The 452,474-nt window shown below is 67.1% G+C and carries 435 protein-coding genes, 9 tRNA genes, 2 pseudogenes and 1 riboswitch (1 of these 447 running past the window's edge); of the genes and pseudogenes, 174 read left to right on the top strand and 272 right to left on the bottom strand.

From position 1 onward, the window contains the following. Both HGK58_RS04730 and HGK58_RS04725 read right to left on the bottom strand, forming a co-directional pair. Positions 1 to 336: the 5' end (the start) of a DUF2332 domain-containing protein gene (locus tag HGK58_RS04730; RefSeq protein ID WP_168626354.1), read on the bottom strand. The gene continues 627 nt to the left of window position 1, outside the view; the window shows 336 of its 963 coding nt (coding positions 1-336); its start codon is at positions 334 to 336; its stop codon lies beyond the left edge, outside the window. Beyond that, complete coding sequence (locus tag HGK58_RS04725) at positions 336 to 1,091, bottom strand: HtaA domain-containing protein (protein ID WP_168626353.1); 756 nt, start codon at positions 1,089 to 1,091, stop codon at positions 336 to 338. The genes HGK58_RS04730 and HGK58_RS04725 overlap by 1 nt, the downstream gene beginning before the upstream one ends. Positions 1,092 to 1,227: 136 nt before the next feature. On the opposite strand from HGK58_RS04725, the gene msrB reads away from it, so the two are divergent. From msrB to HGK58_RS13890, 3 genes are all read left to right on the top strand, one after another. Continuing rightward, positions 1,228 to 1,629 (top strand): peptide-methionine (R)-S-oxide reductase MsrB, encoded by a 402-nt coding sequence (gene msrB / locus HGK58_RS04720; RefSeq protein ID WP_168626352.1) that lies wholly within the window; start codon positions 1,228 to 1,230, stop codon positions 1,627 to 1,629. A 235-nt stretch (positions 1,630 to 1,864) separates the two neighbouring features. Further along, positions 1,865 to 1,937, top strand: a tRNA-Thr gene (locus HGK58_RS04715). Between the two features lie 758 nt (positions 1,938 to 2,695). Continuing rightward, complete coding sequence (locus tag HGK58_RS13890; protein ID WP_282597226.1) at positions 2,696 to 2,821, top strand: hypothetical protein; 126 nt, start codon at positions 2,696 to 2,698, stop codon at positions 2,819 to 2,821. Here HGK58_RS13890 and HGK58_RS04710 read toward each other — a convergent pair. After that, the gene (locus tag HGK58_RS04710) at positions 2,818 to 3,744 is read right to left on the bottom strand and encodes a thioredoxin domain-containing protein (RefSeq protein ID WP_168626351.1); all 927 of its coding nucleotides are present in this window, start codon (positions 3,742 to 3,744) and stop codon (positions 2,818 to 2,820) included. The two genes, HGK58_RS13890 and HGK58_RS04710, sit on opposite strands and share 4 nt — an antisense overlap. 167 nt (positions 3,745 to 3,911) lie before the next feature. On the opposite strand from HGK58_RS04710, the gene ugpC reads away from it, so the two are divergent. Together ugpC and HGK58_RS04700 are read left to right on the top strand one after the other, a co-directional pair. Beyond that, positions 3,912 to 5,006, top strand: a complete 1,095-nt coding sequence (gene ugpC, locus HGK58_RS04705) for a sn-glycerol-3-phosphate ABC transporter ATP-binding protein UgpC (RefSeq protein WP_168626350.1) — start codon at positions 3,912 to 3,914, stop codon at positions 5,004 to 5,006. A gap of 17 nt (positions 5,007 to 5,023) precedes the next feature. After that, complete coding sequence (locus HGK58_RS04700) at positions 5,024 to 6,289, top strand: DUF4032 domain-containing protein (protein WP_168626349.1); 1,266 nt, start codon at positions 5,024 to 5,026, stop codon at positions 6,287 to 6,289. An 18-nt stretch (positions 6,290 to 6,307) separates the two neighbouring features. Here the strand turns inward: HGK58_RS04700 and HGK58_RS04695 are convergent, their stop codons facing one another. Further along, positions 6,308 to 6,763, bottom strand: coding sequence for an Lrp/AsnC family transcriptional regulator (locus HGK58_RS04695; protein ID WP_168626348.1), 456 nt, complete (start codon positions 6,761 to 6,763; stop codon positions 6,308 to 6,310). A 132-nt stretch (positions 6,764 to 6,895) separates the two neighbouring features. On the opposite strand from HGK58_RS04695, the gene HGK58_RS04690 reads away from it, so the two are divergent. Both HGK58_RS04690 and HGK58_RS04685 read left to right on the top strand, forming a co-directional pair. After that, on the top strand, positions 6,896 to 8,107 hold the full coding sequence (locus tag HGK58_RS04690; protein WP_168626347.1) for a PLP-dependent aspartate aminotransferase family protein: 1,212 nt from the start codon (positions 6,896 to 6,898) through the stop codon (positions 8,105 to 8,107). Between the two features lie 9 nt (positions 8,108 to 8,116). Further along, a complete protein-coding gene (locus HGK58_RS04685) occupies positions 8,117 to 10,327 on the top strand; it encodes an MMPL family transporter (RefSeq protein ID WP_168626346.1) in 2,211 nt (736 codons plus the stop codon). A gap of 138 nt (positions 10,328 to 10,465) precedes the next feature. On the opposite strand, the gene HGK58_RS04680 is transcribed toward HGK58_RS04685, so the two are convergent. Together HGK58_RS04680 and HGK58_RS04675 are read right to left on the bottom strand one after the other, a co-directional pair. Beyond that, complete coding sequence (locus tag HGK58_RS04680; RefSeq protein ID WP_168626888.1) at positions 10,466 to 11,749, bottom strand: pyruvate dehydrogenase complex dihydrolipoamide acetyltransferase; 1,284 nt, start codon at positions 11,747 to 11,749, stop codon at positions 10,466 to 10,468. Further along, positions 11,749 to 13,938, bottom strand: coding sequence for an alpha-ketoacid dehydrogenase subunit alpha/beta (locus HGK58_RS04675; RefSeq protein ID WP_168626345.1), 2,190 nt, complete (start codon positions 13,936 to 13,938; stop codon positions 11,749 to 11,751). The genes HGK58_RS04680 and HGK58_RS04675 overlap by 1 nt, the downstream gene beginning before the upstream one ends. Before the next feature lie 138 nt (positions 13,939 to 14,076). Here HGK58_RS04675 and HGK58_RS04670 point away from each other — a divergent pair, with 138 nt between their 5' ends. From HGK58_RS04670 to HGK58_RS04660, 3 genes are read left to right on the top strand one after another with little or no spacing between them, the layout of a single operon-like run. Continuing rightward, positions 14,077 to 14,616 (top strand): VOC family protein, encoded by a 540-nt coding sequence (locus HGK58_RS04670; RefSeq protein WP_168626344.1) that lies wholly within the window; start codon positions 14,077 to 14,079, stop codon positions 14,614 to 14,616. Between the two features lie 14 nt (positions 14,617 to 14,630). Beyond that, positions 14,631 to 15,311, top strand: coding sequence for a GntR family transcriptional regulator (locus HGK58_RS04665; protein ID WP_168626343.1), 681 nt, complete (start codon positions 14,631 to 14,633; stop codon positions 15,309 to 15,311). Between the two features lie 28 nt (positions 15,312 to 15,339). Further along, a complete protein-coding gene (locus HGK58_RS04660) occupies positions 15,340 to 16,716 on the top strand; it encodes an NADP-dependent succinic semialdehyde dehydrogenase (protein ID WP_168626342.1) in 1,377 nt (458 codons plus the stop codon). Positions 16,717 to 16,718: 2 nt separating this feature from the next. Here HGK58_RS04660 and HGK58_RS04655 read toward each other — a convergent pair whose 3' ends face one another. Together HGK58_RS04655 and HGK58_RS04650 are read right to left on the bottom strand one after the other, a co-directional pair. Beyond that, entirely contained in the window at positions 16,719 to 17,339 is a 621-nt protein-coding gene (locus HGK58_RS04655; RefSeq protein ID WP_168626341.1) for an XRE family transcriptional regulator, read from the bottom strand. Further along, the gene (locus HGK58_RS04650) at positions 17,336 to 18,001 is read right to left on the bottom strand and encodes a cupin domain-containing protein (protein WP_168626340.1); all 666 of its coding nucleotides are present in this window, start codon (positions 17,999 to 18,001) and stop codon (positions 17,336 to 17,338) included. The genes HGK58_RS04655 and HGK58_RS04650 overlap by 4 nt, the downstream gene beginning before the upstream one ends. 98 nt (positions 18,002 to 18,099) lie before the next feature. Here HGK58_RS04650 and HGK58_RS04645 point away from each other — a divergent pair, with 98 nt between their 5' ends. After that, positions 18,100 to 18,402 (top strand): Dabb family protein, encoded by a 303-nt coding sequence (locus tag HGK58_RS04645; protein WP_168626339.1) that lies wholly within the window; start codon positions 18,100 to 18,102, stop codon positions 18,400 to 18,402. A 13-nt stretch (positions 18,403 to 18,415) separates the two neighbouring features. Here HGK58_RS04645 and HGK58_RS04640 read toward each other — a convergent pair whose 3' ends face one another. The 15 genes from HGK58_RS04640 to HGK58_RS04570 form a co-directional block, all read right to left on the bottom strand. After that, the gene (locus HGK58_RS04640; protein WP_168626338.1) at positions 18,416 to 19,222 is read right to left on the bottom strand and encodes an alpha/beta hydrolase; all 807 of its coding nucleotides are present in this window, start codon (positions 19,220 to 19,222) and stop codon (positions 18,416 to 18,418) included. Positions 19,223 to 19,227: 5 nt separating this feature from the next. Continuing rightward, positions 19,228 to 20,535 carry a Xaa-Pro peptidase family protein gene (locus HGK58_RS04635; RefSeq protein ID WP_168626337.1) on the bottom strand — a complete coding sequence of 436 codons (1,308 nt, stop codon included), beginning with the start codon at positions 20,533 to 20,535 and terminating at the stop codon, positions 19,228 to 19,230. Beyond that, positions 20,535 to 21,470, bottom strand: coding sequence for an NAD(P)-dependent oxidoreductase (locus HGK58_RS04630; RefSeq protein ID WP_168626336.1), 936 nt, complete (start codon positions 21,468 to 21,470; stop codon positions 20,535 to 20,537). The genes HGK58_RS04635 and HGK58_RS04630 overlap by 1 nt, the downstream gene beginning before the upstream one ends. Before the next feature lie 99 nt (positions 21,471 to 21,569). Then, positions 21,570 to 22,034, bottom strand: a complete 465-nt coding sequence (locus tag HGK58_RS04625; protein WP_168626335.1) for a Rid family hydrolase — start codon at positions 22,032 to 22,034, stop codon at positions 21,570 to 21,572. Between the two features lie 23 nt (positions 22,035 to 22,057). Next, on the bottom strand, positions 22,058 to 23,707 hold the full coding sequence (locus HGK58_RS04620) for an amidohydrolase (RefSeq protein WP_168626334.1): 1,650 nt from the start codon (positions 23,705 to 23,707) through the stop codon (positions 22,058 to 22,060). Between the two features lie 20 nt (positions 23,708 to 23,727). Further along, the gene (locus HGK58_RS04615; protein ID WP_349236162.1) at positions 23,728 to 24,432 is read right to left on the bottom strand and encodes an ABC transporter ATP-binding protein; all 705 of its coding nucleotides are present in this window, start codon (positions 24,430 to 24,432) and stop codon (positions 23,728 to 23,730) included. A gap of 8 nt (positions 24,433 to 24,440) precedes the next feature. Further along, the gene (locus HGK58_RS04610; RefSeq protein WP_168626332.1) at positions 24,441 to 25,232 is read right to left on the bottom strand and encodes an ABC transporter ATP-binding protein; all 792 of its coding nucleotides are present in this window, start codon (positions 25,230 to 25,232) and stop codon (positions 24,441 to 24,443) included. A 14-nt stretch (positions 25,233 to 25,246) separates the two neighbouring features. Continuing rightward, on the bottom strand, positions 25,247 to 26,527 hold the full coding sequence (locus HGK58_RS04605) for an ABC transporter substrate-binding protein (protein ID WP_168626331.1): 1,281 nt from the start codon (positions 26,525 to 26,527) through the stop codon (positions 25,247 to 25,249). A 16-nt stretch (positions 26,528 to 26,543) separates the two neighbouring features. Next, complete coding sequence (locus tag HGK58_RS04600; RefSeq protein ID WP_168626330.1) at positions 26,544 to 27,563, bottom strand: branched-chain amino acid ABC transporter permease; 1,020 nt, start codon at positions 27,561 to 27,563, stop codon at positions 26,544 to 26,546. After that, entirely contained in the window at positions 27,560 to 28,426 is an 867-nt protein-coding gene (locus HGK58_RS04595; protein WP_168626329.1) for a branched-chain amino acid ABC transporter permease, read from the bottom strand. Before HGK58_RS04595 ends, HGK58_RS04600 begins: the two co-directional genes overlap by 4 nt. Before the next feature lie 136 nt (positions 28,427 to 28,562). Further along, positions 28,563 to 29,729, bottom strand: a complete 1,167-nt coding sequence (locus HGK58_RS04590; protein WP_168626328.1) for an MFS transporter — start codon at positions 29,727 to 29,729, stop codon at positions 28,563 to 28,565. 12 nt (positions 29,730 to 29,741) lie between these two features. After that, the gene (locus HGK58_RS04585; RefSeq protein ID WP_168626327.1) at positions 29,742 to 31,130 is read right to left on the bottom strand and encodes a Xaa-Pro peptidase family protein; all 1,389 of its coding nucleotides are present in this window, start codon (positions 31,128 to 31,130) and stop codon (positions 29,742 to 29,744) included. 56 nt (positions 31,131 to 31,186) lie between these two features. Beyond that, complete coding sequence (locus HGK58_RS04580) at positions 31,187 to 31,891, bottom strand: SDR family NAD(P)-dependent oxidoreductase (protein ID WP_168626326.1); 705 nt, start codon at positions 31,889 to 31,891, stop codon at positions 31,187 to 31,189. Next, positions 31,888 to 32,781, bottom strand: a complete 894-nt coding sequence (locus HGK58_RS04575) for a cupin domain-containing protein (RefSeq protein WP_168626325.1) — start codon at positions 32,779 to 32,781, stop codon at positions 31,888 to 31,890. The genes HGK58_RS04580 and HGK58_RS04575 overlap by 4 nt, the downstream gene beginning before the upstream one ends. Positions 32,782 to 32,908: 127 nt before the next feature. After that, positions 32,909 to 33,928: a LacI family DNA-binding transcriptional regulator gene (locus tag HGK58_RS04570; protein WP_168626324.1), complete on the bottom strand. Its 1,020-nt coding sequence runs from the start codon at positions 33,926 to 33,928 to the stop codon at positions 32,909 to 32,911. Between the two features lie 198 nt (positions 33,929 to 34,126). On the opposite strand from HGK58_RS04570, the gene HGK58_RS04565 reads away from it, so the two are divergent. Both HGK58_RS04565 and HGK58_RS04560 read left to right on the top strand, forming a co-directional pair. Next, positions 34,127 to 35,506, top strand: a complete 1,380-nt coding sequence (locus HGK58_RS04565; protein WP_210422599.1) for an amidohydrolase family protein — start codon at positions 34,127 to 34,129, stop codon at positions 35,504 to 35,506. A gap of 70 nt (positions 35,507 to 35,576) precedes the next feature. Next, positions 35,577 to 36,635: an alcohol dehydrogenase catalytic domain-containing protein gene (locus tag HGK58_RS04560; protein WP_210422598.1), complete on the top strand. Its 1,059-nt coding sequence runs from the start codon at positions 35,577 to 35,579 to the stop codon at positions 36,633 to 36,635. A gap of 7 nt (positions 36,636 to 36,642) precedes the next feature. Here HGK58_RS04560 and HGK58_RS04555 read toward each other — a convergent pair whose 3' ends face one another. Genes HGK58_RS04555 through HGK58_RS04530 form a run of 6 tightly spaced genes read right to left on the bottom strand, consistent with a single transcriptional unit; the run spans position 36,643 to position 42,459 of the window. Next, positions 36,643 to 37,725 carry a LacI family DNA-binding transcriptional regulator gene (locus tag HGK58_RS04555; protein WP_168626322.1) on the bottom strand — a complete coding sequence of 361 codons (1,083 nt, stop codon included), beginning with the start codon at positions 37,723 to 37,725 and terminating at the stop codon, positions 36,643 to 36,645. 11 nt (positions 37,726 to 37,736) lie between these two features. Then, positions 37,737 to 38,801: a branched-chain amino acid ABC transporter permease gene (locus HGK58_RS04550; RefSeq protein WP_168626321.1), complete on the bottom strand. Its 1,065-nt coding sequence runs from the start codon at positions 38,799 to 38,801 to the stop codon at positions 37,737 to 37,739. Continuing rightward, positions 38,801 to 39,673, bottom strand: a complete 873-nt coding sequence (locus tag HGK58_RS04545; protein ID WP_168626320.1) for a branched-chain amino acid ABC transporter permease — start codon at positions 39,671 to 39,673, stop codon at positions 38,801 to 38,803. Before HGK58_RS04545 ends, HGK58_RS04550 begins: the two co-directional genes overlap by 1 nt. A gap of 13 nt (positions 39,674 to 39,686) precedes the next feature. Next, on the bottom strand, positions 39,687 to 40,439 hold the full coding sequence (locus HGK58_RS04540; RefSeq protein WP_168626319.1) for an ABC transporter ATP-binding protein: 753 nt from the start codon (positions 40,437 to 40,439) through the stop codon (positions 39,687 to 39,689). Continuing rightward, the gene (locus HGK58_RS04535) at positions 40,436 to 41,176 is read right to left on the bottom strand and encodes an ABC transporter ATP-binding protein (RefSeq protein ID WP_168626318.1); all 741 of its coding nucleotides are present in this window, start codon (positions 41,174 to 41,176) and stop codon (positions 40,436 to 40,438) included. Before HGK58_RS04535 ends, HGK58_RS04540 begins: the two co-directional genes overlap by 4 nt. Before the next feature lie 32 nt (positions 41,177 to 41,208). Further along, positions 41,209 to 42,459 (bottom strand): amino acid ABC transporter substrate-binding protein, encoded by a 1,251-nt coding sequence (locus HGK58_RS04530; protein ID WP_168626317.1) that lies wholly within the window; start codon positions 42,457 to 42,459, stop codon positions 41,209 to 41,211. A 368-nt stretch (positions 42,460 to 42,827) separates the two neighbouring features. On the opposite strand from HGK58_RS04530, the gene HGK58_RS04525 reads away from it, so the two are divergent. From HGK58_RS04525 to HGK58_RS04505, 5 genes are all read left to right on the top strand, one after another. Further along, a complete protein-coding gene (locus HGK58_RS04525) occupies positions 42,828 to 43,508 on the top strand; it encodes a GntR family transcriptional regulator (protein WP_168626316.1) in 681 nt (226 codons plus the stop codon). A gap of 98 nt (positions 43,509 to 43,606) precedes the next feature. Further along, the gene (locus tag HGK58_RS04520; protein WP_168626315.1) at positions 43,607 to 44,215 is read left to right on the top strand and encodes a VOC family protein; all 609 of its coding nucleotides are present in this window, start codon (positions 43,607 to 43,609) and stop codon (positions 44,213 to 44,215) included. Positions 44,216 to 44,238: 23 nt separating this feature from the next. Beyond that, a complete protein-coding gene (locus tag HGK58_RS04515; RefSeq protein ID WP_168626314.1) occupies positions 44,239 to 44,697 on the top strand; it encodes a cupin domain-containing protein in 459 nt (152 codons plus the stop codon). 20 nt (positions 44,698 to 44,717) lie between these two features. Continuing rightward, entirely contained in the window at positions 44,718 to 45,581 is an 864-nt protein-coding gene (locus HGK58_RS04510) for an NAD(P)-dependent oxidoreductase (RefSeq protein WP_168626313.1), read from the top strand. A gap of 34 nt (positions 45,582 to 45,615) precedes the next feature. Further along, positions 45,616 to 46,461, top strand: a complete 846-nt coding sequence (locus HGK58_RS04505) for a fumarylacetoacetate hydrolase family protein (protein WP_168626312.1) — start codon at positions 45,616 to 45,618, stop codon at positions 46,459 to 46,461. A gap of 48 nt (positions 46,462 to 46,509) precedes the next feature. Here the strand turns inward: HGK58_RS04505 and HGK58_RS04500 are convergent, their stop codons facing one another. After that, a complete protein-coding gene (locus tag HGK58_RS04500; RefSeq protein WP_168626311.1) occupies positions 46,510 to 47,529 on the bottom strand; it encodes a 2-dehydropantoate 2-reductase in 1,020 nt (339 codons plus the stop codon). Between the two features lie 156 nt (positions 47,530 to 47,685). On the opposite strand from HGK58_RS04500, the gene HGK58_RS04495 reads away from it, so the two are divergent. Next, positions 47,686 to 48,723, top strand: a complete 1,038-nt coding sequence (locus HGK58_RS04495) for a 2-dehydropantoate 2-reductase (protein WP_168626310.1) — start codon at positions 47,686 to 47,688, stop codon at positions 48,721 to 48,723. On the opposite strand, the gene HGK58_RS04490 is transcribed toward HGK58_RS04495, so the two are convergent. Continuing rightward, positions 48,724 to 49,023 carry a Dabb family protein gene (locus tag HGK58_RS04490; protein ID WP_168626309.1) on the bottom strand — a complete coding sequence of 100 codons (300 nt, stop codon included), beginning with the start codon at positions 49,021 to 49,023 and terminating at the stop codon, positions 48,724 to 48,726. A gap of 81 nt (positions 49,024 to 49,104) precedes the next feature. Between HGK58_RS04490 and HGK58_RS04485 the strand changes: the two genes are divergently transcribed. Beyond that, on the top strand, positions 49,105 to 50,130 hold the full coding sequence (locus tag HGK58_RS04485) for a 2-dehydropantoate 2-reductase (RefSeq protein ID WP_168626308.1): 1,026 nt from the start codon (positions 49,105 to 49,107) through the stop codon (positions 50,128 to 50,130). Here the strand turns inward: HGK58_RS04485 and rlmB are convergent. From rlmB to HGK58_RS04460, 5 genes are all read right to left on the bottom strand, one after another. Next, a complete protein-coding gene (rlmB, locus tag HGK58_RS04480; RefSeq protein ID WP_168626307.1) occupies positions 50,127 to 51,134 on the bottom strand; it encodes a 23S rRNA (guanosine(2251)-2'-O)-methyltransferase RlmB in 1,008 nt (335 codons plus the stop codon). The genes HGK58_RS04485 and rlmB overlap by 4 nt on opposite strands. Continuing rightward, positions 51,131 to 52,543, bottom strand: coding sequence for a cysteine--tRNA ligase (gene cysS / locus HGK58_RS04475; RefSeq protein WP_168626306.1), 1,413 nt, complete (start codon positions 52,541 to 52,543; stop codon positions 51,131 to 51,133). The genes rlmB and cysS overlap by 4 nt, the downstream gene beginning before the upstream one ends. A gap of 41 nt (positions 52,544 to 52,584) precedes the next feature. Then, on the bottom strand, positions 52,585 to 52,989 hold the full coding sequence (locus tag HGK58_RS04470; RefSeq protein WP_168626305.1) for a cupin domain-containing protein: 405 nt from the start codon (positions 52,987 to 52,989) through the stop codon (positions 52,585 to 52,587). A gap of 183 nt (positions 52,990 to 53,172) precedes the next feature. Further along, positions 53,173 to 54,303 (bottom strand): 2-C-methyl-D-erythritol 4-phosphate cytidylyltransferase, encoded by a 1,131-nt coding sequence (ispD, locus tag HGK58_RS04465; RefSeq protein ID WP_168626304.1) that lies wholly within the window; start codon positions 54,301 to 54,303, stop codon positions 53,173 to 53,175. Positions 54,304 to 54,307: 4 nt separating this feature from the next. Then, a complete protein-coding gene (locus HGK58_RS04460) occupies positions 54,308 to 54,790 on the bottom strand; it encodes a CarD family transcriptional regulator (protein ID WP_168626303.1) in 483 nt (160 codons plus the stop codon). A gap of 149 nt (positions 54,791 to 54,939) precedes the next feature. On the opposite strand from HGK58_RS04460, the gene HGK58_RS04455 reads away from it, so the two are divergent. Beyond that, entirely contained in the window at positions 54,940 to 55,422 is a 483-nt protein-coding gene (locus tag HGK58_RS04455) for a hypothetical protein (protein WP_168626302.1), read from the top strand. A gap of 3 nt (positions 55,423 to 55,425) precedes the next feature. Here HGK58_RS04455 and HGK58_RS04450 read toward each other — a convergent pair whose 3' ends face one another. Then, complete coding sequence (locus tag HGK58_RS04450; RefSeq protein ID WP_168626301.1) at positions 55,426 to 56,106, bottom strand: response regulator transcription factor; 681 nt, start codon at positions 56,104 to 56,106, stop codon at positions 55,426 to 55,428. Further along, positions 56,103 to 57,257 (bottom strand): ATP-binding protein, encoded by a 1,155-nt coding sequence (locus HGK58_RS04445; protein ID WP_168626300.1) that lies wholly within the window; start codon positions 57,255 to 57,257, stop codon positions 56,103 to 56,105. The genes HGK58_RS04450 and HGK58_RS04445 overlap by 4 nt, the downstream gene beginning before the upstream one ends. Before the next feature lie 153 nt (positions 57,258 to 57,410). Here HGK58_RS04445 and phoU point away from each other — a divergent pair, with 153 nt between their 5' ends. Further along, complete coding sequence (gene phoU, locus HGK58_RS04440; protein WP_168626299.1) at positions 57,411 to 58,064, top strand: phosphate signaling complex protein PhoU; 654 nt, start codon at positions 57,411 to 57,413, stop codon at positions 58,062 to 58,064. Positions 58,065 to 58,161: 97 nt separating this feature from the next. On the opposite strand, the gene HGK58_RS04435 is transcribed toward phoU, so the two are convergent. The 4 genes from HGK58_RS04435 to HGK58_RS04420 form a co-directional block, all read right to left on the bottom strand. Next, positions 58,162 to 58,905 (bottom strand): phosphoglyceromutase, encoded by a 744-nt coding sequence (locus HGK58_RS04435; protein ID WP_168626298.1) that lies wholly within the window; start codon positions 58,903 to 58,905, stop codon positions 58,162 to 58,164. A 47-nt stretch (positions 58,906 to 58,952) separates the two neighbouring features. Further along, positions 58,953 to 60,038: a glycine cleavage T C-terminal barrel domain-containing protein gene (locus HGK58_RS04430; RefSeq protein ID WP_227411733.1), complete on the bottom strand. Its 1,086-nt coding sequence runs from the start codon at positions 60,036 to 60,038 to the stop codon at positions 58,953 to 58,955. Then, positions 60,031 to 60,630 (bottom strand): FABP family protein, encoded by a 600-nt coding sequence (locus HGK58_RS04425; protein WP_168626297.1) that lies wholly within the window; start codon positions 60,628 to 60,630, stop codon positions 60,031 to 60,033. Before HGK58_RS04425 ends, HGK58_RS04430 begins: the two co-directional genes overlap by 8 nt. A gap of 150 nt (positions 60,631 to 60,780) precedes the next feature. Next, entirely contained in the window at positions 60,781 to 61,068 is a 288-nt protein-coding gene (locus HGK58_RS04420; protein WP_168626296.1) for a hypothetical protein, read from the bottom strand. Between the two features lie 81 nt (positions 61,069 to 61,149). Here HGK58_RS04420 and HGK58_RS04415 point away from each other — a divergent pair, with 81 nt between their 5' ends. The 9 genes from HGK58_RS04415 to pstB all read left to right on the top strand — a co-directional run bounded on the left by HGK58_RS04415 (position 61,150) and on the right by pstB (position 71,100). Continuing rightward, on the top strand, positions 61,150 to 61,824 hold the full coding sequence (locus tag HGK58_RS04415) for a response regulator transcription factor (RefSeq protein ID WP_349236126.1): 675 nt from the start codon (positions 61,150 to 61,152) through the stop codon (positions 61,822 to 61,824). Next, positions 61,824 to 62,624: a mycothiol synthase gene (mshD, locus tag HGK58_RS04410; RefSeq protein ID WP_168626295.1), complete on the top strand. Its 801-nt coding sequence runs from the start codon at positions 61,824 to 61,826 to the stop codon at positions 62,622 to 62,624. The genes HGK58_RS04415 and mshD overlap by 1 nt, the downstream gene beginning before the upstream one ends. A 42-nt stretch (positions 62,625 to 62,666) precedes the next feature. Continuing rightward, a complete protein-coding gene (locus tag HGK58_RS04405) occupies positions 62,667 to 64,838 on the top strand; it encodes an RNA degradosome polyphosphate kinase (RefSeq protein WP_168626294.1) in 2,172 nt (723 codons plus the stop codon). Then, positions 64,835 to 65,773: an NUDIX domain-containing protein gene (locus HGK58_RS04400; RefSeq protein ID WP_168626293.1), complete on the top strand. Its 939-nt coding sequence runs from the start codon at positions 64,835 to 64,837 to the stop codon at positions 65,771 to 65,773. The genes HGK58_RS04405 and HGK58_RS04400 overlap by 4 nt, the downstream gene beginning before the upstream one ends. A gap of 36 nt (positions 65,774 to 65,809) precedes the next feature. After that, the gene (locus HGK58_RS04395; protein WP_168626292.1) at positions 65,810 to 66,892 is read left to right on the top strand and encodes a phosphate ABC transporter substrate-binding protein PstS; all 1,083 of its coding nucleotides are present in this window, start codon (positions 65,810 to 65,812) and stop codon (positions 66,890 to 66,892) included. Between the two features lie 154 nt (positions 66,893 to 67,046). Further along, complete coding sequence (locus HGK58_RS04390; RefSeq protein ID WP_168626291.1) at positions 67,047 to 68,138, top strand: phosphate ABC transporter substrate-binding protein PstS; 1,092 nt, start codon at positions 67,047 to 67,049, stop codon at positions 68,136 to 68,138. A gap of 138 nt (positions 68,139 to 68,276) precedes the next feature. Beyond that, positions 68,277 to 69,227: a phosphate ABC transporter permease subunit PstC gene (gene pstC / locus HGK58_RS04385; RefSeq protein WP_168626290.1), complete on the top strand. Its 951-nt coding sequence runs from the start codon at positions 68,277 to 68,279 to the stop codon at positions 69,225 to 69,227. Further along, a complete protein-coding gene (gene pstA / locus HGK58_RS04380) occupies positions 69,227 to 70,306 on the top strand; it encodes a phosphate ABC transporter permease PstA (protein WP_168626289.1) in 1,080 nt (359 codons plus the stop codon). Before pstC ends, pstA begins: the two co-directional genes overlap by 1 nt. Positions 70,307 to 70,320: 14 nt before the next feature. Further along, complete coding sequence (pstB, locus tag HGK58_RS04375) at positions 70,321 to 71,100, top strand: phosphate ABC transporter ATP-binding protein PstB (RefSeq protein ID WP_168626288.1); 780 nt, start codon at positions 70,321 to 70,323, stop codon at positions 71,098 to 71,100. A 446-nt stretch (positions 71,101 to 71,546) separates the two neighbouring features. On the opposite strand, the gene HGK58_RS04370 is transcribed toward pstB, so the two are convergent. After that, positions 71,547 to 72,173 (bottom strand): DNA-directed RNA polymerase subunit beta, encoded by a 627-nt coding sequence (locus HGK58_RS04370; RefSeq protein ID WP_168626287.1) that lies wholly within the window; start codon positions 72,171 to 72,173, stop codon positions 71,547 to 71,549. A 78-nt stretch (positions 72,174 to 72,251) separates the two neighbouring features. Here HGK58_RS04370 and HGK58_RS04365 point away from each other — a divergent pair. Together HGK58_RS04365 and HGK58_RS04360 are read left to right on the top strand one after the other, a co-directional pair. Then, positions 72,252 to 72,324 (top strand) — tRNA-Lys (locus tag HGK58_RS04365). Positions 72,325 to 72,364: 40 nt separating this feature from the next. Beyond that, positions 72,365 to 73,339: a calcium/sodium antiporter gene (locus tag HGK58_RS04360; protein WP_168626286.1), complete on the top strand. Its 975-nt coding sequence runs from the start codon at positions 72,365 to 72,367 to the stop codon at positions 73,337 to 73,339. 492 nt (positions 73,340 to 73,831) lie between these two features. Here HGK58_RS04360 and HGK58_RS04355 read toward each other — a convergent pair whose 3' ends face one another. Both HGK58_RS04355 and HGK58_RS04350 read right to left on the bottom strand, forming a co-directional pair. Continuing rightward, positions 73,832 to 74,890: a VIT1/CCC1 transporter family protein gene (locus tag HGK58_RS04355; RefSeq protein ID WP_349236125.1), complete on the bottom strand. Its 1,059-nt coding sequence runs from the start codon at positions 74,888 to 74,890 to the stop codon at positions 73,832 to 73,834. After that, positions 74,887 to 75,816 carry an aldose 1-epimerase family protein gene (locus tag HGK58_RS04350; RefSeq protein ID WP_168626285.1) on the bottom strand — a complete coding sequence of 310 codons (930 nt, stop codon included), beginning with the start codon at positions 75,814 to 75,816 and terminating at the stop codon, positions 74,887 to 74,889. The genes HGK58_RS04355 and HGK58_RS04350 overlap by 4 nt, the downstream gene beginning before the upstream one ends. A gap of 27 nt (positions 75,817 to 75,843) precedes the next feature. Here HGK58_RS04350 and galT point away from each other — a divergent pair, with 27 nt between their 5' ends. The 3 genes from galT to HGK58_RS04335 are packed head-to-tail and all read left to right on the top strand — an operon-like array spanning position 75,844 to position 78,913. Continuing rightward, positions 75,844 to 76,947, top strand: a complete 1,104-nt coding sequence (galT, locus tag HGK58_RS04345; RefSeq protein WP_168626284.1) for a galactose-1-phosphate uridylyltransferase — start codon at positions 75,844 to 75,846, stop codon at positions 76,945 to 76,947. Then, entirely contained in the window at positions 76,944 to 78,104 is a 1,161-nt protein-coding gene (galK, locus tag HGK58_RS04340) for a galactokinase (RefSeq protein WP_168626283.1), read from the top strand. The genes galT and galK overlap by 4 nt, the downstream gene beginning before the upstream one ends. A 47-nt stretch (positions 78,105 to 78,151) precedes the next feature. Continuing rightward, on the top strand, positions 78,152 to 78,913 hold the full coding sequence (locus HGK58_RS04335; RefSeq protein ID WP_168626282.1) for a hypothetical protein: 762 nt from the start codon (positions 78,152 to 78,154) through the stop codon (positions 78,911 to 78,913). On the opposite strand, the gene HGK58_RS04330 is transcribed toward HGK58_RS04335, so the two are convergent. Further along, positions 78,898 to 79,788, bottom strand: a complete 891-nt coding sequence (locus HGK58_RS04330) for a bifunctional methylenetetrahydrofolate dehydrogenase/methenyltetrahydrofolate cyclohydrolase (RefSeq protein ID WP_168626281.1) — start codon at positions 79,786 to 79,788, stop codon at positions 78,898 to 78,900. The genes HGK58_RS04335 and HGK58_RS04330 overlap by 16 nt on opposite strands. Positions 79,789 to 79,813: 25 nt before the next feature. After that, positions 79,814 to 81,118, bottom strand: a complete 1,305-nt coding sequence (gene glyA / locus HGK58_RS04325) for a serine hydroxymethyltransferase (protein ID WP_168626280.1) — start codon at positions 81,116 to 81,118, stop codon at positions 79,814 to 79,816. 25 nt (positions 81,119 to 81,143) lie between these two features. Then, a riboswitch (ZMP/ZTP riboswitch) is annotated at positions 81,144 to 81,227 on the bottom strand. Between the two features lie 47 nt (positions 81,228 to 81,274). Here glyA and purU point away from each other — a divergent pair. The 3 genes from purU to nagA are packed head-to-tail and all read left to right on the top strand — an operon-like array spanning position 81,275 to position 83,683. Next, complete coding sequence (gene purU / locus HGK58_RS04320; RefSeq protein WP_349236124.1) at positions 81,275 to 82,144, top strand: formyltetrahydrofolate deformylase; 870 nt, start codon at positions 81,275 to 81,277, stop codon at positions 82,142 to 82,144. A gap of 25 nt (positions 82,145 to 82,169) precedes the next feature. Then, a complete protein-coding gene (locus tag HGK58_RS04315; protein ID WP_168626278.1) occupies positions 82,170 to 82,538 on the top strand; it encodes a YrdB family protein in 369 nt (122 codons plus the stop codon). Further along, entirely contained in the window at positions 82,535 to 83,683 is a 1,149-nt protein-coding gene (gene nagA / locus HGK58_RS04310) for an N-acetylglucosamine-6-phosphate deacetylase (protein ID WP_168626277.1), read from the top strand. The genes HGK58_RS04315 and nagA overlap by 4 nt, the downstream gene beginning before the upstream one ends. 50 nt (positions 83,684 to 83,733) lie before the next feature. On the opposite strand, the gene HGK58_RS04305 is transcribed toward nagA, so the two are convergent. Continuing rightward, complete coding sequence (locus tag HGK58_RS04305) at positions 83,734 to 86,997, bottom strand: S8 family serine peptidase (protein WP_349236123.1); 3,264 nt, start codon at positions 86,995 to 86,997, stop codon at positions 83,734 to 83,736. Positions 86,998 to 87,300: 303 nt separating this feature from the next. Here HGK58_RS04305 and HGK58_RS04300 point away from each other — a divergent pair, with 303 nt between their 5' ends. After that, positions 87,301 to 87,744 (top strand): Hsp20/alpha crystallin family protein, encoded by a 444-nt coding sequence (locus tag HGK58_RS04300; RefSeq protein WP_168626276.1) that lies wholly within the window; start codon positions 87,301 to 87,303, stop codon positions 87,742 to 87,744. Between the two features lie 66 nt (positions 87,745 to 87,810). On the opposite strand, the gene HGK58_RS04295 is transcribed toward HGK58_RS04300, so the two are convergent. Further along, positions 87,811 to 89,025, bottom strand: coding sequence for an NADP-dependent isocitrate dehydrogenase (locus HGK58_RS04295; RefSeq protein ID WP_349236122.1), 1,215 nt, complete (start codon positions 89,023 to 89,025; stop codon positions 87,811 to 87,813). A 144-nt stretch (positions 89,026 to 89,169) separates the two neighbouring features. Between HGK58_RS04295 and HGK58_RS04290 the strand changes: the two genes are divergently transcribed. The 3 genes from HGK58_RS04290 (at position 89,170) to HGK58_RS04280 (ending at position 91,489) form a co-directional block, all read left to right on the top strand. Beyond that, positions 89,170 to 89,622: a GNAT family N-acetyltransferase gene (locus HGK58_RS04290; RefSeq protein ID WP_168626275.1), complete on the top strand. Its 453-nt coding sequence runs from the start codon at positions 89,170 to 89,172 to the stop codon at positions 89,620 to 89,622. Continuing rightward, complete coding sequence (locus HGK58_RS04285; RefSeq protein WP_349236121.1) at positions 89,619 to 89,951, top strand: MGMT family protein; 333 nt, start codon at positions 89,619 to 89,621, stop codon at positions 89,949 to 89,951. Before HGK58_RS04290 ends, HGK58_RS04285 begins: the two co-directional genes overlap by 4 nt. 104 nt (positions 89,952 to 90,055) lie before the next feature. After that, positions 90,056 to 91,489 carry an alpha-amylase family protein gene (locus HGK58_RS04280; protein ID WP_168626274.1) on the top strand — a complete coding sequence of 478 codons (1,434 nt, stop codon included), beginning with the start codon at positions 90,056 to 90,058 and terminating at the stop codon, positions 91,487 to 91,489. A 136-nt stretch (positions 91,490 to 91,625) separates the two neighbouring features. Here the strand turns inward: HGK58_RS04280 and HGK58_RS04275 are convergent, their stop codons facing one another. Beyond that, on the bottom strand, positions 91,626 to 93,431 hold the full coding sequence (locus tag HGK58_RS04275; RefSeq protein WP_168626273.1) for an ABC transporter ATP-binding protein: 1,806 nt from the start codon (positions 93,429 to 93,431) through the stop codon (positions 91,626 to 91,628). Continuing rightward, positions 93,428 to 95,248: an ABC transporter ATP-binding protein gene (locus tag HGK58_RS04270; RefSeq protein ID WP_168626880.1), complete on the bottom strand. Its 1,821-nt coding sequence runs from the start codon at positions 95,246 to 95,248 to the stop codon at positions 93,428 to 93,430. Before HGK58_RS04270 ends, HGK58_RS04275 begins: the two co-directional genes overlap by 4 nt. A 387-nt stretch (positions 95,249 to 95,635) precedes the next feature. Here HGK58_RS04270 and HGK58_RS04265 point away from each other — a divergent pair, with 387 nt between their 5' ends. Genes HGK58_RS04265 through HGK58_RS04250 form a run of 4 tightly spaced genes read left to right on the top strand, consistent with a single transcriptional unit; the run spans position 95,636 to position 103,092 of the window. Next, positions 95,636 to 98,629 (top strand): hypothetical protein, encoded by a 2,994-nt coding sequence (locus tag HGK58_RS04265; protein WP_168626272.1) that lies wholly within the window; start codon positions 95,636 to 95,638, stop codon positions 98,627 to 98,629. Continuing rightward, complete coding sequence (locus HGK58_RS04260) at positions 98,626 to 101,406, top strand: FtsX-like permease family protein (RefSeq protein ID WP_168626271.1); 2,781 nt, start codon at positions 98,626 to 98,628, stop codon at positions 101,404 to 101,406. The genes HGK58_RS04265 and HGK58_RS04260 overlap by 4 nt, the downstream gene beginning before the upstream one ends. A gap of 4 nt (positions 101,407 to 101,410) precedes the next feature. After that, on the top strand, positions 101,411 to 102,370 hold the full coding sequence (locus HGK58_RS04255) for an ABC transporter ATP-binding protein (protein ID WP_168626270.1): 960 nt from the start codon (positions 101,411 to 101,413) through the stop codon (positions 102,368 to 102,370). Beyond that, positions 102,367 to 103,092 carry an ABC transporter ATP-binding protein gene (locus tag HGK58_RS04250; protein WP_168626269.1) on the top strand — a complete coding sequence of 242 codons (726 nt, stop codon included), beginning with the start codon at positions 102,367 to 102,369 and terminating at the stop codon, positions 103,090 to 103,092. The genes HGK58_RS04255 and HGK58_RS04250 overlap by 4 nt, the downstream gene beginning before the upstream one ends. Positions 103,093 to 103,195: 103 nt before the next feature. Here HGK58_RS04250 and ddaH read toward each other — a convergent pair. From ddaH to HGK58_RS04205, 9 genes and pseudogenes are all read right to left on the bottom strand, one after another. Further along, positions 103,196 to 103,964, bottom strand: a pseudogene (ddaH, locus tag HGK58_RS13705) (dimethylargininase). 480 nt (positions 103,965 to 104,444) lie between these two features. After that, on the bottom strand, positions 104,445 to 106,010 hold the full coding sequence (purH, locus tag HGK58_RS04240; protein ID WP_168626268.1) for a bifunctional phosphoribosylaminoimidazolecarboxamide formyltransferase/IMP cyclohydrolase: 1,566 nt from the start codon (positions 106,008 to 106,010) through the stop codon (positions 104,445 to 104,447). After that, positions 106,007 to 106,594: a phosphoribosylglycinamide formyltransferase gene (gene purN, locus HGK58_RS04235; RefSeq protein ID WP_168626267.1), complete on the bottom strand. Its 588-nt coding sequence runs from the start codon at positions 106,592 to 106,594 to the stop codon at positions 106,007 to 106,009. The genes purH and purN overlap by 4 nt, the downstream gene beginning before the upstream one ends. 9 nt (positions 106,595 to 106,603) lie before the next feature. Next, the gene (locus HGK58_RS04230) at positions 106,604 to 107,842 is read right to left on the bottom strand and encodes a DUF6350 family protein (RefSeq protein ID WP_168626266.1); all 1,239 of its coding nucleotides are present in this window, start codon (positions 107,840 to 107,842) and stop codon (positions 106,604 to 106,606) included. 194 nt (positions 107,843 to 108,036) lie between these two features. Next, positions 108,037 to 108,924: a succinate--CoA ligase subunit alpha gene (sucD, locus tag HGK58_RS04225; RefSeq protein WP_168626265.1), complete on the bottom strand. Its 888-nt coding sequence runs from the start codon at positions 108,922 to 108,924 to the stop codon at positions 108,037 to 108,039. 32 nt (positions 108,925 to 108,956) lie between these two features. Then, positions 108,957 to 110,120, bottom strand: a complete 1,164-nt coding sequence (gene sucC / locus HGK58_RS04220) for an ADP-forming succinate--CoA ligase subunit beta (protein WP_168626264.1) — start codon at positions 110,118 to 110,120, stop codon at positions 108,957 to 108,959. A 281-nt stretch (positions 110,121 to 110,401) separates the two neighbouring features. Next, positions 110,402 to 112,825 carry a UvrD-helicase domain-containing protein gene (locus HGK58_RS04215; protein WP_168626263.1) on the bottom strand — a complete coding sequence of 808 codons (2,424 nt, stop codon included), beginning with the start codon at positions 112,823 to 112,825 and terminating at the stop codon, positions 110,402 to 110,404. Positions 112,826 to 112,985: 160 nt separating this feature from the next. Further along, on the bottom strand, positions 112,986 to 114,623 hold the full coding sequence (locus HGK58_RS04210; RefSeq protein WP_168626262.1) for an LPXTG cell wall anchor domain-containing protein: 1,638 nt from the start codon (positions 114,621 to 114,623) through the stop codon (positions 112,986 to 112,988). A 138-nt stretch (positions 114,624 to 114,761) separates the two neighbouring features. After that, a complete protein-coding gene (locus HGK58_RS04205; RefSeq protein ID WP_168626261.1) occupies positions 114,762 to 115,730 on the bottom strand; it encodes a glycerophosphodiester phosphodiesterase family protein in 969 nt (322 codons plus the stop codon). A 43-nt stretch (positions 115,731 to 115,773) separates the two neighbouring features. On the opposite strand from HGK58_RS04205, the gene HGK58_RS04200 reads away from it, so the two are divergent. The 3 genes from HGK58_RS04200 to HGK58_RS04190 all read left to right on the top strand — a co-directional run bounded on the left by HGK58_RS04200 (position 115,774) and on the right by HGK58_RS04190 (position 117,660). Further along, positions 115,774 to 116,391: a zinc ribbon domain-containing protein gene (locus HGK58_RS04200; protein WP_168626260.1), complete on the top strand. Its 618-nt coding sequence runs from the start codon at positions 115,774 to 115,776 to the stop codon at positions 116,389 to 116,391. 40 nt (positions 116,392 to 116,431) lie between these two features. After that, positions 116,432 to 117,232, top strand: a complete 801-nt coding sequence (locus HGK58_RS04195; RefSeq protein WP_168626259.1) for a Bax inhibitor-1/YccA family protein — start codon at positions 116,432 to 116,434, stop codon at positions 117,230 to 117,232. A 179-nt stretch (positions 117,233 to 117,411) separates the two neighbouring features. After that, positions 117,412 to 117,660: an SCO4226 family nickel-binding protein gene (locus tag HGK58_RS04190; RefSeq protein WP_168626258.1), complete on the top strand. Its 249-nt coding sequence runs from the start codon at positions 117,412 to 117,414 to the stop codon at positions 117,658 to 117,660. Positions 117,661 to 117,763: 103 nt separating this feature from the next. Here the strand turns inward: HGK58_RS04190 and guaA are convergent, their stop codons facing one another. The 4 genes from guaA to HGK58_RS04170 all read right to left on the bottom strand — a co-directional run bounded on the left by guaA (position 117,764) and on the right by HGK58_RS04170 (position 121,970). After that, on the bottom strand, positions 117,764 to 119,347 hold the full coding sequence (gene guaA, locus HGK58_RS04185; protein WP_168626257.1) for a glutamine-hydrolyzing GMP synthase: 1,584 nt from the start codon (positions 119,345 to 119,347) through the stop codon (positions 117,764 to 117,766). Beyond that, entirely contained in the window at positions 119,344 to 119,763 is a 420-nt protein-coding gene (locus HGK58_RS04180; RefSeq protein ID WP_168626256.1) for a DUF3817 domain-containing protein, read from the bottom strand. The genes guaA and HGK58_RS04180 overlap by 4 nt, the downstream gene beginning before the upstream one ends. A gap of 9 nt (positions 119,764 to 119,772) precedes the next feature. Then, on the bottom strand, positions 119,773 to 120,531 hold the full coding sequence (locus HGK58_RS04175) for an SURF1 family cytochrome oxidase biogenesis protein (RefSeq protein ID WP_168626879.1): 759 nt from the start codon (positions 120,529 to 120,531) through the stop codon (positions 119,773 to 119,775). Between the two features lie 101 nt (positions 120,532 to 120,632). Further along, positions 120,633 to 121,970, bottom strand: a complete 1,338-nt coding sequence (locus HGK58_RS04170) for an LPXTG cell wall anchor domain-containing protein (protein ID WP_168626255.1) — start codon at positions 121,968 to 121,970, stop codon at positions 120,633 to 120,635. Between the two features lie 141 nt (positions 121,971 to 122,111). Here HGK58_RS04170 and HGK58_RS04165 point away from each other — a divergent pair, with 141 nt between their 5' ends. After that, positions 122,112 to 122,423 carry a rhodanese-like domain-containing protein gene (locus HGK58_RS04165; RefSeq protein WP_168626254.1) on the top strand — a complete coding sequence of 104 codons (312 nt, stop codon included), beginning with the start codon at positions 122,112 to 122,114 and terminating at the stop codon, positions 122,421 to 122,423. A 5-nt stretch (positions 122,424 to 122,428) separates the two neighbouring features. On the opposite strand, the gene HGK58_RS04160 is transcribed toward HGK58_RS04165, so the two are convergent. Genes HGK58_RS04160 through guaB form a run of 3 tightly spaced genes read right to left on the bottom strand, consistent with a single transcriptional unit; the run spans position 122,429 to position 126,788 of the window. Beyond that, positions 122,429 to 124,132, bottom strand: coding sequence for a glycerol-3-phosphate dehydrogenase/oxidase (locus HGK58_RS04160; protein ID WP_210422593.1), 1,704 nt, complete (start codon positions 124,130 to 124,132; stop codon positions 122,429 to 122,431). A 1-nt stretch (position 124,133) separates the two neighbouring features. After that, the gene (locus HGK58_RS04155) at positions 124,134 to 125,252 is read right to left on the bottom strand and encodes a GuaB3 family IMP dehydrogenase-related protein (protein ID WP_168626253.1); all 1,119 of its coding nucleotides are present in this window, start codon (positions 125,250 to 125,252) and stop codon (positions 124,134 to 124,136) included. A gap of 33 nt (positions 125,253 to 125,285) precedes the next feature. Next, the gene (gene guaB / locus HGK58_RS04150; protein WP_168626252.1) at positions 125,286 to 126,788 is read right to left on the bottom strand and encodes an IMP dehydrogenase; all 1,503 of its coding nucleotides are present in this window, start codon (positions 126,786 to 126,788) and stop codon (positions 125,286 to 125,288) included. A gap of 394 nt (positions 126,789 to 127,182) precedes the next feature. Between guaB and HGK58_RS04145 the strand changes: the two genes are divergently transcribed. The 4 genes from HGK58_RS04145 to HGK58_RS04130 are packed head-to-tail and all read left to right on the top strand — an operon-like array spanning position 127,183 to position 131,032. Continuing rightward, a complete protein-coding gene (locus HGK58_RS04145) occupies positions 127,183 to 128,337 on the top strand; it encodes a branched-chain amino acid ABC transporter permease (RefSeq protein WP_349236120.1) in 1,155 nt (384 codons plus the stop codon). A 4-nt stretch (positions 128,338 to 128,341) separates the two neighbouring features. After that, positions 128,342 to 129,328, top strand: coding sequence for a branched-chain amino acid ABC transporter permease (locus tag HGK58_RS04140; RefSeq protein ID WP_168626250.1), 987 nt, complete (start codon positions 128,342 to 128,344; stop codon positions 129,326 to 129,328). Beyond that, positions 129,318 to 130,298, top strand: a complete 981-nt coding sequence (locus tag HGK58_RS04135; RefSeq protein WP_168626249.1) for an ABC transporter ATP-binding protein — start codon at positions 129,318 to 129,320, stop codon at positions 130,296 to 130,298. The genes HGK58_RS04140 and HGK58_RS04135 overlap by 11 nt, the downstream gene beginning before the upstream one ends. Further along, positions 130,295 to 131,032 carry an ABC transporter ATP-binding protein gene (locus HGK58_RS04130; RefSeq protein WP_168626248.1) on the top strand — a complete coding sequence of 246 codons (738 nt, stop codon included), beginning with the start codon at positions 130,295 to 130,297 and terminating at the stop codon, positions 131,030 to 131,032. Before HGK58_RS04135 ends, HGK58_RS04130 begins: the two co-directional genes overlap by 4 nt. 170 nt (positions 131,033 to 131,202) lie before the next feature. Here the strand turns inward: HGK58_RS04130 and HGK58_RS04125 are convergent, their stop codons facing one another. The 4 genes from HGK58_RS04125 to groES all read right to left on the bottom strand — a co-directional run bounded on the left by HGK58_RS04125 (position 131,203) and on the right by groES (position 135,245). Then, a complete protein-coding gene (locus HGK58_RS04125; protein WP_168626247.1) occupies positions 131,203 to 132,483 on the bottom strand; it encodes an ABC transporter substrate-binding protein in 1,281 nt (426 codons plus the stop codon). Positions 132,484 to 132,665: 182 nt separating this feature from the next. Continuing rightward, positions 132,666 to 133,901, bottom strand: a complete 1,236-nt coding sequence (locus tag HGK58_RS04120) for an ABC transporter substrate-binding protein (RefSeq protein WP_168626246.1) — start codon at positions 133,899 to 133,901, stop codon at positions 132,666 to 132,668. 46 nt (positions 133,902 to 133,947) lie between these two features. Continuing rightward, positions 133,948 to 134,865: an EamA family transporter RarD gene (gene rarD / locus HGK58_RS04115; protein WP_168626245.1), complete on the bottom strand. Its 918-nt coding sequence runs from the start codon at positions 134,863 to 134,865 to the stop codon at positions 133,948 to 133,950. A gap of 83 nt (positions 134,866 to 134,948) precedes the next feature. Next, entirely contained in the window at positions 134,949 to 135,245 is a 297-nt protein-coding gene (gene groES / locus HGK58_RS04110) for a co-chaperone GroES (RefSeq protein ID WP_168626244.1), read from the bottom strand. A 150-nt stretch (positions 135,246 to 135,395) separates the two neighbouring features. Here groES and HGK58_RS04105 point away from each other — a divergent pair, with 150 nt between their 5' ends. Continuing rightward, on the top strand, positions 135,396 to 136,571 hold the full coding sequence (locus HGK58_RS04105) for a class I SAM-dependent methyltransferase (protein WP_168626243.1): 1,176 nt from the start codon (positions 135,396 to 135,398) through the stop codon (positions 136,569 to 136,571). On the opposite strand, the gene HGK58_RS04100 is transcribed toward HGK58_RS04105, so the two are convergent. From HGK58_RS04100 to glmS, 9 genes are all read right to left on the bottom strand, one after another. Beyond that, positions 136,568 to 137,029, bottom strand: a complete 462-nt coding sequence (locus HGK58_RS04100) for a DUF4190 domain-containing protein (protein WP_168626242.1) — start codon at positions 137,027 to 137,029, stop codon at positions 136,568 to 136,570. The two genes, HGK58_RS04105 and HGK58_RS04100, sit on opposite strands and share 4 nt — an antisense overlap. Before the next feature lie 69 nt (positions 137,030 to 137,098). Then, a complete protein-coding gene (locus HGK58_RS04095) occupies positions 137,099 to 137,404 on the bottom strand; it encodes a DUF4190 domain-containing protein (protein ID WP_168626241.1) in 306 nt (101 codons plus the stop codon). Between the two features lie 135 nt (positions 137,405 to 137,539). Continuing rightward, positions 137,540 to 138,583 (bottom strand): tRNA (adenosine(37)-N6)-threonylcarbamoyltransferase complex transferase subunit TsaD, encoded by a 1,044-nt coding sequence (tsaD, locus tag HGK58_RS04090; protein WP_168626240.1) that lies wholly within the window; start codon positions 138,581 to 138,583, stop codon positions 137,540 to 137,542. Continuing rightward, the gene (gene rimI / locus HGK58_RS04085; RefSeq protein WP_168626239.1) at positions 138,580 to 139,074 is read right to left on the bottom strand and encodes a ribosomal protein S18-alanine N-acetyltransferase; all 495 of its coding nucleotides are present in this window, start codon (positions 139,072 to 139,074) and stop codon (positions 138,580 to 138,582) included. Before rimI ends, tsaD begins: the two co-directional genes overlap by 4 nt. Continuing rightward, positions 139,071 to 139,688, bottom strand: coding sequence for a tRNA (adenosine(37)-N6)-threonylcarbamoyltransferase complex dimerization subunit type 1 TsaB (gene tsaB / locus HGK58_RS04080; RefSeq protein WP_168626238.1), 618 nt, complete (start codon positions 139,686 to 139,688; stop codon positions 139,071 to 139,073). Before tsaB ends, rimI begins: the two co-directional genes overlap by 4 nt. 29 nt (positions 139,689 to 139,717) lie before the next feature. Next, positions 139,718 to 140,191, bottom strand: coding sequence for a tRNA (adenosine(37)-N6)-threonylcarbamoyltransferase complex ATPase subunit type 1 TsaE (gene tsaE, locus HGK58_RS04075; RefSeq protein WP_349236119.1), 474 nt, complete (start codon positions 140,189 to 140,191; stop codon positions 139,718 to 139,720). Continuing rightward, positions 140,188 to 141,312, bottom strand: a complete 1,125-nt coding sequence (gene alr, locus HGK58_RS04070; RefSeq protein WP_168626237.1) for an alanine racemase — start codon at positions 141,310 to 141,312, stop codon at positions 140,188 to 140,190. Before alr ends, tsaE begins: the two co-directional genes overlap by 4 nt. Beyond that, positions 141,309 to 141,689 carry a holo-ACP synthase gene (locus HGK58_RS04065; protein ID WP_168626236.1) on the bottom strand — a complete coding sequence of 127 codons (381 nt, stop codon included), beginning with the start codon at positions 141,687 to 141,689 and terminating at the stop codon, positions 141,309 to 141,311. Before HGK58_RS04065 ends, alr begins: the two co-directional genes overlap by 4 nt. A 3-nt stretch (positions 141,690 to 141,692) precedes the next feature. Beyond that, positions 141,693 to 143,546 carry a glutamine--fructose-6-phosphate transaminase (isomerizing) gene (gene glmS / locus HGK58_RS04060; protein WP_168626235.1) on the bottom strand — a complete coding sequence of 618 codons (1,854 nt, stop codon included), beginning with the start codon at positions 143,544 to 143,546 and terminating at the stop codon, positions 141,693 to 141,695. Between the two features lie 68 nt (positions 143,547 to 143,614). On the opposite strand from glmS, the gene coaA reads away from it, so the two are divergent. Next, positions 143,615 to 144,562 (top strand): type I pantothenate kinase, encoded by a 948-nt coding sequence (coaA, locus tag HGK58_RS04055; RefSeq protein ID WP_168626234.1) that lies wholly within the window; start codon positions 143,615 to 143,617, stop codon positions 144,560 to 144,562. Between the two features lie 159 nt (positions 144,563 to 144,721). On the opposite strand, the gene HGK58_RS04050 is transcribed toward coaA, so the two are convergent. Then, on the bottom strand, positions 144,722 to 145,984 hold the full coding sequence (locus tag HGK58_RS04050; protein ID WP_210422592.1) for a cytochrome P450: 1,263 nt from the start codon (positions 145,982 to 145,984) through the stop codon (positions 144,722 to 144,724). Positions 145,985 to 146,147: 163 nt separating this feature from the next. On the opposite strand from HGK58_RS04050, the gene HGK58_RS04045 reads away from it, so the two are divergent. After that, positions 146,148 to 146,633: a DUF4383 domain-containing protein gene (locus HGK58_RS04045; RefSeq protein ID WP_168626233.1), complete on the top strand. Its 486-nt coding sequence runs from the start codon at positions 146,148 to 146,150 to the stop codon at positions 146,631 to 146,633. Here HGK58_RS04045 and glmM read toward each other — a convergent pair. The 4 genes from glmM to HGK58_RS04025 form a co-directional block, all read right to left on the bottom strand. Further along, complete coding sequence (glmM, locus tag HGK58_RS04040) at positions 146,622 to 147,983, bottom strand: phosphoglucosamine mutase (protein WP_168626232.1); 1,362 nt, start codon at positions 147,981 to 147,983, stop codon at positions 146,622 to 146,624. The two genes, HGK58_RS04045 and glmM, sit on opposite strands and share 12 nt — an antisense overlap. 17 nt (positions 147,984 to 148,000) lie before the next feature. After that, positions 148,001 to 148,498, bottom strand: a complete 498-nt coding sequence (gene rpsI, locus HGK58_RS04035) for a 30S ribosomal protein S9 (RefSeq protein WP_168626231.1) — start codon at positions 148,496 to 148,498, stop codon at positions 148,001 to 148,003. Between the two features lie 28 nt (positions 148,499 to 148,526). After that, entirely contained in the window at positions 148,527 to 148,973 is a 447-nt protein-coding gene (gene rplM / locus HGK58_RS04030) for a 50S ribosomal protein L13 (RefSeq protein WP_168626230.1), read from the bottom strand. A gap of 133 nt (positions 148,974 to 149,106) precedes the next feature. Then, on the bottom strand, positions 149,107 to 150,036 hold the full coding sequence (locus HGK58_RS04025; protein WP_168626875.1) for a tRNA pseudouridine synthase A: 930 nt from the start codon (positions 150,034 to 150,036) through the stop codon (positions 149,107 to 149,109). A gap of 91 nt (positions 150,037 to 150,127) precedes the next feature. Here HGK58_RS04025 and HGK58_RS04020 point away from each other — a divergent pair, with 91 nt between their 5' ends. After that, positions 150,128 to 151,993: an acyltransferase family protein gene (locus HGK58_RS04020; protein WP_168626229.1), complete on the top strand. Its 1,866-nt coding sequence runs from the start codon at positions 150,128 to 150,130 to the stop codon at positions 151,991 to 151,993. Between the two features lie 6 nt (positions 151,994 to 151,999). Here the strand turns inward: HGK58_RS04020 and HGK58_RS04015 are convergent, their stop codons facing one another. From HGK58_RS04015 to HGK58_RS03780, 48 genes are all read right to left on the bottom strand, one after another. Beyond that, positions 152,000 to 153,025: a GNAT family N-acetyltransferase gene (locus tag HGK58_RS04015; RefSeq protein ID WP_168626228.1), complete on the bottom strand. Its 1,026-nt coding sequence runs from the start codon at positions 153,023 to 153,025 to the stop codon at positions 152,000 to 152,002. A gap of 58 nt (positions 153,026 to 153,083) precedes the next feature. After that, entirely contained in the window at positions 153,084 to 153,641 is a 558-nt protein-coding gene (gene rplQ, locus HGK58_RS04010) for a 50S ribosomal protein L17 (protein ID WP_168626227.1), read from the bottom strand. A gap of 40 nt (positions 153,642 to 153,681) precedes the next feature. Continuing rightward, complete coding sequence (locus HGK58_RS04005; protein WP_168626226.1) at positions 153,682 to 154,671, bottom strand: DNA-directed RNA polymerase subunit alpha; 990 nt, start codon at positions 154,669 to 154,671, stop codon at positions 153,682 to 153,684. A 200-nt stretch (positions 154,672 to 154,871) separates the two neighbouring features. After that, the gene (gene rpsK, locus HGK58_RS04000; RefSeq protein WP_168626225.1) at positions 154,872 to 155,270 is read right to left on the bottom strand and encodes a 30S ribosomal protein S11; all 399 of its coding nucleotides are present in this window, start codon (positions 155,268 to 155,270) and stop codon (positions 154,872 to 154,874) included. 45 nt (positions 155,271 to 155,315) lie between these two features. After that, on the bottom strand, positions 155,316 to 155,690 hold the full coding sequence (rpsM, locus tag HGK58_RS03995; RefSeq protein ID WP_168626224.1) for a 30S ribosomal protein S13: 375 nt from the start codon (positions 155,688 to 155,690) through the stop codon (positions 155,316 to 155,318). 161 nt (positions 155,691 to 155,851) lie between these two features. Next, entirely contained in the window at positions 155,852 to 155,965 is a 114-nt protein-coding gene (gene rpmJ, locus HGK58_RS03990; RefSeq protein WP_168626223.1) for a 50S ribosomal protein L36, read from the bottom strand. A 61-nt stretch (positions 155,966 to 156,026) separates the two neighbouring features. Beyond that, positions 156,027 to 156,248, bottom strand: coding sequence for a translation initiation factor IF-1 (gene infA / locus HGK58_RS03985; protein ID WP_021759551.1), 222 nt, complete (start codon positions 156,246 to 156,248; stop codon positions 156,027 to 156,029). A gap of 153 nt (positions 156,249 to 156,401) precedes the next feature. Then, positions 156,402 to 157,226: a type I methionyl aminopeptidase gene (gene map, locus HGK58_RS03980; RefSeq protein ID WP_349236118.1), complete on the bottom strand. Its 825-nt coding sequence runs from the start codon at positions 157,224 to 157,226 to the stop codon at positions 156,402 to 156,404. A 3-nt stretch (positions 157,227 to 157,229) separates the two neighbouring features. Further along, on the bottom strand, positions 157,230 to 157,853 hold the full coding sequence (locus HGK58_RS03975; RefSeq protein ID WP_227411732.1) for an adenylate kinase: 624 nt from the start codon (positions 157,851 to 157,853) through the stop codon (positions 157,230 to 157,232). Continuing rightward, positions 157,850 to 159,175 (bottom strand): preprotein translocase subunit SecY, encoded by a 1,326-nt coding sequence (gene secY / locus HGK58_RS03970; protein WP_168626222.1) that lies wholly within the window; start codon positions 159,173 to 159,175, stop codon positions 157,850 to 157,852. The genes HGK58_RS03975 and secY overlap by 4 nt, the downstream gene beginning before the upstream one ends. 106 nt (positions 159,176 to 159,281) lie before the next feature. Continuing rightward, the gene (rplO, locus tag HGK58_RS03965; RefSeq protein ID WP_168626221.1) at positions 159,282 to 160,031 is read right to left on the bottom strand and encodes a 50S ribosomal protein L15; all 750 of its coding nucleotides are present in this window, start codon (positions 160,029 to 160,031) and stop codon (positions 159,282 to 159,284) included. Continuing rightward, a complete protein-coding gene (gene rpmD, locus HGK58_RS03960; RefSeq protein WP_193509453.1) occupies positions 160,031 to 160,213 on the bottom strand; it encodes a 50S ribosomal protein L30 in 183 nt (60 codons plus the stop codon). Before rpmD ends, rplO begins: the two co-directional genes overlap by 1 nt. Beyond that, positions 160,213 to 160,914, bottom strand: a complete 702-nt coding sequence (gene rpsE / locus HGK58_RS03955) for a 30S ribosomal protein S5 (RefSeq protein WP_168626220.1) — start codon at positions 160,912 to 160,914, stop codon at positions 160,213 to 160,215. Before rpsE ends, rpmD begins: the two co-directional genes overlap by 1 nt. A 32-nt stretch (positions 160,915 to 160,946) precedes the next feature. Then, positions 160,947 to 161,318, bottom strand: a complete 372-nt coding sequence (gene rplR, locus HGK58_RS03950; RefSeq protein ID WP_168626219.1) for a 50S ribosomal protein L18 — start codon at positions 161,316 to 161,318, stop codon at positions 160,947 to 160,949. 2 nt (positions 161,319 to 161,320) lie between these two features. After that, on the bottom strand, positions 161,321 to 161,857 hold the full coding sequence (gene rplF, locus HGK58_RS03945) for a 50S ribosomal protein L6 (RefSeq protein ID WP_168626218.1): 537 nt from the start codon (positions 161,855 to 161,857) through the stop codon (positions 161,321 to 161,323). 6 nt (positions 161,858 to 161,863) lie between these two features. Continuing rightward, on the bottom strand, positions 161,864 to 162,262 hold the full coding sequence (gene rpsH / locus HGK58_RS03940; RefSeq protein ID WP_168626217.1) for a 30S ribosomal protein S8: 399 nt from the start codon (positions 162,260 to 162,262) through the stop codon (positions 161,864 to 161,866). 75 nt (positions 162,263 to 162,337) lie between these two features. Next, the gene (gene rplE, locus HGK58_RS03935; protein WP_168626216.1) at positions 162,338 to 162,931 is read right to left on the bottom strand and encodes a 50S ribosomal protein L5; all 594 of its coding nucleotides are present in this window, start codon (positions 162,929 to 162,931) and stop codon (positions 162,338 to 162,340) included. Beyond that, positions 162,931 to 163,281 carry a 50S ribosomal protein L24 gene (gene rplX, locus HGK58_RS03930; protein WP_168626215.1) on the bottom strand — a complete coding sequence of 117 codons (351 nt, stop codon included), beginning with the start codon at positions 163,279 to 163,281 and terminating at the stop codon, positions 162,931 to 162,933. Before rplX ends, rplE begins: the two co-directional genes overlap by 1 nt. A gap of 2 nt (positions 163,282 to 163,283) precedes the next feature. Next, the gene (rplN, locus tag HGK58_RS03925) at positions 163,284 to 163,652 is read right to left on the bottom strand and encodes a 50S ribosomal protein L14 (RefSeq protein ID WP_168626214.1); all 369 of its coding nucleotides are present in this window, start codon (positions 163,650 to 163,652) and stop codon (positions 163,284 to 163,286) included. Positions 163,653 to 163,691: 39 nt separating this feature from the next. Further along, complete coding sequence (gene rpsQ / locus HGK58_RS03920; protein ID WP_168626213.1) at positions 163,692 to 163,988, bottom strand: 30S ribosomal protein S17; 297 nt, start codon at positions 163,986 to 163,988, stop codon at positions 163,692 to 163,694. After that, complete coding sequence (gene rpmC / locus HGK58_RS03915; RefSeq protein ID WP_168626212.1) at positions 163,988 to 164,314, bottom strand: 50S ribosomal protein L29; 327 nt, start codon at positions 164,312 to 164,314, stop codon at positions 163,988 to 163,990. Before rpmC ends, rpsQ begins: the two co-directional genes overlap by 1 nt. Then, entirely contained in the window at positions 164,314 to 164,733 is a 420-nt protein-coding gene (gene rplP, locus HGK58_RS03910; RefSeq protein WP_168626211.1) for a 50S ribosomal protein L16, read from the bottom strand. Before rplP ends, rpmC begins: the two co-directional genes overlap by 1 nt. A gap of 4 nt (positions 164,734 to 164,737) precedes the next feature. Next, positions 164,738 to 165,499 (bottom strand): 30S ribosomal protein S3, encoded by a 762-nt coding sequence (gene rpsC / locus HGK58_RS03905; RefSeq protein ID WP_168626210.1) that lies wholly within the window; start codon positions 165,497 to 165,499, stop codon positions 164,738 to 164,740. After that, positions 165,499 to 165,894 (bottom strand): 50S ribosomal protein L22, encoded by a 396-nt coding sequence (rplV, locus tag HGK58_RS03900; RefSeq protein ID WP_168626209.1) that lies wholly within the window; start codon positions 165,892 to 165,894, stop codon positions 165,499 to 165,501. Before rplV ends, rpsC begins: the two co-directional genes overlap by 1 nt. A 26-nt stretch (positions 165,895 to 165,920) precedes the next feature. Continuing rightward, positions 165,921 to 166,202, bottom strand: a complete 282-nt coding sequence (rpsS, locus tag HGK58_RS03895; protein ID WP_168626208.1) for a 30S ribosomal protein S19 — start codon at positions 166,200 to 166,202, stop codon at positions 165,921 to 165,923. 12 nt (positions 166,203 to 166,214) lie between these two features. After that, positions 166,215 to 167,054 carry a 50S ribosomal protein L2 gene (rplB, locus tag HGK58_RS03890; protein ID WP_168626207.1) on the bottom strand — a complete coding sequence of 280 codons (840 nt, stop codon included), beginning with the start codon at positions 167,052 to 167,054 and terminating at the stop codon, positions 166,215 to 166,217. Between the two features lie 18 nt (positions 167,055 to 167,072). Next, complete coding sequence (rplW, locus tag HGK58_RS03885; RefSeq protein ID WP_168626206.1) at positions 167,073 to 167,372, bottom strand: 50S ribosomal protein L23; 300 nt, start codon at positions 167,370 to 167,372, stop codon at positions 167,073 to 167,075. Then, entirely contained in the window at positions 167,369 to 168,031 is a 663-nt protein-coding gene (gene rplD, locus HGK58_RS03880) for a 50S ribosomal protein L4 (protein ID WP_168626205.1), read from the bottom strand. The genes rplW and rplD overlap by 4 nt, the downstream gene beginning before the upstream one ends. A gap of 2 nt (positions 168,032 to 168,033) precedes the next feature. Further along, positions 168,034 to 168,690: a 50S ribosomal protein L3 gene (rplC, locus tag HGK58_RS03875; RefSeq protein ID WP_168626204.1), complete on the bottom strand. Its 657-nt coding sequence runs from the start codon at positions 168,688 to 168,690 to the stop codon at positions 168,034 to 168,036. A 23-nt stretch (positions 168,691 to 168,713) separates the two neighbouring features. Then, the gene (rpsJ, locus tag HGK58_RS03870) at positions 168,714 to 169,022 is read right to left on the bottom strand and encodes a 30S ribosomal protein S10 (protein ID WP_168626203.1); all 309 of its coding nucleotides are present in this window, start codon (positions 169,020 to 169,022) and stop codon (positions 168,714 to 168,716) included. A gap of 581 nt (positions 169,023 to 169,603) precedes the next feature. Continuing rightward, positions 169,604 to 170,419 (bottom strand): aspartate dehydrogenase domain-containing protein, encoded by an 816-nt coding sequence (locus HGK58_RS03865; RefSeq protein ID WP_168626202.1) that lies wholly within the window; start codon positions 170,417 to 170,419, stop codon positions 169,604 to 169,606. Between the two features lie 39 nt (positions 170,420 to 170,458). Then, a complete protein-coding gene (locus HGK58_RS03860; protein WP_168626201.1) occupies positions 170,459 to 171,406 on the bottom strand; it encodes a type IV toxin-antitoxin system AbiEi family antitoxin domain-containing protein in 948 nt (315 codons plus the stop codon). A gap of 247 nt (positions 171,407 to 171,653) precedes the next feature. Next, a complete protein-coding gene (tuf, locus tag HGK58_RS03855; RefSeq protein ID WP_168626200.1) occupies positions 171,654 to 172,847 on the bottom strand; it encodes an elongation factor Tu in 1,194 nt (397 codons plus the stop codon). 137 nt (positions 172,848 to 172,984) lie between these two features. Then, positions 172,985 to 175,099, bottom strand: a complete 2,115-nt coding sequence (gene fusA / locus HGK58_RS03850) for an elongation factor G (protein WP_168626199.1) — start codon at positions 175,097 to 175,099, stop codon at positions 172,985 to 172,987. A gap of 131 nt (positions 175,100 to 175,230) precedes the next feature. Continuing rightward, a complete protein-coding gene (gene rpsG, locus HGK58_RS03845; protein ID WP_168626198.1) occupies positions 175,231 to 175,701 on the bottom strand; it encodes a 30S ribosomal protein S7 in 471 nt (156 codons plus the stop codon). Beyond that, positions 175,701 to 176,075 (bottom strand): 30S ribosomal protein S12, encoded by a 375-nt coding sequence (gene rpsL, locus HGK58_RS03840; protein WP_168626197.1) that lies wholly within the window; start codon positions 176,073 to 176,075, stop codon positions 175,701 to 175,703. Before rpsL ends, rpsG begins: the two co-directional genes overlap by 1 nt. 277 nt (positions 176,076 to 176,352) lie before the next feature. After that, a complete protein-coding gene (locus HGK58_RS03835) occupies positions 176,353 to 176,820 on the bottom strand; it encodes a DUF6121 family protein (RefSeq protein ID WP_168626196.1) in 468 nt (155 codons plus the stop codon). Continuing rightward, positions 176,798 to 177,802 (bottom strand): hypothetical protein, encoded by a 1,005-nt coding sequence (locus tag HGK58_RS03830; RefSeq protein WP_168626195.1) that lies wholly within the window; start codon positions 177,800 to 177,802, stop codon positions 176,798 to 176,800. The genes HGK58_RS03835 and HGK58_RS03830 overlap by 23 nt, the downstream gene beginning before the upstream one ends. A 66-nt stretch (positions 177,803 to 177,868) precedes the next feature. Then, a complete protein-coding gene (gene pilO / locus HGK58_RS03825; protein WP_168626194.1) occupies positions 177,869 to 178,501 on the bottom strand; it encodes a type 4a pilus biogenesis protein PilO in 633 nt (210 codons plus the stop codon). A 14-nt stretch (positions 178,502 to 178,515) separates the two neighbouring features. Then, a complete protein-coding gene (locus HGK58_RS03820) occupies positions 178,516 to 179,211 on the bottom strand; it encodes a hypothetical protein (RefSeq protein ID WP_168626193.1) in 696 nt (231 codons plus the stop codon). Beyond that, positions 179,208 to 180,248, bottom strand: a complete 1,041-nt coding sequence (pilM, locus tag HGK58_RS03815) for a type IV pilus assembly protein PilM (protein WP_168626192.1) — start codon at positions 180,246 to 180,248, stop codon at positions 179,208 to 179,210. Before pilM ends, HGK58_RS03820 begins: the two co-directional genes overlap by 4 nt. Before the next feature lie 9 nt (positions 180,249 to 180,257). Next, positions 180,258 to 181,073: an A24 family peptidase gene (locus HGK58_RS03810; RefSeq protein WP_168626191.1), complete on the bottom strand. Its 816-nt coding sequence runs from the start codon at positions 181,071 to 181,073 to the stop codon at positions 180,258 to 180,260. A 1-nt stretch (position 181,074) separates the two neighbouring features. After that, positions 181,075 to 182,493, bottom strand: a complete 1,419-nt coding sequence (locus tag HGK58_RS03805) for a hypothetical protein (RefSeq protein ID WP_168626190.1) — start codon at positions 182,491 to 182,493, stop codon at positions 181,075 to 181,077. Beyond that, positions 182,484 to 183,044, bottom strand: a complete 561-nt coding sequence (locus HGK58_RS03800) for a hypothetical protein (RefSeq protein WP_168626189.1) — start codon at positions 183,042 to 183,044, stop codon at positions 182,484 to 182,486. The genes HGK58_RS03805 and HGK58_RS03800 overlap by 10 nt, the downstream gene beginning before the upstream one ends. Then, positions 183,041 to 183,478: a prepilin-type N-terminal cleavage/methylation domain-containing protein gene (locus HGK58_RS03795; RefSeq protein ID WP_168626188.1), complete on the bottom strand. Its 438-nt coding sequence runs from the start codon at positions 183,476 to 183,478 to the stop codon at positions 183,041 to 183,043. The genes HGK58_RS03800 and HGK58_RS03795 overlap by 4 nt, the downstream gene beginning before the upstream one ends. An 83-nt stretch (positions 183,479 to 183,561) precedes the next feature. Continuing rightward, positions 183,562 to 184,002 carry a prepilin-type N-terminal cleavage/methylation domain-containing protein gene (locus HGK58_RS13885; protein ID WP_210422591.1) on the bottom strand — a complete coding sequence of 147 codons (441 nt, stop codon included), beginning with the start codon at positions 184,000 to 184,002 and terminating at the stop codon, positions 183,562 to 183,564. Between the two features lie 155 nt (positions 184,003 to 184,157). Then, positions 184,158 to 185,384 carry a type II secretion system F family protein gene (locus HGK58_RS03785; protein WP_168626187.1) on the bottom strand — a complete coding sequence of 409 codons (1,227 nt, stop codon included), beginning with the start codon at positions 185,382 to 185,384 and terminating at the stop codon, positions 184,158 to 184,160. Next, the gene (locus HGK58_RS03780; RefSeq protein WP_210422590.1) at positions 185,384 to 186,658 is read right to left on the bottom strand and encodes a type IV pilus twitching motility protein PilT; all 1,275 of its coding nucleotides are present in this window, start codon (positions 186,656 to 186,658) and stop codon (positions 185,384 to 185,386) included. Before HGK58_RS03780 ends, HGK58_RS03785 begins: the two co-directional genes overlap by 1 nt. Before the next feature lie 256 nt (positions 186,659 to 186,914). On the opposite strand from HGK58_RS03780, the gene HGK58_RS03775 reads away from it, so the two are divergent. Continuing rightward, the gene (locus tag HGK58_RS03775; RefSeq protein WP_168625522.1) at positions 186,915 to 187,076 is read left to right on the top strand and encodes a hypothetical protein; all 162 of its coding nucleotides are present in this window, start codon (positions 186,915 to 186,917) and stop codon (positions 187,074 to 187,076) included. 130 nt (positions 187,077 to 187,206) lie between these two features. On the opposite strand, the gene HGK58_RS03770 is transcribed toward HGK58_RS03775, so the two are convergent. From HGK58_RS03770 to rpoB, 3 genes are all read right to left on the bottom strand, one after another. Further along, positions 187,207 to 188,844 carry an ATPase, T2SS/T4P/T4SS family gene (locus tag HGK58_RS03770; protein ID WP_210422589.1) on the bottom strand — a complete coding sequence of 546 codons (1,638 nt, stop codon included), beginning with the start codon at positions 188,842 to 188,844 and terminating at the stop codon, positions 187,207 to 187,209. A 260-nt stretch (positions 188,845 to 189,104) separates the two neighbouring features. Further along, positions 189,105 to 192,989 (bottom strand): DNA-directed RNA polymerase subunit beta', encoded by a 3,885-nt coding sequence (locus tag HGK58_RS03765; protein ID WP_168626185.1) that lies wholly within the window; start codon positions 192,987 to 192,989, stop codon positions 189,105 to 189,107. Positions 192,990 to 193,036: 47 nt separating this feature from the next. Further along, entirely contained in the window at positions 193,037 to 196,531 is a 3,495-nt protein-coding gene (rpoB, locus tag HGK58_RS03760; RefSeq protein WP_168626184.1) for a DNA-directed RNA polymerase subunit beta, read from the bottom strand. A gap of 542 nt (positions 196,532 to 197,073) precedes the next feature. On the opposite strand from rpoB, the gene HGK58_RS03755 reads away from it, so the two are divergent. From HGK58_RS03755 to HGK58_RS03725, 7 genes are all read left to right on the top strand, one after another. Then, entirely contained in the window at positions 197,074 to 198,090 is a 1,017-nt protein-coding gene (locus tag HGK58_RS03755; protein ID WP_168626183.1) for an iron-containing redox enzyme family protein, read from the top strand. Beyond that, complete coding sequence (locus tag HGK58_RS03750; RefSeq protein WP_168626182.1) at positions 198,090 to 199,055, top strand: glycosyltransferase; 966 nt, start codon at positions 198,090 to 198,092, stop codon at positions 199,053 to 199,055. The genes HGK58_RS03755 and HGK58_RS03750 overlap by 1 nt, the downstream gene beginning before the upstream one ends. After that, the gene (locus HGK58_RS03745; protein WP_168626181.1) at positions 199,048 to 199,248 is read left to right on the top strand and encodes a CDGSH iron-sulfur domain-containing protein; all 201 of its coding nucleotides are present in this window, start codon (positions 199,048 to 199,050) and stop codon (positions 199,246 to 199,248) included. The genes HGK58_RS03750 and HGK58_RS03745 overlap by 8 nt, the downstream gene beginning before the upstream one ends. Positions 199,249 to 199,313: 65 nt before the next feature. Further along, positions 199,314 to 200,162, top strand: a complete 849-nt coding sequence (locus HGK58_RS03740; RefSeq protein ID WP_168626180.1) for a fused MFS/spermidine synthase — start codon at positions 199,314 to 199,316, stop codon at positions 200,160 to 200,162. A gap of 114 nt (positions 200,163 to 200,276) precedes the next feature. After that, entirely contained in the window at positions 200,277 to 201,398 is a 1,122-nt protein-coding gene (locus tag HGK58_RS03735; RefSeq protein ID WP_168626179.1) for a PQQ-dependent sugar dehydrogenase, read from the top strand. 27 nt (positions 201,399 to 201,425) lie between these two features. Continuing rightward, on the top strand, positions 201,426 to 201,932 hold the full coding sequence (locus tag HGK58_RS03730) for a hypothetical protein (RefSeq protein ID WP_168626178.1): 507 nt from the start codon (positions 201,426 to 201,428) through the stop codon (positions 201,930 to 201,932). A 101-nt stretch (positions 201,933 to 202,033) separates the two neighbouring features. After that, positions 202,034 to 202,525: a SprT-like domain-containing protein gene (locus tag HGK58_RS03725; RefSeq protein ID WP_168626177.1), complete on the top strand. Its 492-nt coding sequence runs from the start codon at positions 202,034 to 202,036 to the stop codon at positions 202,523 to 202,525. 118 nt (positions 202,526 to 202,643) lie between these two features. Here the strand turns inward: HGK58_RS03725 and HGK58_RS03720 are convergent, their stop codons facing one another. After that, entirely contained in the window at positions 202,644 to 203,387 is a 744-nt protein-coding gene (locus HGK58_RS03720; protein ID WP_168626176.1) for a 2-phosphosulfolactate phosphatase, read from the bottom strand. A gap of 59 nt (positions 203,388 to 203,446) precedes the next feature. Here HGK58_RS03720 and HGK58_RS03715 point away from each other — a divergent pair, with 59 nt between their 5' ends. From HGK58_RS03715 to HGK58_RS03705, 3 genes are all read left to right on the top strand, one after another. After that, on the top strand, positions 203,447 to 204,367 hold the full coding sequence (locus HGK58_RS03715) for an ornithine cyclodeaminase family protein (protein WP_168626175.1): 921 nt from the start codon (positions 203,447 to 203,449) through the stop codon (positions 204,365 to 204,367). 209 nt (positions 204,368 to 204,576) lie between these two features. Beyond that, positions 204,577 to 206,064 (top strand): DEAD/DEAH box helicase, encoded by a 1,488-nt coding sequence (locus HGK58_RS03710; protein WP_168626174.1) that lies wholly within the window; start codon positions 204,577 to 204,579, stop codon positions 206,062 to 206,064. A gap of 197 nt (positions 206,065 to 206,261) precedes the next feature. Next, entirely contained in the window at positions 206,262 to 206,762 is a 501-nt protein-coding gene (locus tag HGK58_RS03705) for a GNAT family N-acetyltransferase (protein ID WP_168626173.1), read from the top strand. A gap of 144 nt (positions 206,763 to 206,906) precedes the next feature. Here the strand turns inward: HGK58_RS03705 and HGK58_RS03700 are convergent, their stop codons facing one another. After that, a complete protein-coding gene (locus HGK58_RS03700) occupies positions 206,907 to 207,446 on the bottom strand; it encodes an NUDIX hydrolase family protein (RefSeq protein ID WP_168626172.1) in 540 nt (179 codons plus the stop codon). Between the two features lie 100 nt (positions 207,447 to 207,546). Here HGK58_RS03700 and HGK58_RS03695 point away from each other — a divergent pair, with 100 nt between their 5' ends. Beyond that, positions 207,547 to 208,176, top strand: coding sequence for an alpha/beta hydrolase-fold protein (locus tag HGK58_RS03695; protein WP_168626171.1), 630 nt, complete (start codon positions 207,547 to 207,549; stop codon positions 208,174 to 208,176). A gap of 3 nt (positions 208,177 to 208,179) precedes the next feature. Here HGK58_RS03695 and HGK58_RS03690 read toward each other — a convergent pair whose 3' ends face one another. Then, positions 208,180 to 208,683 carry a hypothetical protein gene (locus HGK58_RS03690; RefSeq protein WP_168626170.1) on the bottom strand — a complete coding sequence of 168 codons (504 nt, stop codon included), beginning with the start codon at positions 208,681 to 208,683 and terminating at the stop codon, positions 208,180 to 208,182. A gap of 224 nt (positions 208,684 to 208,907) precedes the next feature. Here HGK58_RS03690 and HGK58_RS03685 point away from each other — a divergent pair, with 224 nt between their 5' ends. From HGK58_RS03685 to HGK58_RS13695, 8 genes are all read left to right on the top strand, one after another. After that, positions 208,908 to 209,684 (top strand): hypothetical protein, encoded by a 777-nt coding sequence (locus HGK58_RS03685; RefSeq protein WP_168626169.1) that lies wholly within the window; start codon positions 208,908 to 208,910, stop codon positions 209,682 to 209,684. 4 nt (positions 209,685 to 209,688) lie between these two features. Beyond that, a complete protein-coding gene (locus HGK58_RS03680; protein WP_168626168.1) occupies positions 209,689 to 210,474 on the top strand; it encodes a glucosamine-6-phosphate deaminase in 786 nt (261 codons plus the stop codon). Between the two features lie 152 nt (positions 210,475 to 210,626). Continuing rightward, entirely contained in the window at positions 210,627 to 211,016 is a 390-nt protein-coding gene (locus tag HGK58_RS03675; RefSeq protein ID WP_168626167.1) for an MmcQ/YjbR family DNA-binding protein, read from the top strand. A gap of 159 nt (positions 211,017 to 211,175) precedes the next feature. Beyond that, complete coding sequence (locus HGK58_RS03670; RefSeq protein ID WP_168626166.1) at positions 211,176 to 215,690, top strand: ATP-dependent helicase; 4,515 nt, start codon at positions 211,176 to 211,178, stop codon at positions 215,688 to 215,690. A 2-nt stretch (positions 215,691 to 215,692) separates the two neighbouring features. After that, positions 215,693 to 216,466 (top strand): Fpg/Nei family DNA glycosylase, encoded by a 774-nt coding sequence (locus HGK58_RS03665; protein ID WP_168626165.1) that lies wholly within the window; start codon positions 215,693 to 215,695, stop codon positions 216,464 to 216,466. Positions 216,467 to 216,596: 130 nt separating this feature from the next. Next, a complete protein-coding gene (locus tag HGK58_RS03660; protein ID WP_168626164.1) occupies positions 216,597 to 216,788 on the top strand; it encodes a DUF1918 domain-containing protein in 192 nt (63 codons plus the stop codon). Between the two features lie 153 nt (positions 216,789 to 216,941). Then, a complete protein-coding gene (locus HGK58_RS03655; protein WP_168626163.1) occupies positions 216,942 to 217,244 on the top strand; it encodes a zf-TFIIB domain-containing protein in 303 nt (100 codons plus the stop codon). 20 nt (positions 217,245 to 217,264) lie between these two features. Continuing rightward, entirely contained in the window at positions 217,265 to 218,032 is a 768-nt protein-coding gene (locus tag HGK58_RS13695) for a glycoside hydrolase family 16 protein (protein WP_168626162.1), read from the top strand. A 41-nt stretch (positions 218,033 to 218,073) separates the two neighbouring features. Here the strand turns inward: HGK58_RS13695 and HGK58_RS03645 are convergent, their stop codons facing one another. The 3 genes from HGK58_RS03645 to HGK58_RS03635 form a co-directional block, all read right to left on the bottom strand. After that, on the bottom strand, positions 218,074 to 218,490 hold the full coding sequence (locus tag HGK58_RS03645) for a DUF6855 family protein (RefSeq protein WP_168626161.1): 417 nt from the start codon (positions 218,488 to 218,490) through the stop codon (positions 218,074 to 218,076). Between the two features lie 149 nt (positions 218,491 to 218,639). Continuing rightward, positions 218,640 to 218,729, bottom strand: a tRNA-Ser gene (locus HGK58_RS03640). A 71-nt stretch (positions 218,730 to 218,800) separates the two neighbouring features. Beyond that, complete coding sequence (locus tag HGK58_RS03635) at positions 218,801 to 220,006, bottom strand: NAD(P)/FAD-dependent oxidoreductase (protein WP_168626160.1); 1,206 nt, start codon at positions 220,004 to 220,006, stop codon at positions 218,801 to 218,803. 104 nt (positions 220,007 to 220,110) lie between these two features. Here HGK58_RS03635 and HGK58_RS03630 point away from each other — a divergent pair, with 104 nt between their 5' ends. After that, on the top strand, positions 220,111 to 220,911 hold the full coding sequence (locus tag HGK58_RS03630) for an SGNH/GDSL hydrolase family protein (protein ID WP_168626159.1): 801 nt from the start codon (positions 220,111 to 220,113) through the stop codon (positions 220,909 to 220,911). A 10-nt stretch (positions 220,912 to 220,921) separates the two neighbouring features. Beyond that, positions 220,922 to 222,259: a DNA repair protein RadA gene (radA, locus tag HGK58_RS03625; protein WP_168626158.1), complete on the top strand. Its 1,338-nt coding sequence runs from the start codon at positions 220,922 to 220,924 to the stop codon at positions 222,257 to 222,259. Positions 222,260 to 222,302: 43 nt separating this feature from the next. On the opposite strand, the gene HGK58_RS03620 is transcribed toward radA, so the two are convergent. From HGK58_RS03620 to HGK58_RS03610, 3 genes are all read right to left on the bottom strand, one after another. Continuing rightward, entirely contained in the window at positions 222,303 to 222,911 is a 609-nt protein-coding gene (locus tag HGK58_RS03620; protein ID WP_168626157.1) for a hypothetical protein, read from the bottom strand. Positions 222,912 to 222,981: 70 nt separating this feature from the next. After that, positions 222,982 to 223,482: an amino-acid N-acetyltransferase gene (locus tag HGK58_RS03615; RefSeq protein ID WP_168626156.1), complete on the bottom strand. Its 501-nt coding sequence runs from the start codon at positions 223,480 to 223,482 to the stop codon at positions 222,982 to 222,984. A 147-nt stretch (positions 223,483 to 223,629) separates the two neighbouring features. Further along, positions 223,630 to 226,146 (bottom strand): ATP-dependent Clp protease ATP-binding subunit, encoded by a 2,517-nt coding sequence (locus tag HGK58_RS03610; RefSeq protein WP_168626155.1) that lies wholly within the window; start codon positions 226,144 to 226,146, stop codon positions 223,630 to 223,632. Positions 226,147 to 226,356: 210 nt separating this feature from the next. On the opposite strand from HGK58_RS03610, the gene HGK58_RS13595 reads away from it, so the two are divergent. The 6 genes from HGK58_RS13595 to HGK58_RS03580 all read left to right on the top strand — a co-directional run bounded on the left by HGK58_RS13595 (position 226,357) and on the right by HGK58_RS03580 (position 230,431). After that, positions 226,357 to 227,133 (top strand): hypothetical protein, encoded by a 777-nt coding sequence (locus HGK58_RS13595; protein ID WP_210422587.1) that lies wholly within the window; start codon positions 226,357 to 226,359, stop codon positions 227,131 to 227,133. 37 nt (positions 227,134 to 227,170) lie between these two features. Beyond that, positions 227,171 to 227,770 carry a hypothetical protein gene (locus HGK58_RS03600; RefSeq protein WP_168626154.1) on the top strand — a complete coding sequence of 200 codons (600 nt, stop codon included), beginning with the start codon at positions 227,171 to 227,173 and terminating at the stop codon, positions 227,768 to 227,770. Further along, positions 227,770 to 228,417 (top strand): hypothetical protein, encoded by a 648-nt coding sequence (locus tag HGK58_RS03595; protein WP_168626153.1) that lies wholly within the window; start codon positions 227,770 to 227,772, stop codon positions 228,415 to 228,417. Before HGK58_RS03600 ends, HGK58_RS03595 begins: the two co-directional genes overlap by 1 nt. After that, entirely contained in the window at positions 228,417 to 228,638 is a 222-nt protein-coding gene (locus HGK58_RS03590; protein ID WP_168626152.1) for a helix-turn-helix domain-containing protein, read from the top strand. The genes HGK58_RS03595 and HGK58_RS03590 overlap by 1 nt, the downstream gene beginning before the upstream one ends. 69 nt (positions 228,639 to 228,707) lie before the next feature. Continuing rightward, positions 228,708 to 229,400 (top strand): hypothetical protein, encoded by a 693-nt coding sequence (locus tag HGK58_RS03585; protein ID WP_168626151.1) that lies wholly within the window; start codon positions 228,708 to 228,710, stop codon positions 229,398 to 229,400. A gap of 53 nt (positions 229,401 to 229,453) precedes the next feature. After that, positions 229,454 to 230,431 carry a pirin family protein gene (locus HGK58_RS03580; protein ID WP_168626150.1) on the top strand — a complete coding sequence of 326 codons (978 nt, stop codon included), beginning with the start codon at positions 229,454 to 229,456 and terminating at the stop codon, positions 230,429 to 230,431. Here the strand turns inward: HGK58_RS03580 and HGK58_RS03575 are convergent. From HGK58_RS03575 to ftsH, 13 genes are all read right to left on the bottom strand, one after another. Next, complete coding sequence (locus HGK58_RS03575; protein WP_210422792.1) at positions 230,428 to 230,610, bottom strand: hypothetical protein; 183 nt, start codon at positions 230,608 to 230,610, stop codon at positions 230,428 to 230,430. The two genes, HGK58_RS03580 and HGK58_RS03575, sit on opposite strands and share 4 nt — an antisense overlap. A gap of 122 nt (positions 230,611 to 230,732) precedes the next feature. Further along, positions 230,733 to 231,659 (bottom strand): CHAD domain-containing protein, encoded by a 927-nt coding sequence (locus tag HGK58_RS03570; RefSeq protein WP_168626149.1) that lies wholly within the window; start codon positions 231,657 to 231,659, stop codon positions 230,733 to 230,735. A gap of 70 nt (positions 231,660 to 231,729) precedes the next feature. Further along, entirely contained in the window at positions 231,730 to 233,232 is a 1,503-nt protein-coding gene (gene lysS, locus HGK58_RS03565) for a lysine--tRNA ligase (protein WP_168626148.1), read from the bottom strand. A gap of 61 nt (positions 233,233 to 233,293) precedes the next feature. Beyond that, positions 233,294 to 234,100 carry a pantoate--beta-alanine ligase gene (gene panC, locus HGK58_RS03560; protein WP_210422700.1) on the bottom strand — a complete coding sequence of 269 codons (807 nt, stop codon included), beginning with the start codon at positions 234,098 to 234,100 and terminating at the stop codon, positions 233,294 to 233,296. Between the two features lie 9 nt (positions 234,101 to 234,109). Then, a complete protein-coding gene (locus HGK58_RS03555) occupies positions 234,110 to 234,820 on the bottom strand; it encodes a Rossmann-like and DUF2520 domain-containing protein (protein ID WP_168626146.1) in 711 nt (236 codons plus the stop codon). Further along, positions 234,817 to 236,379 carry a PH domain-containing protein gene (locus HGK58_RS03550; protein WP_168626145.1) on the bottom strand — a complete coding sequence of 521 codons (1,563 nt, stop codon included), beginning with the start codon at positions 236,377 to 236,379 and terminating at the stop codon, positions 234,817 to 234,819. The genes HGK58_RS03555 and HGK58_RS03550 overlap by 4 nt, the downstream gene beginning before the upstream one ends. Then, positions 236,376 to 236,879, bottom strand: coding sequence for a PH domain-containing protein (locus HGK58_RS03545; protein WP_168626144.1), 504 nt, complete (start codon positions 236,877 to 236,879; stop codon positions 236,376 to 236,378). Before HGK58_RS03545 ends, HGK58_RS03550 begins: the two co-directional genes overlap by 4 nt. A 19-nt stretch (positions 236,880 to 236,898) precedes the next feature. Continuing rightward, a complete protein-coding gene (locus HGK58_RS03540; protein ID WP_168626143.1) occupies positions 236,899 to 237,387 on the bottom strand; it encodes a DUF3180 domain-containing protein in 489 nt (162 codons plus the stop codon). Next, a complete protein-coding gene (gene folK / locus HGK58_RS03535) occupies positions 237,384 to 237,917 on the bottom strand; it encodes a 2-amino-4-hydroxy-6-hydroxymethyldihydropteridine diphosphokinase (protein WP_168626142.1) in 534 nt (177 codons plus the stop codon). The genes HGK58_RS03540 and folK overlap by 4 nt, the downstream gene beginning before the upstream one ends. After that, on the bottom strand, positions 237,917 to 238,279 hold the full coding sequence (gene folB, locus HGK58_RS03530) for a dihydroneopterin aldolase (RefSeq protein WP_168626141.1): 363 nt from the start codon (positions 238,277 to 238,279) through the stop codon (positions 237,917 to 237,919). Before folB ends, folK begins: the two co-directional genes overlap by 1 nt. Then, positions 238,276 to 239,082, bottom strand: a complete 807-nt coding sequence (gene folP, locus HGK58_RS03525) for a dihydropteroate synthase (protein ID WP_168626140.1) — start codon at positions 239,080 to 239,082, stop codon at positions 238,276 to 238,278. Before folP ends, folB begins: the two co-directional genes overlap by 4 nt. An 86-nt stretch (positions 239,083 to 239,168) precedes the next feature. Continuing rightward, entirely contained in the window at positions 239,169 to 239,780 is a 612-nt protein-coding gene (folE, locus tag HGK58_RS03520) for a GTP cyclohydrolase I FolE (protein WP_349236117.1), read from the bottom strand. Positions 239,781 to 239,787: 7 nt separating this feature from the next. Further along, positions 239,788 to 241,782 (bottom strand): ATP-dependent zinc metalloprotease FtsH, encoded by a 1,995-nt coding sequence (gene ftsH / locus HGK58_RS03515; protein WP_168626138.1) that lies wholly within the window; start codon positions 241,780 to 241,782, stop codon positions 239,788 to 239,790. A 235-nt stretch (positions 241,783 to 242,017) separates the two neighbouring features. On the opposite strand from ftsH, the gene HGK58_RS03510 reads away from it, so the two are divergent. After that, on the top strand, positions 242,018 to 243,022 hold the full coding sequence (locus HGK58_RS03510; RefSeq protein ID WP_168626137.1) for a hypothetical protein: 1,005 nt from the start codon (positions 242,018 to 242,020) through the stop codon (positions 243,020 to 243,022). Between the two features lie 230 nt (positions 243,023 to 243,252). Here the strand turns inward: HGK58_RS03510 and hpt are convergent, their stop codons facing one another. Both hpt and tilS read right to left on the bottom strand, forming a co-directional pair. Further along, positions 243,253 to 243,804: a hypoxanthine phosphoribosyltransferase gene (gene hpt, locus HGK58_RS03505; protein WP_168626136.1), complete on the bottom strand. Its 552-nt coding sequence runs from the start codon at positions 243,802 to 243,804 to the stop codon at positions 243,253 to 243,255. Between the two features lie 39 nt (positions 243,805 to 243,843). Beyond that, the gene (gene tilS, locus HGK58_RS03500) at positions 243,844 to 244,857 is read right to left on the bottom strand and encodes a tRNA lysidine(34) synthetase TilS (protein ID WP_168626135.1); all 1,014 of its coding nucleotides are present in this window, start codon (positions 244,855 to 244,857) and stop codon (positions 243,844 to 243,846) included. Between the two features lie 48 nt (positions 244,858 to 244,905). Here tilS and ppa point away from each other — a divergent pair, with 48 nt between their 5' ends. Continuing rightward, a complete protein-coding gene (gene ppa, locus HGK58_RS03495) occupies positions 244,906 to 245,397 on the top strand; it encodes an inorganic diphosphatase (RefSeq protein WP_168626134.1) in 492 nt (163 codons plus the stop codon). 68 nt (positions 245,398 to 245,465) lie between these two features. On the opposite strand, the gene HGK58_RS03490 is transcribed toward ppa, so the two are convergent. Beyond that, entirely contained in the window at positions 245,466 to 246,731 is a 1,266-nt protein-coding gene (locus HGK58_RS03490; RefSeq protein ID WP_227411729.1) for a M23 family metallopeptidase, read from the bottom strand. 257 nt (positions 246,732 to 246,988) lie between these two features. Between HGK58_RS03490 and HGK58_RS03485 the strand changes: the two genes are divergently transcribed. The 3 genes from HGK58_RS03485 to HGK58_RS03475 all read left to right on the top strand — a co-directional run bounded on the left by HGK58_RS03485 (position 246,989) and on the right by HGK58_RS03475 (position 247,274). Continuing rightward, positions 246,989 to 247,064 (top strand) — tRNA-Glu (locus tag HGK58_RS03485). Positions 247,065 to 247,087: 23 nt separating this feature from the next. Further along, positions 247,088 to 247,161, top strand: a tRNA-Asp gene (locus HGK58_RS03480). A 37-nt stretch (positions 247,162 to 247,198) separates the two neighbouring features. Further along, positions 247,199 to 247,274 (top strand) — tRNA-Phe (locus HGK58_RS03475). Between the two features lie 216 nt (positions 247,275 to 247,490). Here HGK58_RS03475 and HGK58_RS03470 read toward each other — a convergent pair. Continuing rightward, on the bottom strand, positions 247,491 to 247,952 hold the full coding sequence (locus tag HGK58_RS03470) for a hypothetical protein (protein WP_168626133.1): 462 nt from the start codon (positions 247,950 to 247,952) through the stop codon (positions 247,491 to 247,493). Between the two features lie 525 nt (positions 247,953 to 248,477). Then, on the bottom strand, positions 248,478 to 249,380 hold the full coding sequence (locus HGK58_RS03465) for a dihydrodipicolinate synthase family protein (RefSeq protein ID WP_168626132.1): 903 nt from the start codon (positions 249,378 to 249,380) through the stop codon (positions 248,478 to 248,480). Positions 249,381 to 249,434: 54 nt separating this feature from the next. On the opposite strand from HGK58_RS03465, the gene HGK58_RS03460 reads away from it, so the two are divergent. Both HGK58_RS03460 and HGK58_RS03455 read left to right on the top strand, forming a co-directional pair. After that, positions 249,435 to 250,586 (top strand): PLP-dependent aspartate aminotransferase family protein, encoded by a 1,152-nt coding sequence (locus HGK58_RS03460; RefSeq protein WP_168626131.1) that lies wholly within the window; start codon positions 249,435 to 249,437, stop codon positions 250,584 to 250,586. 44 nt (positions 250,587 to 250,630) lie between these two features. After that, a complete protein-coding gene (locus HGK58_RS03455) occupies positions 250,631 to 251,173 on the top strand; it encodes an RNA polymerase sigma factor (RefSeq protein WP_168626130.1) in 543 nt (180 codons plus the stop codon). A 59-nt stretch (positions 251,174 to 251,232) separates the two neighbouring features. On the opposite strand, the gene HGK58_RS03450 is transcribed toward HGK58_RS03455, so the two are convergent. Beyond that, positions 251,233 to 251,613, bottom strand: a complete 381-nt coding sequence (locus tag HGK58_RS03450; protein WP_168626129.1) for a nuclear transport factor 2 family protein — start codon at positions 251,611 to 251,613, stop codon at positions 251,233 to 251,235. A 100-nt stretch (positions 251,614 to 251,713) separates the two neighbouring features. After that, on the bottom strand, positions 251,714 to 252,289 hold the full coding sequence (locus tag HGK58_RS03445) for a nitroreductase (RefSeq protein WP_168626128.1): 576 nt from the start codon (positions 252,287 to 252,289) through the stop codon (positions 251,714 to 251,716). Positions 252,290 to 252,385: 96 nt separating this feature from the next. On the opposite strand from HGK58_RS03445, the gene HGK58_RS03440 reads away from it, so the two are divergent. The 3 genes from HGK58_RS03440 (at position 252,386) to HGK58_RS03430 (ending at position 255,881) form a co-directional block, all read left to right on the top strand. Further along, positions 252,386 to 253,723, top strand: a complete 1,338-nt coding sequence (locus tag HGK58_RS03440; RefSeq protein WP_168626127.1) for an MFS transporter — start codon at positions 252,386 to 252,388, stop codon at positions 253,721 to 253,723. A gap of 101 nt (positions 253,724 to 253,824) precedes the next feature. Then, a complete protein-coding gene (locus HGK58_RS03435) occupies positions 253,825 to 255,093 on the top strand; it encodes an MFS transporter (protein ID WP_349236116.1) in 1,269 nt (422 codons plus the stop codon). 104 nt (positions 255,094 to 255,197) lie between these two features. Continuing rightward, positions 255,198 to 255,881 (top strand): VOC family protein, encoded by a 684-nt coding sequence (locus HGK58_RS03430; RefSeq protein ID WP_168626125.1) that lies wholly within the window; start codon positions 255,198 to 255,200, stop codon positions 255,879 to 255,881. A gap of 102 nt (positions 255,882 to 255,983) precedes the next feature. Here HGK58_RS03430 and HGK58_RS03425 read toward each other — a convergent pair whose 3' ends face one another. Together HGK58_RS03425 and HGK58_RS03420 are read right to left on the bottom strand one after the other, a co-directional pair. Beyond that, the gene (locus HGK58_RS03425) at positions 255,984 to 257,360 is read right to left on the bottom strand and encodes an NAD(P)/FAD-dependent oxidoreductase (RefSeq protein WP_168626124.1); all 1,377 of its coding nucleotides are present in this window, start codon (positions 257,358 to 257,360) and stop codon (positions 255,984 to 255,986) included. A 263-nt stretch (positions 257,361 to 257,623) separates the two neighbouring features. Next, positions 257,624 to 258,130: a GNAT family N-acetyltransferase gene (locus HGK58_RS03420; protein ID WP_168626123.1), complete on the bottom strand. Its 507-nt coding sequence runs from the start codon at positions 258,128 to 258,130 to the stop codon at positions 257,624 to 257,626. Positions 258,131 to 258,350: 220 nt separating this feature from the next. On the opposite strand from HGK58_RS03420, the gene HGK58_RS03415 reads away from it, so the two are divergent. Beyond that, complete coding sequence (locus HGK58_RS03415; protein WP_168626122.1) at positions 258,351 to 258,740, top strand: thioredoxin family protein; 390 nt, start codon at positions 258,351 to 258,353, stop codon at positions 258,738 to 258,740. Position 258,741: 1 nt separating this feature from the next. Here the strand turns inward: HGK58_RS03415 and HGK58_RS03410 are convergent, their stop codons facing one another. Genes HGK58_RS03410 through HGK58_RS03395 form a run of 4 tightly spaced genes read right to left on the bottom strand, consistent with a single transcriptional unit; the run spans position 258,742 to position 262,392 of the window. Beyond that, positions 258,742 to 259,377: a response regulator transcription factor gene (locus HGK58_RS03410; RefSeq protein ID WP_168626868.1), complete on the bottom strand. Its 636-nt coding sequence runs from the start codon at positions 259,375 to 259,377 to the stop codon at positions 258,742 to 258,744. Positions 259,378 to 259,388: 11 nt separating this feature from the next. Continuing rightward, positions 259,389 to 260,642 carry a histidine kinase gene (locus HGK58_RS03405; protein WP_168626121.1) on the bottom strand — a complete coding sequence of 418 codons (1,254 nt, stop codon included), beginning with the start codon at positions 260,640 to 260,642 and terminating at the stop codon, positions 259,389 to 259,391. Positions 260,643 to 260,644: 2 nt separating this feature from the next. Further along, the gene (locus HGK58_RS03400; protein ID WP_168626120.1) at positions 260,645 to 261,463 is read right to left on the bottom strand and encodes a hypothetical protein; all 819 of its coding nucleotides are present in this window, start codon (positions 261,461 to 261,463) and stop codon (positions 260,645 to 260,647) included. Next, positions 261,460 to 262,392: an ATP-binding cassette domain-containing protein gene (locus tag HGK58_RS03395; protein WP_168626119.1), complete on the bottom strand. Its 933-nt coding sequence runs from the start codon at positions 262,390 to 262,392 to the stop codon at positions 261,460 to 261,462. Before HGK58_RS03395 ends, HGK58_RS03400 begins: the two co-directional genes overlap by 4 nt. Before the next feature lie 118 nt (positions 262,393 to 262,510). Between HGK58_RS03395 and HGK58_RS03390 the strand changes: the two genes are divergently transcribed. Then, the gene (locus HGK58_RS03390) at positions 262,511 to 263,080 is read left to right on the top strand and encodes an HhH-GPD-type base excision DNA repair protein (protein ID WP_168626118.1); all 570 of its coding nucleotides are present in this window, start codon (positions 262,511 to 262,513) and stop codon (positions 263,078 to 263,080) included. On the opposite strand, the gene HGK58_RS03385 is transcribed toward HGK58_RS03390, so the two are convergent. After that, a complete protein-coding gene (locus HGK58_RS03385) occupies positions 263,077 to 263,946 on the bottom strand; it encodes a neutral zinc metallopeptidase (RefSeq protein ID WP_168626117.1) in 870 nt (289 codons plus the stop codon). The two genes, HGK58_RS03390 and HGK58_RS03385, sit on opposite strands and share 4 nt — an antisense overlap. Positions 263,947 to 264,280: 334 nt before the next feature. On the opposite strand from HGK58_RS03385, the gene HGK58_RS03380 reads away from it, so the two are divergent. From HGK58_RS03380 to HGK58_RS03340, 9 genes are read left to right on the top strand one after another with little or no spacing between them, the layout of a single operon-like run. Next, on the top strand, positions 264,281 to 265,804 hold the full coding sequence (locus HGK58_RS03380) for a sugar transferase (RefSeq protein ID WP_168626116.1): 1,524 nt from the start codon (positions 264,281 to 264,283) through the stop codon (positions 265,802 to 265,804). A gap of 13 nt (positions 265,805 to 265,817) precedes the next feature. After that, positions 265,818 to 271,682, top strand: a complete 5,865-nt coding sequence (locus HGK58_RS03375) for a DUF4082 domain-containing protein (RefSeq protein WP_168626115.1) — start codon at positions 265,818 to 265,820, stop codon at positions 271,680 to 271,682. A gap of 26 nt (positions 271,683 to 271,708) precedes the next feature. After that, on the top strand, positions 271,709 to 272,773 hold the full coding sequence (locus tag HGK58_RS03370; protein ID WP_168626114.1) for a Gfo/Idh/MocA family oxidoreductase: 1,065 nt from the start codon (positions 271,709 to 271,711) through the stop codon (positions 272,771 to 272,773). Next, the gene (locus tag HGK58_RS03365; RefSeq protein WP_168626113.1) at positions 272,770 to 273,792 is read left to right on the top strand and encodes a GDP-mannose 4,6-dehydratase; all 1,023 of its coding nucleotides are present in this window, start codon (positions 272,770 to 272,772) and stop codon (positions 273,790 to 273,792) included. The genes HGK58_RS03370 and HGK58_RS03365 overlap by 4 nt, the downstream gene beginning before the upstream one ends. Then, positions 273,789 to 274,940: a DegT/DnrJ/EryC1/StrS family aminotransferase gene (locus HGK58_RS03360; RefSeq protein ID WP_168626112.1), complete on the top strand. Its 1,152-nt coding sequence runs from the start codon at positions 273,789 to 273,791 to the stop codon at positions 274,938 to 274,940. The genes HGK58_RS03365 and HGK58_RS03360 overlap by 4 nt, the downstream gene beginning before the upstream one ends. Continuing rightward, positions 274,933 to 275,616: a NeuD/PglB/VioB family sugar acetyltransferase gene (locus tag HGK58_RS03355; protein ID WP_168626111.1), complete on the top strand. Its 684-nt coding sequence runs from the start codon at positions 274,933 to 274,935 to the stop codon at positions 275,614 to 275,616. The genes HGK58_RS03360 and HGK58_RS03355 overlap by 8 nt, the downstream gene beginning before the upstream one ends. Then, entirely contained in the window at positions 275,613 to 276,857 is a 1,245-nt protein-coding gene (locus HGK58_RS03350; RefSeq protein WP_168626110.1) for a glycosyltransferase family 4 protein, read from the top strand. Before HGK58_RS03355 ends, HGK58_RS03350 begins: the two co-directional genes overlap by 4 nt. Beyond that, on the top strand, positions 276,854 to 277,963 hold the full coding sequence (locus HGK58_RS03345; protein ID WP_168626109.1) for a DegT/DnrJ/EryC1/StrS family aminotransferase: 1,110 nt from the start codon (positions 276,854 to 276,856) through the stop codon (positions 277,961 to 277,963). Before HGK58_RS03350 ends, HGK58_RS03345 begins: the two co-directional genes overlap by 4 nt. 1 nt (position 277,964) lies before the next feature. Beyond that, complete coding sequence (locus HGK58_RS03340) at positions 277,965 to 279,464, top strand: lipopolysaccharide biosynthesis protein (protein ID WP_168626108.1); 1,500 nt, start codon at positions 277,965 to 277,967, stop codon at positions 279,462 to 279,464. On the opposite strand, the gene HGK58_RS14015 is transcribed toward HGK58_RS03340, so the two are convergent. Then, the gene (locus tag HGK58_RS14015; protein WP_168626107.1) at positions 279,430 to 280,716 is read right to left on the bottom strand and encodes an O-antigen ligase family protein; all 1,287 of its coding nucleotides are present in this window, start codon (positions 280,714 to 280,716) and stop codon (positions 279,430 to 279,432) included. The two genes, HGK58_RS03340 and HGK58_RS14015, sit on opposite strands and share 35 nt — an antisense overlap. Before the next feature lie 101 nt (positions 280,717 to 280,817). Continuing rightward, positions 280,818 to 281,639: a hypothetical protein gene (locus HGK58_RS03330; RefSeq protein WP_168626106.1), complete on the bottom strand. Its 822-nt coding sequence runs from the start codon at positions 281,637 to 281,639 to the stop codon at positions 280,818 to 280,820. A 69-nt stretch (positions 281,640 to 281,708) separates the two neighbouring features. On the opposite strand from HGK58_RS03330, the gene HGK58_RS03325 reads away from it, so the two are divergent. After that, a complete protein-coding gene (locus tag HGK58_RS03325) occupies positions 281,709 to 282,350 on the top strand; it encodes a hypothetical protein (protein ID WP_168626105.1) in 642 nt (213 codons plus the stop codon). 3 nt (positions 282,351 to 282,353) lie between these two features. Here HGK58_RS03325 and HGK58_RS03320 read toward each other — a convergent pair whose 3' ends face one another. Both HGK58_RS03320 and HGK58_RS03315 read right to left on the bottom strand, forming a co-directional pair. Further along, positions 282,354 to 283,523 (bottom strand): glycosyltransferase, encoded by a 1,170-nt coding sequence (locus HGK58_RS03320; protein ID WP_168626104.1) that lies wholly within the window; start codon positions 283,521 to 283,523, stop codon positions 282,354 to 282,356. Beyond that, positions 283,520 to 284,359 (bottom strand): glycosyltransferase family 2 protein, encoded by an 840-nt coding sequence (locus HGK58_RS03315; RefSeq protein ID WP_168626103.1) that lies wholly within the window; start codon positions 284,357 to 284,359, stop codon positions 283,520 to 283,522. Before HGK58_RS03315 ends, HGK58_RS03320 begins: the two co-directional genes overlap by 4 nt. A 68-nt stretch (positions 284,360 to 284,427) precedes the next feature. Here HGK58_RS03315 and HGK58_RS03310 point away from each other — a divergent pair, with 68 nt between their 5' ends. Continuing rightward, positions 284,428 to 285,333 (top strand): glycosyltransferase family 2 protein, encoded by a 906-nt coding sequence (locus tag HGK58_RS03310; RefSeq protein WP_168626102.1) that lies wholly within the window; start codon positions 284,428 to 284,430, stop codon positions 285,331 to 285,333. On the opposite strand, the gene HGK58_RS03305 is transcribed toward HGK58_RS03310, so the two are convergent. From HGK58_RS03305 to HGK58_RS03250, 12 genes are all read right to left on the bottom strand, one after another. Next, complete coding sequence (locus HGK58_RS03305; RefSeq protein WP_168626101.1) at positions 285,292 to 286,419, bottom strand: glycosyltransferase family 4 protein; 1,128 nt, start codon at positions 286,417 to 286,419, stop codon at positions 285,292 to 285,294. The genes HGK58_RS03310 and HGK58_RS03305 overlap by 42 nt on opposite strands. Then, positions 286,380 to 287,522, bottom strand: a complete 1,143-nt coding sequence (locus tag HGK58_RS14010; protein ID WP_168626100.1) for a GNAT family N-acetyltransferase — start codon at positions 287,520 to 287,522, stop codon at positions 286,380 to 286,382. The genes HGK58_RS03305 and HGK58_RS14010 overlap by 40 nt, the downstream gene beginning before the upstream one ends. 41 nt (positions 287,523 to 287,563) lie before the next feature. Further along, positions 287,564 to 288,568 carry a right-handed parallel beta-helix repeat-containing protein gene (locus tag HGK58_RS03295; protein WP_168626099.1) on the bottom strand — a complete coding sequence of 335 codons (1,005 nt, stop codon included), beginning with the start codon at positions 288,566 to 288,568 and terminating at the stop codon, positions 287,564 to 287,566. Next, positions 288,569 to 289,783 carry a UDP-N-acetylglucosamine 2-epimerase (non-hydrolyzing) gene (gene wecB / locus HGK58_RS03290; protein WP_168626098.1) on the bottom strand — a complete coding sequence of 405 codons (1,215 nt, stop codon included), beginning with the start codon at positions 289,781 to 289,783 and terminating at the stop codon, positions 288,569 to 288,571. Positions 289,784 to 289,791: 8 nt separating this feature from the next. After that, complete coding sequence (gene wecC, locus HGK58_RS03285) at positions 289,792 to 291,048, bottom strand: UDP-N-acetyl-D-mannosamine dehydrogenase (protein ID WP_168626097.1); 1,257 nt, start codon at positions 291,046 to 291,048, stop codon at positions 289,792 to 289,794. A 1-nt stretch (position 291,049) separates the two neighbouring features. After that, entirely contained in the window at positions 291,050 to 291,853 is an 804-nt protein-coding gene (locus tag HGK58_RS03280; protein ID WP_210422586.1) for a WecB/TagA/CpsF family glycosyltransferase, read from the bottom strand. After that, positions 291,850 to 292,986: a hypothetical protein gene (locus HGK58_RS03275; RefSeq protein ID WP_168626096.1), complete on the bottom strand. Its 1,137-nt coding sequence runs from the start codon at positions 292,984 to 292,986 to the stop codon at positions 291,850 to 291,852. The genes HGK58_RS03280 and HGK58_RS03275 overlap by 4 nt, the downstream gene beginning before the upstream one ends. Positions 292,987 to 293,175: 189 nt before the next feature. Next, positions 293,176 to 293,754 (bottom strand): hypothetical protein, encoded by a 579-nt coding sequence (locus HGK58_RS03270; protein WP_168626095.1) that lies wholly within the window; start codon positions 293,752 to 293,754, stop codon positions 293,176 to 293,178. A gap of 50 nt (positions 293,755 to 293,804) precedes the next feature. Continuing rightward, positions 293,805 to 295,610 (bottom strand): DNA helicase RecQ, encoded by a 1,806-nt coding sequence (gene recQ, locus HGK58_RS03265; protein WP_168626094.1) that lies wholly within the window; start codon positions 295,608 to 295,610, stop codon positions 293,805 to 293,807. A 621-nt stretch (positions 295,611 to 296,231) separates the two neighbouring features. Next, complete coding sequence (locus HGK58_RS03260) at positions 296,232 to 297,734, bottom strand: Ig domain-containing protein (RefSeq protein WP_168626093.1); 1,503 nt, start codon at positions 297,732 to 297,734, stop codon at positions 296,232 to 296,234. Positions 297,735 to 297,861: 127 nt separating this feature from the next. Then, positions 297,862 to 299,769: a prolyl oligopeptidase family serine peptidase gene (locus HGK58_RS03255; protein ID WP_168626092.1), complete on the bottom strand. Its 1,908-nt coding sequence runs from the start codon at positions 299,767 to 299,769 to the stop codon at positions 297,862 to 297,864. Between the two features lie 56 nt (positions 299,770 to 299,825). Next, on the bottom strand, positions 299,826 to 301,937 hold the full coding sequence (locus tag HGK58_RS03250) for an acyl-CoA dehydrogenase (protein ID WP_168626091.1): 2,112 nt from the start codon (positions 301,935 to 301,937) through the stop codon (positions 299,826 to 299,828). A gap of 243 nt (positions 301,938 to 302,180) precedes the next feature. Here HGK58_RS03250 and HGK58_RS03245 point away from each other — a divergent pair, with 243 nt between their 5' ends. Further along, positions 302,181 to 303,062, top strand: coding sequence for a DMT family transporter (locus HGK58_RS03245; RefSeq protein WP_168626090.1), 882 nt, complete (start codon positions 302,181 to 302,183; stop codon positions 303,060 to 303,062). On the opposite strand, the gene HGK58_RS03240 is transcribed toward HGK58_RS03245, so the two are convergent. Then, positions 303,059 to 303,835: an IclR family transcriptional regulator gene (locus HGK58_RS03240; protein WP_168626089.1), complete on the bottom strand. Its 777-nt coding sequence runs from the start codon at positions 303,833 to 303,835 to the stop codon at positions 303,059 to 303,061. The genes HGK58_RS03245 and HGK58_RS03240 overlap by 4 nt on opposite strands. Before the next feature lie 145 nt (positions 303,836 to 303,980). Between HGK58_RS03240 and HGK58_RS03235 the strand changes: the two genes are divergently transcribed. Genes HGK58_RS03235 through HGK58_RS03220 form a run of 4 tightly spaced genes read left to right on the top strand, consistent with a single transcriptional unit; the run spans position 303,981 to position 308,087 of the window. Continuing rightward, positions 303,981 to 304,922 (top strand): acetaldehyde dehydrogenase (acetylating), encoded by a 942-nt coding sequence (locus tag HGK58_RS03235; RefSeq protein WP_168626088.1) that lies wholly within the window; start codon positions 303,981 to 303,983, stop codon positions 304,920 to 304,922. A 2-nt stretch (positions 304,923 to 304,924) separates the two neighbouring features. Beyond that, positions 304,925 to 305,953 carry a 4-hydroxy-2-oxovalerate aldolase gene (gene dmpG, locus HGK58_RS03230; RefSeq protein WP_168626087.1) on the top strand — a complete coding sequence of 343 codons (1,029 nt, stop codon included), beginning with the start codon at positions 304,925 to 304,927 and terminating at the stop codon, positions 305,951 to 305,953. A gap of 2 nt (positions 305,954 to 305,955) precedes the next feature. Beyond that, the gene (locus tag HGK58_RS03225; RefSeq protein WP_168626086.1) at positions 305,956 to 306,738 is read left to right on the top strand and encodes an aldolase/citrate lyase family protein; all 783 of its coding nucleotides are present in this window, start codon (positions 305,956 to 305,958) and stop codon (positions 306,736 to 306,738) included. A 26-nt stretch (positions 306,739 to 306,764) separates the two neighbouring features. Continuing rightward, positions 306,765 to 308,087: an MFS transporter gene (locus HGK58_RS03220; RefSeq protein ID WP_168626085.1), complete on the top strand. Its 1,323-nt coding sequence runs from the start codon at positions 306,765 to 306,767 to the stop codon at positions 308,085 to 308,087. A 74-nt stretch (positions 308,088 to 308,161) separates the two neighbouring features. On the opposite strand, the gene HGK58_RS03215 is transcribed toward HGK58_RS03220, so the two are convergent. The 4 genes from HGK58_RS03215 to kynA all read right to left on the bottom strand — a co-directional run bounded on the left by HGK58_RS03215 (position 308,162) and on the right by kynA (position 312,108). Then, the gene (locus HGK58_RS03215) at positions 308,162 to 308,974 is read right to left on the bottom strand and encodes a PaaX family transcriptional regulator C-terminal domain-containing protein (protein ID WP_168626084.1); all 813 of its coding nucleotides are present in this window, start codon (positions 308,972 to 308,974) and stop codon (positions 308,162 to 308,164) included. Then, entirely contained in the window at positions 308,971 to 310,176 is a 1,206-nt protein-coding gene (locus HGK58_RS03210) for an aminotransferase class V-fold PLP-dependent enzyme (RefSeq protein WP_168626083.1), read from the bottom strand. The genes HGK58_RS03215 and HGK58_RS03210 overlap by 4 nt, the downstream gene beginning before the upstream one ends. Further along, positions 310,173 to 311,099, bottom strand: a complete 927-nt coding sequence (locus tag HGK58_RS03205; RefSeq protein ID WP_168626082.1) for an amidohydrolase family protein — start codon at positions 311,097 to 311,099, stop codon at positions 310,173 to 310,175. Before HGK58_RS03205 ends, HGK58_RS03210 begins: the two co-directional genes overlap by 4 nt. A gap of 142 nt (positions 311,100 to 311,241) precedes the next feature. After that, the gene (gene kynA / locus HGK58_RS03200) at positions 311,242 to 312,108 is read right to left on the bottom strand and encodes a tryptophan 2,3-dioxygenase (protein WP_168626081.1); all 867 of its coding nucleotides are present in this window, start codon (positions 312,106 to 312,108) and stop codon (positions 311,242 to 311,244) included. A 161-nt stretch (positions 312,109 to 312,269) separates the two neighbouring features. Here kynA and HGK58_RS03195 point away from each other — a divergent pair, with 161 nt between their 5' ends. Further along, the gene (locus tag HGK58_RS03195) at positions 312,270 to 313,469 is read left to right on the top strand and encodes a serine hydrolase domain-containing protein (protein ID WP_168626080.1); all 1,200 of its coding nucleotides are present in this window, start codon (positions 312,270 to 312,272) and stop codon (positions 313,467 to 313,469) included. Between the two features lie 91 nt (positions 313,470 to 313,560). On the opposite strand, the gene HGK58_RS03190 is transcribed toward HGK58_RS03195, so the two are convergent. Further along, entirely contained in the window at positions 313,561 to 314,043 is a 483-nt protein-coding gene (locus tag HGK58_RS03190) for an SRPBCC domain-containing protein (protein WP_168626079.1), read from the bottom strand. A gap of 125 nt (positions 314,044 to 314,168) precedes the next feature. Between HGK58_RS03190 and HGK58_RS03185 the strand changes: the two genes are divergently transcribed. Then, complete coding sequence (locus HGK58_RS03185) at positions 314,169 to 315,095, top strand: Ppx/GppA phosphatase family protein (RefSeq protein WP_168626078.1); 927 nt, start codon at positions 314,169 to 314,171, stop codon at positions 315,093 to 315,095. Positions 315,096 to 315,139: 44 nt separating this feature from the next. On the opposite strand, the gene HGK58_RS03180 is transcribed toward HGK58_RS03185, so the two are convergent. From HGK58_RS03180 to HGK58_RS03170, 3 genes are all read right to left on the bottom strand, one after another. Beyond that, entirely contained in the window at positions 315,140 to 319,213 is a 4,074-nt protein-coding gene (locus HGK58_RS03180) for an ExeM/NucH family extracellular endonuclease (protein WP_168626077.1), read from the bottom strand. A 260-nt stretch (positions 319,214 to 319,473) separates the two neighbouring features. Then, a complete protein-coding gene (locus tag HGK58_RS03175; protein WP_246865362.1) occupies positions 319,474 to 320,415 on the bottom strand; it encodes a 5'-3' exonuclease in 942 nt (313 codons plus the stop codon). A gap of 282 nt (positions 320,416 to 320,697) precedes the next feature. After that, positions 320,698 to 322,671 carry a DEAD/DEAH box helicase gene (locus HGK58_RS03170; RefSeq protein WP_168626076.1) on the bottom strand — a complete coding sequence of 658 codons (1,974 nt, stop codon included), beginning with the start codon at positions 322,669 to 322,671 and terminating at the stop codon, positions 320,698 to 320,700. A gap of 298 nt (positions 322,672 to 322,969) precedes the next feature. On the opposite strand from HGK58_RS03170, the gene rarD (HGK58_RS03165) reads away from it, so the two are divergent. Continuing rightward, a complete protein-coding gene (rarD, locus tag HGK58_RS03165) occupies positions 322,970 to 323,881 on the top strand; it encodes an EamA family transporter RarD (RefSeq protein ID WP_168626075.1) in 912 nt (303 codons plus the stop codon). A gap of 76 nt (positions 323,882 to 323,957) precedes the next feature. Then, positions 323,958 to 324,698: a DUF2510 domain-containing protein gene (locus HGK58_RS03160; protein WP_168626074.1), complete on the top strand. Its 741-nt coding sequence runs from the start codon at positions 323,958 to 323,960 to the stop codon at positions 324,696 to 324,698. Here the strand turns inward: HGK58_RS03160 and HGK58_RS03155 are convergent, their stop codons facing one another. The 3 genes and pseudogenes from HGK58_RS03155 to HGK58_RS13675 all read right to left on the bottom strand — a co-directional run. Then, a complete protein-coding gene (locus tag HGK58_RS03155) occupies positions 324,699 to 325,406 on the bottom strand; it encodes a hypothetical protein (protein ID WP_168626073.1) in 708 nt (235 codons plus the stop codon). A gap of 39 nt (positions 325,407 to 325,445) precedes the next feature. After that, on the bottom strand, positions 325,446 to 328,511 hold the full coding sequence (locus HGK58_RS03150; RefSeq protein WP_168626072.1) for an efflux RND transporter permease subunit: 3,066 nt from the start codon (positions 328,509 to 328,511) through the stop codon (positions 325,446 to 325,448). A gap of 752 nt (positions 328,512 to 329,263) precedes the next feature. Beyond that, positions 329,264 to 330,034 (bottom strand): annotated as a pseudogene (locus HGK58_RS13675) (MerR family transcriptional regulator); the annotation flags it as partial. 160 nt (positions 330,035 to 330,194) lie between these two features. Here HGK58_RS13675 and HGK58_RS03140 point away from each other — a divergent pair. Together HGK58_RS03140 and HGK58_RS03135 are read left to right on the top strand one after the other, a co-directional pair. After that, the gene (locus tag HGK58_RS03140) at positions 330,195 to 331,004 is read left to right on the top strand and encodes a DUF4097 family beta strand repeat-containing protein (protein ID WP_168626071.1); all 810 of its coding nucleotides are present in this window, start codon (positions 330,195 to 330,197) and stop codon (positions 331,002 to 331,004) included. Next, on the top strand, positions 331,004 to 331,612 hold the full coding sequence (locus HGK58_RS03135; RefSeq protein WP_168626070.1) for a PadR family transcriptional regulator: 609 nt from the start codon (positions 331,004 to 331,006) through the stop codon (positions 331,610 to 331,612). Before HGK58_RS03140 ends, HGK58_RS03135 begins: the two co-directional genes overlap by 1 nt. A 102-nt stretch (positions 331,613 to 331,714) precedes the next feature. Here the strand turns inward: HGK58_RS03135 and HGK58_RS03130 are convergent, their stop codons facing one another. Continuing rightward, complete coding sequence (locus tag HGK58_RS03130; protein ID WP_168626069.1) at positions 331,715 to 332,347, bottom strand: hypothetical protein; 633 nt, start codon at positions 332,345 to 332,347, stop codon at positions 331,715 to 331,717. 80 nt (positions 332,348 to 332,427) lie between these two features. Here HGK58_RS03130 and HGK58_RS03125 point away from each other — a divergent pair, with 80 nt between their 5' ends. The 4 genes from HGK58_RS03125 to HGK58_RS03110 all read left to right on the top strand — a co-directional run bounded on the left by HGK58_RS03125 (position 332,428) and on the right by HGK58_RS03110 (position 335,146). Further along, positions 332,428 to 332,985 carry a hypothetical protein gene (locus HGK58_RS03125; RefSeq protein ID WP_168626068.1) on the top strand — a complete coding sequence of 186 codons (558 nt, stop codon included), beginning with the start codon at positions 332,428 to 332,430 and terminating at the stop codon, positions 332,983 to 332,985. Between the two features lie 32 nt (positions 332,986 to 333,017). Beyond that, positions 333,018 to 333,398: a CrcB family protein gene (locus tag HGK58_RS03120; RefSeq protein ID WP_168626067.1), complete on the top strand. Its 381-nt coding sequence runs from the start codon at positions 333,018 to 333,020 to the stop codon at positions 333,396 to 333,398. Beyond that, positions 333,395 to 333,739, top strand: coding sequence for a fluoride efflux transporter CrcB (gene crcB, locus HGK58_RS03115; RefSeq protein ID WP_168626066.1), 345 nt, complete (start codon positions 333,395 to 333,397; stop codon positions 333,737 to 333,739). Before HGK58_RS03120 ends, crcB begins: the two co-directional genes overlap by 4 nt. Positions 333,740 to 333,937: 198 nt before the next feature. Beyond that, positions 333,938 to 335,146 (top strand): cysteine desulfurase-like protein, encoded by a 1,209-nt coding sequence (locus HGK58_RS03110; protein WP_168626065.1) that lies wholly within the window; start codon positions 333,938 to 333,940, stop codon positions 335,144 to 335,146. 136 nt (positions 335,147 to 335,282) lie between these two features. Here HGK58_RS03110 and HGK58_RS03105 read toward each other — a convergent pair whose 3' ends face one another. Next, complete coding sequence (locus HGK58_RS03105) at positions 335,283 to 336,377, bottom strand: NAD(P)-binding domain-containing protein (RefSeq protein ID WP_168626064.1); 1,095 nt, start codon at positions 336,375 to 336,377, stop codon at positions 335,283 to 335,285. 129 nt (positions 336,378 to 336,506) lie between these two features. On the opposite strand from HGK58_RS03105, the gene HGK58_RS03100 reads away from it, so the two are divergent. Then, positions 336,507 to 336,689: a DUF3073 domain-containing protein gene (locus tag HGK58_RS03100; protein ID WP_168626063.1), complete on the top strand. Its 183-nt coding sequence runs from the start codon at positions 336,507 to 336,509 to the stop codon at positions 336,687 to 336,689. A 22-nt stretch (positions 336,690 to 336,711) separates the two neighbouring features. On the opposite strand, the gene purM is transcribed toward HGK58_RS03100, so the two are convergent. The 4 genes from purM to HGK58_RS03080 form a co-directional block, all read right to left on the bottom strand. Next, positions 336,712 to 337,806: a phosphoribosylformylglycinamidine cyclo-ligase gene (gene purM, locus HGK58_RS03095; RefSeq protein WP_168626062.1), complete on the bottom strand. Its 1,095-nt coding sequence runs from the start codon at positions 337,804 to 337,806 to the stop codon at positions 336,712 to 336,714. Continuing rightward, positions 337,803 to 339,338 (bottom strand): amidophosphoribosyltransferase, encoded by a 1,536-nt coding sequence (purF, locus tag HGK58_RS03090; RefSeq protein ID WP_168626865.1) that lies wholly within the window; start codon positions 339,336 to 339,338, stop codon positions 337,803 to 337,805. The genes purM and purF overlap by 4 nt, the downstream gene beginning before the upstream one ends. A gap of 48 nt (positions 339,339 to 339,386) precedes the next feature. Beyond that, positions 339,387 to 339,770, bottom strand: a complete 384-nt coding sequence (locus HGK58_RS03085) for a hypothetical protein (protein WP_168626061.1) — start codon at positions 339,768 to 339,770, stop codon at positions 339,387 to 339,389. A gap of 93 nt (positions 339,771 to 339,863) precedes the next feature. Next, positions 339,864 to 340,247 (bottom strand): sterol carrier family protein, encoded by a 384-nt coding sequence (locus tag HGK58_RS03080; protein WP_168626060.1) that lies wholly within the window; start codon positions 340,245 to 340,247, stop codon positions 339,864 to 339,866. 59 nt (positions 340,248 to 340,306) lie between these two features. Between HGK58_RS03080 and purD the strand changes: the two genes are divergently transcribed. Further along, positions 340,307 to 341,560 (top strand): phosphoribosylamine--glycine ligase, encoded by a 1,254-nt coding sequence (gene purD / locus HGK58_RS03075; protein WP_168626059.1) that lies wholly within the window; start codon positions 340,307 to 340,309, stop codon positions 341,558 to 341,560. 133 nt (positions 341,561 to 341,693) lie between these two features. On the opposite strand, the gene HGK58_RS03070 is transcribed toward purD, so the two are convergent. Further along, positions 341,694 to 342,860, bottom strand: coding sequence for an acyl-CoA dehydrogenase family protein (locus tag HGK58_RS03070; RefSeq protein WP_168626058.1), 1,167 nt, complete (start codon positions 342,858 to 342,860; stop codon positions 341,694 to 341,696). A 20-nt stretch (positions 342,861 to 342,880) separates the two neighbouring features. Beyond that, positions 342,881 to 344,038: a CoA transferase gene (locus tag HGK58_RS03065; RefSeq protein ID WP_168626057.1), complete on the bottom strand. Its 1,158-nt coding sequence runs from the start codon at positions 344,036 to 344,038 to the stop codon at positions 342,881 to 342,883. Positions 344,039 to 344,112: 74 nt separating this feature from the next. On the opposite strand from HGK58_RS03065, the gene HGK58_RS03060 reads away from it, so the two are divergent. Continuing rightward, on the top strand, positions 344,113 to 344,967 hold the full coding sequence (locus HGK58_RS03060) for a phosphoribosylaminoimidazolesuccinocarboxamide synthase (protein ID WP_349236115.1): 855 nt from the start codon (positions 344,113 to 344,115) through the stop codon (positions 344,965 to 344,967). A 207-nt stretch (positions 344,968 to 345,174) separates the two neighbouring features. Beyond that, a complete protein-coding gene (locus tag HGK58_RS03055; protein ID WP_168626055.1) occupies positions 345,175 to 346,050 on the top strand; it encodes a VOC family protein in 876 nt (291 codons plus the stop codon). Between the two features lie 3 nt (positions 346,051 to 346,053). Here the strand turns inward: HGK58_RS03055 and HGK58_RS03050 are convergent, their stop codons facing one another. Continuing rightward, positions 346,054 to 347,523, bottom strand: a complete 1,470-nt coding sequence (locus HGK58_RS03050; RefSeq protein WP_168626054.1) for a DHA2 family efflux MFS transporter permease subunit — start codon at positions 347,521 to 347,523, stop codon at positions 346,054 to 346,056. Positions 347,524 to 347,580: 57 nt separating this feature from the next. Continuing rightward, the gene (locus HGK58_RS03045; RefSeq protein WP_168626053.1) at positions 347,581 to 348,012 is read right to left on the bottom strand and encodes an Lrp/AsnC family transcriptional regulator; all 432 of its coding nucleotides are present in this window, start codon (positions 348,010 to 348,012) and stop codon (positions 347,581 to 347,583) included. Positions 348,013 to 348,144: 132 nt separating this feature from the next. Between HGK58_RS03045 and HGK58_RS03040 the strand changes: the two genes are divergently transcribed. The 5 genes from HGK58_RS03040 (at position 348,145) to purL (ending at position 353,467) form a co-directional block, all read left to right on the top strand. Beyond that, positions 348,145 to 349,176 (top strand): ornithine cyclodeaminase, encoded by a 1,032-nt coding sequence (locus tag HGK58_RS03040; protein WP_168626052.1) that lies wholly within the window; start codon positions 348,145 to 348,147, stop codon positions 349,174 to 349,176. Beyond that, positions 349,173 to 350,096, top strand: coding sequence for an arginine deiminase-related protein (locus HGK58_RS03035; RefSeq protein ID WP_168626051.1), 924 nt, complete (start codon positions 349,173 to 349,175; stop codon positions 350,094 to 350,096). The genes HGK58_RS03040 and HGK58_RS03035 overlap by 4 nt, the downstream gene beginning before the upstream one ends. Positions 350,097 to 350,174: 78 nt before the next feature. After that, on the top strand, positions 350,175 to 350,468 hold the full coding sequence (gene purS, locus HGK58_RS03030) for a phosphoribosylformylglycinamidine synthase subunit PurS (RefSeq protein ID WP_168626050.1): 294 nt from the start codon (positions 350,175 to 350,177) through the stop codon (positions 350,466 to 350,468). Further along, positions 350,468 to 351,166: a phosphoribosylformylglycinamidine synthase subunit PurQ gene (gene purQ, locus HGK58_RS03025; RefSeq protein ID WP_168626049.1), complete on the top strand. Its 699-nt coding sequence runs from the start codon at positions 350,468 to 350,470 to the stop codon at positions 351,164 to 351,166. Before purS ends, purQ begins: the two co-directional genes overlap by 1 nt. Positions 351,167 to 351,205: 39 nt before the next feature. Then, positions 351,206 to 353,467 (top strand): phosphoribosylformylglycinamidine synthase subunit PurL, encoded by a 2,262-nt coding sequence (gene purL, locus HGK58_RS03020; RefSeq protein ID WP_168626048.1) that lies wholly within the window; start codon positions 351,206 to 351,208, stop codon positions 353,465 to 353,467. A 102-nt stretch (positions 353,468 to 353,569) separates the two neighbouring features. Here purL and HGK58_RS03015 read toward each other — a convergent pair whose 3' ends face one another. The 8 genes from HGK58_RS03015 to HGK58_RS02980 form a co-directional block, all read right to left on the bottom strand. Next, positions 353,570 to 353,869, bottom strand: coding sequence for a chorismate mutase (locus tag HGK58_RS03015; protein ID WP_168626047.1), 300 nt, complete (start codon positions 353,867 to 353,869; stop codon positions 353,570 to 353,572). 10 nt (positions 353,870 to 353,879) lie between these two features. After that, positions 353,880 to 354,800 carry a DMT family transporter gene (locus HGK58_RS03010; protein ID WP_349236114.1) on the bottom strand — a complete coding sequence of 307 codons (921 nt, stop codon included), beginning with the start codon at positions 354,798 to 354,800 and terminating at the stop codon, positions 353,880 to 353,882. Positions 354,801 to 354,896: 96 nt separating this feature from the next. After that, a complete protein-coding gene (locus HGK58_RS03005) occupies positions 354,897 to 356,183 on the bottom strand; it encodes an adenylosuccinate synthase (RefSeq protein ID WP_168626046.1) in 1,287 nt (428 codons plus the stop codon). 42 nt (positions 356,184 to 356,225) lie between these two features. Beyond that, a complete protein-coding gene (locus tag HGK58_RS03000) occupies positions 356,226 to 358,550 on the bottom strand; it encodes a hypothetical protein (RefSeq protein WP_168626045.1) in 2,325 nt (774 codons plus the stop codon). Positions 358,551 to 358,624: 74 nt separating this feature from the next. Beyond that, complete coding sequence (locus HGK58_RS02995) at positions 358,625 to 359,269, bottom strand: RNA methyltransferase (RefSeq protein ID WP_168626044.1); 645 nt, start codon at positions 359,267 to 359,269, stop codon at positions 358,625 to 358,627. A 2-nt stretch (positions 359,270 to 359,271) separates the two neighbouring features. After that, positions 359,272 to 362,649, bottom strand: coding sequence for a proline dehydrogenase family protein (locus HGK58_RS02990; protein ID WP_168626043.1), 3,378 nt, complete (start codon positions 362,647 to 362,649; stop codon positions 359,272 to 359,274). Positions 362,650 to 362,696: 47 nt separating this feature from the next. Beyond that, positions 362,697 to 363,233: a methylated-DNA--[protein]-cysteine S-methyltransferase gene (locus HGK58_RS02985; RefSeq protein WP_168626042.1), complete on the bottom strand. Its 537-nt coding sequence runs from the start codon at positions 363,231 to 363,233 to the stop codon at positions 362,697 to 362,699. Beyond that, on the bottom strand, positions 363,230 to 364,852 hold the full coding sequence (locus HGK58_RS02980; RefSeq protein WP_168626041.1) for an Ada metal-binding domain-containing protein: 1,623 nt from the start codon (positions 364,850 to 364,852) through the stop codon (positions 363,230 to 363,232). Before HGK58_RS02980 ends, HGK58_RS02985 begins: the two co-directional genes overlap by 4 nt. A 215-nt stretch (positions 364,853 to 365,067) precedes the next feature. Here HGK58_RS02980 and HGK58_RS02975 point away from each other — a divergent pair, with 215 nt between their 5' ends. The 3 genes from HGK58_RS02975 to HGK58_RS02965 all read left to right on the top strand — a co-directional run bounded on the left by HGK58_RS02975 (position 365,068) and on the right by HGK58_RS02965 (position 367,935). Further along, positions 365,068 to 366,615, top strand: coding sequence for an NAD(P)/FAD-dependent oxidoreductase (locus tag HGK58_RS02975; RefSeq protein ID WP_168626040.1), 1,548 nt, complete (start codon positions 365,068 to 365,070; stop codon positions 366,613 to 366,615). A 67-nt stretch (positions 366,616 to 366,682) separates the two neighbouring features. Beyond that, entirely contained in the window at positions 366,683 to 366,898 is a 216-nt protein-coding gene (locus tag HGK58_RS02970; protein WP_168626039.1) for a hypothetical protein, read from the top strand. Between the two features lie 14 nt (positions 366,899 to 366,912). Next, positions 366,913 to 367,935: a 6-phosphofructokinase gene (locus HGK58_RS02965; RefSeq protein ID WP_168626038.1), complete on the top strand. Its 1,023-nt coding sequence runs from the start codon at positions 366,913 to 366,915 to the stop codon at positions 367,933 to 367,935. A 6-nt stretch (positions 367,936 to 367,941) separates the two neighbouring features. Here the strand turns inward: HGK58_RS02965 and HGK58_RS02960 are convergent, their stop codons facing one another. The 7 genes from HGK58_RS02960 to HGK58_RS02930 form a co-directional block, all read right to left on the bottom strand. Then, on the bottom strand, positions 367,942 to 368,712 hold the full coding sequence (locus tag HGK58_RS02960) for a uroporphyrinogen-III synthase (RefSeq protein WP_168626037.1): 771 nt from the start codon (positions 368,710 to 368,712) through the stop codon (positions 367,942 to 367,944). A gap of 74 nt (positions 368,713 to 368,786) precedes the next feature. Then, positions 368,787 to 369,014 (bottom strand): DUF3618 domain-containing protein, encoded by a 228-nt coding sequence (locus HGK58_RS02955; protein ID WP_227411721.1) that lies wholly within the window; start codon positions 369,012 to 369,014, stop codon positions 368,787 to 368,789. A gap of 12 nt (positions 369,015 to 369,026) precedes the next feature. Next, entirely contained in the window at positions 369,027 to 369,425 is a 399-nt protein-coding gene (locus HGK58_RS02950) for a phage holin family protein (protein ID WP_168626036.1), read from the bottom strand. Positions 369,426 to 369,428: 3 nt separating this feature from the next. Next, the gene (locus tag HGK58_RS02945) at positions 369,429 to 369,800 is read right to left on the bottom strand and encodes a YtxH domain-containing protein (protein ID WP_168626035.1); all 372 of its coding nucleotides are present in this window, start codon (positions 369,798 to 369,800) and stop codon (positions 369,429 to 369,431) included. A gap of 129 nt (positions 369,801 to 369,929) precedes the next feature. Continuing rightward, positions 369,930 to 370,841: a serine hydrolase gene (locus HGK58_RS02940; RefSeq protein WP_227411720.1), complete on the bottom strand. Its 912-nt coding sequence runs from the start codon at positions 370,839 to 370,841 to the stop codon at positions 369,930 to 369,932. A 14-nt stretch (positions 370,842 to 370,855) separates the two neighbouring features. Continuing rightward, positions 370,856 to 372,808, bottom strand: coding sequence for a M13-type metalloendopeptidase (locus HGK58_RS02935; protein ID WP_168626033.1), 1,953 nt, complete (start codon positions 372,806 to 372,808; stop codon positions 370,856 to 370,858). 9 nt (positions 372,809 to 372,817) lie between these two features. Further along, a complete protein-coding gene (locus HGK58_RS02930) occupies positions 372,818 to 373,087 on the bottom strand; it encodes a hypothetical protein (RefSeq protein ID WP_168625521.1) in 270 nt (89 codons plus the stop codon). Here HGK58_RS02930 and HGK58_RS02925 point away from each other — a divergent pair. Continuing rightward, the gene (locus HGK58_RS02925) at positions 373,007 to 374,290 is read left to right on the top strand and encodes an MATE family efflux transporter (RefSeq protein WP_168626032.1); all 1,284 of its coding nucleotides are present in this window, start codon (positions 373,007 to 373,009) and stop codon (positions 374,288 to 374,290) included. The genes HGK58_RS02930 and HGK58_RS02925 overlap by 81 nt on opposite strands. Positions 374,291 to 374,298: 8 nt before the next feature. On the opposite strand, the gene HGK58_RS02920 is transcribed toward HGK58_RS02925, so the two are convergent. Continuing rightward, positions 374,299 to 374,505, bottom strand: a complete 207-nt coding sequence (locus tag HGK58_RS02920; protein ID WP_168626031.1) for a dodecin family protein — start codon at positions 374,503 to 374,505, stop codon at positions 374,299 to 374,301. Between the two features lie 86 nt (positions 374,506 to 374,591). Here HGK58_RS02920 and nucS point away from each other — a divergent pair, with 86 nt between their 5' ends. Genes nucS through HGK58_RS02905 form a run of 3 tightly spaced genes read left to right on the top strand, consistent with a single transcriptional unit; the run spans position 374,592 to position 376,429 of the window. Beyond that, positions 374,592 to 375,287 (top strand): endonuclease NucS, encoded by a 696-nt coding sequence (nucS, locus tag HGK58_RS02915; protein ID WP_168626030.1) that lies wholly within the window; start codon positions 374,592 to 374,594, stop codon positions 375,285 to 375,287. Between the two features lie 31 nt (positions 375,288 to 375,318). Then, positions 375,319 to 375,981, top strand: a complete 663-nt coding sequence (locus HGK58_RS02910) for an HAD hydrolase-like protein (RefSeq protein ID WP_349236113.1) — start codon at positions 375,319 to 375,321, stop codon at positions 375,979 to 375,981. Between the two features lie 10 nt (positions 375,982 to 375,991). Continuing rightward, a complete protein-coding gene (locus HGK58_RS02905; RefSeq protein WP_168626029.1) occupies positions 375,992 to 376,429 on the top strand; it encodes a hypothetical protein in 438 nt (145 codons plus the stop codon). A gap of 81 nt (positions 376,430 to 376,510) precedes the next feature. On the opposite strand, the gene HGK58_RS02900 is transcribed toward HGK58_RS02905, so the two are convergent. Continuing rightward, positions 376,511 to 376,720, bottom strand: coding sequence for a hypothetical protein (locus HGK58_RS02900; protein WP_168626028.1), 210 nt, complete (start codon positions 376,718 to 376,720; stop codon positions 376,511 to 376,513). Positions 376,721 to 376,773: 53 nt separating this feature from the next. Between HGK58_RS02900 and HGK58_RS02895 the strand changes: the two genes are divergently transcribed. Both HGK58_RS02895 and HGK58_RS02890 read left to right on the top strand, forming a co-directional pair. Next, the gene (locus HGK58_RS02895; protein ID WP_168626027.1) at positions 376,774 to 377,223 is read left to right on the top strand and encodes a MarR family transcriptional regulator; all 450 of its coding nucleotides are present in this window, start codon (positions 376,774 to 376,776) and stop codon (positions 377,221 to 377,223) included. 39 nt (positions 377,224 to 377,262) lie between these two features. Next, entirely contained in the window at positions 377,263 to 378,138 is an 876-nt protein-coding gene (locus HGK58_RS02890; protein ID WP_168626026.1) for a bile acid:sodium symporter family protein, read from the top strand. Between the two features lie 13 nt (positions 378,139 to 378,151). Here HGK58_RS02890 and HGK58_RS14005 read toward each other — a convergent pair whose 3' ends face one another. The 11 genes from HGK58_RS14005 to hemE form a co-directional block, all read right to left on the bottom strand. Next, on the bottom strand, positions 378,152 to 379,174 hold the full coding sequence (locus HGK58_RS14005) for an ABC transporter ATP-binding protein (protein WP_168626025.1): 1,023 nt from the start codon (positions 379,172 to 379,174) through the stop codon (positions 378,152 to 378,154). Further along, positions 379,171 to 380,733, bottom strand: a complete 1,563-nt coding sequence (locus HGK58_RS02880) for an ABC transporter permease subunit (RefSeq protein WP_168626024.1) — start codon at positions 380,731 to 380,733, stop codon at positions 379,171 to 379,173. Before HGK58_RS02880 ends, HGK58_RS14005 begins: the two co-directional genes overlap by 4 nt. 5 nt (positions 380,734 to 380,738) lie before the next feature. Further along, positions 380,739 to 381,788 carry an iron ABC transporter substrate-binding protein gene (locus HGK58_RS02875; RefSeq protein WP_227411719.1) on the bottom strand — a complete coding sequence of 350 codons (1,050 nt, stop codon included), beginning with the start codon at positions 381,786 to 381,788 and terminating at the stop codon, positions 380,739 to 380,741. A gap of 80 nt (positions 381,789 to 381,868) precedes the next feature. Continuing rightward, a complete protein-coding gene (gene hemL, locus HGK58_RS02870) occupies positions 381,869 to 383,173 on the bottom strand; it encodes a glutamate-1-semialdehyde 2,1-aminomutase (protein ID WP_168626023.1) in 1,305 nt (434 codons plus the stop codon). Then, positions 383,170 to 384,144, bottom strand: a complete 975-nt coding sequence (hemB, locus tag HGK58_RS02865; protein ID WP_168626022.1) for a porphobilinogen synthase — start codon at positions 384,142 to 384,144, stop codon at positions 383,170 to 383,172. Before hemB ends, hemL begins: the two co-directional genes overlap by 4 nt. Further along, positions 384,141 to 384,884 (bottom strand): uroporphyrinogen-III synthase, encoded by a 744-nt coding sequence (locus HGK58_RS02860; RefSeq protein WP_168626021.1) that lies wholly within the window; start codon positions 384,882 to 384,884, stop codon positions 384,141 to 384,143. Before HGK58_RS02860 ends, hemB begins: the two co-directional genes overlap by 4 nt. Continuing rightward, complete coding sequence (hemC, locus tag HGK58_RS02855; protein WP_168626020.1) at positions 384,881 to 385,798, bottom strand: hydroxymethylbilane synthase; 918 nt, start codon at positions 385,796 to 385,798, stop codon at positions 384,881 to 384,883. The genes HGK58_RS02860 and hemC overlap by 4 nt, the downstream gene beginning before the upstream one ends. Continuing rightward, entirely contained in the window at positions 385,795 to 386,889 is a 1,095-nt protein-coding gene (locus tag HGK58_RS02850; protein WP_168626019.1) for a ferrochelatase, read from the bottom strand. The genes hemC and HGK58_RS02850 overlap by 4 nt, the downstream gene beginning before the upstream one ends. Next, positions 386,886 to 387,554 (bottom strand): hydrogen peroxide-dependent heme synthase, encoded by a 669-nt coding sequence (gene hemQ, locus HGK58_RS02845; protein WP_168626018.1) that lies wholly within the window; start codon positions 387,552 to 387,554, stop codon positions 386,886 to 386,888. Before hemQ ends, HGK58_RS02850 begins: the two co-directional genes overlap by 4 nt. Next, the gene (locus HGK58_RS02840; protein WP_168626017.1) at positions 387,544 to 388,851 is read right to left on the bottom strand and encodes an FAD-dependent oxidoreductase; all 1,308 of its coding nucleotides are present in this window, start codon (positions 388,849 to 388,851) and stop codon (positions 387,544 to 387,546) included. The genes hemQ and HGK58_RS02840 overlap by 11 nt, the downstream gene beginning before the upstream one ends. Then, complete coding sequence (gene hemE, locus HGK58_RS02835) at positions 388,851 to 389,909, bottom strand: uroporphyrinogen decarboxylase (RefSeq protein ID WP_168626016.1); 1,059 nt, start codon at positions 389,907 to 389,909, stop codon at positions 388,851 to 388,853. The genes HGK58_RS02840 and hemE overlap by 1 nt, the downstream gene beginning before the upstream one ends. 44 nt (positions 389,910 to 389,953) lie before the next feature. On the opposite strand from hemE, the gene HGK58_RS02830 reads away from it, so the two are divergent. Next, positions 389,954 to 391,150, top strand: a complete 1,197-nt coding sequence (locus HGK58_RS02830; protein WP_168626015.1) for a glutamyl-tRNA reductase — start codon at positions 389,954 to 389,956, stop codon at positions 391,148 to 391,150. 3 nt (positions 391,151 to 391,153) lie between these two features. Here the strand turns inward: HGK58_RS02830 and HGK58_RS02825 are convergent, their stop codons facing one another. The 7 genes from HGK58_RS02825 to HGK58_RS02795 form a co-directional block, all read right to left on the bottom strand. Continuing rightward, positions 391,154 to 392,176, bottom strand: coding sequence for an NAD(P)/FAD-dependent oxidoreductase (locus HGK58_RS02825; protein ID WP_168626014.1), 1,023 nt, complete (start codon positions 392,174 to 392,176; stop codon positions 391,154 to 391,156). Beyond that, a complete protein-coding gene (locus HGK58_RS02820) occupies positions 392,173 to 392,694 on the bottom strand; it encodes an isoprenylcysteine carboxyl methyltransferase family protein (RefSeq protein WP_168626013.1) in 522 nt (173 codons plus the stop codon). Before HGK58_RS02820 ends, HGK58_RS02825 begins: the two co-directional genes overlap by 4 nt. Beyond that, entirely contained in the window at positions 392,685 to 393,734 is a 1,050-nt protein-coding gene (locus HGK58_RS02815; RefSeq protein ID WP_168626012.1) for a 3-oxoacyl-[acyl-carrier-protein] synthase III C-terminal domain-containing protein, read from the bottom strand. The genes HGK58_RS02820 and HGK58_RS02815 overlap by 10 nt, the downstream gene beginning before the upstream one ends. Positions 393,735 to 393,790: 56 nt before the next feature. Next, positions 393,791 to 395,227 (bottom strand): lipase maturation factor family protein, encoded by a 1,437-nt coding sequence (locus tag HGK58_RS02810; protein ID WP_349236112.1) that lies wholly within the window; start codon positions 395,225 to 395,227, stop codon positions 393,791 to 393,793. 23 nt (positions 395,228 to 395,250) lie between these two features. Then, on the bottom strand, positions 395,251 to 396,678 hold the full coding sequence (locus tag HGK58_RS02805; protein ID WP_168626011.1) for an NAD(P)/FAD-dependent oxidoreductase: 1,428 nt from the start codon (positions 396,676 to 396,678) through the stop codon (positions 395,251 to 395,253). A gap of 58 nt (positions 396,679 to 396,736) precedes the next feature. Further along, positions 396,737 to 397,210: an SRPBCC family protein gene (locus HGK58_RS02800; RefSeq protein ID WP_168626010.1), complete on the bottom strand. Its 474-nt coding sequence runs from the start codon at positions 397,208 to 397,210 to the stop codon at positions 396,737 to 396,739. 99 nt (positions 397,211 to 397,309) lie between these two features. Then, complete coding sequence (locus HGK58_RS02795; protein WP_168626009.1) at positions 397,310 to 399,667, bottom strand: hypothetical protein; 2,358 nt, start codon at positions 399,665 to 399,667, stop codon at positions 397,310 to 397,312. 187 nt (positions 399,668 to 399,854) lie between these two features. On the opposite strand from HGK58_RS02795, the gene HGK58_RS02790 reads away from it, so the two are divergent. Beyond that, complete coding sequence (locus HGK58_RS02790; protein ID WP_168626008.1) at positions 399,855 to 400,223, top strand: S4 domain-containing protein; 369 nt, start codon at positions 399,855 to 399,857, stop codon at positions 400,221 to 400,223. Here HGK58_RS02790 and HGK58_RS02785 read toward each other — a convergent pair. Genes HGK58_RS02785 through HGK58_RS02775 form a run of 3 tightly spaced genes read right to left on the bottom strand, consistent with a single transcriptional unit; the run spans position 400,220 to position 403,119 of the window. Next, a complete protein-coding gene (locus HGK58_RS02785; RefSeq protein ID WP_168626007.1) occupies positions 400,220 to 402,427 on the bottom strand; it encodes a heavy metal translocating P-type ATPase in 2,208 nt (735 codons plus the stop codon). The genes HGK58_RS02790 and HGK58_RS02785 overlap by 4 nt on opposite strands. Beyond that, complete coding sequence (locus HGK58_RS02780) at positions 402,427 to 402,801, bottom strand: heavy-metal-associated domain-containing protein (protein ID WP_168626006.1); 375 nt, start codon at positions 402,799 to 402,801, stop codon at positions 402,427 to 402,429. Before HGK58_RS02780 ends, HGK58_RS02785 begins: the two co-directional genes overlap by 1 nt. Before the next feature lie 33 nt (positions 402,802 to 402,834). Next, on the bottom strand, positions 402,835 to 403,119 hold the full coding sequence (locus HGK58_RS02775) for a metal-sensitive transcriptional regulator (RefSeq protein WP_168626005.1): 285 nt from the start codon (positions 403,117 to 403,119) through the stop codon (positions 402,835 to 402,837). Positions 403,120 to 403,172: 53 nt separating this feature from the next. Between HGK58_RS02775 and HGK58_RS02770 the strand changes: the two genes are divergently transcribed. Continuing rightward, entirely contained in the window at positions 403,173 to 405,320 is a 2,148-nt protein-coding gene (locus tag HGK58_RS02770; protein ID WP_168626004.1) for a heavy metal translocating P-type ATPase, read from the top strand. On the opposite strand, the gene HGK58_RS02765 is transcribed toward HGK58_RS02770, so the two are convergent. Together HGK58_RS02765 and HGK58_RS02760 are read right to left on the bottom strand one after the other, a co-directional pair. Then, positions 405,232 to 406,035: an alpha/beta hydrolase gene (locus HGK58_RS02765; protein WP_168626003.1), complete on the bottom strand. Its 804-nt coding sequence runs from the start codon at positions 406,033 to 406,035 to the stop codon at positions 405,232 to 405,234. The two genes, HGK58_RS02770 and HGK58_RS02765, sit on opposite strands and share 89 nt — an antisense overlap. Then, positions 406,032 to 406,472: a MarR family winged helix-turn-helix transcriptional regulator gene (locus tag HGK58_RS02760; protein ID WP_168626002.1), complete on the bottom strand. Its 441-nt coding sequence runs from the start codon at positions 406,470 to 406,472 to the stop codon at positions 406,032 to 406,034. The genes HGK58_RS02765 and HGK58_RS02760 overlap by 4 nt, the downstream gene beginning before the upstream one ends. A gap of 70 nt (positions 406,473 to 406,542) precedes the next feature. Between HGK58_RS02760 and HGK58_RS02755 the strand changes: the two genes are divergently transcribed. Further along, positions 406,543 to 407,100 (top strand): helix-turn-helix domain-containing protein, encoded by a 558-nt coding sequence (locus HGK58_RS02755; protein ID WP_227411718.1) that lies wholly within the window; start codon positions 406,543 to 406,545, stop codon positions 407,098 to 407,100. Further along, entirely contained in the window at positions 407,097 to 407,780 is a 684-nt protein-coding gene (locus tag HGK58_RS02750; RefSeq protein ID WP_168626000.1) for a hypothetical protein, read from the top strand. Before HGK58_RS02755 ends, HGK58_RS02750 begins: the two co-directional genes overlap by 4 nt. Before the next feature lie 12 nt (positions 407,781 to 407,792). On the opposite strand, the gene HGK58_RS02745 is transcribed toward HGK58_RS02750, so the two are convergent. Continuing rightward, the gene (locus HGK58_RS02745; protein WP_168625999.1) at positions 407,793 to 409,391 is read right to left on the bottom strand and encodes an FAD-dependent monooxygenase; all 1,599 of its coding nucleotides are present in this window, start codon (positions 409,389 to 409,391) and stop codon (positions 407,793 to 407,795) included. Positions 409,392 to 409,476: 85 nt separating this feature from the next. Between HGK58_RS02745 and HGK58_RS02740 the strand changes: the two genes are divergently transcribed. Next, positions 409,477 to 410,232, top strand: a complete 756-nt coding sequence (locus HGK58_RS02740; protein WP_349236111.1) for a class I SAM-dependent methyltransferase — start codon at positions 409,477 to 409,479, stop codon at positions 410,230 to 410,232. A gap of 157 nt (positions 410,233 to 410,389) precedes the next feature. Here the strand turns inward: HGK58_RS02740 and HGK58_RS02735 are convergent. Further along, a tRNA-Leu gene (locus HGK58_RS02735) sits at positions 410,390 to 410,476 on the bottom strand. 110 nt (positions 410,477 to 410,586) lie between these two features. Between HGK58_RS02735 and HGK58_RS02730 the strand changes: the two genes are divergently transcribed. From HGK58_RS02730 to pknB, 7 genes are read left to right on the top strand one after another with little or no spacing between them, the layout of a single operon-like run. After that, a complete protein-coding gene (locus HGK58_RS02730) occupies positions 410,587 to 411,300 on the top strand; it encodes a DUF3662 and FHA domain-containing protein (RefSeq protein WP_168625997.1) in 714 nt (237 codons plus the stop codon). Further along, positions 411,297 to 411,818, top strand: coding sequence for an FHA domain-containing protein (locus HGK58_RS02725; RefSeq protein ID WP_168625996.1), 522 nt, complete (start codon positions 411,297 to 411,299; stop codon positions 411,816 to 411,818). Before HGK58_RS02730 ends, HGK58_RS02725 begins: the two co-directional genes overlap by 4 nt. 4 nt (positions 411,819 to 411,822) lie before the next feature. After that, complete coding sequence (locus HGK58_RS02720) at positions 411,823 to 413,067, top strand: Stp1/IreP family PP2C-type Ser/Thr phosphatase (RefSeq protein WP_168625995.1); 1,245 nt, start codon at positions 411,823 to 411,825, stop codon at positions 413,065 to 413,067. Beyond that, complete coding sequence (locus HGK58_RS02715) at positions 413,060 to 414,478, top strand: FtsW/RodA/SpoVE family cell cycle protein (RefSeq protein ID WP_168625994.1); 1,419 nt, start codon at positions 413,060 to 413,062, stop codon at positions 414,476 to 414,478. Before HGK58_RS02720 ends, HGK58_RS02715 begins: the two co-directional genes overlap by 8 nt. Continuing rightward, on the top strand, positions 414,475 to 415,917 hold the full coding sequence (locus tag HGK58_RS02710) for a penicillin-binding protein 2 (protein WP_168625993.1): 1,443 nt from the start codon (positions 414,475 to 414,477) through the stop codon (positions 415,915 to 415,917). Before HGK58_RS02715 ends, HGK58_RS02710 begins: the two co-directional genes overlap by 4 nt. Beyond that, entirely contained in the window at positions 415,914 to 417,563 is a 1,650-nt protein-coding gene (locus HGK58_RS02705; protein ID WP_168625992.1) for a protein kinase, read from the top strand. Before HGK58_RS02710 ends, HGK58_RS02705 begins: the two co-directional genes overlap by 4 nt. A 56-nt stretch (positions 417,564 to 417,619) precedes the next feature. After that, positions 417,620 to 419,317, top strand: coding sequence for a Stk1 family PASTA domain-containing Ser/Thr kinase (gene pknB / locus HGK58_RS02700; RefSeq protein WP_349236110.1), 1,698 nt, complete (start codon positions 417,620 to 417,622; stop codon positions 419,315 to 419,317). A 24-nt stretch (positions 419,318 to 419,341) separates the two neighbouring features. On the opposite strand, the gene HGK58_RS02695 is transcribed toward pknB, so the two are convergent. The 3 genes from HGK58_RS02695 to HGK58_RS02685 are packed head-to-tail and all read right to left on the bottom strand — an operon-like array spanning position 419,342 to position 420,914. Beyond that, the gene (locus HGK58_RS02695; RefSeq protein ID WP_168625991.1) at positions 419,342 to 419,980 is read right to left on the bottom strand and encodes a gamma-glutamyl-gamma-aminobutyrate hydrolase family protein; all 639 of its coding nucleotides are present in this window, start codon (positions 419,978 to 419,980) and stop codon (positions 419,342 to 419,344) included. Beyond that, positions 419,977 to 420,138, bottom strand: a complete 162-nt coding sequence (locus HGK58_RS02690; protein WP_168625990.1) for a hypothetical protein — start codon at positions 420,136 to 420,138, stop codon at positions 419,977 to 419,979. Before HGK58_RS02690 ends, HGK58_RS02695 begins: the two co-directional genes overlap by 4 nt. Further along, positions 420,138 to 420,914: a class E sortase gene (locus HGK58_RS02685; RefSeq protein ID WP_168625989.1), complete on the bottom strand. Its 777-nt coding sequence runs from the start codon at positions 420,912 to 420,914 to the stop codon at positions 420,138 to 420,140. The genes HGK58_RS02690 and HGK58_RS02685 overlap by 1 nt, the downstream gene beginning before the upstream one ends. A 66-nt stretch (positions 420,915 to 420,980) precedes the next feature. On the opposite strand from HGK58_RS02685, the gene HGK58_RS02680 reads away from it, so the two are divergent. After that, positions 420,981 to 421,220 carry a cell division protein CrgA gene (locus HGK58_RS02680; protein ID WP_168625988.1) on the top strand — a complete coding sequence of 80 codons (240 nt, stop codon included), beginning with the start codon at positions 420,981 to 420,983 and terminating at the stop codon, positions 421,218 to 421,220. 65 nt (positions 421,221 to 421,285) lie between these two features. Here the strand turns inward: HGK58_RS02680 and HGK58_RS02675 are convergent, their stop codons facing one another. Continuing rightward, positions 421,286 to 422,131 (bottom strand): rhomboid family intramembrane serine protease, encoded by an 846-nt coding sequence (locus tag HGK58_RS02675; RefSeq protein WP_168625987.1) that lies wholly within the window; start codon positions 422,129 to 422,131, stop codon positions 421,286 to 421,288. Between the two features lie 12 nt (positions 422,132 to 422,143). Further along, positions 422,144 to 422,683, bottom strand: coding sequence for a peptidylprolyl isomerase (locus HGK58_RS02670; protein ID WP_168625986.1), 540 nt, complete (start codon positions 422,681 to 422,683; stop codon positions 422,144 to 422,146). A gap of 124 nt (positions 422,684 to 422,807) precedes the next feature. Between HGK58_RS02670 and HGK58_RS02665 the strand changes: the two genes are divergently transcribed. The 3 genes from HGK58_RS02665 to HGK58_RS02655 all read left to right on the top strand — a co-directional run bounded on the left by HGK58_RS02665 (position 422,808) and on the right by HGK58_RS02655 (position 423,546). Next, complete coding sequence (locus HGK58_RS02665) at positions 422,808 to 423,323, top strand: hypothetical protein (protein WP_168625985.1); 516 nt, start codon at positions 422,808 to 422,810, stop codon at positions 423,321 to 423,323. A gap of 49 nt (positions 423,324 to 423,372) precedes the next feature. Beyond that, positions 423,373 to 423,446, top strand: a tRNA-Ile gene (locus HGK58_RS02660). Positions 423,447 to 423,473: 27 nt separating this feature from the next. Next, positions 423,474 to 423,546, top strand: a tRNA-Ala gene (locus HGK58_RS02655). Here the strand turns inward: HGK58_RS02655 and HGK58_RS02650 are convergent. Next, positions 423,520 to 424,404, bottom strand: coding sequence for a phosphotransferase (locus HGK58_RS02650; protein ID WP_168625984.1), 885 nt, complete (start codon positions 424,402 to 424,404; stop codon positions 423,520 to 423,522). The genes HGK58_RS02655 and HGK58_RS02650 overlap by 27 nt on opposite strands. A gap of 107 nt (positions 424,405 to 424,511) precedes the next feature. On the opposite strand from HGK58_RS02650, the gene HGK58_RS02645 reads away from it, so the two are divergent. Then, positions 424,512 to 424,931 carry an NUDIX hydrolase gene (locus tag HGK58_RS02645; protein WP_193509316.1) on the top strand — a complete coding sequence of 140 codons (420 nt, stop codon included), beginning with the start codon at positions 424,512 to 424,514 and terminating at the stop codon, positions 424,929 to 424,931. Here the strand turns inward: HGK58_RS02645 and HGK58_RS02640 are convergent. The 8 genes from HGK58_RS02640 to dnaA all read right to left on the bottom strand — a co-directional run bounded on the left by HGK58_RS02640 (position 424,928) and on the right by dnaA (position 435,554). After that, positions 424,928 to 425,335, bottom strand: coding sequence for a DUF3566 domain-containing protein (locus tag HGK58_RS02640; protein WP_168625983.1), 408 nt, complete (start codon positions 425,333 to 425,335; stop codon positions 424,928 to 424,930). The genes HGK58_RS02645 and HGK58_RS02640 overlap by 4 nt on opposite strands. After that, positions 425,335 to 427,884, bottom strand: a complete 2,550-nt coding sequence (gene gyrA / locus HGK58_RS02635) for a DNA gyrase subunit A (protein WP_168625982.1) — start codon at positions 427,882 to 427,884, stop codon at positions 425,335 to 425,337. The genes HGK58_RS02640 and gyrA overlap by 1 nt, the downstream gene beginning before the upstream one ends. A 38-nt stretch (positions 427,885 to 427,922) precedes the next feature. Further along, entirely contained in the window at positions 427,923 to 429,878 is a 1,956-nt protein-coding gene (gene gyrB / locus HGK58_RS02630; protein WP_168625981.1) for a DNA topoisomerase (ATP-hydrolyzing) subunit B, read from the bottom strand. 158 nt (positions 429,879 to 430,036) lie between these two features. After that, positions 430,037 to 430,537 carry a DciA family protein gene (locus tag HGK58_RS02625; protein WP_168625980.1) on the bottom strand — a complete coding sequence of 167 codons (501 nt, stop codon included), beginning with the start codon at positions 430,535 to 430,537 and terminating at the stop codon, positions 430,037 to 430,039. Further along, entirely contained in the window at positions 430,534 to 431,700 is a 1,167-nt protein-coding gene (recF, locus tag HGK58_RS02620) for a DNA replication/repair protein RecF (protein ID WP_168625979.1), read from the bottom strand. The genes HGK58_RS02625 and recF overlap by 4 nt, the downstream gene beginning before the upstream one ends. 19 nt (positions 431,701 to 431,719) lie before the next feature. Beyond that, positions 431,720 to 432,634 carry a phosphogluconate dehydrogenase (NAD(+)-dependent, decarboxylating) gene (gnd, locus tag HGK58_RS02615; RefSeq protein WP_168625978.1) on the bottom strand — a complete coding sequence of 305 codons (915 nt, stop codon included), beginning with the start codon at positions 432,632 to 432,634 and terminating at the stop codon, positions 431,720 to 431,722. A 26-nt stretch (positions 432,635 to 432,660) separates the two neighbouring features. Continuing rightward, entirely contained in the window at positions 432,661 to 433,809 is a 1,149-nt protein-coding gene (dnaN, locus tag HGK58_RS02610) for a DNA polymerase III subunit beta (RefSeq protein ID WP_168625977.1), read from the bottom strand. A gap of 341 nt (positions 433,810 to 434,150) precedes the next feature. Continuing rightward, positions 434,151 to 435,554: a chromosomal replication initiator protein DnaA gene (gene dnaA / locus HGK58_RS02605; RefSeq protein WP_168625976.1), complete on the bottom strand. Its 1,404-nt coding sequence runs from the start codon at positions 435,552 to 435,554 to the stop codon at positions 434,151 to 434,153. Between the two features lie 266 nt (positions 435,555 to 435,820). Here dnaA and rpmH point away from each other — a divergent pair, with 266 nt between their 5' ends. The 8 genes from rpmH to HGK58_RS02565 all read left to right on the top strand — a co-directional run bounded on the left by rpmH (position 435,821) and on the right by HGK58_RS02565 (position 441,079). Beyond that, the gene (gene rpmH, locus HGK58_RS02600; protein ID WP_022895130.1) at positions 435,821 to 435,958 is read left to right on the top strand and encodes a 50S ribosomal protein L34; all 138 of its coding nucleotides are present in this window, start codon (positions 435,821 to 435,823) and stop codon (positions 435,956 to 435,958) included. Positions 435,959 to 435,967: 9 nt separating this feature from the next. Continuing rightward, positions 435,968 to 436,306 (top strand): ribonuclease P protein component, encoded by a 339-nt coding sequence (rnpA, locus tag HGK58_RS02595; protein WP_168625975.1) that lies wholly within the window; start codon positions 435,968 to 435,970, stop codon positions 436,304 to 436,306. Positions 436,307 to 436,332: 26 nt separating this feature from the next. Then, positions 436,333 to 436,611 carry a membrane protein insertion efficiency factor YidD gene (gene yidD / locus HGK58_RS02590; protein ID WP_349236109.1) on the top strand — a complete coding sequence of 93 codons (279 nt, stop codon included), beginning with the start codon at positions 436,333 to 436,335 and terminating at the stop codon, positions 436,609 to 436,611. A 7-nt stretch (positions 436,612 to 436,618) separates the two neighbouring features. Next, the gene (gene yidC / locus HGK58_RS02585; protein WP_168625973.1) at positions 436,619 to 437,566 is read left to right on the top strand and encodes a membrane protein insertase YidC; all 948 of its coding nucleotides are present in this window, start codon (positions 436,619 to 436,621) and stop codon (positions 437,564 to 437,566) included. Between the two features lie 35 nt (positions 437,567 to 437,601). Beyond that, positions 437,602 to 438,093 (top strand): R3H domain-containing nucleic acid-binding protein, encoded by a 492-nt coding sequence (locus HGK58_RS02580; protein WP_349236161.1) that lies wholly within the window; start codon positions 437,602 to 437,604, stop codon positions 438,091 to 438,093. Positions 438,094 to 438,115: 22 nt separating this feature from the next. After that, a complete protein-coding gene (gene rsmG / locus HGK58_RS02575) occupies positions 438,116 to 438,742 on the top strand; it encodes a 16S rRNA (guanine(527)-N(7))-methyltransferase RsmG (RefSeq protein WP_168625971.1) in 627 nt (208 codons plus the stop codon). 457 nt (positions 438,743 to 439,199) lie between these two features. Next, positions 439,200 to 440,123, top strand: coding sequence for a ParA family protein (locus HGK58_RS02570; protein ID WP_168626857.1), 924 nt, complete (start codon positions 439,200 to 439,202; stop codon positions 440,121 to 440,123). Continuing rightward, entirely contained in the window at positions 440,120 to 441,079 is a 960-nt protein-coding gene (locus tag HGK58_RS02565; RefSeq protein WP_168626856.1) for a ParB/RepB/Spo0J family partition protein, read from the top strand. The genes HGK58_RS02570 and HGK58_RS02565 overlap by 4 nt, the downstream gene beginning before the upstream one ends. 153 nt (positions 441,080 to 441,232) lie before the next feature. Here HGK58_RS02565 and HGK58_RS02560 read toward each other — a convergent pair whose 3' ends face one another. The 5 genes from HGK58_RS02560 to HGK58_RS02540 form a co-directional block, all read right to left on the bottom strand. Then, positions 441,233 to 442,495 carry a PLP-dependent aminotransferase family protein gene (locus tag HGK58_RS02560; RefSeq protein ID WP_168625970.1) on the bottom strand — a complete coding sequence of 421 codons (1,263 nt, stop codon included), beginning with the start codon at positions 442,493 to 442,495 and terminating at the stop codon, positions 441,233 to 441,235. Between the two features lie 89 nt (positions 442,496 to 442,584). Next, complete coding sequence (gene trxA / locus HGK58_RS02555) at positions 442,585 to 442,905, bottom strand: thioredoxin (protein ID WP_168625969.1); 321 nt, start codon at positions 442,903 to 442,905, stop codon at positions 442,585 to 442,587. Positions 442,906 to 442,936: 31 nt separating this feature from the next. Next, a complete protein-coding gene (trxB, locus tag HGK58_RS02550; protein WP_168625968.1) occupies positions 442,937 to 443,884 on the bottom strand; it encodes a thioredoxin-disulfide reductase in 948 nt (315 codons plus the stop codon). A 66-nt stretch (positions 443,885 to 443,950) separates the two neighbouring features. Continuing rightward, positions 443,951 to 445,597 (bottom strand): murein biosynthesis integral membrane protein MurJ, encoded by a 1,647-nt coding sequence (murJ, locus tag HGK58_RS02545; protein WP_349236108.1) that lies wholly within the window; start codon positions 445,595 to 445,597, stop codon positions 443,951 to 443,953. Continuing rightward, complete coding sequence (locus tag HGK58_RS02540; RefSeq protein WP_168625967.1) at positions 445,594 to 447,588, bottom strand: DUF6049 family protein; 1,995 nt, start codon at positions 447,586 to 447,588, stop codon at positions 445,594 to 445,596. Before HGK58_RS02540 ends, murJ begins: the two co-directional genes overlap by 4 nt. Positions 447,589 to 447,668: 80 nt before the next feature. Between HGK58_RS02540 and HGK58_RS02535 the strand changes: the two genes are divergently transcribed. Further along, positions 447,669 to 449,102 carry a CCA tRNA nucleotidyltransferase gene (locus HGK58_RS02535; RefSeq protein WP_168625966.1) on the top strand — a complete coding sequence of 478 codons (1,434 nt, stop codon included), beginning with the start codon at positions 447,669 to 447,671 and terminating at the stop codon, positions 449,100 to 449,102. Between the two features lie 82 nt (positions 449,103 to 449,184). On the opposite strand, the gene HGK58_RS02530 is transcribed toward HGK58_RS02535, so the two are convergent. Then, the gene (locus HGK58_RS02530) at positions 449,185 to 450,267 is read right to left on the bottom strand and encodes an inositol-3-phosphate synthase (RefSeq protein ID WP_168625965.1); all 1,083 of its coding nucleotides are present in this window, start codon (positions 450,265 to 450,267) and stop codon (positions 449,185 to 449,187) included. 149 nt (positions 450,268 to 450,416) lie between these two features. Here HGK58_RS02530 and rpsF point away from each other — a divergent pair, with 149 nt between their 5' ends. Genes rpsF through rplI form a run of 4 tightly spaced genes read left to right on the top strand, consistent with a single transcriptional unit; the run spans position 450,417 to position 452,031 of the window. Further along, positions 450,417 to 450,779, top strand: a complete 363-nt coding sequence (gene rpsF / locus HGK58_RS02525; RefSeq protein WP_168625964.1) for a 30S ribosomal protein S6 — start codon at positions 450,417 to 450,419, stop codon at positions 450,777 to 450,779. A 3-nt stretch (positions 450,780 to 450,782) separates the two neighbouring features. Continuing rightward, a complete protein-coding gene (locus tag HGK58_RS02520; RefSeq protein WP_168625963.1) occupies positions 450,783 to 451,268 on the top strand; it encodes a single-stranded DNA-binding protein in 486 nt (161 codons plus the stop codon). 33 nt (positions 451,269 to 451,301) lie between these two features. Beyond that, the gene (gene rpsR, locus HGK58_RS02515) at positions 451,302 to 451,565 is read left to right on the top strand and encodes a 30S ribosomal protein S18 (protein WP_168625962.1); all 264 of its coding nucleotides are present in this window, start codon (positions 451,302 to 451,304) and stop codon (positions 451,563 to 451,565) included. Positions 451,566 to 451,578: 13 nt separating this feature from the next. Further along, positions 451,579 to 452,031 (top strand): 50S ribosomal protein L9, encoded by a 453-nt coding sequence (gene rplI / locus HGK58_RS02510; protein WP_168625961.1) that lies wholly within the window; start codon positions 451,579 to 451,581, stop codon positions 452,029 to 452,031. The last annotated feature ends 443 nt before the right edge of the window (positions 452,032 to 452,474 follow it).

Below are 452,474 nucleotides of genomic sequence, written 5' to 3'. Positions count from 1 at the left end.
GTCGATTCGTGCCAGCGCGGGCAGCAGCGCGGCGCAGCGGCGGGCCTCGTTGGTCTGGGTCATCCGGACCCGCGCTTGGCCGGCGACCGCGTCCCAGTTGTCGAGCAGCCAGTGGCGGAACTCGACGTAACCGCCCTCCGGCGCACCGAGCAGGCGCGCGCACGCGAGGATCAGGTTCGGCTGCCGCTTGGGGAACGGCAACGCTTCGATGAGCGCAAGCACGGCGGGGTCGCCTGCGACCCCGAGCGCCCAGTCCTCGTAGACGGCAGAGTGTCCGGCTGCCTCGATCTCGGCGAAGCGCCGGTACCAATCGGCGGTGGGCGGCGGGGTGGCCATCAGGCGCGGCGGCGGATGACCACGAAGCTGATAATCGCCGCGACGAAGAGCAGCACAACGCCGATGGCGATCCACAGCCACACCGGCGGCGTGGCCAGCTGGGCGCACTCCGACTCGGTCGGGATGTCGATCCGGATGCGATCGAACGGCTCGCCCGCTTCGTAGGTTCCGAATGCTGCGGCGCCGGTCGGCAGCAGCACCGCTGGCGCATCCCTGACCGTCACGACGTTGTCGGCGCTCGTTGTGACCCCGGCGCCGAGGTCGATGCTGACGAACTCGACGGCCTGCTCCGACACCGCGACACCATCCTGGGTCGTGCCTGCAACGTCCACCAGCAGCACTGCCTCGCGACCATCGAAACGGATGGCGGGATTGGCCACGGTCGTGTTCAAGATGCCGTCGTGCCCGGTGAAGGTGATCGAACCGGTGAACGACACCGTCCCGGTCATGGTGCGGCCATCGAAGTCGCCGTCGCCACCGGACCAGTAGAAAATGGGCGTCTCATAGCGTGCACCATCGGCGACGCTCCAGTCACCGCTCGCGATCGTGCTGCTGATGTAGCTGCGGAAGGACTCCTTGAAGCCCCACTCCAGATCCGCCCCGGTGACTGCGCAGGTCTGGGATTCGGCCGTTGACGCACCCGACGTGGCAGCTGCGGTGCCGAGCTCGGCGGTGGCCGCCGTGGGCGACTGGATCGCTGTTACCGCGGCCAGCGCCACGAAAAAAGCCAGCACTCGGCTGCGGATGACCTGCACAACTCCCCCTCGGGTGCCCGACAATCGGCACCGTTCTCCAGCCTAACCGGCCGCCATTGGCCGAACCGGGGGATACGGGAACGATTCGGACACAGCGGGCGTTAAATGGAGGGACACGAGCAAGAGGAGCATCCGCATGGCTTACAAAGTGACCAAGAGCGACGAGGAGTGGCGCAGCGAACTGTCCCCGGACGAGTACGCGGTGCTCCGCCAGGCGGCGACCGAGCGCCCGTGGACGGGCGAGCTGCTCGACGAGAACCGGGAGGGCGTCTACCGCTGTAAGGCGTGCGGCGCGGAACTGTTCCGCAGCGAAGCGAAATTCGACTCGCACTGCGGGTGGCCGAGCTTCTACATCCCCACCGAGCAGGACGCGGTCCAGCTGCTCAAGGACCACAGCCTCGGCATGGAGCGCATCGAGGTGCTCTGCTCCAACTGCGGCTCACATCTGGGCCACGTTTTCGATGACGCACCGCAGACCCCGACCGGTGACCGCTTCTGCATGAACTCGGTGTCGCTGAGCTTCGAGCCGCGCGACTGACCCTCCCCGCCGGCTGTTCCTGTTATGCAGGACACTCCTTGTTGTGCAGGACATCCGGCCAAGAACGGGCCCGGATGCCTGTGATTTCCCGCCCGGACGACCGAAAGTCCTGCACCACAGGGGTGTGATACGGTCGTCCGGCCCCAGCTTGGCGGCCTAGAATCCTGCACAACAGGGTGGTGGGCGCCGGGAGGCTACGGCCTCTCGGCCAGCCATTACTATTGGTGAGGCAAACGCCTCCTTAGCTCAGCTGGTAGAGCACCGCTCTTGTAAAGCGAAGGTCGTCGGTTCGAATCCGACAGGGGGCTCAGAGGACACAGCACCACAGCGCTCTCGGCGTCGCGGGTGTCAATGGCACTGCATATGCCCAGCGTGCCCATTTCCCGGGCAATGGAGCAATACTCTCCTGTCGTGGGATGGTGGACCGCATGACGTTGCGTCGGTTGCCTAGTCGCCAAGGGTCTGGCTCCTGTCGACTGGCACTCCATCGCGGCCGCCCTTGTGGTTACGGGCTGCACTCACCAGGGACCATCGAGGGAATCGGAGGGCCCAGTTCCCGTGCTAAGTGGCTGTGCTTCACCCACACAGGTTCTTGAGGATGGGCCCTTCGCTCCAGAAATCGTAGGTTCGTCGGAAGACGGACTGAAGCTGTTCGGTCAAATCCAAGCGGGCGATTTCCTTGTCGCGTCCGACGCTGTGAAGAAGGTCGTTTGGCGGGTAACCGGTTCAGGGGAGCCGACGGTAACGCTGGCGGGCCCAGACGACGTTCAATCGGAGCTCGCATGGGGACCGGAGTACCACCAGGGAGGCGATTACGACCGCCCTGGCGATGAATACGGATCGGGCCTAGTTCTCGATCGTCCAGGCTGCTGGCATATCCAGTTCCGTCGCGGTTCCCAAACGGCTGGTGTCTGGCTCATGGTCGGCGCGGCGGAGTAAGTTCCAGTCGGCGTGTCTCACACTTCACCCGGGCGTACCCTCGAGAAATGAGGCGTGAACTCGCTTGGAGCATCGTCGCCGCGCAAGTCGTCCTGCTGGCGGCGCTCGCCCTCATGCCGCACGGGTCATGCTGCTGGCGGTCAAGGCGCGCTGGGAGGAGCGGATGCTCGCAGCAACGCATCCGGACTACCCCGCATACGCACGCAGGGTCGGACGCTTCCTTCCGCGAATCGGCCGGCTGCGCGGTCGCTAGCCTCCCGCGGGCGGCGTCGGGGTCGGGGTCGGCTCTTCGATGAACTGCGAACCAAGCACCTGCGTCAGGAACCGCGCGAACTCATCCGGATCGAACTCACCCGTCTGCGGGTCGACCGTGTACTGGTACTGCTGCCCGTTCACCAGAACGGTCGGGGTGCCTTGGATCTTCTCCAGCTCGGTGCCGGCGACCGGACCGTTCAGCGCACGGTCGGTGGCGCCCTTCACCCAGGACTTGAACTTCTGGCTCTCGACGCACTGGACGATGTCATTGGCACGCGAAACGCCGACCTGCTGTGTGAGCTCGATGAGCTCGTCATTGCTGAGGCCGGCCGTGCCCTCCTCGGGCTGGTTGGCGAACAGCAGCTGGTTGAACGCGAAGAACTTGTCGGGTGAGTAGTTCGCGACGCACGCTGCGGCGTTCGCCGCGCGGGTCGAGTACTGGGTGCCGGCGGATGCCCGGTCAAGGAACGAGATGGGGTGGACCTCGAGGGTCGCCGACCCGCTTCCCACGAGCTGGCTCAGCTGCTCGGCGTTCGCGCGCTCGAAGCCTCCGCAGAATGGGCACATGTAGTCGACCCAGATCTTGATGTCGAGCACGTCGGGTTCGTTGGTCTGTGCCGGCACGGGCTCGGCCCCCGGGCGCAGTCCGGGGGTGCGCACCGCTTCGAAGTTCTCGCCGATCTTGATGCCGTCGCTCAGCATGTTCTGCGGCCCAGACGCGGGCGGACGCACAGCGTTCACGATGACCAGCGCGACGACCGCGATGACGGCAAGGATGGCGACGATGATGCCGCCCTGGATCAGGAAGCGATTGCGCCGTTCCTTCTTCTTCTGCTCCTCACGAAGCTGTCGCGCTTTCTCACGCGCGGCGCTGCGCCGCTCTGCCTTCGAGAGATGGGAATCACCGGAACCGGCACTCATGGAACCTCGCTTTTTATGAATTTCCACCAACCAGCCTAGCCTTTGCGCGCGGGCGACCTCACAGCACGGACGGTGCCATAATGGCCCTCAAGCGATGGTGCGCCGTCGCGAATCCATCACTACGGATCGTCCGGCACGTACCTGCCGGTGAAGGAGAAAACGAAAAAATGGCAACAGTCACGTTCGATGACGCGACCCGCATCTATCCCGGATCCACCGTCCCCGCGGTCAGCGACCTGAATCTCGAGGTCGGCGATGGGGAATTCCTCGTCATGGTCGGCCCATCCGGAAGCGGCAAGTCGACCGCGCTGCGGATGCTTGCGGGCCTCGAAGAGGTGAACGAGGGCAGGATCCTGATCGGCGAGCGTGACGTCACCGACATGCCCCCGAAAGACCGCGACATCGCCATGGTCTTCCAGAACTACGCGCTCTACCCGCACATGACTGTCGCCGAGAACATGGGTTTCGCGTTGAAGATCGCCGGCGTGGCCAAGGAGGAGCGCGCAGCGCGCGTCCTCGAGGCCGCGAAGCTTCTCGACCTTGAGCCCTACCTGGCACGCAAGCCGAAGGCGCTCTCGGGCGGTCAGCGTCAGCGCGTCGCGATGGGCCGCGCGATCGTGCGTCAGCCCCACGTCTTCCTGATGGACGAGCCGCTGTCGAACCTCGACGCGAAGCTGCGCGTGCAGACCCGCACCCAGATCGCGTCGCTGCAGCGCCGCCTCGGCGTCACCACCGTCTACGTCACCCACGACCAGGTCGAGGCATTGACCATGGGCGACCGCATCGCTGTGCTCAAGGACGGCGTGCTGCAGCAGGTGGGAACACCCCGCGACCTGTACGAGAGCCCCGTGAACGTGTTCGTCGCCGGCTTCATCGGGTCCCCGGCCATGAACCTGTTCCCCGTCGACTTCGCCGACGGCGGAGTGCAGTTCGGCAGCCACGTCGCTCCGGTCGCGCGGGACATCCTCGCGGGCGCGCACGGCAACAAGGCGACCATCGGCATCCGTCCTGAGGATGTCCGGGTCGCCACCGACGGTGACGGTCTTCCGATCGACGTCGACCTTGTCGAGGAGTTGGGCGCGGACGCCTACCTGTACGGGCACACCGAGGTCGATGGCAGCCGGGTCGACATCGTCGCGCGCGTCGACGGCCGCAACCACCCCGTGGAGGGCGACAAGGTGCTGATCCTGCCGGAGGAGCGCCACATCCACCTGTTCGACACGGAGACCGGCCAGCGCCTGAACCCCGCGGTCAAGGACTGAGCAGCGCGAAAGGGAACATGTCTGCTTCCCTGAACATCACGTCGGCGACCGCCGATACTGGGCTGCTCGACCTGCCCTGGGACCTGCCGCTCGATGTGTGGCCAGCGGAGAGCATTGCCGCGCTGCCGAAGGGGATCTCGCGGCACCTGGTTCGCTTCGCGTACCTGAGCGGCTACGTCGTCGCGATCAAGGAGACCTCCGCTGAACTCGCCCGCCGCGAGTACGACCTGCTGCGGACGCTGCAGCGGACGGACGTGCCGTGCGTCGAGCCGGTTGCCTACGTCACCAACCGAACGGATGACGAAGGCAACCCGCTCGACGCCGCGCTGGTCACCCGCCACCTGAAGTTCTCGCTCCCCTACCGGGCGCTGTACTCGCAGCGGTTGCGCCCGGACACCGCGACCCGGCTCATCGACGCCCTCGCGGTGCTGCTCGTGCGACTGCACATCATCGGGTTCTTCTGGGGCGACGTGTCGCTGTCCAACACGCTGTTCCGGCGAGATGCCGGCGCATTCGCCGCCTACCTCGTCGACGCGGAGACCGGTGACCTGCACGCGCGGCTCTCCGACGGCCAGCGGGAGAACGACCTTGAGATCGCGCGCGTGAACATCGCCGGCGAACTGCTCGACCTCGCCGCGGGCGGGAAGCTGGATGAGGAGACCGACCCGGTCGAGGTCAGCAACGGCATCGTCGCCGCGTACCGGACCCTGTGGACCGAGCTCACCGGCACCGAGACGTTCGAGTCATCCGAACGCTGGCGCATCGCCGAACGGGTGCGGCGGCTCAACGAGCTCGGGTTCGACATCGAGGAACTCGCCATCAAGACCGACGAGGACGGCACTCGCGTCGTCATCCAGCCGAAGGTCGTCGACGCCGGCCACCACCAGCGCCGACTGCTGCGCCTGACCGGGCTGGATGTCCAAGAGAATCAGGCCAGGCGCCTGCTGAACGACCTCGACTCCTACGCGGCCACCTTCCACCCGGGCGAGGAGGACGAGGAGATGGTCGCGCACGAGTGGCTGGCCTCCGTGTTCGAGCCGATCACGCGTGCGATCCCCCGCGACCTGCAGGGCAAACTGGAACCGGCGGAGATCTTCCACCAGCTGCTCGACCACCGCTGGTTCCTTTCCGAAAGCGAGCAACGGGATGTCCCGCTCGCCGAGGCGCTGACCTCGTACATCGACACGGTGCTGCGGCACCGCCGGGACGAGGCGACGGTCTTCAACCCGGCGACCGACGCCATCACCCTCCCGATCAACGTCGACTGGCGCGACCTGGTCTAGTCCTGCACAACACGGCGGTCAGAGCAGCGACTCGACTCCAGAGCCGGTCACGTGGTCGAAGATCAGGTTCGTCTCGGTGTGCTGCACCGCAGGATGCGCCGCCAAATGCTCGAGGACGAAGTCGCGCAGCTCGCTCGAGTTGCGAGCCGCAACGTGCAGCAGAAAGTCATCCGCCCCCGCCATGTGGAACAGACCAAGCACGCCCGGCCAGGACGGCGCCTCCACACGGAATCCCTCGATGTCGTCCCGCTCGATCGACACCAGCCGAATCGAGATGAGCGCCTGCACGGTCATCCCCAGCGCCGCCAGGTCGATGTCGGCACGGTAGCCGCGCAGGTACCCATCGCTGCGCAGCCGCCTGAGCCGCAGCGACACCGTCGACTCGGCCACTCCGACGGCGTTCGCCAGCGCAGAGCCCGACATCCGCGCGTTTGAGGACAGCACGCGCAGCAGCGCCCGGTCGATGTCGTCCATGCGCTTCGCCCTTCTTCAACGCCGGATGCCTGGGAAGGCCGCTTAGCGCAGATTCTTCGCCAAACATGCCCATAGTCTCACGATCGTGCACGGATGCTTGCGCGCGCGTGCGGAATCTGCTTCGGTCTGAGCATGACGACTGAGCAGCAGCACTTCGAGACCCGCGCCGTCCACGCCGGAATGGAGGGCGTCACCGAGAGCGGTTCACACGTTCCGGTGATCGACCTGTCGTCCACCAACCCGCTGCCCGACGTCGAGCACGGCGGCGACGCCTACGAACAGCTCGCCACCGGCGGGCCGCTGCTGCCCGGCCAGTCCGCGGTCTACCAGCGCCTCTGGCAGCCGGGCGTCGCCCGCTTCGAGACGGCGCTCGCGTCCCTTGAGGGCTCAGAGACGGCTGTCGCCTACTCCAGCGGCATGGCAGCCCTCACCGCGTGCCTGCTCGCCACCGTCTCCGACGGCAAGCCGCACGTCGTCGCGGTGCGCCCCCTCTATGGCGGCACCGACCATGTGCTCGACACCGGGCTGGTCGGCACGACCGTGACGTGGGCCGACGCCGACGCGATCGCCGACGCCATCCGGCCGGACACCGGCCTCGTCGTGATCGAGTCCCCCGCCAACCCGACCCTCGAGCTCATCGACATCGCCGCGGTCGTCGCCGCCGCTGGCGCCGTGCCCGTGCTCATCGACAACACCTTCGCCACCCCGGTGCTGCAGCGCCCGATCGAACTGGGCGTCACCCTCGTGCTGCACAGCGCGACCAAGTACCTCGGCGGCCACGGCGATGTCGTCGCCGGTGTCGTGGCGACGAACGAGGAGTGGGCGAAGAAGCTTCGGCACGTGCGCGCGCTCACCGGCGGGGTGCTCCACCCCCTGTCGGCGTACCTGCTGCACCGTGGGCTGCGCACCCTGCCGATCCGGGTTCGCGCGCAGCAGGAGACCGCGACCGAACTCGCGCGGCGGCTGGCCGAGCATCCGGCGCTGAATCGGGTGATGCATCCGTCGCTTCCCGGATGCGACCCGCTGGGTCTCATCGGACGGCAGCAGTCCGGCCCCGGCTCTATGATCTCGATCGAGCTGGCGGGCGGATACGACGCGGCGGCGCGGTTCACCGAGTCGCTGAAGCTGATCACGCACGCGGTGTCGCTCGGCGGCGTCGACTCGCTCGCGCAGCACCCGGCCAGCCTGACCCACCGCCCGGTCGCCGCGGCAGCCAAGCCGGGCGGCGGAATCGTGCGGATCTCGATCGGCCTCGAGCACGTCGACGACCTGTGGGCGGACCTGCGGTACGCGCTGGAGGCAGCGGCCTCGATTGAGTCAAAGGCAACGCTGCTGCACCGATAGTCTTGGCGCATGCGCGTGGGGCCGCTGGCACGAATCGGTCGGGCCTCAGCAGCACACCCTTGGCTCACCCTGTGCGGGTGGATCGTCGTCCTGGCCATCGCCGTCTCCACGGCTCTGGTCGGCGCAACCGGCGACTCCCTGTTCGAACGCCTGGTCAGCGCGGCGCCCGGCGCCGACGGTGAAGCGGCCGAGGCCGACGAGCTGCTGAGCGCCAACGGCGAAGAGACCGAATCTCTCACGCTGCTGGTGCACGGCGTCGAACTCGGCGATCCCGAGTTGGCGAGCGCGGCGAGCGCCCTGGGCGACAACCTGGCGAAGCTCGATCACGTCGACTTCGTGAACCCGCTCATCGTCCCAACCCTCCCCGATGGGTCTCGGCTGCCAGAGCTCGCCCCGGTGTTCTCCGCCGACGACCAGGGTGTGCTGTTCACCGCCACCATCGAGGGAGTCGACGGCGAGGATCCGGACGCGAAGCTCGTCGACGAGGTCGCCGCCGAGTTGCGCGCCTCCGCAGACGACCTGCGCGCCGAGTTCCCGGATGCCACGGTGGAGGTCGGCGGCGGAAGCCTGCTCATCGATTCGATCGTCAAGGTCTCAGAGAACGATCTCGCTCGCGGCGAGATGGTCGCCCTGCCGATCGCGCTCGTGGTGATGCTCGTGGTGTTCGGCGGGTTCATCGCGGCGGGAATGCCGCTCGCCGGAGCGATCGCCGCGATCGTCGGCGCTCTGGGCGCGCTGTTCGCCTTCACTTATGTCATGGACATCGACACCACGATCGTCAACGTCGTCACGGCCGTCGGCTTGGGACTCTCGATCGACTACGGCTTGCTCATGGTCAGCCGGTTTCGGGAGGAGTACCGCGCGCACGGCCCGCTCGGCCGAGATCACCGGCTCGACGCCATCACGAGGACAGCGGACACCGCCGGCCGCACGGTCTTCTACTCCGGCACCACGTTCGGTATCGCCTCCCTCGGTCTGCTCGTGTTCGAGCCGAACATCGTGCGGGCCATCGGAGTCGGTGCCCTGGCTGTCACGGTCATCGCCATCCTCTCGGCGCTGACCCTGATCCCCGCGCTGCTGTCGCTGGCCGGGGACAGGCTGGCGAATCCGGGATCGCTCACCCGGATTCCGCTCATCGGCAAGCCGATCGCCCGCTTCGGCGATGTCGCACCGGACGACGGCTTCTTCTCGAGGCTGACGCGGCAGGTGCAACGGCAACCTGCTCTCGTGACACTCGCGTGCGCCGCTGCGCTCATCGCGGTCGGCAGCCCGCTGCTGAACCTGCAGCTCGCCAACACCAGCGTCGACGCGATCCCTGCCTCCTCGACGCAGCACGACTTCATCACCACGCTCGCCGACGAGTTCCCGGATGCACGCGCCCCGCGCGTCGCACTGGTCACCGAGACCGAATCGGACGCCGAAGCGTGGGCAGCCGGCATCGAGTCGCTCGCCGGGGTTCAGTCGGTGACGGCACCGGCTCAGTCGGGCGACGCTTGGCGCGTGAACGTCCAGGTGGACCCGGCGGACGGCATCGAGGTCGTCCACGACATCCGCTCTGACCGCCCCGACTTCCCAAACTGGGTCACGGGAACCGACGCCCGCACCGTCGACTTCTCCGAGTCGCTGATCGGCAGCGCGGGCTGGGCGGTGCTGGTGATCGCCCTCGGCACGATCCTGCTGCTGTTCCTCATGACCGGTTCGCTCATCGTGCCGCTCAAGGCGCTCGTGGCCAGCGCGCTCTCCCTCGGCGCATCCATCGGCGTGCTGGTGTGGGGCTTCGAGCAGGGCAACTTCGCCGGGCCGCTGAACTTCGACCCCGATGTCGTGCACGGCGTCGATGTGCTCGTGCTGCTGCTCACCCTGGTGTTCGGCTTCGGCCTGGCCATGGACTACGAGATGTTCATCCTGTCCCGTATCAAGGAGCAGGTGGACGCCGGGGTCGACGCGCGCGAGGCCATCGCCACCGGACTGCAGCGCTCCGGCCGGATCATCTCATCCGCCGCGCTCATCATCGTCGTCGTGTTCGCGGGCTTCGCGACCGGCGACCTCATGGTGATCAAGCAACTCGGCGTCGCCCTCGCGGTCGCGGTGACGCTGGATGCGACGGTCGTGCGCTGCCTGCTTGTCCCGGCGTTCATGACCTGGCAACAGCGCATCATGTGGTGGGCGCCGCGGTGGATGAAGCGGCTGCACGCGCGCTGGGGCTTGCGCGAGAGCTGAACGCCGAGTTGCCCCCTTCGGCCCCTGTTTCACGCGAAAAGTGGGGCGGAAGTGGGCAACTCAAGGTCGGTGTGACCGACCCCAAGGGTGTACGAGGCGGCCGGCGCTACCCGAAAGCGCCGACCGCCTCTCCCCCCGTCACACCAGAATGCTGACGGGATTCTCTATGCGCTTCACGAACGCCGCGAGCCACTGGGCGGCGAGCGCGCCGTCGAGCACCCGGTGGTCCGCCGACAGTGTGACGGTCATGACCGTCGCCACATTCAGCTCATCGTCGACGACCACCGGACGTTGCGTCGCCGCGCCGACCGCGAGGATGCCCGAGTGCGGCGGGTTGATGATCGCCGAGAACTCGGTGGTTCCGTACATCCCCAGGTTCGAGACCGAGAACGACCCGCCCTCGAGCTCGTGCTGCTTGAGCCCGCCGGTGCGACCGCGCTCGGCGAGCTGCCGGATGTCCGCGCTCACCTCGCTCAGCGACCGCTTGTCCACGGCGCGCACCACGGGCGTGATCAGGCCGCCCTCGATCGCCACGGCGATGGCGATGTCGACGTCGTCGAAGCGCCGGATGGCCGTGTCGGTCCAGATCGCGTTCGCCTCGGGCACGTCGCGGAACGCGCCGGCGACCGCCTTCACCACGAAGTCGTTCACCGACACCTTGTCGGTGCCGAACTCGTTGACCGTCTTCCGCAGTTCCAGCAGAGCATCCACGCGACAGTCGGCACTCAGGTAGTAGTGCGGGATGGTGCTCTTGCTCTCGGTGAGCCGCCGTGCGATCGCGCGGCGCATCCCGGTGTGCGGAACGTCGGTGAAGCCGCCGGTCGGCACAGCCGGCGCAGCCGAGGCCTGTGCTGCCGGTGCGGTCGGTGCCACGGCCAGCCCGTCAAGGTCGCGGCGCACGATACGGCCGCTCGGGCCGCTGCCTGTCACTGCGCTCAGGTCCAGTCCACGTTCGCGCGCGAGCCTGCGCACGAGCGGGCTCGCGAAGCGACGGCTCTGATCGGTCGCGGTGGCCGCACCAGCGGCGACCCCGTCCCCCGGAGCGTTTGCTGCGGCGTTGGCTGGTGCATCCGCCTTCACGGCGGCCGCCGGGTCGACCGCTGCCGCGCTGTCCTCGGAGTTCTCCGTCGGAACGGCGGCTCCGAGCTTGCCTGCCGCGGCGAGAGCGGCATCCGCCGACTCCCCCGCTTCGGCAAGGACCGCGATCGGCGTGCCGACATCAACCTGAACACCGGTCTCGATGAGGACCCCGGCCAGCGTGCCGGCCTCCTCTGCCTGGTACTCGACGGTGGCTTTCTCGGTCTCCACCTCGGCGATGGTCTGGCCGACGGCGATGGTGTCGCCCGGCTTCACGAGCCAGCTTTGCAGGGCTGCCTCGGTCGCGCCGGTCAGCACCTCCGGCATCCGGATGACGATGGCCATCACTCACCACCCCATCCGCGGCGAACCTTCTCCAGTCCTGCGACGACCTCTTCCGTGCGGGCGATCGCGGCGCGCTCGAGCACCTTGGAGATGCTCGGGCTGGCCTCGCCGCCGGTAACCCGCTCGATCGGCTGGTCGAGCCAGTCGAAGTAGCGGCGTTGCAGCTCGTCGGCCAGCCAGGCGCCGTACGACGTCCCCTGTGCGCCCTGTTCGACGATCAGCACGTTGTTGGTCTTCTTGATGGAATCGCCGATGGTGTCCCAGTCGATGGAGGCCCGGTCGAGCCAGCGCAGGTCGATCAGTTCCGCGTCGATGCCGCTCTGCTCGATCGCCTCGAGGCTGTGCGCCACCATGGACAGGTAGCTGATCACCGTGACGTCGTTGCCGGACCGGCGGATGGCCGCGGTGCCGGGCGGGATCACATAGTCGAGGCCGTCATCCGGCACCTTGTCTGCGGTGCCGTACAGGTCGACGTGCTCGATGACCAGGACCGGGTCCTGCAGCGCGAGCGCCGCGTTAATCAGGCCGACGTAGTCGGCGGCCGACGACGGGGCGACGATGCGCCATCCAGGGTTGGTGGCGAAGATGCCGGCCGGGTCCATCAGGTGCTGCGAGCCGTAGCCGGAGCCCATCGCGACCTTGGTGCGCAGTACGAGCGGCACCGGGTTGTCACCGCCGAACATGTGGCGGGCCTTTCCGACCTGGTTGAAGACCTGATCGGCGGCGACCCACATGAAGTCCGGGTACATGAACTCGACGACGGGTCGGAACCGCCCGTCGAGCGCGAGGCCGCCTGCAAGCCCGAAGAAGCCGTTCTCGCTGATCGGGGTGCCGATGATCCGGTCACCGCCGTACTTCTTTGCGAGCCCCTTGGTTGCGCCGTTGGTGCCGCCGTTCAGCCGGTGCACGTCCTCGCCCATCACGATGATGCGCTCGTCCTGCTCCATCCGGCGGTCCATCACCTCGGCGACCGCATCGACGAACTTGACCTCGCGCCAGCCGTCGCTGCGGTCGGTCGGCTCGGCGACCTGAAGCGCCTCCAACTCGCTGGCATCCCCGCGGACGCCGACGTTGACGAAGCCGGGGTCTGGCCACAGTTCGGGGCGGATGCGACGCTTGCCCGCGTTCTCCGGGTCGTCCTCGAGGAGTTCTGCCGTGGCCGCGCGCATTGCGTCCTGCACCGCAGCACGCAACGCGGCGACGCGGTCCGCGTCGATGAGGTTTCGAGCGGTCATCTCCGTGGCGACGCGCTCGAGCGGGTCGCGCGCGCGCCAATGGGCTTCCTCTTCCTTGGTGCGGTAGCCGAACGCGCTGCCCGGGTATGGGCCGTTCTGGTGGAAGAAGCGGTAGACCTCGGCCTCGATGATCGCCGGGCCATCGCCGGCGCGCATCCGCTCCTCCGCCTGCTTCATGGCGAGGTGCACCGCGAGCGGGTCCATCCCGTCGACGCGCCAGGACGGGATGCCGAAGCCCTGGCCGCGCACCGAGAACCGCGGGTCGGCCGTGGCTTCGGATGCATGGGTCGACACGGCGTACAGGTTGTTCTCGATGAAGAAGCACACCGGCAGCTTCCACGCCGCCGCCAGGTTCATCGACTCGAGCACCGAGCCGATCTGGCTGGCGCCGTCGCCGAAGTAGTTGACGGTGATGTCGCTGGTGCCCGAGTGCTTCTGCGCCCAGGCGTTGCCGGTCGCCATCGGGGCGCCACCACCGACGATGGCGTTGGTGCCGAGCGCTCCGGCCTCGAACCACTGCAAGTGCATCGAGCCTCCGCGGCCGCGGCAGTAGCCCTGCGCGAGGCCGAGGATCTCGGCCAGCGTGCGCTGCAGCACTTCCTGCACCGCCGGCGTGACCGGGTTCTCGGGGTCGAGGGTTCCGTCGCTCACGTGGGTGAGCGCCTTGGCGAGGAACTGGTGGTGTCCGCGGTGCGAGCCGTTGACCGCGTCGGTCGAGCGCATGCCGATGATCGAACCGACCGCGCCGCCCTCCTGCCCGATGCTCGAGTGGGCGGGGCCGTGCACGAGTCCCTCACCGGCGAGTTCGAGCACGGTCTCCTCGAATGCGCGGATGAGGTGCAGTTGCGTGAGCATGCTGCCGAGCAAGGCCGGATCGGCTGCCTTCCAGTCCGCTGGGGTCGTGCTCAGTTCAATCCAGTCAACGCCGGTCTCTTGGCGTCTGGTCTTCGGCATCGTCGCCTGCTCCTCACATCTGGTTCACCCAACAAAGAACGTTGATTGGATGCAATTACACCACGAAAACCGCAGATATGCTCCCACTCAGGCAAAAAATGCCGCATGATGGATGCAATCCAATGAAGGAGGGGACCGATGTCGAATCACGGCCTACCCGGAATGCGCGGCACCGATCACATCGGCTTCACCGTGCCGGACCTCGACGAGGCGCAAGAGTTCTTCGTCGAGATCCTCGGAGCCGAACCTGTCTACACGCTCGGAGCGAAGCGCTCGGACGATGACGACTGGATGCAGGTGCAGTTGGGTGTGCACCCGCGCACCGTCATCCGCGAGATCCGCTTCCTGCGCCTCGGCAACGGCAGCAACATCGAACTGTTCCAGTACGACGCGGCCGACGATCAGGCATCCGTTCCCCCGAGCAACAGTGACATCGGCGGGCACCATCTGGCCATCTACGTCGATGACATGGATGCTGCGGTCGACTTCCTGCGCTCGCGCGGCGTTGAGGTGATGGGTGAACCGGTGCTGAGCGCTGGGGCATCCGAGGGTCAGCGCTGGGTCTACTTCCGCAGCCCGTGGGGCATGCAGTTCGAGTTGGTCAGCTTCCCGGACGGCAAGGCGTACGAGGGCACGGCCAACCGGCTGCTGTGGCATCCGGCACGGCCGGCAGAGTGAGCGGCGCGCGAAGCATGTCGACGACAGAGCGCGCCACCAGGGACGGCGACGCCGGCGCCCGGATCGCAGAGCGGATCCGGGAGCAGATCCTGCGCGGGCACTACCCGCCCGGCACGCGCATTCGCCAGGTCGATGTCGCCGAGCAGTTCGGGGCCAGTCGAGTGCCGGCCAGGGAGGCGCTGCGCATCCTCGAGCACGACGGCCTGGTGCGGCTGGTCGCCAACACGGGCGCGTGGGTCTCAACCCTCACGCTCGCCGAGTGCGACGAGATCTACCGGATGCGCGAGGCGCTCGAACCCCTGCTGTTGAGCTATTCCGCGCCGGCCCTCGAGGCGGCCGACATCGAGCGCCTCGGCGCGCTGGCGACCGAGATGGCGGCAACCGACGACGTCGACCGCTTCCTCGAACTCGACCGCGAGTTCCATCTCGGCTCCTACGCGGGAGCCCAGACGTCACAGCTCGGCGAGCTGGTGGTCAAGCTGTGGAACACCACCCAGCCGTATCGCCGCGCCTACACCCGCTCGATCGGCGGCGATGCCAGGAGGATCGTGCACGACGAGCACCACCTCATCGTCTCCTCGCTGGCCGACGGCGACATCGAGGACGCCGGTCGGGTGCTCGCCGGGCACATCCGCCGCACCAGGCGCCAGCTCTCCCGGCATCCGGAACTGTTCGAATCCATCACCGCGCGCTGACGCGCAGACAACAACGAAAGGCAGCCACATGGCCATCGCGACCATCAACCCGACGACAGGGGTCGTCGAGCAGGAGTTCGACGCGCACAGCGAAGCGGAGGTGGATGCCAGGATCGAGCAAGCGCACTCGGCCTTCCGTGCCCTGAAGTCGACCACCATCGCATCGCGCGCCGACTGGATGCGGGCGGCAGCCGACCTGCTGGAAGCCGAAGTCGAGAGCGCGGCCCGGATGCTCACCACCGAGATGGGCAAAACGATCGTGCAGGCGCGCGGCGAGGTGCGCAAGTCGGCCAACACCATGCGGTTCTACGCCGCGCACGCCGAGGAATTCCTCACCGGCCGGTCACTTGAGGACCCGAGCGTCGTCGGCGCCTCGGTCGCATACACCCGGCACGAGCCGATCGGCGTCGTGCTCGCGGTGATGCCGTGGAACTACCCGATCTGGCAGGTGATCCGGTTCGCGGCGCCCGCGCTCATGGCCGGCAACACCGCGCTGCTCAAGCACGCCTCCAACGTCCCGCAGGCCGCGCTGTACCTTGACACGCTGTTCGAGCGGGCCGGGTTCCCCGAGGGTGCGCTCCGGTCGCTGCTGATTCCGGCATCGCGGGTCGAGGGTGTGCTGCGCGACCGCCGGGTGGTCGCGACGACGCTCACCGGCTCCGAGCCAGCCGGGCGATCGCTGGCGTCCATCGCCGGCTCCGAGGTGAAGCACGTCGTGCTCGAGCTGGGCGGTTCCGACCCCTTCATCGTGATGCCGAGCGCCGACCTGGATAAGGCGGTCGCGACCGCAGTGGCCTCCCGCACGGCCAACAACGGCCAGGCGTGCATCAACGCGAAGCGCTTCATCGTGCACACGGATGTCTACGACGCGTTCGTGCAGAAGTTCACCGCCGCGATGGCCGCGCTCACTGTCGGCGACCCGTTCGACGACGGCACGGATGTCGGTCCGCTCGCGACCGCATCCGGTCGCGAAGAGCTCGCCGAACTCGTTGAGGACGCCGCCGCCAAGGGGGCGACGGTCACCACCGGTGGCGCGCCGTTGGACGGTCCGGGCTGGTTCTACCCGCCCACCGTGATCACCGGCATCACCGAGGACATGCGCCTGTACGCCGAGGAGGCATTCGGGCCGGTGGCCGCGGTGTACCGCGCGAGTGACGCTGAGGACGCGCTGCGCGTCGCCAACGACACGACCTTCGGCTTGAGTTCGGCGGTCTGGACGCAGGATGAGGACGACGAGGCGTTCTTCGTCCGCGGCCTCGACGCGGGCGCCGTGTTCGTCAACGGCATGTCGATCTCCTACCCGGAGCTGCCGTTCGGCGGAGTCAAGGACTCCGGTGTCGGTCGGGAACTGTCCGCGGAGGGGCTGCGCGAGTTCACCAACCTGAAGAGCATCTGGAAGGGCTGAGCTCAGGCGTGAGGTGCCGCGTCACCTGGTTCGCTGTCGCGAACGAACCAGATGGCGCGCACCTCTGCCTCTGACTCGTTCCAGAACCGGTGCGGGCGCTGCGAGTCGAACACGATCGAGTCGCCCGCGTTCAGGGTCGTTCGCACGCCGTCGACCTCGACGTCCAGGGCGCCCGAGATGACGATCCCGTACTCCCGACCCTCGTGCCGGATGTAGTCGGGCAGGACTCTGGTCCCTGGCTGGTAGATGACCTCGAGGAATTCGGCATCCGCTTCCGCTGCCACGTTGAGCCGGCTCCACCGGGGGCCGTCGCTCAACTGGATCGTCGGGTGCTGCCCGGCCCGCTGGACCACGCCGTCGGCGTCGAGGTCTTGCAGCGTTGCCGGCGCGGGCGCCGGCGGAGCCTCCTGCGGCGGGTCGAACAGGTCGTGCAGCGAGATGTCGATCTCGCGTGCGGCCGCGTACAGGGCTGGGACGCTGAACGCGCCGATGCCTCGCTCGACTTGCGATACGTGGCTGGGAGAAACGCCGATGCGGCGTGCGAGTTCGCGCGCTGAAATCCCAGCCGCGACGCGAGCTGATCGCACCCGGTTGCCGATCACATCCCACTGCAAGTCGTTCACCGCTCGCTTGCCCCACCGACCGGCATCCGGCTCATGGCATCGAGAACGTCGACCGCCGTTCGCACCTCGCCCGGGTCGTGTGCAGCGCCGACTCCGCCGACGACGTACCAGACGCCCCTGGCGACCGAATCGGTGCGGTTGATGTAGAAGTGAGGCCGACGCGAATCGAAGCAGAGGGAATCCCCCGCGCGCAGAACGTACGTCTCGAAGTCGAGCTTGAGAGTGAGCTCGCCTTCGATCAGGTAGCCATACTCGACGCCCTCGTGGCGCATATGCGACTCGTCCACGGAACTCGCGCCGCCCGGCTGGTAGGTGGCGAGCACCCCGGCAACGCCGCCGGCGGCCTCCATGACGGCCAGGCGCTGCCAGGTCACGCCGTTCTCCATCACGATTACGGGAGCGTCAGCACCGTGCTGCACGGGCTTGCCGCCCTGAGGCTTCCCACGACTTCCGGGCGTCGGCTTGTTGTCGAGCAGGTCGTCAACCGACAGACCGAGGAAGGTGACGATCGCGTAGAGGGTGCTCACCGACGGCTGGACCTTGCCGGTCTCGACCTGGGAGAGCAGACTCGGCGAGACGGAGGCGTGCGCCGCGGTCGCGCGAAGGCTAAGTCCTTGAGCGAGCCGGGCTTCCCGTATCCGTCGCCCTAGTTCCGCATTCATCGCGTGTCCTCTCCCACCGGCCTCCCCATCGCAAGCCGTGCGTACTCAATGTATCGTGCCACTGAACAGTGTTCACCGAAACCAGCCGTGGAGCGCAGATGATCCGTCACATTGTCCTATTCAAGATGGCCGGCGACGACGAGGCCGCCCGAGCGGATGGCGTGGCCGAACTCGCGGGCGCGCTCGAACCGCTCGCCGAGGTGATCCCCGGCGTGCGATCGCTGCGGATCGTGGCCGATGGCAGCGGAATCGACTTCCACTGGCACGCGGCACTTGTGAGCGAGCACGACTCGTGGGAGGCGCTTGCGGCGTACCAGGCGCATCCGGAGCATGTCCGGGTGCTGCAGAACGTGATCCCGCGCGTGAGCCGCGACAAGGCTGTCGTGGACTACGAGCTCTGACACGGCCCGCGGTTCAGTTTCTCGCGATGAACTGACGGATCAGCCGGGTGACCTCCGCCGGCCGCTCTTCAGGGACGAAGTGGTCGGCGCCGGCCACCACTGCGCCGAAGAGGTCGTGACGCAGCCACAGGCTCCGAATGAAGGCCGCCTCGCTCAGGAACGGGCTCCGGCTTCCGCGGATCAGCAGCATCGGGACCGTGCTGCCACCAAGCGCCGGTGCCAAATCGACATCCATGGTCTCGAGCGTTTGAGTGATCGCCGCCGCGGACGCCAGTGGCCGGTAGCCGCCATCAGCCGCGGCGAACAGGTGCTCGGCGCGACGCTCGACCGCGTCATCCGGGAGCAGCGCCGAGCGCGCGCGGATGGCGCTGCGCACACTGTCGGCATCCGGGAGCGCACCCTCACCCGCGCCCCGCGCGGTTCGCAGGGAGTCGAAGACTCCCTTCTCGATCGTGGCTGCGTAATCGACGGAGACGACCGCCCGGATGCGCTCCGGCATCGCCGCGCCCGCCAAGATCGCGTTGCGCCCGCCCAGCGAATGGCCAACGACCGCGCGGGCCGGTCCGAGCTCGTCGAGCACCGCCGCGACGTCGGCGACATAGTCGTCGGCCGTGTACCCGGTGTCCGGATGCTCCGAGCTGCCGTGCCCCCGCTGGTCGATCGCGACAACGCGGTGATCACGCGCAAGTTCGGCGATCACCGGATCCCAGACGACCGCACCGGCGGTGATCCCGTGGAGCAGCAGCACGAGCTCGCCCTTCCCGGCGACCCGGGCGTTCAGGCTTATTCGGCTCGTGTGCAGCCGCTCCACGGTGATCATCGGGATCAGTACGGGTTGGCGACGAACAGTTCCTGCGCGGGGAACTTGGTGAGGACCTCGATGCCGTAATCGGTCACCACGACCTCCTCCTCGATCCGCGCCGCCGAAGAGCCGTCCGAGGCCGGGCAGTAGGTCTCCATCGCGAAGACCATGCCCGCCTTCAACTCCACCGGATCCTTCATCGAGTTGAGCCGCGAGATGATCGGCCTCTCGTGCAGGCCGAGTCCGAGGCCGTGCGCGAACTGCAGTCCGAACGCCGCGAGCTCATTCTCGAACCCGAACTCCTCTGCCTTCGGCAGCACCTGCGCCACCTGGTCGGTCCCGACACCCGGTCGCAGCGCGTCGAGCGCGGCATCCATCCACTCGCGCGCCTGCTTGTATGCGTCGCGCTGACTCTCGGTCGCCCAACCGACACCGAACGTGCGGTAGTAGCACGTGCGGTAGCCGTTGAACGAGTGGATGATGTCGAAGAACGCCTGGTCTCCGGGGCGGATGATGCGATCGGTGAAGTTGTGGGGGTGCGGGTTGCACCGCTCCCCCGAGATCGCGTTGATAGCCTCCACCTGGTCGCTGCCGTACTCGTACAGCCGCTTGTTGGCGAGCGCGACGATCTCGTTCTCCCGCACGCCGGGCTTGAGCGCGTCGACGATGTCCTGATAGACGCCGTCGACCATCGCTGCTGCCTGGTTGAGCAGCATGATCTCGTCCTGGTTCTTAATCACGCGCGCATCGAGCATCGGCTGCTGCGCATCCGCGATCCGGATGCCCTGCCTCTCCAGTTCGAACAGGAACGGCGGCTCGACGATGTCGATGCCGAGCGGCGCATCCGCCAACCCGGCCTCGGTGAGCAGCGACTTGATCTCCGCCACCGCGTCGACCATGAGTCCCGCGCCGCCCTCGGGCGCGACAGCACCCTTGAAGCCGAGGAAGCCGGCCCGGTAGTTCTCGTCGGGCACCCAGTCGGAGTAGAGCTTGTGGTGCTTCACCGCCGACCCGAAGTCCCAGAGGATCGGCTCATGGCCACGCATGAGCAGCGCGTAGCGGATCATCTTGTCGCCGAGCGCTCCGCCGATCCAGGTTTGCGTCGTGTACCGGATGTTGTAGAAGTCGAACAGCAGGAACGCCCCGCACTCGCTCGCCTCCAGTGCCGCCTTCGCACGCGAGAGCCGGTAGTCCCGGAGTCGATCGAAGTCGACGCGGTGCTCGTAGTCGACCGCATTCTGACCGGGGGCGCCGAGTGGGCGCACCCCGGCCGGGCGGGAGACCGGGCGCTCGAACGCCCGGCTGCCGCCGTGACCGTGGTGCGCTCCCATCACTCGACCTCGAGGCCGTCGCTCACCTGAGCGTTCTCGGACTTGATGTCGAGGCCAGAGCCGCCGGCAACGGTCAGGATGAGCGACGCGAAGTCCTGATCGACATTGCCGTTGCCGACCTCCTGGGCGACGAGGTTGCGGGTGACACTCGCAACCGGCATGACGACACCCAGCTCGTGTGCGGCCTCGAGGCCGAGGTCGAAGTCCTTCTGCAGCAGCACGTTGGTGAACGTCGGGGTGAAGTCCAGGTTCACGAGCGCCGGCGTCTTGTACTGCGAGAACACCGAACCCATGACCGAGTCGTTGAGGAACGACAGGAAGTCCTCACGCTTCACGCCCGCCTTCTCAGCCAGCACGGTGATCTCCGCCATCGACTGGATGACGACGCCGAGGAACACGTTGTGCGCGATCTTGACGATGCGTGCGACCTCGCCCTCACCGACATAGGTGACGCCGCGGCCCCAGGTCGCAAGCAGCGGCTCGGCGACGTCGAAGACCTCGCGCGGGCCGGAGGCGGCGACGGTGAGCTTGCCCACCGCGATCACCTTCGGGTTGCCGGAGACCGGCGTGGCCAGGAACCCGGTGCCGCGGGACTCGGCGACGGCGCGGACCTTCTCGCTCACCTCGACGGACACCGTGGACGCGTCTCCGATGATCTTCGGGGCACGCTCGGTGTCGGTGAGCAGGCCGTTCTCGCCGAGCATGACCTGCTCGAGGTCCTTCGGCGCTGACACCATGCTGAAGACGATGTCGCGACCGGCCAGCTCGACGGGGTGGTCCACGATCGTGGCGCCGAATTCGGTGAGCGGCTCAGCCTTGGCCCGCGTGCGGTTGTAGACGGCAACGTCGTAGCCGGCGTCCAGCAGGCGCTTGGCCAGCTGGTAACCCATACGGCCGGCACCGATCCATCCGACGGTGGGTTTGGTCTCAGTCATTTCAAGTACTCCCTCAGGTGTGGTGCGTCCCGCCGGAGTGGCGGTGCAATCGATTGCGGATATAAGCGTGTTTGGAACTGTAGTACGAATTCGGCGGGCTCAGGAAGCCGGAGCGGCAGCGACGACGTGGAACTCGAAGCGCAAGCGCGGGTCGGTCGCAAAGCGCACCACCTCGACGGTCGTGCTCGTCGGGATGTGACCGCCGAACCACTCCTTCTGGTGCTTGTTGACCACGTCCTGGTCCTCGTCGATGTTCGAGAAGAACCTGATCATGTTGACGACATCGTGCCGCTCGCATCCTGCAGCCTTGAGCGCCTGGTCGAGGTGGTCGAAGGCGTTGGTGACCTGTCCCTGCGCGTCCATCGGCATCGCATCGAATACCTCGGCGACGTGCGGGTGGTCATGGTAGACCGGCGCGCCGGTCACCCCGCTGATGAACACGAGCCGAGCGTTGGAGACGGTGCGGATCGCGGGCACGAATGGGCTGACGATCGAGTCGTCATAGCCCTCGTGGTGGATGATGTCAGCGTTGCCGACTCGGCGCGGCGCGGGGATTTCAGTCATGTCTGCCTCCAGCTTCGGTGGTTCTATCGATTCGCGGCGAGTGCGCCGGAGTCGTGGGTGATGCGACCGTCCATGACGGTGAGGTCGCTGAGGATGTCGCGGAGCTCGTCATCCGAGCATGCGAAAGGATCGAGAGTTGGCACGCACAGGTCCGCGTCGTAGCCGGGCAGCAGCCGGCCGCGATGGCCGGTCTCACCGGTGAACCAGGCAGCATCTCGCGTGTACGCGGCGATCGCCTGCTCGCGGGACATCCGGTGCCGCTCACCGCGGATGCCGACACCGTCCAGCGTGCCGCCCGTGACGAGCCACCAGATCGCCGACCACGGCGAGAACCAGTTGGCGCGGGTCGCATCCGTTCCGCCGCCGACGGGGATGCCCAGCTCCCGCAGGTCGCCGATGGGCGGCGCTGCCGTGGTGGCTTCCTCACCCCACACGGCGACGTAGTCGGAGCCCTTGAGAACGAGGCGGCTCTGCACGAGCACTCCCGCCCCCAGCCGCGCGAGCCGCCCAAGGTTGTCTCGGGAGGCCTCGTCGGCGTGCACGATCGAGAACCCACGGCCCGCGACCAGGCCGGTCTCCTCCTCGACCCGCTCCCACGCGTCGAGGATCCGGCCGAGGGTGTAGTCGAGGACAGCGTGGATGCTCATGCGCCAGCCCCGCTCGGCACACAGCCGCACGATCTCCACCAGCTCCGCATGGGACTGGTCGGTCAGGGTGAACGGGTCGAGGCCCTCCATGTCGTGGCAGCCGAGATGCGGGATCTCGCCGATGCCTGCGATACGGAGCATGCCGTCACCGCTCTCCGGCTGCAGGAGAGCCGTGAGCTGCTCGATGTCGGCGACCTCACCGCCGCGGGTCCAGGCGGACAGGAAGATCCGAGCGCGGACGTCGAGTTCGCCGCGACGCCACACCGCGTAGATCGGGTCGTAGTCGCGTGGGGTCACCAGCAGCCCGCCGCCGTCCACAACACCGGTCAGGCCGTGCCGGGCGAACGCCGCGAACATCGCGCGCACGCCGTCTTCCGACTCGGCCGCGTCGGCGTCGAGCGCGACCGCGAGCGGAACCGAGAACGCCCCGACACCGTGGATTCGGCCGGTGAGTCGGCCGTCATCGTCGCGGTCGAGCCGACCGCGCGCCGGGTCGTCGGAGGAGTCGGTCCAGCCGCAGACCGCAAGGCCCGCGCTGTTCAGCACACCGAGGTCGTAGAGCTCCTGGACGTACACCGGGTTGTCTGGTGCGACGGCATCAAGCTCTGCCCTGGTCGGGGCGCGACCCTCGGCGAGTTGCGAGGAGTGCCAGCCGCCGACGACGCTGACCCACTCGCCCGGGCCGCGGCGGGCCGCGTCCTTACGGATGAGCTCCAACCCGTCGCCGATCGACCGCACGTCTTCCCAATGGACGGTACGCGTCCAGGACACCCCACCGCGGACCGCGTGGATGTGGGAGTCGTTGAGGCCGGGGATGACGCGACGACCGTCGAGTTCGATGACCCGTTCAGCCAGTTCCGCGTGTGCAGCCAGCTCGGCGTCGCTGCCAACCGCGACCACGCGGCCACCGGCGACGGCGATCGCCTCCACCTCGCGCGCACCCTGTTCTGGGTCGGCGAAGGTGGAGATCCGTCCCCCGCGGAGCACGAGATCCACCACCGGAATGCTTCCGGTCGGCGCTGGCATCGACATCCCTCTCGCTCCTGTCAGATACTCAGGTGCTGTTCGAGCGCGGCACTGTCAGAGCGAAGCGCGTCCGAGCTGCCGTTCCAGGCGATCGTGCCCGAGTCGTCGATCACGACGACCCTGCTGGCGATGTCGAGCGCGAGGTCGACGTTCTGCTCCGCGATCAGGATGGAGAGTCCCGACGCGCTCAAACCGGCCAGCCGGTCCTGGATGACATCCAGCACGCTGGGCGCGAGCCCCTCACTCGGCTCATCCATGATGAGCAGGCTCGGGTTGGTCATCAGCGCACGGCCGATTGCGAGCATCTGCTGCTCGCCCCCGGACAGCGACCGGGCCATGGACTTCGACCGCTCGGCGAGCCGTGGGAAGAAGTCGAAAACCCGCTCAACCGTCCATGGGTCATCCTTGGACGCAGCGCGGCGCCGCGGCACGACCGTGAGGTTCTCGTAAGTGGTGAGCGAGCCGAACACCCGCCGACCCTGCGGAACCAGGGCGATACCCGCCCTCGACACCTGGAAGCTGGTCTTCCGGGAGATGTCGACGCCGTCGTACTTGATCGAGCCCGCCGTGATCGTCGGAGGACGCAGCCCGCAGATCGCTCGGACCAGGGTGGTCTTGCCCATGCCGTTGCGCCCGAGCAGGGCGATGCTCTCCCCACGGCCGACCGTGAGGTCGACGCCGTGGAGCACCTTCGCCGTCGCGTAGCCGACGTGCAGGCCCGTCACGTCCAAAGTCACTTCTTGTCACGCCTTCCGAGGTAGATCTCCTTGACCGTCTCGTGCTCGCGGACCTCGTCAGGGGTACCGGTCACGACGTGACGGCCGTTCTCCATGCACATGACCCGGTCGGTGAGCCCGAGGGCGAGGGTCATATCGTGCTCGATGAGGAGGATGGGCAACGTCCGCGGCAGCTCTTCGATCAGCTGCCTCAGCGTCGTCCGCTCCGCGGCTGAGAGTCCCGCCGCCGGTTCGTCGAGGAGCAGCAGTTTCGGCTCGCTGGCGAGGGCCATTGCGATCTCCAGCTGCCTCTGCTCGCCGTGCGACAGATCCGACACCTGGTCGTCGCGGCGGTCGATGAGACCGACGGACTCCAGCGCCTCCCCCGCGCGCTGCGACACATCGTCGGTCGGCATTTGAGGCCACCAGAAGATGCGCGCCTTGCTGCTGCCACCGCGGGCGGCAACACGCACGTTGTCGATCACCGACATGTCACGGAACAGGTTGGATACCTGGAACGTGCGGCCGACCCCCATCCGGGCACGACGTGCCGTGCCGGTGCGCGTCACGTCGTTTCCGAACAGCTCGACCGTTCCTGTGGTGGGAGCGACGTCGCCGGCGATCATCTTGAACAGCGTGGTCTTGCCAGCACCGTTCGGTCCGATCACCCCGATGCGCTCGTTCGGTCCCAGCTCGAGCGAAATCTCATCGACGGCCTGTACGCCGCCGTAACGCTTCCCGAGCCCGGAGATGACGAGCGCGGGGGCGCCGGCCCCGGACCCTTGCGGGCCCGGGACCGTCGCCGACATCGTCGCGTTACTCATTAGCCCTGGAAGCTCTGCGAGTAGGACTCGTGGGCGAGAACCTCTTCAGGGGTCTTGCCCAGCCACTGGTCCACCGCGTCGAAGGTCTTGATCGGCACGTTGTACAGCTTGCCGTCGATCTCCTGCACCTCGCGGATGTAGACCGGAGCGATGGGGTTGTGGTACTTGTCGAACGACACCGCGCCGAGGATGCTGTCCTCGACGGTGAGGGACGAGATCGCCGCAACCAGGTCGTCGCCGCTCACGTAGCCGTGCTGTTCCAGCACCTTGGCAACCAGGCTCGCGGTCATGTAGCCGCCGGCCACGTTCAGCGACGGGATCTTTCCGTCGAACTTGGCGCCGTAGGCATCGTTGAACTCGCGCACAACGTCGCTGTCGCGACCCTCGGCCCAGTTGCTGACCGAGTGGAAGCCCAGGACGTCGTCACCGAGCGCACGCAGGGTCGCCTGGTCGAGCGAGCAGCAGTTCATCAGCAGGTCCTGCGTGTCACCGAGGCCGAGACCCATGAAGCTCTTCAGGAAGTCCGGGCCGGGCGCGCCACCTGCAGTGGTCACGAACGCGATGTCCGCTCCCGCTGCGCGGATCTGGGACACGTAGGTGGAGAAGTCGGACGTGCCGTTCGGGTACCAGTACTGCGCGGTGACCTCACCGCCGTTCTGCTCGAAGCCCTGCTTGAAGCCTGCGCAGGATTCCCAGCCGAACGCGTAGTCGGGGCACAGGGTGACGGCCGTCTTGTAGCCCTCATCGCCGGCCCAGACGCCGCCCGGGAAGTGCATCTGCGATGCGGACATCGATCCGGTGCGCACCGTGAAGTCGTTCGCGGACCGCTGGGTCAGGTCGTCTGCTGCGGCGACCGGGTGCAGGTTCGGAACGCCGACGCTGGAGGTGTAGGCCGCGACCGCTAGCGCAGTGTTGGCCAGCAGCGGACCGACTACGACGTCGACCTCGTCGAGCTCGACGAGCTTCTTCGCCTTGGTGAGCGAGACCTCGGGGTTGCCCGCGTCGTCTTCGACGACCGTCTCGACGGTCACGCCGTTGACTTCGTCGCCGTTGACCTCCCAGTAGAGGTTCCAGCCATCCACCATCTCCTGACCGGCGATGGCGAAGTTGCCCGTGATCGGCGAGATGTAACCGACCTTCAGGGTGCTGGTGTCCTCGTTCGCGTCGTCCCCGGACGGGCTTGCCCCAGGGGGCGCGCATGCTGTGAGAGCGAGCGCCGCTGCGGCACCGAGGCCGACGATCGCGGACCAGCGCCCTCGAGGCGACATCTTCTTTGACATCATCGGGTTTCCTTTCTTATGCGGTGTGATTGCGTTCGGACACGGGTGCGCCGGACGGTGTGACCAGCTCTGCTTCAGCTGGCGGACTTGGGGTGCTGGTTGCCCGCCGCTTCAAGCGCCCAATGAGCTTGTTGAAGCTGCCGACAATGCCCGCACGTGCGAACAGGATCACGAGGATGAAGATCAGGCCGAGCACGGTTGGCCAGCGCTCAACCTCGTTGGAGAGCACGTTCTCGACCAGAACGACGACCGCAGCGCCGATCAGCGGCCCGAACACCGTGCCGACGCCACCGAGGATGACCATGACGATGAGCAGCACCGACTTGTGCACGCCAGCCGTCGAAGGGCTCACGAAGTGGGTGAGCCAGACCGAAAGCAGTCCGGCGAAGCCCGCTACCGTACCCGAGATCATGAACGCGCCGAGGCGGTAGGCGGGCACAGAGTAGCCGAGGCTGCGCATGCGCGTCTCGCTGTCACGGATGCCGCGCAGGCTCGCGCCGAACGGCGAGCGGCTGACAACCGCGAGCAGCGCAGTCGTGAGGACGAACGCGCCCACCAGGAAGTAGTAGAAGGTCCACCACTCGCCGATGAACTCCGGGCGCTTGATGCCGGATATCCCGTTCTCTCCGCCCGTCACCTGCGACCAGCGGAAGGCCAAACCGTAGACGACCATGCCGAGCGCGAGCGTGACCATGAGGAAGTAGATTCCGCTCGTGCGCATCGACAGGATGCCGTACATGAACGACACGACGAGGGTGATGCCGAGCGCGATGAGCACCTGCGTTCCAGGATCCAGGCCCTGCTTCGACGCCCACCCAGCGCCATAGGCGGAGGCCGCGGCAATCGCGCCGTGCCCGAGTGACGCCATCCCTGCGTCGCCGATGAGGAAGTTGAGGCTCGAGGCGAGCATTCCGGCGATGAGGATCGTCGAGACGAGAGAGATGACGTACGACGTGGCTCCGATGTACGGGAGGGCGACGGCGACGGCGAGCAGCGCGACGATCGCGCCGCCGCTGATGGCGCGGGTGCGGGTCATGTTGTCCTCCCGAACAGTCCGGTCGGCCGGAGCACGAGCACGAGCGCCATCGGCGCGAAGATGGTGAAGTACGACAGCTCAGGGATCCAGGCCTTGGCGAACGCGTCGATCAGGCCGATGAGCACGCTGCCGACGGCTGCTCCGGTCACGCTGCCGAGGCCGCCGATGATGACGACGACGAGCGCATACAAAAGCACCTCATCCTGGATGCCCGGAGCGATGCTGCGGACACCGGCGCCGATGGTGCCGCCGATCGCCGCGAGGGCGGCACCGACGACGAACATGCCGGTGAAGACCCAGCCGATGTTCACGCCCATCGCCGAGATGATCTCGCGGTCGTCGACACCCGCACGCACGACCGCGCCGATGCGTGTGCGGTTCTGAATCACGATGAGCGCGATCCCGATAGCGATTGCGATGCCGATGACGAAGATGCGGTACCACGGGTAGGTCAGGTCGCCAACGGTCATGGATCCCTGGATTCCGGCCGACGACGGCAACGAGTGCGGGTCGCCGCCGAAGATCGCCAGGCACAGGTCAGCGATGACGAATGAGACGCCGACTGTGAGCAGCACCTCTGGCAGTTCCTGGCCACGGACGAAGCGCAGGAGCACGACCTCGACGATAAAGGCCGTCACCGCGACGACGACCACGCCGGTGAGCACCGCGAGCAGGAGGTTGCCGGTCAGGCCTGCGACGACGACGCCGAGATACCCGCCGATCATGTAGAACGCCCCATGCGCCAGGTTGACGATACGCATGAGGCCGAATACGAGCGTGAGGCCGCTGGCCAGCAAGAAGAGCAGCGCGCCGAAGCTCAGTCCGTTGAGCGTCTGCTCGGCCAGGAATACGGGTGTGAACACCGGGTTCTCAAACCTTCCACATCGTCGGGGTCGGGCCAGGGAATTACTTGTTTCGGAGAGTCAAGCAACCGATTGCGCAAGTGTCAAGTCGGACTGCACATTGACATGAACTGTCACTGTACACAACCCTGTCTACTCACCATGGGGTGCGCTCTGCCGCGGGGCGGTAGCGGGCCCTCGACAGTGTGCCGGCGACGCCGAATACCACGGCACCGGCGAGCGAGATGGCGAAAAGAGATCCGAATGCATGCTGGTCCGCGGCCATGGTCCCGGCCGCGGCACCAAGCGATGCGCCCGCCATGAGCGAGATCGCGAAGAATGTCATGCCCAGCGCACGCGCGTCGGCCGCAGCATCCGTCATCCAGGTCTGCAGGGTCGTGTGACCGAGCGCCCACGCGACGCCGATGAATGTCGCGCCGATGAGCACCGCAAGCAGCGACACCCCGGCCACCATCACCGCGAACGCCGCGACCGCCGTCACACCGGCCGCAAGCATGAGCAGCCACGCCGGGGTTCGTCCGACGACGAGCTTCATGAGTTGGCTGACAACGACGACCGCGACACCGAACGACGCGGTTACGAGCCCCGACACGAACACGCCCTCGCCGGTCTGCTGCAGCACCACCGGCAGCAGGTTGAAGACGCCGATGAGCAGGAACCCCTCCAGCGCGGTGAGCGTGTACAGCCACAGCGCCCACCGGTTGCGCACCAGACTCGCCAGCTGCGAGCGCACCCGCTCTCCCCGGTGGTCACCGGCCGGAGGCAGTGTCGCGAGCGCGGGGACCAGCAGGGCAGCGACAACCGCGAAGCCGCCGAAGATGAACCGCCAGGAGGTCCATTCCGCCATCGCCCCCGCGCCGAGGACCCCCGCGGCGATACCCAAGGCGGCGGCTGTCGCGAGGTTGGACATCGCGGCCGAGCGTCGGCCGAGCGGCACGGTGTCGCCGAAGTACACCAGCACCGCGGGGAACGTCGCCGCGAATGCAATGCCCGCCAGCGCACGCGCGATGACGAACGTCACGATGTCCGGTGCCACGGCACTCGCCAAACTCGCAATCGCACCGATCGCGGTCGACACCGTCAGTACCCGGACGCGACCCCACCGGGTCGAGAGCGGACCCCACAGCAGCGGCAGGATCGCGTAGGCGAGCGCGTGCAGCGTGATCGCCGAACCGGCTGCCGCGATCGAGGTCCCGAACTCTCGCGCCACCACCGGGACGAGCGGCAGCACGAGTGAGCGATCGAAGGTCTGCCAGAAAACGGCGAAGGGCAGGATGATGCCCGCCGGCAGCATCCTGCCCATTGAAGTTCCTTATCAGCTGGTGGTCTCGCCGCGTCCCTCGGGCGTGTTCAGGTGCGACTGCGAATCGCGCACGCCGGGCAGCGGCCCGTTCACCGTGAAGTAGCGCCCGCCACCGGCGACGAGCAGGTCCTCGGCGGGGAACTTGGTGATGACCTCGCATCCGTCGGCGGTCACGACGACTTCCTCCTCGATGCGTGCGGCGCCCCAGCCATCGGCTGCTGGCCAGTAGGTCTCGAGCGCGAACACCATGCCCTCTTCGAGCGGCTCCGGGTGATCGAGCGACGTCAACCGGGAGAAGATCGGCTTCTCCCAGATCGACAGCCCGACGCCGTGGCCGTACTGGAGCGCGAACGCCGCCTCTTCATCCGGGAACCCGAACTCCTGGGCCTTCGGCCACAGGCTCACGATGTCGGCGGTTGTCGCACCGGGGCGGACCGCTGCGATGGCGACGTCCATGTACTCGCGAGCGCGCTTGTACGCGTCGACCTGCGCTCGACTCGCCGACCCCACCGCGAAGGTGCGGTAGTAGCACGTCCGGTAGCCGTTGAACGAGTGCAGGATGTCGAAGAACGCGGGGTCGCCCGGGCGCACAGCGCGATCCGAATACACGTGCGGGTGCGGCGCGCAGCGCTCGCCCGAGATGGCGTTAACGCCCTCGACGTATTCGGAGCCCTGGTCGTACAGCGCCTTGGCGACGAGCCCGACGCACTCGTTCTCCCGCACGCCGGGGCGTAGGAACTCGTACAGCTGGTCGTAAGCGGCGTCCACCATCGAGGCCGCGGTGGTGAGCAGGGTGATCTCGTCCTCGGTCTTGATGCGACGCGCCTCGAGGAACACCTGCTGCCCGTCGACGACCTGGATGCCTTCGGCCTGCAGCGCGAACAGGATCGGCAACTCGACAATGTCGACGCCGAGCGGCTCGTTCAGCAGACCGAACTTTTCGAGCTCGCGCTTGACCTTGCGGGCGACCTCCTCCGCTATGCCGGCCCCGGGCGGGAAAGCACCGCGCAGCGTGGAGATCCCGGCGCGCGCACCCGACTCCAGGCGCGGCCGGGTGGCACCGTGGTGCGGTGCGTGCGGGTCGGCATCCGCCTCGAGGTGCGTCTCGTGCAGCCACGGGTTGAACAGGTCGTGGTGCTTCGCGGCCGACCCGAAGTCCCAGACGATCGGGTCCGAGTTGCGGGTCACCAGGCAGAACCGGATGAGTTTGTCCATCGCCCACGTGCCGATGTGGGTGGCGGAGGCGTACCGGATGTTGCCGAAATCGAACGCCAGGAGGGCACCGAGCGACGAACGCTCGAGCTCAGCGCGCAGGCTCGCGAGCCGCTCCTCGCGCAGCCGGTTGAAGTCGACGCGGGCTTCCCAGTCGACGCCCATATTGCCTCGTGTCGCGATACTCATCGCATTCTCCTTGCCTGTGATGCGCGCCCGGGAGGACGCTGGTTGAGTCGGGTCAATTAGGTGATGCGCCAGCCGCGGTCGACGTTGAGGCTGTGCGCAGAGACGCCGCGGTTGAACAGCAGGAACTTGGCCGCGTCGACGATGTCCGCCATCGTTGCGAGCTGCCCACCGGGTGTGCGCTTCTCGTAGCCGGCGACCGCCTCGGGCTTGGCTGCCCAAAACGGGCTGTCGCCGATGATGCCCGGGTGGAGCGAGTTGACGCGGATGGGCGCGAGCTCGAGCGCGAGGGTGTTCATGAGCCCGTCGACCCCGCCGTTGATGGTCGACACGGTCGTCGAACCTGGATACGGGGCATCCTTCGCGCGTCCTCCGAACAGCACGATGCCGGTGTCGACGGTCGGCTCGAGCCGGTCGAGCAACGTGTGAATGGTTTCGGTGTAACCGATGAGCTTGAGGGTGATGAGCCGGCGAGCACGGTCGATGTCGTAGTCACGAACGGTGTTGGCGTCGCGCTCGATCGCGGTCAGCACCACTCCGTCGAGCTTGCCGACACTGGCAAGCCGCGCGGCGATCTGCTCGGGCTCAGACAGGTCGACGGTGACGCCGGTAGCGCGGTCCCCTAGCTCGGATGCCACGGCATCCGCGGTGTCCTGGCTTCGGCTCGTGACGATCACCCGGTCGCCGCCGGCGATCAGGTCCTTCGCGAGTTCGAGGCCGATTCCGGCTGAACCCCCAACGATGAGAATGGTGCGGTCGGTCACAGCTCTTCCTCCAGTTGATCCTTCAGGTAGTCCCAATCCCGCACGAAGCGGTAGGCATGGCGGGCCGGCATCTGCGGCGCCTGCGTCTCGAGCCAGCGCACCTGGGCACCTGTCGCGGCGAAGGAGTGGACGCAGCCGACGCCTGCCCAGGCGATGTCACCTGGCCGGAGCAGGAACTCCTCGCCGTCGAAGGTCGAGGCGACCTCTCCGTCGAGGATCAGATACGCCTCCTCGAGCGGGTGGTCGTGCGGACCGGCCTTGCCTTCGGGTTCGTACTGCACCATGAACAGCGTGCCGAGGGTCGCGCCCAGGTCGGAGTCGACCATCATCTTGAGCGAGATGCCGGTGTAGACGAGCAGTGCCGTGCGCATGCTGCCGGAGACCGCGAGGAGCTCCTGCGACTGCTTGCCCGGGTTCATGTGCTCTGTGGTGATGTTGCCAAACGAGCGCGTCCGCGGATCACGCGCATCAACCCGCACCGGGTCGATGACGGGCAGCTCAGGCACCCGGTAGGTGTCCGAGCCGTAGCGCTCTCGCGCGGGCGGGGTGAACAGGTCGGACCAGACCGCGACGGTGTCGCCGATCGCGCGCCACGCGTGGGGAACGCCGATCGGGATGATGCCGTAGTCGCCCGCGACCAGGTGAACGGTCGCTTCGGGCGTGGCGAGGATCACCTCGCCCTCGATCAGGTGGAAGCTCTCCTCGAAGGAGTGCACGTGGGTAGCGGTGGACCCGCCTGGCTCCAGTCGGGTGAGACCGAAGTCGGTGTGTGCGGCTCCGTCCTGCTCCCCGACAGCGCGCCAGCGGGTCATCCCGACCGCCTCCGGCGCGAGCGGGCCGGGCGACAGGTACTGCGCTTCGTCAGCGCGACGGACAACAAACCTCGCCATGCGCGTCCCCTTCCTGGCCGCCGCATCATGCGCATGCGGCTTCGCACTGGGTCGGGTCTCGGACGGCTCCGTCCGGTCGAGTGTTCAGTGCTACTTTACAAAAGTAAAGTGTCTCTGCACGGGAATGTCAAGGTCTGACGGGTGCCGTCGATCCCCGCACCACGAGCGAAACGGGAAGCCTCACATCGGCGGTTGGCTGCTCGCCGCTCTGGATGATGTCAAGCAGCAGCCTCGCCGCCTCCCTGCCCATCTGCAGTGTCGGGACCCTAACGGTTGTGAGCGGCGGGGTGAAGTCCTCGGCGAACAACATGTCGTTGAAGCCCACCACTGACGCGTCGTCCGGGCAGGACAATCCGTGCGCGCGGAGCGATCGCAGCACGCCGAGCGCGATGAGGTCATTGCCCGCAACGATGGCTGTCGGTCGCTTTCCGCCTGCCCCCAGAATTGCGGTCATCGCTTCGAAACCGGATGCGATAGTGAGCGACGGGACCTCGACTATGCGGCCGATGACATCGGGCCTCGCGGCGCACGCTGCCTCGAACGCTTCCCGCCGCGTGACGCTGGTCGACAGCCGTTCGGGTCCAGCGATGTGCACGATTTCGCGGTGGCCGAGGTCGGTGAGGTGCGCCATAGCCTCGCGGATTCCGTTCGCGTCGTCACCACCCACGAGCGGAAAGCGCACTCCTCCGGCGTCGCGGTTCAGCAATACGGCATGCACCCCGGCGTCGCGCGCCTCGGCCAATGCAGCAAAGTCGCTGTGTCCCGACGCGACGATGAGCCCGTCAACACGGCGGGCGAGCAATGAGCCGATCGCCGCGGTCTCCGCGGCCTCATTGTCGTCAGTGTTTGCCAGCAGCGCGGTGTAACCACGCGGCTCGAGGTAGTCCTCGATGCCGCGAACCATGGGAGGGAACAACGGGTTGGTCAGATCGGGCAGGATGACGCCGATGGTCATCGAGTTCGCCGTGCGCAAGCCACGCGCCATCGCGTTCGGTATGTAGCCCAGCTTGTCGGCGGCCGCGCGCACACGCTCAACCGTTTCTCGACCGATCTGATGCTCGGTTCGGGGGTTGAGCGCCCGCGACACCGTCGCCTTGTGCACGTCGGCGAGCCTGGCGACATCGTCGATCGTGGTGCGTCGCGTCATTGCGGTGGATCCGTTCCCATTCCTGCCCAGTTGAGCCATGCTAGTGCTACATCGGCCGAGCCGCCGACGGCGCGCTCGCGGATCGCTTGCGCAACTCAAGCGCACGCGAGCTATCTATAAGGAGAGCCGCACATGTCCGACCGCCCTAGGCCTCAAGCGGGTCAACCCATTATCTTCCGCAACGGCATCGTCCTCACCATGGATGCCTCACACACCATCATCCCGAACGGTGACGTACTCGTCGTCGACGGCCGAATCGCCGAAGTCGGCCCCGGTCTGCCTGCACCCGACGGCGCCTACGAGATCGACGCGGCCGGCGGCATCCTGATGCCCGGCATGATCGACACCCATCGGCACATGTGGCAGACCGCCATGCGTGGGTACGGCGCCGACTGGACTCTGACCCAGTACTTCGTCTGGTACTACCTCGAGCACGGCATGAAGTTCCGCCCCGAGGATGTCGCTGCAGGCAATCTGGTGTCGGCACTCGACGCACTCGAGTCCGGGGTCACGACGAGCGTGGATTGGTCGCATGGTCTGCGCACGCCGGAACACGGTGAGGCTGCCTTCGACTCGCTTGCGAGCTCGCCTGGCCGCTTTGTGCTCGCGTACGGCAATCTCGCGGTCGCGCCCTGGGAGTGGACTCAGGATGCCGCCGTCCGTCGAATCATCGAGAAGGCGCGCGACGACTCCAGGATGTTCGGAGCGCAGATCGCGTTCGACGTCCCCGGCGACCCTGGCTTCCCCGAGGCGCCGGCCTTCCAGACCGCACGGGAACTGGGGGTAGCCGTGACGACCCACGCCGGTGTGTGGGGCGCAACCAACGACACCGGCATCGAGCGCATGTACGACAACGGTGCGATGCAACCCGGCTACGTATACGTTCACGCGGCAACCCTGAGCGACGAGTCGTACCAGAAGATCGCTGCCACCGGTGGCACGGTGTCGCTCGCGACCGAGAGCGAGCAGACGTGCGGGCAGGGCTACCCGCCCGCGGCGGCGCTGCGGAAGCACGGCATCCCCGCGTCGCTGTCGATCGACACCAGCGTGTGGTTCAGCTCGGACATGTTCTCGGCGATGCGCACGACGGTCGGCGCGGACCGGGCGCTCGAGCACTACATCGCACACCAGACCGGCGAGACCGTCACTCACGCCACCATCCGGGTCGAAGAAGTGGTCGACTGGGCGACGCGCGGCGGCGCGCGCGCGATCGGCAAGCTGGACGAGGTCGGCAGTCTGGAACGCGGCAAGCTCGCTGACGTCGTGCTGATCAAGAACGATTACTCGCCCACCATGACCCCGATCGTGAACCCGTACGGTCACCTCGTCTACCAAGCCGGACGCGGCGACGTGCACACCGTGTTGGTCGGCGGTGAGGTCGTGAAGTTCGACGGAAGGCTCATCGCAGGTGACCTGCCTGGGGTGCGATCGAAGCTGGAGAACACTGTCGAGTATCTGCACCGAGAACTCGGTGACGAAGCGTGGCAGGCGGGCATGCATCCGGAGATCCCAGAGGCAGAGATCCTGAGCAACCCCTACCAGTACCGAAAGGGTGAGGGAGGCGCCACCGGCGGCTAGCCCCCGCTCCGCAGTTCCGACCCGTGTACAGTGTCAGTGAACATTGGTGTGGGTCAGAAAGGCGAAATCAATGGTGAACTCCGCCGGGAGCACGATGCGTGCGGCTGTCTTCTACGGGCAGCGGGACATCCGGATTGAGGACGTGCCGGTGCCGACGCCCGCAGACGACCAGGCACTGCTGCGCGTCCTCCGCTCCGGCCTGTGCGGGACCGACGTCTCCGAGTGGACGAGCGGTCCGATCATGATTCCGCTCGAGCACGAGCACCCGCACTCACACCACAAGGGCCCGATGATTCCCGGGCATGAGATCGTGGCCGAGGTTGTCACTGCTCCCGATGGCAGCGGCCTGGAGCCCGGAATGATCGTGGCAAGCGGCGCGCAGATCTTCTGCAATGAGTGCCGCAATTGCCGCCAGGGGCGAATCAACGTCTGCGAGCGCCTCTACACGCTCGGACTGCAGGTGGACGGTGGTCACGCCGAGTTCGTCGTCTCGCCGGTCGCGAACCTGGTTCCGGTCCCGGATGGCCTCGCTGTCGACGCCGCAGGGCTGGCCCAGCCTCTCGCGGTCGGGTTGCATGCCGCACGCCGCGCGGGAGCCGTTGCGGGCGACCGCGTGCTCGTGACCGGTGCAGGGGCGATCGGCAGTTTCGTGGTCGCCGGGCTCCGTCACATCATCCCCGACCTGCACATCACGGTCTCGGACATCGACGACGTGAAGCTCGAACGAGCTCGACGTATTGGCGCGGACGAGGTGCTCAACACTCGCACCGGCGGTGAACCGGAAGCGGAAGGATTCGACGTTGTCATCGAGGCCAGTGGCGCACCCGGCTTGCTCATCGCCTGCTTCGGCTACTGCCGAACCGGCGGTCGCGTACTGGCCGTCGGGATGTCGGCAAAGCCGCTCGAGTTCGACCCGCATGCCATCGTGCTGCGCGAGATCACCCTTGAAACGACGAACGCGCTGGTGACTCCGGTTGACATCCCGGATGCGCTCGAGATCCTCGCATCCGGAAACGTGGCCAGCGAAATGCTGGACTCGGTGCGGTCACTGGATGCGGTGCCGAGTGCGCTCGATGAGCTCGCGGCGGGAACGGTCCAGGGGAAGATCCTGATCGATCCCAGCCGGTAGAGCGCCGCTATGAGGGACGCGGCCGAGTAGAGGCGCGGACTACCAGCTCAGGCGGCAGGGAGATCTCGCTCGGCAGGTCTGAATCGCCGCTGATCTCCTGCAGCATCCGACGGGCAGCCAGCCGACCCATCTCGGCGCTCGGCAGCCGGATGGTCGTCAGTGCCGGACTCAAGTGATCAGTCAGCGGGTTGTCGTTGTAGCCGATCACTGACACGTCCCGCGGACAGTGCAGGCCAGCTTCTTCGATGGCGTCGATCGCGCCGATGGCCAAGAGGTCATTGTGTGCGAAGACCGCACTGACCCCCTCGAGCGCTCCCGCGTCGATCAACGAGCGCATCATCCGCTTGCCCTCTTCGGTGCTTGGCGCCTCCGCCACGACATCGTGTTTTCGAAGGTGAGTCCTGCGCGACCCAGCGAGGGTTGCGGCGAAGCCCTGCGAGCGGCGGCGGAAGTTGATATTGTCTGGCGGCCCAGGCAGTTCGAGGACCATCTGGTGACCGGTCTCCTGGAGGTGCCGCGCAGCCAGAGCCGCGCCCAACTCGTCGTCACACTCGACCACCGGCGCGCCTATTTCGTCAACCCAGCGAAGCACCTGAACTAGTGGCACGCCGGCGGTTCTGAGTTCCCTGAGCGCGGACGCGTCGGCCCTCCTCCCCGAAGCGCAGATGATCCCATCTACCTGACGCGCACGAAGCCGCGCCAGCACGGTTGGCAGGGCTCTGGACTCGTCGGGGCTCTCGACGATGAGGCCGACGTAGCCTTGCTGTTCCAGTTCGACGCTGATCCCGTGGAGCAGCTCACCGTAAATGGGGTTGCCGTAACTGGGTGTGATGACGCCGATCGACATGCTCCGCTGTCTGCGCAGGCTGCTCGCGGCGAAGTGCGGAAGGTAGCCAAGCGTCTCTGCAGCAGCCACGACGCGTGCGCGCGTTGCCGAACTGATCCGGGACAGCTGCACCGGGTCCAAACTGCGACTGACGGTGGACGGGTGCACGCCCGCAAGACGGGCGACGTCCTTTGCCGTGACCGCCGCCTGGGACGAGCCGTTGCTGTTAGTGTGCCCCGGCGACGCCCCCACGTCGACCATCATTCACCAACTTGCTAAACGCTCACGACGCGGCCGCGACGTTGCACGAACAGTCCGACCACACCGCGTCGGATGAACAGTGCGAAGATCAGCAGCAGCACACCGAGGACGAGACGGTTGGTCTCGGCCGGGATGTCCAGGCCGAACAGGTGCAGGTTGGGCACGACGACGCGCAGGATCTGTTCGAGCAAGACAACGATGATCGAGCCGATCAGCGGTCCCAACCACGACCGCATGCCGCCGATGACACAGACCAGGACGATGTCGAGAGCCAGGTCCAGGCTGAACGTGCCGGCCGGTTCGATGTAGCCGGTGAAGAACGCGTAGACCGCGCCGGCGAGGCCACCGAGCGCCGCACCGATGAGCAGCGCGCGCAGCTTCACCGACGTCGTCTTCACGCCGAGGACCTGGGCCGCCGGCTCGTCCTCGCTGATCGCTCGCAGCGCGTAGCCGAAGTTGGAGTGCTCGACGAAGTAGGCGATGACGGTGGCGAGGATCGCCAGTCCGAACAGCACGTAGAAGAACAGGATGGCGAGCCCGCGTGAGCTGAAGTCGCCCTCGACGTCGGTGAAGAGCCCGATGGCGCCACCGAGAGCCGGCCAGTTCTTCACCACGACGAGCGCGAGGAAGGTCAGCACCAGGGTGAAGATCGCGAAGTAGTGGCTGCGCAGCCGCAGCGTTGCGAAGCCGACAATGAGGGAGACGAACGCCGCGGCGAACGCTGCCGGAATGAGCGTCTGCCACAGGGTCCACTCGAACTCGGAGTTGAGCCACGCGGCGGTGTACGCACCGGTTCCGGCGAAGACCGCGGCACCGAAGTTGAGGTAGCCGCCGTAGCCGCCGAGCAGGTTCCAGCCCTGCGCGATCACGGTGTAGTAGAGGACCGTGGTGAGGGTCGTCACCGCACCGAGTCCGAGGATGCCGCCCATCGGCGCGATGATCGCGAAGATCGCCACGGCCACCAGCGGGGTGACCCACCAGGGCGCCTTTCGGACCCCGGCACTTGCCGCCTTGGCCTGCGCGAGCGCCACGTCTGAATTGCGCTTCGCGTCCTTGTCGAGGTCAGTGGTTTCGGCCATCAGATGGTCCTTTGCTTGATGCCGCCGAGTCCCTCATTGCGGATGAGGAGAGCAACGGCGAGGAGTGCATACAGTGCGAGATACGTGTACTGGAACGGGATCAGCAACCCGACGACGGTCTCGAAGATCCCGACCGCGATGCCGGCGACGAGCGTGCGCATCGCGGAACCGAGTCCGCCGAGGATGACGACGAGGAACGCCCAGGCGAGCCACCTGGTGTGCTCCTGCGGGCTGAATGATGAGACCAGCGAGAGCACCGTGCCACCGAAGGCAGCGAGTGCGATGCCTGCTCCGAACACTCGTCGGGACAGCTTCTCGACGTTGATGCCGACCATGGCTGCGACGTCCCGGTTCTGCGCCATGCCGCGGATCGCTGAGCCGGTGAGAGTACGCGTGAGGAAGAAGTGCAGCGCGACGAGCACGACCAGGGTGATCGCGGCCGCAACGACCCGCGACACCGGAATATTGAGGTCGCCGATCCGGATGACGCCGGACAGGTAGCCGAGCGCGACCGTCTTGGTGTCGGTCGTCCAGATCATGATGGCGATCGATTCGAGGATGATCATGAGGCCGAAGAACGCCAGCATGACCGTGGAATCGCTCTCCCGGGTCAAGTATTGGGTGACCCCGCGGTGCACGCCGAGCCCGAACAGGTAGGCGATGAGCACGACCGGCGCGATCATCAGCAGCGGGTCGAGCCCGAAACCGTTGACGAACTGCCAGTAGAGCAGCGCACCGAAGATGAGGACGGCACTGTGGGCGAGGTTGACGATCCGCAAGACGCCGAGCAGGAGGCTCAGCCCCATGGCCAGTCCGCCATACACGCCGCCCAGCAGAGCCCCGTTGATCAGGGACTGCACGATTTCGTTCATGTGGGCATCCGTTTCAGAGGTTGAGCCATTGCTTGATGAGGTCGTCGAGTTGGCCCTCGAAGCTGTCTCGAGCGCCCTGGAGGTGGTTCTTGCCGTACGCGAGCGTGTAGACCTGGTCGGCGAGGCCGATCGCTGCCTGCACGTTCTGGTCAACGAGCAGGATGGTCCGTCCCTCGTCCTTCAGGCGCTCGAGCTCGTTGTAGACGTCATCGACCAGCACCGGTGCGAGTCCAACCGACGGCTCGTCGATGAGCAGCACCGATGGTTCGAGGATGAGCGTGCGCGCGAACTCGAGGAGGCGCGCCTGACCACCGCTCAGGCTGCCCGCGAGTCGGGTCCTGAGCGGCTTCAGCTTGGGGTACCGCTCGAGCATGGCGTCGACCGCGTCGTTCAGGCGGCCCTTGTCGTTGCGCAGCTGCCATGCACCGAGTCGCAGGTTCTCATCGACCGAGAGGTCGGGGAATACCGAGCGGCCCTGCGGCAGGGTCGCGATGCCGAGCCGCAGCCGATCGGCCGGCGAAGTGGTGGAGATGTCCTGCCCGTCCAGCGTCACCGTGCCGGTGCGTGGGCGGAGGAAGCCGGACATCACCCGCAGTGATGTGGACTTGCCGGATCCGTTCGGCCCCAGGACGACCGTGACGTTACCGGGGCGAACCGTCATGCTGACGCTCTCGAGCACGATGTCGTTCGCGAAGTAGCCAGCCGTGATGTCGTTGAGGGCCAGCTCGGGAGCGGTCACCGAGACCGCCGTGGCTTCTGTGTTCATCCGCGCTCTCCTCGACTTGCCGGACCTTGGCCCAGATAGGCCTCGATGACCAGGGGGTGCGATGTGACCTCGCCTGGGGTGCCTTCGGCGATGACCTGGCCGTCCGACATGCAGATGATCCGGGAGCACAGTCGTGTCAGGTCCGGGATCTCATGACTGACGATCATGAAGGCGGTGCCGGCCTTGTTGCGCTCGACAATCGCTTCGCGCATGACTTCCTTGACACTCGGGTGAACGCCGGCGAATGGTTCGTCCATCAGGACGATGTGCGGGTCCGTCATGAGCGCGCGCACGAACTCGAGCAGCTTCTGCTGTCCACCGGACAGCTCGCTCGCCGGCGTATCCCGGTGGCCAAGCAGTCCGACCGTTTCCAGGAGTTCCTCCGCCTTCTTGGTGAAGCCGGCCTTCCCGCCTCGGGTGTGCAGCACCGGCACAAGCAGGTTCTCCATCGCGGTCACGGTAGAGAACACCCGCGGGTTCTGGAAGGTGCGAGTGACACCGGCCTTCACGAAGGCGGTGCTCGACTTGCCCGCGAGGTTCTCGCCCTGAACGCGAATCGTTCCCTGGTCAGGGGCGATAGCGCCATTGAGGAGGTTGAGCGTCGTGGTCTTTCCCGATCCGTTCGGCCCGATCAGGCCGACGATTGTCCCGGGCTCCACGCTGAACGACGTGCCGCTTACTGCGGTCATGCCACCGAAACTCTTGGTGAGCGTTTCCGTCTCGATCACATTCGTCACTTCGCCCAACCTCCTCTCTAGCTATCGATTACTCAGCGAAGCGGCATTACCGCGTCGCCGGTGGACACGTTCTCCGGCCACACCAGGGCGTTGCCACCCTTCTGGTACTGGAGCAGCAGCGCGCTGAAGGCGACGGTGCCGTCTTCGTTGTAGCTGATCTTGCCGACCGCGGTGTCGAAGGTGTTCTTGCCGATGTACTCGCGCAGCACCTCCGAGTCGAGCGACCCGGTGGCCTCCACGGCCTGCTGGATGACCTGCCCGGCGGCGTAGCCTGCTGAAGCGTACGCCGGCAGGACGGGCACGGACAGCTCGCTGAGGATGTAGTCGGAGAATTCCTTCAGACCGTTGTAGGGAAGGGTCGGCCACGACGTGGTCGTTGCGAACACGTTGACGCCGGCCTCGCCGGTGTCCGGCCAGTTGGGCAGCGTGGTGACCTGCGAACCGCACTGGCAGTAGATGTCCGGGCGGTAGTCGGCCTGAAGCACCGTGTTTGCGATGAGCGCCGCGTCGTTGGGCAGGCTCAGCGCGATGAACATGTCCGCGTTGGACTGCTTGACGCGCGAGATGAGGCTGCTCAGGTCGGTAGCGGTCTGGTCGTACTCTTCGTCGACCACGACCTCGATGCCACGGTCCTTCGCGTAGTTCAGCACGCCGCCTTCGCCGTTAACGCCAGAGCGCGCGACGAGAGTGAACGGGTTCTGGGCACTGACGACCGCGAGCGACTTCGGCTTCTGGTCCTCGGGGAGCGTGTCGATCCACTCGAACAGCGGACGGGGGTACTCGCTCTCCTGGTACGGCCAGGTGCTCACCATCAGGTCAGCCTTGCCGTGGAGTTCCTTCGCGACGAAACCGGCGTTGACGACGAGCTTGCCCGCGCGCTCAGCGATGGGAACGATCGCACCGCCCACAGCGGTGGTGTACGGGGCGAGGAGGATGTCGACCTCGTCCTCGTTGATGAGCTGCTGGTAGAGCTGCTGGGCGGTGGTGGGGTTCGACTCGTCGTCGTAGATCTTCAGCTCCACCTGGCGTCCGAGGATTCCGCCCGCGGCGTTGACCTCGTCTGCCCAGTACTTGTAGGTGACCTCGTACGCGGCCGACGGACCGGAGTAGATACCGGTCAGCCCGAGCGTGCCGCCGATGACGATCGGCTCGTCGGTGTTCTCGGCCGACTCGCCGCCATCCGTGGCACAGCCGGCGAGGCCGAGGATGAGCGCTGCGGCAGCAGCAACGGGCGCGAACACCCGACTCTTCCTCCCCTTGCCGAAAAGGGACTTCGAATTCATCTGTGAACTCCTTTGTTCATCGCGCGGGGCGCGATGTGTTCATGGGTGATCGCAGGCCACCGGCGCGTCCGAGATCTCGAGCACGCGGTTGCCTAGCAGGTTGAGAACGTTCTCATCCCGACCGGATGCGCGTCCCAAGGCCCTAATGGGCATCCGGCCGTGCATTCGATTGCAGGCATCGTTTCATGTAGCTGATGAATGTGTCAAGTGAGACTGAACAGCAGGGTTCCTCGTGTTCAGTGTCACTGCCGTGGACGCCTTCACAGCGGCCCCTCCCGGCCGAATGGGTGGCTCAGGCCGCAAGTTTCGAATATCTTGCATTATTTCGTGGCAGAATCCAAGTTGGTCCTTGTTGATCGGAGACACCGTTGTCAGAAGCCTTCAAGACGCGCCAAGAAGAGGTCTACGCCAAGTTGCGCAGCGACATCCTCGCGGGTCGGCTGTTGCCTGGCTCCAAGTTGAGATTCGTCGAACTTTGCGAGCGATACGGCTCGAGCGTCGGCGTCGTCCGCGAGGCGCTCAGTCGCCTGCTCGAGCAGGACCTGGTGCACTCGGCGCCCCAGCAGGGCTTCATCGTCACGCCGATCTCGCGAACCCGCCTGATCCACCTCACGAGCGCGCGCGTTGAAATCGAGTCGCTCACCCTGGGCCACGCCGTGGCCGAAGGAGACGTGGACTGGGAGGCCGAGCTGCTCGCCGCCCACCACAGACTGGCCTCGTGTCCGCTCGTCGATCCCGACGATCCACAGCGACTGAGCGAGGAGTGGGCCCGGCTGCACGCGGAGTTCCACCGCATCCTGCTCTCCGGCTGCGGCAACCCGTTCCTTGTCGAGATCGCCAGTCAACTGCGCGACGCCGCCGAACTGTACCGACGGTGGTCGGTTCCTCTCGGCGGACACGGGTCCACCCGGGACATCGTTGGCGAGCACCGGGCCATTACCAATGCAGCGCTCGCGCGCGATGCGGAGGCCGCGACCCGTGCCCTGGAACGTCACATCGCCCTGACGACCGAGCTGCTGCTCGAGGCCGACTTCATCGAGAACGACTAAACTAATTTCGAAATTATTTGCGTTGATCGAATTTCATTCCTAGTATCAACTCACCGATCGGCTTGGATCGGCTAGCCATTTGACCCTAGAGGACGACGATGTCTGTGAACCGCGCGCCCAGCCACCCGATTGTGGCCCCCACCTTCCACCACACCACCTTCACGACGCTTCGCCTTGACGAGATGGTTGCGTGGTACGAGAAGGTCGCTGGCCTGACCCCCGTGTTCCACGGTGATCACGGCGCCTGGCTGACCAACGATGCGGCGAACCACCGGATCGCGTTGCTGTCCCCTCCCGGACTCAAGCACCCGGTCGACAAGGGACACACCACTGGGCTGCACCACACCGCCTTCGAGTACGCGACATTCGACCAGTGGCTCGACAACTTCGTGCGGCTGCGCGGGGAGGGCATCCGCCCGTTCCTCAATCTCGACCACGGAATGACCATGTCGATGTACTACCAAGACCCCGACGGCAATGGCGTCGAGATCCAGGTGGACACCTTCGGCGACTGGGAGAAGTCGCGGTCATGGATGTACTTCTCTGCGGAGTTCGCCAACAACCCCATCGGGGCGCACTTCGACCCGGACAAGCTGGCCGACGCCCGCGAGGCTGGACTCGGCTTCCAGGAGATCCACCGCCGTGCACGCCTCGGCGAGTACGTTCCCGAGGTCATTCCGGAGATCTACCTGCCTGAGGTCTACTGAGCCCGGCCGTGAACGAGCCAAGAGTGGGACCCCAGGCGGGCCAACAGGTAGTCGTTGGCGCATTGCCGACGACGTTCCGAGTCCTCGCCGCCACGGTCGGCGGCGCGTACAGCATCGTGGAGCAGGTTGTGCAACCGGGCACCCTGGTCTGGCCGCACGTGCACACCGACCATGATCAGGTCGCCATCGTCCTGTCAGGTGAACTGGGCGTGCGGGTCGGCGACCGGGAGTGGACGGCCACGGCAGGAGAAGTGGCTGTGCGCCCGAGGTTCGTGCCACACACGGTGTGGAACGCGGGGTCCGAACCAGCCCGTTTCCTCGAAATCAGCTCGCCGGGCAATTTCGAGGACTACTTCCACCGTTTGGCCGCGACCGCTCCGGACGACAAGCGCGGACGTGAGCGATTGCAGTCAGAGTTCGGCGTCTCAGCGGTCGATGCGTGGATCGCCGACCTCGGCGAACGTCACGCAGTGAAGCTGTGAACCAAATAGGAGATCCACCTATGGACATCGGATTTGCCGGAATCGGCCGGATGGGCAGGCAGTTCGCACTGCACCTTGCCGCGGCCGGCCATCGCGTCATTGCCTATGACCCGTACGTCACCCTGGATGACGAACTGGAGCTCGCCGGGATAGAGCTCGCCGCGACACGGGAGGGCATCTGCGGCACGCCCCTGACGATCAGCATGCTGCCTGACCCGGCATCCGCTCGCGAACTGCTCGGCGGCAACAAGGGGCTCTTCGCCCACGCCGGCTCGGGACACCGCCACGTTCTCATGGGGACGATGGGCCGGGCCGCGGTGGCCGAGCTGAGGAGGGAGGCGGAGCACTACGGTGTCCTGCTTGCGGATGCGCCGGTGTCCGGGACTGTCTCCGCCGCGAGGGCTAAGACCATCACGACGATGGTCGGCGCATCCGATGAGCTGTTCGCGGCGATCCAACCGGTCCTTGCGGAGTTCACCAAAGCGCAATTCCACGTCGGTGAGCTCGGCGCGGGGAACATCGTCAAGCTCGCGGTCAACGTCGTCGTCGGCGCGGTCAACGAGTCGGTCAACGAGGCATTGCTCATGGCGACCAGGGCGGGGGTCGATCGAGAGTTGTTCTACGAGGTGCTGCGCGCCGGGGCGGGCGGCGGGAACTTCGTCGAGTACAAACGCGAGGCGTTCCTGAACCCGGGCACAACCGGTGTCGACGCGCCCGTGACGATCATCCACAAGGATCTGCACCTGGCCGAGGAGCTCGCGGCATCCCTCGGCATCGACCTGCCAGGGACTCGTGCCAATGCCGCTGTCCTCGACCGCGCCATCGCTCTCGGCTTCGCGGCGTCGGACATGTCCGACCTCGCCGCGGCGCTGGAACGTTCCTGAGATCACGAACCACAACGAAAGAAAGAGAACCACCGTGCGAATTGCCAATGTCGACGGACGACTCGTCCTTGCCACGTCCAGTGAGCGAGGGATCGACGTCGAGAAAGCCAGCAACGGCCGCTTCACAGCCGACCCCGCCGACATCTTCGACCGCTGGTCGGAGTTCGTCGAATGGTCGGCCGGCTTGAACGGCACCGCCCCAGACACCGACCTCACGCCCACGCGCCTCGGAGCGCCGTCGCCCGCCCCGGCTCAGGTCTTCGCGATCGGCCTCAATTACCACGCGCACGCCGACGAGTCCGGGTTTGACATCCCGACCTCTCCCGTGGTCTTCACCAAGTACCGCAGCGCCCTGACCGGACCCGTCACGACCGTGACGCTCCCGCCGAACGGTCAGACCGATTGGGAGACCGAACTCGTCGTGGTCATCGGCAAAGAGGGGAAAGCGGTCTCTGAGGACGCCGCGTGGGACTACGTCGCCGGCCTCACCATCGGCCAAGACCTCTCCGAGCGCATCACCCAGCGGCAGGGTCCGGCGCCACAGTTCAACCTCGGCAAGTCGTTCCCCGGCTTCGCGCCGACCGGACCGTGGATCGTCACCCCGGATGAGTTTGCGAACCCCGACGACATCGCCCTCGGCTGCACCATCAATGGCAGCGAGATGCAGAACGGTCGAACGAGCCAGCTGATCTTCAGCATTCCGAGCCTGATCGCTCACCTGTCATCGATCGTGACATTGCACCCTGGCGACCTGATCTTCACTGGCACGCCCGCGGGGGTCGGCCTTGGGCGGGACCCGCAGGTCTGGCTCGCACCGGGCGACGAGCTGGTCACCTGGGTGGAAGGCATCGGCGAACTGCGCCAGTCGTTCGTGGCCTGACTCGAAATGCATGGGACGCCCTACCGGCCGGCAGGGCGTCCCTTGCGTTCAGGCGAGCAGCAGTTCCAGGTTCTCCGGACGCGCCTCGAGTTCACCGGCTTCGATTCGAGCAGCCAGCTCGAGAGTGCGCTGGTTCGCGGGCGTGGGGACGCCGACGCGAGCGCCCTCACGGACGACGAGGCCGTTGACCTCGTTCACCTCGCCGCGCCTGCCCTTGCGCCAGTCCTGCAGTACTGTCGTGAGGGTGTCCGGAAGCGTCCACTTGGAGTGCACAAGATCGAGCAGTTCGATCGCGTAGGCATCCGGGTCCGGTGTCGTGATCTCGGCGAGGCCGAAAATCGGTGTCGCCCGGTTGCCGATGGCGAGTGAGACCCGGAGCGCCTCCTGGCAGTTCCGGTCCATGAACTCGCGCATGCCCGGCAGCGCGGCGGCGTCGGCCATGGGCAGGTTGAGGATGGCGGTCGGCACGAGTTCCCCCGCGTTGGCGACCAGCTTCATCCACTTCGAGGAACGGATGTCAGCGGACACCTCCACGGTGCCCGCGTGCTGGAGAACCTCGACGACCTCGTGCTCACGACCCCGAGTCGACGGGTGGAGGCTGCCGACCGCGAACCAGGATCCGGCCGGCGGGGTCTGGCGGACCACGGTGCCGGGGTTAAACATATTGGACGCGACCTCGATCACCGCACCGATGGTGCGCTCGGGGCCGACGACGTCCATCATGTCGTCGATCGACATGCCGTTCTGGAGGCCGACGACGAGGCTGCGCTCGTGCAGCAACGGTTTGATCAGCTCGCACACCCACCGAGTGTCGTAGGCCTTCACGACGACGAAGACGATGTCGAATTTGTCCCGCAGGGTTGCCACTTCACACAGGTGCAGGGCGTTGACCTCTGTGTGGGTGGACTCATCGGGCATCTCGACCCGAAGGCCGTTCGCGCGCATCGCCTCGACGTGTGCCGGCCACTGTTCGATGAACGTGACGTCAAGTCCTGCGCGCGTGAGATCGGCCCCGATCCCGGCGCCGTTCGCTCCGGTGCCGAGCACCGCGATTTTCTTCCCGCTCATCCGATTTGCTCCCTCGGTCGTCGTTGGCTGGCAGTCCCCGGCGCGACAGAATCGCTCGCGATCGTCGCGTTCAGTCAGGCTACTATGAATGTTTACTTAGACTGAACAGTTTCGGGACTCCGATCCTCTTCGGTTCGCTCCTCGGAAGGAACGCGCATGACAACACGAGTCGCAATTGTCGGTACGGGCGGCAACGGAGCCTCCATCGGCGCCGACATGACCAGGGCTGGACACGACGTCACCTTCATCGAGCAGTGGCCCGCGCACGTCGAGGCCATGCGCGAGAACGGCATCCGAATCACGACGCCCGCAGATGGACTCTCCGAGGTCACGCGGGTCAACGTCAAGCACCTGTGCGAAGTGGCGACCCTGCGCGAGCAGTTCGACATCGTCTATGTGGTGCTCAAGGCGTACGACACGCGGTGGGGCGTGGAGCTCATCAAGCCGCTCGTGAAGGACGACGGCGTCGTCGTGGGCCTGCAGAACGGCATGTCGATCGACGACGTCGTCTCCATCATGGGCGAGGAGCGTGCGCTCGGCGGCGTGATCGAACTCGGGTCGAACATGTTCGAGCCCGGCGAGGTGGAACGTCACAACCTGAACGCCAACACGTGGTTCGCACTCGGCAGCGACAACCCAGTGGCACATCAAAAGGCCGATCGCGCGGCAGAACTGCTGCGCGCAGCCGGCACCGTAGAGGTCGTCGACGACATCCGGAGCGCGAAGTGGATGAAGCTCGTGCTCAATGCGGCCGAGCTGGTGCCGTCGGCGATTCTCGACCTCTCGATCCTGGAGGCCTCGAAGCAGCCCGGGATGCGCGAGCTGATGCTGGAAGCCGGCAACGAGGCGGTTCGCGCCGTGCTCGCTCAGGGCCTGCGGATCGTGCCGATCTTCGGCATGGACGCCGTTGACCCGGACCGGCCAGAGCTGTTCGTGTCGACGCTGTTCGACCTGCTGCTCACCGAGTTCGCGCTCCCCACGACGAAAGCCACCGTGCTCCACGACTGGATCAAGGGTCGCCGGAGCGAGGTCGACCAGATCAACGGGCTCGTCGTCGACGTACTGGAGAAGGCAGGCTCACGGGCGCCCGTGAACGCGGCGGCAACCGAGGTGGCTCACCGGATTGAGCGGGGCGAGCTCTCCCCCGGCATCGAGAACCTCGAGCTCTTCAGCACACTTGCAGCTCGTCTCTGATCAGGCTTCATAGTCGACGCAGGCTCGTGCGGAGACGATTGTCTTGCCGTACTCGATGACTGCGGCGTGCAGCGGGTCGGCCTGGTAGGACTCGAGATCCTCGAGGCTCTCGTGGGTCGAAATAAGAACGAGGTCGAAGTGGTCGTCGATCTTCCCCACATCGAGGGCGACCTTGAGCGACTGCAGGCCAGGGATCTTGCCCTCGAGCGACTCGATGCGCCGCTTGAACTCTGCCGCCTGATCCGCCTTGAGCTTGGGGTCGGTCTCCTTCAACTTGAAGGCGATGTTGTGCACGATCATGGCTCTCCTAGGCTGGGCGATAAGCTGTTCAGTACATCTTAACGCTGTTCACTCTGAGTACTTGGAACGAGGGAGTTCCCGATGCGGATCGCCATTGTCGGAGCGGGCGCCAATGGCGCGTCCATCGGGGCCGACCTCACCGCCGCGGGGCTGGACGTCACGCTGATCGAACAGTGGCCGGCCCACGTCGAAGCGATGCGGGAGCATGGCGCGATCATTCGGATGCCCGATCGCACCCTCGAACAGCCGGTGCGAGTTCTCCACCTGTGCGAAGTCGCCACCCTGCGCGAGCCGTTCGACGTTGTGCTTCTCCTCGTGAAGGCGTACGACTCGCGGTGGGCGGCACAGCTGATCGAACCGCTGCTGGCGCCCGATGGACTGATCGTCGGCGTTCAGAACGGCATGACGGTCGACGCGATCACGGATGTCGTCGGGGCGCACCGCACTATGGGATGCGTCATCGAAATCTCCTCGATGATGTTCGAGCCGGGCGTCATCGAGCGGCACTCGGGGCCGGGACGATCCTGGTTCGCCGTTGGCAGCACCGACCCCAGCACGGCAGGCCGCGAGGAGGAGATCGCCGCCCTGCTGCGTCACGCCGGAACCGTCGAGGTGGTGCGCGACATCCGCGCGGCGAAGTGGATGAAGCTCGTCAGCAATGCGACGACCCTGGTCACCACAGCCATCCTCGGGCTGCCGATGCTCGAAGCCGTCGCGCTCCCCGGCATGCGAGACCTGATGATCCGTTCCGGGGAAGAGGCACTCGAGGCGGGCAAGCTGCAGGGGTTCCCGGTGCTTCCCATCTTCGGACTGACTTCGGCAGAGGTTGATCGACCCGATGGGGTGGTTGAGCTCCTGCTCGACACCCTTCTCGACGGGTTTGTGCTGACCGGCACGAAGACGACGATCCTGCAGGACTGGGTGAAGGGGCGCCGCAGCGAGGTTGACGACATCAACGGGCGCGTCGTCAGAGTCCGAGCCGAGCACGGGCTCAGCTCACCGGTGAACTCAGCGGTGGTCGAACTCGCGCACCGCATCGAGGCGGGCGAGCTTTCGCCGTCGCCAGAGAACCTCTCGGCGCTGCTGGAGCTGGCCGCGCGGCGCTAGCCGCGCTGGGCGCGCCGCCGCGACACCTCGTACAGGGCGACGCTCGCCGCGATCCCGGCGTTGAGCGACTCGGTCGCGGCAGAGATCGGGATCGACACGATCGCATCCGCAGTCTCGGTCACCAGACGGGACAGACCCTTGCCCTCGCTCCCGACGACGATCACGATGGGTTCGTTCGCGAGTTCAAGCTCCGGCAGCATCACGTCGCCGTCACCGGCGAGGCCGAGCACGAAGACGCCGCGCTCCTTGAGCGCCTTGAGGGTCTGGGTCAGGTTGCTCGCCATCGCGACCGGCGTGCGCGCTGCCGCTCCAGCGGAGGTCTTCCAAGCGGCCGCGGTCATGCCCACCGACCGGCGCTGCGGCACGATGACGCCGTGCCCGCCGAACGCCGCTGTCGACCGGATGATCGCACCCAGGTTGCGCGGGTCTGTCACTGAATCGAGCGCGACGAACAGCGGCTTCTGGCCGCGCGAGATCACGGTGTCGAGCAGCTCGAGCGGGTGCGCGTACTCGTACGGCGGGACCTTGAGCGCGACACCCTGGTGCACGGAGTCCGGGCCGGCGAGCCGGTCGAGTTCCGGACGCATCACCTCGAGCACGGGCAGGCCGCGCTTGGTGGCGATTCCCATGATCTCCTTGACCCGGTCGTCGTACTCGATCCGCGACGCGATATAGAGCGTCGTCGCCGGGATCTTCGCCCGTAGCCCCTCCAGCACCGAGTTGCGGCCGGTCACCAGCTCAACGCTCGCATCCGACTTCGGGGCGCGCCGCTTCTGCTGCTGAGCTTCCTCCGGCTGCCGCTGCGTGTTGCGCCGGCCTCCGGCCGCCTCGAAGCGGTCCTGTGCGGCCTTGCGCTTCCCGGCAGGGTGGTACGGCCGGTCCTCGGCCTTCGGGGTCGGCTTCCGGCCCTCTAGCGCCTGCCTGCCCTGCCCACCGGAACCGACCTGCGGTCCCTTGCTGGTCTTGCGAACTGCGCCGGGGCGCTTCTGGCTCTTGCCCTTCACGCGAGGCTCCAATGCGATCCGTTGACGCCGTCCTCGAGTTGGATGCCCGATTCGGCGAGTTGGTCTCTGATCCGGTCCGCGGTGGCGAAGTCGCGAGCCCCGCGCGCAGCTTCGCGCGTCTCGATGAGCCTGCCGACTAGCGCATCCAGCGCCGCGGCGACCTCATCGTCGGCATCCGACTTCCATGGCTCGGCCAGCGGGTTGATGCCGAGCACCTCGGTCATCGCGATGACCTCGCCGCGGATGTCGGCGGCGGTGCCGAGGTCTTCAGCGTCGAGCGCGGCGTTGCCCACGCGCACGCGGTCGTGCAGTACGGCGAGCGCTTGCGGCACGGCGAGGTCGTCGTCCATGGCCTCGCCGAACGCATCCGGCACGACCTGGAGCCCCTCGCCGGCGAACCGGGTTCCGGAGAACCGGCGGTCGGCCCGCTCCAGGAACACCCGGATGCGGTCGAGGGCTGCCTCGGCCTCCTCCAGCGCACCGTCGTGGTAGTCGATCGTGGAGCGGTAGTGCGCCTGCCCGAGGTAGTAGCGGATGACGATCGGCGGTGCCATCTCGAGGAACTCGGCGGCGTAGATCGAGTTGCCGAGCGACTTGGACATCTTCTGCCCGTTGACGTTCACCAGGCCGTTGTGCACCCAGTGCCGCGCGAAGCCGTGCCCGGCCGCGGCCGACTGGGCGAGCTCGTTCTCGTGGTGCGGGAAGCGCAGGTCGAGTCCGCCGCCGTGAATATCGAACTCGGTGCCGAGGTAGCGGCTCGACATCGCCGAGCACTCGATGTGCCAGCCTGGGCGGCCGGGTCCCCACGGCGAGCTCCACGACGCCGACTCCGGCTCGTCGCTCTTGTGCCCCTTCCACAGCGCGAAGTCGCGCGGGTCGCGCTTGCCGCGCGGATCGGCGTCCTCCGCCGGTGCCATGTCGTCCAGCCGCTGCCGGGTGAGCTCGCCGTAGGTCGGCCACGACTTCACGTCGAAGTAGACATCCCCAGAGCCATCCGGCGCCGGGTACGCGTGCCCGCGCTCGATGAGCTCCTGGACGATTTCCTGCATCTGGGCGACACTCGCCGTTGCGCGCGGCTCGTAGGTCGGCGCCTGGATGCCGAGCGCGGTGTACCCGGCCGTGAACTCCAACTCATAGCGGTACGCCAGCGCCCACCATTCCTCATCGCCAAAGGCGTTCGCGAGGATCTTGTCGTCGATGTCGGTGACGTTGCGCACGAGGGTGACGCGGTAGCCGCGGTAGGTCAGCCAGCGCCGCCACAGGTCGTAGACCAGGGCGCTGCGGAGGTGACCGATGTGCGGGCTCGATTGCACGGTCGGCCCGCAGACGTACATGCCGATCTGGCCCGGGGTGATGGGCACCAGGTCGCGGACGGCCTGCGAGCGGGAATCGTAGAGACGGACAGTCACGGGGTCAAGCGTACCGGCAGCCTCCTGCGGCTCCGGCTCGGTTACCCGCTGGTGGGCGGCTCGTCCTTGCCGGCCTCCTCCAGGGCATCCGCCTCTTCCTTCGTGGCGTGCACCGCACCGTCCGCGTGCTCCGGCGGACCATAGACGGTGTACAGCACGAGCGGGTTCGGGCCGGTGTTGACGAAATTGTGCTTCAGACCGGCCGGCACCACGACGAGATCGCCCTGCGCGATCACGCGGTTCTGCCCCGACACGCGCGCCTCACCGGTGCCGCTCACGATGGTCAGGATCTGGTCGGTGTCCGGATGCGTCTCCTCGCCGATCTCCCCGTCGACCGGGATGGTCATGATGACCAGCTGGGTGTGTTCTCCGGTCCACAGCACGCGCCGAAAGTCGGCGCTCTCTTCAGCGGTGGTTGCGATCGTGAAGTGCACAAGGTTGCCCACGTGGTGTCCCTCCGTCGTGGCGCCTCGGTCGGGCGCAGTGGCGCCACCCTAGAAAGCGCACCTTGGGGATCGCCCATACCGGCTAGATGGGCCTCCGCGAGACCGACCGGATTCGAGGAGATACGTATCTGCCGACGCGGTTTCAAGGATGAAAGAGGAGCGCGAGCGCAGTTAGTCCTCGAATCACGCTCGATGCAGCAGCGCGGTCGCGATCGCCGACACGCCCTCGCCCCGGCCGGTGAAGCCGAGCCCGTCGGAGGTCGTCGCCCCGACCCGCACCGGTGCGCCCACCAGTGCGCTCAGCCTGCCCTCCAGCTCGATTCGACGCGCACCCACCTTGGGCCGATTGCCGATCAGCTGCACCGCGACGTTGCTGACGGTGTAGCCGGCCGCGGTGACGAGCGCGACGGTCTCGGCGATGAACACCTCGCCGTGGGCATCCGCGAACCGCGGGTCGCTGGTGCCGAAGCAGCTGCCGAGGTCGCCGAGGCCTGCCGCCGACAGCAGCGCGTCGCAGACCGCGTGGCTGATCGCGTCGCCGTCGCTGTGCCCGGCGAGGCCGGGCTCATCGGGCCAGTGCAGCCCGCCCAGCCATAGCGGTCTGCTTTCGTCGTAGGCGTGCACGTCGACCCCGAGGCCGGTGACGGATGTCGGCAAGCCGGTCTCGTACTCCGCGCGGCGGAGGTCGGATGGCCTGGTGATCTTGAAGCCGAGAGGGTCGCCTTCGATGACCATCACCTCGTTGCCCGCGGCCGCGAACAGTGCAGCATCATCGGTGAAATCCTCGGTCGCGGAAGCGTAGGCCGCGACGAGCGGGTCGCGCGGGAAGCCCTGCGGCGTCTGCACCGCGACCAGGTCGGAACGGTCGACGTTCCGAATGACCCGCCCGGCGGCATCCGTCTGCTTGATGGTGTTCACGACCGGCAGGCCGGGGACCACGCCGTGACCGGTGCGGCGAACCTCCGCCTCAACCGACTCCAGCTGGCGGGTCGGCGTGAACGCGCGCGCGCAATCGTGTACCAGCACGACATTGACGTCGGCGGCGAGCACGGCGAGGCCGGCCGCGACCGACTGCTGCCTGGTCGCACCGCCAGCGACGACCGTTACCTCTATATCGCCGCACAGCTGCCGGGCGTCGTCGAGGCGACCCTCCGGGGCGACAACGATGATCTGCGGGGTCGGGGACATGCCGGCGACGGCATCCAATGCTCGCGCGAGAATGCTTCGGCCGCCGACCGCGACGAACGCTTTCGGTTCACCTCGACCGAGGCGAGTCCCGCTGCCCGCGGCGACGACGACAACCGCGGTAGTCAACGGGTTAGGAGGCCAGGACCTCGTCGAGAACGCTCGAGGCCTTCTCTTCGTCGGTCTTCTCGGCGAGTGCGAGCTCGGAGATCAGGATCTGGCGTGCCTTGGCGAGCATCCGCTTCTCCCCCGCGGACAGGCCACGGTCCTGGTCGCGGCGCCACAGGTCGCGAACGACCTCGGACACCTTGATGACGTCACCGGATGCGAGCTTCTCGAGGTTCGCCTTGTAGCGGCGCGACCAGTTGGTCGGTTCCTCGGTGAACGGTGCGCGAAGCACTTCGAAGACCTTCTCGAGGCCCTCCTTGCCGATCACATCGCGAACACCGACCAGGTCGACATTCTCAGCGGGGACCTCGATGGTGAGATCGCCCTGCGTGACATTGAGCTTGAGATAAAGCTTCTCTTCGCCCTTGATGACACGCTTCTTGACTTCTGTGATGGTTGCGGCCCCGTGATGCGGGTACACGACAGTCTCGCCGACCTCGAAAAGCATGGATTTGGCTCCGTTCTGCGGCCACTAGTTTACCACAGCTTTTTCTCAGTTAGGCTGCCCTTACCTGCCCCGAGGCGGGCTGCCCCGTTAGGCTAAACTCGCAGCAGTTCTGCGCTGCGCACACAGCGGCCACGTCCAGGAGGAAATTCGTGAGAGCACGTTCGGCGGCATCCGTCGCATTGGCATCCCTCGTGCTGGCGGGCACCACCGCGTGCACTTTCCTGACCCCCCAAGCCACCCTCGAGCCCTATGACCCGAGCGACGGATTCGGGGCGACGATCGGCAACCTCGAGGTGCGCAATGCGATCATCGTGAGCGAGGATGGCCAGACCGGCAACCTGGTGGTCGTGCTGGCCAACGGCACCGACCGCAGCATGGACGTCAAGCTGCAGTGGGAGAACGCCGACGGCGACAAGGTCGACCAGCGGGTGCACCTCAACGCCGACTCGATCAAAAACCTCGGCGAGGACCAGCAGGTCGTCCTCACGGACATCGACACCCAGCCGGGCGCGCTGTTCCCGGTCTTCATCCAGTACGGCAGCGAGACCGGCAAGCAGCTCAACGTTCCTGTGCTCGACGGCACGCTCCCCGAGTACCAGGGACTCTTGCCCGAGGCACCCGAGGCCGAGTAGCCGCTAGGGCTCGAAGCGGTAGCCGAGCCCGCGCACGGTCACCAGCATCACCGGCTCGGACGGGTTCCGTTCGATGCGTGACCGGATGCGCTTGACGTGCACGTCGAGCGTCTTGGTGTCACCGAAGTAGTCGCTGCCCCAGACGCGGTCGATCAGCTGGCCACGGGTGAGCACTCGCCCGGCGTTGCGCATGAGCAGCTCGAGCAGCTCGAACTCCTTCAGCGGTATGGAGATCTCTTCCCCGCGCACCTCGACCGTGTGCCGGTCGAGGTCCATCCGCACGTCGCCCGCCTCGAGCAGCGCCTCATCCTCACCCTCGACCTCGATCCTGCGGCGCAGCACCGCACGGATGCGCGCGAGCAGCTCGCGCGTCGAGTACGGCTTCGTCACGTAATCGTCCGCGCCAAGCTCCAGCCCGACGACGATGTCCACCTCGCTGTCCTTGGCGGTGAGCATGATGATCGGCACCTGCGACTCGAGGCGCAGCTGCCGGCACACCTCGGTGCCGGGGATCCCGGGCAGCATGAGGTCGAGCAGCACCAGGTCGGCCCCGTTCCGCCGGAACTCCTCGATCGCGTCGTTTCCGTCTTCGGCGATCGAGGTTTCGTAGCCCTCCTTGCCGAGCAGGAACGCGAGCGGCTCGCTGAGCGAACGCTCGTCTTCGACGATCAGGATGCGGGTCATGCTGTTACTCCCTGGTGTTCACCGGAGGCGCGGGTTGCCTCCGGAAGGCGAATGGTGAAAGTCGAGCCGCGGCCGGGTTGCGACCAGACGCGCACGTCGCCGCCGTGGTTCTCCGCCACGTGCTTGACGATGCTGAGGCCGAGGCCGGTGCCCCCGGTGTGTCGCGACCGGGCGGGGTCGATGCGGTAGAAGCGCTCGAAGATCCGGTCCTGCTCTTCTTGCGCGATCCCGATGCCCTGGTCCGTCACCGCGATCTCCACCACGCCGTCGTGGTGGCTCACGCCGATGCCGACTCGCGCACCCTTGGCCGAGTAGACGATGGCGTTCGAGATGAGGTTGTGCAGCGCCGTCGCCAGCAGCGCTTCGTCGCCGTACACCTGCGCTCCGGCGTGTCCACCGCTGACGATGGTGACGCCACGCGCATCCGCGGGCACACGGTTCTGGTCGATGGCGGATGCGACGACATGGTCGATCTCGATCAGTTCCGGCTTGGCCAGCGCGTCAGCGGATTGCAGCCGCGACAGCTGGATGATCTCGCGGGTGATCCGGGCGAGCCTCTCGGACTCCTTGGTGAGGCGCTTCGCGAACCGCTTCACCTGGTCGGGGTCCCGCGCCGCCGACTGTAGCGCCTCGGCCAGCAGGCTGACCGCACCAATCGGCGTCTTCAGCTCGTGGCTGATGTTCTCAACGAAGTCGCGCCGCACCGCGTTCAGCCGGTGCGCCTCGGTGCGGTCTTCCGCGAGCAGGAGCACATAGCGGGTGCCCAGCCTGGCAACGCGAATGAACAGCACCACGTTCGCATCACCGAACGGCCCGCGCGGCAGGGTCAGTTCGGTCGTTATCGTCTCGCCATCCCTGCGCACCCGGTCGACAAGGTCGACGAGTTCGCGGTGCGCGAGCACGTCGCCGGTGACCAGCCCGAGAGCGAGCGCGCCGGGGCTGGCCTTGATGACGTTGTTGGACGGGTCGAGGACGATGCCGGCGGACTCGAGCGCATCCAGCACCTGGTCGACGCCATCCGGCACCACCGAGTTGACCACCTTGGCCGCACGGTCGCCGTGGCGCGCCGCGTAGACGAGGAGCCACGCGACGCCAGCTCCGACCGCCACCCCGAAGACGAGTGCAGCGGCCACCAGCATGCCGGGGTCCATAACGACTAGATTAGTTATAGAAAACGGCAGGGCTGCCCACCGAGAGGTCCCAGAACCTGGTAGGTCAAGCGTTGTTCACCCGGCGCTTACCGGATGTTCATCGTCGGTGTGAAGGATTGCCCGGGCATCGTTTCGCGAAAGGGGCGACATTCAATGCGCGCAGTGTTCCAGCAAGAACTTCTCGAGGTGCAGGAGCGCCTGGTCGAGCTCGCGAGACTCGTCGAACAGGCGATCGCCAGCGCTACCCTCGCCTTCAACGAGTCGAACGTGTCGGTCGCCGAAACGGTCATCAAGGATGACGACCGCATCGACGAACTCACCCGCGACCTCGACGAACTGGCCATCGACATCCTGGCGCGGCAGCAGCCCGTCGCACGAGACCTGCGCATCGTCGTCAGCGCGCTGCGCATCTCCTCGTCGCTCGAGCGGATGGGCGACATGGCCGAGCACATCGCGCAGCTGGCGCGCTACCGGTTCCCGGAGAAGGTTGTTCCCAAGTCGCTCCGCGGCACGTTCTCAGAGATGGGGCGCCTCGACGTGCTCATCGCCGGCAAGCTGGTGAAGCTGCTGGAGACCCAGGATGTCGCGATCGCCGAGGAGATCCGCAACGACGACGACCTGATCGACGAGCTGCACCTGAGCGTGTTCGACAAGGTGCTCGGCGAGACCTGGAAGGGTGGCGCCGAGGACACCGTCGACGCGACCCTCGCTTCGCGCTACCACGAGCGCTTCGCAGACCACGCGGTGTCGATCGCGAAGAAGGTCACTTACCTGGCCACGGGCGACTGGGCGGCTACAGGCAGCTAGCCCGGCGACCGCCACCATCCCCACCTGCGTTGAGTCGGGAGTAGTTGCCCATTTGGCGCGACCTATTTGGGCAACAACTCCCGACTCGATGGTGGCGTCAGCGCTTGCCCTGCGAGGCGACCGCAGCGGCACCGGCCGCGGCGGCCTCCGGGTCAAGGTAGCGGCCGGGCGTGCTCGGCATGAACGTGTCATCCAGCTCGTAGACGAGCGGGATGCCGGTCGGGATGTTCAGCCCGGCGATGTCCTCGTCCGAGATCCCGTCCAGGTGCTTCACCAGGGCCCGAAGCGAGTTGCCGTGTGCGGTGACCAGCACGGTCTTCCCGGCGGCGAGTTCGCGGGTGATGTCCGAGTGCCAGTACGGCAGCATCCGCTCGATGACGTCCTTCAGGCACTCGGTGCGCGGCATCTCCTCGTCAAGCCCGGTGTAGCGCGGGTCGTGCGCTTGCGAGTACGGGTCGTCGTCGGCGATGGGCGGCGGCGGCACGTCGAACGAGCGACGCCACTGCATGAACTGCTCCTCGCCGTACTGCTCGAGGGTCTCGGCCTTGTTCTTGCCCTGCAGCGCACCGTAGTGACGCTCGTTGAGCCGCCAGCTGCGCTTGACGTCGATCCAGTCCCGGTCGGCGGTCGCGAGGGTCTCGTTCGCCGTATGGATGGCCCGCTTCAGCACCGACGTGAACTGGATGTCCGGCAGCAGCTCCGACTCCAGCAGCAGCTCCCCCGCCCGTCTGGCCTCGGCGCGACCGAGTTCGGTGAGCGGCACATCCACCCACCCGGTGAACAGGTTCTTCTCGTTCCAGTCGCTCTGGCCGTGGCGCAGCAGGATCAGCGTGTGGGTCATGCCGCCAGTGTATCGACGGTCGCGGAGCCGTTCCCGAGCCCGGCGGGTCAGCGCGCGGACAGGCCGAGCCGCGGCAGCCGCGGCGGCGGCGCGACCGAGCCGGCGTCGACCGGCACGATGACCTCTTGCGTCGCGGCGACCTCGGTCTCCCCTGCCAGCACGGTGAGTGTGGCATCCGGATCCGTGGTCCGCTTCAGCACGGCGAGCGCGATCGGTCCCAGCTCCCAGTGCATGGCGCTCGAGGTCACCCGCCCGACCTGCTTGTCGCCGCTGACAACCGGGGATCCGGCTTCCGGCAGCACCGAGTCGGAGCCGTCGAGGTGCAGCATCACGAGCCGGCGCGGCGGATGCCCGAGGTTGTGCACCTTGGCGACCGTCTCCTGGCCGCGGTAGCAGCCCTTGCTCAGGTGCACCGCGCTGCGCATCCAGTCGAGCTCGTGCGGGATGGTCTTGTCGTCCACTTCGCTGGAGCGCCGCGGCCGCCACGATGCAATGCGCAGCGCCTCCATCGCGAGCACACCGGCGGCGGGCACGTCGGCGAACTCGCCCAGGCGCGACCGCTCGATGAGGGACTCGCGCCACGTCCACTGCGCTGCCGGATGCTCGTGCTCGCCCGCGTACTGGTAGCCGCCCTGAACGACCTCGTGCCACGGGTCCACCCAGACCAGCGGCACCCCGCCCGGCGCGGCAGCAGCCACCGGCAGCTCCCCCAGCGACCCGATCACCGCGAACTCGTCGCTGCGGTCGGCGATCTCGACCCGCAGCATGAATCGCATCGAGTCGAGCCATTCGCGAAGCGACTGCGTCTCGGGACCCTCGACCAGCAGCCACGCGCTGGTGCCGTCATCGACGACCCGGATGGCGTGCTCGATCCGACCGGTCTGCGCGAGCAGCAGCGTCTCGGCTGAGTCTCCCGGCTTCAGGCCGCTCAGGTTCTGGCTTGTCAGTGAGTGAAGCCAGCTGAGCCGGTCCGGCCCGGTGATCGTAAGCACACCGCGATGGGACAGGTCGACGACCGCTTCACCCCGCGCCAGCGCCCGCTGCTCGGCGAGCGGGTTGCCGTAGTGGGCGGCGACCCCGGCATCCGGTTCCGCCGCCTCGACGGCACCGGGACGAGACAGGAACTCACTCAACTTTGGCCAATCTCGCAGAGGCGTGGCTCTGCAGTTCGCGTCCGAGCGCGGCAAGGTCCCACGCCCACAGCAGGTGCCCCTCGACCAGGCCGTAGAGGCGCGTGGACGCGGAGTGGTCTTTCGCGGTGCCGGAGCGCATCACGGCATCCGTCGCCAGGTCGATGCGCGGGCCCTTCACCTGCCCGAGATACAGCTCGCTCACCCCGCCCGGATGCAGGAGCGACACCTCGAGATCGAATCCGCCGTCGTCGTTGCGCAACGTCTCCACCGCGTCGGCGTTGCCGTAGCTCGGCTCGCCGACACCGGCGAGCATGCCCGGACCCGGGTCGGCGGAGGTCGCCGGCCGGCTCAACCGCCAATAGCCGGTCTCGGTGGCGAGCGGCTGCTGCGGGTCAGACTCCAGCAGCCACGCGTACGAGCTGTAGTTCAGGTGCGGGAAGCCGTCATGGCTGAAGCTGATGCGCTGCCCGAACTCGTGGTTGACGATGCCGTCGTCGGTCGTGAAGTTGACGACACCGCTACCCTCCCACACCCCGAGAAGCCACGAGAGCGGCACCAGCTCGGCCGGAAGATTGGCATCGAGCTCGATCACTGACCACTCCTTGTTAGCGCTGGCCCCTTGTTAGCGCTGGCCCCGGAAGAGGTTGTAGAGCACAACGACGGAGATGAAACCGATCGACAGCGTCGCGAGGCCCAGGAGGCCGACGAAGAACAGCTCAAGCGCGAGAAGCATGAGCCCAGTCTAGCCACCCATCAGGGCGAGCACGCCGGTCGCGATGCCGAGGATGACCACCGAGCCGCCGACGGATACGGTCATCCGCTCGGTCAGTCCGTCTTTCGTCCCGCGCCCGATCTGCAGGCAGAAGGTGAGGATGGTGGCGGTTGCGAGCACGATCGGCAACCAGGTCAGGTACTCGCCCTTCGCCGCGAACATCCCGACCAGCACCGCGCCGATGATCGCGACCACCCAGACCGGGAGCACGGTGGCCCAACGTCCGGGCGACGCCTCGGCGGGAACGGTCTCAGTCACCCCTCAATCCTGCCCTACCGCCCGCAAATCGCGCACGGACCGCCGCTAATAGACTGTTTGCCTGTCGGACGGGAGAGCGCGGTGGCGCAAGTGCTGCTCATGACCAACACGGTCGATCACGATCCGCCGTGCTCTCTGAGCCTGCTCGAACACCGCCTCCGCATCGTGCCTGCGCGCACCGAAGCGCTGGTTGCCGCATCCGGTGCTGAGCTGCTCGTCATCGACGCGAGCACCGATCTCGCCGGCGCGAAGTCGCTGTGCCGCATCATCAGCTCCTCCGGGCTCGATGTTCCGGTGCTGCTGGCCGTCAGCGAGGGTGGCTTTGCCGCCGTCAACGCCGATTGGGGCGTGGACGACGTGGTCCTCACGAGCGCCGGACCGGCTGAGACGGATGCGCGCATCCGACTGCTGCTCGGCCGCCGCCCGAGCGTGCACGACGACGGGCGGATCTCCGCGTCCGGCGTCACGATCGACGAGTCCAGCTATTCGGCGAAGGTGCACGGGCGTACCCTCGACCTCACCTTCAAGGAGTTCGAGCTGCTGCGCTTCCTCACCGCACACCCGGGTCGCGTCTTCACGCGCGACCAGCTGCTGAGCGATGTCTGGGGCTACGACTACTTCGGCGGGACCCGCACGGTGGACGTCCACGTGCGCCGGCTGCGCGCCAAGCTGGGCGACTACGACTCGCTCATCGGCACCGTGCGCAACGTCGGCTACCGCTTTACCGTGCACGATGAGGATGAACGGAGTTCCTGATGCGACCTGACTGGTTCGACTCGCTGGTGCGGCGTGCGGCGGAGGCCGACGGGCAGCCGCCGTTCTCCGATCAAGCCCTCATCGACCTGGATGCCGGCGATCGCCAGCTCATCGCCGTCGACGACATCGCCGTCGCCATCCACTCCGATCACGAGTTCGAGCTGGTCGTCGATCCGGATGCCAGGCGCCGCGGCCACGGGAAGCGGCTCACAGAGCAGGTACTGGCAGAGACCGAGAAGCCGCGCCGCGCGTGGGCGCACGGGGATCACCCGGCTTCGCACGCCCTCGCGCAGCAGTTCGGCTTCGACGCGGTCCGCACATTGCTGCAGCTGCGTGCCGGAGTCGGCGAGCGCGCGGGTGTCGACGACGACGTGCGGGCGTTCCGCCCCGGAACCGACGACGAGGCTTGGCTCGCACTCAACGCGAAGGCGTTCGCTGAGCATCCGGAGCAGGGGAAGCTGACCCAGGATGATCTGGATGCGCGCAAGGCCGAACCCTGGTTCGATGCGGACGACTTCCTGCTGCTGTGGGACGGCGCCGAGCTGACCGGTTTCGCGTGGCTGAAGGTGCCGCCCGGCGCAGAGGTCGGCGAGTTCTACGCGGTCGGGGTCGACCCGGCGCTGCAGGGTCAGGGCATCGGCGCACGACTCATGGACGCCGGGTTCGCGCGGCTGTCGGCTCGCGGCATCCGCACCGCGTCGCTGTACGTGGAGGGCGACAACTCCCCGGCGCTGAAGCTGTACGGCCGGTACGGTTTCGGCCAGCACACCATCGATGTGCAGTACGAGCGAGTGCTCTGAGCTGTTGGTGATTCGTTAACCGCCGAATGACATGATTTAGCGATGAACAGCGACGGCGTGCTCGACACCACCGGTCTGGCGACCGACAGTCTCGATGACGACTACGAGTCGACCAGCTGGGTTGATGACGGCACCCTGCCGGCCGAGCGCTTCCTCGACCGCGAACTGAGCTGGCTCGCGTTCAACGAGCGCGTGCTCGAACTCGCCGAGGACCGTAATGTTCCGCTGCTGGAGCGCGTCAACTTCGCCGCGATCTTCGCCAGCAACCTCGACGAGTTCTTCATGGTTCGCGTCGCAGGGCTGAAGCGCCGCATCGTCACCGGTCTGGCGGTCCCCACCAACATCGGCCGCGCGCCGATGGATGTGCTGCTGTCCATCAGCGAGCGAGCGCACGAACTCCAGACACGGCACGCCGAACTCTTCCGCGACGAGCTCAAGCCCGCGCTCGACGACGCAGGGATCCACATCGAGACCCTCGCCGACCTGAACCCGAAGGACCGGGCGCGTGTCGACGAGCTGTTCTCCAACCAGATCTTCCCGGTGCTGATGCCGCTCGCAGTCGACCCGGCGCATCCGTTCCCGTACATCTCCGGCCTCTCACTCAACCTGTCGGTGCTCGTGCGCAACCCGAAGACCAACAAGGAGCAGTTCGCGCGCCTTAAGGTGCCGACCGTGCTGCCGCGCTTCGTGCGGCTTCCGGATGACGGCAGCGGCCAGTTGCGCTTCATCCCGCTCGAGGACCTCATCTCCAATCACCTGGAGGAACTGTTCCCCGGCATGGAGATCCTCGACCACCACGAGTTCCGCGTCACCCGCAACGAGGACGTCGAGCTTGACGAGGACGAGTCGGAGAACCTGATCCAGACCCTGGAGCGTGAGCTGCTGCGGCGTCGCTTCGGGCCGCCGATCCGCCTCGAGATCACCGAGGACATGGACGAGCGGACGCTCAACCTGCTTATCCGCGAGCTCGGCATCTCCGAGCAGGAGGTGTACCGCCTGCCCGCGCCGCTCGACCTGGGTGGCCTGTTCGAGATCACCAAGATCAACCGGCCGGCGCTGCACTACCGCAAGCACGTGCCGACCACGAGTGTCGCGCTGCTGCCCTCTGAGCCAACCGCTGTGCCGGACATCTTCCGCTCCATCCGCCGCGGCGACATCCTGGTGCACCACCCTTACGAGTCGTTCGCGACCAGCGTGCAGGCGTTCATCGAGCAGGCATCCCGCGACCCGCAGGTGCTCGCGATCAAACAGACGCTGTACCGCACGAGCGGCGACAGCCCGATCATTGAAGCGCTCATCGCCGCGGCCGAGTCCGGCAAGGCGGTGCTCGCGCTGGTGGAGATCAAGGCGCGCTTCGACGAGTCCGCCAACATCAACTGGGCGCGGCAGCTCGAGAAGGCCGGCGTGCACGTCGTCTACGGCATCGTCGGCCTGAAGACCCACTGCAAGCTCGCGCTCGTGGTGCGGCAGGAGAACGGCGAGCTGCGCAACTACAGCCACGTCGGCACCGGCAACTACAACCCCAAGACGAGCCGCATCTACGAGGACCTCGGGCTGTTCACCGCCGACGCGCAGGTCGGCCGCGACCTGACCCGGCTGTTCAACGAGCTGTCCGGCTACGCGATCGAGAAGAAGTTCAAGCGGCTGCTGGTCGCGCCGCTGCACATGCGCAAGGGACTGCTCAAGCGCATCCAGACCGAGACCGACAACGCGCTCGCGGGCAAGCCCAGCGGCATCCGGATCAAGGTCAACTCGATCGTGGATGAGGCGATCATCGACGGACTGTACCGGGCAAGCCAGGCCGGCGTGCCTATCGACCTCTGGGTGCGCGGCATCTGCTCGGTGCGGCCTGGGGTCGAGGGGCTGAGCGAGACCATCCGGGTGCGGTCGATCCTCGGCCGATACCTCGAGCACTCGCGCGTCTTCACGTTCCACAACAACGGCGATCCCCATGTCTTCATCGGCAGCGCCGACATGATGCACCGCAATCTGGATCGACGGGTGGAAGCGCTCGTGCGGCTGACCGCGCCGGACCAGGTCGCGGAGATCGACTCGCTGTTCGACCTGGCGATGGCAGAGGACACCTCGACCTGGTGGCTCGATTCGGATGGGCGCTGGACCCGCCACTTGCGCACCGCGGACGGGGCACCGCACTCCGACCTGCAAGACGTGCGCATGCGCGAGATCGCCAGCCGGAAGCGAGTGGTGCGATGACGGAGGTCCCGGTTCTCGCTGCCGGAGCGCTCTGCTGGCGCATCGAGAACGGGAAGGCACGCATCCTGGTCGTGCACCGTCAGCGACGCAACGACATCTCGCTGCCCAAGGGCAAGGTGGACCCGGGCGAATCGCTGCCGCAGACCGCCGTGCGGGAGATCGAAGAAGAGACGGGCGTCGACATCTCCCTCGGCGCGCCACTCGGCACGACCGAGTACCTCGTGCAGAACGGGCGCAACGGCGGTCGTCCGAAGATCGTGCACTACTGGGCAGCGCACGTTGACGACGAGGCGCACGCCAACTCGCGCTTCGAGTCGAACGACGAGATCAGCGACCTCGACTGGCTCAGCATCGCACAGGCCAAGGAGCGCCTGACCTACCCGCACGACCTGGACATCCTGAACCGGTTCGAAGACTTGCGCCGCAAGGGCGCAGAGAGCACGTTCGCGCTGATCATCCTGCGCCACGCCAAGGCGGTTCCGCCGGGCGACTGGGATGGCCCGGATGCCACGCGGCCGCTCCTGCACCGCGGGCTCGAACAGTCGGTCGGCGCGGCGCCAGGCGTCGCCGCGTTCGGGCCGAAGAAGATCATCAGCAGTACAGCGGCCCGGTGCGTAGCCACGGTGGAGCCGCTCGCCAAGGTGACCGGGCTGGAGATCAAGCAGACGACCGCGATCAGCCAGGACGCGCACGAACGCGGTGTCGCGCGCGTCGAAGATGTCGTCGCGAAACGAATCGAGAAGCGCAAGACCGTTGTGCTGTGCAGTCACGGTCCGGTGATCCCGGAACTGATCGCCGAGATCGCCGCCCAGACCGGCACGCGCGTCGACTCCCGCCTGCGATCCGCCGCGATGCTGTCGACCGGTCAGTTCGCGGTGCTGCACCTGTCGACCGAGAACCCGAGTACCGGCATCGTCGGGGTCGAGACGCACTGACCTCGGCCGTCGGTTCGCGCCGACTATCCTGACGTTGTGGGAATCCGGCGGATCAGTACAGTCCTCTCAATCGCTTCAGCCTCGGCGCTCCTGCTGTCGTCCTGCGCGGTGAACGAGATGGGGCTTCCGACCGGGTCTGACCTGACGGGCACCATCGTCGGCGGCGGCGCGTCATCGCAGCAGGCCGCACAAGAGATCTGGATCGCCTCCTTCCAGTCGGACAACCCGAACACCACCGTCGAATACGACCCGGCCGGCTCCGGCGCCGGACGGGATATGTTCCTGGCAGGCGGCGCCGCCTTCGCCGGCTCCGACCGCGCATTCACCCCGGAGGAACTGGAGGCCGGCGAGTTCGGAGCGTGCGTACCCGGCAGCGGCATCGTCGAACTTCCCGCGTATGTCGCGCCCATCGTCGTCGTGTTCAATCTGGCCGGCGTCGACGCGCTGAACCTCGATCCCAAGACGATCGCGGGCATCTTCGCGGGCGATATCGACCGCTGGGACGGCGAGGCCATCGCCACCCAGAACCCCGGCGTCGACCTGCCGGACGCGCGGATCACCCCCGTGCACCGCTCGGACGAATCCGGAACCACCGAGAATTTCACCGATTACCTCGCGGCCGCTGCCGGCGACGCCTGGCCGTACGAGCCGAACGGCACCTGGCCGTTTGAGGGCGGGGAAGCGTCGCAGGGGACATCCGGCGTCGTCGACTCCGTGCGCAACGGCACGGGCACTATCGGCTACGTCGATGCATCCCGAGCGGGCGGGCTCGGCCAGGTCGCGGTCAAGGTGGGCGAGGACTACGTCGGCTACTCCGCCGAGGCGGCTGCCGCCATCGTCGACGCCAGCTCGATCGAACCCGGCCGGGGTGAAGGCGATCTCGCGATCGAGCTCGACCGCACCACTGAAGAGGCCGGTGTTTACCCGATCGTGCTCATCAGCTACCTGATCGGATGCGAGCAGTACGCGGCGGGCATCGACGCGGAGGTCGTGCGCGCCTACTTCGAGTACGTGATCAGCGACGCCGGGCAGCAAGCTGCATCGCAGAACGCCGGATCAGCTCCCCTGTCGGCGCAAACGCGCGAGCGGGCGGCCGCGGCGGCTGCTCTGATCGGCTGAACGCGCTTCAGCGCGCGGTTGGGTGCTTGTTCCCGACTCGTTCACCTCGCGTTCACCATTACCCCGGAACGCCGTTAACCGTCCTTCCTAGAGTCACGTAAGCGGGGTCAGCACCGGCCCTGAACTGAAATCACATCCTCCTGAAAGGAACCTTGTGAACATCAAGCGTTTCGGCAGCATCGCTGCCATCGCAGTTGCGGGCACAATCGTGCTCTCCTCGTGTGCAGCCAACGAGCCTGCCGCGAACACCGAGGGCAACGAGAGCACGCTGTCCGGCACCCTGGTTGGTGGCGGCGCGTCGTCGCAGGGCACGGCGCAGGAAGCGTGGGTTGCCGCGTTCCAGACCGAGCACACCGGCGTCACCGTCGAGTACGACCCCACCGGCTCCGGCACCGGCCGCGACAACTTCATCGCGGGTGGCAACGCCTTCACCGGCTCCGACCGTGCGTTCAAGGACGAGGAACTCGCCAAGGACAACTTCGCTGGCTGCGTCCCCGGAACCCCGATCGTCGAGATCCCCGCTTACATCTCGCCCATCGCCGTGATCTTCAACCTCGAGGGCGTCGACTCGCTCAACCTGGACGCTGCGACCATCGCCGGCATCCTGAAGGGTGACATCACCAACTGGAACGACGAGGCGATCGCATCCCAGAACAAGGGCGTCGAGCTTCCCGACCTGGCGATCACGCCGGTTCACCGCTCCGACGAGTCTGGCACCACTGAGAACCTCGCCGACTACCTGAGCGCAGCCGCGCCGCAGGTCTGGGACGCCGAGGTCAGCGGTGACTGGCCTTACGAGGGTGGCGAAGCCGCTCAGGGCACCTCCGGTGTCGTTGACGCTGTCAAGAACGGCAACGGAACCTTCGGCTACGCCGACGCCTCGCGCGCTGGTGACCTCGGCACCGTCGCGGTCCAGGTCGGCACCGAGTACGTCGAGTACTCGGCTGACGCCGCCGCCAAGATCGTCGACGCGAGCCCGCTCGTCGAGGGCCGCGACTCCGTTGACCTCGCGATCGAGCTCGACCGCACCTCTGAGGCCGCCGGTGTGTACCCGATCGTTCTGATCAGCTACCTCATCGCCTGCTCCGAGTACGAGGACGCCGCAACCGGCGAGCTCGTCAAGGCATACTTCGACTACGTCATCAGCGACGAGGGCCAGGCCACCGCGGCCAAGGCCGCCGGCATCGCGCCGATCTCCGCTGACCTGTACGAGAAGGCCAAGGCCGCTGTCGACAGCATCAAGTAACTAGCCCCACCCAACGGTCTGCCCGGTGCTCACTCGTGTTGTGCGAGATCACAGCACCGGGCAGACTGGGGCAGTGACGAAGATCACTGCCCACCAGCAATCTCCATCCACAACAGCACCTCAGGGGAAATCGAGCAGATGACTTCGCCGGCAACATCCGCCCGCACCCCGCGAACCAAGCAGCGCCTCGGAGATCGGATCTTCTCCAACAGTGCGCTGACCGCTGGCACGCTGATCCTCGCGATCCTCGCCGCGGTCGCCGGCTTCCTCGTCCTCGAGAGCGTTCCCGCTCTGACCACGGACCCCGAGGAAATCGACATCCTGAACGGCCAGCCGTTCTGGTCCTACGTCGCCCCTCTCGTCTTCGGCACCCTGTGGGCATCGGCGCTCGCACTCGCCATGGCCATCCCGGTCTCCATCGGGATCGCGCTCTTCATCTCACACTTCGCACCGCGCCGCATCGCGCAGGGGCTCGGCTACATCGTCGACCTCCTTGCCGCAGTTCCCTCGGTAGTCTTCGGACTCTGGGGCGGCAACGTGCTCGCCCCCGCTGTGCAGCCTCTCTACACCTGGCTGACCCAGAACCTGGGCTGGTTCCCGCTGTTCGCGCCGCCGGCATCCGGGACCGGCCGCACCATCCTCACCGCCGCGATCGTGCTCGCCGTGATGGTGCTGCCGATCATCACCGCGCTCTCCCGCGAGGTCTTCCTGCAGACCCCGGTGCTGCACGAGGAAGCCGCGCTCGCGCTCGGCGCCACCCGCTGGGAGATGATCCGCACCGCTGTGCTCCCGTTCGCTCGCCCCGGCATCATCTCGGCCTCGATGCTCGGTCTCGGCCGCGCGCTCGGCGAGACCATGGCCGTTGCCATGGTGCTCTCGGCATCCGGCGGCATCACCCTCGCGGTGCTGACCCCGTCGAACCCGGGCACGATTGCCGCGAACATCGCGCTGCGCTTCCCTGAGGCGTTCGGACTCAACACGAACCTGCTGATTGCGACCGGCCTCATCCTGTTCGCGATCACGCTCGTCGTCAACATGATCGCCCGTGCCATCATCAACCGCCGCAAAGAATTCTCGGGAGCGAACTGATGACGCAGCTCACCGCCGACATCCGGGTCGACAACCCGTACTCCGCCGGCCTGCTCGCCAAGCGCACACCGTGGGTGATTCTGGCCGGATCGGTGCTGGTCGCGCTGGTCGCGTTCTGGCTGCTGTCGAACGCCGAAGGCGGCGGCTTCAACATCGTCGGCGCGCTCCTGGTCGGCGCGCTGTTGTACACGGTCGTCATCTACGTCGTCTCGTACCTGATCGAGGGCTCGCGTAAGGCCACGGACCGGCTCGTCACGGCTCTTGTCGGCGGCGCGTTCCTGCTCGCCCTGCTGCCGCTGGTCTCGCTCGTGTTCACGGTGGTGACGAACGGTTCGAACCGCTTCGACATCGAGTTCTTCACCCACTCGATGCGCAACGTCGTCGGCGCCGGTGGTGGCGCCGTGCACGCGATCGTCGGCACCGTGCTGATGACGCTCACCGCCGCGGTCATCTCTGTGCCGATCGGCCTGATGACCTCGATCTACCTGGTGGAGTACGGTCGCGGCCCGCTCGCTCGCGCCATCACCTTCTTCGTCGACGTGATGACCGGCATCCCGTCGATCGTCGCCGGCCTGTTCGCCTACTCGGTGTTCGCGATCTTCTTCGGACCCGGCATCAAGCTCGGCATCGCCGGCGCCATCGCGTTGTCGGTTCTGATGATCCCGGTCGTGGTGCGCTCCTCCGAGGACATGCTGAAGCTCGTGCCGAACGAGCTGCGTGAGGCGGCGTACGCGCTCGGCGTGCCGAAGTGGCTCACCGTCGTGAAGGTGGTGCTGCCGACATCCATCGCCGGCATCATGACCGGCGTGATGCTCGCCATCGCGCGCGTCATCGGAGAGACCGCGCCGCTGCTGATCGCTGCCGGCTTCACCAACAACCTCAACTACAACATGGTCGAGGGACGGATGCAGAGCCTGCCGGTCATGGTCTACAACCAGTACGTCAGCCAGGGAACCGACCCGCAGGCGTACCTCGACCGCGCGTGGGCTGGCGCTCTCACCCTCATCCTCATCGTGATGGTGCTCAACCTCGCCGCGCGCATCATCGCCAAAGTCTTCGCCCCCAAGACGGGCCGATAGGTAAGGAAATTCACTTGTCCAAGCGCATTGAAGTACGCGACCTCGACGTCTACTACGGCAAGTTCAAGGCCGTGGAAGGCGTGACCCTGAACATCGAGCCGCGCAGTGTGACCGCGTTCATCGGTCCGTCCGGTTGCGGCAAGTCGACATTCATCCGGACTCTGAACCGGATGCATGAGGTCATCCCCGGCGCCTACGTGGACGGCGAGGTGCTCATCGACGGCGCGAACCTGTACCAGGCGGGCGTCGACCCGGTGCTCGTACGTCGGCAGGTGGGCATGGTGTTCCAGCGGCCCAACCCGTTCCCGACGATGTCGATCCGCGAGAACGTGCTGGCCGGCGTGCGGCTGAACAACCGGAAGATGGCGAAGTCGGACTCCGACGACCTGGTCGAGCAGTCGCTGCGGGGCGCCAACCTGTGGAACGAGGTCAAGGACCGCCTTGACCGTCCCGGCTCCGGCCTCTCGGGCGGACAGCAGCAGCGTCTGTGCATCGCGCGGGCGATCGCGGTCTCCCCCGACGTGCTGCTGATGGACGAGCCCTGCTCGGCGCTCGACCCGATCTCGACCCTCGCGATCGAGGACCTGATCGAGGAACTGAAGACCGAGTACACGATCGTCATCGTCACGCACAACATGCAGCAGGCATCCCGCGTCTCCGACCGCACCGCGTTCTTCAACATCGCCGGCACGGGCAAGCCGGGCAAGCTCATCGAGTACGACGACACCGCGACCATCTTCTCGAACCCGAGTGTTCAGGCCACTGAGGACTACGTCTCCGGCAAGTTCGGCTGATCCGCCGCCTTCCGACGACGTTTGTGCCACGCGACGGCGAACATCCGGCGTCGGATGGCACAAAGCTCGTCGCGACTGGGCGGAGGTGCGCCTACCGCAAGGGTTTGTGCCATAGGCAAGGGAACGTTCGCTTGCTTTTGGCACAAAGCCTTGCAGACACTCACCGTGCGCGGATGGCGTGCGATGCCGGAGAAGAAGTTGGCGGGCCGCAGAACGCCTCTCGGCGCGAGGCCGCTCGAAGCGGCGAATTGTGGAGCCCGGGGTTACTGCGGCCCGGCCACAGAAGAGTCTAACGGCCGCCTCGGTCCGAGTATTCCGAGAGCCCGTTTTCCAACGTCTTTCCCAGAACCGCGTCGGTTAACCCGTTTCAAGGAGATCCGGGCGCTCCGGTGGGCCGGCACAAGCATCCGGAGCCACAACGCTCCGAATCTCCTTGAGACGGGTCCTCAGTCGAGGGAGCCGGAGCGCCACAGGCGCGCGCATCCGGTGAGTTCCTGGGCGGTCTGGGAGAAGCGCAGCGCCTTCGTGGTGAGTGCGCTCGCGCGCTCCGGCTCGGTGTTCTCGAGGTCGTCGGCGATGCTCGCAGCCCCCGCAGAGCTGATCCTGCAGAACGCGGCGGCGCGCTCCAGTGCGACCGCGAAGTCTCCCTCGAACAGCCCGCGCAGGATGCGGTCGGCCAGCTCGATGATCTGCTCCGGCCCGGTCGGCGCGGTCGCACCGGCGACAACCTCGTCGATCCCGGCATCCTCGTCGACGCCGCGCTGGTATAGCAGGCTCGAGCCCTGCGGGTCCTGCCGTATGAGCGCGCGCATCAGGTAGATCCTCCACAGCGCGCCGGGCAGGCTGCGCGCGCTCGAGCGCGACCACAGCTCGGCGATAGCGTCGATGCCGTGCTCGTCGGTGAATGCGACAAGACGGTCGACGACCGCGGCATCCGGATGTTCACGCACGCGCGAGAGCAGCGCCTCCGCCGTCTCGTGCGCGACGCGGCTGATGTGGGCAGGGTCGTCCCCGCCCTGCAGGTACTCGAACACCTCGCCCGGGAACTTGGTCGGCTTGTGGAACTGGCTCATCGCCGACAGCCTACTTCGGCAGCCTGAGCACGGATCGGTGTGGCCGAGCGGATACGACGCTGTAGATTTGAGGCGTACGGGCCTCTAGCTCAGTTGGCAGAGCAGCGGACTTTTAATCCGCGGGTCGTGGGTTCGAGCCCCACGGGGCCCACCGACCACTTCCTCCCCGACAGCACCCCTACAATCGGGCCATGTTGGCGCTCGGGCTCTTCCTGCTCGGGCTCGCCGTGCTCATCGTCGGCTCGGAACTGCTCGTGCGGGGCGGCTCTCGCATCGCCGCGATGCTCGGCATCTCCCCCATCGTCGTCGGCCTCACCGTCGTCTCCATCGGCACCAGCTTTCCGGAGCTCGCGGTCGGCATCGAGGCGGCCATCCAGGGCAACGGCGCCATCGCGGTCGGCAATATCGCCGGAACCAACATCGTCAACCTGCTGCTGATCCTCGGTCTCGCAGCCGTGCTGCGTCCGTTGAAATTCGAACTCACAACCCTCCGTCTCGACCTGCCATCCATGGTCATCGCCGCACTCACCCTGCTGTTCATGGGCTTCGACCTCCAACTCAGCCGGGCCGAGGGCATCATCATGGTGCTGCTCGCGATCGGTTACACGGCGCTCGTCGTGAAGAGCGCGCGAGTGCAAAGCGTCGCCGTCCGGCGCGAGTTCTCGCAGGAGTTCGCCGTCCCGCCGCGGCCGCGCGCCGGCCGCACGGAGTTCTGGACGAATCTGACGGCCCTGCTCGGCGGCATCATCATCATCGTTGTCGGCGCCGACTGGCTGGTCGACGGCGCCGTCGAGCTGGCACGCCTGATTGGCGCTTCGGATGCGTTCATCGGACTCACCGTTGTGGCCATCGGCACCTCGGCGCCCGAGTTGGTCACTGCGATCGTCGCCACCGTGCGCGGCGAGCGCAACATCGCGATCGGCAACCTGATCGGCAGCAGCACGTACAACATCCTGCTCATTCTCGGCATCACAGCGCTGGTGCCGAGCGGCGGTATCCCGGTCAGCCCGTCGCTCGCGTACATCGACATCCCGGTGATGGTTGCGGTGGTGGTCGCGTGCGTCCCGCTGTTCCTCACGAGGCGGGGCATCAACCGGATCGAGGGCTCGGTGATGATCGCGGCGTACTTCGTGTATCTCGCGTACCTGCTGGTGACCCGGATCTGAGGGCTCTCGGCTAGAAAACCCGCGAGTTGCCCACTTCGGCCCCAAAACGACGCGCCAATGGGGCGAGAGTGGGCAACTCGGGGCAATTGGCCACCCGACGGCCTCCTAGGGGTCGGAAAGAGGCCTTCGCGCGCCAGGCAAGGACCCTTTGTGACCCCTCGGGTTCCCATCGACCACCGGGAAGCTTGCGCGGGTCAGAAAGAGGCCTTCGCGCGCCAGGCAAGGACCCTTTGGGCAAGCCTGCTGTGGAGGAGGAGGCAGCAGCGCACTGCTCCGGCGAACCGCGCGAGTTCCGGACATCCGCGGCAGGTGTGCGGGGTGCGGATGTCCGCAACGGGCGCGTCGAGGGTCTCGACAGGCTCGACCACCGAGCGCTCGCGCGGGTCAAACCCCCGCGCGCGGGTCGAATTCGACCCGCGCGGGGCAAGTGCACCCGCGCGTGACTGGTCTCGACAAGCTCGACCACCGGGGAGCTCGACCAGTGAGGGCGGGCTAGCCCAGCAGCGGCCCGACCAGCAGCCCCAGCCCGTACGTCACGGCGGCGGCCGCGTACCCAATCGCCAGCTGCCGCAGCGCACGCTTCAGCGGCGACGCTCCCGACAGCACCCCGACGACCGCACCGGTCGCCAGCAGCGCGATGCCCACCAACACCGCAGAGGTGATGATCGCCGCGAATCCGCCGGCGCCGAACAGGTACGGGATGACCGGGATGATCGCACCGCCGGCGAAGAAGAAGAAGGACGAGATCGCCGCGCGCATCCCGGTTCCGACGACGTCGCTGGAGCGTTCCCGTGCGGAACCCATGTCCGCACCGCCCAGCACGGAGTTCGCCAGCTCCTGCGCCTCGTCGGCTCCCATCCCGCGCGCCCGGTACACCAGCGCGAGCTCGTTCGCGTTCACGTCGAGCTGGGGAATGGCGCCGCGTGAGGCAGGGTCGGGCTCTGATGCGTCCAGCAACTCCCGCTGCGAGCTCACCGAGACGTACTCCCCCGCGCCCATCGACAGCGCACCCGCGAGAAGACCGGCGATGCCGGTGACCAACACGAATTGGGCCGACACGCCCGTCGCGCCGACGCCCAGCACGAGCGCGAGATTGCTCACCAGCCCGTCGTTAGCGCCGAACACGGCGGCACGGAAGGTGCCCGAGATCCGGTTGCGCCCCCGCTCGGCCAGCGCCCGCACCACCTCGCCGTGGATGCGCTCGTCCGCCGCCATGCTCGGCGTCGCATCCCGCTCCGACTCGTACGGCGAGCGCGACTCTGCGCGCTGCGCGAGCGCCAGCACGAACACCGAGCCGAAACGGCGGGCAAACCAGCCGAGCATCCGGGTGCGCAGATCCCCTCGCGTCGACACGGTGCTGGCCTCGTCGCCCAGCAGGGCCACCCAGTGCGCCTCGTGCCGCTTCTCCGCTTCGGCGAGCGCGAGCAGGATCTCCCGCTCCTCGCCCTCCCGCCGCGCGGCGAGGTCGCGGTACACGGCGCCCTCCGCGCGCTCGGCTGCCAGATACCGCTTCCAGCGCCGGATGTCGGCGACAGTCGGTTCCGAAGTCACCCCCGCACCCCCCTGCGAATGCCCCACGCTGCCTCCCAGGATTCATCCGGCTCGAGCCAGCGCACCCCGTCGCCGGAGTTGAACGCGTCCGGCGGCGCCGTCATCGGCTCAATCGCGACCGCCAACCCAGCACCATCCGGCCGCGGGTAGTCGCGGGCGGTGAACGCCTGCACCCAGCCGAACTCCGGCCCCTGCCACAGCTCGGTGTACCGGCCGTCGGGCGCGGTCAACCGGTGATGCGCGATGGCGTCGTCATCGGTGCTCACGGCGCCGAACGCGACATCCAATTGCAGCTCTCCGACCCGGCGGCCGGCGCGCAGGTCATAATCGGTGCCATCGACCGGCACCTCGCGTATCGGGTTCATCCGCTCATCGACCTCGAACAGCGTCGATGCGTCGACGGTGAGGGTGAGCTCTTCGATCGGCGCATCGCCGACCCGGAGGAACGGATGCGCGCCGACCGCGACCGGCGCGGCAGCGTCCGAGCGGTTCAAGAACCGATGCGTCACCGTGATCCCGTCGCCCACGAGCTCGTAGCGCACCGACGTATCGACCACGAACGGGTAGCCCTTCTGCGGATAGATCGTCGCCGCCAGGGCGATCGCGTGCCCCTCCCGCTCTGTCACGCGGTACGGCGTCGACCGCAGCAGCCCGTGGATGGCGTTCCCGCGGTCGGGTTCGGTCAGCGCCAGCTGCTGCGGGGAACCGTGCAGCATCCAGCGTCCGTCCCGGATGCGATTGGGCCAGGGCGACAGCACGATCCCGTTGCCGAACGGCGGCAGGGTCGTGTCCGGGTACGTCTCGGTGAGAGCCTCGCCATCCACCTCCAGCACCCGGAGCGCTGCAGCCAGCTCGGTTATGATTGCCCTCGATTGTCCGCCATCCTGCGATCGAGACAGTTCGAACTGTTCCCCGGTTGCACGCATACCGTCAGCCTAAACGCGGGAGGGTTCGTGTCCGGTATCGCCAAGACCGCCCACGTGCTCGCCGACGGGCGCGAGCTGTTCTACTTCGACGACGCCGACACGACGCTTGACGGCCATCGTTCGATCGACGAGCGGAAGCTCGACCCGCGCCCGGCCACACCGAGGATGCGCCAGGACGTCTTCACCGGCGAATGGGTTTCGATCGCCGACGCGCGCCAGGACCGGGTCGTGCTCCCGCCACCCGACCGGGACCCGCTCGCCCCGCAGAGTCCGGGCAACGCATCCGAGATCCCCGACAACTACGACGTCGCGGTGTTCGAGAACCGGTCGCCCGCCTTCGGCCCGGCCCTGGGGGATCAGTCGGCTCCGGATGCGCTGGCCGAGGTCACCGGGCTCGGTTTGGGTCGTGAGCTCGCGGCCGTCGGCCGCTGTGAGGTGGTGTGCTTCGCGCCCGGCACGAGCGGCTCCCTCGCCGAGCTGAGCGAGTCGCGCGTGCGCACCGTGATCGAGGCGCTCGCGGACCGCACCGCCGCGCTGTCCGAACTGCCCGGCGTGCAGCAAGTCTTCCCGTTCGAGAACCGCGGCGAGCAGATCGGCGTTACCCTGCAGCATCCGCACGGCCAGATCTACGCCTACCCGTTCGTGACACCCAGGACCACCCGCGTGATCCAGTCTGTCGAGCAGTACGGCCCGGACCTGTTCGAGGACCTCCTGGTGTCGGAGCTCGCGTCGGACCGCGTTGTGCTCGCAGGCAGGCACTGGAGCGCGTTCGTCCCCTTCGCCGCACGGTGGCCGCTCGAGGTGCACCTGCTGCCCCACAGGCATGTGCCGGATCTCGCCGAAACCAGCGACGAGGAACGCGACGAGCTCGCCGGCATGTACCGACGCATTCTGCGCGGCCTCGACGCCCTCTATGACACCCCGACGCCGTACATCGCGGCCTGGCACCAGGCGCCCGTGATCAGCCACCGCGGCGAGATCCGGCTCATGCTGCAGCTGGTCAGCCCGCGCCGCGCGGACGACAAGCTCAAGTACCTCGCCGCCTCCGAGGCGACGATGGGCGCCTGGATCGCCGATGTCCCGCCAGAGGCCGCTGCGCAGCAGCTACGAGAAGGGATCGAACGGTCATGAGTGATCTCCGCGACGACGTCAGGGACGGCTTCCGCAACGCGTTCAAGAGCGAACCGGCCGGCGTCTGGTCGGCACCAGGGCGCGTCAACCTGATCGGCGAGCACACCGACTACAACGAAGGCTTCGTGCTGCCGTTCGCGATCGACCGGCGCACCGTCGTGGCCGTCGGCGTCCGCGACGACCGCCGGATGCGCGTGGCGAGCACCTACGCCGACGAGGTCGCCGCGCTCAGCATGGTCGAGCTGCGACCCGGCCAATTGGGTGAGTGGTCGGCGTACCCGCTCGGCGTCGCGTGGGCGCTCGGCGAGTTCGGCGTCGACCTGGGCGCCGTCCCGGGCGTCGACATCTTCATCGACTCGGATGTGCCGGTCGGCGCCGGCCTGTCCTCGTCCGCCGCGGTGGAGTGCGCGGTGGCGATCGCCCTGAACGACGTGTGGCAGCTGGGCCTCGACCGGCAGACGCTCGCCCAGGTGTGTCAGCGCGCCGAGAACGCCGCCGTCGGAGCGCCGACCGGGATCATGGACCAGTACGCAGCACTGTTCGGCAGAAAGGATTCCGCGGTGTTCCTCGACTGCCGCGGGATGGACGCCGAACCGATCCCGCTGGGCTTCGCCGAGGCCGGCCTCGCGATAGCGGTGATCGACACCGGGGTGCAGCACTCCACAGCGGGCGGCGAGTACGCCGAGCGGCGGGAGGCGTGCGAGCGCGGCGCGCGCGAACTGGGCGTGCCGTCGCTGCGCGAGCTCCGGGCGGACCGGCTCGATGAGGCGCGGCAGGTCCTCGACGACGTCACCTTCCGGCGCGTCCGGCACGTGGTCACCGAGAACCAGCGCGTGCTCGACACTGTGCGCACCCTGCGCGAGCGGGGACCGGCGGCGATCGGCCCGTTCCTTGACGACTCCCACCTGTCGCTGCGGAACGATTTCGAGGTATCGACGCCGGAATTGGACCTCGCGGTTGAGACCGCGAACGCGAACGGCGCCCTAGGCGCTCGCATGACCGGAGCCGGTTTCGGCGGCTCCGTGATCGCTCTGGTCCCGAACGACGCGCTGTCACTGTTACGGGTTGCTATCGATGGCGCATTCGCGGAGCACGGCCTCGGGCAGCCTGATACGTTCGTCGTTACCGCGTCTGGTGGAGCGCAACGGGATTTCTGAGCGCCTGCGACGCGATATTCTTCATGTCGAAGACAAGGAGGGGGCGCGTGGCATCATCGCGCGTTTGGGCGGGGATCGCGGCGTTGCTTGTTGCGTCAACTCTGGTGGGTTGCGCGGCTGCGGCAACGGATCCGCTGCCAGCAGAGACGACCCCCGCCGCACCGGTCACCGAGCCATCGGCCAGCGCCGAACCGGAGCCCGTCGCAAGTGACGTGCTGTTCACCCTCGATGCGAAGGTGCGCTCGATCGACGGACGCACCATCGGCATCCGGATGGAAGGCCACCAGCCCGTCGTCTTCGACAACCCGGAAGTCGCCGAGCTGACCGACCAGTACGTCACGGCCTGCGCCGAGGGGACCGGACGCACCCCGATCGACGAGGCCTACCTGCAGCGCTATGGCGCGACCCTCATGCGCGTCGACTTCATCAGCGACACCCCGGGCCTCGAGTTCGCGTCTCCCATCGAACTCTGGTTCGGCAACCCGTACATGGCTCGCGCTGCGATCGGCGGCGCGGTCATCCAGCCCCCGGACATCGACAATTGCTTCGCCGGGTACGCGTGGGCGATCTCCGACAACGCCTACGGCATCGCGAGCTTCGAGTCCCCGAGCGGGGTTCCGGATGACACGCTGTGGCAGCTGGGCAACTACGGCTTCTCGGTGCTGCCGGAAACGAATGCCACCATCGAGTCCTGCACCGCGACCATCACCGAGCTGGGGATGGCATCCGGCCTCGAGGACGTTGACGGCTGGGACCCCAGCCGCGCAGGCACCGGCGTGTTCTGCGGGATCGGTTACGCGGGCGAGTAGCCGAGCGAGCGCTCCGCGATCTCCACGACGTTGCTGAGCAGCATCGCCCTGGTCATCGGGCCGACACCGCCCGGGTTGGGTGAGATCCAGCCCGCGTGATCCGCCACGCCGTCGGCCACATCTCCGGCGACCCGACTGCCGCCCTCGCCGTCCTCAACCCGGCTGACGCCGACGTCGAGCACCACGGCACCGGGACGGATGTGCGCGGACGTGATCAGTCCGGGCACGCCGGCGGCCGCGATCACGACGTCAGCGTGGCGCAGATGCTCGACCAGGTCGACGGTGCCGGTGTGGGTCAGCGTGACGGTGGCGTTGTATTCGCGACGGGTCAGCAATGGGCCGATCGCGCGGCCGACGGTGACGCCGCGGCCGACGACAACGACGTTCTTGCCCGACCAGCTGATGCCGTGCCGCTCGACGAGCTGGATGATGCCCAGCGGCGTGCACGGCAGCGGCGAGTTCAGCGGTTCGCCCACGTTCAGCACCAACCGGCCGAGGTTGGTCGGATGCAGGCCGTCGGCGTCCTTGCTGGGGTCGATCCGCTCGAGCACTGCGTGGGTGTCGAGCTGCGGCGGCAACGGAAGCTGCACGATGTACCCGGTTGTCGCCGGGTCGGCGTTCAGCTCGTCGATGACGTCATCGAGTTGGGCCGCAGTCGTGTCAGCTGGGAGGTCGCGGCGGACCGACTCGATGCCCACCTCGGCGCAGTCGCGGTGCTTGCCGGCGACGTACCACTTGGAGCCGGGATCGTCGCCGACGAGCACCGTGCCGAGGCCGGGCCGCACACCGTTGGCGTGCAGCACCGCGACCCGCTCGCGGAGCTCGTTCTTGATCGCCGCCGCTGTGGCTTTGCCGTCGAGGATGCGTGCGGTCATTGGCTTACTCTCTCGTGCTGCCTTCTCACCACTGCTCGAGGCCGGGGTAGAGCGGGAACGCATCGGTGAGGGTCTTCACGCGGGCGCGGAGACCAGCGACATCCGGATCCGGGCGCAGCGCCGCGGCGATGACGTCGGCCACCTCGGTGAACTCGGGGTCGTCGAAGCCGCGGGTCGCGAGCGCCGGGGTGCCGATGCGCACACCGGAGGTGACCATCGGCGGGCGAGGGTCGAACGGCACCGAGTTGCGGTTGACGGTGATGCCAACTGAGTGCAGCACATCCTCCGCCTGCTTGCCGTCAATGGGGGATTCGCGCAGGTCGGCGAGCACCAGGTGCACATCGGTGCCGCCGGTGAGCACGTCGACGCCGGCCGCACGGGAGTCGTCCGTGGTGAGACTCGCGGCGAGCAGCTTGGCGCCCCGGACGGTGCGCTCCTGGCGGTCACGGAACTCGTCACTGGCGGCGAGCAGGAAGGCGGTCGCCTTGGCCGCGATGATGTGCATGAGCGGGCCGCCCTGTTGGCCGGGGAACACGTTCGAGTTGAGCTTCTTGGCCAGCTCGGTGTCGCGGCTGAGGATGAAGCCGGAGCGCGGCCCGGCGAGGGTCTTGTGCACGGTGCTGGAGACAACGTCGGCGTAGGGCACCGGGTTCGGGTGCAGCCCGGCGGCGACCAGTCCGGCGAAGTGCGCCATGTCGACCCACAGCTTCGCACCCACCTCGTCGGCGATGGCGCGGAACGCCTCGAAGTCGAGCTGGCGCGGGTACGCCGACCAACCGGCGATGATGACCTTCGGGCGGCTCTCGAGCGCCTTGTCGCGCACGACCTCCATGTCGATGCGGAAGGTCTCCGGGTCGACGCCGTAGCTGGCGACGTTGTACAGCTTGCCGGAGAAGTTGAGCTTCATGCCGTGGGTCAGGTGACCGCCGTGGGCGAGCTCGAGGCCGAGGATGGTGTCGCCCGGGTCGGCGATGGCCGAGAGGACCGCAGCGTTGGCCGTGGCACCCGAGTGCGGCTGGACGTTGGCATACTCGGCACCGAACAGCGACTTGGCCCGGTCGATGGCGAGCTGCTCTGCGACGTCGACGTACTCGCATCCGCCGTAATAGCGGCGGCCCGGGTACCCCTCCGCGTACTTGTTGGTGAGCACCGAACCGGCCGACTCGAGCACCGCACGCGGCACGAAATTCTCGCTCGCGATCATCTCGAGGTAGTCGCGCTGCCGACCGAGTTCCTGCTGGAGGACGGCCGCGATTTCCGGATCAACGCTCTCGAGCGGATCGGTGAAGGTGGAGGGTAGACGGGACACGTGTGGGCTCCTCACAAGCATTCTCGGATGTCTTTATAACGGTATCCGTTTCGGCCCAGGCGTACGGCCGATTCGCTTGCTTGTCACTCCCCGGTGGTGCTCCACCCGAACGCCAGTTGCGACCGCGCCAGTCTACTCGCGTGCAGCCGGATGCGCGGCATCCAATACGCTGGATCGGTGGCACTTCTTGACGCGGACGGTCTCACCCACTGGGTCCTGACCCTGGTCTGCAGCGACCGGCCCGGGATCGTGCACGCTGTCAGCGGCGCGATCGTCGAGGCCGGAGGCAACATCACCGAGTCGCAGCAGTTCGCGAGCCTCGACACCGGCCGGTTCTTCATGCGCGTGCAGGTGGAGTCCGCATCCAGTCGCGAGGTGTTCGAGCGCGCTCTCGCCCCGGTCGTCGCCCGGTTCGGCATGCACCTCACCCTCGACGTCGTCGCGCGCCACATGCGCACCCTGGTGCTGGTCTCCAAGGAGGGGCACTGCCTGAACGACCTGCTGTACCGCCAGCGGGCCGGCCACCTGCCGATCGAGGTCCCGCTGGTGCTCAGCAACCACCCGCAGCTCGGCGGCCTCGCCGACTTCTACGGGGTCCCGTTCGAGTCGCACCCTGTGCTCTCCCCCGGGCAGAAGCTCGAGTTCGAGGAGCGCATCCTGGCCGCGGTCGAGCAGTACGACATCGAGCTGGTGGTGCTGGCCCGGTACATGCAGATCCTCTCCCCCGAGCTGTGCGATCGACTCGCCGGACGGGCCATCAACATCCACCACTCCTTCCTCCCCGGGTTCAAGGGCGCGAACCCGTACCGACAGGCTCACGCGCGCGGCGTCAAGCTCATCGGCGCCACAGCGCACTTCGTGACCAGTGACCTCGACGAGGGCCCCATCATCGAGCAGAACGTGGTGCGGGTCGACCACAGCCAGTCGCCGCAGCAGCTCGTCGCGATCGGCCAGGACGAGGAAAGCCGCACTCTCACCCAGGCCGTCAAGTGGTTCGCCGAGAACCGCGTGCTGCTCGACGGGCAGCGCACCATCATCTTCAAGTGACATAGCCCGGACGTAGGCTTGCCTTGTGGCGAGCCCTCCCGAGGATTTCCGACTGACGCCGAACGACGCGCTGAGGTTCCTGCTGGAACTGTTCGCACTCTTCTCGCTCGGACTCTGGGGGTTCAGCGCCTGGCCCCTCCCCTGGCCGGGCATCGGCTTCGGCATCGGGATGCCGCTGGCGGCCGCGGTTCTCTGGGGGCTTTTCCGCTCACCCAAGGCGCGCTTCCCGCTCGGCATCGTAGGCCGAGTAGTGGTGGAGGTCGCCGTCATGGGTTCTGCCGCGGCGGCCTGGTTCGCGATGGATCAGCCGGTCGTCGGCGCCCTGTTCGCCGGCGTTGCGCTCGTCAGCGGCATCATCAACGCGCGCGCCGAACTTGCGAGGCAGGCCGGATGACCATTCTCTTCGAGCACGCCCGGAAGCTCGACGCCGCGGGGCAGGTCGACGACTTCTGGATGCTCGTCGATGGCGACACGATCCTCGCATCCGGAGGCGACGGCATGCCCCCGGATGCCGACGAGACGGTGGACGTCGGCGGCCACTGGCTGGTGCCCGGCTTCATCGACCTGCACGGGCACGGCGGCGGAGGACACTCCTACGACGACGCGGCCGAGGAGATCGCCGCAGGGCTGGCGACCCACCGCGCGCACGGCACTACGCGTTCGGTGGTGAGTCTCGTGGCGAACCCGCTGCCGCGGCTCCTGGAGAGCCTCGCGACCATCGCCGACCTCGCCGATACAGACCCGCTCATCCTCGGCTCCCACCTGGAGGGGCCGTTCCTGTCGCAGCCTCGCCGCGGCGCCCACAACCCCGCCTACCTGCTCGAGCCGCAACCGCTCGAGGTCGAGGAGCTGATCGGCGCGGCACGCGACACGTTGCGCCAGGTGACCATCGCGCCCGAACTGCCCGGCGCGCTGGAGACCATCGACGTGCTCGTCGAGGCCGGCATCGCCGTCTCGGTCGGGCACACCGAGGCCGACTTCGACCAGGCCCGCGAGGCCTTCGACCGGGGGGCGCGCATCCTCTCGCACGCCTTCAATGCGATGCCGGGCATCCACCACCGCGCGCCCGGTCCGGTCGTCGCAGCGTTCGAGGACGAGCGCGTGACGATCGAACTGATCCTCGACGGACTGCACGTGCATCCGGATGTCGCCGGCATGACCTTCCGCTCTGCCCCTGGCCGCATCGCCCTGATCACCGACTCGATGGCCGCCGCCGGGTCGGTCGACGGGGATTACCAGCTGGGGTCACTCAACGTGACCGTGCGGGACGGATTGGCTGTGCTGAGCGGCACCAACACCATCGCCGGCTCGACCCTCACCCAGGATGCGGCACTGCGCTGCGCGGTCGAGCAGGCTGGCGTGCATCCAATCGCCGCGATCACCGCGCTGACCCTCACCCCTGCGCGGACGCTTGGTCTCGAGCACGCATTCGGGTACCTGAAGGCGGGGTTCACCGCGGATGCCGTCATCCTCGACAACGGCTTCAACGTGCGCGGCGTGTGGGCGGCGGGCGCGCCGCTCCTGCCGTTTGCCGCCTGAAGAAACGAACCAGGGCCGGACCCAAATGGACCCGGCCCCGGTTCGCCCGGCTACTTGATGGTCACCGGCGCGGACACCGCCGTGCCCGCGGGTGCCTTGCCCGCGGCCTTCGCTGTGACGACGACCGTGAGTTCCTTACCCCGGTCCTTCGACTTCACCTTGTAGCTTGCGGAATTGGCGCCCTTGATGTCGACCCCGCTCGCTTGCCACTGGTAGGTGAACATCAGCCCGGCCACGTCCCACTCGCCCGGTGAGGCGGTGAGCGTCTTGCCGACCTCCGGTGTGCCGCTGATCGTCGGCGGCACGGTGTTCACCGGCGCCATGGCGTCACCGGTCGTCACGGTGATCGCCGTGAATGCTCCAGTGTCGCCGTAGCTGATCAGCCCGAGGTAGCTCGAGCGCTCCTTCAGCCCGCTCCACGAGGCCGTGTAGGTGACCGGCACACCCTGCTCACCGGCGAGCACCGACGGGGCAAGAGCGAGCGGTGCGCCGCCCGGCGCGACCTCGAACGTCCTCAGGTCGAATGCGGTGTTCGCCGCGGCCGAGTAGAGGTCGACGAGCACGTAGTACGTACCGGCATCCGGGCTAGCCAGGTCGACTCGCTCATCCGCCGAGCCAGTCGCCGACTGCCAGCCGGCGATCGGGGTTCCGGACGCGTCGAGCTGGTAGACGATGAGGTCGAGGTCGGCCGTGTCGTCGAGCGAGTCGAGGTCGAAGCGCGCGAACTGCGTGCCTGCCGCGACATCCACGTAGTACTCGAAGAAGTCACCGGTCGCACCGACACCGGAGTGTCCGGTCTTCTTGCCCTTCAGCACCTGCAGCTCTCCGAGGGTGAGACCGGTGGTGCCGAGCGCGATGTCGCCGGTTCCGCCCGGAGTCACCGACACGTCGAGCGAACCGCGGACACCGGTACCGATGACCTCGCTCGGCGCCACAATCGTCACCGGTCGCACCGCGATGGGCGAGCGGACGACGGTGTCGCCGCTCGTCCAGGCAAGCGCGCCGGTCGCGAACTTGTCGAGCGGAGCATCCGTTCGGTCGAACGTCACGGTGTAGCTCGCAGTCTCACCCGCTGCCCCGAAGGTGAGCGTCGACGGCGAGACAACCGCGTTGATGCCCGGGACCGAGACGGATGCCTCGAACGTTCCGGCCTGGGTGGCCGTCACCGTGCGGGTGATCGTCTCGGCTGCGGTTAGCGACCCGATCGCGATCGAGGCGATGTTCAGGTTGCTCGGGTCGATCGCGTCGACACCGATGTCGTAGCCGATGCCCTGGATGTACGCCAGCCAGTCGGACGTGCCGTTCAGGTAGAGCAGACCCGGCTCGAAGTACTTCGTCGGGTCGGCGTGACCGGCGCCCCGCGCGAACGGGTCGGTGACGGCGTTGCCGCCGGCGTCGACCGTGTTGTACGCGGTGGTCATCATCGCGGACTTGATTTCAGCGGGCGTCGCGTTCGGCGACTTGCCGAGATACAGCGCCGCGAGTCCAGCCACGTGCGGGGAAGCCATCGACGTGCCCGACATGAACGTGAAAGTCGGCTCGCCACCCTCGGCGTTCGCTGCCGAGGCGACGATCGCGACACCGGGTGCCGCAATATCCGGCTTCAGGATGTCGCTGCCGTCAGCCAGCACCGGACCGCGCGAGGAGAAGCCTGCGACGACGGGCGTCGGCGGCTCGATCCCGGTCGTGTTCTCGGGCGTGAGCGTCGCGGTCGCACCCGCGGTCGCCGCGTACGCCATGACCGCGTCGTGGAACTGCGCGTCGAGGTGCACCGACGGAACCGAGTGCTGGTCGAGGTCGATCGAACCCGGGACGACATTCACCTGCACCATGCCGATACCGCCGGCTCTGGCCACTTCGGCCGACTTGTCGACGCGGGCGTTCTCGCCGCGCTCACAGACCACGATCTTGCCGTCGGCGAGCACCGGGTCGAGCGTGCCCGCGAGGCACAGGTTCGGCTTCACCGCACCGGACAGCGCGACGGATGCCGCGAGCACGAGGTCTCCGGCCACCGGCTCGCTGACGGTGATCGAGGCTCCGGCCATCGCGCTGCCGTCGCCGAGGGTGACGGTCGCCTGGTAGCTCGGGATGGTCGTCGCGGCGACCGTGGTGATCCACGGCGAGCCGTGGTCGAGGGTGGATGCCCCCGGCCCGGAGTTGCCGGCCGAGGCGGCCACGAAGACGCCGGCAGCCGCCGCTCCGAGGAAGGCCTGGTCGGTGAGCGAGACGGTGCTGTCGGCAGCGCCGCCGCCGATGGAGAAGTTGATCACGTCGACGCCGTCGGCGACCGCCTGGTCGATACCGGCCAGCAGGTCGGAGGTGGCGCATCCGTCATCGTTGGTGCTTGCCGGGTCCTGGCCGGTCCAGCACACCTTGTAGGCGGCGACCTTCGCGGCCGGCGCGACGCCGGTGAAGGTGCCGTAGTCGGTGCCGGCGACGGAGACCGCGGTGTTCGCGTTGCCCGCCGCGGTGCTCGCGGTGTGCGAGCCGTGGCTGTCGCCGTCGCGGGGGGAGAGGTACTCGCCGAGCGACGTGTTCCCGATGTTGCCCGCGCCGAAGCCTGCGACGAAGTACCGTGCGCCGACCAGCTTGGTGGAGCAGTCGTCGGCCCCGAACTGCACGCCCGCGACACACTCGCCGATGAAGGTGCCGCCGTCGCTCTTCGAGAAGACGATGGAACTGCCATCGAGGTACGGGTCGGATCCCGGGGCGGTGCCGAGCGTGTCGCCCGCGAAGGCGGGGTTCTCCGGCGCGATGCCGGTGTCGAGCACGCCGACGACCACGCCGGCACCCGCGTTGTCTACGCCACCGACGGACTCCCAGACGCCGCCGGGGCCCTCGAGTCCGAGGAACTCGGTCGACGGAACCGCGGTGATGTGCTGGAGCTCATCGAGGGCGAGCGACGCGACGTTCTTGTCAGCGGCCAGCTTCGCTGCCTGCGCCGCGGTCAGGTCGGCCGCGAATCCGTTGAGGGAGAGGGTGTACGAGTAGTCGACGTCGGCTCCGACGGCGTCCGCTACCTCTTTCTGTTTCTTCTTCAGGTGCGCGGTGTACTTCTGGACCGCCCCACGGCCCGGCTTGAGCTGCTCGCCCTTCTTCGGCTGAGTCGGTGCGAACCCATCGACACCGCCCTCGTAGGTGGCGGTGGATGGTTCGACGAGCGTGACGATGTAGCGGCCCGGCTCGAACGATAGCTGACCGTGGCCCCCTATCTCGGTCGGGGCGGCGGCGGCCGTGAACGCGGTTCCGGCAACGATGCCGGATGCGATCAGGGCGGCCGACGCGCACGCGGCGATTGCGCTGCGAATGGTCACAGATGTATCCCTTCTGCGGTGAACAGGGTCGGTGTAGCTGAACAAGGACGGTGTTGCGCCGCAGTCGGGGGCACTGCGAGTGAGTCACACACTAGAGGCTGTCTACCCCCTTTGGGGGGATCCTCGACATTTTCCTTTTCGGCAGCGGTGTCGGCGCACCCTCGAGGCCCCGTGCTTGCTGGAATCCGGGTGAGAAATCTGGCACTCTCCTATGCCGAGTGCTAACATGGATGCCAAGTTGAGCGGTATCGACTCAACATTGGAATGTCATATCCGAAACGCATACAGGGAGTTGATGAAGAAATGGCACTCTACTTCGACCCGTTCCGCGAACTGGATCGAATGGCAACCGAGCTGATGGACCCGCGTCAGGGCCCGCGGATGATGCCCATCGATCTGCACCGCGAGGGCGACCACTACATCCTCGCCGTCGACCTGCCGGGCGTGGACCCGGGCTCGATCGACATCGACGTCGATGGTCAGCTGCTGACCATCCGGGCGGAGAAGACCGGGCGCAGCGGTGACGTGAAGTGGATCGCCAAGGAGCGCGTGTCGGGCTCGTTCCTGCGCCAGCTCAACCTGGGTGATGGGATCGACACCGAGAGCATCAGCGCCAGCTACAACAATGGTGTGCTGAGTGTCGTCATCCCGATCCACGAGAAGGCCAAGCCTCGCAAGATTGAGGTCCAGCGCGGTGAGCGCGAGGGCACGCAGCAGCAGATCAGCCCAAACGTGTCGACATCCTGACGCTTAGCGGCAAAGCAAAGGACCGGCGCCTTTCGGCGCCGGTCCTCTTGCGTTCAAGACAGCGGGCTACGCAGCCATCCGCGCCTTCAAGTTCGCGTCCAGGGTCGCGAGGAACTCCTCGGTGGTCTGGTACTCCTGCTCCGGGCCGACCAGCATCGCGAGGTCCTTGGTCATGTTGCCCGACTCGACCGTCGTGATGACGACGTCCTCGAGTGTGCTGGCGAAGTCGATGAGCGCCTGGTTGTCGTCGAGCTTGCCGCGGTGCGCGAGTCCGCGCGTCCAGGCGAAGATCGAGGCGATCGGGTTGGTGGAGGTCGGCTTGCCTGCCTGGTGCTGGCGGTAGTGACGGGTGACGGTGCCGTGGGCGGCCTCCGCTTCGACGATCTTGCCATCCGGCGTGGTCAGCACCGAGGTCATCAGGCCGAGCGAGCCGAAGCCCTGAGCGACGGTGTCTGACTGCACGTCGCCGTCGTAGTTCTTGCACGCCCAGACGTAGCCGCCCTCCCACTTGAGCGAGGCTGCGACCATGTCGTCGATCAGGCGGTGCTCGTAGGTGAGGCCAGCGGCGTCGAACTGGTCCTTGAACTCGTTGTCGAAGATTTCCTGGAAGATGTCCTTGAACCGGCCGTCGTAGGCCTTCAGGATGGTGTTCTTCGTCGACAGGTATACCGGGTAGTTGCGGGCCAGACCGTAGTTCAGCGAAGCGCGCGCGAAGTCACGGATGCTGGCGTCGAGGTTGTACTGCACCTGCGCGATGCCGTCGCCGGGCGCCTGGAAGACCTCGAACTTCTGCGGCTCCGATCCGTCCTTCGGGGTGAACTCGACGGTGAGCGTGCCCTCGCCGGCGAACCGGAAGTCGGTGGCGCGGTACTGGTCGCCGAAGGCGTGACGGCCGATGATGATCGGCTTGTTCCATCCGGGGACGAGCCGCGGGATGTTGGAGATGATGATCGGCTCGCGGAAGATCACGCCGCCGAGGATGTTGCGGATGGTGCCGTTCGGGCTCTTCCACATCTGCTTCAGGCCGAACTCTTCGACGCGAGCCTCGTCGGGCGTGATGGTGGCGCACTTCACGCCGACGCCGTGCTTCTGGATGGCGTGGGCCGCATCGATGGTGATCTGGTCGTTGGTCTCGTCGCGCTTCTCGATGCCGAGGTCGTAGTACTCGATGTTCAAGTCGAGATAGGGGTGGATCAGGGTGTCCTTGATCTTCTGCCAGATGATGCGCGTCATCTCGTCGCCGTCGAGCTCGACGACCGTGCCAGTAACCGTGATCTTCACTTGAGTGTTGCCCTTCGTAAGACGTCCTGGGCGTGCGGCGTATTCGCTGCGCACACCGCCGACAAGTTTAGCCCCCCGGCCCATATATCTCGACATCGAGATATTCCTTTGGTCTGGTCAGTGCGAAACGCTAGCCTCTTGCCTATGGGCGAATTCCGACTGGAAGAACTGTCAGCGACGAACATTGTGGCCGCGAACAACCTGACTTTGCGACCGGGACAAGAGGCGTTTGTCGTCCCGCCCACCTACGCGATCGCCGACAACTACATCGATCCGACCACCACCTGGCCGCGCGTCGTGCTCGACGGGGACACCGTCGTCGGCTTCATCCGGGGCAATTTCGACCCGGATGCCGCGCAGGAGGAATTCCGTAGCGCCGTCTGGCGCGTGCACGTCGCGGCCGAGCAGCAGGGGCACGGAATCGGCACCTTCGCGGTGCTCGCACTGGCCGACGAGGCCCGCCAGCGCGGGTTCGACCGGCTCACCGCACTGTGGGAGCCCGGCGAGGAGGGCCCGGAGGCGTTCTTCACGAACATCGGCTTCGAGGTCATCGGCGAGACGCAGTACGGCGAGAAGTTCGGCGCCCTGAAGTTGTGACCGAGCAGCGCGACTCGGCAGCGGGCCCAGGTGCAGACTTCGTCTCCCGCGTGATCGACGTCGTCGACTCCATCCCGGCCGGCATGGTGATGAGCTACGGCGATGTGGCCGCCGCAGTCGGGAGCCGCGCGGCGCGCGCCGTCGGCCAGGTGATGGCGCGCTATGGACACGACCTGCCGTGGTGGCGCGTCATCCGGTCAAGCGGCGAGCCACCGCTGTGCCATGAGCAGCGCGCGCTCGAGCACTACCGGGATGAGCACACTCCGCTGCTCTGGCGGGATGACGGCGACTACCGGATCAACCTCCGACAGGCGCGCTACCCGGGCTGAGCACGGTGCGAGTCAGCGTCGACGCTGCCCGGCCCGGTCGCTGCGATACAGTCGTGCAAGCGTTTTCTGGCCGGTCGGTCCGGCACAACACGAAGGGTGTCCGGATGCGACGAAGGAGCACCAGGCTGGTCGCCGCTGCACTGGCGGCGGTGGTGACACTGTCGCTTGTGGCCTGCACGCCGGGAGACCCGACGGTGCCAAGCCCCGCGGGCACGCGAGATGTCGGCATCCAGCTGTTCCAATGGAACTGGAACTCGATCGCCACCGAATGCATCGACGTGCTCGGCCCGGCCGGCATCTCCTGGGTGCTGACCAGTCCCCCACAAGAGCACATCACGGGCCCGGAATGGTGGACCAGCTACCAGCCGGTGAGCTACCAGGTCGAGTCGCGGCTCGGCACGCGCGAGGAGTTCGCGGCGATGACCGAGACGTGTGCGGATGCCGGCGTCGAGATCATCGCCGACGCGGTGATCAACCACATGACCGGGCAGGATGCGCCGGGCACCGGATGGGCGGGCAGCGCGTTCGAACACTACGATTACCCCGGCATCTACGGCGAAGCCGACTTCCACCACTGCACCGACACCGCATCCGGGGACATCCTGGACTACAACGACGCCGATCAGGTGCAGAACTGCGAACTGCTGAACCTCGCCGACCTCGCGACCGAGACCGACCACGTGCGCGAGACGCTGACGGCCTACCTGCTCGACCTGCTCGACCTCGGTGTCGCCGGCTTCCGCATCGACGCGGCCAAGCACATGCCCGCGGAAGACGTCAAGGCGGTCGTCGACGCGCTGCCTGACGGAACCCGGATCATGCAGGAGGTCATTCGGGCTTCTCTTGAGCCGATCACGCCAGAGCAGTATGTCGGGAACGGTCAGGTGTTCGAGTTCACGTTCGCCCGCGACCTGAAGTCGATGCTCGATTCGGCGTTCATCGAAACCGCGGACAGGGTCGGGCCGCAGTACGCACAGCTCGCGTCAGAGGACGCCATCGTCTTCGTCACCAACCACGACACCGAACGCAACGGCGAGACGCTCTCGTACCGCGACGGGGACGCCTACCTGCTGGCGAACATCGCGATGCTCGCCCAGCCGTATGGCACGCCCGTGCTGTACTCCGGGTATCCGTTCGAGGACCGCAATCAGGGTCCGCCGCAGGATGCCGACGGTCGCGTCCAGGATGTCGACTGCGACAGTGGACAGTGGGAGTGCCTGCAGCGTTGGGCGCCGATCGAGCGGATGCTGGCCTGGCGCAGCGCGGTGGGCGACGCCGCCGTGCAGGACGTCGTGAAGGAGGACGGCGTGTGGGCGTTCTACCGCGGCGAGCTCGGCTTCGTTGTGCTGAACTCGAACACCGAGCCGTACGAGGCGGAACTGCCCACCTCGCTCGTTCCCGGGCGCTACGTCGACGCGATCACCGGACTCGAGGCGATGGTGCACCCGGATGGCACCGTGAACGTCAGTGTCGCGCCGCTGTCGGCGCTGGCCATCGACGTCTCCACCTGGATGTCCACCGCGGGCCGCAACCCCTGACTTAACCCGTCTCGGTGGTCGAGCTACCGAGCCCCGCCTTGCGCGTGCACCGAGTTGCCCACTTCGGCCCCACTTTTCGGCCGAAATAGGGCCGAAGTGGGCAACTCGGCGAGAGGTCGGGCCAGGACAGCGACGGTCAGACGAGGGAGTCGCGCCAGGCCGCGTGCATCTTCGAGAACTTCCCGGTGCCGGCGATCAGCTCGGCCGGCGCCCCGTCCTCGACGATGCGGCCGTGCTCCATCACGAGCACCCGGTCGGCGATCGCGACGGTCGACAGCCGGTGCGCGATGATCACCGCGGTGCGGTCCGCGAGCAGGGTCTGCAGGCCCTCCTGCACGAGTCGCTCGCTCGGGATGTCGAGCGACGCGGTCGCCTCGTCCAGGATCAGCACCACCGGGTCGGCGATGAATGCCCGGGCGAACGAGATCAGCTGGCGCTGGCCGGCAGATACGCGCCCGCCGCGCTTGTTCACGTCGGTGTCGTAGCCATCCGGCAGTCCCGCGATGAACGTGTGCGCGCCCACCGCCTTGGCCGCCGCGACGATCTCCTCGCGCGTCGCCTCCGGCTTGCCGAGCGCGATGTTGTCCGCCACGGTGCCGGAGAACAGGTATGCCTCCTGCGTCACCATTACGATCGCGCGCCGCAGGTCCTTCGGATGCAGCTGGCGAAGGTCAACGCCGTCCAGCGACACTGCTCCCGCGGTCGGGTCGTAGAACCTCGAGATGAGCTTCGCGAGGGTCGACTTGCCCGCTCCGGTCGAGCCGACGAGGGCGATGGTCTGCCCCGCGGGGATCTCGAGGTGGAAGGTCGGCAGCACAACGCGGTCCACCTTGTAGGCGAACTCCACGCCTTCGAAAGCCACCCGACCCTTCGCCTCCCAGAGGTCGATCGGGCCGGTGGGATCCGGAACGCTCGGCTTCTCCTCGAGCACGCCGGAGATCTTCTCCAGCGCCGCCGACGCCGACTGGTAGGAGTTGTAGAACATCGCGAGCTCTTCCGCCGGCGCGAAGAAGGAGCGCGTGAACAGGAGGGCCGTGAGCAGCCAGCCGATTGCCAGGTCGCCCTCCGCAACACGCAGGCCGCCGACCAGCAGCACCGCCGCGAGCGTAACGTTGCCGATCAGCACCAGTGCCGGGTCGTACGTGCCGAACAGGTTGATCGCGCGCACGTTCGCGTCCCGGTAGTCCTCGACGAGCCCGGCGAACTCCTTCTCGTTGCGCTTCTCCTTGCGGAACGCCTTCACAGCGCGGATGCCCGTCATCGACTCGACGAAGTGCACGATGACGCGCGCCGAGGTGGTGCGGGTCTCACGGAACACCTTCGAGGAGCGCACCTGGAACCAGCGCGACAGGATGCCGAGCGGCACCAGCGATGCGAGCAGGACGAGCCCCGAGACCGGGTCGGCCACGAACATCGCGATGACGATGAACAGCATGTACAGGCCGCCCTGAATGAGCTGGCCCACCCCAGAGTCGAGCAGTTCGCGCAGCGAGTCCAGGTCGCTTGTCTGGCGCGCGATGATGCGGCCGGACGTGTAGTTCTCGTGGAACTCGAGGCTCAGCCGCTGGGTGTGCAGGAACACGCGCTTGCGCAGCTCGAGCAGGATCTCCTGGCTGATGCGCGCGACCAACACGGTGTACCAGGCGATGAGCAGCGCGCCGGTGAGCCCGGAAAGCAGGTACACGATGATGATGCCGGCCAGCGGCAGCCAGTCCTGGTCGAGCAGCGCCGGCAGGCCCTCGTTGATGCCGAGACCGATGAGGATCGGACCGAGCACCTGAGCGCCCGTGCTGACGATGATGACGATCCCCGTGAGCGCGACCTTGCCCCACATCGGCTGCAGCAGCGACTTCAGCAGCGCGAAGGAACGCGCCCGGATCTGCCGGTGCTCTGCCTTCGTGTAGTCCTTGCGGTCTTCCCCCGCGACGCCGACGACACTCACGGTCCGACCTCCGATCCGGTCCGGCCTGCGCTGCCGGGGTTGATGATGGGCACCGACATCGTTTGCGGTGCCGGCTCCTGGCGGGCCGCCTCAGCGGCCTCCTCGACTTCGAGGCTGGAGATCACGAACCGGTAGTGCTCGCTGGTGGCGAGCAGGTGCCCGTGGGTGCCCACCGCCGTCACGCGGCCGTCCTCGAGCAGCGCGACACGATCGGCCAGCATGACCGTCGACGGGCGGTGCGCGACGATCAGCGCCGTTGTGGACGCCAACACCTGCCGCAGCGCAGCCTCGACGAGCGCCTCGGTGTCGACATCGAGCGCCGACAGCGGGTCGTCGAGCACGAGCACAGATGGCTTCGCGGCCACCGCGCGGGCAAGCGCGAGCCGCTGCCGCTGCCCGCCGGACAGGCTCATGCCCTCCTCGCCGACCTTGGTGTCCAGCCCATCCGGAAGCTCGTAGACGAAGTCGGCCTGCGCGATCTGGAGCGCCTCGGCGAGGTCGTCCTCGGTGGCCTCTGGCCGTCCGAGCAGCACGTTCTCGCGCACCGACGCGGAGAACAGCGTCGCGTCCTCGAATGCCATCGCGATGTGGCTGCGCAGTTCGGTGCGAGTGAGATCCCGGATGTCGACCCCGTCCAGCAGGATGCGGCCGCCGGTGACGTCGTAGAGCCGCGTGGTGAGTGCGGTGAGCGTGCTCTTGCCGCTGCCGGTCAGGCCGACGAGCGCCATGGTCTCGCCCGGCTCCAGCTCGAGGTCGATGCCGTCGAGCAGGTCGCCGGTGTGCTCCGGCGTGTCCTGATAGCGGAAGTGCACGTCCTCGAACACCAGCCGGCCCTCGGGGTTCTCGATCGTCTTCGGGTTCTCCGGGTCGGTGATGGTGTTCTGGGAGTACATGACCTCGAAGAACCGGTCGGATGCTGTGCGCGTGTCGAACGTCATCGACAGCAGGAAGCCGATCGACTCCACGGGCCAGCGCAGCACCGTCGCGGTGGCGAAGAACGCGACCAGCTCACCGACCGAGATCTCGCCATTCGCGGCGAACCAGACCCCCGCGAGCAGGCAGATGGCGAAGGTGACGTCCGGCACGAGCAGCAGCCACAGCCAGATGCCGGCGATCGCCTTGGCCTTCTTGAGCTCGGTCTCGCGCAGGTGTTCTGCCTGCTTGGCGAACTTCTGCAGCGCGTGCTTGCCGCGACCGAACGCCTTGAGCACCCGGATGCCGTGCACCGACTCCTCGACAGTGGTCGCCAGGTCGCCGCCTTGGTCCTGGCTCTGCCTGGCGATCGACGAGTACTTGTTCTCGAACACGAAGCCGTAGATCCACAGCGGGATCGACAGGACGAAGAACAGGAGGCCGAGCATCCAGTTGATCGTGACGAGCACGACAATGCCGACGAGGATCGTCAGGATGTTGACCACCAGCAACACGAGCCCGAACGAGAACCAGCGGCGGATCAGGTTGAGGTCGCTCATGGCGCGCGACAGCAGCTGGCCGCTGGGCCAGCGGTCGTGGAAGGCGACAGGCAGGTCCTGGAGCTGCGTGTACAGCGAGTTGCGCATCCGCGCCTCGATACGCGTGCCGGGCTGCAGCACGAACCAGCGGCGGAACCAGATCATGACCGCCTCAATCACGCCGAGCGCGAGAACGATGATGACGGGGAGCCAGATCTCGTCGGATTCGCCGTCCTGCAGCGGCCCATCGACCAGGGCCTGCAGCACCTGCGGGATCGCGAGCGCGACCAAGGCAGCGATCATGGCCGCGACCATGCCGAGGTAGATGCGCGGCATCGCCGGCTTCGCGTACGGGTACACCCGCATGATCGAACGTACGGTTCCGAGCCTCTTCTTGCCCGATGCGTCTGTAGACACGAAAGTTTCCTTGCAGATTGATGGCGCGCCTCATGAGCGCTCACGACCGCCATGGTCGAACGACACGTGCCAGCGGAAGGAGCGCGCCGCTCGCTCCCTGTCCGCCGGCGGAGCCTTCCAGACTATTGCCTCGAAGGATGCTCGCGCAACGGTCTCGCGCGGGTCGAACTCCCACGCGCTGGTCGAATTCGACCCGCGCGTGGCTAATGCACCCGCGCAGCGGTCGAGCAATCGGGACAAAAACGGGACACTCGACCAAGCGGGAACCCAGTATTCTGACCGAATTGCCACCGCCGGCGGCTGGACCCGACGGCTAAGAGCTGAGAGAGGACGGCCGTGAGCCCAGCACGACTCGCTTTGCGCCGCTCCCTCGCGCAGTCGGGGCTGATCGCGAGCGCCCTCGCCGCCGTCGCCCTGGTCGTGGCGACGCTCACCGGCCTGAACGGCTGGCTCGACTCGGCGGCGGCCTTCAGCGTGCGGGACGGGGTGGCATCCGCTTCTCCTCTCGAGTCCGCCATCCGCTTCGAGACACGTGTCGACTCGGATGCCTCGGCTCAGGCCTCCGCGGCCGACCAGCTCATCGCCGACCAGTTCGGCGCGGGCGTCGACTCGTGGCGAACGCTGCGCACCGACCCGATTGAGGACTCCGAGGGGCGCTCCTTCATCTTCCTTGCGGACCCGGGCGCCGAGCCGCTCGCCGAGCTGGTCAGTGGCGAGTGGCCCTCGGATGCCGCTGGCGACGCGATCCCGGCCGCACTCCACGCCGATGCGGCGGATGCCGCTGGACTGGCGGTCGGCGACACCGTGCACTTCGCAACCAAGGACGAATCGGTAACGGTGAAATTTGTCGGCACCTGGCGTCCGATCGATCCGGGGGATGTCCACTGGTTCGGCGACCCGACCGCCGCGGGCGGCGAGATCAACGGCGCATTCGGCCCGCTTCTGCTGACCGCGGAGAGCCTCGCGGGTGTCCCGGCGCGTCCGCTCGCGCAGTGGACCATCACCCCGGATGCGTCGCAGCTGAACCCGGAGGACCTCGCCCGGCTGCAGTCAGCGATCGCGGGCCTCGACGCCGCGATCGACGACACCGACGGGATCGACACCGGCGGCGTTCTGTACTCGGGCGCGCTCGCCCCGACCCTCGCCGACCTCGACCAAGGTATCGCCGCGGTGAACGCCGTCGCACCGATCCCGGTCATCCTGGTGCTCACGCTGGGCTGGATCGCCCTCGTGCAGCTCGCCCGCCTGCTGACCATCGCCCGGTCGGTGGAAACCACCCTGCTCCGCGCCCGCGGAACTGCACTCTCCCAGTTCACGCTGCTGACCGCACTCGAGGCGGGTGCCATCGGGATCGTCGGAAGCGCGCTCGGTCTGGGGATCGCGCTCGCCATCACGGCGGCGGTGTCCGGGCCCGGGGCTGCCACTACCGTCCTCGGCAACTGGCCGACCGCGGTCGCCGTCGCCGCGGCATCCGTCGTCGTGTTCTGTGTCACCGCTTGGCGCGCCGCACGGGCGGGGCTGTCTGCTGCCGCAGCATCCGGACGCGCCACGAAAGCCGCGACGATCGGCGCCATCATCATCGTCATGGTCACCGCCGCCCTCAGCGTCTGGCAACTGCGGCTGTACGGGTCTCCGCTGATCACCGCCGCTGACGGCACCACGCGCGTCGACCCGATCGCCATGCTGGCGCCTGCACTCGCGCTGGCCGCGGGCGCGGTCGTGGGCCTCGCGGTGTTCGCGCCGACTGTCGCGCTCGGCGAGCGCCTGGCCGCGGTGGGTCGAGCGCTGACGCCGGTGTTGCCCGCTCGGCAGGTGGCGCGGCGGCTGTCGGTGTACTCGGTCGCGGTGCTGCTGGTCACGCTCGCAGTCGGCACGACGACTCTCGCCGCGTTCTACTCCGCCAGCTGGCGCGCACTCACCGTGTCATCGGCCGAGCTGGAGGCCGGCGCCGCCATGCGGGTCGCGGCGGGCAAGGTCACTCCGTCGGATGCCGCCGAACTCCGCGCCGTCGACGGTGTCGCGTCTGTCGCGCCGGCCGTCAACACTGGCATCCAGCTCGGCAAGGACTCGGCGACTCTCCTCGCTCTGGCGCCCGCTGACCTGCCGTCGGTGATGCTGACGGTGCGGGGCGCGGTTGATCCGGATGCGATCGGCCGGGCACTCGATTCGGCGATGCCGGGCGTCGAGCTCACCAATGCAACCGGCCTCGAGGTGACGGTCGATGCCACCGGCGCCGCGGAGCAGGTGCTGTCAAGCGTCAGCCTCGCCGTCTGGCTGATGGACGACTCCGGAGCGACGACTCGTGTGCGGCTGACTCCGGTCGCGTCCGTCGAGCCGGGCCAGCTGGTCGCGGAGGGCACGCTGCCGGATGGCCTCGCCCGTGCGCACGTGCTCGCGGTCGACGCGGGGCTCGGCATCACTCAGCGCGTGGCGGTCGAGCTTGAGCTCGTCGGCGTACGGGCCACGACGCCAAGCGGAGCAGTCGATGTCGCGTTCGACGGCGAGAAGGATCTCAGCGTCTCATCCGACGATCGCCTCGCGCGTGTGCACTCCAGCGAGGGCACCGAGATCGTCCCGGCCGTGGTCTCTCAGGCGCTGGCTGACCGTCTCGGCCTCGAAGTGGGCGACACGGTGGACTTCCGCTTCACCGGCACCGGGCGCACCGGCACCGCAGAGATCGCCGGAACGGCTCCGCTGCTGCCTGGCGCATCCGGCGCTCTCGCGCTGCTCGTGCCGCTGCCTGCGCTCGGCGACAGCCAGCTGCGAACCAGCGAGACCGCGCTGGCCCCGAACGAGCTGTGGGTGACCCCGGATGCCGGCACCGACCTGGCGGCGCTCGAGCGTTCGATCACCGGCGACGTGACGACCGCGACACCAGGCGGGGGCGCCACCGTGGCAGCCTCATCTGTGACAGCGTGGTGGATCGGCGTGGCCGGCGTGCTCGCGCTGACCGTGCTCGCAGTGTCGGCGATCGCGCTTGCCCTCCGGCGAGCGCGGTCAGGCGAAGTCATCGTGCTGCGCGCGCTCGGGCTCTCGTCTCGCGAGCAGGCCAGAACGCGCTCGCTGGAACTTGTCGGAGCGCTTCTCCTCTCGGTCTTGATCGGCACCGTGGTCGGCGTGGGCGTCTCGGCGCTGCTGGCCGGTGAACTGTCGCGAGCCGCCGTTCCGGGCGTGTCCAGCGTTCTCGGCACGGTGAGCGCATTCGATGCCGTTCCGTGGCTGGCAGCGGTCGGACTGCTGCTCGTCGCGTTCGCCGCGGTCGTCGCTGTCTACGCGCGTGGCGTCCGGCGCCAGGCGGAGGACACCGAGAGTCGCGAGGAGGTTCGATGAGCGGTTCGCGAACCGGAACCGGGTCTCTCCTGTGGCGGCACCTGAGCGCACGCCCGGCCGCCGGCATCACCGTCGCGGTGCTCGTGCTGCTGCTCGCCGCGCTCGCGACGGCAGGGCCGCGTGCGGTCGCCGTGCTCAACGATGCGGCGCTCGGCTACGAACTCGGGCGCCTGAGCGCCCCAGAGCGCGATCTGGTGGACGAAGATCCCCAGTGGCCTGCCAACGGTCCATCGGAAAGCGGCGAGACGGGGTATGCACCGGATGTCGAGGCCGCCTTGGGTGGGTTCGCCGAAGCGCTCGAGCGGGTGCGGCACGAGGCCGGCGACTCGTTGCGATCGGCGCTCGGAACCGGCCAGTACATCTTGCGATCGGGTGCCGTTCCGCTCGTTGAAGCTCCCCGTGAGCTTGAGATCGGGTTCGCTGCCGACCCGCTCTACGAGTCGCGTGTGCAGTTCATCGAAGGCACGACCCCGCGGCCGATTCCGCCGTTGCCGATGCCATTGACCGGCGATGACTGGGCCAACTTCGATCCTGCACAATTCGAGATCCCTCCAATGGAGGTCGCGCTGTCGGCGGAAGCCGCCGCGCGCATGGGGTGGGCCGTCGGCGAGGCGCGCACGATCATGTACATGTCAAATGTGCCCGTGCCGGCGGAGCGGCACGTCGTGCTCAGCGGGACCTTCACCGCGATCGACCCCGATGACGAGTTCTGGGATCACGCGACCTCGATCCTCGATCCATTCGTCTTCGACGATGGCAACCTGCCCCCCACCGTGACCGGAACCGGCTTCGTGCACCCAGGCACGATCTATGGTCTCGGGGTGCACGGGCAGGGCGCCGGCACCAAGGTGTGGTTCCCGCTGGCTACTGACGCCATCACAGTCGACAACGCGAACGCCATCCTCGCGGAGGTCCGCAAGTACACGAGTGTCGGGCACACCATCTCGACCGGCCGACTCGATTACGGCATCCGATCCGTGTTTTTCACCGCCGACGTGATCCCACCACTCGAACTCGCATTGGAGCGCAACGCCGCGACCAACGCGGTGCTCGCCATGACCGCGGCGGGTCCGCTCGGCGTCGGAGCCGCTGTGCTGTTCCTCGGATGCCGGATGATCGCCACCGGTCGCGGGTCGGCGTTGCGGCTGCTGTCGGCGCGCGGCGCATCCGGGAGGCAGCTGCGCAGGCTCAGCGCAATCGAGGGCCTGGTCGTCGGCGTGCCCGCCGGCATCATCGGAGTCGCACTCGGGGTGTTGCTCGTCGGCGGTGCGTTCAGCCCGTTGCAACTCGTGCTGCCTCTCATCGTCGCCATCGCGCCCGCTGTAGTGCTGGTCGCCCTGAGCGGAAGCGTCATCGAATCCATCCATCGAACGGACGTCGATACCGCCGGCAGCGGACGCTTCCGGAAGATCGCCGAACTGGTCCTCGCGCTGCTCGCCGTAGCCGCAGTGATCGTGCTGCTGCAGCGCGGCCTGACCACCTCGGCGTCGACGGTGGGGATCGACCCGCTACTGGCCGCGACTCCCCTGCTGTTGTCGCTGCTCGGCTGTGTGCTGGCGCTGCGTCTCTACCCGCTGCCGCTTACCGCCCTGCACGAACGGGCAAGACGCGGCAACCCTCTGGGGAGCTTCCTCGGCACCGCTCGCGCGCTGCGTGACCCGTCGGCCGGTCTGGTTCCGGTGCTCGCCCTCGTCGTCGGCGTGTCAGTCGCGATCTCCTCGGTGATCTTGCTCTCCACCCTGCGCACGGGTGTCGACACCGCCGCACGCATGCAGGTCGGTGGAGACCTGCAGGTCAGCGGGTCGAGCTTCACGATCGACCAGCACGAGCAGCTCACACAGGTCGACGGTGTCGACGTCGTCGCGGGTATCTCCGGCGCTGAACCCGCAACGCTCGACGTCGCCGGCGAGCGCGGAAACGCGACGGTGTTCGTCATCGACGGTGGAGCCGTCAGGCAGGCACAGGGCGACCAACCGGGGCTGCTGCCGCCTGGTGTCGACCTTGCCGTTCAGGAGGGGCAGCCTGTGCCGATCCTGGTGTCGTCTTCGGTGGCAGATGACATCGACGGCAGAACGGAATTGAGGCTGAACAGTGTCCCGGTCGAGGTTGCGGACTCCGTCGGCGGAATAACACCGATCGGCGCCCGGGCGAATTGGATTGTCATTGATCGCGCCGCGTTCGACCTCATGTTCGACGGGACCTCCAGCAACCAGACTTTCCTGATCGGCCTCAGCGATTCGGCGAGCACTGAGCAGGTCGTTTCGAGCATCCGGGCGCTGCTTGGTGACGCAGTTCGCATCGACTCGCCCGCATCCGTCAGCGCGGCGTTCGACCGCTCGCCCGCGGTATCCGGGCTGCAAGCGGCGCTGCTGCTCGCCATCGCCATCACCGCGCTGCTCAGCACCATCGCGGTTGTGATGACACTCGTGCTCGGCACTGCGTCGCGGGAGCGGCTGCTCGCGCTGCTGTCGACACTCGGCGCCCGCAGAAGGGTGGGCCGCGGGCTCATCGGCTGGGAACTCGGACCGATCGCGGTGACCGCGCTCGTCGTCGGGTCGCTGCTCGGTGTCGGTCTGCCGTTCGTTGTCCTCGCCGGTGTCGACCTGCGCGGCTTCACCGGAGGAACGCTGCAGCCCGCTTACGCGGTCGACCCCCTCGTGCTCGTGGGCGCCCTCCTGGGCTTCCTGTTGGCGACCGCCGCCCTGACCGCTGTGTCGCTCATGGTCACCCGGCGTGCCCGCGCCGCCACCGTTCTGCGTACTGTCGAGGAAGGATGAACCCATGACAGTGACCGCCCCGAACCGCCAAAGCACGCGACCGCGCGTCGCAGGCGAACCGGACATCCTCTGCTCCGACCTCGTGCGAATCTTCACCGCGAAAGGCATCGAGGTGCAGGCCCTGCAGGGACTCAACCTGCGGATCGAGCCGGGCGAACTGGTTGCCGTGATCGGCGCATCCGGGTCCGGCAAGTCGACGCTGCTGTCGATCCTGTCCGGGCTGGACCTGCCGACGGCCGGCGTAGCGCGGGTCGCCGGCCACGACCTGCTCGCGATGGGCAGAGCCGAGCGGGTCGCCTTCCGCCGCTCGAGCGTCGGATTCGTCTGGCAGCAGACCTCGCGGAACCTGCTCCCGTACCTGACGGCCGCCGAGAACGTCGCCGCGACACTGGCCATCTCCGGCAAGCTCCGCGGCGACGCGCGCGCGCGCCGCATCGCGGAGGTGCTCGACCTGCTCGAGGTCTCGCACGTCGCCGACCGCAAGCCGAGCGAGATGTCGGGCGGCGAGCAGCAGCGGGTGGCGATCGCGGTGGCGATAGTCGCAGAGCCGCGCGTGCTGCTAGCCGACGAGCCCACCGGCGAGCTCGACGACGCCACGTCGGCCGCCGTGCTCGAGGCGATGCGCGGTGTGAACCGTGAGCTCGGGGTGACGACGCTCATCGTGACGCATGACCCCACCGTCTCCGAGCACGTCGCCCGAACCGTGCAGATCCGCGACGGGCGCACCTCGACCGAGGTGCTGCGCAGCACGCGGCTCGATGAAGAGGGCCGCGAGCACGCGGTCGCGGAGGAGTTCGCCGTGCTCGACAGGGTCGGGCGGCTTCAGCTTCCGGACGAGTTCATGGCCGCACTCGACCTGCGGGACCGCGTGCGACTCGCGCTCGAGCCGGACCACGTCGGTGTCTGGCCGGGGCAGACCAAGCCGGACGAGGCATCCGAAGTCGACGAGGAGGAGCAGTCATGACCGTGCAGATCGCGCTGCGCGCGGAGCGTCTGACCCGCACCTTCTCGACCGAGGCGGGCGACGTGCATGCGTGCGCCGACATCGACCTGAGACTGCACGAGGGCGAACTGTTGGTCGTGCGCGGGCCATCCGGAGCAGGCAAGACGACCCTGCTGAACCTGCTCGGCGGCCTCGACGCACCGACCGCAGGGAGCGTGTGGGTCGGCGACGACGAGCTGACCGCGATGCCGGAGGATGCCCGCATCGCAGTGCGGCGGGAGAAGCTCGGCTACGTGTTCCAGTCGTTCGGTCTGATCCCGGTGCTGTCGGCGGCCGAGAACGTCGAGGTGCCGCTGCGGATCGCCCGGGTGGATGCGAGTGAGCGCGATGAGCGGGTGGCCGAAGCACTGGAACTGGTCGGCTTAAGCGGGCAGGCGGCGCAACGGCCGTACGAGCTGTCCGGGGGGCAGCAGCAGCGGGTCGGTATCGCGCGCGCGATCGTGTCTCAGCCGCGCATCCTGTTGGCGGATGAGCCGACCGGGCAGCTCGACAGCCGCACGGCCGCGACGATCATGGACCTGATCAGCGAGCTCGTGCACAAGCAGGGACTCGCCGCGATCGTGTCGACACACGACCCGCTGCTCGTGCAGCGCGCGGATACCGTGGTCGAGCTGCACGACGGTCGACTGACGGATGCCGGCCGCCGGCACGGTCGTCACGCGGCCGAGGTGCCCGCGGGCTGACCTGCTACAAACAAGCGTGCGCGGGTCCACTTTCCACGCGCGGGTCCAATTCGACCCGCGCGTGTAAGGACGACCCGCGCGACCGGCTCGACCACCGAACCGGTCAGCGCACCCGTACGCTCAGGCAGGTGACGCAGCCCTCGAGCTTCTCGAACTCGGAGATGTCGACCGCCACGACGTTGTACCCCAGGTCGCGGATCAGCGCAGCACTCTGCGGCGCCGACGCCGCCATGAGCACGGTGCTCTCATTCAGCACGATCACGGCCGATCCCGTCTCCTCCGGCACCGCGAGGAACCGTCCGAACGCGTTCGGGTCATCCACGTTCGGCGCGTAGCCGATGACTGTCCCATCCGGCAGGGCGGTGACCGCGGTCTTCAGGTGCAGCACCTTGGACACGGGCACCGCGACGACCGTGTAGCCGAGGTGGCTCACCAGGGCGCGCAGCTGCCGGATGCCTTCGGCGTTGGTTCGCCCGCTTCGCCCGACGTACACGGTCTTGCCGACCTTGAGGACATCGCCGCCCTCGAGGGGTGCCGGGCAGCTCGATCCGTTCGACGCGCAACCCCAGCTCGCGCACGGTCTCCTCGACCGCCGCGGTCTCGCCCCGCCGCGACTCCGCGCCCGGGCTGGTGACGACCGCGAGGTCGCCGAACATGACAACGGTGTCCTCGATGAACACCGAGTCGGCGGCATCCGGTGCCACCGGCACCTCGACGGTGTCCCAGCCGTGCTCGTCGAGCGCGCTCACATACTCGTCCCACTGCCGGTCGGCGAGGTCGGTGTCGATACCGACCCGCGCCTGGTGCGTCACGATGCCGTCGGCCAGGTTGCCCGCGGGCAGTCTGACCAGGGCGACGCGGCGGTCCCGGATGCGTGGCGAATCCAGCTTGCCGCCCGCGATCAGCGACCACACGCGTCGACCCAGCGTCGCGGTCACCAGGGTCGCGAAGATGATGAAGGCCAAGTTGGGGCCGGCGAGGGACCGCGCCACGAACTCGAGGGCGACCGCGTCAAGCACGACACCGGTCGCGCCGAGTGCGATGGTCGTGCCGGCGAACGCCGCGAGCACGGCCGCGACGAGCGCCGCCGGAATCGCGATGTACCAGCGCCGCAATCCGTCGAACACGGCGATCAGCGACAGCAGCACGAAGAGCAGCAGGCTGGAAGGCAGGAAGTAGTCGTTCAGCTGCCGGAACGCCTCCGGGTTCGCTGCGGACGCCAGGAAGAACACGAACAGGCAGATGAAGTGGGTGACGGCGGCCGAGGTGAATCCAGCGGCGACTCCCGCGGCGATTCGACGCACGAGTGCGGGCGTTGCAGGTGAATCCATGGTGCTCCTTGTCTGGCGCATCTAGTGCGCGAAGTGGCGTTCGCCGGTGAAGTACATCGTCACGCCCGCAGCTCGCGCCGCCTCGATGACCTCCTCGTCGCGGATCGAGCCGCCCGGCTGGACGACCGCTGTCACGCCCGCGTCCAGCAGGATCTGCAGGCCGTCCGCGAAGGGGAAGAACGCATCCGACGCGGCAACGCTGCCTGCGGCCCGGTCACCCGCCCGGTTGACGGCAAGCCGGCACGAGTCGACCCGGTTGACCTGGCCCATTCCAACGCCGACGGATGCGCCGCCGCGCGCCAGCAGGATCGCGTTCGACTTCACCGCGCGCACCGCCCGCCAGGCGAACGCGAGATCGGCAGCGGTGGCGTCGTCGACCGCGTCGCCGGAGACCAGGGTCCACTCCGAGATCGACGCGAACCGGGTGTCAGGGGTCTGGGTGAGCAGTCCGCCGGAGAGCTGACGGAGCTCGAGCTCGTCGCGACGGTAGCCGACCGGGAGCTTGAGCAGGCGCAGGTTCTTCTTCGCGGTCAGCAGCTCGATGGCTTCCGGGGTGAAGTCCGGCGCGACGATCACCTCGGTGAAGATGTCGCGGATCGACTCCGCGGCCGCGGCGTCGACGGCACGGTTGGCGGCGATCACACCGCCGAACGCGGAGACCGGGTCGCACGCGTGGGCCCGCTCGTGCGCCGCCGCGATGGTGTCGGCGATCGCGATCCCGCACGGGTTCGCATGCTTGATGATGGCCACGGCCGGCTCGTCGAAATCGAACGCGGCACGAAGCGCGGCGTCGGCGTCGACGTAGTTGTTGTACGACATCTCCTTGCCGTGCAGCTGCTGAGCCTGGGCGATGCCCCGGCCCTCCGGTGACACGTAGAGCGTCGCCGGCTGGTGCGCGTTCTCCCCATACCGCAGCGCGCGCGGCTGCACGTAGTGCAGTTCGAGATCGTCCTGGTGCGGGTTCGTCGCCCGCACCCCGAGGGTGTCGGCGAACCAGCGTGCAACCGCGGTGTCGTACGCGGCGGTGTGCGCGAACGCCTCACCGGCGAGACGCTGGCGCTGCGCGAGCGTCGTGCCGCCCACCATCACCGACTTGATGATCGACGGGTAGTTCGCCGGCGAGACGACGACCGCGACGTTGGCGTGGTTCTTCGCCGCTGACCGCACCATCGCCGGACCGCCGATGTCGATCTGCTCGATCACCGCATCCGGAGCGGCACCGCTGGCGACCGTCTCGACGAACGGGTACAGGTTGACGACGACGAGCTCGAACGGGGCGATGTCGAGGCCCTCGAGCTCCCGCTGGTGGGCGTCCAGGCGCAGGTCGGCGAGGATGCCGGCGTGGATCGACGGATGCAGGGTCTTCACACGACCGTCGAGGGACTCGGGGAAGCCGGTGACCTGGCTGACCTCGATGACCGGATGCCCGGCATCCGCGATCATCTTCGCGGTCGACCCGGTGGACACGAGCTCGACCCCGGCCGCGGCGAGCGCTGAAGCGAGCTCGAGCAGGCCCGACTTGTCGCTCACCGAAATGAGCGCGCGCTTGATCGGGACGACGTCCCGGTCGTGCTCGGTGGTGTTCATGCGTACTCCTCGAGGGTGATGGTGCCGGTTGCGATGTCGCGGACGGTGCTCACGAGGAGCTCCCGTTCGACGATCTTGATGCGTTCGTGGAGGGTGTCCTCGCTGTCGTCGGCGAGCACCGGGATGCGCCGCCGGGCGAGGATGGGCCCGCTGTCGACCCCGCTGTCGACGACGATGATGGATGCCCCGGTCTCGCGCACGCCGGCGGCGATCGCATCCCGAACCGCGTGCGCGCCCGGAAACTCGGGCAGGAAAGCCGGATGCGTGTTCAGGATGCGCGGGCTGAACTCGTCGACCACGGTCGCGGGCAGAAGGCGCATGAGCCCGCTGAGCACGATGAGGTCGGCGTCAATTGTGCGGAGTTGGGCGGCCAGCGCCTGGCCCCAGGACTCGCGGTCCGGGTGCTCCGACCAGGGCACCTGGAACGTGGCGATGCCGGCCTCAGTCGCGTGCGTCAGGCCGCTCGCCGGCCGGTCGGCGCCCACCGCGACGATGCGCGCCGGAAATCCGGGTGTCGTTGTCGCGTCGATCAGCGCGCGCAGGTTGGATCCCGCGCCGGAGATCAGCACGACCACTTTCAGCACTCATTGAGCCTATTGCTCTGCGCTGGCCTCTCGCGCCGTCGTGACGAACTCGCGAGCTCGGGCGGAGACCAGGCCGAGGATCGCCGGAATCCCGAACTCGAGCGCTGCGAACGCAGCGACGAGCCACGGGTTGGGGCCGACGTCAACCAGCCGACCGGGCCCGAGTGCCCCGGCGGATGCGGCGGCGAGCGCGGCGAGGAGGGCGCCACCGAGCACGCCGATGCCGGCGCCGATGCCGACCAGTTCGAGCGTCGAGCGGTCACCGAGCCGGGAGCGGACCATGAGCCCGGCGAGCAGGCCGGCGAGCACCGGAACGAGGAGGCCGAGGAATCCGAACGCCAGATCACCCGCCGGGAAGGCGCCGAACACCGGGACGGCCGGAACCGGCCCGAGGCTCGTGCCGAGCGGGCTCACCGACGAGCCGGTGCCGAGAGCGAACCCGGGACCGACGAGCCAACTCGCCGCCCAGACGACCAGATTGGGGATGAACGCCAGTTGTCCGAGAGTGAGGGTGACGCCCCCCAGCACCCCGGCGTGGATGCCCTCGTAGAGCGCGATGATGCCGCCGTAGCTGGTGGCGATGAGCACGGTCGTCGCGACGGCGGCCGCGGCCGTCACCAGGGCGACCGCCACGGTGCCTCCGCGCAGGATCTGACCCGCGACGAGCCGAATGTCGGCCGGCACGCGGTCGATCAGGCGCGTGACGATGCTCTCCTTCTCCTGGGTGCGCTGGCCGCGCAGCCGCGCACGGGCGATCTCCGAGCCGATGCAGAGTCCGAGCGCGAACACCAGCGTCGGCAGCAGCGCACCCTGCCAGATCGAGGGTCGCGCGAGCGGGTGCAGTGCGCTGAGCGTGGCGCCGAGCGAGATGCCGAAGAAGACGATGAGTGCGGTGCCGATGCCAACCAGTCGGTGCGGGGTCTCGGCGATCCGGCGACCGGCTCGCTGCGCGAGCAGCAGCGTCAGCAGCCCGAAGCCGAGCGCGGCAATGGTGATCGGGAACGACTCACCCGCCCCCTCGAATCCGACGGATGCCGCGACGAGCGGGTCGAGCATGAAGCGCACATCCGCGCCGTGCCCGAGCAACCACGCGTCCACCGAGCCGCGCCAGAAGACGACCCAGTCGACCTGGAGCCCGTACTGGTACGCCCAGAGCAGGGTCAGCGGCACGAGCGGCAGGCCGATGCCGATGCCCGCGACGAGCAGCGCCTCGAGTGCGGCGAACAGGGCGGTGAGCGGGCGGTTCATGTCGTGTCGAGGCTACCGGCGCACCCGCATCCGCCCCGACACCCCCGCCGTTCCCCACTGAATATGCAGGAGATCCACCGCGACGCGCCGTTGTGCGTTACCGCGCGGGCGTGTTTCGCCCCGGATCTCCTGCATTTTCAGTAGCCGGATGACGAAGAGCCCGTCCGAAGACGGGCCCTTCATGAAACCAACCCCTACAGGGAGGCGAGCACCTCGCGCATCAGGGTCGCGGTCTCGGACGGGGTCTTGCCGACCTTCACGCCCGCGGCCTCGAGTGCTTCCTTCTTGGCCTGCGCGGTACCGGCGGAGCCGGACACGATCGCGCCGGCGTGACCCATCGTCTTGCCCTCCGGAGCGGTGAAGCCCGCGACGTAGCCGACGACCGGTTTGGTGACGTTGGCCTTGATGAAGTCGGCTGCGCGCTCCTCGGCGTCGCCGCCGATCTCACCGATCATCACGATCGCCTTGGTCTCCGGGTCGGCCTCGAACGCGGCGAGCGCGTCGATGTGGGTCGTTCCGATGACCGGGTCGCCGCCGATGCCGATGGCGGTGGAGAAGCCCAGGTCGCGCAGCTCGTACATCATCTGGTAGGTCAGCGTTCCCGACTTCGAGACGAGTCCGATCGGTCCCTTGCCGGTGATGTTCGCCGGAGTGATCCCGACGAGAGCCTCGTCCGGGGTGATGATGCCCGGGCAGTTCGGCCCGATGATCCGGGTCGTGTTGCCCTTGCTGGTCGCGTACGCCCACGCCTCAGCGGTGTCGCCCACCGGAACGCCCTCGGTGATCACCACGAGCAGCGGGATCTCGGCGTCGATGGCCTCGATCATCGCGTCCTTGGTGAACGCCGGCGGGACGAAGGCGATGGAGACATCCGCGCCCGTCTTCTCGATTGCCTCAGCAACGGTGCCGAACACCGGCAGCTCGACATCGCCGTGCAGCACGGTCGTGCCGGCCTTTCGAGCGTTCACGCCGCCGACCACCTTGGTGCCGGCCTTGAGCATGAGCGCGGTGTGCTTGGTGCCCTCGCTGCCGGTGATGCCCTGCACGATGACCTTGGAGTCCTTGTTCAGAAAGATCGACATTCTCTTATTTCCTAGCTCTTCAGTCTCGTGTGTCAGGCGTTAGCCAGCTCGGCGGCCTTGTCGGCGCCTTCGTCCATGTTCGCAGCGAGGGTGACCAGCGGGTGGTTCGCATCCCGCAGGATGGCGCGGCCCTCCTCGACCTTGTTGCCGTCGAGGCGGACAACGAGCGGCTTGTTCGCGGATGCGCCCAGCTCGGCGAGCGCGCCGACGATGCCCTTGGCGACCGCGTCGCACGCGGTGATGCCGCCGAAGACGTTGACGAACACGCTCTTGACCTGCGGGTCGCCGAGGATCACGTCGAGCCCGGCTGCCATCACCTCAGCGGATGCGCCACCGCCGATGTCGAGGAAGTTGGCCGGCTTCACCCCGCCGTGCTTCTCGCCCGCGTAGGCGACGACGTCGAGGGTCGACATGACGAGCCCGGCACCGTTTCCGATGACACCGACCTCACCGTCGAGCTTCACGTAGTTGAGGTCGTTCTCCTTGGCCTTCGCCTCGAGCGGGTCGGCCGACGACTTGTCCTCGAGCAGCTCGTGCTTGGGGTGGCGGAACGACGCGTTGTCGTCCAGGGTCACCTTGCCGTCGAGGGCGATGATCTCGCCGTCCTTGGTGAGCACCAGCGGGTTGACCTCGACGAGGGTCGCGTCTTCGTTCTTGTAGACCTCGAACAGCTTCACGAAAACGTCGGCGACCTTGTCCGTCAGCTCGTCGGGAAAGCCTGCGGCGGATGCGATCTCCTTCGCCTTCGCCTCGCTGATGCCCTCGAGCGGGTTGACCTCGATGCGTGCGAGCGCCTCGGGCTTCTCGACCGCGAGCTGCTCGATCTCCATGCCGCCCTCGACGCTCGTGAGAGAAAGGTAGGAGCGGTTGGCCCGGTCGAGCAGCACCGAGAAGTAGAACTCGCGGTCGATCGCCGCACCGGCCGCGATCATCACGCGCTTGACGATGTGGCCCTTGATGTCGAGGCCGAGGATCTGCTGCGCCGCCGCGAACGCCTCATCCGGGTTGTGGACGACCTTCACGCCGCCCGCCTTGCCGCGGCCGCCTGTCTTCACCTGGGCCTTCACGACAACGGTGCCACCGAGTTTCTCGGCCGCCGCCTTCGCTTCTTCAGGGGTGTCGGCCACAAGGCCAGCCAGCACAGGCACGCCGTAGGCCTCAAAGAGGTCACGGGCCTGGTACTCGAAAAGATCCACAGTCTTAGTCCAATGCGTGAAGTCGAGGAGCAGAATCGGCCACTGCCAGCGCGCACATTGTTTGACGTCGAGACAATCGGGCCATCGAAGAGCCTACCCCGTGGAAATGCACGGTTTCCCCGAGCCGGTCATGGAGGCCCGGTTAAGAACGGACGATGTTTCCATAGAGGCGCCGTGGTCGCTTCGGCGCGACCGTGCTCTGAGGCCGAACTGCCCGGCGGTCACAAAAGGGCCTTTCCATCACCAGGAAGGCCGGTTACCGACCCCTCGGGCACAGCGCGTCAGAGCTTCTCGATCGGCGCGATCTTGATCAGCAGGCGCTTGCGGCCCGCGGTGTCGAACTGCACCTCGGCGACCGACTTCGGTCCGTTGCCGGTGACAGCCGTCACCTTGCCGTCGCCGAAGTCGGTGTGCCGGATGCGATCACCGACCGCGAGGGTCAGGTCGCCGTTGTCGCGCACCGTGCCCGTGACCCGATTCGCCCACTCCGTCTTCGGCTTCTCGGCGCGCGCTGCCATCCGTGCCCGTGCCGTTGCGCCCGGCCCGGATGATTCGAGCGCGTAGCCGCCGATACCCTCGGCCCCGAACGCTCCGCGCCGCGCGTTGAGCGCTCGCGGCTGCGTTCCACCGCGTGAGGTCGCCATCCCCGGCGACTGTCGCCAGTCGATGAGCTCCGGCGGGATCTCCTGGAGATACCGCGACGGCATCGCCACGGCGACGTCGCCGAATTGGGCCCTAGTCATCGCAAGTGTCAGGTACAGCAGCCGCCTGGCACGCGTGAGTCCGACGTAGAACAAGCGGCGCTCCTCGGCAGGGCCGCCCGGTTCACCCGCCGACATCTGGTGCGGCAGCAGACCCTCCTCGACGCCGGCGAGGAACACCACCTCGTACTCCAGCCCCTTGGCGGTGTGCAGCGTCATGAGCGAGACGGTGCCGCTGGAGTCGTCCAATTCGTCCGCGGCGGCGACGAGCGAGACCTCGGTGAGGAAGTCGATGAGCGTGCCATCCGGGTTGTTCCGCTGGAACTCCCGCGTGACGGACATCAACTCTTCGACGTTCTCCGCGCGGGCCTCATCCTGCGGGTCGCGGCTGTTGTGCAACACATCGAGGTACCCGGTCCGCTCGAGCAGCAGCGCCAGCACATCCGGCACGGGCGCCGGGCGTGACCGTGACCCCTCAGGGTCGGCCAGGTGGGTCGCCTCGTCAAGGATCGCGGAAAGACCCATGATCGCTGAGGTCACCTTCGGCCCGAGGCCCAGGTCGCCGGCAAACCGCAACGCCTCGCGCAGCGTGATCCCCGCCTTATCAGCGTGGCTCTGCAGCGCCGCCTCGGTCGCCGGACCGATTCCCCGCTTCGGAGTGTTCAGGATGCGCCGCAGAGCGATGGGGTCGGCCGGGTTGGCGACCGCGATCAGGTAGCCGAGCACATCCTTGATCTCGGCGCGCTCATAGAACTTGGTGCCACCCAGCACCCGGTACGGGATCGCCGAGCGGATGAAGATCTCCTCCAGCGCACGGGTCTGCGCGTTGGTGCGGTAGAAGACGGCGATGTCCTTGTAGTCGGTTCCCGCTTCTCGCAACGTCGTGATCTCGTCGGCGATGAACTGCGCTTCGTCGTGCTGGCTGTAGCCGGTGAATCCGATCAGCTTCTCGCCGTCGCCGATCGTGGTGAACAGCTTCTTGTCCTTGCGATCGAAATTGTTCGCGATCACCGAGTTGGCCGCACTGAGGATGTTCTGCGTCGACCGGTAGTTCTGCTCGAGCAGGATCACCTTCGTCTGCGGGAAGTCGCGTTCGAATTCGACGATGTTCCGGATGTCTGCCCCGCGGAACGCGTAGATCGACTGGTCGGAGTCACCGACGACGGTAAGTGATGCCGGCGGCAGCGGCCGGTCATATTCCTGAAGCGGCATACCGTCGAAACCGACGGCGCCAGCCAGATCCTCCGGGGCGGGCGGGCGAGTCAGCTCCCGGATGAGCGAGTACTGGGCGTGGTTAGTGTCCTGGTATTCGTCAACGAGAATATGTCGGAACCGCCGCTGGTAGAGCGCGGCCACCCGCGGGAAGGCGCGGAACAGGTACACCGTCTGCGCAATGAGGTCGTCGAAGTCGAACGCGTTGGCGCGCGTGAGTTCCGCGGTGTAGCGGCGGAACATCTCCACGAAGACGGCCTCGGCCGGGTCGCTGAAATTGGCGCCGCGCGCGTAGCTCTCGATGTCCTGCAGTTCGTTCTTGAGCTTGGAGATGCGCCCGGCGACCTGGCTGACGGTGAAGCCGAAGGTGTCGGCGTCGAGGTCCTTGATGATGCGCTTGATCAGGGCGCGTGAGTCGGCCGAGTCGTAGATGGTGAAGCTCTTGGTGTAGCCGAAGCTCTCCGCCTCACGACGTAGGATGCGCACGCACGCCGAGTGGAAGGTGGAAATCCACATCCCGTCGGCGGCTCCGCCGACGAGCGATTGCACGCGCTCGCGCATCTCGCCGGCCGCCTTGTTCGTGAACGTGATGGCGAGGATCTGGCTCGGCCAGGCATCCCGTGACGCGATGAGGTGGGCGATGCGGCGGGTGAGCACGCTGGTCTTGCCGGAGCCTGCCCCGGCGAGGATCAGCAGCGCCGGTCCGCGATGCTCGACGGCCTCGCGCTGCTGCGGGTTGAGTCCCTCCAGCAAGGGCGAGATGTGGTCGGCTAGTTCGCGCAGGTTGGTCATTGCCACCCAATTCTAGGCTGGGCGACTGACTCGCTCCGGCCGCGCGCGTCTCTCGGTACTCGAGCCTGTCGGGACCGCCGGCTCCTTGCACCAGAACGCAAGTTGCCCACTTCGGCCCCTGAATCGTGCACAAACAGGGGCCGAAGCGGGCAACTGGGCGCTAGCGGCGGGAGAACCGGCGGATGCCGACCAGGGCGCCGCCGATCAAGAGGGTCGCGCCGGCGGCGAGCAGGCCAGGCAGCGCGTTCGCGCCGGTCTGGGCGAGCACCGTCGGGATGGATGGTGCCGTGGACGCGACGACGCGGTAGGACACGACGCGCGTGACCTCGTTACCGGCAACATCCGTCGCGGTCACGGTGAACTCGAACTCGCCGACCTCATCGGTCGGCAGCTGCTCGCCATTCGCGACTGACGCGTCGCAGTCGGCGATACCGGAGAGCGCATCGGTGCACTCGAAGTCAGCGACGAGGCGCTGCCCCTGCTGGTACTCGCCGGGCAGCGGGCCGACCGGCTGCGGCACCGAAACCGAGATCACGGGGTCATCCATGTCGACGTTGAAGCGAGCACTAACGGGCTCTTCGCCGTTCTCGTGCTCATCGATCGCGCCGGCCCACACCAGGTACTCGCCGCTCTCGGTGAACTCGATCGTGGTTTCCTCGCCGAACGCTTCGCCGCGGACGATGTCACCGTTCGTCGCCTCGTAGCTCCAGTACAAGTAGGCAACTCGGCTTGCATCGTCGGCATACACGCGCACCGAGCTGCTGCGGTTCAGCCATCCGCTGGAGTTCACACCGACCGGCTCCATCGTGACCTGCGGGCCGTCGATGTCACGGACGGTGTAGGTCACGGTCCGGGCGGAGGTGTTGCCGGCGAGGTCGGTGGCCGTGACGGTGAAGTCGAAGTCGCCGGCCACGTCGGTCGGCAGGCTCTCACCGTCGGCCACTGTTCCTTCGCACGAGGCGACACCGGATGCGGCGTCCTCGCACGAGAAGTTGGCGTTCAGCTCATCGCCGATGAACACGGTGAAGTCTTCAGCGGGCGACTGGATGTCGATGGTGGGCCCGGTCGTGTCGATCCGCACGGTCGTGCTCTGCGGCTCGCTGAAGTTGCCCTGCCAGTCCTCCGCCCAGAAGTCGACGAGCGGGGTGCCGTTCGAGCTGAACACGTGCGCGGCGCGGGCGTTGTGCCTGTTGCCGACGCTGACTCCCGACCGGATGCTGGGCCCCTTGTCGATGCTGTAGTAGATGTAGCGCACACCGGCTGCACTGTCGACGGCGTCGATGTTCAGCGTCGTGCTCGTGTTGCTCCAGCCCGAAGCGTTCGGTCCGGGGGTGAGCGCTGCAGAGACGACAGGTGCGTCGCTTTCGCGGGCTGCGATGCTTGCGTAGAACTCGTCGTAATACGGTTCCCCATCAATGTCGACGGTCAGCCGGATCCTGTAGAGGCCGTCCGGCAGGTCCGCGAACTCGGCCACCTTGATGGTGCTGCCCGGCCCAGCCAAGGCGAGCTGGCCCTGTGAGTAGACGCCGTCCGGTCCGAAAATCTCAGCGTGCGGGTACAGGTCTCCGCGAACTGTGCCATTCACAATGACGTCGGCTTGCACGCGAAGGGTGGGCTGGCCAACGGATGCAGACGCCCGGAAGTCGAGAGTTTCGACCGCGGCGTACGCGGCAGGAGCCAAGTCGAGCGCGGTCGAGACGACAGCGAGCGGGACGCTCAGCGAAAGCGCGAGGGCGACTGCGCCACCGAGGTGGAGCGCGCGCTTGAGTTTCGGGTGGGGGTGTGATGTGGGATGCACGTTTGTCCTTGTCGAGAGCACGGCAATTACCGCGGCGATCATCCGATCGCTCGACAACACTCGCGAATGGGCAGTCCCTTGCCCCAGAGCGCGCTGTCCCGCGGGCTCGGGACACGAGTCCCCTATCTGTCGGGGCCGCTAGTCGTCGAGGCTGCTGCGCGCGGTGATCGCCAGGTCGGGCTGGTCGGCGAACACGCCGTCGACGCCGCTGTGCATGATCAGCTGGAACTCGGACATCCAGTCGCCAAAGCCGGAGCCGCCCAGCCGGAAGCGTGGGTCGAGGAAGCGATTCTCGGCGCGCAGCGTCCAGGTGAAGACGCGCAAGGATCGCGCGTGGGCACGCTCGACCAGTTCAGCCGACTCCAACAGGATGCTCTTGGCGACGCTGATTCCGTCAACCTTGCCGGCCAACCCGTCGAGGCCGGCGTCGGTGAGGTGATCGGCGTAGGTCGGTGCGGCGTTTCCGAGCAGGGCGACCTCGTCCGCGGGCGATCCGGTCGCCTCGACCAGGAAGACGACCGGCGCGCTCACACCGCGCCCACGCAGCTTCCCGAGCACTGTCGTCTCGAACGACTCGACGATCAGCCGGTCGTCGCGGGCCCACCCGCCGAGCTCGGCGGTCAGAAGCTCATCGAGCGGCAAGCCGACCGAATCAAAGTGGGTCGCGTGCTTGACCTCCGCAACCAACCCGACCGGCCGTTGCGCCTCATCGAGCACCGCAAGCAGGTCGCTCAGGCGCAGCACGCCCTGCTGACCGTCGAAGGCGGCATTCGCTTTCCGGATGCGCGGCAGCCGCTCGAGTGAGCGCAGCGTGGCGAGCTCCGCCCAAGTGAAGTCCTCGGTGAACCAGCCGGTCACCCGCTGCCCGTCGATGACCTTGGTGGTCCTGCGGTCAGCGAACTCGGGGTGCGCGGCGACATCCGTCGTCCCGGAGATCTCGTTCTCATGCCGGATGACGAGCACGCCGTCGCGCGTCGCCACGATGTCCGGCTCCACCGCATCCGCCCCCATCTCAATGGCAAGCAGGTACGCGTCCCGCGTGTGCTCGGGTCGGTAGCCGCTCGCGCCGCGATGGGCGATGACGAGGGGCAGCCGGTCGCTTCGCACAGGGCAACGGTACGCGATCGGGGCAATTGGTACCCTGCAACGTATGGGGAGGTGCAACAGCTGCGGGCGGGAACTGGACGACAGCTGGAAGTACTGCGTGCACTGCGGCGCTCCGACGAAGGCGGCCATTCCCGGCGCGATCAGGCCGTCGGCGCCACCGGATGCCGGGAGCCGAGAGCCGACCGCGACCCTCCCGCTGCGCTGGGGCAGCTACCGCGCGCGGTACGTCGGTGCGCTGCTGATGCTCTTTGCGGGCGGGCTGCTCGTGCAGGCGACCTCCGCGTATTCGCTCCCGTTCCTCGGCATCGGCTTCGCACTGCACGCCGCCGGCTGGGGCATCCTTCCCGGGGCCGGTTGGCGCCGCGCGCTCGTGATCGTGCCCAGCGGTCTGGCGACGGTTCTGGTGCTGAACGGGGCCAGCTCCGCGTATTTCCTCGCGATCCCACTGGCCGCATGGTTCCTTGTGCGGCAGCGCCCGTGGCCGAGCTACCTCAGCCTGCTGCTGCCGATCGGCGCGGCCGCCGTTCTCGCCGGCGCGTTCCCGCAGTACGGAAACAACGCGCTCGTGGTCGCGATCGCGGGCGCCGTTGTGGCGGCATCCGCCTGGCTTGGCCGTTCTCTGACAGTGATCAACGGTAGAAACCGGATGCGGGCACGGTAGATTGGTCTTTGACCACATCCACTTCACGGCAAGAGGAATAATGTCCAACCCTGCATTCAGCAACTCTCCGGCATTCACCGCGAATGCGGCAAAGGCCCTCGCGCGACCGGCAGCACCGGATTTCTCGGCAGAACAGCTCGACGAAATGTACGGCCGCCCGGCGGCGACCCCGGTCGACACCGACCGGATGACCTACGAGGACACGATCGTCAAGACGGTTGTGAGCTTCGCCATCCTGGTCGCCGGTGCAGCAGTCGGCTGGTTCGTACCCGTTCTCGCGCTGCCCGCGGCGCTGGTCGGCTTCGTACTTGCGCTGGTCAACATCTTCAAGAAGAAGCCATCCCCCGCCCTCGTGCTGAGCTACGCCGCGGTTGAGGGCGTGTTCGTCGGTGGCATCTCGGTGATGTTCTCGAGCCTGTTCGACGGCATCGTGCCGCAGGCCGTGTTCGGAACCCTCGCGGTCGTCGGCATCACCCTCGCGCTGTTCGCGAGCGGCAAGGTGCGTGCGACCAAGAAGGCCACCAAGATCTTCATGATCGCGATGCTCGGCTACCTGGCCTTCTCCGTCGTCAACATCGTGCTCATGTGGACCGGCGTGACCAGCGGCATGTTCGGGCTGCGCAGCCAGGAGATCTTCGGCATTCCGATCGGCCTGATCCTCGGTGTGCTGGTCATCCTGCTCGCCGCGTACTCGCTCGTCATGGACTTCGAGGACATCAAGACCGGTGTCGAGCGTGGCGCGCCGCGCATCTACGGCTGGACCGCAGCGTTCGGCATCATGGTCACGGTCGTCTGGCTGTACCTGGAGATCCTGCGCCTCATCGCGATCTTCCGCGAATAGTTTCCGCCGCCGGATTGCGCGAGCGCCGCTGATATTTCAGCGGCGCTCGCGTCGTTAAGCGGCGCTCGTTCCTGTTCTCCCGCAACGTGAATGGCGACTGTGTCGACAACCTGTTGACGGCGCACCTGCCCGAGCGTACTGTGCGCAGAAATACCGCTCGAAAGAGATGAGGTAGCGCCATGCCAGAGTTCATGGACGTACACCGCAACATGGTCGGCATCACGGCGGATGAGTTGAAGGCCGCGCACGAAGCCGACCTCGCCATCCAGGGCGAAGAGGGTGTGATCTTCAAGCAGGCGTGGGCGAATCCGGAGGATGGACTGGTCTATTGCCTGTCCGAATCCCCATCAGCCGACGCGGTTCGGCGCATTCACGAGCGCACCGGACACCCGGCTGACGAGATCCACGCGGTGCCACTAGCCGTTTAGTCGCGCAGGCGCAGAGATCGCGCGCGCGGGTCAACCTTCCACGCGCGCGTCCAATTCGACCAGCGCGCGGGAGTTCGACCCGCGCAAGCGGCCCAGAGCCCAACTACTCCCACTCGATGGTGCCCGGCGGCTTCGACGTGACGTCGAGCACCACCCGGTTCACTCCGGGCACCTCGTTGGTGATCCGGCTGGAGATGCGCGCGAGCACGTCGTACGGCAGGCGCGTCCAGTCGGCGGTCATCGCATCCTCGCTCGACACCGGGCGCAGCACGATTGGGTGCCCGTAGGTGCGACCGTCGCCCTGCACGCCGACCGAGCGCACGTCCGCGAGCAGCACGACCGGGCACTGCCAGATCTCGTCGTCGAGTCCGGCGGCGGTCAGCTCGCCGCGCGCGATGGCATCCGCTTTCCGCAGCAGTTCGAGCCGTTCGTGGGTAACTTCGCCGACGATCCGGATGCCGAGGCCGGGTCCGGGGAACGGCTGCCGGTTCACGATCGCTTCCGGCAGGCCAAGCTCGCGGCCGATGGCTCGCACCTCGTCCTTGAACAGGGCGCGCAGCGGTTCTACGAGCTCGAACTGCAGATCCTCCGGCAGGCCGCCGACGTTGTGGTGACTCTTGATGTTGGCGGTACCGCTGCCGCCACCGCTCTCGACGACATCCGGGTACAGGGTTCCCTGCACGAGGAAGCGGATCGGCTCACCGCCGGCCTGCGCCTCGAGCACGAGCGCTTCCGCGGCGTTCTCGAACGAGCGGATGAACTCGCGCCCGATGATCTTGCGCTTCGTCTCCGGGTCGGTGACGCCAGTGAGCGCGTCGAGGAACTGCTCCTCAGCGTCGACCGTGACGAGCCGCACGCCGGTGGAGGCGACGTAGTCCTCCTCGACCTGACGGCGCTCATCCTGGCGCAGCAGTCCGTGGTCGACGAAGATGCAGGTGAGCTGGTCGCCGACCGCCTCGTGCACGAGCGCTGCGGCGACGGCCGAGTCGACCCCGCCGGACAGGCCGCAGATGACGCGCGCATCACCGATCTGCTCGCGGATGCGCTGGACCTGCTCCGCGATGACGTTGCCGGCGTTCCATTCGGCGGCGATGCCTGCCGCGCGGTGGAGGAAGTTCTCGAGCACGTTCTGCCCGAACTCGGAGTGCTTCACCTCCGGATGCCACTGCACACCGTAGAGACCCCGCTCCGGGTTCTCGAAGGCTGCCACCGGGGTTGACTGGGTCGAGGCGAGCACGCGGAATCCCTCCGGCGCCTTCGCCACCGAGTCACCGTGGCTCATCCAGGTTGTCTGCGCATCCGGTTGACCATCCAGCAGCGTGCCGCGGTCGACGACGGACACCTGCGTCGCGCCGTACTCGCGCAACCCGGTGTTGGCGACCTCGCCGCCGAGTTGCTTGGCCATGACCTGGAAGCCGTAGCAGATGCCCAGCACCGGCACGCCGAGCTCGAGGATGCCCGGGTCGAGGCTCGGGGACCCGGGCTCGTACACACTCGACGGCCCACCGCTCAGGACGATGCCGGCCGGGTCGAGCTCCTTGACCTCCGCGGCGGTGATGGTGTGCGGAACGATCTGCGAGTACACGCTCGCCTCCCGCACGCGGCGGGCAATGAGTTGGGCGTACTGCGCGCCGAAGTCGACGACGAGAACGGGTCGCTGCTCGGTGTCGCGCTCCGGGGTACTCACACGAGCTCCTTCTCAAGTTCGGCCAGTTCGGCGTTCACTCGCTTGGGCACCGACACCTCGAAGAAGAAGGAGAGTCCGGGGACGATGCCGCCGAGCGCGATGAAGAGGAAGCTCTTGAACGGCCAGCGCAGCAGCCGCCACAGCATAAAGTCGCAACCGAGGTACAGCACGTACAGCCAACCGTGCACGATCAGGATGACCGTGGACAGGTTGATGCCGGTGATCGCGTCCTGCGGCGTGAGGGCAAGGAACCCGTCCGGCCCGTTCATCTCGATGTCTGCGCCGAACCCGTAGCGGAACACCATCATGAGCACGAGCAGCAGCAGGAAGACGCCCGTGATGGCGGCGGAGACTTTGAAGACAGAGAGGGTGCGACGGATGCGCGGGGCATCAGAAACGCGTGGGGCAAGCGGCATGAACCTAGTCTATTCGGCCCGTTCTGGGCGCTCGTCGGCGGCCAGCGCGGCCTCTTCGCGTTCCCATTCGTCCCTGACGACCCGCCACCACAGGAACACCGCGAACCCGGCGAAGATGACCCATTCGGCCGCGTAGAAGACGTTGAGCCAGTTGACCTGCACCTCGGTCGACGGTGCCGGCGAGTCGATCGCCTCGAGCCCGCCGACCGGGTCGTCGGCCACAACGTAGCCGCCGTACACGCCGCCTGAATCGATCGTCGGCCATAGGTTGATCAGCGCGCCAGGCGATACGGTGGCGAGCTCGCCGCTTTCGAAGTCGGACTCCTGCGGGCCCTCACCAGCAACGTAGCGACCGGTGAGCTGCACTTCCTCGGCGCCGAGGCCCGCGGCGACCTCCTCGGCGGTGTCACGGTCGGCGGTCCAGCCGAGCGCTACTGCCAAGCCGGCCGCATCCGGTGTCTGCAGGTGTCCGACGACCCAAAAGCCGCTCTCGCCGCCGTTCATGCGGTCGGCGATCGTGAGGTACTCGTCGTCGAGGAACCGCCCGGCGATAGCGACGAGTTGCCCGTCCGCCGCCCCGGAGACGGATGCCTGCGGCTGGGCGACGCTTGTCAGCGGCATCACGGTCTCGGTGTCCCGCTCGATCACGGTGCCGGTGTCAATGCTGCGCTCGAGCTGCCACTGGCCGAGTGCCGCGAACGCGGCGGCAACTCCGAGAGCCAGCAGCAGCGCGGCGATCCACTTGGGACGGCGAGCGACGGCCCACATGCTCACTCGTCACCCATCCGCTGTTCCACCAATGCTCCCCCAAAAGCCTATCGCCCGGCCGCTGAACGAATCAGCGACCGGGCGATCAGCGGTTCAGACTGCTACGCCTTGGAGCGGCGGATGCGCACAGTCACCAGCGCAACGCCCGCGAGAAGGAGCAGGCCGGCGATGCTCAACGGAACGATGCCGTCTGTTCCCGTGGCAGCCAGCGCCGGGGGTGTGGCAGCGGCCGGCTGTGCGGTGAAGTTGTAGCGCACGCCGTCCCACTCGAGGTTCGCGACCACGGCCGGTGCGGTGGCCTGGGCGAGCACACCGAACGCGAGCACGTCGACCTCTCCCGCCGCCTCGAGCGCGTCGATGATGTCACCGAGGCGCATCGGGGTGTTGGCCGGGAGCCCGGCAACCGGACGGCTGAGGACCCACTGGCTGAACAGCGAGAACGTGCTGTTGGCGCTGGGGGTTGCCGCGTTCGCGGGCCGCAGCGTGGTGAACTCGTCGGTCGGGCCGACGAACAGCGGCACCTGGAAGAACGCCTCGCCCGAGACGACGGTCACGCTCGCGGTGGTGATGAGGCGCTCGAGCTCGAGCGTCGTCAGCGGCGTCGCGAGACCGTTGATGATCTGAGAGTTCGCGCCGTTGCCGAAGCTGAGCCCGGTGCTGATCACGTCATATGCCGGGGTGGCATTGGGGTACCCCTCATGCCAGCCGGCGTACGGCGTTGCGTTCGGGCGAATCTCGGACTCGAGCACCCACCGGTCGGTCGCCGCCGGAGCGGCGAGCGGCTGCGCGGTGAAGCGGTACTCGACGTCAGCCCAAGTGATCTGCTCGACCACCGAATGGGTGCCCGCCCATACGCCGAATGCGGAGTAGCGGAGCTGGTCGCCTGCGGCCGCCAGTTCGGTCACGATGTCCTGGAGCGACTGTGGGACATCCTGGACGATCGACGTCCCGGTGATGGTCTTGCTGGAGACCCAGCTGTCAGTTGCGCTGGGCGTGCTGGTTCCAACTCCGTAGGCAGCGGCCGGTCGGAGGGTTCCCCAGTAACCGGTGATGGAGTCGTCGGCGGTGAACGCCACCTGAAGGGTGACACTGCCCTGCGAGACGGTGACCGAGGAGCTTGTGATGAGTCCGAGAAGCTCAGCTCCGTCGGTCGGTAGGCCGAGCGTTCCTCCGGCCACCAGCCCGTTGATGATCTGCGAGGGTGTGCCGCTGGTCGCGATGTGCAGACCGTCCCAGCGGACGTCATGACGGACATCCGTACCGGATCCGCCCTCGTGCCAGCCGAGGTAGGTCGCATCGGTCTCGGGACCGGGCGCGATGTCGCCAGCGACCACGTAGTCGGTTGATGACGCAGCGGACGCGGGAAGCGCCATCGCCGCCGTCATGATCAGGGCTGTCGCAGCTGCGGCAGCGGGCAGGGCAAAGGATGGACGCTTCATGTGGAAGCCTTTCGGGTAGTACTGGACCTGCTGCATCCGAGGGTGCGGAAGAGCAATTTCCCGAGACACTATCGGTATATCAGCAGGACGGGCAACCCCCGAACAGGGGTGGTGATCGAGAGCGCCGTTTAGGCTGAACGCGTGCAACACGAAATCACCATCGACGAGCTCACGCGCCTCGAGTCGCCCAGCATCATCGACGTACGCGAGCAGAGCGAGTACGACGAGGGGCACATCGACGGGGTGCCGCTGATCCCGATGTCCGACTTCCTGAATCGCCTCGACGAGATTCCGGATGGCACGGTGTACGTGCTGTGCCGCTCCGGCGCGCGCAGCGGGAGGGTGGCCGACTACCTACGCCAGAACGGCCACGACGCGGTCAACATCGCCGGCGGCATCCAGGCGTGGATCACCGCCGGGAACCCGATCGTCACCGCTGCCGACTCCGCCTAGGGCACTCACAGCAGGCCCATGCTGTCGCGCGCGCTCAACCGCACCCGGTCGGCGGATGCGTCATCCGGCTGCTCCTGACTCCCCCGCTCGGCGAACACGCGCTCGAGGTACAACTCGACCTCGCGCTCGATGCGCTGCTCATCCCAGCCGAGTACGCCGCCCATGAGCCGCGCGACCACCGGCGCAGCGGCTACTCCGCGATCCGCCGCCTCGATCGAGATGCGGGTGCGCCGGGTCAGCACGTCGTCCAGGTGCAGTGCCCCCTCGCTACTCGCCGAATAGACGACTTCCGCGCGCAGGTAGTCGCGCGTGCCTGGCAGCAGCTCCCCAAGCGATGCGTCGCCGCGAATCAACTCGAGCACGTCAGAGGCGAGCGCCCCGTAGCGGTGCAGCAGGTGCCGGACACTCCGCTCCCGGATGCCAAAGTCGGCCGCCAGCGCATCACGCACAGTCCAGGCGGCGGCGAATCCGTCGGCGCCGGCCAGCGGAGTGTCCGCCGTCACGCTCGGCACAGTCGTCACGCCGGTCGCATCGATCGCATCCATTGCCATCACTCGGTAGGTGGTGAACTTGCCCCCGGCGACGAACACCATTCCCGGCACCGTGCTCTCCACGACGTGCTCGCGAGACAGCTTAGAGGTGTCGTCGCTCTCCCCCGCCAGCAGCGGCCGCAACCCGGCATAGACGCCGACGACATCCTCTCGGCTGAGCGGCTCGGCGAGCACCCGATTGACGCGCTGGAGCAGGTAGTCGATGTCCGCGGCGGTGGCGGCCGGATGCGCCTTGTCCAGGTTCCAGTCGGTGTCGGTCGTGCCGATGATCCAGTGCCGGCCCCACGGGATGACGAACAGCACGCTCTTCTCGGTGCGCAGCAGCACGCCCATGGTGGAGTGGAACCGATCCTTCGGCACCACCAGGTGCACGCCCTTGGACGCGCGCACGCGCATCCGGCTCCGATCTCCGGTCAGCGCCTCGGTGTCGTCGGTCCACACCCCGGTCGCGTTGACGACTCGCTTCGCCCGGATCTCGACCTGCCCGCCAGCGTGGTAGTCGCGCACTCGAGCGCCGACGATGCGGTCACCTTCCTTGAGGAAGCCCTCCACTCGCAGCCGGTTCGCAACCTGCGCACCGTACTGCGCCGCGGTGCGCACGAGCGTCACCACGAACCGCGCGTCATCCACCTGCGCGTCGAAATAGCTGATCCCGCCGCGGATGTCGTCGGTGCGCAGCCCAGGCATCGCCAGCTGCACCTGCCGCCGACTCAGGTGCCGGTGGTGGGGCACCCCCGGCGAGCGGCCACCGGTGTAGCTCATCACGTCATACAGCGCCATGCCGGCCCCGATGTAGCCGCGTTCCACAAGCGGTACTGTCAGCGGGTACAGGAACCGCACCGGCCGCACCAGGTGGGGCGCGAGCTTCTCCAGCAGCAGACCGCGCTCGACGAGCGCCTCCCGCACGAGCGAGAAGTCGAGTTGCTCCAGATACCGGATGCCGCCGTGCACCAGCTTCGAGGAACGACTCGACGTGCCAGAGGCCCAGTCCCTGGCCTCGACCAGCCCCACTCGCAGGCCGCGCGTCGCGGCATCCAGGGCTGCACCGGCGCCGACCACCCCACCACCGACGACCAGGACGTCCAGTTCGCCGTCCCGCATCCTGGCGATGGCGGCAGCGCGCTCCGGGGCACCGAGTCGGGAGCGGTCGGTCACCATGTCAGTCGTGGTAAGGCGAGACGACCACGTCGACGCGCTGGAATTCCTTGAGGTCCGAGTACCCAGTCGTCGCCATCGACCGGCGAAGCGCGCCGACCAGGTTCACCGTGCCGTCTGCGACCGTTGACGGCCCGAACAGGATCTGCTCGAGCGGCGCCACCTGGCCAACACGCACCCGGTTGCCGCGGGGCAGCTCGGCGTGGTGGGCCTCGGCTCCCCAGTGGAAGCCGCCGCCGGGCACGTCGGTGGCGCGTGCCAGCGTGCTGCCGAGCATCACGGCATCCGCACCCATCGCCACCGCCTTGACGATGTCGCCCGAGGTGCCGAGTCCGCCGTCGGCGATGATGTGCACGTAGCGGCCGCCCGACTCGTCAAGGTAGTCGCGTCGGGCACCGGCGGCATCCGCGATGGCGCTCGCCATGGGCGCGTGGATGCCGAGCGCGGCGCGCGTCGTTGACGCTGCGCCACCCCCGAAGCCGACGAGAATGCCTGCGGCTCCGGTGCGCATGAGGTGCAGCGCGGGCGTGTATCCGGATGCGCCGCCCACGATCACCGGGACGTCGAGTTCGTAGATGAACTTCTTGAGGTTGAGCGGCTCCTGGTTCTGGGAGACATGCTCGGCGCTGACGGTCGTGCCGCGGATCACGAACAGATCGACACCCGCCTCGATGACCGTCTTGTACAGCTGCTGGGTGCGCTGCGGGGAGAGCGCGCCGGCGACGGTGACTCCGGCCTCGCGGATCTCGGCCAGCCTGCTGGTGACGAGTTCCGGCTTCACCGGCTCGGCGTAGATCCTCTGCATGCGGCTGGTGGCTTCGGCATCAGGCAACCCGCGAATCTCGTCCAGGTATGGCTGCGGGTCCTCGTACCGGGTCCACAGGCCCTCGAGGTCGAGCACGCCGAGGCCGCCGAGCTGGCCGATCCGGATGGCGATCTCCGGGGAGACGACCGAGTCCATGGGCGCGGCCAAGAAGGGGATTTCGAACTTGTACGCGTCAATCGTCCACGACACCGAGACATCCTGAGGGTCGCGCGTGCGCCGGTTGGGCACCACCGCGATGTCGTCGAACGAGTATGCGCGGCGAGCGCGCTTGGCGCGGCCGATCTCCACTTCAGTCACGCCCTCAGTCTAGGCGCGCACCGCCGACGAGGCTCAGCGACGGTAGTTGGGCGCCTCCGCGACCATCTGGATGTCGTGCGGGTGCGATTCCTTCAGCCCGGCCGCTGTGATCCGCACGAACTTGCCCTTCGCGCGCAGCTCGTCCATGGTGCGCGCGCCGACGTAGAACATCGACTGGCGCAGGCCACCGACCAGCTGGTAGACGACCGATGAGACCGGGCCGCGATACGCAACCTTGCCCTCGATGCCCTCCGCGATCAGCTGCTCGTCGCTCGGCACATCGGCCTGGAAGTACCGGTCGCGCGAGTAGGAGGTCTTCGTGCCGCGCGTCTGCATCGCACCGAGGGACCCCATACCGCGGTAGGTCTTGAACTGCTTGCCGTTGACGTAGATGAGCTCGCCGGGGCTCTCGTCGGTCCCGGCCAGCAGCGACCCGAGCATCACGGTCTCCGCGCCGGCAACGAGCGCCTTGGCGATGTCGCCCGAGTACTGCAAACCGCCGTCGGCGATCACTGGGACGCCCGCCTCACGGGCGGCCAGCGATGCCTCGTACACCGCGGTCACCTGCGGCACGCCGACACCCGCGACCACGCGCGTCGTGCAGATGGAACCCGGCCCGACGCCGACCTTGATCGCATCCGCGCCTGCATCGATCAGCGCCTGCGCACCGGAACGCGTCGCGACGTTGCCGCCGATGATGTCGATGTTCGCGAACGCGGGGTCGGCCTTGAGTCGACGGATGATGCTGATCTCACCGGCGGAGTCGCCGTTGGCGGTGTCCACGACGATGACGTCGACACCGGCGTCGGCGAGCGCACCGGCGCGCTCCCACGCGTCGCCGAAGAAGCCGATCGCGGCGCCAACGCGCAGCCGGCCCTCATCGTCCTTGGTGGCGTTCGGGTACTGCTCGGTCTTGTCGAAGTCCTTCACCGTGATGAGACCAGTCAGGCGTCCTCGCTCGTCGACGAGCGGCAGCTTCTCGATCTTGTGCTCGGCGAAGATGGCGATCGCCCCGTCGGGGTCGATGCCGGCGGGTGCGGTGATAAGCGGCATCTTCGTCATGACGTCCCGCACGAGGGTCGTCGACTTCTCGAACTGGGAGACAAAACGCATGTCACGGTTGGTGATGATTCCAACGAGCGTGCCGTCACCCTCAATCACCGGCAGACCCGATACGCGGAACTGGCCGCACACCGCGTCAACCTCGGCGACCGTCGCATCCGGCGTCGTCGTGACCGGATTGGTGATCATGCCCGACTCGCTGCGCTTCACCTTGTCGACGAACCCGGCCTGGTCCTCGATCGACAGGTTGCGATGCAGCACGCCCAAGCCACCCTGCCTGGCCATCGAGATGGCCATGCGCCCCTCGGTCACGGTGTCCATGGCGGCCGAGATCAGTGGTGTGCTGACCCGGATGCGCCGGGTGAGCCGACTGGACGTGTCCGCTTCGCTCGGGATGACGTCGGTGTGCCCTGGCAGCAGCATGACGTCGTCGTAGGTGAGCCCGATGAAGCCGAAGGGGTCTGGCTGATCCATGATTCTCCTGGAGTGGGACGGGAGGGAAGGACCGGATGCCACAGTGAATACCGGTAGTCAATGTTAACGGTTCGACTGTCGATTCTGTTCCCGCGGTAGCACATTGGCCCAGCGGTGTGGCACGGGCGTGACAGTTACGCCATAATCGGCACGTATCGTCAACGATGACGAAGCCAGAACCATGCCGACTCGGCCTGCTCGCTGGCGACGTCTTGGAGGTCTTGTGCACGTTCCTGGTCGACCCCGAGCCCGAGTACGCCAACGACCAGTCAGACGCTTAAGTCTGCTGTTTGCTGCCGTCTTCGCGGCGATTACCCTGTCAACGTTCGTCGCGTCCCCGGCTCTCGCCGATGAGGTCGGAACCGACGAATACGACTTCATCTTCAGCGGCAACGTGAAGTTCGAGGACAAGCCACTTGCCGACGTCCGGATCACAGTGGAGGGCGGCGGGTACGACGCCGAGGTGGTCACCGGGGAGGACGGGCGCTGGCGTGTAGGCGTTCCCGATAAGGACGAGACGTACACGATCACCCTGGACGAAGAGACCCTCCCCAAAGGCGTCATCGTCGCTGAGGGAAGCGCCACGAAGGAAGCCGAGTTCGGCCTGACGAACAACGCGACAGTGAACTTCTTCCTCGGCGAGGGTGTGCGGCAGGTCACGCCGTTCAGCGAACAGCTCGCCGGCCGCATCATGAACGGCCTCAACTTCGGCCTCATGCTCGCGCTCGCGTCGATCGGCCTATCTCTGATCTTCGGCACAACCGGCATCTCGAACTTCGCGCACGCCGAAATGGTCACCTTCGGGGCGTTGATGGCTTTGACCTTCGGCGTGCACCTCGCGTTCCCGATGTGGATAGCGATCCCCATCGCCGTGATCCTCGCCGGACTGTTCGGGCTCGCGCAGGACATCGGGCTCTGGAAACCGATGCGAAAACGCGGATTGAGCGTCGTGCAGCTGATGATCATCAGCATTGGTCTCTCCCTGGGGCTTCGCTACGTCTATCTCTTCTTCTATGGCGGGGGCGTCTTCCAGCTGCCGAACCCGGGCTCGACCAAGATCCAGCTCCTGGGGCCGATCAAGCTTTCGATCACGGACATGATCAGCATGGGCGTCTCGCTCGCTGTGCTGATCGGCGTCGCATACTGGCTGATCAACACCCGCACCGGCAAGGCGACTCGGGCCATCTCCGACAACGCGTCGCTGGCCGCCGCCTCCGGCATCAACGTCGATCGCGTGGTGCGGATCATCTGGATCCTCGGGTCCGCGCTTGCTGGCCTCTCCGGCGTGCTGTGGGCATACTTCCGCCCTGGGATCAGGTGGGACATGGGCTGGCAGATCCTGTTGCTGATCTTCGCCGCAGTCGTGCTCGGCGGTCTCGGGACCGCGTTCGGCGCGCTCCTGGGATCGATCATCGTCGGCCTCATGGTCGAAGTGTCAACCCTGTGGCTGCCATCCGACATCAAATATGTGAGCGCGCTGACGGTCCTGATCGTCGTGCTGTTGTTCCGACCTCAGGGCATCCTGGGTCGTCGAGAGAGGATCGGCTAGCACCATGGACTGGGGATTGATTCTCAACAACACGCTCGCGTGGGTATTCATGCCGGAGACGATCGCGTACGCGATCGCCACCCTCGGCCTCGCGGTGCACTTCGGCTACGGCGGCCTGCTGAACTTCGGCCAGGCCGGCTTCATGGCGCTCGGCGCGTACGGCTACGCGATCTCGGTGCTCACGTTTGGCTTCCCCTGGTGGGGCGGACTGCTGGTCGGCGTGGTAGCCGCGGTCGTGTTCGCGCTCATCCTCGGCTTGCCGACGTTGCGCCTCCGCGCCGACTACCTCGCAATCGCGACGATCGCTGCGGCGGAAGTCGTGCGGCTGCTGTTCCAGTCGACGATTTTCGATGACTACACAAACTCCGCCGACGGCCTAGGCGGGTACCACGAGAGCTTCCGCTCCGCCAACCCCTTCCCGCCCGGCACGTACGGCTTCGGGCCCTGGACCTGGTCGGCGACGGACCTCTGGGTGCGCGTGTTCGGCCTGATCCTGCTCGGCCTCGCACTTCTCGTCGTCTGGCTGGTCATGCGCAGCCCGTGGGGTCGCGTGGTTCGCGGCATCCGAGAGGACGAGGATGCGGTGCGCGCACTCGGCAAGAACGTGTTCGCGTACAAGATGCAGGTCCTCGTGCTCGGTGGTGTCCTCGGCGCACTGGGCGGATTCGTCGTCGCACTGCCGTCGGCAGTGGTCCCGGCGTACTACCTGCCGTCGTTGACGTTCTTCCTGTGGACGATCCTGCTCCTTGGTGGCGCGGCAACGATCTTCGGTCCGGTGCTCGGCTCGCTGCTCTACTGGCTGATCATGGCGTTCCTCGCGAACGTGCTCCCCGCGTTGGCATCCACGGGCATGATCCCCGGCCTCAACAACCCATCTCAGGCGGGGAACTTGCGTTACATCCTGGTCGGAGTCGCGCTGATTCTCATCGTCGCATTCCGTCCGCAAGGCATTCTCGGCAACAAGAAGGAGATGACCTTCAATGCCCGCTAACCAACCACGTATCAAGTCGACCGGACTGCACGTCGGCGAGATCCGCCCCGGCGTGCCGAAGGTCGACCCGATCATCGTCGCCGACAACGTCACGCGCTCGTTCGGTGGCCTCAAGGCGGTCGACGTCGAGCACCTCGAGATCCCGCGCGGCGCTATCACCGCGCTCATCGGGCCGAACGGTGCCGGCAAGACAACCCTGTTCAACCTGCTGACCGGCTTCGACAAGCCGGACACGGGCACGTGGGAGTTCGACGGCAAGAACCTCGCCGGGATTCCAGCGTTCAAGGTGTCGCAACTTGGCCAAGTCCGCACCTTCCAGCTGACCAAGTCCCTCGCGCTCCTGACGGTGCTCGAGAACATGAAGCTCGGCGCGAAGAACCAAGCGGGCGAGAAGTTCTGGAACGGGCTCATCCCGGCGCTGTGGAGGAAGCAGGAGGAGGAGATCGAGGAGAAGGCGCTGGCCCTCCTCGAGCGCTTCAAGCTCGACACTAAGAAGGACGACTACGCCGCTAGCCTGTCCGGCGGCCAGCGGAAGCTCCTCGAGATGGCGCGCGCGCTCATGAGCGACCCGACTCTGGTGATGCTCGACGAGCCGATGGCAGGCGTCAACCCGGCGCTCACCCAGTCACTCCTCGACCACATCCTTGGTCTCAAGGACTCGGGCATGACCGTCCTCTTCGTCGAACACGACATGGCCATGGTCCGTCACATCGCCGACTGGGTGGTCGTCATGGCTGAGGGTCGCATCGTCGCCGAGGGACCACCGGATGAAGTGATGAAGGACCTCGCCGTCATCGACGCTTACCTGGGCAGTCACCTCGACACCGATCTGGGCGTTGTCACCGGCCGAATCGACGTCATCCATGAAGACCACCTTGTCGACGACATCGTCGAGGAGGCGCTCCAGACGGAGGCCGGGTCGACCACCCGGCCGGGTGACGACATCCAGGAAGAGAAGGTGCAGCCGTGACCAACAGCGAACTGGTTGTCGAGGTAACGGACCTCGTCGCGGGCTACCTGCCCGGCGTGAACATCCTCACCGGGTGCTCGCTCACCGCGCACAAGGGCGAGCTCATCGGCATCATCGGACCCAACGGCGCCGGCAAGTCAACGCTGCTCAAGGCCATCTTCGGTCAGGTGCACGTCCGCGGCGGCTCGATGACCCTGAACGGGGAGGACATCACCGACCTGCCCGCGGACAAGCTCGTCGCGAGGGGTGTCGGGATGGTGCCCCAGAACAACAACGTCTTCCCGACACTCACGATTGAAGAGAACCTGCAGATGGGACTCTTCCAGAACCCGAAGATCTACAACGAGCGCCTCGAGTTCGTCACGTCCCTGTTCACCGAGCTGAAGTCCCGACTGAAGCAACGTGCAGGCTCCCTCTCCGGCGGTGAACGCCAGATGGTGGCCATGTCGCGCGCGCTCATGATGGACCCCGAGGTTCTGCTGCTCGACGAGCCCTCCGCGGGCCTCTCGCCTGTGCGCCAGGATGAGGCATTCATCCGGGTCTCGGAGATCAACAAGGCCGGCGTGACGACCATCATGGTCGAGCAGAACGCGCGCCGGTGCCTGCAGATCGCAGACCGTGCGTACGTGCTCGATCAGGGCCGGGACGCCTACACGGGCAGCGGTCGGGAACTGCTGCACGACCCCAAGGTCATCAGCCTGTACCTCGGCACCCTGGGCGAGGAAGTCGCCTAAGCCGAGCACGTGAACGGTGAGGGGCCCCGCCGGATGGCGGGGCCCCTCACCGTTGCTGGAGCGCCAGGCGCGCAGCGTGGCGTCTGCTGCGGCTGCCTACTAGCCGCTGCGGCTGCCTGACAACAGGAGAAGGGCCCCGCCTTGTGGCGGGGCCCTTCTTTGCGCATCAACTAGTTGGTGCGGGTGTGCATGTTGTCGGCCCCGTACTTGAAGATACCGATCGTGGCGTCGGTCGGGTCTCCGGCGTCGTCGAACTTGATACCGCCCGAGTAGCCGTCGTAGTCGACCTTGCCGCCGTCGAGGATGATCTGAGCTGCCGACGCGAAGTCGGTAGCCTTCTCACCCGGGTCGTCTCCACCACCGGAGACCTCCTGCAGCTTGGCAGCGATGTCGGCACCGTCGGTCGAACCGGCGGCCAGCGCAGCCAGCGCGAGGAGCATGACAGCGTCGTACGACTCAGCCGCGTACAGGAAGTCCGACAGCGGCTCAGCGCCATCGAGCTCGGTCTGCCAGGCGTCGTTCAGGCGGTCCTGGAAGTCGTCGGCAAGCGACGGTCCGGGGGCCATGCCCGTGGCGCCCTCGACGGTGCCGGCGGGCAGGTCGGCGCCGAACTGCTTGGTGTTGCCGTCAACGAGGTAGACCTTCGACATGTCGTAGCCCTGGTCCTTCAGCGCCGGCAGGATCGTGTAGGCCTGGTCGAACGTGATCAGTGCGATCGCGTCGGGGTCCTGGGCCAGCACGGTCGAGATCTGCGCGCTGAAGTTGGTGTCACCGTCGTTGAAGTACTCGGTGGCCACAACCGTGCCGCCCGCGTTCTCGAACGTCTCGGCCGTGACCTTCTCCAGTCCGGTTCCGTAGGCGTCGTTGATGACGATCATCCCGAGGCTGCTTGCACCCTCCTCTGCGACAAGGTTGCCGAGGACCTCGCCCTGCAGCAGGTCAGACGGCGCAGTACGCCAGTAGAGGCCGCCGTCGTCCCACGTCGTGAAGTCGGGGGACGTGTTCGCGGGCGAGATCTGAATCACGCCGGCACCGGTGATCTGGTCGATCACGAGCTTCGAGACACCGGATGCCGCGGCACCGATGATCGCAGACACGCCCGCGCTCAGCAGGGTTGGGACGGCCGTTGCGTAGGCCTTGTTGTCCGGGTCGCCCGAGTCGCCGTAGGTGATCTCCACCGTGATGCCAAGGTTCGCCTCGTTGATCTCCTTGGCGGCCAGCGCGACACCAGCTTCCTCGGGCGGGCCGAGGAAGGAGAGTGATCCCGTCTGCGGCAGAAGTGTGCCGATCTTCAGGGTGAGCTGCTCGGTCGGACCCGACGGGCCATCGGGGTTCTCAGTCGGCGTGCAGCCTGCGAGCACCAATGCTCCGACTCCGACCATTGCGATCCCACCGAGAACGGACTTCAGGGACTTTGAGCGGGAGGCCTTGGCCTTCGCAAATACGCTCATGTTGCTCCTTGCGTTTCGAGTGTGCTAACACGGCAGCAGCCACTGCCGTTGACGTAAAGGTATTGTCATTCCGGCGTGGGCACAACACATCCGGGTTACAGCGCCATAACAGCGCACAATCGTTACCGTTACGCGATCAAATGCGCTCATTCTGCCCCCCGATGGGGGCTTGATCGTTGTAGTCAGCCTGCAAACACGCCGTCGTAGCGGGCGTATGTGTTGTCGGGGCCGTACCGAAACAGGCTGTAGTGAGCCATCATCGGATCTCCGGATGCGTCGAGCTCGAGCGGTCCGGAGACGCCGTCGTAGTCGATGTCATCCTCGGTGGTCAGCACGTCGAGGCATTCGCCGTAGCTTGTGCAGGTGATGCCGCCCGCTGAGGCATCCCGCAGCGATGCCGCGATGCTCGGTCCACCATCGTCATCCGCCAGCACCGCAGCGAGCGCCGCGAGGATCGTCGCGTCGTAGGCCTCCGCGGCGTAGCGGAAGTCCGTGACGCGCGGGTCGGATGCCCGAACGCGGGCGACGAAGGCGTCATCCGGTTCCGCACCCTCGCGCAGGCTGCCCACCGACGCGAGGGCTCCCGCTGGCAGCGTTTGGGAGTAGTCGGCGAGGCTCTGGCTCGTCAACCACAGCCTCTCGCCGCCGAGTCGCGCGGCCGTCAGCGCCGCGATCACGGCCTGGTTCTGCTCGGCCTGGCTGAACGGGCTGGCCAGCACCACCACATCCGGCTTCGCAGCCTTCACTTCGGAGACGATCTTCGCCGGCGACGCGGATGCGGTCATCTTCACGTCCGCGACGACCGTGTCCGCAGGCCTGGCGTTCACGAGCGAATCGCGCACCGCGAGGCTCGGTTCGTCATCGAAGTAGATGACGGCGACGGTGCCGCCGATCAGGCCGGCGATCGCCGCGCCCTGCAGGGCAGCTGACGGGATGGTGCGGAAGAACATCCCGGTCTCGGCGTGCGCGCTGAGCCGCGGGTCGGTCGCGGCCGGGGAGATCAGCGGGATGCCGGCCTCGACGGCGAGCGGCAGCACCCGCTCGGCGAGTACCGACACGGACGGGCCGATCACGACGTCAACGCCCTTGCCCGCCAACTCGCCGAAGGACGCCTCGGCCGTCTCGCTCGAGGCATCCGCAGAGTCCCGGTGGAACACCTCGACCGGCTTGCCGTTCACCCCGCCGAACTCGTTCAGCTCGCGCACCGCCAGCTCGACCCCCGCCAGTTGGGCGGAGCCCATGAACGCGAACTCGCCGGTCACGGGGAACAGGGTGCCGAAGCGCAGGACGCCGTCACCAGAGGGTGGCACGGGCGTGGGGGTCGCTGTCGGCTCTGGGACTGGCGCCGGTTCGGAGGTGCAGGCGACCAGGCCGATGCTCAGCACCGCGACGGTCACCAGGGCGATTGCGCGCGACAATACCGGTCCTCTCGTTGTGGGGTTTCGAGAGGACACTACCGAAGCATCAACCGGGCAGCGGTGAGGCGCGGCGTGCCCTACCGCTCGCGAGCATGTCGGTGGTCAGCACGATGAGTGCGACCCAGACGAGGGCGAAGCCGATCCACCGCTCAAGGGGCATGGCTTCGTGCAGGATGAACGCGCCCACGATGAACTGCAGCACCGGGGCGAGGTACTGGAACAGGCCCATGTAGACCAAGGGAAGGCGCCTGGCCGCTGCCGCGAACAGAAGCAGCGGAACCGCCGTGATGACACCGGATGCGAGCAGCAGCACGACGTTGGCGGCGCCCGCGTTGCCGAAGACGAGGCCGGATGTCGCGGAGACGAACCACAATTGACCGATGGCGACAGGGATGAGCCACGCTGTCTCGAGCGTGAGGCCGCTCACCGCATCCACGCGCGGGCCGACGCGCTTCTTCACGAAGCCGTAAAGCCCGAACGAGAACGCGAGGGCCAGCGAGACCCACGGGAAGACGCCGTACCCGATCGCGATCACCAGCACCGCAATCGCGCTGATGCCGACGGCGACCCACTGTGCGGCGCGGAGCCGCTCGCGGAGCAGCAGCACCCCGAGGAGGACGGTGACGATGGGGTTGATGAAGTAGCCGAGCGACGTCTCGATGACCTGGCCGTTCAGGGTGGCGTAGACGTACACCTGCCAGTTGATGACGATCAGCAGTCCGGCGAGGCCGAGGGTGAAGAACAGTCGTGGCTGCCTCACGATCGCAATGAGCGCACGCCACGCTCGGGTGACCGTGAGCAGCACGGCGCAGAACACCAGCGAGAAGATGATCCGCCAGCCGACGACCTCGATCGGGCCTGTTGGCAGCAGCAGCACGAAGTAGATGGGGAGGACACCCCAGAGCCCGTAGGCGCCCACCGCATACAGCGCTCCCGCGCGCCCGGAAGTCGCCGTCTGTTGCATTCCCCGAGGCTACCGCCCATGCGGTCCTGAAAACGCGAAAGGGGCCCGTCCCGAAGGACGAGCCCCTTACCGAAAGGCTGGTGTCAGCGCTCCACGACCGCGAGAACGTCGCGCGCGGACAGCACGAGCAGGTCCTCGCCGCCGTACTTGACCTCTGTACCGCCGTAGCGGGAGTAGATCACTCGGTCGCCGACTGCGACGTCGAGCGGAACGCGGTTGCCGTTGTCATCGATGCGGCCGGGGCCCACCGCGACGACTTCGCCCTCCTGGGGCTTCTCCTTCGCGGTGTCAGGGATGACCAGACCGGATGCAGTGGTCTGCTCGGCCTCGACCTGCTTGATGACGATGCGATCTTCGAGCGGCTTGATGGACACCGACACGGTTGACCTCTTCTTTCTCAGAACGTGCGAAATTCGTGGGTTAGCACTCTCACTGCGAGTGTGCCAAAAACTACTGTACGGCGCGGACTGGCACTCGGTCAATCCGAGTGCCAACGACAGAACGTGACCTGCCGCTGGAAGAATAGCCGGATGGACAAGAGCGAGCTCATCGTGCTGCTGTCGGCCGAGGGCTTGCGGCTGCTGGATTCGCTTCCCGAATACGAGAGCACCGACGACGTCGTGCGCACGGTCGACCGCCTCCGCAAGGAGGGACGCTCACCCGAGCTGGTCGCCGCGGTCCTGACCCAGTCGAAGCTGCGACGACGGGCCAGGCACAAGCTCGGTCCGTTCGCCGACCGGATGCTGTTCACCGAGCCCGGGCTGGAGCAGGCGACCAGGCTGCCGATCGCCGCGTTGCACGCGCAGCGCTTCCGCGCGGCCGGGCTGCCGCATGTGGCCGACCTCGGCTGCGGCATCGGCGTCGACGCCATGGCGATGGCGGGCATCGACCTCAAGGTCACCGCAATCGAGCGGGACGAGGTGACGGCTGCCATTGCCGCGTACAACCTCGCGCCCTGGCCGGATTCGACGGTGATCAATACCGACGCCGAGGACATCGGCATCGCCGAGTTCGACGCCCTCTACCTCGACCCTGCCCGTCGTTCCGGGGCGCGGCGGCTGGTCGACCCGGCCGATTGGACTCCCTCCCTCGACTTCGCCTTCGAGGTTGCCCGGCAGAAGCCGACGGGCATCAAGCTTTCCCCCGCGATCGATCGTGACCTGATTCCAGTGGACGCAGAGGCGCAATGGATCTCGGACGCCGGGGAGGTGGTCGAGCTCGGGCTGTGGTTTGGCGCGGTGGCGAGGTCAGGCATCCGGCGCAGCGCCCTGGTGATCGGTCCGCATGGCGCGGCCGAGCTGACCGCAGCCGAGGACAGCGCGGACGCTGAACTCGGCCAGCTGGGCGAGTACCTGTACGAGCCGGATGGCGCAGTCATCCGGGCACGCCTGATCGGCGACCTGGCCAGAAGGATCGGCGCTCGGATGGTGAGCGAGCGGATCGCCTGGCTTACGTCGGATGCGGCAGTCGATTCGCCGTTCGCCTCACGCTTCCGCGTTGTCGAGGAGTTCCCGTTCGACGTCAAGACCCTGAAGCGCGAGCTGGCAGCCCGCCGGATCGGGACGCTCGAGATCAAGAAACGCGGAGCCGATATCGACCCGGCCGAGCTGCGCAAGAAGCTCGCGCCGAAGGGCGAGCATTCGGCGACGCTCATAATCACCCGGATCGCCGGGCGACACCGCGCTGTGCTCGCCGAGCGCGACTAGACGGACGTCGCGGCGCCGGTGAGCGCAAACATGAAGAAGCCGAAGAACAGCACGGCGAAGATGAGGAAGATCAGGCTCAACCCGATGGCCACGTAGCCGGTGATCAGGCCGGCCAGCGCCATGCCCTTGCCCGCGGGCTCTTTCTTCATCGCGATGTGTCCGAAGATCACCGCCGCGATGCCGGTGAGCCAGCCGATGTAGAAGAACATCAGCACAAGGCTCACGATGCCGATGACCATGGACGCGATGCTGAGCCCCTTGGCGTCCTGCGGAGCGCCGTAATTCGCGTTGTACGGCTGTGTGGCATACGGGTTCTGCGCGTACGGGTTGTTCACGGGCTGCTGAGTGACCTGCGCCTGAGCGTATGGCGACGGCGGCGCTGGCTGAGCGATCACGGGCGGCGCCTCAGGAGGCTGCACGGCGGAGGGCTGAGCGGGCGCGTCGTTCTCGTTGGTCATGCACGACAGACTAGGGCAAAAGCAAAGGCCGCAGTCCCCGCGGGGGGACTGCGGCCCGGCTCTGGTGAACTAGAAGGTCGAGACGCTGACGCCGGCGGTCGCAAACGTGGCGAAGACAGCGAACCACAGGATGACGAAGATCAGGCCGACAACAAGGCCGACGTAGCCGATGATGAGGCCGGCGATCGCCAGGCCCTTGCCGTTCTCACCGGTCTGAGCGATCTGCTTGAGGGCGATGTGGCCGGTGATGATCGCGACGAGGGAGACGAAGAACGCGGAGACGAGTGAGACGATCGCGAGGACGTTGGTCTTCTGCTCGGCGGGAGCAGCCGTGGTGTACGGAGTCGGCTGCGGCGCAGGCGTGGTTTCGGTCATGCTGGAAGCTCCTGTGATTGGTGGGTGTGCCGGGATTTCGGCAGGTGCCGGAGATGGCACAAGTCATAGTGGCAGTCCCGCGCGAACGCTGTCAATCGCGTAGCGACGGTGTGTCGCGAGGCTAGAGCGGTGCGTTCAAGCCTGAATCTGCGTGACCGGGAGGGTCGAGTCGGCCCCGAAGTCGAGGCTTGATGGCTCATGTCCGGCCATCACGAGTTGCGCCCCCACTTCGGCGATCATCGCGCCGTTGTCGGTGCACAGCGACAGCGGTGGGATGCGCAGCGTGATTCCGTGCTCTGCGCATCGCTGCTCGGCCAGTTCGCGGACGCGCGCATTGGCCACGACGCCACCGCCGAGCAGCAGCCTCGGCACGCCGAGGTCGTTGCAGGCGGCCACGGCCTTCGTGATGAGCACGTCCGCAACGGCTTCGCGGAAGCTCGCCGCGACATCCGGGATCGGCACGCCCTCTCCGGCGTCGCGTCGCTGCTCAACCCAGCGGGCGACGGCCGTCTTCAGTCCGGAGAACGAGAAGTCGTAGCGGTGCCGTTCGAGGTCCTTCGGCCGGCTGAGGCCGCGCGGGAATTGGATGGCGCGCGGGTCACCGGCGGCGGCCGCGCGGTCGATGTGCGGGCCGCCCGGATACGGCAGCGACAGCAGCCGCGCGACCTTGTCGAAGGCCTCCCCCGCCGCGTCGTCGATGGTCTCGCCGAGGAGTTCGACATCGGAGACCAGATCGCGCACCAGTAATAGAGAGGTATGGCCGCCGGAGACCAGCAGCGCCACGGTCGGCTGCTCGAGCGGTTCGCCGCCCAGCACGTCCGCTCCGACATGCCCGACGAGGTGGTTCACGGCGTACAGCGGCTTGCCGGTGGCGAGGGCGAGCCCCTTGGCGGCGCCGATGCCCACCATCAGGGCACCGGCGAGTCCGGGGCCGCTGGTGACGGCGATCGCGTCGAGGTCGTCGAGGGTGACATCGGCTTCGGCGAGCGCTGCCTTCAGCGTCGGCATCATGGCCTCGAGGTGGGCGCGCGCGGCGATCTCCGGGACCACGCCGCCGTAGCGTGAGTGCTCGTCCATCGACGACGCGATGACGTTGGCGAGCAGCTCGGTGCCGCGCACGATCCCCACCCCGGTCTCGTCGCAGCTTGTCTCGATGCCGAGCACGAGTGGGGCGTTCACGCTCCGCCGCCGATCGTCGGGACGGTCCGCGCATCCGGGATCGTCAGCCGCATCACGATCGCGTCGACATTGTCGGGCTGGTAGTAGCCGGTGCGCACGCCGATCCGCTCGAAGCCCAGCGACTCGTACAGCGCCTGGGCGGGCGGGTTGTCGGCGCGCACCTCGAGGAAGAGCTCGCGCACGCCGGCCTGCCGCGCGTCGTGGATGAGCTGGAGCATGAGCGTGCGGCCGAGACCGGACCGGCGGGCGGCGGGCGCGACGGCGATGGTCTGGATGTCCGCCTCGGTCGAGCCGCGCGGCATGAGCATGCCGGCGTAGGCGTCGAGTATGTCGGCTTCCGGCCGGTGGGCGACCAGGTAGCGGGTATGCTCGCTCGCCAGCTCATCCAGCATGCTGTCCCTCGACCACGCGTCGGCTTCGAAGATCGAGTCCTCCAGCTGCATGATGCCGTCGAGGTCGGCGGGGGTTGCGGCGCGCAGCTGCCAGGTCATGTGGTCACCCGCTTCGGGCCGGCGGAGAGGGTGACGTCGGGCGAGCGCAGGTATACCGGCTCTGGCGCAGCGAAGTCCCGCCCGTGCTGGTAGATGCGCTCGGCCAGCAGGCCGACGGATGCCGCGGACACCCAGTGCGTGTCCAGACGGTGGGCTCCGGTCGTCAGCTCATCTGGCTTCGCGATTGCGGGGCCGGCTGCGCGGACCGGGAGACCGACGTCGTCCGCGCCGCTGAACTCGGACCAGTACACCTCGCGACGGCGCGCATCCGTGGTGACGAGCAGCGCTCCGGTGTTGCCGTCGGCGTACCAGCCGAAGGCGACGGCGTCGTGGCTGACGACGCGCACGACTGGCTTGCCCGCGGCGAATGCGAAGGTCGCAGCGGCGGCGATCCCGACCCGCAGGCCGGTGAATGGGCCGGGTCCCATGCCGACCGCGACTCCGGAAAGAGCGCTCGTGGCGATGCCGGACTCCGCGAGGCATTCGCGGATCAGGTCACCGATGACTTCCGCGTGTTTGCGGGTGTCTTCGACGCTCCGCTGGGCGAGCACTCCGGCGTCCCGGTCGACGATGGCGACACTGCTCCCGGCCGAGGTGTCGATGGCGAGCAGCATCCCTCAAGCCTAACTTCCCGCGTGTGCGGCTAGAGGCGAAGGTCCGCCCAGCGGGGACCATGCCCGGTGATGATCACCGAACGGGGCTCGGCATACGAGTCATCCGTGGCCGCACTTGCGCCGGTCGGCCGTTCGATGTCCACCTCGAGCCAGGACTCGGCGACACCATCGAGCATCCCCGCGCCCCACTCGACCACGACAATCGAGCCCGGGTAGTCGATGTCCAGGTCGTCCAGTTCCGTCGCGCTGCCCAGTCGGTAGGCGTCGACGTGCACGAGCGGGGGGAGAGGGTCGCCGCGCGGATGCGTGCGCGCGAGCACGAAGGTCGGGCTCGTCACGGTGCCGCGCACGCCGAGCGCTTCACCGAGCCCGCGGGTCAGCGTGGTCTTGCCGGCGCCCAGCTCGCCGCTGAGCACGACCAGGTCGCCCGCCTCCAGCCTGCTCGCGATGCGGGCGCCGAGCGCCTCCATCTCCTCCGGAGTGCTGATCCGCAGTTCGATCACCCGGCGCTCCCTCCCCGGTAGGTGCGAGTAATCCGATTGCCAAGCCGCGTGACGATTTCGTAGTTGATGCTGTCGGATGCGTGCGCCCAGTCATCGACCGACGGCACCCCGGTCGCCGGGTCGCCGAAGAACACCGCGCGATCGCCGACGCGCACATCCGCGTCGCCAATGTCGACGAGCACCTGGTCCATCGCGATCGTGCCGGCGATGGTGTGCACCTGCCCGTTGATGCCGACCGGCCCGCGACCGGAGGCCGACCGCGGAATGCCATCGCCGTAGCCGAGGGGGACGAGCGCGACAGTGGTGTCGGTCTCCGCCCGAAAGCGGTAGCCGTAGGAGACGCCGCCGCCGGCCGGGACCCGCTTCACTGCGACGACCGTCGAGGCGAGTTCCAGCGCCGGGACCAGTCCGAGCTCGGCGGACGGTCGATCCTCGAACGGTGATAGCCCGTAGATCCCGATGCCGGTCCGAACCATGTCGAAGCGCGTGCCCGGCAGCGCAAGAGCCGCCGAGGTAGACGCCAGGTGCCGTAGCTGCGGCGTGAGTCCAGCAGCCTCAGCCGCCTCCAGACCCCGGACGAAGGCCGCCACCTGGTTGGCATCGTCGTCCGGGCTCGCGTTCGCGAGGTGGCTGAACAGGCCGCGTACGCGGATACTGCCTGCGCGCTCAAGCTCGGCCGCGCGCTGCACGACCGGCTCCCACTGCTCTGCCGGAACTCCGTTGCGGTGCAGTCCGGTGTCGAGCTTCAGGTGCACGTGCGCGATACCGTCACGGGATGCCGCGGATGCCGCCAGTTCCAGCTGCTCGAGCGAGCTGATCCCAACGTCCACCCCTGACTCGACCGCCATCCGGAAGTCCTCGTCGTGACCGTGCAACCACGCCAGCAGCGGCGCCAAGATGCCGGCACCCCTCAGCTCGAGCGCCTCGGCGATGTCGACGAGGCCAAGCCAGTCGGCGCCGCCGTCGAGGGCGGCGCGGGCGACCGGGAGCGCGCCGTGACCGTAGCCGTTCGCCTTGACGACGGCCATCATGTGCTTGGTGCCGATGGTGGCGCGCAGTGTCTCAACGTTGCTTGCGATGGCGTCGAGGTCGACTACTGCTTCGCGGTGCAGCCCGCTCACTTCGACGTTCTCGCGGATTCGGCCATGACGTACGCTATCGCGATCCCCGCGTCATGTGACATCGAGAGGTGCAGGCGGTCGATTCGCAGCTCGACCAGAAGCTCGGCCGCGCCCCCTGAGACCTCGAAGTGCGGGTTGCCGCGGTCATCGGCGGAGACCGCCATGTCGTGCCAGGACACGCCGTCGGAGTGTCCGATCGCCTTGATGAGCGCTTCCTTGGCGGCGAATCGGGCGGCCAGCGAATGAAGGGATAGCTCACGTCCGCCCTGCGTTCGTTCGCTGTCAGCGAACAAACGTGGGAGAAGCGCAGGAGTTCGCCGGGCGGCGCGCTCGAAACGGGCCAAATCGACCACGTCAACGCCGATGCCGACGATCACCGCCTACTCCACGGTGACTGACTTGGCGAGGTTCCGGGGCTGGTCGACGTCAAGCCCCTTCGCCGCAGACAGTTCCATCGCGAAGATCTGCAACGGGGCGACCGAAAGCAGCGGCTCGAACATCGTGGATGCCAGCGGGATGTGGAAGACGACATCCGCGTGCGGCAGCACTGCGGCATCTCCCTGTTCCGCGATGGCCAGCACGCGTGCGCCCCGAGCGCGGATCTCCTGGATGTTGCTGATCACCTTGCCGTGCAGAGAGTCCTTCGCGCGCGGGCTCGGCACCAGCACGAAGACCGGCTGGCCGGGCTCGATCAGCGCGATCGGGCCGTGCTTCAGCTCACCGGCCGCGAAGCCCTCGGCGTGGATGTAGGCGAGCTCCTTCAGCTTCAGCGCGCCCTCGAGGGCGATCGGGTAGCCGACGTGGCGTCCGAGGAACAGCACGGATCGCGTGTCGCTCATCCAGTGCGCGAGCTCGCGGATCTTGTCGTGCTGCTCGAGCACAACGCCAAGCTTCTCCGGGATGGCGTGCAGCTCGTCGAACAACCGGCGCAGTTCCGGCTCGTCGAGGGTGCCGCGCAGGCGGGCGAGGTGCATCCCGAAGAGGTACAGCGCGGTCACCTGGGCGACGAACGCCTTGGTCGACGCGACGGCGACCTCAGGGCCGGCGTGGGTGTAGACCACGGCATCCGACTCCCGCGCAATCGAGGCGCCCTGGGTGTTGCAGATCGACAGGGTGCGTGCGCCCTGGCTCTTGGCGAACTGCACCGCGAGCAGGGTGTCCATGGTCTCGCCGGACTGGCTGATCGACACGACAAGGGTGCGATCGTCGATGACCGGGTCGCGGTAGCGGAACTCGTGCGCCAGTTGCACGTCGACGGGCACGCGCGCCCACTTCTCAATGGCGTATTGACCGAGCATTCCGGCGTACGCGGCGGTGCCTGCGCCGACGATGACGATGCGGTTGACCTGGCCGAGCTCATTGGCGAATTCCTCGAGCTCCGGGATCTCGACCAGCCCGTCGACCGCGCGGCCGAGCAGGGTGTTTGCGATCGCGTCTGGCTCCTCGGCGATCTCCTTGGCCATGAAGCTGGACCAGCCGCCCTTGTCGGCCGCCGACGCATCCCACGACACCTCGAACTCCTGGGTCTCGACCGGGTTCCCGTCGAAGTCGACGACGGTGAACGTGCTCGGTGTTATCGTCACGAGCTGGTCCTGACCCAGCGCGACGGCGCGGCTGGTGTGCTCGACGAACGCCGCGACGTCCGAGCCGAGGAAGTTCTCGCCCTCGCCGAGGCCGATCACGAGCGGCGAGTTGCGGCGAGCGCCGACGACGACGCCCGGGTGGTCCTGGTGCATGACCAGCAGCGTGAATGCGCCATCAAGCCGGGCAACGACCCGCCGCAGCGCCTCGGTCAGGTCGCCGGTCTTCTCGTACTCGTATCCGACCAGCTTTGCGGCGACCTCACTGTCGGTCTCGCTCGTGAACACGGTCTCCGGGTGCGCTGCGACAAGCTCGTCGCGCAGCGGCGCGAAGTTTTCGATGATGCCGTTGTGGATTAGCGCCAGCTTGCCGTCGTTGCTGAGGTGCGGATGCGCGTTGTCGTCGGTTGGGCCGCCGTGGGTCGCCCAGCGGGTGTGCCCGATTCCGGTGGAGCCGTTGGGGATCGGCGAGCGCTCGATCTCGTTGACGAGCATCTGCAGCTTGCCGGCGCGCTTGCGCGTCTCGAGCCGGCCAGTCCCGTCGAGGACAGCGATTCCCGCGGAGTCGTAGCCCCGGTATTCCAGGCGCTTGAGTCCGCCGAGCAGCACCTCGATGCTCTGGTCGCTCCCGACGTAACCCACGATTCCGCACATGGTGAACGATTTTATGCCACCAAGTCTGGACGTGAAGGCGTCCCGTGTCACTAGTAGGCTTTTTGTCAATGCCTGAGCCCTCCAACGGGGCCGGCCACCTGACCCCGTACCAGGAGATCGCGAGAGCGACCTGGGCAGAGCTGGCGCCGACCACCGAACAACCACTGACCGCCAAGGAACTCGTCGAGTTGCGCGGTCTCGGCGACGTGCTCGACCTGCGGGAGGTGTCGGATGTCTATCTGCCGCTCAGCAGGCTGATCAGCCTGTATGCGGTCGGCGCGAAGCGGCTGCACGCCGCGACGAGCAGCTTCCTGCGGCAGCGCAGTCAGAGCACGCCGTTCGTGATCGGCGTCGCCGGCTCTGTTGCAGTCGGCAAGTCGACGATCGCGCGGGTGCTGCGCGAGCTGCTTGCCCGTTGGGATGAGACGCCCCGCGTCGAGCTGGTCACCACCGACGGTTTCCTGTTCCCCAACCGGGAGCTGGAGCGGCGTGGCCTGATGGAGCGGAAGGGTTTCCCCGAGTCGTACGACCGACGTGCGCTGCTCCGGTTCGTGACCCAGGTGAAGTCCGGTGCCTCCGAGGTGCGGGCTCCCTTCTATTCGCATCTGCGCTACGACATCGTCGGCGACGCCGAGGTGGTCGTTCGCCGTCCGGACATCCTGATTGTCGAAGGCTTGAACGTGCTGCAGCCTCCGGCGGCGGGGCACGAGCTCGCCCTGAGCGACCTGTTCGACTTCTCGGTCTACGTCGATGCGCGCACGTCGGACATCGCGCGCTGGTACGAGGACCGCTTCATGAAGCTGCAGCAGGGCGCCTTTGCCAACCCGTCCTCGTACTTCCACCGGTTCGCCGGGCTCAGTGAGGCGGAAGCGCGCGCGATGGCGAGGGACATCTGGCACCGCATCAACGAGCCGAACCTGCTGCAGAACGTGCTGCCCACGCGCTCACGCGCCAAGCTCGTGCTGCGCAAGGACTCGCAGCACACCGTCAACACGATCCTGCTGCGGAAGATCTAGAGGCGCCCGGCGCCCACTCCAGCCCGACGCCCCTGTTGTGCAGGACCATTCCTTGTTGTGCAGTACGTTCGGCGGCGGGCTCAGTGGCCAATGAACGGCCCGAAAACGAGGTGAAAGTCCTGCATAACGGGGGGTGGCCGTGCGCCACGCCGCGAGCGCTCACGCCCGCACTCCTTCCATGATGAAGCCGCTCTCTGGCAGCGCCGGGAAGTGCCGCAGGCTCACGCGGAGGTCCTGTTCCGGCACCCGGTAGTGGGTGGTGGCAAGCAGCACCACCGCCTGCTCCATGAGGTCGATGGTCGCCTGTTCCCCCGGGCAGCGGTGCCCGGTCTCCTGCTCGCCTCCGCCCTGCGGGATGAGCGCGTTGCGGTCGCCGTCGAACGAGTCGAACCGTTTCGGCTGGAACTTGCCGGCATCCGGCCACAGCCGCTCGTCGTGGTTGGTGCCGTACAGGTCGAGCAGCACCCAGTCGCCCCTCCGGAAGTCATGGCCATGCCAGCTGAACTCCTTCAACGCACGGCCGCCGATCACCGGGAAGAACGGGTAGAACCGCCTGACCTCATCGACGAAACCACGGATGCGGTCGAGGTCGCCGCCAGCGAACGCGCGTCTCCAGCCGGGTCGCCGGTGCAGGGCGAGCGCCGCGAACACGATGTATCGCCCGACCGCGACGGTTGGCCTCAGCACGTTCAGCAGTTCGACGGCGGCGACCTCCGGCGTCAGCACCTCGCCGTCCTCGGTGTACGAGCTGATGCTGCCGAGGATGGTGTCGTGACCGGTCAGCGCGGTCCGTTCGGCAGCGACGACACGCTTCGCCCACGCCTCGGTGCTGCGCCGCATGGCGCGCGCGGCCCAGTTCTGCGGGCCGAACCGGCCGGCGTTCTCGATCATCGCTGTCAGTTGCGTCGTCAGCGCAGGCAGGTCCACTCGACTGGGGTTGATGCCGACCCAGCGGAGCGCCACCCCGGTGAGCACCGTGTTAATGCGCTCGTAGAGCACCACCTGGTCGCCGGCGATACCCCGCCACTCCTCCACCAGCAGGCGTCGTGCGCGCTCGAGGCTCTCCGGCGCGTTCACCTGCTCGAGGAACAACCTCTTCCGCTCGAGGTGCGCGGCGCCATCCAGGCTTTGCACACTCTCCTCGTCCTGCAGCAGATGGAGCACGGATGCCGGTATGGCACGCTCACGCCCGAACCGGCCCCCCTCGTAGAAAGTGCGCGCCGCATCCGCCCCCCGCATGACGGTGACGGGTCGTCCGAGGAGTCGCGTGCGGAATGCGTCCCCGCCGACACGCTCGAACCTCCGGGCCCCGAAAAGGTAGCCGTCGCGCAGGAAACCGAGCGACGAATCGGGCGTGGGCAACGCCGGCACCCCGTTCTGTCGCGCCGCACCGTCCAACGCCATGAGCTCCAGTGTTGCCATCGCGCCTCCACCGGCACTGGGAGTGCGCGGGTCTCGCTGGGCCCCCACAGTCAGTGCTCAGCCACCACACAGATGACCATAATTCGGCGGTGCAAGCGTGTGCGCAAGAAGGACCGACAAGCAAGTTCATGTCACACATTTCAATGATGAAACGGAGAGAAACATGGCTACAGAGTCGGCACGAGGCGCGAACAATTACACGGAGCGCTACGCAGAGACCCCCCTCCAGAAGGCAGCGCTCATCTTTGGGATCGTCTTCCTGCTGGTAGGAATCTTGGGATTCATTCCCGGCGTGACCACGAATATCGACACGATGATGTTCGCCGGCCACGAATCCGAGGCGCTGCTGCTCGGCATCTTCCAGGTGTCAATCTTCCACAACCTCGTGCACCTGCTGTTCGGCATCCTCGGTGTCTGGCTCGCTGCTCGGTGGTCGTGGTCGCGCTGGTACCTGATCATCGGCGGTGTCATCTACCTGGTGCTGTGGCTGTACGGCCTCATCGTGGACGAGGCGTCGGCCGCCAATTTCGTGCCAATGAACGATGCAGACGACTGGCTGCACCTCATCCTCGGGATCGCGATGATCCTACTCGGCGTGCTCCTCAGCCGGCGCATGCCGACCAGGACCGCGGAGGGGTCAGTTAGCTAGACGCTCGCGCACAACGGCGGCGATCTCGTCGGCGATGCGCTGAGCGATGACCTGCTCGGCCGCTTCGACCATGACACGAACGAGCGGCTCGGTGCCGGAGGGGCGCAACAGGATGCGACCGGTGTCACCGAGAGCCTGTTGCGCCTTCTGGACCTCCGACGCGATGTGATCGTCCGCGTGCAGGTCGTGGTGGCGCACGTCCTTGACGTTCACCATGACCTGCGGGTACACCGTCATCACCGAGGCGAGTTCCGCCAGCGGCTTGTTGGTCGCGGCCATCACGGCCAGCAACTGGAGGCCGGTCAGGATGCCGTCACCGGTCGTGGCGTACTTGGTCATGATGACGTGGCCGGACTGTTCGCCGCCGAGGCTCAGGTGCTTCTCGTTGAGGGCCTCGAGCACGTAGCGGTCGCCGACCTTGGTCTCGATCAGGTGGACGCCGTGCTCCTCCATCGCGATGCGGAGGCCGAGGTTGCTCATCACAGTCGCGACGAGCGTGTCGTCGACGAGCAGGCCGTGCTGCTTCATCGACAGGGCCAGGATCGCCATGATCTGGTCGCCGTCGACGACATTGCCGGCATGGTCGATCGCGAGGCAGCGGTCGGCGTCACCGTCGTGAGCGATGCCTACATCGGCGCCATGCTCGACGACCGCCTTGGCCAACTGGTCGAGGTGGGTGGAGCCGACACCGTCGTTGATGTTGACGCCGTCGGGGTCTGCACCGATCACGGTGACCTTCGCGCCGGCGTTGGTGAAGGCATCCGGGGACACGCCGGCCGCGGCGCCATTGGCGCAGTCCAGCACGACGTGGATCCCGTCCAGCCGGTTCGGCAGGGTTCCGAGCAGGTGCACGAGGTACCTGTCCTCGGCGTCGGCGAAGCGACGGATGCGACCGACCTCTGATCCGCGCGGGGCAAGCGGCGATGAGGCGAGTGCCGCCTCGATCCGGTCCTCGACCTCGTCGGGCAGCTTGCGGCCGCCAGCGGCGAAGAACTTGATGCCGTTGTCGGGTGCCGGGTTGTGCGACGCCGAGACCATGACACCGAAGTCCGCGTTGCTGTCCGCCACCAGGAACGCGGCACCCGGGGTCGGGATGACGCCCGCGTCGAGCACGTCGACGCCCGAGCTCGCCAGACCAGCGGCGATCGCCGACGAGATGAACTCGCCGGAGACGCGCGGGTCGCGCGCGAGCACCGCAACCGGGCGGCGCCCGGATGCGCGTCGACCGTCAGCGTGTCGTCCCTGGCCGAGCACGACCGCAGCAGCCTGCGCGAGGCCGAGCGAAAGCTCGACGGTCAGGGTCTCGTTGGCGAGACCCCGGACCCCGTCTGTGCCGAAAAGCCGTGGCATGTGCGCTGCCGGCAGCTCTAGCGCTTCGAGAACTGAGGAGCCTTGCGCGCCTTCTTCAGACCGGCCTTCTTGCGCTCGATGACGCGGGCGTCGCGGCTGAGGAAGCCGGCCTTCTTGAGGGTTGGGCGGTTGTTCTCGCGGTCAATCTCGTTGAGCGCGCGAGCGATGCCGAGGCGCAGTGCGCCGGCCTGGCCGGAGGGACCACCGCCGGTGATGCGCGCGACCACGTCGTAGCTGCCGAGAAGATCGAGCACCTTGAACGGGTCGTTGATGAGCTGTTGGTGCAGCTTGTTCGGGAAGTAGTCCTCAAGCGGACGGCCGTTCACGGTGAACGTGCCGCTGCCGGGAACGAGCCGCACGCGGGCGATGGCCTGCTTGCGGCGGCCGACTGCCGCGCCGGAAACGTTCAGCACCGCGCGCGGGGTTGCCGGGGCAGCCTCGGCCGGGGTCTCGGTGGAGAAGCTGCTGACAGCCTCTTCCGGTGTGGTCTCGATGGAATCTGCGATCTTCGCCATTGTCAAAGTCCTTATTTGCTCGTCGGCGTTACTGCGCGACCTGGGTGAGGGTGTACGGCTTGGGCTGCTGAGCAGCGTGCGGGTGCTCCGGGCCTGCGTACACCTTGAGCTTGCCGAACTGGGCACGGCCGATCGAGTTCTTGGGAAGCATCCCGCGCACCGCCTTCTCGACGGCGCGAGCCGGGTTCTTCTCGAGCAGCTCCGAGTAGCTGGTGGCGGTGAGGCCGCCGGGGTAACCCGAGTGGCGGTAGGCCTTCTTCTTCTCGAGCTTGGAGCCGGTGAGCGCGACCTTGTCCGCGTTCACGACGATCACGAAGTCACCCATGTCCATGTGAGGAGCGAAGGATGCCTTGTGCTTGCCGCGCAGGAGGGTTGCGACGTGGCTGGCGAGACGGCCGAGTACGACATCGGTCGCGTCGACAACGAGCCAGTCGCGCTGGATGTCAGCCGGCTTGGGCGAATAGGTACGCGTCACAGCGAATACCGCTTTCTGATCGAAGGGAGTCGTTCGTGAATCCCACTCCGTGGCTGTTCCGTGCGAGAGACGCGCAGAACACTTCCGGTGGAGGGCTCAACTTCGGGTGCAGCAGTCGTGCGAACACCAAGGGTCAAGAGTAGTCGACGGAACCGGGCCGGTCAAACGCGATCGGCTCGCGGCGAGCGCGGGTCTGCACCGCACGCGCCTCGAGTTCGACGTCGTCGGGGTAGCCGACCTCAAGCAGGGTGAGCCCGCGCGCCGCGGCGACGATGAATTCGCTGGTGCGCATCCGCTCGTCCCGGATCCCTGCGAGCCGTTCGGGATCCAGCGTTCCGGCACCGACCGCGATGCACGCGCCGACCAGCGCGCGCACCATGCTGTGGCAGAACGCGTCAGCCTCGAGGCTGGCGACGAGCACGCCGTCCGGGTCGCGCCGCCAACGGAAGTCCTGCAGCGTCCGGATGGTCGTCGCTGCCTCGCGCGGCTTGCAGTAGGCGGCCCAGTCGTGCAGGCCGGTGAGGGAGCGTGCGGCAGCGTCCATCCGGTGCTCGTCAAGGGGCGCGGGATGCCAGAGCGTGAACGCGCGCTGAAGCGGGCTGCGCGCGCCATGCGCATCGTCGATCCGGTATTCGTAGCGTCGCCACACCGCGGAAAAGCGAGCGTCGAATCCGGGCGGCGCGACACTTGAGCGATGCAGCACGACGTCAGAGGCCGGACCCAGGATGCCGTTCAATCGTCGCGCGAGTATCTGGGGGCCGTGCTGCCGGCGGTCGGCGGTGCGCCCGCGCGCCGGACGACTGAGGCTGCCGAGCTGGTCCGGCGTCAGATCCAGGTGCGCGACCTGGCCGAGAGCGTGCACCCCGGCATCCGTTCTCCCCGCTACCGTGAGCAGCGGCGCTGGTGGGTGCCGGGAGAACACAGTCGCCAGCGCTCCCTCGAGCACTCCTTGCACGGTGCGCAAGCCCGGCTGGCGAGACCAGCCCCGGAAATCAGTGCCGTCATAGGCGAGATCGAGCCGCACCCGCGTCAGATCGCCGCTGGCGGTTTCGGGCTCTGGCATGCTCACGCCCAGAGTCTATTCAGGTGACTCGAATCGCCGCCGCCCAGTTTGACCAGCCCGCCTTGAGAAGGGAACATCGAATAGGAACCTGATGACTACGAGCCCTTCTTCCACCCCTCCCCCCTCGCGCTTTGCCGGACTCGACGGCCTGCGCGCGTTCGCCGTGCTCGCCGTCATCCTGTACCACCTGAGCCCTGGGTACGGCGTCGGTGGGTACCTCGGCGTGGACATCTTCTTCGTCATCAGCGGGTTCCTGATCACCGCGCTGCTGTTGCGTGAGCACGCGGCGAATGGCCGGATCGCGCTCGGCAAGTTCTGGGTCAGGCGGGCAAGACGCCTGCTGCCCGCGATCGGGGTGCTGGTGCTCGCGTGCTGCAGCGTCGCACTGCTGATCGGTGGCGACGTGCTCGTCGACCTGGGCAGGCAGGTGCTCGGCGCCGCGACATTCAGCAGCAACTGGCTCGCGATCGCCGGCGGAAGCAGCTACTTCGACGAGACCTCCCCCGAACTCTTCCGGAACCTGTGGTCGCTGGCGGTGGAGGAGCAGTTCTACCTGATCTGGCCACTAATGGTGCTGGGCCTCCTGCTGGTACCGAACCGCTGGGTGCGCCTGGCTGCCGTCGCGATCCTGACGGTCGCGTCCGCCATCGGGATGAGCGCGCTCTTCACCCCGGGCGATGACGCGACGCGTGTGTACTTCGGCACCGACACGCACAGCTTCGGGCTCACCATCGGCGCGATGCTCGCGCTCGCCTGGCAAGCGCTGCCGTCACCGGATGCGCTGCGGCGCCCGGTCCGGATCGCGCTGCCGATCCTTGGGCTGGGCGCGATCGGCGCGCTCGTTGTGCTGGCCGCACTCATGCCATCCGACGACCCGTTCGCTTACCAGGGCGGCTTGGTCGTGGTGTCGGTGCTGAGTGCGGTGGCCATCGCGGGCGGCATCACCCCAGGCTCTCTGCTCGGCCGTTGGCTCGACGTGCAGCCGCTCAAGTGGATCGGCGAGCGCTCGTACGGCCTGTACCTGTGGCACTGGCCGGTGTTCATCCTGCTGCTCGCCGCATACCCGTCCTGGCCGCGGTTCGGCGCAGGCGGCTGGGCGCTCGGCGGCATCGCGCTGGCGATCACGGTCGCCGCGGCGGCGCTGTCGCATCGCTTCATCGAGCAGCCGATCCGAGCGCGCGGGTTCCGCGCGGTGGTGCGCGGCTGGGGGCATGCGGTGCGGATCCCCGGATGGCGTCCGGTCGCCATCGTTGCGGCCGGCGCACTCGTCCTCACCGGCAGCGCGGCATCAGTTGCGGCCATTGCCGCCGACCCCGGCCGAAGCGACGCTCAAGCGCGCATCGAGGCGGGCATCCAAGCGGTCACGCCGAAGCCGCGGCCAGTTGCCCCGACCGAACCGCAGGTGTTCGCCGCGCCCGCTGAGCTGCCCGGCGGAGAGCAGATCACGGCCATCGGCGACTCGGTCATGCTCGCGTCGGCCCCCGAACTGCAGAACGCGTTCCCCGGCATCCACATCGATGCCGCGGTGTCTCGGCACCTCTCGGCGGCGCCGGCGATCATCAGCGGGCTGAAGGATGCTGGCCAGCTCCGGCCAGTGGTGCTCCTCGGCCTCGGGACCAACGGCCCCGTCGACGACGAGGTACTGGACACCGTGCTCGACCTGCTCGGTGCCGACCATCAGCTCGTGCTCGTCACAGCGCACGCGCCGCGCGGGTGGATCCCCGGCGTGAACAGCACTCTCGCGCTGTACGCGCAGCGCTACCGCGACGTCGAGCTCGCCAACTGGCACGGCGCGATTTCAAGCCAGCTGAACCTGCTCGCCGGCGACCAAGTGCATCCGGGACAGCGTGGCGGCGAGGTCTACGCGGCGGCTGTGCGAGACGCGCTGCAGCGGCTCGCCGAGCTGCCGCCGCTGCTCGACCCGAACGAGTTCGGGCTCGCGCCCACCCCGCTCTAGGTGTGGCTAGAAGGACTTGCGCAGGTCGACGCTGCGGTTGCCGTGCGTGAACCCGACGTTCTCGTAGAGCCTGGTCGCGCCGGTGAGGGACTCCGAGTCGACGTCGAGGACCGCCTTCTGAAGCCCGGCGTCCCTGATCGCCTCGAGCGCCCGCGTGAGCAGCGCCGCCGCTATCCCCTTGCCGCGATGGTCCCGCCGCACGCCGACGAGATCGATGTACGCGGACGAGAATCCCTGCGGCTCGAAGTCCTCCTCGTCAACCTCGCTGAGCACGAAGCCCGCCACCTCACCGTCAGGCGAGACCGCGAGGAACGACAGGTCGGGGCGGAAGATCGAGCGTCCGAGGAAGCTGGCCCACGCCTCCTCGACGACCGGCTGGCTGCCCCAGTGGTCACGGAAGGCATCGTTGCGTGCCAGCCGCGCGTCCTCGGACCGGGAGGCATCGAACTGCACCAGCTGGTATCCCTCGAGCGGGCGGGCGGCGGCGATCGGCTCCGCGAGATCACGGCGCAACTCGAGGTAGTAGCGGGCGATGTCGAAGCCGAAGCGCCGACTGAGTCGGATGGTCGACTCGGCGCGCTCGTCGGCCCAGAGCACAAGCACACCGGGGAGGGGCTTGTCGGACGCCGCAAGCAGCTGACGCGATCGCGCCTCCTGCCAGTCGAGGAGCGCACGACCCAGGCCCTCACCGCGCCGATCCGGTCGGACGCCGCCCAGCAGGATGACACGCACCGCGGTCTCCTGGCCCTGGCTGACCGTCACGAACCCCCAGGCGACGACCTCACCGGAGTCCTCGAGCGCGAGCACTGAGTCTGCGGCCATGTCGACCCACGAGCTCGTGAAGTCTTCTTCCAGCTCTTCGCGGTTCGTGACGTAGTGCGGGTGGTCGACGGCGTTCATCGCACGCTCGCACACCATGATCGCGTCGATGTCGTCGATGCTGGCCGGTCGCCAGGTGATGCCGTTGCCGGATGCCGGAATCGGCGCATCCGGAGCCTGGATTCGCTGGTTGAGGGGGATGGTTTCGGTCACGGTTAACGAGAGTACGGCCCCACCCGTGATGGGTGGAGCCGTACTCGATAACGATTCGCTACTTCTGCTCGTCCTCGGCGGGTGCCTCGTCGGTCGATGCCTCTGCAGTCTCCTCCGCCGCGGCCTCCTCGACGGGAGCCTCCTCGACGGTCTCCTCGGCTGCGGTCTCGTCAGCCGGGGTCTCCTCGACCGGGGCTTCCTCGACCGGAGCCTCGTCCTTGGCTGCCGTCGCCTTCGCGGGCTTGGACTTCGGCTTCACCGGCTCGAGCACGAGCTCGATCTGCACCATCGGGGCGTTGTCGCCCTTGCGGTAGCCGAGCTTGGTGATGCGGGTGTAGCCGCCGTCGCGCTCGGCGACGAGCGGGGCGATCTGCGTGAACAGCTCGTGCACGACGCCCTTGTCGCCGATCACGGAGAGCACGCGACGACGAGCGTGCAGGTCTCCGCGCTTCGCGAATGTGATGAGCCGCTCAGCGACCGGGCGAAGGCGCTTGGCCTTGGTCTCGGTCGTCTTGATGCTCTTGTGCGTGAACAGCGCTGCGGCGAGGTTCGCGAGCAGCAGGCGTTCGTGAGCGGGTCCTCCACCGAGGCGCGGGCCCTTGGATGGCTTAGGCATTGTTTGTTATCTCCAGGATCGAAATGTGTCGTTCAGCGGTTCAGCTGTAGTCGTCGTCGTTGCCGCTGTAGAAGTGCGCGCCATCGAAGCCAGGCACGGTGTCCTTGAGGGACAGGCCCAGCTCGACCAGCTTGTCCTTGACCTCGTCCACCGACTTTTGGCCGAAGTTGCGGATGTTCATGAGCTGCGTCTCCGAGAGGGCGACGAGCTCGCTCACCGAGTTGATTCCCTCGCGCTTGAGGCAGTTGTAGCTGCGCACAGACAGGTCGAGGTCCTCGATCGGCATGCTCAGCTCGCTGGAGAGCACGGCGTCGACCGGCGCGGGGCCGATCTCGATGCCCTCGGCCTCGGCGTTCAGCTCGCGGGCGAGTCCGAACAGCTCGACCAGGGTCTTGCCGGCCGAGGCGATCGCGTCACGCGGGGTGATCGCGCTCTTGGTCTCGACGTCCACGACCAGGCGGTCGAAGTCGGTGCGCTCACCGGCACGAGTCGCCTCGACGCGGTAGGTGACCTTCAGCACGGGCGAGTAGATCGAGTCGACCGGGATCTGGCCGGCCTCGCTGAACTCGCTGCGGTTCTGGGTCGCCGACACGTAGCCGCGGCCGCGCTCGATGGTCAGTTCGAGCTCGAAGCGCGCCTTGTCATTGAGGGTCGCGATCACGAGCTCCGGGTTGTGGATCTCAACACCGGCCGGAGCGGAGATGTCCGCCGCGGTGACCTGGCCGGCACCTTGCTTGCGCAGGTACGCGGTGATCGGCTCGTCGTGCTCGCTCGATACGACGAGGCCCTTGATGTTCAGGATGATCTCGGTGACGTCTTCCTTCACACCGGGGATGGTGCTGAACTCGTGCAGCACACCGTCGATTCGGATGCTCGTTACCGCAGCTCCCGGAATCGAGGAGAGCAGCGTGCGGCGAAGCGAGTTACCGAGGGTGTAACCGAAGCCCGGCTCCAGCGGCTCGATGACGAACCGCGAACGGAACTCGGAGATGTTCTCTTCGGTGAGGGTTGGACGCTGTGCAATGAGCACTATTGATTCCTTTCGGCGAAGTGTCCGCTATATGACACTTGGGTAGCGACCGGGTGGCTGGCCCGTCGTGTATTGAGTTGTGGTAGTTCTTGTGTTCCGGTGGTGCGTACCGGCGGTGGAGCGAGTCGAAACCCGCAGGCACACGAGAGGCCGGTGTCCCGGGCGCGGCTATTCGACCGGGCGAGGCTGAACGCTCGGCGTCAGACCCGACGACGCTTCGGCGGGCGGCATCCGTTGTGCGCCTGCGGCGTCACGTCGTTGATCGAACCCACCTCGAGACCTGCTGCCTGCAGCGAGCGGATCGCGGTCTCACGACCGGAGCCCGGTCCCTTGACGAAAACGTCGACCTTCTTCATGCCGTGCTCCTGCGCCTGACGGGCAGCGTTCTCGGCGGCGAGCTGCGCGGCGAACGGGGTCGACTTGCGCGAACCCTTGTAGCCGACGACGCCGGACGATGCCCAGCTGATCACGGCACCGCTCTGGTCGGTGATCGAGACGATCGTGTTGTTGAACGTGCTCTTGATGTGGGCCTGGCCCAGAGCGATGTTCTTCTTTTCCTTGCGGCGCGGCTTGCGAGCGGCCGACTTGGGTGTAGCCATGTGAGTTCTGTCTCCTGTCGAAAGTCTGTGAGGTGTCGGCCGCTACTAGCGGGCCTTCTTCTTGCCTGCGACGGTGCGCTTCGGGCCCTTGCGGGTGCGAGCGTTCGTCTTGGTGCGCTGTCCGTGCACGGGCAGTCCCTTGCGGTGACGGATGCCCTCGTAGCTGCCGATTTCGACCTTGCGGCGGATGTCCGCTGCGACCTCACGGCGGAGATCACCCTCGACCTTGAAGTTGCCTTCGATGTAGTCGCGGAGGGCGATGAGCTGATCGTCGGTGAGGTCCTTGACGCGGACATTCCCGTCGATTCCGGTTTCGGCGAGGGTCTTCAGAGACCGGGTGCGGCCGACACCGTAGATGTAAGTCAATGCGACTTCCACGCGCTTATCGCGGGGAATGTCGACGCCTGCTAGACGAGCCATTGTGGCTTCTCCTGTTGGTGAGTGGAGGTCTGCAGCAGAGCCTGTGCTCGGGCCTCCAACCCGAGGTGTCCCCCCTCGTAGCGAGAGGTTCCGGCGCTGCCTTCTTCGTATTCAGTTATTGCTGTGAGGCGATTCCACGGACGCTTGCGCGTCCGCGTCGATCAACCCTGACGCTGCTTGTGGCGGGGGTTGTCGCAGATGACCATGACGCGACCGTGCCGGCGAATGACCTTGCACTTGTCGCAGATGCGCTTGACGCTGGGGTTGACCTTCATTGTTTCTCTCGCTGTCCTCGTACCTGCACACGGCAGGCCGTTACTTATCCGTGCGGTGCGGTTACTTATAGCGATAGACGATACGGCCGCGGGTCAGATCGTAGGGGCTCAGCTCGACGATCACGCGGTCCTCAGGGAGGATGCGGATGTAGTGCTGACGCATCTTGCCCGAAATGTGAGCAAGCACCTTGTGGCCGTTCGTCAACTCAACGCGGAACATCGCGTTGGGAAGAGCCTCAACCACCGAGCCTTCGATCTCGATGACACCGTCTTTTTTGGCCATAGCCTCACTGTCGCTAAAAAATACCGAACGCCGGTCGTGCGGAATTGTGGATTGTGGTCCTGCAGGCATGGCTGTACCAGCCACAGACCCAAAGAGCAATCTTATGTGCAATACCGCCGAACCTGCAAGTCATGGCTATGATGCACGGCGCGTTCAGGGGATGGGAACCGGCACGACGCCGTGGGCGGTGAGCTCGGATGCGCCACCGTCGGGTGCGGTGAGCACCCAGATCCCGTCCTGGTGCACGGCGACCGAGTGCTCCCAGTGCGCAGCGTCGGCGCCGTTGCTGGTGGCCACCGTCCAGTCGTCCTCCCGCACGAACGTGTCGAGGCCGTCGGCGGTGATCATCGGCTCGATGGCGACGCACAGGCCCGGCTTGACCTTGGCGCCGCGCTCACGCGTGCGGTAGTTGAACACGGTCGGCTCTTCGTGCATGGAACGTCCGATGCCGTGGCCGACGTAGTCCTCCAGGATGCCGTAGTCACCCTTGGATCGCACGTAGTCCTCGATCGCCCCGCCGACCTCGCCGAGGTAGCGAGCCGACGCGAGCGCGGCGATGCCGACCCACAGCGACTTCCTGGTGACCTCCGACAGTTCGCGGCGCGCAGCAACGACCTCCGGCCGCGCCGTGTCATCGAGAACTATCGTCATCGCGGAGTCGCCGTTGTAGCCCTTCACCTGGGCACCGCTGTCGATCGAGACGATGTCGCCGGCCTTCAGCACGCGTGAGCCGGGGATGCCATGCACGACGTCGTCATTCACCGACGCGCAGACGGTGTGATGGTAGCCGGGTACCAGCGCGAAGTTGGGTTCTCCCCCGGCATCCCGAATCACCTTCTCGGCGATCGCGTCGAGCTCCGCTGTGGTGATCCCGGGCCGGATGGCTGCGCGGACCGCGTCGAGGGATGCGGCCGTGACCAGACCCGGTTCGACCATGAGCCGAAGTTCAGCCGGGCTCTTGTAGATATTGCGGGCCACTTCTCAGCCGTTCGCGCCCTCCGGCACGATGCCGCGGGAGACGAGCGCATCCATGATGCGCCCGGTCACGTCGTCGACGGCGCCGAGCCCGTCAACCTCGACCAGGATTCCCCGGTCGCGGAAGGCGGCGATCAGCGGCTCGGTCTCACGCGCGTAGACCTCCTGGCGGTGCCGGATGGCCTCCTCGGAGTCATCGACGCGTCCCTGCTCGATCGCCCGGCGACGCAGCCGGCCGACGATCTCGTCCTCGTCGGCGACGAGACGGATCACGCCGTTCAGCTCGTGACCACGGGAGGACAGCAGGTCGTCGAGGTAACGCACCTGGTCGCTCGTGCGCGGGTAGCCGTCCAGCAGGAAGCCGCCCGCAGCATCCGCCTCGCTGAGGCGGTCGGTGACGAGCGCGTTGGTGAGTGAATCCGGGACGTAGTCGCCGGCGTCGACGATGGCCTTGACCTGCACCCCGAGCGGGGTCTGGTTCTTGATGTTGTCGCGAAAGATGTCGCCGGTGGAGATGGTCGGGATGCCCAGCATCTCGGCCAGCCGCGCAGCCTGCGTGCCCTTGCCTGCGCCGGGGGGTCCCACGATCAGCATGCGCGGACGGGTCTCGTTCACGTGCCGGCCGGTCATCGCAGCAGACCCTCGTAGTGCCGCTGCTGCAGCTGCGCGTCGATCTGCTTCACGGTCTCGAGTCCGACACCGACGATGATCAGGATGCTCGCGCCGCCGAACGGGAAGTTCTGGTTGGCGCCGACGGTGGCCAGGGCGATGAGCGGGATGAGCGCGACGATGCCGAGGTACAGCGATCCGGGAAGGGTGATGCGCGTGAGCACGTAGTCGAGGTACTCGGCGGTCGGTCGGCCGGCGCGGATGCCGGGGATGAAGCCGCCGTACTTCTTCATGTTGTCGGCCACTTCCTCCGGGTTGAAGGTGATGGCGACGTAGAAGTAGGTGAAGCCGATGACGAGCAGGAAGTAGACCGCCATGTAGAGCGGGTTGTCACCCGAGCTCAGGTTGTTGTTGATCCACTCCACCCACGGCGCAGGCAGGCTGCCGTCGCGCGGCAGGTTGAACTGGGCGATGAGCGAGGGCAGGTACAGCAGGCTCGAGGCAAAGATGACCGGGATGACACCGGCCATGTTGACCTTGATCGGGATGTACGTGTTGTTGCCGCCGTAGGTGCGGCGTCCGACCATCCGCTTCGCGTACTGCACGGGGATGCGTCGTTGCGATTGCTCGACGAACACGACGGCGAGCATGATCAGCAAGCCGATGGCGAGCACAAGCAGGAAGGTCTCGAAGTTGCGCGCGACGGCGATGCCCCACAGCGCGGCCGGGAAAGTTGCGGCGATCGAGATGAAGATCAGCAGCGACATGCCGTTGCCGACGCCACGCTCGGTGATGAGCTCACCGAACCACATGATGAGGCCGGTGCCCGCGGTCATGGTGATGACCATGAGCAGGATCGCGTACCAGGCGTCGTTCGAGATCAGCTGGGTGCACTCCGGCACGCCCGCAGTCGTCGGGAACAGCGCGCCGGTGCGAGCGACGGTGATCAGCGTGGTCGACTGCAGCACGCCGAGGCCGATGGTGAGGTAACGCGTGTACTGCGTCAGCTTGCTCTGGCCGGCCTGGCCCTCTTTGTGCAACGCCTCGAAGTGAGGGATGACGACGCGCAGCAGCTGCACGATGATCGACGCGGTGATGTACGGCATGATGCCGAGCGCGAAGACCGACAGCTGCAGCAGTGCGCCACCGCTGAACAGGTTGACCAGGTCGTAGAGGCTCTGCGTTCCGGAGACGGATGCGAGACAGGTCTGCACGTTCTGGTAGTCGATGAACGGCGCAGGGATGAACGATCCGAGCCGGAACAGGGCAATGATGCCCAGCGTGAAGCCGATCTTGCGCCGCAGGTCAGGCGTGCGGAAGATCCGCGCGATTGCGCTGAACACGAGGCCTCCTGGTTAGTGATTGAGCAGGCGGCGTGGCCCTTGCGGGCCACACTGACGGCTACGAACTAGTTGTGCTCCAAGCGGATGACTTCTCATCCGCTTGGACTCACTTGACGGAGCCGCCCGCGGCGACGATCTTCTGCTCGGCAGAGACGGAGACCTTGTCGACCGCGACATTCAGCTTAACGTCAATGTCACCGGTCCCGAGAACCTTGACCTTCTCGTTCTTGCGAACGACACCCTTTGCTACCAGGTCGGTCACCGTGACGTCGCCACCCTTGGGGTAGAGCTCGGCAAGGCGCTCGAGGTTCACCACCTGGTACTCGACGCGGAACGGGTTCTTGAACCCACGCAGCTTCGGGGCACGCATGATCGAGTTCAGGTTGCCGCCCTCAAGGCCTGCGCGAACCTGGTAACGAGCCTTCGTGCCCTTGGTGCCGCGACCGGCGGTCTTGCCCTTGGACGCTTCACCGCGACCGACGCGCGTGCGCTCGGTCTTGGCGCCGGGCGCGGGACGCAGGTGGTGCATCTTCAGCACCTGCGGGCGCGCGACGTCGTTGGACTTGGCCTTCGGCGCTGCCTTCTTCGCAGCAGGCTTCGCCTCCGACTGGGCGGAGGTGTCCGTCTTGGCGGCGGCCGTCTTGCTGGCGCTCGCCTTGGCGGCGGGCTTGTCAGCAGCCTTCGCGGTGCTCGCCTTGGCGGTGCTCGCCTTGGCAGCCGGCTTGTCGGCGGCAGCCTTGGTCGTGCTCGCCTTGGCGGCCGGCTTCTTATCGGCAGCAGCCTTGGTCGCAGCAGGCTTCTTCGCCGCGGCCGTGGCCTTCGGCTTCTCTTCAGCTGGCTTCTTCTCGTCAGCCATTAGTCAATCTCCTCGACTTTCACCAGGTGAGCGACCGTGTTGACGTATCCGCGGTTCTGCGGGTTGTCTTCACGAACCACCACGTCGCCGATGCGCTTGAGCCCGAGGCTGCGCAGCGTGTCGCGCTGGTTCTGCTTCTCACTGATCTTGGACTTGATCTGGGTCACCTTCAGGCGAGCCATCAGACACCTGCCTTCTCTGCCGTGGCCTTCGCCTTGGCGGCCTCGGCCTGGATGCGCAGAATCTGCTCCGGCACAACGCGGTCGACGTCCAGGCCGCGACGAGCGGCTACCGCGGTCGGCTCCTCAAGCTGCTTGAGGGCATCGACGGTCGCGTGGACGATGTTGATGGTGTTGGACGAGCCGAGCGACTTGCTCAGCACATCGTGGATTCCGGCGCACTCGAGCACCGCACGCACCGGGCCACCGGCGATAACACCGGTACCCGCGGCGGCGGGGCGCAGCAACACCACACCGGCAGCGGCTTCGCCGGTCACCGGGTGCGGGATGCTGTTGCCGACGCGCGGAACGCGGAAGAAGTTCTTCTTGGCCTCTTCGACTCCCTTGGAGATCGCGGTGGGAACCTCGCGTGCCTTGCCGTAGCCGACACCGACGAGTCCGTTGCCGTCGCCGACCACCACGAGAGCGGTGAAGCTGAAGCGACGACCGCCCTTGACGACCTTCGACACGCGGTTGATGGTGACGACACGCTCCAGGAACTGGCTCTTGTCCGAGTCACGGCTTCCGCGCTGCTGGTTGGGGTTCCGCTCGCGGCCGCCGCGGCGGCCCTCGCGCTCGCGGGGCTCGGTCGCGCTAGCGGTGCCGGCGGCGGTCTCGACCGCAGCCTCTGCCGCGGTCGCGCCCTCGGTCGCCTCTGCAGTCACGTCCTGCTCCTTCTCATTCTTCGATTCGGTGCTCACAGGCTCAAACCACCCTCTCGAGCTCCCTCGGCGATCGCCGCAACGCGGCCGGCGTACCGGCTTCCACCGCGGTCGAACACCACTGCTTCGATGCCTGCCTGCTTCGCACGCTCAGCGACGAGCTCGCCGACCTTGCGTGCCTTGGCGGTCTTGTCGCCGTCCATGCCGCGCAGCTCCGACTCCATGGTGGACGCGGACGCCAGGGTGTGACCCTTGCTGTCGTCGACGACCTGCACGAAGACGTGGCGGGCAGACCGGGTGACAACGAGGCGCGGACGCAGCTCGCTGCCGACGATCTTCTTGCGGAGGCGTGTGTGCCTGCGCGCCTTGGCGGCAGACTTGCTCTTCCCTCTTGTTCCGAGAGCCATAGTTACTTACCAGCCTTTCCGGCCTTGCGGCGGACTACCTCGCCGGCGTACCGGACACCCTTGCCCTTGTAGGGTTCCGGCTTGCGCAGCTTACGAATGTTGGCCGCGACCTCGCCCACCTGCTGCTTGTCGATGCCGTGCACCGACAGCTTGGTGTTGCCCTCGACCGCGAACGTGATGCCCTGGGGCGCTTCGAACGTGATCGGGTGCGAGTAGCCGAGTGCGAACTCGAGCGCGTTGCCCTTCTGCGCAACGCGGTAACCGGTGCCGACGATCTCGAGCGCCTTCGAGTAGCCCTCGGTGACACCGATGATCTGGTTCGCGATGAGCGTGCGGGTGAGGCCGTGCAGAGAGCGCGACTCGCGCTCGTCATCCGGACGCGTCACGAGGACCTGGCCGTCCTCGATGCTGACGGAGATCGGGCTGGCGACGGCGAGGCTCAGCTCACCCTTCGGGCCCTTGACCGTGACGGCCGAGCCGTCGATCTTGACGTCGACCCCGGACGGGATCGCGATGGGAAGTCTTCCGATTCGAGACATTGTGCGTTACCAAACGTAGGCGAGGACTTCCCCACCCACACCCTTCTCGGTCGCCTGGCGGTCCGTGAGGAGGCCCGACGAGGTGGACAGGATCGCGACGCCGAGGCCGCCGAACACGCGGGGGATCTCGGTGCTGCGTGCGTAAACGCGCAGACCGGGCTTCGAGACGCGCTTGATGCCGGCGATCGTGCGCTCACGGTTGGGACCGTACTTGAGGTCGATCGTGAGCGTCGAACCGACCCGTGCGTCCTCGACGCGCCAGTCGGCGATGTAGCCCTCGCTCTTGAGGATGTCCGCGATGTGGGTCTTCAGCTTGCTGCTGGGCAGCGAGACCGAGTCGTGGTACGCCGAGTTGGCGTTGCGCAGCCGGGTCAGCAAGTCTGCGACCGGATCTGTCATTGTCATTGCGTTTGTTTTCCTGTTCTCGTCTGGTTTCGGTCACCCGTTACACGGGAGCCGACCTGGTCGATCGGTGGTGCCTTAGTTGGAGTTCTCTGCGGTTCTGAACGGGAAGCCGAGCGCCTTGAGCAGCGCGCGACCCTCGTCGTCGTTCTTGGCGGTGGTCACGACGGTGATGTCGAAGCCACGCACGCGGTCGATCTTGTCCTGATCGATCTCGTGGAACATGGACTGCTCGTTGAGGCCGAACGTGTAGTTGCCGTTGCCGTCGAACTGCCGGTCGCTCAGTCCGCGGAAGTCCCGGATGCGGGGCAGCGCGAGCGTGAGGAGGCGGTCCAGGAACTCCCAGGCGCGGTCGCCACGCAGCGTGACGTGGGCGCCGATGGGCATTCCCTCACGCAGCTTGAACTGCGCGATCGACTTGCGGGCGGCGGTGACCTGCGGCTTCTGGCCAGTGATGAGCGTGAGGTCGCGGACCGCGCCGTCGATGAGCTTGCCATCGCGGGCAGCGTCACCAACACCGGTGTTCACGACGATCTTCACAAGGCCGGGGACCTGGTGCACGTTCGTGAAGCCGAAGTCCTTCTTCAGCTGCTCGATGATCTCAGTCTTGTACTTCTGCTTCAGACGCGGCGCGATGCGCGGCGCCGCAGCAGCAGTTGCGGTGTCAGTCATTACAGGTCCTCACCTGAGTTCTTTGCGTAACGAACGCGGACGGTCTTGCCCTCAGCGTTCTTCTCGACGCGGTAGCCGACGCGGGTGGGCTTCTTCGACTTGGGGTCGACCACAGCCACGTTGGAGATGTGGATGGGCGCCTCGTGGGTCTCGATGCCACCGGTCTTGGTGCCGCGCTGGGTCTGTCCGACGCGAACGTGCTTGGTGACGAAGTTCACGCCTTCAACCACGACACGGTTCTTCTCGACGAGCACCTCGAGCACACGGCCCTGCTTGCCACGGTCGCCGCCACGGTCCTGGCTGCGACCCGAGATGACCTGAACGAGGTCGCCCTTCTTGATCTTCGCCATGACTAAATAACCTCCGGTGCCAGCGAGATGATCTTCATGAACTTCTTGTCGCGGAGTTCGCGACCGACCGGTCCGAAGATACGAGTGCCGCGGGGGTCGCCATCGTTCTTCAGGATGACTGCCGCGTTCTCGTCGAACTTGATGTAGGAGCCGTCGGGACGACGGGTCTCCTTCTTGGTGCGGACGATGACCGCCTTGACGATCTCGCCCTTCTTCACGTTGCCGCCGGGGATGGCGTCCTTGACCGTGGCGACGATGGTGTCGCCGAGTCCGGCGTAGCGCCGACCGGAGCCCCCGAGCACGCGAATCGTGAGCAGCTCCTTGGCGCCGGTGTTGTCGGCGACCTTGAGCCTGGATTCCTGCTGAAGCATTGTCCTATTCCTCTAGTTCCTTAGGAAGCAAGCTCGCGCTTACTTGGCCTTCTCAAGAATCTCGACAAGGCGCCAGCGCTTGGTGGCGCTCAACGGCCGCGTCTCGCTGATCACGACGAGGTCGCCGATGCCGGCTGAGTTGGTCTCGTCGTGCACCTTCACCTTGGAGGTGCGGCGCAGGACCTTGCCGTACAGCGGGTGCTTCACGCGGTCTTCGACCTCGACGACGATCGTCTTGTCCATCTTGTCGCTGCTGACGTAGCCGCGACGGATCTTGCGGTACGGGCGCTCGAGCCTCTCGGTCCCGACCTCGGCCTGGGCCTTCTTCTCTGCCATTAGTTACCGTCCTCGTTCGCGCCGGTCTCAGCCTTGGCCTCGGCCGCCTCGTCCGACTTCTTGCTCTTCTTGGCCGGCTTCGCCGCAACCTCGACCGGGGCCGGGGTGGCCCGGATGCCGAGCTCACGCTCACGGATGACCGTGTAGATGCGGGCGATATCGCGCTTCACGGCGCGCAGGCGTCCGTGGCTCTCGAGCTGGCCGGTGGCCGACTGGAAGCGCAGGTTGAACAGCTCTTCCTTGGCCTTCTTGAGTTCTTCGACGAGTCTCTCGTCTTCGAATGTGTCGAGCTCGCTGGGGCGGAGCTCCTTGGAACCGATCGCCATTATGCGTCGCCCTCCTCGCGCTTGATGATGCGTGCCTTGAGGGGCAGCTTGTGAATCGCACGGGTGAGTGCTTCGCGGGCGACGGTCTCGTTGACGCCGCTGAGCTCGAAGAGCACGCGACCCGGCTTGACGTTGGCGACCCACCACTCGGGCGAACCCTTACCGGAACCCATACGGGTTTCGGCCGGCTTCTTGGTGATCGGGCGGTCCGGGTAGATGTTGATCCACACCTTTCCACCACGCTTGATGTGACGGGTCATTGCGATACGTGCCGCCTCAATCTGGCGGTTGGTCACGTATGCGGGGGTGAGGGCCTGGATGCCGAACTCGCCGAAGGTGACCTTCGTGCCGCCGGTGGCCTGACCGCTGCGGCCCGGGTGGTGCTGCTTGCGGTGCTTGACTCTGCGTGGGATCAGCATTTCTTTAGCCCTCCGCTCCTACTGCCGCCGGGGCGGCCTCTGCGCGTGCGCCACGACGCGGGCGGTCGCTGTCACGGCGGTCGGGACGCGACGACTTCTGGTTCGCCTGCTCGCGCGCGAGTTCCTTGTTGGTGATGTCGCCCTTGTAGATCCACACCTTCACGCCGATGCGGCCGAAGGTGGTGCGGGCCTCATAGAAGCCGAAGTCGATGTTCGCACGCAGCGTGTGCAGCGGAACGCGACCCTCGCGGTAGAACTCGGAGCGGCTCATCTCAGCGCCACCGAGGCGGCCGGAGACCTGAATCCGGACACCCTTGGCGCCGGCGCGCTGGGCGCCCTGCAGGCCCTTGCGCATCGCGCGGCGGAACGCCACACGTGCGGAGAGCTGCTCGGCGATGCCCTGCGCGACGAGCTGGGCCTCGGCCTCGGGGTTCTTCACCTCGAGGATGTTCAGCTGGATCTGCTTGCCGGTGAGCTTCTCGAGGTCGGTGCGGATGCGCTCGGCCTCGGCTCCACGGCGGCCGATCACGATGCCGGGGCGCGCGGTGTGGATGTCGACGCGGACGCGGTCACGCGTGCGCTCGATCTCGATGCGAGCGACGCCGGCACGGTCGAGCGAGGTGCTCAGCAGGCGACGGATCCTGACGTCCTCGGCGACAAAGTCGCTGTAACGCTGTCCGGGCTTGGTGCTGTCGGAGTACCAGCGCGACACGTGGTCGGTGGTGATTCCGAGGCGGAAGCCGTACGGATTGACTTTCTGTCCCATTACTTCTTTCCTGCCTTCCTGGCAGCCTGTGCCACGTCGGCCTCGCTTGGCGTCGCCAGCACAACGGTGATGTGGCTGGTGCGCTTGAGGATCTTGAACGCGCGGCCCTGTGCACGCGGCTGGAACCGCTTGAGCGTCGTGCCCTCGTCAACGTACGCGCTGGCGATGAACAGGTCGTCCTCGTTCAGGTACGTGTTCTCGTTGTCTGCCTTGACCCGTGCGTTGGCGACCGCGGATGCGACCAGCTTGTACACGGGCTCGCTCGCTGCCTGCGGTGCGAACTTCAGAATCGCGAGTGCCTCTGTTGCCTGCTTACCGCGGATCATGTCGACGACGCGGCGAGCCTTCATGGGGGTCACGCGGATGTGTCGCACTCGTGCGATCGACTCCACCATTTCTCTACCTCCTTGCGCCACCGCGGTTAGCGGCGGCGACCCTTCTTGTCGTCCTTCACGTGTCCACGGAAGGTGCGGGTGGGGGCGAACTCTCCGAGCTTGTGACCCACCATGGTCTCGGTGACGAACACCGGGATGTGCTTGCGACCGTCGTGCACCGCGATCGTGTGGCCAAGCATGGCCGGGACGATCATGGAGCGGCGTGACCAGGTCTTGATTACGTTCTTGCTCTTGGCCTCGTTCTGAGTAACGACCTTGCGAAGCAGGTGATCGTCAACGAAGGGGCCCTTCTTGAGACTGCGTGGCATCCTCTACAACTCCTACTTGCGCTTCTTGCCGACGGTGCGACGACGGACGATGAGCTTGTCGCTCTCGAGGTTTGGCTTGCGGGTACGGCCCTCGGCCTGACCCCACGGGGTGACCGGGTGGCGACCACCGGAGGTCTTACCCTCACCACCACCGTGCGGGTGGTCGACCGGGTTCATTGCGACACCGCGGACGGTCGGGCGAACGCCCTTCCACCGCATCCGGCCAGCCTTGCCCCAGTTGATGTTCGACTGCTCGGCGTTGCCGACCTCGCCGACGGTGGCGCGGCAGCGCGCGTCGACGTTGCGGATCTCGCCGGAGGGGAGACGGAGCTGCGCGTACGGGCCATCCTTGGCGACGAGACGAACCGACGAGCCGGCAGAACGGGCGAGCTTGGCGCCACCGCCCGGCTTGAGCTCGATCGCGTGCACGACGGTACCGACCGGGATGTTCTTCAGCGGCAGGTTGTTGCCCGGCTTGATGTCAGCCGACGGACCCGACTCGACGATGTCGCCCTGCTTCAGCTTCTCCGGCGCGATGATGTACCGCTTGGTGCCGTCGACGAAGTGCAGCAGCGCGATGCGTGCGGTGCGGTTCGGGTCGTACTCGATGTGAGCGACCTTGGCGTTGACGCCATCCTTGTCATTGCGCTTGAAGTCGATGACGCGGTACTGGCGCTTGTGGCCGCCACCGATGTGACGCGTGGTGATGCGGCCGGAGCTGTTGCGGCCACCCGTCTTCGGGAGCGGACGCAGCAGCGACTTCTCCGGGGTCGAGCGGGTGATCTCGGCGAAGTCTGCCACCGAGGAGCCGCGACGACCTGGCGTCGTGGGCTTGTACTTGCGAATAGCCATGTTTCTCTTCCTTCAGCCCTAGCCGACAGCCGTGAAGATGTCGATTGAACCGGACTTGAGGGTGACGATCGCGCGCTTGGTGTCCTTGCGCTTGCCGATCCCGAAACGGGTGCGGCGCGTCTTGCCCTTCTTGTTGAGCGTGTTGATCGACTCGACCTTGACGCCGAAGATCTTCTCGATCGCGAGCTTGATCTCGGTCTTGTTCGAGCGGGGGTCCACCTCGAAGGTGTACTTGCCCGCATCGATCAGGCTGTAGCTCTTCTCCGAGACGACGGGCGCGAGGATGACGTCGCGCGGGTCCTTATAGGTGGCGCTCATGCGCTGGCCTCCTCAGTCTTGTTCGCGGTCTTCGCGGCGACGAACGACTCGAACGCTGCCTTGGTGAAGACGATGTCGTCGCTCACGAGCACGTCGTACGCGTTGAGCTGGTCAACGGGCAGGACGTGAACGGTGGGCATGTTGCGCACGCTCTTGTAGCCGAGCTCGTCGTCACGCTCGATCACGATGAGCACGTTGCGGCTCGAGGTGACCGTGTCGAGCAGCTCCGAGACGACCTTCGTCGACGGGGTGTCGCCGACCACGAGGGACTCGATGACGTGGATGCGCTCGCCACGGGCACGGTCGGAAAGTGCTCCGAGCAGTGCTGCGGCGATCATCTTCTTGGGGGTGCGCTGGTCGTAGTCGCGGGGCTTCGGTCCGTGGACGATGCCACCGCCGCGGTGCTGCGGCATGCGGACGGAGCCCTGACGGGCACGACCGGTGCCCTTCTGCTTGAACGGCTTAACACCGGAGCCGGAGACCTCGCCACGGCGGAGCGTAGAGTGGGTGCCCTGGCGGGCGGCGGCGCGCTGGGCGACGACGACCTGGTGGATCAGCGGAACGTTGGTCTGGACGTCGAAGACCTCGGCCGGAAGGTCGACCGTGCCGGCCTTCTTGCCCTTGGCGTCGACGACGTCAAGCGTGTGAGCTGCGGCCATGGTTACGCCCCCTTCACTGAAGTGCGAACGAATACGATGCGGCCGCGAGCGCCGGGAACGGCACCCTTGACCAGCAGGAGGTTCTTCTCGGCGTCGACGGCGTGAACCGCGAGGCCCTGCACCGCAACGCGCTCGCCACCCATGCGGCCGGCCATCTTCTTGCCCTTGAACACGCGGCCCGGAGTGGCAGAAGCGCCGATCGAGCCGGGCTTGCGGTGGTTGCGGTGAGCACCGTGCGATGCGCTGACACCCTGGAAGTTGTGGCGCTTCATGGCACCGGCGAAGCCCTTGCCCTTGCTGGTGCCGACGACGTCGACCTTGGTGCCGGCCTCGAAGGTGTCGACCGTGAGCTCCTGGCCGAGGCTGTACTCGGCGGCGTCAGCGGTGCGAATCTCGGTGAGGTAGCGGCGCGGGGTCACGCCCGCCTTGGCGAAGTGGCCTGCGCTGGGCTTGTTGACCTTGCGCGGGTCGATCTGGCCGTAGGCGATCTGCACGGCCGCGTAGCCGTCGACATCCTCGGTACGCAGCTGCGTCACGACGTTCGGGGCGACCTCGATGACCGTGACCGGGATGAGCTTGTTGTTGGAATCCCACACCTGGGTCATGCCGAGCTTGGTGCCGAGCAGACCCTTGATGGTCTTGTTAGTGGCGGTAGCCATGTTCTCTACAGTCCCTATCCAGCTCAGAGCTTGATCTCGATGTTGACGTCAGCGGGCAGGTCGAGACGCATGAGCGAGTCGACGGCCTTCGGAGTCGGGTCGATGATGTCGATCAGGCGCTTGTGGGTGCGCTTCTCGAAGTGCTCTCGGCTGTCCTTGTACTTGTGAGGGGAACGGATCACAGTGACCACGTTCTTCTCGGTCGGAAGCGGCACTGGGCCGACAACCGTCGCACCCGCACGGGTGACCGTGTCGACGATCTTGCGCGCCGAGCTGTCGATGACCTCGTGGTCATACGACTTCAGTCGGATGCGGATCTTCTGTCCCGCCATAGCCTGACTCTCTCTCTGTTGTACGGGCGCATCCGGGAACCGGATGAACCTGTGCAGCTGAAAGCACTTCTGCTTTCGCACCACTGTTTTTCTGTCACACGCCCGGCGATATCTCCACCGGACGCAACGTCATTCACCGACCCCCGCGCTCGGGCGTGTCGCCCTCGCTGGACACACGTGTCACCACGGATCTTCGAGTGTCGGTTTTGTTGTTCTGCTACCCGCGGCCTAGGAAACGTGTCCTATGCACTGCCTGGATAGTGATCCGCCCACCTGCGCGGTGAAACGAAATGTTGAACTAGAAGAGTTTGCCACAACCCGGCATTTGCTGCAACCCGGGCGTGTCGCGGACTCCGCTTCACTCACTGTACCCCTCCCGCCTGCATGCCAGGTCCGGACTTCCGCCCCCACTGTGCCCATTCACGCCCGTTCCGGACATCCGCGCCCCGCCCGGACGGCCGCCTCCCTGCTCCGCAGCGCGCCCGTTCCGGACATCCGCGCCCGGCGCACCTGTCGCCCCTGTCCGGAGCTGCCGCGGTCCGCCGCAATTGCGCGCCGCCGACCCCTCCTCCACACCCGCATTACAAGAACGTGCCTGAGGGGCGTGCGAGCTTCGCCAGCCCCCGCAGAAGTGCGGCCGGCACGACCTTGCTTGTCGCCGGGTTCGATTCGTGCGGCAGGTTGGATACCGTGAACCCATAGCTGCCGGCGCTCCCCCGTGCGGCGATCTCGTGTGTGGTCAGCTCCGCATTCGGGTCAGCGATCATGGTCACCCTTGTCCGTTCCCACTCCCCGGTGGCGACCGCGAGCGCTACCGCCACATTCAATGACTTCGGGAACAGACGAATCGCGTCCTCGACCCCTCCGCTGAAGACCGTAGTCGGTTCATCGCTCCCCCTGAGCGCTTCCGCCTGTGCCGCGTCCATCCAGGGCTGCACCAGCGTTCGGGCCTTCTTCGTGGTCGTGAGTTCGATCGAGTCCAACCCACCGCCGAAAGCGGCCGCGCTCAGAATGTCGAGCCCGCCAATCGCCCCCGTGGTCAAGTACAGGGCCCCCGGGCCCTGTAGCAGCCTGGCGCGGACGTCAGCATCCGCAAGCGCTCCGATCGATGCGACGAACAAGTCTGTACCGGATGCGATGATGCGCGGACCGTGCTCAGTCACGGCGGCGGTGCCCGCGCACTCGACGACGATGTCGCTGACGGTCAGCGCGTCGTCCAGGGACAGACCCTGATGCGGGTGCGTGCCGGCGCCCGTCCGTGTGATGACGCCCGCCAGCCGAGCTCCCTCCACAGCACCCGCCGCAAGCGAGTTCGAGACGCTGGCACCGATCGCGCCGTATCCGAGAACCGCCACGTTCAAGGCGCTGCCGCTTGTCCACCCGCGTGCTTTCGTCACCCCGCCAAGCTACCCTGCCGGTCGAGAGAGGCGATGGGGTCAGGTTAGGAGTCGGATGCGCAGCCGCGGTAGGCCCGCGTCGTCCAGCAGCGCACGCAGCTCCATCGGGTTCATCGCCTCCTTCCAGCCCCAGCGCACGAAGCGGCGGACATGGCGGCGCACATCATCCTCGCGAAGCTTCTCCTTCCACAGCTTCTCCTCGGGCGTGAAGCCGCCGAGGTACTGCTCGCGCTCGTACTTGGCACGCCCGTCGAACTCCCCAACGACCGAATGCTCGGGCCAGTAGAAGTCCGTGTAGATATCGCCGCCGGATCGGTTGGTGAAGTGCGCTTGAAGCTCCGGCTCCGGGAACCCGAGCTCATGCATGACGACGCGACTCAGCGACTCCCCCGGCGAGTCAGATAGCTCCGTGGCGAACTCGAGCACCCGTTGTGCGCGTCGCATGTTGCTGAAGGGCCGCATCCCCGTGAACTCCGCCCACAGCTCGTCACGGCTCGTCAGGGGCGCCCGCGCCCGGATCGCGAAATCCGCAGCGGCTACGGCGCTTCTGAACGAGGCGGTGGTAGCGAGATCAATCACTGTGCGCGGCACGTTGGTCACGAGCATCCCGTCGACCTCGATGCGCGACGCCGCTGGCACGACACCCGCGTGCCGCCGAACGCCGTTGCGTGACCGGCCACCCGCGGCGGGCTCGATCGTGATGTGCACATCGCTCATCCACGAGTCGAGCGACGGGAGTCCGAGGATGGCCGCGGCCGACTGGTGCGACAACAAGGGCAGCTCTTCCGTGGCACGTGCGACCGCCTCGCAGCGTAGCCGGTAGCGCTCCTCGGCCGTCAGCGACTTCCATGGGCCGTTGAAGTACACGCCGCGGCGCAAGCGCACCGCGGTGCCGCGCTCCGCCGCGCGTCGCAGGCCGCGGTCGTCGATCCCGTGGCTGGCCAGGTCCCGGACGAAGATCAGTCCCGGCGGAATGTCGAGTTCCATCCGCCCAGTGTCGGGGCGGTGCGGCGCATCGGCGTCAGACGGCCGGCATCCGTGCTTGGGGCGAGGAAGACGCGAGGTGTGGAGGAGAGGAGGGCGGCGCGCAGTTCCGGCGGTACGCGCCACCTGCGGACGGACGCGCCCGGCGCACGGGTAGCGGATGTCCGGAACGGGCGCGCCACCCAGCATCCGGAAACGCAAGAAGGGCCGCACCCTCAGGTGCGACCCTTCTCGACGTTGTTCGAAAGAACTACTTGACGATCTTCGTGACCTTGCCGGCGCCGACGGTGCGGCCACCCTCACGGATCGCGAAGCCGAGGCCCTCTTCCATGGCGATCGGCTGGATGAGCTCGACCGTCATCTCGGTGGTGTCACCGGGCATGACCATCTCGGTGCCCTCGGGCAGCGTGATGACGCCGGTGACGTCCGTGGTGCGGAAGTAGAACTGCGGACGGTAGTTGCCGTAGAACGGGTTGTGACGGCCACCCTCGTCCTTGGACAGGATGTACGCGGTGCCCTCGAAGACGGTGTGCGGCGTGACCGAACCCGGCTTCACGACGACCTGGCCGCGCTCGACGTCCTCGCGCTTGGTGCCACGGAGGAGCAGACCACAGTTCTCGCCGGCCCAGGCCTCGTCGAGCTGCTTGTGGAACATCTCGATACCGGTGACGGTCGTCTTCTGGGTCGGGCGGATGCCGACGATCTCGACGTCCGAGTTGATCGCCAGGGTGCCACGCTCGGCACGGCCGGTGACGACGGTTCCACGACCGGTGATCGTGAAGACATCCTCGATCGGCATGAGGAACGGCTTGTCGCGGTCACGAACCGGGTCCGGGATGTTGTCATCCGCGGCCTGGATCAGGTCGAGCACGCTCTGGACCCACTTCTCGTCACCCTCGAGAGCCTTGAGGCCCGAGACGCGGATGACCGGTGCGTTGTCACCGTCGAAGTCCTGGCTGGACAGCAGCTCGCGAACCTCGAGCTCGACGAGCTCCAGGATCTCCTCGTCGTCAACCATGTCCGACTTGTTGAGCGCGACCATGAGGTACGGAACGCCGACCTGCTTCGCGAGCAGAACGTGCTCGCGAGTCTGGGCCATCGGGCCGTCGGTGGCGGCGACAACGAGGATCGCGCCATCCATCTGGGCTGCACCGGTGATCATGTTCTTGATGTAGTCGGCGTGACCAGGGGCGTCAACGTGTGCGTAGTGACGCTTCGGGGTCTCGTACTCGACGTGCGAGATGTTGATCGTGATGCCGCGCTGGCGCTCCTCAGGAGCAGAGTCGATCGTCGCGAAGTCACGCGGAACGTTGACATTTGACGGGTACTTGTCCGCGAGCACCTTCGAGATTGCTGCGGTGAGCGTCGTCTTGCCGTGGTCAACGTGACCAATCGTTCCGATGTTGACGTGCGGCTTAGTCCGCTCGAACTTGGCCTTAGCCACTGTGGTCCTCCTCAGGACTCTCGCGTAAAAGCTCCGGACACGGGTTTGTGCCCGGCGACTCTACTGGGATGTGTATTTATGTTACGGGATAGCGCCCCGCGGTAATTAACCGTCCGAGCTTAGCGAAGAATCAGGTGCTACTCGCCCTTGTTCTTCTGGACGATCTCGTCGGCGACCGCGCGCGGCACCTCAGAGTAGCTGTCGAACTGCATGGAGTACACCGCACGGCCGGAGGTCTTCGACCTCAGGTCGCCCACGTAGCCGAACATCTCGGACAGCGGAACCAGCGCAGTGACCACCTTCACGCCCGTTGCATCCTCCATCGACTGGATTTGGCCACGGCGCGAGTTCAGGTCGCCGATGACGTCACCCATGTATTCCTCTGGGGTACGCACCTCGACTGCCATGAGCGGCTCGAGCAGAACGGGGTTCGCCTTGCGAGCAGCCTCCTTGAAGGCCATCGATCCGGCGATCTTGAACGCCATCTCCGAGGAGTCGACGTCGTGGGCCGCACCGTCCAGCAGTGTGGCCTTGATACCGACCATGGGGTAGCCGGCGAGCACGCCCACCTGCATGGCATCCCGGATGCCCGCATCCACCGACGGGATGTATTCCCGCGGCACGCGACCACCGGTGACCTTGTTGTCGAACTCGTAGATCGTGTCTCCACTGACCTCGAGCGGCTCGAGCGAGATCTGCACCTTCGCGAACTGACCGGAGCCACCGGTCTGCTTCTTGTGGGTGTAGTCGTGCTTGTCGACGACGCGACGGATGGTCTCGCGGTAGGCGACCTGCGGCTTGCCGACGTTCGCCTCGACGTGGAATTCACGCTTCATCCGGTCAACGAGGATGTCGAGGTGGAGCTCGCCCATGCCCTTGATCAGGGTCTGGCCGGTCTCGGCGTCCTGCTCGACGCGGAACGTCGGGTCCTCTTCCGCCAGCTTCTGGATGGCGGTGCCCAGCTTCTCCTGGTCGGCCTTGGTCTTCGGCTCGATCGCGACCTCGATGACGGGCTCAGGGAAGGTCATCGACTCGAGCACGACCTGGCTGTTCGGGTCGCTCAGGGTGTCACCGGTGGTGGTGTCCTTGAGGCCGATCACCGCGTAGATGTGCCCGGCGCTCATCGCGTCGACCGGGTTCTCCTTGTTGGCGTGCATCTGGAAGATCTTCCCGATGCGCTCCTTCTTGCCCTTGGTCGAGTTGGTGACCTGAGCGCCCGAGTCGACGTGACCGGAGTACACGCGAACGTAGGTGAGGCGACCGAAGAACGGGTGAACGGCGATCTTGAAGGCGAGGGCCGCGAACGGATCGGTCGAAACCGGGTGCCGCTCGATGGCCTTGTCCTCGTCGCGCGGGTCCATGCCCTTGATCGCGGGAACGTCCAGCGGGTTGGGGAGGTAGTCGACGACCGCGTCCAGCATCGGCTGCACACCGCGGTTCTTGAACGCCGAGCCACACAACACCGGGTAGATCTCGCTGTTGATGGTCAGCTTGCGGATCGCCGCCTTGATCTCCTTGACGCTGAACTCTTCGCCGGAGAAGAACTTCTCGAGCAGTGCCTCGTCGGTCTCGGCGACCGTCTCGAGCAGCTTTTGACGGTACTCCTCGGCCTTGTCCTTCAGGTCGGCCGGGATCTCCTGCACCTCGTACTTGGCGCCCATGGTGACGTCACCCTTGGAGTCGCTCTCCCACACGAGCGCACGCATCTCGACCAGGTCGACAACGCCGACGAAGCCGCTCTCCGCGCCGATCGGCAGCTGCAGCACGAGCGGCTTCGCGCCGAGGCGCTTCACGATGGTGTCGACGGTGAAGTAGAAGTCGGCGCCGATCTTGTCCATCTTGTTGACGAAGCAGATGCGGGGGACCTCGTACTTGTCGGCCTGACGCCAGACGGTCTCTGACTGGGGCTCGACGCCCTCCTTGCCGTCGAACACCGCGACCGCGCCATCGAGCACGCGGAGACTGCGCTCCACCTCGACGGTGAAGTCGACGTGGCCGGGGGTGTCGATGATGTTGATCTGGGTGTTGTCCCAGAAGCAGGTGACGGCGGCGGACGTGATGGTGATGCCGCGCTCTTGCTCCTGCTCCATCCAGTCGGTGGTCGCGCCACCGTCGTGGGTTTCGCCGAGCTTGCGGTTGACGCCCGTGTAGAACAGGATGCGCTCGGTCGTCGTGGTCTTACCGGCGTCGATGTGCGCCATGATGCCGATGTTGCGGACCTTGTTCAGGTCGGTGAGCACGTCCTGTGCCACAGGGGGGTTTCCTTACTGTTGAGGTTGGGTCTTCGGATGCTGGGGCCGGGCGCTGCCGGAGCCCGAGACGGGCTCCATGCTGGCCGGCGGGGAGGCCACGAAATGGCCTCCCGCTCAGCTCCAGCGCGCTGTTACCAGCGGTAGTGCGCGAATGCCTTGTTCGACTCGGCCATCTTGTGAGTGTCCTCACGGCGCTTGACTGCTGCGCCGAGACCGTTCGAGGCGTCGAGGATCTCGTTGGTGAGACGCTCGGTCATGGTCTTCTCGCGGCGGGCCTTGGCGTAGGTGGTGAGCCAGCGCAGCGCGAGCGTGTTCGCGCGGTGCGGCTTGACCTCGACGGGCACCTGGTAGGTGGAGCCACCGACACGGCGGCTCTTGACCTCGATGGTGGGGCGCACGTTGTCGAGCGCCTTCTTCAGCGTGACGACAGCATCCGCACCGGTCTTGGTGGAGACGCCTTCGAGCGCGTCGTAGACGATGCGCTCAGCGAGGGCCTTCTTGCCGTCGAGCAGGATCTTGTTGACGAGCTGGCTGACGATGGGGGCGCCGTATACCGGGTCGCTGACCACGGGGCGCTTGGGGGCCGGTCCCTTGCGAGGCATTACTTCTTCTCCATCTTCGCGCCGTAACGGCTGCGAGCCTGCTTGCGGTTCTTGACGGCCTGGGTGTCCAGTGCGCCGCGAACGATCTTGTAGCGAACACCCGGGAGGTCCTTCACACGACCGCCGCGCACGAGCACCATCGAGTGCTCCTGCAGGTTGTGGCCTTCACCGGGGATGTACGCGGTGACCTCGGTGCCGTTGCTCAGCTTGACACGGGCGACCTTGCGCAGCGCCGAGTTCGGCTTCTTGGGGGTCGTCGTGTAGACGCGGGTGCACACGCCGCGCTGCTGGGGGTTGGCCTTCAGGGCCGGCGCCTTGGTCGTGACGACCTTGGGGTTCCTGCCCTTGCGGACCAACTGCTGAATGGTTGGCACTAACTGACTCCTTGGGTATAGATTCTCGCGATATTCGTTTGGTTTGGGTCTTCGTTGTTCGCTTCTCTTTGCTCGAGACCCGACCCACCGGCTGCACGCAAGAAACTCTTAGTACCGCTGGTTGGGAATGCTGTGGGGTTTGCATCGCACGCTGGGCGCGACTCTCAAACCGGCTTCGCAGTGTGTGCTCGAATCAGCACAGAAGTTTCGCGCACGACGAAACGCACGCCAGAAAAGAATACCCGGTCGGCCTACGCCGGTCAAATGACCGCATGTGCTAGCGCGCGCGAGAATTCACCAGCCTGAACACGGGCAGCAGCAGGATGAACAGTGTCGCGATGACGCCGGAGCTGATCACGAACGGGCTGAGCAAGTAATTGCCGAGGAACACGATGAACGCGGGCAGCCTCCCGGTCACGATCGCGTACATCACGGCGCCCGCGAGCGTGCTGAGCAGGTAAACCCCGAGCCCGGTTACCAGGGCCCGCGCGACGGGGAGGCCGCGGGCCCGGTCGGGACGCAGTCCGCCCAGCATCGCGAAGAACATGATGACCAGCGCCGTGCCGGTCATCGCAATCCCGACGAGCGGACCGGCATCCGGTTCGGACACGACATCGCGGTCGGTGAGCACGCTGATAATGCCGTAGGCGGCGACGAGCACCGCCCCGTACAGCACGGTCGTCATGACCGCGACGGACAGCCCCCGCGAGAACGGCTGCGGATCAGGCCGCGTTGAGTCGTTCAAGCTCGGCCTGCCGTTCGGCCGATTCGCGCTCGAAGTCTTCGCGCGCTTGCACGTTGCGGTCCTTTACCTTGCGCCCGCGCGAGCTGATGATCGCGCCCGACCAGATCGCCACCTCGCGGGCGAGGATCGCCGCGATGATCAGGAAAGCGCTGGAGGCGGAGCTGGCGAATGCCGTCGCCGCCTCGCCGGCGGACTGGGTCAGAGCGCCGTCCAGCAGCATCCGGATGCCGATGGAGCCCAGGTAGACGACCGCAGCCACGAGGAACGAGCCGATCACCCAGCTCCACCAGGCGGCGCGGTTCGCGATGAGCGCGTAGAGGATCATCGCGACTAGGAAGACGAGCACCGGGATGTAGAACAGCGGCGACACCAGGAAGTCTCGGTAGAGGTTGGTGAAGTCGCCGGCGCTGACGATGAGGATGGTCAGGGCCGATAGGGCCGCGTAGAGCAGCGCGAACGCGATGGTGGCGAGTGCGGCGATCAGGACGCCGAAGCCGCGATTGCCCTGGGCGCGCGGCGGAACCGGAGCCTGCACGTACACCGTGCGCACCGCCGGCGCGACCGGTGGTGTGATCGGCGGTGGGACGGGCGCGGCCGCCGGCTCGTAGGCGACCGTGTCGGTGTCGTACTGTCTCGTGCCTGAGCCGTCGCTTGCGCTCAGGTCGTCGGCGTAGACCGCGTCGGCGCTGGTGCTGACCTTGTCGTCGCGGTAGTCGGCTGGCTCGACGAGCGGTTCCGGCTCGCGGTGGTCCGCGTGGACCGCATCGGCGCTGGCATCGTCAGCGTAGGCGTCCGCATGGGCATCGTCGGAGGATTTGTCGTCGGCAGCTTGGTCGTCCGACGCCACTCCTCCTTCGTCGACCACGTAGACGTGCGACCCGGTTCCGGTGTCCTCGTCGACGACGTAGGCGGTGTCGGTATCCTCGACCCCGCCCGTCGCCTGGTCATTGTCGTGCAGCGGATCGTTTTTCTCGCCAGCCATCCGGCAGCCCCTCTCGACGCGTTGTCCTACCCCCAACAATAGGGGTCAACGAGCGATGGAAATCGATCATTCATTGATTTCCAAGGCGGCCCTGCGGTCGGGCAGCACGTAGACGAGCCCTTCGAGAGTTGTCGTCGTCTGCTCGCCGGCGATGACAACATCCAAGTCGGTCACCAAGTAGAGCCTGTTGCCCGATTGCACCATTTGGGTGAACAGCAGAGTCGCGTCACGTTCGCCTCGCACGGAGACGGAGATGGGAATGGAGACCATCCCGGTACTGCCTACCGTGGTCGTTTCTGCGGCGGTTGTCGTCTCAGTTACCGGAGCATCCGGAGCAGCCGGATCGGTTGCGGGGATCACGTCTCCCTTGCCAGCAAACGCGGCGGGGATATCCGCTCGAATTGACGTGATCTGCACCCCACTGCTCGTGGCAATGGCGTTGAGCTCGCCAAGCAACGTGGAGATATCGGCGTCGCTCGGGATGCTTCGTGACAATGCCGCCAGCTCGGTCTCGAGTTCGGGAAGGCGCTTGTCCAATTCCTTGAGCTCCACAAGCTTGGCTTCGTAGGCGCGGTTCACTTCCTCTACACCCGCGCGATCCGCATCAGCGGTTCGCGCCTGTGCCAATTGCGGGTCGACTCCGAGGAACCATCCCAATGCGAGCACCGCACCGATCACGAGGACCGCGGCGACCGTCATAATCCGTGACCGATTCATTCCTCGACCTCCGCATCCTTTGACTTTTCCGGAGCTTTCGCGTCTTCGAATCGAAGGGCATAGGCGTCGGAGTTCACAAGCAGCTTGACGCTGACCGCGTAGCCACCACCGTTCTCTGATACTTCCACGGGAGGTGCAACCCCGGCATACGCCGTCACTCCGGCCAGACGGTTGAGCCAGGCCTCGATGTCGGGCACGGTTTCGCCGACGACACCGATGGTCACCGATGCGACCCAGCCTTGTTGAAGCGGAATGTCCTGCACCGGCAGTTCCTCAACGGGGGAGATCGAGTCGATCACCACGGACACGACGGTGACTCCCTCGGGCAGAGTCGTCTCGATCTCTGCGAAGTATGCCTTCCAGTCGATCTCTGTCGCAGCGCCCTGCCTTTGTGCCTTCACAATGTCATCGATCTGGCCCGCAGTCTCGCGAGCGAGACTGTACTTGGCCTGTTCGCTGACTAGTTCGTCGGTTCGTGCCTGCTCGATCACCAGCGCTGTTTGGCTCGCGAGGGATTGCCCGAATGCGTACACCGAACCGACCGCGGCAACTCCGATAGCGGCAATCACGCCGTACACCAGATAGCGGTTGCGGCGTCTGTCGCGCACCGCTTGCCGAACCTCGCGCGGAAGCAGATCCGCGCGTGGGACTCCGCCTATGACGAGTTCTTGTTCCTTCTTCTGCTTGCTCATGAGCCGCTCCCCAACGCCAGCCCGACGGACACTGCCATCGTCGCCGCGACGGCCGGTTCAGGTGCCTGATAACCCCTGGCAGTTCCCACCTTCTGGAACGGATTGCCAAAGTCGACGGGAGTTCGCGTCATCTCAGCCAACACTGCGATGATCCCGCGGAGGCGCGCTCCGCCTCCTGTGAGAGTGATTCGGCCGATCTGCACGTTGGGTCGAGAGTTCGCAAAATAGTTCAGGGTGTTGCGGATGCTGTAGAGCAACTCACCTGAGAGTTCGAATACCGCTCTGGCGATTTGCTGCTGCTCTGCGGTGATGCCGGCAGGATCCATCCCGATGGTCCGCTTCAGGCTCTCGGCTTCTGTCACATCGACTTCGAGTTGCGCCGCGAGTCCGCGAGTGATTGCGTCACCTCCGATCGGGATGATGCGCACGAATTGAGGAACGCCACCCGTGACAAGCACGATGTTGGTCGTCACCGCCCCGATGTCGATCAGTGCGCTGGTCTCGGGTGTTGTCGTTCCGACAGCGCGCTGCATTGCGAACGGAATCAGGTCGACGTCAACGGGCGAAAGTCCGGCTTCCTTGAGCGCCGCGATATTCGCTTCGATGCCCGACTTGACGGCCGCAACCAAGAGTCCGGTCAGTACCGGCCCGTGCTCCCCTTGCCCTTCTGAAATCGGGTAGAAGTCCATCAGCGCGTCATCCACCGCAACTGGAAGAAGGTCCTGCACGTGCATCGGCAGAGACTCCCGGATGAGAGCGCGAGACTGGCGGGGAATCGTCAGGTCGCGAGCAAGCACCTTTTGATTGCCGATGCCGATAGCCACCTCTTTGGTCTTGAACCCGGCGTCGATCCAGAGTCGACGTAGCAGAGTCGCCACGGTGTTCGTCTCGATCACTTCACCGGCGTCAACCACGCCTTCGGGAATCGCCACCTCGCGGTAGCGAACCACTTTCGGCCGTGCCTTGTCCGGGTCCTCGAGCTCCACCGCCCTCAGCATGGTCTGGCCTATGTCCAGGCCAACGATTCGTTTCGGCATTGATCCCCCTTATTGCAGTCCGAACAGCGCGAGATAGCCAGAGAACACCGGCGCTCCCGCGAAAATACCTACCCACGCCCCAACGAGCATCCACGGGCCGAAGGGTATGGCGGTCCGGCGGCCCGCCCTCCGCACAACGACGAGTATGACACTGAACAGCCCGCCGAGAAGGAAGGCAGCGAACGAACCCACGGCGAGTTCTTCCCAGCCAAGCCAACCGAGATAGATCCCGAGCACTCCCGCTAGTTTGACGTCGCCCAGCCCCATCCCGCCGGGGTACAGCAACGCCATGAGGAGGTAGGCAACGAACAGAATCGCACCGCCGGCTGCAGCGGTGAGCAGCCTGGCCGGGTCGCCGACGATGAGCGCTGCGGCCGTCAATAGGACCGCGGCGACCACGTACGACGGCAGCACGATCACGTTCGGAAGAAGGCTCGTCTCGAGGTCGATGGCGGTCAGTGCGATGCTGACCGCGGCAAGGTAAAGGAACGCCGCGAGCACCGTAATGGTCGCTAGCCAGTCGTGCAGGGTTGCCGGCTCAAAGTTCGCCAGCGCCCAGATTGCAACTCCACAGAAGAAGACAGCGGTTCCAAGTTCAACAAGCGGATAGCGGAGCGATATGGCTGCTGAACAATCTCGGCAACGCCCCCTCAGCACGAGCCAGGAGACGATCGGGACGTTATCCCAAGGCCGGATAGCGGATCCGCACGAGCCACACGCGCTTCGGGGCGCGATCACCGACCGCCGTTGGGGCACGCGGAAGATGACGACGTTGAGAAAAGATCCAACGGCCGCCCCCAGCAACCCCGTCAGCGCGGCGATCACGCTATCCGATCTCCCTCATGCTGACGAAGTCGCCCAGCTCCGCCCCGGTCTGGACCGGATTAGTGAGTCCGTTCGACAGGTCGATACCGGTCACCCCAACCGGCACATAGACGAGTGAGGCCTGTTGCCTGAACTCTACTTCGCCCCCGTACATCTGCCCGCGGAAGCCGTCGCGTTCGCTGTAGACCTTGCACGGCGTATAGAGCATCGCGGCCATGTTTGTGGAGAAGTTAGCCTCGTTCGTGAGGGTGATGTTGCCCGTGAGTGATCCGGGGGGGTTGCAGGTCGGCAGGCCGTCGGGCGCGAAGTCGGGCACCAGGAAAGTGAGGTTCCGAGTACCTGTCGAGGTGAAGTAGAGCTTGTCGAACTTGAACTCGTGAGCGACAAAGACAATGTCTGCATTGAGCTGCACGGAGTTCATGCTGTTGGCCGTCGTGACCGCAGTCGTCGGACATTTGTCCAGGAAATTGATCACCGTGGGAGTGGTGTATCCGCTGATGCTTTCCCAGGGCGAGTTGTTCTTCGCGATCGAGCAGGAGCCTGTCCAGTTAACAATGTTGAAGCCCTGAGCTGTCCAGAAGGCGGGGTCCCAGCCGATGTCCGTCCAATCGGGGATGTTCGGTGCGGGCACGCTGCCGCCTGAGGTTGCGAGCGCGGCGTTGTAAGAACTGTTGGTGATGTTCAGCGAACCGGTCGCGCGAATCGAGCCGCCGATTGTGCTCTTGTTGATCGACACGTTGCCGTTGACGTGCATTGATCCTCTGACGTCGCACATGTCCAAGTGGGCGTTACCGTCACCCATGATGAGGTCGCCACCAATACGTGCGCCGTTGGTGCAGGTGAGGTCGCCGTGCTTGATCATCACGGACGTGGCGACACTGGCGTCGACTGTGTCCAGCTGGAACTTCTTGAACACACCCTTGATGTCGTGCGCGTACACGGCTGCGCCAGCAATCGGAACGTAGGCGATGATGGGTTCCCACTTGTAGATCGCCTCGACGCTGACACTGTCACCGCTCGTGCTCCCGGCTACACCTGGATCTTGAGCGAAGCCGGTGGACGTGATGCGGATGTGCGTCGCGTCGTCGGTTGGGCATCCGTCGGTCCACGAGCCACCGCCATCACGGGTGTGGGCGACCAGCGCGGAGTAGCTCGGCGTGGCCGCAGCGGCCCAGGTACCACCGGCAAGCGAACATCCGTTGGTCGCTTGCATGCCGGCGATGGCGACGTCGAGCCCGGACTCGGCGGCCGCGAGAGACTGCACACTGGCTCGCGCCGAGCTCGTCGTGGCCAGGGCGTTGATTGTCGAGCCGGTCACCGTTATTCCGATGATCGCCGTAACCGCCGTCATGCCAAGCACGGCAACCATGGCTGCGCCGCGTTCATCCGTGCTGCGCTTGAGGAGCGAGTTCAGAAACATAGTGTTGCAACCTCCGTTGGCGGTGCCTGCTGTCGACTTACTGCACTGGTCTCAATCAGTAGCGGCGAACTGTCGCCGGTATCAAGTTCGAGCGCTAGGTTCGCGGAAAGTCCAGTGACGCTGAAGGCTGGCCTCGCGCCGACCTCGGCGACGCCCGTTGCTAGCAGCGTCCAGCCCTCGGCGTCCGCATGGCTTCCTGGAATCGGGATAGCGCTCGGGGATCTGGTTGTACGAAGCTCGCCGTTGCCGAAGTACCACGCCTCGCAATGAGCCGTCGCGGGCGATGCCAGAGCGTCATCGACTATCAACGCTCGCATCACCACGCTGTCGGGCGTCGGCGTCGAGACCTCGAGTTTGCTCGCCATCCGGACACCCCGTGTGACCGACTGCGCGACAAGCTGCCCGGTATTGCTGGCCTGGGACGAATCGCGGACGATGCGCTCCGCGGTCAAGGAATTCACGAGCATCCCGCCGACGATGGAGAGGATCAGGACGCTCAACATGGCGTAGATGATCAGCTCGACCAGAGTTATGCCGCGTTCGTCTCTCATGGGGTCACGACCGCCTGAGTGCCGACGTACACGAGTGTGACCGCTTCGGCGAGACGGTCAAGGGGCTTGCCCTGCTCGGTTACCCACACATCGACCTGCACGACGCCGGGGAAGGTGGCCGGGCAGGCGCCTACGGTCACGTGCGGTTGATAGATCGTGCCTCTGGCGTCGGTCGTCGCGGGTGGTGTCACGTCGTCGAACGCCGCCACTGTGTCGCAGTCCGGCGTCAGAGCGCGCACCTGGTCGAGCTGCGCTGCGACAAGTTGGCTCGCGGTTGCGGTCGTCGTGTTCGTGACAGTGATCTGCATGGATTGGATCAGCGTCGGGAGAAAGAACACCGCGAGGAGGGCAAGAAGAAACATCGAGACCATGATCTCGATGAGGCCGAAGCCGAACTCGTCGGATCGAAGATCCGTTTGTTGGTGCAGTTTCACTACTCGGACCCCCTTTCCGAAAGTGTGGAACGAGACGGGCAAGTGGGGCGCCGGAAAGGGCGCCCCACTTGCCGCTCGCAGTGTTACAGAGTCGCCACGTTTGCGACGCAGGTTGCCGAAGTGCCGGTCTTGCCCTTCACGCCGCCCTTGTCATCGACCGCGAAGGTGGTCGTGTTCGAGTCGTGGTCACCCTGGATGCAGAACCCTGCTGCGTTGCCGGTCAGGACAAGGTTCACACCATCGACGGCGAACTTGGCAACAACGGCTGCTGCTGCCGGCGCTGTCGGCCAGCCATCCTGCTTCACCATCTCGGCGACGAGCTCGGTCTTGGCGTTGTTCATTGCGGAGACGACGGCGCTGTCGCGCGCGCCTTCCTGCTGGCCAAGGAACACCGGGATGGCGATCGCGGCGAGGACGCCGATGATGATGACGACCACGAGGAGCTCGATCAGGGTGAAGCCCTTTTCGTTGTTCTCGAGTCGTTCGCGCTTCTTCTCAAGCGAGCGAGTGATTGCAGTCAGCATGATTTTCCAATCCTGTTCAGTGACTTCTGTGGACAGGTGGCCCCCAAAGGATTAGCCCCCACGTAAACCTTGACAGATGCTGTGAAGCCTTTACTAGCCCGCAATCGGGCTTTATGGCGTGCGACCTACCCCCAATAAGCGGGACAGAGCTTCCGTCATACAAGTTCGAAGATGTTGAAGACCGGCAGGTACAGGGCAACGATCATTCCACCGAGCACTACGCCCATGAACGCGATCATGAGCGGTTCGATCAAAGCGGTGAGTTGTTCTGTTGTGGACTCGACTTCTTGGTCGTAGAAGTCGGAGATCTTGGCAAGCATGGTCTCGAGAGAGCCGGAATCCTCACCAACAGCCATCATCTGCACGACCATGGACGGGAACACCGGTTGTTCAGCGAGCGGCGCTGCGATGGTCTTTCCCTGACGCACGGAATCTCGTACTTGCTTGAGGGACTCCTCGATGACCCAGTTGCCGGAAGTTGCGCCGACGATGGTGAGCGACTGCATGATCGGCACACCGGATTTCATCATGGTTGAGAAGTTTCGGGTGAATCGTGCGATGGCGATCTTCGTCATCAGCGGGCCGAACACCGGAAGCTTGAGCTTCCAGGGGTCGACCACCTTCCGTACCCTCTCCGTGTTCTTGTTCTTGCCCCACCAAACCGAGAACACAACAATGGCAACGAGCAGCACTGGCCCGAGCCAGACCATGATGTCCGACATCCACACGAGGAACATCGTCGGGAGGGGAAGCGTTCCCCCGAGGCCCTCGAACATCGCCTCGAAAACCGGCACGATGAAGATGAGCATCGCGACGACGGCGAGAAGAGCCATGATCAACACCACGACGGGGTACGTCATGGCGGACTTGATGGTGCCCCGCAGTTTCACTTCCGATTCGTAGTTTTCCGCGAGTGAGAGCAGCGATCCCTCCAGGAAGCCGCCTGTCTCACCGGCGCGCACCATGTTGATCATGAGCGGTGGGAACACAATCGAGTGGCGGGCCATCGCCTCGGACAACGACGCACCCGCCTCTACGTCGATGCGAATCCTGTCCAAGGTTGCGGCAAGTTTCGGGTTCTCGCTTTGCTCGGTGAGGATCGTGAGTGTCCGCATGAGCGACAGTCCAGCCGAGATCATCGTCGCCATCTGACGTGACATGACCGCGAGGTCCTTGAGATCGACCTTCTTCTCGAAAAGCGAGCCGAACGAAATCTCCTGGTTGAGACCCGTGCCGCCTTCCTTGACCTCGGTCGGCGTGATGCCCATGCCGCGCAGGCGTGAGTTGACCGCGGCCTCGCTCGCTCCGTCAATCTTGCCCTTGACCGCTTTGCCCGCCGCGTCCCGACCCTTGTATTGGTAGGTGGTGATTACAGCGGCCACTAAATTCCACCGCCCTTGAAGCTGTCGCCGAACCCGAACTGGCCGGGAGCTGCGTCATCGCGACGGATGAGCCGCTTGAGCGTCTCAGGATCGTGGCACTTGTCGTAGGCGGCCTTGATGGTGATCTTGCCCTCGTTCGCGAGGTCGGCCAAGTGCTGGTCCATGGTAAACATGCCGAGTTCGCGGCCGGCCTGCATAGTCGAGTGGATCTGGTAGGTCTTGCCCTCGCGGATGAGGTTGGCGACGGCAGGCGTCGCGACCATGACCTCGGTTGCGACAACACGACCCTTGCCGTTGGCCGACTTCACGAGGGTCTGACAGACCACACCCTGAATGGTTGCGGCCAGCTGGGCGCGCACCTGCCCCTGCTGGTGCGGCGGGAAGACGTCGATGACACGGTCGATGGTCTGCGGCGCATCCTGCGTGTGCAGCGTCGCGAAGACCAGGTGACCGGTTTCCGCCGCCGTGAGGGCGACCGAGATGGTCTCCAGGTCACGGAGCTCACCGATCAGGATCACATCCGGGTCCTGACGCAGCACGTGCTTCAGCGCGTTGGCGAAGCTGTGCGTGTCGCTGCCGACCTCACGCTGGTTGACCAGCGCCTTCTTGTTCTGGTGCATGAACTCGATCGGGTCCTCGACCGTCACGATGTGGTCGGTGCGCGTGCGGTTCACCAAGTCGATGAGCGCGGCGAGCGTCGTCGACTTGCCGGAACCGGTCGGTCCGGTGACAAGCACCAGGCCACGCGGCAGCTCGGCGAAACGCGCGACGGTGTCCGGAACGCCCAGCTGCTCGAGACGCTTGATCTCGGTCGGGATGATACGGAACGCCCCGCCGATCGCGGCGCGCTGCTGATAGAAGTTCACACGGAAACGAGCCTGCTCCGACACCGTGTACGCGAAGTCGAGTTCGAGGTTCTCGTCGAACGCCTTGCTCTGGTGTGGCGAGACGATGCTGCGCAGGGCGCGCGAGACACGCTCGGCACTCCACACCTCCGCACCTTCGACCGGACGCAGCGCACCATCGATGCGGATCATCGGCGGCGCATTGGAGCTCACGTGGAGGTCGGATGCACCGCTCGAGAGCACCAGCCGAAGCGCTGCGATCAGGTCCGGGTCGGCCTGGTCGGGCGACGGGATCGACGGGTCCAGCGGCGTAAAGTCGGCTTCCTTCTGGAGAAAGTCGTCGGTCGAGTCAGCGGCGTCGGCCGCGAGGTCATGGACCCTCGTGTCAGCGGTGTTGGCCGCGAGGTCATGGACCTTCGTATCGGCCATGCTCGGTTCCCCCATTCCCGAACCATAGTCAGGAAGGTCGTACACCGGGCTCGGGCTCGCCGGGGCGGCTGATGGCTCGGCAACGGGCACGGGCACGGATGGCGCGCTGTACGCAGGTGCGGGTTGCGTGGGCGTGGCCGGTGCGGGCGGCGGGAAGGCCGGCGGAGTGTAGGAAGCGGCCGGCTGCGGAGGAGCTGTCGTCGAGAAGGTCGGGGCCGCGAGCGGCGAGGTGGAGATCGGCGGTGGAGGCGGCGGCATGTACCCGACCGCAGGGGTGCTGCCCGGCGGGATCACCGGCGGCGCCATCGGCGGCAATGGAGCGGCAGCCGACGGCGGAGGCGGCATCGCGCCAGCAGGCGGCGCAGGCGGAACGGGCTTGCCATCCGGCCCCAGCATGGGCGGAGGGGCTGTCTCGTAGGGCGACGCGATTCCACCACCCATGGCGTTCCCGCGGCGACGCAAGTCGCTCGGTTCGTCCACGATCGGAATCTCGTGTACCGGCTTGTCCATGGTGGTTCCCCCTGTTTACTACGTGTGTGTTCGCCCGATCAGGCGACCACCCTCAAGATTTCTTCGACGGACGTCAGGCCCATCTTGGCCTTCTCCCAACCGTCCTCCCGCAGCGTCAGCATCCCCTGCTCACGTGCGGTGCGGGCGATCTCGGCAGCGGACGACCGGTCGACCGCGTGCCGTTCGATCTCCTCGGTGACGAGCATGACCTCGTGAATCGCAACACGGCCGCGGTAGCCGGTGCCGGAGCAGTACTGGCATCCGCCCGGGTGGAACAGCGTCGGGATCTGCTGGGTCGGGTCCATCACGAAGCGCATGGCCGACAGCTCGACCGGGTCCGGCTGGTACGGCACACGGCAGCGGTCGCACAGGCGACGAGCCAGACGTTGCGCGACGACAGCATCCAGCGCGGAACCGACGAGGAACGGCTCGATGTCCATCTCGGTCAGACGCGTCACGGCGCTCGGAGCGTCGTTGGTGTGCAGCGTCGACAGCACGAGGTGACCGGTGAGCGCGGCCTCGATCGCGATCTGAGCGGTCTCCTGGTCACGGATCTCACCTATGAGCACGACATCCGGGTCAGAACGCAGAATCGACCGCAGTGCACTCGCGAACGTGAGGCCCGCCTTCACGTTCACCTGCACCTGGTTGATGCCGGGCATCCGGTACTCGACCGGGTCCTCAACCGTGATGACGTTGATCTCCGGCTTCGCGACCGCGTGCAGCGTGGTGTACAGCGTCGTCGACTTACCGGAGCCCGTCGGACCGGTGACCAGGATCATGCCGTACGGCTTGGTGAAGGATGACTGGTAGGCAGCCATGTTGCGATCGAGCATCGTCAGGTCGCTGAGCGAACGCTGCGCACCGGAGGTGTCGAGGATACGCATGACGACCTTCTCGCCCCACACCGTGGGCAGGGTCGCGACACGAAGGTCGATCTTGCGGCCGCCGTGGCTGACCGACATGCGGCCGTCCTGCGGCTTGCGACGCTCGGCGATGTCGATATCGCTCATGATCTTCAGGCGGGAGATGACGCCGTTCGTGATCGTGCGCGGTGCGCGCTGCATCTCGTGCATAACGCCGTCGATGCGGTAGCGCACGATCAGCTCGCGCTCGGCGGGCTCGATGTGGATGTCGGATGCGCGGTCCTGGATGGCCTGGCTGATCAGCAGGTTGACGAAGCGCACGATCGGCGCGTCATCCTGCGACGGCTCCTGCGGGCCCGCGAGTGCGACGTCCGTCCCTGCGGTCTCGTTCTCCTCCTCCAGAGCGGAGCGGAGTTCGTCGAGTTCCCCATCGGCGCGGTGGTAGCGGTCGATCGCCGCGAGCAGGTCGCTCTTCTCGGCGACCACCACGCTCACGCGCATCCGGGTTGCCGTGCGCACATCGTCGACCGCGAAGACGTTGCCCGGGTCGACCATGGCGAGCGTCAGGATGTCCTCGGCCAGCGCGATCGGGATGACCTCGTGCCTGCGGCACAGCGCCGCGGGGACCATCGAAACCGCGGTGCGGTCAACGGGGTATTCGATGAGCTCGACGAACGGAAGGCCGGCCTGGGCGGCACGCGCCGACGCGACCTGCGCCTCGGTGAGCACACCCTTCTCGACGAGCATCCGGACGGACTGCTCCTCCTCGCCCCAGCCATTCGGAACCGAGTCGAGGCTCTCGATGGGCATGACGCCACGCAAAATGAGAATCTCCGTTAGAGATGCCACTGGTACTCCCCCAAGCCCCCTGCGTACTATCCGCCATTGACCAGTCGGGTATGACCGACGGCGATACTACGTCGAATGCCAAAACTACCGGCAATCGAGGGCGTTTCGCTATACCCGCAGATGGGGGGCGTGTGGCAGGAGTGACGGATGTGACGAAACTAGCGCACAAAAAGGCCCGCCACCTGCAGTGACGGGCCCTTTCGCGTGATTGAACGCCGGGACTAGCTGTAGTTGCCGCCCGAGCTCATGTCATCCGAGCTGAAGGTGTCGAAGTCGACGAATGACAGGTCGGACTCGGTGAACGAACCCTCGTCCGCGAAGATGCGGTTCGGGTAGCGCTCGGCCTTCGCCTCTTCCGTCGCCTCGACCGTGACGTTGCGGTAGCTCGCCAGGCCGGTACCGGCCGGGATGAGCTTTCCGATGATCACGTTCTCCTTGAGGCCCATCAGCGGGTCGGACTTGCCCTCCATCGCCGCCTGGGTGAGCACCCGGGTGGTCTCCTGGAACGACGCGGCCGACAGCCACGACTCGGTCGCGAGCGACGCCTTGGTGATACCCATGACCTCCTCGCGGGCGGTCGCCGGCTTCTTGCCCTCGACGATCGCGGCACGGTTGAGCGTGTTGTACCGCGAGCGGTCGACGAGCTCACCGGGCAGCAGCTCGGTGTCACCGTGGTCGACCACGGTTACCTTGCGGAGCATCTGCCGGACGATGACCTCGATGTGCTTGTCGTGGATCGGCACACCCTGCGAGCGGTACACGCCCTGCACACCGTCGACGAGGTGCTCCTGCACCGCACGCACACCGCGAACACGAAGGACTTCCTTCGGGTCGACGGCGCCGACGTGCAGCTGCTGGCCCAGTTCGACGTGCTGACCGTCCTCGATGAGCAACGTCGAGCGCTTGAGCACCGTGTAGGTGATCGGCTCCTCGCCGTTGTCGGGGGTGAGGATCAGCTTGCGGTTGCGGTCGGTGTCCTCGATCGTGATCTTGCCCGCGGCCTCTGCGATCGGGCTCGCACCCTTCGGGGTGCGCGCCTCGAACAGCTCGGTCACACGAGGCAGACCCTGGGTGATGTCATCGGCGGATGCCACACCACCGGTGTGGAAGGTACGCATCGTCAGCTGCGTTCCCGGCTCACCGATCGACTGCGCCGCGATGATGCCGACGGCCTCACCGATGTCGACGAGCTTGCCGGTGGCGAGCGAACGGCCGTAGCAGGCCGCGCAGACACCGACGGCCGACTCACAGGTCAGCACCGAGCGCACCTTGACGCGCGTGATGCCGGCCGTGATGAGCTTGTCGATCATCACATCGCCGATGTCCTCGCCAGCGGGGGCGACGACCTGGCCCTTGTCGTCCACAGCATCCGAAGACAGGCTGCGGCCGTAGAGCGAGTTCTCGATGTTCGGGTCGCGAACGAGCACGCCCTCCGAGTTCGGCGCGGCGACGGCCAGCTCGAGGCCCTTCGAGGTGCCGCAGTCGTCCTCGCGGATGATGACATCCTGCGAGACGTCCACGAGACGACGGGTCAGGTAGCCGGAGTCCGCGGTGCGGAGCGCCGTGTCAGCAAGACCCTTACGGGCACCGTGCGTCGCGATGAAGTACTCCGCGACCGAGAGGCCCTCGCGGTAGCTCGAGATGATCGGACGCGGGATGATCTCACCCTTCGGGTTCGACACCAGACCACGCATACCGGCGATCTGACGAACCTGCATCCAGTTACCACGAGCACCAGAGGTGACCATGCGGTTGATGTTGTTGTCGGCGGGGAGGTTGTCCTCCATCGCGCGGGCAACCTCGGTGGTGGCCTTGTTCCAGATCTCGATGAGCTCCTGACGACGCTCGGCGTCGGTCGTGAGGCCCTTCTCGAACTGCGACTGCACCTTGGCGGCCTGCTTCTCGTAGTTGCCGATGATCTCGCGCTTGTTCGGCGGGGTCAGCACGTCGGAGAGAGCAACGGTCACACCGGAGCGGGTCGCCCAGTAGAAGCCGGCGTCCTTGATGCGGTCGAGCGTCGCTGCGACCTCCACCTTCGGGTAGCGCTCGGCGAGGTCGTTGACGATCGCGGACAGCTTGCCCTTGTCGGCAACAGCCTCAACCCACGGGTAGTCCTCCGGCAGCGTTTCGTTGAAGAGCGCGCGACCGAGGGTCGTCTCCAGCATGAGCGGCTGACCGGCTTCCCAGCCTTCCGGCGCCTCGACGTCACCCGGCACGATGTTCTCGAGCCGGATGCGCACCTTGGCGTTCAGGTCGAGCGTTGCCTGGTCCTTCGCGAGGATCGCCTCGGCGACGGATGAGAACGCACGGCCCTCACCGGTCGCGCCCTCCTTGACCGTGGTCAGGTGGTGCAGGCCGATGATCATGTCCTGCGTGGGCAGCGTCACCGGGCGGCCATCCGACGGCTTCAGGATGTTGTTCGACGCGAGCATGAGCACGCGCGCCTCGGCCTGAGCCTCGACCGACAGCGGCAGGTGGACTGCCATCTGGTCGCCGTCGAAGTCGGCGTTGAACGCGGCACACACGAGCGGGTGCAGCTGGATCGCCTTACCTTCGACGAGCTGCGGCTCGAACGCCTGGATGCCGAGGCGGTGCAGGGTTGGTGCGCGGTTCAGCAGCACCGGGCGCTCGCGGATGATCTCCTCGAGCACGTCCCAGACCTGCGGACGGCTGCGCTCGACCATGCGCTTGGCGCTCTTGATGTTCTGAGCGTGGCTGAGGTCGATGAGACGCTTGATGACGAACGGCTTGAACAGCTCGAGCGCCATCTGCTTCGGCAGACCGCACTGGTGCAGCTTGAGCTGCGGGCCGACCACGATGACCGAACGGCCCGAGTAGTCGACGCGCTTGCCCAGCAGGTTCTGGCGGAAACGACCCTGCTTTCCCTTCAGCATGTCGCTGAGGGACTTCAGGGCGCGGTTGCCGGTACCGGTGACGGGGCGACCGCGGCGGCCGTTGTCGAACAGTGCGTCGACGGCCTCCTGCAGCATCCGCTTCTCGTTGTTCACGATGATCTCGGGAGCACCGAGGTCGAGCAGACGACGCAGACGGTTGTTGCGGTTGATCACACGACGGTACAGGTCGTTCAGGTCGGAGGTCGCGAAGCGGCCACCGTCCAGCTGGACCATCGGGCGCAGCTCCGGCGGGATCACCGGGACCACGTCGAGAACCATTGCCGCCGGCGAGTTGCCGGTCTGCAGGAACGAGTTCACGACACGGAGTCGCTTGATCGCGCGGATCTTCTTCTGGCCCTTGCCGTTGGCGATCTGGTCGTGCAACTCGTCAGAGGATGCCTGGAGGTCGAAGCTCTCGAGGCGACGCTTGATCGCCTCGGCGCCCATGTAGCCCTCGAAGTAGATGCCGAAGCGGTCCTGCAGCTCGTGGAACACGGCGTCCTCGGGCTTGAGGTCGCCGACCTTGAGATTGCGGAAGTCGTCCCACACGCGCTCGAGGTGGCTGATCTGCTCGTCGTACGACTTGCGGATCTGCGACATCTCCTTCTCGCCGCCGTCCTTGGTGCGACGCTTCTGGTCGGCCTTCGCACCCTCAGCCTCGAGGGCCGCGAGGTCCTCTTCGAGCTTCTGCAGGCGCTCGGCGACGCGGGCGTCGCGCTGGTTCTCCAGCTCCTTGATCTCGAGGCGAAGCTCGTTCTCAAGGCCAGGCATGTCGGCGTGACGAGCATCCTCGTCGACCGAGATGATCATGTACGCGGCGAAGTAGATGACCTTCTCGAGGTCCTTCGGCGCCATGTCGAGCAGGTAGCCGAGACGGCTGGGGACACCCTTGAAGTACCAGATGTGGGTGACCGGCGCGGCGAGCTCGATGTGGCCCATGCGCTCGCGACGGACCGAGGACTTGGTGACCTCGACGCCGCAGCGCTCACAGACGATGCCCTTGAAGCGCACGCGCTTGTACTTGCCGCAGGCACACTCCCAGTCACGGCTGGGGCCGAAGATCTGCTCTCCGAAGAGGCCGTCTTTCTCGGGCTTCAGCGTGCGGTAGTTGATCGTCTCGGGCTTCTTGACCTCACCGTGCGACCAGCGACGGATGTCATCAGCCGTTGCGAGGCCGATGCGCAGCTCATCAAACGTTGTAACGTCGAGCAATTTGTCTCCTGTTGTAGAAATCTTGGAAATTCGTCGTTGGCTGCAGGTCAGATCTCGTCGATGGACGAGTTCTCGAACCGCGCGGAAATGTTGATGCCGAGCTCTTCAGCGGCACGGAAGACCTCGTCATCCGTGTCCTTGAGGCTGACCGTCTGGCCATCCGCCGAGAGCACCTCGACGTTCAGGCACAGCGACTGCATTTCCTTGATGAGGACCTTGAACGACTCCGGAATGCCGGGCTCCTGGATGTTCTCGCCCTTGACGATCGCCTCGTAGACCTTGACGCGGCCGAGGATGTCGTCGGACTTGATCGTGAGCAGCTCCTGCAGGGCGTACGCGGCACCGTATGCCTCGAGCGCCCACACCTCCATCTCACCGAAGCGCTGGCCACCGAACTGCGCCTTACCACCGAGCGGCTGCTGGGTGATCATCGAGTACGGTCCGGTCGAACGCGCGTGGATCTTGTCGTCGACCAGGTGGTGCAGCTTCAGGATGTACATGTAGCCGACCGAGATCGGGTCCGGGAAGGGCTCGCCGCTGCGACCGTCGAAGAGCACGGTCTTGCCGGTGGAGCCGATCAGACGCTCGCCGTCACGGTTCGGGCGGGTTGAGTCGAGCAGACCAGCGATCTCCTCCTCCGACGCACCGTCGAACACCGGGGTGGCGACGCGGGTGCCGGGCTCGGCGGTGTGCGCAGCCTCGGGCAGGCCGGCGGCCCACTTCTGCTTGCGGTCCACGTCCCAGCCCTGCTTCGCGGCCCAGCCGAGGTGGATTTCCAGCACCTGGCCGAAGTTCATGCGACCGGGCACGCCGAGCGGGTTCAGGATGATGTCGACCGGAGTTCCGTCGGCGAGGAACGGCATGTCCTCGACCGGCAGGATCTTTGCGATGACGCCCTTATTGCCGTGACGGCCAGCGAGCTTGTCACCCTCGGTGATCTTGCGCTTCTGGGCGATGAACACGACAACGCGCTGGTTGACGCCCGAGCCGAGCTCGTCGTCGCCGTCCTGCGCGTCGAACACCTTCACGCCGATGACGGTTCCCTCTTCACCGTGGGGCACCTTGAGGCTCGTGTCACGGACCTCGCGGCTCTTCTCGTTGAAGATCGCGCGCAGCAGGCGCTCCTCGGCCGACAGCTCGGTCTCACCCTTCGGGGTCACCTTGCCGACGAGGATGTCACCGGGGCGGACCTCGGCGCCGATGCGGATGATGCCGCGCTCGTCAAGGTCGGCGAGCAGCTCGGGGCTGACGTTGGGGAGGTCACGGGTGATCTCCTCCTTGCCCAGCTTGGTGTCGCGAGCGTCGACCTCGTACTCCTCGATGTGGATCGAGGAGAGCACGTCGTCCTTGACCAGGTTCTGGCTGAGGATGATCGCGTCTTCGAAGTTGTGGCCTTCCCACGGCATGAACGCGACAAGCAGGTTCTTGCCCAGCGCGAGCTCACCGTTCTCGGTGGCGGGGCCATCCGCGATGACCTCGCCGGCCTCGACGCGGTCACCCGCGCCGACGATGACGCGGTGGTTGTAGCTCGTGCCCTGGTTGGAGCGGTCGAACTTGCGCAGGTAGTAGTCCTGCGTGCCGCCCTCGTCGAGCTGAATGGTGACGACATCCGCCGACACCTCGGAGACGACACCGGCCTTGGTAGCGGTGACGACGTCACCGGCGTCGATGGCTGCGTAGCCCTCCATACCGGTCCCGACCAGCGGGCTCTCGCTGCGCAGCAGCGGGACGGCCTGACGCTGCATGTTCGCACCCATGAGGGCGCGGTTCGCGTCGTCGTGCTCGAGGAACGGGATGAGCGACGTCGCGACCGACACCATCTGGCGCGGCGAGACATCCATGTAGCCGATCTCGTCGTGCGTGAACAGGTCGACCTCGCCGCCCTTGGACCGCGCGAGCACGCGCTCCTCAGCGAAGCGGGAGTCGGCGGTCAGCGGCGCGTTGGCCTGTGCGACGACGAACTCGTCTTCCTCGCTTGCGGTGAGGTAGTCGATGTTCTCGGTGACCTTGCCCTTGACGACACGGCGGTACGGCGTCTCGATGAAGCCGAACGAGTTGATCCGCGCGAAGGTCGCGAGCGAGCCGATGAGGCCGATGTTCGGGCCTTCAGGGGTCTCGATCGGGCACATGCGGCCGTAGTGCGACGGGTGGACGTCACGGACTTCGACGCCTGCACGCTCACGCGACAGACCACCGGGGCCGAGCGCCGACAGGCGACGCTTGTGGGTCAGACCCGCGAGCGGGTTGTTCTGGTCCATGAACTGCGACAGCTGGCTCGTTCCGAAGAACTCCTTGATCGCGGCGACGACCGGGCGCACGTTGATGAGCGTCTGCGGCGTGATGGCCTCGATGTCCTGCGTGGTCATGCGTTCGCGGACGACGCGCTCCATGCGGGACAGACCGGTGCGGACCTGGTTCTGGATGAGCTCGCCCACCGCGCGGATGCGACGGTTGCCGAAGTGGTCGATGTCGTCCACGTCGAGGCGGATGTCGACCTTCTTGCCGTCACGGACGCCCTGGATGGTCGTCTGCTCCTCGTGCAGCGCGACGAGGTACTTGATCGTCGCGATGATGTCGGCCTGCGTGAGCACGGAGTCGGACAGCGGTGCGTCGATTCCGAGCTTGCGGTTGATCTTGTACCGACCGACCTTTGCGAGGTCGTAGCGCTTCGGGTTGAAGTAGAAGTTGTCGAGGAGCGCACGCGCGGCCTCGGCAGCCACCTGCTCGCCCGGGCGGAGCTTGCGGTAGATGTCCTTGAGCGCCTCTTCCTTGGTGAGGACGGTGTCCTTCTCCAGGGTCGCCTCGATGGACGCGTAGCCCTTGAACTCGTCGAGGATCTCCTCGCTCGTCATGCCAAGCGCCTTGAGGAACACCGTGACGGACTGCTTGCGCTTGCGGTCGATGCGAACGCCGACCTGGTCGCGCTTGTCGATCTCGAACTCGAGCCATGCGCCCCGGCTCGGGATGATGCGGGCCGAGTAGATGTCCTTGTCGCTGGTCTTCTCCGGGGTGCGGTCGAAGTAGACACCGGGCGAACGGACGAGCTGGGAGACGACAACACGCTCGGTGCCGTTGATGATGAACGTGCCCTTGGGGGTCATGAGCGGGAAGTCGCCCATGAAGACCGTCTGGGTCTTGATCTCACCGGTGAGGTGGTTCATGAACTCGGCTTCGACGTAGAGCGGGGCAGCGTAGGTCTTGCCCTTCTCCTTGCACTCGTCGATCGAGTACTTCTTCTCCTCCAGGAAGGGGTTGGTGAACGACAGCTGCATCGTCTCGCCGATGTCCTCGATCGGGGAGATCTCCTCAAAGATCTCCTCGAGGCCGGTGAGCGACGGGAGGTCCTGGCGACCGGCGGCCTTGGCGGCAGCGGCGCGCTGAATCCAGTTGTCGTTTCCGACGAGCCAATCGAAGCTCTCGGTCTGCAGTGCGAGCAGATCGGGAACTGTTAGCGTGTCAGTGATTTTGGCGAACGAAAGCCGCGAAGCTGAGCGACCGTTCTTGAGAGTCTTGCTGGTGGATGCGTTGCGCGCAGCAGCCAAGGAAATAACCTCCGGTGGGCCAGCTCTAAAGGCCCTTTACTGTAGGTGGTGTTGTGTGGGGTGATCGCTCGCCAGAACCTCATAGGGTTATGCCGATGGATGAGTCATCCGGGCACGCGCAGCCGACCGCAATATGAAGGCACAGATTATCTGGGAGCGCAAAGAACCATCATAGGCGAGGCGGCACGCCGTGTCCAGCCGAATTCTTGACCGAGATCGCGTTTTCAGGTATACGTAACCCGGCCGACCGTCCACCCCCGTCCTGTTGTGCAGGACATCCCTTGTTGTGCAGGAGATAGTGCCTTCTGGGGCGGCTTTATTGGGATCCGGGCCCGAACGAGACCGAATGTCCTGCATAACAGGGGTAGCCGTCAGCCGGTGACGCCGGTGGCCTCGTGTGCCTCGCCCACCTGCTTGGACTCCGGCGATCCATGCTGCCGCGCAACCACGGCTTACGGGCGCTGTCCAGCAACCATCCAGAACACGCCCAGTGATCGCCGCCATTGAGTGGCTACGCTCGCAGTCCCGAGGCGGGAGGAACGATGCGGTTACCCGAGGCGCGAGGCAATGCAAGCGATGCACTGTTCACACTCCTGTCGCGGTCGGAGCGGCACGCACGAGGTTCGGGCGGTGCGATCGCCGAGGCGGTGGCAGGCGCGGAGGACGTGCTCACCGACGACGACCTGCAGGTGGCGCTGTTCGTGCTGTACGAGCTCCACTACCGGGGCATCGACGGAGTCGAGGACGCGTGGGAGTGGCATCCGGAGCTCCTTGCTATCCGCGCGCTCATCGAGGCCGCCTTCGAGGCCAGGCTGCGGGAGGTCGTACCGCGCCCACCTCGACCGGAGCCAACCAGACGGGCGGTGGCCGACGCGCTGTTCGAGCTGACCGCGGACACCGGCGGTCCGAGCCTCTCCCGCTTCGTCGCCCGCCAGGCCGACGAGTCGCAGCTGCGCGAATTCCTCATCCAACGCTCGATCTACCAACTGAAGGAAGCCGACCCGCACGCGTGGGCCATCCCGCGGCTCGAGGGCGTGGCCAAGGCCGCCCTGGTCGAGATCGAAGCCGACGAGTACGGCGGCGGCGACCCGGCACGGATGCACGCGGCCATCTTCGCGCAGACCATGCGCGGTCTCGGACTCGACGACAGCTACGGCGCCTACGTCGATCAGGTACCGGCAATCACCCTCGCATCCGCCAACATGATGTCGCTGTTCGGGCTGCACCGGCGCCTGCGCGGCGCCATCGTCGGTCATCTCGCCGCATTCGAGATGACCTCGTCGATCCCGAACAAGCTCTACGGCAACGGCTTCCGACGCAACGGGTTCGGCGAGGACGTCACCTGGTACTTCGACGAACACGTCGAAGCGGATGCCGTCCACGAGCAGATCGCGGCGCGCCACCTCGCCGGCGGCCTGATCGAGGCGGAACCGGAACTGCTCGATGACGTGCTGTTTGGCGCATCCGCTTGCCTGACCATCGACGGCATCGTCGGCGAGCGCATCCTCGCCGCGTGGACAACCGGCCAATCGTCGCTTCGCCAGCAGGTGACCGCCTGATGCCGAGATTCCCGGTCGAGTACGTGCTTCCGCTCAAATGGCAGGACGACTCGAGGCTGCCCGAGCTGGTGCGCTACCTCCACCACCTGAAGAACGGCGCGGACGTGACCGTCGTCGACGGCTCGCCGGCCGAGTTGTTCGAGGAGCACGCGCAGGTGCTGCCCAGCGACGTTCGACACATGCGGCCGGAGTTCTGGCCAGGCGGCAACGGGAAGGTCGCGGGCGTCATGACCGGTGTGCGGCACGCGCGGCACGAACTCGTCGTGGTCGCGGACGACGACGTGCGGTATGGGCCGGTGACGTTCCGCGCCCTTGTCGAGCAGCTCGAGCGCGCCGACCTGGTGCGGCCGCAGAACTACTACGATCCGCTTCCCTGGCAGGCCCGCTGGGACACCGCCCGGATGCTGATCAATCGCGCCTTCGGCGCCGACTACCCGGGCACCCTCGGCTTCCGACGCAGCGCCCTGATGAACACGGGCGGCTACGACGGGGATGTGCTGTTCGAGAACCTCGAGCTCATCCGCACCATCACCTCGGCCGGCGGGCGGGAGACCAACGCGCTCGACCTCTATGTGCGCCGGCTGCCGCCGACGCCCGAACAGTTCGCTGATCAACGCGTGCGGCAGGCCTATGACTCGCTCGCGCAGCCCGCTCGCCTCGCCGTCGAGTTGGCGCTGCTGCCCGCAGCCATCGCCACCAGGGGCAGGCCACTGCCATTGCTGGTCGGCGCGCTCACCGCGGTGGCGGTCGCCGAGGTCGGCCGGCGCCGCCGCGCGGGGAGAACCGTATTCCCGGCGACCTCGGCATTGTGGGCGCCGCTCTGGGTTGCCGAACGAGCTGTCACGTCATGGGTCGCGCTGGCGCAACGCGCCACGGGCGGCGTGCGCTATTCGGGCACCAGGATCAAACGCGCCGCCAGCGCGCGCGGCTTTGCAGGACGACCGAGGGTGCGAAGCCGTGCTTGAGCGACAGGGATCGATCGAACTGTGCCCGGATGGGCCACTCCTGTTGCGCGGTGACTTCGAAATTCTGGGCGCGGACGGCGAGCCCATCGACGCGCACCGGAAGACTGTCGCGCTGTGCCGGTGCGGACTCTCCTCGATCAAGCCGTTCTGCGACGGTACGCACAAGGCATCCGGATTCCGCACCGAGGAGTGACGCTGCAGCATCCGGGACCATCCGAGTGAGCGGTGAACCCAGCCGGGTGCGGAATGATCTTAAGGATGCAGCAGTTCCCCTCCCGAGTGTTGAAGCTCAGCGGCCACCGCGCGGTCATCGAACCGGACCGGTGGGTGCCCGGATCCTTCACTCTCGTCGTCGACGGGACGCCGCAGTCGCACGTCAACCTCGACGACCCGTCGCAGCTGTTCTTCGAGTATGTCCAGCGGATGGGACACGTGATCGACCAGTTGCCGGATGGCCCGATCACTGCGGTGCACCTCGGCGCGGGCGCTCTCACCCTGCCGCGGTACATCGAGGCCACCCGGCCCGGGTCGCGGCAGCAGGTGATCGAGCTGGAGAGTGACCTAGTGGACCTGGTGCGCGAGCACCTGCCGTGGTCGCGTCAGGCGTCGATCCGGGTGCGTTACGGTGACGCGCGCGACGTGCTGGAGCGACTGCCGCCCGGGCTGACCGGGGCCGTCGACCTGCTGATCGTCGATGTCTTCAGCGGTTCGCGCACGCCCGCGCACGTGACGAGTGTCGAGTTCTATCGGAGCGCCGCGGCACTGCTGGCCCCCGCCGGCGTGATCCTGGTGAACGTCGCGGATGGCCCCGGCCTCGCCTTCGCGCGAGGTCAGACCGCGACGCTGCGCGAGGTGGTCGGCAACGTCGCAGCGCTCGCCGAGCCGAGCATCCTCAAGGGGCGGCGGTTCGGCAACGTGGTACTGGCAGGTTCGGCGCGCGAATTGCCGATGGAGTGGATGCCGCGCCTGCTGGCCGGCGGGCCGCATCCGGCGAAGGTCATCACCGGCAAGGAGCTTGTCGACTGGATCGCCGGAGCGCCGATCATCACCGACGCCACCGCGATGCCATCCCCCGCTCCCAACTCGAGCATCTTCCGCGAGCGCTGACCGCGCCGGAAAATGCAGGAGATTCGGCCGCCGACGGGCCGGATCGGTAACAGAACGGCACGAATCGGGCCGGATCTCCTGCATTTTCAGTAGGCGCGCGGGGAGGATTGGGGCATGGTGCGTAGGCGGATGCTGGTGGCAGCGGTAGCGCTCGGCCTGCTGGCCGGTTGCACGTCGTCACCCGGGCCGACACCCAGCGGAAGCACACTCACGCCACCGACCAGTTCGCCGCAGACCACCCCGGTTCAACCGGCCGGCACACCCGAGGTGCTCGCGACCGGCCTGACCTCGCCGTGGTCGGTTGCCCGTCTCGCCAACGGCTCCGCACTGATCAGCGAACGCGACACCGCCCTCATCAAGGAGCTCACCGACGGCGAGGTTCGCGAGGTGGGCACCATCGACGGGGTCGTGCCCGCCGGTGAGGGCGGTCTGCTCGGCATCGCCACCCTCGAACTCGGTGACACCATCTGGCTGTACGCCTACTTCACCGGCGAATCCGACAACCGGGTGATCCGGATGCTGCTGAACGGTCGACCCGGCGCGTACTCCCTGGGCGACGCCGAACCGATCATCACGGGCATCCGGAAGGCGAGCAACCACAATGGCGGGCGCATCGCGTTCGGACCGGACGGCAACCTGTTCGTGACCGCCGGGGACGCAGGCGACGCCTCCCTCGCGCAGGACCCGAACACGCTGAACGGCAAGATCCTCCGACTCGAACCGGATGGCTCGGTGCCGGTCGACAACCCGACCAGCGGCTCGCCGGTGTACTCGTTCGGGCACCGCAACCCGCAGGGGCTCGCGTGGGACGAGGACGGCCAGTTGTGGGCATCCGAGTTCGGGCAGAACACCTGGGACGAGCTGAACCGCATCGCCCCGGGCGGCAACTACGGCTGGCCGATCGTCGAGGGCGTCGGGCAGGTCGCCGGCCTCATCGACCCGGTCTACCAGTGGCCGACATCCGATGCCAGCCCGAGCGGTCTCGCCTACGTCGACAAGACGCTGTTCCTGGCCGCACTGCGCGGCCAGCGACTCTGGGCGATCTACCCGTTCGCGGCAGGCGGGGTGGAAGCGGTGGCGTGGTTCGAGGGCGAGTTCGGCAGGCTGCGCGACGCGGTCCCGGGTCCGGATGGGAGCCTCTGGGTGCTCACCAACAACACCGACGGTCGTGGAAACCCGCGCGAAGGTGACGACAAGCTGATGCAGGTACGGCTGGAGCCGCTTCGCGAGGGTTAGCGTTGGTTCGACACCTCGGGAGGGCCAGTGGACATCATTCTCGGTTACGACCCGACAACACTTCGTGAACAGGTCGACCTCCAGGCGGCCGGTGATCGGCTCGCGGAGCTCGAGAACCGCCGCGACACCGAGTCCATCAACGAGAAGGTCGCCCTGCTGCGAATGGTCGGGCGCATCGACGACGCGTGGGATGCCGCCAACGCGGCACTGCGGAACGCGCGCATGACCGGGGATCGGGAGTCCATCTGCCGGGCTCGCATCCGGCGAGCGCAGGTGCAGCAGGAACAGGGCAAGCTCGACGACGCCCGGCGCGAGCTCACCGCGTGCATCGATGAGGCGCGCACCCACGACTGGGCGGCGACGGAAGCGTTCGCGCTGCAGCACCGCGGGAAGGTGCTGTTCGACCACGGGGACTTCGCCAATGCGCTGCAGGATTTCCGCACCGCGGCCGCGATGCGGGAGCGGATCGGCGCACCGGATGATCAGGTGCAGAGCTCGCTGTTCGCCGCGCAGGTCGTCGAGTCGCGGCTCTGACCCGCGTCGTCTGCTCGTTCACAAGTCGGTTTGCCGCGGGGGATTGCCCCTTCGGGAGCGCCGGGTCGGGGAGCGTCGCGGGCAGCGGTTAGCCTCGATTCGTGGCGGATCTGGTTCGAGTGCGGCGGTGGGCGGAGGCCCTGATAGCGCTGCATCTCGACCCCACCGAGTGGAGTTTCGGCTTCGACACCGCGAAGACCCGGGCCGGGCTGTGCAACTACACCCGTAAACGCATCACCGTCTCGCGCTACCTGGCCGCGCGTTACGAGGATGACGAGATTCATCAGGTGCTGCTGCACGAGGTCGCGCATGCGATGGCCGGGCAAGGCTCCGGGCACGGGCCGCGCTGGAAGAAGCTCGCGCGCGAGATCGGGTACGAGGGCGGCCGGTTGCATCATGGCGAAGTCGCCGATGAGCTCGCCCCGTGGGTCGGGGCGTGTCCCGCCGGTCACCAGTTCTTCCGCTACCGGAAGCCGACCCGGGCGATGTCGTGCGGCAAGTGCTCGCGCCGGTTCGACCGCTCGAACCTGATCAGCTGGACGAAGCGGACCGTCTCGGCCGCGACACGCCGCCGGGCGGCATCCGCGAGCTGATCGGCCCGGCGCCGCTCGAATGTGCGAGCGCGTGCGATAGACCGCGTGCACTCGCACATTTCGCCGGCGCTCGCTGGTGTGGTCGCCGCGTCCTGTCAACGGATCTCGGCGGGCTCGATCACCGAGTGATGCTGAACGCGTCACCGCGCAGCACGGGCACGACCGTGGACGAGTCGACCTGGCTCGCCAGTTCGACATCCTGCGGGAAGCCCCACTCCTCGAGTTCCTTGCCGCTGGCAGATGCGCTCACCAGATGGCCGATCGCGTTGCGCAATCCGGTGAATGCGGCAGACGCGGCAGCTGCCTCCGGCGAGCAGAAGTCGATGCCAACCTCGGCGAGCGCGTCGATGATCGCGCCGGCGCCGAGCATGTCCTCGACCGCGAAGCGCGAGGTGCCATCGCCGCGCGCCTCACCAGATGCGATCACCGCCACCGTTAACCGATTCGCCTTCTCGGCCTGCCTCGCGAGCACCCATTCCGCGACTGCACTCCGGTTGCGCAGCGATCCGGCGACGACCGGGACATCACCGCGCAGCGCCGCGCTGATCCGTGAGCCATTCGGAGACTGCACGACAACCCGTGTGCCGGCGTGCTCTGGTCCGACGCTCGCCGGCGAGAGGCTCAGCGGCGAACCGCGTTTCCCCGCGACGACTGCCGCGTGCTCGCTCGCGTAGCGTGCCGCATCCGTGCCATCGAACGGCAGCACCTCGATGCCGTACTCGAGCGCGATCCCGACCATGGTTGTGAACGACAGCACATCGACGACGACGATCACATCGACATCCGCCGCCACGGTGCGGGCGCCCTCGATCCCCCAGTCGAATCGCACCTGGTACTGGTTCTGCGAAAGCGGCAATGACACCTACGAAATGCTAATCGACCGGGAGGCGCGCTCCTGGCGGCCGGGTAGCATCACGCAACATGACCACCCTCCCCTTCCTCACGGCAGACGACATCTTCGAGCGCATGAACTACCTCGACGCGGTGCGCACCCTCCAGCGCGACCTGCGCAGCGGACTCGACCCGGATGCCGACTTCGAGCGCGGTTCCGTCGACCTGGCCCAGGGGAAATTCCTGCTCATGCCGAGCGAGTCGTCGGAGTTCGCCGGGGTGAAGGTGCTCACCGTGGCGGCCGAGAACCCGGCTCGCGGGCTGCCTCTCATCCAGGGCGTCTACGTGCTCACGGATGCGGCAACCCTCAGCCCAGTGGCCCTGCTTGACGGCGCTGCGCTGACCACGTTGCGCACCCCGGCGGTGTCTGCGGCGGCGGCCGACCTGCTGGTTCCGGATGACGCGACACGGCTGGTCGTGTTCGGATCAGGTCCGCAGGCGCTCGGGCACGTCGAGGCGATGCGCAGCATCCGGCGGCTGGAGCACGTGACCATCGTGGCGCGCAACCAGGAGCGGGCGGCGAGCGCGGCCGCGGCGGTGCGCGCATCCGGGATCGTCGCCGACGTGGGCACCGCGGAGGCGATCCGCGACGCCGACGTGATCGTGTGCGCGACCACCGCGACAGAGCCGCTGTTCGACGGCGCGCTGGTGCCGGACACCGCGTGCGTTCTGGCCGTCGGCGCGCACGCGGCCGACGCGCGTGAAGTCGACAGCGCCCTCGTCGCGCGGTCACAGGTGGTGGTCGAATCGGTGCCGGTTGCGCTGCGCGAGGCCGGCGACGTCATGATCCCGGTGGCCGAGGGGCGGCTGAGCCCGGATGCCTTGACTGGCATGCGCGACCTGGTCACCGGGGCGGTGCCGGTTGACTGGTCGCGCCCGCGGATCTTCAAGAGCACCGGCATGTCCTGGGAGGACCTGTCGATCGCTTCCGAGCTCTATCGCAGGGGCTGACCCCGGCCGCCTGCTACGCTGGTGTCATCTTGCGAGCGCCGAATGGTGCTCCCTGCGTCGTAGAACGCTTCTCCGCCCTGTTGGGCGCGATTGATTTCATGCGGCGAATTGAATGTGGCATCCGCCATCTTCGCCATCTTCCGTCAGGCCTATTATTCGCGTGCGACCGCACGCCCTGACGCCCAATGCGAAAGCACTGAAACACCTCTATGTCTGAAACCAGCTTCGGCGCGCTCGGCGTGCCCGCACCGCTCGTCGCCGCTCTCGAAAAGAGCGGCATCACGAGCCCCTTCCCGATCCAGCAGGACACCCTGCCCGACACGCTCCGCGGCCGCGACGTGCTTGGACGCGGCAAGACCGGCAGCGGCAAGACGCTCGCCTTCTCCATCCCGCTCGTCGCGCGCCTGTCGAACGGCGGGCGCCGGCAGTCCGGTCGTCCGCATGCCCTCGTGCTCGCACCGACCCGTGAGCTTGCCACCCAGATCTCCGCGGCGATGGAGCCCCTGGCCGCCTCGTACGACCTGAAGCTCACCACGATCTTCGGCGGCGTCTCGCAGCAGCGCCAGGTCGCCGCGCTCAAGGCCGGCGTCGACATCGTTGTCGCCTGCCCTGGGCGCCTCGAGGATCTGATGCAACAGGGTCACCTCACCCTCGACGCCATCGAGATCACCGTGCTCGACGAGGCCGACCACATGGCCGACCTCGGCTTCCTGCCCGTGGTCACGCGCATCCTGAACAAGACCCCGGATGGCGGCCAGCGGATGCTGTTCTCCGCCACCCTGGACAACGGCGTCGACAAGCTCGTCAAGCGTTACCTGCACGACGAGATCCTGCACTCGGTCGACGAAGCGACGAGCCACGTCGACGCGATGACCCACCACGTGTTCGAGGTCACCGACGTCGACGCGAAGAAGCACCTGATCAACACGCTCGCGTCCGGCACCGGACGTCGCATCCTGTTCATGCGCACCAAGCACCACGCCAAGAAGCTGGCCAAGCAGCTGACCGAGTCGGGGATCCCGTCGGTCGACCTGCACGGCAACCTCTCGCAGCCGCAGCGTGACCGCAACCTGGCCGCGTTCGCCTCCGGCGAGGCGAAGGTTCTCGTGGCGACGGATGTCGCGGCGCGCGGAGTGCACGTCGATGACGTCGAGCTCGTCGTGCACGTCGACCCGCCGGCCGAGCACAAGGCGTACCTGCACCGCAGCGGCCGCACCGCGCGTGCCGGGAGCGACGGTGACGTTGTCACCATCGTGCTGCCGGCCCAGCGGTCGGATGTCGCGTCGCTGCTGCGCAAGGCTGCGATCACCGCGCGACCGCAGCAGGTGACCGCCGAGTCGGGCGCCGTGACCGCGCTCGTGGGCGAGGTCGCCGCGTTCGTGAAGCCCGCGCCGCGCGTGGTGCAGCAGCAGCGCGGCGGCGGCGCGTCGCAGGGCGCCAACGCGCGCCGGAAGCGCGCGACCCGCGGAGGCCAGGGCGGCCAAGTTGGTCAGGTTTCGCGGGGCGAGCAGTCGCGCGGCCAGCGCAGCCCGGATCAGGCTCGCTCGGGACAGCGCAAGCGCACTGGGCAGTCGGTCCAGGGCGAGCGCTCCAACGCTCACGCCCCGCGCACCCGCTCGTCGGCGCGCACGTACAGCACGTCCACGCCTGTCGCATCCGGTGGCGAGCGCCGCACCGGTCGCCGCGCGCAGGGCTGACGCGCCGCATCCGGACCCCTGCGCCCCGTGAGGGGTCCAATAACGCCCTTCGCAGGTCCGGAAGGCCCGTTTCTGACCCCTCACCCGCTCTCGCTGCACCCAGTTGCCCACTTTGGCCCCAGTTTCCGACCGAAACAGGGGCGAAAGTGGGCAACTCGGCGTTGTGGGCGGTGATTGCACGGCAATAGGGTCGCCGCATGTCGTTCACCATTCGCCCCGCCCGCGCCGAGGACGCCGACCGGATGGGTGTCGTTATCGTGCAGTCCTGGCACGAGACCTACGCGCACCTGCTGCCAGCGGAAACGCTCGCGTCGCTCGACCCGGCCGAACGAGCCGACATGTGGCGGCGGGCGATTGAGCGACGGGGCGGCGTCGGCGGGCCCGTCGTTGCCGAAGTTGACGGGGTGGTTGTCGGACTGGCCGGCGCCGGCACGCCCCTCGACGAAGACCCTCCGGTGCCGTTGCAGTTGTACGTGATCTACCTGCTGGCGGCACACCACGGGAGCGGCGCGGGGCAGGGACTGCTCGACGCGGCGATCGGGACCGAACCCGCCCTGGTCTGGGTTGCCGAGGACAACCCGCGCGCGATCGCCTTCTATGAGCGAAACGGCTTCGTGCGCGATGGCACGAGCGACGAACTCTCGATTGGCGACGGGTCGATCCACGAGATCCGGATGGTGCGGGGCGCGACCGCATAGCGGGTCTCGACGAGCTCGACCACCGTTACGCGCCGCCTCCGGACATCCGCACCCCGCACACCGGGCGCGGATGACCGGAACCCGAGCGGATCGCCGGAACGGGCGCGGTCTCGACAGCTTTGAGCGATAGGGACGGCGCGCCGACTACCCCAGCCGACCCACCGACGCCAGCGCCGCCTTCAGCAGGGCTCCCCTGCCGCCCTCCATCTCGCGGCTGATCTCGTCACTGCAGGCCGCCTCCGGGGTCAGCCAGGTCAGCTCGAGCGCGTCCTGCCGTGGCTCGGTGGTCCCGGTCACCGGAACCACGTAGGCAAGCGAGACCGCATGCTGCCTCGAGTCGGTGAACGCGCTGATGCCCGGCAGCGGGAAGTACTCGGCGACCTGGAACGGGATCGGGCTCGCCGGCAGCTGCGGGAACGCCATCGGCCCGAGGTCCTTCTCCAGGTGGCGGAACAGCGCCTCCCGGAGGGTCTCCCCGTACATCACGCGACCGGACACGATGGTCCGGCTCATCTCGCCCGCCGACGCGCGCAACAGCACGCCGACCTCGATGACCTGGCCGAGGCCATCCACTCGGACCGGCACCGCCTCGACGTAAATCAGCGGCAGCCGGCGGCGGACGGATTCCAGCTCGTCGTCGGAGAGCCAGGCGGAGTTCGGGTCGGGGGTTCCCACTGAGGCCATGACCCATTTTCACCCACGAGCCGATCAAGTCGGGAGGTTTGCCCGCAATCCGCCGCGCAAAGCGCGCTTTTCTCCCGACTCGATGGGCAAGGATTGGGGCATGAGCGTGACGATCGATTCGGATGCCGTGCTGTGGTCAGCCCCGGAGAGTGAGCGTGCGAGCCGCCCGTTGCTCGTGCTGCTCCACGGGGTCGGGTCGCACGAGGGCGACCTGTTCTCCATGGCGAGCTACCTCCCGCTTGAACCGGTCATCGCGTCGCTGCGCGCTCCCCTGCCGTACGGGCCGGGGCACGGTTGGTTCCCGATGCCGGAGCAGGCACCGGATGCTGCGCGCTGGCAGTCCGCGGCAGCGTCGACCCAGGCGATCCTCGACTGGCTCGACGGCACAGAGTCGACCACGGTGGGCCTGCTCGGCTTCTCGCAGGGCGCCGCGATGTCACTCGAGTTGCTGCGCTCCCGCCCCGAGCGGTTCGCCTTCGCCGTCGCCTTGAGCGGCTTCGCCATCCCAGAGGAACGCGACGGCGATCAACGACTGGCCGAGGTGAAGCCGCCGGTCTTCTGGGGTCGCGGCACGGCCGACCCGATCTTCACCGAGGATCGCCTCGAGTTCACCAAAGGCTGGCTGCCCGAGCATTCGACGCTGACCCAGAAGGTCTACCCGGGCATGGGGCACGGCGTTTCGCAGGAGGAACTCGGCGACATCGTTGCCTTCCTCCGCGACCAGTACTAGCAGCTAGCGGCGCCACCGCGTCGCGAGGATCACGACAATTGAGATCAGGGTCGCCAGCCCCAGAGTCCCGAACAACGGAACGGTGAAGATCGCCGACTGCAGGAAGAACATCTGCACGGGGTCGAACTGGGAACTGGGCTGCCCGAAGAAGGCTCCCCGAGCTGAGTACGCGGCGAGGTTCCACGCGGCGACCAGCAGCGCGACGCCGATCAACCCGAGTGCCACCAGGTACGGGTTGATCCGCTTCCACCACGGCCCTGCGGGAGCCGGCTCGGCAGCATCCGGAGTCTCGTCGCCATGGTCGAATGCCGGGTCGGATGCGATCCGCTCCTCGTGCGCGTCGGCCGCGGCCGCCGCGATCAAGTCATCCAGATCGGTGCGTGGCGCCTCGCGCAGCGGGACGCGGGGCGGCTCCTCGCGGTGCACCCGCTCGTCGTAGCCCGGCTGAAACGCCGGCGGGAACCGCGGATCGAACCTCGGCCCTGCACTGGTGTCGCGATCGCTCATGCCGCCCCCGCTCTTCTGGGCGAAAGTCTAGCCAGTGGCGGCGCCCGCACGCGGGCGCAGAGCTTTGTGCCAAATGCAACGGAACGTTCGCTTGCCCATGGCACAAACCTCTGCCGGAGGGGCGGATGCCGCCGGGAACGCCCGAATCGACAGTGTTACGCTCGCCTTGTTGGGCGAGTTAAAACGCGCTCGCCCTCACATCTCGAAAGGGCACCCCGCGCCACATGAGCTACATCACCTCGGCCGCGCTCGGCGAGCGCGGCTTTGTCGTTCTCGACAGGTACGACCAGGAAGCCGACCCGAAGGAATGGCTCGACCTCGAGTATGTCGACTGGAAGTCATCCGGCGACACTCGCTTCGCGCCGCTGGCCAGCGCCAAGGGCGAGATCGAGGTCAACGGGTTCTGGCACCACGAGCCGCCGCGCACCGACAAGGATGGCGTCTGGATCGAGTCGCAGGTGCAGGAAGCCCCGAATCTCACGCGCCGAGCGCAGGAGCCGGGCGCCAACGTCGGCCGCTGCCGCGTGATCGAGCTGCAGCCGAACGAGTACGTCGACGCCCTCTACAACCTGCACCAGGACGACAACAACCGGCTCAACCCGGATGAGACGGGCTGGATCGTCCGCGGATTCTTCAACCTGTCCGACGACCCCGACTCCTACCTGATCCTGCGCGAGGACCGCTGGGACCCGTCGACCGAGGTTCGCATCCCGCTGTCAGCCGGAAGCCAGGTCATCGTCGACACGCAGCGCTTCTGGCACGCGGTGTGGCACCGCGGCAGCGCCCCGCGCTACTGCCTGATCACGTCGTGGGAGTCCGGACCCGAACTCGACGCCTTCATCGCCAAGCACCATGGCACAACCGAGCACACCAGCCCGCCGCTCGACGAGCAGTTCATCGAGGATGCGCAGGCAACGCTCCAGCGCCGCCTCGCCGAACGCGCCGCGATCGTTGCCGAGAAGGCAAAGGCACGCCGCGGTTCAAACGGGCGTGAGGACTGACCCGATGCCAGAAGTGATCATCGTCCCCGACCAGGAAACGGCGGGCAACCTGGTCGCCGGCGCCATCCTCGACCTGCTGGGGCGCAAGAGCGATGCGGTGCTCGGTCTCGCCACCGGCTCGACCCCGCTGCCGGCCTATCGCACGCTCGCCTCTCGCGCCGCGGCCGATGGCCTGGACCTCAGCCGGGTGCGCGGCTTCGCGCTCGACGAGTATGTCGGGCTGCCAGAGGGTCACCCGCAGAGCTACAAGTCGGTGATCAGGACCGAGGTCACCGTGCCGCTGAACCTGACCCCGTCACTCGTGCACGTGCCATCCGGAGACCCGGAGACGATCCAGACCGCGGGCGATGACTTCGAACAGGCGATCACGGATGCCGGTGGCATCGACCTGCAGTTGCTCGGCATCGGAACGGTCGGGCACATCGGCTTCAACGAGCCCGGCTCGTCGCTGTCGTCGCTCACCCGGGTCAAGACGCTGACGATGCAGACCCGACGGGACAACGCCCGGTTCTTCGGGTCGCTGGACGAAGTTCCCACCCAGGCGATCACGCAGGGGCTGGGCACCATCCTGCGCTCCCGCCACCTCGTGCTGATGGCGTTCGGCGAGGGCAAGGCCGGCGCGATCGCGGGCGCGGTCGAGGGACCGGTCAGCGCCGCGCTGCCCGCATCCGTCATCCAGCTGCACCAACGCGCGACGGTCATCGTCGACGAGGATGCCGCCAGCCGGCTCGCGCACACCGAGTACTACCGCTATGCGTGGGCCAACAAACCGAGCTGGCAGAGCATCTAGCCGCTCCTGAGCTCGCCGGGCGGCTGACCGCTCGCGCGGGTGCTTCTTTCTCGTGCGGGTGTTGCAACACCAGCGCGAGCACGCAACACCCGCGCGCAGCAGATTGGTCGGATGCAATTCCGTACGCCGTCGGTCAGGCGTACCGTGGCGGCATGGCGACCGTGGCTGACGTGAGGCGAATCGCTTTGGGTCTGCCGGGTGCCGCCGAAAAACCGTCGCACGACGGGCTTGCCTGGCAAGTGGGAAAGAAATCGTTCGCCTGGGAGCGCCCCCTGCGTAAGAGCGATCTGGCGTCGCTGGGCGATGAGGCGCCGGAGGGACCCAACCTTGGCGTGTACGTGTCCGACGAGGGCGAGAAGCAGGCTCTGCTCGACGAGGGCATGCCGCTGTTCTTCGCGACTCCACATCTCGACGGCTGGCCGATCGTGCTGGTTCGGCTGGATGCCATCGGGGAAGACCGATTGCGCGAGGTGATTGTCGAGTCGTGGCTGGCGCGTGCACCCAAGAAACTGGTGGAGGAGTTTCTCGCCAACGGTCTGTGAGCTGCGCATCCCGGCCTCAGCAGCGCTCGCGCGGGTGCTTTCTTCTCGCGCGGGTGTTGCAACACCAGCGCGAGCACGAAACACCCGCGCGACGGGACAAGCCGGCCACTTCGGCGGCGAGCACCGAGTCCTGACAGTGGATGGCGGCAGAATGGGCGAATGATGAACCCGCTCGAGCGTTTCTCCCCGGCGACGCAGGCGTGGTTCGGCCAGGCGTTCCCCGAGCCGACGCCGGCTCAAAGCGGCGCGTGGGACGCCATCTCGCAGGGCTCCAACGCGCTCGTCATCGCCCCGACCGGCTCCGGCAAGACGCTGGCGGCGTTCCTGTGGTCGATCGACCGGCTTGCGCACGACCCGATCGAGCCGCGCACGACCCGCGTCCTCTACATCTCGCCGCTCAAGGCGCTGGCGGTCGACGTCGAACGCAACCTGCGGGCGCCGCTCGTCGGCATCACCCAGGCCGCCAAACTATTGGGCGCCGTGCCCCCGGATGTCTCGGTGGCGGTCCGCTCGGGCGACACGCCAGCCGGCGAGCGAGCCCGGATGCTGCGGAATCCGCCCGACATCCTGATCACCACGCCCGAGTCGCTGTACCTGATGCTCACATCGCAAGCGCGCGAGACCCTGCGCAACGTGGAGACGGTCATCGTCGACGAGGTGCACGCGGTAGCGGCGACGAAGCGGGGCTCGCACCTCGCGGTGTCGCTCGAACGACTCGACCTGCTGCTCGAGAAGCCCGCCCAGCGGATCGGGCTGTCGGCGACGGTGCGCCCGCCGGAGGAGGTCGCACGGTTCTTGGCTGGCAGCGCGCCGGTGCAGGTCGTCGCCCCCGAGTCGGCGAAGCGGTTCGACCTGCGTGTCGTCGTGCCGATCGAGGACATGACCGAACTGGGCACGACCGCCGTGACCGAGGGCGCGACGTCCGGCGCTCGCGCGCAGGGTTCGATCTGGCCGCACGTCGAGGAGCGCATCGTCGACCAGATCCTGGAGCACCGGTCGACGATCGTTTTCTCCAACTCCCGCCGCCTCGCCGAGCGGCTCACCGCGCGCCTCAACGAGCTCTACGCCGAGCGGTTGGGCATCGAGTTCCCGCCCGAGGAGGTCCCAGCCGACCTGATCGCGCAGAGCGGGCGCACCGCCGGGATCGAGCCGATCCTGGCGCGCGCCCACCACGGTTCGGTCTCCAAGGATCAGCGCTCCCTCATCGAAGACGACCTGAAGTCCGGCCGGCTGCGCTGCGTCGTCGCCACCAGTTCGCTCGAGTTGGGCATCGACATGGGCGCGGTCGACCTGGTCATCCAGGTGGAGGCGCCGCCATCCGTCGCCAGCGGGCTGCAGCGTGTCGGTCGCGCCGGGCACCAGGTCGGCGAGATCTCCAAGGGTGTGCTGTACCCGAAGCACCGCGCCGACCTGCTGCATTCCGCAGTGACGAGCGGGCGGATGTCGGCGGGCCTCATCGAGGAACTGGTCGTGCCGCAGAACCCGCTCGACATCCTCGCCCAGCAGACCGTCGCGGCCGTTGCGCTGGAGGAGCTGAGTGTCGACGACTGGTTCGACACCGTCCGCCGCAGCGCACCGTTCGCGACCCTCCCGCGCAGCCTGTTCGAGGCGACCCTCGACTTGCTGAGCGGCCTGTACCCGTCCGACGAGTTCGCCGAACTGCGCCCGCGCATCATCTGGAACCGGGTCGACGGCACGATCAAGGGCCGACCCGGCGCGCAGCGGCTCGCGGTGATCTCCGGCGGCACCATCCCCGACCGCGGCATGTTCGGCGTCTTCATGGTCGGCGGCGGCGGCCGGGTCGGTGAGCTGGACGAGGAGATGGTCTACGAATCCCGCGTCGGCGACGTGTTCTCGCTCGGAGCCACCAGCTGGCAGATCGAGCAGATCACGCACGATCGCGTGCTTGTGTCCCCCGCCTACGGCCGGCCGGGGCGGGTCCCGTTCTGGAAGGGTGACAGCCTGGGCCGCCCGGCGGAGCTGGGCCGCGCGATCGGTGCCTTCACGCACGAACTGTCGACCGCGTCCGAGGCCGACGCCCGCGCCCAGGCGACCGCGGCCGGGCTGGACGACTACGCGGTCGCCAACCTGGTCGCCTTTGTCGCCGAGCAGAAGGAAGCCACCGGGCACGTTCCCACCGACAAGACCTTCGTCGTCGAACGATTCAGGGACGAACTGGGCGACTGGCGGGTGGTGCTGCACTCGCCGCTCGGGCTGCCGGTGCATTCCCCGTGGGCACTCGCAGTGGGTGCGCGGCTGCGTGAACGGTTGGGCATCGACGGTGCCGCCGTCGCCAGCGACGACGGCGTGATCCTGCGAATCCCGGATACGGATGCCGACCCGCCCGGCGCCGACCTGTTCTTCTTCGAGCCTGAGGAGATCGGCGACCTGGTGACCGAGGAGGTGGGTGGTTCCGCGCTGTTCGCGTCCCGGTTCCGGGAGAACGCGGCCCGCGCCCTGCTCCTCCCCAACTACAATCCGTCCCGCCGGTCCCCGCTCTGGCAGCAGCGGCAGCGGTCCAGCCAGCTGTTGTCCGTGGCCAGCCGCTACCCGAGCTTCCCGATCGTGCTCGAAACGGTGCGTGAGGTGCTGCAGGATGTCTACGACCTGCCCGGTCTCACCGGCGTGCTCGCCGACCTCGCAGCCCGTCGCATCCGGATTGTCGAGACCGAGACCGAGCAGGCGAGCCCGTTCGCGCGGTCGCTGCTGTTCGGCTACGTCGCCGCGTTCATGTACGAGGGCGACTCGCCACTCGCGGAGCGCCGAGCGGCAGCCCTCAGCCTCGACCCGCAACTCCTCACAGAACTGCTCGGCCGCGCCGAGCTGCGCGAGCTGCTCGACGCCGAGGTCATCGCCCAGACCGAGCTCGAACTGCAACGGCTCGCACCGGACCGGCGGGCGCGCGACGCCGAGGGCATCGTCGACCTGCTCCGGATGCTCGGCCCACTGTCGGTGGATGAGGTCGCCGACCGCTTCGATGTGGAGGAGTACGCGCGCCGAACCGGTGGCGGGGTGGCAACCGACCCACAAGGGCTGGTTCGCGGGCTGCTCGAAGAGCTTCAAGCCGACCGTCGGGTGCTCGCCGCGACGATCGCGGGCGGCGAGCGCTGGCACATCATCGAGGACACCGCGCGGCTGCGTGACGGCCTCGGCATCCCGGTGCCGCTCGGCGTTCCGGTGGCCTTCCTCGACCCGGTCCCCGACCCGCTCGGCGACCTGGTTGCCAGGCACGCGCGCACCCACGGTCCGTTCACCGCGGTGGATGTCGCGCAGCGCTTCGGCATCGGCACCGCCGTCGCCACCGAGGTGCTACGCCGGCTGGAGTCACAGCGGAGGGTGGCCGAGGGCGAGTTCCGGCCCGACAGCACCGGCGCGGAGTGGTGCGACACCGAGGTGCTGCGTCGCCTGCGCGCCCGCTCGCTGGCCGCGCTCCGACACGAAGTCGAACCGGTCACCCCGGACACCCTCGCCCGCTTCGTTCCGGCCTGGCAGCACGTCACCGACCAGGTGCGCGGCATCGACGGCGTCGTGCAGGTGATCGAGCAACTCGCCGGCGTCGCCCTGCCTGCGTCAGCGTGGGAGAGCCTGATTCTGCCCAGCCGGGTGAGGGACTACTCGCCCGCAATGCTTGACGAGCTCACCGCATCCGGTGAGGTCATCTGGTCCGGACGCGGCACCCTCCCCGGCAGCGACGGCTGGATGGCGCTGCACCTCGCCGACACCCTGGCGTTGACCCTGCCGGAGCCGGAGGGCCTCGAGACCACCGAGCTGCAGGGCGCACTGCTCGACACGCTCGCCGGCGGGGGCGGGTTCTTCTTCCGCCAACTGTCGACCGCGGTGAGTAGCATGGACGACAAGGAGCTGGTCGAGGCGCTGTGGGAGCTGGCCTGGGCGGGCCTCGTCACCAACGACACGCTCACCCCGGTGCGCGCCTACCTGGGCGGGCCGACCCGAGCGCGCACGGTCAGTCGGCGCGGCATCCGGCACCTGGCACCACCGAAGCAAGCGGGTCCGCCGACGGTCGCCGGACGCTGGTCGCTGCTTCCGCTGCCGGAACCGGATGTCACGGTGCGCGCCCACGCCGCCGCGGAGCAGCTGCTGGAGCGGCACGGGGTCGTCACCCGCGGCGCCGTCGCCAATGAGGGCGTCCGCGGCGGTTTCGCGACGATGTACAAGGTGCTGAGCTCGCTCGAGGACACCGGCAGGGTTCGCCGCGGCTACTTCGTCGAGGGACTCGGTGCCGCCCAGTTCGCGACCGGCGCGATCGTGGACAGGCTGCGCTCCTTCTCGGCCGATCCGGATGCCGCGCGGCCCTACAACGCGGTTACGCTCGCCGCCACCGATCCGGCGAATCCGTATGGTGCCGCGCTGAAGTGGCCGGCCAGCGAGCGCGGACACCGGCCGGGCCGGAAGGCTGGCGCCCTGGTCGTGCTCGTCGACGGGCGCCTCACCGTCTATGTCGAGCGCGGCGGCAAATCGGTGCTCACCTTCGACGATGACAACGAAGCGCTCGCCGCCGCCGCCAGCTCGCTCGCCGCCACGGTGCACCGCTCACTGCGGCGACTGCGGGTGGACAAGGTCGACGGCGAGTTCGTGATCGGCACCCCCCTCGGCCACGCGCTTGCCGATGCGGGGTTCGGGGTGACGCCGCAGGGGCTCAGGCTGATCGGCTAGCCATGCCAGAGGGCGACACCGTCTACCAGGAGGCGCGCACGCTGAACGAGGTGCTGGCCGACGCGGTGCTGACGCGCTGCGACATCCGGGTTCCGACGTTCGCGACCGTCGACCTCAGCGGCGAGCGCGTGCACGACGTCGTCAGCCACGGCAAGCACCTGCTGATGAGGGTCGGCGAGTTCAGCATCCACTCCCACCTGAAGATGGAGGGGTCGTGGCACGTTTACCGGCACGGCACCCCCTGGAAGCGGCCGACCTATCAGGCCCGTGCGGTGCTCGAGACGGCCGACTGGGTCGCGGTGGGCTTCGACCTCGGCGTGCTCGAGGTGCTGCCGACCCGCGACGAGGAGCGGGTGGTGGGCTACCTCGGCCCAGACCTGCTCGGCCCGGATTGGGATGCCGACGAGGCGCTCCGCCGTCTGCGCGCCTCTCCTGAGCGCCCGATCGGACTGGCCGTGCTGGACCAGCGGGTGATGGCCGGCCTCGGCAACGTGTACCGCGTCGAACTGTGCTTCGTGCGGGGTGTGCTGCCGACGCGGGCGGTCGGCGAAGTGCACGACCTGCCAAGGCTGGTCGACACGGCGCACCGGATGCTGGTGGCCAACAAGGACCGGCCGAATCGGGTGACGACCGGGAACTTCCGCCAGCCGCTGTGGGTGTACGGCCGAGGTGGTGAGCCGTGCCTGCGCTGCGGCACGGGCATCCGGAGCGGCGAACTCGGCGACGACGAGCTGCAGCTACGCATCGCATACTGGTGCCCCCACGACCAGACCTGACCTCATCCGCCCCTTCGGCAGCGGTTTGTACCAAATGCAAGGGAACATTCGCTTGCTTTTGGAACAAACCTTTGCGGGAGCCGATTGCGCGCGCGCCGGGATTGCCTACCGTGGACTCAGGAGGTGTGCGATGCGAGCGGAAGTGGGAGACAGGGTCGTCATCCGCGGCAGGACCGTCGAGGCGCCGGACCGACACGGCACCATTGCGGAGGTGCGTGGTGAGGACGGCGCCGGACCGTACCTGGTGAAGTTCGATGACGGTCACGAGAGTGTGGTGTTCCCCGGAGGCGACTTCATCGTGGAGCACAGCGAGCAGGTCTAAGTCTCGCCCTGAGGGGTCAGAAGCCGCCCTTCATCCTGCCGCGGAACGCCGGTTTGCGACCCCTCGAGTGAATGGGAGGGCATCCAGCTTTTCGGGATCGCGTGATTGCTATCGTGCTGTGGCGCGTCAGCGCCAACGAACAGAAGGAGACCCGTGAACTGCCCCATCGACACCACTCCCCTCGTCATGTCGGAACGCTCCGGCATCGAGATCGACTACTGCCCCACCTGCCGTGGCGTGTGGCTCGACCGGGGTGAACTCGACAAGATCATCGAACGCTCGGTGACGATGGCACCGCCTGCGGCAGGCGACCCACGGGGCCGCGATCGTGACCGCTTCCGCGACGATGACGACGACTACCGCGGCGGCTACGGACGCCCAGGGGCACCCGGATTCGGTGGCCCCGACGAGGGTCGCCGGCGTAAGCGCAACTGGCTGGAAGACCTCTTCGACTGACTCTGCCCTACGCTTGGGCCGTGGGCCTTGACCGCAGCCGGTACGTCCTCGAGTTCGAGGATGGCTTCGAGCACCTAGAGCTCGACCGCACGAAGTGGATCCCGCACTACCTGCCGCACTGGAGCGGCCGCGAGGCATCCAGGGCGAGCTATCGGATCGCGGATGGCGTTCTGAACCTCGCGATCGAGGAAGACCAGCCGCCGTGGGCGCCCGACCTCGACGGGAACCTCCGGGTGTCGAATCTGCAGACCGGCGTGTTCTCCGGGCCGGTCGGCTCTCCCATCGGGCAACACCAGTTCAGGCCTGGGCTCACGGTGCGTGAGGAGCAGCCAGAGCAACGCCGGTACACGCCGCACTTCGGGCTCATCGAGGCGCGCGTGAGTGCCATCGACGACCCGAACTGCATGGTCGCCCTCTGGATGATCGGTTTCGAGGACCGGCCGGAGCGTTCCGGCGAACTGTGCCTGTTCGAGATCTTCGGGTCTGAGCTCACCCGGAATGCCGGCATCGTCGGGATGGGCGTGCATCCGTTCGCCGACCCGGAGCTGAAGGATGACTTCCGCAAGGTTCGCATCGAAAAGGACCTACGCGACTTCCACACCTACTCGCTCGAGTGGATGCCCGACGGCGTCATCTTCTACATCGACGACGAGCGCGTCGCATCCGTCGACCAGTCACCCGATTACCCGATGCAGCTCATGCTCAACGTGTACGAGTTCCAACCCGGTGGCGCCTACCCGAAGGAGTTCGCGGTCGATTGGGTGCGCGGGTACCGACCCCTCCCGTAGCGCCTGCTGGCAACGGTTTGTGCCAAAAGCAAGCGAACAGCTCAGCCTTGCGCCAGCGCCCGCACGCTGTTGTTGCGCGCGTCGTGGGTGAGTTCGACGAGGCCGAGGGCTTCGAGCAGCGGCGGAAGGTACATCCCGAATCGGCCACGGTAGCCCTTGCGCAAGCCGTACCAGCCGCCGACCGGGTTGTTCTCAGAGCGTCCCCACGCCTCGACGCTGCCGGCCGCGGCGGTCTTCTGCTCGTCGGCGGCGCCCAGCGGCACCCAGTCGCTCTGTTCGCGCAGCCAGGCGGCGAGATCGTCGATCGCGCTGAGGTGATACTTCAGGGTGGTCGAGCCTACCTGGCAGACCAGCGCCGGCGGGTCGGACTGCTCATCGCGGTACATCGAGTATTGCGATGTGCCGGGCGCCGTGGTCAGTTGCCAGGGATCATCTTTCGTGCCGGTTCCGTTCACCATGGCTTATTTCTACCGCGTGGACGGCCGGATGGCACCACTCGACTTGTCACTCGGGCTGGTTGGGGCCGAAAAGTTGTGCACGAATGTGCGTGCTGCGTCACAAAACCCCCTGCTTCTCTCATGCACAAGGGGTGCAGGGGGCTCTCAAGTGGCGGTACCGGTGGGATTTGAACCCACGGTGGGCGTAAACCCACACAACTTTTCGAGAGTTGCACCTTCGGCCGCTCGGACACGGTACCGGGGAAGAGTTTAGTACACGCTCTCGCGGCGCTGAAACACGTGGTTCTGACCAGCCGGGCGGATGCCTCTACTAGGCCGCGAGCTGGCGGACCAGGTGCTCTGCGTCCACTCCGACACCCATCAGCAGCGGCGACTTGCGTGTTCTCATCCACGGCATCCCGAGGAAGTACAGGCCGTCCACTCGCACGCTCACCCCGTCCCGGTGCATCGGGAAACCCATGACGTCCACCAAATGCGACACGTCGATCCAGCCGTAGTCCGGGCGGTACCCACACGCGATGATCACCGCGTCCAGCTCGTTCAAGCTCGGTGTCGGAGCCGCGGTCAGCGGCTCGGACGACAAGGTCGGCAGGTCTGGCACCGACCATCCCCGTTCCTCGGCCACACGCGTCGCAAGCCCGCTGATCTGCCGGAACATGTCGTCTGCTCCAGCCACGGTTTCCGAGAGGTCATCGGCGACAACCAGCCGACCGTCCTCGACACCCTGTAGACGTCCCATGAGTTGCACTCCGTCCGCCTGCAGGGTGCGCAGGCTGAGGTCGCGTCCGCCGTGCGCTCCCGTGACGGTCGGGTTCGCCGCGAAGCGCACCATCGGACCCGGCATGTCCGCAAGCGTCTGCTCGAAGAACCCCGCATCCCAGAGCCAGTCGAAGATGTCCCGCTCCCCGATCCGCCGCGGCATCGCAGGAGCCCTGCCCGCAGCAAGCGTCACCTCGCGTCCCGCCCGTTGCAACTCGTCAGCGATCTGGCAGGCGGTCTGTCCTCCGCCGACGACGAGCACCCGGTTTCCCGGCACAGCCTCCGGCGACCGGTACAGGGTCGATCCGACGACCGGCAAAGTCCGCTGCAACTCCGAGGTGAACGGGGGCAGCAACTCACGCTGGTACGCACCGGTGCAGACCACGACGCGTCGAGCGCGCAGCACTCCACTGCTGGTGGTCGCAGTGAAGCCGCCGTCGGATGCGGTCAGAGATTCGACCTCCACACCTTCCTCGACAGGGGCCCCAAACGAGGCAGCATAGTCGCCCAGAAACGCGACCATCTGCTCGCGGCTGAAGAACCCGTCCGGTTCGTCTCCCTGGTACGCGCCGCCGGGCAGCAGAGTCGTGTGATTAGGGGTCACCAGGCAGAAGGAGTCCCAGCGGTGAGCCCAGGCTGAGCCGACTCGGTCGCGCTCCAGAACCACATGTTCGATCGAAGCATCCGTCAGTTCATGGCTGGCCGCAAGTCCGGCCTGCCCTGCCCCGATGACGAGAACGTTCACATCCGTGAACATGGCGACAGCCTAAGTCCGCCCGGGTCGAAACACCCTGCACGTTTGCACGCAGCGACCGGGCAGCACACAGCGCATCCGGATGCATCGTTTCTAGGATGCTCGACGTGAAACGAGCACTCGTCGCGATCATCTTCGCCGTCGCACTCTTCGGCGGCTGGTGGGCGTACATCCGCTTCCGGAAGAGCACGGGCGCACACCGCATCGCGACCACGCTGCATCTGAATGCGAAGTGGTGGCGCGAGCACGGCAAGCAGGAGGGCGACCTGCTATACGTCGCCATCGGCGACTCGGCGGCGCAGGGCGTCGGCGCGAGCAAGCCGCACCGCGGCTACGTGGGGGCGATCGCGAAACACATCCGCAACGAGTCCGGGAAGTCGGTGCGCGCGGTCAACCTCAGCGTCTCCGGAGCGCGCCTGCGCGAAGCCCTCGCGGTGCAGTTGCCGCAGATCGTCAAGCTGACGCCAGACATCATGACCGTCGCGGTCGGCGCCAACGACATGGCCGACTTCGACCCCAAGCGGTTCGAGCGGGAGCTGCGCACTGTGCTGGACTCTGTGCCCAAGCACGCGATCATTGGAGAGGTGCCCTGCTTCTTCTTCGGCCAGCCGAACAAGAACGCCCGCATGGCCAACGACATCGTGCATGAACTGGCGGACGAACTCGGATTCAGGGTCGCGCCCGTCTACGAGAGCACCCGCAGGCAGGGCGTCGCCCGCACCGCGTTCTACCACGCGTCGCCGGACTACTTCCACCCAAACGACCGCGGGCACAGAGTGTGGGCGGATGCTTTCCTGCCGTTGGTCGACAAGCGCCTCTCCTCACTCCTCGGGCCAAAGCATCGGCAATCCACAACGGGCGAGGCGACACCGGTCGCCGAGGCAGTCAGTGACGGAGGCACCGCCTAGGCTTCTTGCCATGGCTCGCCCCACCACCGACTACCGCTGTTCCGAGTGTGGTTGGACGACCGTCAAGTGGGTGGGCCGCTGCGGCGAGTGCCAGTCGTGGGGCACGGTCGTGGAGACCGGTGCAGCCACGGGCATCCTGCGCGGGGTGAACGCGGTGCGAATCGGCGACGATCGGGTGGCCAGGCCGATCACCGCGGTCGATGCCGCCGAGGTTGCGCACTGGCCCACCGGCATTGCCGAGTTCGACCGGGTGCTCGGCGGTGGCATCGTGCCGGGTGCGACGGTCCTGCTCAGCGGCGAGCCAGGGGTGGGCAAGTCGACGCTGCTCCTCGCCGTCGCCTCGCGAGCGGCGGCATCCGGTCAGCGCGTGCTCTATGTCACCGCCGAGGAGTCGGCCAGTCAGGTGCGGCTGCGCGCCGGCCGCACCGGGGCGCTGCGCGACAACCTGTACCTCGCCGCAGAGACCGACCTCGCGACGGTGCTCGGCCAGATCGACCAGGTCAAGCCGCAACTGCTCATCGTCGACTCGGTGCAGACGGTGTCGAGCTCGCTGAGCGAAGGGCTCGCGGGCGGGCCGTCGCAGGTGCGGGAGGTCGCCGCGACGCTCATCCGCGTCTCGAAGGAACGCAACCTGCCGGTGCTGTTGGTCGGTCACGTCACCAAAGACGGCTCGATCGCCGGCCCGCGCCTGCTCGAACACTTGGTTGACGTCGTGTGCCAGTTCGAGGGCGACAGGCACACGTCGCTGCGATTCATCCGGGCGCACAAGAACCGGTTCGGACCCACGGATGAGGTCGGCTGCTTCGAGATGACCGGCGACGGAATTGCTGAGGTCGCCGACCCTAGCGGGCTGTTCCTCAGCCACACCCGGCAGCCGGTGAGCGGCACGTGCGTGACTGTCGCGATGGAGGGGCGGCGCCCGCTCCCGGTGGAGATCCAGGCGCTCATCGTGCCCACGACGGCACCGCAGCCGCGCCGCGTCGTCAACGGTGTCGACTCGTCACGCGTGGCCATGCTGCTCGCGGTGCTCGGCCAGCGAGTGGGTGAGCGAGTAGCCGAGAAGGATGTCTACGTCTCGACGGTCGGCGGCATCCGGGTCACCGAGCCGGGCGCCGACCTCGCCATCGCGCTCGCGCTGTGCAGCGCCGCTCGGGACGAGCCGCTGCCGTCGACACTGGCTGCGGTCGGGGAGATCAGCCTGGCTGGCGAGATCCGTGCGGTCTCCAACGCCAAGCAACGCACCGCGGAGATCCGCAGACTTGGATTCAGCACGGTCATCGACGCAAGCTCCGAGCTGCTGACGACCGCGATTGCACGGGTGTTCGAGGGCGAACCCGCTCGATTCTGATCCCTTCAGCGGCGGGCATGCATGCCCGGCACCGGCGCGAGCGTCAGTTCAGGATGATCTGCTTGGTACCTTCGCTGGTCACGCCGCCGACGGTGACCTTCAGGTGGTAGCTCGCGCCGCCCGCGGGAACGCCGGGGCGCTCACCCTCACAGGTGCTGGCCGACGAGCGGGTGCGATCCCACGGGATCAGCTGGCTCGACAGCGGGGTGTTCGGCTTGAGTACCGTCGTGGCCGGATCCGCCGGTGCCTGGCAGTCCTTCGACGTCCAGTACTGCTCCGCACCGCTCGTGATCACGAACTCCTGCACATCCGCACCGACGGGCATCATGCACGCGACCGAGCTGGTGTTAGTGATCGTGAAGCCGACCTGGGGCAGTTGACCTGCGCCATACGTTTCCTTGTCGGTGACCGGCACGACCTTGATCACCGAGGGCTCGCACGGCGCGCCCTCCTCCTGCTCGGGGGCGGCAGCTGTCTCGGTGGTCTTCGGCTCGTCGGTCGGCGACTTGTTCTCGTCCGCCTGACCGCGAGGGCTGAAGATGATCATGGCGATGATGACGATGACCGCAAGCACGCCCAACCCGACCACGATGCGGCGGCGCCAGTACACCGAGGGCGGCTGGGGGCCGACGGGATTGCGGAACGTCGACATGCCCCAAGGGTAGACGCGACACGCCGCTCGCACGGAGCGACGCCCCGGCGTGGCCGCGAACTCGCTTCGCCTAAAACCGCTTGATCATGCGGGTATTTCCGAGCGTATTCGGCTTCACCCGAGCGAGGTCGAGGAACTCGGCGACACCCTCATCCTGCGAGCGCAACAGCTCGAAGTACACCTCGCGGTCGATCTCCTCCTCGCCCATCGGCTCGAAGCCATGCCGGGTGAAGAAGTCCACCTCGAACGTCAGGCAGAACAGCCGGCTGAGTCCCAGTTCGCGAGCATCGGCCTCGAGCCGGTCAAGGATGGCGTGCCCAACCCCGTGCCGCAGCCAGGGCTGGGCGACCGCCAGGGTGCGTACCTCACCAAGGTCCTCCCACATCACGTGCAGCGCGCCGCATCCGATGATCTCGCCGTTCTCGGCTTCGGCGACCACGAACTCCTGAATGCTCTCGAAGAAGACCACGGGGTCTTTGCCGAGCAGAATCCGTCGCTGCACCAGCGGCTCGACGAGTTGCCGGATGTCGCGCACATCACTGGTGCGCGCGGGCCTGACCGAAAAACTCATCGCTCGATCATATGCCGCTGCTCGCCTGTGTGACGGCGCGCCCCTCTGGCCCGAGCGCCCCGGCACCCGTTAACCGAGTTGCCCACTTCGGCCCCGAAATCCTCGAGATTTGGGGCGGAAGTGGGCAACTGGGTGTTGTCTAGCCGATCAGGCGGATGCGTCGGATGCCGGCGGCAGCGCCTCGTTCGCGGGCGTCGCTGTCAGCGCGGGCTCGCGGCCCGGCTGGACGCTGGTCGTGAACACGAACTCGCCGTCGACGAAGTCGATGTGAACGTGGTCGCCCGCGTTCAGCTCGCCCTTCAGAATGCGCTCGCTGAGTCGGTCCTCGACCTCGCGCTGCATCGCACGACGCAGCGGCCGCGCGCCGAGCGCCGGGTCGAAGCCGATCTCGATGAGGTGCTCCTTGGCAGGCGTCGTGACGTCTACCGTGAGGTCGCGGTCGAGCATCCGCTCGGCGAGGCGCTTCGTGAACAGGTCCACGATCTTCACGAGCTCTTCCTTCGTGAGCTGCGGGAACACGATCGTCTCGTCGACGCGGTTCAAGAACTCAGGCTTGAAGTGCTTCTTCAGCTCCTCGACGACCTTGGCGCGCATCCGGTCGTACGACGTCGCGGTGTCGCCCTCGACCTGGAAGCCCACCGGGCCACCGGTGATGTCCTTGGTGCCGAGGTTCGTGGTCATGATGATCACGGTGTTCTTGAAGTCGACGACGCGGCCCTGACCATCCGTCAACCGGCCTTCCTCCAGAATTTGGAGCAGCGAGTTGAAGATGTCCGGGTGGGCCTTCTCGATCTCGTCGAACAGCACCACGGAGAACGGCTTGCGGCGCACCTTCTCGGTGAGCTGGCCGCCCTCTTCGAAGCCGACGAACCCGGGAGGGGCACCGAACAGCCGCGACACGGTGTGCTTCTCGCCGTACTCACTCATGTCGAGCGAGATCAGCGCACCCTCGTCGTCGAACAGGAACTCGGCGAGCGCCTTGGCCAGCTCGGTCTTTCCGACACCGGTCGGGCCGGCGAAAATGAACGAACCGGATGGCCGCTTCGGGTCCTTGAGTCCGGCGCGCGTGCGGCGTATGGTCTTGGCCAGCACCGCGACGGCCTCTTCCTGGCCGATGACGCGCTGGTGCAGCGCATCCTCCATGAACATGAGGCGGGCGGTCTCTTCCTCGGTGAGCTTGAACACCGGGATGCCGGTAGCAGCAGCGAGGACCTCGGCGATGACGCCTTCGTCGACGATGCCGGTGTGGCCGGCTTCGCCGCTCTTCCACTGCTTCTCCAGGCGCAGACGCTCGCCGAGGAGGTTCTTCTCCTCGTCACGAAGCGACGCGGCCTTCTCGAAGTCCTGCGCCTCGATGGCGCCTTCCTTGCGGCCGCGCACCTCGGCGATGCGGTCGTCGAACTCACGCAGCTCCGGCGGTGCCGACAGGATCGACAGACGCAGGCGGGCGCCGGCCTCGTCGATCAGGTCGATTGCCTTGTCGGGCAGGAAGCGGTCCTGCACGTAGCGGTCGGCGAGGTTCGCCGCCGACACGAGCGCGCCATCCGTGATCGACACCTTGTGGAACGACTCGTACTTGTCGCGCAGCCCCTTGAGGATGTTGATCGTGTGCGGCAGCGAGGGCTCCTGCACCTGCACCGGCTGGAAGCGACGCTCGAGCGCGGCATCCTTCTCGAAGTGCTTGCGGTACTCGTCGAGCGTGGTCGCGCCGATGGTCTGCAGCTCACCACGGGCGAGCAGCGGCTTCAGGATGCTCGCCGCGTCGATCGCACCCTCGGCCGCACCTGCGCCGACCAGGGTGTGGATCTCGTCGATGAAGGTGATGATGTCGCCGCGCGTGCGGATCTCCTTGGTCACCTTCTTGAGGCGCTCCTCGAAGTCACCGCGGTAGCGGCTTCCGGCGATGAGGCTGCCGAGGTCAAGCGTGTACAGCTGCTTGTCCTTCAGCGTCTCCGGCACGTCGCCGCGCACGATCGCCTGGGCGAGGCCCTCGACGACGGCGGTCTTGCCGACGCCCGGCTCACCGATCAGCACCGGGTTGTTCTTGGAACGGCGGGAGAGGATCTGCATGACCCGCTCCATCTCCTTCTCGCGCCCGATCACCGGGTCGAGTTTTCCGTCGCGTGCGGCCTGCGTGAGGTTGCGGCCGAACTGGTCGAGGATCTGACTTCCAGCCTGCGGTCCGGGCTGGCCCTCGTTGGCGCCCACTTGTACCTGCTCCTTGCCCTGGTAACCGGAAAGGAGCTGGATCACCTGCTGGCGAACCCGGTTGAGGTCGGCGCCGAGCTTCACAAGAACCTGGGCGGCGACACCCTCACCCTCCCGGATGAGTCCGAGCAGAATGTGCTCGGTGCCGATGTAGTTGTGGCCGAGCTGCAGTGCCTCGCGCAGTGACAGCTCCAGAACCTTCTTCGCACGCGGCGTGAAGGGGATGTGCCCGGTCGGCTGCTGCTGACCCTGGCCGATGATGTCCTGCACCTGTTCGCGCACGGCATCCAGCGAAATGCTCAGCGACTCGAGCGCCTTGGCGGCGACGCCCTCACCCTCATGGATCAGTCCGAGCAGAATGTGCTCGGTGCCGATGTAATTGTGGTTGAGCATCTTGGCCTCTTCTTGGGCCAGGACGACGACTCGACGTGCTCTGTCGGTGAATCTCTCGAACATTCTTGAATCTCCCTGGGCGCCTGCAGGTATGGCGCCGATACAAAGAGACTAACGACGCGATGCTGGCAAAACTGCCTCTGTTCGCCATGGGCGTGACGCGCTTCCCATGGTCGGCTTCGGGCGCATCCGGATGCCTGGGCGAGCGCCCTCGTGGAGGCTGCAGACCGGTTCAGGTGGGCTCAAGGTGCGTCGACTAGGGTGCCTCCCGACATGCACCCGAACCACCTCACCCCGAACTTCGACCCGAATACCGACAACCAGCCGACGAACCCGATCACGGTCCCGCTCGACTCAGCGAGCCTCCAATCCGGGAGCCTCGACTGGTTTGGGAGTCCCAAGTCGGCATCGGATGCGACATCCGAGCTGACCACGATCCTGCCCGCCGGCGCGGCTGGCGCCGTGCCCGGCTCCCGCCGCGCGGCACGGGCCGCCGATGGCGAGCCGGAGAATCCGTTCCCGACCCGGCGCGAGGTGCGCGAGGCACTGAACCGCCAGAGCGCGTCCGAATCGTCAGGCGACGAGCGGCGCCGCACTCGCTTCATGCAGTGGGGCGCCGGTGTGACTGCCGTGCTCACCGTGATGGTCGGCGGCCTCATCGTGCTGTCGGTGGCGCAGCCAATGTCCGCGGAGGCAGAGGCTGAGCGCACTGCCGATCGCGACCGCCCGTCGACTTCGCGCACCCCAACCGAGGAACCGACCCAGGCGCCAGAGGAGACCGAGGCGGAGTCCGACGTCGAGGCGAATGTCGAGCCGACTCCCGAGCGGGATCAGCCGACCACGGAGGCTCCCGCGCCGGCGCCAGCCCCCGCCCCAGACCCTGGGCCGGCTCCCGCGCCGGCTCCCAAGCAGCCGGCACCGGCGCCCACCTCGCCATCGCCTACACCCACGCCGACGCCAACTCCCACCGAGGAGCCGACCGCGACGCCAACGCCGGAACCGGAGCCCGAGGAAACCCGTCGCGGCTGGATCGGAGATCTGCTACCTTAACGATTATCGTTGTTATCGATAATCGTTAGGTGGGGGAATGAAGCAACTGGGGGTTGCCAACGCGATCGCGCTCGTTGGCACGGCCGTCGTCGCCGGACTGTACGGAATCGCCGTTCTGGTGATCGCGGTACTGGGCACTATCAACATGCTGGCGGCGGAGAGCATCCGCCTCCCACAGCCGGTTAATGCGCCCATCGCGGTCACGCCGGGGCCGGATGCATCGCTGCAACTACTCGAGGGGACCTTCCGGTCCGCCGACATCGAGATCAGCGGGGCGAGCCCAGTCATCCGGACGCTGCTCACCTCGAGCATGGTGCTCGACACCATCACGCAGCTGGCCATCGTCGCCGGGCTGATCGCCCTGAGTGTCGCGCTGCTGCGTGGCCGTCCGTTTGTGCCGAGCCTGCGCCGCGTGCTGATGGGTGTCTCGCTGGCACTCGTTGTCGGCGGGCTCGGAAGCGCCGGACTTCTCGGCTTCGCCAATATGGAAGTCGCGGCTGCGCTTGATGCGCCAGGCTTCCCGATGGTCGCAGAATTCGACTTCACCGCCGCGATCATCGGTCTTGTCCTCGCGCTCGTTGTGGTCGTCTTCGAGTTCGGCGAGCGGCTGCAGCGCGACACCGAGGGACTCGTCTGATGGCGGCGACGCGGGAAGCGCCGGAAGTCGAGCGCCTTCCTCTCGCGCCCCGAGTGCTCGTTCTCCTGCTGGCAGCCGGCGCCCTGTTCTTCGCCTTATGGACAGCCACAATCGGCACGCTCGAGATCGTCAAGCAGCTCACCAGCCACACGGTCTACATGACGATGCATCCGGCGCCGATCGAGGAGGGGGGCGTTGGCGGATTCGTCTCCTTCAGCGAGAGCGGGGAGAGGGACGACGCCATAGTCGGCCAGTGGACGGCCACAATGGTGACTGTTCCGGACCTTTCTGCAGGAACCATGGTGGTCAAGATGGCTGCAGATGTGCTTGGCGTCTTGACACTGGTTGTCCTCGCTCTGGGCGCTTTTGGGTTGGGTCGTGCTCTGCTCGCGGGAAGGCCATTCACACGCGCCACGACACGAAACGCCGTGTTCGCGGCGTTGGCCATTCTCGCGCTCGGAATTGCGGCTCAGTTCGTCGAGTGGTGGGCTCGGCTGTTGGTGCTCGACGAGCGGTCGTCGCTGGCCTTCTCGCGGGACCTCGTCGCAGATCCCACCGTGATCACTGTCGGCTTTGCGATAGCCCTGGTTGCGATCGCGTTCCGCTACGGCGAGCGGCTGCAGCGCGACACGGAAGGACTTGTCTGATGGGCGAGGTCGAGCTGACGGGGATCCGCTGCCGGCTCGACGAGCTGCTGGAGGAACGCGGCATGACCCTCACGCGCCTGAGCGAGCTCGTCGGCGTCAGCATCGTGAACCTGTCGGTGCTGAAGAACGACCGGGCCCGCGCCATCCGCTTCTCCACGCTCCGCGCGATCTGCGACGCCCTCGAGTGCGAAGTCGGCGACCTGCTCACCCTCGCCGACTGACCGGAGGGTTTGTGGGAAACCCTCAGGGAGGGATAAGGCGAGACCGCTAGCTTCGGGGCCGGAGGTCACATGCAATCGAACGGCGATACACCGCACCCTGGCGCACCAGACCCGAACGATGCGCCCACCGATCGTCTGCCCGCGGGGGAATCGGTCGAGAATGCCGCCCCGGATGCTGCTCAGCAACCGGATGCTGCTGCGGGTGCTCCGCTCAACCAAGGCGACCTGAGCGACGAACCGACACAACCGCTTCCGCCAGTGCCGGAGGAGGGTGCGGCGCCCCCTGCTGGCGACGATGTCTTCGCGTCTCACGTTCCGGTAGCGGGTGCTGCAGCCGGTGGCGGCGCTTCGATGGGGGCGAGTCTTCCACCCGAGGGCGGCGGACCGGGCGGTCCAACCGAGCCGACCGGTGGGCGTCGATCGGTCCTCCCGTGGATCCTCGGCGCCATTGCATTGCTGCTGGTGGCTGGCATCGCCTCGCTGTTCGCGTTCGGCTTCCAGCGCGGTGAAGAGCCGGCAACCTCCCCGACCGAGACGCCCGCGCCATCCGTCAGCGTTCCCTCGGTGACCTTCGGGCCGATCGAGCCCACCCAGCCGCCTGGCGAGCCCGTCCCAGAGCCGACTCAGGCTCCGCCGCCACCACCGGCCCCGGATGAGCCCGAACCGACCGAGCCGCCCGCACCATCCACACCGGCTGCGCCCTCGCCGAGCACGCCACCACCCGGGACGACCCCAGCCGAGCCGTCAACACCGGCACCATAAAGCGGGGTAGGCGCATCCCGGCGACTCGCAGGCGGGCCGCGTTAACATTCCGTATGAGCAACCTCGACCTCGACCCGCACGAGCTGACGATCGAGGACGAACCCAGTCCCAGCAGTTCCGTTCAGGTGCTCGGCTGGCGTGATGTGCCGCTCGGCGGCCCTCGGGCGATGACGGTCCGCCGCTCGCTCCCCCAACGCGGCCGGTCGCTGATCGGCGCGTGGTGCTTCGTCGACCATTACGGGCCCGACGACGTCGCCGTCACCGGTGGGATGACCGTCCCGCCGCATCCTCACACCGGATTGCAGACCGTCACCTGGCTCTTCACCGGCGAGATCGAGCACCGCGACTCCACCGGCGCGCACGCGATGGTGCGCCCGGGCGAGCTCAATCTGATGACCGCCGGACGCGGCGTGCAGCACTCGGAGGTCTCCACCTCGGAAACCAGCGTGCTGCACGGGGTGCAACTGTGGACGGTGATGCCGGACCGGTCCCGGCACGGCGCCCCGTTCTTCGAACGCTTCGTGCCGGCGGCATTCGACTTCCAGGGTGCGACCATCCGGGTGTTCCTGGGCAAGCTGCTCGGGGTCACCTCGCCGGCGACGGCCTTCACCCCACTCGTCGGGGCCGAAGTCATCGTCCCGCCGAACACCCGCATCACGGTGCCGGTGGACTCCACGTTCGAGCACGGTGTGCTGGTCGACTCCGGCAGCGCGGAGGTCGACGGAGTCACCGTTACCCGTTCGGAGATCGGCTACCGCGCGGCGGGGTCAGAGACGCTCAGTATCCGGAGCGGTTCGGACGGCGCCAGGATCGTGCTCATCGGCGGCGTGCCGTTCGGGGAGCAGATCGTCATGTGGTGGAACTTCATCGGCCGCAGCCACGACGAGGTGGTCGAGTATCGGCGCCGCTGGCAGATCGAGGTGATCGAGGAGCGGATTCCGGATGGCTGGTTCGGCGAAGTCGCCGGATACGAGGGCGGCCCGCTGCCTGCGCCGACCCTGCCGACGGTGCGGCTGAAGCCGAGAGGCTAGTTGCGCTCCGGCGACCTCTGGTCGAGCTTGGCGCGCTCTTCGGCTTCGATGTCGGCGTACACGGCGCGTTCGTTGCGGTCGGCGCGGATGATCGAGCGCAGGATGAACCAGAACAGCAACCCGACGAGCGCGGTAGGCGCGAGGGAGTAGAGCGCGTTCAGCCAGAAGTCTTCGATCACGGCTACAAGGATACGCGTCTTCGCTGGGTGGGCTGCTTTCGGTGGTCGAGGTTGTCGAGACCGCCCCGCTGATTGAGGGATCGCGAAGCGATCGTCTCGAAATCACCACCCCAAGACACTCATCAGCCGCGCATCCAGCGGCGCAGCTTCTTCTTCGACGCCGCGCGCCACGCCGTGTCGTACGCGGCGGCCGCTGCGGCGGAGCGGGCTTCTTCGAGACCGGCCAGGCGACCGATCTCGAATGTGTCTTCGCCTGCTTCCTGAGCCTGAACCGCCAGGCCGATCAGGGTCTCGCCGGCGATCACGCTATCCCGGTATTCGCCGATCACCTCCTGCACCCCCTCCATGGCGGCTGCGAACCTCTTGGCGTCCTTGCCAACGGCCGGGACGAGTGCCTCACTGGCGTAGCGCGCCCGCTTGGCAGCCTTACGGACCTCATGCAGGAGAGCCTCGCGCTCCTCGCCCGTGCCCGCCGCCCCCGCACGGTCGTGGAGACGGCGCATCTGGCGGTATGCCTTGCCGACGCGCTGCGGCAAGATGCGGTCCGCCCGGCTTGCTGCCGCCTCGGTCAGCGGCGGGCTGTGGACCAACTCGTCGAGCGCGTCGAGCAGCATGAAGTAGCGCTGGCTGTCGAGATCGCCACGCAGCACGCGCTTCGCGCGTTCGGAGCGTTCGCCGAACTGCGTGTTGACGCGTTCGGCAGCGGCGTCGCGCGCTGTGTCCCGGCCATCTTCGGACAGCGCCCCGCGCAACCGTGCGTGCAAGACCTCGCTGTCGCGGGCGCCGCCCAGCGAATGTCCGATCCACCTCAGCTCGCCGCGGATTGCGTCCGTGTGTTTACCGTCAAGGACTGGTCGGAAGATCTTCAACGCCGAGCCAAGCCGCCTTGAGGCCACGCGCATGTCGTGCACCGCGCCATCCGCGTCACGGCGCACCCCGGCGTCAGCAGTTCGGAGTTCCGCAAACTGCTCGGTCACATAGGCCATGACGAGCTCGCCGGCCGTACCGCGACGATGACCCCTGCGGTACCGGGCGAACTCGCTGTCCATGCTGCTCATCTCCCGTCACTCACCCTAGCGAGCGGGATGCGCACTGCGGAGGCAGCGCTGAGTCCTGCCCCTACTTGACCAGCGGGAACAGGATCGTTTCGCGAATGCCCAGCCCGGTCAGCGCCATGAGCATGCGGTCGATGCCCATGCCCATGCCGCCGGTGGGCGGCATCCCGTGCTCGAGTGCGCGCAGGAACTCCTCGTCCAGCCGCATCGCATCCGCATCACCCTTCGCGGCGAGCGCCGCCTGCGCGACGAAACGCTCGCGCTGCACGACCGGGTCGACCAGCTCGGAGTATCCGGTCGCGAGTTCGAACCCGTCGATGTACAGGTCCCACTTCTCCACGACACCCGGCTTCGACCGGTGCGCGCGCACGAGCGGCGACGTGTCGACAGGGAAATCGGCGACGAAGGTCGGACGTTCGAGCGACGGTTTCACGAAGTGCTCCCACAGCTCCTCGACGAGCTTGCCGTGGGTCGGGTGCTGAACCTCGATGCCGAACTTGTCGGTCAGTTCGCGCAGGCTCTCGTACGGCGTCTCCGGGGTGATGTGCACGCCGGATGCCTCGCTGAGCGACTCGTACATCGGCAGCCACCCCCACTCGCCGCCGAGGTCGTATTTGCGCCCGTCCGCCCAGGTCACCACGTGCGATCCGGATGCCGCGAGCGCGGCGTTCTGCACCAGCTCCTGCGTCAGTTCGGCCATCTGGTTGTAGTCGCCGTACGCCTGATAGGCCTCGAGCATCGCGAACTCGGGGCTGTGGGTGGAGTCGGCGCCCTCGTTGCGGAAGTTGCGGTTGATCTCGAACACCCGCTCCAGCCCGCCGACGACGGCACGCTTGAGGAAGAGCTCCGGCGCGATGCGCAGGAACAGCTCGGTGTCGAACGCGTTGGAGTGGGTGACGAACGGGCGAGCGGATGCGCCGCCGTGGATGGTCTGCAGCATCGGCGTCTCGACCTCGAGATACCCGTGCTCAGCGAAGGTCGACCGCAGCGACGCGACCGCCTGCGCTCTGGCCTGCACGGTGATGCGCGCCTGCTCTCGAGCGATCAGGTCGAGGTAGCGCTGGCGGACCCGCGTCTCATCACCCAGCTCGGAGTGCAGGTTCGGCAGCGGACGGATCGCTTTCGATGCGATCGACCATTCCTTGGCCATGATCGACAGCTCGCCGCGGCGGGAGGAGATGACCTCGCCGGAGACGAACAGATGGTCGCCGAGGTCGACGAGTTCCTTCCACCGTTCGAGCGATTCCTCGCCGACTTCGGCGAGAGACACCATCGCCTGGATCCGGGATCCGTCGCCGGCCTGCAGCGCGGCGAAGCACAGCTTGCCGGTGTTGCGGAGGTGCACGATGCGCCCCGCGACGCCAACGGTTACGCCGGTGGACGCATCCGGTTCCAGGTCGCCGAAACGCTCACGCACCGAGCGGATGCTGTCGGTCACCGGGACTGCGACCGGGTACGCCTCGGCACCGGATTCGATCAGCCGGTCTCGCTTGGCGAGCCGGACCTGCATCTGCTCGTTGACCTCTTGTTCGGTCAGTTCGGGCTCGGGCAGGGCAGTCTCGGTCATGTGTCGAGTTTATCCGGGTGCTGCTGGGCGGAATTTCGAGACGATCGGCTTTGCCGATCCCTCAACCAGCGAGAGTGACCGGCCGGTTGTCGATCAGCCGCGTCGAGCCAACCCGCGCCGCCACGATCGCGAGCGCCTCTCCCCGGTAGCCGTCCCCGACGGCAAGGAAGGTCTCGGGGTCGACGAACTCGAAGTAGTCCACGTCCAGGCCCCGCTCCGCGCGCAGCACCTCGAACCCGGCATCGCGGGAACCGGATGCCGCGGCCGCAGCCAACGCGCGCGACAGCGCAAGCGCGTTCTGGTGCTCCTCGTCGCTCAGGTATCGGTTCCGGCTGGAGATAGCGAGCCCGTCCGGGTCGCGGACCGTCTCGATCGCCTCAACCGTGACCGGCAGGTTCAGGTCGCGCACCATCCGGCGCACCAGGAAGACCTGCTGGGCATCCTTGCGGCCGAACACCACGGTCTGCGGCTGGACGATGCCCAGCAGCTTGGCGACGACCGTCAGCATTCCGTCGAAATGTCCGGGGCGGCTCGCGCCCTCGAACACCGTCCCGACGTGCCCCGCCGTTACGCGCGTCTCGGCGCGGCCATCCGGATACAGCTCGGTGACGTCCGGCGCGAACACGACTACGTCATCCGGGAGCTTCGCGAGGTCACCGTCCAGGTCGCGCGGGTAGCGCTCGTAGTCCTCGCCCTCGCCGAACTGCAGCGGGTTGACGAAGATCGACACCACGACGGTGCGCTCGAGCTCCGCCGCACGCCGCACCAGCGCCAGGTGGCCGTCGTGCAGGGCGCCCATGGTCGGGACGAAGCCGACGCTCGTCTCCCCCGCGAGCCGGGCCCGCAGGTCGGCGATGGTCCTGATCAGTTCGGTCACCTAGTCATCCTCCGGCGGCAGGGGTGGTGTGCTGATCGCCCGGGCGAGCGCGTTGTCCACAGCGGCGCGCACGAGCGGTGAGAGCACAGCGCCGGGCGACTCTACGCCGATCCCCGCGAGCAGGTCGACCGCCTGGCCGACGATCGAGGCGGAGAACTCTGTCGCCGTCGAGATCGCCTCGCCGTACGCCGCCCGGTCGGCCTCGTCGATGAGCACCGGCTCCGCCCCGAGCTCGACCGCGAGCGCCTGCCCGATCGGCTGCACCGGGCCGGGAGCGGTGACCGCGCAGTACGCCTCACGCAACCGCACCAGGTCCATGCTTGTGCCGGTGAACGCGATCGCCGGATGCAGCGCGATCGGGATTGCCCCTGCCGCAACCGCAGGCGCGAGCACCGAGACGCCCAGTCCGGGCGCGGTGTGCAGCACCAGCTGGCCCGGATGCCACACTCCGGCAGCCGCGAGGCCCGAGACGAGTGAATCCAGCTCCGAGGCCGGGATTGCGAGGATCACGAGTTCGGCGCGCTCGATGACATCCGGGATCTCAAGGATCGGCACGCCAGGCAGCAGCGCTTCCGCGCGCTCCCGACTGGCCTCCGAAACCGTGGAGATGCCGACGATCGCATGACCGGCGCCGGCCAACGCCGCGCCGAGCACCGGGCCGACCCGACCGGCTCCGATGATGCCGATCCCGAGCCTGGCCGCTGCGGTCATGCCGGATGCTCCCGCCAGCGGTGCGATCGGTCGGCCCTGCCCGCGTCGACGACCACGGTGGCGACATCGCCGAAGAAGCGGACCGCGTCGTCCTGGTCGATCGCACCGATGCGCGCGAAAATCGGTCCGTCGACAGTGTGCAGCCGAACGGCGGCGATTCTCAGCGAGCGGGCAAGCGGGCCTTGCTCCAGGGCGACCGACTGCAAACGCGGGTCCGGAACCACGATGACATCCCGCCAGATGGCCCCGCGACGCAGCACAATGCCCCCCGGAACCTTGGCAAATCCGTTGCGGAGGCGGCTGAACCAGCGCACCACCCTGGCCCGTGCCGGCGAAATGGTGAAGCCGTCGACCGCACCCTTTGACGACAGTGCTAGAGCGATAACCTCTCGATCCGCGACATCCGGAAGCAACAGGTCGAGCACACGAGCAACGTCACCCGCGTCGCCGACCGGCAGGATGGTCGTGTTCTGCTCTCCGGCGGCGCCCCGCGCACTCGAACGCGATGCGCGGTTGACCTTCAGCTGCCACCAGCCGAACGGCCGCCACAGCAACGACTGGCTCAGCTGCACCGAGTGAATGCGCCCCGGCGGGAGCGTCGAATTCGTTGTCGACAGCAGTCCGAAGCCGACTCGCACGCCATCCGGGGTGGCCGCGATCGAGTAGCGCAGCGAGCGCAGGAATTTGGACACCAGATAACCACCCAGACCGAGGATCGCCGGCACGATGGCGAACAGCGGGTAGATCTCCCCGGTGGTGAAGACCCCAACGATTGCGCCGATGATCAGCAGCAGCAGGAAGATGGTGCCCTCGCTGAGCACGATCGAGCCGAGGAGCCGGCCGGGGTTGAGCTTCACGACCGACTCCGGCGGGGCTGCGTTTGGGTCCAGCTCCGGGGCGAGGAACTCGCTGACCCGCTGCTCGATGGTGCCGCCAGCCGCGGGCGTCTCCGCGGCGCGCTCGGCGCGGCGGGTTCCGGACGCAAGCAGCAGGATGTCACGTCGCAGGTCGTCGGCATGCGCGCTGCCGAGGTAGGTCAGTTCGACGTTCGCGTCGTTGCCGGCCTGGTTGATCTCAAGCTTCGCGGCGCCGAACAGCCGCGCGATGAACGGTCGGCTGATGTTGATCCCCTGGATGCGATCCAGCCGTGCCTTGCGGTTGGTGCGGAACACGATGCCGCTGCGCACCTCGACGACTTCCTCTGTCACTCGGAAGCTGTGCATCCGCCACGAGATGTAGAAGCCGAGGATCAGCACCAGGAGCACCGCGGCAATGCCGGCGAGGAACCACGGCAGGTAGCCGGTCTCCAGCAGCAGGTCGAACGGGTCGTCGGACTCGAATCCCGTCGGGAAGAAGATCTCGATGAGGCGCTCACGGAGGTTCGCGAGGACAACGCCGAGGATGGCGAGCAGCGCTATGCCGCCCCGGAGCAACGGTGAAGCCGGATGCAGCCGATGCCAGTTGCCGTCGGTCAGGTCGGTCGCTGGCGCGGGAAGCAGCTCCGGCGACGGCGGCGCGGCATCCAGCGGCTCGCCCGGCCGTTCCTGGTGGTCCGTCACAGCCCCGCCCTGCGGGATTCGGCGAGCTCGACGAGCTCGTCACGAAGTCGGTCGGCCTCCGCTTCCGGCAGGCCGGGAATGGTGACACCGGTCGCCGCAGCGGCGGTCACGAACTTCAGCTCGCTCAACCCGAGCGCGCGGGACAGCGGGCCGCGGTTGATGTCGACCAGCTGCATCCGCCCGTACGGAACGGCGACAAAGCGCTGGAACAGGATGCCGCGGCGGAACAGCAGGTCGTCGTCCCGCAGTTGATAGCCGATGGCGCGCACCCGCCGCGGGGTGAGAGCGAGCGGGATGAGCGTCGCGAGCGCGACGATGATCGTCACCGTCCAGGCGACCGGAATGCCGAGGATGCGCCATTCAGGAAAAAACACGTGCAGCAGGCCGGTCAACCCGAGCATCACTACAGCGCCGATGCCGTCGCCGATCAGCTGCGCAACGATCAGCTTGGGCGACACCCTGCGCCATTCGACGTCCGCGAGTTCCAGGTGCTGCGTCATGTGCGATGCGCCCTCCGGGCTAGTGCGAAACCGTGACTGGTGGTGCGCCGGTGTCCTCGTCATCGTCGTCGTCGCTGCCGGGGGGCACCCGGCACAGTTCTTCGGCGACCAGTCCCCCAGCCAGCAGGAGCCCGGCTCCGACGATCGTCGCTGACACGGCCGCCACCGAGCCTACCCCGATCACCGAGCGGGTCAGGAGGTACGCGATCGCGCCACCGGCAAAGCCCGCGATGAGCGCTCCAGACAGGGCGGACGCCTTCGCCAGCATGAGGATGCGCGTCGCGTAGAACGGGTCGATCGGGGTCGCGGTCTTCTTGCGCACCGTGCGCCGAATCGGCAGCGCCAGTACGACGATGAGCACCCCGATCAGGGCCAGCGCGACAGCGAGCGTGATCGGCGGGATCAGGATTGGTCGCCCGGTCGTCGCCAGCGCCGTCTCGACGAAGGCGCCGACGATCGCGCCGAGCACGATCAACAGCACGATCGTGAGTGCCCCGGTGCGCTTCACGCCGACACCTCCTCGGCGAGCGGACGGGCCGGATACTCGGTGACCGGATCAGTTGCCGCCCTCAGCAGGTCGGCCACCCGTCCATGCCCGTGCAGCACGGCATCCGGTTGCACCTGCGACCACGGCGCGAGCACGAACGCACGCTGCCACGCGCGTGGATGCGGGAGGCTGAGCTCGGCAGTGTCGCGGCTCAGGCCGGCGAAGTCGATGAGATCGAGGTCGATGGTGCGGTCCCCCCACCGTTCGGCGCGCACCCGTCCGAGCTCGTGCTCGATGCGCTGCAACTGCTCGAGCAGCCGCTCCGGCGAGAGCGCGGAGCGCACCAGGACCACCGCGTTGAGGTAGCTGGGGGCGGACTCGTCGATGCCGTCGGGCTTGAGCGCGGGAGTCTCGACGATCCCGGATGCCGCAAGAACGACCACGCCGGAGACTGCCGCTAACTCGCGCACGGCGTCACGCAACGTCTGCTCGCGATCGCCCAGGTTGCTGCCGAGGGCGACGACAGCCGGAAGCTCGACTCGTTTGCGCATCACCGGCTCCGCGTGAGCGTCACCGCGACATCCTCGAATGGCACCGAGATGGGCGCCTGCGGCTTGTGCACAGTCACCTCGACAGTCTGCGCGGTCGGGAACTCGAATACGACGTCGACGATCCTCGCCGCGAGTGTCTCGATCAGGTCGACCGGGTCACGCTCAACCGCGGCAACGACCCGTTCGGCCAGCACCCCGTAGTGCAGGGTCTCGTCGAGGTCGTCGCTGCGCGATGCCGCGCTCAGGTCGGCCCACACGGTGACGTCGATGACGAACTCCTGCCCGTCGCGCCGCTCGTGTTCGTATACCCCGTGGTTGCCGGTGGCACGCAACCCGGTGATCGACAGCCTGTCGGCGCTCATGCGCCGGCCTTCGGTGCGGCGCCGGTCCGGCGGCCATCGTTCCAGGCTGACCACACGTCGAGCGCCGCACGGGTGGCGGCGACGTCGTGCACGCGCACACCCCACGCGCCGGATTCGGCTGCGAGGGCGCTGATCACCGCGGTGGGCGCGTCCCGCTCGGCCGTCGGTGCGTCATCCGGGACCAACGGCGCCAGGAAGCGTTTGCGGGAGGCGCCGACCAGCACGCGCTGACCGACACTCGTCAGTTCGGAGAGGCGACCGAGGAGCTGCCAGTTGTGCTCGGCGTCCTTGGCGAAGCCGAGGCCAGGGTCGAGGATGATGCGTCGCGGCTTGACGCCCCACACGATCATCTCCGCGACGCGGTGCTTGAGCTCTTCGCGCACGTCCCGCACGACGTCGCGGTACACGGCCTTCGTATCGCTGGGTCCGCGCCAGTGCGAAATGATGTAGTCCAGTCCGGTCTGCGCGACGATCCGGCCCATCTCCCGGTCGGCGAGGCCACCGGAGACATCGTTGATCATCGCGACGCCCGCGTCGGCGGCGGCGGCCGCAGTCGCGGAGTTCATCGTGTCGACGCTCACCGCGATGTCACGCGCGACCAGTTCCTTGATCACCGGCATGATCCGGCGCAGCTCCTCGTCGACGGTGAGGCGCTCCGAGCCCGGCCGTGTCGACTCGCCACCGACGTCGATGATGTTCGCGCCGGCCTCCACCATCGCGGTCGCGTGGGTGATGGCGTCGTCGAGTCTGCTGTACCGGCCGCCGTCGCTGAAGGAATCGGGGGTGATGTTGAGGATGCCCATGATCGCTGGACGCCTAGCCTCGCTGGCCCTCGCCCTCTTCGCCTTCACTGAAGCATCCCCTCTCGTCCGTGTGTTCCGTGACATTCCTACCCGTGGTCACTGCCAATAAGCGCAATGGCCTCGGCACGCGCCGCCGGCTCGCTGAGCGAGCCGCGGGTCGCCAGGGTGACCGTGGTGCTCTCGGTTTGCTGCACCCCGCGGGCTGTAACGCATCCGTGGCTCGCCTCCAGGACCACGATGACGCCGAGCGGGTCGAGGCCGCTGTCGAGGGCATCTGCGATCTGCTCGGTCAACCGCTCCTGCAACTGCGGGCGCGAGGCGAGCGTGTCAACAACGCGGGGCAGCTTGCCGAGGCCGACCACCCGATCGCGCGGCACATAGCCGACATGCGCGGTGCCGAGGAACGGCAGCAGGTGGTGTTCGCACATGGACCGGAACTTGATGCCCCGCAACAGCACGAGCTCCCCGGAGAGCGCACCGGCGTCGACCAGGTCGGAGGTCGCAGACAGGTGCACCAGCGGGTCGGCGCCGACGCCGGAGAAGAAGTCACTCCACGCCTCGGCGACCCGCGCCGGGGTCTGCTGCAGACCCGGACGGTTGACGTCCTCGCCGATCGCCGCCAGGAGTTCGGATACCGCGGCCTCGATGCGCGATGCGTCGAACGCGCCACCCACCGTCTCGCCGCCCACCACGGTCACCGCTTGACTACGCGGTCGCGATGCCGGGCTGGGTGCGCCGGGTCTTCTGCTTCGGCTTGCTCGGCTCGGACTCGACACCACCATCAACGGCCTCCGCGTCGATCGGGGCCTTCGGCACCATCACCGGCGGGCGGCTCGACACCGGACGGTCGGTGCTCGAGAGCCACTGCGGGCGCTCGGGCAGCAATGTCACGTCGGCGAAGATCTCGGCGAGCTGCAGGTGGTCGAGTGTCTCTTTCTCGAGCAGTTCGGTCGCGAGCCGGTCGAGCACGTCGCGGTTCTCGTTGAGCACCTGCCATGCCTCGTCGTGTGCCTGCTCGATGAGCGCACGCACTTCGGCGTCGACGCGTTCGGCGATGGTCTCCGAGTAGTCGCGCTGGTGGCCCATGTCGCGGCCGAGGAAGACCTCGCCGCTGGACTGGCCCAGCTTGACGGCTCCGACGTTTGAGCTCATGCCGTACTCGGTCACCATCTTGCGGGCGATCGAGGTGGCCTTCTCGATGTCGTTGGAGGCGCCGGTAGTCGGGTCGTGGAAAACGATCTCCTCGGCGACGCGGCCACCCATCGCGTAGGTCAGCTGGTCGAGCAGTTCGTTGCGGGTGACCGAGTACTTGTCCTCGAGCGGGAGCACCATGGTGTAGCCCAGGGCGCGACCGCGCGGCAGGATGGTGACCTTCGTCACGGGGTCGGTGTGGCGCATCGCCGCGGCAGCGAGCGCGTGGCCGCCCTCGTGGTACGCGGTGATGAGCTTCTCCTTGTCCTTCATCACACGTGTGCGGCGCTGTGGGCCTGCCATGACCCGGTCGACCGCCTCGTCGAGGGCGCGGTTGTCGATGAGCTGAGCGTTAGAGCGTGCGGTGAGAAGCGCGGCCTCGTTGAGGACGTTCGCGAGGTCGGCGCCCGTGAAGCCGGGCGTCTTGCGTGCGAGCACCTCCAGGTCGACGCCGGCGGCCATCGGCTTGCCCTGCGCGTGCACCTGGAGGATCTGCTTGCGACCCTGCAGGTCGGGTGCGTCGACGCCGATCTGCCGGTCGAAGCGCCCGGGGCGCAACAGCGCAGGGTCGAGGATGTCGGGACGGTTCGTCGCCGCGATCATGATGACGTTGGTCTTGACGTCGAAGCCGTCCATCTCGACGAGCAGCTGGTTGAGGGTCTGCTCGCGTTCGTCGTGCCCGCCGCCCATGCCGGCGCCGCGGTGACGGCCGACGGCGTCGATCTCGTCGACGAAGATGATGGCCGGGGCGTTCTCCTTCGCCTGCTGGAACAGGTCGCGCACTCGGCTCGCGCCGACACCGACGAACATCTCGACGAAGTCGGAACCGGAGATCGAGTAGAACGGCACGCCCGCCTCACCGGCGACGGCGCGCGCGAGCAGCGTCTTGCCGGTTCCCGGAGGGCCGTACAGCAGCACACCCTTCGGGATGCGCGCGCCCACGGCCTGGAACCTCGACGGATCCTTCAAAAAGTCTTTGATCTCGTGAAGCTCTTCGACAGCCTCTTCGGCGCCAGCGACATCCGCGAACGTGACCTTGGGGCTCTCCTTCGAGACCAGCTTCGCCTTCGACTTGCCGAACTGCATGACCCGGCTGCCGCCGCCCTGCATGCTGGAGATCAGGAACCAGAAGATCAGGCCGATGATGAGGAACGGCAGGATGAGCCCGAGCAGCGACATCCACCAGCTGCCCTTGTCGACTTCGTCGTCGAAGCTCTTCAGGCTCGAGGTGCTGACGGCATCGACGACCTCGGCGCCACGCGGTGCCGCGTAGTAGAACTGCACCTGCTCGCCCTGGTCGCCGGCTTCCTTGAGCACCAGGTCGACGCGCTGTTCGGCGTCGACGATCTTCGCGCTCTCGACCTTGTCGCTCGAGAGCAGTTCAAGGCCCTGCTGGGTCGTGATCTCCTTGAAGCCGGAGCCGCCAAGGAGCATGAAGCCGAAGGAGACGGCCACGATCGCTACCAGGATGTAGACGAAGGGGCCGCGAAAGAAGCGCTTGAAATCCATGAGTGATCCGGGCACGTCACCCGGCACCTTTCTTCATATGAGGGTAGCGGAGGGCCGCTGAGCGGCATCCGCGTGTTTGCTGGAGGCGTAACGGCTGCGGTGCTCCGCATCTCGGTGGTCAAGCCAGTCGAGACCCCCATCCGATGAAAGGCGCGGACTCTCCCTCGCAAAGGGGCGAAAGATGTTCACTTCTGCACTATCGTCAGGTTCACGATCTCCGGATGTGGGGCGAACCATGAATTCCGAGAATGCGTTGCCGCTTCGCTTCAACCCGCCACTCGGCTGGCCGACCCCGTCGGAAGAATGGCTCGTTGGTCACCTGGGATGGGAACCACCGGTTGGCTGGATTCCCCGACAGGGACTCATCGCAGCCCCACCCGGCTGGGCGTTCTGGACCAAGAATGAAACTGCGTGGTCGCCGCTTGCCGAAGCTGTTCGGGCAGCCGCTTGGAAGTCGTTCTGGATCGGCGCTGCTCTGTTCGTCGGCGGGATCGTCATCACGTTGGTCGGCGCGTCGACCGGTGGCCCCTTCTTTGTCTTCTGGGGCGCGGTGCTGTGGGGCGCGATCCAGATGATTCGCGCCGGGATTGGTTTGGGCCGAACCGACACTCGAGTCATGGACCAGGTGCGGACGGTGTCCGCGAGCAACAAGGAAGAGCTCGACCGCATCGCCTACCAGCAGCACGTCTCCTCGGTTCAGGTACCGCCGATGAGCCTTGACGACTTCGTCTCAATGCGCGAAGCGATGTCGTGGAGCGAAGCATCGAGTAGTCACTCCGTCGCCCACAGTTCCGGGCAGTGGCTGCCGCTGCAGGCTCCGGCATCCAACGCCAAGAAGCCTCGCGCCAAACTTCTATTGTGGTTGTCTGTTGCTGTCGTGGGAATCGGGCTGACTGCGGCGGTCGTGGCAACAGCGGTCTCTATCGGAACGAACGCCGACTCCGATGAGTCCCAACCACGGCTGAACGCCGCCGAGTTCGACTGGTATTACGTAGCTGACGACGACCCGGCCTTGTCGCGTTGTTCGGACGAGGACGGATGCTGGGCGTGGCGAATCGTGTCACCAGCAGACTGCCTCGCGACCGTGACTCTCGGTTTCTCCACCTCTCCCACGTCCGAGATCGAGCACACATTCGAACGAGACGTGAAGCTGGACTCATCGGAGGACACTTCAGTCGTAGTTGGGGCAAGACTGGCCCAAGGATACGACTACGGCTACATCCTAGATGTCCAGTGCTAGGCGCACTCCGTCGAAGGGCCAGGGTCTCGACACGCTCGAGCACCGGCTGACCCGGATCCGGTCTCGCCGGCGGCCATCCGCCCCCTGTTGTGCAGGACATTTCCCGGATCTCGGGCCTGGATGCCTAACAACATCGCTCGGTTGGGCCGAATGTCCTGCAGAACAAGGAATCTCCTGCACAACAGGGGCTCTGACCCTCTGGCCCGAGCCGCGTATTCGACTGGAGGGGCCTACTGGTAGACGCGGGGGGCGAGCACGCCGACACCGCGCAGGTTGCGGTAACGCTCCGCGTAGTCGAGGCCGTAGCCGACGACGAACTCGTTCGGGATGTCGAAGCCCACATAGCGCACGTCGACGGGCACCTTGGCGGCTTCCGGCTTGCGGAGCAGGGCGAGCACCTCCACCGACTTCGCACCACGGCTCTGCAGGTTCGCAAGCAGCCAGGACAGCGTCAGGCCGGAGTCGATGATGTCCTCGACGATCAGCACGCGCTTGTCGATGATGTCGGTGTCGAGGTCCTTCAGGATGCGGACGACACCGGATGACTGTGTGCCGGAGCCGTAGGACGACACCGCCATCCAGTCCATCGCGACGGGCAGCTTGAGTTCACGGGCCAGGTCGGCCATGACCATGACGGCGCCTTTCAGCACCCCCACGAGCAGTGGCGGCTCGTCGGCATAGTCGGCCTCGATCCGGCGTGCGAGTTCGGCGATCTTGGCGTGCAGCTCGTCCTGGGTGAGGAGGATCTCGGTGAGGTCGCCCTCGACGTCGCTCAGTTCCATCTCGGCGCGTGTTCCCTTTGCTCGGTGACCGATCGGCGGTCAGTGGCTCGCGGTGAAGACGAGACGGCCGCCCTGACGATTCACTCTAACGCCCGGGAGGTGCACGTCCCCCTGACCATGCCAGTCGGTGACCAGCCGGGCAACCGCGATGGTCTGCGTTCGGGAAAGCGCAACCCCGAACTCGGCGAGCACCGCGTGCCGGATGATGCGCTGCCGCAGCGCTGCAGGATTAGCCGCCAGGCCCGCAACCGACAGCGACAGGCCGGCCTCGGCGTGCTCGGCGAGATCCTCGACCTGCTCCTCGGCGAAGGAGTCGAGCGCCTCGGCATCCTCCCGCAACTGCTCCGCCGTGCGGGCGAGCGCCTCGGCGACTCCCGGTCCCAGCTCTGCCTCGAGCACCGGCATGACGAGGTCGCGCGCACGTACGCGCAAGAAAGAGGGATCGCTGTTCTGTGGATCGTCCCACGGGTCGAGGCCGGCGTCGACGCAGAATTGAACGGTCTGGGCGCGGCGGATGCCCAGCAACGGCCGCAACACCCTCACCTGGCCGTGACTGTCGTCGGCCATCCCCTGCAGGCTCGTGGCCCCGCTGCCGCGGGCCAGCCCGAGCAGAACAGTCTCGGCCTGGTCATCGAGCGTGTGACCGAGCAGCACCGCACGCGCGCCTGTCTCGGCGACAGCCTCGGCGAACGCCGCGTAGCGGGCGGTGCGTGCTGCGGCTTCCGGCCCGCCCGCCGTCCCGACGTGCACGGCGCGGACGATCACCGGAGCGAGCCCGAGGTCGGCCGCCTGTCGCGCGGCCCTGGCCGCGACATCCGCTGACCCGGCCTGCAGGCCGTGGTCGACGATGATCGCGCCGGCGCGCAGGCCCGCCCTCGGCGCCTCGAACGCCGTCGCGGCCGCGAGTGCGAGCGAGTCGGCCCCACCGCTCAGCCCGACCAGCACGTCAGCCCCCTGCTCAGCGGAGCCGATCGGGGCCAGCCGCGCGAGCGACACCCGCACCGCGCGGCGCACGTCGGCGACCTCGGGCGTGAGGCGAGGGCGGAAGTTCATCCAGTAACGTTATTCCCTGCAACTCACCGTCTTCGAGAGGAACCCCGCATGCCTGGTTACGACGCTGTCATCGAGATCCCGCGGGGCAGCCGTAACAAGTACGAGGTCGACCACGAAACCGGACGAGTCTTCCTCGACCGCGTGCTGTACACGAGCTTCGTCTACCCGACCGATTACGGCTACTTCGAGAACACTCTCGGTCTCGACGGCGACCCGGTCGACGTGCTCGTGCTGACCGAGTATCCGCTCTTCCCCGGCGTCGGCCTGAAGGCCCGGCCGGTGGGCGTCTTCAACATGACGGATGACGGTGGCTCCGACGCGAAGGTCATCGCGGTTCCGGATGGCGACCCGCGCTGGAACCACATCCAGGACGTGAACGACATCCCGGAGTTCACGCGCAAGGAGATCGAGCACTTCTTCGAGCACTACAAGGACCTCGAGCCGGGCAAGTGGGTCAAGACCGAGGGCTGGGGCGACGCCGCGGAAGCCGAGTCGATCATTCAGGCGGGCATCGAGAAGCTCGCATCCGAAGGGCACTGACTCCGGCGCGTACGACGCGCCCGAGGGCGACTCCGGCGCGCTGACTTACGAGTTCGAGAGTTCGGAAGCTAGAGGGTCACGCCTCGGTCGGCCATGAAATAGACCGGGTTGTACGGGTTCCCGCTCACGCGCGTCTCGAAGTGCAGGTGGCAGCCGGTGGAGTTGCCGGTGCTGCCGACCCTGGCGATGAACTGCCCGGCCGAAACTCGCTGACCATGGCTGACCCCAATTCCGCCCTCCATGATGTGCGCGTACGACGTCGTCACGCCTCCGCCGTGGTCAACACGAACGAAGTAGCCGTACCCGTAGTTCCAACCGGCGTACGTGACGGTGCCCCCGCTGGCGGCGAAGATGCCCGTGGCACAGCCGGCGCCGAGGTCGGTGCCCGCATGCAGTGTGTAAACGCCGGTGACGGGATTGGTGCGCATGCCGTAGTGGCTCGAGATCCCGCCTCCGGATGGGCGGGCCCAGCCGCCTGAGCCGACCTGACCGCCGCTGCCAGCTGCGGCTTCCTCCGCTGCCCTGCGGCGACGCTCCTCCTCCGCCTTGCGGATGGCCTCGCCCTCTTGGTACTGCTCGACCGTGCGGTTGGCGGTGTCCTCGAGCGCAGCGAGCTGTGCCTGCAGCGTCTGAACGTGCGCTTCCTGGGCGGCCAGGGCCGCCTCAGCGGCTATCGCTGCCTCCTGCGCCTCGGCGAACGCCTGCTCAGCGGCTTCGGCCAGCACCTTCAGTGCGTCCTTGGCGACGTTCGCCTGGTCGGTGAGCGCCTGCGCGTTGTTCTGGTCCTGCTGCGCCTTCGCGTACAGCCCGTTGGACTGTTCGGCGATCTTCGCCGCCATTCCGAGTTGCGACAGCAGGTCGCGTGCGTCGTCGCCGTTGAAGAACAGCCGGGAGGAGAGGTCTCCGCCCCCGGTGCGCGACTGGCGTGCTGCCATCTGGCCCGCCTGCCGCATGGACTCCTCGGCGCGGACCTTGGCATCGTCGGCCTGCTTTTGAAGCTGCTCGGCCTTGAATGCGGCCGTGTCGTGGGCCAGCTCAGCTTCGTAGAACTTCTTGCCCTTCTCGATGGCCTCCTGCTGAGTGCGCTCAACGTCGGCCTGCAGCTGGGCGATGAGCGTCTCGATGCGCTGCTTCTCGGCCGCCTTGGCTGCGACGTTCGCCTTGGCCTTCTTGACGTCTTCCCAGCTGGGGTATCCTGCGGCGTAGGCCGGCTCAGCTGATCCGGTGGCGATAGTACCGGTGAGGAGCATGCCGGTGATTGCAAGCGCGGCGACGAGACGGCTGCGACGCCATCCGGATTCCCGGACCCCCCGCGCGGTACCCTGAAGGCTCATTCGCTCCGACTCTCCTGGCACGGCGTTCCCCCGAAAGTCACGCCAGTAACACTGTTAACATCCGTCACAGTAGCAAAGTTCGGGTTTTTCGCCCACCCTCTACAACTTTCGACCCGTGGTTGAACCTAGCCGGTAGCATCCGGATGCCGGACATTTCGCCCGGTGTGGTGCAGATCGGGAGTGATCCTCGTGCGTTTGCGAAGTCGCGGACTCACCCGTATGCTTGGCTGTCGGTAGCTAAGAGGTTCACGCTTCGCGGCCCCATCGTTTAGTGGCCTAGGACACCGCCCTTTCACGGCGGCAGCACGGGTTCGAATCCCGTTGGGGTCACCAAACCGCAAAGAACTTAATAGCTTGGCCCTGTAGCGCAGTTGGTTAGCGCGCCGCCCTGTCACGGCGGAGGTCGCCGGTTCAAGTCCGGTCAGGGTCGCAAGGCACGGTCACTCTCGCCAGTGGCTGTGCCTTATGGCTCTGTAGCTCAGTTGGTAGAGCGTTCGACTGAAAATCGAAAGGTCACCGGATCGACGCCGGTCGGAGCCACCATCTTGAACCTCGGCCTTACGGTCACTGCACTAAGCCGCTGGCCTGACACTTGCCGTCGTAATCCTGCTGCTCAATCAGCAGGCGTGGTGGGAGCGGCGAGGAGCATGACTGCGCAACGACTCCCAATCGGCATTTCTTTGCTTGAAGGCCCCAAGCCACGGTTCAAGTATTTAGGGGATGCCGTAGTCGTTGGTGGGGACACGGCTTGGGCACTGCTCAGCAGGTGCTCTCGACGGCGTCGTCCAGCGCCCTCAGAGACGCACCCAGCGCCTGGACGGCTGTTCCGACGTCGGTGATCGCCTGCGCCGAGGGCGAGGTAGTGGCCGCTTCGACGCTGGAGCCGACGGAGGCGGCGGCCTGCTCGACAGCGTCGATCTCGGTGGCGTACTCGTCCTTGGCGTCGTCCTTGACTTTGCCCAGATCGGACTGCACCTGATTGAGGTTGTCTCGCAAGTCCGCCATAGCGCCCTGGTCGAGGTCCACAGTCGTCACGTCCTCGACCGACGCCTTTAGCGAGTCGACCGCCGAGCAAATCGCGGCTGGTTCATCCTGGGCGGGTGGTTCGTCCTGGGCGCATCCCGCAGTGATCGTTGCCATCAGGAGTAAGCCCGCGGCCACGATAGGGGCAGTAGCCCGTTTCATCATGGCAGCCACGGTACTGCCGCTGCGTTTCGGCATCATCATCCATAGCGGGTGATCGGGGCCGGCGGGTGGCTTTCAGGATCCCGAGATAGTCGAAGACTTGGCGCCCGTTCAACGTCCGGCTTGCACCGCAAGAAGACAGGTTCTCATGGCCGAGACCAGGGAGGACAACTTTTCATCAACCTGGCCGTGCGCCCGGTTCTCGAAAATGGGCTGACAATTGTCGATCAACCGGCGCAATGGGAGGACGATTAAGGGACATCCACCGTAAGGAGGCTGGTGATGTGCTACTCATGGAATGAGGACTTCGAGAAGAGCGAACGGGCCAATGTTGCTCAGGAAGATCCCCGGAAGACGGTGCCTGAACGGCGCCCGGAGGAACCGGTCCGGTCAGAGCGGCTGACATTCTGGACTGTTGGTCGGCGCGACCGCGCGACCGAAGAGGCGACTAAGGACCGCACTCTCGAGAAGGTTTAGCAGGAGACAGGAATGCCCCGCCCACTAGGGCGAGGCATTCCTTCGCACTGGGCCGTGAAGCCTCTGCCCTACCTCGGCTGGTCATCAGGACAGGGCGATGAGGTCGAGTTCCCGAATCACCCCCGCCACTCGCTCGCGTGCATCGCCTTGAAGTCCGCGCAGTGGCCGGGGAATGCTGTTGGGCTTCACCAGTCCGGCCAACTCGGCGATCGCGGCGGTCACCCTGAAGCTGCCCCCGAGCTCAGCGAACAGATTCCACAGCGGTTGCAGCCGTTCTGACTCGGCGATAGCTGTCGCCGAGTCACCGCTGCGCGCGGCACGCGTGATAGTTAGGGCAGGCTCCGGCACGGTGCCCGCGATGACTGAGTACCATGCGTCGCACCCGGCGTTCAAGCCGGTTGCCGCGGACGCGTCGCCGGAGATGCCGACGGTAACCCGATCGGGCAAGGCAGACCGGATTTTCTCTACGCGCTCTCGCGCAGCATCCGTGTCGGCGGGGAGCCCCGGAATCTTGATTGACGCGATGTTGGGCAGCTGCGCTACGCGTGAGTAGAGGGCGTCGCTGAACTCGAAGTGGGTGGTTCCCGGGTTGTCGTAGACAATCACTGGCAGCGTGGTCGCCTCCGCCAGTTCCTCGTAGAGCCCGAACACGTCGTCGTCGGTGAGCGGCTGGTAGGACATAGGGGCTACCAAGAACCCCGCAGCGCCCGCCTGTTCGGCGTCCCGGGCCAGTTCCAGCACCTGCGAAGTGCGCAACGCCCCGACACCCACGAACACCGGAACTCCTCCAGCGTGTCGGAGCGCAATCCGGGCCACCCGTCGGCGCTCGTCGTGGTTCAGGTAGGCGTAGGAGCCCGTAGAGCCGAGCGCGGTGATTGAGTCGACACCGGCCGCCGCGAGCCGCTCAATGAGTCCGGCATAGGCATGTTCATCGATGCTGTCGTCGTGAAGTGGGGTGAGCGGGAACGCACTGAGGTCGGTGAACATGTGTGTCCTTTTAGGTAGCACGGCACTTAGACAAGCGCGCCGTAGCATCGTTTCATGGACGACGAAGCATTTTCCCCGGAGAGCCTCACCGCGCAGGCGCTGGGCTGGGTGGACGAGCAGACTCGGGCGATCTCACCGCCGATCCACGTGTCCAGCACGTATCTGCGCGATGCCGACAATCAGTACCGGTCCGGTCGTATCTACATGCGCGACAACAACCCGTCGTTCGACCAGGCGGAGGCGCTGGTCACCACGTTGGAGGGCGGACACGAGACCATGCTGTTCGCGAGCGGGATGGCCGCGGCGACATCCGTTTTCCAGGCGCTCCACCCGGGCGATCACGTTCTGGCCCCGAAAGTCATGTACTGGAGCCTGCGCAATTGGTTGACCGGTTTCGCCACCTCGTGGGGGCTGGACGTGGAGCTCATCGACATGACGGATGCGTCGGCCGTCCAGGCCGCCATCCGGCCCGGCGTCACCAGGTTGGTGTGGGCGGAGACCCCGGCGAATCCGCTCTGGACGGTCACCGACATCGCAGCCACCGCCGAACTTGCCCACGCGGCCGGCGCCCTGCTCGCCGTCGACTCGACTCCGGCAACGCCCGTGCACACCCGGCCGCTCGAACTGGGCGCGGACCTGGTGATGCACTCGGCAACCAAGTACCTGAACGGGCACTCCGACCTGACCGCGGGAACGGTCACCACCCGCGCCGACAACGAGCACTGGCAACGCGTGCGCAGCGTGCGCGCCCAGATCGGCGGAACCCTCGGCTCGTTCGAGTCGTGGCTGCTTCTGCGCGGCATGCGGACGCTGTTTCTCCGCGTGCGCGCTGCGAGCGCGTCAGCCCTGCGCATCGCGGAACACTTCGAAGGACATCCGCACGTGGCCCAGGTGCTCTATCCGGGTCTTCCGTCGAGCCACGGTCACGACATCGCGAAACGGCAGATGCACGATGGTTTCGGCGGAATGCTGTCGATCCGCGCTGTGGGCGGCGAGCGCGCGGCCATCGCGGTTGCGGCGAACACGCGCCTCTGGAAGCGAGCGACGTCGCTCGGTGGCGTCGAAAGCCTCATCGAGCACCGCGCGAGCGCTGAAGGTGCCGGGTCGCCGGCACCGGATGACCTGCTCAGGCTGTCCGTCGGCATCGAGCACACCGACGACCTGATCTCGGATCTCGAGCGGGCCCTCGCAACCGCGCACTCCTAGGACCCGGCCCGAAGGCCTCGGGGAAGTCTGGCAGTGTTGAAAGCATGATGACTGACGATCTCGGCACGCAGGAAGACCACCGTCGGTCCTCGCTCGTCACGATGATTACGGATGACCCGGGACGACTGCGCCGGCGCAGCATCTCGCTTGGTGTCTCCCCCAATGATGCGGACGATGTCGCGCAGACGGTGCTGCTCCGAGCATGGAGGTCTGTTGAGCACCTGCAAACCCCGGAGCCGGGGCAGATGTGCTCGTGGTTGGACACCATTGCCAGGAACGCGGTAACTGATCTTTCACGACAGCAGTCACGTCGTCCTATCGATGAACTGGATGAAGATGTATCCGACACGCGGAGCGTGACGCAGGAGGTCGAGATGCGCGTAATTCTCGACGGGGCGCTTCAGGCAATCCACAATCTTCCCGCGACCTTGCGGGAACCGCTGCTCATGAGCGTGGCCGATGATCTCTCCGCCCCGGAGATCGCCGAACGGCTTCGGATTACCCCGGCGACCGCGCGCCAGCGGATCGCCCGGGCTCGGAAGGCGCTTGCCGCCTGCCGAGCCTCAGGCATGTCCGAATCACCGTGAACAACAAGCGTTAGGCCGGCCCCCCGCAGGATCGCGGCGGCCGGCCATCCGCATGTGGGCTAGGCGGTGCCAAACGGGTTGTCGATGACGTAACGCCATCCGTGCTGCTCGTCATAGACGGCCACGTCGGCGGTCGTACCAGCGAGCGCCATCTCGGAGCCATCTGGACCAGTGCCGTTGATCGTCCAGTCAGCGACCGCGAGACCGGTGTTGCCGTTCTGGAAGACGTGGCGAACGGTCATGGTGATCGGCAGGTTCAAGCCCAGGAATTGCTCGAGCGCGCCACGCACGGCAGCCTCGCCCTGCACCGCTTGCCCGGGGGCCGGAACGAACACGACATTGTCGACATTGAGCGCCATCAGGCCATCAAGGTCGCGAGCGTTGAACCGATCTGCGAACGCGAGATTGAGCTGGTTGAGTGCGGCAACGGGGGTAGCCATTGTTGTGTGTCCTTTCACTGTGAAGCCAGCCGTCTGCTGACCTCTACTAAGAAAGACGCTCCAGCTCGCGATGTGTGACATCCGCTTCGTATCAGCGGGGCTAGCGCGGCATGTGCCCCAGGAACTGCTGTGGATTCAACGGGGGGCGGTTCGACTCGCGCATCCGGGCGCGGAAGCCCTCGTCAACGCTGCCGACGTACAGCCATCCCATGAGATGCTCCTGCTCGGTCAGGCCGTGCGCGGCGCGCACCTGCGGCGTGTTCGCGAGCAGCCCGGTGCGCCACATGACACCCCAGCCGGCTTGCCACAGCGCAAGCTCGAGCAGGTGACCGGCACCGGCCGCGGTTGCTCGCTGTTCCCACTCCGGCACTTTCGGGTGAGGCTTCGGGCTCGCCACCACGGCGATCAAGAGCTCGGCTCGGAACGGCTTCGTGTTGTACTCCCCCGGCCCACGCACCTCGCCGGCCGCGGCGTCGAGGGCCTCAGCGAGGCGCATCCGGTCATCACCACGCAGGATGATGAGCCGCCACGGGCGCAACGCTTTGTGGTCGGCGACCGGTGTCACCGCCGCGAGCAAGTCGGCCAGTTCGTCGTCGCTGGGGGTCTCGGGCCCGACCTTCGACACCGAGCGTCGCGCCGCCATCGAGTCGAGGACAGGGTCTGAGAAGTACTTCATGCGCCCATTGTCCCCCCGGCCCTCCGATGTGCAGCGATGATCTCCAGCGGAAACTCATGCATGTAGCTCGTGGCACGCGTCGTTAGCCTTGCACCCGTGAGTGCGGCCCAGAAGCTCTACTCAATGCTCATCAGGCGGAATCCGCAGGCTGAGGAGGCGATGCCAACCGAGGTGCGAACGGACATCGCACCAAACGGGCTGCGGCTGGTGCTCGCCAACGCGCTGCAGTCGTCTGGAGATCAGACCGTCAACGCATCCACGGTGCTGCCCTGGCTGCTCGTGGCACTCGGAGCGCCGACGGCCCTCATTGGCCTACTGGTCCCGATCCGCGAATCGGGATCGATGCTCCCGCAAGCGTTTCTCACACCGCTGATCCTGCGCATCCGGCATCGCAAATGGATCTTCATCGCCGGCGCGCTCGTGCAGGCCGCGGCAGTCGCAGTGATGGCCGGGACCGCCGCGCTCGGCCAGGGTCTCGCGGCAGGTCTCGCCATCGTTGGTGCGCTCACGGTGTTCTCGCTCGGCCGGTGCCTGTGCTCCATCGCGTCGAAGGACGTGCAGGGTCGCACTATTCCTAAGGGCGAACGAGGGCAGATCAACGGTCTCGCGACCACGGCTGCCGGCCTCGTCGCGCTCACACTCGGGCTCGCGCTCCGGGTGTTCGGCGGCGAGAGTCTTGCGGCTTCGCAGCTCGCGTGGTTGCTCGCAGCGGGTGCTGCGCTGTGGGTGCTCGTGGCAGTCACCTACGTCGGGATACGCGAACCCGCGGGCGAACCGACTGCCATCGAGGGTGCATCCGGAAGCGAACGCGGGCCGCGCGACGCCAACTGGTTCGTGCAGATGCTGACCCTGCTGCGAGACGACAAGCCGTTCCGGCAGTTCGTGACTGTGCGAAGCCTGTTGCTCGTCTCGGCGTTGAGCCCGCCGTTCGTGGTGGCGCTGTCAATCGAGGTCGGCGCCGACAGTCTCGGCGGGCTGGGCGGTTTCATCATCGCCTCTGGCCTCTCGGCGCTCATCGGCGGGCGGATCTTCGGGCGACTCGCCGACAGATCGAGCAAGCGCCTCATGAGCGCCGGGGCGGGTGTGGCGTCGGCGCTCGTTCTCGCGACCGTGCTGATCGTGACGCTGCCCGGAGTCGGTGGCGCGGGCTGGATCAACCTGTTCTTCATCGCCGCGTATTTCGCGCTCACTCTAGTGCACACGGGCGTGCGGGTCGGACGCAAGACCTACATTGTCGACATGGCCGAGGGCGACCAGCGCACCGCCTACGTCGCCGTGTCGAACTCTGCGCTCGGGGTGATCTTGCTGATCGTGGGCGGCATCAGCTCGCTGTTGGCGGTTGTCGGCGTCGTGTGGGCTCTCGTGTTTCTCGCGTCGCTTGGGCTGGTCGGGGTTGTCGCAGGGGCGCGACTTCCCGACGTGTCCCGCCGGTAGCGGGACGCCGACGGTCTTTCGGCCTTGATGCGAGGATGGTTCTTCATCGTACGGATCGGCCGCGCGTCGTTCTGTTCTTGAAGCGGGGGTGGGTGCGCCAGGTGACAGCTGACACGCGAACCGGTTCGTTTCGCAATCGCGCGTTCGCACGCTACTTCTCGGCGGTAGCGGTCGGTGCGTTTGGTACGGCACTGACAGCGGTGGCGATGCCCGTGCTGGTGGTCGATGTGCTCGGGGCCAGCGCGCTCGAGGTCGGGATCGTGAACTCGGCGCAGTTCATTCCTTATGCGCTGCTCGGGCTTCTCGCGGGCGTGTATGTCGACCGTTGGCGACGACAGCGCGTGCTTGTGTTGGCGAGCTTGGGTCGCGCCATCTGCCTCGCGCTCATCCCCGCGTTCTGGTTCGTCGGGATGTTGCACCTTTGGGTGCTCGTTGTGCTGCTTCTCCTGTTCGGTGCTTTCTCCGTGTTCGGATTCGCCGCCGCGCAGTCGCTGTTGCCGCAGATCGTGGAACGGCGCGCGCTGCGAGCATCGAACGCGCGACTTGATCAGGCAGAGGCGAGCGCGCAGACTGTCGGTCCTACTTTCGGCGGCTTCTTGGTCAGTGTCATCGGCGCGCCGCTCGCGATCGCCGTGGATGCCGTGACGTACGTCGTCGAGGCCGTGCTGATCGCTGGCATCCGCGTGATGGAGACTGTGAAGCGAGAATCAGGTCGGCGCTCCGTGCGACGCGAGGTGGCCGAAGGGCTGCGCTGGACATATCGACATCGCGTTCTCGGGCCGCTCGCTTGGTCAACCCATCTATGGTTCTTCGCGAATGCCGCTGCGCTCACGGTGCTGGCCGTGTTCACCCTGCGCACTCTGGATTTCGACGCATTCGTCTACGGTCTGATGTTCGCGGTGGGAGGCATCGCAACCCTGATCGGCGCAACTCTCGCGCCACGCGCCGGTGCACGGTTCGGATCGGGCGCCACGATCACCGCCGGCCGAGCCATCTATCCCGTGGCCTGGATCCTGGTCTTACTCGCGCCGGCCGGGGAAGCACCGCAGGCGGATGCTGTCGCCCTTGCTCTCGTCTTTTCGGCGTTTGCGCTTCAGGGGTTCGCCGGCGGGTTGGAGAATGCGAATGAGATGAGCTTCCGCCAAGGGCTGACACCCGACGCGCTGCTCGGCCGGGTGAATGGCACCATGCGATCCGCCAACCGCACGATGGGCGCTCTTGGCGCGCTGGCGGGAGGAACCGCCGCGACACTGCTCGGGGAGCGACCTGCGCTCATGATCATCGTTTGCCTCTTCGCGGCCGCCTTCATAGTCGCAATCGCCTCACCACTGCGGACGGCACGCGACGACGAAGACGCGCCCATCAGCTGACGCACTGGGTCGCCGCCGATTGGGCCGCTGCGTTCCGGCGGCTGTCGGCGGAGCGTTCTATCGTTCTCGCAAGAGTCTCGACGAGCCACGGAGCTGGAGGAACGATGAGCGAAGCAACGGATGCGCCGCCACGCATGAGCGCGAAGGCGTTTCACCAGCAGCCGGGCGTCGAGGACTGGCGCGTGCTGTTCTGGGGCGCCTATGTGCACTACGTGTGTGACTCCCTTTCACACGCGATAGAACTGGCGAGCGCGGTCGGGCGAATCGCCGACGATGTGGGACACTTCCCCGACCTCGACGTGCGGCCGCACGGGGCGACCATCCGCACGTCCACCCGGCGTGATGGCGGGCTCGGTCCGCTCGACGCGGAGTTGGCCCGACGCATCCAGGAAGCGGCCCGAGAGGCGGGCTACCGCTCCGATCCGTCGAAGCTGCAGGTGACAGGCATCGCCGTCGCGCAGGACCGCGATGCCGACGTGCGCCCGTTCTGGGCGACCATCATGGGCTACGAGCTGCTCGGCGACGAGGATGCCATCGACCCGCAGCGACGCGGACCGCACGTATGGGTGCACGAGCTGGATCCGCCGAAGCCCGGTCGCGGACGCACCCACATCGACGTGTCGCTGCCCGCCGACCAGGCAGAGGCAAGGGTCGCCGCTGCGCTCGCAGCCGGCGGTCGACTGGTCAACTCGAACGCACCCCACTGGTGGACGATCGCATCCCCAGAGAACCACGGCATCGACATCGCGGCGTGGCCGGACTTTGAGGACTTCGACGAAGAAGACTAGACGGCCAGTCGAGCACCGCCCTCCAGCTGCTTGGCATCGCGTGCTCACGCAAGAACCCCCGATCGCTCGGGGGTTCTTGCGTTCATGGCCGCTGGTCGACGGTCAGGCTGCGACTTTCACCTTTTCGGCAGCACGCACCGGCCGCGAGAGGTAGCGCCCGGCACTGTCGTCGAGTTCCTCGAGCCATGGCGTGTGGTGCACGGCTGCCATGGTGCCGGTCATCACGGACCGATACACCGCGTCACGGTAGGTGAGCACGTTGCGTTTCTTGTCCTGCTTCCAGGCCAGGAAGATCCGCGCGACTTCCTCGAGGTCGAACATCGGGTAATCGGTGGCCGAGATGAGGTCCTTGATGTAGTCAGCCTGGAACCGCACCTCGTCCGCGGCACCGTCGAGCGACGCCAGCCGTGCCAGCCACTCGTCCATGCTGCGGCGCTGCTCAGCAGCATCCGGAACCACCGCTGCTCCGAGGATCAGGTCGCGGACGTACCACGCCTGCGCATCGAACATGTTGAAGGTGAACCACTGGTCCTGGGCGCCCAGGTAGAACAGCCTGTCGTTGCCCTCGCGGACAACGCCGCGGTACAGCGTGTCGGGGTACAGGGTGTTGCGGGAGTCCAGCGCCAGATCGGATGGGAGGAACGGGTAATGGTGGAGGTAACCCGTGCAGAGCACCACCGCGTCGAAGCGTTTGCTGGTTCCGTCGTTGAAGTGCGCTACCGAACCGTCGAAGTGGTCCACGAGCGGCACCTCGGACATGTTCTCGGGCCAGTCCAGCCCCATCGGCCGTGAGCGGTAGCTGATGGTGACCGAGCGGGCGCCCATCTTGTGCGCCTGCACGCCGATGTCCTCCGCCGAGTAGCTGGCGCCGATAAGGAGAACGTCCCTGCCGGCGAGCGGTTCTGCACCCCGGAAGTCGTGCGCGTGGCGCAGGCTGCCGGGGAAGGTCTCGATTCCGGGGAAGGTCGGCACGTTGGGAACACTGAAGTGGCCCGAGCCAACAACGACGTAGTCGAACTCCTCGGAGTAGGTGGTCTTGTTCGCAAGGTCCTCGACCGTCACGGTGAAGGTCTGGGTGTCCTCGTGGAACTCGACCCAGCGCGCTGCGGTGGCGAAGCGCACGAACTTCTTCACGTCGCTCTTGCGGGCGCGGCCATCGATGTAGTCCCAGAGCACGGCGCGAGGGGGATACGACGAGATCGGGCGCCCGAAGTGGTCATCGAATGTGTACTCAGCGAACTCGAGCGCTTCCTTCGGCCCGTTCGACCACAGGTTGCGGTACATGCTCGAGTGAACAGGTTCGCCGTACTGGTCGATGCCGGTTCGCCAGGTGTAGTTCCACTGACCGCCCCAGTCATCCTGCTTCTCGAAGCAGACGATGTCGGGGATCTCATGGCCGGCCTTCCGTGCCGATTGGAATGCCCTGAGTTGGGCCATTCCGCTGGGTCCAGCTCCAATGATTGCGACGCGCTTACGCAATACGTACCTCTCCGGCTTTGCAGCCTGAAATCATCCGTCACACATCCTGACCTCGGCGAGCGATCGCGGGTCCCGTGGCGGGGTCGAACCTGCTCCAGCCAGCCGCAGAAAGGTTCGCGGCACCATGCTGAAAGAGGATGCCGCGTTGTTCACACCGGCACCATTCCAAGCTAACACGAGAGGATCAGAGACACCCGGGAGGCCCCTGGCCGAGGGTCTCGAGCGGTCCTTGCCGGGCACTCGCACGGGCGAGGTCTGACTCGTCAGGCAGGTCTGTCGCCGAGGTGACGCAGGGCTGCGCCGTCGATTCGGAAGGTCGTCCACTCGTCCATCGGCTTGGCGCCGAGTGCCTTGTAGAACTGGATCGACGGCTCGTTCCAGTCCAGCACCGCCCACTCCAGCCGCCGGTAGCCCCGCTCGACGCACTCACTCGCGAGCGCATTGAGCAGTGCCTTGCCGAAGCCTGAACCGCGGTGATCGGGCATCACGAACAGGTCCTCGAGGTGGATGCCGTGAGTCCCCTCCCAGGTCGAGAATGTCAGGAACCAGATCGCACACCCGACGAGCTCACCGCGCTCCTCGACAACGTGCGCGAACACCGCCGGGGACTCGCCGAAGAGGTGGCGCTCGAGGTCCTCGACCGTGGTGCGCACGGCATCCGGCTCCTTCTCATAGATCGCAAGCTCGTGAATGAGGCGAAGGAGCTGCGGGCAGTCCCCGATCACTGCGCGGCGCAGGACGGTTTCAGTGCCGAGAGTGGTGTTCGTCACCCAAGAACACTAATGCGGGCGGTCTCGACAGGCTCGACCACCGAACGTCCCGGCCAAGACCAACCCCTGTTGTGCAGGACGTTTCGCCTCACTGCGCCGGGTTTATTGGGATCCGAGCCCAAGAGAGCCCGAATGTCCTGCAAAACAAGGAATCTCCTGCATAACAGAGCACTCAGGAACGACGCCTAGGGTGGATTGTCCGAAAAAGAAAGCAGGCCACATGCCGACCATCGACCTGACCGCACAGGACTTCGAGAAGACCGTCACCGCACCCGGAATCACGCTTGTGGACTTCTGGGCCGACTGGTGCGGACCGTGCAAGCAGTTCAGCCCGATCTACGAGGCCGCGAGCGAGGCCAACTCCGACGTGACGTTCGCCAAGGTCGACACCGAGGCCGAGCAGGCCCTCGCCGGCGCCGCTGGCATCACCGCGATCCCCACCCTCATGGCATTCCGTGACGGCGTGCTCGTCTTCGCCCAGCCGGGCGCCCTCCCCGCGCCAGCGCTCGACCAGGTGCTCACCGCGGTTCGCGAGCTCGACATGGACAAGGTGCACGCGCAAATCGCCGAGCAGGCCGCACAGGGCGAGCAGGCCGAAGAAACCGCCTGACTCAGACCAGTCCCTCGCGGAACGCGAGGATGACCGCCTGAACCCGGTCGCGCAACTCCAGCTTCTGCAGGATGCGCCCGACGTGCGTCTTCACCGTCGACTCGCTGAGGAACAGTTCGCTCGCGATCTCAGGGTTCGACAGCCCACGACCGATGGCGATGAGCACCTCCCGTTCACGATCCGTCAGCAGATCCAGTTTTCCGGATCCCTGCCCGCCCGTCTCGGGAAGTTTTCCCGAGTAGAGGTCCAGCATCCGGCGTGTGATGCGCGGTGACACGATCGCCTCACCGCTGTACACAGCGCGGATCGCCGCGACCAGTTCCGCAGCCGGCGCATCCTTCAGCAGGAATCCGCTCGCGCCGGCATTCAGCCCGCCGAACGCGTACTCGTCCAGGTCGAAGGTCGTGAGCACGATGACCCGCGCATCGGGCATCTCGGCGATGATCCGCCGGGTGGCCTCGATGCCGTCGAGGCTGGGCATCCGCACGTCCATCAAGATGACGTCCGGGCGCAGCTCGAGCGCACGCTCGACCGCGGTGAACCCGTCGGCCGCCTCCCCCGCGACGGTGATGTCCTCCTCGTTCTGGAGCACCATCGCGAGCCCCATGCGCAGCAGATCCTGGTCGTCGACCAGCATCACCCGGATCGTCACTGCTCGTCCTCCCGCGCCTGCGGCAGCGTGACGCGCACGCGCCACCCACCATCCGGCTTCTCTCCACTGTCGACACTGCCACCGTAGAGCGCCGCGCGCTCCGCGATCCCGATGAGGCCGCGTTCGGTGCCGACCGATTCCTGCGCAGGGCCGGATGCCCCGTCATCGGTCACCTCGATCACCACGCCCTCCGCCGTGCTGTACCGGATGTCGACCAGCACTCGGCTGGGCGAGCGGGCATAGCGCAGCGCGTTGGTCAGGCACTCCTGCACGGTACGGAAGATCGCCACCTGCACACCATCGGCCGTCGGAGGCGTGCCCGAGAGCTGCAGGACCACCGGCAGCCCGGCAGCCCGGTACCCGTCGATGAGTTCGGCCAGGTCGGTCAGCTTCGGTTGAGGAGCAGCTTCGACGGCCGTCCCGTCCTCGCGGAGCACGCCGAGCAGCCTGCGCATCTCCGCAAGGGAGCGCCTGCCGACGGTCCCAACGTGCTCCATCGCCACCTTTGCTGCGGACGGGTCGGTCTCGGCGACGGCCTGCGCGCCATCCGACAGCCGCACCATGACCGACAGGCTGTGCGCGACGATGTCGTGCAACTCACGCGCGATCCGCGATCGTTCGGATGCGGCTGCCAGCAGCGTCTGCTGGTCGCGCTCCCGAGCGAGCTGGGCGGCCCGATCGACGAGGGCAGCGACGTAGCGTCGCCGGTTGCCGACGTTCGTGCCGATCAAGGTCGCAAGCAGCACAATCGCCAGCCCGGTGACGGCGTCGAAGACCGTTGTCGGCGGGTCGACCAGCAGCTTCAGCAGCGCCCAGGTGGCGCCGGTCACACCGAAAGCGATCCACGCCTCGCGGGCGCCCCTGTATACGGCGGTGGCGTACAGCGCCATCATCAAGCCGACGAGCGACCAGTCGGCATCCGACCCAAGCGGCAGCATCACAACGCTGGCAACGAATGCCACAGCGGTGACGGTCAGCGGGTGGCTCCGCCGGAACATCAGCGCCGTCGCGACCGCGAGATCGGTGATGACGCGCGCGACCAGCGTTGGGGTGTCCGGCGCGGCGCCCATGAGATTGGTGACGGCGCCGAGGATGAGGTCCGCCGCGGCAGGCACGGCGTACGCGAGCATGACGAGCACGTCTACGGTGCGCGGATGCGCCGCCCAGAAGCGACGAATCGCCCCAGGCGGCCGGGGAAGACGGAGCTCCCCGTCGCCGATTGCGGGCGCCGGGGAGCTCTCGGTCGTCATTGTCAGACATCCCTCCGCGCGAGCACCACTCCGCCGAGTGCGACGGCGGCTGCGGGCCAGGCTGCGATCTTCGCGAACAGCTCGAGAACCTCACCGGCTTCGACAGTCGATGATAGGCCGAGCACGTCCGCACCGAGCGACGTGAGCATGTTCGCCTCGACGTTGACCGCCCACTCTGCGGGGATCATCATCAGCACGATCGGCAGCACGAGCAGCAGGCCGGACACGGTCGCCAGACCGCCGGCGGTGCTGCGCAGCAGCATCCCGACTCCGACAGCGAACACGCTGACCAGGGCGAGGTAGGCGGATGCGCGCAGCACACCGAGCATCACGACCGCGTCAAGCGGCGTGACGTGGATGCCGCGGTCAGCGAGCAGCGGGAGCACCGCCAGGTAGGAGACCAAGCTCGCGATGACGCCGACCACGAAGATCGAGACGGCGACGACCAGGATCTTGGCGGCGTAGGCGCCCAAGCGCCTCGGGGCGGCTGCCATGGTGGAGCGGATCATCCCGGTCGAGTACTCGCCGGTGACGATCAGCACGCCGAGCACACCGGCGATCAGCTGGCTGAACGTCACGCTCTGCGTGATGCCCTGAGCCAGGGCATCCTGCTGCATGGCCAGCGGAAGCGCGACGTCACTGGCCGGCATCGCCTCGCTGACGATGAGGAACGAGATCAGGGCCGCGAAGCCGACGATCATGACGAGCGACCAGAAGGTAGACCGAAGCGAGCGGAACTTGATCCACTCGGAGCGGAGCAGACCGGCGAAGCTGAGCCTCGAGGCTGCGAAGGACGGGCGGGACGGGGCGAGCGTTGTCATCGGGAGAGCTCCAGTTCGTGAAAGTCGGCCGCCGTGCGGTACTCGACATGGGTTTCGGTGAGTTGCAGGTAGGCGTCCTCAAGCGACGCGGTGACCGGGGTCAGTTCGTGCACGGCCACACCCAGCTCGGCGGCAAGGTCGCCGATCTGACCGGCGGATGCGCCGACGACCTCGAGGAAGCCGGCGTCGATGCGACGCACGGTGGTGTCGTCCCCGGACAGGGCGGCAGCAAGACGGTCGGCGTGCGGGCTGCGCACCCGCACCGTCTGCTTGCTCGCGCCCGCGACGACGTCCGACACCGACGCATCCGCGACCACTCGACCGCGGCCAAGCACGATGAGGTGGTCGGCGGTGAGCGCCATCTCGCTCATCAGGTGGCTGGACAGCAGCACCGTGCGGCCCTCGGCGGCCAGGTGGCGCAGGAACGAACGCACCCACAGGACGCCCTCGGGGTCGAGGCCGTTGACCGGCTCGTCGAGGATGAGGGTGTGCGGGTCGCCGAGCATCGCCGCGGCGATTCCGAGGCGCTGACCCATTCCAAGGGAAAACCCGCCAACCCGCTTGCCGGCAACGGCGTCCAGGCCGGTCATGCCGATAACTTCCTTGACACGGGTCTTCGGGATGCCGTGGGTCGCGGCCATCGCGAGCAGGTGGTTGTACGCCGAGCGGCCGCTGTGCACCGCCTTGGCGTCGAGCAGCACGCCGACCTCGCGCAGCGGGGAGCGGTGCTCCGCGTAGCGCTTGCCGTTGACGGTGACGGTGCCGGCGCTCGGTCGGTCGAGTCCGACGATCATGCGCATGGTGGTCGACTTCCCGGCGCCGTTCGGCCCGAGGAATCCGGTTACGATGCCCGGCTGCACAGTGAAGCTGACGTCGTCGACGGCGGTCTTGGCGCCGTAACGCTTGCTGAGTGAATGTGATTCGATCATGACCGCTACGGTACGAATCACCCCGGGTTCGAGGCATCGGCCTGCGGTCCCCGATTTCCGCATCCGGGTCGTACTTTGGTACCACCGACGGCTCGTACCGGCGTGGGACAATGACCGCATGTCCCTGAACATCACCGGCGATCCCGCCGCCGACACGCTGCTCACCGAGGACCCGTTCGCACTGTTGGTGGGGATGCTGCTCGACCAACAGGTTGCGATGGAGACCGCCTTCGCCGGGCCGGAGAAGATCAGGCAGCGCATCGGCGCGATCGACCCAGGAACGGTCGCCGGTTATGACCCGGATGCATTCACCGAAGCGTTCAAGCAGACCCCCGCGGTGCACCGGTTCCCGGGTTCGATGGCCGAGCGCGTGCAGTCCCTCGCCCAAGTGGTCGTCGACGACTGGGGTGGCGAAGCTGCAGCGATCTGGACCCAGGGCGACCCGGATGGCGCCGAAATCCTGAAGCGCCTGAAGAAGCTGCCCGGCTTCGGCGACCAGAAAGCCCGGATCTTCCTGGCGCTGCTGGGCAAGCAGTGCGGTCTTGAGGCTCCCGGATGGCGCGAGGCGAGCGGCGCGTATGGCGAGTCAGGCTCGCACAAGTCGGTCGCAGACATCGTCGACGCCGAATCCCTCACCAAGGTGCGCGAGACCAAGCGGACGGCCAAGGCGGCAGCCAAGAACGGCTAGATCGTCCCCTCGAAGGTGTTGCAGCTTCCGAGCCCGGATTCGAAGCCGCGCTCGAACCAGGTCTGCCGCTGCTCACTCGAGCCGTGGGTCCAGCCCTCCGGATTGACCTGCCCGGTCGCCTGCTCCTGGATGCGGTCGTCGCCGATCGCCGCGGCCGCGTTGAGCGCGTCGGCGATCTGCTGCCGGGTGATCGGCTGCAGGAACGGCGTGCCAGTCTCATCCGGCACCGTCGACGCCGCTCCTGCCCACGCGCCCGCGTAGCAGTCGGCCTGCAACTCGAGCCGCACGGCATCCGACTGCGGTCCCGTCTCCTGCCGGTTCAGCTGGTCCATCGTGCCGACCAGGTTCTGCACGTGGTGGCCCCACTCGTGTGCGACGACATACATCTCCGCCAGGGGGCCGCCGGACGCGCCGAACCGGCCGCGCAGCTCGTCGAAGAACCCGGTGTCGAGGTAGATCGCCTGGTCTGGCGGGCAGTAGAACGGCCCGACGGCGCTTGTCGCACCACCGCACGCCGTGTTCGTCGCATCCTCGAACAAGAAGAAACCGGGCGTGGCGTATTGGAGTCCTTCGGTCTGAAACTGGTCGGCCCAGTAGACGTCCAGCGAGCTGGCGGCGCCGGCCATCCGGCAGTCGATGTTCTCGTTCGCGTCCGCTCCGGTCTCGCAACCGGTGACCGGCTCGTCGCTCGCCTGTCCACCGCCTGTTCCCGCCCCGGTGAGCCCGCTCAGGTCGACGCCGAACAACTGGGAGATCAGGAAGATCGCGATGACACCGATCCCACCGCCACCCACTGCCAATCCGGTGTTGCGTCCGCGGTGACTCACCTTGCCGCTGTCGATCTTGGCATCGGGGTTGAAGGTCATTGGTTCACCGTAGGGGGCACCCCGGCACGGAATCTGAGCGTTAGGTGAGAATCATCCTTTAGTGGGTTGAGACCCGACTTTACAAACCGACACGCCGAGATGTGCCCCATACTGGGGGTGGGCGGTCGCGAGCGGCGAAGGTAGCTTTCTCGCTACACCCCCATTCGTGGGGCAGGATCAGCAGTCTCCCGAAACTTTCGGGCCGTTAAGTACGCAACATCGTCGCTCCAGTCACCCGCCTGGACGCGATCGTTCATCCGCTTACCCCGGACGAGCGACCCCGCACCATCCCCGAGTAGCCACACCCGAATACGAACCCGAATCGTAGGCTCAGATGAGCGAGCGTGCACCCCGACACGTCCCCGACCGCATGCGCGAGGCTGTGACGCCCCGGACCCATGCGTCACGATCAGCAAAGCAGGCACGCCCGCAGCTTCGCCTTGTCGGAGGCGAGCATGGGCCCCAAACCTCCGCGCAATCGTGGGGCCGCGTCTATCGAGACAGGCTGCTGCTGAGCGACACCCTGATTATTGTCGCCACCGTCGTCGGAGCTCTGCTTACCGAGTTCCGAACCGAGACGGTCATGATCGCCGGCGTCATCAGCGCGGTGTGGATGACATTCATGTCAACCTTCCGGACGCGCGATCTGCGCGCGGTAAGTGTCGGTTCCGCCGAATACAAGAGGGTGGTGACCGCCTGCGTCACCACCCTCGGCGTTCTTGCGATCGCGTCGACAATGCTCCAATTGCCGGCGCCCAACCGATACTTCGCCCTGGTGCTGCCGGTTGGCGCGGTTGCGCTCACTGCAAGCCGGTGGGTGTGGCGTCATTGGCTCTGGCACCAGCGCCGGTTCGGCCACTTCCTGTACCGGGTGATCGTCGTCGGCGGACGGAGCGACGTCGACTACGTCGTCGGCCGCATCGAGGCGAATTGCCGCGGCGCATACTCGGTAGTCGGTGTGGTCATCGACGGCCAGAAGCCCAAGAAGCAGCAGGATCAGTTCTTGCCGTTCCCCCGCTACTACGGGCTCGACGCGGTCACCGACATCGCAGGCCGGCTTCAAGTCGACGCGGTTATCGTTGCCGGCAATGCCGCTCGCGGCGGTGACTTCATCCGTTCCCTCGCTTGGAAGCTCGAAGGCACCGCCGCCGAGCTCATCTTGGCCGCGCGGCTCACCGACGTTGCTGGGCCGCGCATCCACTTCCGGCCGGTCGAGGGGCTGCCGCTCATCCACGTCGAAATCCCGCAGTTCGACGGCGGCAAGCACCTGCTCAAGCGCGCATTCGACATCACCGTGTCATCGATCGCGCTGGTGGCGCTCCTGCCGCTGTTCGCCGCCATCGCGATCGCCATCAAGCTGGACAGCGAAGGCCCTGTGCTGTTCCGACAGGAGCGCGTCGGCCGCAACGGCAAGACGTTCCAGATGCTCAAGTTCCGTTCGATGCACGACAGTGCATCCGAGCGGCTTGACAGCCTGCTCGCGCAGAACGAGGGCGCTGGGCTGCTGTTCAAGATGAAGGACGACCCCCGCGTCACCGCGGTCGGCAGGGTGCTGCGAAAGCACTCACTCGACGAGTTCCCGCAGCTCCTGAATGTGCTCGCCGGAGACATGAGCCTCGTCGGGCCGCGCCCGCCCCTGCCGCGGGAAGTGCTCTCCTATGAAGGCTCTGTGCACCGCCGCTTGTTCATTCGGCCGGGGCTGACCGGCATGTGGCAGGTGAACGGCCGCTCCGACCTCAACTGGGAAGAGAGCGTGCGGCTCGACCTGTACTACGTCGAGAACTGGTCGCTGATCGGCGATCTGGTCATCATGTGGCGCACCTTGCGAGTACTCATCCATCCCGTCGGTGCGTACTAGGGGCGGGCAGACCATGGTGATCAGGCATGAGCAGCGTCCCGCACGGCAACGCTTCCGCAGCGCACTCAGCATGGTCGGCGCGGCCGCCCTGGTGGCGGCCACGCTCATCACTGTCGCCCCTGCGCCCTCCGCTTCCGCCGCCGAACCGTGCGGCCCCGGCGGCAACAAGGTCAGCTGCGAGAACAGCAAGCCGGGAACCGACCCCGCAGTCTGGGACATCAGCGGTGACGGCGACGACACCATCCAGGGCTTCGGGACGGACATCAGCGTCAACGTCGGCGGCACAATCGACTTCAAGATCGACACGGATGCTTCCGCCTACACGATCGACATCTACCGCACCGGCTGGTACCAGGGTCTCGGCGCCCGCCTGATCGGCAGCGTCTCCCCCTCAGCGTCGCTTCCGCAGAATCAGCCGGCGTGCATCACCGACGTCGAGACGGCGCTGTACGACTGCGGCAACTGGGGGGTCTCGGCATCCTGGACCGTCCCGGCCGACGCGGTCTCCGGCGTGTACGTGGCGCTGCTGAAGCGCTCCGACACAGGCGGCAAGAGCCACATCATCTTCATCGTCCGTGACGACGCGAGCCAGTCCGACATCCTGTTCCAGACGTCGGACACCACATGGCAGGCCTACAACCGGCACGGCGGAGCCAGCCTGTATGCGGGTGGCGAGAACGGCCGTGCCTACAAGATCAGCTACAACCGGCCGTTCGCGACCCGGGACGGCACCACAGCGCGCGACTTCTACTTCGCGAGCGAATACGCGATGGTGCGCTTCCTCGAGCGCAACGGCTACGACGTCAGCTACACGAGCGACGTCGACACCGACCGTCGCGGCTCGCAGCTGCTCAATCACGACGTGTTCCTCTCGGTCGGCCACGACGAGTACTGGTCCGGCGCGCAGCGCGCGAACATCGAAGCGGCGCGGGACGCCGGAGTGAACCTGCAATTCCTCAGCGGCAACGAGGGTTACTGGCGCATCCGGTACGAGCCGGCGGCGTCAGCCGACACCACCGCGTACCGCACCCTGGTCTGTTACAAGGAGACCAAGGCCGCGGCGAAGATCGACCCATCCGCCGAGTGGACGGGCACCTGGCGCGATCCTCGGTTTGCACCCCCCGATGCCGGCGCGGGTCTGCCGGAGAACGCCCTCACCGGCACCGCGTACGTCGTCAACGACGTCGACCAGCGGGTGACCGTCTCAGCGGAGGAGGGCAAGTCCCGGCTCTGGCGGAACACGTCCGTCGCGACGCTCGCACCCGGCACCGTGGCCCGGCTGGCCCCGCACACCGTCGGCTACGAGTCCAACGAGGACCTCGACAACGGATTCCGGCCGGACGGGCTCATCCACCTGTCGACCACCGTCGGGCCGGTGCCGCAGTACCTCACCGACTTCGGCAACACCGTCGTGCCCGGGACGACAACCCACCACGTCACCATGTACCGCGCTGGCAGCGGCGCCCTGGTGTTCTCCGCCGGCAGCATCCAATGGTCCTGGGGTCTCGCCGACGGGCATGACGGGGACGGCGCGGTGCCCGATCAGCGGATGCAGCAGGCGCAGGTCAACCTGCTCGCCGACATGGGGGCTCAGCCGGCAACCCTGATGACCGGTCTCGTCGCCGCGACAGCGTCATCCGACAGCACTCCGCCGACGGCCGCGATCACCTCGCCCGCCGCCGGGACGAACGTGAGCAACGGCAGCCTCGTCACGCTCACCGGCACGGCATCCGATGTCGGCGGCGTGGTCGCCGGAGTCGAGGTCTCCACCGACGGTGGCGCGACCTGGCATGCCGCGACCGGCAGGACAACGTGGAGCTACAGCTACCACCAGCGCGGGGCGGACGCGCAGACCGTGCTGGTCCGCGCGATCGACGACAGCGCGAACTACCCGGCCACCCCCAGCTCGCTCACCCTCAATGTGAGCGGCCCGTACAGCGTCTTCGGCGAGCAGCTTCCCACCCTGGTCGACTCTGGCGATGGCGACGCCATGGAACTCGGGTTGCGGTTCACGCCCGAGGTGAACGGATTCGTCACGGGCGTGCGGTTCTACAAGAGCACCGCCAACACCGGAACCCACGTCGGCTCGCTGTGGGACGCCAGCGGCAACCGACTGGCAAGCGTCACCTTCCAGGGCGAGAGCGCTGCTGGGTGGCAGGCCGCGGTCTTCAGCACCTCCGTGCCGGTCAGCGCCGGGCAGTCGTACATCGTGTCGTACACCGCACCGCGGGGCCACTATGCGCTCGGCACTAACTACTTCGCCGCCTGGACTCCGCCGACACCGCCGCTCACGGTCGACAGCGGCTTCGGAGCGGTCGCCGGCCTGTACAACGACGCGGGCAGCTTCCCCACCGAAACCCACCAGTCAGGCAACTACTGGGTTGATGCCTTGTTCCAGAGCACCGCCGGCGTCCCCCTGGTTGCGACGAGCCACTGGCCGCAGGCCGGGGACCAGGCGGTCCCGATCGACACGCAGGTGAGCGCGCGGTTCACCACCGCCGTGCAGCCGGGGTCGGTCGGCGTCACGCTCACCGCTTCGACGGGCGCCTCGGTCGCCGGCGCGACCAGCTATGACGCAACCACCCGCACGGTGACCTTCGTCCCGTCCGCACCGCTCAGCGAACGCACCACCTACACCGCTTCGCTCACCGCAACCGGCACGACCGGTGCGCAACTGACTTCGGGCGGCACCTGGTCCTTCACCACAGCGGGTGAGGAGAGCGTCGAGTGCCCGTGCAGCCTGTTCGCTGACGGGACGATCCCCGACATCCTCGAGATCGCCGACAGCAACGCGGTGACGCTCGGCGTTCGCTTCACGCCGACAGTGTCAGGGGCGATCGCCGGCATCAAGTACTACAAGGGGACCGGCAACACAGGAACCCACGTCGGTTCGCTGTGGACCGCATCCGGCACCCCACTTGCGAGTGCGACGTTCGTGAACGAGTCGGCATCCGGTTGGCAAACCCTGTTCTTCGGCCAGAGCGTCCCGGTTCAGGCGGGCACTGAATACGTTGCCGCCTACCGCACCGAGGTCGGTGCGTACTCCGGCACGCTGTTCGACTTCTCCGGCGACGGCTTCACCCGCGGGCCCTTGCGCGTAGGGACGGAGGCCGGCATGTTCACCTACCAGGCCGGATTCCCCGGAACCAGCTCCTCGACGAACTACTTCGTCGACGTCGTGTTCGTCACCGACGCGAACGCGCCGCTGCCGCTATCGCTGCTGTCGAGCAGCCCGGGCGCCGGGCAGAGTGACGTACCGACCTCTACGACGGTGACGGCGACCCTGTCCGGCAGTCCGTCCGAGACGCCCGTGGTCGCGGTGTCGGGTTCGGCCGGAGCCGTCGCCGGCAATACGTCGTGGAACCCGGACGCCCGCACCGTCACCTTCACGCCGGCCGCGCCGCTCGGCACCGAGAGCACCTACACCGTGACGGTGAGTGTGGGCGGGGTCGTGCTGTCCGGCGGTCACTGGTCGTTCACGACCACGGCGGCCGTTCCGTTCGAGGGCCAGTACAGCCTGATCGGCGGCGAGACTCCGGCGGTGATCGCGTCGCCCGACGACGACCCCGTCGAGCTCGGCATGGGCTTCGCGGTGTCCCAGCCGGGCGTCGCCACCGGCATCCGCTTCTACAAGGGACCCGGCAACACCGGTGTCCACCGCGGATCGCTGTGGAACGCCGCGGGCCAGCGGCTCGCGACCGTGACCTTCGGAAACGAGACGACGAGCGGATGGCAGACCGCGGTGCTGTCCTCACCGGTCCCGCTGGTGCCGGGTGAACGCTACGTCGTGTCATACTTCGCACCGAACGGGCACTACTCCTACACGAACGGCTACTTCCAGGCGTTGCGCAGCAACGGTCCGCTGACCGCCGACACCAGCCTGAACGGCCGTTACCGCTATGGCTCGCCGGGCGGCTTCCCTGACCAGAGCTGGAACGCCACGAACTACTTCGTCGACATCGTGTTCGACACCGGAAACGCGACCCCGGTCACACCGCCCACTGTGCGGACGACCAACCCGGCGGCGAATGCGACGGAGGTCTCGCCCGCCACCACCGTGAGCGCGGAACTCTCCGCCCACAGCGACTCGGCGACCCCGACGCTGGGGCTGACCGGAGCGGACGGCCCTGTCGCTGGGGCATCCGCGTACGACGCGACGACGAAGACGGTCACGTTCACACCCGAGGCCCCGCTCGCCTGGAACACCAGCTTCGCGGCCGAGGTCACCATCGCGGGAGCGCTGGTCGAGAACGGCAGCTGGTCGTTCACGACCGAACGAGGACCGCTGCCCAGCGGCAACTTCACCCTGCACGGTGACGAGGTCCCAGCGACCCCCTCGGCGAACGACACCGCATCCGTCGAACTGGGAATGGTGTTCTCGGTGTCCCAGCCCGGGGCGGTGACCGCGATCCGCTTCTACAAGGGCGAAGGCAACACGGGCACCCACGTCGGATCACTGTGGAGCGATTCCGGGGTCCGCCTCGCTCAGGTCACGTTCACCAACGAGACCGCGACCGGGTGGCAGCGGGCGACGCTCGGCTCGCCGGTCACGCTGACGCCTGGCGACCGCTATGTCGTGTCGTACCTGGCGCCGAACGGCGGTTACGCCAACGCGCAGGGCTACTTCGGCACTCCTCGCAGCAACGGGCCCATCGTCGCCGAGACGCTCGGCAACGGCCGATTCCTCTACGGCTCTGCCGGCGGCTTCCCCACCGGGAGCTGGAACGCGTCGAGCTACTTCGTGGATGTCGTGTTCACGACCGCCGACCAGGTCCCCACCGATCCGCCGGTGGACCCGCCAGCTGACCCGGTGACGGTCACCTCGACGAGCCCCGGTGCCGACGCGACGGGCGTGACCCCGTCCGCCTCGATCAGTGCGGTGCTTTCGGCGGCTCCCGCCCAGGCGCCAGAGCTGTCGGTGACCGGACCGGCTGGCGCTGTCGCCGGGACCACCACGTGGGAAGCGACCACCAGGACAATCACCTTCACGCCGACCGAGGCGCTTGCCTTCTCTACGAACTACCAAACCACGGTGACCGCGGCCGGTACCGCGCTCGGCGGCGGAACGTGGTCATTCACCACCGCCGCTGAGCCGCCGGTCGACCCGCCCGCCGACCCGGTCACCGTGACCTCGACCAACCCGGGCGCGAACGCGGTCGACATCGCACCGACAGTTGCCGTGACTGCGACCGTGTCCGCCGCGACGGCCGAAACGCCCGTCTTGTCGCTGACCGGCCCGGCCGGTGCCGTGCCCGGGACGACGAACTGGGATGCGGCGACCTTGACGCTTACCTTCACGCCGACCGAGCCGTTGGCCTGGTCGACCTCCTACCAGGCAACCGTCGCCGCGGCCGGGGCGGCGCTTGCCGGCGGGACCTGGTCGTTCACGACCGCTGCCGCCCCTCCGACGGTGGACGTCTACTCGCTCTTCGCCAGCGACGCCGTGCCGCAGAACCCTGAGTGGAACGACCCGCTCGCCATCCAGTTCGGCACCAGGTTCTTCACGAGCGAGGCCGGTGAGGTCACCGGCATCCGGTTCTACAAGGGTGAGGGCAACACCGGTGTTCACACCGGCTCGCTGTGGAACGCGAACGGCGAGCGGCTGGCGCAGCTCGAGTTCACCGACGAGACGCCGAGCGGATGGCAGGTGGCGCAGCTCACGACGCCGGTGAGGCTCGAGCCGGGCGTCGAGTACCGCGTCACCGTGCACAGCACCACCGGTCGCTACGCGGTCGACCTGAAGGGCCTCCGCTTCCCGACCACGAGCGGACCGTTGTCCACTCCGGCAGATGGTGGCACGTTCGTCTACGGCACCGACTACCCGTCCCAGGTGACCGACCACAACTTCTGGGTCGACCTGATCTTCACCACCCCATGAACACCAACGAGAATCCGAGGAAAGCTATGACTGCGCAGCTCCGCATTGCCGTGATCGGCGCGGGCTACTGGGGACCGAACCTCGCCCGGAACTTCCGGGCGAGCGACCAGTGGGAGCTTGCGGCGATCTGCGACATCGACGCCGCACGCGCGCAGCGAGTGGCCGACCAGGTAGGTGGCGTGCCAGTGCTCACGGACGTAGCGGACCTCTGGGCGGATGCCTCGATCGACGCGGTTGCCATCGCCACTCCCGCTCGCACCCACCATGCCTTGGTCGTCGCCGCCCTCGGTGCGAGCAAGCACGTCCTTGTCGAGAAGCCGCTCGCCGACGACCGCGAGCGGGGCGGCCTGATGGTGAAGGAAGCCACCGAGCGGGGACTCGTGCTGATGGCCGACCACACCTATTGCTACACGCCGGCGGTGCAGAAGATCCGCGAACTCGTGGCGGACGGCGCGCTCGGCGACATCCTGTTCATCGACTCGGTGCGCATCAACCTGGGCCTGATCCAGCCGGACGTCGACGTGTTCTGGGACCTCGCACCGCACGACCTGTCCATCCTCGACTTCATCATCCCCGGCGGGCTGCGGCCGCACTCCGTTTCGGCGCAGGGCGCCGACCCGCTCGGGGCAGGCAAGGCCTGCGTCGGCTACCTCACCATTCCGTTCGGCAAGGGCGCTATCGCGCACGTGCACGTTAACTGGCTGAGCCCGACCAAGATCCGCAACATGGTCATCGGCGGCACCAAGCGCACGCTGGTCTGGGACGACCTCAACCCTCAGCAGCGACTGAGCATCTACGACCGCGGAGTGGACATCGAGCGTCAATCAGCCGGCACAGCGGAGCGCACCGCGGCAACGGTGTCGTACCGCCTCGGCGACACCTGGTCGCCAGCGCTGCCGGAGGGGGAGGCGCTCTCCCTGATGGCCGCCGAGTTCGGCGGCGCGATCCGAGAGGGCAGGCCACCACTGACGGACGGATACTCCGGCATGCGCGTGCTGTCGGTACTCGATGCAGCCGCCGTCAGTCTCCGCGCCGCCGGGGCAGCTGTTCCGTTGACTCTCACCACGCCCGAACTGGAGGCCATCGCATGACCGCACTCGCCGGATCCCGCGTGCTCGTCACCGGGGGGGCAGGGTTCATAGGCAGCCACCTGGTGGACACCGTGCTCGCCCGTGGAGCCGAGCATGTCACCGTTCTCGACAACCTCGAGAACGGCAAGCGATCCAACCTCGCACACCTGGAGGCGGATGCCCGATTCGCTCTGGTCGTCGGCGACATCCGCGATGATTTGGCCCGCGCCCGTAGCCTCGCCGAGGTTGACATCGTTTTCCACCTCGCGTGTCTCGGTGTTCGTCACAGCCTGATCGATCCCGTTGAGAACCACGATGTCAACGCCACCGGGACGTTGCAGATGCTGCTTCACGCCCAACGAGCCGGCGTGCGACGCTTCGTCTACGCAAGCACCAGCGAAGTATTCGGTACCGCCCAGTACGCGCCCATGAACGAACGGCACCCAACATGGCCGGAGACCGTGTACGGCGCAGGCAAGCTCGCCGGTGAAGCAAGCACCCGCGCCTTCTTCCGAACCTACGGGATGGACACCGTTGTCGTGCGGCCGTTCAACACCTACGGTCCCCGCAGTCATTTCGAAGGCGACAGCGGGGAGGTGTTGCCGCGCACCATCGTGCGCGTGCTGGCCGGCCAGAATCCGATCATCTTCGGTGATGGGGAGCAGACTCGCGACTTCATGCACGTCTCCGATACCGCTCGGGCGCTCGCGATGATCGGTGAGTCGAGTTCCACGACAGGGCAGACGATCAATCTGGGCTCGGGGCGAGAAATCAGCATCACCGAGCTGTGCCACACGGTCGCCCAAGCGGCGGGGCGCCCCGACCTTGTCCCCCACTATCGCGACCCGCGTCCGGGCGACGTGCGGCGCCTCATCGGAGACGCTGGGCACGTGCGACACCTCGTCGGCTTCGAGGCCTCGGTGGCGTTCGGCGATGGCGTACGGGAACTCGTCGACTGGTTCCGCACCCGCCCGGTGGAAGAGATGATCGCCCAGGTCGCCGAGGTCAACTGGGTCAGGAACGAGGTGTCGGTCCCATGAGCCGAATCAATGTGATGAAGCCTTGGCTGGGGCACGAGGAGATTGAGGCTGTCGCGGCTGTCATCGAGAGTGGCTGGGTGGCTCAGGGCCCGCAGGTCGCCCGCTTCGAGCAGCTCTTCGCGGAGGCGATGCAGGCTCCGCACGCGGTCGCCACCTCGAACTGCACGACGGCACTGCACCTCGCACTCGTCGTGGCCGGTGTGACTGCCGGCGACGAAGTCGTCGTGCCGTCGTTTTCGTTCATTGCGACTGCCAACGCACCAAGCTACGTGGGAGCGCTGGCCGTCTTCGCAGACGTCGAGCCGGCCACAGGCAACGTCACGGCCGACACCATCGCACCGCTGATCACCGAACGCACACGCGTTGTGATCGCTGTGGATCAAGGTGGTGTCCCGGTGGACCTCGACCCGATTCGGGCCATCTGCGACCCCCGCGGCATCACCGTCATTGAGGATGCCGCGTGCGGGGCTGGATCGCGTTACCGTGGTCGCCCTGTCGGCGCGGGAGCGGAACTCACGGCTTGGTCATTCCATCCCCGTAAGGTCCTGACCACCGGTGAGGGTGGAATGCTCACGACATCGCGGGCGGACTGGGCGGAGCGTGCTCGCCGCCTTCGTGAGCACTCGATGAGCGTCTCGGCCGCCGAGCGACACACGGCGCTGGTGTCCCCCGTTGAGGTCTACGACGAGATCGGCTTCAACTATCGGATGACGGACCTGCAGGCCGCCGTCGGCATCGTGCAGCTCGGCAAGCTGCAGGAGCTCGTGTTCCGGCGCCGCGAGCTCGCGGCCCGGTATCGGGAGGCGCTCGGTGAGGTTCCCGGCATCCGAGTAGTCGAGGACCCTGCGCATGGCGCCGGCAATTTCCAGTCGCTGTGGATCGAGATCGGCGACGAGTACCCGCTCGATCGCGAGCGGTTGCTCGAGCATCTCGCCGACGCCGAAGTCTCCGCTCGGCGAGGCATCATGGCGGCACACCGCCAACCGCCGTACGCCCACAGCGCTTCGGTGCGCGTTCCGCTGCCGGCGACAGAGCGTCTGACCGACAGGACGCTCATTCTCCCGCTCTATCACCAACTCACCGAAAGCGAGCAGGACATCGTGATCGACGCGGTGATGGCCCCCGTTACGGCGGTGCACAGTGGCTGACGTCATCCTGGTCGCGGCGAGCGGGCTGGCGCGCGAGGCGCTGGAGATCCTGCGTCGGGTCGGCGAGCACACCGTGATCGGATGTCTCGACGATGATGCGACGCGCACCGGGCTGCACTTTGACGGGCTCGTCGTGCTTGGGTCCATCGTGGACGCCAGCCGGTACCCGAGCGCGCGGCTGCTGCTCTGCGCTGGGAAGGGTGCCGCGCGGGCCAGCATGGCCGCGCGGCTCGAAGAACAGGGGCGCACGGATGGCGACTACATCACCGTCGTCGACCCGCGAGTGCATGTGCCGCCGACGTGTGTGGTCGGCGTCGGGTCGATCATTCTCGGCGGCGTCGAGCTGACGACCAACGTCTCTATCGGCCGGCACGTTGTCGTGATGCCGAACGTCACGCTGACCCACGACGGCATCATCGAATCATTCGCCACCCTCTGCGCCGGTGTCTCACTCGGCGGTCACGCGTGGATCGGCGAAGGCGCTTACGTCGGCATGAACGCCTCGGTTCGCGAGGAGACCCGCGTCGGCGCCTATTCCGTGCTGGGGATGGGTGCGGTGCTGACCCGCTCCCTTCCCGCCCACGAGACCTGGGTCGGCGTTCCCGCGACCCTCCTCAGGGGCTCGAGCAAGGAGGGTTACGGCGAGGAAGCCCCCAGCGAGGAAGTCGCGCGGTGAGGATCATCGTCTACCCGCACTCGATGGAGCAGGGCGGAAGCCAGGGCAACGCGATCGATATCGCCGCGGCTCTGCAGAATCGCGGACATGACGTGCTCGTCTTCGGCCCGCCCGGCCGACTCGTCGACACCCTCACCGCGAGCGGGGTGCGCTATGAACCCGCGCCGCTGGCCCGCATCCGCCCGTCCTTCGCCGTCATGCGGCGGCTGACCCGCCTGGTGAGCACGTTCAGGGCGGATGTCGTCCACGCGTTCGAATGGCCCCCGGCCGTCGAGGCGGCGTTCGGCCCGCTCGCCTTTCGCAGCGTTCCGGTGGTCGGCACGGTCATGTCGATGGCGGTCGCGCCGTTCATCCCGGCTTCGCTGCCGGTGACGGTCGGCACTCGAAGCATCCTGGCCGCCGAGCGCCACCGCGGACCGAACGTGAGCCTGCTTGTCCCGCCGGTCGATACAGAGCGGGACCGCCCGCGAGACCCGCAGCGTTCCAAGGAGCAGTTGGGTATCGAGCCGGACACCCTCGTGGTCTCCATGGTCTGCCGGCTGGTGCCCGAGCTGAAGCTCGAGGGCGTGCATGCGGCGATCCGCGCGGTCGGGGAGCTGGTCGCGGAGTTCCCCATCCGGCTGGTGATCGCCGGGGACGGACCGGCGCGCGATGAGCTGGAGGCCGCCGCCGCACGCGTGAATGCGGTAGCCGGGACGACGGCCGTGCAACTGACCGGCAACCTCGCCGATCCGAGTGGCCTCTACGACGCGGCCGACATCGCGCTCGGCATGGGTGGCTCCGCCCTGCGGTCGATGGCGTTCGGCAAGCCGCTCATCGTGCAGGGGGAGCGCGGCTTCTGGAAACTTCTCGAGCCGGCGAGCGCCTCCCAGTTCGAGCGGGACGGCTGGTACGGCATCGGCAATGGCGGCGACGGAGCGGTGACCCTCGAGCGAGCCCTCCGCGAGCTGCTTGCGAACCCGGGGCGTCGTGCCGACCTTGGCGAGTTCTCGCGAGACCTCGTTGTCTCGAACTACGGGCTCGAGGCCGCGACCGATCGAGTTCTGGAGCTGTATCGCTCGGCGATCGAGGGCGAGCAGACCCGCTTGGGCAGGAAGGTGACGCTGGTTCCGGCGTACCTTTCGGTCCTCGGCTACGACCTCGCCCGCAAGGTGCGGCGCCGCCTCGGCGGGGTGCCGTCAGACGATTTCAACACCATCAGCCGAGTGCAACCAACTCTGAGGGGAAGCCGCGCATCGTGAGTACCGTCACCGCCGCCACCGCCGTACCGTTCCTGGATCTGCAGCTGCAGCACGCCGAGGTCATCGACGACATCCGCGAGCCGCTCCTCGACGCCATCTCCCGGGCCGAGTTCATCGGTGGCCCGCAGGTCGCCGCCTTCGAAGCGGAGTACGCCGTCTACTGCGAGGTCCGCAATTGCGTTGGCGTGGGCAACGGCACCGATGCCATCGAGTTGGCTCTGCGCGCGCTCGACATCGGCAAGGACCACGAGGTCGTCGTGCCGGCCAACACCTTCATTGCGACGGCCGAGGCCGTCGCGCGCGCCGGCGCGACCGTCCGGCTCGCCGATGTCGACGATGACACCCTGCTGCTCGACCCGGGCGCAGCGGCCGGGGCGGTGACGCCGCGAACGGGCGCGATCATTCCGGTGCATCTCTACGGCCAGACTGCACCCGTCGAACAGTTCTCTGACACGGCGCCGACCATCATCGAGGACGCCGCCCAGTCGCAGGGTGCCCGGCGGCACGGCCGCGCGGCGGGCTCGCTGGGCACCATCGCGGCGACCAGCTTCTATCCGGGCAAGAACCTGGGCGCAGCGGGGGATGCCGGCGCTGTGCTCACCGACGATGACGGACTCGCCCGTCGCGTCCGCCGCATCGCCGACCACGGCAGCAGCGTCAAGTACGTGCATGACGAGGTCGGATTCAACTCCCGGCTGGATGCGATCCAGGCGATCGTGCTGCGCGCGAAGCTCGCCCGCCTGGAGGGCTGGAACGAAGCACGGCGTGAAGCGGCTAAGCGCTACGACGAACTGCTGTCCGACCTGCCCGGTGTTCGGACACCCACCGTGCTCGAGGGCAACCTCCCCGTTTGGCACATCTACGCCATCCGCGTCCAGGACCGGGACCGGATTCTCGCTGGCCTGCGGGATGCGGGCATCGGCGCCAGCCTGCACTACCCGACACCCGTTCACCTGACCGGTGCCTTCCGGTCGCTCGGCTACGCGCCAGGTGACTTCCCCGTCGCCGAGCGCGCCGCCGGCGAGCTGCTGTCGCTGCCGATGTTCCCGCAGCTCACCGAGCAGCAGCAGGTCAAGGTGGCCGAGGCCCTGCGTTCGCTGGTGTGACGTGTCTGCTCCATTCGGTGACCCCGTGCCGACGCCGGAATCCAGCGCCCCGGCGCTGAAGACACAGATTCGCAGCGGGCTCCTCTGGAGTTTCGTCAACACGCTCGTGGCGCGGCTGGGCTCGTTCCTGGCCGGGATCGTCATCGCGCGCATTGTCGCCCCGGAGGACTTCGGGGTGTACGCGGTCGCGCTCGTCGCCCTGAATCTGCTGCTGAGCGCCAATGAACTTGGAGTCAGCGTCGCACTCGTGCGCCACGAGGGGCCAATCGAACGGATCGCACCCACCGTTGCGACCCTGTCGATTGTGTCCAGTGCCGCACTGTTCGCACTGAGCCTGATCGCCGCGGGACCGTTCGCGGCCGCGATGGGGGTGCCGGAGGCCGCAGGAGTTGTGCAGCTGATGAGCGTTGCGGTGCTCATCGACGGCGCGACATCGGTGCCCGTCGCACTGCTCACGCGAGCGTTCATGCAGGCACGACGGATGCAAATCGACGCGGCGGCCTTCGTGATCAGCACTCCGATCACTATTGTGCTCGCGATCGCTGGCTACGGCGCGTGGAGCCTTGCCTGGGGCGCAGTCATCGGAAACCTGGTGACAGGCATCCTCTCGATTCTGTTCGCACCCCAGAAGGTGTGGCCAGGCTTCAACCGGCAGGCTGCCGGCGAGGTGCTCCGGTTCGGGCTTCCGCTCGCCGGTGCGAGCCTGCTGCTCTTGGCGCTCGTCAACGTCGACTTCATCGTTGTCGGTCGCCTACTCGGTACCGAGCAGCTCGGGTTCTACCTGCTGGCATTCAACCTCAGCGCGTGGCCGATGATGCTGGTGTCGTCGGTGGTCCGACGTGTGACAACACCGGCGTTCGCACGACTGCATCAGAGCGGCGACGGCCCGGCCGGTTACCGCAGCGCGCAGTACCTGGTGCTCGGGCTTGCCGGCCTGATGTGCGTGCTGCTGGCCGTGTACGCGACGGAACTGGTGACGTTCCTTTACGGCGACCGGTGGGAGCCGTCGGCGGTCGCGGTGCCCGCGCTGGTGGTCCTGAGCCTGGGCCGGCTCATCGTCGAGCTGGCGTACGACTACCTGGCCGCCGTCGGGAAGTCGGTCGGAAATGCCTGGTTGCACGCCATCTGGCTGATCGTGCTGATTCCGGTGCTCATTGTCGGGGCGCAGTGGCTGGGCATTCAGGGGGTGGCCCTCGCTCACGCGCTCGTCGTAATCGTGGTGGTTCTTCCGGGCGCCGCACTCCTGTTGCATCGTGAAGACGTCAGAATCTGGCCGCTGGTGCGCGACCTGGCGTTGCCAGCTGTCGGCTGCGTCGCAGTCGCTCTGTCGGGCTTGCTCGTCAAACAGTGGTTGCCGGAGGGCTTTTGGCTGCTGGCAACGGGCGGGCTGATCGGACTCGCCGTCTACGCGCTGGCCGTCGCACCGCGATTCACGCGCGTTGTCCGAGAGCTGATGCTGGCCGATGTCACTCCCGGAAGCGGACGCGATCCTGCGGAGTGAGCACGTGCGCCCTTCGCGCAATCGTGTTCGAAAGCCCGCCGATGAGTCCGATGGACAGGAACATGAGTCCGGCGACCTGTGGGAAACCGAGGGCATCAAAGGTGGCGAAGCTGCAGGCACCCGCCGCGGCCATCGCCGCGAGCGACAGGGCGAGGCTTCGCGCGCGTTCGTCCGTCGTGCGGTGACGGCGCGAGAGCGCTGTCGCGATGGCAACGAAGAACAGCACGACGAGGGCGATGGTCCCCACTATCCCGATTTCGATGAGCAATCCCAGGTACTGGTTGTCGAGGATCCGGTACTGCGGCAGGAAGGTCGAGAATCCGCGACCGAACACGGGATTGCGTAGGAAGAAGTCGAACGCGATGGCGTAACTGTCCGTGCGCGAGAGGGCGCTGCCGTCCTCACCGATTCCGGAGAACAGCCGGATGATCGTGCCGAGCATTCCCGGGATCGCGACGTAGACGGCCGCCATCAGCCCCACGATCAGCACCCCCGCGGTCCACTGCCTTGCGCGCGGCCAGGTCGGCATCAGGAAGAGCAGCACGATGGCGACCGCGACGATTGCCGAACGCGAGATTGTGATGGGAATGGCGAGGGCTATGACGAGAATCGGGTACCAGCGCACAAGAGCGTGCTTGTGCGTGTCGTTGAATGCGAAGTGCAACGCGATCGGGAGGCTCATGGCGAGGACCACGCCGAACTCGATGGGGTGCGTCGATGTTCCCGCTGCCCGGACGAAGCCGTCGCGGTTATAGATGCTGGTCAGGTCGGAATTCGGGGCGAGGCCCGGAATCTCAATGACGTTGATGATCGGCAGTCCCGTCACGAACTGCGCAATGCCCAGCGTGGCCACGACTGCCGCCGCGAACACGAGAACCCGCATCGGGCGCTCGAGGCGGTCAATCCCGGTCACCCCGTCAGCCGTGAGGAGCACGACACCGAGGATCGAGCCCAGTAGGAACAGGCCGCGGTCGGATGCTGCCAATTCAGTCAGCTCGAGCGGACGCGACATGGCCGCCGCGTAGCTCAGCAGCACCGCGATCGCGAAGAACGTCATTGCCCGCCGAACGGGTTGGCCGAACGAGAGGGTGGAGGTCGATCGACTCAGTTGTGTGCCGATCCACAAGAACAACGCGCCCAGGCCCAGGATCAGGGCGGGCGTGCCCACTGAGCCAAGGGCGGGGATGGTGAGATTCGCCGGGATGAACATGAGCACTGCGACGTAGATCGAGAGAACGCCGGCCGCGTCCACGCCTCGACCATGCGGGGCGAACACCTTCTGGGATGACCACCGACGCTGCCATGCCGCCCACCGCGACTCACCGGTCCTCCGCGGCAGCACTCCGGTCACGGCTACCCAGGCTTTCGCTCGGGTCGGGTCTGCTTGCTGCTGGGGCCACCGTTGCCAGCGCGGCCATCCAGGAACTGATCAACCAACGGAGGTGACGGGCGCCCAGGCATCGGCGGCCGCGGTGACGCGTCTTTTGTCGCTGCCGCCGCGGGTGAAACGGTCACAGGCTGTGTCGCCGGCACCTCAGCACGCGTCCGTCTCCGTCGAACGGCCGTGTCGATAGCGACCGCCAGGAGCAGCGTGACCGCCAGACCGCCACCCGCAACGACAATAAGCGTGCGAATCAGCGTCGAGTAGTTGGGCTCGGCCACAGAGTTGTCAGTAACGACCATGAGGCGGACCTGGGATCTCTCCGCGGCGTTGATCTGATCCTGCAACTCCTCGAGTCTGACCTCAGCCAGGTCGAGAACCTGATTCAGCGTCTCCACGGCCACCTCTGGCGATTCGGCGCTGACCGTGATCTGAAGGACTGAACCCGAAACGCCGGCATCCTTCTCCACCGTGTATTCGGTCGTCGAATCCTCCGGGACTATCTGCTCCTCCGATGCCGAATCGGTCAGCGCCTTCACCAGCACCCCGGCCGCAACATCGAGGCCGCCGAGGTTCAGGAACGGGTTGACGATCTGCCGCTCGCCCTGCGCGTCCTCCTGCACCGACGGCGGCAGCAGCAACACGGAAGAGGTGATGTCGTAGGTGACAGGGACGACGCGGAAAATGAGAACGCAGGCGCCAGCCGTCAGAACCAGGCCCGCGAAAAGCACATACCAACGTCGTCCAACTGCGCGGAAGATTTCCACTAGGTCCACGTTGTGCCCCTCGGTCACTTGGCGTGAGGACTGGCCATACTCTACGCTACGGTCTACAAAGAGCGCGGTCACGAGAGGTGCCGGCTGATGACGTTATGGGATCTGCTCACTATTGCGGTTCGCAGGTGGTACGTCACGCTTGCCGGCCTGGCCTTGACCGGCGTTGCAATCGTCTGGGTAATGCAGGCGCCGCCGGTCTATTTCGCGCAAGCGAGCGTCGTCCTGTTGCCCCCCGAATCCGCTGTGCAGAACGCGTACTCGGATGCTCCTCGGTCCCTGATCGATCTCGCGGGAGCCGTCGCCGCGTCGGTTCAGGGCTCCGGCGGCGACGCCAGTGACGTCAGCGACAGGGTGACCATCGTCGGCGAGGGGTACCGTGAGGGCTACCTGGTTCGACAACCCAGCGTAGGCAGCCAGTGGGAGTACCGCTTCGAAGACCCCGTGCTCGAAGTGCAGGCCGTCGCAAATACTCCGGATGGGGCGCGTGCGCAGATGGAACACGCCCTCGACACCGTGCAGGACACGATTGACGAGTTCCAAGACGAGCAGCAGCTGGACGTTGCTTCTCGGGTGCGCACTCAATTGGTCCCTTCGGAACCACAGCTCAGCGAAGTCGGCGGAAACACGGTGCGAGGGGTTGGTCTGACCGCGCTCGCCGGACTTCTTGCCACCCTTGCAGTGCTCGGGACGCTGGGGCGGCCCCGACGTAAGCCTGGCCGCTCCCGCTGACCCTCAATCCGAGCCGATCAAGGCAAGGAATGCCTCCGCTCGCGCGGCCCAGCTCTGCTCGCGCGCGAAGCGCTGCCTATCGAGCACGACAACCGGATCTGGCCGCGACCCGATAACCTCCAGTGTCTTGGCGGCGAAGTCTGCGGCATCCGTTGCGACCGTGACCAGACCGCTCGGGATGCGACGTACGCTCGGCAGGTCGCTGACCACGGCTGGCCGACCCGCGGCGAGATACTCGAGCGTCTTGAGTGGATCGCTGCTGCGGTTGAACTCGCTATCCGTGTAGGGAGTGAGTCCGACAGAGATGCGGCGCATGAACGACGGCAGCCTCTCGAACGGCTGAGCGCCGATCCACTGCACGTTCGGCCGTGACAGGAGGTCGGACACCCGGGCGACATCGAACGTCAGCTGGCGCGGGCCGACAAGAAGGAGGGACACACCGGCATCCGCGACCTTCTCGAGCATGTCAAGATCGATGCGCTCCGACAGGTGGCCGATGAACCCCGCGATCGGATCCGGCAAGGTCACCTCGTCTGGGAGGGGGGCGGAGTCGACATTCGCGAACATCTCGGTGTCGCAGCCATTCGGGATGACGACAATCCGACGACCGGGTGCCGCCCAGCGCTCGGCGAGCTGGTCCGAGACCGCCACCACAACGTCGGCGGCGTCAAGCTGTTCCTGCTCCCGGCGACGCAACCAGGTCGTTGAGATGTTCATCAGGCCGCCGCCGGTGGTCCAGTCGTCAGTGCCGTAGAGCACCTTGAGGCCAGCGGCACCCGAGTCGAACACGCGGTCCAGCGACCCGACGATGAGCGCTCGGGCACCGCCCAGTCGCTTGACTGCTCGGGCGATCGCGCGTCGGGTCACCCACTCGCCGACTTCGCGCAGTCCAGGGCGACCGATCCCGGGGACCGTCAGCGGAGTGAGTCGGTACAGCCCTTCGCCGATGCGACGAAGCCGAGGGCCGCGGGTCGACGCTCGCAAAGCGGGCTTCTTCAGAGGCGTGAGGATGGACACTGCCGGGTCGACGAACAGGACCGGCACATGCTTGGAGAGGTGAAGGGCGAGGTGTTTCTCCGAGAGCCAATTGTCGTCCCACGATGTGCCCGACGCGATGACAACCAGCTCGGGCGACTCGGCTTGGCCGCCCATCTCCCTGGGTTCCCTGGTCATCCGGCGCGACTCGTCTCGTCCCGCGTCCATTCGACCTTGTGGCGCCGCGCTCGCTGCCGTGCGATCAGCGCGGTTACCGCGAAAAGCGCCACCGGCAGCAGGAGCCGCGGCTCGCGTCCCGCAATGGCCATCAGGTCACGAGGGCTCGTCACTGCAGCATCAGAGCGCGCACCCGCATCGCTCAGCTGCCTGTTGCCCTGGACAACGCGCACCCGGCGCAGCAAGAGGGCCCGCCACGTACGCGCCGGCCAGATCCTGACCACTGCGGCATCGACAATCTGGCGTTCGGAAGGGTGGAACGCTTCCGAATACGCGAGATCATCCGAGATGAATTCCGGAAGGGCGGCCACACGCCGGTAGCCCTCCTCGGACAGCATGATCACACCACGCCCGAACAGTCCGGATCGCACCGCAGGCAGGCGCTCCCAGACGTCGTAGTACCAGCGTGCGGGGAGCGAGACACCAACACGGTCGAGCAGGCGCGCCGGGCCGACCGCGAGCACCCCAGGCTCGTCCAGGGCCGCGGCAAGCGCGGCAACACTCGCAGCATCGATGTCAACGTCGGCATCGACGAACGCCACGGGGAAGTCGGTTACCCGCTCACCTCCGGCCTTGAGGGCTGCGGCCTTCGACGCCTCGACGAGTTCCACCAGCTCGACGGCCGGGCCATGACGAGTGGCCTCTGTCGCGCTGCCATCCGTGCAACCGTTGCAGATCACCAGAACTCGCGGTGTGTGAACCGCCCCGCTCGTCAGCGACGGCAGCAGGCGCCGCAGGCCGCGCTCCTCATTGTGCGCGGGGATGACGACAGTTGCGTACCGTCCTCCCGGTGACATGCTCGAAGCATAGCGATAGGCTCCTGCTCGAACCAGGACGTTTGCTCACCTGGGGCGAGGGGGCGGCGTTGACGCACACCGCACAGCGAATCGCGGTGATCACTGTCACCTGGAACAGCGCGTCGGTCATCGCCGAGTTCCTCACCTCCGTTCAGGCGTCTCGCTTCAACGGTGAGCTCCAGGTCATCGTGGTCGACAACGAATCGGCGGATGCAACACTCGAGGTGGTGCATCGGGTGATGCCGAGCGCGGTGCTGGTCTCGACTGGACGGAACGCCGGCTATGCCGCGGGCGTGAACGCGGGCATCAGGCGGGCGGAAGATTGCGACGCCTACCTTGTTCTCAACCCCGACCTCCGGCTCGACCCTGATGCGGTGCAGATCATGGCCGACACGCTCGCCTCCGGCGGATCCGGCATCGTCGTCCCCCGCCTCGTCGACGGCACCGGTGGGGTGCGGTACTCGATTCGCCGCGACCCCACAGTGCTGCGCGCGTGGGGGGAGGCACTGCTCGGCGGTAACCGAGCAGGCAGGTTCCATCACCTTGGCGAGGTGGAGCGACACGAGGACGCCTACCGAATTGAGCGGACCGTGGACTGGGCCACAGGGGCCGCGATGCTCATCTCACGCGAGTGCGCATCAGCGGTGGGCGAATGGGACGAGACCTACTTCCTGTACTCGGAGGAGACCGACTACGCGCTGCGCGCCCGGGACGCCGGCTTCGTCATCCGATACACACCGGCGGCGCAGGTCGTTCACCTGGAAGGCGAGTCGCACGAAGCGCCCGCGCTCTTCGCCCTTCTGACGCGCAACCGCGTGAAGCTGTACCGCTCCAGGCACGGTGCGCTGCGAAGTGCGATGTTCTGGCTCGCTGTGACAGCGGGAGAGTTGTTGCGCTGCCGCAGTCGGGTGCACCGCGCGGCGTTGTGGGCACTACTCGGTAGGCGCGGTGTCGTGGCGCAGCCGGGCGACTGACGGGGATCGATCGATGGTCTCGTGCAGCGCCGCTGCCAAAGCCGCGACCATGTGCCGCGACGAAAAGCCTTCCTCGGCCGCGCGCCGTCCCGCCGCGCCAAGGCGGGCGCCGGTCTCGGGATCGAGTGCCTTGATCATCGCCTCCGCAAGGCTCTGGGGGTCGCCGGGCGCCGCGCGATATCCCCAGTGGTCATCAGCGACGTAGTCGGCGGCGCCTGGCGTGTCGCTGAGGACGACCGGACGTGCCGAGGCCATGCCCTCGAGCACGGTGGTCATCCCAGAGACGTGCAGGTTCGGCCTGGTGGCAACCGCGACAACACTGGCGCGGGCATACTCATCGCGTAGCGCCGCATGCGGCAGGTGAGGCACGCGCGTCGCACCCTCGGGAAGAGCGAAATCTGCCTTGGACTGCAGTCGAAGCTGAACGTCGGGCAAGCGCGCGCGAACGAGCGAGAATGCCCGCAACAGCGTTTGCGGGTCGCGATCCTGGTCATTGCCGAGGCTGAGGATCATCGGCGTCGCCGGCGGCGACCCCGGGGTGAAGAAATCGGTGTCAATCCCGAACCGGATGAACCGGATGCCGGCCGGGTCAACCTCGAGCCAATCGGCCAGCGGTGCCAGCTGGGCCCGGCTCAGGCACCACAGCAACGTCATCCGGCGCAGCACCCGGCGCATGACAGCAAGCTGCAGGCGTCCACGGATGCTCGGATCCCCCAGACCGTCGGTCGCCCAGATCACGCCACACGCTTGCGGTCCCGGCCGGTTGGCAGCCTGCATCCGGAGCGCAGTGTGCTCATCCCAGGCAAGCGACAGCGCGTCACGGCCCGAGCGAGCCGGCTGGGGTGCGAGCACGGCGAGCTTGTGCAGCGTGGAGACCGGAAACGCCGGGTCCCATGCCACATCGAAACCGTGTTCGGCGATTCGGTGGAGGCCGTACGGGGTGGCATCCGGCCGCTCACCCCGTGCGTTCGCGGCGCGCCAGTCGTCAATGTCGATCTCGGACCGGAACAACACGTTCACCCGGCGACGCGATTCGGTCGGCATGCTCAGGTTCCCGAGCTCTTCGTCGTCAGTCGCGAACGCCATGCACGCCGCAATCCCGCGCCGAACCGGGTGTCCCGCGCTGTGCGGTAGGCAAACGCGCGAGCCGAGTAAAGCCCGCTGAGCAGGAGCGCGGTGAGCACGGGCAGCGGCCTGGCTGCGACGAACGTTTCGTCACGCAGGGTGGTTGTGCGGTTCGCCCAGCGGCGCTTGTACTCAGCATCGCCGTGCCCGAAATCGAGCACCGTGACCAGCGGGTCAGCGCACAGGTCCTCGACCATCGCGTACATGGCGTACATGCCGACGCTGTCCTTGGTGTAGTCCGGGTCGAACGCCGGCGAGTCGATTGAGAAGATTCCGCCCTGCAGGCTGCCCAGCCAGAAAGCGACTGGCGCGCCATCCAGGTAGAGCATCCATGCGCGCAGAGCGCCCTTCCGGTGGCAGGTCGCGATCAGCTCCCGGCCGAGCGCGGTGTTGGTCCCGCCAACACCCAGAGCGCGTTGGTAGGCCTTGCTCGAGACCCTCTCCAACTCCTCGAGCATGAATTCAACGTCGCGCTCATGAAGACGCTCGACGCGAACCTCGGCGTATTTCCTGAGCAGGCGGCGGTTGTCGGTGCGGATCCGCTGCCGTGATGAGGACGAACGTCGCGACATGAAAGCATCCATTGTGTCCGGCACGTCGACAAGCCAACGCGTCATCGGCTGGATTCCACGCACCCGGGTGATGGCCCCGGCTCGATCGAGCACCGCTCGCTGCGCGTCCGTGCCGCTTTCCAGTTTCTGGAACATGATCGCGTCCGCATCGCGTCGCCGAAGGGACTGCTGGAGGGCGTCGACGCATAGGGCCAAATCCTCGGGCGTCGCGGCCCCGAGGAATCCGTCGAACGAGATGACAGCAGTGCGCAGGCGTGGCCGCACCAGGGTTCGATACCCGACGGCTACCGGGAACTCGTGACGCTCGAGGCGCGCAACGACCAGCATCGGGTCGCGAGCGGGCGGTTGTACGCGCACGACATAGGGGCTGATCACCCACGGGTGATGCGACACGACGGTGAGGAAGTAGTCAATGTCTGCGTCAAGATTCCGAATGGGCAGGCTCTCCCACAGCGGGCGAAGCGCTTCCACCTCGTCACGGGACTTCGCCACGGACACAATCGTCTCCAGCGGCTTGTGAGCCGGCTCGACAGTCACGGGCGCACCGAGCCCTTAGTTGTGGCGCCATCGTCGCTGTAGGCGTTTCCCGTCCACTCCACAGTTCCGTGATCACCCACATACGCCACGGCACCGAAGTAGCCGACTTTGGAGGAGAACTTGGTCCAGAACGCGTTGCCTTGAAACACGGCGCCGGCTCCCCCGCCCATCAGGGCGTAATTGCCTCCCGCGATGAGGTTGTGCTCGACCACCAGGCCCGGCGATGAGTCGGGAATCGCGATCGCCGCCGTCATGCCGCTGTCGGCGGAGTCGGTGATCCACAGCTCGACGGTGTTGTCCTTGATCAGTCCTGCCCCTGCCAGGGAGTCCAGCGGGTAGTGCAGGCCGTCATAGTGCACTCCACCGTCGCGCAGCACGAAGTCGTGCACCCAGTTCCCTACGACATTCGCTCCTGCCCCATAAAGGCTTACGCCGTCTCCTGCGATCTGGTGCACGTTGTTGCGACTGAAGTCGACGCCGTCGCCGACGAGCTTCACCCCGTTCACCGGCGTCATCCGCCAGTCGGTTGCCGATTCGCCGCGGATCTCATTGTCGATGATCTCCACGTTTCGACCCTCGACGTGCAGTGCCGCCTGGTCCCAGTCCGGATCCGTCGGCCCGGTGATGAGGTTGCCCTGGATGGTGACATTGTCCGCTTCCACGCGCAGGCCGGCCGGAATCACCTTGTCCCGGATGACGGTGCCCGATTGGGTGATGGTCATCGGGCCGGTGTAGGGCTGGGTCGGATTGAAGCCGGCGGCCAGCGGGCCGGTGTTCGCCGCGCCTGCGAACGGGCTGGCTGGCATGGTCACCTCACGTGATGCGGATGGTTCAGAGGTGGGGTTGGGATTGGGCGCGCGGTCCCCGCCTGTGCGCCCTCCGGTCAGCATCGGCAACGCCACCAGGCCGGCCACCACCGCGCTCGCGGCGCCGACTGTCGCCGCGAGCTTCACCGTCTTGCGCGTGGCAGCAGCATCCTGCCCTCCAGCGTGTCGACTCATTCAGAACACCCGGGTCTCTATCGCCTCGTACTCGGCTGTTGCCACACGCGCGTGCGCTGGTCCGCGGGCGGCCGGCGCCGCCACAAACGGCTCCGGGCGGGCGCCCTGCCCGAAGAAGTGCTCGATCGCGGCGACAATGCGGGCGGATGCGTGCCCATCGCCGTACGGGTTGACGGCGCGCGCCATCTGGAGGTGGGCATCCGGGTCACTCATCAGTCGGCCGACCTCGCTGACGATGCGGTCCTCATCGGTTCCGATCAGCCGCACCGTGCCGGCATCGACGGCTTCGGGTCTCTCCGTCGTGTCGCGGAGGACGAGCACGGGCTTGCCCAGGCTGGGCGCCTCCTCCTGGATGCCGCCGCTGTCGGTGATGACGATGTGCGACGCGGCGAGAGTGTTCACCATGTCCACGTAGTCCAGCGGCTCGGTCACCAGCACGTTGTCGAGACCCTTCAGCGGCGGCAGCAACGACTCGCGCACGATCGGGTTCATGTGCGCTGGCAGCACCACCAGGGTGTCCGGGTACTGCCGTGCCAGCCTGGCGAGCGCCCGCCCGGTGCGCGCCATCGGCTCGCCCCAGTTCTCGCGACGATGGCTGGTCACCGAGATGACCCGGCTGGCCCCATTCAGACGCGCAAGGGACGCATCCGTGCTCGGCAGGCCGCGCGCAGCGATATCCAGCAGTGCGTCGATCACCGTGTTGCCGGTGACGTGGATGTCGAAGTCCCGCACGCCCTCTGCCAGCAGGTTCGCGCGCGAGGTGCGGGTTGGAGCGAAGTGCAGGGACGCCAGAGAGGTGGTGAGGTGCCTGTTGATCTCCTCCGGATAGGGGTTGTAGCGTTCCCCGGTGCGCAGCCCGGCCTCGACGTGTGCGACCGGAACCTGGGCGTAGAAGGCCGCGAGCGCGGCGGCGAACACCGTCGTGGTGTCCCCCTGCACGATCACCAGGTCCGGGTGCTCCTTGGCGATGATCGGTTCCAGGCCGGTCAGCACGCCGGAGGTGATGCCAGCCAGATTCGGGCGATCCCGGATGAGGTCGAGGTCGTAGTGCGGTTCGATCCCGAACAGGGAGTTCACCTGGTCGAGCATCGAGCGGTGCTGGCCGGTGACCGCGACCACCGGGCTCAGGTGGTCGGACGCGGCGAGCGCGTGCACCACCGGCGCGAGCTTGATCGCCTCAGGACGCGTTCCGTAAACCACGAGGACCTTGCGCATGGCATCCCTCAGCGCCATGCCCCGCGGGTGTCGAACACCACGCGTCCCTCGAGCCGCGACCGCGGGATCGCCTTGAACTGGTCGTGATCGACCAGGAGCACGACAATGTCGGCGTCATCGATAGCCTCGCCCGTCGGCTGCATGCGCACCCGGGCGCGTCCTTCGAGCGCGGGTGGCAGGGAGTTGCTGAACGGTTCGACGACCCGGATATCGACATCCGGGTCCGCGTCGGCGATCGCCGTCACGACGTCGACGGCCGGACTCTCCCGCATGTCGTCGACATTGGCCTTGAACGTGAGGCCAAGGCACGCGATCGTCGGGTCCCGGAACCTGGAGGCGCGTTCGAGCACCTGCCGCGCAACATGGTGCGGCTTGGAGTCGTTCACCTCACGCGCGACCCGCACGAGCCTCGCAAGATCGGGCGCGACACCGACGATGAACCACGGATCGACGGCGATGCAGTGCCCACCGACACCCGGGCCGGGCGTGAGGATGTTGACGCGCGGGTGGTGGTTGGCGAGCCGGATGATCTCCCAGACGTCGAGCTTCAGCCGATCGCTGATCAGGGAGAGCTCGTTGGCGAACGCGATGTTGACGTCACGATAGGAGTTCTCCACCAGCTTCGCCATTTCGGCACTCGCGGCATCCGTCGTCAGGATGTCGCCGTGCGTGAACACCCGGTAGAGACTGGCCGCGCGTTCCGCGCAGCGCCGGGTGACGCCGCCGATGACTCGGTCGTTGGTGACGATCTCGATCATGATGCGACCGGGAAGGACCCGCTCCGGGCAGTGGGCGACACAGATGTCCGGCACTCCCTCGGTGTCGTGCGGCATCTTCAGGTCGGGCCGCAGTTCGCCGATCCACCGGCTGACCTGCTCGGTCGTGCCGGGCGGCGAGGTGGACTCGAGCACGACCAGATCGCCTGGCTTCAGCTTCGGCGCGACCTGGGTGGCCGCCGCCTGAATGGCCGACAGGTCGGCGGTCTTGTCGCCCAGGAACGGGGTCGGCACCGCGATGATGAAGGCATCCGCCTCCGGCACGGTCGTGGTGGCGGTGAGACGTCCGACGCTCACGGCGCCACTCACGCCGATCGCCAGATCCGGCTCGACGAAGGGCACGTGCCCTTCGGACACCGCCTTGACCGTCTCCTCGTTGATGTCGACGCCGATGACCTCGATGCCGCGGGTGGCAAGGGCGACCGCGGTCGGCAGGCCGATGTAGCCCAGCCCGAGAATCGCGACGCGACCGGAGAACGGCTCGTCCATCTCAGTCCTCCTGTTCCGCTGACGCGCCGGTGAGCCGGTAGGGCGCGGTGGGGCGGAAGCGTTCCCGCACCGTCAGCGCGATGAAGGCGGCGTTGGTGGATGCGTAGCGCGCGAACAATCGGCGCGGTTCCTGCAGCAGGCGGTAGGCCCACTCGAGGCCCATCCGCTGCCAGCGCTCCGGGGCCCGTTTGGTGATCCCGGCGAGGATGTCGAAGGAGCCCCCAACGCCGTGCTGGATCGGCACGCCGAGCGATTCGCCATGCTCGGCGAGGAAGATCTCCTTCTTCGGCGTCGTCATGCCGAGGAACAGCATGTCGGCTCCTGTAGCTTCGATCGCGGCGGCGACAGCAGCGGATTCATCGCTTGGGAAGTAGCCGTCTCGGTAGCCGGCGATGACCAGCTTCGGGTACCTGGATCGCACGCGTTCGACCATGGCCTCCAGCACTTCCTGCCGCGCGCCGAGGAAGTACACCGAGCGACGTTCATCGTCGGCGAGAGCCAGCAACCGCTCGAACAGGTCGATGCCCGCGACCCGCTCCGGAAGCGGGTGGCCCAGCAGTCGACTTGCCCACACCACGGCCTGACCGTCGGCCAGGACGACGTCCGGGACCAGCAGCGATTCACGCAGCAGCGCGTCCTTGCGCAGCTTGACGATCTTGGCCGCGTTGACCACGCCGATCAGGAATCGGCTCCGGTCCGCGGCGTGCTGGGCGGCCTCCTCAAGCACCTGCTCCATGGTCATGGCATTCACCAGCAACCCATAGAGCGGCTGGCGGATGCCGAGCTGGTAGCTGGCTTCGGTCATGGTGTCTCCTTCGCGATTGGCTGCGACGCCCACGAGTAGAGCAGCCAACCCAGTTCGTACGGTCGGCACTCGTGATCGATGGGTCCCGGTGGGAACAGCGTGTCTCTGGCCGGAAGTCGCCACCCGGGGCGCACAGAGGTGGTGACGGCCGACGCCTTGCGGACGAACTTCGGTGGTTCCCTCCGGCCGACCTTCCGCCAGATGAGCGAATGGCGTCCGGAGATCAGCGGCTCGGTCGTCTCCGGGCGAGTGGTCAGCCAGCGGAAGCCAAGGTCGATCGCGTCCAGGTGGTCGACTCCCCCAGCCGCGGCGAGATCGAACAGCGCCATCGGCGCCATCCCGTGCTGGTGGACGCTGTACACCGGATACTGCTCCACGACGGATCCATCGCGCGCGTCGTAATGCCACCACCACTGACCGGCGGATCCCTGCACCTCGCAGATCCTGGCGGCGGTGCGGTTCGCCGCCGCCAGCGCCTCGGCGTCGTTGAATTGCGCCGCGAAGCGGGCCAACGCCTGAATGGGATAGATCTGGTCGGCGAAGCAGCCGACATGGGCACGCCATCGGCCCAGTGAGGCCGCCGGGATGGCGTGCGGGAAGATGCCGTCGCCGCCCTGTGCCCCCAGCAGCGCGTCGCGCGCAAGCGCGGCGAGTTCCGAGTCGTCCGAGGCGACGGCGGCGGTGAGCATCCAGGCTGTGTCAACAACGGGGATGGGCCGGTCGGCCGTCAGCAGCTCACGCATCCGGTCGAGGAGGGAGCGGCTCGGCTCGCCGAGCACCTCCGCCACCGCCCACGCCGCCAGTGCGACCGCGCCGGACTCGGCGCCGTTCCCGGCGCGGTCGACGATGGTGCGGGTGAAGCTGTCGAGGGGCTTGCCGCGGAGCACGAGGTCGCTGCGCGCGGCCCCGGCGCGGGAAAGGCCAAGCGCCGCGATCGCCGCGTAGCGGAGGTTGGTCCCCTCGCGCTGTACCGGTCCGTCCGGGAGTCGCAGCCGCAGGGTCTGAGCGAATTCTGCGGTTGCAGCCAGGTAGGCGGCCGCCAGGCCGGTAGTGGCCAGCGGAATCAGCGCGCTGGCGCGCTCCGCGGTGGGCGTCCAGTCGGGTAGACCGGAGTAAATCGGGTCACTGAACATAGCCTGCATTTCGGGTCTACAGGTACTCGGATGAGCGGAGCGTCGTCTCCCTGATGAGCGCTCCACGACGATGGCTTATGCCAACGTCACTGTCGGCGATGCCCCTCGTTTGCGTTACGTATGTAGGAGGGTAGCGCGTCGATTCGCGAGTCACTGACCCCCGAACGGGTGGCAAATGGGTGGAACGGGTCAGCCGGCGCGGAACGCGCCGAACAGGGAGAAGGCGCTGCCGGATTCCGCGGGCGTGACGGTGAGCGTGATCGTGTTGTCGCCGCGGGAGAACGCGTACGCGCTGGACCCGGGAATGGCGTTCATCGGGCGATCGGTGAGGCCGAGCGATGCGTAGGCGGCCCGATAGAACGCGACCACCTCGTCGGGGGTCAGCGTGGAGGTCGCGGCCACGCCGGCCTGCATGTGATCACCCTCGGTGGCGACGGAGCTGCTGATCACCGTCGCGCCGGCGGGAGTGGGTAGCAAGTCGGAGGGGAAGCCGGGGACGAGTTCACCCTCGGCCGCCCCGGATTTCGGGAGCGGGCGGGTGACGAGGGGGTCATCGTCGGTGGGCGGAAGAGGCAGGCTGGTCGGAGCGTCGCCGGGTGGGTTGGTGTTGTCCACCTCTTGACCTGGGATCGACGTCGGTGTCTCATCGGCCGCATCCGAGTTGCCGGCCGGTCCCCCGCCCGCGATGGTGAAGGCGACGACCGCGCCGACAACGAGCATGGCAAGCACGGCACCGATCACGATTACCAGCCTGCGCCTGCGTGCCATGGACAAACAGTAGGCCCGACCGCCGCCGTTCTCTAGCCCCGAGTGCAGGCCTAGTCGGCGAGCACCTGGAGCAGCTGCTCGCCGTACCGCTCGAGCTTGGCGGCGCCGACGCCGGTGATGGTGCCGAGTTGGCTGAGGGATGCCGGGCGCACTGTCGCAATTTCACGCAGCGTCGCATCGTGGAAGATGACGTAGGCGGGGACGCCCTGTTCCTTGGCCTGCTCGGCCCGCCAGCCGCGCAACAACTCGAACAGCGGCTGAGCACCCTCGGGCAGGGCGGCGCCGGGGGCAACTCGTCGACTGCTGCGGGTCTTCGCTCGCGGCAGTTCGCGACGCAACCGAACGGGACGCGAGCCGGAGAGCACCGCACCACTGGAATCCGTGATCCCGAGCGTCGGGTAATTGTCGCTGCCCTGAACCGCGAGCAGCCCCTGCGCCAGCAGCTGCCGGACGACGCCGCGCCACTCCTGTTCGCTCAGCTCGCCGCCGATCCCGAAGGTGCTGAGCGAGTCGTGGCCCTGAGCGTCGACCCTGGGGGTCTGCTTGCCGAGCAGGATGTCGATGATGTGCCCGGCGCCGAACCGCTGGTTGCGCTCGCGCTGCAGGCGCACCACCGTCGACAGGAGCTTCTGGGCCGGGACGGTGCCGTCCCAGGACTCTGGCGGCTCGATGCAGGTGTCGCAGTTGCCGCACCGGGTCGACTCCTGCCCGAAGTAGGCGAGCAGTTGCACCCGCCGGCACTCGACGGTCTCGCACAGGGCGAGCATCGCGTCGAGGTGCTGTGACATCCGCCGCTTGTGCGCCGCGTCGCCCTCTGACGTGTCGATCATGCGCCGCTGCTGCATGACATCCTGCAGTCCGTAGGTGAGCCAAGCGGTGGAGGGCAGGCCGTCACGGCCGGCACGGCCGGTCTCCTGGTAGTAACCCTCGACGCTCTTCGGCAGGTCGAGGTGGGCGACGAAGCGCACGTCGGGCTTGTCGATGCCCATCCCGAAAGCGATGGTGGCCACCATCACGATGCCGTCCTCACGCAGGAAGCGGGCCTGATTCGCCGACCGGATGCGCGAGTCGAGGCCCGCGTGGTACGGCAGCGCGGGGATGCCCTGTTCAGTGAGGAACTGCGCTGTCTTCTCGACGGATGCCCGCGACAGGCAGTAGACGATGCCCGCGTCGCCGTCGTGCTCTGTGCGGAGGAACTCGAGCAGCTGCTTCTGCGGCTGCTCCTTCTGCACGATCCGGTACTGGATGTTGGGGCGGTCGAAGCTCGCGACGAAGTGCCGGGCAGACTGCAGCTGCAGACGCTTGGTGATGTCCTCGTGCGTCGCGCGCGTCGCGGTCGCGGTGAGTGCGATGCGCGGCACCGACGGCCAGCGCTCGTGCAGCATCGACAGGGAGAGGTAGTCGGGACGGAAGTCGTGGCCCCACTGCGAGACACAGTGCGCCTCGTCGATCGCGAACAGCGCGATGCGGCCGCGGTCGAGCAGGTTCTGGGTGGGGCCCATGGTGAGGCGCTCAGGGGCGAGGTAGAGCAAGTCGAGCTCACCCGCGACGAAAGCCGCCTCGACGCGGGCGCGCTCATCCGGACCCTGCGTCGAGTTGAGGAACGCCGCACGCACTCCGACCGCCTCGAGCGCGTCGACCTGGTCCTGCATGAGCGCGATCAGCGGCGAGATGACCACACCGGTGCCATCACGCACGAGCGACGGGATCTGATAGCACAGCGACTTGCCGCCGCCGGTGGGCATGAGCACGACCGCGTCGCCGCCGCCGACGACGTGGCTGATGATGTCCGCCTGCTGCCCCCGGAAGGCGTCATAGCCGAACGTCTTCTCGAGGACAGAGAGCGCCGGGGTCATGATTCAAGGCTAGACCGGACCGCTGATGCGCATCCGTTCAGGGCCCGTGGCCATCGCCGCGCAGCACGCGAAGTCGTCGACTCCCGGTGCGGTTGCCCGCTGGGGGAGATGAGAGTCAGCTATTTGCGATGAGCGAGCGGCGATGGCCACGGGTTTGAGTCAGCGGGAACATCTGCGACCTCCAAGGGGGATGGGGCCACCGATTCGTTCCCCGCGACTGGCGCCAACCCTAGTGCGACTGGCTGCGCCGTCTATATCCCCAGTCGGGGGTGCAAGACGGCTTCCTCGTGTCTCGGCCGACCGACGCTGCCCCGGTTTGTTATCGATGCGCCCGCCGTAGCGCCCGCACCGATAACAAGCGGCAGCATCGTCGAGGGATGGGGATCGCGAGCGACCTCGGACGCGCGGGCGAGCGTCGCGATGTGGGCGAGTGATGCCGTCGCAAGAAGCGCGGCGGTTGGGGCAAAGCGACGCAGGCGTGGCTGCACGGGGAAGCGCCTTTCGGGCAGGCGGATGGGAAGGGTAAGCGGGTTGCTCACAGGCTAATCAGCCGACATGGCCGTGCGAAATTCCCCAATGTGGGTGGTGGACCGGGCGTTCTTGCGGCCGCCACACCGCCGCCTAGGCGGCGGAACGGCGACGGTGCATCATCATCACTCCACCTGTCACAAGCAAGAGGGTCGCGGCGGCGAGCGGCCCGGCCGAATCGGCGCCGGTGGCGGGAAGAGCGGTCGGCTGCACCGCGGTCACGGGGCGGGGCACTGTGACAGCGAGTTCGGCGACGCGCACGACGCCTCCGGGGGACGTTGCAGTTGCAACTATCCGGTGAGCTCCAAAGGCGATGCCCGCCGGAAGGGCCGGCACTCGCAGCGAGAACGTGCCCGAGGCATCCGCTGTCACGGTGCCGAGCAGCACGGGTGTCGAGTGCAGTTCGATGGCGACGGTGCTGCCCGGTATGAGGCCGCCGCCGGACACGACGAACTCGCCGCCGGTCAGGGTGCCGGAGGACGACTCCAGCACGAACGGGGCTTGCGCGGTGACGGTGATCCGCACGGGGAGCGGCAGCGACGGTGGCCCGTCAGAACCACGCGCGACGAGCGTGACGTCATAGGTTCCGGCGGAACCCATCTCGGGCGTTCCGGAGATTGCCCCGGTTGCGGGGTCGAGCGAGAGGCCCGCCGGAAGGGTGCCGGAGGCGATCGACACTGTTGCATCGTTCGGGTCGCCCTGGGTCAGGGAGGGCACGTATGCAGCGGGCTCTCCCTCGAGGAGGTCGATGGCGCTGTCGCCGGTCAGTTGCGGGGCGACAAATGGGGGCAGAACGTTCACGACCATTTGCGCATTTGCGTGGAGGTCGGCGTTGTTGCTGGCTGACCAGGACATCACGTAATCGCCTGCTGCACCCGCCTCTGGCGTTCCGCTGAACCCGACCTCGATGGCTGTTGGCGTCCCGTTGACGAACGCGATGCTCACGCCGGGCACAAGGACATCGAGACTGATTACAGCAACATATGGCCAGCCAGCCTCAACGACGACCAGAAAGTCGGTGCGGACGCCTTCTCGAAGAGTCAGCGGCTCGGGGAAGCGGAAGAAGGGCGCGGCGAGAACCTCGATGTCGACAACGATGTTCGTGGACGTGCGGCCGTCCGCGTCGTCCACGTTCAGCACTACCGAGGTGATGCCAGCACCAGCGCGCGATGGGGTTCCCGAGATAACGCCGGTGTTGTTATCGAGCGACAGTCCGGGCGGCAGCGACGAGCCTGCAGCGACTGCGACATACGACGCAACGCCAGAGAAAACGGGTGTGAAGCTTCCCGCTACATCTGCGGTGAACGTTGACGACTGGGTGGCTGCTGCCATGACCGCTGCGGATGGCGCCGGGGTAGGCGAATCAGAACCCTCGGCTCGGGCATCCGGAACGTCGAGGGGGGACTCCTGATCCCCCGTCGGTGGCTCCACGATCTCGGGTGCATCTGCGACTTGGTCGGCATCCGGGATCTCTGCACTCGCATCAGCGACTGGGGAACCGGCATCCGGCACCTCGGCGGTCGCCGCCAGTGGCGAGCCGAGCGCCAGCGGCACCGCGATGAAAACGGAAAGAAGTAGGGCAAGGCTTCGGGACACGCGGGACCTCCGGGCATGACGCTCGTCGGGTACGGGCGCCGGAGTTCACACTAGTGGTATATCGGGCAATCTCATCCGCCAGAATGCGTGTGCCATTGCCCCAATGCGGGTGGTGGACGGGGCGGTCTTACGGCCGCCACAGCTCGAGCTGCGGCACATCCGGCGTCTCGAAGCCCATCACCTGTCCGTAGAACGACAACTCGGCCTGCGTGGAGTGGATGATCGTCTCCGCCTTGCGGAATCCGTGCGATTCCCCCTCGTAGCCGACGTAGGCGTGCGGGATGCCCTTGCCCACCAGCGCATCCCGGAACGCCTCGGACTGGCTCGGCGGCACGACCGGGTCGTCGAGTCCCTGCAGCAACAACACCGGGCAGTCCAGCTGGTCGACATGATTGATCGGAGCGCGGGCGCGGTACACGTCGGCGGCCTCCGGCAACCCTCCGACGAGACCGTCGAGGTAACGCGCCTCGAAATCGTGGGTGTCTTCTGCGAGCGCCGTCAGGTCGGCGACACCGTAATAGGAGACTCCACACGCGAACACGTCCGACTGGACGAGCGCGGCGAGCACGGTCCAGCCGCCCGCCGAACCACCCCGGATGGCGAGCCGGTTCGGGTCGGCGATCCCGGCATCCGCCAGTCCGGTGATTGCGACGATGGTGTCCTCCACGTCGACGACACCCCACTGCCCGTTCAGGCGTTCCCGGTACTCGCGGCCGTATCCGGTCGAGCCGCCGTAGTTGATGTCGATCACGCCGATGCCGCGCGAGGCGAAGAACGCGTAGGTGAGGCTGAGCTGCGGGGCGCTGTGCCCGGTCGGACCGCCGTGCACGACAGCGACAAACGGCGGCAGCTCGCCGGGCGGCGCCTGGAAGTCCGGATTTCGCGGTCGGTACACGATCGCGTGCACCTCCCGCTCCCCGGTGAAAGTCATCGCCTCCGCCTCGGGCAGGTAGGCGGCATCCGGCAGCTCGTCGGTGCTGAACCGGATGTCGGTGAGCTCGCCGGTGCTGACATTCAGCTCGCGGAGCCCGCCGGCGATGGTCGCGCTGCCGCCGGTGAGCAGAACGCGGTCGCCGTTGACGTCACACAGGCCGATCGTCGTGAGCGGCAGTGCGAGGTCGCGCGTGACGCCGGAGCGCCGTTCGAGCACGCGCACGCTGTCGGTGCCGACCGTGCGGGTGTAGAGGAGCCGGCCGTCGCCGAGCGCCAGGTGCCACCTGGTGCCGAGCGCCCACAGCGCGCCACCGGTGTCGGCGTCGCTGGCGTCCAGCAGTTCGATGGCACCGTCGCGCGTGATGCGGTACAGGTTCCACCACCCGCTGCGGTCGCTGATCGCGTGGATGGTGCCCGAGTCGGCCCACTCCGGTTGCAGCACCGACTCGTCGCCGCCGGCGCCCATGAGCGTCTTCCACCCCGTCACCACGCCGTCGACGATCGGCCCGACCCGCAGCTCGGTCCTCTCCCACGGCATGTTCGGGTGGTCCCAGGCGATCCACGCGATCCACTTGCCGTCGGGCGAGATGCGCGGGTAGGCGAGGAAGCGCGAACCGCCGACGAGCGAGCGGATGCCGCTGCCGTCCAGCGCCACCGCCACGATGTCCCGCTCGAGGTCGCCGTCCGCGTGGGTCTCCCGCACCGCGATGACCTCGTCGCCGCGAATGCTCAGCTCGGCGAAGCGCATGCCCTGGCCGGCTGGGGTGAGGGGCACCGGCTCTGCGGTCTGCGGGTCGAGACGGTAAAGGCGCTGGTCCGAGAATTCCGCGAACACCAGCGCACCGGCATCCGTCACCGCCCACGCGCCGCCCCCGTACTCGTGCACGCGCGTGCGGGCGTTCCAGGGTGCGGGCAGCACGTCGACGACATCGCCGGATGCGTCGCGCCTGCGCACCGCCAGCCGGCCGCTCTCCGTCGGTCGAGCCTCCAGCCACCAGATGTCGTCGCCCACGTAGCGCCCGCCGGACACCGGATGGCCGCTCGCTACCAGGCTCGCGGCGGTGATCGGAGAGGTCCAGGAGCCAAACGGAGCGGTGGTCATGCGCCCACCCTAGACGGGCAACCCGATGCGCCTCTCCCCGCGTTGTGGAGGAGCGGTCAGGCGGACTTCTTGGCCGCCCGGAGCGTCTTCTCCTCGACGGGTGCGGTGCCTGCCTCCCGCCGGGCGCGGTAGTACTCCCGCGCTTCCTCCTGACGCCTGGCCTCGGCTCCGGATGCGATGGGCGCACGAAGGTGCTCCGGCTCGAATCCGAACGCGTCCACCAGGTCCTGCGCGTGCGGACGCAGCCGCGCGATCAGGCGGTTCATATAGGCGGTGATCGCGAGCGCCCGCTGCGGGGACAGCCGCCCATTGATCAGGTACCAGTCGAGGTGCTGCTCGATCAAGCCCAAACCGAACACGTCGTGCAGCCAGGACAGCACCTGCTTGGTGCCTGCGTCCTCGACCTGCTCCAGGCCGAGCGTGAACGCCTCCCACTGCAGCAGCTCGGCGTGCGCACGCGCCGCCTCGATCAGTTCGTTCTGCTGCGAGTTGAACAGGTCAGCGGCCTCGACCTTCGACAGCTTCGAGGCGCCGCGCAGCCGGCCGGCGAGCTCCTCCACCATGGTCTCGACCCGGTCGGTGAGCAGCTGCCGCTGGGTCTCGGTCTCGCGCAGCTCCTGCACGCTGCGCGCGGTCGAGCCGAGGTCGCGGATGTTCTGGGTCAGCCGGCGGAGTCCGCTGCCGTGGTAGGCGCGGTCGGCTGCCTGGCCGACGACGTAGCGGGCGAGCGCACCGGTGCCCGCCTTGCGGAACTTCGAGCTGAAGTCGGTGAGCAGCCGTTTGGCGACGAGCTGCAGCAGCACGTTGTTGTCGCCCTCGAAGGTGACCCAGATGTCAAGGTCGCTGCGCAGCCCGACGATGCGGTTCTCGGCCATGAAGCCGGCACCACCGCACGCCTCGCGTGACTCCTGAAGCGTCTCCAGCGCCTGCCAGGTGGCGAGCGGCTTGATCGCGGCGGCGAGCGTCTCCAGATCCTGACGGTCGTCGTCGCTGTCGGAGCCGCTGAACACCTCATGGAACTTCACAAGCAGTTCCTCGTGCGCGAAGGTGTTCGCGTACGCGGTGGCCAGCTTCGGGATAAGGCGACGCTGGTGCCGCTGATAGTCGAGCAGCACCTCCTCGTCGGTGTCGCTGCCCGCGGTGAACTGGCGGCGCTGGTTGCCGTAGGTGATCGCGATGGTCAGGCCGAGCTGCGCGGCGATCGTTGCCGAGCCGGCGAGCGACACGCGGCCCTGCACGAGCGTGCCAAGCATGGTGAAGAACCGCCGGCCCGGACTCTCGATCGGCGAGCTGTAGCTGCCGTCCTCGGCGACGTCGCCGTACCGGTTGAGCAGGTGGGTGCGCGGGACGCGCACGTTGTCGAACGCCAACCGCCCGTTGTCGACGCCGTTGAGGCCGCCCTTGACACCGTCGTCCTCGCTCGTGACGCCGGGCAGCATGTTGCCCGCCTCATCGCGCACCGGGACGTAGAAGGCGTGCACGCCGCGGCTGACCCCCTCCGTGATCAGCTGCGCAAAGACCACGGCAGCGCGCGCGTGCACCGCGGCGTTGCCCAGGAATTCCTTCGTCGCTGCGCGGAACGGCGTGTGGATGACGAACTCGCGCGCTTCCTTGTCGTAGGTGGCGGTGGTGGCCAGGCTCGCGACATCCGACCCGTGCCCGATCTCGGTCATGGCGAACGCTCCGGGGATGGCCAGCGAGATGACGTCCGGAAGCCACTTCGCGTGGTGCTGTTCGGTGCCGAGGTGCATGATCGCCGCACCGAACAGGCCCCATTGCACGCCGCCCTTGATCGACAGCGACGGGTCGGCGGTGATGGTCTCCTCGAACGCGGCCAGGTTGCCGCCGTGGTCCTCCAGCCCTCCGACCGACTTCGGGAAGGCCCGCTTGGCCTGCCCGGTCTCGACCAGGATCCGCAACTGCTGGAACACCCGCTCGCGGTGCTCGTCGACGCTGAGCCCGTTGATGCGGTGCAGCTCCGGGTTCTTCATCGCCTCGCGCGCCTGCCTGCGGACGTCTGCCCACTTGCCGAGCAGCACCGTGTTCAACTTCGCGACGTCGACGGATGCCTCGGTGCCGGCTGCCCGATCGAGGTGACCGTCGACCTCGACCTCGATCTCGGTGCCGGCGGGAGTGCGCGTTGCGGGACGCGTGACCGTGTCAACCATTGATGTACCCCTGTTCTGAGCACGCCAGTGAGGCGAGCCAAGTCTCTAGAGGTCACGCTAGGACCGGCCGGCTCGCCAGCGAAAATGTTCAGTGTTCGGGCTACAACTGACAGAGCCCGGCCACTCACCGTCGATTGGGGGAAGCTACAAAAGCATGCTGATGCCTTCGTAGGATGTCGCACGACAGCGTGGGTCGCTCCGGCACGCGATAGTTTTATGCCCTACGTCTCCCGTAAGGATCCAATGCTCACCGCTGTCTTCGGTCTCTCCAGCGCCCTCATCTTCGGCGCCGCCGACTTCTTCGGCGGGCTGGCGTCCAAACGCATCAGCCCCATCCGGGTCACCGCGGTTTCGGCCGTCGCCGGATTTGTGGTGCTGCTCGTCGGGCTGCTGATCATCCCTGGCGAATGGTCCTGGTCGGCGGTGCTCCTCGGTGGGCTCTCCGGCGTCGCCGGCGCCCTCGCGATCGTGCTCCTCTACGGTTGCCTGGCGATCGGGCCGATGAGCATCCTGTCCCCGCTGACGGCTCTGGTGTCCGCGTTCGTTCCGCTCACCGTCGGCCTGCTTCGGGGCGAGCAGCTCCCGTTCTTCGGCTACGTCGGCATCGGCCTGGCGCTGGTCGCGGTGGTGCTTGTCGGGTTCGTCCGGGAGGAGAACGCGGCGCGCCCCAACCTCAAGGGGCTGCTGATGGCCCTCGGCTCCGGCCTGATGATCGGAGTCTTTCTGGTCGTCATCGACCTGACCCCGGATGACTCTGGTCTGGTTCCTCTCGTCGCGAACCGGGCGGTCAACGCGTCCATCATGTTCGCTGTCGTCGGCGTGCTGGCCGTGGTTGCCGTGCGGAGTCGCAACTCCGTCAGCGAGCCGACCGGAATGCTGAAGCGCGGCTGGCGGGGCGGGGTGTGGATCGCTGCAGGGGCCGGCCTGATCGACGCGGTGGCGAACGCTCTTATGCTGCTCGGCCTGCGCATCGGCGACCTCAGCGTCATGTCGGTGCTGGTCGCGCTGTACCCGGCGGGCACGATCATCCTGGCCGCGATCGTGCTTCGGGAGAGGGTGACCGCAGGTCAAGTCGCCGGGCTGGTGCTCGCGCTGGCCGCCGCGGCGCTGCTCGCGCTCGCCTAGGCGCTGGGCCGGACGACGTACCCCAGCTGCTCGGACAGCTGGATGGCACCGCGCTGGACCACCTGAGCCCAGTGCCTCTCCGGCTGCTGGTCCCAGCGGGCGACCGGCACCGACACGCTGATCGCGGCGATGATCTCCCCGGCCGAGTCCCTGACCGGCGCGGCTGCACAGCGCGTGTCGGGCGCGGACTCGCGGTCCTCGAAGGCGACGCCGCGCTCGCGGACCGCTCGCAGCTCCGACTTCAGGGCGGTCAGCGTCGTGATGCTGCGCTCGGTGAGGGCAGGCAGCCGCTGTGCGTCGGGGAACAGGGCATCGAGCGTGTCATCGGCCAGCTCGGAGAGCAGCGCCTTGCCGAGGGCGGTCACGTTCGCCGGCACGCGTTGTCCGATGCTCGAAGGCAACCGCAGATTGTCGCGCCCCTCCACCTTCGCCAGGTAGAAGACATTGGCGCCCTCGCGAACCGCGACATTGACGGTCTCGCCGGACTGCTCGGCGAACTCGCGGGCGACGCTGTTGGCAGCGGAGAGCAGGTCGAAGCGGGACGCGTACGCATTGCCCAGATGCAGGAAGCGCACACCCAGCCGGTAACTGGTTCCCGGCTCGTCGCGCACGAGGTACTCACGGGCGACGAGCGTCGTGAGCAGCTCGTGAACCGTTGTGCGCGGGATGCCGGTGCGCCGTGCGACTTCGGGTGCGGTCAATGGGGCTGCGGCTTCGAGGAATAGTTCCAGGATGTCGAGCGTCCGCATCACGGCGGGCGTGAGTCTGGGCATGCCCTATAAATAGCCTCCTTTTTCGCCGTACGCAAATGGTTTCAATTTGACAACTCGAAAACAGGCGCGTTCTATATATCGAACGCGGTGCGAAGGTTCGAACAATGTCCGGCGCCTCGACACACCGGAGTGAGGAGACGCTCTAATGGCACGCAGTGTGAATGCGGCAATCATCGGTTCAGGAAACATCGGCACCGACCTCATGATCAAGATCCTTCGAGGGTCAGGGATCCTGAAGATCACGGCGATGGTCGGCATCGACCCAGCATCGGACGGACTCGCGCGCGCCGCACGGCTCGGCGTCACCTCGATCCCCACTGGGGTCGACGGTCTTATCGAGCACGAGGTCTTCGCCGACATCGACATCGTCTTCGACGCGACCTCGGCGGGTGCACACAAGTACAACGCCGAGCGACTCACCGCCGCGAAGCCCGGCATCCGCCTGATCGACCTGACGCCCGCGGCCATCGGGCCGTACTGCGTCCCTGTGGTCAACCTCAGCGAGAACATCGAAGCGCAGAACGTCAACATGGTCACGTGCGGCGGCCAGGCCACGATCCCCGTGGTCGCCGCGATCTCCCGGATCGCGCCGGTGCGCTACGCCGAAATCGTCGCGTCCATCTCGAGCAAGTCGGCCGGACCGGGCACCCGCGCCAACATCGACGAGTTCACCGAGACCACGGCCGCCGCGCTGCGCAGCGTCGGCGGGGCGGAGTCGAGCAAGGCGATCATCATCCTCAACCCGGCGGATCCGCCCGTCATGATGCGCGACACCGTCTTCGCGCTCACCGACGGCGGCGACCGGGAGGCGATTGAAACATCCGTCGCCGAGATCGTCGCGCAGGTTCAGGAGTACGTGCCTGGCTACCGGCTCAAGCAGCGCGTGCAGTTCGACGACATCACAACGCCGGAGAACGTGCCGGGCGTCGGTGTGTTCACCGGCCTCAAGACGACCGTGTTCCTCGAGGTCGAGGGAGCCGCCCACTACCTTCCGGCGTACGCCGGGAACCTCGACATCATGACCTCGGCCGCCCTGCGCACCGCCGAGACGATTGCGACCCGCTCACTCGAATTGCAGGAGGTCTGAGCATGTTCGACCCGACGACCGACAAGCTGTACATCTCCGACGTCACCCTGCGTGACGGAAGCCACGCCGTGCGCCACCAGTACCGCGTCAACGACGTGCGGGCCATCGTCTCCGCCCTGGATGCCGCCGGCGTCGACAGCGTCGAGGTCGCACACGGCGACGGCCTGAACGGCTCGAGCGTGAACTACGGCTTCGCGCGCCACTCCGACACCGAGCTGATCGAGGCAGCGGCCGAGGTGGCGGACAACATCTCTATTGCCACCCTGCTGCTGCCGGGCGTCGGCACCATCGATGACCTGAAGCGCGCGGCATCCGCGGGTGTCAGCTATGTGCGGGTGGCAACCCACTCCACCGAGGCGGATGTCTCCGCGCAGCACATCGCGACGGCGCGCGAGCTCGGGCTCAACACCACCGGCTTCCTGATGATGAGCGCCATGACGACGCCGGCGAAGCTCGCCGAGCAGGCGAAGCTCATGGAGGGCTACGGCGCGCAGTGCGTCTACGTCGTCGACTCCTCCGGGGCGCAGACCATGGACGATGTCACCGACCGGGTGACCGCGTTGCGGGACGTGCTGGAGCCGGAGACCGAGATCGGCATCCACGCGCACCACAACCTGTCGCTGGGCGTCGCCAACTCCGTCGCCGCGGTGAAGGCCGGCGCGAACCGCGTCGACGCGAGCCTCACCGGGATGGGAGCCGGAGCGGGCAACGCCCCGCTCGAGGTCTTCATCGCCGTCGCCGACAAGATGGGCTGGAACCACGGCACCGACCTGTTCGCTCTGATGGATGCGGCCGACGACATCGTTCGGCCGCTGCAGGAGCGCCCCGTGCAGGTGGATCGGGAGACCCTGACCCTCGGCTACGCAGGCGTGTACTCGTCCTTCCTGCTGCACGCCGAGCGCGCGGCAGCCAAGTACGGGGTGCCAGCCCACCAGATCCTGCTGGAGGTCGGACGCCGCCGCCTGGTCGGCGGCCAGGAGGACCTCATTGTCGACGTCGCTCTCGACCTCGCAGGCAAGGACGCCGCCTGACCATGACGGCCTACGGCTCACAGCCCGCGGCACCGTCGATGGCCACAGCATCGCTCCGCGCCCTCCTGCAGGCGGGACCGGTGCTCGGCACCTTCCAGGTGATCGGTCACCCGAGCGTCACCGAGGTTCTCGCTCGGGTCGGTGTGCAGGTCATCGTCCCGGATGCCGAGCATGCCGCCCTCGACCTGGCCGACCTCGAGCACCTGGTGCGGGCAGGTCAGGCCGCTGGCGCCCACGTCGTGCTGCGCCTCCCCCGCGCGGACGTCGGCCTGTCCCGAGCACTCGACACCGGGGCATCCGGAGTCATCGTCCCGCGCGTGGAGAGTGCAGCGGATGCCGCCCAGATCGTGCGCTACACCCGCTTCCCTCCGGTGGGCGAGCGTGGGCTCGGCGCCGGACGGGCCACCGCCTACGCGCTTGACCTCGCGACCCACCGGTCGACGGCGAACGATGCGCTGCTCGTCGTTGCGATGGTGGAGACGCGCGCCGGACTGCAGGCGGTTGATGAGATCGTCGCGGTCGACGGCATCGACGTCATCATGGTCGGCCCTGCCGACCTCGCCTCGAGCCTCGGCGTCGACGCCGGCGGCCCGGAACACAGCGCCGCTGTCGAGCGCGTCATGAGCGCCGCCCTGGCAGCCGGTCGCACGGTGGGTATCCACTGCGCCTCCGTCGACGACGCCCGCCGCTACCACGAGCTCGGTGTCGACTTCCTGCTCATCGCAACCGACGTCGCCTTCCTGGCGTCGGCGGCGTCACCCCACTTCCCAACGCAGCTGCGCTGAGGCAGTCACCAAAGAAAGGCATCAGAATGACGACCATCGAAGAACAGGACCACAAGGCGGTGGACAAGTCCACGCTGGTAAGCCCCTCCGAGCGCCGCCGCGCCCTCGCGGGAAGCGCCGTCGGAAGCGCGGTCGAGTGGTACGACTTCTTCCTCTACGGGACCATGTCGGCGCTGGTATTCGGGCCGCTGTTCTTCCGCACCGACGACGCGACGCTGAGCACCATGCTCGCGCTCGCGGCGTTCGCGCTGTCGTTCCTCATCCGGCCGATCGGCGGCATCGTCTTCAGCCACCTCGGTGACCGGATCGGGCGTAAGAAGACCCTGGTCATCACCCTCACGATGATGGGTGTTGCGACCGTGCTCATCGGTCTGCTGCCGACCTACGACACGATCGGTGTCTGGGCGCCCATCCTGCTGACCTTCCTGCGTCTCGTGCAGGGTCTCGCGCTCGGTGGCGAATGGGGCGGCGGGCTGCTGATGGCCGTCGAGTACTCGCCACGGAAGCGCCGCGGCCTGTGGGGCGCGGTTCCGCAGACCGGTGCACTGCTGGGTCTCGCGCTCGGAAACCTCGCGGCGACCGCGAGCCTCGCGATCTTCCCGGAGGATGCCTTCCTCTCTATCGGCTGGCGCATCCCGTTCATCATCTCGGTCGTCCTGGTAGCCGTCGGACTGTGGATCCGTCACGCGGTCGACGAGACCCCGTCGTTCAAGAAGGTCGTCGCCGCCAACGCGACCGCCAAGGTCCCGCTGCTGCTGACTTTGAAGCGCAACTGGCGCCAGGTCATCATGGTGATCCTCGCGAAGTTCATCGAGACGGCAACGTTCTTCCTGTTCGCAACGTTCTCGGTCGGCTACGCGGTCACCCTCGGCTACACGCAGACCGAGGCGCTCAACGCGGTGCTCATCGCCGCGGTGCTCGCCATCCCGGCGATGCTCGGCTGGGGCGCGATCTCCGACAAGATCGGGCGCAAGAAGGTCTTCATCGGCGGCGCTATCGCGGTAGCGCTGTACACCGTCCCGTTCCTGTGGATGATGAACCAGATGAGCTTCGGCGCTCTGCTGGCTGCGCTCGTGATCGGCTTCTCAATCATCTGGGCGAGCTACGGCTCCATCCTCGGCACCTTCTTCGCCGAGGCGTTCCCGGCCGACGTGCGCTACACCGGCGCCTCCCTCGGCTACCAGGTCGGCGCCGCGATCGCGGGCGGGCCGGTGCCGCTCATCGCGACCGCGATCGTGGCCGGCGCGAACAACTACGGCGGCATCGGCATCCTTATCGGTGTGTGCGCGATCATCTCGATCGTGGCCGTGCTGTTCGCCAAGGACCGCAGCGGTCAGGAACTCGACTGACCTGAGCCGCTCGAGCACCCCAAACCCCATTGAGTCGGGAGTAGTTGCCCTTTTGGTGTGAGCCATTTGGGCAACTACTCCCGACTCGATGCGGGGCGGCGGGCGAACGCGTGCGCCTTCGGTGCGAGCGCGGCTGAGAGTTCGCGGAACCGCTCGACCGACTGATGCCCGGGCCAATCGACTGGCAGCACGCTCGCCGGCAGCCCAGGGTCGAGGTACGGGATGATGCGCCAGCGGTCGAGCGCGTGCGTCCAGCGCGCGAATGCCTCGCGTTCGTCGGCGGCCGAGCCGTCGTGAGCTGTCGCGTCGAGGAAGACGCGGTGTAACCCGGCGAGGCGGTCGAGATCCCACCACCCAAGCGCGTGACGTCCGAGCCCGTCCGGTCGCTCGGCCGTGAACAGGGTGGCCGCGTCCTGCAGGTCGAGATCTGTGAGGATCAAACGCACCTCGTCGGCAAGGAATCCCGGCGCGATCCACAACCCGTCGGCGACGGTGCCGCAGCCGATCCAGCCGAGACGTCGCCGCAGTTGATGCCGGGCGGACCGACGCGACTCGGGCACGCTGTAGGACACCAGGCACCAGGGGTCGCGTTCGCCCTGCTGGCGGTAGTTGAAGATGCGGCGGTCGCCGCGTTCGAGCATTGGGACGGCATCCGGATTCAACCGGTAGCCGGGCGCCGCGCCGCCATCGGCCAGCAGCAGACCCTTCTCCTTGACCCTCGAGATCGCGGTGCGCGCGGCAGGGCCGGCGACACCGGCGGCGTCAAGCAAGCGCACCAGGTCGGACGCCCGGATGCTGCCGCCCAACTCGCGCAGGAACGCGCCGACGATGGTGCGCAGCAGCGACGTCGCACTGCCGGCGCGCGAATCGAAGTCGTCCAGAATCACGCCGCGTCGAGCTCCTCGGCGATGGCTTCCACACCTACCTGCACCTCGGCGAAACTCGTCGTCAGCGGCGAGAGGCCCAGCCGCAACCCGTGCGGACGACGGAAGTCCGGGATCACGCCGCGCTCCCACAGCCGCCCGACGACGTCGCTGAACGCCGGGTGGTCGACGGTCACGTGGCTGCCCCGACGCTCCGGGTCGCGCGGCGACGACAGCGCGGCACCGCGCGGGACCAGCAGCTCGTCGGCAAGGTCGATCGCGAACTCCGTGAGCGACACGGACTTCGCCCGGATGACATCCATGCCGGCGGCGTCGATGAGGTCGAGCATGTCCTGCATCGCAAGCATGCCGACCACCGACGGTGTGCCGCTGATGAAGCGCCGGATGCCCGCGTGCGGCGCGTAATCCGGTCCCATCTCGAACGGGTTGGCGCTGCCCATCCAACCCTGGATCGGCTGCCGCATGCTGTCCTGGTGCTCGGCGCGCACGTAGCCGAACGCGGGCGAGCCGGGTCCGCCGTTCAGGTACTTGTAGGTGCATCCTGCGGCGAGGTCCACTCCCCATGCGTCGAGCTCGGTGGGCACGACTCCGACCGAGTGGCACAGGTCCCACAGCACGAGCGCGCCGGCGTCGTGGGCGATGCGGGTGATCTCCCGGGCATCGGCGAGATAGCCAGAGCGGTAGGCGATGTGGGAGAGGACGACGAGGGCGGTGCGGTCGCCGACGAGCGCGGCGACCTGGTCGGGCGTCACCCCGCCATCCGGCGCCGACGACACCCAACGCAGCGTCGCACCGCACTCGGCGGCGATTCCGGAAGCCACGAAGCGGTCGGTCGGGAAGTTGTCGGTATCGACGACGATCTCGTCACGGCCCGGTCGCGCGGCCAGCGCGGCGCGGATGAGCTTGTAGAGGATCACCGTGGTGGAGTCGCCGACGAACACCTGACCGGGCGCCGCGCCGAGCACGACCTTGCCGATGCGGTCGCCGATGGTCAGCGGCAGGTCGTACCACTGCTCATCCCAGCCGCGGATCAGCCGTCCGCCCCAGTGCTTCTCGGCGAACTCGGTGAGTCGCTGCACGCTTGCCCGGGTCGGCCGCCCGAGCGAGTTGCCGTCCAGATAGGCGATCACCTCGCCGTCGGTGACGAACCTCTCGCGGTAGCCGGCGAGCGGGTCGGTGCTGTCGAGTTGTGCTGCGGTGGTCATTGCGCGAGTCGCTCCAGGAGTTGGTCGGGGGTGATGGCGGATGCGCCGGCGAGCCAGGCCGCGGTGTCCGCATGCCGGTCGTCGGCGAGGTGGGACAGGATGCGGCCGAAGCGCGCGGGCGCGATGGCGGCCACGAGTTGGTCGCCGCCGAACCCGGCTTCGGTCAGCGCGCTCAGCTCGCGGTGGTTGATGCCGACCGGCAGCGGTCCGTTGCCGAGATCCGTGCCGTAGACGACCCGGCCGCCGAGGTCCCGGAAGTGGCGGACGTTGTCGCTCGCGATGTCGAAGGCGGTGGTCGGCTCGCCCCAGCCGTGGATGTCGAGTGTGCTCACCCAGCTCACGTTGTCGGCCATCGCCGACAGCAGGTCGTCACTCAGGCGCTCGGTGAACGGCGCGTGCGCGAATCGGTCGACGCCCGCGCTGAAGGCCCGCTCGGCCTGCCCGGCCCCCTCGACATGCGCGGTCACGCCGAGGCCGCGGGAGTGGGCTTCTCCGACGATCGCGCAGAGCGTGGCGTCATCCAGCACCGGACCGGCCGCCGCGTTGAGCGTGACCTTGATGAAGCTCGCGCCGGCGTCGAGCTGCCGCTGCACCGCAGCGCCGGCGTCGTCGGTGCCGGCCACCTCGAGCACGGATGCCGTTGGCGCCCAGTCACGGTCGGATGGGTAGCCGCCGGGCGCGGTGAGGAATGCGCCCGCGAACCGGACCTCGGGGAGGTGTTGGTCCGCTGCCCAGGTGCGCGCGGCATCCGGATCCCAACCGCAATCATCGACCGCGCCGATCCCGGCTGCGAGGAGGGCGGTCGGGTCGATGAGACCGAGGTGCACGTGCGCGTCGCGCAGGCCGGGGAGCGCGGTGCCCGGCAGGTGAGCGGTCGGCGTGGCTGCCGAGCGGCGGATGCCGCGGTCATCAACCTCGAGCACGGTCGGTCCGAGCCACTCGCCCGCCCAGCATTCGTCGACCCGGAATACAACCCGCTGCCGCTGGCCCCGGGATTGCGAAGCGATCGTCTCGAAACCAGCCTCCGCGATGTGGTTTCGAGACGATCGGCCTTCGGCTGATCCATCAACCACCGGTTGCCCCGATCTCCGTCCGAACCGCAAACAGCTCGGGGAAGAACGTCAGGTCGAGTGCCTTCTCCAGGAAGCCGACACCGCTTGATCCGCCGGTGCCGCGCTTGGTGCCGATGATCCTCAGCACGGTCTTCAGGTGCCGGAACCGCCACTGCTGGAAGTTGTCCTCCAGATCGACGAACTCTTCGCAGGTCTCGTACTCGAGCCAGTGCTCATCCGGGTTCTCATAGATGGTGCGGAAGGTGGCGACCAACTCCGGCGTGAATGAGTACCCCTGCGTGACATCACGCTCGAGCACGCTGCTCGGCACCTCGAAGCCTCGACGCGCGAGGTAGCGCAGGAACTCGTCGTAGACGCTGGGGCTCGCGAGCAGTTCGGACAGCAGCGCGTGCGCCTCCGGGTGCGACTCGAAGACGCGCAGCATGCCTGCGTTCTTGTTGCCGAGCAGAAACTCGACCGCACGGTACTGGTAGGACTGGAATCCGGATGCGTTGCCGAGCACTCCGCGGAACTGCGCGTACTCGGTCGGCGTGAGGGTGGCCAGCACCGACCACTGCTCGGTGAGGGTGCGTTGGATGTGCTTGACGCGCGCGACGTTCTTCAGCGCCGGTTGCAGGTCGTCGCGGGCGATGGAGTCGCGGGCGGTGATCAGCTCGTGCAGCACGAGCTTCAGCCAGAGCTCCGTCGTTTGGTGCTGGATGATGAACAGCAGCTCGTCGTGGTGCTCCGGGCTGCTCACCGGCACCTGCGCCGACAGCAGCCGATCGAGCTGCAGGTAGGAGCCGTAGCTCATCCGATCGCGGAAATCGGTGACGATCTCCTGCTCGATCTCACGTTCGCCGCCTCGCGCATCCGTCATGCCGCACAGCATATTGCGCTTTCGTGACGACCGCCATGATTGTGAGACTGCTCTCTGTCCTGCCCCGGTCGGGACAGGCGCCCTGCACGAGTGACCGGTGCCCGTGACGGCGGGACGGGCCGGCCGCATACCGTGGGGGCGAACCTACGAGGAGCAACACCATGAGACGTTTCCCGCTCGCCGCCGCCGCCTTGGCCGCATCCCTTGCGGCCACCGGCTGTGTGGCCCATGCCGCACCGGCGACTTCGCCGCTCGAAGCCACAGTGCTCGACACCCTGCTGCGGGTCGTCGAGGAATCCGGGGCACCCGGTGGGCTGGTGCTCGTGCGTCATGGTGATGAAGAGTTCACCCTCGCAGCGGGCGACGCCGACCTCGACGGGACAGAACTCACCACCGACATGCATTTCAGGATCGCCTCGAACACGAAGTCGATGACCTGCACCGTCATGCTGCAGCAGGTGGATGCAGGGGTTATCGAGCTCGACGACGAGCTCATCGAGTACGTCGATCGCAGCGAGGAGTTGCGCTCGTTCGATGAACGGTACGACCTGAGCGGCATCACCTTCCGCAACCTGTGCCAGCACACCTCCGGGGTCGGTGACTACCGTGAGGCGCTTTTCTCGACCATCTTGGGCGACATGAGCGCTCCGCTGGAGCGCTCGGAACTCATCGAGGCGACACTGTCGGCACCGCGCGTCGGCGAGCCCGGCCAGCGCTTCTCCTATACCAACGGCGGGTACGTGCTGCTTGGTCTCGCGATTGAGGCGATCACGGACACTCCGTGGGCAGAGTTGTACGAAGAGGGCATCAACCGACCGCTCGGCCTTACCGGCACGAGCTACCCTGCCGCATCCGAAACTCGGCTGCCGGAGCCTTTCTCGCACGGCTACATGGCGGCGTTCGACGACTCCCTCAAGCCGATACCGAACAGCGCCGACGACGTGACCGAGCTCTCCGCGAGCATCGCCTACGAGTCCGGCGGGGTCGTGTCGACGATCGAGGATCTCGGCACCTGGGTCGAAGCGGTCGCCACCGGCGAACTGCTCAGGGACGAGTCATTCGCAGCGCAATGGGACACGCGTGCGACGGGAGTGGGCAAGTCCTATGAGACCGCATATGGACTCGGCGTGCAGGAATACGGCCCGTACCGCGGGCACGGCGGGGACATGCCCGGCTTTGTGACGCAGATGCTGCACAACCCGGAGACCGACACGACCATCGTCGTCATGCTCAACAATTCGGATGCGTCCGGCTGGTTCATCGAGCTGGTCGGGGCGCTCATCGCCGCACAGGTCGAGCCGGACGCGGTCCCGTGGACCGTCGATCGGATCGAACGCCAGCTGTTCGGCTCCGGTGGTTGAGGGATCGGCGCAGCCGATCGTCTCGAAACCACCACAACCGGCTGGTTTCGAGACGATTCGCTTCGCGAGTCCCTCAATCAGCGGGTGCCGATCAGGCCACGAACTCGTCGATCTGGTTGATGGCGTCGGTTGAACCCTCGACCACTCCCATGTCGAGCACGGTCTGCAGTCCCTCCACCGTTTCGTAGGTAGACACATAGGTGGCGTGCGTTCGACCGTCGCGCTCGGTGAATGTGTAGACGCTCGTCGCGACCGGCTGCTCGGGATCGGGGTTGAGGTCCTCGTCGGCGAAGCCGTCCTCGAACGCGAAGGAACGCGGCTCGTCCACCGCTGTGACCTTCCAGTACCCGCCGAACTTCTCCCCCTCCGGCCCGGTCATGAAGTAGGTGACGCGACCGCCGGGAGTCAGATCGTGTTCGACGACCGTCGCCGGGAAAGTCGGCGGTCCCCAGACCTTCTCGAGCTGGCGCGGATCTGCGTAGACCTGCCAGACCCGCTCGACTGGTGCGGCGAACTCGGCGGTGATGGTGAGGGTACGGGCGTCCAGGTCTTGCTTGACATCGGTGACAGGCATGTTCAGTCCTTCGAGTTGGTCTGCTCGTCGCCAACCTACAACTGTTCGGTGGTGGTTCAAGGTCCGCGCGGAACCTGACAGACATTTCGCAGGCGTAGGCTGGCTCCTTGCCGAAAGGAGCGAAGATGCGCGTCGCCGCGTTCGATTGCGGAACCAACTCGCTGCGCCTGCTGATCGCGGACGCACAGGACGGTGCCCTGACCGACGTCGTGCGCACCCTCGAATTGGTGCGTCTCGGTCAGGGAGTGGACCGCACCGGGCGCTTCGCCGACGACGCACTGGCCCGCACGCTAGAGACCACCCAGCGCTACGCCGACCTGTGCCGTGAACACGGTGTCGAGAGGATGCGGTTCGTCGCCACCTCCGCAACGCGCGACGCCGCCAACCGGGACGAGTTCCTGAACGGCGTGCGCGACATCCTGGGCGTCACGCCCGAGGTGATCAGCGGCGGGGAGGAGGCGGCGCTGTCGTTCCGCGGCGCCGTGAGCGTTCTTGGTTCCGATGCTGAGACCGAGCGCCTAGTCGTCGATCTTGGCGGTGGCTCGACCGAGCTCGTGCTCGGCGATGGGACGCCGATGTCGTCCTTCTCGATGGACGTCGGCTGCGTGCGACTCACTGAGCGACACCTGCACTTCGACCCGCCCACTGAGGCGCAGCGTGCGGCCGTACGGGCAGACGTGAACGCGGCGCTCGACGAGGCAGCAGCGGTCGTCGACCTCAGCCGCGCGAGCGAACTCGTCGGGGTTGCCGGCACGGTGACGACGGTCACTGCGCACGCCCTCCAGCTGCCGAGGTATCAGCCGGAGGTCATCAACGGGACTCGGCTGTCGGTCGAGAGGGTGCTCGAGGCCTGCGCCGACCTCGCGTCGATGCCGCGTGAGCAGCGAGCAGCGCTCCCCTATATGCACCCGGGTCGTGTCGATGTGATCGCATCCGGCGCCCTGGTCTGGTCGGTCATCGTCGGACGCGTGCGCGACGCATCCGGAATCGACACCGTGGTCACAAGCGAGCACGACATCCTCGACGGCACAGCACTCTCGCTCGCCGACTGAACGCCGGCCGGGCAACCCGGGGGGCTACCCGGCCGACAATCGTGTTACGGGGTTAGCCAGTCGAGCTGGTTGGTCAGCCAGTCGAGCAGGCCGGGCAGACCGCCGCGCGCCGGCTGCACCCGCTGGGCGTCGCTCGTCGCTGACCCGTCAGCGTAGCCATCGGCGCTGGCCGTCACCACGACGCTCAACTGGGTACCCAGGTCAGCATCGGTGATCCGGTAGCTGGCACCCGTCGCGCCATCGATCGGCTCGCCGTCGCGCAGCCACTGGTAGCTGAACTCGGGCTTCTTGACGCTCCAGTTGCCCGCATTCACCTTGACCGTGTGGCCGACCTTAGCCGCGCCGGTGATCTTCGGCTCCTTGACGTTGGCAATCGCCTCAAGGTTCGAGGTGATTGCCAGCGGGTAGGCGATCTCGGTGCCGTTCTCGACTACCCGGATGGTGAGCAGCAGGGTTCCCTCCGCCGCGCCATCCGGGATCGTGATCGTCACCGTCGCCCGACCCTGCTCATCGGTCGTGTCGACGATGGTGCCGTCGATCGTGGCCGAGCCGAGCACGGTGTCGCCGGCGAGCACCTCGACGGTGCCCGTGGTCGGCCCACCGCGCGTGAACACCAGCGACGACAGGTCGAGGGCGACCTGGTCGCCGGCGCTGTAGCCGTCGGCATCCGCGTCGGACGGGTTCACGCCGACCGAGCGCTGTGCGTAGTCGGGCGATGCGACCGGGTTGGCCACGAAGTAGTCGACCATCGCCTGCAGGTCGACCCGCCCGCTGTCGGCACGCTGCGTACCATCGCGGAAGGTGACGAAGTTGTCGCCACCGGATGCGAGGAACGAGTTCGCGACGACCCGGTACTGGCCGGCCGGGTCGATCAGCTCACCGTTCAGGTACATCGCGGTGATCCGCTCGCCGACCGCCGCTGACGGGTCGTAGACGTACTCGAACCCTTCAGAAACGCCGAGCTTCAGGAATGGACGCGAGGTGCCTGCTGGCTGCCACTGCTGCTCCAGGATCTGCCGGATCTGCTCGCCGGTCAGGGTCATCGTCACGAGAGTGTTCGCGAACGGCTGCACCTGGGCGGCTTCACGGTAGGTGACGTTGCCATCCGGGTCGTTCGGCCGAGTGGACGCGTACACCAGGTCGGCACGCAGGCCACCGGGGTTCATGAACGCGATTTCGGTGCCGAGTGCGGCGGTCGCCCACAACTGCACGTCGGCGACGAAGTTGCCCAGCGACGACTCCGCACCGCGGTTCTCCACTATTCCAGTCGGGTTGGCTGGAGTGGGCGGAACCAGGTTCTGCATGCCGCGGTAGAAGGACTCGGTGATCTCACCCACCTTCACGGAGCCGAGGACATCCGCTGCCTTGGTCGCCTCGGCGACGATTGCGGCAACCTCGGCATCCGGGGTGAATCCGGTGATCGGCAGGATCTCGGCGGTGAAGCTGATGATCTCCTGCGTCTCGGCATCGACGCTCAGATCGAGGTGCGCGTAGTTCTGGCCGTACTGACCGGCGGAGACCACGAGGCGCGGAAGGTCCATGCCGGGGATCTCGATCTCGTGGTCGTAGGCCAGGTGGGTGTGGCCGGAGACGATCGCATCAACCGTCGGGTCGACGCCCCTCACGATCTGGCCGAATGCAGAGTCATCTGTCGATGACGCCACATCCGGTGTCGCCGCGCCCTCGTGGACGAGCAGCACCAGCACGTCGGCCTCGCCATTGGCCAGGTCACCGTCGGAGAGTTCGCCAGCGACGCGGTTCACCTCCACCACGATGTCGCGCACCTCGAGCGTTGCGATTCCCGCGGGGCTGACCAGACTGGACAGCTCCTCGGTGACCGCCCCGATGAAGCCGACGGTCACGCCGTCGAACTCCTGCAGGAAGTACTCCTGGTAGGCCGGCTCGCCGGTCGCGCGGTCGTACAGGTTCGCTGCAAGGTACGGCCAGTCGGCTTCCTGCAGGATGCGGTTGTCGACATCGTCACGGCCCTGGTCGAACTCGTGGTTGCCGAACGAGCTGGTGTCGAGCCCGATCGCGTTGAGCGCGTCGATGGTCGGCTGGTCCTGCTGGATGAACGACGTGAACGTCGATGCGCCGATCAGGTCGCCCGCGGCCACGAACGTGGTGTTCGGGTTCTGGGCCTCCCAGTAGTCGACCATGCCGCCCAACTGCGCGGCACCAGGAGCATCCGAGGCGGCTTCGATGCGCCCATGGAAGTCGTTGATCGTCAGGATCTCGATCTCCACCGGTGCGATTTCGGCCGAGACGCCGACCTTGATCGGGTCGTGGTCGCTCGAGCGGAACACGCTGTCGGGGTCGGTGGCATCGAACTCGTAGCCCCGGTCGCCCCACTCGGGCGCGTTGATCGCCCACGAGCCGGCTCCGGTGACGGATGCCGCGGCCGACGGGCTCGCGATGATGTGGTCGAGTGAACCCCACTCGCCGTTGAAGGAGTAGGTGTACTGGCCGTCGGTGAGCTCCGTCAGCAGGTCGACCCAGCCGGCGTCGGTGAAGACCTGGACCGGGTCCTCCTCCGGGTAGGCGTTGAAGTCACCGATCAGGAAGACGTCCTCGCTCCTGGCCGGGTCGGTGCTCACTTGCTCCACGAGCGCGAGGAGGCTGTTCGCCTGCTCGACCCGCTCGGCGTTGAAGTGTCCCTGACCGTCGGCCGGATCTGCACCGGTGCCGCTCTTCGACTTGAAGTGGTTGGCGATGACCGTGAAGACCTTGCCGGTCTCGTTCGCCTCGAAGGTCTGCCCGATGGGCTCACGCGCGATGTCCCACACGGTCTCGTCGACCTGAGTGAAGCTGTCGCCGACCGTGGTCACCGCCGCGGGCTTGAAGATGATCGCGTTGGTGATGAAGTCGGTGATCGCCGCGTCGTTCAGCCCGGCCGGGGTGGGGACGTAGTCCCACGTGCCGGCACCGGCAGCCGCGTTGAGCGCGGCGACGAGCGCCTGCAGCGCCTCATCGACCGGCTCGCCCAGCTTGACCGAGTTCTCGATCTCCTGCAGCGCGACGACATCCGCTCCCAGCTCGTTGATCGCCGTGACGATCTTGGCCTGCTGGATCGCGAAGTCGGCTGCGGTGTCGGCGCCGCGCGCCTGCGAGTTCTGGCTGGTCAGCGTCGTGAAGTAGTTGAACACGTTGAAGCTGGCGATCGAGAAGTCACCGCCCACCTGCGGGGCGGATGCCGGGCGCGGGTTGGTCGGCTCGAAGGTCGGCTTGAACGGGGCCCCGTTCGCGTCGGTGATCGGCACGGTCGGCTGCAGTCGCCACTCGTTGAAGCCCCACGCCAGCACGTACGGCGTCGCCGGGAAGACCGCCTTGTCGCCGTTGCGGACGACGACGTCTTCGGTGAGGTATGGCTGATCGCCGACGTGGTTGCTGTTGTCCACCCGGATGCTGTAGCCATCGTCGAGCAGCAGGCGCTTCGCCGCGTTGGCGGCCGCGATCGCGTTGGCGTCGGCACCAGCATCCGTGGTCTCGGTGCTCTTCACGGCCGGCGCTTGCGCGCTCAGCCACAGCTCGCCGAAGCTGAACAGGTTGTGGCTCGAGCCCAGGTAGTAATCGCCGGTCGGGGTGACGAGCTGGCTCTCCAGGACCTCACGGTCGGCGCCGACGAGCGTTGCGGGAAGCGGCGTGGCCTCGGGAACACCGACGCCGGCCTCGACGAGCTCGGTTTGCGCGGCCGTGGTCGCGCTTATCTGGGTTTGGTCGAAGTTCTCGCCCGCGGTACCTGTGACGCGCACCTTGTCGCCGATGGCGACCGCCGGGTTCGCGTTGTTCAGGTAGACGAAGATGCCGTCGGATGCGCCGGGCGTCGCGTCTGTCGCACCGCCGGAGCCCTCCGTCTGGATGACGATGCCGCGGAAGTTGCTGACGCCGCGGTAGTCGGCGGTGACGATGCCCTCGACCGTGACGGTCTGGCCGGTCAGGGGCGTTGTGGCAGCTGCGCCCTGCACCTGGGCGATCGTGTGGGTTACTTCTGCGGCGTTCGCCGCAGTCGCTGTGAGCCCGGTGAAGGCGAGGGCGATCGTTCCAACCGAGGCGACGAGACCCAACCGGCCCCGTCCCCTCCTTTTCGTGTTGAGGGTGGAGTCGGCTGATTCCTGCAAGGTGTCTCCCCGTAAGCAATGCGCCGCTCGCGCGACGCAAACAGAGGCCCCCGGATAGGGGTCATTGAGCAGAAGTTACCCTGTCCCCCGTTCGAGGGGAAGATCTCTCGCAAAAATTCATGGTTTGGTCACCGTTTGGTCGCGCGGCTGGGGGAGGCTGCGCCATCCCGCGCCCGTTGCGGACATCCGCGCCCGGTGCACCTGGCGCGGTTGTCCGGAACCGGCGCGGAGGGCGGGAACGTGGGCGGATCTGGCGGCCGTCAGCTCGGGTTGGCGGCAGCCTCGAGCGCGTCCGCGGCGCGCTTCGCGGAGCTGCCGAGACCGAGTTCTGTCGCCAGTTCCTCGATGCGCGCCCGGCGGGCGTCGTCGAACGGTCGGATGCCGGCGTCGATGGGGCCGAGCTCAAGGTCGCGCACCACCTCGACGACCTTCGGGGCGACGGCCAGGTAGTCGGCGGCATCCGTCAACTTCGCCCTGACTCCGGCAGCCATCACGGCGGCCCGGTCGTCGGCAGCGGCGATGATCCCCTGCAGGTCGCCGAAGCGCTGCAGCAGGCCGGCGGCGGTCTTCTCGCCGACTCCGCGGACGCCCGGCAGTCCGTCGGAGGAATCGCCGCGCATCGTCGCGAAGTCGGCGTACTGGGCTGCGCCGATCCCGTACTTCGCCCGGATGACATCGTCGGTGACCACCTCGAGCCGACTCATGCCCGCTGCGGTGTAGATGACTCGGATGTCGCGTGCGTCGTCGACGAGCTGGAACAGGTCGCGGTCGCCCGTGACGATGTCGACCGGACCGGATGCCTGGGTCGCGAGACTGCCGATGATGTCATCCGCCTCGTGCTGCGCGGCGCCGATCACGGTGATGCCGAACGCGTCGAGCACACGCCGGATGTTGGGGATCTGCGCGACCAGCGCCTCCGGCGTCTCCTCGACGTCGACGCCATCCGGTATCAGCTGCGCAACGCGTTGCGCCTTGTAGCTGGGGATCAGGTCGACGCGCCAATGCGGACGCCAGTCGTCGTCCCAGCAGGCGACCAGCTCGGCGGGCCGGTATTCGGTGACGAGGTTGGCGATCATGTCGAGCAGGCCGCGCACGGCGTTGACCGGCGTGCCGTCCGGCGCCTTGACGGTGTCGGGCACGCCGTAGAACGCGCGGAAGTACAGCGACGCGGTGTCGAGGAGCATGAGGCGGGCGGGCGTCATACGCCGACCCTACCGAGCGGGTAGGTCGCGCGGGGAAATCGAGGAGAACACACCAGCTCTTGCGCGACAGGGCGTTGGCTCTAGGCGCCCAGCGAAATGTTTTTCGGCTCCGGGAAGTCCGACACTGGCGCATCGGTCAGCGGCGCCAGTTCGAGGTAGCTGAGTTGTCCATCGCGCATCGCGCGGGTGAATCGCCCACGCGCGGGTCGAATTTGACCCGCGCGTGGAAGTTCCACCCGCGCGCGCAACTCGGGGTCTCGACGAGCTCGACCACCGAGGTGGTTACAGCGCGGCGAGGTCTCCGAGCAGCACATCGCCGGGGGCGACGTGGTCGAAGCTGGGCGAGATCTCCGCACGCTTCAGCAGGTCGTCCATCTTGCGACGGCGACGCGCGTTCACGAGCGTCACGACTGTGCCCGGCTTGCCCGCGCGGCCCGTGCGGCCGGCACGGTGCAGGTAGCTCTTGTACTCGTCCGGCGGGTCGGCCTGGATCACCAGCGAAATGTCGTCGACGTGGATTCCTCGCGCCGCGACATCCGTCGCCACGAGCACCTTGACGCGCCCGTTGGTGAGCTTCTCCAGGTTGCGCGTGCGGCGCGCCTGGTTCAAGTCGCCGTGCAGGCTGACCGCGGGGATGCCCGCGTCGTCGAGGTCGTCGGCGAGCTGCTCGGCAAACGCACGAGTGCGCGCGAAGATGAGCGTCTTGCCTGCACCGGATGCGAGCTGCTCGATGATGTCGCGCTTCTCGCGCTGGTCGATCAGGAGCACCCGGTGGTCGATGGTCGAGGACGCCTGGTCCTCACCAGCGACCTCGTGCACGCTCGGGTCGACGAGGAACTCGTCAACGAGCGCGGCAACACCGGTGTCGAGGGTCGCTGAGTACAGCAGCTTCTGGCCACCGTCGGCGGTCTGCCGGATGATGCGCTGCACGGGCTCGAGGAAGCCGAGGTCGCACATGTGGTCGGCCTCGTCGAGCACCGTGATGGTGATCTCGCTGAGGTCGAGACGACCCTGGTCGATGAGGTCCTCGATGCGGCCGGGCGTGCCGATGATGATGTCGACGCCGCGCTGCAGCGCAGTGACCTGGCGATGCTGCGGCACGCCGCCATAGATCTGGGTGGTGAACAGGCCGACGCTGCGGGCGATCGGCTGCACGGTGCGGTCGATCTGCAGCGCGAGCTCGCGGGTCGGGGCGAGGATGAGCGCGCGGGGCTTGCGGCCCTGCTGGCGCTTCTTGCCGCCGCCATTCTCCATCAGCCGCTCGACCAGCGGGGCGCCGAACGCGATGGTCTTGCCCGAGCCGGTCTTGCCGCGGCCGAGCACGTCGCGACCCTGGAGCACGAACGGAATCGTCGCAGCCTGGATCGGGAACGGTGAAGTGGCGCCGAGCTCGTCGAGCGCACGGGTGATGTTGCCGCCGAGGCCGAGCGCTGCGAAGGTCACACCCTCGACATCGGTTGCCTGGATCGCGTCGGCTTCAAGCTTCTCAAGCACGACATCCTCGTGCGCGGTGAAGCGCTCGGCGGTCTTGTCCGGGTAGAAGCTGGAGTCGCGGCGCGGCCGGTCCTCGTAACGCGGGCGCTCGTCACGACGCGGGTGGTCCTCATAGCGGGGACGCTCGTCACGACGCGGGCGGTCCTCATAACGGGGACGCTCATCCCGGCTGGGACGGTCTTCGTACCGCGGACGCTCGTCGCGGTTCGGGCGGTCCTCGTAACGCGGCCGGTCATCGCGACGCGGGCGGTCATCTTCGAAGCGACGGCCGCTCTGCGGACGATCGCTCCGCTCGTAGCGGGGCCGGTCATCGCGGACTCGGCCGCCCTGCTCACGAGCGGGACGCTCACCGCGGGGCGTCCAGTCCGGGCGCCGGTCACCGCGCTCAGTGCGCTGCTCACCGCGGGGCGTCCAATCGGGACGGCGATCACCGCGCTCGGAGCGCTGCTCGCTGCGCGGCGTCCAGTCCGGGCGACGGTCGCCGCGCTGCTCCGAGCGGGGCGTCCAGTCGGGACGGCGATCCGTGCGCTCGGCACGCTGCTCTGTGCGCTCACCGCGAGGCCGCGCGGGTGCGTGCCCGCGATCGGCGCGCTGCTCCGGCGTCCAGCGGGACTTCTTCGCCGCCGTCGCACCCTTTGCGGGCTTGCCGCCGCGAGGCGCTTCCGCCTCCGGGCGGTAGCCGCGGTGCTTCGGGCTCTTGCTGCCGGCCTTGCGGGCGGCAGTTCCGCGCGCGGGCGCGGTGGACTTCTTATATCCAGGCATAGTTCTTTCCGGGTGATTCAGATGAATGAAGAGATACCCGGGCAGCCTTTGGCCGGGGCCGTTTCACATCGGTGATTGTTCACGCACAGATCAATGCGCGAAACCGGCCCTCGAGACTGACAGTTACTTCGTACGCGAACCCTCGCGCTGCCTCAAAGCCGACTTATCTACGCTACACGCCCGTCGCCGGGAAAGATAGTGAAGTCTCTCTGGCGGTGAACCGAAGGCGCCTCGCGGCTTAGGTAAAGTTTGGGGTGCTGGGCTCACTGAATCTCTTGGGCTCGGGGAGAGGATGCGCGTGCTCGCGAGTGGCTCGCGGCGGCGTCTCGGAGTGGTCGCGTCCATCGCGTCCTCACTGATGTTCGTCGTCGTGTTCGTGACGTCGGCGTTCCTCGACTTCACCGGCAACGAACTCTTCGGCTGGCGAATCGCCTTCAGCGCGCTGCTGCTCGTCGGCTTCCTGACCTTCGCGCGGCGCTGGCGCGGAGTCGCGGTGCTGCTCCGCCGCATCCGGGATCGTCCGGTCATCGGGCTGGCCCTGCTGGTGACGGCCGCGATCCTGGGCGCCCAGCAGTGGCTGTTCACCTGGGCACCCGGCCAAGGTCGCGGGCTTCCGGTGGCGCTCGGGTACTTCATCCTGCCGATCGTGCTCGCGCTGGTCGGGCGCATCGTCTTCCGGGAGCGGCTCGGCCCGTGGCGCACTGCCGCGGTCATCGTCGCCGGTGCGGCGGTGACCTACCAGCTGTGGCTGGTCGGCGGGCTGTCCTGGGAGACTCTGCTCGTCGCCGGCACCTACCCGATCTACTTCGCGGTGCGCCGGCTCGCCGGCATCACCGGAAGCGCCGGGCTCACCGCCGAGATGGTGCTGATCCTGCCCGCGTCGACGATCCTGCTCGCCTTCGACGACCCGACCGCCTCGACGCTGCGCGATCCGCAATCGCTGCTCGAGGCGACCCTGTTCGGCATCTTCGCGTCTCTCGCGCTGCTGTTCTACATCGCGGCGAGCCAGCTGCTGCCGATGGTCGTGTTCGGCCTGCTCAGCTACCTCGAGCCGGTGCTCATCGCCCTGGCGGCGGCACTCGTGCTGCGCGAACCGTTCGCACCGGCCGAATGGCCCACCTACATCGCCATCGGGGTTGCGCTCGTTCTGTTGGCGCTCGAGGGCATCCGGCGTCCGCATCCCCCGCGAGCCGAGGCGCCGCCTAGCTAACCCACTATTGGGGTGAGCATCCGGGGCGACCACGCCAATAGAGTCGGCGAGGCGAACCAGCACCCGAAGGATGGGCATGACCGAGTCGACGACCGCACTACCGCCCGCCGGCTGGTACCCGGACCCTGAGGGCGGCGACCGCAAGCGCTGGTGGGATGGGAGCGGCTGGACCGATCAGCTGCAGGCGCCGCCAGTGAGCGCGCCGCGGCCCCTGTGGGCGGACGACAGCTATGTGCCGCCGGAGGAGCCGGTGTCATTCACCATTCCCGAGGCCAAGCCGACGATCGAGCCCGAGCCGCAGCGCTGGCAGCGCGGTCCCGCCGTGCGCACGCCCATCGTCCCGGTCGCGGTGAAGAACACGCCGGCGGATGTCGGCTTCATCCTTGCCCTCGTGGGTGTCGTCATCAACCCGGCGGGGCTGCTGAGCCTCGCGGCGCTCATCCTCGGCTTCGTCGGGCTGCGCCGTTCCGGCTCGGCGAGACCTCCGGTCGGCAGAGGTCGATCGATCTGGGCGATCGTGCTCGGGGCTGTCGGGACGGTGCTTGGAATCCTCTCGGTCGTGTTGCTGGTGGCCTTGTTCGCCAACGTCAATGCTCGCGCGAGCGAGCAGGCTGCGCGGGAACTTTCCAACAATCTGAAAGTCTCCATCCTCACCGAGATGGTCAGCCACGGCATCGACGGTGACGTCGTCTGCCCGGAGCTGCCGCCGACCGAACCCGGCTCAACGTTCCAGTGCACGGCCGAGCACCTCGGCGAGACGCTGGTCTTCGACGTCGAAGTGCGGGAGAACGGCGAGGCGCTCTGGCAGTCGCGCTGATTACCAGGCGCCCGGCGGCGCCTTGATCACCGGCACGGGCGTGTAATGCCAGTGCGCCCCATTGTTGTAGTGGCCACTCGCCCACGGTGAGGCCCAGATGGCCCGTTCGGTCACGTCGGTGGGTGCGGATGCCGCGAACGCCTCGACGATGGGCCGGTAGCCGGGCAGCGAGTTGAGGGCCTCGACCGCGTTCGAGGCGGCGACCTGCAGATTCGGGTAGCTGCCGAGCCCGGAGCCGCCCCCTGAGCCCCATCCGTTATTCAACGGATTGTTGCGGTTCCACCAGCTGTCGATGTAGTTCTCCTGCCGCATCCAGCGGGTGATGACGGTGACGTTGTTCTCGGTCACCGGCCACCCGCCGATGTTCAGCACCAACTTCGCCCAGTCGTGGTTGGTGCCACCGGCGACGTAGGTGGCGTGCCCGGGCGTCACCGAATAGCCATCACGGACGACGCTCACCGGGACCAGGTCATCAGGAACCGTCAACGTCTGCGGTGGTTGCAGTTCCTCCGCAGTCGCGGCGCCATAGACGGCGTGGTTGTCGGATGGCGTCGCCGCGTACAGCGCGACCAAAGACAGCGCGATGGCCGCTGAGCCTATCGCGAGCACCGCCGACGCGTGGCGGGGCAGGCGGGGGACGCGCGGTCGGCGCGCTTCGGGCTCGCGTGAGGTCGTGGGCGCGGATGCCTCGGGTCGACGAAAGGGCACCGCGGGAACGTACGCGCCGCGTCTGAAAATGCGCTGTGTCTAGGCTGCGGCCACCTTCGCCTGGCGGCGCTCCAGCCGGCGCTCCTTTGCCCCCTCGACGAGGTAGTACAGCACCGGCAGCACCACGAGGGTGAGCAGCGTCGACGACACGAGACCGCCGATCACCACGATCGCGAGCGGCTGCGAGATGAAACCGCCCTCGCCGGTGAGCCCGATCGCCATCGGCAGCAGCGCGAAGATCGTGGCCAGCGCCGTCATCAGAATCGGCCGCAGGCGTCGAGCCGCGCCGTGCACGATCGCGTCGCCGACGCGCATGCCCCGCTCCCGGTACTGGTTGACCAGGTCGACGAGCACGATCGCGTTCGTCACCACGATGCCGATGAGCATGAGCACACCGATGAGGGACGGCACACCGAGCGGCACGCCGGAGGCGACCTGCAACAGCACACCGCCGGTCGCCGCGAACGGCACCGAGATGAGCAGCAGCAGCGGCTGCCGCAGGCTCTTGAACATCGCCACCATGACGACGTAGACGATCAGGATCGCCACCAGCAGCGCGATGCCCAGCTGTTGGAAGGCATCCGTCTGCTGCGCGGTGACGCCGCCGAGTTCGACGCTCGTTCCCGCGGGCAGGTCGAGGCCGTCCACTGCCTCCTGGATGACGGATGACGCAGTGCCGACATCGTCCAGCCCCGGAGTCACGGTGACGGTCGCTGCGCGAAGGCCCCGGATGGTGGTGATCGACGCTGGGCCGTCCGCCTGCTCGACGCTGGCCAGTTCGGACAGCGGCAGCGGACCGGCAGCGGTCGGGACCGCGAACGCCCGCAGCTGATCCAGCGTCGCCGGCGCGTTGCCGGTCGTGATGTAGATCGACATCGTCTTCTCGTCGATGACCGCGCTGCCTGCGGGCACCGGCTGCATCGCACCGGAGACCATCGCGCCGACCGCGAACTCGGTGAGACCGACCGACGCGGCCTTGGCGCGGTCGACCACCACGGCGATGTAGGGCTGCGTCTCGGAGAGGTTGCTGAACGCCTCGGCAGTGACGTCGAGGCCCTCGACGGCAGCGAGCACATCGTCGGCCGCGCTGCGCAGGTCGGTCTGGTTGTTGGCGGTGATGTCGATGTCGATGTCGGATGACGCGAAAGCCGACCCTTCCGACCCGAGGGTCACGTCCCCGACATCGCGGAGGCTCTCCAATTCATCGCGCACGGTCTCGCGCAGCGCGTCCTGGTCGGCGTCCGGGTCGGTGGTGATGGAGAAGGTGATGTCGTTGCCGCCACCGAATGCCGCTGCGAGGGAGCCGCCACCGGAGATCGAGAGCTGCACGGTGTCGACCCCTTCGATCGCCAGCAGCGTGTCCTCGACCTCGCCAGCCGCAGCATCCTGAGCCTCGAGGCTCGTTCCGCGGGGCAGCGACTGCAGCACGGTGATGGTGTTCTGCCCGCTGTTGCCGATGAAGTTGGTCTTCATGGTCGGAATCAGTGCGATGGTGCCGGCGAGCACGACCAGGGCGCCGATGAGCGTGACGGCGGGCATCCGGAGTGTCCACCGGATGACCGGCAGGTACATCCGCTGCAGCAGGGTGGGCCGGGCCAGCTCGTCCTCATCCGACAGCTTCACCTCGGCGCGCGGCTTCCGCGGCAGGAACCAGTAGGCGAGCACCGGCACGATCGTCAGGGCAACGAACAGCGACGCACCCAGCGCGAGCGTGACGGTGAACGCGAACGGGCGGAACAGTTCGCCGGTGATGTCGCCGACCAGCGCCAGCGGCAGGAACACCGCGACGGTGGTCACGGTCGACGCGGTGATGGCCGCGGCGACCTCCTTCACCGCGGTGAGGATGGCCTGCAGCTTGGGCTCGCCCAGTCCAAGGTGCCGCTTGATGTTCTCGATCACCACGATCGAGTCGTCGACCACACGACCGATCGCGATGGTCAGCGCGCCCAGCGTGATGATGTTGAGCGTGTAGCCGGATGCCTGCATGCCGATGAAGGCGATCAGCACCGAAACGGGGATTGAGATCGCGGTCACCAGCGTCGAACGGATCGACAGGAGGAAGACCAGGATGACGATGACCGCGAAGATGAGCCCGAGCACTCCCTCGGTGGCGAGCGACTCGATCGAGTCCTCGATGTACGGCGCCTGGTCGAACACGACCGTGAAGGTCGTGCCGGAGCCGAGGTCGGCGGCGAGCTGATCTAGCTGGTCGTTCACCGCGTGCGACACCGCAACGGTGTTGCCGTCCGGTGTCTTGGTGACGCCGATGGTCACCGCGGGTTCGCCGTTCACGCGCGAGATGCCAGTGACCGGGTTGTCGACCACGCTGACCGTCGAGACGTCGGCGATGGTGAGCGTGGTCGGCGCACCGACGATGGGGAGGGAGGAGAGGTCCGCGGCCGTTTGGATGCGCGCGCCTGCCTGCACCGTGAGGGTGCTGTCGCCCTCAGTGATGGAACCGGCCGGCAGCAGCGCGCCGTTGGCGTCGAGTGCGTCGCGGATGGCTTGCGGGCTCAGTCTCGCTGCGGCGAGCGCTGCAGCATCCGGTTCGATGACGACGCGCTGACCGCGCGCGCCGAGCAGGCTTGCCTCGCGCACGCCGTCGATCTTCTGCAGCTCGGCGAGGGTCGAGGTCTCGATGAGGCTCGCGAGTTCCGCCTCGTCGAGGTCGCTCGTCACGGCGAGCTGGATGACCGGGAAGTCATCGAGGCTGCCGGTGACGATGCGCGGGTCGACGTCCTCGGGCAGGGTCGACTTGATGCGGTTGATCGCCAACTGCACCTTCTGCTCCGCGGACGGGATGTCGGTTCCGTAAGCGAATGACGCGGTGACGGTCGACGCGTTCGTTGTCGAGGTCGCGATGGTGCCCTCAAGCCCCTCGACGCCCTGGATGGCAGCCTCGATCGGCGAGCTGACATCCTCGTTGACCACTTCGGGCGCCGCTCCCGGATAGGTCGTGATGATGACCATCCGCGGCAGCGAAACCGAGGGGATCAGTTCTTGCTTGAGCGAAGTCATTGCGAGGCCGCCGAAGACTGCCGCAACAACAGTCACGAGTGCGATGAGCGCACGGTTGCGCAGGCTGAACACGGCGAGTAGATGCACGGGACTCCAAAGAGCGAAGCAAGGGAATTCCAGTATTCCATCCGCGGTTGAACTCGAAGTTACGTCGCCGTTTTGGCGATCCCCCATTCGCAGGAGTTGGATTACCCCATGTCCCCCGGCCTCACCATGACCCGCCGCATCGCGCAACTCGCCGTGGGGCTGTTCCTTTACGGGATCGGCATCGCGCTCATGGTGCGCGCGCAGATCGGCATCGCACCGTGGGATGTGCTCACCCAGGGCATCCAGTTGCACACCGGGATCCCGTTCGGCGTGATCGTCATCGCGACGAGCGTCGTGGTGCTGCTGCTGTGGATCCCGCTGCGGCAGAAGCCGGGCATCGGCACGATCGCCAATGCGGTGCTCGTCGGCGTGTGGGCGGATGTCGGCCTCGCCTGGTTCGCGCCGGCACCGGACCTGTTCTGGAGCATCGTGATGCTGGCGGCGGGTCTCGTGACCATAGGCCTGGCCACCGGCATGTATATAGGAGCGCGCTTCGGCCCCGGCCCGCGCGATGGCCTCATGACGGGTCTGCACCGAGTGACCGGATGGCCGATCTGGGTCGTGCGCACCGGCATCGAAGTGGTGGTGCTGATCGTCGGCTGGCTCCTTGGCGGCAACGTCGGCGTCGGCACGCTGGCGTTCGCGCTGCTGATCGGGCCGCTCGCGGGCTTCTTCATGCCGCTGCTGCTCGTGCCGGCGGCTACGCCACGCGCATCCGCCGACACAGCAACCGGCGCCGTGCAGTAGGGGTACAGGTTGCGGTCGGCGTAGACGCGCATGGTGTCGCGCACGAACGCTGCACCCTCCGGGCCGCCGTAGTTCGCCCCGAAGCGCTCATCAGCCACGTACATCTCGCCGAGCCCGGCGAAGTACTCCTTCGTCGGTCCGGCACCGCCGCCGCCCGGGGTTCCCGGGATGCCGCGCAACCAGTCGAAGTGCCGCTGCGCGACCGCCTGGGCCTCGTCGCTGTCCGGCGTCACGCCGGACTTCCAGGTCGCGATCCATGCCGCGCCGAGCTCCTCGGCGCGCCGCTTCCAGTCACGCTTCTCGTGATCGGTCTGCGAGCGCCACCATGCGTCGCTCTTCGCGTAGGCATCCTTGCCCCACTTCCGGACGACCTCGTCCTTGTACTGGGTGTGGTCGAAGCCGTCGAACATCTCCTCTGCCATCAGTTGTCCACCTCCTTTCAGTTTCTCGATGGTCGTCTCAACCGCGCCGATCTGGCGGTTGAGCCGTTCTTGCTCCCTGCGCAACCACTCGAGGTGGGTGACGAGGGCCTCCACGTTGTCGCTGCGCCCATCCAGCACGCGGGCGATTTCTGGCAGACCCAGCCCGAGTTCACGGAGGAGCAGGATGCGCTGCAGTCTCGTGAGCGCATCCGCGTCGTAGTAGCGGTAGCCGTTCCCGCCGATCCGGGTCGGTCGCAGCAGGCCGATGTCGTCGTAGTGCCGCAGCGTCCGACTGGTGGTGCCGGCCAGCCGGGCGATGTCCTGGATGGACCAGTCGAGTACCTTCACGTCCATGTCTTCACGCTAAACGTTGACGCTGCGTCAAGGTCAAGGGGTTCAGGAACTTCAAACGCGATATAGCTTGACAGCGCACGAGACGCGATATAGCGTGACTTCCACACAACGCGATATAACTCGAGGCTCCGGCAATCGGATGCGAAGGAAGGCGACAACGATGGCAACAGAGAAGTGGCTGATCGAAGGCGAGAAGGTCATCGACTTCGAGAGCGTCCGCAAGCTGAAGGTGGGCCTCATCGGCGGCCAGATCGACATCGTCGGCCACGACGAGCCGAGCGCTCGCGTCGAAGTGCACTCGGTGCACGGCAAACCACTGCGCGTCGAGATTGTCGGCGATACCCTCGAAGTGGACCACGCGCAGCGCAACTGGGACGACTTCGTCAGTGTGTTCAAGGCGTTCCGCGGCAACTCAAGCGTGCATGTGAGCATCATGGTCCCGCGCGACATCGCCCTGAACTTCGGCGTCGTGTCGGCGGGAGCGCTCATCAGCGGCCTCACCGAGGACGCGCGCATCAGCACCGTGAGCGGCGAGGTAGTCGTCGACAACGTCTACGGCGACCTGGAACTGAACTCCGTCAGCGGCGAGATCTCGGTGCGCGGCCACTACGGCAACATCAGCGCAAAGTCGGTCAGCGGCGACCTGACGGCAAGCGGCGAGATCATGAAGCTCTCGTCGAACGGCGTGTCAGGGGACGTCTTCCTCGATGTCAGCGGCGTCCCGGACTCCGTGCGCGCGAAGAGCGTGTCGGGCAACGTCACCCTCCGCCTGGAGGCGGGTGTGCCCGCGCAGTACAAGATCAACACCATCTCCGGGAAACTGCAGCTCGACGACTCGGAGATCGCCGGCATCCGCGGCACCTACACCGGCAAGTACGGCACGCTCGACGGTCGCTGGCTCGAGTTCAGCGCATCGACGGTCAGCGGCGATGTCGCGGTCATCCACTCGAACGAAGCCGGAGGCCAGTGATGACTCCCCCAGTCTTTGCCCACGGCGCTCTGCGCCTGTACATCCTGAGCCTGCTCGAATCTGGTCCGATGCACGGCTACGAGATCATCCAGGCGATCGAGGACCGCTTCGGCGGCACCTACACGCCGAGCGCCGGCACGATCTACCCGCGGCTGGCCAAGCTCGAGGAGGAGGGCCTCGTCTCCAAGGTCCCGGATGGCCGGAAGACCGACTATTCGATCACGGATGCGGGGCGCGCCGAGCTCGAGTCACGACGGCACGAGCTCGACGACATCGAGAGCGAGGTCACCGACTCCGTTCGCCGGCTCGCCGATGAGGTGCGCTCCAGCGTGAACGAGGCGATGAAGAGCCTGCGCGCGGACCTCGCCGCGGCCGCTCGGGAAGCGCGCACCGAGGCACGCGCATCCGGGAAGCCGACGGATGCGCGCATCAAGGAGACCCAGCTGGGCGCGCGCGGCGCGCTGCGGGATGCGGAGCTCGCGTTGAACGAGTTCCGGCTCAACGTGCGCACGGACCTGCGGCAGCGTGCGGTGCGCGGGGAGCTCGGCGACGACCTGGTGCGCGACCTCAAAGCGCGGCTGGATCAGATCCGCGCGGACCTGTTCTAGTTCGCCGTGCGCGGGTGTTTCCGCCGTGCGCGGGTGTTGCAACACCCGCGCACGGATGGAAGACCCGCGCGAGGGTCTCGGCAGGCTCGACCAGCGAAGGGGCTATCGGAACCCCACCGGCAGGTAGAGGTCCTGCACCCGGTCGTTCAGCGCGGTGTGGTCATTGCGCGTGAAGATGCCACAGGCATCCTCGCGGCAGTCGACACCCTCGCCGACGGGGTCGCCGACCTCGAGGTAGGCGGTGAAGGCACCATCGGCCGCGTTGTCGTAGCTGCGGGCACCGAACAGCTTCCACGCCCAGTCGTCGTTGATCCAGTTCGAGGGCGCCCACTGCACGGTGCCCTCTGCGACGTCCTGCTGCTCCTGATCCGGGATGCCGCCGAGGCACGGTCCTGGCTTCTCATCCGGTTCTGGGATCTTGCAGATCGCGACGTAGATGCCCTGGCGCGCGTCGAATCCGCTGCCGGTGACGACGAGGCGGTCCCCAGGCGCAATGGCGGCCGTGTCGACCTCGCCGCTTTCCGCTTCGACGCTCAGCGTTCGCTTGCGGCCGTCATCCCCCGTCGCTTCTACCGCGGTCGGCCATTCGCCGTCCTGCGGGGTAACCTGACCGCTCGAACCTTGCGGCTGATGGGTGACAATCGGCACGACAACGACCGCGGCGAGCACCAGGATCAGGGCGGCGATACCGGCGACGACCCACACCCAGACGCGTCGTCGCTTCTTCTCTGCCACGCCCAAAGTCTAGGCTCCAGGCCCTTGTCCGACGGGCCTGCGAACGGCTACCGTCGAGCGGACCTGAGGAAACCGAGGACATGATGCGCACTCTAGGTCTCGTCACCGCTGCCGCCTTGCTCACCGTGGGGCTCGCCGCCTGCACTGAAACCGGTGATGGTCCCGACCTCCCGCCCGCGGCATCCGTTCCCGCGGACGACGATCAGGGCACCCGCCCCGTCGACGACGAGTGCGGCGGCATCACCGGGGCTGACATCGAGTCGATCGTCGGCCACGATCTGGGCGAGGGCGAACCGGACTCCGGCACCGTCACGGTCAACGACCTCACCTACTCCACCACCGGATGCGATTGGGAGGACGACGACTGGGAGATCGACCTCGACCTCTCGTATGCGGAGCACTTCGACGACGACACGGTGCAGTGCGTCGAGCCGCTCGGCATCGGCGGCGAAGTGACCCCGGTGGAGGGCCTCGGGAACGAGGCGTGGTGGGTGCACGATGACGACGATGATGCCGAGGGCGAGCTGTTCGTGTGCTCCGACCTGGCGATGGTCGGAGTCAAGATCGAGGCACCGGCTGACCAGCGCGACGCCCTGCAGGGCTACGCGGAGGAGATCGCCCGCATCGTCGTCGGCTGAGACATCAACCGCGGCGCGCATAGCATTGGCGCGTGCCCCTGACCCTGCTCGCCGTGTTCCTCGGCGGGGTCGTCGGCACTGGGGCGCGGATGGCGGCAGACTGGCTCATCCCTGGCACGGGGATCGCGACGCTTGTGGTCAACGGGGTCGGGTCCTTCGCGCTCGGGGTGCTGGTGTCGTCCCTCTGGCGGCGAGCGCCGCACTGGCTGCGCGCCGGGCTCGGGGTCGGCGTGCTCGGCTCGTTCACGACGTACTCCACCGTCGCGCTGGCCGGCATCCGCTTCGCCGACGCCGGGGATCCGGCGACCGCCGTTCTTTATCTCGCCGCCAACCTGCTGCTGGGCCTCGCCGCTGCCTGGCTCGGCCTGCGCATCGGTGGGCGGCCGACCCCGATCGACTGGCGCGACGAATGATCGCCCTGGTGCTGCTGGCCGGCGGCGTCGGCGCGGTGCTCCGGTATCTCGTCTCGGCGCTCATGGCGAGGAGGTCGCAAGCGAATAGCTTCCCCTGGGCGGTTCTCGCCGTCAACGTCGTCGGCTCAGCCGTAGCCGGCGTCGTGCTCGGCCTGCATCCGGATGCCGAGCAGATCCTGCTCACCGGTTTCTGCGCGGCGCTGACAACCTACAGCACGTTCAGTGTCGAGACCGTGCAACTGCTGCTCGCTGGCCGCGTGCGACCCGCGGTCCTCAGCGTCGCTGCCAACGTCGTGCTTGGGATCGGCGCGGCCGCACTCGGGTATCTGGTCGTGCGCTGAGACCGGGTCGGATTGGCCATTGACTCCCGGCGCGGCCGGAGCACCATCCTGAAGGCGCTGGATTACGCGATCGCGGCTGCGGCACAAGCTCGTGCTCGTGCTCGTGCACGATGTGACGGTTGCGCTCGGTCATCCGGAAACCGCTCCCCCCCGGCGACGCGGCGGCGGCGCTGACAGCGAGATCGCTAGGTTGATCGTGTGACCCAGTACGACGTCGCCTCCGTGCGCTCCGACTTCCCCGCTCTCGCATCCGGTTCGGCCCACTTCGACGGCCCCGGCGGCACCCAGACCCCCAGGCAGGTGATCGACGCGATGGCGGCAACCCTCGGCGCTCCGCTCTCCAACGAAGGGGACACAACGCAGGGCGAACGCAACGCCGCAGCGGCGGTCGCATCCGGCCGGCAGGCGATCGCGGACCTCGTCGGCGGCGACCCTGGCGGCGTCGTCTTCGGACGCAGCGCAACCCAGCTGGCGTACGACTTCTCCCGGATGCTGTCCCGCACCTGGTCAGCGGGCGACGAGGTCATCGTCACGCGCCTCGACCACGACTCGAACGTGCGCCCGTGGGTGCAGGCGGCCGAGCAGGTCGGTGCGACCGTGCGCTGGCTCGACTTCGACCCCGCCACCTCGGAGCTCGACGACATCGGCACGGTGCTCTCCGACCGCACCCGGCTGGTGGCGGTCACCGCGGCATCCAACCTCATCGGCACCAAGCCGCCGGTCGCCGCCATCGCCCGCGCTGCCCATGATGTCGGCGCTCTCGTCTACGTCGACGGCGTTCACTACACGGCGCACGAGTCGGTCGACATGGCAGCGCTCGGCGCCGACTTTTACGCGTGCTCACCGTACAAGTTCCTCGGACCGCACCTCGGTGCGCTCACCGCATCCCCCGAGCTGCTCGACACGCTCATGCCGGACAAGCTGCTGCCGGCCACCAACGAGGTGCCTGCGCGGTTCGAATTCGGCACGCTCCCGTACGAGCTGTTGGCTGCCGTCGCGGCGGCGGTCGACTACCTCGCCGACCTCGGCGTGGCCGGACCGCGGCCGGGAGCCCGGCGGGACCGCCTGGTCGACTCATTCCACCGCCTGGACGCACACGAGCAGGAGCTGCTCGGCACTCTCGAGCGCGGCATCGCGGAACTGCCAGGCGTCACGGTGCACTCCCGCGCAGCCGACCGCACGCCGACCCTGCTGATGACGTTCGACGGACGGGATGCCGCGGACGCCTACCGCTTCCTCGCCCAGCGCGGCGTGGATGCTCCCGCGTCGAACTTCTACGCGCTGGAGGCGTCGCGGCGGTTGGGTCTGGGCGACGCCGGGGGTCTGCGCGCCGGACTTGCACCGTACACGGACGAGTCGGACATCGAGCGCCTGCTCGACGGGCTGCGGGAGTTCATGACGGCCTGACCCGGGCCGGCCCCGGCTCACAACCCCCTGTTATGCAGGACTTTCCGACCTGCCGGCGCCTCTGCATAGGCATCCGGGCCCATCCGGAGCAGAATCTCCTGCACAACAGGTAATGTCCTGCACAACGGGAGGCAGGTCAGAGGTTGGACAGCAGCGCCACGACCTGGCGAGCGATCTGCCGTCCGGCCCGGTTGGCCCCGATCGTGCTCGCCTGGGGGCCGTAGCCGGCGAAGAAGATCCGCGGATCCTTCCAGGAGGATCCCCCGCCAACGGTGACCCCACCGGCCTTCTCGCGCAGCTTCAGCGGCGACAGGTGCCGCAGCTCGGGACGGAACCCGGTCGCCCACAGGATCGCATCCACCTTCTGGAAGCTGCCGTCCTCGAACCGCACGCCCTCCGGTTCGATCGCGGTGAACATCGGCCGCTCCTTGAGCAGACCGCGGGTGATCGCCGACTGGATGCGTCTGGTCCGCGGAACACCGGTGCCACTCACGATGCTGGGCAGCGCGCGCCCGGACCGGGCCGCCTCGTCCTGTTGCGCAACCGCCGATGCCCCGGCTTCGAGACTGAGCTCCACCTCGTCGAGGAACTCCACCGGTCGGCGGGTCACCCAGGTCAGCTCACCGGCCACGTTCTCCAGTTCGATCAGGAAGCCGATCGCCGAGGTGCCGCCACCGACGACCGCGACGCTCTGACCCCGGAAGTTCTCGGCGGACTCGTAGTCGGTCGTGTGCACCAGGCGACCCTCGAACTTGTCGAGCCCCGGGTACCACGGGATGAAGGGCGACCCCCAGGTCCCTGTCGCGTTGACCACGACATCCGTCACCACCTCGCCGAGCTGCCCGCCGGCGTCGTACGCGACGACCAGCTCGGTGCCGCGATTGAAGACCGCGTTGACGGATGCCGGGCGCACCACGGCGAGCTCGTAATAGTCCTCGTACTGCCGGTAGTAGTCGGCGACGACCGACTTCGCCGGCTGCTGGCGGTCGGCCGTCTCGAAGGACAGGCCGAGCGCATCCATGCCGGGCAGGTCGTTGATGCGGTGCGCCGAGCCGATGCGCAACGCCTCCCAGCGGTGCTGCCATGCCCCGCCGGTTCCCGGCCCGCGATCGAGCACGACGAACTCCACGCCGGGCCCAAGACCGAGCCGTTTCAGGTAGTAGGAGACGGACAGTCCTGCCTGCCCAGCACCGATCACGACAACGGATGTCCTGGCCGGAATTGGGGGCATAACATTACGTTACCCGTCCGTGACCGACGGGGATTTCCCTAATGGCCGCATGCTAAAGTTGGAAGTTAGTTTTGGAGAGACTTTCTGAGCTTCAGCGTGCTCAGCCTGTAATCATGAGGGGGTCACCCAATGGGACGTGGTCGCCAGAAGGCCAAGCACACCAAAGTGGCGCGTGAGCTGAAGTACTTCAGCCCCGAGACGAACTACGACGCGCTCGAGCGCGAACTCGCAGGGCAGAGCGGCGAGGCCGACAAGTGGGCCGATTACGCCACCGAAGACGAGTACACGTCGGAGCAGAACAAGGGCGCCTGACGCCTAACCCCTGATCACGTTCTCAGCTGTAGCTGCCGACCAGCCGCACGGCTCCCCCGTCGACACCCTTGGCGCCCTGCTCGAAGCCCGTGAGGTCGCGCGCACTCGTCGACACTTCGCCGACCACCCAGCCGGGGATGCCCTGGCCGTCGAGTTCGGCGATGACCTGATCGACGGCATCCGGGCTCGCGATCGCGAACATTCCGATGCCGAGGTTCCAGGTTCCCTCGGCGCTCGCAAGCGTAGAACCTGCCCAATCCGACAGCACCTGGAACACCGGATGCGGCGTCCAGGTCGAGCGGTCGACCTCCACCCAGGAACCGACCGGCAGCACGCGCGCGAGGTTGGCGGCGATGCCGCCGCCCGTGACGTGACTGAGCGCGTGCACCGACCCGCCTGCGGTGCCATCCAGCAGCCGAGCGAGCGCTCCGGTGTACAGGCGCGTGGGCTCGAGGAGCACCTCGCCGACGACACCGCCGAGGTCGTCGGACGTGTCCGAGTAGCCGATACCGCGCTGCTTCAGGATGTGCCGCACGAGCGAGTAGCCGTTCGAATGCAGCCCGGAGGACTCGAGCGCGATCACGACGTCGCCGGCGCGCACCCGTTCCGCGCCGAGCACGGCATCCGCTTCCACCGCGCCGACAGCCGCGCCGGCGACGTCGTAGTCGTCGGGGCCGAGCAGGCCAGGGTGCTCCGCGGTCTCCCCGCCGACCAGCGCGGTGCCGGTGGCGGCGCAGGCATCCGCGATCCCGGCGACGATCTGCGCGATCCGGGTGGGGACGACCTTGCCGCACGCGATGTAGTCGGTCATGAACAGCGGCTTCGCGCCGACCACGATGATGTCATCGACGACCATGCCTACCAAGTCCTGGCCGATGGTGTCGTGCTTGTCGAGGGCCTGGGCGATCGCGACCTTGGTACCGACACCGTCGGTCGAAGTGGCGAGCAGCGGATGCCGGAACGAGCGCAGCGCGGAGACGTCGAACAGCCCGGCGAACCCGCCGACACCGCCGAGCACCTGCGGCCCGTGGGTGCGGGCGATGGATGCCTTCATCAATTCGACCGCGAGGTCGCCAGCATGCGTGTCGACGCCGGCCTCGGCGTAGGCGTCGCTCACGGGCCCTCCTGACGGCCGGGGTCGCCGTAGACCAGTCCGGAGAGGTCGGCGTCGGGACTGGGGTCGAGTCCGTTGGAGTGGTCGAGCATGTTCTTTCCAAGCAGGTTGGAGTCCGGGATCGGGATCGGATACTTGCCGGTGAAGCACGCGGTGCAGAGGCTCTCACGCGGCTGCTGGGTCGCTCCGATCATCCCGTCCTCCGACAGGTAGCCAAGGCTGTCGGCGCCGATGGCCTGCCGCACCTCGTCAACGCCGAGCCCGGTCGCGAGCAGTTCGGCCCTGGTCGCGAAGTCGATGCCGTAGAAGCACGGCCAGGTGATCGGCGGACTCGAGATGCGCACATGCACCTCCGCCGCGCCGGCCTCGCGCAGCATCGCCACGAGCGCACGCTGAGTGTTCCCGCGCACGATCGAGTCGTCCACGACGATCAGGCGCTTGCCCTTGATGACTTCCTTGAGAGGGTTCAGCTTGAGCTTGATGCCGCGCTGTCTGATGGTCTGGGATGGCTGGATGAAAGTGCGTCCGACGTACGCGTTCTTCACAAGACCCTGCCCGTAGGGGATGCCTGAGCCTTCCGCGTACCCGATCGCGGCCGGCGTGCCGGATTCCGGGGTGGGGATGACGAGGTCCGCTTCCACCGGGTGCTCGCGCGCGAGCTGACGGCCCATCTCGACGCGGGACTCGTAGACACCGCGCCCGGCGATGGTGGTGTCGGGACGGGCCAGGTAGACGTACTCGAACACGCATCCGGCGCGCTGGGTCTCGGCGAACCGTTTCGAGCGCAGCCCGTTCTCGTCGATCACGATCAGCTCACCCGGTTCGACCTCGCGAACGAAGCTCGCGCCGACGATGTCGAGCGCCGCGGTCTCGCTTGCGACCACCCAGCCGCGTTCGAGCCGGCCGAGCACGAGCGGGCGGACGCCCTGAGGGTCGCGTGCGGCGTACAGGGTGGTCTCGTCCATGAAAACCAGGCAGTACGCGCCGCGCAGTCGCGGCAGCACCTCGAGCGCGGTGGCCTCGAGCGTGTGGTCGAGGTCGCCGGCGAGCAGCGCCGTGACCACCGCGGTGTCGGTGGTGTTGCCGCGCGCCAGTTCTCCGTCGATCTCCGGATGCCGCTCGTGCACGAGCTGCAACAGCTCGGCGGTGTTGGTGAGATTGCCGTTGTGGCCGAGCGCGACGGTTCCGCTGACGGTGCGGCCGAGGGTCGGCTGGGCGTTTCGCCAGCTCGAGGATCCGGTCGTTGAGTAGCGGGTGTGGCCGATCGCGAGATGCCCGGTCAGCGTGTTGAGCGAGCTCTCGTTGAACACCTGAGAGACCAGGCCCATGTCCTTGTAGACGAGGATTTTGGTGCCATCGCTCGAGGCGATGCCGGCCGACTCCTGGCCGCGATGCTGCAGCGCGTAGAGGCCGAAGTAGCTGAGCTTGGCGACTTCCTCACCGGGCGCCCACACTCCGAAGACACCGCAGGCATCCTGTGGGCCCTTCTCCCCGGGGAGAAGGTCGTGACTCAGTCGGCCATCGCCACCGGCCAATGCGGGTCCCACTTTCGTTTGGTGCTTGAGTGCGTGCGCAGCACAAGTTTATCGGGCGGAGCTTGTGCCGCTCCCGTCCGCCTCCGGACCTGGGTTTTCGTTGGCCGGGGCGGCCTGCGGTTCGTCGGCGACGGCTTCCGGACGAACCTCGAGGTGTCGTGCCGTGGCCGTGCCCGCGCGCTTGGAGGCGCGCCGATCGAGGATGAGCGCGACAATCGCACCGACAGCGACGCCGATCGGAATGCCGTAGAGGCTGAAGAATCCGACGGTCGCGGTGTAGCCGATCTCCTTGTCCGCGGGGAACAGCGACACCAGGAGCAGGGTCACGATGAGGCCGAGGGCGCCGCCGGCGACGAGGAACACGGGGACCTTGGGCGCCCGGCGGATGGTCACCGGTGTCGGCGTCTCCTGCTCATGGTTGTCGTCGCTCACGTCCCCATTCTCCCCCATGGCCGGCCGTGCGTGTCCCCGCGCGGGGTCAGGAAACGGCCTTGCCTGTGCCGGGGAGGGGCCGCTTACGACCCCTCAGGTGACCGGGTTGGTGTCCCAGTCCAGCGGCAGCTGCTCGGCCACGGTGGATGCGCGGGAACCGGATGCCGATACCGCGCCCTCCGCGAGCGCGGAGTCCCACGCCAGCGAACCGGTCGCGAGCGCGATCCAGGTGGACGGGTCGGTCTCGACGACGTTCGGCGGGGTGCCGCGCGTGTGGCCGGGGCCCTCGATGCACTGGATTGCGCCGTACGGTGGCACGCGCACTTCAACCGAGTTTCCCGGTGCGCGGTCGGCGAGCAGCTGCAGCAGGTAGCGCACCGCCATCGCCGTCGCGTCGCGGTCGCCACCCGCGCCTTCTTCGCGTACCTTGCGGATCGACGCCTCGCCGACGATCGCGACGATTCTGCCTTTCGTCATCCCTCAACGCTAGACGGGCGCCCCGACAGTCGCCAGAGCGTGCCGGGTAACCTGTCAGGGTGCGAATCCTCGTCATCGGCTCCGGCGCGCGCGAGCATGCCATCATCACCTCCCTCGTGAGCGAGGAAGCGGACCACGAGCTCATCGCGGCCCCCGGCAACGCCGGCATCGCCGCGGTTGTGCCCGTGATCGCGCTCGACACGACGAATGCGGCGGTCGTCGCCGACTTCGCCTTCGACAATGACATCGAGTTAGTGGTGATCGGTCCGGAGGCTCCGCTGGTCGCTGGCGTTGCCGACGCCATCCGTCAGCGCGGCATCGCCGTGTTCGGGCCGGGCAAGGCGGCGGCCGAGCTGGAGGGCAGCAAGGCGTTCGCCAAGCGCATCATGGATGCCGCGGGGGTGCCGACCGGACGTGCGGCGAGATCCGGAACCCTCGAGGAGGCGGTTGCCGCGCTCGACGAGTTCGGCGCACCCTACGTCGTGAAGGCCGACGGGCTCGCGGCGGGCAAGGGTGTGCTGGTCACCGAGGACCGCGAGGCCGCTGTCGCACATGCCGAGTACTGGCTCGGGCACGGACCAGTGCTGGTGGAGGAGTTCCTCGCCGGCCAGGAGGTCTCGCTGTTCGTGCTGTCCGACGGACACAACGTGCTGCCGCTCGCACCCGCGCAGGACTACAAGCGCCTGCTCGACGACGACCGCGGGCCGAACACCGGCGGCATGGGCGCGTACTCGCCGTTGCCGTGGCTGCCGGATGGTTTCGTCGACGAGATCGTGGAGACGGTCGCGCTGCCGACGGTGCGTCAGCTCGCCGAGGAGCAGACACCGTTCATCGGACTGCTCTACTGCGGCCTCATCGTGACCGATGCGGGCGTGCGCGTAATCGAGTTCAATGCGCGCTTCGGCGATCCGGAGACCCAGGTGGTGCTGCCCCGCCTGGTCACGCCGCTCAGCGAACTGTTGTTCGCGGCAGCGACCGGAAGGCTGGGTTCTATGCCGCTGCCCGAGTTCTCGGACGATGTCGCTCTGAGCGTTGTGCTCGCCAGCGAGGGGTATCCGGAGGGCGCCCCCACCGGACGCGCGATCACCGGCATCGAGACGGCAGAGGCGATCCACGGCGTGCACGTGCTGCACGCCGCGACCTCCCTCGTTGATGACACGCTCATCGCCATCGGTGGGCGCGTGTTGAACGTTGTCGCCCTCGGCAGCGACTTCACCGAGGCTCGCTCGCGCGCGTATCTGGCACTCGACGCGATCGAACTGGAGGGCGGCCAGTACCGCACCGACATCGCATCCCGCGTCGCCGACGAATAGCAGCTGGCGCCCAGTTGCCCACTTCGGCCCCACTTTCGGGCCGGAACTGGGGCGAAAGTGGGCAACTCGCGGCGCGAGGGGTCGAAATGAGGCCCTCCTGGTGCCCCGGAGGGGCCATTACCGACCCCAGGGACTAGCGGTAGGCCGCGATGCCGGTGAGCGCTCGGCCGATCACGAGCGTGTGGATCTCGTCGGTGCCCTCGTAGGTCGCGACCGCCTCGAGGTTGGCCATGTGACGCATGACCGGGAACTCGTCGGTGATGCCGTCCCCGCCGAGGATGGAGCGGGCCGTGCGGGCGATCTTCTGGGCCTCGCGAACGTTGTTGAGCTTGCCAACGCTGATCTGCTCGATCGAGAGGGTGCCCGCGTCCTTGCGGCGGCCGAGCTGCAGCGCGAGCAGCAGACCCTTCTCGTACTCGAGGAACATGTCGGCGAGCTTCTTCTGCACCAGCTGGGTACCACCGATCGGCTTTCCGAACGCCTCACGCACCGTCGAGCGGTCGATCGCCGCCTCCAGGCAGCTGCGCGCTGCCCCCATGACTCCCCACGCGATGCCGTACCGCGCCTCGTTCAGGCATCCGAACGGACCGGACAGGCCACGCGCATCCGGCAGCATCGCCGTCGACGGCAGCCGCACCTCATCGAAGAACACGTCGCACTGCACCGAGGCGCGCATCGAGAGCTTGCCGCCGATCGGCTCCGCCCGGAAGCCGGGGGTGTCGGTCGGCACGACGAAGCCGCGCACGCCGTCGTCGGTCGCCGCCCAGACGATCGCGACATCCGCTTCGCTCGCGAGTCCGATCCAGCGCTTGGCGCCGGTGAGCACCCAGTCGTCGCCGTCGCGCCGCGCATGGGTCTGCATCGACGCTGGATCGCTGCCGGATGCCGGTTCGGTCAGCGCGAAGCATCCGATCAGGGTGCCCGCGGCCATGCCCGGCAGCCACTGCTGCTTCTGCTCGTCGGAGCCGAACTTCGAGATCGCCGACATCGCGAGCGATCCCTGCACAGAGACGAGGGTGCGCCAAGCGCTGTCCGCCGCCTCGAGCTCCAGGCAGACCAGGCCGTAGCTGACGGCGCTGGCGCCAGCCGCGCCGTAACCGGTCAGGTGCATCCCCAGGAAGCCAGCCGCACCGAGCTCCGCCACCAATTCCTTGCGGAAGTGGCGATCCTCGAAGTCGGCATCGATAACCGGCTCGATCCGCTCGCGCGCGAACGTGCGTGCCCTCTGCTGCCAGGCCAGCTCCTCCTCGTTGATCATGAGCTCGAGACCGAGGAGGTGGTCGGTGGTCAGGTCAGCCATATCGGCCCCAATCATTGTTGTCATTTCGGGAGGTCGGCGCGCCAGTCGGCATCCGGATGCCCGCCAAGAGTCGGCGGCGGACGGTGGTAGCCGGTCGGCGTGACGGAGAACGTCAGCGGGTTGGCGACCTGTCGAACGGTGGCGCCGGTGGTTTCGTCGGTCAGCTCGATCACGCTGCCGAGGCCCAGCTCGCCGGCGAGCGCGAACGCCTCCGCGATGGTGTTGACGCGACCGGCCGGGACGCGGGCGGCGGTGAGCAGTGACACCCAGTCGTCTGCGGGCCGGCCGGCCAGCCCACGCTCGAGCTGTTCGCGCAGCGGGCCGCGATTGGCGACGCGTGACGCGTTGTCGGCGAACCGCGGGTCGTCGGCGAGCGCCGGGCTGCCCAGCACGGTGACGAGGTCACGGAATTGCCGGTCGTTGCCGACGGCGACCGCAATGGGGACGTCTGCGGTGTGCAGCGTCTCGTACGGTGCGATGCTCGGGTGCGCGTTGCCCATCCGCTGCGGCGAGACGCCGGTCGCGATGGTGCTGCTCGCCTGGTTCACGAGCCCGGCCAGCAGCGATGACAGCAGGTTCACCTCGACCCGCTGGCCCCCGCCGGTGCGCTCTGCGTGACGCAGCGCCGCGAGAATCCCGGCACTCGCGTTCAGCCCGGTGAGCACGTCGACGAGTGCGACTCCGGCCTTGGTCGGCTCGCCATCCGCTTCTCCGGTGATGCTCATCAGGCCGCCGACCGCCTGCACCAGCAGGTCGTAGCCGGGCAGCTCAGCGCCGGCACCGGCACCGAAGCCGGTGATCGACGCGTAGACAAGTCGCGGGTTTTGGGCGCGCAGGGTGTCGTAGCCGAGGCCGAACGACTCCATGGTGCCCGGCCGGAAGTTCTCCACCACGATGTCGGCACCCACCGCGAGCTCGAGCGCGCGCTGCCGCCCGTCGTCGCTGCGCAGGTCGCAGACGACCGACCGCTTGTTGCGGTTCACGCTCGCGAAATAGGTGCCGGTGCCCGACGCGTCGACCGGCGGCACCCAGTGGCGGGTGTCATCGCCCGCTGGCGATTCGATCTTGATGACGTCCGCCCCCAGGTCGGCGAGCATCATGGTCGCGTACGGCCCGGCCAGCACGCGCGAGAAGTCGGCGACCCGCACACCGGCCAGCGGCCCCTCGACTCCTGTCACCCCTCCATCATTTCAGGACTCCGGATGCCCGGTTTGCGCCGTCATGTCTCACCGCCTGCGTGAATAATGAGGTGGTGGCTCAGGAACTGGACGGCTGGACGCTCGCCTACTCGGGCAAGGTGCGCGACTTGTACGAGTCGCCCGACGCATCCGGCCTGCTGATGGTTGCCAGTGACCGGGTGAGCGCGTTCGATCACGTGCTCGAGCCGGGCATTCCCGACAAGGGCTCCTTGCTGACGACGCTCAGCCTGTGGTGGTTCGAACGGCTCGACCTGCCGAACCACGTCATCTCTTCGACCGCCGTCAGCGCGGGCGGGCAGGTTCCGGATGCCGTGGCGGGTCGCGCCATGGTCGTGAAGCGTCTCGAGATGTACCCGATCGAGTGTGTAGTGCGCGGGTACCTGTCCGGCAGCGGCTGGGTCGAGTACTCACGCAGCCAGAGCGTGTGCGGTGTCCCATTGCCGGCGGGGTTGAACGACGGTGATCGCCTGCCGGAGCCGATCTACACCCCGGCCTGGAAGGCTCCACTCGGCCTGCATGACGAGAACATCACCTACGAGCGCACTGTCGAGCTGGTCGGCGAGAAGGTGGCCTCCCGGCTGCGCGACCTGTCCCTTTCGACGTTTGGTTTCAGCTCCGGGATCGCCGCGGATCGCGGGCTGATTCTCGCCGACACCAAGTTCGAGTTCGGCGACGACAACGGCACGGTGACGCTCGCCGACGAGGTGCTGACCTCCGACAGCAGCCGGTACTGGGACCTTGCGGCCTGGCAGCGCGGCGAGCGCGGCGTGAGCTTCGACAAGCAGGTCGTGCGGGATTGGCTCAAGGCGAACTGGGATCAGCACGGTGAGCCGCCGCGGCTGCCGGATGACGTCGTGCGGCTGACCGCGGACCGGTACCGCGAGCTGATCACGCGCTTGACCGGGTAACAGGCCGCTCTGCGGGTGTGTGGAGGAGGAGTCATCCGCGCGCTGTTCCGGCGGACCGCGGGTGTTCCGGACACACGCGCCAGGTGCGCTGGGCGCGGATGTCCGCAACGGGCGCGTTCCCGGTGGTCGAGCCTGCGGACCCGGGAATGCTCTGGCCATCGCGTGCGTTGTCCCGTACGATAGTTGAACGTTCAAGGAAGTGAGCCCATGACTACAACAGCACCGGACATCCTCTCCGCGGGCACCGCTATGGGTGCGGTGACCCTCAAGGTTGCGAACCTCGACCGCATGATCGCCTACTACCAACTCGGTGTCGGCCTCGACCTCCTGGCTCAGGACGGCGACAGCGCCGTGCTCGGTCGGCCCGGCCGGCCGTCGCTCGTGCTGCAGTACGCGCCCGAGCTCAAGCACGCGTCGGAGACCGCTGCCGGCCTCTTCCACACGGCCTTCGTGTTCGACAACAAGAGCGACCTCGCGGCATCCGTGTACTCGGTGGCCCGCAGGTACCCGCAGACCTTCACCGGGTCATCCGACCACTTCGTGAGCAACGCCTTCTACTTCGACGACCCCGAGGGCAACGGCGTCGAGCTGTACTGGGACACCGACCCGTCGACCTGGCAGTGGAACAACGGCTCCATCCACATGGGCACCGTCTTCCTCGACCCGAACCGCTTCCTGCAGGAGAACCTCACCGAGCAGGGCATCGCTCAGGCGACCAGCGAGGGTGACGCGTACGTCGGCCACGTGCACCTGAAGGTCGGCGACATCCCCACAGCCAAGCAGTTCTATGTCGACACGGTCGGCTTCGAGATCACCATCGAGTACGGCACGCAGGCCCTGTTCGTCAGCGCGGGCGGCTATCACCACCACCTCGGCATGAACACCTGGCACTCCTCTGGTGCTGGCACACGCACCCCCGCGCTCGGCCTCGGCGAGGTGTCCATCTCGGTCCCCACGAAGGATGACCTCGGCGCCCTCAGCGACCGTCTCGGCGCGCGCGGCGTGCAGTTCAAGGACGACGGCAACGAGGTGCGCTTCGACGACCCGTGGGCGAACCTGGTGCGCGTCACGGCCGACGCCTGACGTTCAGCGCCGGACGTTCAACCCCTCGTCCCAAGCGATGGTCTGCACGGGTTTCGCGAAGAACAACACGACGATCGCGCCGACGAACGACGCGAACGCTGGCAGCAGAATCGCCTGCGACATGGCCGCGCTGAATCCGGCGTGGAGGGCATCCGGTAACGCTTCGCCGGCCGCCAGGTCGACGGATGCGCCGGGCAGCTCCACCGACAACCGATAGCTGATGATGGCTGCGATCGACGCGCTGCCGAGCACCGCTCCGACCTGGCGCATGGTGTTATAGACCCCGGATCCTGCGCCAGCGCGGTGCTGCGGGAGGTTGCGGGTGGCGGTCGTCGACAGCGGCGACCAGATGAACGCGTTCGCGACGCCGAGCAGCGCGCTGGGCAGCAGCAGGGGCAGCACTTCGGCATCCGGGCGCATCAGCAGTGAATAGGCGACCAGTGCGAGCCCCATCAGGGTCGCGCCGAAGAACGCCAGGTTGCGGGGGTTCACCCGGTCGGCGAGGCGTCCGCCGATGGGAGCGAGCGCGCCGGAGATCACCGCCATCGGCACGATCATGAGCGCGGACTGGGTCGGGGTGTAGCCGAGCACGAGCTGGAAGTAGAAGATCAGCGGCAGCGACATGGTCGTCACCGAGAGCCCTGTCACCGAGATGGCGACGCTCGCCAGCGAGAAGTTGCGGTCGCGGAACAGGCTGAGCGGCAGCAGCGGCTCGCCCTTGTTGACCGCCTGCCACACCACGAAGATCGCGAGCACGACGATTCCCGAGACGATCAGACCCCACACCGTGATCGGGCCGACGATCGTGCCCCAGTCGTAGGTCGCACCCTCCTGCAGCCCGAAGACCAGCAGGAACATCCCGAGCGCGCTGAGCACGACGCCGATGATGTCGAACCGGTGCTGGTGGGTGGGCAATCGCGGCACGAACCGGATCGCGAGCAGGAACGCCACGATGCCGACCGGCACGTTGATGAAGAAGATCCACTCCCAGCCGAGGCTGTCGACCAGGATGCCGCCGAGCATCGGTCCGACGAGGGTGGCGATGCCAGCGACAGCGCCCCACAGGCCCATCGCGACCCCGCGCCGATCGGGCGGGAAGATCCGGGTGATGATCGCCATGGTCTGCGGCGTCATCAGCGCCGCCCCCAGGCCCTGGAACACACGCGCGGCGATGAGCATCCCGATCGAACCGGACAGCCCGCACCACACCGAGGCCAGCGTGAACGCCACCAGCCCGGCCAGGTAGAGACGCTTCGGGCCGAATCGGTCGCCGAGCCTGCCGGTGATGAGCAGCGGCACCGCGTACGCGAGGAGGTACGCGCTCGTCACCCAGATCACCGAGTTGATGTCGGTGCCGAGGCTCGTCATGATGCTCGGGTTCGCGACCGACACGATCGTGGTGTCGACCAGAATCATGAAGAATCCGATGACCAACGCCCACAGGGCCGGCCACGGACGGAGTGAACTGTCCATCGCTTCCGCGAATCTACGTTGTGATCCTGCGATCGCCAAACCGCTCGATCGAACGGCTCAGCGCAGCATCGAACTGAGCAGGATGCTCGTCTCGCTGTTGAGCACCCCTTCAACGGAACGGATGTCGCCGAGCAGGTGATCGAAGTCCTGCAGGCTGCTGACGCGCAGCTCCGCGACCAGGTCCCAGCCTCCGTTTGTGGAGTACAGTGCGTGCACTTCAGGCAGGCCGCGCAGCTCATGGATGACCGCGTTCGTCGACCGGCCCTCGACCGAGATGAGCGAGATGGCGCGGAGCTGGTCGACCTCCGCCTCCTCGCGAACCCGCACCGTGAAGCCGAGGACGACACCGGAATCGACGAGCCGGTCGATGCGGCTGGTCACCGTCGCCCGGCTGACTCCCAGCCGCTTGGCGAGGGTCGTCACCGGTTCCCGACCGTCGGCGCGGAGCGCGGAAATCAGCTGCCGGTCGAGATCGTCGAGTTGTGCCATGCACCCGAGGTTACAGGATGCCTATTCACGCTTACCAGAGTGATTCTTCAGTGTGCGGTTTGCTGGCTGCTTGCTCATTGCTGTTGCAGATCGCCAACAATATTGTTGAGTCGAACTAACTGGAGGTACGAAATGGTCCGCTTCGTGGGCGTCGAGAACATGGCGCGCTGGCTTGCGGAGACCGGTGTCGAGGCCGCGATCTCCGGCCTGACCGAGTACCTCGAGCACGACTTCCGGCGCTGGCCCAGCTTCGAGCTCGCACCGCGAGTCGCCTCCCATTCGCCGGTGGGCGTCATCGAGCTCATGCCCACCAGCGACGGAACGACCTACGCCTTCAAATACGTAAATGGCCACCCGGGCAATCCGCGAGCGGGCCTGCAGACCGTCACGGCCTTCGGCCTGCTCGCGGATGTCCACACCGGCTATCCGGTGCTCCTGTCCGAGATGACCATCCTCACCGCGATCCGCACCGCCGCCACCTCGGCGATGGCCGCCAAGGTGCTGGCACGCCCCGAGTCGCGGGTCATGGCGATGATCGGAACCGGCGCCCAGGCCGAGTTCCAGGCGATCGCCTTCCGCGACGCGCTGGGCATCCGGGAGCTGCGCGTCTTCGACACCGACCGCCAAGCGACGGCGAAGTTCGTGGAGAACATCGACGGGCTCGGCTTCACCGTGACCGTCGCGTCCAGCGTGGCCGAGGCCGTGAGCGGTGCCGACATCGTGACAACGTGCACCGCGGACAAGCGCAACGCGATCATCCTCACCGACGACCTCGTGACGCCGGGCATGCATATCAATGCGATCGGCGGCGACTGCCCAGGCAAGACCGAACTCGACCCGGCCATCCTGGATCGCGCCGAGGTCTTCGTCGAGTACACCGAGCAGAGCCGCATCGAGGGCGAGATCCAGCACCACGCGGCCGACTTCCGGGTCACCGAACTGTGGGAGGTGCTGACCGGGGTCCAGCCGGGTCGCGTCGCCCCGGCACAGGTGACGGTGTTCGACTCGGTCGGCTTCGCGATCGAGGACTTCTCCGCGCTGCGCTTCCTGTCCGACCAGCTGGCGGGCACCGACTACTTCACCGAGATCGACCTGGTCGCCGAGCCGGCCGACCCGAAGAACCTCTTCGGCGAGGTCTCGGCGAGGCGCCTGCAGCAGGCATGACGGAGCCCGGCGCATCCGCCCCGGCTGCGGTGGTCATGGTGCGCCCGCACCACTTCTTCGTCAACCAGGACACCGCGCTCGACAACGCGTTCCAGTCCGACCACGCGCACGATCCGGCCGCGATCGCGGAAAGCGCGTACGCGGAGACGACCGCCCTCGCCGATGCACTGCGCGCGCGGGGCGTGACCGTGCATCTCTTCGACGACGTGCGCGAGGACCGGCCGGATGCAATCTTCCCGAACAACTGGTTGTCGACTCACGAAGACGGCCGGATCGCCGTGTATCCGATGCGGTCGCCGCAGCGCCGCGGCGAGCGCCGTGCCGACATCATCCAGGAACTGCAGGAGCAGTACCGGGTCACCGGCCTCGTCGACTACAGCGAACTTGAGCGCGAGAACGTGTTCCTCGAGGGCACCGGCTCGCTCGTGCTCGACCACGCAGAGCGGGTCGCGTACGTCGCGCGGTCCCCGCGCGCTGACGACAGCGCCGTGCTGCGGTTCTGCGCCGACTTCGGCTACGAGCCGTTCATCTTCGACGCCGTGGACGCCACCGGCACGCCCATTTACCACACCAACGTGATGATGACGATCGCCACCGAGTACGCGCTGGTCGTGCCGGACGTGATTCCGGACGCCGGGCGCCGGGGCGAGCTGCTCGACCGGCTCGCCGCATCCGGACACCCCGTCATCGAGCTCACACGCACCCAACTGCACGAGTTCGCGGGCAATGCGATCGAGCTGACCGGGAGCGCTGGCCGAGTGCTCGCGCTGTCGACGCGCGCGCGCGACAGCCTCACGCCCGAGCAGCTCGGCATCATCGAAGCGAGCAGCGATATCGTCGCCGTGCCCGTGCCGACCGCCGAACTCGCGGGTGGTTCCGTGCGCTGCATGATCGCGGGCGTGCACCTGCCGCGCCGCTGACTGACCGGCTCGCTTACTGAGAGCCCGCGGATGGGGGCGCGGGTAGAATGGTGGAACACCAAGGCCCAGGAGTCATTCGTGCCCATCATCGTCGTCGACGTCATGCCCAAGGCTGAACTGCTCGACCCACAAGGCAAAGCCGTGGCCGGCGCCCTCGCGCGACTCGGCAAGAGCCGCTTCACCGGCGTGCGCATCGGCAAGCGCTTCGAGCTCACCATCGACGGACCGGCCGACGAGGCCGCCCTCGACGAGGCACGGGAGCTCGCGGAGACCATGCTGTCGAACTCGGTGATCGAGGATGTCGTGGGCGTGCGCTTCCACGACGTGGAGATCACCAGCAGTTCCGCCGGCGTCGCGGGGGAGACCCACTGATGCGCATCGGTGTCATCACGTTCCCCGGCTCGCTCGACGACCGTGACGCCCAGCGCGCCATCCGAATCGCAGGCGCGGAACCGGTCGCCCTCTGGCACGGGGAGCACGACCTGCACGGCGTCGACGCACTCGTGCTGCCCGGCGGCTTCAGCTACGGGGACTACCTGCGCTGCGGCGCGATCGCGAGCTTCTCGCCGATCATGAGCGAAGTGATCGACGCGGCGAACAAGGGCATGCCGGTGCTGGGCATCTGCAACGGCTTCCAGATGCTCACCGAGGCCAAGCTGCTTCCGGGTGGACTGGTGCGCAACGAGGGCGGCAACTTCGTCTGCCGCGACCAGAAGCTGCGCGTCGAGAACGCGTCGACCGACTGGACCAACGGCTTTGCCGCCGGTGACGAGATCACCATCCCGCTGAAGAACGGCGAGGGTGGCTTCATCGCCTCGCGCGGGACCCTGGACGAGCTTGAGGGCGAAGGCCGTGTCGTGTTCCGCTACCTGGAGGTGAACCCGAACGGATCCATGAACGACATCGCGGGCGTCAGCAATGAGCGCGGCAATGTCGTCGGTTTGATGCCGCATCCGGAGCACGCGGTAGAGGAGGGCTTCGGCCCTGACACCGCGCTTGCCATGCGCAACGGCACCGACGGCCTCACCTTCTTCGCGAGCGTCATCGAGCGCTCCCTGCTCTCCGCCTGAGCCGACGGGGCTCACCCCGCCTACGAACCTGGAGCCTGTGTGACCGATACAGTCGCCAACGCGATTTCCACCCCCGAACACGACCAACCGTACGACGCTCTCGGGCTCAAGCCCGACGAGTACCAGCGCATCCGCGACCTGCTCGGCCGCCGCCCGACGAGCGGTGAGCTGGCGATGTACTCGGTGATGTGGAGCGAGCACTGCTCGTACAAGAGCTCCAAGATCTACCTGCGCCAGTTCGGCCAGAAGGTCACGCCGAAGATGAAGCAGAACCTGCTCGTCGGGATGGGTGAGAACGCCGGAGTAATCGACATCGGCGAAGGCTGGGCCGTCACCTTCAAGGTGGAGAGCCACAACCACCCGTCGTTCATCGAACCGTTCCAGGGCGCCGCGACCGGTGTCGGCGGCATCGTGCGCGACATCATCTCGATGGGAGCCCGGCCGGTCGCTGTCATGGACCAGTTGCGGTTCGGGGCGATCGACCACCCCGACACCGCGCGTGTCGTGCATGGCGTCGTGCGTGGCATCAGCTCGTACGGCAACTCCCTCGGCCTGCCCAACATCGGCGGCGAGACCTACTTCGACTCGGTCTACCAGGACAACCCCCTCGTCAACGCGCTCGCGGTCGGCGTGCTCCGGCACGAGGACCTGCACCTCGCGAACGCGCGCGGCGCGGGCAACAAGGTCGTGCTGTTCGGCGCGCGCACCGGCGGTGATGGCATCGGCGGCGCGTCGATCCTGGCATCCGACACCTTCAGCGAGGGCGGGCCGACGAAACGTCCGGCCGTGCAGGTGGGTGACCCCTTTGCCGAGAAGGTGCTCATCGAGTGCTGCCTCGAGCTGTTCGCGGGCGACCTGGTCCAGGGCATCCAGGACCTCGGCGCCGCCGGCATCAGCTGCGCGACCTCCGAGCTCGCGGCCAACGGCGACGGTGGCATGTACATCGAGCTCGACCGGGTGCTGCTGCGCGACCCCACGCTCACGCCTGAGGAGATCCTCATGTCGGAGAGCCAGGAGCGCATGATGGCGATCGTGCAGCCCGACAAGCTCGAGCAGTTCCTCGCGGTCACCGCGAAGTGGGATGTCGAGACCAGCGTGCTCGGCGAGGTCACCGACACCGGCCGGCTCGTCATCGACTGGCACGGCGAGGAGATCGTCAACGTCGACCCGCGCACCGTCGCCGTCGACTCCCCGGTCTACGAGCGCCCGGTCGCCTACCCGAGCTGGATCGACGCGCTCCAGGCGGACAGCGCATCCGCGCTCCCCCGGACCAGCGACCCTGACCAGTTGCGTGAACAGTTCTTGACCCTCCTCGGCAGCCCCAACCTGGCTTCGAAGCACTGGATCACCGACCAGTACGACCGGTACGTCGGCGGCAACACCGCCCTCGCGGTGCCGGATGACGGCGGCATGGTCCGCGTCGACGAGTCGAGCGGTCTCGGCTTCGCGATCGCGGCGGATGCGAACGGCCGGTACGCGCAGCTCGACCCCTACGAGGGCGCCCGCCTGGCCCTCGCCGAGGCGTACCGGAACGTTGCGGTCACCGGCGCGGTGCCGGCAGCGGTCTCCGACTGTCTGAACTTCGGCAGCCCGGAGAACCCCGAGGTGATGTGGCAGTTCTCCCGCGCGGTGGAGGGGCTGGCCGACGGCTGCCTGGAGCTCGAGATCCCGGTCACCGGCGGCAACGTGTCGTTCTACAACCAGACCGGCGACTCGCCGATCCACCCGACCCCGGTCGTCGCGGTGCTCGGCGTCATCGATGACGTCGCGAGGCGCGTCCCGTCGGGCTGGCAGGACGACGGCGAAAACATCTACCTGCTCGGCACCACAGCGCTCGAGCTGGACGGCTCAGCGTGGGCCGGCACCATTCACGACCACCTCGGCGGTCGTCCGCCGAAGGTCGACCTGGAGGCCGAGCAGCGTCTTGCGGGACTGCTCGCCGCAGGTGCCCAGGAGTCGCTCATCTCGGCGGCCCACGACCTGTCCGACGGCGGACTGGCGCAGGCCATCGCCGAGTGCGTGCTGCGCTTCGGTGTCGGCGCGCGTGTGGTGCTCGACGAACTGCTCGACCGCGACGGCATCGACGTCGCGACCGCGCTGTTCAGCGAGTCGACCGGTCGGGTGCTGGTGAGCGTGCCGCGCGAGGACGACGTGCGATTCCGCGGGCTGTGCGAAGGACGCGGCTACACCGTCGCGCGCATCGGAGTGACGGATGCGACATCCGGCACGCTCGAGCTGCAGGACCTGTTCACGGTGCCGGTCGAGGACCTGCGCGCCACCCACCGGTCGCTGGCCCTCTAACCCCGTTCCTTAACCCGTCTCAAGGAGATCCGCCCCTCTTGCCTGCTGTCTGCAAGCATCCGGAGCCATCTGCACCCGAATCTCCTTGAAACGGGTTAACCGCTACTCGGAGCCGCTCGCGAGTTGCTCGTGGTGGTGGATGACCTCCGCCACCACGAAGTTGAACCACTTCTCGGCGAATGCGGGGTCCAGGCGCGCGTCGACGGCGAGGCTGCGCAAGCGTGCGATCTGCACGCGCTCCCGCTCGGGGTCGGACGGCGGCAGCCCGTGGGTCGCCTTCAGTCGGCCGACCTGCTGGGTGGCCTTGAACCGCTCGGCGAGCAGGTGCACGAGCGCCGCGTCGATGTTGTCGATGCTCTGCCTGAGGGCAGCCAGTTCTTCCGCGGGGTTCTCGTCAGCCATACATTTCAGGTTAGTGCCGGTCGATCCGTGTACGCCCACGGAACACTATCCGGTTCTGGGTGACCAGGATGCCGATGAGCACCAGCACCGCGCCGACCGGTTCGTGCCAGTGCAGGGTCTCCTGCAGCACGAGCACCCCGAGCACCACCGCCACGACCGGGATGAGGTAGGTGACCGTCGATGACGGCGTCGGGCCCCACGCGCGCAGCACCGACAGGTTCCAGATGTAGGCGAGGCCGGTGCCGAGCGCGCCCAGCGCGATCAGGCTCCCGACGACGGGGAAGCTCAGCTCGACCGGGCCGAGGGCGAGGAACGGGGTGAGCAGCAGCATGATGACGGCGGCCGTGCCGATGTTCATGAACGCGACCGTCGTGCCGGAGATCGGCCGGTGGGTGATGAACTTGCGCAGGTAGCCGATAGCGACCCCGTATGAGACGGCGGCGCCGATGCACGCCAACTGCCCCCAGAAGTCGGCGCTGATGTCGGTGAAGGTCCATGGTGCGATGATCACGACAACACCGACGATGCCCAGCAGCACGCCCGCGATCTGCGCCCGCCGGAGCTTCTCCACCTTGAAGACCAGCGCGGCGAGGACCGCCGTGGCGATCGGGGTGAGCGAGTTGTAGATGGCGGCGAGTCCGGATGAGATGTGCTGCTCAGCCCACGCGAACAGCAGGTGCGGGATGACGCAGTTGGTCGTCGCGATGACGACGAAGTGGAGGTAGATCACCGGATCGCGCGGCAGAGTGTGCCGGCCGATGAGCATGATCAGGCCGAGCGTGAGCGCGCCGAGGATCTCGCGTGACCATGCGATCTGGCCGAAGCTCACGCCGTCGAGGGCGACCTTCATGAACAGGAAGCTTGAGCCCCAGACGAGCGCCGCCGCGAGGAACTGGATGAGTACGACGGAGTCGGAGAGCTTCTGTTTCACTTCCGGAACTGTAGTACCCACGACCGACATCCGGGTGCGGGTGCCCAAAGGGCAACTACTCCCGACTCAACGGAGGTGGGGCGCAGCGAGCGGCGCTCAGCCGAGCAGGTCGTGCCGCACTACGATCGCCTCACGGCCGGGGCCGACCCCGATCGCAGAGATACGCTCGCCGCTCAGCTCCTCGATCCGCAGCACGTAGTCCTGCGCGTTCTTCGGCAGGTCGTCGAAGTCCCGGATACCGGTGATGTCCTCGCTCCAGCCGGGCAGGTCCTCGTAGATCGGCTTGGCGTGGTGGAAGTCGCTCTGCGAGACCGGCATCTCGTCCACGCGCACGCCGTCGACCTCGTACGCGACGCACACCGGGATCTTCTCCAGCCCGGTGAGCACGTCCAGCTTGGTCAGCACGAAGTCGGTAACCCCGTTGATGCGCTGCGAGTAGCGCGCGATCGGCGCGTCGAACCAGCCCGCGCGGCGGCGGCGGCCGGTGGTCGTGCCGAACTCTGCCCCGTTGTCGACCAGGAAGTCGCCCCACTCGTCGAACAGCTCGGTGGGGAACGGTCCCGCGCCAACGCGCGTCGTGTACGCCTTCACCACTCCGATGACCCGCTCCATCCGGTTCGGCGCGATGCCGGATCCGGTCGCAGCACCACCCGACGTCGCGTTCGACGAGGTGACGAACGGGTAGGTGCCGTGGTCCACGTCGAGCATGGTCGCCTGACCACCCTCGAACAGCACCGTCTTGCCGTCGTCGAGCGCCCGGCTCAGCTCGAGCGCGGTGTCGCCGACCATCGGCCGCAGCCGATCGACGTAGCTCAACAGGTCGTCGACGATCTCGTCGATGCCAACGGCGCGGCGGTTGTACACCTTGGTCAGCAGCTGGTTCTTCTGGAACAGCGCACCCTCGACCTTCTGGCGCAGGATGTTCTCGTCGAAGAGGTCCTGGATCCGGATGCCGAGCCGGTTGATCTTGTCAGCGTAGGTCGGGCCGATGCCGCGCCCGGTGGTGCCGATCTGGCGCTTGCCGAGGAAGCGCTCGGTGACCTTGTCGAGGGTGCGGTGGTAGCTGGTGATGACGTGCGCGTTGGCGCTCACCCGCAGCCGCGAGACGTCGACACCCCGCGAACTCAGGGTGTCGAGCTCATCGAACAGCACCGCAAGGTCGATCACGACGCCATTCGAGATCACCGGCACAACGCCGTCGGTCAGGATGCCCGATGGCAGCAGGTGCAGGGCGTACTTCTGGTCGCCGATCACTACGGTGTGGCCGGCGTTGTTGCCTCCGTTGAACTTGACGACGTAGTCGATGCGGCTGCCGAGCAGGTCAGTCGCCTTTCCTTTGCCCTCATCACCCCACTGAGCTCCGATCAGGACGATTGCGGGCATGCGAGGATCCCTTCACTCGACTAGGGGGAACGACTATTCAGTCTACCGGCCAGCCAGTGTCCGCCGGCCGCTGACGACCGGCGCCAACAATTCGGCACCCCCGCGGACGCCCGCGGGCGGCACCAGCTCGCACAGCGCGAGCAGCTCTGCGCGCGGCATCAGCAGGAACGGCGAGCGCAACCGGCGATCCGCAGCCAGCAGCACCGCATGCTCGAACCGGGAGCTCGCGAGGGAAAACTGGCCCACTCGCCTCGCGACCTCCGCGCCGAGCACGAGCGCCCACGCACGCTGCCGCGCCCCAAGCTCCGCCGGGTGAACCCGACCGGTGATTCGGTTCGCCTCCCCCGGATCGCCCCGCGTCAGCTCCAGCCGGATGCGCGCCAGCCACACGGCGGCGGTATCCGGGGCGGCCGCCAGGGTCTTCTCGGCGACGGTGGAGTGGCCGTTCGCAAGAGCCAACAACCCCCGCGCCGCCGCCACAGCGCCAGAGTCGTGCGCCGAGACCGCTGGATGCCGGACGCTGGCGGCGCGCTCGAGCACGCCTTCGGCCGCCCGGGTCTGGTGCGCCGCGAACGCAAGGAGAGCCCGGAGAGTCATCACCTCCGCCCAGTGTTCCGAGTCGGCCAGGTGCTGCTCGAGGGGGTCGAGCGCCAGGCCGCCGGCATCCGCATCCAGCTCTTCGAGCGCTTGGTAGCCGCGAGCCAGCTGGGCGAAGGTCGCGAACTCGAGGTCGGCGAAGAGCTCCGGCGCGCCGAGCGCGCGAAGGCGGTCGAGCGCGGGATCGACCTGCGGCATCTCGCCGACGATCGCCAGCGTCCCCGCCTCGAGTGCGCCGGAGTGGAACCGTGCTCCGATCGGGCCGTCGTGACGGTTCGCCTCCTGGAACACCACGAGCGCGTCGCCTGGGCGTCCGGCCTTCAGGAGCGACGTGCCGACCTGGGCGAGCAGGAACGGGTAGGCGGCCGAGCTCGCGGGGCGTTCCACCGGCGGGACGGCACGGCTGGCCTCGAGTGCTCGCTCGGCGAGAGTGACCGACAACGACGTCCGATGGGCAAGACGGGCCGCTGCGCTCTCCAGCGCTCGGATGGCGAAGTCTTCGGCGGCCTGGTGCTGCCGTCGCCCGACGCGCGAGGTCAAGTCGGCCAGTGCGAACAGCTCGGCGGCTCGCACCCGACCGCCATGGCCCGCCGCAAGGCCGAGGGCGGTCAGCATCCCGAGCAGCGGGTACCGGCGCAGCTCGCCCGGCGGGAACCTTCTGGTGAGCGCGACGAGCTGCGCGTGATCCGGCGGCGTGTCGACGAGCCACGGCCAGTCCGGCCACAACACCTCGTTCGCGAGCGCGAGGTCGCCGTTTCGGAGTGCCGTCCGCACCGCGGCGGCCCCCTGCCCGTTGGCGGCGAGCCAGGCGACCGCGTCCGCGACCTGCGCGCCCCGCTCCGGATGCGTGTCCGGCCGTCGCCGCCACAGCTCGCGGCTGACCGGCGGGACGAGCGTGAACGCATCCGTCGGCCCGTCCTCGCCGCGCCACGCCCCGAGTCCACGCTCCTCCGCCTCGATGAGCAGTTCGCGGGCGTCGGAGCGGCCCGTGAGCTGCCGGACCAGCTCGACGCTCAGCACGTCGGCGATGTTCGCGCTGGCGAGCGGGTGGCTCAACGCATCCGGGACGTCCTGCAGGAGCACCTCCCCAGCCGCACGCTCGAGGCGGTCGGCGATCTCCGGCTCACCGGATGCGAGCTCCGGCAGCAGCCGCACGATCAGCCCGACCGCCCCGCCGGCCACACGATGCAGCGTCGCCACGCTTTCGGGCGACGCGACCACACCGTGCGCGGCGGCGAGCGCCTCTGTCTCCGATCGGGTGAACGCCAGGTCCTCTCCGGTGATCACCTCATGGTCGACCGCGGCCTGGAGCGCGTGGACCTCGCTGCTGGCCCGGCGCCTCGTAAGCGCGACCACGCGCAGTCGGCGGCTGCCGGCCAAGGCGCGGAGCAGGTATGGCACAGCATCCGTCGCATCGATGCGCTCCGCCCGGTCGATGACAACCAGCAGCTCCGACTTCAGGTGCGCCAGTGCGCGCCCGACCAGGCGCCTGGCTCGCTCCTGGGTGCCCGGTGCCTTCGCGTTCAGGACGCCGGATGCCTCGAGCTGCTCCGCGAACGACATCCAGAAGGTGTGCTGATCGGTTGCCTCCAGCCAGAGCCGGTCGACGTCCTCCACCGTTCGCAGCCAGTCGGCGACCGCGACCGTCTTGCCGCTGCCCGCCGGCGCTCTGACGACGATCAGTGCGGCGCTCCCCGCGAGCAGCCCGTTGATCCGGTCTCGCGTCACGAAGCGGCTGGGAAGTCGCGGCGCGCCGAACAGTAACGCCATGGTGCGAACACACTAATCCGGCGACGAGTGCTCAGTTCATGGTGTTCGGCTATTGCTCAGGATGCCGCGGGTCGTCAGCCGAACGGGACGTGCTGCATGACCCAGCTATGCATGGCGATCGCGGCGGCGGCCGACGCGTTGATCGACCGGGTCGAGCCGAACTGGGTGATTTCCAGCGTCACGTGCGCAACCTTCAGCGCCTCGGCCGAAAGCCCCGGACCCTCCTGCCCGAACAGCAGCACGCAGCGTTCCGGGATCCGGTAGGTCTCGATCGGCACGCTGCCGGGCACGTTGTCGATCGCGACGATCGGGATGCCAGCCGTCCGCGCCCACTGGCCGAACGCGGCCAGGTCCGGGTGGTGCATCACGTGCTGGTAGCGGTCGGTCACCATCGCACCGCGCTTGTTCCAGCGTCGGCGGCCGATGATGTGCACGGTGTCGGCGGCAAACGCGTTCGCGGTCCTCACGATCGAGCCGATGTTGAGGTCGTGCTGCCAGTTCTCGATCGCGACATGGAACGGATGCCGACGCTCGTCGAGGTCGGCGATGATCGCCTCCATCCGCCAATACCGGTACCGGTCGATGACGTTGCGGGTATCGCCACCCTGGAGCAGCTCCGGATCGTAGCGCTCGTCGACCGGCCACTCGCCGACCCAGGGACCGACACCGGCGGTCGAGAATTCGTGGGTGGCCCGCGGGCTCGGGTCGGATGTTGGCACGACTACAGGGTAGGCGCTGCCTCCGCAGAACCGAGCGCAACTGCGGCCACGTCGGAGGCGGAGCCGAAGCGCCGGCTGGCGATCCGCACCGATTGCTCGCGGACGAAGCTCAGCAGTTCAATGCGCCCGGATGGGGTGACCGGCTGAGCATGCACACTCACCTCGATGGCGCCGTCGAGCACGCGCTGCAGCACCTGGCCGTCGCCGCCGACGAGTCGGATGCGGCCGGTCGCGATGCCGCCGGACTGCACGCGAGCATGCCAGCGGGCATCCGATTCGACCACCGCCTCGACGACCATGGAGGCGGCCGTCCCGAAGTGCGCGATGAGTGTGTTCGGCAGCGGCACGGGCGAACTGACGATGACCGGGGCGTGCGCGCGGGTGGCGGCGGCGAGCGCCCGCACCAGCAGCGCGATGGGCGCGCCCTCGGCCAGGCGGACGGTCACCGGGACCGGTCGATAACGGAACGCGAACCGGTCCACCGCATCCGAGTACTCGCGGACCGGCGCGAACTCCTCCGCCCACGCCGTCTCGTCACTGCGGGCGGCCGCGCGCACCCAGTCGAACTCGTCGAAGGTCATCGCCGGCTGGCTCGCCGTGATGAGTGCCTGCACGTCGTCGCTGATGCCGGACAGGATGACGCTGCTGCCCGGCTCCTGCGGTACCGCCTGCCATCCGCTGAGCGGAATCAGGTGGTTGGGTCCGCCTTCGGCGCACACCGGGCCGATCGCCGACCGGTTCCATCCGGCCGCCGGCTGCTTCGATGGCACGGTGCGCACCGTCGGCCGGTTCACGGCGAGGACCCCGGCTTCCGCCCGGTCCAGCCACTCGGCCACCTCGACCGGGTCGCCGGACTGAAGGCCGAAGACCAGACCGAAGCCGGGCAGGTTCTGCGCCGTGATGGCGTCATCGAGATTGTCGACGGACACGATCCCGAGTACCGGCGCGCGATGCTCGTGCGTGTGGAACTCCGTGCCGGGCTGCACGCCGTCGCGCAGGCCGGGCGACCAGCGGAGCCCGTCGGCATCGAGTTGCCGGGGGCGCACCAGCCAGTTTTCCCCGTCGGCGAGCGCCGTGAGTTGGTCGTAGACGGATGCGCGTGCCGGCCGCGACAGCGGACCGACCTCGGTGGCGAGTTCATTCGGCGCGCCGACGCTCAGTGACGCGACGGCATCCGTCAGCGCGTCACGGAACCGGTCCAGCCCGTCACCGGCGAGGATGACGGTTCCCACCGCCTCCTGCGACTGTCCGGCGTGATGGAATGCGCTCGCGACGACATCCGCGACCGCCGCCTCGATGTCGGCGCTGCCGGTGACGATGATCGAATTGCGCCCGCCGGTGACGGCGACCAGCGGGAGCTCCGGCCGCCAGGACCGGAACAGCTTGGCGATGTGCCTGCTGCCGTGGTGCAGCACGCGGTCGACCGCGTGGTGGGTGACCAGTCGACGGGTGTCGTCGTCCTCCCCCGGCGGGGTGAGCGTGATGAGCGCTGCCGGGACGCCGCCGTCGAGGATGATCCGGGTCAGCGCCGCGACGCTCGCGCTCGTCTCCGGTGCGGGTTTCACAATGACGGCCGCGCCGGCGGCGAGAGCGGAGAGCAGCTGGCTCGCCGGTTCGCTGATCGGCGAGTGTCGTGGCGTCACCGCGACGATGACCTTGGACGGCACGAGCGTCGCATTGTCGAAGTCGGTGAGAGCGCCGGCGAGCGTCGCGAGCCTGTTCGCGAGGTCGACGGCCTGGGAGACCTCGTGGTCGGCATCCGCGAAGGTCAGGCCGCTGTGCCTGACGGCCACCGCGATGAGCTCGCCGCGCGCCTCCGAGATGACTTCGGCGACGCTCGCGAGCACCGCGGCCCGGGTGGAGCCGCGGCGTTCCGCCCACTCGCCCGCGGCGCGCAGCGCGGCCTCGATCGCGGCATCCGGATCGTTGACGACCGTAACCGGCGGGGCAGGGACGGGCTCCTCGAGTACCGCACGTGCCCAGTCCCGGGATTCCGGAATGGTCGGGTCGGTGTCGGTCGTCCACGGCCGGGACTGAGTGCGGTAGGTCTCGGCGACTGGATCGCCGATCGAGGCGCACGCCGCGGTGAAGCGGTCCACTTCGCGGTCGAACAGCCGCTCCCGGCGCGCCGCATCACGCGAGGCGGACAGGAATGCGTCGGGGTCGGTGAAGTCCCGGATGCGCCGCAGCAGGTAGCCTGCCGCAACACCCGGGTTCTCCTCTGGGACGGTGGGCGTGTACAGCCGGATGCCTCCGACGTCCCGCTTCACCGCGTCCGCCAGTTCGGGCATCACACCGAGCCGGAATTCGTGCTCGACCCGGCGCAGCACGCCTCGCGTCCTGGCCAGGCGCCAGGCGAACGCGTGCCCGAACAGGTTGTCGCTGGCGACGACCAGCCGGACCGCGTCGGTGCGCTCCGGGGTGCACGACCAGTCGAGCATGCGCAGCAGGTGCGCCTCGGCGTCCGCCCGGCTGGCGAACGTCGCAACGGGCCAGCCGTGCACGATTGCTTCGTCCAGTTCGTCCTCGACACGGTCTCCGATGCTCAGCCGCACCGTGATCGTGGAGCCGCCGCGCGCCCGCCGGGCCGCCGCCCACTGGGTGAGCCGCTGCAGCGCGGGAGAGGAGTCGGGCAGCGACGTCGGCAGGGTGATTCCCGCGTCCAGGCTCTGCAGCGCGGGGCGGTCCAGCAGGGTGCGGAACAGCGTGAGCGTTGGCTCGAGCTCGCGGAACCGGTCCACCTCGAGGATCAGCCGGGTGCCGCGCCCGGCCGCTCGTTCGAACAGCGGCGCCAGGCGGTCGACCGCGCGGTCGAGGTCGAAGTCCCAGTCGGACCAGCGCAGCACCGCCGCGAGGCGGAAGGAGACGGTCCCGCCCTCGTCGACGAACGACCCCACTTCGGCCAGCTGCCGATCGGCGTGCCGAGCGCCGAGCGCGTCGCTGTGGATTGGCGCGATGACCGGCCGGATGCCGCCGGTGCCGCGAACCGCGTCCAGCCAGTCCGGCTTGCGTTCGGCCTCGACGGGCAGCACGAGGTGGCCCACGACGCGCATGACCAGAGACTTGGCGAGCGGGACGAACGCGCGCGGGCTTAACGGGGCGAACCCGCAGACCTCAACGAAACCGAGGCGCAGCGCCATCGGAAGCCGCGAAGGGATGCGGTGTGACAAGTGGCCGAGCGTGTGCGCGGCAACGCGCTGGGAATCCGGCCTCAGGACGCCATCAATGAGGGCGGCGACGAAGGGCGAGCCCGCATTGTCGGCCAGCAGTGCGGAGAGTCGCGCCGCGGCATCCGGTGCCTCTGCTGCCGTGGTGAGCCAACGGCGCGCTGTCGCGATGGCTTCACCGGCCAGCGAGTCGTCGTGGTCGCTCGAAAGCATGAGAATGAGACTACTTCCGAGAAGCTGAGAGGCTCCGGGTCGTGGGGCTAGAAGAGCGTCGGCGCCGGTTCCGAGTCGGTCTCCCGTTCCAGCAGGCGTTGCTTGACGGCCAGCCCGTAACGAAAGCCGCCGAGCCCGCCATCGGAGCGCAGGATCCGGTGGCAGGGGACGAACAGGGCGGCGGCGTTCATGGCGCATGCCGCCGCGGCCGCACGCACCGCCGCCGGCTGACCGGCTCGCTGGGCGTACTCGGTGTAGGTGATGCGCTCACCAGGGGCGACCTGCCGCAGTGCGTCCCAGGCGCGCATCCGGAAACCGCCGGAGTGTTGGCGAACCGGGACGGTGCCGGGCGCAGCGAGGTCGCCGTCGTAGTAGCCGGTGAGCGCTTCGACCGCGCGAGTGACGTGCGGCTCGCGTGCGGCCGGACCCACCTCCACGATCTCATCCGGTCGGAGGGTGGGGTGCACAAGTGCGGCGAGAGCGGCGACATCGTCGGTCCAGCCGGATGCGAGGATGCTCCCGTCGGCCAGCAGCAGGCTGAAGCTGCCATCTGGCGTCCTCACGGTGGTGGTCAGTGCCCTCATCGCCCGCTCCTTCTCGCCGCGGCTGCGTCGGTTGCGGCACGCCACAAGTGCATCGCAGCGTACGAGCGCCACGGCGCCCAGGCCTCGGCGCGGTGGGCCAGTGCCCGGTGGCTGGCGGCCGTCGGAGCGGTTCCGTCGAGCAGGCCGATCGCTTTCGCCCCTGCCACCAGCGCGACATCGCCGATGAGCCAGGCGTCGGGGTCGCCGAGCACGCGCATCGCGATGTAGGCCGCGGTCCACGCTCCGATCCGCGGCCGGGCGACAAGCTGGCTGCGGAGGGTGTCTGCGTCTGCGGCGACGTGGACGTCCAGCTCGCCACTGGCCAGCGCCTGAGCCGTGGCGACGACCGCGCGGATGGCCTGGCCGGGCAGGCGCAGAGGCCGATCAGGGTCGAGCCTCTCGCCCGCAACCGGGAGCGGCACGGCCGCAGCGATCTGCGACGGGGTGGGGAACAGCCGGCTCAGGCCGGCGATGGCTGACTCGTACGGCGAGCCGGCGTGCGCCGCGAGACGGCCCAGGTGGGTGCGTGCCGCGCCCACGGAGATCTGCTGTCCGATGAGCGCCCGCACGACAAGCTCGTGCGGGTCAACAGCACCCGGCACGCGGATCCCCGGTGTACGGGCGACAAGCGAAGCGAGCGCAGGGTCGGCACCCAGGGAGGCGTCGATGGCGACCGGGTCGGCGTCGAGGTCCAGCAAGCGGCGGACTCGAGCCACGGCGGGGGCGACGTCAGCGAGGGATGCAAGCTCGAGACCGACCCGAACCCGCCATCCGGTGTGACCGATGCGGGTCGCGACGATGTCGACGGCGGCCGGGCCTTGGGGAAGCGTGAGCGTCCGGGCGTAGCGCACGCGCTCGCCTGCCTTGGAGAGGTCGGCCACCTCCACCTGATCCACTGCGCGCTCGGCGAGGAACCGGAATACCCCCGCGGCGTCGAACGGCTGACGGACGGGGAGGTCGACATCAAGTCGCACCGGCGCGACGGTCCCGTCCGCATCGACGGGCTGGTCGGCATCCGGAGTGCTCGCGTGGTGCGCTCGAGCCTTGAGCCGCAGCTCGCCGGGCCGGAAGGCAAAGACCACCTGGATGGTGTCGTTGAACTGCCGAACGGAGCCGAAGCCGGCAGCGAATGCGACCTGCGCGACCGGCAGGTCTGTGCCGACGAGCAGTGTTCGGGCCGACTGCGCCCGCCGCGCTCGTGCGAGCGCGAGGGGACCGGCACCAAGCTCAGCCACAAGCAGTCGATGGAGGTGGCGACTGGTGTAGCCCAACCGTGCGGCCAAGCCGTCGACGCCTTCTCTGTCGACGACACCGTCCGCGATCAGGCGCATGGCCCTGCCGGCCAGGTCGCGGCGGATGTCCCACTCCGGCGTGCCGGGGGTGGCTTCCGGCAGGCAGCGCTTGCAGGCGCGGAACCCGGCCTCGTGCGCCGCCGCGGACGTCAGGTAGAAGGTGACGTTGTGCGGCTTCGGCGTGCGCGCAGGGCACGACGGCCGGCAGTAGATGCCCGTCGAAGACACAGCGGTGAAGAACTGTCCGTCGAACCGGATGTCGCGGGCATCGATCGCCCGGTAGCGTTCCGCGAACAGCGGGTCGTCCGTCGCGCCGATTGGGTTCATGAGACTCAGTACAGCGGCTCGCGGCCAGTGTGTCTAGCGGTTTTCGGACATCACCCTTGCCTCTGCCGATCGAGCCCAATTACCCTGCGCGGGTCAAACTTCCAACCGCGGGTCGAATTTGACCAGCGCGTGGAAGTTCGACCCGCGCGCGACGCTTGCCGACTGTCTAGGGGCGGCCGTATCCACCGGAGCGGTCTCGTCTAGGCTCGTGAGCCATGCAGCGCATCATCATCGTCGGCGGCGGCCACAACGGCCTCACCGCGGCGGCATACCTCGCCCAGGCCGGACTCGACGTCACGGTGCTCGAACGACTCAGCCAGCCTGGTGGTGCCGCCGTGTCGGCGCTCGCGTTCGAGGGCGTAGACGCGCGACTGTCCCGCTACTCGTACCTCGTCAGCCTGCTGCCGCAGCGGATCATCCGTGAACTCGGGCTCGACATCCGGCTCGCGCGGCGACGCTACTCCTCGTACACTCCCGTGCCCGGCGAGAACATCGGGCTGCTCGTCGACAACGAAGACAGAACGGCGACCGCCGACTCATTCGCAGCGATCGGGGCGGCATCCGACATCGAACGCTGGCACGACTTCTACGGCGGCACCGGACGCCTGGCCCGTGCGCTCTTCCCGACGGTGTGCGACCCGTTGTTGACCCGCTCGGAAGCGCGAGCCGCGGTCGGAGACGACGGCATCTGGTCATCGTTCATCGAGCGTCCGATCGGTGAGGTCGTCGAGCAGTCGTTCGACAGCGACCTGGTGCGCGGCGTCGCCCTCACCGACGCGCTCATCGGCACGTTCGCGCCGGCGCATGACGACACGCTCGCCGCCAACCGTTGCTTCCTGTACCACGTGATCGGCAACGAGACCGGCGACTGGGATGTGCCGGTCGGCGGCATGGGCTCGGTCACCGGCGAACTCGCGCGCGCCGCGCGGCTTGCCGGCGCCACGATCATCACCGGCGCCGAGGTCATCTCCATCACGCCGGATGGCGAGGTGCGCTACCGGTCCGACGACGACGAGCACGTGCTGCACGGCGACCGCGTGCTCGCAAACGTCGCACCGTACGTGCTGTCCCGGATGCTTGGCGAGAACAGCGTTGATCGCCCCGAGGGCGCGCAGGTCAAGGTCAACCTCATGCTGTCGCGCCTCCCGCGGCTGCGAGACGAGAGCATCGACCCGCGCGCGGCGTTCGGCGGCACCTTCCACATCAATGAGCTGTACAGCCAGCTGCAGACCGCCTTCGACACCGCCAACACGGGCAGCGTCCCTGATCCGATGCCCGCCGAGATCTACTGCCACTCGCTCACCGACCCCAGCATCCTCTCGCCGGAACTGCAGGCCAGCGGGGCGCAGACGCTCACGGTGTTCGCGCTCCACACGCCGGATCGACTGTTGACCCCTGAGAACAACGACGAGTTGCGGGTGAAGCTGCAGGACGCGGTGCTGAAGTCCCTGGACTCTGTCCTCGCCGAGCCGATCGAGTCGGTGCTCCTCACCAACTCCGACGGCTGGCCGTGCGTGGAGACCAAGACCACTCTCGACCTGGAGGCGGCCCTCGGGATGCCCGGCGGCAACATCTTCCACGGCCCGCTCGCCTGGCCGTTCGCGGAAGACGACGCCGAACTGGGCAGCCCCGGCCAGCGGTGGGGCGTGGCGACGGACCACGAACGCATCCTGCTGTGCGGCTCGGGCGCTCAACGCGGCGGGGCCGTCAGCGGCATCGGCGGGCACAACGCCGCGATGGCGGTGCTCGAGACGCTCGGCTGATCCCGCGCTTTACACCCTCAGGCGAGGTGGTTAACATGGCCTGATCGCGAACGGAAGGAGCAAGGCCATGGCTGGTTTTGATCCGTTCGCAAATCAGGGTGGTCCGGCGGCGTGGGACCCCGAGCATCCTGATCACTCCAAGGAAGTCGCCGACGAGCTCCTCGCCCAGGTGGAAGACACCGAAGGGCTCCCGCCGGATAGCGGCGAGATCGAGATCGACACCGCCGGGTCCGATGAGGGCCTGTTCGAGACCGGTGTCACCGAGACTCACGAAAAACCGTAGACCACAATGGTTCTATGGCAATCGGCATCCTGACCAGCGGCGGCGACGCGCCCGGACTGAACGCGGTCATCCGCGGAATCGTGTTCAAGGGCATCCAACTCCACGGCCTCGACTTCGTGGGCTTCCGGGATGGCTGGAAGGGCGTCGTCGAGGAGAACTATGACCCGCTGACCCGCCACCAGATCATGGGCATCAGCAAAATGGGCGGTACCATCATCGGCACGTCGCGCACCAACCCGTTCGAGTACGGCGGCGGCGACCGTGTCCGCGAGGTCATGGCCGAGGCCGGCGTCGACGCGCTCATCGTCATCGGCGGAGAAGGCACCCTGGCGGCCGCCAAGCGGCTGTCGGATGAAGGTCTGCCGATCGTGGGTGTGCCCAAGACGGTGGACAACGACCTTGGTGGCACCGACTACACATTCGGCTTCGACACCGCCGTGCAGATCGCAACCGACTCGATGGATCGCCTGCGCACGACAGGGGAAGCGCACGGCCGCTGCATGGTGGCCGAGGTGATGGGACGGCACGTCGGCTGGATCGCGCTGCACTCCGGCATCGCGGCCGGCGCGCACGTCATCCTGATCCCCGAGCAGGCGACCTCGATCGAGCAGATCTGCGAGTGGGTCACCAAGGCCCACGACCGCGGCAGGGCACCCTTGGTCGCCGTCGCCGAGGGTTTCGCGCTCGACACCATGACGGACGTGCACTCGGAACGCGGACTTGACGCGTTCGGACGGCCCCGCCTGGGCGGAATCGGCGAAATGCTTGCGCCGATGATCGAAGAGCGCACCGGAATCGAGACGCGCGCGACGACGCTCGGCCACATCCAGCGTGGCGGAACGCCCAGCGCTTACGATCGCGTGCTCGCGACGAGGTTCGGTCAGGCTGCCCTCGACGCGGTGCTGGCCAAGAAGTGGGGGCGGATGGTCGCCCTCCGCGGCATCGACATCGTCGACGTGCCGTTCGAGGAGGCTCTTGGCGAGTTGAAGACCGTGCCGCAGGACCGTTTCGAGAAGGTCATGGCGCTCTTCGGCTGAGTTGGCTTAGGCGAGGCCGCGAGCGCGCTCGATCAGCGCCTCGATGAGTCCCTCCGGCGTGCGGGTCTCTGCGATGAGGTCCACCTCGATGCCGAGCGTGCGGGAGTCCCACGCCGTGCGCGGGCCGATCGCGGCAACGATCGTGCCCTCCGGGAGTGGCGCAAGCTGCGCCTTCACCTGCCGCGCAACGCTGCCAGAGGTGATCAGGATGGCGCTGACTCCCCCGTTCGCGACCTCCGCCGCGACATCCGGTTCGACCTGCACACCGATGGTGCGGTAGGCGATCACCAGCTCGGAGCGCAGCCCCAACTGGCCGACCGCCTTCTCGAGCGACGGCTCCTCGATGTCCGATCGGAAGACGAGCGCCGTCGCATCCGACCCCATCTCGGGCCATTCCTTCACGAAGCCGCGCGGTGAGCGGTCATACTCCGGCACGAAATCGACCCGGAACGCCGCCTGGCGCAACGCGAATGCGGTGGTCTCGCCCATCGCGGCCACCCGGGTGTTCGCGGGAATGCTGACGCCCTGACTGTGCAGCACGTCGACGGTCGTCGGGCTGGAGACGATCAGCCAATCGAAGGCTCCCGCCTGCAGGCGTGCGATCGCGTCATTCAGCGCGTCGGTGTCTTCCGCGCTGGCGAAGTTGACCATCGGCGCGATCAGTGGGCTGGCCCCGTGCGATCGCAGATTCGCCGCGAGGGTGTTGCCCCACTCGCCGCCGCGCGGCACGAGAACGCGCCACGAATTCAGCGGCTTCTTACTGCGATGGGGGCTCATTCAGCTCTCGGGTCTTGGGGCGGTCGTACACTCCCATATTGCCCCGGTCCGCCCCTAGAGCAAATTCGGCCGTGTCAGTCGTCGCTGAAGATCGCCCACGCGACGAGACCGGCGACCACCATGAGTGCTGCCGACGCGCCGATGATCCACGGCACCGGGTTGCGCTCGTAGGACGCCCTCGCCCGCTCCGTCGCCATTCGCGCCTGCTTCGGGATGTTCAGCTTGTCCTCGATCGCGTCGAGCGTCTCGGTCAGCTCAGCTCGGGTTGTGGTCACTCGATTGTGCGCCGGTGTCATGCTCATGTGTGCGTGCTCCTACTCTCCCTTGATGGCGTCGACGTCTCGTCGCACGCTTTGCATCGTCTCTGTCGGTGTCGGCGGGCTGCCCTGTTGCAGCTTCCGCACGCCCACCAGCCCGAGGATCGCCATGATGATCAGCAGCACCCCGGCGACGATGAGGGCGGCGGCCCACCCTGGCAGCACTACAGCGAGGCCCAGGATGGCGGCGGCAACAAGCACGCCGAGGGCGAAGAACCCGAAGGCGGCGGCGACCGCGAGGAAGCCCGCGCCGACGCCGAGCTGCTTCAGCTTGATCGAGAGTTCGGCCTTAGCCTGTTCGATCTCTGCCTTGATGAGTTCGCTGACAAGCCCCGGGAGGCTCCCGATCAGCGAGAACAGGGAGCGGCGCGGCGGCTCGGGGAGCGTGTGCGACATGCGCTACTTGCTCTTCGAAGTGCCAGGCGTACTGGGCGCGCCGGTGCCCGTTCCCATCGTTCCGGTCGTACCCGTCGTGCCGGTCGTACCCGTCGTGCTCGTCGTGCCCGTCGTGCCCGTCGTTCCGGTGCCCGACTTGCTCTCTGAGCCCTTGCGGTGTGCAACCTTCTTCACGTTGTCGCTCACGAAGTCGACGACCGCTGGCGCCTTCTCCTTGGCGAAATCGCTGACATTGCTGACCTGCTTCTGGACTCGGGGATCATTCCAGAGAGACTCGGCCTTGTCCTTGATCTGCTCGTAGCGTTCGCGTCCGGCCTTGGCGCCGAGCACGTAGCCAACGCCGAGTCCGACAAGCAGTGCGATCTTGCTGCGCATGTTTAGCTCCATTCAGGTTGGCGTGCAGGTTCCAGCGTACTGGCGGCCGTACAACTCGCTACCAGCAGACGTTCAGACATGGCGAGTTCTCAGAATCACTTCAGACGATCCGGCGATCCGATCGTCACCTCAGCTGGAGAGGCTGCGTGTGACGTTGGCCGACGCGTACTCGAGCAGGTCGGTCCCCACAGCGCGCATGGCCTCGATGGTGCGCAGGCGCGCCTCGAGCGACGTGTCCTTGAACTGCACCGTCACCGCGTAGGAGACGGCCGTCCTGGGTCCGTACAGCACGCCGACGTCGCTGCGCACGCCGACATCCGTGCCGGTCTTGTTGACGAGCTGGATGCCGTGGGTGCCGCCCCGATGCGCCAGCGGGTCGAGGCCGAAGGCGCTGGCGACGAGGGACAGGTCGGTGTTGAGCGACAGCCAGCCCATCACCCGCTGACTGGTCTGCTGGTCGACGATCTGGCCCCGCGCGAGCGCGGCGAAGAGCCAGGCGAGCTCGGCGGTCGACCCCACGGAGAGCTGCGGCGCGTCATCCGGACCCCGGGTGTCGCGCACGATGTCCAGCAGCGCCGTGCGGGCGAGGCCCAGCGACTCGGCGCGGGCGCGCACGGCGTCAAGGCCCACCTGACGCAGCAGCACATTGGTGGCCAGGTTGTCGCTTGTCGCCCCGATGAGCGTTCCGAGGTCGGCGACCGGCAGCGACGGCGCCTGCAGGTGCTGCCACACCCCCGAGTCGCCGATGGAGTCGAGCGGGGTCTTGTCGAGGATGCCGTAGCCGGAGAAATCGCGCGCGGTCAGCCGGGCCGACACCTCGATGAGCAGGAGCACCTTGCCGATGCTGGCTGTCGGCAGGACGATCCGGTCGTCGACGGAGAACAGTTTCGTGCCCGAGCGGAGGTCGATGACGCACGCCGAGGTCTTGGCGCCGTCGTAGGCCAGATTTCCGAGCGCCGTGAAGCTGCTGGAGAAGTTTTCCGTTCCTCCAGCCCCGCGATGGCGAGGCGTCCGCGGCGTGCGGATCCTGTCGCGGCGCAACTGATCTCGGGTGGCTACCAAATACTCACGCGTTCGCTCGGGTCGAGCCACAGCCTATCGCTCTCGGTGACAGAGAATGTCTCATAGAAGGCGTCGACGTTGCGGATGATCTGGTTGCAGCGGAACTCGTTGGGCGAGTGCGGGTCGATGGCCAGCAGCCGGATGACCTCCTCGTCCCGGGCCTTGAGCTGCCAGATCTGCGCCCAGGACAGAAAGAAGCGCTCGGCGCCGGTGAGCCCGTCGATCACCGGCGGCTCCCCACCGCCGAGCGATAGGAGGTAGGCCTTCCAGGCGATGCCGAGGCCGCCGAGGTCACCGATGTTCTCGCCGATGGTGAGCGCGCCGTTGACCTTGTGCTCCGGCACCTGCGCCGGGGCGAGGTCGTTGTACTGCTCGATGAGCGCGCTGGCAAGCTTCTCGAACGCGGCGCGGTCCTCCTCGGTCCACCAGTCGGTGAGGCGTCCGTCGCCGTCGTACTTGGAGCCCTGGTCGTCGAAGCCGTGCCCGATCTCGTGCCCGATCACCGCGCCGATGCCGCCGTAATTCGCCGCCGCATCCCGGGTTTCGTCGAAGAACGGGAACTGCAGGATGGATGCGGGGAACACGATCTCGTTGAAGCCCGGGTTGTAGTAGGCGTTGACCGTCTGCGGGGTCATGAACCACTCGTCACGGTCGAGCGGCTTGCCGATCTTGCCGAGCTCGCGCTGGAACTCGAACTCGCTGCCCGCGCGGACGTTCCCGATGAGGTCGTTGGCATCGATGGGCAGGCTCGAGTAGTCGCGCCACTTCACCGGGTAGCCGATCTTCGGCGTGAACTTCTCCAGCTTTTCCAGCGCCCGGATGCGCGTTGCCTCGGTCATCCAGGACAGGCCGCGGATCGACTGGCGGTACGCCTCGATGAGGTTCGCGACAAGTTCATCCATGGCGTGCTTGGCCGACGGCGGGAAGTGCCGCTCGACGTAGATCCTGCCGACCGCTTCGCCCATGATGCCTTCGACGAGCGAGACGCCGCGCTTCCAGCGGTCCCGCAGTTCCGGCGTTCCGGTAAGGGTCTTGCCGTAGAAATCGAAGTTGGCCTGCACGAAGTCGCTGGACAGGTACGGGGCGTTCGAGCGGATGACCTGCCAGCGCAACCAGTCGGACCACGCCTGCAAGCGGTCATCGGTGAGGAGCCGGCCGAATCCGGTCAGGAAGCTCGGCTGGCGCACGACGACCTCGTCGAAGGAACCCTCCGGGGCGTCGAGCGCGGTGAGCCAGCCGTCCAGGTTCGGACCCTCGAGGTCTTGCCAGCTGCGCAGGTTGTAGGTCCGCTCGCTGTCCCGCGATGTCACGTTGTCCCAGTGGTGCACCGCGAGGTCGGTTTCCAGGGCGAAGACGCGCTTCGCCGCCGAAGCCGCATCCTGCACCCCCGCCAAGCGCAGCATGGTCTCGACGAACTCGAGGTACTTGTGGCGAACATCCGCGAACTTCTCTTCGCGGTAGTAGGACTCGTCGGGCAGCCCGAGCCCCGACTGTTCCACGAACACCAGGTAGCGCTCCGGGTTGCCGGGGTCGTTGTCGACGAAGAGCTGCACGAAGCCGCTCATGCCCTGACGCTCCAGCACGCCGAGTGTCGCCAGCAGAGTCTCGAGCGAGTCGACCGCGTCCACCTGCTCGAGCAGCGAGCCAAGCGGGGCGGCGCCGAGCTCCTCGATGCGACCCTCGTTCATGAAGCTCGCGAACAGGTCGCCGAATTTGCGCTCCTCAGTGCCGGGCTCGGCACTCTGCGCTTCCAGGATGATCTCGCGCACCGCCTGCTCCGCGCCCTCGGCGAGCAGGTAGAAGGAGCCGTAGCGCGCCTTGTCAGACGGGATCTCGGTGCGCTCGATCCACTTGCCGTTCACGTGGCGGTACAGGTCGTCTTGCGGCCGCACCTGGGGGTCGAGTTCGTCGTGTGCGATTCCGGAGGTGAGGGCTGCGTCGGTCATCCTCACAGCCTATTGGCGAGCGGACGCTGCCGGAATGGTCAGCCGGCGTGCGACGGTGGCGGCCTCGGCGAGCGCCGCGACGTAGTCGTCGAGGCCCCAGGTGAGGCTCCGGATGCTCGGCCTGACTTCGTGGAGGGTCGGCGGAGTCCATAGACTCGACCCATCAGCACCACAAACCGCCTCCTCGATCGCGAGATCATGCGGTTGGCTGTACCCGCCCTCGGCGCGCTCGTGGCCGAACCGCTCTTCCTGCTCACCGACACCGCCCTGGTCGGCCACCTCGGCGAGGTTCCCCTCGCCGGGCTGTCGATCGGCAGCGCCGTGCTGCAGACCATGGTCGGCCTGCTGATCTTCCTCGCGTACGCGACGACGCCGGCGGTCGCCCGGCGGCTGGGCTCCGGCGACCGGGCCGGTGCGATCCGCGCCGGCATCGACGGCATGTGGCTCGCCCTCGGCATCGGCGTCGCCCTGGTCGTGGTGGGCCTGCCGACAGCCGGATGGCTGGTGCGGCTGTTCGGGGCGAGCGAAGAGGTGTCGGTGGCGGCCGAGACCTACTTCTCTGTCTCGTTGTGGGGCATCCCGGGCATGCTGCTCGTGATCGCCGCCAACGGACTGCTGCGCGGACTGCAGGACACCAAGACGCCGCTCATCGTCGCGACGGCCGGCTTCGCGGTCAATGCGGTGCTCAACGCGCTGTTCATCTACGGCTTCGGCTGGGGCGTCGCCGGCTCTGCCGCGGGCACGGTCGTCGCGCAGTGGGCGATGGCGCTGGTGTACATCGTGATGGCGGTCCGCGCGGCGCGCGCGTCGGGCGCGCTGCTCCGGCCTGGCCTCGACGGCATCGGCAGCGCTGCCGGTGCCGGGGTGTGGCTGTTCGTGCGCACCGCGGCGCTGCGCGCGGCGATGCTCGCCACCGTGTTCGTCGCAACCGGCCTCGGAGTGACCGAGCTCGCGACCATGCAGATCGCGATGACGATATTCGCGACGCTGGCGTTCATCCTCGACGCGCTTGCGATCGCCGGCCAGGCGCTCATCGGGCACGGCCTCGGCGCATCCGATGTGCCGCGTGTGAAGGCGATCACCAGGCGCCTGATCTGGCACGGCTTCGTCAACGGCGCCGCGCTCGGGCTGATCGTCGCGGCGCTCGCCCCGATCATCGGACCGGTGTTCACCAGCGACAGTGAGGTGCACCAGCTGCTGATGGTCACCATGTTCGTGATGGCCGCGGGCATCCCGCTCGCCGGCTACGTCTTCGTGCTCGACGGCGTGCTGATCGGCGCCGGCGACGCGCGCTACCTGGCCATCACCGGTCTGGTGAACGTCGCGATGTTCGCGCCGCTGCTGGTGTGGGTCGCGCTGGCGGATGCGACGCTGCCCTGGCTGTGGGCTGCGCTCGGCTTCGGGTACATGGGCGCTCGCGCGCTGACGCTCGGCCTGCGCTCCCGCGGCGAGCGCTGGATCGTCACCGGCGCCGGCCGCTGACGGGTTTCCTAGTCGTCGAGCACGAAGGTGACTTCGAGCACGACGCTCCAGGCGACGATCTGCCCGTCGTTGCACTCGACCTTCTGCTCCTTCACCCAGGCGCCCGAGACGTTGCGCAGGGTCTTGTGGGAGCGATCGACGCCAATGCGTACGGCGTCCTCGAAGCTGGAGTCGGAGCGTGCGGTGATGGTGGTGACGCGTGCGACGGATGACATGGTTCCTCCTCGTTGATGGTTTCGAGGGAAACTACGCCGCACACCTTGGAACGGGCAGGGTTTTCTTGTCGGCTACGCTCTAACGCGTGCGTCTCGTCGTTGCCCGTTGCTCAGTTGACTATGCCGGCCGTCTCAGCGCACACCTCCCGCTCGCGACCCGCCTGCTCATGCTGAAGAGCGACGGCAGCGTACTGGTTCACTCCGACTCGCTGTCGTACAAGCCGCTCAACTGGATGAGCCCGCCGTGCACCTTCTCGGTGCTCGACCCCGAGCCGGAGCATGAGGAGGCCGGCATCCGCGAGGTGTGGAAGGTCCGCAACGCGAAGACCTCCGACATGCTCGTGATCTCGATCCACGAGATACTGCACGACTCATCTCACGACCTGGGCATCGACCCCGGCCTGCAGAAGGACGGCGTCGAGGCCGACCTGCAGCGGCTGCTGGCCGAGCAGATCGACCTGCTCGGAGACGGCCACCGCCTGGTCCGTCGCGAGTACATGACCGCTATCGGCCCTGTCGACATCCTGGCGACGGATGCGACGGGCAAGTCGGTCGCGGTCGAGATCAAGCGTCGCGGGGACATCGACGGTGTCGAGCAGCTGACCCGCTACCTCGAGCTCATGAACCGCGACCCGCTGCTGTCGCCGGTCGCCGGCGTCTTCGCCGCCCAGGAGATCAAGCCGCAGGCGCGCACCCTGGCCGAGGACCGCGGCATCCGCTGCCTCGTGCTCGACTACGACGCGATGCGCGGCCTCGACACCTCCCATTCGCGACTGTTCTGAACCGCTCACTCCGGGCGGGAAGTAGGCTCGGATGGCTATGGACAATCACTGGAGTTGCGTGCTGTTCGACCTCGATGGGACGATCGCGGATTCCGCGCCGGGAATCACCGCCTCGCTCGGCTTCATGTTCGAGAAGCTCGGGCGCCCGGTGCCGTCGCAGCAGGAGCTGCTGGAGTGGGTCGGCCCGCCGATCCTCGACTCCTTCCGCGACCGCGCGGGCATGAGCGACGTCGAGTCGGCGCAGGCGCTCGCCATTTACCGCGACCATTACCTCGAGCGCGGCGCCCAGACGAGCCCGATCTTCACGGGGATGCCGGAGATCCTGCGCACACTGCACGAGCGTGGAGTCCCGATCGCACTCGCGACCTCAAAGCCGGAGTTCCCGGCATCCGTGATCCTCGACCACGCCAACCTCACCCAGTATTTTCGAGTGATCTCCGGCTCGTCGATCGACGAGATCCGCAGCGCGAAGAAGGACGTCATCGCCGAGGCGCTGACCAGGTTCCGGATGATCGAGGCCGACCTGAGCAACCCGGTCATGGTCGGAGACCGTGATTACGACGTCGAGGGTGCCGCCGCGCACGGCCTGCCAACGATCTTCGTGCGCTGGGGTTACGGCAACTCGCACGAGGAAGAGGGTGCGCTGACAGCGGTCGACACGCCTGCGGAGCTGCTGCCGCTCCTGATGGGGTAGCTTCTGGTTCATGCGCGCGCTGTCCATTGTCGTGACCTCGATGGCGTTGCTCGCTGTGACCGGATGCGCGACGGCTGGGCCGGTGGACGTGCTGAGCGCCGGCGGTTGGCACGTGGCGGCCTACGAGAAGGCAGAGCAAAGCGGCCACGACATCCTCGGGCTCGGTCGCGTGGTCGACGTGGGGGAAGGATGCGTCGGTGTCGACCTCGACCTTGAGGATCGAGTGACGATTCTCGCCGTTCCGAGCGGCAGTTCCATCGACGCAGACGGAAAGATCACCGTGCCGGAAGGCGAAACGGGTGGGCCACTCACCTTCTCGGTCGGCGACCACATTGAGTTCGCCAATGGCGGGTTTGTTCGCCCCTCCCGCGAGCTCTGGGAAGGACTGACAGTCAGCTACCCCGAGGGGTGCCCAGCCTCCCTGGAAACCTGGCTGCTGCTGCCGTAGGAATTCGCTCGCGCGGGTCGACCTTCCTTGCGCTGGTCGAATTCGACCCGCGCGTGGCAAATGCACCCGCGCAAGCCGCGGCTAGCTAGGGCAGTGCAGCTTCGTCGACCGGTAGACGTCGCCGGGCTCGATCACGTGCGCGGACATGACATGGCCGCACATCGGACAGTTGCGGTCCGCGACCGGCACCTTGTCGGGCTCGCCATACGGGCTGAGCTGGGCGGGCCCGAATACCGGAAAAAAGGTCCTGTTGAGGCGCTTAGCCCACCGGAACGACCTGCGCTCTTCCATCACCTGATCCTTAGCGTACGATTCATTAGTGTACTAGCCATTTAGGAGTTTCCGTGACAGAGGCGACAACGCTCGACTCCAACCCGCTCTCGCTCGAGCGGCAGGTGTGCTTCGCGCTCGCGGTGGCGTCGCGCAGCGTAATCGGTCTCTACCGCCCGGTGCTCGAACCGCTCGGCCTCACGCATCCGCAGTACCTCGTCATGCTCGCCCTGTGGGAGAAGAGCCCGCGCTCGGTCAGCGAACTCGCCGACGCGCTGTCGCTCGAATCGGCAACCCTCTCGCCGCTGCTCAAACGCCTCGAGCAGGCCGGGCTCGTGCACCGCCAGCGCAGCGCCCACGACGAGCGGGCACTCGAGGTCACGCTGACCCCGGATGGCCTTGCGCTGCGCGACAGAGCGCTCGAAGTGCCGGGCAGGATCGTGGAACGGCTCGGCCTGCCCGTCGAGCAGCTGGAGCAGGCCAAGATCGTCCTCGATCGCCTCATCGCCGCCGCGAACGACTGACTCTCGCCTTTCGCGCATGCCGCCCAATAGGGTGTGCCCATGGGATCAACGTTGACCACCATAGGACTGCCCGTTGCGCTCGGCATCATCATGTTCGGGCTCGGCCTCACCCTCACCCTCGGTGACTTCGCCAGGGTCGGCAAGCATCCGAAAGCCGTCATCATCGCGCTGGTCTGCCAGCTCCTGCTGCTGCCAGCCATCTGCTTCGGCCTTGTGCTCGCACTCCAGCTGCCACCGGTCCTCGCTGTCGGCATGCTGCTGCTCGCGGCAAGCCCTGGCGGCACCACCGCGAACCTGTACAGCCACCTGTTCGGCGGCGACGTCGCGCTGAACATCAGCTTGACCGCGGTCAACTCGGTCATCGCTGTCGTGACGCTGCCCATCATCACCAATCTCGCGATCGCATTCTTCATGCCCGGCGGCGACCAGCTCGGCCTGCAGTTCTCGAAAGCGCTCGAGGTGTTCGCGATCGTGCTGCTTCCGGTCGCGCTCGGCATGCTCGTGCGCTGGTGGCGACCGAAGTTCGCGGATGCGATGAACAAGCCGGTGCGCATCGCATCCGTGGTCATCCTGGTCGTCGTCATCGCGGGCGCGGTGTACTCGAACCTCGAATTGCTCGCCACGCACATCGGCTCGCTCGCACTGATCACGGTGCTGTTCTGCGTCATCAGCCTCACGGTCGGCTACTTCGTGCCGCGATGGCTGGGCGTGCGGCGCTCTGAGGCCATCGCGAGCGGCTTCGAGATCGGCATCCACAATGCGACGTTGTCGATTGTGATCGCCCAGACGGTCCTCGGCAGCGAAGAGCTGTCGCTGCCGGCGGCCGTCTATGGCGTGCTGATGTTCTTCGTCGCGGCGGGCTTCGGGTTCATCATCCGAGCGCGCTCGAGCGAGCGGGAGTCGGTCGCGGCCTAGCGGTAGGCCAGCCTCAGCGGTAAGCCAGCGCGCGGCGGCGCAGCTTCACGCCGACCCGGTCGCCTGGCGCCGGCAGGTCGGGCGCGGCGATGCGGGAGCGCATGCGGTCTCCGGATGCCAGTTCGAGGGTGACAAGCGCATCGTGCCCCGCGTAGGACACGGCGACCACGTGCGCGTCCGCGCCATCCGGGGCCAGCGTCACCCACTCCGGGCGCAGCACGACACGGATGCTCTCGCCCGCGGCGAGGCCGTCCATCGCGAGTGCCTCGATCGTGCCGAGCGCGCATTCGGCGAACCCGTCGCGCCAGACCCCGGCGAATTCGACGGTGTCTCCGACGAACCTAGCGACCCACGGCGTGGTCGGCTGCTCGTACACGTCGACCGGGCTGCCCCACTGCAGGATGCGGCCGCCCATCATGACCGCGACCTTGTCGGCGAGCGACAGCGCTTCCTCCTGATCGTGGGTGACGAGCACGGCTGTGGAGCCCTGCCCGCGCAGCAGTTCGGCGACCTCGGCACGCAGCGCGGTGCGCAGCATCGGGTCGAGCGCGGCGAACGGCTCGTCGAGCAGCACGACGTCAGGGCGCGGCGCGAGGGCCCTGGCAAGCGACACGCGCTGCGCCTGACCGCCGGAGAGCTGGGCGGGCGACCGGTCGATGTAGTCGCCGAGCCCGACCAGGGTCGCCAGTTCGGCGATGCGCGCTGCTCGCTGCTTGCCGCGCGGGATGCCGAAGCCGATGTTCTCGCCAACGCTCAAGTGCGGGAACAGCGATGCATCCTGGGGGACCCAGCCGATGCCGCGCTTCTCCGGGGGCACACGCACGCTGGCAGAGGAGAGTTCGCGGTCCCCGACCCGGATGCTGCCGCTTGTCACGGGAAGCAGGCCGGCGATTGAGCGCAGCAGTGTTGTCTTGCCGCATCCGCTTGGGCCGAGCACCGCGACGACGCTTCCCTTCTCGACGGTCAGGTCGACACCATCGAGCACCACTTGCGAGCCGTAGCCGACGCGAAGAGCGTCGACCGAGACCCAGCTCACAGCTCCTCCTCCTTAGCGACACCGCGCACACCGGACAGCACGAACGCGGGAACCGCCGCGAGCAGCACGAGCGCGGCAGCGTACGGTGCAGCTGCCCCGAACTCGAAGATCTCAGTGCGGTTCCAGAGCTCCACCGAGAGTGTCGAGATTCCGGTCGGCCGCAACAAGAGCGTCGCGGGCAATTCTTTCATGACCGCGATCGCCACGAGCAGCGCGCCGACCCCGATGGAGGGCGCGGCCATGCGCGCGGTCACCCGCCACCAGGTCTGCGACGCGGTCAGGCCAAGCGAGCGGGACACCGCGATGAGGCCGTTCGGCACCGCCTCGATCCCGCTCCGCGCCGAGCCGATCGCCTTCTGCATGAACAGCACCGCGTAGGCGAAGACCAGCACGACGACCGTCTGGTAGAGCGCTGGCACCACCGCGAGCGAGAAGAAGACGAGCGAGAGGCCGACGACGATCCCAGGCAGGGCATGGCCGAGGTAGCCGACCGACTCGATCGCGTTGACCAGCCGGCCGCGGAAGCGGGCGGCGAGCGCTGCGATCGGCAGCGCCAGCGCGACCGCGACAACAGCACCGGCCAGGGCCAGCAGCAGGGTCGTGCCGATCGCCTCGGCCAGTCTGCCGACATCGATCGTGCGGATGGTCTCGGCCTCGAGCAGCCGACTCAGCAAACCGGCGACGGGCACCACCACTCCGACGACCGGTGCCGCGAGGACGATTGCTGCGAACACCGGCAGCAACCCTCGACGCGGTGCGATCAACGGCACCGGGCGCGCTGCGGGCGCGACGACGTGACCGCGTGTGCGCCGCTCGCCCGCGACGACGATGAGCGCGAGCACGACCAGCAACAGCGCGAGGATGGCGGCCTGGTTGCGGTCGAAGCTGGCGCCATACGCGGAGTTGATACCCCAAGTCAACGTCTGGAACCGCAGCATGGATACGGCGCCGAAGTCGGACAGCGTGTACAGGCACACCAGCAGCGCCCCGGCGGTGGCGGCCGGCCGCACCCTAGGCAGTGTGGCCGCAACGAAACCCTGGAACGGGTTCCGGCCGAGGGTTCGCGCGACCGCCTCCAGGTCGCCGGATGCGCCACGCAGTGCGGCCGCGACGGGCAATGCGACATACGGCGTGCAGACGGCGGTCATCACGAACCAACTCGGGAAGAACCCGTTCAGGGTCGGGAACACGACCAGCCAGCCGTAGGCGGCAAGGTAGGAGGGAACCGCGAGCGGCAGCGCGGTCAGCAGCAGGCCGAGCCTGCCCGCCGGCATCCGGACACGGCTGAGCACCCAGGCTACGGCGATGCCCAGCACCAGGCAGCTGGCGGTTACCGCGATGGCGAGCAGCACGGAGTTGGCGGCCAGGCGCAGCACGCGCTCCCGGAGCAGGGTGTCGACGAGCACGGCCAGGCCGGCGTCGGCGGTGCGCACCACCAGGTAGACCAGCGGGATGGCCGCGGCAAGCGCGCACACCGCCGCGAGCAGCACGAGAGCGAGCGGTGCCGAAGCCAGCCGCGATCCGCTCCGGCGGGCGCGCCTGACTCCGATGACGCTCATTGGCGTCAGATCAGGCCGTACTTGGCGAGGAGGTCTTGCGTGACCTCGAGGCTCTCCAGGTCGGCGAGGTCGAGCTCGGGGTTGAGTAGACTGTCGAGCGCTGGCAGTCCCTCGGGCGCCTCGACGCCCTCGATCAGCGGGTACTCGTACGTCTCGTCGACGAAGTGCTGCTGCGCCTCCGATGAGACCAGGAAGTCGATGAACTCGAGCGCGTCCGCGTCGTCAGCACCGGAGGCGAGCAGCCCGGCGCCGGTCACGTTCACGATCGAGCCCGGGTCGCCGGCCTCCGGGTAGGACAGCTGGGCGCGCATGTTGTCCGCCCCTGCCTCTGCCGCCTGCTGGAACCAGTAGTAGTGGTTGATCAGACCGGCCTCGATCACGCCGTCGTCGACGGCAGCGAGCACCGCGCGGTTGTTCTCGAAGATCTGCGGCTGGTTCTCGGCGATGGCGGCTACCCACTTGTCGGCGGCCTCCTCGCCCTTCAGCACGCGGTAGGCAGTCACGAACGCCTGGAAGCTCGCGTTCGTCGGGGCGATACCGAAGCGACCCTTCCACTCCGGCTCGGCGAACGCGTCCACGCTCGACGGCACCTCGTCCTCGGTGAGCTTCTCGCTGTCGTACACGATGACCCGCGCGCGGCCGGTGACGCCGACCCAGCTGCCGTCGGTCGAGGTGAAGCCCTGCGGCACGCGCTCGGTGATGTCCGCGGGCAGCTCGGCGAAGAGGTCGGCGTTCGCGAGGGCACCGAGGGCGCCGGCATCCTGCGACAGGAAGACCTGGGCAGGGGTGCGGTCGCCCTCCTCGAGCAGCAACGCGCCCAGCTCGGCGGTGTTGCCGTAGCGCACGTCCACGCTGATGCCGCTCTGCTCCTCGAACAGGTCGATGAGCGGCTGGATGAGTGCCTCGTCACGACCGGAGTAAAGCGTGAACTCTCCGTCGCTCACCGGCTCGGTGGAGGCATCCGGTGCCTCTGGGGCGGTAGCGGTGCATCCGGCGAGGACGACAGCAGCGGATGCGGCAAGGGCGACCAGGGACGTGGTGCGGGCACGATTCAAGAAGGACTCCGACGGTTGGGGAAAAGGGACCGTAGTTAGGTTAGGCTAACTTACCCTCGAGCGCCAACCTCCGGGCCGGCTCAGGGTCGAGCGGATGCCGCGGCGCGCGAGGCAGCCGGAAGCGCGGTCAGCACGCGGTCCAACGCCGCGTCGTCGTGCGCTGCAGTGACGAACCACGCCTCGAAGACCGACGGCGGCAGGCTGACGCCGGCGTCGAGCATGGCGTGGAAGAACGGCGGGTAGCGGAACGCCTGCTGGCGCCGCACCGCGTCGTAGTCGCGCGGCGGCTCGGCGCTGAACGCGAACGAGAACAGCGTGCCGGCGCGCTGCACCGAGTGCCCGACCCCCTCAGCTGAGAACGCGGCAGAAACGGCGTCGGCGATCGTGTCGGCCACCGTGCCCAGCCGGTCGTACACCGAGTCGTCGGCTGCCCTGAGCGTCGCAATGCCCGCGGCGACCGCGACCGGGTTCCCGCTGAGCGTGCCGGCCTGGTACACCGGGCCCTCCGGCGCGAGCCGGTCCATCACGTCAGCACGACCGCCGATCGCCGCGAGCGGCATCCCGCCGCCGATGACCTTGCCGAACGTGAACAGGTCGGGCGTGAACGGCGCGTCACCGTCGCGCTCGATCCCCCACCAGCCGCTCGGGCCGGTGCGGAAGCCGGTGAGCACCTCGTCGAGGATGAGCAGCGCACCGTGCTCTCGCGTCAGTTCTGACAGCGCCCGGTTGAACCCGGCATCCGGCGGGACGACCCCCATATTCGCGGCGGCCGCTTCGGTGATGACCGCGGCGATGCGGCCCTCGTGCGTCTCGAACGCAGCGCGCACCGCGTCAAGGTCGTTGTAGGGGAGCACCAGCGTCTCGGCCGCGACAGCGGCCGGCACGCCCGCCGAGCCAGGCAGCGAGAGCGTCGCGAGCCCGGATCCGGCCTCGGCCAGGAGCGAGTCGGAGTGGCCGTGGTAGTGACCGGCGAACTTCACCAGCAGGTCACGACCGGTGAACCCGCGCGCGAGCCGGATGGCCGTCATCGTCGCCTCGGTGCCGGTCGACACCAGGCGCAGCTTCTCGACCGCGGGCACGCGATCGCGTACGAGTTCGACCAGTTCGGTCTCGGCCGCGGTCGGGGCCCCGAAGGAGAGTCCGCGGGCCGCGGCATCCTGCACCGCTTGCACGACCGTCGGATGCGCGTGCCCGAGCAGGGCCGGACCCCAGGAAGCGACCAGGTCGACGTACTCGTTGCCCTCCACGTCCGTGACGTAGGGGCCGCGCGCGCTCTGGAAGAACCGGGGCGTGCCGCCGACCGAGCCGTACGCGCGCACGGGCGAGTTGGTGCCGCCGGGGATGACCGCGCGCGCGTGCTCGAATTCCTGCTCGTTGGTCGTCATCGTGAGATCGCTCCTGCCGCCTCGATCGCCCAGTAGGTCAGTACCGCATCCGCTCCCGCCCGCCGGATGCCGATGAGGCTTTCCATGATCGCCCGCTCACGATCGATCCAGCCGTTCGCGGCGGCGGCCTCGATCATCGCGTACTCGCCGCTGACCTGGTACGCCCACACCGGCACCGTGCTGATCGCGGCGACATCGGCGAGCACGTCGAGGTAGGCCATCGCGGGCTTGACCATGATCACGTCGGCGCCCTCGTCGAGGTCGATGCTCGCCTCGCGCAAGCCCTCGCGGCGGTTGGCCGGGTCCTGCTGGTACGACTTGCGGTCGCCCGTCAGCGACGAGTCGACCGCTTCGCGGAACGGCCCGTAGAACGCTGACGCGTACTTGGCGGCATAGCCGAGCAGCGCGGTGTCGGTGAAACCGGCGGTGTCCAGCGCGTCGCGCACCGCGGCGACCTGGCCGTCCATCATGCCGGACAGGCCGAGCAGCGCCGAGCCTGCCGCGGCTTGCGCGAGCGCCATGTCGCGGTAGCGCGCCAGGCTCGCATCGTTGTCGACCCTGCCGGTCGCATCCAGCACGCCGCAGTGGCCGTGGTCGGTGAACTCGTCCAGGCACAGGTCGGTCTGCACGACCAGCGCATCCCCCACCTCGGAGACCGCGACCCGCGTCGCCTGGTTCAGGATGCCGTCCTCGTCCGTTGCTCCGGAGCCGATCGCATCCTTCTTCTCCGGGACGCCGAACAGCATCACGCCGCCGATGCCTGCCGCAGCGGCCTCGTTCAGCGCGGCGCGGAAGGAGTCCATGCTGTGCTGCATCACCCCGGGCATCGAGCCGACCGGCGCCGGCTCGGCCAGCCCCTCCCGCACGAACATGGGCAGGATCAGCTCGGCCCGGTGCAGCCGGGTCTCTGCGACCAGCCGGCGCATCGCGGGGGTCATGCGCAGTCTGCGCGGGCGGTCGGGCAGGCTCATGGGGTCTCCTGGCTGGATCGGATGAGGGAGTCGATCATCGAGTCGATGCTGCGGCGGTCGGCGACGAGGTCGACTCGTAGTCCCGCTGCGGTCGCCTCCTCGGCGGTGCGCGGGCCGATGCAGACGACGATGGTCCCTGATGGCACAGGCGCGAGCTGCTCGGCGACCTGGCGCGCGACGCTGCCCGAGGTCACGAACAGTGCACGGAAGTCGCCGCCCCTGACGGCCTCAGCCACCTGGGCTGCGACGGGGACCGGAAGGTTGCGGTACGCGGTCACCGCTACGACGTCATTTCCTCGCGCGCGCAACCCGTCGGCCAGCGTCGGAGCCGCAAGCTCCGAGTGCGGGATGAGCACCCGCACGCCGTCGACCGGCCACTCGTCGACCATCGCGCGTGCGGATGCGTCGGCTTCCGGCTGGAAGTCGACACGCACGCCAGCAGTCGTGAGGGTGTGTGCCGTGGCGTCGCCGACCGCGGCCACGTTGGTCGCCTCCGGGATGCGGGTGCCGCCGATGGCCTCGATCGTCGTCGCGCTCGTGAACACCACCCAGTCGAATTCCTCGTTCTCGAGTTCCGAGAGTGCCGCGTCGAGCGCATCCGGATCAGGCGCGGGAGCGAACTCGATGAGCGGCGCGATCACCGGGCTTGCGCCGTGCTCGCGCAATCGTGCCGCGACGGATTCGCCCCACGCGCCGCCCCGCGGGACGAGCACGAGAGCACCGTCGAGGGCTCCGCTCACCGGCTGCCGCCGAGGGGTGCGAGGTCTGCTGCGCCGGCCGCGAGGAGCTCGTCGACGACGCGGTCGGCGAGTTCGTCAGCCGGGTTCTTCGCGTCGGCCGGGTACAGCGCGTGCGAGCTCGTGAGCTGCGCCGTGCCGTCCAGTGCGTACACCCGTGCGGAGACGAAGAGCAGCCCGGCGTCGATCGCCGCGGTGACGCCCACCGGGGCGGCACATCCGGCCTCGAGCCGCGCCAGGACAGCCCGTTCGGTCTCCACCATGATGCGGGTCGGCGCGTGGTTCAGCGTCGAGACCAGGTTCTCGTCACCCGTGCGAACCTCGAGAGCGAGCGCTCCCTGCCCCGGCGCCGTCGGCCAGGTGGAGAGTTCGAGCAGCTGTGTGACCTCGTCGAGCCTGCCCAGCCGCTCGAGTCCGGCAGCGGCGAGCACGACAGCGTCGAGCTCACCCGAGCTCACCTTGCCCAGCCGGGTGTCGACGTTGCCGCGGATGTCGACGACCTCCAGGTCGGGGCGCTTCGCGAGAGCCTGCGCGCGTCGGCGCGGCGACCCGGTGCCGAGTCTGGCGCCGGATGGCAGCGTCTCGAGGGTCAGTGAGTCGCGCGCGCACAGCGCATCGCGGGCGTCGACGCGTTTCGGGGTCGCACCGATGCTCAGGCCGGCGAGCGCGCCGGTCGGCAGGTCCTTGAGCGAGTGGACCACGACATCGCATTCGCCCGCGAGCAGCGCTTCGCGCAACGCGGCCGCGAAGACGCCGGTTCCGCCGAGCGAGGCGAGTGACGCCGTGGTGCGGTCACCCTCTGAGGTGATCGGCACGAGTTCGATCTCGGCGCCGGTCTTCCGTTCCAGTTGCGCGGCGATCTGGCCGGTCTGCGCCATCGCCAGCGCACTCGCTCGGGTTCCGATCCGAAGTGTCATGGCGCCACTCCCGCTACCGCCGGCTTGAACCCGGCCCGCACGTTCTCGCAGCAGGCCGGCCGGCAGACGTCGAACCACGGGCCGAGCGGGGTGAGCGCTGGCCGCTCGTCGTCCGGCGTCCCGTTGATGCGTTCGAGGGCGAGGTCGATGAGCCCCTTGACGAAGTCGGGATTCACGCCGGGTGTCGGGGTGCGTACGGCGGTGAAGCCGCGCTCGTGTGCCGCCTGCAGCGCCTCGGTGTCGAGGTCCCACATGACCTCCATGTGGTCGCTGACGAACCCCAGCGGCACAATGACGACCGCGTCGACCTGGTCGGCGTCGAGTGCGTCGATGACGTCGATGATGTCCGGCTCCAGCCACGGCATACTGGGCGGCCCCGAGCGCGACTGGAACACCAGCTGCCACTGCGGCGCTGAATCCTGCGCGGCCATCACCACGTGGGCGACAGCCTCGTGCTGCGCCTGGTACGCACCACCGGGGCCGAAGTCGCGGTCGCGCGGACCGCTCCGAACGGCGTCGTCGGTGGGGATGCTGTGGGTGGAGAACAGCACCCGGATGCGTTCGTCCGGGACGCCGTCCAGTTCGGCGAGCGCATCGCGGACTCCGTCGATGAAGCCCTGCACGAAACCAGGGTGGTCGAAGAACTGGCGCACCTTGTCGATCTGGATGACGCCGGTGAGTCCGGTGTCGTCGAGCGCCCGGGCGAAGTCCTCGCGGTACTGCCGGCAACTGGAGTACGAGCTGTACGCGCTGGTCGCGACGCCGAGCAGGCGGGTGTACCCGCGCTCATGCGCATCCGTCACCGCTTCGGCCAGGTAGGGCGCCCAGTTGCGGTTGCCCCACAGCACCGGCAGGTCGATGCCTCGTTCGGCCAGTTCGGCCTCGAGTGCCGCCTTCAGCTGGCGGTTGTGCTCGTTGATCGGGCTGACCCCGCCGAAGTGGCGGTAGTGGGTGGCGACCTCTTCGAGGCGCTCCTCGGGGATGCCGCGACCCCGCGTGACGTTGCGCAGGAACGGGATCACGTCGTCTTGGCCCTCCGGGCCGCCGAAGCCGGCCAGGAGGATGGCGTCGTAGCGAACCGCTTCGGTCACGCAAGCACCTCGGCGACTTCATCGAGGGTGATTCGGCGGCCGGTGTAGAACGGCACCTCTTCGCGCACATGCATCCGAGCTTCGGTGTGCCGCAGGTGGCGCATGAGGTCGACCAGGTCGACCAGCTCGTCGGCTTCCAAGCCGAGCAGCCACTCGTAGTCGCCCAGCGCGAAGCTCGCGACGGTGTTCGACTGCACCTGCGGGAACTCGCGGCCCATGCGACCGTGATCGCCGAGCATCTGCTTGCGCTCCTCCTCCGGCAGCAGGTACCACTCGTAGGAGCGCACGAACGGGTACACCGTCAGCCACTGCTTGGGCTGGGTGTCGCGCAGGTAGGCGGGCAGGTGGTTGGCGCTGAACTCCGCGTCGCGGTGCACGCCGAGCACGTTCCAGGTCGGAAGCAGCGGCTGCAGCAGCGGCGAGCGCCGCAGCTCGCGCAGCGCCCACTGCAGCTTCTCGGGAGGGGCGCCGTGCATCCACACCATCAGATCGCCGTCGGCGCGGATGCCGGAGACGTCATAGATCCCGCGCAGTGTCACACCGGATGCTTCTACCGCGGCGACCCGCTCGGCGAGGCTGTCGACGTCTCCCGTCGCGGCGACCTCGGGGTTGCGGCGCAGAACCGCCCAGAACGTGTAGCCGAGTTCCGGTGTGTCAATCGTCATTCGTGGTGCTCCCTTTTTCGCGCTTCAACCGTACGTCGTCTTCCCGAGTGCCGCCCACAGCCAGCAGCCACCGAGCGGTCGCGCGCGCGTGCTGCACAACCGAGGCCAGGCCGGTGCCTGAGGCGGCCTCGCCGACCTGCGGATGCGCGGCGCTAGCTTCGATCGCTGAGCGCTGCCATTCGACGACCGCCGACTCCACGATGTCGCGGGGTCGGATCGTCACTCCGAGCAGGGTCGACGCGTCGCCGCGAGCGGTGTCGGTCGGCACCGGATGCTCGTAGGAGAGCCGGAGCACGTCGAGGCCGGCCGCGGCGTGCGCGAGCCAGTCCCATTTTGCGCTCTGGTGGGTGAGCGCTCGCGCGGTCACCGGCGCACCCGGCGCCACGAGCACGCCGGAGCCGCGCGGTGCCGCGGCCAGCTCGGGCCGCTCGACGACCAGCGTCACAACGGTGGCCGGCCGGATGCTGGCCGGCGCGAGCACCCCGGGTGCAGCGACGACGACCGTGCCCAGCAGCCGCTCTGCGCCGACCCGGACGCTCGTCGGCGTCACGTCCTCGGCTGGTGCACCGACTCGCACGTCGACGCCCAAGCGTGCTAGCTCGCGTTCCAGTTCGTCGACCAGCCGGGCCATCCCGCCCCGGATCCCGCCGACGGCCGAGCCGGCCGGCGCCTGGTCCCGGAGCGTGCGCACCGCCGCGGCGAGCGAACCCTCGCGAGCGAGTGCCGCCTGCAGCCCAGGTGCGACCCGGTCGAGCGGCAAGGCATCCGGATGCGCGCTGTGCACGCCCGTGGTGACCGGCGCCACCAGGCGGTCGACCACCGCGTCGCCCATCCGGACCCGCACGAGCTCGCCCAGGGTCACCGCGTCCGCGCCGAGCTCGGCCGGGAGCTCGGCGTCGGCGGCTACGCGAGCGGTCGCCTGTGCGCCGAGCACGCGTTCGAGCTGCTCGTCGATCACCCCCGGGATGCCGAGCAGGCTCGTTGCGGGCAGCGGATAGGCGTCCGATTCGGCGGTGAACAGCCACGAGCCCGCCGGGTTCGGGCTCACCAGCTCACCGGCGAGACCGAGCTCTCCCGCCAACTCGGGGACCGACGGGTTGCGCGTCGCGTAAGCCTCGGCGCCCGCGTCGAGGTCCAGCCCAGCGAGTCGATGCCGCCGCACCTGTCCACCCAGCCGGTCGGTCGCCTCGACGAGCACGACCCGCTCCCCCGCGATGGCGAGGTCGCGCGCCACCACCAGGCCGGCGACCCCGCCACCGATGACGATGAAGGGCAGCGCGGTCGAACCGAGCGGCATCAGCGGAGCGAGTGCACGAGCTCGACGATGCGGCTGAGCACGTCGGGGTCGGTCTCCGGCGGGACGCCGTGGCCCAGGTTGACCACATGCGCCGGAGCCGCCCGGCCGGCGTCGACGACCGCGCGGACATGGTTCTCGAGCGCCGGCCAGGGTGCAGCCAGGAGCGCAGGATCGATGTTGCCCTGCAGCGGTGTCTCCCCGCCCAGGCGACGGTTCGCCTCGTCGAGCGGGAGCCTCCAGTCGACGCCGATCACATCCGCACCGACCGCACGCATCGCGCCGAGCAGCTCGCCGGAGCCGACGCCGAAGTGCACCTTGGGCACGTCGGTGCCGCGCAGGTGATCAAGCGCGCGGGCCGAGTGCGGTGCCACCCGCCGCACATAGTCGACGACGCTCAGCGACCCCACCCACGAATCGAACAGCTGCACGGCGGAAGCCCCGGCCTCGACCTGAGCGCGAAGGAACGCGCCCGAAGCGTCAGCGGCCCAATTCATCAGCGCCGCCCAGGTGTGCGGGTCGGAGTGCATGAGGGTTCGCGCGCGCAGGTGGTCCTTCGACGGGCCGCCCTCGACCAGGTACGCGGCGAGCGTGAATGGGGCGCCCGCGAAGCCGATGAGCGGCGTGCTTCCCAACTCGGCGACCGTGAGCGCGACCGCTTCCCGGATGGGCGCGAACACTTCAGGGTCGAGCGGGCGGAGCGCGGCGACATCCGAGGCGGTGCGAATCGGACGCTCGAGCACCGGACCACGCCCAGGCACGATCTCGACATCCACCCCGCCGAGCTTGACCGGCACCACGATGTCGCTGAAGAAGATGGCAGCGTCGACGCCGTGCCGACGCACCGGCTGCAGGGTGATCTCGCTCGCGAGCTCCGGGTTCAGGCACGCATCGAGCATCGACCCCGTCTCACGCAGCGCCCGGTACTCGGGCAGGGATCGACCGGCCTGCCGCATGAACCAGATCGGCGGAATCTCGGGGCGATCCCCCCGGTAGGCACGGATAAGCGGTGAGGTGGTCGTCCTACCGTCGATAAGGGGATGGGTCTCAGTCAGAAGCACGCGAACAGCATAGGCTCGGGTAGCTGCGCTTACACTGGCTCACCGTGATCCATTGCGTCTCCGTCAGCCACCGCACGTCCGATTTCGATTTTCTCGAGTCGTTGACGACCAAGGCCGACAGCGCACTGGGCACGCTCGGCGGGCTCGCCGAGATCGACGGTGCCGTGGTGCTCTCCACCTGCAACCGGTTCGAGGTCTACGTCGACTCCGAGCATCCGGATGCGATTGCCGCGGTTGCCGACGCCACAGGTGTGGACGCGGATGAGCTCGCGAAGCACGCCACCACGGCCGCCGGCGAGGGCGCGGCACGGCACCTGTTCTCGGTCGCGGCCGGCCTCGAGTCGGTCGTCGTCGGCGAGGACGAGATCTCCGGCCAGGTCAGCCGGGCGCTGACGGCGGCGCGAGAGGCCGGGACGACGTCGTCTCGGCTCGAGAAGCTGTTCCAGGCCGCGGCGAAGACCAGCCGCGGGGTGAAGACCCGCACGGCGCTCGGCAGTTCCGGGCGCTCGCTCGTGCGGCTTGCGCTCGAGCTCGCCTCCAGCCGGTTCGCCGACTGGCGGAGCTTGCGCATCCTGATCGTCGGCACCGGACGATACGCCGCGACCACCGTCGCCGCCCTGCGCGAGCGAGGCGCATCCGACCTGTCGGTGTTCTCCCCGAGCGGGCGCGCGGCGACGTTCGCGTCCAAGTACTCGCTCGACCCGGTCACCGACCTGGAAGCGGCCATCGCCGACGCACAGCTCGTCATCACCTGCACGTCCTACGAGCATCCGGTGATCACCGAGCAGCACGTGAGCGAGGGAAATCGCCGCTTGTTCGTCGACCTCGGGATGCCGCGCAATATCAGCTCCGGGATCACCGCCGTGCCGCACGTCGAGCTGCTCGACCTCGAGACCATCAGCCTGCACGCGCCGCTCGAGGCGCTGACCGCGACGGCGGATGCCCGGGAGCTGGTCACCACGGCCGCGGCGCAGTTCACCGCAGACAGCACCGTCGCGCCGGCCGTCGTGGCCATGCGCGAGCACGTGCTCGACCTGCTCTCCACCGAGCTCGAGCAGCACAGCGCCAACCCCGAGATCGAGCGAGCGCTGCGCCACTTCGCCGGCGTGCTGCTGCACGGGCCGTCGGTGCGCGCCCGGGAGCTGGCGGAGGACGGCCGCGGTCACGAGTTCGTCGCGGGCATCGAGGCGGTGTTCGGCGCGAGAGCTGGGCATGAGCGTCCGGCTGCCGAGAGCGCGTGACCCTCAACGCGCCAGGCGCTCGACGATCGCTCCGTAGGTCCTGGGCAGGGAGTCGGCCAGCGGGACGATAGCGCGCCGCGCCGGTGAGGCGCCGAGCGCGACGAGACCCGAGGTGAGCATCCGGAAATCGCGCGTCGCGGTGCGCCACTCTCGTTCGTACGCCTGCGGGTCACCGGCGACGATGCAGCGCACCGCTGCTGCCACCTGTGCCAGCCCGACCCGGATGCCTTCGCCGGTCAGCGCATCGACGTAGCCGGATGCGTCGCCGGCGAGCAGCACGCGGCCGGCCGTGCGTGCGCGTGTCCGCTGGCGGAGCGGGCCGGCGCCGCGCAGGTCGCTCGAGTGCGGGGCGCCGTCGATGCGGTCTGCGAGAGCGGTGCTGACCGTGCGGTCGTAGTCGGTGCCGGGCGCGCCGAGCACGGCGATGCCGACGTTGTGGTCTCCCACCGGGGTGACGTAGACCTCGGCATCCTTGGTCCAGTGCACTTCGACGAAGTCGCTCCACGGTTCGATCGCGAAGTGCCGCCGGAGACCGAACCGGCGGCGACCGCGCGGAGGGCTCGCAAGCCCGACCAGGTCCCGCACGGTCGAGTGCAGTCCGTCGCACCCGATGAGCCAGTTCGCGCGTACCGCCTCGTCTCGCAGCACCACCGTGACGGATTCGTCATCCTGGCTGAGCAATCCGACCTTGCCCTCGATCCGTTCCACCCCCAGCTCGTCGGCGCGTCGGCTGAGCGCGACATGCAGCACCGGGCGGCGGACACCGCGTGCGGTGCCGTGCGCGAACGGGTGGTCGGCACGGTGACCGTCACGCCGGTAGCTGATCCCGCGGATGTCTCGTCCCACCGGGTCGACGCCCAGCCGGTTCAGGGCACGCAGCGCACCCGGCATCAGCCCCTCCCCGCAGGCCTTGTCGATCGTGCCGTGACGCTGTTCGATGACCGCGACGTCGAGCCCGGCGAGGCGCGCCTCGATCGCGGCGGCCAACCCGATCGGGCCTCCACCGGCGACGAGCAGCTGGGTCATCTCGCCAGCGCACCCAACGCGCGCTCTTCGGTGGGGATGCGGAAGCCCAGCAGCAGCACAGCGTTGAGCACCGTGAAGGTGAGAGCAGTCAGCCACGCGGTGTGCACGAGCGGCAGCGCGAAGCCCTCCACGACGACCGCGAGATAGTTCGGATGCCTGAGCCACTTGTAGGGACCGGTCGCGACCAGGTGCAGGCCGGGAACGACGATGACACGCGTGTTCCACTGCCGTCCGAGCGCAGCAATGCACCAGTAGCGCAGCGCCTGGCTGAGGATGACGAGCACGAGCATCGGCCAGCCGAGTGCGGGGATGAACGGGCGGTCGAGCAGCACGGCTTCGGCGATGCATGCGGCGAGCAGCCCGGTGTGCAGCGCCACCATCCAGGGAAAGTGCTTCTGCCCGTACTCGATACCGCCGGCCGCGAACGCTCGTTCGGCATTGCGCTTCGAGATGACCAGTTCGACGAGCCGCTCGACACCGGTCGCGACAACCAGTGCGATGTACCAAATCACGGCCACTCCAGCAGCACGAGCTCGGCACCCACCCCTGGGCCGAGCGCGAACAACAGGCCCTTCGTCCCGGCAGGCTGTGCGCCGGCGTCGGCGAGCACGTGCAGCACGGAGGAGGATGACAGGTTGCCTACGCGCTCGAGCGAGTCCCAGCTGAGCGCTAGACGCTCGCGCGGCAACTCGAGCGCGCTCGCGAAGGCTTCGAGCACGCGCGGTCCGCCCGGGTGGGCGATCCAGCAGCCGATGTCCGAAACCGTCAGTCTATGCTCGGAAAGGAATGTGTCGACCCCGGCGCGGAAGTGCGTCGCGATGACGTCGGCGACGCCGGCGGTGAGCACGATCTCGAACCCGCTGTTTCGGATGTTCCAGCCGATGACGTCCAGCGAGTCGGGGTAGAAATCGCTGCGCGTTGCGACAATCCGCGCTGCCGTTGGAGACCCGATTGCGAGCTCGTCGCCGGTCAGGACAACCGCGGCGGCACCGTCGCCGAACAGCCCGGTGGCAACGAAGTTGGCCATCGATTCGTCCGAGCGCTGAAGGGTCAGCGAGCATAGTTCCACGCTGATCAGCAGTGCGACGTCGGCCGGATGCCCAATCAGGTAGTCATGCACGCGCGCCAGCCCGGACGCCCCGGCGACGCAGCCGAGCCCGAACGACGGGAGCCGCTTGACGTCCGGCCGGAATCCGAGTCGCGGCACCAACAACGCGTCGATCGACGGTGCGGCGAGACCGGTGACGGTGGTGAACAGGATGAAGTCGACATCGGTCGGCGCGAGTGCCGCCTGCGCGAGGGCGTCCCGCACCGCGCGCTCCGCGAGGTCTGTCGCGACCTCGATGTAGAGGTCGTTGGTCTCGCTGAACGAGCCCAAATCACGGTAGCTCTCGAGCGGCAAGGCGGTGTGCCGGGTTCCTATTCCGCTTGCGGCATGCATCCGTTCCATGGTCGAGCGGCGTGGAGACGGGATGAGCGCGGTCAGTTCGCGCGTGATCTGCTCCTGCGGGTACGCATACTCCGGCAGGACCGGTGAGACCGCCGCGATGCGCGTCATGGGCAGAAAGTAACACGCGTTGCTGGGGGAAGTGACGCGTTCAGGTTGCTTGTGGTCTAAGGAAGCTCGTGGTCCAGGGAGACGGGAGGGATGACTTCCCGGCGCTGCTCGCGGATCCAGCGCAGCCGCGTGCGGCGGAACTCCTGGCGGGTCGAGAACCGGTAGTGGTAGGTGAGCACTCTCACCCAGCGCGGGGGGGTGCCGTCGAACGGGTCGTGGCGAAGCATCCGGAGCGTGGGCCGGTCTGCTTCCAGCAGTTTGCCGAGGAACCCGTAGAACCACTCGGTGTGCACGCTGCCGAGCGGGAGGAACCACATCAGCCAGTCGAGCCGCAGGTGGTACGGCGCGAACTGCCTGGACAGCCGCGCGGTGTCGCCCGGCTTGCCCTTGAACTCGTACTCGCGCCAGTCGGCCTCGTCAGGCTGTTCGACGAGAGTGCCCTCGACGATGACCTCGATGCGACGCTTGGTGACGCTGCCGAACGCGCCGTAGGCGTTCACCAGCTGGAGCCGGTTGAAGCTCGCGTTCATCAGCTGGTTCCGCGACAGCAGGTTGCGAATGGGCCAGAAGCTGAGCACGAGCAGCAGCACGGTGACCAGGGCGACGACCACCAGCCACCAGGTGGGGCCGACCTCGCCCGCCGGCCAGTCGAGCGGGATGCCCGGGATCAGGGCGTGCCAGACAGAGTCGCTGATCAGCCCGAAGGCGAGCACGATGGTGATCCAGTTGAGCCAGGCGAAGTTGCCGGTGATGACGAGCCAGCCCTGGGTGAGAATGACGATGGCTGCGCCGATGCTCGCCACCGGCTGCGGCAGGAAGAGCAGGAACGGCACGACCAGCTGGGCGAAGTGGTTGCCGAGCACTTCCATCCGGTGCACCGGCTTCGGCAGCAGGTGCGCCTGCCTGCTGAACGGGTTCGGCATCGGCTGGGTCTCGTGGTGGTAGTACAGCGCGGTGAGGTCCCGCCAGGCACGGTCGCCGCGCAGCTTGATCATTCCTGCGCCGAATTCGAGCCGGAAGATCAGCCACGCGGTCAGCAGGATGATCGGCAGCGGGGGCGGCACCTGATCGGAACCGAGGAACGCCGCCAGGAAGCCCGCCTCGAGCAGCAGCATCTCCCAGCCGAAGCCGTAGAAGGTCTGCCCGACGTTGACGATCGACATGTAGAGCAGCCACAGCCCCAGGAACACGAGCATCGGGAGCCACGGTGGTCCGACTTGCGGCAGGCCCACGACGACGGATGCGGCGAGCAGCATCCCGAGCACGCACACCGTGACCAGCAGGCGGTCCGAGTAGCGCCAGCGGAACAGCGTCGGGCCGCGCACGAACCGCTTGTGCTTCAGCAGTTCGGGGACCGGCAGCAGGCCGTGCTCGCCGAGCAGCACGCGGAACTGGTTCGCGCTGGACAGGAACGCGATGAGGTAGATGGCGGCCACCCCGCGTTGCAGGATCTGGCGTGCGAGTTCGTAGTCCGGAGCCCAGAACCAGTCCACGCGCACAGGGTACGCCGGGCGGCTCACACTTCGATACCGAAGTGCTCCTTCAGCGCGAGCCGCGCGGCGAACCAGCCGTTCATGCCGTGCACCGCCGGCCCGGGCGGGGTGGCTGCGGAGCACAGGTAGATGCCCTTCAGCGGGGTGCGCCAGGGTTTCGTGGACACCACCGGGCGCTTCACCAGCTGCCACAGGCTCACCGCACCGCCGTAGATATCGCCGCCGACGTTGCTGCGGTTGTACGCGGCCTGCTGCCTGGCGCTGCTGCTCGCGGTCGCCAGCACCAGGTCACGGAAGCCCGGCGCATAGCGCTCCACCTGTGCGGTGATCAGTTCGGTGGCGTCCAGGCTGGAGCCTGCCGGAACGTGCGTGTACGCCCACAGCACGTGCCGGCCCTTCGGCGCACGGGTCGGGTCGAGCACGCTCGGCTGGGTGACGAGCACGTACGGCCGTTCGGGCACACCGCCGCGGTGCACCAGATTCTCGGCTGCCGCGATCTCGTCTCGCGTGCCGCCGAGGTGCACGGTCGGCGCATGCGCGACATCCGGATTCGCCCAGGGCACCGGCCCGGCGAGCGCGAAGTCGACCTTCGCGACGCCCGACCCGTAGCGGTAGCGCCGCAACGCTCGCGCGTACCCTGCCGGCAGATTCCCCGTGAGCAGCAGCTTCACCGACGTGTCGAGCAGCGTGACCTTCGACGCCGGCAATTCGCGAAGCGTCCTGATGGTCTGCCCGGTCTCGACCACCCCGCCATGCGTGAGGAAGTCCTGCAGCAGCACATCGGCGATCGCCTGTGATCCGCCGATCGGAAAGCCCCAACCGCCGGCGTGCGCGTGGGTTGCCAGCAACAGTCCGGCGCCGGATGACGACAGCGACGGAGTCTGGCCCGCCGCATGTGCTGCGACCCCCGAGAACAGCGCGCGGGCCTCCTCGGTCTTCAACCTCGTGTTCCACAGGAGCCGGCTTCCCAGCCCGAGGCTGCGCGCACCGTATTGAAAGGCCGCGATCGGATCGTCCGGCCAGCGCAGCAACTGCGACCCGGTGAAGTCCACCACGCCGTCCAGCCGTCGCAGCAGCGGTTCGAACATCCGCTTCCACGCCCCGCCATCGCGACCGAGCTGGTCGGCTGTGCGATCCAAGTCACGCCAGGCCAGCGCTGCGCGGCCGCCGTCCAACGGATGCGCATACGACACATCCGGGATGACCCAGTTCACGCGATCCGGCAACCCGAACTCGCGGAAGAACGGCGACGCGAGCGCCGCCGGGTGCACCGCAGAACAGACATCGTGCCGAAAGCCGGGCAGCGTCAACTCCGCAGTGCGCACGCCGCCGCCGATGGTCGCTGCCGCCTCCAGCAGGCGAACCCGCAGGCCCGCGCGCGCCGACGTCACCGCCGCAGCCAGCCCGTTCGGGCCGCTGCCGACGACGGTGACGTCGAACGTCTCGCTCATGCGCCCAGTCTGTCACCGGCGCTCAGCCGGTCACCGCATCTGGGCGGTTCGGATGCCTCTAGCGCCCGGTCGCGTCGGGGTCGCGGTCGACCTCGCCACGCCACGCGCCGGTTTCGAACCCCTGCGACTCGATCAGTTCCTTGAACTTCTTCAGGTCACGACCGACCTGAATGTCGTCCATCTGCAGGATTTGCCCGACCTTCTCCACGAAGCCCTCCGGCTCCCAGTCCATCTTGACGCTCACGTGCGTCTCGGCATCATTCAGTCGGTGGAAGTCCACAACGCCGGCGTGACGCGGTTCGTCGACGCTCTTCCAGGCGATGCGGGTGTCGGGGATCTGCTCGGTGATGGTCGCGTCGAACTCGCGCTCGACACCAGCGACCTTGACCTTCCAGTGCGTGTGCGTCTCGTCGATCTGGCGTATCGATTCGACGCCGTCCATGAACCGCGGGAACTCCTCGAACTGGGTCCACTGGTTGTAGGCGACGCTAATTGGAACGTCGACGTCGATCTCGCTTTCGATGGTGCCCATACGTCTTCACCTCACTTGTCGGTTGGGTTCCGACGGTAGGTGAGCATCCCGAACGATGTCGGAGCGAGTACTGGCAACTCGCCCCGAATTCCGTCTATCTCAGTCGCGACAGGAGGCCTCGTCCTCGACGACGCGGCAGAACACGAGCGTCCACTCAAACTCGACCTCGGAGAGCGTTCCATTGCCCTCTCGAGCGCAGGTGAGCGACCCGTTGACTTCGATCTTCCGCTTCTCTGTGTCGAAGATGTCGTTAATCGAGGGCGTCTTGCCGCCCGATCGCTTCGGATTCGGGCACTGTTCGAGCGACGGCACGCCGGGCGGATCGCTCGGGAGCACGGAGCTGCCGCACTCCTGCCACAGGTCCCCACTGTGCATGAAGCCCGCGTTGCTCACGTAGAGTGTGCGCGGCGTCGGCACCGTGACCGCAAGTGTGCCCGCGTACTCGCGCACACCGCAGTCTGGTGGCGTCGGCTGGCCACCGCCACCGCCACCATCCCCGCAGTTGTTGCTGGGCGGAACCTCGTAGGGATCCGGCATAGTGCCGACACCCGGCTCGGAGTGCGATTTGTCGGTGCGGTAGTCGATCGGAAGCGTGAAGAACCGGACGCCATCCGGCGGTCCACCGACAGGGAAGAAGCCCGGACCATCCGTCTCGTAGAACACGACAGCCTGGTCGCCGAGATTGCCCTGTGGGTTGCTGAACAGTGTCGCGGTCACGGAAACGGCAGCGGAGGCGAACGACATCGTTGCCTGAGTCGACGAATTGTTCGCCCAACTCGCTGCGCACCCGCCGCCGGCGCCATAGCTGTTGTGGGCGGACCGCGTCGCCATGGTCCCGACCGCCGTTACTTCGAACTCGGCCGCCAGCGCCCAGTCACGCACGTCCGCGACGCCGTAATGCGTCAGCAGCTTCATCCGGCTCAGGATCTGCGGGATCGCAGTGAGCCCACCGCTCCCCGCTGCATCGAGGGCGTCCCACGGCAGCGACTGGAGATCCTTGCCGAGGTCGTTCTGGCCAAGATTGGAGACAGCACGCAGTCCGACCTCAATGTCGACCGCTTCCGCGGCTTCAGGAATCAAGTCCTCCTGTGGCGCTCCGGACAGTGTGAACGCCACATTGCCGTCGTCACCCGTGGCACCGTTGGTGACCACCTTGGAGCCGCCGCGACCGTCACCGATCCGGAGAATGCTGGGGTCCTCGCTTGACAGGTCGACTTCGATGCCCGCCGCCGCACCAGACTCGATGTGCGGAAGCTCAAGCCCCAGAGGCCCCATGAAGAGGTTGATGCAGCGACGCAGATCCTCCCACTTCTCGGGATCGTAGGCGTAGGAAATGGTGAGATCGCGGAGTTCGCCGGGTTGGGTGGTTTTCGTGCGAACCAGCGGGGCGCCCGCGAGCGAGAAGCTGGCCTCGAGCGCGGTGGCCCTGGCAATCAGGGATGCGAGCGCCAACAGCAAGCGCGCGATGCCGAGCTTGGTCTTCGCCCTCTCTCCGGCGTGCGGGCCGCCGCCTTCAGGCTGGTGCCATTGTGCCTCCAGCGTCTTATCGACGCCGAACGCACTCCCCTTGAAGACTTGGGGGATCATGCCTTCCGCCCACGGATCCCCTTGCAGGTCGCACGGGGCAGCGGCCGCTGCCTGGACGAAGGAAGCCGGCTCGATGGTCAACCCTGGAAGCGTCGAGCTGGCCCCGTCATCGGCCGCGGCGGTTTGCGCTCCTGACACAGCGAACTCGGCGCCGAGTCTCCTCAGCAGCAAGCCGACCTGTCCCCAGGTGAGTTCGACCTCCGCGGCGGCCCGCTCCGTGAAGGTCACCGGCTCGTGGAGGTAGCCGTGGTCGGAACTCAACGCCGCCATGACTGAACCGAAGTGGTCGTTCGCATTGCCTGCGGCGGCCTTCAAGGATTCGTAGAGCCATGTCGTGGTGTCGACACCCTCGAACTGGGGCGCGCCCTCGAGCGCGTAGGCAAGGTCGCCCAGTCGCATCCCGCCCTGGACGGCTCCGAGATAGGACTGGATGCGCAGTTCCCCGTCGGACATGGGCCAACCGAATCCGGTCTGCCCGTCCAATTCGAGCGGATGCCCGTCCGGTCCCGCCACGGCGACACCCGCAAGCACGAGCAGCGACTGCCAGGCCGCGACCGCCTGCGCTCCTCCGGCCTTTGTCAGGTTCGCCGCATCCTGCACGGCGGTCCCGTGCGCCATGATCGCATCCTGTGTCACGGCGAAGGCCGTCTGGTAGGCGATCATCTCCACGTTGAAGGCGTCCCACGCTGCGTTATCGCTCGGGTCCGTGGGGACGGCCGGAATCTCGGGCAACTGTGGCGCGGTCGGCAACGCGAGCGGGTCGGGAATCGGGCCGCGATAGAGACCCAGCTCGGCAGCCGCCTCATCCCGATCCCCGCTCCAGAAGACACAGCCGGTCAACGCCAGGGTCGCAGCAATCGCGACCGCCACTAGCCTGACGAAAGGCCTTCTTCCCCCCACAGCACACCCCACTCCGGCTGCAATCCGATACAGCGCCTCCGGAACGCTATTGGGTGGCGGGGCAGCCCACAATCAACTTTTGGCATCGATTCGGTAGCACTGGGGTGACAGCCTGGGTACCCCCAGGCCGTAGTCGCGCGGCACATAGGCTCTTTCCATGTCGGATTCAGCACGCGTGGATGTCTGGGTCTGGGCGGTGCGTCTGGCGAAGACTCGGTCGGCGGCGACCGCCGCCTGCCGGGCCGGGCACGTTCGTATCAACGGTGAGCGTGCCAAGGCGGCGCAGCCGGTGCGCGTCGGCGACGAAGTGCGCGTGCGTGGTGTCGGTTTCGAGCGCATCGTGAAGGTGCAGCGGATCATCGTGAAGCGCGTTTCTGCAGCTGTCGCCGCGGAGTGCATCGTCGACCTCACTCCGCCACCACCGCCGCGCGAGGAGCGACCGTTCGTGCCACAGCGCGACGCGGGGACGGGCCGGCCGACCAAGCGGGACCGGCGCGCCCTCGACCGCCTGCGCGGCCGCGACTAGCGGAACCGACGCAAGCGCAAGCTGTTGGTGACCACGAACACCGACGACAGCGCCATCGCAAGCCCCGCGAGCAACGGATTGAGCAAGCCCAGCATCGCCACCGGGATGGCGGCCGTGTTGTAGGCGAACGCCCAGAACAGGTTGCCCTTGATTGTGCCCAGGGTGCGCCGCGACAGCCTGATGGCGTCCGCGACGACCAGCAGGTCGCCGCTCATCACCGTCAGGTCGCTGGCGGCGATCGCGGCATCCGTGCCCGCACCCATCGCGATGCCCAGGTCAGCTGCGGCGAGCGCCGCGGCGTCGTTGACACCGTCGCCGACCATTGCGACGACCTTGCCGTCCGCCTGCAGCGACCGGATGGCGTCCAGCTTGCCGGCGGGAGTGACGCCCGCCCGCACGTCGGCGATTCCGACCTCGGATGCGACGGCGCGGGCCGCGCCGGCATTATCACCGGTCAAGAGCACCGGGGTGAGTCCGAGACCGCGGAAGGTGTCGATGGCCTGCCTGCTCGTCTCCTTCACGGTGTCGCCCACGACAAGGGCACCGCGGACGGCGCCGTCCCAGGCGATCACGACGGCCGTGCTCCCGGCGCTCTCCGCCGTCTCGATCGCCGCGGCCAGCGCATCCGGGATCACCAGTGCCCAGTCTTCGCGGAGCCAGCTGGCCCGACCGACGACCACGGCGTGCGCGTCAACCGTCGCGGTGACGCCGAGGCCGCGCTCGGATTCGAACGACTCGGCGACAGCCTTCTCGCCCTCTGCCGCAGCCACAATGGCTCGCGCGATCGGATGCTCTGAACCGTGTTCGGCTGCGGCAGCCAGCCGAAGCACCTCACCACGGTCTTCGCCGTCGGCGAGCAGGACTTCTCGCAGCGTCATCCGACCGCTCGTGACCGTGCCGGTCTTGTCGAGGACGATGGTGTCCACCTTCTTGGTCGACTCGAGCACCTGGGGTCCCCTGATCAGGATGCCCAACTGCGAGCCGCGGCCGGTGCCCACCAGGAGCGCGGTCGGCGTTGCAAGGCCGAGCGCGCACGGGCAGGCGATGATCAGGGTCGCGACGGCTGCGGTGAAGGCGGCCTCAACCGATCCGCCGACCAGCAGCCAGCCGATCAGGGTCAGCAGCGAGAGTCCGATGACGACCGGGACGAAGATCCCGGAGACCCGGTCGGCGAGGCGCTGGACCTCGGCCTTGCCGGTCTGCGCTTCTTCGACCAGACGCGCCATGCGGGCGAGTTCGGTGTCGGCGCCCACTCGAGTGGCCTCGACCACGAGGCGCCCGCCGACGTTGAGGGTCGAGCCGACGACACGCGAGTCGACAGTGACCTCGACCGGCACCGATTCGCCGGTGAGCATGCTGAGGTCGACCGCGGATGCCCCGTCGACCACGAGCCCGTCGGTGGCGATCTTCTCCCCCGGACGCACGACAAAACGGTCGCCGGGGACGAGCGTGCTCACCGGCACGCGGGCCTCAACACCGTCCCGGAGCACGTTGGCGTCCTTCGCGCCGAGCTCGAGCAGTGCGCGCAGCGCGGCGCCGGACTGCTTCTTGGTGCGCGCCTCGATGTAACGGCCGGCGAGGATGAACACGGTGACGGCCGCGGCCACCTCGAGGTAGAGCTCGCTCGCGCCGGATCCCGGTTCGGCGAACAGGCTGAAGGTCATGGTCATGCCGGGCATGCCGGCCGTTCCGAAGAACAGCGCGTACAGGGACCAGGCGAACGCCGCGAGCACGCCGACGCTGATCAACGTGTCCATGGTCGCGGCGCCGTGCCTGGCGTTCACGAAGGCCGCACGGTGGAACGGCCACGCGCCCCACACCGCGACCGGCGCCGCGAGCGTGAGGGTGAGCCACTGCCAGTTGGTGAACTGCAGGGCGGGGATCATCGACAGCAGCACGACCGGGATGGTCAGCACCGCTGAGATGATCAGGCGCTGCCGAAGCGGTGCCAGGTCATCGGATGCCGTTGGTACCGCATCCGGGATCGGCGGCGCGGGGACCGCAGCCGTGTACCCCGCCGCCTCGACGGTCGCGATGAGCTGCTCGGGGTCGACGCCGTCCGGGGCGAGCACCCGCGCCTTCTCGGTCGCGTAGTTCACCGTCGCCTCGACACCGGGCAGCTTGTTGAGCTTGCGCTCGATCCGGTTGGCGCACGACGCACAGGTCATGCCGCCGATGTCGAGCTCGACGTCGATTGCCGGCATCAGGCGTCCGCGAGCGAGTATCCCGCTTCGGTCACGGCGGCACGCAAGGCCTCGGCGTCGAGCGGCGACTGGCTGGCGACGGTGACCCTGGACACGCCCCCGGCGTTAAGCGCCACCGAGACCGACTCGACGCCGGCGACCTCGCTGAGCTCCTCGGTGACGCTCGACACGCAGTGACCGCAGGTCATTCCGGTGACCGCGAGGTCGGTGGTGACGACGTTCGCGACCGGAGCGGCGCTCTGGTGCGAGTGGCCGTGCCCGTGACCGCCCTCGCCGTGGCCGCCGCAGGCACACATGCCGCCGCCGCAGCCGCATCCGGCGCTCGCTCTGGCGTGCTTGTCGGTCAGTCCGAGGTCTAGGCCGTGCTCGGTCATGGATTCTCCTTATATAGAGGTGGGTTGGGTGGGTCAGGAACGCACGAGCCGCGCGATAGCCGCGGATGCCTCGGTGAGCTTCTGCTCGGCGACCGGGCCGCCTTCGCGGGTCGCCTCCGCGACGCAGTGGCTCAGGTGATCGTCCAGGAGTTCGAGCGCGACGGTCTCCAGCGCCTTGGTCGCCGCTGAGATCTGGGTCAGGATGTCGATGCAGTACTCGTCGTTCTCGACCATGCGCTGCACGCCGCGGACCTGGCCCTCGGCGCGACGCAGTCGCTTGAGCAGTGCATCCTTGTCGTCGACGTAGCCGTGTGCCATTGCGTCCCTCCGTTCGGTTGAATGATACCCCCCTGGGGTATAGCGTTGTCAACATGAGCCACGAGCACGAGCATGCGGGACACGAGAGCGCAGGACATGGGCAGGTAGCGCACGAGCACCTGGGCGATCACGCAGCGCATGCCGGACACGAAGGTCACGACGCCCACGCAGGACACGACGCCCACGCTGGCCACGGCGACCACGGCGACCACGTCGGGCAGTTCCGCCGGCTGTTCTGGATCATGCTCGTCATCGCGATCCCGGTGGTGGCGTTCAGTCCGATGTTCGCGTCCATCCTCGGCTACGCCCTGCCGGACTCCCCGGTCTTCGCCTGGATCTCCCCCATTCTCGGCACCGTCATGTACCTGTGGGGTGGCCGGCCGTTCCTGACCGGCGCGGTCAGTGAACTCAGGTCCCGCCGGCCGGGCATGATGCTGCTCATCGGGCTCGCCATCACCGTCGCGTTCATCGCGTCGTGGGGCGCGACTCTTGGCCTGCTCGATCACGAACTCGACTTCTGGTGGGAGCTGGCCCTCCTCATCGTCATCATGCTGCTCGGGCACTGGATCGAGATGCGTTCGCTCGCGCAGACCTCCTCGGCTCTCGAGAGCCTGGCCGCGCTGCTGCCGGATGAGGCCGAGCGGCTCGACGGCGACGGGGTCACCGTCGTCACGCCCTCCGACCTGCGCGTCGGCGACCTCGTGATGGTGCGGCCAGGTGGGCGGGTTCCCGCCGACGGGCAGATCGTCGACGGCACCGCCGACATGGACGAATCGATGATCACCGGCGAATCCCGCGCGGTCAGTCGCGGCCCCGGCGACCACGTCGTGGCCGGCACGGTTTCCACCGACACGGCCCTGCGCATCCGGATCTCCGCGATCGGCGACGATACCGCACTTGCCGGCATCCAGCGGCTGGTCGCGGACGCGCAGAACTCCACCTCGCGCGCCCAGCGCATCGCCGACAAGGCGGCCGCGCTGCTGTTCTGGTTCGCACTCGGCGCCGGCATTATCACCGCGATCGTGTGGACGATGCTCGGCCTGCCGGATGAAGCGGTCGTCCGCACGATCACCGTGCTCGTCATCGCCTGCCCACACGCACTCGGCCTGGCCATCCCGCTCGTGGTCTCGATCGCAACCGAGCGCGCGGCGAAGGGCGGCGTGCTCGTCAAGGACCGGCTCGCGCTCGAGACCATGCGCGTGGTCGACATCGTGCTGTTCGACAAGACCGGCACGCTCACCAAGGGCGAGCCCGCGGTGACGGATATCGCGGCGACGGCCGGCAGGTCGGACGACGAGGTCATCGCGCTGGCCGCAGCGGTCGAGTCGGCCAGTGAGCATCCGCTCGGCCGCGCGATAGTGAATGCCGCCGCCGAGCGTGGCCTGGCGGTGCCGCGCGCAACCGGCTTCCAGTCCGCGCCCGCCGAGGGCGTGGTCGGTGTCGTCGACGGGAAACGCGTCAGCGTGGGCGGCCCGCACATGCTGAGCACACTGAACCTCGACGCGCACGGCACGGGTGAGGAGTGGAGCGACCGCGGCGCCACCGTGCTGCACGTTGTCGAGGACGGCGAGATCATCGGCGTGCTCGCCCTTGCCGACGAGGTCCGCGCGGAATCCCGCCAGGCGGTCGACGCGCTGCATAAGCTCGGCGCCCAGGTGGTGATGATCACCGGAGACGCCGCCGAGGTCGCCCACGCGGTTGCCGCAAAACTCGGCATCGATCGGGTCTTCGCCGGCGTACGGCCAGAGCACAAGGCCGCCAAGGTCAGCGAACTGCAGGCCGAAGGGCGCAAGGTCGCGATGGTCGGTGATGGCGTCAACGACGCTCCCGCGCTCGCCCAAGCCGACGTCGGCATCGCCATCGGCGCGGGAACGGATGTCGCGATCGCGTCTGCTGGGGTCATCCTGGCCAGCGACGACCCGCGCTCGGTCCTCTCGGTGATCACGCTGTCGCGCGCGAGCTATCGCAAGATGAAGCAGAACCTTTGGTGGGCGGCCGGCTACAACCTGATCTCCGTGCCACTCGCGGCCGGCGTGCTGGCGCCGATCGGCTTCGTGCTGCCCATGTCGGTCGGGGCGATCCTGATGTCGGCCTCAACCGTGGTGGTCGCGCTCAACGCCCAGTTGCTGCGCCGACTGGACCTGGCTCCAGACCGCCTGCCAGTGACCGAGAAGTCAGCCACTCCCGTACCGCAGCGTTGAACAACGGCACATCCTCGATGTTCCACTGATGGTGCAGGCCGGGCGCGATCGCCGTTCGGGCGTTCGGCAGGATCTCGGCGAGCAACCGCAGCGAGTCGCGGCTGATGAACGCCGCATCCTTCCCGCCCGCGATGGCGACCAGCGGCGCGGAGACCGCGGTGAGCGCATCCGGTGACACGCCGCGGGTCACTTCGGCGAGCACGCGCTGTGCCGTCTGCTTGCGGATGCCGGCACCGGTCTTCACGAACAGGTCGAGATCCTCGCCGGCCAGTCCGTAGCTGCGGCCGGTGGCATTCCAGTAGCCAGGGCTGTTCCAGAGGGTGAGCAGCGCGCGGCCGCCCCAGACGAGGGCACGCCCCGGTTTGGCGATGTTGGCGCTGGCCAGAAACAGGGTGGTCACCCGCTCCGGATGCCGCCTTGCCAGTTCCAGCGCCACACTCGAGCCGAGCGACAGCCCGACGATGTGCGCCGTGCCGCCTGCCGCGCGGCGCTCGATCAGCCTGGCCACGTGGTCGGCGCTGTCGGCGAGGCTGAGCCACTCGCGGTCGTTGTTGTCGCCATAGCCGGGCAGGTCCGGCACCAGCAGGTGGTGGTCGCCGAACGCGGGCACCTGCTCGCCCCACATCCACCCGGCGGTGTTCGAGGAGTGCAGGAACACAATGGTTTCGGCCGCACCCGGGGTGAACTCGCGAGTGGCGAGAAGATCCTTGGTCATGAGTTTCCTCCGATAGCGACCGGCAGCGCATTCGCGATGAGCCGATCGAGTTGTGCCGCCAGCACGGCCTCATCGACGCCGTCCTCGACGCCATCCTGGTGGGCGGTCAGGCCCACCCAGGCGGCGTCGACCAGAGCCGTGCCGCGCTCGGTGAGGGTGACCAGTTTGGCGCGCGCGTCTGCGGGGTGCTGGCGGACCACGAGCAACCCATCGGCGACCAGCGGGGCGATCCGCTGGGTTACCGACGCCCGCGAGACGCCCAGGTTGTCGGCGATGCGGGTCTGGGTGGGCTCGCCGATCACGCGCACGATGAGCAGCGGCAGGAACTGCGAGTAGCGGATACCGTGCTCGCGCTGCAGGTAGCGGTCAGCGATGCGGTCGAGCAGGGCGGTGGCGCGGTGCAGCTTGAAGACCGTGCTGTCGGTAATCTCCGTCATATTGTTAAGTACTTAACCATATCCCCCCACCCGAGGGCAAGTGGAAGTTCACTTGTTCTCAGATGTGATAATGTTCTTGATCGTGAGAACATCTAGAGCCGACGCGGTGCTGCATCCACAACGCATGGCCATCCTCCGCGCCCTCGCGACTGGGCCGAAGACGACAAAGCAGCTCGGCGAGGTCCTGCCCGACATCCCGCAGGCCACGCTGTACCGCCACCTGCCGGTCCTGCTCGACGCGGGCGTGCTCCGCATCGATGCTGAGCAGCCGGTGCGCGGCGTCACCGAGCGCACCTACGCCCTCGCCGACAGCGCCATCCTGAGCGCGGAGGACCTTGCAACCGCCAGCCGAGACGACCACTTCCGGTACTTCGGCACGTTCGTCGGCGGCCTGCTGGGCGAGTACGCACGGTACCTGGAGCAGCCGGCGATCGATCTCGTCGCCGACGGCGTCGGCTATCGGGAACACGTCCTCAACCTGACGGATGCCGAGCTGCGCGAGCTGCTCGCCGACGTCCGCGGGCTCATCGCTGCACGAATCGACAACCAGCCCACCACAAACCGCAAGCCGCGGCTCATCGCGACCGCGAGCATCCCGCTGCACCGAACCACAGGAGACAACGAATGACCACCGACCTTGACCCCGCTGTCGCGATCCGCGTGCGCAACAATGCGCTCGCGCTGCTGCCGGCCCCGTTCATCGCGGTGGGCCTACTGCTGCTGACCGTGGGCGCACCGCTATGGGTGCCGCTCGGACTGGGTGCAGCGGGCTGGATGCTCGCCCTCATCCTGCGGCAACCGGTCGCCCTGATCGCGAACGCGACAACAACGCAGAAGCGTGCCGCGACCATCGTCGGCTGGTTCTCCGGGCCGGCCGAAGAACTCGTGCGACTCGCCCTCGTGCTCCTGTTCCTGCGCACAGCCACCGACGCCCTGTGGGCCGGATTCGGCTGGGCAACGATCGAGGTCGTCATCGTCGCGATCAACGCGCTGGCCATTTCGAGCCTGTTGAAGAAGGACGACGCCAAGTCCCGCGAGGCACGCCAGCTGCTCTCCGAGCAGGGCATGATCGTCCCGGAAAGCCCCGGCTGGGGTCTGCTCGAGCGCCTGGCCGCGATCGCAATGCACATCGGCCTGACCCTGATGCTCTTTGCGAACCCGTGGCTCGTGCTCGTGACGCTGCCGCTGCACTCGGTCACGAACATGATGATGGTGCGCTTCGCGAAGACGAAGCTGGCCCTCGCCGAGCTGGGCTTCACCGCCGTCAGCGCCGCCATCCTGCTGATCGGGATCGTGCTGAACTTCTGAACCGTCGGATGCTCAGGTCTGGCGGAGCCGCAGCGCCTCGGCCAAGTAGTCGCGCAGTCCGTCGAGGTCGTCCCCGGCTGCCCGGTATCCGACATGCAGGTCGGGGCGCACGAGCAGCTGCGCAGGCTTGTTCGGGTCGAGGCGAAGCCGTTTGAAGGTCTCGTCGGTGCCGATGAGGGAGCCCTGCTTACCGGCCTCGGTGAGAATGCGGAAGCGCACCGCGCCGCCCCAATGACTCGATTCGTGGGCCAAACTGTTGTCCCACACCTCGGCCGGCCCGCACAGCAGGACCGTGAGGACAGGCTCCGCCAGCGCCCGATGCAGACTGATGACTGTCCCGTCAACCGTCACCGCGGCATCCGGGAGCCGCTCACCCGCACGCGGACCGTGGGCGTTCAGGCCGCTCACCGACAGCGGGCTCTTCGAATAGGCGGTGCGCAACTCGCCGATCGTCTGGAACGCGAACGAGCGCACGATCTTCAACCGGAAGATCTTGGGCGCGACCCGCGGCGCGATGTTGCTGCGGACGAATTTGACCAGTCCCCGCGCGCTCATGGCGGCCCGGAACGCCCGGTTGGTCAGCTGAATCACCTGGCGGGCCACGGGCCGCCGCTCCCGGTCGTAGCTCGTGAGCAGCCCGGACCGGGCGCGATCCGAGCAGACGAGGGCAAGCTTCCATCCGAGGTTGATCGCGTCCTGAACGCCGATGTTCATGCCCTGTCCACCGGCCGGGCTGTGGATGTGGGCTGCGTCACCGGCGACGAACACGCGGCGCTGCTGGAATCGGGCCGCGTAACGGCTGTTGACGACGAACCGGGACAGCCACACGGGGTCGCGGACGGTGATCGGCAGCGGAGTGTGCTCGCGCACCGCTCGTTGGAGCGAGTCGAGCGAGAGCTCGCTTTCGTCATCCGGCAGCCTCAGGATGATCCGCCAGGTGGCGGGCGCCTGGAGCGGAAAGAAGAACATCACGCCGCGATCGGATAGGAAGGCGTGGATGCGGGACGAATCGAGGCCGTCGGCTTCGACGTCGGCGAGCGCAAACGTCTCGGGGAAGGACTCGCCCTCAAAGCGGAGCCCTGCCAGTCGCCGCGTCGCACTGTGGGCACCGTCGCATCCGACGAGGAACCGCGCGTGAACCGTTTCCGTGCCGCTCTCGGAGCGGAGGATCGCGCGCACAGCCCCCTTGTTCTGGCCGAGTGCGATGAGTTCGGTCGAGCGTTCAACCCTCACTCCTTCGGCGGCGATCCGTTCGGTGAGCAGTTCCTCGGTCCTCGCCTGCGACAGGAAGAGGATGAAGGGGTACTCGGTGTCGGTGCTCGCGCCGCCGAACAGGTTCACGTCTGCCTCGCGACGGCCAGAGTGCATCGTGACACTCGTGGCTCCGTAGCCGTTCGCGATCAGCCCGTCGGTGACGCCGCTTGGCCTGAGGACCTCCAGCGTGCGGGGCTGGATCGCCAGGGCGCGCGACTCCCGAACGCCGGCCAGTTCCTTGTCGATGATGCGGTAGTTGATGCCCCAGCGCGTGAGTTCTGTGGCGAGGGCAAGGCCCGTCGGGCCGGCGCCCACAATCAGGACATCGGCGTCGTACCCGTTCGACCGGATCGCCATCCGGTCACTCTAAGTCAGCGCCGTTGGAGGTAACAGGGTGACATGTTGTGGGCACCTCCCACCGGGCGCTGGAAAGATGACGAACGTGAACGGTGCTGAAGATGGCGGCTGGTCTGCGGTCGCACAGGAATGGTCGGACCTGTGGGGTGCGCTCGCGGATCCGGTGACGTCGGCGATCGTCGAGCAGACGGGTGTGGTTGCCGGCACGCGGGTGCTGGATGTCGGATGCGGCAGCGGTGAGTTTTTGGCCAAGCTCGAGTCGTTGGGGGCTCGCGTGACCGGCATCGATCCGGCCCACGAGATGGTGCGGCTGGCTCGCGCAGCGGCGCCCACTGGGGAGGTGGTGCTCGGGGGGTTCGAGCACCTGCCATGGTCGGATGCGTCGTTCGATGTGGTGACGGCGATCAACGCGCTGCAGTTCGCCGACGACGCGCACGATGCGCTCGCGCAGGCGGCTCGAGTCTGTGTGCCGGGCGGTTACATCGCGATCGCCAACTGGGCGGATGGCGCACTCAACGCACTGAATGCGCTCGAGTCAGCGGTGGCCGAAGCCGCGGGCGAGGAGGTGCAGCCAGACGGCGACTACCGGCGAGCCGGCGGGCTGGAAGGTCTGCTGTCGGAGGCGGGCCTCGAGGTGACCGCCTCGTCCCTGGTGGAGACGCCATGGGAGGTCACCGACGAGTCTGCTCTCATCCGGGGCGTGCTGCTCGGCGAGGATCAGGACACCATTGCCGAGTACGCGCCTACGGTGCTGGCTGCGGCGGAGCAGTTCCGCACACCGGATGGCGGCTACCGGTTGGTGAACGCGTTCCGGTACGCGGTCGCGCGCACGGCGTCCTAGTCGTTCCGGTCGGCGAAGGGCGCCTCTTCCGGACAACCGCGCCCGGTGCGCCGGGCGCAAATGTCCGCAAGGCCTGCGGGTGTCCGCAACGGGCGCGGGCCCGAACCCCGGCGAACAGAAAAAGGCCACCGGGAAACCCGATGACCTTTTACCTGGATGGTGCGCGAGGGGGGACTTGAACCCCCATGCCCTCACGGGCACACGGACCTGAACCGTGCGCGTCTGCCAATTTCGCCACTCGCGCAGACTAAGCGAGATTACCATAGCCGAGGCCTCGAAAACGCGGCCGTCGGGCGGCCGTCAACGCTCAGCGACTAACATCGTCACAGGTACGCGAGGTCGAGAGGAAGACCGTTGGGGCTACTGGACAACTTTGAGAAAGGTCTTGAGCGCGTCGTCGGCGGCGCGTTCGCGAAGACCTTCAAGAGCGGTCTGCAGCCGATCGAGATCACTGCGGCACTCCGCCGCGAACTCGACACGAAGGCTGCAGTCGTTGCACGTGACCGCATCCTGGTACCGAACAAATTCCAGGTGCGACTCTCACCGGCCGACCACTCCCGGATGACCGGGCTCGGCCCCGCCCTTACCGACGAGCTGACTGGGCTCGTGCAGACGCACGCCACCGCGCAGCACTACCAGTTCGCCGGCGGCATCATGATCGCCCTGGTCGAAGACTCCAGCCTGAGCGAAGGCATGATCCAGGTCGACTCGCAGAATGTGCAGGGCGAGGTCGTGTGGACCCCGGTGCTCGACATCAACGGCAAGCGCCACGCGATCACCCAGTCCCGCACGATCATCGGCCGCGGCAGCGAAGCGGACATCACCGTCAATGACACCGGAATCTCCCGCAAGCACGTCGAGATCCTGTGGGACGGATCGCGTGGCGAAGTCCGTGACCTGGGCTCCACGAACGGCACTCAACTCAACGGATCGCCGGTCACCGCCTCGCCGCTGCCCCCGGACTCCGTGATTTCGATCGGCAGAACCCGTATCGTTTTCCGGGTGCTTGCCCAATCCGCGACAGCCGACCCGTCCGATCGTGGCGATCGCCCGGGGGGCAGCCGTTGAGTGACCTGACGCTGCTGGTCTTACGGATCGGGTTCCTCCTGCTCCTGTGGGTGTTCGTCTTCGCCATCGTCTACGCTCTGCGCACCGACCTGTTCGGGCAGAAGGTGCGCCGGATGCCCGCGGAGTCCCAGCCCGCCGCGTCACCGTTCCCGGCCGCAGCACCGGTAGCATCCGCGCCCCAGCCCACACCGGCACCGGCAGCAGCAGCAGGCCCAGCCGGATCCAATTCGGCTAAGCGGCTAGTGATCACCTCGGGCGCCAAGGAGGGGCTCGAGCTCGCCCTCTCCGACCAGCCGCTCACCATCGGCCGCTCGAGCGAGAGCGGGCTGGTCATCCGCGACGACTACACCTCGACCCACCACGCCCGGCTCATGCTGTGGGGAGACGACTGGGTCATCCAGGACCTCGACTCCACCAACGGCACCTACCTGGCCGGCCAGCGCGTCACCGTGCCGACGCCGGTCCCGCTCAACACTCCGGTGAAGATCGGCACCACCAGCTTCGAACTGCGGCGGTAACTGGATGGCCACCATTGGCAAGAGTGTTGCCGTTTCGCACGTCGGAAAGCTGAGATCGAACAACCAGGACTCCGGATACGCCGGCAGACACCTCTTCGTCGTCGCCGACGGCATGGGCGGGCACGCTGGCGGCGATGTCGCATCCGCGATTGCCATCAAGCGCATCGCCGAGGCTGACCGCGAATACGCCTCCGCGGAGGACGCCGCGTTCGCGTTGCAGACCGCACTGCTCGCCGCGAACACCATGCTCGCCGAGACGGTCTTCGACCACGCCGAACTCACCGGCATGGGCACGACAGTCAGCGCGCTCGCCCGAGTCGGCGACAGAATCGCCATCGCCCACATCGGCGATTCGCGCATCTACCGGTTCCGCGACGGTGAGTTGGACCAGATCACCGCCGACCACACGTTCGTTCAGCGACTCGTCGAGAGCGGGCGCATCACGCAGGAGGAGGCGGCAGTCCATCCCCGCCGCAACGTGCTCATGCGGGTGCTTGGCGACATCGATTCGTCACCGGAGATCGACACGACCGTGCTCGACACCCGGCCGGGCGACCGCTGGCTGATCTGCTCCGACGGGCTCAGCAGCTATGTCACGGACGACAAACTCGAAACGATCCTTGCGAACTTCGGCACGACGCGGGACGCCGCGAACAGGCTCATCAAGGAAAGCCTCGACCACGGTGCGCCGGACAACGTCACGGTGGTGCTCATCGACGTCGGCGAAGACGACGAGTACGCGGGCATGCCGCCGCAGATCGTCGGCTCGGCCGCCCTGCCCCTCACCTACGAGGCGGAAATCGCCCGGCGCGCGCTGCGCTTGCCGACCCTGCTGCTGCATCCGCTCAAGTCGACCCAGCACGAGGACTCCCACTTCGAACCGGAATCCGAGGAGTACCTCGACGAGCTCATCCTCGAGGACAAGCGGCGGGCCCTCCGCCGCCGGATCACCTGGCTTGTCGCCATCACCCTGGCCATCGCCGCAATCGTGGTCGGCCTGGTGCTCGGCTACCAGTGGACCCAAACGCACTACTACGTCGGCGCCAACGGCGACACCGTCGCCATCTACAAGGGCGTACAGCAGACCGTCGGCCCGATCTCGCTCTCCAGCGTTTACCAGCAGACGAGTATCACCATGGAGGGGTTGCCGCCCTACACGCGGTCAACGGTCGAGGAAACGATCAGTGCGGACAGCCTCGCGGATGCCCGCAAGATCATCGAGAGACTGAGCGAGTTGAGCAATGACTGAGACCGCTCCCATCGCGGGAAAGCCAGCCGCCGCAGAACCCCGCAACACCTTCACCGGGACGATCAAGCTGAGGCTGCGCACCCCCGCCCGGCAGCGCAATCTCGAACTCGGGCTGCTGCTAGTCGCGTTCGCGATCAACCTCGGGTCGATAATCCTGGTGCAGTTCGGCGCGCTAGGCGGCGAGACGCACAGTGACGCGATCACCTACACGGGCCTGCTCTGCGCACTCGTGCTCGTCGTGCACGTCGCGCTCCGGATTGTCGCCCCGGATGCCGATCCCTTCCTACTGCCCATCGCATCCGTGCTCAACGGTCTCGGCATCGCGATGATCTACCGCATCCACCTCAACGATGGCGCTACCGGATGGGCGTCGGCCGGGGTGCGGCAGATGGCCTGGACGGCCCTGGCGATTGTGATCGCACTCGCCGTGATCGTGCTGATCCGGAACCATCGTGTGCTGCAGCGCTACCGCTACATCGCGATGTTCACGGGAATCGTCCTCCTGCTGCTGCCCATGCTGCCGGGGATCGGCCAGACCATCAACGGCGCACGGCTGTGGATCAACATCTTCGGGTTCTCGTTCCAGCCCGGTGAGCTCGCCAAGATCGCGCTGGCGATCTTCTTCGCCGGCTATCTGGTCGAGGCGCGCGACAGCCTGTCAATGGTCGGCAAGAAATTCTTGGGGATGCGGTTTCCGCGAGCCCGCGACCTCGGCCCGATCCTCGTCATCTGGGCCGCTGCGATGGCCGTCCTGATCTTCCAGCGCGACCTCGGAACCTCACTGCTGTACTTCGGCCTCTTCCTGGTGATGATCTACGTCGCAACAGGACGGGCGAGCTGGGTGATTCTCGGACTCGGCCTGTTCGTCGGCGGAGCACTCGTCGCGAGCCAGACCCTCGGTTACGTGCAGGGCCGCTTCAACGCCTGGCTCGACCCTTTCAATCCGGCCCATTACGACGCGATCGGCGGCAGCTACCAGCTGGTGCAGGGCATGTTCGGCCTCGCTCACGGCGAGCTGATCGGCACCGGTCTCGGCCAGGGCCGCCCGTATCTGACGCCGCTCGCGGACAGCGACTACATCATCGCGAGCCTCGGCGAGGAACTCGGCCTCGCCGGCCTGTTCGTGATCTTCGGGCTGTACCTGCTGTTCGTCGCGCGCGGCATGCGCATCGGGTTCGCTGGACAGGATGACTTCGGCCGGCTGCTCGCCGTCGGCCTCTCGTTCGTGATTGCGCTGCAGGTGTTCATCGTCGTCGGCGGCGTGACGCGACTGATCCCTCTGACAGGACTCACGACACCGTTCCTCGCCGCCGGCGGCTCGTCACTGGTGGCCAACTGGATCATCGTCGCGCTGCTGTTACGGCTCTCTGACACGGTCCGAACCGGACCGCATTTGGTGGTGGGACCATGAATCGCGAAATAAGGCGCGTCAGCGTCGCCCTGCTCGTCATGTTCTTCGCGCTGTGCGCATCGAGCACCGTCATCACGGCGCTGCAGGCCGACAACCTGCGCGCCGATGGCCGCAACGTCCGAACCTTGTACGACAGCTACTCGACCCAGCGCGGCCCGATCCTGGTCGACGGTGAGGCGATCGCGTACTCGACCCCGGTCGATTCCGAGTACCGCTACCTGCGCACCTACACCCAGCCCGAGTTGTACGCCAACATCACCGGCTACTTCACCCTCAACCAGGGCAACACCGGGATCGAGGGTGCCCTCAACGACTACCTCAGCGGCACCTCCAATGACCAGTTCTTCGCGCAGCTGAACGCCATCTTCACCGGCCAGGAAGCCAAGGGCGCGGCCGTCGAGCTCACCATCGACCCCGTCGTGCAGCAGGCTGCGTGGGATGCGCTCGGAGACCACCACGGAGCGGTGGTCGCTCTCGACCCACAGACCGGCGCTGTTCTCGCCATGGTGTCGAAGCCCAGCTACGATCCCAACCTGCTCGCTTCGCACAGCACCTCCGAGGTCATGAACGCGTACGACTCGCTCCTCGCCGACCCCAGCGATCCGCTGATCAACCGCGCGATCACGGGCGACCTCTACCACCCGGGCTCTACCTTCAAGGTCATCGCGTCAGCCGCGGCGCTGGACAGCGGAGCGATGACCCCGGATACCGCTGTGCCGAACCCCGCGCAGCTTCAGCTGCCGCAGAGCAACTCTGTCGTCCACAACGCCGGCGGAGGCACCTGCGGGCCGGGCGAACAGGTCACGCTTGCGGACGCTCTGCGCCTCAGCTGCAACATTCCATTCGCCGAGATCGGCGGCGCGCTCGGCGACGACCTGATGCGTCAGTACGCCGAGGCGTTCGGATTCGGCCGCCCGCTTTCCGTTCCGATGCGAGTCACCCCGAGTCACTATCCGGACAATCCTGATGCTGCCCAGACCATGCTCTCCGCCTTCGGCCAGTCGGATGTGCGAGCGACCCCACTGCAGATGGCAATGGTGTCGGCTGCGGTCGCGAACGGCGGCGTACTCCTGAAGCCGGAACTGGTGGAAAGCATCATCGCCTCGGACCTCTCCGAAATCGAAGGTTTCCAGCCGGAGGTCTACAGCAACCCGATCAGCCCGGAGACGAGTGCAACGCTTGTGCAACTTATGGTCAACAACGTCGCGAATGGCGCGGCCAGCAATGCAAGAATAAGTGGAGTCAACGTGGGTGGGAAAACTGGCACTTCTGAGAACGGCGAGGGTGAACCGTACACCCTGTGGTTCACGGGCTTCGCACCCGCCGAAGACCCCCAGGTTGCCGTCGCAGTTGTCATCGAGGACGGTGGTCGAAGCTCGGGCAACGCCGAAGCCGCGCCGATCGCCAGGAGGGTCATGGAAGCGGTGCTGAGCAGATGAGACCCACAAGCGGCCTCACTTTCGGGGGTAGGTACCAGCTCGCGAGTCGTATCGCCATTGGCGGCATGGGGGAGGTCTGGCAAGCGACGGACCTCGTCATCGGACGCACGGTGGCGATCAAGATCCTGAAGGACGAATACCTCGGTGACCCCGGCTTCCTTGAGCGGTTCCGCGCCGAAGCGCGTCACGCTGCGCTCGTGAACCACGAGGGAATCGCGAACGTGTTCGACTATGGCGAGGAGGACGGCAGCGCCTACCTCGTGATGGAGTTGGTGCCCGGCGAGGCGCTGTCCACGATCCTCGAGCGCGAACGCGTACTGCCGACCGACCGCGTGCTCGACTTCGTCGCGCAGACGGCATCCGCCCTCCAAGCCGCCCACGCCGCCGGGTTGGTGCACCGCGACATCAAGCCGGGCAACCTGCTGATCACTCCGGATGGTCGGGTCAAGATCACGGACTTCGGCATCGCCCGAATCGCCGACCAGGTTCCGCTGACGGCCACCGGACAGGTGATGGGAACGGTGCAGTACCTCTCGCCAGAGCAAGCGAGCGGACATCCGGCATCCCCGTCCACCGACATCTACTCCCTCGGCATCGTCGCCTACGAGGCACTCGCAGGACGACGGCCGTTCACCGGCGAGTCGCAGGTCGCCATCGCCATGGCTCAGATCAACGAGGCCCCTCCCGCGCTGCCGGGAACAGTGGCCGAGCCGGTGCGCAACCTCGTCAGCGCGTGCATCGCCAAGAAGCCCGAGGAGCGCCCGGCGACCGCCGCGCACCTCGCGCGCGCCGCCCAGGCGTTGCGCCGCGGTGATGTCGCTGGTGCCGCAGCGGCCGTTCCCGCCGTGCTCGGCGCGAGCGAACTGGCGACCTCCGCGATCGGCAACGAAGACGCGACCCGGATGCTGCCGGTCACGCCCTCTGGTGCGACCCAGACCGGACCGGTGCAGGCGGCGACCAAGAAGCGCAACCCGTGGACGTGGCCGCTGATCGCACTCATCGGCATCCTGCTCGTCGTGCTCATCGGCACGATCATCGCCCTCCTCGGGCAGCCGAGCGAGGAGCCGCCGCCAACCTCCGCCAGTCCGTCACGCTCAGTCTCCACACCGACCTCCGCTTCTCCAAGCGCATCGCCGACCTCGGATTCGGTGAACGTCAACCTCGACCTGGTCCGCGGCAAGACCGAGGCGGAAGCCCGGCAGATCCTCGGGGACCTCGGGCTCGGCGTGTCTGTCAACGAGGGCGCGACCGCGCCCGATCCGTCACAGGTAGGCCTCGTCTATGCGGTCGACCCGACGGGCACCATTGCCAAGGGCACCACGGTCACGGTGAGCATCTACTCGCCCATTCCGGAACCGACGAAGCCGAACCCGCTGAGCGGTCCCAGCACAGCCGAGCCGGGCGACACGGTACAGATCAACTGGCCGGTGTATACGGGCTGCCCGCCGAACACCTCGCTCACGGCGTACGAGTTCTCGGTGCAAGGTGGGCCCAGCATCCCGCCGGCCCCCGCGGGCACGCAGAGCACGAGCGTAACTATGCCGAACTCGCCCGGCACGGTGACCATCTCGTATATCGCGCGCTGCGGCGGAGTGCCGTCCCCGTCATCCGACTCGTTGACTATCACGGTGGCAGAAGCGGAGTAACGTCGGCGAGCAGTTAGACTTGGGCCCGATTACCCTCGCACCCGGGAGAACTGCACGTGACTGTGACTGATGGCACGCGCCTGCTTGCTGGCAGGTACAACGTTGGTGCACTCCTCGGCCGCGGCGGCATGTCCGAGGTTCACCTCGGCACGGACACCCGACTGGGACGCCAGGTCGCGATCAAGCTGCTCAAAGCATCCCTTGCCACCGACCCTCGGTTCCGGATGCTGTTCCGGGAGGAGGCGCAGAAAGCCGCCCGGATGGCGCATCCCACGATCGTTCGCGTGTTCGACGCCGGTGAAGAGACGGTGCAAGACGAGCGTGGTCATGAAACGCAGTTGCCGTTCATCGTCATGGAGTATGTCGACGGCCGGCTGCTGAAGGACATCATCGCCGATGGTCCGCTGGAGCCGAGGGAGGCGGTGCGCATCATCTCGGGTGTGCTCACCGCTCTCGAGTACAGCCACCGCGCGCTGCTGGTGCACCGCGACATCAAACCGGGCAACATCATGGTGACACCGAACGGCCAGGTGAAGGTCATGGACTTCGGCATCGCCCGTGCGGTGTCGGATAGCGCGACGACCGTGGCCGACACGAGCGCGGTGCTCGGCACGGCACAGTACTTCTCGCCGGAGCAGGCGCGTGGCGAGACTGTCGATGCCCGCACCGACCTGTATTCGACCGGCGTGGTGTTGTTCGAGTTGCTCACCGGACGTCCGCCGTTCCACGGCGATCGGCCGGCCGCCGTCGCCTACCAGCACATCAGCGAGACCCCACCGAAGCCGAGCAGCTTCAACCCCAAGGTGTCGCCGGCGCTCGACGCGATCGTGTTGCACTCGCTCGCCAAGGACAAGTTCGAGCGGTTCCAGACCGCCGCCGAGTTCCGCGAGGATCTGGAGGCGGCAGCTGCTGGTGAGATCCCGGCCCGCAAGCTCCCACAGACGGACTTCAACGCGGCGCTGTTCGGTGTGAACCCGCGACAGTCCGCCGGTACGGATGCCACCATCCGGCAGCTCGCCAATTCCGGCGACGACCGAGTGGTGCGCACCCAGTCGCGCCCGCCGGTCGCCTGGATCTGGGCGGGCATCGCCACGATCGCGGTCGTTCTGGTGGGTGTGCTGTTCTGGGTCACGAACCTGCAGCCGACGCAGATCGCGCACAACATCTCGGTGGAGGTGCCCGACATTGTCGGCGCCAGCTACGAGAGCGGTGCGGCCGACCTGACCGAGCTGGGTCTCGTTCCGGAGCGGCACGGGGAGTCAAGTGACACCGTCCAAGAGGGCTTCATCATCCGGATTTCGCCGGAGTCCGGCTCGAAGGTCGGCAAGGAGCAGGTCGTTCGGGTCTTCGTGTCGACGGGCGTGAGCATGGCCACCGTCCCGTCGCTCGTCAACATGAACGAGGAGGATGCGATCGCGGCGCTCAAAAGCGTCGGTCTGGAGTGGGGCAACACGTCGCAGCAGCACTCACCGTCCGTGGCTGCTGGCGTGGTGATCGGGAGCAGTCCCGCGAGTGGCGAGGCGGCGCCGAGGGGTTCCGCGGTGAACCTGATCGTCTCCGATGGTCTGATCGAGGTGCCGCGCATCGTCGGTCTGCCGATTGGTGAGGCACTGACTCAGTTGCGCAATCTCGGACTCAGCCCGGATCCGCGACCCGACAGCACCTGTGCAGGCAGCTCGGTGACCGGTCAGTCGTTGAGTCCGGGTGTTCACCCGCAGCGTTCCGCGATCACGGTCACCTACTGCAGCAGCTGATCCGCTGGCTAGACAACCCGCGGCTCAGCCGAGGTTGACGAGCGGCGAGCGACCCCGCGCAGCCTCACGCGCCGACGGCAGTCCGGCAGCCGCGAGCCAGTTGCCGAGCATCTGATAGCCGCCTTCGGTGAGCACCGACTCGGGGTGGAATTGCACCCCGTACATCGGCGCGGCGCGGTGCCGTAGGCCCATGATCACTCCGCCGTCGGTGCGCGAGGTGACAATCAAGTCATCCGGGACGGTCGAATTCACGACCGCGAGGGAGTGGTACCGCGTGGCCGTGAACGGCTGCGGCACATCTCGGTAGAAGTCGCTGCCGTCGTGCGTGACCTGCGAGGTCTTGCCGTGCATCAGCTCGTCGGCGTGGGTCACGGTGGCACCGAGCGCCTCAGCGATCGCCTGATGTCCCAAGCAGACGCCAAGCAACGGCATCCCAGAGTCGAGGGCAGCATGCACGATCGGGATGGAGACTCCCGCGGCGGCTGGAGTACCAGGTCCCGGGGAGAGCAGCACGCCGTCATAGTCCCGGATGCGCGCGGCCGCGGTCTCCGGAGCGAACGCGTCGTTCCGCAACACGGTCGTTTCAGCGCCGAGCTCCTGCAGGTAGCCGTTCAGCGTGTAGACGAAGCTGTCGTAGTTGTCGATGACGAGTATGTGGGTCATGGTCCTCCAACGGTCGATTCTTCCACCGGGAGAAGCGAGTTCACCCACGGGAACACCCAGGTGACGAGACTGTAGAGCACCGCCGCGACGAGGAGGATCAGGATGAGGATCCGCAGCCACACGGGTCCGGGCAGCACACGCCAGAGCGCACCGTACATCAGCCGCCCGCCTTCAGTATGGGCTCCAACTCGGCGGGCGGGCCGGCGTCGGCCGGCTGCCAGGACTCGAGCACCGCGTAGGCGATGATCCGCTCGGCCGCGGAGAACATCGGATGGCAGGCGGTCATCGTGAGGATGCGGTCGGTGGTCGGGGTCTCCGGTGGTTGCTGCGGCAGTGGGTTCTTCACGTCGACGCCGGTCGGCCAGACGTACTCGGTGTTGCGGTAGACGTACGTGTAATACGCATCCGGGGTGCGCACGTAGATCTTGTCGCCGACCTGCAGCTCGGCGATCTGCTTGAACGGCGCACCGTAGGTCGTGCGGTGCGCGGCCACCGCGAAGTTGCCGACCTCACCAGGCAGCTGGGTGTCCGGGTAGCGTCCTATACCGTTCCGGTTGAGGACCTTGCTCAGGCTGATGCCTTCCGAGACGGTGCGCACCCAGTCGTCGCCGAAGCGCGGAATGTACATGACGGCGAACTGCTCGGCCTCCTTGGCGACGGCAGGCACGATCGGGTCGCCGTAGTCCTCCGGCACCTCGGGCCGGTCGCGTGTGGGTACCGACCCGTCACCGTTGTCCCAGGACTCGGTCAGCTTGACCGCTTCGTCGCGATGCTGCTCGCCGACGACAAAGTCATTGAGCCAGAGCTGCCACCCGAGGAAGAGGAAGACCAGCACACCCGCGGTGATGAGCAGCTCACCCAGCACTCCGACAATGTTGAGCCTCTTACGCTGCGCGCGCACGCGGCGCCGCGTCTGTGGCCGGCTGTCGGTCATTGATCAATTCTAGGGTCAGCCCTACGCCCGGGCGGTTCGCCAGAACAGACCCGCTAGACTCCCTGCATGGCCAGAACGTCTACGAAGCCCTCACGCCCCGAAGAGTCCCGTTCCGGCGACGATGTCCCGAACCCGGTGTGGTTCAAGCCGATCATGTTCGGCCTGATGCTCATCGGCCTGGCGTGGATCATCGTCTACTACGTGAGCCAGGGCGTGTTGCCGGTCGCCGATCTCGGCAACTGGAACATCATGGTCGGTTTCGGAATCCTCTTCGTCGGATTCCTCATGACCACTCGCTGGCGCTGACCGCCCCCGAACCGGGGGCAATTACACAGGTGTAATTATCCCCAGTGTGGAAAGCCTGTGGATAACTATCCGAGGACGCGGCTGATCAGGGTGATGTCGCCGAGCACGGCGAGAGCGACGAGCACCGCCAGGATGGCGCCCAGCCCGAGCAGCTGAGCGTTGCGCTTCCTCGGCGACCGGGTCAGCACAAACACCCAAGCCACCGCGATCCCGACCAGCAGCCCGCCGACGTGGCCCTGCCAGGAGATGTTAGGCACGACGAACCCGATCGCCAGGTTCAATCCGATCACGATGATCAGCTGAATCGAGTTGCCCCCGAGCCGGCGCTGGATCATGAAGAAAGCGCCGAACAGGCCGAACACCGCTCCGGATGCGCCGACGACCGGCGTCAGCGGAGAGAGCCACAGCACGGCGACCGATCCGCCCAGCGCGCTCAGCAGGTACAGCGCGAGAAAACGCCAGCGGCCGAGCATCCTTTCCAGCATCGATCCGAACAGCCACAGCGCCCACATGTTGAACAGGATGTGGAACGGCGAGGTCGAGTGCACGAAGGCGGACGTGATGAGCCGCCACGGCTCGGTCGCCGTCCACGGCGGGAAGTACAGCAGCGCCTGGGTCACCGCACCGCCGCTCAGCAGTTGAGCAACCCAGACCAGAGCGCACAACGCGATGATCGAGTAGGTGACGACGGGCGCGTTGCTGCTGCGACTGAATGCCGTCACCACTCGAGGCTTCACGCGGGGCATGCTGGCACGCGCCTCTTTCATGCACTCCGGGCAGTGGAAGCCGACCGCAGCCGGAGTCTGGCATTCACCGCAGATCGTGCGACCGCAGCGCTGGCACAGCACAAAGCTCTGCCGGTCGGGGTGCCGGTAGCAGTAGCTGCCCTCGGTCTGGGAGGCGTCGGTCACTCCGTGTGCTCGCTAGAGCTCGTCAATGGTGACGCTATTGAGCACGACCGGCTCGATCGGGCGGTCGCGTCCGTCCTTCTTGACCGACTCGATCTTCTTCACGGTCTCCTTGGACTCGTCATCCGCGACCACGCCGAAGATGGTGTGCTTTCCCTGGAGCCACGGGGTCGGAACGGTGGTGATGAAGAACTGCGATCCGTTGGTGCCGCGGCCCATCTGGATGCCGGCGTTGGCCATCGCGAGGACGTACGGCTCGTTGAAGTTCAGCTCCGGGTGGATCTCGTCGTCGAACTGATAGCCCGGTCCGCCGGTGCCCTGGCCGAGCGGGTCGCCGCCCTGGATCATGAAGTCGTCGATGATGCGGTGGAAGACGACACCCTCGTACAGCGGGCGGTTGGTCTTGTCACCGGTCGCCGGGTCGGTCCACTCAATGGTGCCGGTGGAGAGCCCGACAAAGTTGCGGACCGTCTTCGGCGCGTGATTGGCGAGCAGGTTGATCCGGATGTCGCCGAGTGAGGTGTGCATGGTGGCTACGTGAGTGTGTGCAGGCATCTGCCAATTGTTTCACAGTGGACCTGTGACTCAGCGTTCGTTCAGCCAGCGTCGGTTTAGTGCACATGAGCCTCGTGCAAAGATAGTCACGTTATCCCCGGTCGCCACCTTTGGAGGAATCCCGATGGAAATGTCACGGAAGCGCGAACGTGAGCTTCGTCGGCTGAAGCGCCAGTCCGCCGAGCTGTGGGAAGAGCAGAAGGAAGTGCTCGATCACGCGTCGAAGGTTGCTCTGGAAGCAGGCAAGCAAGCGCGCTACCTCGGTCGTGAGGAGTTCGCGCCCCGGGTACGCACCGCCTATGCGAGCGGACGCGCGACAGCCCGGCAGATGGGTCAGACGGTCGGCGCAAAGGCCCGTGACTTCATGCCCGGTGTAACGGGGTCCATCGGCGCGATGATGGCAACCCTCGAGGCGTCCAAGGACCCGCGCGTGCAGAAGGCTATGGCGAAGGCGCGCGCTTCTGCGATGCGGGCGAACTCGGTGGACAAGCAGTCGAGCGGACCGGGGAGGTACATCCTCATCGCGGTCGGCGTCGTCGCCGTCGCCGGCATCGCCTATGCGGCGTGGCAGACGCTGCGCGCGGATGACGAGATGTGGGTCGCGGACGAGGTCGAAGACGAGAGTCTTGACGATCTGTAGCGATTACGCAAAGTTCCGCCCGGTGCGATAGTCTCGTATCTGCATTTCGGGGGCTATAGCTCAGGCGGTTAGAGCGCTTCGCTGATAACGAAGAGGTCCCAGGTTCAAGTCCTGGTAGCCCCACGCATTCGTGCGTTTTCACGCACACTCGGGGCCTTAGCTCAATTGGTAGAGCGCCTGCTTTGCAAGCAGGAGGTCAGGGGTTCGATTCCCCTAGGCTCCACAATTTTCCGTCCTCTTCAGCAGATCTGCTCGGCGGTTCGTCGACGACAACCCGCCAATGCTGCTCGTTACTCCGGATGTAGTCGATGTCGCGCAGATAAAGCGCGAGATGACCATCCGCGATGTGGCGCGCGAAGTTCTCATCGCCGGCTCCCGCCCGCGTGCGCATCAAGGCGATGAGGGCCTCCAGGCGGGGCACGAGCCTGGCGATCGTGCTGCTCCTCTGGTTCGGAGTGCACCCGTAGGCATCGAGGAATACGCGCGCCCTCACCGCCTGAACCTCAACACTGGACAACGGATCCGACGGGTCCAGAGAACTAGACAGCGGCGCGAATCGATACAGCGCATACGCCAGATCCCATGCTCGCGGGCCCAGTCGCGCAAAGTCGAAGTCGATGATCGCGACCGCTGCCCCATCGCGAAACACCACGTTGTACGGAGCGAAGTCTCCGTGACACACAACCTCGATCGGAGGCTGCGGCTCCAGCTGGAGGTCGGCAAGATCATGGGCGCCGTCGGCAACCAAGCCTACGGTGGCGTCGTGATAGTTCCGCAGTAGCGCACCGGCCGTCACTAGTGCCTTTTCGCCCCGCAAAGACTCGGGGATCGGGTAGTGCCCGACCTCGCCGGGAACGAAATCCAAGATCTCCCTGCCCAGCTCATCGAGGCCGTGAGCGAGCGGGGCGCCCGTAAAGCCGGCGGAAGCAAGGTGCGCCAGCAGTTTGTGTACCGCCGGCGTCCAACTGCCGGCTGGCCGACGGACGGTGTCTCCCACTCTCGTCACGCCGGTGGTTCCACCACCGACGAGTGCAACCTCCAGCGACTCTTCCGCGCCGGCCGGCTCCTTCCGGCTGTTCATTCGGGATCTCCTGGGGCAGAATCCGTTGCACGCATCTCGCGAATCTACCGGCACGCGACGAAGCGAGAAAGGAATTGACTCAGATTCCATACCGGTACTGTGTGCTGGTGGATACTCGCATTGCCTGCTACGGCGTCATCATCGATCGTGACGAGCGGATGCTGCTCGCTCACTGGAACGAGCACGGCCGCAGCGGGTGGACGCTACCCGGCGGTGGACTGGAACCCGGCGAGGACCCGGCGGACGGCGCGCGCAGGGAAATCCTCGAGGAGACCGGCTACACCGCGGAACTCGACGGCGTGCTGGGCATCGACTCTTTCGTCATCCCGGCCGAGGAGCGCAGCCACCCGACGACTAGACCGCTGCACGCCATCCGGATCGTCTACCGCGCCCACGTCACAGGCGGTGAACTCACCAACGAGATCGGCGGAAGCACCGATGAGGCCGCATGGTTTCCGCTCGACGCGGTGACAACCCTCGATCGAGTGCACCTGGTCGATGTTGCCCTGAGGTACCTGGCCGTCTAGTTGTTGGTGAAGCCCACCAGCAGGCCGCCGGTGAGACGCACGCTCAGGTTGTAGAGCGTCGCGCCGATCGCACCGAGCACGGTGCCGACGACAATGTTCAGCGCGCCGACGATGAGTGAGAACAACAGCACATTCATGAGCGAGAAGCTGGTGAGCAGGTTGAAGTTGGGATCACCGAGGATGTCGCCGAAGAGGCCGCTGAGCTGCGTGAATAGGCCGGTCGTGTTGAGAACGAGCCACACCAGCACCGCGACGACCACGAACACGATCGCCCCGCACACTGCGACCAGGAATGACAGCTTCACTGCCGACCAGAAGTCGATGTAGACCAGCTTCAGCCGGACCTGCTTGGTCGACATTGCGCGCTGCGACTTGCGCTGCAGCTTCTCCGCGATGCTACTCATCAGTCCTCGTCTTTCCCGGTGGGCGGCACGTCGGGTCCGTCCTCATCCGTGTGGCTTTCGGTGGCCGGCTCTTGCAGGTTTCGCTCGCTGTTCTTCGCGATGGCGATGATCCGGTCATCCTCTGCAAAGCGTGCAAAGACGACCCCCATCGTGTCGCGACCCTTCGCTGGAACCTCGGCCACGGCAGAGCGTACCACCTTGCCGCTGGCAAGGACCACCAAGACCTCGTCCTCTTCGTCGACGATCAGAGCACCCGCCAGATCGCCTCTAGCGTCCTGAAGTTTGGCGACCTTGATACCGAGACCACCACGGTTCTGCACGCGGTACTGGTCGATGGAAGTGCGCTTGGCGAAGCCGCCCTCGGTGACGACGAACACGAATCCGTCATCGCTGACGACGTTGGCGCTCAGCAGCTCGTCACCGTCGCGGAAGTGCATTCCGATGACACCGGATGTCGACCGCCCCATCGGCCGTAGGGCCTCATCGGTCGCCCTGAAGCGAAGCGACATTCCCTTGTGGGACACGAGCAGCAGCTCCGAGTCGTCGTCCGCCAGCATCGCGGAGACGACCTCGTCGCCCTCGCGCAGGTTGATCGCGATGATGCCGCCGGAGCGGTTCGTGTCGTACTCGGTGAGCAGCGTCTTCTTCAGCAGGCCGCCTCGCGTCGCGAGCACCAGATAGCTGGCCGCGGCGTAGTCGCGGATGGCGAGCACCTGCGCGATCTCCTCATCGGGCTGCAGCGCGAGCAGGTTTGCGACGTGCTGGCCCTTCGCGTCACGGCCGGCCTCCTGCACCTCGTACGCCTTCGCGCGGTAGACACGGCCCTTGTTGGTGAAGAACAGCAGCCAGTGGTGCGTCGTCGTGACGAACATGTGCTCGACGACGTCCTCGCCGCGAAGTTGCGCGCCCTTGACTCCCTTGCCGCCGCGGTGCTGGCTGCGGTAGTTGTCGCTGCGCGTGCGCTTGATGTAGCCGCCGCGCGTGACCGTGACGACCATCTCCTCCTCGGGGATCAGGTCCTCGACGTTCATGTCGCCGTCGTAGCCGAACATGATCTCGGTGCGGCGGTCGTCGCCGAACTTGTCGACGACCTCGGTGAGCTCGTCGCTCACGATCTGCCGCTGGCGGGTCTCGTCGGCGAGGATCGCCTTGTACTCGGCGATCTCCCGTTCGAGCTGCGCGGCGTAGTCGATGATCTTCTGGCGCTCGAGCGCTGCGAGCCGGCGAAGCTGCAGGGCGAGAATCGCGTTCGCCTGCAGGTCGTCGATGTCGAGCAGGTCCTTGAGCCCGTCACGTGCGGCGTCGACGTCGGCCGAGCGGCGGATCAACGCGATCACCTCGTCGAGCGCGTCGAGGGCCTTGAGGTAACCACGCTGGATGTGCGCCTCTGCTTCGGCCTTCTTCAGCCGGAACTGGGTCCGCCGGACGATCACCTCGATCTGGTGTTCCACCCACAGGGTGATGAATGCGTCGAGCGGCAGCGTGCGCGGGATGCCGTCCACAATCGCGAGCATGTTCGCGCCGAAGTTCTCCTGCAGCTGCGTGTGCTTGTACAGGTTGTTCAGCACGACCTTCGCGACAGCGTCGCGCTTGAGCACGATAACCAGGCGCTGTCCGGTGCGGCCGGAGGTCTCGTCCCGGATGTCGGCGATGCCGGAGATGCGTCCGTCTTTGACGAGCTCGGCGATCTTCAGCGCCAGGTTGTCGGGGTTGACCTGGTACGGGAGCTCTGTGACGACGAGGCACGTGCGTCCCTGCAGTTCCTCGACGTTGACCACCGCGCGCATTGTGATCGAGCCCCGCCCCGTGCGGTACGCGTCGTTGATGCCCTTGACGCCGAGAATCTGGGCGCCGGTCGGGAAGTCGGGTCCCTTGATACGGGAAAGGAGCGCCTCGACGAGCTCTTCCTTCGTCGCATCCGGGTTCGCCAGGTGCCAGAGCGCACCCGCAGACACCTCGCGCAGGTTGTGCGGAGGGATGTTGGTGGCCATGCCGACCGCGATGCCGACCGAACCGTTGACAAGCAGGTTGGGGAATCGCGCGGGCAGCACGAGCGGCTCTTGCGTGCGGCCGTCATAGTTGTCGCCGAAATCGACGGTGTCTTCGTCGATATCCCTGACCAACTCGAGCGCGAGCGGCGCCATCTTCGTCTCGGTGTACCGCGGTGCGGCCGCCCCGTCGTTTCCGGCCGAGCCGAAGTTGCCCTGGCCGAGCGCGAGCGGGTAACGCATGCTCCACGGCTGCACCAGGCGGACCAGCGCGTCGTAGATGGCGCTGTCACCGTGCGGGTGGAACTGGCCCATGACCTCGCCGACGACGCGCGCGCTCTTCGAGAACGCCTTGTCAGGCCGGTAGCCGCCGTCGAACATCGCGTAGATCACGCGGCGGTGCACCGGCTTCAAGCCGTCACGAACCTCGGGCAGCGCGCGCCCAACGATGACGCTCATCGCGTAGTCGAGGTAGCTGCGCTGCATCTCGAGCTGCAGGTCGACCTGTTCGATCCTGTCGGTGCCCGAGACCTCGTCGGTGCCGGTGTTCTCGTCTGTCATTGCCTGATTTCTCTCGTCTGGAAAACTGTGCCGCTGCCCTAGATATCCAGGAAGCGGACATCCTTCGCGTTGCGCTGGATGAAGGCGCGCCGTGACTCGACGTCCTCGCCCATCAGGGTGGTGAAGATCTCATCGGCGGCGACCGCGTCATCGAGCGTGACCTGCAGCAGGGTGCGGGTGTCCGGATCCATGGTGGTTTCCCACAGCTCCTTGTAGTCCATTTCACCCAGCCCCTTGTAGCGCTGGATGCCGTTCTCCTTCGGGATGCGCTTGCCCTCGGCCATGCCGGCCTCGAGCAGCGCGTCGCGTTCGCGGTCGCTGTAGACGTACTCGTGCGGGGCGTTGCTCCACTTGAGTCGGTACAGCGGCGGTTGGGCGAGGTACACGTAGCCGAGCTCGATCAGCGGCTTCATGTACCGGAACAGCAGCGTGAGCAGCAGCGTGGTGATGTGCTGACCGTCGACGTCGGCATCCGCCATCAGCACGATCTTGTGATACCTGGCCTTCTCGGGGTCGAAGTCCTCCCCGATGCCGGCGCCGAACGCAGTGATCATCGACTGCACTTCGGCGTTGGCCAGGGCCCTGTCGAGTCGCGCCTTCTCGACATTCAGGATCTTGCCCCGCAGCGGCAGGATCGCCTGAGTCTCCGGGTTGCGACCCTGCACGGCCGAACCGCCTGCGGAGTCACCCTCGACGATGAAGATTTCGGAGACCGCAGGATCCTTGCTCGAGCAGTCGCGGAGCTTACCCGGCATGCCGCCGGACTCGAGCAGGCCCTTGCGCCGGGTCTGCTCGCGCGCCTTGCGCGCTGCCATGCGTGCCGCCGCCGCCTGGATGGCCTTGCGGATGATCTCCTTCGCCGGGTTCGGGTTGCGATCGAACCAGTCGCCGAGTTGATCGCCGGTGATCCGCTGAACAAAGCTCTTCGCCTCGGTGTTCCCGAGCTTGGTCTTCGTCTGCCCCTCGAATTGCGGTTCGGCGAGCTTGACCGAGATGACAGCGGTCAGGCCCTCTCGCACGTCGTCGCCGGTCAGGTTCTCGTCCTTCTCCTTGAGCAGCCCCTTCTCGCGGGCGTACTTGTTGACGAGCGTCGTGAGCGCAGCGCGGAAGCCCTCTTCGTGGGTGCCGCCCTCGTGCGTGTTGATCGTGTTCGCATAGGTGTGCACGCTCTCCTGGTACGAGGTCGTCCACTGCATCGCGACCTCGATCGAGATCTTCCGCTCCGTGTCCTCCTGCTCGAAGGCGATGATCTCGTCGTTGACGACGTCGACCTTCTTGCCAGAGTTCAGGTAGTGCACGTAGTCGATGAGGCCGTTCTCGTAGAGGTACTCGACCTCGACCGGCTCCGGTTCGCGCTCGTCGGTGAGCGTGATCGTCAGTCCCTTGTTCAGGAACGCCATCTGCTGGAAGCGAGCGCGTAGCGTCTCGTAGTCGAATTCGACCGTCTCGAAGGTCTCAGTACTGGGCCAGAACGTGATGGTCGTTCCGGTTATGTCGGTGGTCTCGCCCTTTTCGAGCGGAGCCTGCGGAGCCCCGTCGCGGAACTCCTGCCGCCAGACATGGCCCTGCCGGCGCACCTCGACCTGAAGCTTGCCCGATAGCGCGTTCACGACGGAGATGCCGACGCCGTGCAGACCTCCGGAGACCGCATACCCGCCGCCGCCGAACTTGCCGCCCGCGTGCAGGATGGTCATCACGACCTCGACGGTCGACTTGTTCTCGCTCTTGTTGAGATCGACGGGGATGCCACGACCGTTGTCGACGACCCGGATGCCGCCGTCGGCGAGCATGGTCACGCTGATCAGATCGCAGTAGCCCGCGAGAGCCTCGTCGACGGAGTTGTCGACGACCTCGTAGACGAGGTGGTGGAGTCCGCGGGGCCCCGTCGAGCCGATATACATACCCGGTCGCTTGCGAACCGCTTCGAGACCTTCGAGTACCTGGATCTGATCTGCGCCGTATTCAGGCTCTGCTGGTTTCGGGTTCGCTGCCATGGGGAAGTTAGGCTCCTGCCTGTTGCTCTCTTCGGGCTCGGCTCCTGATCCCAGTAGCTGCCGCGACGACCTTACGATTCTATCAAAATCGCTGGTCGGGCGGGCTGTAAACGGCCGCCTGACGCGTTTTGTTCGCGCCGGGCAAAGATTTTGCCTAGTCAGCCGTAAGTATCGCGCGGGCCGCGCCCTGGAATTGATCTGGGACCCTTTTTCCAGGAGGGAACGCCCGGCCCATCGAAACGGATGGACTCGATGCCCGCATCCGGGTACCGCTCGGCGATGCTCGTCACGATCTGGGTGCGCATGATGCGCAATTGGGTCGCCCATGCTGTCGAGTCGCATTGCACGCGCAACTGCCCGTCGTCGATGCTCACCGGCGTCGAATGCTCGGCGAGCTCCTGCCCGACAACGACCGGCCAGGAGGAGAGAAGTTCGGACTGTGCGAGCGGTGAAGACCAGCCCATCCGAGCGGTCAAGGCATCGACGACGTCACCGAGCCCATGCGGATCGCGGCCATCACCGAACGGCACGCTCGAACCCGGTTCGCGCTTGGCGCGCCGCCGGGCGTCACGGGTTCGCTTCGACCCGTCTCCGAACACCGAGCGGAATCGGAGATAGACCGCAACGTGCTCTTCGAGCGGTGCGTCACCGTCAGTCACTGTGCCCCTCCACTCGTTTCCACAATGGTGCCGCGCTCGATCCTGACGGTATGCCCGGCAAGCGCATCCGGTACATCATCGAACACCGCCGCGGTGATGAGCACCTGTTCGAAGTCGGCTACCGCCGCCGCGAGCCGTGCGCGTCGGCTCTCGTCGAGTTCGGCGAACACGTCGTCGAGGACGAGCACCGGGTCGCCGGTGGCCGACTCCCGCCGCAGCACGGCGGCCGAGGCGAGTTTGAGAGACAGCGCGAACGACCACGATTCGCCGTGGCTCGCGAACCCGCGGGCGGGCATACCGTTCAATTCGAGCAGCAGGTCGTCCCGGTGCGGACCCACCAGGGTGACGCCGCGCTCCAATTCGTTGCGGCGCAGCCGCTCGAGCGAATTGCGGAATTCCTGCGCAACCCGATCTGCTGTGAGCGCTTCGGTTCCCGCCTCGGTCGGATCGGCATCCGGATCGGACGCCAGCACACTCAGCTGACTGGCGAGTCGCGCGTGGTGGTCGTCGCCGGCGACCGAGTAATAGGCGGCGGCAACCTCTGGCTGCAGTTCTGAAACCAGGGTTGCGCGTGCCTCGATCAGTTCGGAGCCGAGGGCGACCAGTTTGTCGTCCCACACGTCGAGTGTGGTCAGCGACGCCGCCTTCGCACCGGTCGCCCTGGCCGATTTCAGCAGCGTATTGCGTTGGCGAAGCACCCGATCGTAGTCGGCGATGATGCCGGCGAAGCGAGGGGAACGAAGGATCAGCAACTCGTCCATGAAACGCCGGCGCCCGGAAGGCTCACCGCGCACGAGCGCGAGATCTTCGGGCGCGAACAGCACTGTCGAGCTGTACCGGGGCAGCTCCCGCGGCTTGATCTGTGCCCGGTTGACCTGTGCTCGGTTGGGTGACGAGCGGTTCAGCTGCACCTCGACCAGGAGCTCACGGTCGGCGTGCTGCAGGCGAGCACGGATGATCGCGGCATCCGCTCCCTGGCGGATGAGTGCCTGCTCGCTCGACACGCGGTGCGAGCCGAGGCTGCTCAGGTAAACGAGAGACTCCACCAGGTTGGTCTTGCCCTGGCCATTGCTTCCGACGAACAGATTCGGCCCCGGCTCGAGGGCGACGTCGGCCGAGTGATAGTTGCGGAAATCGGTGAGAGCGAGTCGCGTGACCCTCACGGTGCTTTTCCGGCCATGTTCAATCAGCCTTCTTGACCGCGTGCCCGCCGAATTGGTGACGCAGCGCCGCAACCGCTTTCATCGCGGGCGATTCCTCCTGGCGGGAGACGAAGCGCGCAAAAATCGACGCCGAGATCGCCGGCACGGGAACCGCGTTCTCGATCGCCTCCTCGATGGTCCACCGGCCCTCACCGGAGTCCTCGACGTAGCCGACGATCTCCTCGAACTCCGGATCCTGGTCGAGAGCGCGAACGAGCAACTCCAGCAGCCAGGACCTTACGACGGTGCCGCGCTGCCAGGCCTTGAACGTGCCGGTCAGGTCTGTGATCAAGTCGTCGCGTTTCTCAAGCAGCTCGTACCCCTCGGCGTAGGCCTGCATGAGCGCATACTCGATGCCGTTGTGCACCATCTTGGCGTAGTGTCCGGCGCCGACCGGGCCGACGTGCACGAAGCCTTCCTCGCGCGGACCCTCCGGCCGCAGCGCGTCGAATACCGGCATCGCCCGCGCCACGTCCTCCTGGCTGCCGCCGACCATGAGGCCGTAGCCGTTGTCGCGGCCCCAGATTCCGCCGGAGACCCCGGCATCCAGGTAGCCGATGCCCTTCTCCGCGGCCAGTTCGGCGTGAACGGCGTCCTCGGTGTAGCGGGAGTTCCCTCCGTCGATCAGCAGGTCACCGGCATCCATCAGAGAGACCAGCTCGCTAACCACCGAGCGGGTGATCTCGCCCGCGGGCACCATGACCCAAATGAGCCGGGGCGCGCTCAGCGCACCGACGAGGCCGGCAAGGCTTTCCACCTCGGTGAGTTCGGGATTCGCGTCGAAACCGACAACGTCGATTCCCCGGGATTCCAGCCGCCCACGCATCGCGCCGCCCATGCGACCGAGGCCGACCAGGCCGATTTGCGCGATACCGGCCGCATCCTGGATCGACATTGTCCGCTCCGCTCTGCTGAACCCGCTCAGCGAAGCAGGAGATTCGGCTGCAGCAGGTACTTGTAGTTGTCTGCGCCCGGCTGATCCCGTGAGGTCTGGCTGGTGATCAGCACCGGACCGGGCTTGTTCGGGTTGTCAGTCTTGGTGAAGGAGATGCGAACGAACTCCGAATGCACGGCGCCGAGGCCATCCAGCAGGAACTGCGGCTTGAGCGAAACGACCGTGTCTTCACCGCTGAGGTGCGCGTCAATGGTCTCGGATGCCTGTGCCTGCTCGGAGCCGATCGCCTCGAGCGTCACAGAATCCATCGAGAAGGTGAACCGCAGGGCCGCCTCGCGCTCCAGCACCAGCGAAACGCGACGGACCGCCTCGATGAGCTCGCCGGTGTTCATGACCGCGTAGTTGTCCACCGACTCGGGGAACAGCCGGCGAACCGGCGGGAAGTTGCCCTTGATGAGCAGCGAAGTGACGGTCTTGTTGTCTGCAGAGAAGGCGATGAGTTCACGCTCGTCGTTGTTCGTCACGGCGACCGACACGTTTCCGCTGTGCCCGAAGGTCTTGCCGATCTCGGTCAGGGTGCGCGACGGAACCAGTGCGGTGACACCCTCCGGAGCTCCGGAGTCGCCGGAATCCCACGGGATCTCGCGGATGGCCACCCGGTAGCGGTCGGTCGCGACCAGGCTGAGGCTGTTCTCGGAAACCTCGAGCTGGACACCGGTGATGACGGGCGTCACATCGTCGCGGGATGCGGCGACCGCGACCTGGGCGACGGCCTCGGCGAAGTCCTCGGCGGGCAGCAGACCCGATGACGCGGAAATCTGCGGCAGCGTCGGGTATTCCTCGACCGGCATGCTGAGCAGGTTGAACTTGGCAGAGCCGCAGACAACGCTGACCCGGCTGCCGTCGGTCGAGAACTGCACGGGTGCGCTCGGAAGCCGGCTCGCGATGTCGGCCAGCAGCCGCCCGGAGACCAGGATGCGGCCGGGCTCTTCGATGTCAGCTGCGATCGACGTCTGCGTCGACACTTCGTAATCGAACGAGGAGAGGGTCAGTCCGGTATCGGTCGTCTCGATGAGCACCCCGCTCAGAATAGGCAGGGTGGTGCGCTGGGGCAGAAGCTTCACCGCGAAGGACACGGCTTCGCTGAAGACGTCGCGATTGACCTGGAACTTCATGTTCACCTCGTGTCTGCTGTGGGCGGTACGACTGGGGCTTAATACTGGCACAGGCCGCACGAGCCCGTACGCCGCACCGCATTCGTTGGCGGAGGATTGATTAATTCTTTAAAGGACAATCGTATTAACCGCTGTGGAAACTGTGGATAACCCTGTGCATCCTCGTCATCATGCGGGAACTACACGCGTGTGAGATGTGGAAGCTCTGTCGAACCGGCTGCGGATGATGAAATCTCGCCCGAACTACAAGCAACCGGTTTACACATGCCGGAGCGTGTAATTCACAAGAAGCTCGACAGTTATCCACAGGTTATCCACCTTGGGGATTAAACCCGACAGACCTACTTGTAGCGGTGGTTCTGCTTGATGCGGCTCGTGAGCTCTGTCACCTGGTTGTAGATGGAGCGGCGCTCCTTCATGAGCTCGCTGATCTTCTTGTTCGCGTACATCACGGTCGTGTGGTCGCGATTGCCGAACAGCTGCCCGATCTTGGGCAGCGACAGGTTTGTGAGTTCGCGGCACAGATACATCGCGATCTGACGTGCGGTGGCGACAGCCTGTGAGCGGCTCGACCCGTACAGGTCGTCGACAGTCAGCTTGAAGTACTCGGCGGTGTGATTGATGATGTCGACCGGTGCGATGACGTTGTCCTCATCGAGGGTGATCAAGTCCTTGAGCACCGTCTGCACGAGGGCCATATCGACAGGTGTGCGGTTGAGGCTTGAGAACGCGGTGACCCGGATGAGTGTGCCCTCGAGCTCCCGGATGTTCGACGACACCTTGGATGCCATGTACTCGAGGATGTCGTCGGGCACCTGCAGCCGTTCGCTCTGCGCCTTCTTGCGCAGGATGGCGATTCGGGTCTCCAGGTCTGGTGCCTGGACATCCGTGATCAGTCCCCATTCGAAGCGCGATCGCATCCGGTCTTCGAAGCCGGTCAGGTGCTTGGGCGGCAGGTCGCTGGTGATCACCACCTGCTTGTTGTGATCGTGCAGCGTGTTGAAGGTGTGGAAGAAGGCTTCCTGCGTTGAGTCCTTGCCCTGCAGGAACTGGATGTCGTCAATCAGCAGGATGTCGATGTCGCGGTAGCGCGACTGGAACAGTGACGACCGGTTGTTGGCGATCGAGTTGATGAAGTCGTTCGTGAACTCTTCCGAGCTGACATAACGGGTGCGGATGCCCGGGTACATGCTCTCGGCGTAATGACCGATCGCGTGCAGCAGGTGGGTCTTGCCGAGGCCTGACTCGCCGTAGATGAAGAGCGGGTTGTATGCCTTCGCCGGCGCTTCGGCCACCGCAACCGCGGCGGCGTGAGCGAACCGGTTTGACCCGCCGATGACGAAGTTGTCGAAGCTGTACTTCGGGTTCAACCGTGAGTCGCCGCGGCGACCGGTGTCCCGCACCTCTGGCGTCGGCTCGATGTACGGCTGTTCGTGCGGTTCTGAGGTCGACTCCAGCAGGTCCTGCCCGATCTCCGGGTTCACCACCACCGCAAAGTTCTCGATCGAATTGTGATCGCCGCTAACCAGGCTCATCGCGTTCAGCAGAGGAATCCGGATGCGTTGCTCGAGCATCCCGCGGGTCAGGTCGTTCGGCACTTCAAGGTAGAAGGTGCCGGCCATCACGCCTTTGGGTTCGACGAGAGACAGGAAGCCTTCGAGTTGCGGAGTGATCCGTTCGTCCGATCGCAGCGCCTGCAGCACGGATTGCCACAGACCGCTGGTCGGGTCAGCTCCGTCGGACATCGTTCCCCTCACGGTCAAAAAAAGTTACTCACAGGGTTATCCACCGTCTGTGCAGTCCCACCACCATAGTTTGTGTCGGTGGGACAGGCTAAAGGCATCTCCAAAACTGGGGATAGTGTTAGTAGGTACTCCGGTTGCCCCGTTTGACCGGGCGCGGTTAACCCCGTACCTTTAATCAGTTGACTTCTGCCGGTAAACGGCAACCTGACTTCCCAGGGCTCAGTTCTCTTGTTGGCCCTTACGGATTCACCTGTGGAGAGAGAATCATGAGCAAGCGAACCTTCCAGCCGAACAACCGCCGCCGCGCCAAGGTGCACGGCTTCCGCCTCCGGATGCGCACTCGCGCGGGCCGCGCCATCCTGAGCGCCCGGCGTCGCAAGGGTCGCACCGAACTCTCGGCTTAGTCGTCTCCCGTGCTCGCGGGCCGCAACCGGCTGGTGACCGCCGACGATTTCAAGTCCACGCTGCGTCGTGGCCGTCGGTTCACCGGTTCCACCACGGTTGTGCACGTCGCGAGCACCGGTGAGAGCCGACCACCCCGGTTCGGCTTCATCATCACTCGGAAGGTGGGCAACGCGGTGAAGCGCAATCTTGTGCGCCGTCGCTTGCGTGCTCTCTGCTATCGGCTGCTGCCAGCCGTCGCGCCGGGCACCGATGTGGTCGTGCGTGCCCTCCCCGGATCCGAGCAGGTGCCCTCGGCTACGCTCCATAAGGACGTCGTCGACGCACTGTCGAGGAGCCTCCCCAATTGAGTAAAATTCTACTTACCCTCTGGTTGTTGCCACGCAACATCTGCGTGCTCATCTTGCGCGCCTACCGCCTGCTGATCTCTCCTTTATATGGGGATGTCTGCCGCTACTACCCGAGCTGCTCCCACTACACCCTGCAGGCGATCCAGCAGCATGGCGTCGTGAAGGGAATCTGGCTTGGGGCCAGACGCATCCTCCGCTGCCACCCCTGGGCCGCGGGCGGCGTCGACGACGTGCCCGCGAACACCTCCGGTCGCTACCGGCTCACCTCTTTCGGCTTCGTAACCCTGAACCACGGAAAGGCCTGACTCCTACATGGACTTCATCGGCACCATCCTCTGGCCCATCAAGTGGGTCATCGAGGCGATCCTCGTCGCGTTCCACTGGCTGTGGACCAATATCGGACTCGACCCGGATGCCGGCCTGACCTGGGTGCTGTCGATCGTCGGCCTGGTCATCGTGGTTCGCGCCGCGCTCATCCCGATCACGGTGCGGCAGATCCGCAGCCAGCGCCGGATGCTTGAGGTCGCGCCTGCGCTGAAGAAGATCCAGGATAAGTACAAGGGCAAGCGCGACCAGTTCTCCCGCGAGGCGATGTCACGCGAGACCATGGAGGCCTACCGGAAGGCCGGGACCAACCCGCTCGCGTCCTGCCTGCCACTGCTTCTGCAGATGCCGATCTTCTTCGGGCTCTTCTCGGTACTTCAGAACGCCCAGAACGAGGGCGTCGGTGTCGGGATGCTCAACCAGGAGCTGTCGGAGTCGTTCGCGCGCTCCGAATTCCTCGGCGCTCCCCTGCGCCTGTCGATCTCCACCGCAGACGGCAACATGTCGGTGATCATCATCGCCATCATCATGGTCATCCTGATGACCGGTTCGCAGTTCATCACCCAGCTGCAGATCATGTCGAAGAACCAGTCGCCGGAGATGAAGGCGAGCCCGATGTACAAGCAGCAGCGCATCCTGCTGTACATCCTTCCGCTCGTCTTCCTGTTCTCGGGCTTCACCTTCCCGCTCGGCGTCATGACCTACTGGTTGGTCTCGAACTTCTGGACCATGGGTCAGCAGTTCATCGTCATCCGGAACCTGCCGACCCCCGGTAGTGAGGCGGCGCTCGCTCGTGAGGCGCGGCTTGCCAAGAAGCGCCAGCGCAAGGGCATCACGATCGTCGAGACCGACGATCCGGCAACGCCGGAGGCGCCCAAGCCCACACAGCGACAGCAACCCGTCAACCCCAAGAACCGCAAGAAGAAGAAGAGGTAGCGACCGTGACGCAGCTCTCCCCCGAGACCGACGGCATCGAGCCCGGCGCCGACGACATCCGCCCCACGGTCAGCCAGCTTGAAGAAGAAGGCGACGCCGCAGCGGACTACATCGAGGAACTCCTCGACGTGGCCGATTTGGATGGCGACATCGACATCGACGTTCGCGACGGACGTGCCTACGTCTCCGTCACGTCAACCAGCGACAGTAACCTCCGACTGCTGTCGAAGCCGGACACCGTGAGCGCCCTGCAGGAGCTGGCCCGCATCGCGGTACACACGCGCACGGGCGCCTTCTCGCGGCTCATCCTTGACATCGGCGGCTCGCGCGAGGCTCGTCAGGCGGAGCTGGTCGCCCTCGTCGAGCGAGCGATCCAGCGCATCGAGGACGGTGCGGCATCCGCATCCCTCCCCCCGATGTCGTCGTACGAGCGCAAGGTCGTGCACGACATTGTCGCGGGCGAGGGCTTTGTCTCGGTCTCTGAGGGCGAGGGCCGCGACCGGCACACCGTCATCACCGCCAAGTGACGCATGTTTCACGTGAAACATCATGAGCTCGGTTGAGGCAGAGCCGGCCGTCGCGGCGCAACTCTTCGGCGACCGGATCGAGCTGGCGCGAGCCTTCACGGCCGACCTCGCCCGGCGCGGTGACGAACTCGGTTTGATCGGACCGCTCGAACTCCCCCGGCTCTGGACTCGGCACATCCTGAACTCTGTGCTGCTCGCCCCGTTGCTTCGGCCGGGTCGGGTGGGCGACGTCGGAAGTGGCGCTGGCCTTCCCGGGCTCGTGCTTGCCATCGCCCGCCCGGATGTCGAATTCGTGCTCATCGAGCCGATGGAGCGCCGCGTCGAGTGGCTCGAGCACGAGAGCTCGTCCCTTGGGCTGGACAATGTCGAGGTCGTTCGCGCACGCGCCGAAGAGGTGGAGTTCTCCCCCTGGCTGGACCAGGTCACGGCCCGCGCCGTCGGCGCGCTCTCCAAGCTGATCCCGATCACCGCCCGACTGGTGCGCAGCGGCGGCGAGCTGCTGCTTTTCAAGGGTGCGAGCGTGGAGAAGGAAGTCGACGCGGCGGCCAAGGCCATCCGGAAGGCGCGGCTGAGCGATATCGAGATCATTACGCTCGGTGCTGGGCAGGTCGCCGAGGTAACGCGCGTCTTCCGATCTACAGTGGATTGACGGCGAGGGCTCGCCTCGCTCAGCAGGGCTACAGGGCAGAGGTCGTGAGAAATTGATCCTCGGACTAAGAAGGTTTCACGTGAAACATCAGGACAAGGCGGTCGCCACGGCCGCCGACCAGGCATCGAGCGCGGAGACGGAGCACGCTGCCGTGGCGGACGTACCGCCGGCGGACGATGCTGAACAGCACGGGTTCGATCGCGGCGAGGTCGGGGCGCCGGTCTGGACAGGCGATGAATCGACGGCAATCGCCGTCGATTCAACCGGCACGACAACCGTGCTGACCGCGGACACTCCCGCGCCCGTCGGTGACATCGCCGACGCCGAGCCCATCGAAGACGAAATTGACGCCGATGTGTCCGAGCCGGAAGTCGCCGACGAGTTCGAAAAGCCCGCTGCCCCCGCGGACCCCGCGGAGGAGTTGACGGAATCGGCGGAGCCCGTAGTGGAGCCTCCCCTGGAGCGAACGACCGCCACTCCCGCATCCGAACGCCCCGCATCCGGTTTCGATGAATCCACCCCCCTCGCCCGCGAACTCGCCGAGATCACACGCCGTCGGCAGCTGCTCTCGTCCCAAGATCTGCCCCTGCCTACGAAGACACGGATCTTCACGGTCGCCAACCAGAAGGGCGGGGTCGGCAAGACCACCACCACCGTGAACCTGGCGGCAGCGCTCGCCCGCACCGGAGCGCGTGTGCTCGTGATCGACCTCGACCCGCAGGGTAACGCCTCCACCGCGCTCGGCGTCGAACACCGGTCAGAGACGCCCAGCGTCTACGAAGTGATCATCAACGATCTTCCGATGGCGAGCGTCGTGCAGAAGAGCCCCGAGTTTGAGGCGCTGTACTGCATTCCGGCCACCATCCACCTTGCGGGCGCCGAGATCGAGCTGGTCTCGCTCGTTGCGCGCGAGCAACGGCTGCGGAGCGCTCTCGAAACCTTCCTCGAGGAGTCCGATGACGCGTTCCACTACGTCTTCATCGATTGCCCCCCTTCGCTCGGGCTGCTCACAATCAATGCGTTCGTGGCCGCGAACGAGGTGCTCATCCCGATTCAGTGCGAGTACTACGCGCTCGAGGGCCTGAGCCAGCTGCTCAACAACATCCAACTCATCGAGCGTCACCTGAACCCGACGCTGAATGTGTCGACCATCCTTCTCACGATGTACGACGCACGCACCAACCTCGCCAACCAGGTCGTGCAGGATGTTCGCGAGCACTTCCCGAACGAGGTTCTTCAGACGCTGATCCCCCGTTCCGTGCGGATCTCCGAGGCGCCCAGCTACGGGCAGAGCGTCATCAGCTACGACACGAACTCGCCTGGATCCCTTTCTTACCTTGAGGCAGCGGCGGAGATCGCCCGCAGAGGAGCACCAAACTGATGGCAAAGCGAACCGGACTCGGCCGAGGCATCGGCGCACTCATCCCCACCGATACGGGGTCCGCGCGTCCCGTCGACGTCTTCTTCCCGTCTCCCGCAGCCCGCGCCGAGCCGGAGGTCGAGGGACTGATCGCTGTTCCCGGTGCTCGACTGGCCAATCTGCGCCCAGAGGAGATCGTTCCCAACGCCGTCCAGCCGCGCACGGAGTTCGACCAGGAGAAGCTCGATGAGCTGATCGCGTCGATCCGGGAGGTCGGCGTGCTCCAGCCGGTGGTCGTGCGTCCGATCTCGGATGCCGCGGACGGAGCCCCCAAGTACGAGCTGATCATGGGCGAGCGCCGCTTGCGAGCGACCAAGGCGCTCGGCCTGGACACGATCCCCGCCGTCATCAAGAACACGAACGACGATGCGATGCTGCGCGACGCTCTTCTCGAGAACCTGCACCGGGCGGACCTCAACCCGCTGGAGGAGGCGTCCGCCTACCAGCAGCTGCTCGCCGACTTCAACATCACGCAGGACGAGCTCGCAACACGCATCGGTCGGTCGCGCCCGCAGATCACCAACACAATCCGCTTGCTTCGCCTGCCCGACTCGGTGCAGAAGAAGGTCGCTGCCGGGGTGCTGAGTGCAGGCCATGCGCGCGCTGTGCTGTCTGTCGGCGAGGATTCGCAGGCCATGGAGCGACTAGCCGACAAAATCATCAACGAGGACCTCACGGTACGTGCCGCCGAGGCCGCGGCCGGCCAGGTCTCGGTCAAGCCGGCCAAGAAGGTCAAGCCGACGGCTGGCGGACGCCAGGGTCAGCTGAACGAGATCGCCGACCGGTTAGGTGACCGACTCGATACGCGAGTGAAAGTTACGTTAGGTGCGAAGAAGGGCACCATCGTGATCGATTTCGCGACGGTCGGCGACCTGAACCGCATCCTGGGTGAACTGGGAGAGCCCGGCTTCAACTGATCCCGCATCCTTGCGAGGGGTCAGAAAGCGGCCTTCCTGGCGCGGGGAAGGACCGTTTGCGACCTCTCGGGAAGGCGTGTGCGCTCGAGTGTGGTTGATCCTGTCGAAACGCTCCCAAAAACCAACCCTGATCAGGGGTTTTCCTTCGCTACCTCAGGCCAGGTTCGCGTGCGCATCTCGCAGCGCGAGTTCCGCGTTAACCACGATGGAGAGCCTGCGGACACCTTCCCGGATGAACTCGGGAGTCGGATAGCAGAACGACAGTCGCATGTTGGCGGCGCCGTCCCCGTCGGAGTAGAACGCGGTCCCGGGTGTGTAGGCGACAAGCTGCTCAATGGCACGCGGCAGCATCGCGCGCGAATCGAGACCCTCTGGCAGGGTGAGCCACACATAGAATCCGCCGGCGGGTACCGTCCACTCGCACCCAGGCAGGTACTCCTCGAGCGCAGACAGCATGGCGTCACGGCGCTCTCGATACAGACCCCGGAACGTGTCGATCTGGCCTCGCCAGTCTGCGCTGGCAAGGTACTCGGAAATGACCAGCTGGGAGAAGTTGCTCGGAGACAGGACCGCGGCCTCGTTTGCGAGCACCAGCTTGTCCTTGATCGCGGTCGGTGCGAGCACCCAACCGACCCTGAATCCCGGCGCGAGCGTCTTCGAGAACGTGCCCAGATAGATGACACCATCTGAATCGAGCGAGCGCATCGCCTGCGGCGGCTGATCCTCGAAGTACAACAACCCGTAGGGGTTGTCCTCGATGACCAGAATGCCGTTCTCGCGAGCGATTTCCAGCACCTCGACGCGTCGCTGCGCACTGAGAGTCAAGCCTGCCGGGTTGTTGAACGTGGGCACGGTGTACAGGAACTTCATCCGACGGCCGGCGGCGCGCAACCGGGCGATGTGCTCTCTCAGCGCAGAGGGGATCAGCCCGTGCTCATCCATCGGAACATGGTCGATCGCGGCCTGGAAAGACTTGAAGACGACGAGGGCCGTGACATAGCTCGGTCCCTCGGCCAAAACCACATCGCCCGGGTCAAGGAAGAGCTTCGCGATCAACTCGAGCGCGTGTTGCGACCCTGTCGTGACGACGACGTCGTCGGCGTTGGCCCTGATGCCCTCGAGCGCCATGACGTCGAGGATCTGCTCGCGCAACTTGGGGACACCCTGCCCCGAGCCGTACTGCAGCGCGACCGGCCCCTGCTCGCGCATGACCCGGTCGATCGCGCCGGAGACCAACTCGGGCGGCAGCGCCGACACGAACGGCATACCACCAGCCAGCGAGGCAACTTCCGGTCGTGATGCGACGGCGAAAAGGGCTCTGACCTCGGATGCGCTCAGTCCGGCAGTCCTTGCCGCGTAGCTGTCATGCCACGGGTCAAGGTTGGTGGTGTCGCTGCCGAGGCGGCCAGAGGTCATTGCTGCGCGTCCCTTCTTGGTGTGTAAACAAGGGTACGCGCCCCGGCTGGGGCTGAACTCCGCTGAGGAGCAGCCCCGCCCGGCGATTCTTACGCCAGGAACTCGGCCAGGTCCGCCTCGAGCGCGGGCTTCGGCTTGGCGCCGATCACGGTCTTCACGACCTCGCCACCTCGGTAGACCTTCATCGCCGGGATCGACGTGATCTGGTACTTCGCCGCCATCTGCGGGTTGTCGTCGACGTTGAGCTTGACGACCTCGATCTTGTCGGCGTGCTCGATGCCGATCTGGTCGAGAATCGGGGAGACGGCGCGGCAGGGGCCACACCATTCGGCCCAGAAGTCGACCAGAACGGTCTTGTCGGAGTTGAGTACCTCGTCTGCGAAGGTTGCGTCGGTGACGTTCTTGCTCACGGTTTGTTCTTCCTTACTTCGGTGGTCCGGACTACGCCGGGACGGTGGTCAGATTCTTGGGGAGAGCGGCCAGGTAGTGCTCGGCGTCAAGCGCGGCTACGGTTCCAGAGCCGGCCGCGGTGACCGCCTGGCGGTAGATGGGGTCGAGCACGTCACCGGCGGCGAACACGCCGGGCACGCTCGTGCGCGAGCTGCGCCCATCGACCCACACCGTGCCATCCTGGGTGAGTTCAAGCTTGCCGTGCACCAGGTGCGTGCGCGGGTCGCTGCCGATAGCCACGAACAGGCCGTCCAGGTCGAGCGTGGTCTGAATGCCGTCAACGGTGTCGCGAAGGGTGACGGATGCGACTGACGCGCCGCCCTCGATCTTCTCGACGGTCTTGTTGTACAGGAACTCGATCTTCGGGTTGTCGAATGCGCGTTCCTGCATGATTTCGGATGCGCGGAGCGTCTCACTGCGGTGGATGATGTACACCTTGTCGGCGAACTTGGTGAGGAAGGTCGCTTCCTCCATGGCCGAGTCGCCGCCGCCGACGACTGCCACCTTCTTCTCGCGGAAGAAGAACCCGTCGCAGGTCGCGCACCAGGAGACGCCGTAGCCGCTCAAGCGGTCTTCGCCCTCGACCCCGAGTTTGCGGTAGGCGGAACCGGTGGCGTAGATCACCGCGAGAGCCTCTTCGACTCGACCGGAACCGAGGGTCACCTTCTTGACCGGCCCGCTCACGTCAAGGTCGACGACGTCATCCAGGACGATCTCGGTGCCGAACTTCTCAGCCTGCGCACGGAACTTCTCCATCAGGTCGGGACCCATGATCCCGTCCGGGAATCCGGGGTAGTTCTCGACGTCAGTCGTGTTCATCAGCTCACCGCCCGCTTGCACGGAGCTGGCGATCAGCAGTGGGGCGAGTTTGGCGCGGGCAGCATAGATCGCTGCCGTGTAGCCAGCGGGCCCAGAGCCGATGATGATGAGTTGGCGCACGTATATCTCCTTGTCGCTGCCGGGTATAACACATCCTACGGACGCACTATTCCGCCTCCGGACGACTCAGCGGGAACGGCTGAAACGCTCGGTAAGGGAACGCAGCACGGGGGCGAGCTCCGAATTTTTGAACAGCGCGAGCAAGCCGACGTAGATGAGCGACATGAGCGTGCCGAGACCGACGATGGTCAGGGCAGCTGCCCCCATTCCGGATAGTGCGAAGCCGGCAGGCCAGAGGCCGCCGAGCAGCCACAGCAACCCGAAGCCGACGACTCCGGCCGCGAGAGCGGCGCCGAGGTATTCGAGGTAGCGAACGGCGATCCGGCGCCCGTCGATAGAACCGAGCTTGCGCCGCAGCACCGCGAACGTGATGACCAATTGTGCTGTCACGGCGATCGAGGTGGCGACCGCGACGCCGACGCCGATCCACTCCAACGGCAGGGTGCCCGCCACAAGCGCGCCGGCGACGAACACCGATTGCTTGGCGACCTCGATCAGAAACACGGTTCTCGTGTCCTCGAGGGCATAGAAGACGCGCTGCATGACGAAAACAGCGCTGAACGGAACGAGACTCAACAGCAGGGCGATGATGACGTTGCCCATCGCCCGGATCTTGTCGACATCGCTCTCGAAGAAGACACTCACCGGGTATGCGACGACCATGAGCGCGATGGTCGCGAACACCATCACGAGCCCGATCGAGCGCAGCGACGAGGACACATCACTGCGCACGCCAGCGAGATTCCCGGCACTCGCGTGGCCGCTCATGCGAGTGAAGTAGGCGGTGACCAGCGATACCGTCACCACCGAGTGCGGGAGCATGAAGATCAGGAACGCGTTCTGGAGCGTTGTTGCGGATGCGCCGGCACCAGCTGCCTGGAAGACCACCTGCGTCTGGACGATTCCGGCGATCTGAGTGACGAGGATCATCGCGAAGGCCCACGATGCCGTGCGTCCGGTTCGGGAGAGGCCGACACCGCGCCACTTGAAGTCCGGTCGGAAGCCCAGGCGAGCGCGCTTCCAGAACACACCGAGGATGAGCGCTTGCGCCGCGACGCCAAGCGTCGCACTCGCTCCGAGCAGTCCGACCATGCCTGGGGTCCAGACATCCGGACTATGGAATTGGGTCCCCGACCCGAACAGCACCTGGAAGGCGACCAGCCCCGCGATGGCGACGACGTTGTTGAGGATCGGAGCCCACATGAACGGCCCGAAGACGCCGCGCGCATTGAGCACCTCACCCAGCAGGGTGTACAGCGCATAGAACAGGATCTGCGGAAGACACCAATAGGCGAACGCCGTCGCGAGGGCGAAGACCTCGGGGTCGGGATCATTGGTGTACAGATCGATCAGCAGTGGTGCGCACAGAGTCGCGATGATTGTGAGGATCACGAACACTGTGATCCCGAGCGTCACGAGTTTGTTGATGAAACGCTGCCCGCCATCCGCGTGCAGCGCCGACCGCACGATCTGCGGAACCAGCACGGCGCTCAGCATGCCGCCGGCAATGAGGGCATAGATGTTGTTCGGCAGACCGTTGGCGATCGTGAAGGCGTCGGCGGCCGCGCTGCCGACCTGGCCGATCGTCGCAGCGAGGACCGCAGCCTTGACGAAGCCGAGGATGCGGGAGACGATCGTGCCGGTCGCCATCACGGCGCTGGCGCGGCCGATCTTCGAGTCCGGCACGCCGGCGGCGTCGTCGGTCTCGCTCACGCGGCCTCCTGTGCCGGTTCCTGCACGGCACGCCGTCGTTTGCGAATGGTCCGAATCACACCGGCGATGAACATCACCACGACGATAGCGGCGAGCACCCAGGTTGCCGCGGTTTCCCACCCCGCTTGGACATTCAGCGACACCGTCACCGGCTGCGAGATCGGCACGGCAGCGGGGCTCGACAACGTGACCACCGTGCGCACCTGGCCGTTGGCCACCGTTTGCACCGGCACGAACGCCTTCGCCTGCGAGTTCGCCTCGATCGTGAGCACGATCGGGTCCTCCGTGACGTTCAGGATGGCGCGCGCTGGCTTCACCGAAACGTGCACGGTCGCGGGATAGGCGAGAGCGTTGCTCACGGTGATCGGCAGGGGCCCGTTGTCGGAGAGCAGGTTGACGGTGCTGCCGCTGGGGATGCTGATCGCATTCAGGATGTCGAACCCGTCCGTGCGGAACTGCTCAACCAGCGCTGCGCCGCCGGCAACATCAAGCGCCCACTGGTTGGACACCGTGGCCAGCAGGGCGAGTCGCCTCGGGCCGGTGAGCTGGGTGGGGTCGGCGAGCACCGTCGCGAAGTTGGCGACGGCCGCCTCGGTCTGCAGGAGCGAGTTCACCGTCGCCATTCGCGGGTCGTCGGCAAGCTCCTGAGAGACCGTTGCAGCGCTGGCACCGGCGGCCATGGTCTCGGTCAGGACTGCTTCATTCACCCAGGGGAAGGACTGGAGTGCCTGGAAGGTCTCGGCGAAGCGCGGCGCGTCAGCCGCCCGGTTGAGCGCGGCGAACACGGGCGAGCCGGGATGCGTCTTGGCCAGCTCAGCCGTCGAGGCTGCAAGCTGCGCCATCGTCGTCTGCCAGGCCGACATCGACGGTGCCACGACCGCCTCGGAGATCAGATTCGCGACGATGTCGTCCGAGACGATACCGGCGGTGCCGTCGATGGAGACCGCGGAGGTGAAGCTGTCCCGGTCGATCCCGGATGAGCTGAGCAGCGTTGTCGTGTAGCCCGCGGCGGTGAAGGTGGCCAGGTCGGGCGTCGTGACGGTGTCTGGCCGTGGCCAGGCGATTCCATCGATCGTGTACGGCCACGCGAGGACCTCATCGACGGGCGGTGCCGCCGGGTCAACCGGTGCCGGGGTCGCCGTTGCGCCTTCCTGCGCCGGGACGGCAGCCGGATCCATGCGGAATGCCACGGGGGTCAGGACTCCCGCGCCTGATTGCGACAGCAGTCCGAGGTCGGAGTCGGCATAGCTGAGCGCGAAGGTCTCGTTGGGGACCGCCGCCAGGCGCGCGAGCCATGCCGTTGCCGACGGCGGAGCGTTGGTGCCGAGCAGCCTGATCGACGCGATGATCATCGGGTCAACGCCGATGGCGACACCGCTCGTCACGTACTCGTCCAGCATCCGGCTGAGCTGACCGGTTGGGGCGGTGTAGTCCCCTAGTTGTGTGGCGTCGAGAAGGCCGGATGCCGGTGGCGGCACGGTGAGCGCGGCGGCGGCGGACAGCGAGAACGATGGTGTGGATCCGGGGTTCCACACGATGGCGCCCTCCTCCACCGTCGGCTCGCCGCCCGGCGGTGAGTACCGGACCTGAATCGGGTAGCTGCCGAACTCGGCGAGCCCCAGAGCATCGGCGGCAACGCTGAGACTGAACCCGCGAGACTGCGCGGCGCCGATCGCCGGGACGCTGGCGGTCGCAACGGCGGCCCCCACCTCGAGGGCTGGCGGCTCTTCTGCGGTCAGCCATTTCAGGAGCTCCGCTCGGTCGGTCACCGGCGTGCGTGCGACGTGCAGGGTGACCGCCGCCGCATCGGTTGCCGCGCCGTCGTTCACGACGGTTCCGTTCACAACCAGGTCGGCTTCCGGTCCGATGACGCCGTTGCCGGCGGGGGTGATGGTCAGCGAGACGCCGTCGACGGCGGCCGCCGGGGCGAGCGGGGCCACCGCGCCGGTCACGGCAAGGCCGAGGGCGAGGAGTAGCGGAAATATTCTCATAGGCGCGAGGGAAGGTCCCGGGATTCCGTGGCCGACCTCCAGCGAGTCTATTCGCGTGCGCCCTCGATAGTCTTGGGCGCATGGAAAGCGTCGCCACCGCAATCGCGCGCCTTGGCGAACTTGCCGCATCCCCTCACGTCAGCGCTCTGGCCCGCGCCTTCGCTGATGCGGGCGAAGAGTTAGCCCTAGTTGGCGGCCCGGTACGCGACGCCTTCGTCGGAACGGCCATCAATGACCTCGATTTCGCGACGAATGCGCGACCGGACCGCATCCTGGCGCTTGTGCGGCCGATCTCTTCGACCCAGTGGGATATCGGGCGGGCCTTCGGCACGATCGGTGCGCTGATCGACGGTCACACGGTCGAGATCACCACCTACCGCTCGGACGCGTACGACGGAGCGACCCGCAAACCGGTCGTGGAATTCGGCGACACGCTCGAGGGCGACCTCCTACGCCGCGATTTCACCGTGAACGCGATGGCGCTGCGTCTTCCGGAGATGAAGCTCATCGACCCGTCCGGCGGCATCGAGGACCTGATGTCCCGTCGCCTCACGACGCCCGGCAAGCCCGAGGTCTCGTTCGGCGACGACCCGCTCCGGATGATGCGTGCCGCACGGTTCACGTCGCAGTTGGGCTTCACCGTGGCCGAGCCGACTGCCGTCGCGATGCGCGATCTGGCCGAGCGCATCAGCATCGTCTCGGCCGAGCGCATCCGGGATGAGCTGAGCAAGCTGCTGCTGACCGCCCGCCCCCGCCCCGGTCTGGAACTGCTGGTCGCGAGCGGCCTGGCCCAGCATGTCTTGCCAGAGTTGCCGGCGTTGCGGCTCCAGGTTGACGAGCATCATCACCACAAGGACGTCTACGAGCACAGCCTTACCGTGCTCGACCAAGCCATCGCGCTCGAGGAACAGCGGCATGCGGGTGCCGCACCCGACCTCACCCTGCGTCTCGCCGCGCTGCTGCACGACATCGGCAAGCCCGCGACCAAGCGCATCGAACCTGGCGGGTTGGTGACCTTCCACCACCACGACGTCGTCGGGTCGAAGCTCGCGGCGAAGCGGTTGCGCGAGCTGCGCTTCGACAAGGAGACGATCACCGAGGTCGCGCGGCTCATCGAGCTGCACTTGCGGTTCTTTGGCTACACGGAGGGCGCCTGGACCGATTCCGCGGTGCGACGATACGTGCGCGACGCTGGCGGGCTGCTCGAGCGGCTGCACATCCTCACCCGTGCCGACGTCACGACCCGCAACCGCCGCAAGGCGAACCGGCTCGCCAGCGCGTACGACGATCTCGAAGAGCGCATCGCGACGATCGCCGAGCAGGAGGAGTTGGACGCCATCCGGCCAGACCTCGACGGCGAGGAGATCATGAAGGTGCTCGGGCTGCGCCCGGGCCCGGAGGTGGGTGCGGCGTACCGGTTCCTGCTGGAGCTGCGTCTCAACGAGGGGCCGCTCGGGGCGGAAGAGGCGACCCGTCGCCTGCGCGAGTGGCGCGCATCCGGCTCCCCCGCCTGACCCTCACGTAACCGCCAATTGCCCACTTCCGCCCCACTTTTCGGTGTCTTCAGGGGCCGAAGTGGGCAACTCGGCGGGCGCTTCAGGCCGCGGCGCGGGGGTGGTCGGTGATGAACTCCTCGAGCAGCGCACGCGCCTCGGGGTCGGGGTGCTGCGTCGCCGGTGACTTCATCAGGTAGGCGGATGCCGCCTCGAGCGGCCCGCCCAGCCCAGCGTCGAGCGCCAGCTTCGCGAGCCGGATGGCGTCGATCACCACCCCAGCGGAGTTGGGCGAGTCCCACACCTCGAGCTTGTACTCCAGGCTGGTCGGCGCGTTGCCGAAGCCGTGGCCCTCGAGCCGTACGTACGCGAACTTGCGGTCCCTCAGCCACGGCACGTGGTCGCTCGGGCCGACGTGGACATCCCGCGGGTTGAGTTGGGCGCTGATGTTGCTGGTGACCGCCTGGGTCTTGCTGACTTTCTTCGACTCCAGCCGGGACCGTTCGAGCATGTTCTTGAAGTCCATGTTGCCGCCGACGTTCAGCTGGTAGGTGCGGTCGAGCACGAGGCCCCGCTCCTCGAACAGCCGCGCGAGGACGCGGTGCGTGATGGTCGCCCCGAGTTGGCTCTTCACGTCGTCGCCGATGATGGGAACGCCGGCCCGCTCGAACCGCGCCGCCCACTCGGGGTCGCTGGCGATGAACACCGGGATGGCGTTGACGAACGCGACACCGGCGTCGAGCGCCGCTTGCGCGTAGTGCTTCGCCGCCTGCTCGGAGCCGACGGGCAGGAAGCACACCAGGACGTCCGCTCCGGATGCGCGCAACGTCTCGGTCACGTCCACTGCTGCCGCCGCCGACTCCTGCACGCTGTCGCGGTAGTACTCGCCGAGACCGTCGAGGGTCGGACCGCGCTGCACCAGCACACCGGTCGCCGAGACCTCTGCGAAGCGCATGGTGTCGTTGTTGCCCGCCCAGATGGCGTCCGCGATGTCGACGCCGACCTTGGTCGCGTCGACGTCGAACGCGGCAACGAACTCGAGGTCACCGACGGCCCACCCCCCGAGGCGGTTGTGCATGAGTCCCGGGATCACCGCATCCGCTGCAGCATCGCGATAGAACTCCACCCCCTGCACCAGCGCGTTCGCGCAGTTACCGACACCGGCGATGGCAACACGAAGACTCATTGGGTGAAAGCACTCTCCTTGCTCGAGAAAGGGGGATCTGACTACACTAGGCAGGTTGCGCGTACGTCGTTGACGTCGCGTGATGATGCCAAAACCCTCCTGTCACAGACCGTCTGTGGCCGTTCTAGTCCAAAGGAGGTGGGTTAGTTATGCATCAGTACGAACTCATGGTAATTCTCGATCCGGAGATCGATGAGCGCACCGTGGCACCCAGCCTGGACAAGTTCCTGGGCGTCATCCGCAACGCGGGTGGCACCGTCGACAAGGTCGACATCTGGGGCAAGCGCCGACTCGCATACGAGATCAACAAGAAGAGCGAGGGCATCTATGCCGTCGTTCAGTTGACCTCGGATGGCGTTGCCACCAAGGAACTCGACCGCCAGCTGCGTCTCTCCGAGGCAGTCATGCGCACCAAGGTCCTTCGCGCGGAAGAGGCGATCGCCCAGGTCGCAGCCGCAGAGAAGGCCTCCGCTGAGAAGGCCGCTCGCAAGAGCGCCAAGGCCGCGGAGTAAGCCATGGCAGGCGAAACCGTCATCACCGTTGTCGGCAACCTGACCGCCGACCCGGAACTGCGCTACACGCAGAACGGGCTCGCGGTGGCGAACTTCACCATCGCATCCACGCCGCGTACGTTCGACCGTCAGTCGAACGACTGGAAGGACGGCGAGACGCTGTTCATCCGGGGCAGCGTGTGGCGCGAGTTCGCCGAGCACGTCGCAGGTTCGCTGACCAAGGGCAGCCGTGTCATCGCACAGGGCCGCCTGAAGCAGCGCAGCTACGAGACGAAGGAAGGCGAGAAGCGCACGAGCCTGGAGCTCGAGGTCGATGAGATCGGCCCCAGCCTTCGCTACGCGACCGCGCAGCTCACGCGCACTTCTGGCGGCGGCGGGGCACGCTCCACCGGCGCCGACGAGCCGTGGGCGGCAGCCGCACCGGTCGACTCGTCATCCGGTGACGTGTGGAACACGCCCGGCAACTACAACGACGAGACGCCGTTCTAACGGCCTCGATCACGATCTAACTAAGGAAGACCAATGGCAGGAAAGTCAAGCGGCGACCGCCGCAAGCCACTCCGTGGTGCCAAGGGCGGCAAGAACGCCGCCCCGGCGAAGTCCATCCGGGTCGGCGTCATCGACTACAAGGATGTCGCTACCCTTCGCAAGTTCATCTCCGAGCGGGGAAAGATCCGCGCTCGCCGCATCACCGGTGTCTCCGTGCAGGAGCAGCGCCTCATCGCCCGCGCCATCAAGAACGCGCGTGAGATGGCCCTGCTGCCGTACGCGGGCTCGGGCCGTTAGGAGGCGCGGAGAAATGTCCAAACTGATTCTGACGCACGAGGTCACCGGCCTCGGCGCACCCGGCGACGTCGTAGATGTCAAGAACGGGTACGCCCGGAACTACCTGATCCCTCAGGGCTTCGCTGTGGCGTGGACCCGCGGTGGCGAGAAGCAGATCGAGTCGATCAAGGCCGCCCGCGCCGCGCGCGAGCACGCCACGATCGAGGAAGCCCAGGACCTCAAGGCGCGCCTCGAGGCCAACCCGGTCAAGCTGACCGTGAAGGCCGGCGCGGGCGGTCGCCTGTTCGGTTCGGTCAAGACGTCGGATGTCGCGGACGCGGTCTCCGCGGCCGGCATCGGCGAGATCGACAAGCGCAAGGTGGAGATCATCTCCCCCATCAAGTCGACCGGTGACCACGAGGCCACCGTTCGCCTGCGCGACGAGCTCGTGGCGACGATCACCCTTCAGGTGGTCGCAGCCAAGTAGGGCGCGCGTAGCATCACACGCCGACGGCGGATCCCATCCTTGGGGTCCGCCGTCACCCATTTGCGGCGCGAATGGGGGACACCTGTGGACAAAATCTGGAAGAACGCCCCAAACCCTCAACCGCAACTGTAAACAAGTTTCTACACACATGCCGTGGATAAGAAAAAGGCTGATCAAAGGCACTTTTGCTAAGGAAAGCCGCAATCCGTCCACAGATCTCTCCACAGCTTCCCCACACAGGTTGTCGGCGTTTCTCGCAAATTATCCACAGGCCCGTCCACAGGTGTAGTTGTGGCCCGGGCATCCGGATTCCTAAGGTTTAGCAGCGCTCGCCAACGCGGGCGCAACCCACGAATGTCGTGGGCGGGGGATACAACTTGAAGCACGGCAGCGGCTCGACGCAGTGGCTGCCCGATCGGTCCCCTGTGAGCGTGGAGGTGTGA

Origin of the sequence: Cryobacterium sp. BB307 (assembly GCF_012274275.1) — a bacterium.
Classification (GTDB): Bacteria; Actinomycetota; Actinomycetes; order Actinomycetales; family Microbacteriaceae; genus Terrimesophilobacter.
The sequence above is the reverse complement of the archived record's forward strand: the minus strand, read 5'-3'. Positions and strand labels throughout refer to the sequence as shown.

What these genes read in the sequence shown, in the direction of transcription:
- msrB (WP_168626352.1), top strand. Translation starts at nt 1,228, where the DNA reads ATGGCTTACAAAGTGACCAAGAGCGACGAGGAGTGGCGCAGCGAACTG.
- HGK58_RS13890 (WP_282597226.1), top strand. Translation starts at nt 2,696, where the DNA reads ATGCTGCTGGCGGTCAAGGCGCGCTGGGAGGAGCGGATGCTCGCAGCA.
- HGK58_RS04710 (WP_168626351.1), bottom strand. Translation starts at nt 3,744, where the DNA reads ATGAGTGCCGGTTCCGGTGATTCCCATCTCTCGAAGGCAGAGCGGCGC.
- ugpC (WP_168626350.1), top strand. Translation starts at nt 3,912, where the DNA reads ATGGCAACAGTCACGTTCGATGACGCGACCCGCATCTATCCCGGATCC.
- HGK58_RS04700 (WP_168626349.1), top strand. Translation starts at nt 5,024, where the DNA reads ATGTCTGCTTCCCTGAACATCACGTCGGCGACCGCCGATACTGGGCTG.
- HGK58_RS04695 (WP_168626348.1), bottom strand. Translation starts at nt 6,763, where the DNA reads ATGGACGACATCGACCGGGCGCTGCTGCGCGTGCTGTCCTCAAACGCG.
- HGK58_RS04690 (WP_168626347.1), top strand. Translation starts at nt 6,896, where the DNA reads ATGACGACTGAGCAGCAGCACTTCGAGACCCGCGCCGTCCACGCCGGA.
- HGK58_RS04685 (WP_168626346.1), top strand. Translation starts at nt 8,117, where the DNA reads ATGCGCGTGGGGCCGCTGGCACGAATCGGTCGGGCCTCAGCAGCACAC.
- HGK58_RS04680 (WP_168626888.1), bottom strand. Translation starts at nt 11,749, where the DNA reads ATGGCCATCGTCATCCGGATGCCGGAGGTGCTGACCGGCGCGACCGAG.
- HGK58_RS04675 (WP_168626345.1), bottom strand. Translation starts at nt 13,938, where the DNA reads ATGCCGAAGACCAGACGCCAAGAGACCGGCGTTGACTGGATTGAACTG.
- HGK58_RS04670 (WP_168626344.1), top strand. Translation starts at nt 14,077, where the DNA reads ATGTCGAATCACGGCCTACCCGGAATGCGCGGCACCGATCACATCGGC.
- HGK58_RS04665 (WP_168626343.1), top strand. Translation starts at nt 14,631, where the DNA reads ATGTCGACGACAGAGCGCGCCACCAGGGACGGCGACGCCGGCGCCCGG.
- HGK58_RS04660 (WP_168626342.1), top strand. Translation starts at nt 15,340, where the DNA reads ATGGCCATCGCGACCATCAACCCGACGACAGGGGTCGTCGAGCAGGAG.
- HGK58_RS04650 (WP_168626340.1), bottom strand. Translation starts at nt 18,001, where the DNA reads ATGAATGCGGAACTAGGGCGACGGATACGGGAAGCCCGGCTCGCTCAA.
- HGK58_RS04645 (WP_168626339.1), top strand. Translation starts at nt 18,100, where the DNA reads ATGATCCGTCACATTGTCCTATTCAAGATGGCCGGCGACGACGAGGCC.
- HGK58_RS04640 (WP_168626338.1), bottom strand. Translation starts at nt 19,222, where the DNA reads ATGATCACCGTGGAGCGGCTGCACACGAGCCGAATAAGCCTGAACGCC.
- HGK58_RS04635 (WP_168626337.1), bottom strand. Translation starts at nt 20,535, where the DNA reads ATGGGAGCGCACCACGGTCACGGCGGCAGCCGGGCGTTCGAGCGCCCG.
- HGK58_RS04630 (WP_168626336.1), bottom strand. Translation starts at nt 21,470, where the DNA reads ATGACTGAGACCAAACCCACCGTCGGATGGATCGGTGCCGGCCGTATG.
- HGK58_RS04625 (WP_168626335.1), bottom strand. Translation starts at nt 22,034, where the DNA reads ATGACTGAAATCCCCGCGCCGCGCCGAGTCGGCAACGCTGACATCATC.
- HGK58_RS04620 (WP_168626334.1), bottom strand. Translation starts at nt 23,707, where the DNA reads ATGCCAGCGCCGACCGGAAGCATTCCGGTGGTGGATCTCGTGCTCCGC.
- HGK58_RS04610 (WP_168626332.1), bottom strand. Translation starts at nt 25,232, where the DNA reads ATGTCGGCGACGGTCCCGGGCCCGCAAGGGTCCGGGGCCGGCGCCCCC.
- HGK58_RS04605 (WP_168626331.1), bottom strand. Translation starts at nt 26,527, where the DNA reads ATGTCAAAGAAGATGTCGCCTCGAGGGCGCTGGTCCGCGATCGTCGGC.
- HGK58_RS04600 (WP_168626330.1), bottom strand. Translation starts at nt 27,563, where the DNA reads ATGACCCGCACCCGCGCCATCAGCGGCGGCGCGATCGTCGCGCTGCTC.
- HGK58_RS04590 (WP_168626328.1), bottom strand. Translation starts at nt 29,729, where the DNA reads ATGGGCAGGATGCTGCCGGCGGGCATCATCCTGCCCTTCGCCGTTTTC.
- HGK58_RS04585 (WP_168626327.1), bottom strand. Translation starts at nt 31,130, where the DNA reads ATGAGTATCGCGACACGAGGCAATATGGGCGTCGACTGGGAAGCCCGC.
- HGK58_RS04575 (WP_168626325.1), bottom strand. Translation starts at nt 32,781, where the DNA reads ATGGCGAGGTTTGTTGTCCGTCGCGCTGACGAAGCGCAGTACCTGTCG.
- HGK58_RS04570 (WP_168626324.1), bottom strand. Translation starts at nt 33,928, where the DNA reads ATGACGCGACGCACCACGATCGACGATGTCGCCAGGCTCGCCGACGTG.
- HGK58_RS04565 (WP_210422599.1), top strand. Translation starts at nt 34,127, where the DNA reads ATGGATGCCTCACACACCATCATCCCGAACGGTGACGTACTCGTCGTC.
- HGK58_RS04560 (WP_210422598.1), top strand. Translation starts at nt 35,577, where the DNA reads ATGGTGAACTCCGCCGGGAGCACGATGCGTGCGGCTGTCTTCTACGGG.
- HGK58_RS04555 (WP_168626322.1), bottom strand. Translation starts at nt 37,725, where the DNA reads ATGATGGTCGACGTGGGGGCGTCGCCGGGGCACACTAACAGCAACGGC.
- HGK58_RS04550 (WP_168626321.1), bottom strand. Translation starts at nt 38,801, where the DNA reads ATGGCCGAAACCACTGACCTCGACAAGGACGCGAAGCGCAATTCAGAC.
- HGK58_RS04545 (WP_168626320.1), bottom strand. Translation starts at nt 39,673, where the DNA reads ATGAACGAAATCGTGCAGTCCCTGATCAACGGGGCTCTGCTGGGCGGC.
- HGK58_RS04540 (WP_168626319.1), bottom strand. Translation starts at nt 40,439, where the DNA reads ATGAACACAGAAGCCACGGCGGTCTCGGTGACCGCTCCCGAGCTGGCC.
- HGK58_RS04530 (WP_168626317.1), bottom strand. Translation starts at nt 42,459, where the DNA reads ATGAATTCGAAGTCCCTTTTCGGCAAGGGGAGGAAGAGTCGGGTGTTC.
- HGK58_RS04520 (WP_168626315.1), top strand. Translation starts at nt 43,607, where the DNA reads ATGTCTGTGAACCGCGCGCCCAGCCACCCGATTGTGGCCCCCACCTTC.
- HGK58_RS04510 (WP_168626313.1), top strand. Translation starts at nt 44,718, where the DNA reads ATGGACATCGGATTTGCCGGAATCGGCCGGATGGGCAGGCAGTTCGCA.
- HGK58_RS04500 (WP_168626311.1), bottom strand. Translation starts at nt 47,529, where the DNA reads ATGAGCGGGAAGAAAATCGCGGTGCTCGGCACCGGAGCGAACGGCGCC.
- HGK58_RS04495 (WP_168626310.1), top strand. Translation starts at nt 47,686, where the DNA reads ATGACAACACGAGTCGCAATTGTCGGTACGGGCGGCAACGGAGCCTCC.
- HGK58_RS04490 (WP_168626309.1), bottom strand. Translation starts at nt 49,023, where the DNA reads ATGATCGTGCACAACATCGCCTTCAAGTTGAAGGAGACCGACCCCAAG.
- HGK58_RS04485 (WP_168626308.1), top strand. Translation starts at nt 49,105, where the DNA reads ATGCGGATCGCCATTGTCGGAGCGGGCGCCAATGGCGCGTCCATCGGG.
- HGK58_RS04460 (WP_168626303.1), bottom strand. Translation starts at nt 54,790, where the DNA reads ATGCTTTTCGAGGTCGGCGAGACTGTCGTGTACCCGCATCACGGGGCC.
- HGK58_RS04450 (WP_168626301.1), bottom strand. Translation starts at nt 56,106, where the DNA reads ATGACCCGCATCCTGATCGTCGAAGACGAGCGTTCGCTCAGCGAGCCG.
- HGK58_RS04445 (WP_168626300.1), bottom strand. Translation starts at nt 57,257, where the DNA reads ATGGACCCCGGCATGCTGGTGGCCGCTGCACTCGTCTTCGGGGTGGCG.
- phoU (WP_168626299.1), top strand. Translation starts at nt 57,411, where the DNA reads ATGCGCGCAGTGTTCCAGCAAGAACTTCTCGAGGTGCAGGAGCGCCTG.
- HGK58_RS04435 (WP_168626298.1), bottom strand. Translation starts at nt 58,905, where the DNA reads ATGACCCACACGCTGATCCTGCTGCGCCACGGCCAGAGCGACTGGAAC.
- mshD (WP_168626295.1), top strand. Translation starts at nt 61,824, where the DNA reads ATGCGACCTGACTGGTTCGACTCGCTGGTGCGGCGTGCGGCGGAGGCC.
- HGK58_RS04405 (WP_168626294.1), top strand. Translation starts at nt 62,667, where the DNA reads ATGAACAGCGACGGCGTGCTCGACACCACCGGTCTGGCGACCGACAGT.
- HGK58_RS04400 (WP_168626293.1), top strand. Translation starts at nt 64,835, where the DNA reads ATGACGGAGGTCCCGGTTCTCGCTGCCGGAGCGCTCTGCTGGCGCATC.
- pstC (WP_168626290.1), top strand. Translation starts at nt 68,277, where the DNA reads ATGACTTCGCCGGCAACATCCGCCCGCACCCCGCGAACCAAGCAGCGC.
- pstA (WP_168626289.1), top strand. Translation starts at nt 69,227, where the DNA reads ATGACGCAGCTCACCGCCGACATCCGGGTCGACAACCCGTACTCCGCC.
- HGK58_RS04370 (WP_168626287.1), bottom strand. Translation starts at nt 72,173, where the DNA reads ATGAGCCAGTTCCACAAGCCGACCAAGTTCCCGGGCGAGGTGTTCGAG.
- HGK58_RS04360 (WP_168626286.1), top strand. Translation starts at nt 72,365, where the DNA reads ATGTTGGCGCTCGGGCTCTTCCTGCTCGGGCTCGCCGTGCTCATCGTC.
- HGK58_RS04350 (WP_168626285.1), bottom strand. Translation starts at nt 75,816, where the DNA reads ATGCGTGCAACCGGGGAACAGTTCGAACTGTCTCGATCGCAGGATGGC.
- galK (WP_168626283.1), top strand. Translation starts at nt 76,944, where the DNA reads ATGAGTGATCTCCGCGACGACGTCAGGGACGGCTTCCGCAACGCGTTC.
- HGK58_RS04330 (WP_168626281.1), bottom strand. Translation starts at nt 79,788, where the DNA reads ATGACCGCACGCATCCTCGACGGCAAAGCCACAGCGGCGGCGATCAAG.
- glyA (WP_168626280.1), bottom strand. Translation starts at nt 81,118, where the DNA reads ATGCTTGTGAGGAGCCCACACGTGTCCCGTCTACCCTCCACCTTCACC.
- nagA (WP_168626277.1), top strand. Translation starts at nt 82,535, where the DNA reads ATGACCATTCTCTTCGAGCACGCCCGGAAGCTCGACGCCGCGGGGCAG.
- HGK58_RS04300 (WP_168626276.1), top strand. Translation starts at nt 87,301, where the DNA reads ATGGCACTCTACTTCGACCCGTTCCGCGAACTGGATCGAATGGCAACC.
- HGK58_RS04290 (WP_168626275.1), top strand. Translation starts at nt 89,170, where the DNA reads ATGGGCGAATTCCGACTGGAAGAACTGTCAGCGACGAACATTGTGGCC.
- HGK58_RS04280 (WP_168626274.1), top strand. Translation starts at nt 90,056, where the DNA reads ATGCGACGAAGGAGCACCAGGCTGGTCGCCGCTGCACTGGCGGCGGTG.
- HGK58_RS04270 (WP_168626880.1), bottom strand. Translation starts at nt 95,248, where the DNA reads ATGCGGGTGTACCCGTACGCGAAGCCGGCGATGCCGCGCATCTACCTC.
- HGK58_RS04260 (WP_168626271.1), top strand. Translation starts at nt 98,626, where the DNA reads ATGAGCGGTTCGCGAACCGGAACCGGGTCTCTCCTGTGGCGGCACCTG.
- HGK58_RS04255 (WP_168626270.1), top strand. Translation starts at nt 101,411, where the DNA reads ATGACAGTGACCGCCCCGAACCGCCAAAGCACGCGACCGCGCGTCGCA.
- HGK58_RS04250 (WP_168626269.1), top strand. Translation starts at nt 102,367, where the DNA reads ATGACCGTGCAGATCGCGCTGCGCGCGGAGCGTCTGACCCGCACCTTC.
- purH (WP_168626268.1), bottom strand. Translation starts at nt 106,010, where the DNA reads ATGAACACCACCGAGCACGACCGGGACGTCGTCCCGATCAAGCGCGCG.
- HGK58_RS04230 (WP_168626266.1), bottom strand. Translation starts at nt 107,842, where the DNA reads ATGAACCGCCCGCTCACCGCCCTGTTCGCCGCACTCGAGGCGCTGCTC.
- sucD (WP_168626265.1), bottom strand. Translation starts at nt 108,924, where the DNA reads ATGTCGATCTTTCTGAACAAGGACTCCAAGGTCATCGTGCAGGGCATC.
- HGK58_RS04215 (WP_168626263.1), bottom strand. Translation starts at nt 112,825, where the DNA reads ATGACCAACCTGCGCGAACTAGCCGACCACATCTCGCCCTTGCTGGAG.
- HGK58_RS04200 (WP_168626260.1), top strand. Translation starts at nt 115,774, where the DNA reads ATGGGGAGGTGCAACAGCTGCGGGCGGGAACTGGACGACAGCTGGAAG.
- HGK58_RS04195 (WP_168626259.1), top strand. Translation starts at nt 116,432, where the DNA reads ATGTCCAACCCTGCATTCAGCAACTCTCCGGCATTCACCGCGAATGCG.
- HGK58_RS04190 (WP_168626258.1), top strand. Translation starts at nt 117,412, where the DNA reads ATGCCAGAGTTCATGGACGTACACCGCAACATGGTCGGCATCACGGCG.
- HGK58_RS04180 (WP_168626256.1), bottom strand. Translation starts at nt 119,763, where the DNA reads ATGCCGCTTGCCCCACGCGTTTCTGATGCCCCGCGCATCCGTCGCACC.
- HGK58_RS04175 (WP_168626879.1), bottom strand. Translation starts at nt 120,531, where the DNA reads ATGTGGGCCGTCGCTCGCCGTCCCAAGTGGATCGCCGCGCTGCTGCTG.
- HGK58_RS04170 (WP_168626255.1), bottom strand. Translation starts at nt 121,970, where the DNA reads ATGAAGCGTCCATCCTTTGCCCTGCCCGCTGCCGCAGCTGCGACAGCC.
- HGK58_RS04160 (WP_210422593.1), bottom strand. Translation starts at nt 124,132, where the DNA reads ATGGTGACCGACCGCTCCCGACTCGGTGCCCCGGAGCGCGCTGCCGCC.
- guaB (WP_168626252.1), bottom strand. Translation starts at nt 126,788, where the DNA reads ATGGATCAGCCAGACCCCTTCGGCTTCATCGGGCTCACCTACGACGAC.
- HGK58_RS04140 (WP_168626250.1), top strand. Translation starts at nt 128,342, where the DNA reads ATGGACTGGGGATTGATTCTCAACAACACGCTCGCGTGGGTATTCATG.
- HGK58_RS04135 (WP_168626249.1), top strand. Translation starts at nt 129,318, where the DNA reads ATGCCCGCTAACCAACCACGTATCAAGTCGACCGGACTGCACGTCGGC.
- HGK58_RS04125 (WP_168626247.1), bottom strand. Translation starts at nt 132,483, where the DNA reads ATGAGCGTATTTGCGAAGGCCAAGGCCTCCCGCTCAAAGTCCCTGAAG.
- rarD (WP_168626245.1), bottom strand. Translation starts at nt 134,865, where the DNA reads ATGCAACAGACGGCGACTTCCGGGCGCGCGGGAGCGCTGTATGCGGTG.
- HGK58_RS04105 (WP_168626243.1), top strand. Translation starts at nt 135,396, where the DNA reads ATGGACAAGAGCGAGCTCATCGTGCTGCTGTCGGCCGAGGGCTTGCGG.
- HGK58_RS04100 (WP_168626242.1), bottom strand. Translation starts at nt 137,029, where the DNA reads ATGACCAACGAGAACGACGCGCCCGCTCAGCCCTCCGCCGTGCAGCCT.
- HGK58_RS04095 (WP_168626241.1), bottom strand. Translation starts at nt 137,404, where the DNA reads ATGACCGAAACCACGCCTGCGCCGCAGCCGACTCCGTACACCACGGCT.
- rimI (WP_168626239.1), bottom strand. Translation starts at nt 139,074, where the DNA reads ATGACCTGGCAGCTGCGCGCCGCAACCCCCGCCGACCTCGACGGCATC.
- tsaB (WP_168626238.1), bottom strand. Translation starts at nt 139,688, where the DNA reads ATGCTGCTCGCCATCGACACCTCGGCCGGGAGCAGTGTCGCCATCGTC.
- glmS (WP_168626235.1), bottom strand. Translation starts at nt 143,546, where the DNA reads ATGTGCGGAATCGTGGGTTACGTCGGGAGCGACCAGAGCATCGAGGTG.
- coaA (WP_168626234.1), top strand. Translation starts at nt 143,615, where the DNA reads ATGCCTGAGCCCTCCAACGGGGCCGGCCACCTGACCCCGTACCAGGAG.
- HGK58_RS04050 (WP_210422592.1), bottom strand. Translation starts at nt 145,984, where the DNA reads ATGGCAACACTGGAGCTCATGGCGTTGGACGGTGCGGCGCGACAGAAC.
- HGK58_RS04045 (WP_168626233.1), top strand. Translation starts at nt 146,148, where the DNA reads ATGGCTACAGAGTCGGCACGAGGCGCGAACAATTACACGGAGCGCTAC.
- glmM (WP_168626232.1), bottom strand. Translation starts at nt 147,983, where the DNA reads ATGCCACGGCTTTTCGGCACAGACGGGGTCCGGGGTCTCGCCAACGAG.
- rpsI (WP_168626231.1), bottom strand. Translation starts at nt 148,498, where the DNA reads ATGGCGAAGATCGCAGATTCCATCGAGACCACACCGGAAGAGGCTGTC.
- HGK58_RS04025 (WP_168626875.1), bottom strand. Translation starts at nt 150,036, where the DNA reads ATGCCAGAGCCCGAAACCGCCAGCGGCGATCTGACGCGGGTGCGGCTC.
- HGK58_RS04020 (WP_168626229.1), top strand. Translation starts at nt 150,128, where the DNA reads ATGACTACGAGCCCTTCTTCCACCCCTCCCCCCTCGCGCTTTGCCGGA.
- rplQ (WP_168626227.1), bottom strand. Translation starts at nt 153,641, where the DNA reads ATGCCTAAGCCATCCAAGGGCCCGCGCCTCGGTGGAGGACCCGCTCAC.
- rpsK (WP_168626225.1), bottom strand. Translation starts at nt 155,270, where the DNA reads ATGGCTACACCCAAGTCGGCCGCTCGCAAGCCGCGCCGCAAGGAAAAG.
- rpsM (WP_168626224.1), bottom strand. Translation starts at nt 155,690, where the DNA reads ATGGCTCGTCTAGCAGGCGTCGACATTCCCCGCGATAAGCGCGTGGAA.
- rpmJ (WP_168626223.1), bottom strand. Translation starts at nt 155,965, where the DNA reads ATGAAGGTCAACCCCAGCGTCAAGCGCATCTGCGACAAGTGCAAGGTC.
- infA (WP_021759551.1), bottom strand. Translation starts at nt 156,248, where the DNA reads ATGGCCAAAAAAGACGGTGTCATCGAGATCGAAGGCTCGGTGGTTGAG.
- HGK58_RS03975 (WP_227411732.1), bottom strand. Translation starts at nt 157,853, where the DNA reads ATGACCGGCCGGCACGTGAACGAGACCCGTCCGCGCATGCTGATCGTG.
- rplO (WP_168626221.1), bottom strand. Translation starts at nt 160,031, where the DNA reads ATGGCTGACGAGAAGAAGCCAGCTGAAGAGAAGCCGAAGGCCACGGCC.
- rpmD (WP_193509453.1), bottom strand. Translation starts at nt 160,213, where the DNA reads ATGGCTCGCCTGAAGGTGACCCAGATCAAGTCCAAGATCAGTGAGAAG.
- rplR (WP_168626219.1), bottom strand. Translation starts at nt 161,318, where the DNA reads ATGGCTCTCGGAACAAGAGGGAAGAGCAAGTCTGCCGCCAAGGCGCGC.
- rplF (WP_168626218.1), bottom strand. Translation starts at nt 161,857, where the DNA reads ATGTCTCGAATCGGAAGACTTCCCATCGCGATCCCGTCCGGGGTCGAC.
- rpsH (WP_168626217.1), bottom strand. Translation starts at nt 162,262, where the DNA reads ATGACAATGACAGATCCGGTCGCAGACTTGCTGACCCGGCTGCGCAAC.
- rplE (WP_168626216.1), bottom strand. Translation starts at nt 162,931, where the DNA reads ATGACTGACACCGCAACTGCTGCTGCGGCGCCGCGCATCGCGCCGCGT.
- rplX (WP_168626215.1), bottom strand. Translation starts at nt 163,281, where the DNA reads ATGGCGAAGATCAAGAAGGGCGACCTCGTTCAGGTCATCTCGGGTCGC.
- rplN (WP_168626214.1), bottom strand. Translation starts at nt 163,652, where the DNA reads ATGCTTCAGCAGGAATCCAGGCTCAAGGTCGCCGACAACACCGGCGCC.
- rpsQ (WP_168626213.1), bottom strand. Translation starts at nt 163,988, where the DNA reads ATGGCAGAGAAGAAGGCCCAGGCCGAGGTCGGGACCGAGAGGCTCGAG.
- rpmC (WP_168626212.1), bottom strand. Translation starts at nt 164,314, where the DNA reads ATGGCGATCGGTTCCAAGGAGCTCCGCCCCAGCGAGCTCGACACATTC.
- rplP (WP_168626211.1), bottom strand. Translation starts at nt 164,733, where the DNA reads ATGCTGATCCCACGCAGAGTCAAGCACCGCAAGCAGCACCACCCGGGC.
- rpsC (WP_168626210.1), bottom strand. Translation starts at nt 165,499, where the DNA reads ATGGGACAGAAAGTCAATCCGTACGGCTTCCGCCTCGGAATCACCACC.
- rplV (WP_168626209.1), bottom strand. Translation starts at nt 165,894, where the DNA reads ATGGTGGAGTCGATCGCACGAGTGCGACACATCCGCGTGACCCCCATG.
- rpsS (WP_168626208.1), bottom strand. Translation starts at nt 166,202, where the DNA reads ATGCCACGCAGTCTCAAGAAGGGCCCCTTCGTTGACGATCACCTGCTT.
- rplB (WP_168626207.1), bottom strand. Translation starts at nt 167,054, where the DNA reads ATGGCTATTCGCAAGTACAAGCCCACGACGCCAGGTCGTCGCGGCTCC.
- rplW (WP_168626206.1), bottom strand. Translation starts at nt 167,372, where the DNA reads ATGAGCGCCACCTATAAGGACCCGCGCGACGTCATCCTCGCGCCCGTC.
- rplD (WP_168626205.1), bottom strand. Translation starts at nt 168,031, where the DNA reads ATGGCCGCAGCTCACACGCTTGACGTCGTCGACGCCAAGGGCAAGAAG.
- rplC (WP_168626204.1), bottom strand. Translation starts at nt 168,690, where the DNA reads ATGGCTACCGCCACTAACAAGACCATCAAGGGTCTGCTCGGCACCAAG.
- rpsJ (WP_168626203.1), bottom strand. Translation starts at nt 169,022, where the DNA reads ATGGCGGGACAGAAGATCCGCATCCGACTGAAGTCGTATGACCACGAG.
- HGK58_RS03860 (WP_168626201.1), bottom strand. Translation starts at nt 171,406, where the DNA reads ATGGAACTCGACATTCCGCCGGGACTGATCTTCGTCCGGGACCTGGCC.
- rpsG (WP_168626198.1), bottom strand. Translation starts at nt 175,701, where the DNA reads ATGCCTCGCAAGGGACCGGCCCCCAAGCGCCCCGTGGTCAGCGACCCG.
- HGK58_RS03830 (WP_168626195.1), bottom strand. Translation starts at nt 177,802, where the DNA reads ATGGCTGGCGAGAAAAACGATCCGCTGCACGACAATGACCAGGCGACG.
- pilO (WP_168626194.1), bottom strand. Translation starts at nt 178,501, where the DNA reads ATGACGGTCGCCGCGGTCCTCGTGATCGGTGCGGTGCTCGCATTGGGA.
- HGK58_RS03820 (WP_168626193.1), bottom strand. Translation starts at nt 179,211, where the DNA reads ATGAGCAAGCAGAAGAAGGAACAAGAACTCGTCATAGGCGGAGTCCCA.
- pilM (WP_168626192.1), bottom strand. Translation starts at nt 180,248, where the DNA reads ATGCCGAAACGAATCGTTGGCCTGGACATAGGCCAGACCATGCTGAGG.
- HGK58_RS03805 (WP_168626190.1), bottom strand. Translation starts at nt 182,493, where the DNA reads ATGTTTCTGAACTCGCTCCTCAAGCGCAGCACGGATGAACGCGGCGCA.
- HGK58_RS03800 (WP_168626189.1), bottom strand. Translation starts at nt 183,044, where the DNA reads ATGAGAGACGAACGCGGCATAACTCTGGTCGAGCTGATCATCTACGCC.
- HGK58_RS13885 (WP_210422591.1), bottom strand. Translation starts at nt 184,002, where the DNA reads ATGCTGACTGCAATCACTCGCTCGCTTGAGAAGAAGCGCGAACGACTC.
- HGK58_RS03780 (WP_210422590.1), bottom strand. Translation starts at nt 186,658, where the DNA reads ATGGCCGATACGAAGGTCCATGACCTCGCGGCCAACACCGCTGACACG.
- HGK58_RS03775 (WP_168625522.1), top strand. Translation starts at nt 186,915, where the DNA reads ATGTACCCGACCGCAGGGGTGCTGCCCGGCGGGATCACCGGCGGCGCC.
- HGK58_RS03770 (WP_210422589.1), bottom strand. Translation starts at nt 188,844, where the DNA reads ATGCCCATCGAGAGCCTCGACTCGGTTCCGAATGGCTGGGGCGAGGAG.
- HGK58_RS03755 (WP_168626183.1), top strand. Translation starts at nt 197,074, where the DNA reads ATGCGGTTACCCGAGGCGCGAGGCAATGCAAGCGATGCACTGTTCACA.
- HGK58_RS03750 (WP_168626182.1), top strand. Translation starts at nt 198,090, where the DNA reads ATGCCGAGATTCCCGGTCGAGTACGTGCTTCCGCTCAAATGGCAGGAC.
- HGK58_RS03740 (WP_168626180.1), top strand. Translation starts at nt 199,314, where the DNA reads ATGCAGCAGTTCCCCTCCCGAGTGTTGAAGCTCAGCGGCCACCGCGCG.
- HGK58_RS03735 (WP_168626179.1), top strand. Translation starts at nt 200,277, where the DNA reads ATGGTGCGTAGGCGGATGCTGGTGGCAGCGGTAGCGCTCGGCCTGCTG.
- HGK58_RS03715 (WP_168626175.1), top strand. Translation starts at nt 203,447, where the DNA reads ATGACCACCCTCCCCTTCCTCACGGCAGACGACATCTTCGAGCGCATG.
- HGK58_RS03710 (WP_168626174.1), top strand. Translation starts at nt 204,577, where the DNA reads ATGTCTGAAACCAGCTTCGGCGCGCTCGGCGTGCCCGCACCGCTCGTC.
- HGK58_RS03705 (WP_168626173.1), top strand. Translation starts at nt 206,262, where the DNA reads ATGTCGTTCACCATTCGCCCCGCCCGCGCCGAGGACGCCGACCGGATG.
- HGK58_RS03700 (WP_168626172.1), bottom strand. Translation starts at nt 207,446, where the DNA reads ATGGCCTCAGTGGGAACCCCCGACCCGAACTCCGCCTGGCTCTCCGAC.
- HGK58_RS03695 (WP_168626171.1), top strand. Translation starts at nt 207,547, where the DNA reads ATGAGCGTGACGATCGATTCGGATGCCGTGCTGTGGTCAGCCCCGGAG.
- HGK58_RS03690 (WP_168626170.1), bottom strand. Translation starts at nt 208,683, where the DNA reads ATGAGCGATCGCGACACCAGTGCAGGGCCGAGGTTCGATCCGCGGTTC.
- HGK58_RS03685 (WP_168626169.1), top strand. Translation starts at nt 208,908, where the DNA reads ATGAGCTACATCACCTCGGCCGCGCTCGGCGAGCGCGGCTTTGTCGTT.
- HGK58_RS03680 (WP_168626168.1), top strand. Translation starts at nt 209,689, where the DNA reads ATGCCAGAAGTGATCATCGTCCCCGACCAGGAAACGGCGGGCAACCTG.
- HGK58_RS03675 (WP_168626167.1), top strand. Translation starts at nt 210,627, where the DNA reads ATGGCGACCGTGGCTGACGTGAGGCGAATCGCTTTGGGTCTGCCGGGT.
- HGK58_RS03670 (WP_168626166.1), top strand. Translation starts at nt 211,176, where the DNA reads ATGATGAACCCGCTCGAGCGTTTCTCCCCGGCGACGCAGGCGTGGTTC.
- HGK58_RS03665 (WP_168626165.1), top strand. Translation starts at nt 215,693, where the DNA reads ATGCCAGAGGGCGACACCGTCTACCAGGAGGCGCGCACGCTGAACGAG.
- HGK58_RS03660 (WP_168626164.1), top strand. Translation starts at nt 216,597, where the DNA reads ATGCGAGCGGAAGTGGGAGACAGGGTCGTCATCCGCGGCAGGACCGTC.
- HGK58_RS03645 (WP_168626161.1), bottom strand. Translation starts at nt 218,490, where the DNA reads ATGGTGAACGGAACCGGCACGAAAGATGATCCCTGGCAACTGACCACG.
- HGK58_RS03635 (WP_168626160.1), bottom strand. Translation starts at nt 220,006, where the DNA reads ATGTTCACGGATGTGAACGTTCTCGTCATCGGGGCAGGGCAGGCCGGA.
- radA (WP_168626158.1), top strand. Translation starts at nt 220,922, where the DNA reads ATGGCTCGCCCCACCACCGACTACCGCTGTTCCGAGTGTGGTTGGACG.
- HGK58_RS03620 (WP_168626157.1), bottom strand. Translation starts at nt 222,911, where the DNA reads ATGTCGACGTTCCGCAATCCCGTCGGCCCCCAGCCGCCCTCGGTGTAC.
- HGK58_RS03615 (WP_168626156.1), bottom strand. Translation starts at nt 223,482, where the DNA reads ATGAGTTTTTCGGTCAGGCCCGCGCGCACCAGTGATGTGCGCGACATC.
- HGK58_RS03610 (WP_168626155.1), bottom strand. Translation starts at nt 226,146, where the DNA reads ATGTTCGAGAGATTCACCGACAGAGCACGTCGAGTCGTCGTCCTGGCC.
- HGK58_RS13595 (WP_210422587.1), top strand. Translation starts at nt 226,357, where the DNA reads ATGCACCCGAACCACCTCACCCCGAACTTCGACCCGAATACCGACAAC.
- HGK58_RS03600 (WP_168626154.1), top strand. Translation starts at nt 227,171, where the DNA reads ATGAAGCAACTGGGGGTTGCCAACGCGATCGCGCTCGTTGGCACGGCC.
- HGK58_RS03595 (WP_168626153.1), top strand. Translation starts at nt 227,770, where the DNA reads ATGGCGGCGACGCGGGAAGCGCCGGAAGTCGAGCGCCTTCCTCTCGCG.
- HGK58_RS03590 (WP_168626152.1), top strand. Translation starts at nt 228,417, where the DNA reads ATGGGCGAGGTCGAGCTGACGGGGATCCGCTGCCGGCTCGACGAGCTG.
- HGK58_RS03585 (WP_168626151.1), top strand. Translation starts at nt 228,708, where the DNA reads ATGCAATCGAACGGCGATACACCGCACCCTGGCGCACCAGACCCGAAC.
- HGK58_RS03580 (WP_168626150.1), top strand. Translation starts at nt 229,454, where the DNA reads ATGAGCAACCTCGACCTCGACCCGCACGAGCTGACGATCGAGGACGAA.
- HGK58_RS03570 (WP_168626149.1), bottom strand. Translation starts at nt 231,659, where the DNA reads ATGGACAGCGAGTTCGCCCGGTACCGCAGGGGTCATCGTCGCGGTACG.
- lysS (WP_168626148.1), bottom strand. Translation starts at nt 233,232, where the DNA reads ATGACCGAGACTGCCCTGCCCGAGCCCGAACTGACCGAACAAGAGGTC.
- HGK58_RS03555 (WP_168626146.1), bottom strand. Translation starts at nt 234,820, where the DNA reads ATGACCGCAGCGGCCAGGCTCGGGATCGGCATCATCGGAGCCGGTCGG.
- HGK58_RS03545 (WP_168626144.1), bottom strand. Translation starts at nt 236,879, where the DNA reads ATGACGCAGCACCTGGAACTCGCGGACGTCGAATGGCGCAGGGTGTCG.
- folK (WP_168626142.1), bottom strand. Translation starts at nt 237,917, where the DNA reads ATGCGCAAACGAGTCGAGCTTCCGGCTGTCGTCGCCCTCGGCAGCAAC.
- folB (WP_168626141.1), bottom strand. Translation starts at nt 238,279, where the DNA reads ATGAGCGCCGACAGGCTGTCGATCACCGGGTTGCGTGCCACCGGCAAC.
- folP (WP_168626140.1), bottom strand. Translation starts at nt 239,082, where the DNA reads ATGGGCATCCTCAACATCACCCCCGATTCCTTCAGCGACGGCGGCCGG.
- ftsH (WP_168626138.1), bottom strand. Translation starts at nt 241,782, where the DNA reads ATGGATTTCAAGCGCTTCTTTCGCGGCCCCTTCGTCTACATCCTGGTA.
- HGK58_RS03510 (WP_168626137.1), top strand. Translation starts at nt 242,018, where the DNA reads ATGAATTCCGAGAATGCGTTGCCGCTTCGCTTCAACCCGCCACTCGGC.
- hpt (WP_168626136.1), bottom strand. Translation starts at nt 243,804, where the DNA reads ATGGAACTGAGCGACGTCGAGGGCGACCTCACCGAGATCCTCCTCACC.
- tilS (WP_168626135.1), bottom strand. Translation starts at nt 244,857, where the DNA reads ATGAACTTCCGCCCTCGCCTCACGCCCGAGGTCGCCGACGTGCGCCGC.
- ppa (WP_168626134.1), top strand. Translation starts at nt 244,906, where the DNA reads ATGCCTGGTTACGACGCTGTCATCGAGATCCCGCGGGGCAGCCGTAAC.
- HGK58_RS03490 (WP_227411729.1), bottom strand. Translation starts at nt 246,731, where the DNA reads ATGAGCCTTCAGGGTACCGCGCGGGGGGTCCGGGAATCCGGATGGCGT.
- HGK58_RS03470 (WP_168626133.1), bottom strand. Translation starts at nt 247,952, where the DNA reads ATGCCGAAACGCAGCGGCAGTACCGTGGCTGCCATGATGAAACGGGCT.
- HGK58_RS03465 (WP_168626132.1), bottom strand. Translation starts at nt 249,380, where the DNA reads ATGTTCACCGACCTCAGTGCGTTCCCGCTCACCCCACTTCACGACGAC.
- HGK58_RS03460 (WP_168626131.1), top strand. Translation starts at nt 249,435, where the DNA reads ATGGACGACGAAGCATTTTCCCCGGAGAGCCTCACCGCGCAGGCGCTG.
- HGK58_RS03455 (WP_168626130.1), top strand. Translation starts at nt 250,631, where the DNA reads ATGATGACTGACGATCTCGGCACGCAGGAAGACCACCGTCGGTCCTCG.
- HGK58_RS03450 (WP_168626129.1), bottom strand. Translation starts at nt 251,613, where the DNA reads ATGGCTACCCCCGTTGCCGCACTCAACCAGCTCAATCTCGCGTTCGCA.
- HGK58_RS03445 (WP_168626128.1), bottom strand. Translation starts at nt 252,289, where the DNA reads ATGAAGTACTTCTCAGACCCTGTCCTCGACTCGATGGCGGCGCGACGC.
- HGK58_RS03430 (WP_168626125.1), top strand. Translation starts at nt 255,198, where the DNA reads ATGAGCGAAGCAACGGATGCGCCGCCACGCATGAGCGCGAAGGCGTTT.
- HGK58_RS03415 (WP_168626122.1), top strand. Translation starts at nt 258,351, where the DNA reads ATGCCGACCATCGACCTGACCGCACAGGACTTCGAGAAGACCGTCACC.
- HGK58_RS03410 (WP_168626868.1), bottom strand. Translation starts at nt 259,377, where the DNA reads ATGCTGGTCGACGACCAGGATCTGCTGCGCATGGGGCTCGCGATGGTG.
- HGK58_RS03405 (WP_168626121.1), bottom strand. Translation starts at nt 260,642, where the DNA reads ATGACGACCGAGAGCTCCCCGGCGCCCGCAATCGGCGACGGGGAGCTC.
- HGK58_RS03400 (WP_168626120.1), bottom strand. Translation starts at nt 261,463, where the DNA reads ATGACAACGCTCGCCCCGTCCCGCCCGTCCTTCGCAGCCTCGAGGCTC.
- HGK58_RS03395 (WP_168626119.1), bottom strand. Translation starts at nt 262,392, where the DNA reads ATGATCGAATCACATTCACTCAGCAAGCGTTACGGCGCCAAGACCGCC.
- HGK58_RS03390 (WP_168626118.1), top strand. Translation starts at nt 262,511, where the DNA reads ATGTCCCTGAACATCACCGGCGATCCCGCCGCCGACACGCTGCTCACC.
- HGK58_RS03385 (WP_168626117.1), bottom strand. Translation starts at nt 263,946, where the DNA reads ATGACCTTCAACCCCGATGCCAAGATCGACAGCGGCAAGGTGAGTCAC.
- HGK58_RS03380 (WP_168626116.1), top strand. Translation starts at nt 264,281, where the DNA reads ATGAGCGAGCGTGCACCCCGACACGTCCCCGACCGCATGCGCGAGGCT.
- HGK58_RS03375 (WP_168626115.1), top strand. Translation starts at nt 265,818, where the DNA reads ATGGTGATCAGGCATGAGCAGCGTCCCGCACGGCAACGCTTCCGCAGC.
- HGK58_RS03370 (WP_168626114.1), top strand. Translation starts at nt 271,709, where the DNA reads ATGACTGCGCAGCTCCGCATTGCCGTGATCGGCGCGGGCTACTGGGGA.
- HGK58_RS03365 (WP_168626113.1), top strand. Translation starts at nt 272,770, where the DNA reads ATGACCGCACTCGCCGGATCCCGCGTGCTCGTCACCGGGGGGGCAGGG.
- HGK58_RS03360 (WP_168626112.1), top strand. Translation starts at nt 273,789, where the DNA reads ATGAGCCGAATCAATGTGATGAAGCCTTGGCTGGGGCACGAGGAGATT.
- HGK58_RS03325 (WP_168626105.1), top strand. Translation starts at nt 281,709, where the DNA reads ATGACGTTATGGGATCTGCTCACTATTGCGGTTCGCAGGTGGTACGTC.
- HGK58_RS03320 (WP_168626104.1), bottom strand. Translation starts at nt 283,523, where the DNA reads ATGACCAGGGAACCCAGGGAGATGGGCGGCCAAGCCGAGTCGCCCGAG.
- HGK58_RS03315 (WP_168626103.1), bottom strand. Translation starts at nt 284,359, where the DNA reads ATGTCACCGGGAGGACGGTACGCAACTGTCGTCATCCCCGCGCACAAT.
- HGK58_RS03305 (WP_168626101.1), bottom strand. Translation starts at nt 286,419, where the DNA reads ATGGCGTTCGCGACTGACGACGAAGAGCTCGGGAACCTGAGCATGCCG.
- HGK58_RS03295 (WP_168626099.1), bottom strand. Translation starts at nt 288,568, where the DNA reads ATGAGTCGACACGCTGGAGGGCAGGATGCTGCTGCCACGCGCAAGACG.
- wecB (WP_168626098.1), bottom strand. Translation starts at nt 289,783, where the DNA reads ATGCGCAAGGTCCTCGTGGTTTACGGAACGCGTCCTGAGGCGATCAAG.
- wecC (WP_168626097.1), bottom strand. Translation starts at nt 291,048, where the DNA reads ATGGACGAGCCGTTCTCCGGTCGCGTCGCGATTCTCGGGCTGGGCTAC.
- HGK58_RS03280 (WP_210422586.1), bottom strand. Translation starts at nt 291,853, where the DNA reads ATGACCGAAGCCAGCTACCAGCTCGGCATCCGCCAGCCGCTCTATGGG.
- HGK58_RS03275 (WP_168626096.1), bottom strand. Translation starts at nt 292,986, where the DNA reads ATGTTCAGTGACCCGATTTACTCCGGTCTACCCGACTGGACGCCCACC.
- HGK58_RS03270 (WP_168626095.1), bottom strand. Translation starts at nt 293,754, where the DNA reads ATGGCACGCAGGCGCAGGCTGGTAATCGTGATCGGTGCCGTGCTTGCC.
- recQ (WP_168626094.1), bottom strand. Translation starts at nt 295,610, where the DNA reads ATGACCCCGGCGCTCTCTGTCCTCGAGAAGACGTTCGGCTATGACGCC.
- HGK58_RS03255 (WP_168626092.1), bottom strand. Translation starts at nt 299,769, where the DNA reads ATGACCACCGCTCCGTTTGGCTCCTGGACCTCTCCGATCACCGCCGCG.
- HGK58_RS03250 (WP_168626091.1), bottom strand. Translation starts at nt 301,937, where the DNA reads ATGGTTGACACGGTCACGCGTCCCGCAACGCGCACTCCCGCCGGCACC.
- HGK58_RS03245 (WP_168626090.1), top strand. Translation starts at nt 302,181, where the DNA reads ATGCTCACCGCTGTCTTCGGTCTCTCCAGCGCCCTCATCTTCGGCGCC.
- HGK58_RS03240 (WP_168626089.1), bottom strand. Translation starts at nt 303,835, where the DNA reads ATGCCCAGACTCACGCCCGCCGTGATGCGGACGCTCGACATCCTGGAA.
- HGK58_RS03235 (WP_168626088.1), top strand. Translation starts at nt 303,981, where the DNA reads ATGGCACGCAGTGTGAATGCGGCAATCATCGGTTCAGGAAACATCGGC.
- dmpG (WP_168626087.1), top strand. Translation starts at nt 304,925, where the DNA reads ATGTTCGACCCGACGACCGACAAGCTGTACATCTCCGACGTCACCCTG.
- HGK58_RS03225 (WP_168626086.1), top strand. Translation starts at nt 305,956, where the DNA reads ATGACGGCCTACGGCTCACAGCCCGCGGCACCGTCGATGGCCACAGCA.
- HGK58_RS03220 (WP_168626085.1), top strand. Translation starts at nt 306,765, where the DNA reads ATGACGACCATCGAAGAACAGGACCACAAGGCGGTGGACAAGTCCACG.
- HGK58_RS03210 (WP_168626083.1), bottom strand. Translation starts at nt 310,176, where the DNA reads ATGACCACCGCAGCACAACTCGACAGCACCGACCCGCTCGCCGGCTAC.
- kynA (WP_168626081.1), bottom strand. Translation starts at nt 312,108, where the DNA reads ATGACGGATGCGCGAGGCGGCGAACGTGAGATCGAGCAGGAGATCGTC.
- HGK58_RS03195 (WP_168626080.1), top strand. Translation starts at nt 312,270, where the DNA reads ATGAGACGTTTCCCGCTCGCCGCCGCCGCCTTGGCCGCATCCCTTGCG.
- HGK58_RS03190 (WP_168626079.1), bottom strand. Translation starts at nt 314,043, where the DNA reads ATGCCTGTCACCGATGTCAAGCAAGACCTGGACGCCCGTACCCTCACC.
- HGK58_RS03185 (WP_168626078.1), top strand. Translation starts at nt 314,169, where the DNA reads ATGCGCGTCGCCGCGTTCGATTGCGGAACCAACTCGCTGCGCCTGCTG.
- HGK58_RS03175 (WP_246865362.1), bottom strand. Translation starts at nt 320,415, where the DNA reads ATGACGCCCGCCCGCCTCATGCTCCTCGACACCGCGTCGCTGTACTTC.
- HGK58_RS03170 (WP_168626076.1), bottom strand. Translation starts at nt 322,671, where the DNA reads ATGCCTGGATATAAGAAGTCCACCGCGCCCGCGCGCGGAACTGCCGCC.
- HGK58_RS03160 (WP_168626074.1), top strand. Translation starts at nt 323,958, where the DNA reads ATGACCGAGTCGACGACCGCACTACCGCCCGCCGGCTGGTACCCGGAC.
- HGK58_RS03140 (WP_168626071.1), top strand. Translation starts at nt 330,195, where the DNA reads ATGGCAACAGAGAAGTGGCTGATCGAAGGCGAGAAGGTCATCGACTTC.
- HGK58_RS03135 (WP_168626070.1), top strand. Translation starts at nt 331,004, where the DNA reads ATGACTCCCCCAGTCTTTGCCCACGGCGCTCTGCGCCTGTACATCCTG.
- HGK58_RS03125 (WP_168626068.1), top strand. Translation starts at nt 332,428, where the DNA reads ATGATGCGCACTCTAGGTCTCGTCACCGCTGCCGCCTTGCTCACCGTG.
- crcB (WP_168626066.1), top strand. Translation starts at nt 333,395, where the DNA reads ATGATCGCCCTGGTGCTGCTGGCCGGCGGCGTCGGCGCGGTGCTCCGG.
- HGK58_RS03105 (WP_168626064.1), bottom strand. Translation starts at nt 336,377, where the DNA reads ATGCCCCCAATTCCGGCCAGGACATCCGTTGTCGTGATCGGTGCTGGG.
- HGK58_RS03100 (WP_168626063.1), top strand. Translation starts at nt 336,507, where the DNA reads ATGGGACGTGGTCGCCAGAAGGCCAAGCACACCAAAGTGGCGCGTGAG.
- HGK58_RS03080 (WP_168626060.1), bottom strand. Translation starts at nt 340,247, where the DNA reads ATGACGAAAGGCAGAATCGTCGCGATCGTCGGCGAGGCGTCGATCCGC.
- HGK58_RS03070 (WP_168626058.1), bottom strand. Translation starts at nt 342,860, where the DNA reads ATGGCTGACCTGACCACCGACCACCTCCTCGGTCTCGAGCTCATGATC.
- HGK58_RS03055 (WP_168626055.1), top strand. Translation starts at nt 345,175, where the DNA reads ATGACTACAACAGCACCGGACATCCTCTCCGCGGGCACCGCTATGGGT.
- HGK58_RS03050 (WP_168626054.1), bottom strand. Translation starts at nt 347,523, where the DNA reads ATGGACAGTTCACTCCGTCCGTGGCCGGCCCTGTGGGCGTTGGTCATC.
- HGK58_RS03045 (WP_168626053.1), bottom strand. Translation starts at nt 348,012, where the DNA reads ATGGCACAACTCGACGATCTCGACCGGCAGCTGATTTCCGCGCTCCGC.
- HGK58_RS03040 (WP_168626052.1), top strand. Translation starts at nt 348,145, where the DNA reads ATGGTCCGCTTCGTGGGCGTCGAGAACATGGCGCGCTGGCTTGCGGAG.
- HGK58_RS03035 (WP_168626051.1), top strand. Translation starts at nt 349,173, where the DNA reads ATGACGGAGCCCGGCGCATCCGCCCCGGCTGCGGTGGTCATGGTGCGC.
- purQ (WP_168626049.1), top strand. Translation starts at nt 350,468, where the DNA reads ATGCGCATCGGTGTCATCACGTTCCCCGGCTCGCTCGACGACCGTGAC.
- HGK58_RS03015 (WP_168626047.1), bottom strand. Translation starts at nt 353,869, where the DNA reads ATGGCTGACGAGAACCCCGCGGAAGAACTGGCTGCCCTCAGGCAGAGC.
- HGK58_RS03005 (WP_168626046.1), bottom strand. Translation starts at nt 356,183, where the DNA reads ATGCCCGCAATCGTCCTGATCGGAGCTCAGTGGGGTGATGAGGGCAAA.
- HGK58_RS03000 (WP_168626045.1), bottom strand. Translation starts at nt 358,550, where the DNA reads ATGGCGTTACTGTTCGGCGCGCCGCGACTTCCCAGCCGCTTCGTGACG.
- HGK58_RS02990 (WP_168626043.1), bottom strand. Translation starts at nt 362,649, where the DNA reads ATGCTTTCGAGCGACCACGACGACTCGCTGGCCGGTGAAGCCATCGCG.
- HGK58_RS02985 (WP_168626042.1), bottom strand. Translation starts at nt 363,233, where the DNA reads ATGAGGGCACTGACCACCACCGTGAGGACGCCAGATGGCAGCTTCAGC.
- HGK58_RS02980 (WP_168626041.1), bottom strand. Translation starts at nt 364,852, where the DNA reads ATGAACCCAATCGGCGCGACGGACGACCCGCTGTTCGCGGAACGCTAC.
- HGK58_RS02975 (WP_168626040.1), top strand. Translation starts at nt 365,068, where the DNA reads ATGCAGCGCATCATCATCGTCGGCGGCGGCCACAACGGCCTCACCGCG.
- HGK58_RS02970 (WP_168626039.1), top strand. Translation starts at nt 366,683, where the DNA reads ATGGCTGGTTTTGATCCGTTCGCAAATCAGGGTGGTCCGGCGGCGTGG.
- HGK58_RS02965 (WP_168626038.1), top strand. Translation starts at nt 366,913, where the DNA reads ATGGCAATCGGCATCCTGACCAGCGGCGGCGACGCGCCCGGACTGAAC.
- HGK58_RS02960 (WP_168626037.1), bottom strand. Translation starts at nt 368,712, where the DNA reads ATGAGCCCCCATCGCAGTAAGAAGCCGCTGAATTCGTGGCGCGTTCTC.
- HGK58_RS02955 (WP_227411721.1), bottom strand. Translation starts at nt 369,014, where the DNA reads ATGAGCATGACACCGGCGCACAATCGAGTGACCACAACCCGAGCTGAG.
- HGK58_RS02950 (WP_168626036.1), bottom strand. Translation starts at nt 369,425, where the DNA reads ATGTCGCACACGCTCCCCGAGCCGCCGCGCCGCTCCCTGTTCTCGCTG.
- HGK58_RS02945 (WP_168626035.1), bottom strand. Translation starts at nt 369,800, where the DNA reads ATGCGCAGCAAGATCGCACTGCTTGTCGGACTCGGCGTTGGCTACGTG.
- HGK58_RS02935 (WP_168626033.1), bottom strand. Translation starts at nt 372,808, where the DNA reads ATGACCGACGCAGCCCTCACCTCCGGAATCGCACACGACGAACTCGAC.
- HGK58_RS02925 (WP_168626032.1), top strand. Translation starts at nt 373,007, where the DNA reads ATGCGGTTGGCTGTACCCGCCCTCGGCGCGCTCGTGGCCGAACCGCTC.
- HGK58_RS02920 (WP_168626031.1), bottom strand. Translation starts at nt 374,505, where the DNA reads ATGTCATCCGTCGCACGCGTCACCACCATCACCGCACGCTCCGACTCC.
- HGK58_RS02910 (WP_349236113.1), top strand. Translation starts at nt 375,319, where the DNA reads ATGGCTATGGACAATCACTGGAGTTGCGTGCTGTTCGACCTCGATGGG.
- HGK58_RS02905 (WP_168626029.1), top strand. Translation starts at nt 375,992, where the DNA reads ATGCGCGCGCTGTCCATTGTCGTGACCTCGATGGCGTTGCTCGCTGTG.
- HGK58_RS02900 (WP_168626028.1), bottom strand. Translation starts at nt 376,720, where the DNA reads ATGGAAGAGCGCAGGTCGTTCCGGTGGGCTAAGCGCCTCAACAGGACC.
- HGK58_RS02890 (WP_168626026.1), top strand. Translation starts at nt 377,263, where the DNA reads ATGGGATCAACGTTGACCACCATAGGACTGCCCGTTGCGCTCGGCATC.
- HGK58_RS02880 (WP_168626024.1), bottom strand. Translation starts at nt 380,733, where the DNA reads ATGAGCGTCATCGGAGTCAGGCGCGCCCGCCGGAGCGGATCGCGGCTG.
- hemL (WP_168626023.1), bottom strand. Translation starts at nt 383,173, where the DNA reads ATGACGACCAACGAGCAGGAATTCGAGCACGCGCGCGCGGTCATCCCC.
- hemB (WP_168626022.1), bottom strand. Translation starts at nt 384,144, where the DNA reads ATGAGCCTGCCCGACCGCCCGCGCAGACTGCGCATGACCCCCGCGATG.
- hemC (WP_168626020.1), bottom strand. Translation starts at nt 385,798, where the DNA reads ATGACACTTCGGATCGGAACCCGAGCGAGTGCGCTGGCGATGGCGCAG.
- hemQ (WP_168626018.1), bottom strand. Translation starts at nt 387,554, where the DNA reads ATGACGATTGACACACCGGAACTCGGCTACACGTTCTGGGCGGTTCTG.
- HGK58_RS02840 (WP_168626017.1), bottom strand. Translation starts at nt 388,851, where the DNA reads ATGCCGCTCGGTTCGACCGCGCTGCCCTTCATCGTCATCGGTGGCGGG.
- HGK58_RS02825 (WP_168626014.1), bottom strand. Translation starts at nt 392,176, where the DNA reads ATGACCCAGCTGCTCGTCGCCGGTGGAGGCCCGATCGGGTTGGCCGCC.
- HGK58_RS02815 (WP_168626012.1), bottom strand. Translation starts at nt 393,734, where the DNA reads ATGACGCGCATCGCGGCGGTCTCACCGGTCCTGCCGGAGTATGCGTAC.
- HGK58_RS02805 (WP_168626011.1), bottom strand. Translation starts at nt 396,678, where the DNA reads ATGAGCGAGACGTTCGACGTCACCGTCGTCGGCAGCGGCCCGAACGGG.
- HGK58_RS02800 (WP_168626010.1), bottom strand. Translation starts at nt 397,210, where the DNA reads ATGGGCACCATCGAAAGCGAGATCGACGTCGACGTTCCAATTAGCGTC.
- HGK58_RS02790 (WP_168626008.1), top strand. Translation starts at nt 399,855, where the DNA reads ATGTCGGATTCAGCACGCGTGGATGTCTGGGTCTGGGCGGTGCGTCTG.
- HGK58_RS02785 (WP_168626007.1), bottom strand. Translation starts at nt 402,427, where the DNA reads ATGCCGGCAATCGACGTCGAGCTCGACATCGGCGGCATGACCTGTGCG.
- HGK58_RS02780 (WP_168626006.1), bottom strand. Translation starts at nt 402,801, where the DNA reads ATGACCGAGCACGGCCTAGACCTCGGACTGACCGACAAGCACGCCAGA.
- HGK58_RS02775 (WP_168626005.1), bottom strand. Translation starts at nt 403,119, where the DNA reads ATGGCACACGGCTACGTCGACGACAAGGATGCACTGCTCAAGCGACTG.
- HGK58_RS02770 (WP_168626004.1), top strand. Translation starts at nt 403,173, where the DNA reads ATGAGCCACGAGCACGAGCATGCGGGACACGAGAGCGCAGGACATGGG.
- HGK58_RS02765 (WP_168626003.1), bottom strand. Translation starts at nt 406,035, where the DNA reads ATGACCAAGGATCTTCTCGCCACTCGCGAGTTCACCCCGGGTGCGGCC.
- HGK58_RS02760 (WP_168626002.1), bottom strand. Translation starts at nt 406,472, where the DNA reads ATGACGGAGATTACCGACAGCACGGTCTTCAAGCTGCACCGCGCCACC.
- HGK58_RS02755 (WP_227411718.1), top strand. Translation starts at nt 406,543, where the DNA reads ATGTTCTTGATCGTGAGAACATCTAGAGCCGACGCGGTGCTGCATCCA.
- HGK58_RS02750 (WP_168626000.1), top strand. Translation starts at nt 407,097, where the DNA reads ATGACCACCGACCTTGACCCCGCTGTCGCGATCCGCGTGCGCAACAAT.
- HGK58_RS02745 (WP_168625999.1), bottom strand. Translation starts at nt 409,391, where the DNA reads ATGGCGATCCGGTCGAACGGGTACGACGCCGATGTCCTGATTGTGGGC.
- HGK58_RS02720 (WP_168625995.1), top strand. Translation starts at nt 411,823, where the DNA reads ATGGCCACCATTGGCAAGAGTGTTGCCGTTTCGCACGTCGGAAAGCTG.
- HGK58_RS02715 (WP_168625994.1), top strand. Translation starts at nt 413,060, where the DNA reads ATGACTGAGACCGCTCCCATCGCGGGAAAGCCAGCCGCCGCAGAACCC.
- HGK58_RS02710 (WP_168625993.1), top strand. Translation starts at nt 414,475, where the DNA reads ATGAATCGCGAAATAAGGCGCGTCAGCGTCGCCCTGCTCGTCATGTTC.
- HGK58_RS02705 (WP_168625992.1), top strand. Translation starts at nt 415,914, where the DNA reads ATGAGACCCACAAGCGGCCTCACTTTCGGGGGTAGGTACCAGCTCGCG.
- HGK58_RS02695 (WP_168625991.1), bottom strand. Translation starts at nt 419,980, where the DNA reads ATGACCCACATACTCGTCATCGACAACTACGACAGCTTCGTCTACACG.
- HGK58_RS02690 (WP_168625990.1), bottom strand. Translation starts at nt 420,138, where the DNA reads ATGTACGGTGCGCTCTGGCGTGTGCTGCCCGGACCCGTGTGGCTGCGG.
- HGK58_RS02685 (WP_168625989.1), bottom strand. Translation starts at nt 420,914, where the DNA reads ATGACCGACAGCCGGCCACAGACGCGGCGCCGCGTGCGCGCGCAGCGT.
- HGK58_RS02680 (WP_168625988.1), top strand. Translation starts at nt 420,981, where the DNA reads ATGGCCAGAACGTCTACGAAGCCCTCACGCCCCGAAGAGTCCCGTTCC.
- HGK58_RS02670 (WP_168625986.1), bottom strand. Translation starts at nt 422,683, where the DNA reads ATGCCTGCACACACTCACGTAGCCACCATGCACACCTCACTCGGCGAC.
- HGK58_RS02665 (WP_168625985.1), top strand. Translation starts at nt 422,808, where the DNA reads ATGGAAATGTCACGGAAGCGCGAACGTGAGCTTCGTCGGCTGAAGCGC.
- HGK58_RS02650 (WP_168625984.1), bottom strand. Translation starts at nt 424,404, where the DNA reads ATGAACAGCCGGAAGGAGCCGGCCGGCGCGGAAGAGTCGCTGGAGGTT.
- HGK58_RS02640 (WP_168625983.1), bottom strand. Translation starts at nt 425,335, where the DNA reads ATGAGTAGCATCGCGGAGAAGCTGCAGCGCAAGTCGCAGCGCGCAATG.
- gyrA (WP_168625982.1), bottom strand. Translation starts at nt 427,884, where the DNA reads ATGACAGACGAGAACACCGGCACCGACGAGGTCTCGGGCACCGACAGG.
- gyrB (WP_168625981.1), bottom strand. Translation starts at nt 429,878, where the DNA reads ATGGCAGCGAACCCGAAACCAGCAGAGCCTGAATACGGCGCAGATCAG.
- gnd (WP_168625978.1), bottom strand. Translation starts at nt 432,634, where the DNA reads ATGTCGATCCAGGATGCGGCCGGTATCGCGCAAATCGGCCTGGTCGGC.
- dnaN (WP_168625977.1), bottom strand. Translation starts at nt 433,809, where the DNA reads ATGAAGTTCCAGGTCAATCGCGACGTCTTCAGCGAAGCCGTGTCCTTC.
- dnaA (WP_168625976.1), bottom strand. Translation starts at nt 435,554, where the DNA reads ATGTCCGACGGAGCTGACCCGACCAGCGGTCTGTGGCAATCCGTGCTG.
- rpmH (WP_022895130.1), top strand. Translation starts at nt 435,821, where the DNA reads ATGAGCAAGCGAACCTTCCAGCCGAACAACCGCCGCCGCGCCAAGGTG.
- yidC (WP_168625973.1), top strand. Translation starts at nt 436,619, where the DNA reads ATGGACTTCATCGGCACCATCCTCTGGCCCATCAAGTGGGTCATCGAG.
- rsmG (WP_168625971.1), top strand. Translation starts at nt 438,116, where the DNA reads ATGAGCTCGGTTGAGGCAGAGCCGGCCGTCGCGGCGCAACTCTTCGGC.
- HGK58_RS02560 (WP_168625970.1), bottom strand. Translation starts at nt 442,495, where the DNA reads ATGACCTCTGGCCGCCTCGGCAGCGACACCACCAACCTTGACCCGTGG.
- HGK58_RS02540 (WP_168625967.1), bottom strand. Translation starts at nt 447,588, where the DNA reads ATGAGAATATTTCCGCTACTCCTCGCCCTCGGCCTTGCCGTGACCGGC.
- HGK58_RS02535 (WP_168625966.1), top strand. Translation starts at nt 447,669, where the DNA reads ATGGAAAGCGTCGCCACCGCAATCGCGCGCCTTGGCGAACTTGCCGCA.
- HGK58_RS02530 (WP_168625965.1), bottom strand. Translation starts at nt 450,267, where the DNA reads ATGAGTCTTCGTGTTGCCATCGCCGGTGTCGGTAACTGCGCGAACGCG.
- rpsF (WP_168625964.1), top strand. Translation starts at nt 450,417, where the DNA reads ATGCATCAGTACGAACTCATGGTAATTCTCGATCCGGAGATCGATGAG.
- HGK58_RS02520 (WP_168625963.1), top strand. Translation starts at nt 450,783, where the DNA reads ATGGCAGGCGAAACCGTCATCACCGTTGTCGGCAACCTGACCGCCGAC.
- rpsR (WP_168625962.1), top strand. Translation starts at nt 451,302, where the DNA reads ATGGCAGGAAAGTCAAGCGGCGACCGCCGCAAGCCACTCCGTGGTGCC.
- rplI (WP_168625961.1), top strand. Translation starts at nt 451,579, where the DNA reads ATGTCCAAACTGATTCTGACGCACGAGGTCACCGGCCTCGGCGCACCC.